The organism is Bradyrhizobium sp. Pha-3, from assembly GCF_042258615.1.
In the GTDB taxonomy this organism is placed as follows: Bacteria; Pseudomonadota; Alphaproteobacteria; order Rhizobiales; family Xanthobacteraceae; genus Bradyrhizobium.
Map to the genome: position 1 here is coordinate 795519 of NZ_CP170152.1, position 455635 is coordinate 1251153.

The window sequence follows — 455635 nt, forward strand, 5'->3', positions numbered from 1 at the left end:
GCAATGTCGCTTCGCTCGTGCCCCCCGGCAACATCGTCCGTGTGCCCGTTTCGAACAGCAACCAGGCCGGTGTGACCGCTGGTGGACTGCTCGGATACAATTATCAGATCGACAGGGTCGTCCTCGGAGTGGAAGCCGATTTCAACTACGTCGACCTGAAGTCCTCCAGAGGTGGAAGCACCACCGCCGCTTTCCCTGGTGGCGTGACGGGAAATTTCAACATTGCCAACACCAGCAAGATCGACTGGTTCGGCACCGTGCGGGGGCGCATCGGCTTCGTGCCGGCCGAACGTCTGCTGATCTACGCGACAGGTGGTCTGGCCTATGGCGAAGTGAAGACCCACATCGCCAATTCGGCGGCCTTCTCCACGGGCCTCTCGCGGCTCTGGCTTGGCGACAACTCCGACGTCCGCGTCGGTTGGACCGCCGGCGGCGGCCTCGAATATGCCTTCACCAATAACTGGACGCTGCGCGGCGAATATCTCTATGTCGATCTCGGTAGCAGCGGCGCTACGGCGACATTCCAGGGCACGGATCCGCTGCAGAGCCAGATCCGTTACAATGCCAGCCGCGAGAACAGGTTCAGCGTTGCTCGCGCCGCGTTGAGCTACAAGTTCTGACACCGGCTTGAGCAAAGCGCTGCGTTTCCTCTCCCGCACGCGGGAGAGGTGAGGCGGCTATGCGGCCCTCTCTCAGGGATCGCTCAGCCCGGCGCGCGCTCCACCGCGTGGCGCAGCCAGACCATGCCGCCTTCCAGCGTTTCGCAGTGGGTGAGCCGGAGCGACTGCCCGGCGCCGGGGCGGTCGCCAACCGGGCCGTGATAATCGACGATGCTCTGCGATCCGGCGACGCCGTCGACCGCTGGATGGATCAGTGTGCTGAACTCGTCGATCAGTCCCTGCTTGAGGAACGCGCCATTGATCCCGCCGCCGCCTTCGAGCAGCAGCGTCCTGGCGCCGAACAGCGCTGCGAGCTGCGTCATCGCGCTCGCCAGATCGTCGCCCTTGCTGCCTGCAAAAATGTAGGACGCGCCGTCCTCGCGCAGCTCGGCCAGATGGCTGTCAGAGACCTGCTCGCCGAGCACCGCCACGGCGTGATCGCCGCCGACATTGTCCTTGCCGAAATGCACGCGGCCCGACGGATCGATGCCGACAGCCAGCTTGCGGCCGTCGCGGTTGCCGAGATGCGCCTCGCGCGGCACCCTCGGTGGATTGGCGATCTGCCGCTCGGTTCCCTTGGCCATCTCGTTCATGGTGACGCGGCCGATGATCCATCCATCGGCATTGAAGCCGTCATGGATCCTCTCGTAGTGCGAGCGTAGCGCGTCGGCCGGGATGCCGGCGGCGGGCTTGGTGAAGCGGCTGGGATGAAGCCGGCCGTCGATCGACGTGCCCATATGGCAGATGATGTGGGGGCGCATAAGCGGAACTCTTCGGTGGGGATGACAGCGTCGCGGGGCCGGGTGGGGCAGGTCCTGATCTAGAGAGCGGGAGCCGGGTTCTCAACGCCGATAACGCAGCGGTGTTTCAGTTCTGCCTGCCTAACCAGCCGCGGGCCGATATCTGCCGCGTGAAGGACGACGCCGGGGCCCGCGCGTCCGGCTAATGAACCATCACCCAGCTCGGCTGCAGCCACGGATACGCGATCAGGCCGACGACCGCCGTCGCAGCGATCAAGAGCGGATTGCTCACCTTCCAGCGGAACAGGATGGCCAGCGAGACCACGCCGATCAGCGCTGTCAGCCAGTCGCCGATGGCGATCTTGCCGAGCAGGATGCAGGCGCCGAGGATGGTGCCGATCGCTGCTGCATAGGCGCCCTTCACAAAGCCCTGCACGTTGGCATTCCCGCGATGTCGTGCCAGCAGCGGGGCAACGATCAGCACCAGCAGGAACGACGGCAGGAAAATGCCGATCGTGGAGACCAGCGAGCCCCAGAATCCGGCCACGAGGTAGCCGACGAAGGTCGCGGTGATCACCACCGGCCCCGGACTGATCATGCCGATCGCGACCGCGATGAGGAATTGCCGCTCGTCGAGCCAGCCATATTGCTGCACGAGCCCCTGCTCGAGGAACGGCACGATGACGAGGCCGCTGCCGAATGTCAGCGAGCCGGCTTTGAGGAAGAACAGCAACAGTTTCGAGAGCGTGGACCCGCTTGCGACCGGCGCGATCGGACCGGCGGCCACCGGCACGATGGCAATTCCCGGCAGAATCGCAGGCGAGCGTTTGAACGGCTTGCCGTAATAGAGAATGCCCACGATGCCCGCGCCGATGAACAGCAGGGCGACCTCGGCCTGGAGGATGACCGTCACGGCGAGGCAAACCGCCGCGATCGTCCATTGCAGCCAGTCCTCCATGCCGAGCTTGGCAAGCCGGTAACAGGAGTGAAGGATGAGTGCGATCACCGCTGGACTGACGCCGTAGAAGATCGCGGTGACCGGTTGGAGATCGCCAAGGTAGACGTACAGCGCTCCGAGCGAAGCCACGATGACGAAGTTGGGAAGGATGAAGCACCATCCGCCGACCCAGGCGCCCCAGAAGCCGCCGCGAAGCCAGGACACATAGATGCCGACCTGGATCGCCAGCGGTCCCGGAAGCGATTGGCAGATGGCAATCGATTCCTTCATCTCAGCCTTGGTCAGCCATTTCTTGCCGTCGACCAGTTCCCGCTCCATCTGCCCGACAAGCGCGACCGGGCCGCCAAAGCCGAGAAAGCCGAGGCGCAGGAAATAGCGTGCCAGTTCCGCCAATTGGCTGCGCTGCGAGGGCGTTGGTGTCATTCCTGAAAGATCTCCCTGGAAAGAAATTTCCCGCGTCTCTCCTCAAGCCTCTTTCGAATATTGCTCGTACAATCTGGCCGCGTTGTCCCAGCGGATGGCTTCCATGTAGATGTCGACATAGCGGGCCGCCGCGGCCCCGAAGTCCATGTGATAGGCGTGCTCGTACATATCGAGCACTAGGACCGGACGGCCGCCGGCGAGTGTCGTCGTGTGGTCGGCAGCCCATTGGTTGACGAGCCGCTTGTCGCGGGGCGAGTAGGCGAGAATCACCCAACCCGAACCGCCGCCTTCCGCTTTGCCCATGGCCGCAAATTCGGTCCGCCAGCGCTCCATACCGCCGAAGTCGCGCGCGATTGCCTGGGCAAGCGCGCCGCCCGGTTTGCCCGCGCCGCCGAGCCCGTCGAAATAGACCTCATGCAGGATCATCGAGTTCGCTGCGATCAGCTCCTCGCGCTTCAGGCCGTTGATCACAAAGTTCGGTGCCTTGGCGAAGTCGAGTTCGGCAAGCTGCGTGCCGATGGCGTTGAGCCGCTTCACGGCGCCGACGTAGTTATTCTCGTAGTGGCTGACGAGTATCTTCTCCGAGATGCCGCTGATCGATTTTGGATCGAACGGCATCGGCTTTGCCTGATAGGACATGGCTTTGGCTCCTGTCTGCGGGGTGGCTTCGGCCGCGGCCTGGTTGACGCCAAGCACGGTTGCAGATGCTGCGGCTACGCCAGCCGCCGTGATGAAGTCCCGGCGTCCGGTGTTGATGGTCATCGGCTTCTCCCAATGTTGAACGGTGATTGCTTGCGATCGCGGCTCTATTGCTTCGTGAGCCCGACGATGGTCGGGAATCCCGAGATGGTTTGCACCGAGATTTCGACGGGATCGCCGAAGCGGACGGCATTGAAGATCAAGCCGTCCTGAACCTTGAACGGCTCCGTTCTGCCTGCGGCCAGGCGTATCAGCAGCGTGTCGTTGCGTTCATCGACACGATCGACGACACCGCGCAGGGTCCGGGCCGCCGGCGTTAGGACCGCAGCTGCATTTGCGTCGCTGCCAGCCTGAAGTTTCGCGACCAGCTCGTCATGGGTCAGGGCACGGGCGGGCACGGTGATGCTCGCGATCGTGAACGCTAGAATCAGGGAGAGAATTCGCTTCTGCATGGTTGTTCTCCTGGCCTTATTGCGCTGCCCCAGGTTTTTTCAGGTGCGCGGCTGTCGGCTCAGATCACGCCCGCTAGCCGTACGAGGACGAAGATCGCAATGTCATGGCTTCACCTTGCTGGTCGGCCAGTTGTGCGTCTCCCTGGTCGCGTCGCGGCACCAGCGATAGAAGGCGTCGTAGAGCAGCATGCCGGCGCTCAATTGTTCGAGGTCGTCGTCGAACATGCGCGACAGGCCGAGCGAAGCGGCGAGCAGGCCCGGCGCCTCCGGCGAAAGGTCGAGCCGCGCGGTATCCGCCGCCCGCACCATTGTCGCGAGCCGCTCCAGTGCGGGCGTCGACAGGCCGAACTCCCTGACCATTACGTCGAAGGTGCAGAGCTCGCCGCGATGGCTCCAGAACACATTCTCGATATCGAACGGCGTGGCGTCGAAGCGTTCGGCGACGGCCTCGACTTCCGCTGATGTGACGAACAGGAACACCGCCGCGGGATCGACAAAGCGGCGGATCAGCCACGGGCAGGCGATGCGATCGATCTTCGGCCGCGATCGCGTCACCCAGACGGTGCGACCGCGCCCGTCGCGTTTCGGAATCCTGTCGACAGGAACCGTCGGAAGCTCCGCTGCCTTCCAGGCGAGGTGGCCGCCCTCGAGGACTTCGGCAGCAATGCTGCCGCATCGAAGCCAGGCGGCGGTGCCTTCGCTGATCTTCTGTCCCTTCTGGCAGATCACGACCACGGACTGGCCGGGAAGGCGGGGAGCCCAGTCCTGGACGTCGAGATGGGAGTGTCGGATCGCCCCCGGGATCAGGCGCGGATCGGCGGCGAAATCCTCATCGAGGCGAACGTCGACGAGCGTCGGCGCTTTGGCGGTGCCGATGAGACGAGACAGTTTTTCGGATGAGATCGATGTGTATGACGACATGGTGCGTCCTTGGTGAACAGGACGCGATTCTTGGGCATGTCGCCTCGCGGGGAGATCGCACATCCCCGTGCCCTGGAATTAAGACCTTGTGTTGATCGATGTCAACCGGCGTGCGCCGCGGTCACAAGCGAAACGTCCTGGTCACTGTCACAAACAGTTCAGCCGCGCGGCTTGGAACAATGTCTCGACCTCAGCGCAAGACATCACGCGAGACACACACTCGTCAGGATCGCTGCGATCTAGAAGCCGCAATCCGTGAATTGTTTTCCGCCGACGTGAAATCGCGAGCCTTGCTCGACGAAGTCGACGTCCAGGCACTGGTTGCCCCGACGGAATGCGCCGATGCCGTTGCAGCGGAGATATTCGAGGTTTATCCGCCAGCGCTTCTCACGTGGCGAATAGGTCGCGAAGTCGTGTTGGGCGCTGGCGGGTCCTCTGCAAATCCCTGCGATGTATTGCCGGACTTCGGACGGCAAATTGTCGATGTGATCGGAATTCCAGGGGCCATCATTGTGCCCGATGCTGCTCTTGGACATGGCCGGCAGCACGCTCGAAAGCAGGAACGGGAGAGCCAACATCAGGATGTGGACTTTCACGCGGCGCCTCCTTGCTTGTCCCGTTAGCCTTGTTGTTGGTTTGATCTGATTCAATGCCGTTCGCGCCGCAATGTAAAGCGCGGGCAACGCCACCAGCGTGGGTGCGGCCACGCCCGCGCCTCTCCAGCCGGGCCTCAAGCCGGTTGACTAATATAGGGTACCCCCCTATGTTATAAACATGTCGCACACGATCAAGCACAAGTCCAAGCTCGTCGGCCGGGTTCGCCGCATCAAGGGTCAGCTGGAGGCGGTCGAGCGGGCACTGGAGTCCGAGCTCGGCTGTGCCGACGTGTTGATGCTGGTGGCCTCGGTTCGCGGCGCCATCAATGGGCTCACTGCGGAACTGCTCGAGGATCACATCCGCCATCACGTGGTGGACCCTGCCCGGGAAAAGGATCCCGAGAGAGCGCAGGGCGCCGCCGACCTGATCGACGTCGTTCGTACCTATTTGAAGTGAAGCACATGACCGACCTGTCCCAGCTGCTCCAGCAGAGCAGCGCGCACGCATGGCTGTTCATCCCCAGTGCGATCCTGCTCGGCGCGCTGCATGGTCTCGAGCCCGGCCACTCCAAGACGATGATGGCGGCCTTCATCGTCGCGATCCGCGGCACGGTGCTGCAGGCGGTGCTGCTCGGCCTGTCGGCGACGATCTCGCACACGGCCATCGTCTGGATCATCGCGCTGGCAGGGCTGCATTTCGGCCAGCAATGGTCCGGCGAACGCAGCGAAGCCTGGCTGCAACTGGCCTCGGCGGCGATCATCATTTCGATCGCGGCCTGGATGGCCTGGCGCACCTGGCGCGAGCAGAATTCCGATCACGATCACGATCATGACCACCATCATCACGACGAAACTCGGCAATTGACCCTGGCCGGGCTTTCGCTGTCGCTCGAAGTCTTCGAGGACGGCGTGCCGCCGCGCTGGCGGTTGCGCAGTGAGGCCGGGGCGCTTCCGGCGGCCGGCGAAGTCGATGTCGTGACGATCCGCCCCGACGGCACCGAGCAGCAGTTCCGCTTCACCGCGCGGGACGGCTATCTGGAAAGCATCGATGAAATTCCGGAGCCGCATGCCTTCAAGGCGCGCGTGGTGGTGCGCGCGGACGTTGCGGAAGTCCTGTTCGAGGAGCATGACCACGCGCATATGGACCTCGGCAACGCCGACGATGCGCATGCGCGTGCGCATGCCGCCGACATCCGCAAGCGCTTTGCCGGGCGGACCGTCACGACGTGGCAGATCATTCTGTTCGGCCTGACCGGCGGGCTCATTCCGTGTCCGGCGGCGATCACCGTGCTGCTGCTCTGCCTTCAGCTCAAGCAGTTCAGCCTCGGCTTCGTGCTGGTGCTCTGCTTCGGCATCGGGCTTGCGATCACCATGGTCTCGGTCGGTGTCGCGGCGGCGCTCAGTCTGCGTCATGTCGAGCGCCATTGGGGTGGCTTCAGCCGCTTCGCCCAACGCGCGCCCTACGTGTCGGCCGCACTGATCGTGCTCGTCGGCCTCTACACGGGCTGGCTGGGGTTGCACGGGATCACGGCGTGATCCCGGATCATGATATGATCCTGCGTCCATCTTGAAACCTGCGCGAAGTCGTCTAGACTTGTCCCTACGGGGGCAAGGCAGACTCCCCGTGAGACTTCGGTCCAAGCTCTGCGCGACACTCACGTCGTGGAGCTTGTTATGGACACCGATCAGCACACTCTTCCTCGTTCCGAAGCCGCTCGTCGTTCCAAAATCGCCATCCTGTGGCGTGGCGATGCCGCGTCGCGCCGGGAGGCGACGCCGCAGAACAGCCGTTTCGTTCGCGTCTTCGAAGCGCTTGCCGCTTCCGGCATCGACGCTTTTCCTGTCGTCTATGACGAGACCTTCGCCGACATCGTCCGCGACCAATTGCTGACCATGGACGGCGTTCTCGTCTGGGTCGATCCGATCCATCAGGGCAGGACACGCGTGGCGCTCGATCCGCTGCTGTGCGAGGTCGCGACGATGCGCCGGTGGGTCAGCGCACATCCGGAAATCATCCTCAAGATGGGCGTCAAGGAGGTGCTTTATCGCACGCGTCATCTGGGCTGGGGCGCCGACACGCATCGATACGCCACCGCGGACGCCTTCCGCGCCGAATTCCCGTCGCGCCTTCGCGCGGCCGGGCCGCGCGTGCTCAAGCAGAACCGTGGCAATGGCGGGCAGGGCGTCTGGAAGGTGGACGCCTTGCCGAATCCGGACGCGACCGTCCGCGTGCTTCACGCACTGCGCGGCAGCCGGCCCGAGGAGCTGCCGCTGGACGCTTTCATGGCGCGCTGCGAGCCGTATTTCGGTTGGGGCGGCTGCGTCATCGATCAGGCATTCCAGCCGCGGCTGCCCGAGGGCATGATCCGTTGCTATGTCAGCGGATCGAAGGTCGCGGGTTTCGGACACCAGCTGATCAAGGCCTTGATCCCGCCGCCGGCGGAAGGGCCGGATTCACCGCAAGCTCAGCCCGGACCGCGCATCATGCACGGTCCTGACGCCGCACAATTCCAGAGGCTGCGGCGGCTGATGGAGGACGAATGGATTCCAGGGTTGATGGCGACGCTGACGATCGATGAAGCGTCGTTGCCGGTGATCTGGGATGCGGACTTCCTCTACGGTCCGCGCGATGCTGATGGCGCCGATACCTATGTGCTCTGCGAGATCAACGCGAGCTCGTGCTTTGCGATTCCCGACGAAGCGCCGGCGGAGATCGCGCGGACGGTCAGCGATCGCATTCGTCGGAACATGGAGAGCGATGCTGGACGATAGCGCAGATATCGCGCAACTCCATCCATCGTCATTGCGGGGCGAAGCCTGGAGGGCGCAGTGGCATCGCGACTCAAGCACCGGCACCTCTGGAATGCTGGATCACCCGCGTGCGCGTGATGACACCGCGTGGTGTGGCAACTTGAATCGCGATCCATCCTCATCGTCGTCCTGGCGAAAGCCAGGACCCATTACCCCAAATGGAAATTGCTGTGCGACGCTGGGGTCACGATCTCGTTCACAATCAAATTCGGTGGCTTTGGTCCTGGCTTTCGCCAGGACGAGGATACGGAGATTCCTTACGTTGCCTTCGCCCGCATCCCCTCCGGCGTATCCGGCTGCGCGGAGGGATGCGCCTTGGCGAACGCCGGCAGCGCCATCGCGGTGTCGTGGATGCGCTTCACGGTCGGCCAGGGCGACAGGCTGATCTGCTGGTTGAGCGCCGCGGTGACATGGCCGACCAGGCAGATATCGGCGAGGGAGGGCGCATCGCCGTGACAGAACTGGCCGGTGGCCTTGTGGCCGGCGAGGTGGCCCTCGAGCGCCGCCAGCGTCTCGATCGTCCAGTGCCGCCGCCAGGCGTTCTGCTGGCTGTCGCGCAGGTCAAGCTCGCGGTCGAGATAGCGGCGCACCCGCGGCGTCAGCAACGGATGGCCCTCGCAGGCGACGATCAGCGCAAGCCCGCGCACCCGGGCGCGGCCGAGCGCATCCGGTGGCAGCAGCGGCGGGCTCGGGTAGGTCTCGTCGAGATAGTCGATGATCGCGAGCGACTGGAACAGCACCGTGCCGTCGTCGGTCACCAGCGCCGGCAGCGCCATCTGCGGATTGATCTTGCGGTAGGCATCGGCGCGATGCGCGTCCGCATCGATGTCGACGAATACGACCTCCGCCGGAACGCCCTTCAGATTGAGCGCAATCCGTACCCGAAAGCTCGCCAGCGATCGCCAGAAGGAGAAGAATTGCATGGGGAAATTCTCACTGCGCCAGACGATTGCGGCCGTAGCCCGGATCAAGCGCAAGCGAAGTCCGGGACCGATCGTTCCGTCGCAGTCTATCCCGGATTGCGCTTCGCTGCATCCGGGCTACGGGCGCTTCACCCTCCCCTGCCCTCCAGGGGAGGGTGAAAGAGCTACCCCGCACCCACCTTCTTCTTCCGCCAGGCGAGGTGCACCGCGCAGGTGCAGCCCTGCGGATGCGAGGCCAGTTCCTCGTCATTGGCGGGTGTCGCGGCCGGCGCGATCGCCGATCCCTTGGCGCCGTCCTGCGAGGGGATGTAGTTCAACACCGGCGCGAGCCAGCGCTCGACCTCGGCGACCGTCATGGCCTTGCGCGCGGCATAGTCCTCGACCTGGTCGCGCTCGATCTTGCCGACGCCGAAATAGAAGCTTTCGGGATGCGAGAAATAAAGGCCCGAGACCGAGGAGCCCGGCCACATCGCGTAGCTCTCGGTCAGCTTCACGCCGGACGTGTTCTCGGCATCGAGCAGCGCGAACAGCGTCCGCTTCTCGGTGTGATCCGGCTGCGCCGGATAGCCGGGCGCGGGGCGGATGCCGTCGTATTTCTCCAGGATCAATTCGTCCGCCACGAACGTCTCGTCGGGCGCATAGGCCCAGAACTCCTTGCGCACGCGCTGGTGCATGCGCTCGGCAAAGGCCTCAGCCAGACGATCGGCCAGCGCCTTGCAGAGGATCGAGGAGTAGTCGTCATTGGCATTCTTGAAGCGGTCGGCGACCGCATCCTCGCCGATCCCCGCCGTGACCACGAAGCCGCCGATATAGTCGGGCACGCCGGTTGCGACAGGCGCGACGAAGTCGGACAGCGCGGCGTTGAAGCGGCCCTCGCGCTTCTCAAGCTGCTGGCGCAGCGTGTGGAAGGTCGCGATCTTCTGCTTCCGCGTCTCGTCGGCATAGACCTCGATGTCGTCACCGACCGCGTTCGCCGGCCAGAAGCCGATGGTGGCCCGTGCAGTGAACCACCTCTCCTGGATGATCGTGTCGAGCATCTTGCGCGCGTCGGCATAGAGCGAGCGGGCGACTTCTCCGACCTTGGGATCGTCGAGGATCGCCGGGAAGCGGCCGGTCAGCTCCCAGGTCTGGAAGAACGGTGTCCAGTCGATGTAATCCGCGAGCTCGGCGAGGTCGTAGGCGTCGAAGCTCTTCAGCCCGAAGAAGGCCGGCTTCTTCGGTGGCACTGCCGCAAAGTCGATCGCGACCTTGTTGGCGCGGGCGTCGTTCAGCTTCAGCCGCTTCTTGTCGGCCTGGGCGCGGAAATGCGCCGTCGAGATTTTTGCGTATTCGGCGCGCACCTCGGCGGCATAGGCCTGCTTCTTCTCGGCCGACAGCAGCGAGGAGGCGACGCCGACGGCGCGGCTCGCGTCGTTGACATGCACGACCGGGCCGCCCGGATAGTTCGGGTCGATCTTGACGGCGGTATGCACCCGGCTCGTGGTCGCGCCGCCGATCAAAAGCGGCACGTTCATGCCCTGCCGTTCCAGCTCGCCGGCGAGGAAGCTCATCTCGTCGAGCGAGGGCGTGATCAGGCCGGACAGGCCGATGATGTCGGCGCCCTCGGCCTTCGCGGTCTCGATGATCTTGTTGGCAGGCACCATGACACCGAGGTCGATGACCTCGAAATTGTTGCACTGGAGCACGATGCCGACGATGTTCTTGCCGATGTCGTGGACGTCGCCCTTCACCGTCGCGAGCACGATCTTGCCCGCGGCGTTGCGGCCGCCGGTGATGCCGTTGGCGAGGTTGCGCGCCTTCTCCTCCTCCATGAACGGCATCAGATAGGCGACCGCCTGCTTCATCACGCGGGCCGACTTCACGACCTGCGGCAGGAACATCTTGCCGTCGCCGAACAGATCGCCGACCACGTTCATGCCGGCCATCAGCGGCCCCTCGATGACGTCGAGCGGACGGGTGGCGTTCTGGCGCGCGGCCTCGGTGTCGGCCTCGATGAACTCGGTGATGCCGTGCACCAGGGCGTGCGACAGCCGCTTCTCGACCGGCCATTCGCGCCAGGCGAGATCCTGCTCCTTGGTCTGCTTCTCCTTGCCGCGGAATTTCTCGGCAAGCGCCAGCAGCCGCTCGGACGCGCCCGGATCGCGGTTGAGGATCACGTCCTCGCAGGTCTGGCGCAGCTCGGGGTCGATGTCGTCATAGACGATCATCTGCCCGGCATTGACGATGCCCATGTCCATGCCGGCATGGATGGCGTGATACAGGAACACCGAGTGCATCGCCTCGCGCACCGGCTCGTTGCCGCGGAACGAGAACGAGAGGTTGGAGACGCCGCCGGAGATATGGGCGCCGGGCAGGTTCTGGCGGATCCAGCGTGTCGCCTCGATGAAGTCGACGCCGTAATTGTTGTGCTCCTCGAGGCCGGTCGCGATCGCGAAGATGTTCGGATCGAAGATGATGTCCTCGGGCGGAAAGTCGAGCCGGTTGACCAGCAAGTCGTAGGCGCGCTTGCAGATCTCGGTCTTGCGCGCGAACGTATCGGCCTGGCCGGTCTCGTCGAACGCCATCACCACCACGGCGGCGCCGTGGCGCTTGGCGACCGTCGCCTCGTGCAGGAACTTGTCCTCGCCTTCCTTCATCGAGATCGAGTTCACGATCGGCTTGCCCTGGATGCATTTCAGGCCGGCCTCGATGACGTGGAATTTCGAGGAGTCGACCATCACGGGCACCCGCGCGATGTCGGGCTCGGCGGCGACGAGGTTGAGGAACGTCACCATCGCCGCTTCGGAGTCGAGCAGGCCCTCGTCCATGTTGACGTCGATGACCTGGGCGCCGTTCTCGACCTGGTCGCGTGCGACCTGAAGTGCTGCGGTGTAGTCGCCCGCGGTGATCAGCTTGCGGAAGCGCGCCGAACCCGTGACGTTGGTGCGTTCGCCGACGTTCACGAAGGGAATGGCGTCGGTCAGCGTGAAAGGCTCGAGGCCGGAGAGCTTGAGCCGCGGTTCGATCTCGGGCACCACGCGCGGCTTGTGCGGGGCGACGGCCCTGGCGATCGCGGCGATATGGTCGGGCGTGGTGCCGCAGCAGCCGCCGACGATGTTGACGAGGCCGGCGGCTGCGAACTCGCCGATCAGCCGCGCCATGTAGTCCGGCGTCTCGTCATACTGGCCGAACTCGTTGGGCAGGCCGGCATTCGGATAGGCGCAGACCAGCGTGTCGGCAACGCGGCCGATATCGGCGATGTGCGCGCGCAGATCCTCGGCGCCCAGTGCGCAATTGAAGCCGATCGTGATCGGCCTGGCGTGCCGCACCGAATGCCAGAACGCCTCCGGCAACTGCCCGGAGAGCAGGCGGCCGGACTTGTCGGTGATGGTGCCGGAAATCATCACGGGCACGTCGATGCCGCGCTCCTCGATGATCTCGGCGATCGCATACAGCGCCGCTTTGGCGTTCAGCGTGTCGAAGATGGTCTCGACCAGCAGCAGGTCGGCGCCGCCGTCGAGCAGGCCCTTGGCCTGTTCGCCGTAGGCCTTGCGCAGGTCGTCGAAGGTCACCGCGCGATAGCCGGGATTGGAGACGTCGGGCGAGATCGATGCGGTGCGGTTGGTCGGGCCGAGCGCGCCGGCGACGAAGCGCGGCTTGCCGTCCTCTGCGCTCACCCGCTCGGCGGCGGCGCGGGCGAGCCGGGCGCCTTGCAGGTTCATCTCATAGGCGAGGTCCGACATGTCGTAGTCGGCCTGCGCGATCGAGGTCGAGGAGAAGGTGTTGGTCGCGACGATGTCGGCACCGGCACGCAGGTAGGCGGCGTGGATGTCGGTGATCGCCTCGGGCTGGGTCAGGATCAGGAGATCGTTGTTGCCCTTGATGTCGCGGTGGAAGTCCGCAAAGCGCGCGCCACGGAAGGCGGCTTCGTCGAACTGCAGGCCCTGGATCATCGTGCCCATGGCGCCGTCGAGCACCAGGATGCGCTCGCGGGCAGCCGCGAGCAAAGCGTTACGCTTGGGGGAAACCGGTACGGACATGATTCAGGCAGCTTTCTGGGCGCCGGTCGGCCTGATGCCGAGCAGATGGCTGATCGCGAACACCAGGTCCGCGCGGTTCATGGTGTAGAAGTGGAAGGTGTCGACGCCGTGCTTGAACAGCTTCTGCACCTGGCCGGCGGCGACGGTCGCCGCCACCAGCTTGCGGGTCTCGGCATCGTTGTCGAGGCCCTCGAATTTCTCGGCGAGCCAGTCCGGCACGCTGGTGCCGGCGCGGGTGACGAAATTGCGGGCCTGTTTGAAATTGTGCATCGGCATGATGCCCGGCACGATCGGAATCTCGATGCCGCGCGCGCGCACCCTGTCGACGTAGCGATGATAGAGGTCGTTGTCGAAGAACACCTGGGTGATCGCGCGCGTCGCGCCGGCGTCCACCTTGGCCTTCAGCGTGTCGATGTCGGTGCCGAAATCCTTGGCTTCAGGATGCTTCTCGGGATAGGCGGACACCGAGATCTCGATGTCGGCGTGGCGCCTCTTGATCCCAGCGACGAGCTCGGCCGAGCTTTGGTAGCCGTCGGGATGGGTGAAGTAGGGCGTGCCGATGCCGCCGGGCGGATCGCCGCGCAGCGCCACGATGTGGCGGACGCCGACCTCATGATAGCGGTCAACGATCTCGTCGATCTCGCCGCGCGAGGCGCTGACGCAGGTCAGATGCGCCGCCGGCAGCAGATCGGTCTCGCGAAGGATGCGAGTGATGGTGGAATGGGTGCGCTCGCGGGTCGAGCCGCCTGCGCCGTAGGTGACCGAGACGAAATTCGGCGTCAGCGGCGCCAGGCGATTGATAGTCTCCCAGAGATTGCGCTCCATCTCCTCGGTCTTCGGCGGGAAGAACTCGAAGGAGATTTTCGGCGCTTTCGGCGCACGCTGCCCGTTCGGCAGGGAGGAAATGGTCTCGGTCATGATACGCAAGGGCTCCGCAACTGGAGGGCAGACGTCCGGCCTGGATAGGGAGGCCCCAAGATAGGCGAAATCGGTGGGCCGAAACAGCCCATCGTATATGGGAAATTGCCCATTGACGATGAGGATGTGGTCAAAATCAGCAATCTGGAACGGGCAGTGGGCCACACTCCCGATCGGCTAATAATGGGATTATTCGGTTGAATTATAATGATAAAAATAGAAATCCGCAACGGAATGGATGTTCGGATCGTTCGTGGGCAGGTCGGCATGTCAACGAATCTTCGTATTTCGTCCCAAGCGCCGCGATGACCAGCGCCGACTTTCCGGCGCGGGACTGGTCTGCGCGGTCGGCGTCTTTGTCGCCTCGTGGCGCCACATTAGGTTGTCGGCCATGATCCCGCTTTCAGTCCTCGACCTGTCCGTCGTCACCACAGGCACTAGGCCCGCCGCTGCGCTCCGCAACAGCATCGACCTGGCGCGCCATGTCGATGGTCTCGGCTATGTCAGGTACTGGCTCGCCGAGCACCACAACCTCGCCTCGGTCGCGAGCCCGGCGCCCGATCTGATGATCGGGCAGATCGCGGCGGTGACGCAGCATATCCGTGTCGGCTCCGGCGGCGTGATGCTGCCCAACCATGCGCCGCTCGTGGTTGCCGAGCGCTTCAAGATGCTGGAGGCGCTGTTTCCCGGCCGCATCGATCTTGGCCTCGGCCGTGCGCCCGGCACCGACGGCGCCACCGCCTACGCGCTGCGCAGCCGGCTCGATCGCCGCGAGGGCGACGACTTCCTCGAGCGGCTGCATGAGTTGACGCTTTGGGAGACGCGCGATTTCCCGGCCGGCCATCCCTACAACAATGTGGTGGCGATGCCGGACGATTCGCCGCTGCCGCCGATCTGGCTGCTCGGCTCGAGCGATTATTCCGCCGAGCTCGCCGCGCAGGTCGGGATGGGCTTTGCGTTCGCGCATCATTTTGCCACTCACGACGCGATCGCGGCGATGACGAATTATCGTGCGCATTTCAAGCCGTCGGGCTGGCGTGCGGCGCCGCAGTCGATCCTGGCGGTCGCCGTCGTCACGGCCGAGACCGATGCGGAAGCCGAGCAGCTTGCGATGTCGATGGACCTCAACCGGCTGCGCCGCGATCGCGGTCAGTATCTGCCGCTGCCGAGCGTCGAGGAGGCCGAGGCCTATCCCTACACCGATGCCGAGCGCGCCTCGATCACGCGCAACCGCGCCCGCTTCTTTGTCGGCAGCCTCGCAACCGTGATGACGAAGCTGGAGCCGCTGATCGCGGCGAGCCAGGCGGACGAACTGATGGTGATCACCGCGGTCTACGATCACGCGGCGCGGAAGAAGTCGTACAGCCTGCTTGCCGAGGCGTTCGGGCTCGGCAAGAGGACGGCGGCATAATGATAGTCGTCCCGGCGAAGGCCGGGACCCATACGCCGCGGCCCCAGTTGTTGGGCAAACTGGTTGTCGCCTTGCTACCTACGAACGCCGGTGGTTGGGTCCCGGCCTTCGCCGGGACGACGCGTGGAGAGGCTGGGTTCGCTCCGCCTAATCCTGCGTTTCGCTGAAGGTCGCGCGGAACGGGTGGCCGGGATAGACGCCGACGATGCGGAACTCGCGCGAGAAGAATTTCAATTCCTCCAGCGCGAAGGCGAGTCCGCGGTCATCAGGATGGCCGTCGACATCGGCATAGAATTGCGTGGCGAAGAAATTGCCGTCGACCATGTAGCTTTCGAGCTTGGTCATATTGACGCCGTTGGTCGCAAAGCCGCCCATCGCCTTGTAAAGCGCGGCGGGCAAATTGCGCACCCGGAAAACAAAACTGGTGACCAGCGGCCCCGAGCCCTGCGCGGCCCATTTGGCCTCGCGGGCCAGCACCACGAAGCGGGTGGTGTTGTGGGCCTCGTCCTCGATGTCCTCGGTCAGAATGTCGAGGCCGTAGATATCGGCGGCGAGGCGCGAGGCGATCGCCGCCACGCTCTTGTCGCCGCGCTCGGAGATGTCGCGGGCGCTGCCGGCGGTGTCGCCGGCGACGATCGGCCGGATGCCGAGCTTGCGGATGATGCGCCGGCACTGGCCGAGCGCATGAACGTGGCTCTCCACGCTCCTGATGTCGGCGAGCTTGGTGCCCTTGATCGCCATCAGCTGGTGGCGGATCGGCAGGAACCATTCGCCGACGATGAACAGGCCCGAAGCGGGCAAGAGATGATGGATGTCGGCGACGCGGCCGGCGACCGAGTTCTCGATCGGGATCATGCCGAGATCGGCCTCGCCCGAGGAAATCGCGGCCAGCGCGTCCTCGAAGGTCGGGCAGGGCATCGGCTCGGCGTCGGGATAGGCCTCGACGATCGCGATATGGGAATTGGCGCCAGGCTCGCCCTGGAACGCGATTTTCAGCTTCTTGGTCATGGCGGGCCTTTTAGCACCCGGTCAGGCTTTGGAAAGTATTCTGCGGGCGGTTTCGAGGTCGGCCGGGGTGTCGACGCCGCGGGGGACGGTGTCGACGATGGTGATGTCGATCCGCATCCCCGCCTCCAGCGCGCGCAGCTGCTCGAGCTTCTCCTGCCGCTCCAGCGGCGAGGGCGGCAACCGGACGAACCGCTCCAGCGCGGCACGGCGGTAGGCATAGAGGCCGATATGGTGGTAGCGCGGTCCGTCGCCATAGGGCGCCGTGGCGCGGGTGAAATAGAGCGCGCGCAAACGATTTGCCGCGATCGGGGAGCCGACCGCCTTGACGACGCTGGGAGCCTGATCCTCCTCCGCGCTATGGATGCGCGAGGCCAGGGTCGAAATGTCGACCGCGGGATCGTCGAGCGCCGGCATCACGCTCTGGATGGTCTCGGGCGTGATGGTCGGGAAATCGCCCTGCAGATTGACCACGATCTCGGCGTCACCGTCCGGGTCGAGGGTTGTCATCGCTTCATAAATCCGGTCCGAGCCGGAGGGATGGTCGGGGCGGGTCATCACGACCTCGCCGCCGGCAGCCTGCACTGCGGCTGCGATCTCGGCCGTGTCGGTCGCGACCGCGACCCGGCCGATCCCGGCCGCCTCGGCCCGCCGCAGCACATGGACGATCATCGGCGCGCCCGCGATATCGAGCAGCGGTTTACCAGGGAGGCGCGTGGCGGCCATGCGGGCCGGAATCAGCACCAAGGTACGGGGTTGGGTCATTCGTGTCGGGGCCCGTCCGGCCTGCGGAAATTGGCGGGGAGGAGGTTGAATTCGGCGCGTTTATACGGGTTGCCAGAGCGCGGGCAAACCGATATCTCAACCCTGCTTGGGGCGGTGCGATAAGGCCGATTCCCAGGTCTTTCCCCGCGGCCGTATTCCCGGCCTGAAGTCGACATTCAAGGCCCGGAGCCTGACCGAAATGGACTCCTTCGAACTCAACAAAATCCTCGGTGCGGTTCTCGGCACCTGCATCGTCGTCCTGGTGATGAGCTTTGCCGCCGGATCGGTGTTCTCCGCGAAGCTGCCGGAGAAGCCGGGTTTTGAGATCGCGGTGAAGGAAGAGTCCCATGGCGGTGGCGGCGAGGCCGCTGCGGCCGCCTCCGAGCCGATCGAGAAGCTGCTGCAGACCGCCTCCGCCGAGAAGGGCGCTGCCGCCGCCAAGAAGTGCCAGGCCTGCCATACCTTCGAGAAGGGCGGCCCCAACCGCGTCGGTCCGAACCTGTTCGGTATCGTCGGCGAGAAGAAGGGCGAGGGCCGCGGCTTCAATTTCTCGGCCGCGATGAAGGGCAAGGGCGGCGACTGGTCCTTCGATGACCTGAACAAGTTCCTGACCAACCCGAAGGCCTTCGTCCCGGGCACCGCGATGGGCTTCGCTGGCGTGCCGAAGGACAGCGAGCGCGCCGACATCATCGCCTATCTGAATTCGAACTCGGAGCATCCGGCTCCGCTCCCGACCGCTTCGAAGTAACGAATTGCTTCGCGCAAGCATGCGGATGAAACGGCCAGGCAATGCCTGGCCGTTTTCGCATGGGGAATCCGTTGTCGCGGGGTTGTTATCGGGACGTTTCGCCGCACCGGTATTGTTCCCGGGCCAATATCATGAGGAAAAAGCAACGTAATTTGTCGAACCGTTGCCTTATATTGGGTCCCATGTAACCGGGGCCGCAAGCAGGAAGAGCGAATTTGGCGATCACCCGACGACACCTCCTTCAAGGCAGCGCACTGGCGGCACTCGCTCCGGCGCTCGGACTGAACTCCGGCCTGTCGGCGATCACGCCGGCGCTCGCCGACGACGCCCCGAACGGGCTGAAATGGCGGCACGCCCTGTCGCTTTTCGGCAATGTCAAATACCCGGCCGACTTCAAGCGGTTCGACTATGTCAATCCGGATGCGCCCAAGGGCGGTGCCGTTCGCCAGATTGCGATCGGCACTTTTGATAATTTCAACGTGGTGGTTTCAGGCGTGAAGGGCGCGATCGCGGGTGCGGTCGCGCTGGTCTACGAACCCCTGATGATGCCGTCGCTCGACGAAGTTTCAACCCAGTACGGGGCGCTCGCGGAGTCTGCAACTTATCCCGACGATTTCTCGTACGTCATCTACCGTCTTCGCCCACAAGCCAAATGGCATGACGGCGCACCCGTCACCGCGGATGACGTGATCTTCTCGCTCGATGCGTTCAAGAAGCATCATCCGATGTATTCAGCCTACTACAGCCATGTGGTGCGGGCCGAGAAGATCGGTGATCGTGACGTGAAGTTCGTGTTCGACATGCCGGGCAACCGAGAGCTGCCGCAGATCGTGGGCGAATTGACGGTGCTGCCCAAGCACTGGTGGGAAGGCACCGACAGCGAGGGGCGCAAGCGCGATGTTTCCGCGACGACGCTGGAGAAGCCGCTCGGGTCGGGAGCCTATCGCATCAAGGAGTTCGTCGCAGGGCGGACTGTCATTCTGGAGCGCGTCAAGGATCATTGGGCGCTCGATCTCCCGATCAACGTGGGGCGCAACAACTTCGACGAACTTCGCTACGAGTACTTCAGGGATCCGACGGTTGCGATCGAGGCATTCAAGGGCGATCAGATCGATTGGCGTTTGGAGAACAGTGCGAAGGCATGGGCGACCGCCTATAATTTTCCGGCGGTCACCGACAAGCGTGTGGTGTTGGAAGAGTTTCCGAACCGCAGTTCGGGCATCATGCAGGCCTTTGTTCCGAATCAGCGTCGTGCCAAATTCAGCGATCCGCGCGTTCGCCGCGCTCTGAATTTCGCGTTCGACTTTGAGGAGGTCAACAAGCTGCTGTTCTTCGGCCAATACAAGCGAATCATCAGCTACTTTGATGGCGCCGAGGAATTGATGGCGACCGGGCTACCGCAGGGCAAGGAACTTGCCATCCTCGAATCCATGCGTGATCAGGTGCCGGCCGAAGTCTTCACAACGGTCTATACGAATCCGGTCGGCGGCAATCCCGAGGCCGTACGCGAAAACCTCCGCGAAGCAGCGCGTCTGCTCAAGGAGGCCGGCTACGAAGTGCGGGAGCGGAAGCTCGTGGATTCCAAGAGCGGAGAGCCGTTCTCGATCGAATTGCTGAGTGAGGATCCGAATTTCGAGAGGATCATGCTGGCTTACAAGCCGCCGCTCGAGCGGCTTGGATTTTCGATCTCCGTGCGCACGATCGATCCGATCCAATACGAGAATCGACTTCGCAATTGGGATTTCGACATCGTCGTCGGGTCCTGGGGGGAATCCCTGTCGCCCGGCAACGAGCAGCGTGAATACTGGGGATCGAAAGCTGCGGATACTGCCGGATCGCGCAATCTCGCCGGCATCAAGAGCCCGGCGATCGATAAATTGATCGAACGAGTGATTTTTGCGACGGATCGTGAAGATCTCGTCGCGGCAACAAAGGCGCTCGACCGCGTGTTATTGTGGAACCATTACGTCGTTCCGCAGTGGAATTATCCGAAGCTGCGTACAGCGCGTTGGGATCGCTTCGGCCGTCCGGCAGAGTTGCCCAAATACGGTCTCTCGGGATTCCCGGCGATCTGGTGGTACGACGCCGACAAGGCAGCCAAGCTCAAGCGTTCATAAGCTCAAGGATCCGCGCATGGCGCTATTCTCCCGTCGGCACGCACTCGGCCTCGGCATCGGTGCGTTGAGTGCTGCAGGCTTGCGGACTGCACCGGCAGTGGCCGACAACGGAGCCGAAATGCACGGCATGTCGGTGTTCGGCGACCTGAAGTATCCGGCGGATTTCCAGCAGTTCGACTATGTCAATGTGAAGGCGCCGAAGGGCGGCGTGTTCTCGACGATCCCCTCTACCCGTGCTTACAACCAATCCTTCTACACATTCAGTTCGTTCAACGCGTTCATTCTCAAGGGTGAGGGCGCGAAGGGCATGGAGCTGACCTTTGATTCGTTGATGGCGCGCGCGGCCGACGAGCCTGATGCGATGTACGGCCTGGCCGCAAGATCGGTCTCGATTTCTCCCGACAAGCTCACCTACCGCTTCACGATGCGGCCCGAGGCCCGCTTTCATGACGGCTCGAAGCTGACTGCGCAGGATGTCGCCTTCTCGCTCAACACGCTGAAGGAGAAGGGGCATCCGTTGATCGTGGTGCAACTGCGCGATTTCGTGAAGGCCGAGGCGCCGGACGATGGCACCGTGATCGTGACCTTCGCACCGAACCGCGCGCGCGATGTGCCGCTTTATGTTGCGGGCCTGCCGATCTTCTCGAAGGCCTACTATGCGAATAGGCAGTTCGAGGAGTCCACGCTCGACGTGCCGCTCGGCTCCGGGCCGTACAAGGTCGGCAAGTTCGAGGTCAATCGTTACGTCGAGTTTAACCGCATCAAGGATTGGTGGGCGGCCGACTTGCCGGTCAATCGCGGCAGCTACAATTTCGATACCGTGCGCTACGAATTCTATCGTGACCGCGACGTGGCGTTCGAAGGCTTCACCGGCAAGAACTATCTGTTTCGGGAGGAATTCACCGCCCGGGTCTGGGCGACGCGGTATGATTTCCCGGCACTCAAGGACGGACGGGTCAAGCGCGAGACATTGCCGGACGAGACACCGTCCGGTGGGCAGGGCTGGTTCATCAACACCCGTCTCGACAAGTTCAAGGACCCGCGTGTCCGCGAAGCGTTGATCTATGCCTTCGATTTCGAGTGGACCAACAAGACTATTATGTACGATGCGTATGTGCGCACCGTCTCGCCGTTCCAGAATTCGGACATGGTGGCGAGTGGGCGACCTTCGCCCGAGGAACTGAAGCTGCTCGAACCATTCCGCGGCCAAGTGCCGGATGAGGTATTCGGCGAGCCGTTCGTGCCTCCGGTGTCGGATGGATCAGGACAGGACCGAGCGCTGCTGCGAAAGGCGACGCAACTGCTCAACGAGGCGGGATGCGTCGTCAAGGATGGCAAGCGGCGATTGCCCAATGGCGAGCAGCTTACAATCGAATTTCTGCTCGATGAGCCGACGTTCCAGCCGCATCACGCCAGCTTCATCAAGAATCTCAAGCCGCTTGGCATCGATGCCAGCATCCGGCAGATCGACGCCGTGCAGTATCGCGCGCGCGTCGAGGCTTTCGATTTCGAGGTGACGACCGAGCGTATGTCCATGTCAGCAACGCCGGGTGACAGCCTGCGGCCTTACTTCTCGTCCCAGGCTGCGGCCACCAAAGGCTCCTACAATCTGGCGGGCGTTGCCAACCCGGCAATCGACGCATTGACCGAAAAGGCCATCGCTGCCGAGACGCGGGCGGACTTGATCTTTGCTTGCCGCGCCCTCGATCGCGTCTTTCGCGCCGGTCGCTACTGGGTGCCGCAATGGTACCGCAACACGCATCCGATCGCCTATTGGGATCAATTCGGACACACCGACAAGCTGGCAAAATATACCCAGGGCGTCGGCGCGCCGGAGAATTGGTGGTACGATGCCGCCAAGGCCGCGCAGCTCGAGCAGGCGAAGTAGCCGATGAGCGCCTATATCGCCCGACGTATCTTCCTGATGCTGCCGACGCTGCTCGGCATCCTGTTCGTCTCCTTCGTGGTCGTGCAGTTTGCCCCGGGCGGTCCGGTCGAGCGCGTCATCGCGCAGATCAACGGCGCCGACACCGGCGGCACCTCGCGCGTCTCGGGTGGTGGTGGCGATTTCGGCGCGCAGCGCGGCCAGGGCGCGGGGGCGGCCGGCGCCGTCAACTCGAAATATCGCGGCGCGCAGGGGCTCGATCCTGATTTCATCAAGAAGCTCGAGGTGCAGTTCGGCTTCGACAAGCCGGCGCCGGAGCGGTTCGCGCTGATGGTCTGGAATTTCGCGCGGTTCGACTTCGGCAACAGCTATTTCCGCAGCGTCAGCGTGATCCAGCTGATCAAGGAGAAGCTGCCGGTCTCGATGTCGCTCGGTATCTGGATGACGCTGCTGACCTATCTGATCTCGATCCCGCTCGGTATCCGCAAGGCAGTGAAGGACGGCTCGCGGTTCGACACCTGGACCTCGGCCGTGATCATCGTCGGCTTTGCGATCCCGGGCTTCCTGTTCGCGATCCTCCTGATCGTGCTGTTTGCCGGCGGCTCGTTCCTCAATATCTTCCCGTTGCGCGGCCTCACCTCGGACGGCTGGTCGCAATTCCCCTGGTACTGGAAGATCATCGACTATTTCTGGCACCTGACGCTGCCGCTGGTGTCGATGGCGCTCGGCGCCTTCGCGACGATGACCTTGCTCACCAAGAACTCGTTCCTCGACGAGATCCGCAAGCAATATGTGATGACCGCGCGCGCCAAGGGCTGCAGCGAGCGCCAGGTGCTGTACGGCCACATCTTCCGCAACGCCATGTTGATCGTGATCGCGGGCTTCCCGGGCGCGTTCATCCACGCCTTCTTCTCGGGCTCGCTGCTGATCGAGACCATCTTCTCGCTCGACGGGCTCGGCCTGCTCGGCTTCGAGAGCGTGTTGAACCGCGATTATCCGGTGGTGTTCGGAACGCTGTTCATCTTCTCGCTGGTCGGACTGGTGGTCAATCTGATCTCCGATCTCGCCTATATGTGGATCGATCCGCGGATCGACTTCGAGGCGCGGGAGGTCTGATGACGATGCTCGCGCCCCAGCCGGTCGAGACCACGACGCAATCGCCGATGGGCGAGGCGGTCCCCGCCACCCGCCACGCCTTCGCGCCGTCGCCGCTCAATCAGCGGCGCTGGCAGAACTTCAAGGCGAACCGCCGCGGCTACTGGTCGTTCTGGATATTCCTCGTGCTGTTCGTGCTGTCGCTGTTCGCCAATTTCATTGCCAACGACAAGCCGCTGGTCGTCAAATATGACGGCCGCCTCTACTGGCCGGTGGTGTTCACCTATGCCGAGACCACCTTCGGCGGTGACTTCGAGACCGCGGCCGACTATCGCGACCCCTATCTGCAGAAGCAGATCGCCGCCAAGGGCGGCAGCATGATCTGGCCGCCGATCCGCTATTCCTACGACAGCCGCAACCTCGACCCACCGACCGCGGTGCCGTCGAAGCCGACCTGGCTCCTGACCGAAAAACAGTGCGCCGACGTGGTGAAGCGGAAGGGGCTGACCGGCTGCCGCGACCTCGAATACAACTGGCTCGGCACCGACGATCAGGGCCGCGATGTCGTGGCGCGGCTGATCTACGGCTTCCGCATTTCGGTGCTGTTCGGCCTGACGCTGACCATCCTGTCCTCGATCATCGGCATCGCCGCCGGCGGCGTGCAGGGCTATTTCGGCGGCTGGATCGATCTCGGCTTCCAGCGCTTCATCGAGATCTGGACTGCGATCCCCTCGCTCTATCTGCTGCTGATCATCTCGGCGGTGCTGCCGCCGGGCTTCTTCATCCTGCTCGGCATCTTGCTGTTGTTCTCTTGGGTCTCGCTGGTCGGCCTGGTCCGGGCCGAGTTCCTGCGCGGCCGCAACTTCGAATACATCCAGGCGGCGCGCGCGCTCGGCGTCTCCAACCGCGTGATCATGTTCCGCCATTTGCTGCCAAACGCGATGGTCGCGACCATGACGTTCCTGCCCTTCATCGTCTCGTCCTCGGTGATGACGCTGACGGCGCTGGATTTCCTCGGCTTCGGGCTGCCGCCCGGCTCGCCCTCGCTCGGTGAATTGCTGTCGCAGGGCAAGGCCAATGTGCAGGCGCCGTGGCTTGGCCTCACCGGGTTCTTCTCGGTCGCGATCATGCTGTCGCTCCTGATCTTCATCGGCGAAGCCGCGCGCGACGCCTTCGATCCGCGCAAGACGTTCTCGAAGGGCTGACGCATGGACGCGACCAACCAGCCTCTGCTCGACGTCAGCGACCTCTCCGTCGCCTTCGGCCGCTCGCTTGCGGTCGATCGCGTTTCTTTCTCGATCAAGCGCGGCGAATGCACGGCGCTGGTCGGCGAGTCCGGCTCGGGAAAATCGGTCAGCGCGCTGTCGGTATTGAGGCTGCTGCCCTATCCGGCGGCGTCGCATCCCTCCGGGGCGATCCGTTTCAAGGGCCGCGATCTCTTGGGATCGTCGGAACGCGAGATGCGCGGGATTCGGGGCAACGACATCTCGATCATCTTCCAGGAGCCGATGACCTCGCTCAATCCGCTCCACACCATCGAATCCCAGATCGGCGAGATCCTGTCGCTGCACAGCGGCATCAGCGGTGCGGCCGCGCGGGCGCGGACGCTGGAGTTGCTGGGCCAGGTCGGCATCCCCGAGCCGGAGACACGGCTCAAGAGCTATCCGCATCAATTGTCCGGCGGCCAGCGCCAGCGCGTGATGATCGCGATGGCGCTCGCCAACGAGCCCGATCTGTTGATCGCGGACGAACCGACCACCGCGCTCGACGTCACCGTCCAGGCGCAGATTCTCGCCTTGCTGGCCGAGATCCGCGCCCGGCTCGGCATGAGCCTGTTGTTCATCACCCACGACCTCGGCATCGTCCGCCGCATCGCCGACACCGTCTGCGTCATGAACAACGGCAAGATCGTCGAACAGGGCCCGGTCGAGCAGGTCTTCACCGCGCCGAAGCACGCCTATACGAAGGCGCTGCTGGCGGCCGAGCCGAAGCCCGATCCGGCCCCGCCGCAGCCGGGCGCGCCGGTCGTGATGTCGACGGACAATCTCAAGGTCTGGTTTCCGATCAAGCGCGGGCTGATGCGCTCGACCGTCGGCCACATCAAGGCGGTCGATGGCGTCAGCCTCGCGGTGCGCAAGGGCGAGACGCTCGGCGTCGTCGGTGAATCCGGCTCCGGCAAGACCACGCTCGGGCTCGCGCTGCTCCGGCTGATTTCGTCCGATGGCCCGATCGTGTTCCTCGGCAAGGACATCCAGGGCCTGCGCTTTAAGCAGATGCTGCCGTTCCGCCGCGACATGCAGATCGTGTTCCAGGACCCGTTCGGCTCGCTCAGCCCGCGCATGTCGGTCGCAGACATCATCGCCGAGGGGCTCGAGGTGCACCAGAAGCAGCTGTCGCGCGAGGAGCGCGAGGCGCGGGTGATCAAGGCGCTGAAGGATGTCGGCCTCGATCCCGACTGGCGGTTCCGCTATCCGCACGAATTCTCCGGCGGCCAGCGCCAGCGCATCTCGATCGCGCGCGCGGTCGTGCTGGAGCCGAACTTCGTCGTGCTGGACGAGCCGACCAGTGCGCTCGACATGCTGCTCCAGGCCCAGATGGTCGATCTGTTGCGCGACCTGCAGCGCAAGCGCGACCTGACCTACATGTTCATCTCGCACGATCTGCGCGTCGTGGCCTCGCTCGCGAGCCACCTGATCGTGATGAAATCCGGCAAGGTCGAGGAGGAAGGGCCGGCCTCCGAGCTGTTCAAGAACCCGAAGAGCGACTACACCCGCGCGCTGTTCGCCGCCGCATTCCGCATCGAAGCGGCCGGCGACGGAACGGTGGCGACGTAACCCACTCATGTCGTCCCACGTCATCCCCGCGCAAAGGCTTCGCCTTTGTCGCTGGAGGTGCGAGCGGAGCGAGCCTCGAAGGGTGGCGTGGCCCGAGTAGGGCCGTTCATCCTTCGAGACGCGCTTCGCGCTCCTCAGGATGACGGGGAGGATTTGCTAAAGCCGCTTGATCGCCAACACATCGCTGCCGCTGGCCTTGATCCGCGCGATGGCGGCGTGCATGCTCTCCACCACCGTTGCCATATGATGCGCGTTGGCGTGCACGATCGTCGTCGCATCGCGCACGATGGCGACATGGCCCTTCCAGAAGATCAGGTCGCCGCGCTGCAGATGTCTCGATTCCGCTGTCGTCAATTCGCGGCCGAGCCCGTCCTGCTGCATGTCGCTGTCGCGCGGGCAGCCGGTGCCGGCGGCGGTCAGCGCGATCTGCACCAGGCCGGAGCAATCGATGCCGAGGCTCGACTTGCCGCCCCAGAGATAGGGCGTGCCGACGAACTGCTCGGCGATTGTGACGAAATCCTGCGCCATCGTGTCGAGAGCGGCGAGATGCTGGCGCGGCAGATGCCAGCCCTCGCGGGTCACCGCGAAGGGGCCGTCCTCGCGGGCGATTGCGAACTTGGTCCCCATCGCCAGCGCCTCGACCGGCGGCAGCTTGATCGATGGTCCCGGAAACGCCAGCGTGCGCAGCGCCGTCACCTTGTGCGTCGGCGCCGCGCTGGGCGCCGTCAGCGCCGCCTCCGCAATCCAGCCGACATAGCCGTCATCGGCGAGCTGGCCCCAGGCCCAGCCTTCGCCGTTGCGGTCGTACACCGTGACGCGTTCGCCCCTGAGTGCCTGCGTCATCTGTTCGGCATCGGCCTTCGGTGCCTTGCGCAGCGGCGCGATGGCGTCGCCGACTTCGAGAGTCTCGCCTTCGACGAAGCGCGCAGCCTTCACCTTGCCCTCGAGATACTTCGCGGCAAGGTCGGGGCGGGCCGGCGTCAGTCTGACATCATGCATAGCGCTGGCTCAGCAGTTTGTAGACCGCGCGCGCGGCCTGGCACTCGCCGCCTTCGGGGCGGCCGGGCTTTGCCGACGGCGTCCAGCCATAGATGTCGACATGCAGCCAGCTCCTGGCGTGCTCGACGAAGCGCTGCAGGAACAGCGCGCAGGTGATCGAGCCGGCGAAACCGCCCGACGGCGCGTTGGTGATATCGGCGGTCTTGGAGTCGAGCCAGGCATCGTAGGCCGGCCACAGCGGCATCCGCCACAACGGGTCGTTCTCGCTCCTCGCGTGAGCTGCAACGTCGCCGGCGAGCGCCTCGTCATCGGTGTAGAACGGCGGTAGATCCGGGCCCAGCGCCACGCGTGCCGCGCCGGTCAGCGTGCCGAGATCGACAAGCAGATCCGGCGTCTCCTCGTCGGCCAGCGCCAGCGCGTCGGCGAGCACCAGCCGCCCCTCGGCGTCGGTGTTGCCGATCTCGACGGTGATGCCCTTGCGCGACTTGAAGATGTCGAGCGGGCGGAACGCATTGCCGGCAACCGCGTTCTCGACCGCCGGGATCAGCACGCGCAGCCGCACTTTCAGCTTCGCGTCCATCACCATCTGCGCCAACGCCAGCACGTTGGCAGCGCCGCCCATGTCCTTCTTCATGATCAGCATGCCGCTCGACGGCTTGAGGTCGAGCCCGCCGGTGTCGAAGCAGACGCCTTTGCCGACCAGCGTCACCTTCGGATGGGCCGGATCGCCCCAGCTCAGATCGATCAGCCGCGGTGCGCGCGTCGATGCCATGCCGACGGCGTGGATCAGCGGGAAGTTTTGCGCGAGCTCGTCGCCATCGATGCAATTGAAGGCGGCGCCGAACCGTGTTGCGAGGTCGCGCGCCGCCTCGGCGAGTTCGGCCGGGCCCATGTCGTTGGACGGCGTGTTGATGAGGTCGCGGGCCAGCGCCGCGGCATCCGCCATCCGCGCGATCTCGGCCGTGTCGACGCCATCGGGCGGCACCAGGCGGACTTCGGGGGGCTCGTTCTTGCGATAGCGGCCGAAGCGGTAGCAGCCGAGCGCGAAGGCGAGCGTGGCAAGCCGCGTGTCATGCGGCGCATTGGCAAAGCGGTAGACGCCCGGCGGCAGCAGGCCGGGCAGGGCGCCGGCACGGAACGGATCGCGCGCCTTGTGGTCTGCATCCTCGAGGCCGAACAGCACCTGCGCGATGCCGCCATCGGCGGCCGGCAGGGCGAGCGCCTTGCCGGGCTTGGCCGCAAAGTCGTTGGCTTCCGCGAACTGGCGCGCCGGCGCCGGCAACTCGCTGCGGATCGCATCCCATGTCGCCTTGCTGACGAAGGTGATCGGCGTGACAGCGGTCGTGGGTGCGGTCTCGAACACGGATGGCATGCGGCTCTCGGCTGTTCTGGCGTCGTTGCAGGTGACTAACACGCCTTTCGCAGTGGATGGTAGCGCGCCCGCGGCTGACGCGACCTGCCGCGATTGGAACCGGTGCGCCGGTCGCCAATACCGCAGTTAACCAGACGTTAGGGTTAACAGTCTATTGCTGGCACGCTCGGCTCGATCCATTTGCCCGATTTCGTGAGTCACAGTGCTATGTGTCGACAGTCCATTTTGACCCGGCATCTCGCTTCCGCTGCCCTCGTGGCGGTCCTCGCCGCCGGACTTGGCGGTTGCAAGACCATGTCCGACGTCACCGGATCGATCGCGTCCCGGTCCGATCCGGCGCCGGACGATCCGCGCCGCAATCTCGAGGTTTATGGCGAGCGCTATCGCAAGAATCCCAAGGATGCCGACGCCGCCATCGCTTACGGCCAGGCGTTGCGCATGAGCGGACAGCGTTCGCAGGCCTGCGCCGTGCTGGAGCAGGCTACACTTGCCAGCCCCGGCAACAAGCCGCTGCTCGCCGCCTATGGCCGTGCACTCGCCGACAACGGCAATTCGCAGGCCGCATTCGACGTGCTGAGCCGCGCGCACAGCCCGGACAATCCGGACTGGCGAATCCTGTCGGTGCAGGGCACTACGCTCGACAAGCTGAACCGACACGAGGAAGCGCGGCGTTATTATGCGAGTGCGCTGCGCCTGGCCCCGGACGAACCGTCGGTGCTGTCCAATCTCGGCCTGTCCTACATGCTGACCAAGGACTTGCCGAAGGCGGAAGAGACGCTACGCAAGGCCTATGCCAGTGCCCGCGCCGACGCCCGCATCCGGCAGAACCTTGCGCTCGTCGTCGGCCTGCAGGGCCGCTTCGCGGAGGCCGAGACCATCGTCAAGGCCGACCTGCCGGCGGACGAGGCGGCGGCCAACGTCGCCTATCTGCGCGACATGCTGAACCGCAAGGACGGTCCGCGGATTTCCTCGCGCGCCGCGCCTGTTGTCGCCAAGGACGATTAACGCTCCTTTATGGCGTCTGACAGCGAGGCTCTCGGCTTCGCAATCCATATCTGCCTCAACGTGCACAAAAGAAACGCCCGGCGTTTGCCGGGCGTCTTTATAATGCGCTGCGGCGCGGCTCAATGCATCGTGGCGATCTTGATGTAGGACGGCCCGAGGATCACGATAAACAGGCAGGGCAGGAAGAACAGGATCATCGGCACGGTCAGCTTGGGCGGCAGCGCCGCCGCCTTCTTCTCGGCCTCGTTCATGCGCATGTCACGGTTTTCCTGCGCCATCACGCGCAGGCTCTGGCCGAGCGGCGTGCCGTAGCGTTCGGATTGCTGCAAGGCCATGCACACCGATTTCACGCCATCGAGCCCGGTGCGGCGCGCCAGGTTCTCGTAGGCGGACTTGCGGTCCTGCAAATAGGACAGTTCGGCTGTCGTCAGCGCGAACTCCTCCGACAGCGCGATCGACTGTCCGGCGATCTCGTTGGCCACCTTGCGGAACGCGACCTCGACCGACATGCCCGACTCGATGCAGATCAGCAGCAGGTCGAGCGAATCAGGGAAGGCGCGCTTGATCTGGAGCTGGCGCTTGGAGATGGCGTTCTTCAGGAACAGCATCGGCGCCTGGAGGCCGGCATAGGCTGCACCGACGCAAATGCCGATCTTGAGCGTGAGCGACCAGTTCGCGCCGGCGATGAAGAACGTATAGACGATGGCGCCGAGCAGCAACACGATCGGCGTCACCGCGCGGGCGAACAGGAAGGTGACGTAGGGGGCGTGGCCGCGATAGCCCGCCATCACGAGCTTATCGAGCGCCGCTTCCTGAGCGAGCCATTTCGTGAGGTTGAGATCGTCCACCACCCGGGAGACCACCTGCTTCGGGGTCTGCCGCAGCGCGACCTTCTCCGTCTTGGCGAGACGGTCGCGCTCACGCTGCCGGAGACGCTCGCGCTCGCTGGCGACGGCCTTCATGCGCTTGTTGAGATCGCCGCCGGCGAGCAGTGGCAACACCAGCGTGTAGACCGTGGCGCTTGTCGCGATGAAGGCAAGCAGCATGGTCATGAACCTGACGTCGTGGAGCTTGGCGACCAGAATATCAATCATGCTGCACCGTCAGAAATCGAAGTTGATCATCTTCTTCATCACCAGCACGCCCATCGACATCCAGACGACGCAGGCAACCAGCATGAGCTGGCCCATCGAGTTCGTCCACAGCAGGGCGATGTAGTCCGGCGTCGTGAGGAACACGAGGATCATCACGATCGGCGGCAGCGAGCCGATGATGGCGGCGGAAGCTTTCGCTTCCATCGACATGGCCTGGATCTTCTCGGCCATCTTCTTGCGGTCGCGCAGCACCCGCGACAGGTTGCCGAGCGCTTCCGACAGATTGCCGCCGGACTTCTGCTGGATCGCGATGACGATGCCGAAGAAGTTCGCTTCCGGCAGCGGCATACGTTCGTATAGCCGGGCGCAGGCCTCGCCGAGCGGCATGCCGATTGCCTGGGTCTCGATGATCGCAAGGAACTCGCTGCGCAGCGGCTCAGACGCGTCGTTGACGACGGCCTTGAGCGATTCGAACAGCGGCAGGCCGGCCTTGATGCCGCGCACGATGACGTCGACGGCGTCGGGCAGCGCCTTCAGAAAGGCCTTCTCCCGCCGCTTCTTCAGGAAGCCGAGCAGCCAGCGCGGCAGGCCGAGACCCATGGCAAAGCCGATGCCGGCCGCGCCGAGCAGGCCGCCGCCGACCATGAATGCCGCGCCGAACCCGAATAGGCCGAGGGCGCCGGAGATCATCCAGAATTTCTGCTCGGACCACTCCAGTCCGGCCTGCGAGATGCGCACGCCGAGCGGGACTTTCTTGTCCTTCTGGCGACGCGCCTCGAGCTCCTTGAGCGATCCTTCGACCTGCTCGCGGCGGGAGCGCTGCGTGCGGTCGGTATTTCGCGTCGTCGACGGTTCGCTGCGCGCCACCGATGCGCGGCGCGACTCGGCCTTCTTTTCCCCCGAGAGGTAGGGATACAGGAAGACCCAGGCGATGCCGCCCACGGTGGTGGCGGCGAGGAAGGCCAGGGCAAGGGTTTGCGTCTGCATCCTGCGTTCCCCTAGACCGGCGCCGGCGAGTCGGAGGCATCCAGCGCCGCCGCAAGCCGCTTCTCTTCATTGTAGTAGCGCGCACGCTCCCAGAAGCGCGGCCGGCCGATGCCGGTCGAGCGGTGCTTGCCGATGATCTTGCCGTTGGCATCTTCCCCGACCACGTCGTAGAGGAAGATATCCTGCGTGATGATGGTGTCGCCTTCCATGCCCATCACCTCGGTGATGTGGGTGATCCGGCGCGAACCGTCGCGCAGGCGCGCGGCCTGCACGATGATGTCGACCGAGGCGCAGATCATCTCGCGAATGGTGCGCGATGGCAGCGAGAAGCCGCCCATGGTGATCATCGATTCGCAGCGCGACAGCGCTTCGCGCGGATTGTTGGCGTGCAGCGTGCCCATCGAGCCGTCGTGGCCGGTGTTCATCGCCTGCAACAGGTCGAACGCCTCGGGTCCGCGGACTTCGCCGACGATGATGCGCTCGGGGCGCATACGCAGGCAGTTGCGGACCAGTTCGCGCATCGTGACCTGGCCCTCGCCCTCGATGTTCGGCGGCCGGGTTTCCAGTCGCACCACATGCGGCTGCTGTAGCTGAAGTTCGGCGGCGTCTTCGCAGGTGATGATGCGCTCGTCGTGCTCGATATAGTTGGTCAGGCAGTTCAGCAGCGTGGTCTTGCCCGAACCGGTACCGCCCGAGATGATCACGTTGCAGCGGACACGGCCGATGATCTGCAGGATGGTCGCCCCGTCCGGCGTGATCGCGCCGAACTTGACGAGCTGCTCCAGCGTCAGCTTGTCCTTCTTGAATTTACGAATGGTGAGCGCGGGCCCGTCGATTGCCAGCGGCGGTACGATGGCGTTGACGCGCGAGCCGTCGGCGAGGCGGGCGTCGCAGATCGGCGAGGATTCGTCGACGCGCCGGCCGACCTGGCTGACGATGCGCTGGCAGATGTTGAGCAGCTGCTGGTTGTCGCGAAAGCGGATGCCGGTGCGCTGGATCTTGCCGGCGACTTCGATGAACACGGTGCCCGCGCCGTTGACCATGATGTCGGCGATGTCGTCGCGCGACAATAGCGGCTCCAGCGGCCCGTAACCGAGCACGTCGTTGCAGATGTCGTCGAGCAGCTCTTCCTGCTCGGCGATCGACATCACGATGTTCTTGATCGCGATGATCTCGTTGACGATGTCGCGGATTTCCTCGCGCGCCGACTCGCTGTCCAGCTTGGCGAGCTGGGCAAGGTCGATCGCCTCGATCAGGGCGCCGAAGATCGTCGCCTTGACCTGGTAGTAGTTGTCCGAGCGGCGGGCTTCGACGGCGGGAGCAGGCGGTGGCTTGGCCGGGGCCAGCGGTGGCGACGATATCGTCGGGGCGGCGGACTCGCGCGCCATCGGCGACGAGCCGGCAGGCTCCGGCGTCTGAAAGGCGGGCTTGGGTGCCCGGATATCCCCATCGTTTCCGCTACGCTTACCAAACACGACGTCTTGACTCCACGCGGACCACTATTTGGTCCGCAGCTTTTCGAGCAGGGGCGACAGGAAGGACCCCCTCGGCTTCTTGGTCTCGCCGCGGCCTGTCAGCCGCTGCGCCATCTGTAGAAACATCTCGACTGCGCGGTGATTGGCGGAAATTTCCGCGATCATCTGGCCGTTGTTGGCGGCAGAACCGAAGATCTGCGGATCGAACGGGATGGCGGCGATCGGCTGGCTTTCGATCGCCTTGGCGAATTCTCCCGCCGCGATCTCCGGACGCTTCGGCACGCCGACCTGGTTCAGGCAGTACAACGGCGCGCGGTCGTTGGGCCGCGATGCCTTCAGCAGGTCGAACATGTTCTTGGCGTTGCGCAGATTGGCGAGGTCGGGCGCCGCCACGATCAGGATGTCGTCGGCCGCGATCAGCGCGCGCTTGGTCCAGCCGGACCATTGGTGCGGCACGTCGAGCACGATGCAGGGCATCGTGGTGCGCAGCGTGTCGAAGATCGCATCGAACGCTTCGGCGCCGAAATCGTAGACCTTGTCGAGCGTGGCCGGCGCCGCCAGCAGGCTCAGATGGTCGGTGCATTTCGACAGCAGGCGGTCGACGAAGGCGGTATCGACGCGGTCCGGCGAGAACACGGCATCCGCGATGCCTTGCGCCGGATCCTGGTTGTAGTTGAGGCCGGCGGTGCCGAATGCAAGGTCGAGATCGGCGACCACGGAATCAAGCGCCAGGTCGCGGGCGATCGCCCAGGCGACATTGTGGGCGATCGTCGAGGCGCCGACGCCGCCCTTCGCGCCGACGACGGCGACGACGCGACCGACCGCCTTGGCTTCCGGCGCCGAGAACAGGTTGCAGACCGCGCGCACGACATCGATCGCATGGGCCGGCGCAATCACGTAGTCGCTGACGCCGCGGCGCACCAGCTCGCGATACAGCGTGACGTCGTTGACCCGGCCGATCACGACCACGCGGGTGCCGGCGTCGCACACCGTGGCGAGCTGGTCGAGCCCGGCCAGAATGTCGCTGCGACCCTCGGTCTCGAGGATGATGACATTGGGCGTCGGCGCCGAGCGATAGGCCTCGATGGCAGCCGCCATGCCGCCCATCTGGATCTTGAGGTGGGCCTTGGCCAACCGGCGATCCTCGCCCGCCGACTGTACGGCGGCAGCGGTCTCGACCGTCTCGCAGAACGCCTGGACCGAGACCCGTGGCGCCGGAGCAATATGGTCGTCCACGGCCTGCGGCGGCGCGTCCGTCTGCTCTTCGGAGTTTTGCTGCGCGTAGGTGATCATTTTCCTGTGTCGCTTAGCTTGGCCCTGTCGGACTCGGGATACGCCGTGGCGGTGGTGGTGCCCTTGCGATACTTGTCGAAAGCGATATTGCGGCGCGACGTGTACGCAGGGGTCTCCGCGCGCGGCTGCACGAGATCAGTCGGGTCTTCGACCATGGCTGCGAGGTTGCGCTGATTGGCGCAGCCGAAATTGTAGTATTGCTTGTTCTGGATGTAGGATCCGTTGTGCATCGACGGGCCGAGATCTTCCGGCCACAGGCCGCACGGCCCGGCCTCCGCCTTCATCTTCGGATAGTTCACGCGGATCGCAGCCATCAGGCGCGGATTCTCGGGATGGTATTTGCGCACGAGGATCCCGCGCGGCGGCACGCCGGCCGCGGCGAAGGTCGCCTGGATCTCGCGCAACGATTCCTGCGCGGGCCGGGCGTTCGGCGTGTCGGCGGGAACGTCGATGGTGACGGCGCCGGTGCCCTCGCGCATCCAGTCCTGCGCCATTCCCATCACCTCGGCGCGCTGCACGGCGGTCAGCCCGCCGCGGCTGCGGCCGACGAAGACCACGATCGTGCGATCCGCCTCGGTCACCGCGATCGGGTGACGCTGGCGATAGTCGGCCGGCGAGTCCACCATCGCGAAAGTGTTGTCGGCGGCGTGCTGGCAGGCGCCGAGCGTCATGGCAAGGCCGACGAGCGCTCCGGCGAGACCGCCGGTGCGCTTGTAATCGGCGGATGTTCTGGGTGTGGTCTGTGTCATCGTCCGCCTCAGTCGGTAATAAAGCCGTAGGTGCCGCGGTAATTCCGCGCCGGCTCGGTGCGGCCAGGCACGCCGTAGACGCGATTGATGCTGCCGAGCAGGTCGGCCTGCGGATCGGACGCGTTGGCGAAGCCGTCATCCGGACGCGACAGGTCCTTCTGCGCCACGGCGCGAACGACATAGGGCGTCACCAGGACCATCAGTTCGGTCTGGTTGTTGACGAAGTCGCGGCTGCGGAACAGCGTGCCGAGCACGGGCAGCGACGCCAGCCCGGGAAGGCCGTTGATCGCCTGCTTGGTCTGGTCCTGGATCAGGCCGGCCATTGCCATCGAGCCGCCCGAGGGAATTTCCAGCGTGGTCTCGGCGCGGCGGGTCTTGATCGAAGGGATCGTCGTTCCACCCGCGCCGCCGGTCAGCGCGTTCTCGGTGGAGACTTCCGACACTTCCGTCATCACGCGCAGACTGATGCGTCCTTCGGTCAGCACCACCGGCGTGAAGTTGAGCGAAATGCCGAATTTCTTGAAGCTGACGGTCTGGACGCAATTCCCGATCGTGCCCGTCGACGAGGTCTGACAGGTCACGCCGGTCGGAATTGGAAACTCGCCGCCCGAGATGAAGGTCGCCGATTCGCCTGAGATCGCGGTCAGGTTCGGTTCGGCGAGCGTCCGCACGACACCGGCGCTTTCCATGGCGCGGATCGTGGCCGACACCGACGATCCGAACGATGTGGTGAGATTGTTGCCGGCCACGAGCGGTGAGCTGTTCGCGGTGAACGGGTTGCTGTTGTTGAATTTCACCACGGTCGTGCCGTAGTTGAGGTTCGCGGTGAGGTCGATGCCGAGCTGCTTGATCAGGCTGCGCGAGACCTCGGCAACGGTGACCTTCAGCATCACCTGGTCGCGGCCGCGAACCGTGATCGAGTTCACGACCTTGTCGGGGCCGCCGACCAGCCGCGTGGCGATCTCGCCGGCCTGCTGTGCGTCGATCGGACTCGCGGCGCTCCCGCTCAGCATCACGCCGTCGCCGACGCCCTCGATCTGGATATCGGAATTCGGCAATGCCGCGCGCAGCGCAGCGCGCACGCCGTTGAGATCGCGCTTGACGGCGATGTCATAGGCCGCGATCTGCTGGCCGGCGGCGTCGAAGAACACGATGTTGGTCTGTCCGACCGTCGCGCCGATGATGTAGGCGCGTTGCGCCGAGCGGACCACGGCGTTGGCGATCTTGGGATCGGCGACCAGCACGTCCTTGATGTCCCTGGGCAGGTCGATCACGATCGATTTGCCGACGCCGAGCGAGAGGAAGCGGGCATTCATCTGGCCGCCGTCGGCCGATGCGGCAGGGGCCGGCGCGGCGCGGTAATCACTCGCCACCACCGGTGTCAGCGCCGGATTGAGCGTGAGCGCCGCGACGGCCGAGAACGACAATGCGCGGACCATGAAGGCCCGCATCGTCCGTTGAGTTGCCCCGCCCTTCATCACGTGTGTCCTCATGGTCACTTCTGCATCGTCGCCTGGTTGGCAACGCCAAAGCGGATGACGTTGATCGTGTCACCGCGCCTCTGCCGGTTGTCGTCGATCTTGGTTTCGGGCGCGTTGTTGTCGGCGATGCTGCGCAGCGCCAGCGACAGGACGCCGCTCTGGCGCGCGCGCGCCAGCGTCTCGGTCTGTTCGGGCTTCAGCTCCAGCGTCACCGTCTTGCCGATCAGTGCGTTGGTGCCGTCCTTTTCCTTCGGTGCCTGGTCGATCGCAAGCACGCGGACGTTGGTCAGGATCACCTCTGAGTTGACGATATCGGCGCCGTTGCGGTCCGGATTCTTGTCGCGCTTCGACAGCAGGACGTCGACCCGGTCATTCGGCAGGATGAAGCCGCCGGCGCCGGTCTCGGGTGAGATTTCGGTCGATACCGCCCGCATGCCGGTCGGCAGGATCGCGGCCATGAAGCCGCTGCCGTCCGCCTTGACGAGCTTCTGCTCGCGAATCGGTTCGCCCTGGATGAACGGGGCGCGCGCGATCGAGCCGGTCACGTCCTTGATCGCCTCGGCGTTGCTGTCCCTGCGCATGAAGCTGGCGCTCGCGGTTGCCGCCGGCCAGGTCTGCCATTGCAAATCTTCGGGCTTCACGGCCTGGCCGAGGCCGATGTCGGTTTTCGCGACCAGGATGTCGACGGTGGGCAGCTGCGCGACCGGTGGAGGCGGCGCCGGCTTGTCGTCGCTTCCGCTCGCCAAATAGAGCGCGGCAAGGCCGGCGCAGCCTGCGATTGCCAGGACCAGAATGCGGGCCTTATCCATTACGCTTCACTTTCCACATGACGCCGCGACGCTGCTGCCGCCGTGATGGGAGTTGACCAGCTATTCGTCAAAGCATGGTTAATGAGGCGTATCTAAATCGCCTTAACGGGCGGTTACCGCTGCTTTCTCAGCGCATCGCGAAGTGCGCGAGATCGATCGTCTTGATCCAGTCCGTCTCGGGATAGATCAGCAGGGCGCCGAGGGCGAGTGCGATGCCGTAGGGAATTCCGGTCTGCTTGTCGTGCAGGCGGCTGAGCCAGGCCTGGTTCGCGAGCGGATAGGGCAGCGGCCATTGCCGGAGCTGCAGCAGCAGCACCGTCAGCGCGCCGCCGAACAGCGACGCGAAGACCAGATAGGGGAGCAGATGCTCGAACCCGAACCACAGGCCGGCCGCGGCGGCGACCTTGGCGTCTCCGCCGCCGACCCAGCCCATCGCAAACATGCCGAATGCCACCACCAGAACCAGCGCGCCCGCGCCGGCATGGTTGAGGATCTCGTGCACGCCCATCCCGGTCAGCGGCGCCAGGACGAAGAAGCCGGCCGCCAGCGCCAGCGAGATCCGGTTCGGGATCGTCATGGTCAAGAGATCGCTCGCCGCCGCAAAGGCCATCAGGGCCGGAAACAGCAACAAGCGTGCGATGTCGAGGATCATGGATTCATGCCGTCAAGCTGGAGCTGCGGTCGAGACCCGACGCTAGCGGCCAATGGTGAACAATCGGGAAAGGCCGCCGTGGCCGCCATCAAGGGGCGGACGGCCGGTCCGCCAAAAAGCAAAGGCCCCGGGGCTGCCGGGACCTTTGATGCGAGTTCCTGGGAACCGACTTACTTCAGCGAGCTGGCGACCGTGTTGAAGGTGCCCGAGAGCTTGGTGCCGACGCCGTTGACCGCAGCGATGATCGCGATGGCGATACCGGTGGCGATCAGGCCGTATTCGATGGCGGTCGCGCCCGACTCATCCTTCACGAAGCGCGAGACGAGGTTCTTCATAAGTAGCTCCTGTGTACACGTGGCTGGTCAAACTAGGTTTGGTCTCGCCGGCGTTCTCAGCACCGTGACCATTGCGGCACCCTACGGTTCGACAATTTCGGCGCAGTTAATTTGATCGTATAAACACAGCGGGAACCCGCAGTTGTTGCGCACAGTAAATTTGGAATTAAGCGGCCTGCTAAGATTGCAGATTGTTGCCGGCGCCCGCTATCGGCACCTGTTCACGGCTCCTTAAGCGCACATCTATACCGATGGGGCTTCCGTCAAATGAGGCCGTCATGCCCAGCCTTCCCTTTGAAGTCATCGAGATGATCGGCCAGACGATGATGAAGGTGGTGCCGGTCACGATCGCGCTGGCGCTGTTCTTCACGGTGCTCACTCATTTCTGGGCCTGCAATCCCGGCAAGCCGTGGTGGCAGAAGCGTGAGCTGGTCACAGACATCTGCTACTGGTTCTTCGTGCCGGTGTTCGCCCGCGTGCTGCGGATCGGGCTCCTGGTGGTGGGCGCAGCCGTGGTGTTCAACGTTCACGACGCCGACGATCTGATCGCGTTCTACGAGAACGGACATGGCCCTCTGGCGCAGCTTCCGCTCTGGCTGCAGTCCATCATCTTCCTCGTCGCCTCCGATTTCATGCTGTACTGGCTGCACCGGATGTTCCATGGCGGCGGCTTCTGGAAGTACCACGCCATTCATCACTCCTCCGAGGATCTTGAATGGATCTCGGCGGCACGCTTCCATCCGGTCAATCTTCTGATCGGCACGATCACTGTCGATGTGATCCTGCTGATGGCGGGAATCTCGCCGAACATCATGCTGTGGGTTGGGCCGTTCACCACATTCCATTCGGCGTTCGTGCACGCCAACCTGAACTGGACGCTCGGCCCGTTCAAATACGTGATCGCGACGCCGGTGTTTCACCGCTGGCATCACACCGGGCTCGAGGACGGCGGTGACACCAATTTCGCGGGCACGTTTCCGCTCTGGGATATTCTGTTCGGAACGTTCCGGATGCCCGAAGGCAAGCTTCCGGAAGATTACGGGGTCGATGCCGAGCAGGGCGTGCCGTCCGAGATCGGCGGACAGTTGGCCTATCCGTTCCGGCAATGACGCCGCCAGCCGGCCGGTGCGATCATGAGCACTGAGACCGCGACCTTCCCGCGCGCGCGAGCCTCCGCGTTCTTTGAGCTCCCGGCCTGGTTCTGGATGGCGTGCGGCGTCTATGCGCTGCTGCTGTTCGTCGGCGACAGGCTGCTCGCCGATTCCGACACCTACTGGCAGATTGCCGTCGGCCGCTGGATCCTCGACCATCGCACGCTGCCGACTGTCGACATCTACTCGTTCACCAAGGCCGGTGAGCCGTGGGTGTCGTCGTCCTGGCTGGCGCAGGTTCTGTTCGCGAAGGCCTATGACCTCGCCGGCTGGACCGGTCCGGTGGCGCTGGCCGCCGCCTGCGCCGCTGCCAGCTTCGCGCTGCTCACCGCCATCCTCAGCCGCGCGGTGCCGACGATCTACGCGAGCCTGATCGCGCTAGCGGCGCTGGTTCTGACCTGCGGGCACCTGCTGGCCCGTCCGCACGTGCTGGTGATGCCCATCATGATCGTCTGGGCGAACGGCCTGATGACCGCCAGCGAACGCCGCAAGGCGCCCTCGTTCTGGCTGCTGCCGCTGATCGCGCTGTGGGCCAATCTGCACGGCGGCTTTCTATTTGGTTTGGTCCTGGCCGGCGCATTTGCGCTCGATGCGATGTGGAATGCCCTGCCGGCCCAGAGGTTGGCGCTGGCGCTGCGCTGGGGGGCGTTCGGCGTCGGCGCGCTGGCTGCGTGCTGCGTGACCCCCTGTGGCTGGGGCTCGATCCTCGCCTCGCTCAGGATTCTCGGCCTCGGTGAACTGCTGCATCTCATCACGGAGTGGAAGCCGGCGACGTTCGGCGAGATCGACCCGTTCGGACTATCGATCCTCGGCCTGCTCGGCGCTGCGCTCTATTACGGGGCGAGGTTGCCGCTGCCGCGAATCATCCTGGCGCTGGGCTTGCTGCACATGGCGCTGTCCCATGTCAGAAATCTCGAGCTGTTCGCCCTGCTGCTGCCGCTGGCCGTGCTGACGCCGGTCGCCACCCAGTTCGGGCTGCGTGCCGCCAGCGCCGTCCGCCCAAGAGTTGCTCCGGCCGCAATCCTTATCGTCGGGCTTTGCGCGTGGACCTCAGTCGTTGCCGCGCGCCAGGTCATATCGCCACCGCCGATCTATTCGCCGGCTGCCGCCGTTGACGCAATGAAGGGGCACAACGTCAAGCGCGTGCTCAACGATCTGCAGTTCGGCGGCTACCTGATCTGGCGTCAGATGCCCGTGTTCATCGACGGGCGCGCTGAACTCTACGGCGAGGCTTTCGGCATCAGCTTGGTCCGCGCGCTTCAGCTCAAGGACGTCAACGGTTTCCTCAATCTGCTCAAGACCCATGACATCGATGCGGTGATGCTCGATCCGACCACGCCGGCTTCCAAATTGCTGGACCACATCGGAGGATGGCAGCGCCTCTACGCCGATGAGCGCGTGGTCGTTCACGTCCGCGCCGCCAGTTGAAGCCGCCCGCCCAATGGCAGGACGACTGGATCGGCGACCGAACATTCCTGCGCGAGGGACCGGACGGTTAGCCGATCCGCTCGGGAAGTCGTGACATCCGCGCAATTCGGCGGTCGATCTTTGCTCTTCCTAAATGAATTGCCGTCAGATTTGCCAGGGTCGGGCGCCGGTCCGCAGCGTATCGCCTTTGCCGGCCTGTTAACGTCCCGGGGTAGAGTATGTCGTTTCAGTCCCAGCGTATTCGCGCCGTCACGCGCATTGGTTTCATCTCGATGGCCGCAGCCTTGCTGCTGGGGCCCGCACTCGCAACGGCAGCGCCGGATCCCGACCGGATCGCGGTCAATGTCGATCAGGCCAAGCTCGTCAAGCTGCCCGGCGGCATCGCCACGATCGTGGTCGGCAATCCCCTGATCGCCGACGTCACCTTGCAGAATGGCGGGGTTGTCGTGGTGACCGGCAAGGGTTATGGCGCGACCAATTTCATCGCACTCGACCGCTCCGGCCAGGTGCTGGTGGATCGCCAGATCCAGGTCGAAGGTCCGACCGATCAGCTCGTCACCGTCTATCGGGGCATCGATCGCGAGACCTATAGCTGCATGCCGGTTTGCCAGCGTCGCATCACCCTCGGCGACGGCGACGCCTATTTCAAGACGACCATGGAACAGGCCGGTACGCTCAACAATCAGGCCAGCGGCTCGGGCGGCGGCGCGAAGCCGCAGAACTGACGCGCGTCCGCTCGGGCGCTTCACACGCCGGGGCCTTGGCCGATCGCAGGCCGTTCGCCCGACATACCTAATAAAGGCCTAACGGATCGGGTCGCTCTGTCTCGATCCGGCGAAATACTTCGACAATGACTCTTGGGTAGTTGTTGCCACCATGTTGATCCGGGGTCGTTGATGCCGTTGCCCGCCAATTCTTTTGCGCGCCTCCTCCGTCGCTTTCGCCGTAACCGCAGTGGTGTGACCGCGGTCGAATTTGCGTTGGTCGCGCCGCTGTTTTTCGGGCTGCTCTTTGCGATCATCGAAGTGGCAATGATCTTCTTTGCCAGCCAGGTGCTCGAGACGGCGACGCAGGATTCGTCTCGCTTCATCATGACCGGCCAGGCCCAGGGCGCGAGCTATACCCAGGCGCAGTTCAAGGCCTACGTCTGTGGCCGCGTCACCAATGCGCTGTTCGACTGCAACAACGGCATCTATGTCGACGTCCGCAGCTATCCGTCTGCGACAGGCTTCAGCAGCGTCAACATCACGCCGATCTCCGATCCCACGCAGGTGAAATGGTGTCCCGGCAAGGACGGCGACGTCGTGGTGGTCCGGCTGTTCTATCAATGGCAGCTGTTTGTCACCCAGCTCGGCTTCAACGCCTCGAATCTCCCCGGTGGCAAACGGCTCCTGATCGCGACCGCGACATTCAAGAACGAGCCATCCGGAACCGCAGGGACCACATGCTCATGAGCAAGGTCGTGAAAACCCTGTCTGCCGCCTTGCTGCGCTCGGTTGCTGCTCTCGCGCGCGACCGCCGGGGCCTCGCCGCCGTCGAGTTTGCCTTCATCATGCCGCTGATGCTGGTGATGTTCTTCGGCACCGTCGAATTTTCATCCGGTGTCGCGGTCGACCGCAAGGTAACGCTGATGGCGCGGGCCGCGTCGGATCTCACCTCGCAGGCGACGCAGGTGGTGGATACCGACCTGCAAAACTTCTTCAGCGCCAGCGTTGGCATCATGACGCCCTACGATCCGTCACCGACCAAGGTCACGTTGTCGGAGATCTACGTCGATAACTCCAACATCGCGCACATACAGTGGAGCAAGGCCGGGACGATCGCCTCAGGGGCCACGCAGGCCACCCTGACGGCCTCAAGCCGCAGTCAGGGTGACATTGTAACAAGCATCGTTCCGCCGGCGTTGCTGGTTGCTGGCACCTATCTGATCTTCAGCGAAGTGAACTACAAATACGTCCCGGCCGTCGGCTATGTGATGGCCAAGGCCGGCATCAATTTCGGCGACGTCGCCTATACGCGGCCGCGGCAGTCGCGTTGCGTGTTCTATGCCCCGACCTCCGCCACCATGCCGACGACCTGCTCGACCTACTAGAGCGCTTTCGAGCGAAGTGGGCACCGGTGCGCGCGAAGTAATGCTCTAGGCTGCGCTGGCAGAGACGCGATCCAGACAAAAAGGGCCGCACCCGAAGGTGCGGCCCTTGATGCTTTGACGACAATTTCCTGGAGCTTCGCGCTCCCGGGAAATCGGCTTATCCAGCGGCGCGCAGGTTGTCGGCCGAGGATTTGCCGGAACGGCGGTCAGCAACGATCTCGTAGGAGATCTTCTGGCCTTCACGCAGAGTGCCAAGGCCGGCGCGCTCGACTGCACTGATGTGCACGAACACGTCGTTCCCGCCTTCATCCGGCTGGATGAAGCCGTAGCCCTTGGTCGCGTTAAACCACTTCACGGTTCCCATGCTCACGTGGGTAGTCCCTTCTCAGATATACAAGTTCAAGACCCGCTGATCGGCGGGGTGGTGAGATCGAATTTTTGGAAGGGTCGTCAGCGTCTGAACCGGCTGTACCGGTATTGGCTAATGTCGTCCGGCCGAAAATCGATGGGTAGGATATTATTCGATAGAAGGGCTCAAAACAATCCTGACGTGCGCGATTTTTTGGCCGGCGCAGCCGCCGGCCAATTGTTGCGCAGGACATCAGGACGCCCTGCGCGCAACAGTTGCAATGTCGAGCCTATCGGCGGCGGAACTGGCCGCCGCGCTGTGCGCCGCCCCGCGGCGGACCGCCGGGTGCGCCACTCGGACGTTCGTCCTTGTGCCGGAAAATCAGGCGGCCCTTTTCGAGATCGTAGGGCGACATTTCGATCGTGACACGGTCGCCGGCCAGCGTCTTGATGCGGTTTTTCTTCATCTTGCCGGCGGTGTAGGCGACGATCTCGTGTCCGGCATCGAGTTGCACCCGGTAACGAGCGTCGGGGAGGATTTCGGTCACCAGTCCTTCGAACTGGATCAGCTCTTCCTTAGCCATATGTTTCTCCAGATCGAGCGACGGCTAGTGCTTCGGTCGGTTGTTGCGGTTGGGTTGCGGATTCGGCCGGCTCTCGCGATGCAAGAAGGCGACGCCCTGGATGCCTTCGCTGCTGCCGGCCTGCGACGGACGCGGCGACTCGCCCCGGCTCGTCTGCGGCGCGCCATTATTACCACCCCGACGGCGGCGGCGGCGAGGGCCTTTTGCACCTGGAGCGGCCTCATTCCCACGGACATTATGCGCGCGCGGCGCAGAGCGGCCGCCCCGATGCGGCTGGGGGGCCTGCGCCGACGCGGCGGCCTCGCGGCTGCCCTGTGTGCGGCGGTCTTCCCGCGGCACGGTAATCCGGATCAGCCGCTCGATATCGCGCAGATAGCCCATCTCCTCGGCACCGGCGATCAGCGAGATCGCGACCCCGTCGGCGCCGGCACGCGCAGTGCGGCCGATGCGGTGGACGTAGGTTTCCGGGATGTTGGGCAGGTCGAAGTTCACGACGTGGCTGACGCCGTCGACGTCGATGCCGCGGGCGGCGATATCGGTCGCCACCAGCGTGCGGATCTCGCCGGAACGGAACGCCGCCAGCGTGCGCTCGCGGTGGTTCTGCGACTTGTTGCCATGGATCGCATTGGCCTCGATGCCGGCCTTGGCAAGGCTCTTCACCACCTTGTCGGCGCCGTGCTTGGTGCGGGTAAACACCAGGGCACGATTGACCGGCTCCTGCTTCAGAAGCTGGGCGAGAACCGTCGGCTTGGCCGCGAAATCGACCTGGATCGCGCGCTGGGCGATGCGATCGACCGTCGAGGCCACCGGCGTCACCGCCACGCGGGCCGGGTCGCGCAGCATCGCCTCGGCGAGCTCGGCGATGTCCTTGGGCATGGTGGCCGAGAAGAACAGCGTCTGCCGCCGGATCGGCAGCTTGGCGACGATTTTGCGGATGTCGTTGATGAAGCCCATGTCGAGCATGCGGTCGGCTTCATCGAGCACCAGGAACTCGACCTGGTTGAGCTTCAGCCCGTTGCTCTGCACGAGATCGAGCAGGCGGCCGGGGGTGGCGACCAGCACCTCGACGCCCTGCATCAGGGAGCGGACCTGGCGGCCCATCGGCACGCCGCCGATGGCGAGCGTCGAGGACAGCCGGATGTGGCGGCCATAGGTGTTGAAGCTGTCGAGGATCTGCCCGGACAGTTCGCGGGTCGGTGAGAGAACCAGCACACGGCAGCTCTTGGGCTGCGGACGGATGCGGCTCTCGAGCAGCCGGTGCAGGATCGGCAGCGCGAAGGACGCGGTCTTGCCGGTTCCGGTCTGGGCGATGCCGACGACGTCGCGGCCGGCAAGTGCGATCGGGATGGTCTGGGCCTGGATGGGGGTCGGCGTGAGATAATTTTCTTCTCGAAGCGCGCGGGCGATGGGATCGGCGAGGCCGAAATCCTGAAAGGAGGTCAAAAGGTGGTTCTTTCCATAAAAGCCGTCGTCGTCCCGGCCAGTATCGGCCGGAATCGCATGAAGGCATTCGGGGACACCCGCGTGTCTGGGGCGTCAAGCTTGGTTAGCTGAAAGGCGAGCCAGAAGCCGCTTGGGGCAGCTTGAACACGCAGCTCGCGAAGGCACCGCGATGTCGCGGGCATGGCGAGGATATGGACCAGGAACGGGGCGGTTTCAAGATGATATCGCCGGGATTGGTGCGCCGAATGCGCCGAACCATCGCGCAAACTGTCACAAATCGGTGCCGGAAATTTAGCCAAGAAGGCAATTTTGCCTACAAAATAATCTGTTTGCTCTTTCGGCAGCCAAGTTAACGGCTCAATGATTGGGCAATCGGTTTCCGTATTTGCCCGGAACTCATGAAATTATCCAGTTGGTTCATCGGCTTACGGTGCCCACGCACCGTGGCACAGTTCTTGCGATTCCCTTAACCGCAGGCGGCCAAGCGGTCGTTCGCAAGCGTTCCACGCTGCGTCAGGGAGACGACATTTCATGCTTACTCAGCTTACTCACAAAATAACGACGATGACCCGCCGCCGCGCGCTCGCGGCGACGGCCGGCCTGGTTTTGGGTCTGGCTGCGTCCTCGCCGTTCGCGCCCGCCCAAGCGGCCGACGACACCATCAAGATTGGCATCCTTCACTCGCTGTCTGGCACCATGGCCATCAGCGAAACCACGCTGAAGGACACGATCCTTTTCCTGATCGACGAGCAGAACAAGAAGGGCGGCGTACTCGGCAAGAAGCTCGAGGCCGTCGTGGTCGACCCCGCATCGAACTGGCCGCTGTTCGCCGAGAAGGCCCGCGAGCTGATCACCAAGGACAAGGTCGCGGTCGTGTTCGGCTGCTGGACCTCGGTGTCGCGCAAGTCCGTGCTGCCGGTGTTCAAGGAGCTGAACAACATCCTGTTCTATCCGGTGCAGTATGAAGGCGAGGAGTCCGAGCGCAACGTGTTCTACACGGGTGCGGCGCCGAACCAGCAGGCGATCCCCGCCGTCGACTATCTGATGAAGGAAGAAAAGGTGAAGCGCTGGGTGCTGGCCGGCACCGACTACGTCTATCCGCGCACCACCAACAAGATCCTGGAAGCCTATCTGAAGTCGAAGGGCGTCGCCCAGGACGACATCATGATCAACTACACGCCCTTCGGTCACTCCGACTGGCAGACGATCGTGGCCGACATCAAGAAGTTCGGCTCGGCCGGCAAGAAGACCGCCGTGGTCTCCACCATCAACGGCGACGCCAACGTTCCGTTCTACAAGGAGCTCGGCAACCAGGGCATCAAGGCGACCGACATTCCGGTAGTCGCGTTCTCGGTCGGCGAAGAAGAACTCGCCGGCATCGACACCAAGCCGCTGCTCGGCCATCTCGCCGCCTGGAACTACTTCGAGTCGATCAAGACCCCGGCGAACGAGAAGTTCATCAAGGAGTGGCAGGCCTACACCAAGAATCCGAAGCGCGTGACCAACGACCCGATGGAAGCACACTACATCGGCTTCAACATGTGGGTGAAGGCGGTCGAGAAGGTGAAGTCGACCGATCCGGACAAGGTGATCGACGCACTCCCCGGTACCGAGGCGCCGAACCTGACCGGCGGCGTGTCCAAGATGCTGCCGAACCACCACATCACCAAGCCGGTGTTCATCGGCGAGATCAAGGGCAACGGCCAGTTCGACGTGGTCTGGAAGACCCCGGGCCTGGTGGCCGGCGACGCCTGGTCGAAGGAGCTCGAGGGCTCCAAGGACCTGATCGGCGATTGGGTCGGCAAGAAGTGCGGCAACTACAACACCAAGACCAACAAGTGCGGCGGCCAGGGCTCCTGATACTGAGCTTGATCCGGAAAAGTGCGAAGCGGTTTTCCCTCGCGACAAACGCGGAACGCGTTTGCGCGGAGATCACGCTCAAACAGGACACCTGACCTCAACAACGACACAACACAACCTTCCAACACCGGAGAAGGCGGCACCGCTCGCCGCCTTCTCCTCCACTCCTGCCGGGGTACTGACGTGCTTGCTATTTGTATTGATCGCTTTCGTGCGCTTTGTCTCTCGATCCTGCTGCTGAGCTGCCTTGCCGTGCCGGCGCTGGCCGGCCCGTTCGAGGATTCGGTCGCCAAATTCGCCAATGACGAGTTCTCCGATACGGAGGCTGCGATCGGCGAGGTTGCCGCGTCGGGCAATGCGCTCGCCTCGCCCATCATCAGCGCGCTGCAGGACGGCCGGCTGTCGGCCGATCCCGACAGCAAGAAGGTCTTCATCACGCAGCCCGACGGCAAGATCGTCGATGCCGCGACCGGCGCTGCCGTCGACAAGCTGCCCGACAACGCCGCCGCGGTTCGGCTCAACAACCGCCTGCGCCGCACCGTGGAGGCCGCGCTCGGCGGCCTGACGCTGCTGTCGCCGGATCCGGCCAAGCGGCTCGCGGCTGCACAATCGGTGTTCAAGAGCCACGAGGAGAACCTGCTGCCGACGGTGGAGGGTGCGCTCGCCAAGGAGAGCGTCAAATCGATCAAGCAGGCCTTCGCCGAGGCGCGAGCCGCCATCATCCTGTTCAAGCCGGATGCATCCGACAGCGACAAGCTCGACGCCGTCGCCGTGGTCAAGGCCCGCGGCGATCAGGAGGCGCTGGCGCTGCTCACCGGGCTTGGCGACCAGCCGCCGCTGGTCGCCAAGGCGGCGGCAACCGCGGTCACCTCGATCCAGAGCAATCTCGCGATGTGGTCGATGGTGCAGAATGCCTGGTACGGCCTGTCGCTCGGCTCGGTGCTGCTGCTCGCCGCGATCGGGCTTGCCATCACCTTCGGCGTGATGGGCGTCATCAACATGGCGCATGGCGAGATGGTGATGCTGGGCGCCTACACCACCTTCGTGGTGCAGGAGGTGATCCGCACCCGCTATCCCGCACTGTTCGACTATTCGCTGCTGATCGCGGTGCCGCTCGCCTTCCTGGTCGCTGGCCTCATCGGCGTCGTGATCGAGCGCACCATCATCCGCTTCCTCTACGGCCGTCCGCTGGAGACGCTGCTCGCGACCTGGGGCCTGTCGCTGGTGCTGCAGCAGGCGGTGCGCACCGCGTTCGGCCCGACCAACCGCGAGGTCGGCAACCCGTCCTGGATGAGCGGCGCTTTCGAGCTCGGCCAGATCACCATCACCTATAACCGGCTCTGGATCCTCTGCTTCACGCTCGCCGTGTTTGCCATCCTGCTCGCGATGCTGCGCTACACCGCGCTCGGCCTCGAGATGCGTGCCGTGACGCAGAACCGCCGCATGGCGGCCTCGATGGGGATCGCCACCTCGCGCGTCGACGCGCTGACCTTCGGCCTGGGCTCGGGGATCGCCGGCATCGCCGGCGTGGCCTTGTCGCAGATCGACAATGTCAGCCCGAATCTCGGCCAGAGCTACATCATCGACAGCTTCATGGTCGTGGTGTTCGGCGGCGTCGGCAATCTCTGGGGCACGCTGGTCGGCGCCTTCACGCTCGGCATCGCCAACAAGTTCCTGGAGCCGGTGGCGGGTGCGGTGCTCGGCAAGATCGCGATCCTGGTGCTGATCATCCTGTTCATCCAGAAGCGGCCGCGCGGCCTGTTCGCGCTCAAGGGCCGGGCGGTGGAAGCATGACGCCGCATATCCTTACCCGTTCGCTCGACCGCGCCGCGACCGCGTTCGTCCTGCTCGTCGCCGCGGTCGGCGTGCTGATCCCGCTGTCGAACCTGCTGCTGCCGCAGGGCTCGATGTTCCAGGTGCCCACCTATCTGGTGGCGCTGTGGGGCAAATATGTCTGCTACGCCATCCTCGCGCTCTCGATCGATCTGATCTGGGGCTATTGCGGCATCCTCTCGCTCGGGCACGGCGCGTTCTTCGCGCTCGGCGGCTACGCGATGGGCATGTATTTGATGCGGCAGATCGGCAGCCGCGGCGTCTACGGCAATCCGATCCTGCCCGACTTCATGGTGTTCCTGAACTGGGACAAGCTGCCCTGGTACTGGTACGGCTTCGACAAGTTCTGGGTCGCCGCGTTGATGGTGCTGCTGGTGCCGGGCCTGCTCGCCTTCTGCTTCGGCTGGCTCGCGTTCCGCTCGCGCGTCACCGGCGTGTATCTGTCGATCATCACGCAGGCGATGACCTACGCGCTGCTGCTGGCGTTCTTCCGCAACGATTTCGGCTTCGGCGGCAACAACGGCCTGACCGACTTCAAGGACATCCTCGGCTTCAACGTGCAGGCCGAAGGCACCCGTGCCGCGCTGTTCCTGCTGAGCTGCCTGGCGCTGATCATCGCCTTCCTGATCTGCCGCGCGATCGTGACCTCGAAGCTCGGCAAGGTCCTGATCGCGGTGCGCGATGCCGAAAGCCGCACCCGCTTCCTTGGTTATCGCGTCGAGTCCTACAAGCTGTTCGTGTTTACGCTGTCGGCCTGCATGGCCGGCGTCGCCGGCGCGCTTTACGTGCCGCAGGTCGGCATCATCAATCCGAGCGAGTTCGCACCCGGCAATTCGATCGAGGCGGTGATCTGGGTCGCGGTCGGCGGCCGCGGCACGCTGATCGGCGCCGCGCTCGGCGCCGTCGTCGTCAACTACGCCAAGACGTTCTTCACCTCGGGACCGCTGGCGCCGTACTGGCTGTTCATGCTGGGCGCACTGTTCATCCTGGTCACGCTGCTGTTGCCCAAGGGCATCGTCGGCACCTTCAACAGCTGGTGGGAGCCGATCAGGGCAAGGCGCAACTCTCCCGACGCGGAGAGTGCCGCGCGCGAAGACGGCGTCGGCGCACCGAACCTGGCGGAGTAGGCAGATGAACGTCATGGATACCCGCGCCACTTCGGCCATGCTCTATCTCGACGGCGTGCACGTCTCGTTCGACGGTTTCCACGCCATCAACAATCTGTCGCTGACGCTCGCGCCCGGCGAGATGCGCGCCATCATCGGCCCGAACGGCGCCGGCAAGACCACGATGATGGACATCATCACCGGCAAGACCAAGCCGGACCAGGGCACCGTGCTGTTCGACGGCACTGTTGACCTGACCCGGCTCGACGAGACCCGCATCGCCGAGCTCGGCATCGGCCGCAAATTCCAGAAGCCGACGGTGTTCGAGAGTCAGACCGTGCAGGACAATTTGCTGCTCGCGCTCAATGTCGATCATTCCGTGCGTGGCACGCTGTTCTGGCGCGGCAGCAACGCGGAGTCCGAGCGCATCGACAAGGTGCTCGAGACCATCCGCCTGACCGATGCGCGCAACCGCCTCGCCGGTAGCCTGTCGCATGGCCAGAAGCAGTGGCTCGAGATCGGCATGCTGCTGGCGCAAGATCCGAAGGTGCTGCTGGTCGACGAGCCGGTCGCCGGCATGACCGATGTCGAGACCCATCTGACCGCGGAGCTGTTGAAGCAGATCAACAAGAATCACACCATCATGGTGGTCGAGCATGACATGACCTTCGTGCGCGAGCTCGGCGTCAAGGTCACCTGCCTGCACGAAGGCACGGTGCTCGCCGAAGGTTCGATCGACCAGGTGTCGTCGAACGAGCGGGTGGTCGAAGTGTATCTGGGGCGCTAGGCGATGCTGAAGATCGACAACATCAATCTCTACTACGGCGCTGCGCAGGCGCTACGCGGGGTTTCGCTGACCGCGGAGCCGGGCAAGGTCACCTGTGTGCTCGGCCGCAACGGCGTCGGCAAGACCTCGCTGCTGCGCGCCATGGTCGGCCAGTATCCGATCGCGTCCGGCGCGATCAATTTCGACGGCAAGGACATCACCGCGCTCAAGCCCTATGAGCGGGCGCGGCGCGGCATCGGCTTCGTGCCGCAGGGCCGCGAGATCTTCCCGCTGCTCACGGTCGAGGAAAACCTCAAGACCGGCTTCGGGCCGCTGAAGCGCGAGGACCGCAACATCCCCGATGACGTGTTCTCGCTGTTCCCGGTGCTGCAGACCATGCTGGGCCGCCGCGGCGGCGACCTCTCCGGCGGACAGCAGCAGCAGCTTGCGATCGGCCGCGCGCTGGTGATGCGGCCAAAGCTCCTGCTGCTCGACGAGCCGACCGAGGGCATCCAGCCCTCGATCATCAAGGACATCGGCCGCGCCATCTCCTATCTGCGCAACCTCGGCAACATCGCGATCGTGCTGGTCGAACAATATCTCGACTTTGCCTGCGAACTCGGCGACAGTTTTGCCGTGATGGACCGGGGTGCGGTGAAATATGCCTGCGATCGCGCAAGCCTCGACCCCGCCGAGATCAGCCGCCAGATGGCGCTGTGAAGATGATGTGACGTCGCCTCGTGCGGCGCGCGCAAGGGAGCATCGGGGGAATGCGGACCGGGATCGCAGGCGCGGCAGCGGCGACGTTTGCGGCAAACCGCGCGCAAGGTGCGGTCAGGTTCGGCGTGCATCGCAAGGATGGCGCCACCCGCCGCGGTGATCTCCATGAATCGGGCTCGCTGCGCGTCCGGTTTCCGTCGCCGGAGGACGACGGCTTGTCGGCGATGTTCGTCAATACGGCCGGCGGCATTGCCGGCGGCGACCGGTTCGAGATTGCGATCGCAGCCGGCGAGGGCACGCGCCTGACCCTGACCACGGCGGCCGCCGAAAAGGTCTATCGTGCGCCGGCAGCGGCGGCGCGGCTCGACATCGCGCTGAAGGTTGCTGACGGTGCGCATCTGTCCTGGCTGCCGCAGGAGACCATCCTGTTCGACCGCGCCCGCATTCATCGCCGCTTCGACATCGACCTGGCCGAGGGCGCTTCGCTTTTGCTGTGCGAGATCGTGGTGTTCGGCCGCGCCGCGATGGGTGAGACCATGCGCCACGGCGAGTTCGTCGACCGCTGGCGGATGCGGCGCGGCGGCCGGCTGGTGTTTGCCGAGACCATCCGCCTTGACGGCGAGATCGGTGACAAGCTGGCACGGCCCGCGATCGCGGGGGGCGGCTGCGCGATCGGCACCGCGCTGATCGTGCCGGGCGACGAGGCGCTGATCGCGCGCATCCGCGCGGCGACGGACAGCTTCGGCGGCGAGGTCGGCATCTCGGCCTGGAATGGCTTTGCAATGGCGCGCTTCTGTGCCCAAGATGCGGCCCGGCTGCGCGCCGACATGATGGCGGTGCTCGGCCGCGCCTCCTTGGTGCCGCTGCCGCGGCTGTGGCTCAACTAGACCTTTCAAGAACGATCAGAGTGCTCGCATGAATTTGTCTCCCCGCGAAAAGGACAAGCTGCTGGTTTCGATGGCGGCCATGGTGGCGCGCCGCCGGCTCGAGCGTGGCGTCAAGCTGAACCATCCCGAAGCGGTGGCGCTGATCACCGATTATATCGTCGAGGGCGCACGCGACGGCCGCACCGTCGCCGAACTGATGCAGGCCGGCGCCAAGGTCCTGACCCGCGCGCAGGTGATGGATGGCATCCCGGAAATGATCCACGACATCCAGGTCGAGGCGACATTCCCCGACGGCACCAAGCTCGTCACCGTGCACGAACCGATCCGATAGGAGCGCGACATGATCCCCGGCGAACTCTTCATCAAGGACGGCGAGATCGAGCTCAATGCCGGCCGCAAGACCGCAACGTTGTCGGTCGCCAACACCGGCGACCGTCCGATCCAGGTCGGCTCGCACTACCATTTCTTCGAGACCAACCCGGCGCTGAAATTCGACCGCAAGAAGGCCCGCGGCATGCGCCTCGACATCGCCGCCGGCACCGCCGTCCGCTTCGAACCCGGCCAGACCCGCGACGTCCAGCTCGTCGCGCTGGCCGGCAAACGCGTGATCTACGGCTTCCGCGCCGAGGTGAAGGGGAAGCTGTGAGCCGACGTGAGGTGAGCACGCGGGTCGGGCTCCCTCCCCCCTTGCGGGGGAGGGTTGGGGAGAGGGGTAGGCCCCGCGCTCCGGTGTTGGAGATTGTGCTGAGGGTGGGGAGAGGGGTATGCCGCACGCTCAAGTGAGCGACATCCAGCGCGATCGCGCCAAGCAGCTCCGCCGTGCGATGACGCGCGCGGAGACGTTGTTATGGCGGCACCTGAAAGCCGATCGTCTCGCCGGCCTGAATTTTCGTCGACAGGTGCCGATCGGCAATTACATTGCCGATTTCGTCGCGCATGCCTGCAAGCTCGTCGTTGAGGTCGACGGCGAGAGCCACGATTTCGAGGAGCGCGTCCGTCACGACGAACGGCGGGACGCGTGGCTTAAGTCGCGCGGTTACCGCGTCCTTCGTTTCACCAACGACGACGTGTTGAAGAATCTGGAGGGCGTGGTGCTGAGCATCGCGGAAGCAGCGGAGCAAGCGGCACCCCTCTCCCTAACCCTCCCCCGCAAGGGGGGAGGGAACCCTTTCGCCGGTGACTCCCTTACACCTGACAGCAATGGCGAGGAGAAGCCGTGAAGCAAGATGGAGGAGTTGCGACGCGACGTGAGGTGAGCACACTCGTCAGGCTCCCTCCCCCCTTGCGGGGGAGGGTTGGGGAGAGGGGTGAGCCCCGGGCGCTGACGGACGAGGTCTGGCGATCCGGTGTAACATGCGTCTGCCACGCACGCTTCCGCAGAGGAGCGCTGTAACCGCATGCTCTCTCCGCTCCGCATGGTCTCCGAAGCTGCCGAGCTTGCTGCGCGCCGCCATAACGGGATGGCGCGCAAGGGGCGGGGGAGTGAGCCGTACATCAACCATCTCGCCGAGGTCGCGAACCTGCTGGCGCAGGTGACCGATGGCGCCGATGCCGAGTTGGTGGCAGCCGGCTGGCTGCACGATACCATCGAGGATACAGAGACTACGCGTGATGAACTCGCGCAGAAGTTCAGCGTGCGCGTTGCGAATCTCGTCGTCGAATGTACCGACGACATGAGTCTGCCAAAGGCTCTCCGCCGGCAAAAGCAGATCGAGGACGCTCCGCACAAGTCGCCCGGCGCAAAGCTGATCAAGGCCGCCGACAAGGTCAGCAATATCGGCGCGCGGATCGTGCCGCATCCGAGCAAGGACGAGCGCGACGATCTCGCCGATTATGCGGCCTGGGCCGACAAGGTCGTTGCCGGTTGCCGGGGGATCAATCCGCGGCTCGACCGCATTTTCGATGACACCATTGCGCGCGCCAAGGCCGCGCTGGCTGAAACTGGGGGCTGACATGTCCGTGAAGATCAAGCGTTCCGTCTACGCCGACATGTTCGGGCCGACCACCGGCGACAAGGTGCGGCTGGCCGACACCGATCTGATCATCGAGGTCGAGAAGGATCTCACCACCTATGGTGAGGAGGTGAAGTTCGGCGGCGGCAAGGTGATCCGCGACGGCATGGGGCAATCGCAGGTGACCAACGCGCAAGGCGCGGCCGATACCGTCATCACCAACGCGCTGATCGTCGATCACTGGGGCATCGTGAAGGCCGACGTCTCGATCAAGGAGGGCATGATCGCCGCGATCGGCAAGGCCGGCAATCCAGACATCCAGCCCAACGTCACCATCATCATCGGGCCCGGCACCGACGTGATCGCGGGCGAGGGCAAGATCCTCACCGCGGGCGGATTCGACAGCCACATCCATTTCATCTGCCCGCAGCAGATCGAGCACGCCCTGATGTCTGGCGTCACCTCGATGTTAGGGGGCGGCACCGGCCCGTCGCACGGCACCTTCGCCACCACCTGCACACCCGGCCCGTGGCACATGGGGCGGATGATCCAGTCGTTCGACGCCTTCCCGGTCAATCTCGGTATTTCGGGTAAGGGCAATGCCTCGCGTCCGGCGGCGCTGGTCGAGATGATCAAGGGTGGCGCCTGCGCGCTGAAGCTGCACGAGGACTGGGGCACTACGCCGTCGGCGATCGATACCTGTCTGTCCGTGGCCGACGATTACGACGTCCAGGTGATGCTGCATTCGGATACGCTGAACGAATCCGGCTTCGTCGAGGACACGGTCAAGGCGTTCAAGGGCCGCACCATCCACGCCTTTCACACCGAAGGCGCCGGCGGCGGCCACGCGCCGGATATCATAAAAATTGCCGGCCTGAAGAACGTGCTGCCGTCCTCGACCAATCCGACCCGGCCGTTCACGCGCAACACCATCGACGAGCATTTGGACATGCTGATGGTGTGCCATCACCTCGATCCGTCGATCGCCGAGGATCTCGCCTTCGCCGAAAGCCGGATCCGCAAGGAGACCATCGCCGCCGAGGACATCCTGCACGATCTCGGCGCGCTCTCGATGATGTCGTCGGACTCCCAGGCGATGGGACGGCTTGGCGAGGTCATCATCCGCACCTGGCAGACCGCGGACAAGATGAAGAAGCAGCGCGGAGCCTTGCCGCAGGACAAGGGCAACGACAACGACAATTTCCGCGTCAAGCGCTACATCGCAAAGTACACCATCAACCCCGCGATCGCGCACGGCGTGTCGAAGCTGATCGGTTCGGTGGAGAAGGGCAAGCTCGCCGACCTCGTGCTGTGGTCGCCGGCGTTCTTCGGCGTCAAGCCGGACTGCATCATCAAGGGCGGCTCGATCGTCGCGGCGCCGATGGGCGATCCAAACGCCTCGATCCCGACGCCGCAGCCGGTGCACTACCGACCGATGTTCGCCGCCTTCGGCAAGGCGCTGACCGCCTCATCGGTGGTGTTCACCTCGAAGGCTGCGGTCACCGGCGGCCTTGCCCGCAAGCTCGGCATCTCGAAGAAGCTCTATGCGGTGCAGAACACCCGCGGGAAAATCTCCAAAAAGAGCATGATCCACAATGATGCGACGCCCGAGATCGAGGTCGACCCCGAGACCTATGAGGTACGCGCAGACGGCGAGCTCCTGACCTGCGCGCCGGCCGAGGTGCTGCCCATGGCACAGCGCTATTTTATGTTCTAAAACCGCTCCCGGTATCCAAAGCCAAAACAGAAAACCGGGAGGAATTTCCGTGATTTACGTCGTTGCTACGCTGACCATCAAGCCCGAGACCCGCGCCGAATTCATCGCTGCGGCGACGGCCTGCATCAAGGAAACCCGCAAGGAGCCCGGCAACATCGCCTACGACTTGCACGAGAGCGTCACCGACCACAGCAAGATGGTGTTCGTCGAGCAGTGGGAAAACGCCGAGGCGCTGGTGCCGCATCGCACCGCCGAGCACATGAAGACGTTCGGCCGCGTCGCGGTGAAGTGCATGGCCGCGCCGCCGAAGATCGAGGTGATCACGCCCGAGAAGGTCGACGTTCGCTAACAAGAACAAGAACGGGAGAAACACATGATCTATGTCATCGCCACCACGCCGATGAAGCCGGAAAACAAGGACGACTTCATCAAGGGGCACAAGGCGTGCATCGCCGAGACCCACAAGGAGAAGGGCTGCCTCTCCTACGAGGGTCATGTCAGCGTCAACGATCCCAATCTGTATGTGGTGGTCGAGCGCTGGGAAACCCGCGACGACCTGACCGCGCACAGCAAGGCCCCGCACATGAAGGTGTGGCGCGAATATTCCGCCGAAATGAAGACGGGCCCGACGGTGATCGAGATCATCAGCGACGCCAAGGTTCAGAAGCTCTGAGGCAATCGATGATCCGCGCAACCAAAGTCCTGGGCCAGCATCGCTGGAAGGAAGCGGCAGCCGACACCGTCGTGCTCGATTTCGACGACCGGCACCGGCGGCGGATGGCGATGACCGGGACGCGCGGGCTCGAATTCCTGCTCGACCTTGAAAACGCCGTCGCGCTGCGCGGCGGCGATGCACTGGTGCTGGAGGACGGCCGCCTCGTCGAGGTGGTCGCAGCTCCCGAGCCGCTCGCGGAAATCCGCGGCAGCGATCCGCATCATCTGATCCGGGTTGCCTGGCATCTCGGCAATCGCCATCTGCCGACGCAGATCATGCCGAAAGGCCTGCGCATCCGGCGCGATCACGTGATCGAGGCGATGGTGAAGGGGTTAGGGGCCCGTGTCATCGAGATCGAGGCGCCGTTCGATCCCGAGGGCGGCGCCTATGCCGAACACGCGCATGCCGACGAGCACGCGCATGGTCACACCGGGCACGATCATGCCCATGGCGACGCGCACGATCATGGTCACCACCACGGTGATGGACGTCACCATGCCCATGGGCATGACCACGATCACCACCATCATCATGATGAGCATTGCGACCATGCCCATCATCACCACGACCACTCCCATGCTCATGACCACAAATGAGCCGGATCCCGCTGCGGTGCGCGGCGGGATGGCGGAGGACGAGGCGGCTGCGCTGTATCGGCTGATGACGTGGCTGTCGCCGTCGTTCCCGGTCGGGGCATTCGCCTATTCCAGCGGTATCGAATGGGCGGTCGAGGCCGGTGACATCACGGATGCCGCGTCGCTGCGCGGCTGGCTCGCGGCGATGCTCACCGACGGCAGCGGATTTTGCGATGCCGTGCTTCTCGCGCAGAGCCATCGCGCGGCGTCGGAACCCGGCCACGCCGGACTGACGGAGATCGCCGAGCTTGCGGCTGCCTTCGTGCCGTCGCGCGAGCGGCAGCTCGAGACCACGACGCAGGGACGCGCGTTCGTCGAGATTGCCCGCGCGGCCTGGAGTGCGTCCGGCCTCGATGCGATGATTGCGGCTTGCGACGGGCCGATCGTCTACCCGGTCGCGGTCGGCCTCGTCAGCGCTGCGCATGGCATCCGGCTGGCGCCGTCGTTGCATGCCTTCCTGCATGCCGTGCTCTCGAACTGGATTTCAGCGGGCAGCCGGCTGATCCCGCTCGGGCAGACCGATAGCCAGCGCGTATTGGCCGATCTCGAGCCGGTCGTTGCCGCAACCGCCGCGCGGGCCAACGCAGCCTCGCTCGACGATCTCGGCAGCGCGACCTTCCGGGCCGACCTCGCAAGCCTGCGTCATGAGGCGCAGTATACGAGGCTGTTCCGGTCATGATGGGCCACACCATCCACGTGTCGTCCCCGCGAAAGCGGGGACCCATAACCACCGGCTTTGGTGGTTGCGCGAGGCTGGGGCCCCAGACGGTTGCAGCAACTGAATTCGGTGGTTATGGGTCCCTGCTTGCGCAGGGACGACGATAGCGGAGGCACTGTTCTCATGCCCACTTCTCATGGCCCGTTGCGCGTCGGCGTCGGCGGTCCGGTCGGCTCCGGCAAGACCGCGCTGATGGACCTGCTCTGCAAGTCGATGCGTGAGCGCTACGACATCGCCGCGATCACCAACGACATCTACACCAAATGGGATGCCGAGTTTCTGGTGCGCTCCGGCTCGCTGACGCCGGACCGCATCGCCGGCGTCGAGACCGGCGGCTGCCCGCACACCGCGATCCGCGAGGACGCCTCGATGAACCTTGCCGCGGTCGCCGACATGCGGGCGAAATTCCCCGACCTCGACCTGGTCCTGATCGAGTCCGGCGGCGACAATCTGGCGGCGACCTTCTCGCCGGAATTGGCCGATCTCACGATCTACGTCATCGACGTCGCGGCCGGCGACAAGATTCCCTCCAAGGGAGGCCCCGGCATCACGCGATCCGACCTTCTGGTGATCAACAAGATCGACCTCGCGCCCCATGTCGGTGCGTCGCTTGAGAAGATGGACACCGACGCCAGGCGGATGCGCGGCGAGCGGCCCTTCGTGATGACCAACCTGAAGAAGAGCGAGGGCCTCGACCGCATCATCAGCTTCATCGAGACCAAGGGCGGCCTTCGGCCGCAGGGTACAGGCAAGGCGGCCAAGACGGGTACGAAGGCGGGCTGACGTTAATCATTGTGGCAGATAGCCGGTGTGCCTCACCGTCACCCTGAGGAGCGCGTAGCGCGTCTCGAAGGGGCGACGGCCCCCCTGCCGGCCCGTGCATCCTTCGAGACGCCGCTTCGCGGCTCCTCAGGATAACGGTGAAGGAGAATGGCCGCCGCAAAAAAGCTGCGCAATCGCCGGAACAATTTCCAACTTTGACGATTAGCAACCCTTAGCGCCGCCAAAGACCGCCGGGTGGCGTCGTCGTTAATGTTGCCGACCGGCTCCTGTTGCGTACCGATGATCGCTATTCCATATTCCTTTGCGGCCGGCGTTCATCGCACCCTGATTTGTCGTCGCCCCCGCAGAAGCCAGATGCCTACCGTCCCCTTTCGCCACCCCCTGATTGCCGAGTAAGCGTGTGGTTCGACTGGGCTTCATCGTTGCATTGATTGCGCTGATCGGAGTTCTGCTCTCCGGTCTTGCCGCCTATCGGGTGCACGATCAGGAGCTCGCAATCGACGGTATCGCGCTGGCGCGGGCCATCGACGTCCATGCCAGCCTGGTGCAGGACCGCCTGACCGAGCGCGAGCTGCTGGCGCGGGTGGCCTCGGGCCTGTTCCGGACGCCGTCGATGGTGAAGGCCAACATGCTGCAGCCGCTGCGCTCGGCGATCTACGCCTTCAAGACCGACTTCGTCGTCGCCGCGTGGATCGCGCGCCTCAAGCCGAACGAGCTGACCGCGGCCGAGGCGGAGCTGAAGGCCGCCGGCTTCACCAATCCCTCGATCCGCGATTTCGACGACCAGGCGCTGGACCTCAAGGCGCTCGACAAGCCGATCAACGTGCTGATGGACGTCGAGCCGCGCAATCCGGAGACCCTGAGTATCCCGGGCCGCGCCTTCGACCGTCACTCGGTGGTCGGTCCGATGCTGGCGCAGGCGATGGCGAACGCCAAGCCGGTGGCCTCGGATCCGGTGCCGCTGCTGCGGCAGAACGGCCCGGTCGGGGTCGTGCTCGCCGCGCCGGTGTTCCAGGAGGGTGGGTCCGAGCCGGCCGGCTTCATCACCTTTTCCTACGAGCTGTCGTCGCTGATGCTGACCAATGACGATTCCTCGCTGTTCGCGGTGGCGTTGAAGGACCCGCGTGATTCCAACGACGAGTTCACCGCCAACGAACAGGGCATCGTCACCTCGCGCGCGGTGCGCCAGGACGGCCCGCTGCCGTCGATGGTCCGCACGGTGACGTTCGGCGGCCGGGACTGGTCGCTCGATTATTACGCAAAGAGCAACGCCACGGTGCGTGCGCAGCAGACCGCGACCATCGTCGCGGCGATCGGCCTCGCCCTGACCGGCATCGTCTGCGGCCTGTTCGGCTATGTCGCCTACAACAATTTGCGCCTCAGCCGCGAGATCGAGGTCCGGATCGGCTTCGAGCGCCGGCTGACTGCGGTCATCGACGAGCTCAACCATCGGGTCAAGAACATCCTCGCGGTGATCCAGTCGATCGTGACCCGCACGCTGCGGCACGGCGCCGACATCGACGTCGCGCGCGAACTGTTGATCGGGCGTATCCACGCGATGTCGAATGTCGTCACGCTGCTCAGCGAGAGCCAGTGGCAGGGCGTCAAGCTGAAGGGCCTGTTCGAATCGCGCGCGATTCCACATGCCGACCGGATTGCGGTGAACGGTCCCGATATCACCGTCAGCGCCCGCGCCGCGCAATCGCTGTCGCTGCTGTTTTTCGAGCTTGCCTCGCACTCCGACGAAGGGCTGTCGCTGGTCGGCAAGCATCCGCACATCGTCGCGAACTGGGAGGTCGCCGGCGAGGATGCGGACGCGGTCTTCAATTTCCGCTGGGAGGAGTTCAATACCAGCCAGGCGACGCGGCGGGCCGACAGTGATTTCGGCCTGATCCTGCTCGACCGTGTCGCGCCCGAGGCGCTCGGCGGCACCGCGAAGCGCTACTTCACCGACGTCTCCTATGTCTACGAGCTGACCGCGCCGATGGACACCGTGGTCGACATGACCGAACGCGATCGCACCGAGCAGCTCTCCGCGCCGGTCCGTCCGGCGAAGAAGTAGGGCGGCTTGGCCACCTCACGTTGTGTTTCTCTGTTGCCGCCCGGATTGATCGAAATCGGGCGCGCCAGACGGCGCCAACGTCATCTGTGTCGGAATCCGGCATCCGTAATAGGCCGCAACGGAGCGTTAAAACTTCGTTGAACATGCTTGGGCATATAGCGAGCAGGATACCGTCTGAGGACCCCGATGAGGCTTTGGGTCAGCCTGACCTTGCTCGCGGCAGTTTTGCCGGTAGGGCTGTCGCTTGCCTTGACCCCGGCGACGGCGCCCCGCGACGCTGCGACAATCCGTGCCAGCTATCGCCGGCCCGACGTCGTTCCCTTCCCGAGCAGCAATCCCTATTCGGAGGCGAAATCCGCGCTCGGGCGGATGCTGTTCTTCGATCCGCTGCTGTCGCGGTCCAAGACGCATTCCTGCGCGAGCTGCCACAAGCCGAGCCTGTCATGGGCCGACGGCCTTCCGCGTGCCATCGGCGAGGATCCGAAAGGCTTGCCGATCCGTTCGCCGACGCTGATCGACGTGGCGTTCTTCGAGCCGCTGGGATGGGACGGCAAGTTTAAGGATCTCGAATCCGTTGCGTTCGGGCCGATCCTGAGCCCGATGAACCTGAACATGACCGAGCCGGAATTGATCGCGCGTCTCGCGGCGATCCCCGGCTATGTCGATGCATTCACCCTTGCGTTCGGAGACGGTGCGATCACACGGCCGAGGATCGAGCAGTCGCTGGCGACCTTCGAGCGCTCCATCGTTGCGGGCGAGGCCCCGTTCGACCGCTGGATCAAGGGCGACGAGAGCGCTATCAGCGCAACGGCCCAGCGCGGCTTTGAGCTTTTCAACGGCAAGGGACGCTGTTCGTCCTGCCACAGCGGCCCATCCTTCTCCGACGGGTCCTTCCAGGATATCGGCACCGCCAGGGGCCACGACATCGGGCGCGGACGTTACTTTCCGACCTCGGCGAAGCTGAAATATGCGTTCAAGACCCCGACATTGCGCGACGTCGCGCGCCGTGCGCCCTACATGCACGACGGATCGGTCGCAACGCTGGAAGATGTCATCGAGCTCTACAACAAGGGCGGGATCGAGCGGCCGAGCCGGTCGCCCGACATCAAGCCGTTATCTCTGACGGCAGGTGAGAAGAAGGACCTCATCGCCTTCCTGCAAACCCTGACCGCCACGGCCCCGCCGGTGGCGGGGATCCCCAAATTGCCGCGCTGAGCGCAGCAGGGGGTCTGGAACGGGGCTCGTCAGGCGAGGTGCGGCAGTGCGGCCCCAAGCAGGCCGAGCCCGACGACCAGGAACGCGCCCGCGCAGGTCTCGAGGGCCGCCGTGCGCGACGGGGACGATTTTGTCACATAGGCGAGGGCTGACCCCACCCCGATACTCACGACACTCAACACTCCGAACATTTAACCGGCCTCCCATCCGATCTGTCCGGGTTTCACTACGACAGTTGAATTGAGCCCCCGTGCCGGAATTAGCTAAAATTCGATGGAACCGGCCGGAAAAGGTGCGCTGAAGGATGGGTTGGGGCCCGCCTGCCGCAATTAACCACAATGCAACCGACGGATGTCAGTGGCAGGCACAATGCGTAAAATTTGATATAAGTTAAACAAGTCCTTAAGCGTTTTTGTGTGTGTGTGGGCGGTTGGTTCAATGTTTAGTGGGCGGGAGCGAGATGCCGCGTCGGCTGTGCGCTCCTTTTTCGCCACGTGCCTTGCAGCGGTTTTGTTTTGCGTCGTAGCCGCGCGCAGTGCCGAGGCACATGTCAAATGGTTTTGCGCTTACGATGTCGCCGGTCAGCCCCGCGGACTCGAGAATGTCCTTTGCCTTGATTTTGAACTGCTGCTCGGCGTCGCCGTCTTCTGGCTGTTTGCGGGCTGCCTGATCGAGCCGACGTCGCTCGGCGATGCGACCATTCGCGCGCTGGACCGCATCACCGAGGGACTGCGGTCGCACACCGAGCTGATGATGCGCGCCGTCTGCGCGTTCTTCTTCATCTCGATCTGGGCCGTGGGCGGGATCCTGCTGACGCCGGAGTTGAAGACGTCGTCACCGCTGGTGGGCGCGCTGCAACTCGCCATCGCTGCCGGCATGCTGTCGCGGCGCACGCTGCCGCTGTCGGCCGTGGGGATGGCGGTCCTGTTCGGCATCGGCGTTCGCAACTACGGCGTCTTCCATCTTGCCGACTACCCGATTTTTCTCGGCGTTGCCGCCTATTTTGCGCTGATCGGGCTGAATAAGGACCTGTTCGGAATCCGCCCGATCGACGTCATGCGGTACGCCGCGGCGGTGACGCTGATGTGGGCCTCGATCGAAAAATGGGCCTATCCGGAATGGAGCTTTCCGCTCCTGATCGAGCATGCCGGGATGACCCTCGGCTTCGACAACGAGTTCTACATGCGCGCCGCGGGCATGGTGGAATTCACGCTCGCCTTTGCCCTGATCTGGACGCCGCTGATCCGGCGCTGCGCCGGCGCCGTGCTGGTGGGGATGTTCATCAGCGCGTGCTTCGAATTCGGCAGGATCGACACCATCGGACATTCGGCGATCATCGCCGTGCTGTTTGCGATTCTCGCCGACAACAAGGTGTTGCCGCGCGATCGTCGCGCGCCATGGCTTGCCCCGGTCGCTCTCTGTGCCGCGCTGTCACTGACGCTGTTCGTCTACTATTTCGGCCACGCCGCGATCTTCAAGACCTCGGTCCTGTAGATCGTCATTTGCCGGGACTATTTGGCGACGTGGACCGCGAGCTTCATCTTCGGATGAATGCCGCACAGCACGGTGTAGTCGCCGGGCACGGAAAAGGTGACGTCGAACTTGCTGCCCGGCTGCTGGTCGCCCGAGTCGAAACTGAACGTATCGGAGCTCAAATAAGCGTGATGAAGCAGTTCGCCGTCATCGTTAATGAACCGTAAAGCCTCGCCGCGCTTGATCGAGATCTCTGCGGGCTTGAATTCGCGATCCTTCTGCGAAATGACGTAAGGCGCCGCACCCATGGCTGCGCCGGCTAGCGCTCCCGTAACAATCGCGGCCACTAAAGGCACGCGGCCGGACCGGCCGAGGCGCAGGATGCGCAACAAGCCTGAATTCATGAGACCCCCGCTTGGAATTCCAACACCGGCTACTTGAGCGTGCAAATGATGCGTCCAGGATTACCTGTAAGGGTGATTATCGCCAGCTGATCTTAACGATTTCAGCATGAGTTGCAGTCACTACTAAAGCAATTTTGAGCAGACAGTCATTTTTCCGCAAGCGCTGCGCGTTTCTGCGTAGCTTGAACATCGAGCACTACGGCGAAACGCGGGTATGGATAGCCTATTAGGCAACCTCAAGGTAAAGGGCGGTGCAGCCTTCCGGCTCGCAACCGGCGGCCTGCCGCATCTTGCCCTGACCACGGGTTCGATTCGCACCCAGATTCTGATTTTTTGCCTCGCGATGAGCGCCGTTGCCGTCGCGCTCGGCGGATACTCCATCCTTGGTATCCGCCATGCCGGCGATCTGGTGGCCAAGACGTTCGACGAATCCCTGATGTCGATCAATTACGCCCGCGCGGCCGGTGCGGACTTCGCCACAATGCGGGTCGCGTCGTCGCAGCGTCTGCTGACCGCGGATCCGGAAATTCGTGCCAGCCTCGACAGCCAGATCGAAAAGCTCGCCAAGACGCTCTCGGAAGACCTGACGATCGCTGCCGACCGCTCGCAGTCCTCGCGGGCTGCGCAAGCCGCGGCAAAGGTTCAGGAGGCCGCCGACGCCTGGATGGCGCTGCATCGCCGTGCGATCGGATCGTCGCTCGAGGGAAATTCGGCGGCTGATCCGCGTGCATCGGGGACGACGGTCGGCGATGTCGATCGCTACTCCAAGATCGTCAGCCAGCAGGTCGAGCTGCTGGTCAACTATACGGCCGGCGACGGCTTTCTGTTCCGGCAAAAGGCGCTCTCGACGATCAAGCGGGATCTGCAGCTCAACGTCGCCGGGCTGACCGTCGCGCTGTTCCTGTCGGCGCTGTTCTCGTGGTTGTTGGCGCGCCGGATCATCGGGCCTGTCGCCATTGCATCGCGGGCCGCGCGGAGCATCGCCGGCGGCGACCTCGACGCGACCGTCCCCAAGGGCGGCACCGACGAGCTCGGCACGCTGCTGACCGCCATGGAAACCATGCGCGACAACATCAGGCGGATGGTCGATCAGGAAGTGTCGCAACGCCGCTCCGCGCAGGCGCGGCTCTCCGATGCGCTTGAAACGTCGCGCGAAGGCGTCGTGCTGCTCGACGCGGATGGCCAGATCGCGCTGGCCAACTCGCGCGCCAGCGAATTCATTCTTCTTTCGCCGCAGCTTCTACAGTCGGATCGGCTCGATGCCCCCAGCCTGGCGCCGGCCGACGGTGACATCGATGGCTTCGCGAGCGAGGCGCAGCTTTCCGACGGGCGCTGGCTGCGTGTCAGCCGCAGCGAGACGCAGGAGGGTGGCGTCGTTCTCGTCTACAGCGACATCTCCGCGTTGAAGCAGCAGAAGGCCGAGCTGCACGAAACCAATCTGCGGCTCGACGCGGCGCTCACGCACATGTCGCAAGGGCTGTGCCTGTACAACAGCGAGGCGCGGCTGCAGGTCGCCAACCGCAGGTTCTGCGAGATATTCGATATTTCGCCGGAGCTCATCGTTCCCGGAATGACCATGGAGGACGTGCTCGGCCTCAGCGTCGCCGCCGGCAATCACGGTGAGCGGACCGTCGCCGACCTGCTGGCGGAACGCGAGCGATCGATGACCCAGCACGAGGGCAACTATCGGCAGCATCTCAGCGATGGACGGATCATTGCCATCGCGCAGCGGCCGACATCCGATGGCGGCTGGCTCGTCACCTGCGAGGATGTCACCGAACAGCAGCGCGCCGAGTCGCAGATCGCGTTCATGGCCCGGCACGATGCCCTGACCAGGCTGCCGAACCGGACGTTGCTGGCGGAACGGATCGAGCTGGCGGTCGCTCAGGTCGGCCGCGGATCCGGCTTCGCGGTGTTCTGCCTCGATCTCGATAATTTCAAGCAGGTCAACGATACGCTCGGACATCCGGTCGGCGACGAACTGCTGTGTGCGGTCGCCGACCGCCTCAACGCCTGCGTCCGCGAGGTCGACACCGTTGCGCGTTTGGGCGGCGACGAGTTCGCGGTCATCCAGTGTGGCGTCCAGGGCGGAGAGGAGGCCGAGCGCCTCGCCCGCCGCATCGTGGAATGCGTCGGCGCTCCTTACGAGCTGAACGGGCATCGCGTCGTGGTCGGGTGCAGCGTCGGCATCTCGATGTCGCCGGTCGACGGCACCACCGGAGAGAAGCTGCTGAAGAACGCCGACGTCGCTCTGTACCGCGCCAAGATGGAAGGCCGGGGTACCTGGCGCTTCTTCGAGCCGGCGATGGACGCCAGCCTGCAGCGGCGTCGGGCGATCGAGCTCGATCTCCGCGAGGCGATGGCCAAGGACGAGTTCTCGTTGTACTACCAGCCGCTTTACGATCTCCATCTCGACCGCATCTGCGGCTTCGAGGCGCTGCTGCGCTGGCATCACCCGAAGCGCGGATTGGTGGCGCCGGACCAGTTCATCCCGATCGCCGAAGAGATCGGCCTGATCGGCCCGTTGGGAGAATGGGTGCTCAATCGCGCCTGCGAGCAAGCCGTCAGCTGGCCCAGCGAGATGAAGCTCGCGGTCAACGTCTCCGCGGTCCAGTTTCGCGATCCCGACTTCATCGACGTTGCCGTCAACGCGCTTGCGGCGTCGAAATTGTCGCCGCGCCGGCTGGAGCTCGAAATCACCGAATCCGTCTTCCTGGCGAACAGCAGCGAGACGCTTGCAACGCTGCACAAGCTGAAGGCGCTGGGACTGCGCATCGCGCTGGACGATTTCGGCACCGGTTATTCCTCGCTGAGCTATCTGCGCAGTTTTCCGTTCGACAAGCTCAAGATCGACAAGTCTTTCGTGCGCGACGCGACCGCGACGCATGGGTCGAAGTCGATCGTCCGCGCCGTCATCAGCCTGGGCAGAAGCCTTGGCATGACCACCATCGCCGAGGGCATCGAGACCGTCGAGCAGCTGGACCACATGCGGGCCGAGGGCTGCAACGAGGCCCAGGGCTTCCTGCTCAGTCATCCGGTCCCGGTGACCGAGATCGCGGGCAAGATTCTCGAATTGAGAAACGGCTTCAAGCCGGCTGCCGTCAAGCAGGCGATGGCGGGCTGATAGCGCGACCTGTCGCGCAACGCGGCGGAGATCGCGCAGCAGCTGGCGCATCGCGTCTGCTGTCGTCGCGCACGGCCCGGACGACGCGGCGTGCGCCGCGGACAACGCTCTAGGCTCACGATGGTCGATCGAGAGGGCGACGGTCTGCTCGATCCGGCGTCTTCCGGATCATGCTGCGCGATACCGTGATCGACCATCGCCGAATGAAAAAAGGCGGCCCAGCGGGCCGCCCTTCCATTCCAGCATCGCGCCTTGGCTACCCGCCATTGCCGCCAATGACGGCGCGCACGGTGTTGTCGGGACCGAAATCCTCGGCGCTGTCGACATAGAGCAGCGCGGAGAGCTTCGATCGCGCGCGGTTGACGCGGCTCTTGATGGTGCCGACCGCGCAGCCGCAGATCGCCGCGGCATCCTCGTAGGAGAAGCCGGAGGCACCAACCAGGATCAACGCTTCGCGCTGGTCCTGCGGCAGCTTTTCGAGCGCCGCGCGGAATTCCTCGAACTCCAGATGCGCTGCCTGCGACGGCTGGCTCTTCAGGGTCTTGGCATAATTGCCCTCGGCGTCCTCCACCTCGCGCCGCCGCTTCCGGTAGTCGGAGCGAAACAGGTTGCGCAGGATGGTGAACAACCACGCGGGCAGGTTCGAGCCGGGCTGGAACGAGTCGATATTGGCGATCGCGCGCAGCAGGGTCTCCTGCACCAGATCGTCGGCACGGTCACCATTACCGGACAGCGAGATCGCGAACGCGCGCAGGCTCGGGACCGACGCCAGGATGTCGTCGCGAAGTTCATTCGTGAGAGGCATCACTCCCCTCCATTGTTCTTGTCAGTATCGCCCCCGGCCACGGCTGCCGCGGCAGCCTCGGGTCCGTCGAGTTTGCGGATCAGCTCCGCAAAGCGGTCGGGCACCCCCTGCCGCACCACGTCGTCGTACATGGCACGAAGCTGGTGGCCGATTCTCGATTGAATCTCGGCGTTGAGACCGCCCTGCTTCTTTACTTCCTTCATGATCTGATCCACGCTTCCCCGGGAGTTAAGTCTCTGATTTTCAAGATATTCCTCGAAAAAAGAGGCTGGCCGCGTTGCCTCGTCGGTCAGGAGCTAATGCAAAGTTGCGCAGAAAGTTCCGGAACGCTGGAACTATTTCGTGGAACTTTTTCGGCGCTCGCGCGTAATCGGGCATGCAGGGGAACCGGGGTGGCACCAAAATGGTACGCCGCCCCAGAATACGGGTTTCAGGCCGGTTGGCCTCACGAACAAGGATGGAGTGGGAATGTCCCGATCGCAGATCGTTGCCGAACATCTTCCGCTGTTGCGCCGTTATGCGCGCGCGCTGACCGGAAACCAGGCGTCCGGGGACGCCTATGTCGGGGCCATGCTCGAGGCCCTGTTGCAGGACGGATCATTGCTGGACCAGACGCACGGCCCGCGCGCCGGCCTGTTTCGGCTGTTCACCCAGATCTGGAATTCGGTGTCGGTGAACAACAACGACAATGCCGACGTGGCGACGCTCTCGCTGCCGCCGGAGCGCCGGCTCTCCAACATCACGCCGCTGCCTCGGCAGGCCTTCCTGCTGCTGTCGCTGGAAGGCTTCTCGGAGGAGGAGGTCGGCTACATTCTCGGCACCGACATCGCCGAGACCCGCAAGCTGACCGATGCCGCCGGCCGCGAGATGGCCGCCGAGATCGCCACCGACGTCCTGATCATCGAGGACGAGACTTTCATCGCCATGGACCTCGAGAGCCTGGTGAAGAATCTCGGCCACAATGTCATCGGCGTTGCGCGCACGCATTCCGATGCGGTGGCGCTCGCCAAGAACAAGAAGCCCGGCCTGATCCTCGCCGACATTCAGCTCGCCGACGGCTCGTCCGGTCTCGATGCGGTCAACGAGTTGCTGCGCACCTTCGAGGTGCCGGTGGTGTTCATCACGGCCTATCCCGAGCGCTTCCTGACCGGCGAACGGCCGGAGCCGGCGTTCCTGATCTCGAAGCCGTTCCAGCCGGCGATGGTGTCGGCGGTGGCGAGCCAGGCGCTGTTCTTCCAGCGCAACTCGCGCAACCGCACGCCGCGCGCGGCGTCGGCATGAGCTGAGTTTACGCAAAAGGGCAAAATGCAAGCCGGCGTACCGAGAGGTACGCCGGTTTTTTGTGAGCAAGGCTCCCGAGCGTGGCGCGCGAAGCTAAGCGAGGGCTGGCCGCGGATATCGATCGGCAGCTTTGCCTGACGGAATGGCATCCGAAGGTACACGCTGATGCGGCATGCGCGCGGCGATGTGGAATCGCCTGCCTCCGCCTGCTAAGCGCGGCCGATGGATACGACGCAACGCGACCGAACGATCGGCTTTCTCTGCCTGCTGGTGACGGCCTTCGGCTGGGCCCTGAACTGGCCGCTGATGAAGCTGTTGCTGCAGCAATGGCCGCCGCTGTTTGCCCGTGGGCTGGCCGGGACCTGTGCGGCGGTGATCCTGGGTACGCTGGCGCTGGCCCGCGGCCAGTCGCTCGCGGTGCCGCGCGAGGCGGTCCCGCGGCTGTTATTTGCCTCCTTCACCAATGTCTTCGCCTGGATGGGCTTTGGCACCATCGCGATGAAATTCGTCACGGTCAGCGAGGGGGCGCTCCTTGCCTACACCATGCCGATCTGGGCGATGCTGTTCGCCTGGCCGGTGCTGCACAGCCGCCCGACGCTGCGGGATCTGGCGGCGTTGCTGCTCGGCGTCGCCGGTGTCGCGCTCCTGCTCGGCGGCAACGGCTTTGCATTCAGCGCCGACAAGCTCACCGGCATTGCGCTCGCGCTCGCCTGCGCCATCCTGTTCGCGCTCGGCAACGTGCTGAACCGCAAGCCGCTGCCGATGCCGCCGCTCGCGGTGGTCGCCTGGCAGGTCGGCATCGGCTGCCTCGTGATGCTGCTGCTCGGCATTCTGTTCGAGCACCCGAACTATGCCGCGATCACGCCGCTCGGCTTCGGCTGCTTTGCCTATATGACGCTGATGCCGATGGGCATCTGCTATCTCACCTGGTTCGAGACGCTGCGTCGCCTGCCGCCGACATCGGCGTCGACCGGCATGCTGCTGGTGCCGGTCATCGGCGTGATTTCAGCCGCGATCATCCTCGGCGAGCCGCTGGGGCTTCGCGAGATCGGCGCGATGGCATTGACGCTTGGCGGCGTGACGCTGGCGCTGCAGCGGGCATGAGTTGCCGGTCGAGGGAACCGGCGTTCACGAGACGCGTTCTCCTGAAAAGGGAGCTTGGCCATGCGCAAGGCGATCGCGCGGCTTGATGCGGAGCAGAAGGCGCAGCTGCTTTATCTCGCAGATCTCGGTACGGCGATGTTCACCTCGGCGCTCGTGGTCTGCACGCTGAAAGCGGTCGTGGACCTCTTCATCGGCGGCTGAACCGCAGCATCAGCGCCAACGCGCCGTCACTCCTCCTGCGGCGCGTCCCCTTGGGTGTGCCCATCCGGCCCCCGGTTAAACACCCCATACTCGCTCGACTTCACCCCGGCGCCTCCATCGACGCCGTTGCTGGCCAGACCGAGCTTGAGCAGCTCGCGGACCGCCGCGGCACGCGTAGGCATGCGGTGCTTGAAGCGGAAATCGTCGAGAGCCGATAATTCTTCGGGGGAAAGCATGACTTGAAGACGTTCAGCGCGAAGCTCATTCATCGCAAATCGCCCAGAATTAGATAGTTGAGTAATTTGCTAAACGAGCCAAGTCGCGGCGGGTTCCACAGACTGAGACAAAAACGTCGATTGAGTAAGTTTATCAAATAAAATCAATGACTTACTAGGAAAATTTGGGAACGATCTGGCGTCCGTCCCGTTGTCTGGCGGGAGTGACGCCATGACCAACCACGTCAAGCTGCCCCGGAAGTTGTCCGAGGAGCCGGAAGCCCCGGAACCGCGACGTCCGAGCCACGCACAAGTCATCGATCAACTGGACCGCTGGGCCAATAGTCCCGGTCTGCAACCGCCAAGGGTGAGTGATGCAGAAGACGATTCAGAAACGGAAGCGATCTGAGCCCCACACGTTCGAGCAGCGCCTCGACGAACACCGGGTGCGGCTCGAGAGCCAGCTCGCGGAATTGCCGCGCGGCGCCAAGCGAGAACAGATCGCCGCGCGCATCGAGCAGCTGCGGACCGCCGTCGAGCTGAACGCGATGCTGTCGATGAGTGAATGAGCAAGTCACACCGGACAGAGCCGCTCAGCAACCGCGGCAGACTGAATTCAGCTTCGCCTTGAGGCCGGGGTCGTCCCACGGCGGGGCAGCCGAAAAATGGAATGGGACGGTTAGGACGGCCGAATCGTCCGGCACCTCCGCAGGCAGCGCGGCATAGGGCTGGGCGCGTTCAACGATAGCCAATGCCTCTGCATCGATGGCCGGGATACCGCTGGCCTCGATGAGCCAGCTCGCCATGAGGTGACCTGCGCGATCGATCCTGAAGGCAACTTTGGCGGTGCCCTCCTGGCCGGGCGTCAATGCTGCCGGGTAGCGCCGAGCCTGGGTAAGACGAACACTGACGTCCCGCTTCCATGCCTCGACCGAACCGAGGAGCCGCGTCTCAGCACCGTATTCCTCTGCGATTGTGGGAAGTGTGGCAATGACGAGCAAGGCAATGCAAACAGCGACGCGTCGTAACATCCAGATGCTGATCCAACTTCACAATCTACCAAGGCACTCTATTCGCGCTTCGGTTGATTGCAAGGCGCGTAGCTCGCTATGCGGTGGAGATCCGTCAATGTCTGCCTGCGAAATCGGCTTGCCCGTATTCGCCACGCACCGTAGCATCCCTCTCGTTGATGGGGATGGAGTCCCCCGATAACCGCCGCAAGGCTGATGACTCCTACCGGGCGCGACAGCGTCGGTAGGAGCATGCGCCACCGCCGACCCGCTGCGCGCCCCGCGAACGAGAAGGGGCAGAGCATGATGGGTCTTCCTGGTTCACTCTCAATCGCATTGTCGCTGGTCGGGTCGATCTGGCTCGTCGGTGTCGTCGCCCTGTTGGTCGGCGCCCCGGGCGAGCTGGTCGCCGCGACCTTCGTTGTTGGGTTGCTGGCGGGTTTTGCCGAGTGGCGAGCCGGAAAGGTGGAACATTGAACGTTCAATTGTTGGCGGCGGTCGCGATCGGCGGTTCGCTGGGATCGGTCGCGCGCTACCTGGTGGCGATCGGCGCGGGGCGCCTGGTCGGCACCGAATTTCCCTGGAGCACGCTGGTGATCAATATTGTGGGCTCGTTCCTGATCGGCGTCTTCGCGGAGTCCTTCGCGCTGAGCTGGAATGTCAGCCAGGCGGTCCGGGTCTTTCTCACCGTCGGCATCTGCGGCGGCTTCACCACCTTCTCGACCTTTTCGCTCGATGCGATCGTGCTGATGCAGCGGGGCGAGGTCTGGCCTGCCGCTGCCTACATCGCGGCCTCCGTCGCGCTCTCGATTCTCGCGCTGTTCGGCGGCCTGCTGCTGGTGCGGGCGCTCGCGAGTTAATTGTCAGCTACGCGCCCACCCTTCCCGTCATCCTGAGGAGCGCGGAACGCGCGTCTCGAAGGATGCACGGCCCGGCTGGTGGCCGTCGACCCTTCGAGACGCCGCTGCGCGGCTCCTCAGGATGACGGGTCGAATAGACGGACGGGTATGCTAGTCGCGCCAAGCACTGATCAGTGGGATGGCGACCGGTGCGTGCCGGTTCGTCGTCTGGTCCGCGCGGGCGCCGTTCCAAAAAAGTGAAGGGCTGGAGGTATCGCCTGCCGCCGGAATCCTTGGCGCGCCCGGGACCAGCCGGTAGGATGGAACCCGGATCGAGGTCAGGGACCAAGGGAGAGACTGGGGGATGAAGCACGTCGACGTCGCGGTGATTGCTGCCACGCTGTGGCTGCTGGCGTCGATGGTGCTGGACATCCTTACGCCGAAGTCGATCACCGCGCTGATGATCGCCGCCGCACTCGCCCCGCCGTTCCTGATCGGGATCGGCATCCATTTCGCACGCGAATATTTCAAGGCGAAGCGGCGCAGCTACCCGCCACCGCGGTTGGACGAACACTTCGAGAACTAAGCGCAACAGGTCTGCAAGACGGGTTGCACTTGCTGCATTGAACTGCGTCGATGGCTTGTTAAGCTCGTGCCATGACCGAGCACCTCCCCGATACGATCAGCCGCCTCTACACCGACCCCGGCGAATACGTCGACAGCGACCATCCCGCCGTCGATGCGTTCGCCCGCGCCGCCGTCCCAGCCGACGCCAGCGCGCGCGACAAAGCGAGCCGGCTCTATACCGCGGTGCGCGACGGCATCCGCTACAACCCCTATGTCAGCATGCGCTCGCCCGAGAGCTACCGGGCCTCGAGCGTGCTCGCCGCCGGCAATGGCTACTGCGTCGGCAAGGCGGCGCTCTATGCCGCGGCCTGCCGGGTCCACGGCATCCCGGCCCGGGTCGGCTTTGCCGACGTCCGCAACCATCTCACCACCGAGAAGCTGCGCCAGAGCATGGGCTCGGACCTGTTCACCTGGCACGGCTTCACCGAAGTGTTCGTCGACGGCGCCTGGCGCAAGGCGACCCCGACCTTCAACGATACACTGTGCGCCAAGCTCGGCGTCAAGCCGCTCGATTTCGACGGCCACTCGGATGCGCTGCTGCATCCGTTCGACGGCGCGGGGCGCGCCTACATGCAATACGTCAACGACCACGGCGTCTATCACGACGTCCCCGCCAAATTCCTGATGCGCGAGATGGCGCGCGAATACGCCAACATGCAGGGCGAGGACATGACCGGCCGCGACATGGAGCGCGAGGCGGCGGAGCAATAGCGGGCGGCGTGCTGCGGCAAGCGGCGCGCTGACGGAAGCCGTTTCGGGTGAGCGTGCGCCGGCTGAGGGGGCGCTGTCATGGATGCGGAGCTGCCGAAAGGTCAGGTCGGCCGCCCGGCCACGGGCTGGGAGGACGCGGTCGCGCTGACCGGCTTTATCCTGGTCGCGGTCGGGCAGGCCTCCAACCAGGTGCTGGCGCGCGGCCTTGCCGGCTCGGTGCCGCCGTTCTCGCTGGCCTTCTTCCGCTGGAGCATCATCGCCATTGGGCTTGCGCCGTTCGCGATCGCGGCGATCAGGGACGGCAAGATCCCGCTGGCGCAGAATTTCTGGCCGATCCTCGCGGCGGGCTTCCTCGGCATGTTCCTGTGCGGCGGGCCGGTCTACATCGCGGGCATCACGACTACCGCGATCCATATCGCGCTGATCTTCGCGCTATCGCCGATCATGGTGCTCTTGATCTCGGCCGCGCTCGGCATCGAGCATATCGGTCCGCTGCAATGGCTGGGCACGGCGCTGGCGCTCGCCGGTGCGCTGTTGATCGTCTCGGGCGGCCATCTGGAAAACCTGACGCAATCGAGCGCGGCATGGGGCGATCTCTTGGTGGTGTGCGCGATGCTCGGTTGGTCCGGCTACACGCTGGTGCAATCGCGCGTCGCACCGCGCGCCTCGCTGCTGGCGCGGGTCAGCCTGTTCTCGGCTGCCGGCGCGTTGTGCTCGCTGCCGCCGGCGCTCCAGGAGATGTGGGCGACGCCGGCTGCGGTCTTCAACGCCCGGGCGTTCGAAGCCTATGTCTTCGCCGGCCTCGTCCCGGGCCTGATCGCCTATGCCGGCTTCGCCTGGCTCGGCGCAAGGTTCGGATCGGTGCGGACCTCGCTCGTGCTCTACGTCGCGCCGATTGCGAGCGCGCTGCTGTCCTGGGTCATCCTTGGCGAGCCGCCGAAGCTGATCCACCTGATGGGCGGCTTGCTGATCCTCGGCGGCGTCTGGGCGAGCCTCCGCAAATAGATCCAGCTCCTTCCGGAGTGGAACCTTTTCTGGTCTCGTGCGTTGAATCCAGCGTTGATTCAAGAACTTAGTTGGAGGTCGTATGAATCTTACTCCCCAGCAGCGCAAGGTTCGTAATGAGCAGCGCCAGCAAGACGCGTCGCAGGCGATGAAGGAGCACCTCGCCCACGAGAAGGCGTTCTACGACAACTTCCACCGCCTCAAGGCCGAGCGGCAGGCGCGTGAAGCCGCGCAGTCGCGGAAGCAATCCGCTGCAAAATAAGCGCCGGGAGCCACACCCACCGACCGGATTGTCCGGATCTGACAGACCGAGAAGGAACGAGAGCGAGGGGGCCAGCACGGCACAAGCGAACTCGCACCAATGACGCGATGAAATCTCCAGGCTTATGGAGGACGTCCGATGTATTTTTCCGATCAGAAAACGGTCACTTGCAAATGCGGCGAGCCCTTGAGCGAATTGATGCTCGTCGACGATCAGACGACCGGAATCAAGTTTCATGTCGGTCGTTGCGCGTCATGCCGTGAAGTGACGGTCGTTCGATCCCAGGACATGCCATCAAGCGACAATGCCTGAAGCATATGATCCTCTCGCGCGCGAGAGGATCATTCCTTTGTGCGTGACTTCCAACGCGAGAGGTGAGTGACAGGCTGGCTGACGCATCGTTCGCGGCACGGCCAAAAAAAGAGCAGGGCGCGACCGGCATCACCACGGTCGCGCCCTACGTCGCCGGTCAATGGGGCAGGGGGAATAACCGGCTCTTCCAATGACTCGCAGACCCCCGGACTCGTTCCGCGCGAATCAAAATTTTTTCGTACACGGTTAAGTGATGGCCGGACGCGAGAACCCCACAGGTTTCGCTCGCGTTGTGTCCGTGATCGCCAACGGGAATTTCCATGGGGCGAGGGACATCACCATGTCAAAGATTCAAAAGGGAATTTTCGCTGCGTTGGCGGCTGGACTGACGCTTGGCGCGGTCCAGCTCGCATCCGGTCACGATCTCATTGGCGGACAGCAGGTCACCACCGCCCTGGCGCCGGAGAGCGCGGTCAATCGCGCCGCCAAGACCGACCGTGCCGCGGTTCCGATCACCGGCCTGCCGAGCCGCACGGTTGCGCTGAAGGTCGATCGGCTTCCCGATACGTCGGTCCTGGTCCGTGTTCCCGCGGCGCGGGAAGAGGCCCGCAATCACCCCGCAGCGCCGGCGCGTGCGCGGCCCGGCGACACCCGCAAGGTGGCTTGCGAGCCCGTGGTCAGCGTCCTGACCGAAGTGGCCAAGCTGCTGCAGCCCGGCCGCTGCGTGACCTGAGCACCCCTTGAACGGTGTCATCGCCCGGCTTGACCGGGCGATCCAGTATTCCAGAGACAGTCATTGTTGAGCCGATGAGCCTCGGCGTACTGGATCGCCCGGTCAAGCCGGGCGATGACAGTAGTGCTTGTTGGTGGCTATTCCGCTTCGTCCGGCTCGCTGCTGCTGCCGGCGGCGCTGCGGCTTGCCATCAGGCCGAGCGCGAGGCCGCCGACCGCCAGGATCGGGATCAGCCGCTTCACGCCGATGGCGCGGACGATCTGCAGGCCGGTGGCGATCAATGCGGGGTCGGCCAACATTGTTGCCGCGGCAGATTTCGCGGCCTTTGCCGCCTTCTCGGCGCGCCTCTGCATCTCGCGCTTGCGTGCCATGTAGACGCCGACGGCGATCAGCGTGACGACGAGGAACACCGCAGCGCCGGACAGGCATGCCTCCACCGGACCATAGTGCTGCAGCACGTAGACGAAGGCGGCCGCGCACAGGAAGGCGATGGTGATGAACAGCGCCACCGCGGCGGCGGCCGCGAGCGATGTCAGCCGCAGCGCGCTGCCGGTGGATTGCTTGACGTCATCGATCAGCCGCTGAAACATTGACCAGCCTTGTCCTGAAAAGCCTTGCCCTGGATCTTGCCTTGAATAGCGCATCGACGAACGCGGTGGCGGCGCGCCAGCGCTGCCATCGCGTCCAGAACGGTGGTTTGCGCATGACCTACCGCCGCCAGGTGACGCCGATCAAGAAGCCGAGGCCGAGCGCAAGGCCGACGGTCGCCAGCGGCCGCTGCGTGATCACCTCTTCCAGCGATTCCTCGATCGAGGATGCCGCATCCTGCGCTGCGCCCATCATCGCGCTGCCGCGCTCCGACATGTCGTCGAGCGTCGATTCGGCGTTGGCGCGCGCATCCTTGTAGCGGCGGCGGGCCTGCTTGCCTGCGTTGTTGGCAAACGAGTTGAGCGCGTCGGTGATCTGTTCGGTGAGGGCTGCGATATCGTTCTTCACGGCGGTGACATCCTTTTCGAGGCGTTCGTAGGTCGCGTTATCCGTCATGTTCCTGATCCCAAATGCGCTGTCCGTGCTCGACACCGAAAGCTCCCGGAGCACGTGCGTGTCCGGAGAAAAACGCTTCGCACCATGCAAAGGTTCCAGATGCGAAACCGAGGTTAGTCCTCAGGCAGCTGCGGCGAATTGACCGGCATCAAGTGCTCTTTCACGATCAACGCCACGATCAGCAGCGGTGACGACAGGAAGGCGCCCATCGGGCCCCACAGCCAGGTCCAGAATGCGAGCGCGAGAAAGACCGCGAGCGCATTCAGCGACAGCCTGCGGCCGACGATCGTCGGCGTCACGAAATGTCCTTCCATGAAGGTCACGACGGCAAAGCATGCCGGCGCGATCAGCCCCGCGCCGATGGTCGGCGAGGAGACGATGCCGACCGCGACCAGCACCACGAACATCGCGACCGGGCCGATGATCGGAATGAAGTTCAGTGTCGCGGCGAGCGCGCCGAGCCCGGCCGCGTTGGGCGTGCCCGTCGCCGCGCAGATCGCACCGGTGACGATGCCGACGCCAGCATTGATCATGGTGACGGTCAGCAGATAATTGCCGAGATGGGCCTCGAGCTCGTTGAGGATGCGCAGCGTGCGCAGCCGCGCCGCGCGGTCGCTGAAGGTCATCACCAAGGCGCGGCGCAGATCCTTCCAGCTCGCGATGAACAGGATCAGGGTCGCGATGAACAGCAGGAATTCGGCGAAGGTCGGTGACACGAATTCCAGCGTCGGCTGCACCCATTCGAATTTCGGGAGCTGGAGGTTGGCGAGCGTATCGGGGGCGCCGACCATGCTCTGCAATTCCTGCCACAGCGCGAGCGGCCGGTCGAACACATGCAGCTTCTCCTTCAGGATCGCGCCGAGCTCGGGCAGCCGCGAGCTCCATTCCATGACCGGCGAGGCGATCAGTCCGACCATGAAGCTGACCGCGGCGCCGACCGCGATCACGATCAGCACCGCGCCGAGCGCGCGCGGGATCCGGTAGCGCTCGAGCAGGCTCGCCGCGGGCGACAGCATGGTGCCGACGATGAAGGCCATGGTGATCGGAAGGAAGACGGCGCGCGCCAGATAGAGCACCGCCGCCACGACGATCACCAGCAGCGCGACCAGCGCGAAGGCGACGACCTCGGCGCGGCTGATCACCGGCGGCGTTTCGGCTTTGCTGTCGGGGAGGGGCGTGCCTTCGGGCGCGTTGCCAAGCATACGTTCACCCGGAAAGGCGCGCACCAGACTCCTCCCGAATGGGGACAAATGAATTTCGCGTCAAATTGCGCGTGACAACGGCGTTGCCCTGGCAAAGGTTCCATCGCGCGCTCGTGAGGCGCGGCGGGTTGACAATCGCGACTTCGCGACGATTCGCAGCGGAACTCTTCGGCGATCACGCGCGTTGGTTGGGCATCGCATCACCATGATGCGCATCCCGTCCAGGGGCAGCACATGACACAGCAGTCTCTCTCCAGCCGCCGGCTTGCGTCGCGCGCCGCGCGCACCCTTGCCCGCAATCTTGCCTTCGCCACCGTCCTGCTCGCGACGCCATTCATTGTCGCCAATTCGGCCAGCGCCCAAGTCAGCGCTCAAGTCCGCTCGTCTGCGCTCGGCTATGCGTCGACCCATCCGGGCGGATTCCCCTCCGACGAGGTGATGAACGATCCTTCGGCCGGGGCCACCGGGGACGGCGCGCTGCCGGAGCGGCTGCGCCGCACCACCGTCGCGCTCAACACGTCAGAGGCGCCCGGCACCGTCATCATCGATACCGGCAACACCGCGCTCTATTACGTGCTCGGCGGCGGCCGGGCGATCCGCTACGGCGTCGGCGTCGGCCGCGAAGGGTTCACCTGGGCGGGTACCCAGACCATCAGCCGCAAGGCCGAGTGGCCGGACTGGCATCCGCCGGCCGAGATGATCAAGCGCCAGCCTTATCTGCCGCGCTTCATGGCCGGCGGCCCGGGCAATCCGCTCGGCGCCCGCGCGATGTATCTCGGCTCCAGCGAGTACCGCATCCACGGCACCAACGATCCCTCGACGATCGGCAAGTTCGTGTCGTCGGGCTGCATCCGCCTCACCAACGAGGACGTCTCCGACCTGTTCAGCCGGGTCGATGTCGGCACCAAGGTGGTGGTGCTGCCGAAGAACGCACCGCATCTCGCCGCGCGCGAGCTCGGCCCGCCCACGACGCAGATCTCGGTCCGGCCGGTGCCGGTGCAGCCGCGTCCTGCCGTGATGACGCTGCCTTCCGGCCGTCAGGCGATGAACATCCCGGCGGCTTCCCCGTTGTACTGAAGATTTGCATCATACTGAGGTCGGTGATGGCGAAGCGGCACGTTAGGCGGTGGGCGTTCGGGACGGCGGCATTGCTCGGCCTGTCCCTTGCGCCCGCTGCGCAAGCCCAGGATTTCTTCTCGCAGCTGTTCGGCGGCTTCATGCAGGGCCGCCCGCCGGTGATCCGGATGCCGTTCGATGACGGGCCGGCGCCTGTGCCGCGGGCCGAGCGTCGCGCGCGCTATGATGTCGGCCAGGCCTATTGCGTGCGCACCTGCGACGGCCGCTATTTCCCGCTGGCTGCGACCGGCAACCAGAGCAAGGCGGAAAGCTGCAACAGCTTCTGCCCGGCGAGCGCGACCGAAGTGGTCTATGGCGGCAATATCGACAACGCTGCAACGGACGACGGCAAGCCGTATTCCGAGCTGCCGAACGCATTCCGCTATCGCGACGAGATCGTTTCGGGGTGCACCTGCAACGGCAAGGACCCTGTCGGGCTCGCCGCGGTGAAGATCGAGGACGATCCGACCCTGCGCAAGGGCGACATCGTCGCCGGCAAGGACGGCTTGATGTCGGTCGGCCGCCCGGACCGGCGCGGGGCATCTCTCAACTTCACGCCGGCGCCGGATCGCATCCGCGCCAAGTATCAGCGTGCGCCGGTGCTGGCGCGCGAATAGCGCGGCTCATCAGATAATGCCGACATCGGTTCCCGGTCGGAACCGACCTTCCTGTCGCACGTTAGCCCAGCGCGAACACCACATTCACCGATGCCATCAGGGGGCCCCGCATGATCGTCGGCGTACTCGTCACTTTCCTTGTCATTATTCTCGTTCTTTATCTCATCAACATGCTGCCGCTCGACGGCCGCGCCAAGCAGATCGCGCGCGTCGTCGTCATCATCATCGGCATCGTCTCGCTGCTGAAGTATTTGGCGGTGTTCTAGAACGCGATAGCCAGTACGCGCGGCTCCTCGATTCAAGCACTGCGCTCTCTGGAATACTGGATCACCCGCCTGCGCGGGTGATGACACCGAACTTGCTCGGAATCGCGCCACGGCGTCGTCCCTGCGAAAGCAGGGACCCATAACCACCGATGGCCATTGTTGGGCGAGTGCTGGAACGACGAGTCTCATTCACGACACCCGCCGCGGAGTATGGGTCCCTGCTTTCGCAGGGACGACGATGAGGGTGGGTCGCGTTCAAGTTGTCAAACAGCTTCCCGGTGCCATCATCCACGCATGCATGCGCGGTGATGACCCTGCGAGGGGCGCATGCGTGATTTCGGAATAATAGAAGACTGCCGCTGAGTTGCCCGACGAGTCAAGTTGCCGTATCCGCCGGCCGGCTACTGTGCATGGGGTTGTTTTCGATATTTTGGCAGTGCGCCCCTGTGACGGCGGGCTCACGTGCCCGCAAAAAAGCCCCGGCTCATCGCCGGGGCTTTTGCTTGTCGTTGCGATTGCTCGCGGATCAGCCTGCGGCCTTGGCCTCGCGGCGGCGCGCGGTGAGGATGTATTCGGTGTAGCCGTTCGGCTGCGTACGTCCTTCGAACACGAGGTCGCAGGCCGCCTTGAAGGCGACGCCGTCGAACGCCGGCGCCATCGGCTTGTAGAGGGCATCGCCGGCGTTCTGCTTGTCGACGACGACGGCCATGCGCTTCAGCGATTCCATCACCTGATCCCTGGTGATGACGCCCTGATGCAGCCAGTTCGCCAGATGCTGGCTCGAGATGCGCAGCGTGGCGCGGTCTTCCATCAGACCGACGTCGTGGATGTCGGGCACCTTGGAGCAGCCGACGCCCTGGTCGATCCAGCGCACGACGTAACCCAGGATGCCCTGGCAGTTGTTGTCGATCTCCTGCTTCACGTCGTCCGGCGCCCAGTTCGACTGCGACACCGGAATGGTGAGGATGTCGGAGAGTTTTGCGCGCGGCCCGCCCTTGGTCAGCTCCTGCTGGCGGGCGATCACGTTGACCTGGTGATAGTGCAGCGCATGCAGCGTCGCCGCGGTCGGCGACGGCACCCAGGCGGTGGTGGCGCCGGCCTGCGGGTGGCCGATCTTCTGCGCCAGCATGTCGGCCATCTTGTCGGGCGCCGCCCACATGCCCTTGCCGATCTGGGCGTGGCCGGGCAGGCCGTCGATCAGGCCGTTGTCGACGTTCCAGTCCTCATAGGCCTTGATCCACGGCTGCGCCTTCATGTCGTTCTTGCGGATCATTGGACCTGCTTCCATCGAGGTGTGGATCTCGTCGCCGGTGCGGTCGAGGAAGCCGGTGTTGATGAACATGATGCGCTTGGAGGCGCGCTGAATGCAGGCCTTGAGGTTGACCGTGGTGCGGCGCTCCTCGTCCATGATGCCGACCTTCAGCGTGTTCTCCGGCAGGCCGAGCATCTTCTCGACCTCGGCGAACAGGTCGCAGGTCAGCGTCACCTCGTCGGGGCCGTGCATCTTCGGCTTCACGATATAGGCCGAGCCGGTGCGGCTGTTCTTGACCTTTGAATTGCCCTTGAGGTCGTGGATTGCGAGCAGGCCGGCCACCGCGGCGTCAAGCAGGCCTTCGGGGATTTCCTCGCCCTTGGCGTCAAGCACCGCGTCGGTGAACATGTGGTGGCCGACATTGCGCATCAAGAGCAGGCTGCGGCCGTGCAGCTTCAGCTCGCTGCCGTCGGGCTTCTTGTAGACGCGGTCGGCATTGAGCGAGCGCGTCAGCGTCTTGCCGCCCTTGTCGAAATCGGCCGACAGCGTGCCGTTCATCAGGCCGAGCGTGTTGCGATAGACCAGCACCTTGTCCTCGGCGTCGACGGCGGCGACCGAATCTTCCATGTCGAGAATGGTCGAGACCGCCGACTCCAGGATCATGTCGGCGACGCCGGCCGGATCGTCCTTGCCGATGACGTTGCTGCGGTCGATCTTGACCTCGACATGCATGCCGTTGTTGACGAGCAGGATCGCGGTGGGCTGGGCGGCGTCGCCCAGATAGCCGGCGAACTGGGCGCCGTTCTTCAGCGCCGTCGAATTGCCGCTCTTCAGCTTGACCGAGAGCTGGCCCGCGATCACGCCGTAAGACGTCACGTCGGTGTGGCTTCCGGTCGCGAGCGGCACGGCGGCGTCGAGGAACGCCTTCGCCTTCGCGATCACCTTGTCGCCGCGGGCCTTGTTGTAACCCTTGCCACTCTCGCTCGGATCATGCGGGATCGCGTCGGTGCCGTAGAAGGCGTCGTACAGCGAACCCCAGCGCGCGTTGGCGGCGTTCAGCGCGTAGCGGGCGTTGGTCAGGGGCACCACGAGCTGCGGGCCGCAGATATTGCCGATTTCCTCGTCGACATTCGATGTCTCGACCTTGTGGGTCGCGGGCTCGGGCAGCAGGTAGCCGATGTCCTTCAGGAACGCGGTGTAGGCGTTGAGGTCGAACGCCTTGCCCTTGTTGGCGCGATGCCAGTCGTCGATCTTGGCCTGCAGCGCGTCGCGGACCGCGAGCAGTTCGCGGTTCTTCGGGCCGAGCTTCTGGATGATGGCGGCGAGTCCTGCCCAGAACGCGTCAGGCGCGATCCCAGTTTTCGGCGTCGCCTCGTTGGCGATGAAATCGAACAGGACAGGGGCGATCTTCAATCCATGGGCATCGACACGAGTCATGATGGGCTTTCTCAAAGAAATGGGGCGTTTAGGGGCTGTTTTCGAAAGAAATCAGCAAAAAACGCGCCAAAGGGCGGCGTTCACGGCTCTTTTAGCCCTAAAGCCACGGCTCTGAGAAGGCCCCCTTTCCCCCAGTGCCGCACCGGCAGCGAGCGCGGTCACTGCGCCCTGGTCCGGACCTTGGTGGCGATCAGCAATGCGGCGAGCAATAAGGGAATTGCGCCTGCCACGAACACGGCCGCCGCGCCCATCAAATCGAGCACAAGCCCGCCGCCGGCCGCGCCCATGGTGATGCCGAGGAAGATCGAGGCCACCGTCAGGCCAGGTGAGACCGGACCCGCGCTGTCTCCCACCGCCGTCATGCCCCGCCTTGAGCGGGGCATCCAGTACGCCGCGGCCTCTCGGCTCAAGCGTTGACGTCTCTGGAATACTGGATCGCCCGGTCGAGCCGGGCGATGACACCGAGTGCAGGCTAGATATTCGCCGCGAGGTCGGTCAGTTCGTCGAACAGGATGCCGGTGGTGGCCAGCATCCGCTCGATCTCGTCGGTGGCATCGCTGACCGAGCGGTTCGAAGTGTCGATGGTCAGTTCGTTGCCGGTCGGCGGCTGATAATCGTTGCCGATGCCGGTGAAGCCCTGCAGCGCGCCGGAGCGCGCCTTGGCGTAGTGCCCCTTGGGGTCGCGGGTCTCGCAGACCTCGGCAGGCGTGGCGACATAGATTTCGCGGAACGCGCTGTCGGCGATGCGGCGAGCCGCCGCGCGGTCGGCGGTCGACGGCGACACCGCCGCGACGATGGCGATATGGCCGTTGCGCGCCAGATGGGTCGCGACCTCGGCGAGGCGGCGGATGTTTTCAGCGCGATCCTGCGGCGAGAAGCCGAGGTCGCTGTTCAGCCCGGCGCGGAAGGTGTCGCCATCGAGCAGGATCGGCGAGCCGCCATTGCCGAACAGGCGCCGTTCCAGCGCCCGCGCCAGCGTCGACTTGCCCGAGCCGGGCAGGCCGGTCAGCCAGATCACCGCGCCATTGTGATTGTAGCGCGCCGAGCGCTCGTCCGGCCGCAGCGCGGATTCCACCGGCACGATGTCGATCGGCACCGCAGGCCGGCCGGCATCGACCGACAGCACGAGGCCGCCGCCGGCGATTCGCCCGTTGACCTCGATCACGAGGCGGCCGGTACGCGGATTGTCGGTGTAGGGATCGGTCGCAACCGGCTGCGCCAGCGAGATGTCGATCTCGCCGACATGGTTGCGCGCGATCGCGGTATTCTCTTCGTTGGACAGCGCGCCGGGATCGATCGCCTTTTCGATCGCGACCACGGTGGCGCGGCTCTCCTTGGTGCCGAGCCGGATCAGGATCTGCTCGCCCTTGGTCAGCGGCTTGTCGTGCAGCCAGAAGATCCGCGCGCGGATGCGGCGGGTGTCGCGCGGGCTCTGCCCGCTATGTCCGATGATGTCGCCGCGCTCGAGGAACAGCTCGCGGTCGAGTGTGATGCCGACCGAGCGCCCGGCGCCCTGCGGGCCGTTGACCGACGTCACCGGCCAGCTTTCGACCGTCTTGATCTTGGCGATCTTGCCCGTGGGCATGATGACGATCTCGTCGCCGGCCTTCAGGCTGCCGGATTCGATGCGGCCCGCAACGATGCGGCGATCGTCGAACTTGTAGATCGCCTGCACCGGCAGCCGCAGCGGCAGTTTCGCCAGCGGCGGTGCCGGCTCGAGCGCATCGAGCGCCTCGACCACGGTCGGTCCCTTGTACCATCCGATCCGCGGCGTGTGTTCGGCAACGCCGTCGCCGTCGCGCGCGGAGATCGGGACCACAGCGGTCGGCGTCACGCCGAGACCGATCAGATGCGCGGAAATCTCGTCGCTGATCTCCTTGAAGCGATCGGCACTGAAGTCGACCCGGTCCATCTTGTTGACGACGACCGCGACCTGCTTCACGCCGAGCAGATGCAGGAGATAGCCGTGCCGCCGCGTCTGCGAGCGGACGCCTTCCAGCGCGTCGATGATCAACACCGCGCCGTCGGCCTGCGAGGCGCCGGTGATCATGTTGCGGAGAAATTCGGCGTGGCCGGGCGCGTCGATCAGCACGACGTCGCGCGAGCGGGTGCGGAAGCGGATCTGGGTGGTGTCGATGGTGATGCCCTGGTCGCGCTCGGTCTGCAGCGCGTCGAGCAGGAATGACCATTCGAACGGCATGCCGCGCCGCGCGCTGACCGCCTTCAGCATCTCCAGCTTGCCGTCCGGCAGGCTGCCGGTTTCATGCAGCAGGCGGCCCACCAAAGTGGACTTGCCGTGGTCGACATGGCCGACGATGACGATGCGCACCTGGGGACGGGTGGTGCCGTTGGGGGTCGCCGAGATCGAGGCGGTGGGAAGGATCATGTTCATCAGAGCACTCGCGCCAAACTGGGATCAGAGATAGCCGGCGACGCGCAGTCGCTCGAACGCATCCTCGGTTTCGTGATCGAGTGCGCGGCCGGCGCGCTCCGGGATCTTGGTGTTCTCGAGCTCATCCAGGATTTCATCGATGCTGGATGCGGTCGAAGCCACCGGGTTGGTGATGTCCTGATCCCCCAGCGAGCGATAGCGCCTGCCGTCCTTGGCGAGATAGAGCGGGATGATCGGAATGCCTTCGCGCTTGGTGTAGGCCCAGATGTCGGCTTCGGTCCAATGCAGGATCGGATGGATGCGCAGATGCGCGCCTTGCGGCGGCGAGGCGTTGAAGTGATCCCAGAATTCCGGCGGCTGGTCGCGCACGTCCCATTCGCCTTCGAGGCCGCGCGGCGAGAACACGCGCTCCTTGGCGCGCGTTGCCTCTTCGTCGCGGCGGATGCCGGCGATCAAGCCGTCAAAGCCGAATTTATTGAGCGCGAGCTTCAGGCCCTCGGTCTTGCGCGCGGCGGAGCGCGCGGCCGGCGGCAGGGTCGGGTCGACGCTGTCGATCGGCGGGCAGGGCTCGACGCGCAGGTCGAGGTCCCATTCCTTGCCGAAGCGATCGCGGAACGCGTACATCTCCGGAAACTTCTTGCCGGTGTCGACATGCAGCGCCGGGAACGGGACGCGGCCGAAGAACGCCTTGCGCGCCAGCCAGATCATCACATTGGAGTCTTTGCCGAGCGACCACAGCAGCGCGAGTTTCTTCAGCCGGGCGAACGCCTCGCGCAGAATGTAGATGCTCTGCGCCTCCAGCTCATCGAGATGATCCATGGTCGGGGGGGCCTGATGGGCCAAAATTCCCGGCACGGAAGATGCTTTACCAAGGACTGCGGAACGCGTTTCGGCAGCGGCGGATTCGTTGTCGAGAAGATGCATCTCTTGGCCTTGGCCTGTGGAGTTGAAAATTCTAAAGTTGCGCTGCAATAGAGAAGAAATAATTTTCTCTTTGCTGGGCTTGATCGAGAGATAAATAGAAAATAATTTCAGTCAACCCCCAAATTGGGGAAGCGAGTGTCTGATGCGATATCTGCCGGTGTTTCTGGATCTGCAAAGCGGCAAGGTGCTGCTCGTTGGAGCGGGCGAGCTCGTTCGCGCCAAGTTGCGGCTGCTCGCAGCCGCCGGCGCCGCGGTTCGCTGGTACGCGACCGACGGTGATTATGATTTCGCGGGTATCGCGGCGGAGGATGTCGCGCGCATCGAGCGCGCCGAAGGCGATCCGCTGGCGGCCGATCTTTCCGATGTCATCGCCGTGCTTTGCGCCGGCGCAGGTGACATTGGTGTTGCGTTGTCGGTGCGCGCCAAGGCGATTGGCCTGCCGGTCAACGTGATGGACGACCTCGTGCACTCCACCTTCATCATGCCAGCGATCGTCGATCGCGGCGATGTCGTGGTCGCGGTCGGAACCGGCGGCACGTCGCCGGTCGTGGCGCGGCGCATCCGCGAGAAGATCGAAGCCGTGCTGCCGGCGCGGATCGGCGATCTCGCCGGCTTCATCGGCCGCTTCCGCAAACCGATGCATGCGCGGATTGAAGAGTTTCCGCTGCGCCGCCGCTTCTGGGAGCGCATCGTCGACGGCCCGATCGGCGCGCTGGTGTTGGCGGGCCGTCAGGACGAAGCCGAGCGGGCGCTGAATGCGATCGGCGATCCTGCCGCATTCGCCGGCGCTGATAATGAAGGCAAGGCTGTCGGTCATGTGACGCTGGTCGGCGCTGGTCCCGGCGATCCCGATCTGCTGACCGTGAAGGCGCTGCGCGCGCTGCAGGACGCCGACGTCGTGTTCTATGACGAATTGGTGTCACCGGAAATTCTCGACCGCATCCGGCGCGATGCTGCGCGGATCCCGGTTGGCCGTCGCGTCGGCAAGCCCGGCATCGGCCAGGACGCCATCAACCGGCTCATGATCGAGGCGGCGCAGGCGGGCCAGCGCGCGGTGCGGCTGAAGGGCGGCGACCCCTTCATCTTCGGCCGCGGCGGCGAGGAGATCGAGGCGCTGCGCGATGCCGGCGTTGCTTACTCCATTATTCCCGGTGTCTCCGCCGGCCTCGGCGCGGCCGCGCAATTCGAGGTGCCGCTGACCTTCCGGCATGAGGCGCTGCGCATCACCTTCCTCACGGCGCACAAGGCGCGCGATGCCGAGGTCGTCGACTGGTCGGTGCTGACGGACAAGAAGATGACCGTCGTCGTCTACATGGGCATGACCGCCGCGCCCGCGATTCGCGAAGGCATGCTCGCCGCGGGCCGCTCGCCGGAGACGCCGGTCGGCGTGTTCGCGCGCGTCACGCGGCCCGACGCCAAGGCCGCGGTCGGCACGCTGTCGCGGCTGCCGGAGCTGGTCAAGCAAGTCGATGGCGGTCCCGCCGTCCTCATCATCGGCGACGTGGTCGCGCATTCCGCGCCCTGGAGCCGATCCAACGTCACCCAACTGTTCTCCAACCAGATCTTCTCCGAACTGCTGAAAGCTGCCGAATGACCTCTCCGCTCGAACAGAAGAAAATCAGGATCACCGGCCCCTCGGTGGTGACCGCCAACCGCACCTGGGATGGCGCCGTCGTGTACCGAACCGCCAAGCAAGGCTGGTCCACCGAACTCGCCGATTCCGCCGTCGTCAGCACCTCTGACGACGCCCGCGCGCTGCTGGCCGAGGCCACCGCCGACGACGTCGGCGCGGTCGGTCCCTATATCGCGCCGGTCGAGCTCAAGGATGGCGGCAAGGTCAGGCCGGGCAATCTCCGCGAACATATCCGCGCCAAGGGCGTCACCATCGATCTCCAGGTCCCCGCGTAAGGCGCCCCGGCGTAAGGCTCATCGAACATGTATGCTTATGACGAACTCGACCGCACGCTGATCAACGAGCGTGTTTCGGAATTCCGCGACCAGGTGAAGCGCCGCCTTTCCGGCGAACTCACCGAGGACGAATTCAAGATCCTGCGCCTGCAGAACGGCGTGTACCTGCAGCTGCACGCCTACATGTTCCGCGTCGCCATCCCCTACGGCACGCTGTCGTCGAAGCAGTTGCGCCGGCTCGCCCATGTCGCGCGCCGCTACGACCGCGGCTATGGCCACTTCACCACACGGCAGAACATCCAGTTCAACTGGATCAAGCTCGCCGAGCTGCCCGATGCGCTCGCCGATCTCGCCGAAGTCGGCATCCATGCGATGCAGACCTCCGGCAACAACATGCGCAACGTCACCTCGGACCAGTGGGCCGGCGTCGCGCCGGGCGAGATCGAGGATCCGCGCATCTGGTCGGAGCTGATCCGACAGCACACCACGCTGCATCCGGAATTCTCGTTCCTGCCGCGCAAGTTCAAGATCGCGATCACCGCCGCCGAACACGACCGCGCGGCGATCAAGATCCACGACATCGGGCTGCGCCTGCACAAGAACGCCGACGGCGAGACCGGCTTCGAGGTGCTGGTTGGCGGCGGCCTCGGCCGCACCCCGTTCATCGCCAAGACCATCAAGCCTTTCGTCCCCGGCCGCGATATCCTCAGCTACATCGAGGCGATCCTGCGGGTCTACAACCAGTACGGCCGCCGCGACAACATCTACAAGGCGCGCATCAAGATCCTGGTGCACGAGCTCGGCATCGAGAAGTTCGCCAAGGAAGTCGAGGAGGAGTGTAAGGCGATGGGCGATGTCGGGCTGACGCTCGATCACACCGCCATCGAGGAGGTCCGCTCGCGCTTCTCCTACCCGGCCTACGAAAAGCTGCCGCACATGCCGGACGAGCTGAAGCAGGCCGCGCATGACAAGCTGTTCGAGCGCTGGCGCAAGAACTCGGTCGCGCCGCACAAGGTGCAGGGCTATTCGATCGTGACGCTGTCGCTGAAGCCGGTCGGCGGCCCGCCCGGTGACGCCACCGCCGAGCAGATGGACGCGGTCGCCGACCTCGCCGACAAATATTCGTTCGGCGAGATCCGCGTCGGCCACGAGCAGAACCTGGCGCTGCCGCACGTCGCCAAGCGCGACCTGCCGGTGCTGTTCAAGGCGCTCGACCGCCTCGGCCTCGCGACGCCGAACGTCAATTTGGTGACCGACATCATCGCCTGCCCGGGGCTGGATTATTGCTCGCTGGCCAATGCGCGCTCGATCCCGATCGCGCAGGAGCTGACGCGGCGCTTCGCCAACCACGACACCGCCGACCTGATCGGCCGGCTGCACATCAACATCTCCGGCTGCATCAATGCCTGCGGCCATCACCATGTCGGCCACATCGGCATTCTCGGCGTCGAGAAGAACGGTGAAGAGTTCTACCAGATCACGATCGGCGGCCGCGCCGACGAGAACGCGCAGTTGGGTACTCTGATCGGCCCGGCCGTTCCCTATGCGGAAGTCGCCGACGTGATCGAAGACATTGTCGAAGCCTATCTCGCGCTGCGCGACCGTCCCGAGGAATTGTTCGTCGATACGGTGAAGCGTCTGGGCGTCGAGCCTATCAGGGAGCGCGTCTATGCCACTCGTTAAGCAGGGAAGACTGACCACCGATCTGTTCGTGCATGTCGCCGACGGCGCCGAGCTGCCGGGCGACGGCGCGGTGCTGGTGAGCGCCGAGCGCTTTCTCGCCGATCCGGAAGCGCTGCTGCGCCGCCCCGGCAAGCTGGGGGTGATCTGGCCGAACAACCGCAACCTCGACGAACTGGTGTCGCATCTCGATCGGCTGGCCTCGGTCGCGCTGGTGTTTCCGACCTTCCGCGACGGCCGCGCCTACAGCCAGGCGCGCCTGCTGCGCGAGCGCTACGGCTATGACGGCGAGCTGCGCGCCACCGGCCAGATCCTGCGCGACCAGTTCGTTTTCATGACGCGCGCCGGCTTCGACGCTTTCGAGGTGAAGAAGGATGCCGACGCCGACGCGTTCGCGCAGACCATGAAGCGCTATTCGGTGTTCTACCAGCCGACCGGCGACGGCCGCGTCACCGCACTCAACCGCCGCATGCAGCTGCGTCACTCGGAGAGCGCCGGCCAGTGAGCATGCTTGCACCAGAGTTGGCAGTGGGATCAGCCGCGTTGCCTCCGGCGGATGCGCTCGATCGCGCGCTGCGCAAAGCATCCCCCGCCGAGGTGATCGCTGCCGCATTGGAGACGGTCGGCCGCGAGAAGCTGGCGCTGGTGTCGTCGTTCGGCACCGAGTCCGCCGCGCTGCTCAAGGTGATGGCGGACGTCGATCCGGCGATCCCGGTGGTCTTCCTCGACACCGGCTGGCTGTTCGAGGAGACGCTGGCTTATCGTGATACGCTGATCAAGACGCTCGGCCTCACCGATGTGCGGTCGATCAAGCCCGATGAGCAGGCGCTGTCGCGCCAGGACCCGGACCGCGAATTATGGTTCAGCGATCCCGACGCCTGCTGCCGCATCCGCAAGGTGGAGCCTTTGGCGCGCGCGTTGAAGCCGTTCGCCGGCTGGATCAACGGCCGCAAGCGTTTCCAGGGCGGTGCCCGCGCCGATATCCCCGTCGTCGAGGACGACGGCGTCAGGCTGAAATTCAATCCGTTCGCCAATGTCTCGCGCGAGGAGATCGAGGCGATCTACACGCTCGGCAAGCTGCCGCCGCATCCACTTGTCGCATCGGGATATCAGTCGGTCGGGTGTATGCCTTGCTCGAGCCGGGCCGCAGCCGGCGAGGATGCCCGCGACGGCCGCTGGCGTGGCCGGGCGAAGACGGAATGCGGCATCCATACGACGGAGATGTCGTAGGGCGCCGGGGCTCGATCACGATGACGCTTCAATCGCGATCGGGCGACGCGACAAAGCCTTCGCAGCGCGGCGGCTTCGTAGCACAAGCGCGCTGCGCCGCTGAAAACAAAGAAAACCGGTTTCGTTGACTTAAGGCCACTTCACCGTGAGTTATGTCCTGCGTGTTCCCTGACATTCTCAGGTTGAATGGAGACAGAAATGATCCGTCGCATGCTGCCGCTGGTCGCGGGATTGTTGTGGGCGAGCTCGGCCTTCGCGGCCGACTATTCGCTGCTCAACGTGTCCTACGATCCGACGCGCGAGCTCTATGTCGATTTCAACAAGGCGTTCGCTGCGGCCTATCAGAAGGAAACCGGCAAGAGCGTCGAGATCAAGCAGTCGCATGGTGGCTCGGGCTCGCAGGCGCGCTCGGTGATCGACGGATTGCAGGCCGATATCGTCACGCTGGCGCTGGCCTATGACATCGATGCGATCGCGGGCAAGGGCCTCATTGCCACCGACTGGCAGAAGCGGCTGCCGCTCAACGCCTCGCCCTATACCTCGACCATCGTGTTCCTGGTCCGCAAGGGCAATCCCAAGGGCATCAAGGATTGGGACGATTTGATCAAGCCCGGCGTTGCCGTGATCACGCCGAACCCGAAGACCTCGGGCGGTGCGCGCTGGAACTATCTCGCCGCCTGGGGCTACGCGCAGAAGAAGTTCGGCTCGGCCGACAAGGCGAAGAAGTTCGTCGCCGATCTCTATCAGAACGTTCCGGTGCTCGACACCGGCGCGCGCGGTTCGACCGTGACCTTCGTCGAGCGCGGTGTCGGCGACGTGCTGCTCGCGTGGGAGAACGAAGCTTTCCTCGCGCTGCGCGAATTCGGGCCGGACAAGTTCGAGATCGTGGCCCCGGCGCAGTCGATCCTGGCCGAGCCGCCGGTCACCGTCGTTGATACGGTTGCTGACAAGAAGGGCACCCGGGCCGTCGCCGAAGCCTATCTGAAGTACTGGTACACCAAGGAAGGCCAGGAGATCGCCGCGCGCAACTCCTACCGGCCGCGCGATCCCGAGATTGCCAAGGAGTACGAAAAATCCTTCGCCAAGGTTGAACTTTTCACCATCGACGACGTTTTCGGTGGTTGGACCAAGGCGCAGAAGGAGCACTTCGCCGAGGGCGGCATCTTCGATCAGATCTACAAGAACTGATCGAGATATCAGGGGGATATGTGAGCACAGCGGTTGCAAGGCGCAGTACCCTGCCGGGGTTCGGTCTCACCATGGGACTGACCCTGACATGGCTCTCCGTTATCATCCTGATTCCGCTGGCTGCGCTGTTCCTCAAGACGTTCGAGCTCAGCCTCGATCAGTTCTGGGGCATCGTCAGCAGCCGCCGCACCCTGAATGCGCTGAAGATTTCGTTCGGGCTTTCGTTTGCGGCCGCGTGCGTCAATCTGGTGATGGGCACCATCATCGTCTGGGCGCTGGTGCGCTACCGCTTTCCGGGCCGGCGGCTGTTCGACGCCATCGTCGATATTCCGTTTGCCTTGCCAACGGCGGTCGCGGGCGTCGCGCTGACGCAGCTGTTCGCGCAGAAAGGCTGGCTCGGCGCGCCGCTCGCCGAACTCGGCATCAAGGTCGCGTTCACGCCGATCGGCATCTTCATCGCGATGATCTTCATCGGGATTCCGTTCGTGGTGCGCACGGTGCAGCCGGTGCTGATCGATCTCGATCCCGAGATCGAGGAGGCGGCGGCGAGCCTAGGGGCCAATCGCTGGCACACCGTGTTTCGCGTCATCCTGCCGAGTTTGATTCCGGCGCTGCTTACCGGCTTTGCGCTCGCCTTCGCCCGCGCCATCGGTGAATACGGCTCGGTGATCTTCATCGCCGGCAACCTGCCCAATGTCTCCGAGATCGCGCCGCTTCTGATCGTGATCCGGCTGTCCGAATTTCGCTACGCCGACGCCACCGCGATCGCGGTCGTGATGCTGGTGGCCTCGTTCCTGATCATCTTCCTGATCAACCGGCTGCAGCGCTGGGCGCAAGCCCGCATTCCCGTGCATTGAGGTTCGAGATGTCGATGCAGACGGGATTGGCGACCTCGACCACGCAACTGCGGACCTACGCGCCCGCGACCGATGTCAGCGTTGCGGCTCCCGCGCCGCGGCTCGAGATCGCGCGCGCGGAGCCGGTCGCGGCGCGGCGCAACCCGCGCACCGAGCCGGGCCCGGTCCGCCTCATCATCATTGCGCTCGCGATCGCCTTCCTCAGCATCTTCGTCGTGCTGCCGCTGGTCGTCGTGTTCGCCTCGGCGTTCTCGAAAGGCATCGTCGCCTATTTCACGGCGCTGGCCGAGCCCGAGGCGCTCGCTGCGATCAAGCTGACGCTGCTGATCGCGGCGGTCTCGGTCACGCTCAACCTCGTGTTCGGCGTGGTCGCGGCCTGGGCGATCTCGAAGTTCGAATTCACCGGCAAGACCTTCCTGATCACGCTGATCGACCTGCCGTTCTCGGTCTCGCCCGTGATCTCGGGCCTGGTCTTCGTGCTGCTGTTCGGCGCGCAGGGCTACTTCGGAACATGGCTGCAGGCGCACAACGTCCATATCCTGTTCGCGGTACCCGGCATCGCGCTAGCGACGATCTTCGTCACCTTCCCGTTCGTGGCGCGCGCACTGATCCCGCTGATGCAGGAGCAGGGCACCCAGGAAGAGGAGGCGGCGATCTCGCTCGGCGCCTCCGGCCTGCAGACCTTCTTCCGCGTCACGCTGCCCAACATCAAATGGGGACTGCTCTACGGCGTCCTGCTCTGCAACGCGCGCGCGATGGGCGAGTTCGGTGCGGTGTCCGTCGTCTCCGGCCACATCCGCGGCGAGACCAACACGATGCCGCTCCTGGTCGAGATTCTCTACAACGAATATCAGTTCGTCGCCTCGTTCGCGATCGCGTCGCTGCTGGCGATGCTGGCGCTGATCACGCTGGTGGCGAAAACCGTTCTCGAGCGGCGGCTCGACGAGGCAGAGGTGCCCGATGGCGATTGAAGTCAAGAATATCGTAAAGACGTTCGGCAGCTTTGCTGCGCTCGACAATGTCGATCTCAAGGTCGCCGACGGCGAGCTGCTGGCGCTGCTTGGCCCGTCCGGTTCCGGCAAGACGACGCTGCTGCGGATCATCGCGGGGCTGGACTGGCCCGACTCGGGTGAGGTCGCGATCGACGGCGAGAATGCGCTCTCGCGCGGCGCCAGCGAGCGTCAGGTCGGCTTCGTGTTCCAGCACTATGCGCTGTTCCGCCATATGACGGTGTTCGAGAACGTCGCCTTCGGCCTGCGCGTGCAGCCGCGCGCGATCCGCAAGGACGAGGCGACGATCCGCGCCCGCGTCAAGAACCTGCTCGATCTGGTTCAGCTCGATTGGCTCGCCAACCGTTATCCGAGCCAATTGTCCGGCGGCCAGCGGCAGCGCATCGCGCTGGCGCGTGCGCTTGCGATCGAGCCGCGGATCCTGCTGCTCGACGAGCCGTTCGGCGCGCTCGATGCCAAGGTGCGCAAGGAGCTTCGGCAGTGGCTGCGCTCGCTGCACAACGAGATCCACGTCACCTCGATCTTCGTCACCCACGACCAGGAGGAGGCGCTTGAAGTCGCCAACCGCGTTGTGGTCATGGACAAGGGCAGGATCGAGCAGATCGGCTCGCCCGGCGAGGTCTATGACAACCCGGCGACCGCCTTCGTGCACGGCTTCATCGGCGAATCCATCGTGCTGCCGGTCGATGTGGCCGGCGACGCGGTGCGGCTCGACGGCCGTCCCCTGAACATTCCGGCGCTGGGCGCCGCGTCCGGCGCGGCCAAGCTGTTCATCCGCCGCCACGACATGGCGGTCGGCCCGGCGGGAACCGGGGCGCTGGAAGGCGCCATCCGGCATGTCCGCTCGTTCGGTCCGATCCAGCGCGCCGAGGTGGCCTTGTCGGGGAGCGAGGGCAAGACCGTGATCGAGATCGACGCCCCCCGCGACCGCGAGCTGCAGGCCGGCGAAATCGTCTCGCTGCAGCCCCGGCGCTACCGGATATTTGCCGCCCAAGAGTAGGGCTCCAACCGACCGCTGAAAACCTCCCTTGAAAAGTCTCGTAGCCCGGATGGAGCGCAGCGAAATCCGGGACCTTGCTCCGCGGTCAGGCTGTCCCGGATTGCGCTTCGCTCCATCCGGGCTACGGCCCCCGGAGATCGGTGGCTATTGATGGCCAAAAGTTAGCCCCTGTTCACCATTCAGCCACGGTTGGTATGCAACAACGGCGGGCCAACCTTGGGGGTTTTCACCTGTGAAACGGACGACGGTCGCCCTGTTCGGGCTTCTGGTGCTTGCCGGCTGCGGCACAGACACCAAAATCCCGGAAGAACCGGCCATGTATCTCAACATGGCGCAGCCCGGTGCCGTGCTGGACAGCCAGGCCGCCGCGATCATGTTTTCGCAGTACCGCCAGAACAATGGTCTCGGCACCGTCGTGGTCGACCCGGACCTTACGAGGCTCGCCGAGCAGCAGTCGCAGGCGATGGCCGCCCGCAACAAGATGGACCATGACGTGAAGGCCCCGCTCGGCAAGCGGCTCGAGGCCGGCGGCTATCCGGCGACCGTCGCGGTCGAAAACATCTCGGCCGGCTATCACACGCTCGCGGAGGCGTTTTCGGGCTGGCGCGATTCACCGCCGCACAAGGCCAACATGCTCAAAAGCGGCGTCACAAAAATGGGCATCGCGGCCGTCTATGCTCCGAATACCAAATACAAGGTGTTCTGGACGCTCATTTTGGCGGCAACCTGATCTCGATAAATTCCGCGTGAACTCCCCTCCGTATCTCACTGATTGACGCCGCGGCGAACAGCCGCCACGGTGCGCTCTCAAGTCATTTCGAACCGAACGGTTACGAATGGATACTTCGGATTCCGCGCCCGGCTCGACGCCGGCGCAAGGGCAGCGTGTGCTGGTTCTTCAGGGCGGCGGTGCGCTCGGCTCCTATCAGGCCGGCGCCTTTCAGGCGCTCTGTCATGCAGGCTTCGAGCCGGAATGGATCGCCGGCATCTCGATCGGCGCCATCAATGCCGCGATCATCGCCGGCAACGAGCCGGACAAGCGGGTGCCGCGGCTGAAGGAATTCTGGGAGATGGTGTCGGCGCCGGTGCCCTGGAATCCGGTCTCCAAGCATGAGCGCGCCCGCTCGCTGTTCAACGAGACCAGCGCCGCCATCATCGCGACCTTCGGCGTGCCCGGCTTCTTCACGCCGCGGATTCCGCCGGCGCCGTTGTGGCCGCCCGGCAGTTCGCAATCGCTGAGCTATTACGACACGGCGCCGCTGAAGAAGACGCTGGAGCGGCTGGTCGACTTCGATCGCATCAACGATCTGAAGACGCGGCTGTCGGTCGGCGCGGTCGGCGTCACCTCGGGTAACTTCCGCTATTTCGACAATTACGAGTTCAAGAAGCTCGGCAAGAAGATCGGCCCCGAGCACATCATGGCCTCGGGCGCGCTGCCGCCGGGCTTTCCCGCCGTCGTGATCGAGGGCGAGCATTACTGGGACGGCGGCATCGCCTCCAACACGCCGCTCGACTTCGTGCTCGATGAGGAGACCAGCCGCGATCTCCTGATCTTCCAGGTCGACCTGTTCAGCGCGCGCGGGCCGTTGCCCGAGACGCTGCTGGAGGCCGCCGAGCGTGAGAAGGACATTCGCTATTCCAGCCGGACGCGGATGAACACCGACAAGAACAGGCAGATCCACAACGCCCGCATGGCGGTGCGCGACCTGATCGGCAAGCTGCCCGATTACCTGAAGAACGATCCGTCGGTCGAACTGTTGCGCAAGGCGTCGAAGGAGAACACCGTCACGGTGGTTCACCTGATCTACAAGAGCAAAAATTACGAGAGCTCGTCGAAGGACTACGACTTCTCCCATTTTGCGATGGTCGAGCACTGGGGCGCAGGCGTGCGCGACGTGCATTTGTCGATGCGTCACAAAGAATGGCTAGAACGGCCGCAGTCCGGGGAGACCATGGTGACTTACGACCTCACGGGGGACGAACCCGAGACCCCTGAAACGAAGCCCTCTGCAAGCAAATAGGAGCGAAGAACAATGGGTACGTTGACAGGCAAGACCGCCGTTGTGACCGGCTCGACCAGCGGCATCGGATTGGCTTATGCGCGCGCCTTCGCCGGCGCCGGCGCCAATATCGTGCTCAACGGCATGGGTGTGCCTGCCGACATCGAGAAGGAGCGTTCCGGCATCGAGACCGACTTCAAGGTCAAGGCGGCCTATTCGCCGGCCGACATGACCAAGCCCGCCGAGATCGCCGACATGATCGCGCTCGGCGAAAAGACCTTCGGCTCGGTCGACATCCTCGTCAACAATGCCGGCATCCAGTTCGTGTCGCCAATCGAGGAATTCCCGCCGGAGAAGTGGGAAGCGATCATCGCGATCAATCTGTCGTCCGCGTTCTACGGCATCCGTGCCGCGGTGCCCGGCATGAAGAAGCGCGGCTGGGGCCGCATCATCAATACCGCCTCGGCGCACTCGCTGGTCGCCTCGCCGTTCAAGTCGGCCTACGTCTCGGCCAAGCACGGCATCGCCGGCCTCACCAAGACCGCGGCGCTCGAGCTCGCGCAGTTCAAGATCACCTGCAACTGCATCAGCCCGGGCTATGTCTGGACGCCGCTGGTCGAACACCAGATTCCGGAGACCATGAAGGCGCGCAACATGACCAAGGAGCAGGTCATCAAGGACGTGCTGCTCGCCGCCCAGCCGACCAAGGAATTCGTCACCTCCGAGCAGGTCGCAGCACTCGCGCTGTTCCTGTGCGGCGACGATGCTGCGCAGATCACCGGCGCCAATCTCTCGATCGACGGCGGCTGGACCGCGGAGTAGTCTTCCAGCGGGATTTGGCGCTGGATTTGTCAACTAGAGCAAAGCCGGCCCTGATTGGATCAGGGCCGGCGTTTGCTTTCGATCTGATGATCGCCGCCGGCGGTGACGCAACCGGCTCGCCTCAATGCTACGGCGCCGACCGTCGCTTCCCGAACGCCAGCACGTGCAGCCCGAGCCGCGAGCGCACCACGACGAACAGCAGGATCGTCTCGAAGGTCAGCGACAGCGAGGTCGAGGCGGCGGCGCCCATGCCGCCGTAGCGCGGCACCAGCGCGATGCAGAGCCCGACATTCATGAAGAACGACACCGCATAGGCGGTGGCGCAGATGCTCTGGTGTCCCAGCATGTTCAACAGCCGCTCCACCGGCCCGATCGCCGAGCGCACCACGAGGCCGATCGCAGCGACGAACATGATGCTGTAGCCGTCGACGAATTTCGGGCCGAACAGCCATAGCAGCGGCTTGCCGAAGGCGAGCAGCGCGATGGTCGCGAGCAGCGAGGGCCAGAACGTCCAGCTGATGGCGTGTGCGACATAGGCCGACAGCCGCTCCTTGTCGCCGAGCGCGTTGTACTCCGCGAAGCGATGCGCCGTCGTCGCCGACATCGCGTAATGCACGAACGACACCAACGCCAGCGTCTTCACCACGGCGAAATAGATGCCGACTTCCTCGGACGAGCGGAATTGCTGCAGCATCAGCACGTCGGTGTAACCGAGCAGCAGATAGAAGCTCTCGACCAGCATGATCGGCAGCGAGATCGCGAACCAGCCTCTGACGTCGTAGGTCTTCTCGCCCGGCCCGACATGGGCTTTGAGGCGGCGGTTCAGCACGATCATCTGGCCGATCGCCGCGATGTACACGGCTGCGGCGCTCGCGATCATCGCGGCCGTCGCGCCGAGATTGAGGCCGAGCGCCAGCGCGCCGGCGGTGAGCGCGATGATCAGTCCCTGGCGCACGATGAACTGCGGCATCAGGCCGAGCTGCATCCAGTCATGCGCGCGCGAGATGCCGTCCTGGGTGTTGGCGACCACGAAGGGCGGCAATGTCAGGCAGCCGATATAGAGCGGCACCACCGCATTCGGATCGATCCAGGGCGAGGCGAGGTGGATCACGCCGGCGAGCAGCAGCGCCACCGTGCTCGACGCGGCAAGCACAACCCAACGGCCGCCGGAAAGGAAGCCGCGCAGCGCCGCGAGATCGCCGCGCGCGCGATATTCCGGGATGATCTTCTGCGAGGACGGCGCGATGCCGAAATCCATGGTGCTGCCGAGCAGCAGCACCCAGGTCCAGACATAGACATAGATGCCGTAGTCCGATCCGCTCATCCAGCGCGCCAGCAGGATCTGCGCGAGATAGGCGATGGCGGCGCTGATGACGCGGATGATGAAGATGGTGCCGGCGAGGCGCTTGGTGACCGACGCCTCCTTGGTGCCGCCGAGCAGGCGCGCAGCGAGGCCGCGCAGGCGCGCAGCCGGGCCCGATGGCGCAGTGGTCGCGGATTGTGTCTCCATCACAGCCAAGGCGGAAAATTCCTAAAGCGCCGCAAGGCGGCAATGGCCCCCGATCTATCAACGAAACGTTAAGATTGGGTTGGGTGACGGATGTTCCCATCTTGCGTCATCCCGGCCTGGTGCGCGATTGCGCACGGGAGCCGGGATCCATAACCACAGGGAACAGTTAGTGCACACAGCTTGAACCCCTGCGCGCTTCACACTGCAGCCGCGGAGTATAGGTCCCGGCTTCCGTGCGCAATTGCGCACCAGGCCGGAACGACCTCTGGCGTCAGTTCAAATTGATATTGAATTCGTAGCTTTTGTCGCCGCCGACCAAGGTCAGCTTCAGCGCGGCGCCGTCCGCCTTGGCACCCGGCGGCAATCCGTCGAGCTCGAAAGAGAAGCGCTTCACGCCCGGCGGCGCGTGCTCGACGAGTTTGGGCACGGGCAGCGCCCAGTCGGGCGTCGGCCCCTCGACGAACAGGCTGAGGTCGCGGCTTTCGGGCGCGGTGACATCGACCAGCACGTTGTTGCCGTCGCGCTTGACGTCGCGGATCGTGAACGGGGCGGGATCACCGATATTGGCAGGCTTCGGCACCGCGTTGAGCGCTTCCGACAGCGCGGCATCCTCGGTCGAGGCGACACTCGCGAAGGCGAGCTCGGCCTTCGCCTCCACCGGTACGCACAGCTTCTCGCACACCGCGTAGTTGATGTCGGCGCGCAGCACCAGCGGCTTGTCGGGATTCTTCGCGACGATGCGCAGCGGCAGCACCACCTGGTGCTTGTAGCCGAGCGAGGTACCTCCGGCGCCGTCGTCGAACTGCCGCGGCGCCGGCCACATCACCGTGACCGCGTCGACATTGTCCGATTTGGAGAAATCGAATCGCGGCGGCACGCCGGAATCGCCCGGCGTGCGCCAGTAGGTTTTCCAGCCGTCCTGCAACTGGAAGGCGATGCCGCCGAGCAGCACCGCGCCGCTGCGCGATCCCGCCAGCAGCCTGACCGCCGAATGCGTGTCCTGCTGCCACGGCGAGGCGTCGTCGGCGCGGACCTCCGTTGCCACGGATGCGACGGAAAATATGGCGGCAACGGCAAATGCGGCACGCATGGGAACTGTGACGGTCATGAGACGTCTTTACCTGCAACTTTCGTTGCAAACCATTGAATTGCTTGTGATGCATCGCCGCACTGCGGCCGAAGGTTGATTGACAGAACCGCGACCCAATATCAGGATGCCAAATCAGCAGGAAAGGCCTTTGTGGATGCGCCCTGAAGGCAAAACAGGCAAGACTCGCAAGACCGCCGCCGGCAGAAGCCCGGCCGTCGGTCCCCATGCCACCGAAGATGGCTATCTCGATGGCCAGATGCTGATCGCGATGCCTGTCATGAACGACCCGCGCTTCGAACGCTCCGTGATCTACATGTGCGCGCATTCCTCCGAGGGAGCGATGGGCATCATCGTCAACCGCCCGGCCGGCAGCATCGATTTCCCCGGCCTGCTGGTGCAGCTCGACATCATCGAGAAGTCGGACCAGATCTCGCTGCCCGAGAATGCCGAGATGATGAAAGTGATGAAGGGCGGCCCGGTCGACACCGGCCGCGGCTTCGTGCTGCACTCCAGCGACTTCTACATTGAGGATGCGACACTGAACATCGACGACGGCATCTCGCTCACCGCGACCGTCGACATCCTCAAGGCGATCGCCAAGGGCTCAGGCCCCAAGCACGCGATCCTTGCGCTGGGTTATGCCGGCTGGGCGCCAGGCCAGCTCGAGAACGAGATCCAGCACAATGGCTGGCTGCATTGCGCCGCCGATCCGGAGCTGATCTTCGGCACCGATGTCGACGAGAAATACGCGCGCGCCCTGCGCAAGATCGGCATCGAGGCCGGCATGCTGTCGAACGACGCCGGCCACGCGTAGCGCGCCACACTCACCGTGTCGTCCCTGCGAAAGCAGGGACCCATAGCCACAGGGCGTTGTGGCGACGCCGCGCTGGGGCCGCAGCTTCGCGCAATCTCGAACAGTGGTGGTTATGGGTTCCGGGTCGCGCTTCGCTTGCCCGGGACGACGGCTGTGGGGTTGGCTACGACAGCTGTGGGTGTGGCTACGCCAGCGGCGGGTTTGGCTACGCCGGCGGTGGCGGCGCCCCGCTACTCCGCCGCCTCCTGCGCCACCGTCGGCTGGGTGCCGGCCACCGTGGCGCGGCGCATGTCGCGGGGCTGCGACTGGTCGTAGCGGCGCACGCGGTGCACGGTCTGGCGGTTGTCCCACATCACGAGGTCATGCACCGCCCATTTGTGCACATAGACGAATTCCGGCTGCGTGGCGTGCTCGGTGAGATCGCGCAGCAGCAGCCGGGCCTCCGGCATGCTCATGCCCCTGATGGCGCCGGCATGCGAGGACAGGTACAGCGACTTGCGGCCGTGCACCGGATGGGTGCGCACCAGGCGCTGCAGCACCGGCTTGAACATCTCCTTCTCCTCGTCGGTGTAGTCGAGGAAGCCGAGCGAGCCGCGCGAATACATCAGCGAGTGCTCGCAGATCATGTCGTCGATCTCGGCCTTGGTCTCGTCGTCGAGCGCGTCATAGGCGGCGCGCATGTCGGCGAATTCGGTGTTGCCGCCCTTCGGGTTGACCACGCGCGCCGACAGCAGCGAGAATTTCGCCGGGATCGGCCGGAACGAGCTGTCGGAGTGCCACAGGCAGTTACCGAGATTGAACAGGTGGGTGCGGTGATCCTTCGGCAGCGGCTTGCCGTCCTTGCCGAGATTGGAGACATCGTTGAGCCCGGAGGAGAGGCGGTAGTCTTCCTTCTTGGTCACCGTGCCGCCGCGCGCATTCTCGCGCTCGCCGAAGTTCAGCGCGAACGCCATCTGCTGCTCGTCTGATATGTCCTGGCCGTGGAAGACGAGCACGGCGTATTTGTCCATGCCGGCCTCGATGTCGATGGCTTCCTGCTTCGTCAGCGGTTTGCGTAGATCGACGCCGGAGACCTCGCCGACGAAATGCTTGTGAAGCTGCCGGATCAGCACCGTCATTGGCGTATCTCTCCCCGTATCTCGCGGGCGGTTGTCCCGCTTCGTTCGACGAGAAGGCTACTCCCGGCGCCCGCGCTGTCAACGCTTCGCGACCAGACGCGGGTCAGGCATTCCGCGCCATCAACCCGCCATCGACGGGAATCACCGCGCCGGTCAGGAAGGATGCGGCGGGCAGGCACAGGCTCAGCGTCATGTGCGCGACCTCTTCCGGATCGCCGTAACGCGCGAGCGCGGTGCGGCGCTTGGCGTAGATCGTCTTGTGCTCCTCGGAGATGCGGTCGGTGATGGCGGTCCGGATCGGGCCGGGGCAGATGCAGTTCACCGTAATGCCTTCGCGCCCCAGCTCGACCGCGAGCGAGCGGGTCAGGCTGGTGACGCCACCCTTGGCCGCGGAGTAGGGGCTGTGCAGGCCTGTTGCACCCAGCGCCTCGGTCGAGGCGATGTTGACGATGCGCGGCGATCGCGACTTGCGCAGGTATGGCAGTGCGGCGCGGATGATGCGCGGATGTGCCGTCAGCATCACCGCGATGCCTTTGGCCCAGGCGTCCTCATACCCGGGATCGTCGATCGCCACGCGCACCGAGATGCCGGCATTGTTGACAATGATGTCGAGCCCGCCGAAATGCGCGGCGACATCGTTGACGACCCTGGTGATGGCGTCGCGATCGCTGACGTCGAGCGTCCAGGCCTTTGCCGAGCCGCCGCTTGCTGCGATTTCCTTCGCGACGGTATGCGTGCCCTCTTCGGTGAGATCGGTGACCGCGACATTGGCGCCTTCATCGGCGAACACGCGCGCGGTGGCACGGCCCATGCCGCTGGCGGCGCCGGTCACGAGAACGGTGAGGCCCTTCACCGAGCGGCTGAGCTGCTTGAATTCGGACACGACGGACCTCCCTTGATTTTTTTGGTGTGAGACCGGCAACGCTGGCACCGATCCGCAAAGACGTCAAACCGGCGATCCGCCATCGGCACGCGCGCAGCGCGTTAACGCAAGTTCTGCGTTGGCTTTTGCGTTGGCTTTTCGAAGGGATCATGCTCAATCAAGAAAACAACACGGGAGAGGAATGCGATGAACGAGCTCGATTTCGGCGGCAAGCAGGTACTGGTGGTCGGCGGCTCCAGCGGCATCGGCAACGGCATCGCGCAGGCGTTCCGTGCCAAGGGCGCGCGCGTCAGTGTGTACGGTACCCGCGCGCAGGCGAGCGACTATTCCGCAGAGGAAGGCTCGCATCTCGAGGGTCTCGCTTATGCGCAGCTCGATGTCAGCAATCCGCAGGCGATTGAAAACCTCACGCCGTCGTTCGATCGGCTCGACGTGCTGGTGCTGGCACAGGGCGCGGTGATTTACCGCCGCGGGGAATTCCAGATGGAAGGTTTCCGCAAGGTGATGGAAGTCAACCTGATGAGCCTGATGGCCTGCGCCACGAAATTCCACGCGATGCTGAGCGCGGCCAAGGGATCGCTGATCATCGTGAGCTCGACCGCGGCCTACCATTCCACCATGGGCAATCCGGCCTACAACGCCTCGAAGACCGGCGCGGTCGGTCTGACGCGCACGCTCGGCGAGGCCTGGGCAGAGAACGGCATCCGCGTCAACGGCATCGCGCCCGGCCTCGTCGACACCAAGATGACCAAGGCGACGACCGCAAATCCAAAGCGGCTCGAAGGCGCGCTCGAGCGCATTCCGCTGAAGCGTCTCGGCACGCCGGCCGACATGGCCGGCGCCGCGCTGTTCCTGGCCTCGCCGCTCGCCTCCTACGTCGTCGGCCAGACCATCATTGTCGATGGCGGGCTCATTCTTTAGCTCCAGGAACTTGTGCAAGGTTCCGCGGTTGGCCTCCTGACAGTTTCAGGGAGCAATCATGATGGACAAGGATCGGATTTTCGGAACGGCGAAGGAATTCGCGGGCAAGGCCGAAGGCGCCGTCGGCGATGCGACCGGCGATGCACAGACCCAGGCCTCGGGCCGCGCGCGCGAAGCCGCAGGCGCGGTGCAGGATCTCTACGGCCAGGCCAAGGATGCCGCGCGCGACGCCGCCGACACAGCGGTCAACTACGCCAAGGATACGTTCAAGGATGCTTATGAGAATCGCGGCGAGACGATCCGCGACGGGCAGAAGGCGATGGCCAGATCAGTGCAGGACAATCCGCTCGGCGCGCTTCTGATCGCCGGCGGCATCGGCTTTGCGCTAGCGCTCCTCATGACGCGCCGTCCGCCGCCGTCACGCTGGCGCTATTACGGCTGAGCTGCACGACAAAATCGCAGGGCGGGTTAGCGTTAGCGTAACCCGCCATTCTCTCCGCACACACGACTCATCGCGCACGCGACGTCGGCGGGTTACGGCTTCGCCTAACCCGCCCTACGATTTTGCCATGATCTGAACGCGGGCGCGTCGCGCGCCGCCTACTGCCAGGGATTCCCCGGTACCGCGGCACGCTGTCCGACATTGCGCGGCGGCCGCGGCGGTGCCACCAGCGGGCGCTGCTGTTGCGGCGCGCCGAAGCCGAAGAAGTCACGCAGCCAGGGCTGCGTCTGCGGTTGCTGCTGCGGTTGGGCCTGGGCCGGACGGAACACGCGCCGTTGCGGCTTCGGCGCGGTGATGATCGAGCCGTCGGGCGCGATCGCCGTGGTCGAGGGCGGCGGATTGGCAGGGCCACCCGCCGGGGCGGCCGGCGTGGTCGCGGCAACCGGCACGTCGCCCTTGGCCTGCTCGCGCCCCATTTCGCGGCGCGGCCAGGCGAAATCATCGGCACGGCCGGCCGGCGGCGCCAAGGCCTCGCCCTTCACCAGCGTGCGCGCAGCGAGCGCGTCGACCGCGGCGGGCCGCGAGCCGGGGCCGCCGAGCAACTGATCGGTGCCGACCGTGGAGGCGACCAGCGGCAGCACGGGTCCTGCCAGCGGCCGCGGCGGGGGCTTGCCGGGCTCGGTGCTGGTCTCGGGCGTTGCCGGTTCGCTCGGCAGCGCGATCGGGCCGGTGCGCACCGCGAGCAGGCGGGTCACCTCGCGCTCGACATAGTGCGCGAGCTTGCGCGCGCCGGCCTTGGTGAAGAACACGCCGTCATCGGAGCGCAGCTTGCGCGGTTGGCCTTCGAAGTCCGGGCCCTTCTGCATGAAGCGACCGGCCTCGTCGACAAAGCCGTCCCAGACGTCGACATAGGTGATGCCGGCCTTGCCGGCGCCGTCGCGATAGAGCGCGTCGAGGAACAGCATGTCCGACGTGCCCTTCTGGCCGCGGATCGCGGGCAGGCCGACCCACAGCACCGGCACGCCCTTGCTCTTCAGCACGTTGATCAGCTCCTCGATCTTCTTGCCGTAGAGCTCGACCCAGCGGTCGTCGCGGAAATCATAGAGGCCGTTGGGCGAGCGCGCGGTCTTTTCCGGCGCCGCCTGCGAGTCGGTGTCGGCGTCGTCGGCCGGCAGCTCGGCATCGGCCGGCTTGCCGTCGGTCTTGCCGTCAGTCTTGGCGGTGGCATCGGGCTTGTCGCCGGGCTTTGCGTCCGGCTTGCCGCGCGCGTCCTTTTTGTCGTCCTTCTTGTCGGCCTTCTTCTCCACGACCGGTTCGCGGATCGAGGTGCGATCATTGAGGCCGAGCATCACGACGATGGCGTCGGGGTTCTCGGTGGCGAGAATGCCCTTGGCGGCCGCAGCCCAGTCCGCCGGGTCGCCCTTGGGCTGATAGCGGATCAGGCCGGAGACCGTCTTGTGCTTGCGGATCACGCCCATGTCGGGCTGGTCGGAATAGGCATCTTCCAGGCCATAGGCGAGCCAGTCGGCCATGGCATCGCCGATCACGAGCACGTTGCGCTCGGCCGCTGCCTCGCGCTTGGCCGGCGGCGGGGCGCGCGAGAAATCCTCGCGTGGCCGCTGCTGCGGCTGGGCCTGCGGGTGCTGCTGCTGGAACGGCGCGAAGAAATCGCCTCCGAACCAGCCGCCGCCGCCACCACCGCTGCTACGCGGCGGCCCGCGGCGCTGGGGGGCGTCACCGAAGCCGGGGAAACCGAAGAACTGCGCCGAGGCGGGCTGCACAATGCCGATCAACAGCGCGAGCGCCACCGCCAGCGCGACCAGCGGACCGGCTTCGGTGAATACGCGCAGGAAGGATTTCGGCTCTCGCATCGAGTTCAGTCGCAATGATCAGGAAGCAGGGGAGCATATTAGCGGAATCGGGCCGCAAGCGGGCAGCTTTTCCACCATAAATCGGGTGCCTCCAGCCGCCGTCAAGGCAGGCGGCAAATATCGGATTTCACGGTTAGTTTCGGGGAGCAGGGGCCCGGATGCCGCGGCGACGGAACCGCGCTCCCTCCTCCGCAAGCGGCGAGGTGGAGTGAGAGCCGTAGCCCGGATGGAGCGTAGCGTAATCCGGGACAGACGAACCGCACGGTGAGAACCCCGCATTACGCTGCGCTTCATCCGGGCTACGGGGCAGCCCTACCGCCCGCGCAGCCGCTCCAGCACCTCGGCGGTGGCGAAACCGTCGGCCGGCGCCCCGATCGAGACCTGGAAGCCGCGCAGCGCCTCGCGGGTCTGGCCGCCGAACTGGCCGTCGGGCGTACCCTTGTAGAAGCCGCGCTGGGCGAGCAGCTGCTGCAATTCCAGCCGCTCGGCGCGGGACAGCACCCGCTCCTGGCGCGGCCAGGGCTGCACGAAGGGCTGGCCGCCGCGCAGGCGGTCGGCGAAATGGCCGATCGCGAGCGCATAGGCCTCGGCCGGGTTGTACTTCATGATCACCCGGAAATTCTGCAGCATCAGGAAGCCCGGACCTTCGGCACCCGCCGGCGCCAGCAGATAGGCCTTGTCGGACGGCCGCGGGAACGCCTGGCCGTTGGGCCGCTTGACGCCGAGTTGCTCCCATTGCGACAGTGGCATCGCTTTGGCCCGGTCGGCCAGCATGTAGTTCAGGCCCTGCGGCAGCACCACCTCGTAGCCCCAGCTCGCGCCGGTCTGCCAACCGTCCTTCTTCAGATTGTTGGCGGTCGAGGCGATCAGGTCGCTCGGATCGTCGACGACGTCGCGGCGGCCGTCGCCATCGCCGTCGACCGCGTAGCGCTTGAACGCGGTCGGCATGAACTGGGTCGGGCCGAAGGCGCCGGCCCAGGAGCCGCGCATCTGTTCGGGCCTGAGATCGCCGCGGTTGAGAATCTCCAGCGCCGACAGGAATTCGTCCTTGAAATAGGCCTGGCGGCGGCCGATGCAGGCGAGCGTCGCGGTCGACTGCAACACGCTGCGATCGCCCATCTGGGTCGAGTAGTTCGACTCGATGCCCCAGATCGCCGCGATGATGTAGCGATCGACGCCATAGGCCTTCTCGGTCGCGTCGAACTGCGGCTTGTATTTGGCGAGGATCTCGCGGCCCTTCGCGAGCCTGGTGTCGCTGACGAGGATGTCGAGATAGTCCCAGATCGCCTTGGTGAATTCCGGCTGCGAATCCAGCAGATCCATGATGCGCAGGTCAGGCTGCAGGCCCGCGGTGAAGCGCTCGAAATTCTGCTGGGTGATGTTGCGCCGCGCGGCATCCGGCCACATCGCCGCGACGCAGCTCGGGAAGTCGGACGCGGCCTGGCGGATCGCGGCTGCCGTCATCAAGGGATGGCCGGAGGCGCCGTCTTCGCCGCTCCAGGGCGGCGCTGCGCCGTCCTGGCCGGTCGCGGCCTGCGGCGGCGTTGCGGCGTTCGGGGAGAAGATGCTGTCGATCAGGTTGGTCAGGCCGTTGCCGGCCGATTGGGCTTGCGTCGCGCCCGGCAGCAGCAGGGCCAGCGCGATCAGGCTCGCGCTGCAAAGTCTGGTCCTTGGTGTTCCGGTCGCGCGCATATGTCGTGTGCCTGTCAAAATCGTGCCGCCTCAGAAGGCCCCGTCACGGTTTCCAATAGCTTAACAAAGCGCAGCATTTGGGGCGTGGCGAAATCGCGCGCGATGGTTTGACCGGGACAAATTGTCCGGCGTCGTCAATCCGGCTTCGACTGTTCCCTGAGGCCGGCCAAGACGGCTTCGGCGTTCTCAAAGCAGTCGCCGCCCGGCGGCGTGGCCTCGATCCGGGCGATCACGGCTTCGAGCCCGGCCTGGGTTTCGGACAACCGGCGCTGCAAGGCTGCGACCTCGACCACCTTGGTCTTGAGCGCGGCCACCAGTCTGTCGCGGCTCCAGTCTCCCTTGCCGTGTGGGGGAAGCAGGTTCCGGATCTCGTCGAGCGAAAACCCGGCCTGCTGGGCCATCACGATAATCTCGAGAACCTGTCTGGTTTCGCGCGAATACTGCCGATAGCCATTCAAGCCGCGATCGATCGACCCGATCAGCCCCTCGCGCTCATAGAAGCGGATGCGCGATGGCGCGAGGCCAGACTCCCGAGCCAGTTCCCCGATCTTCACTGCGGCGCTCCTTCGGCTGCTTGACCTTAAAGTTAACTTTAAGGTTAGGGTGCCTGCGGATCAACAAGGAACTCGATAAGGAAACCTGGCTCATGTCGCCGTTCGAATCCCTCACTTTGCCCAACGGGACCAGCGTTCCGAACCGCATCGCCAAGGCGGCGATGGAGGAGAACATGGCTGACGCCGGGCACCTCCCGTCGGCCGAACTGCTGCGCCTTTATCAGGCCTGGGCGGACGGCGGCGCCGGCCTCATCATCACCGGCAATGTCATGATCGATCGCCGCGCCATGACCGGACCGGGTGGCGTCGTGCTGGAGGACGGCACGCCGCTCGAGGCGTTCCGAAACTGGGCCCGGATCGGCCGGGCGAGGGGCGCGCAAATCTGGCTGCAGCTCAGTCATCCGGGGCGGCAGATGATGAAAAACATGGGCCAGCCAACCCTGGCGCCATCGGCGGTGGCGCTTGATCTCGGCAAGCATTCGAATCTGTTTGCGATGCCGAGGGCGATGACCGAGCACGACATCGACGAGGTGATCGCGCGCTTCGTCACGGCCGCGACACTCGCAGAGCAGGCCGGCTTCTCGGGCGTGCAGATCCATGCCGCGCACGGCTACCTAATCAGCCAGTTCCTGTCGCCCTTGAGCAACCGGCGCACCGACCGCTGGGGCGGCTCGCTGCAAAACAGGGCGCGTCTGTTGATCGAAACCGTCAAAGCCGTCCGCGCCGCGGTGTCGCCGGGCTTCTCGATCGCAGTCAAACTGAACTCGGCTGATTTCCAGCGCGGCGGCTTCGATGCAGCCGACGCGAAAACGGTCGTCGAGATGCTCAATGAATTGCCGGTGGATCTGGTGGAACTGTCGGGCGGCAGTTACGAGGCGCCGGCGATGCAGGGCGATGCGCGCGACGGTCGCACGCTGGCGCGCGAGGCCTATTTCCTCGACTTCGCGCGCGAGATCGCAGGGGTCGCCAGGATGCCGGTCATGGTCACCGGCGGCATTCGCCGCATCGGCATCGTGCAACAGGTGCTCGACAGCGGCGTTGCCATCGCGGGTATCGCCACCGCACTTGCAATCAGGCCGGATTTGCCGAATGCGTGGCGCGCCGGCGAGGATCTGCGGCCAGAAGTCGCGCCCATCAGCTGGAAGAGCAAGCCGCTGGCCTCGCTTGCTGCCATGGCGGTCGTGAAATTCCAGCTGCGGCGGTTGAGCCGGGGCCGCATGGCTAATCCGAACGTTTCGCCGCTGAAGGCGTTGGTTCTCGCCCAGCTGCGCACGGCCTCGCTCACCCGCAAATATCGCCGCTGGATCGCGTCATCTGCCAACGCGACGGCTGCGTCTCTCGGCGCGTCAGCGCCGTCACGCGCCAACGTGCGGGCCGTGGAGATGCCTCGGTAGGCGGCCATTCAGTTCGGAAATACTTGGGTGGACAAGGCGGATTGGTGCGCATCACACATCCGCCTTTGTTGTCGGCTGCAAAACGGGTACCAAGGAGCGATTAGATTCCGCGCCGCCGTCCCACCCGATTTCAAGGCCTCCGATAATCCCATGAAGATCCGCAAAGCCGTATTTCCCGTCGCCGGTCTCGGCACCCGCGTGCTGCCCGCCACCAAGGCGATGCCGAAGGAGATGCTGACCATCGTCGACAAGCCGTTGATCCAGTACGTGGTCGACGAAGCGCGAGAAGCGGGCATCGAGCACTTCGTGTTCGTCACCGGCCGCAACAAGGGTGTCATCGAGGATCACTTCGACCGCATGTTCGAGCTCGACACCACGCTCGCGCAACGCGGCAAGAAGACCGAGCAGGACATCCTGGCGCAGAACCAGCCCGAAGCCGGCGCGATGAGCTTCACCCGGCAGCAGTCGCCGCTCGGGCTCGGCCATGCGGTGTGGTGCGCGCGCGACATCGTCGGCAACGAGCCGTTCGCGGTGGTGTTGCCGGACGAGCTGGTGCTGAACACGCCGGGCTGCCTGAAGCAGATGATCGATGCCGCCAACAAGCTCGGCGAGAAGTCGAACGTGATCGCGGTCGAGGCCGTGCCCGACGAGCTCACCCATCAATACGGCATCTGCGGCGTGGGAACACGCACTGGCAACATCTTCGAGGTCGACGGCATGGTCGAGAAGCCGCCGAAGGGCACCGCACCGTCCAACCTGTCGATCACCGGCCGCTACATCCTGCAGCCGGAAATCTTCAACATCCTGGCCACGCAGGAGCGCGGCGCCGGCGGCGAGATCCAGCTCACCGACGCGATGATCGGGCTTGCCAAGACGCAGAAGTTCTACGGCGTCGAGTTCGAGGGCGAGCGCCACGATTGCGGCTCCAAGCCCGGCTTCCTCCGCGCCAACATCGCCTTCGGCCTCAAGCGCCCCGAACTGCGCGACGGCCTGATCGCCGAGATGAAGAAGTATCTGGGGCAGTAGGGGCGCGGCTCGTCGGTGCCAGTCGCGCAGAGCGCTATAGTCGGAACGCGGTGAGGTGAGCGCGTCTCTCTGGCTCCCTCTCCCACAAGAGGAGAGGGAACCCGTCCACCGTGCTTTCCTCACATGCGTCAATCACTGAGTTGCCCGCGAGAATGCGAAGCTGCATCCCCACTCACACTGTCATCGCCCGGCTCGACCGAGCGATCTAGTACGCCGCGGCCTCTCGGCTCAAGCTCACCCGCCTCTGGAATACTGGATCACCCGCATGCGCGGGTGATGACACCGCGTTGTTTGACATTTTGAATCGAGAACCATCCTCATCGTCGTCCTGGCGAAAGCCAGGACCCCCAAATGTCAGTTGTCGTGCGGCACCGGGGCCGCGTTCCCGTTCACAAGCAAATTTCGGAGGTTATGGATCCTGGCTTTCGCCAGGACGACAGCGGTGGGTGGTGCGACATGTGTGTCAAACGGGCCGCGTGAGCCGTCACGCCACCTTGCGCCGCCCCGCACGCTTCATGTCCTTCACCCCATCCTGCTTCGGCGCACGCAACTCCCGGGCAGCGAGGCTGACCACTTCGGCGATCTGCTGCAGCTGCGCGGCGAGCGGGCTGGTCTTGCGCCAGACCATGCCGATGGTGCGCGAGGGTTGCGGGTTCTTGAAGCGCGAGACGGTGACCGGGGCGGAGCGCGTCTCCACCGTCACCGCCATCTCGGGGATCAGGGTGACGCCGATGCCGGCGCCGACCATCTGCACCAATGTCGACAGCGAGCTCGCATCCAGCACCTCGCGCGGCGGCGACGACGATTGCATATTGCAGAACGACAGCGCCTGGTCGCGGAAGCAATGGCCTTCCTCGAGCAGCAACAGCCGCATCTCGCGCAGCATCTCGGCGCTCGGCACCGGCGTCTTGGCATCTTCGCCCGGCCGCACCAGCAGGAAATTTTCCGAGAACAGCGCGACCTCGGTCAGCGACGGTTCATGCACCGGCAGTGCCACGATCGCGGTGTCGAGCCGGCCCTCGGCGACTGCCTTGATCAGCTTCGGCGTCAGCGTCTCGCGGACATGGATGTCGAGTTCGGGATGCAGCCGCGCCAGGGTCTCGATCACCCGCGGCAGCAGATATGGCGCAATCGTCGGGATCATGCCGACGCGCAGGCGGCCGGCGAGCTTGTCGCGCGAGGCGCGCGCGAAGTCGCCGAGTTCGTCGACCGAGCGCAGGATGTCGCGCACGCGATGCAGCAGGTCCTCGCCGAAGGTCGTCAGGGTGACCTGCCGGGCATTGCGTTCGATCAGCACGCCGCCGACCGCCCGTTCCAACTCGCGGATCTGCATCGACAGCGCCGGCTGCGACACCGCGCAGGCATCCGCGGCGCGTCCGAAATGCCCGTGCTGGGCCAGCGCATCGAAATACCTCAGTTGCCGGAGTGTGACATTTATCATCAGATTATCTTATCGGCGCGATCACTAAAGTCAATTTCACCTGATGGATTGAGGCGCGTAGAATCGTTCTTGGAAGAGCTCCAGCAGATTCCAGAATCCACCACCTCGGAGAAGAAACATGGACGCAAAAACCGACGAAGGCGCGGGCAAATGCCCATTCACGGGCGGGCCCCGCGGGCACTCTAATCGTGACTGGTGGCCGGAGACGCTCGACGTTCAGGTGCTGCATCACAATTCCAGCCTGTCCGATCCGATGGGCAAGGGCTTCGACTACGCCAAGGAATTCAAGAGCCTCGATCTCAACGCCGTGATCAAGGACCTCACGGCCCTGATGACGACGTCGCAGGAATGGTGGCCGGCCGACTTCGGCCATTACGGCGGCCTGATGATCCGCATGGCCTGGCACTCGGCGGGCACCTATCGCATCACCGACGGCCGCGGCGGCGCCGGTGCCGGACAGCAGCGTTTCGCCCCGCTCAACAGCTGGCCTGACAACGCCAACCTCGACAAGGCGCGGCGGCTGCTGTGGCCGATCAAGCAGAAATACGGCCGCAAGATCTCGTGGGCCGACCTGATGGTCCTCGCCGGCAACGTCGCGCTGGAATCGATGGGCTTCAAGACGTTCGGTTTTGCGGGTGGCCGCGCCGACGTGTGGGAGCCGGAAGAACTGTACTGGGGTCCGGAAGGCACCTGGCTCGGCGACGAGCGCTACAGCGGCGAGCGCCAGCTCTCCGAACCGCTCGGCGCGGTGCAGATGGGCCTGATCTACGTCAACCCGGAAGGCCCGAACGGCAATCCGGACCCGGTTGCCGCCGCGAAGGACATCCGCGAGACGTTCTTCCGCATGGCGATGAACGACGAGGAGACCGTTGCGCTGATCGCCGGCGGCCATACCTTCGGCAAGACCCACGGTGCGGGCGATCCGTCGCTGATCGGGCCGGAGCCGGAAGGCAGCGCGATCGAGCAACAGGGCTTGGGGTGGAAGAGCAAGTTCGGCACCGGCGTCGGCGCTGACGCGATCACCGGCGGTCCCGAGGTCACCTGGACCCAGACCCCGACCAAGTGGAGCAACCACTTCTTCGAGAACCTGTTCAAGTACGAATGGGAGCTGACGAAGAGCCCGGCGGGTGCGAAGCAGTGGAAGGCGAAGGGCGCGGCGGCAGATATTCCGGACGCGTTCGATCCGTCGAAGAAGCATGTCCCGACCATGCTGACCACCGACCTGTCGCTGCGCTTCGATCCGGCATATGAGAAGATCTCGCGCCGGTTCTACGAGCATCCGGATCAGTTCGCGGACGCCTTCGCCCGCGCCTGGTTCAAGCTCACGCACCGCGACATGGGTCCGATCGCGCGCTACCTTGGCCCGCTGGTGCCGAAGGAGACGCTGATCTGGCAGGACCCGGTGCCGGCGCTCGATCATGCCGTGATCGACGACAAGGATATCGAGGCGCTCAAGGCGAAGATAACAGCCTCGGGTCTTTCGGTGTCCGAACTGGTGTCGACCGCCTGGGCCTCGGCCTCCACGTTCCGCGGCTCCGACAAGCGCGGCGGCGCCAACGGCGCGCGCATCCGCCTTGCTCCGCAGAAGGACTGGGATGTCAACGAGCCGGCCCAGCTCAAGGGTGTGCTGGCCAAGCTCGAAGCCATCCAGAAGGAGTTCGGCAAGAAGGTCTCGCTGGCCGACCTGATCGTGCTCGGCGGCGTGGCGGCGATCGAGAAGGCGGCGAAGGACGGCGGCACCAATGTGAAGGTCCCGTTCACGCCGGGCCGCACCGATGCGACGCAGGACCAGACCGACGTCGAATCGTTCGCTCCGCTCGAGCCGCGGGCTGACGGCTTCCGCAACTATATCGGCGGCAAGCATCAGTTCCTGCAGCCCGAGGAGGCGTTGGTCGACCGTGCGCAGCTGTTGCGGCTGACCGGACCGGAATTGACGGTCCTCGTCGGCGGCCTGCGCGTGCTCGGTGCCAATGCCAAGAAGTCGAAGCATGGCGTCTTCACCGGCAAGCCGGGGACGCTGACCAACGACTTCTTCCTCAACCTGCTCGACATGGGCACGGTGTGGAGCGATGCCGGCCAGGGCGTCTATGAAGGCCGCGACCGCAAGACCAAGGCGGTGAAGTGGACCGGCACCCGCGTCGACCTGATCTTCGGCTCGCACTCGCAGCTGCGTGCGTTCGCCGAGGTCTACGGCTCGTCCGATGCCAAGGAGCAGTTCGTGAACGACTTCGTCGCGGCCTGGGCCAAGGTGATGAACGCCGATCGCTTCGATCTCGCGAAGTAAGCGGCCGGTACGTCACGGCAATCAGGGCAGGGCGGCGCTTCGGCGCCGCCCTGTTTCATTTCGGGGATGCAATTGAAAGAGATAAGGCTTTCCGCAGCTTTGCTCAGTCGTGCAGCTTCATGTCCCGGATCATCTCCTCGAACTCCGCCTGCGTCGGAATCGCCGGTCGCGATTGCGGCGCGCTGCTCGTCACGATGGGAGCATCGCACTGCGAGGCCCCGCGCGAAGGCTCGAAGATTGCAGTCAGGCTCGCCCAGCACACCAGGAGAGCCACGATCCAGTCCAGTACATTGGATGCCGTCATTGCAGCACCAGCATCAGCATTTCCATACGCTGATGGTGCAGCCTGTGTGGCGCATGCGCAATTCGGAAGCTACGAAACGTGACTTCGGCGTAGCCGAGGGGAATGCCGAAGGCTGGACGCTATCCGGTCCTCGCCCGGCGCCCCTCGATCGGATAGGCGGGATCGTTGAAGCCCGGCGTCGAGGGATGGCCGGCGACGACGAGGCGGTCGATCAGGGCTTCGTCCTCGGCGGTGAAGCGGTAATCGAGCGCGCGGATGTAATCGTCCCATTGCGCTTCGGTGCGCGGGCCTGCAATGACGGCGCTGACGAACGACGAGTTCAGCACCCACGACACCGCGAACTGCCCGGCGGTGATGCCGCGGCTCTCGGCGTGGCGCTTGATTTGCTGCGCGAGCTGCAGCGATTCCGGCCGCCACTCGGTCTGCATCATGCGCTTGTCGTTGCGGCCGGCGCGGGTATCGGCGGGCGGCGCCGCATCGGGTGCGTATTTGCCGGTCAGCACGCCGCGCGCCAGCGGGCTATACGGCACGATGCCGAGGCCGTAATAGGTGCAGGCCGGGAAATGCTCGACCTCCGGCATCCGGTTCATCGCATTGTAATAGGGCTGGCTCGCGACGGGACGATCGATGCCGAGCCGGTCGCAGATGTTGCAGATCTCGGCGACCCGCCAGGCGCGATAGTTGGAGACGCCGAAGTAGCGCACCTTGCCGGCGCGGATCAGGTCGCCCATCGCGCGCACCGTCTCGTCGAGCGGCGTCGTGTGGTCTTCCTTGTGCAGATAGTAGACGTCGATGTAGTCGGTGCCGAGCCGCTTCAGGCTTTCGTCGGCGGCCTGGAACACCCAGCGCCGCGACAGCCCGCCATGGTTCGGATCGTCGCCGATCGGATTGGCGAGCTTGGTCGCGAGCACCCAGTTCGACCTGTTGTTCGAGATCGCGCGTCCCACCACCTCCTCGGACTTGCCGCCATTATAGGCGTCGGCGCTGTCGATGAAGTTGATGCCGGCCTCGCGCGCCTTGGCCACGATCCGCGACGAGGTCGCCTCGTCGGTCGGCCCGCCGAACATCATGGTGCCGAGGCAGATCGGCGAGACTTTCAGGCCGCTGCGGCCGAGCTGGCGATATTGCATCGGGCACTCCCTCCGGTGTCATTCCGGGATGGTCCGAAGGACCAGACCCGGAATCTCGAGGTTCCACAATACGCAATTGCGTATTGGGGTTCGATGCTACGCATCGCCCCGGAACGACGATGGTCAACTCTCGTTCTTCAAGATCTTGAACACGCCGTTGGCCATCGCGACACAGCGCTTGTCGACGGTCACCTCGGCCGTGATGAAGATCAGGCTGCGGGTCGAGCGCACCACGCGCGGCCGCGTGGTCAGGATCTCGCCGATCTTGCCGGCCTCGACGAAATGGGTGTCGAGCTGCACCGTCGCAAGCGTCGGCCTGCCCGAGACGAAGCGCGCGGCCATGCCGCAGGCGCGGTCGGCGAAGGTCATGATCACGCCGCCCTGCACGAGGCCGCGGCGATTGTGGTGCTTGTCCTCGGTGATCAGCGCGAGCTCGAGCGCGCCGTCCTTCAGCCGCTCCCACAACGGGCCGATCAGCGTCAGGAAACCCGTGGTGTCGGCGATCTTCCAGCCGTCGGATTTGAGTTTGTCCGCGGCCCTGGCCGTCATGAGGAGGGATTCCTTGCTTGCAAATGATTGATCGCAGGAGGCATGTCGTTCCGCTCATTTCATCAATCGCTGTTGTGTTGTAGTCAAGCTCCATGGCCCGCACATTTGACGATGCCACCCGGCGGAATATCGCAGAGCTCTGCGCGGCGTTCGCGCGCCTCGCGCCGGCGGACGCGGCGCCGACGCTGAAGCGCGCGGCGGTCGCGATCACACTGACCGAGGGCGCCGACGGCAACGGCACGGCCTTCCTGCTGACCCGCCGCAGCGCGCGGTTGCGTGCGCACAGCGCGCAATGGGCGCTGCCGGGCGGGCGCTGCGATGCCGGCGAGACGCAGCCCCAGGCCGCGCTGCGCGAACTGCACGAGGAGCTTGGGCTGGCGCTGTCCGAGCGCGATGTGCTCGGCATGCTCGACGACTATCCGACGCGGTCGGGTTATCTGATCACGCCGGTCGTGGTCTGGGCCGGCGCGCGGGCGGCGATTACGCCGAACCCGGACGAGGTCGCGTCCGTCCACCGCATCGGTCTCGATGCGGTGGAGCTCGACGATGCATTCACCTTCGTCACGATTCCCGAGAGCGCGCGGCGCGTGATCCGCTTCCGGCTCGGCGGCCAGCAGATTCATGCGCCGACCGCTGCGCTGATCTATCAGTTCCGTGAGCTGCTCGCCGGCCGCAACACCCGCGTCGCCGATCTCGAGCAGCCGGTGTTCGCATGGAAGTAAGCCGCAATGATGCGGCTATTTGTGACAGTTGCGGGCGTTCATCTTCATTGCCTTGCCTTGCGCAACAGGCGGACGCGCGGCGGTCTCGGGTTCCGGCGGCGCCCGCGACACGTTCTCGTAACAGGAGAACCGTGAACGTGTATCCGGAAATGATCCGCAATCCGGACGCTCGGCGCGCGCAGGTCCGGCGAGCGTCAACGCGCCAGCGGCGGCGAGCCAGAGTGCCATTTTCATCGCGATCTCCACGGCCGTCCTCGGAGAACACCGCATTGTGGCGAAAATTCTGGACCTGATCGCGGCATCCGGCCGCTTGCGCTCCGGACATTTCCAGGCTGACTTCGCGGCGGCGCTTGCTACAACGAGGTCATGCGCCCGCAATTGATTCGCCTCTTTCCTGGATTTGTCGCGCTCACGCTCGTCGCCAGCACGCCGTCCGTGTCGGCCGGCGAGGCGGATGCGTTGCCGCCGTCCGTTTCCAATGCGATGGCGCAGGCCTCGCCGCAGGCGATCATGGAGTATCGCCGCAAGCTGCAGGAATATCAGGCAGCGCGCGACGCCTTCGAGCAGGACGCCAGCGCCTATTGGAGCGCGATCGCCGACAAACGGCGCGGCCGCAACGCCAAGCGCCGCGACCGCGTGCAGATTTCGCTGGACGATTACGTGCTGCAGCAGCCGCCGGTCTATGAGGGGCCGAAGCGGCCGGTCAATCCGGCGCCGGAAGAAGAGGGCGGCAAGCCGCCGCGTCCGCCCAAAACCATTCCGGTGGTCTCGGATCTGGTCAGGGCGGCGGCCGAACAGTTCCAGTTCACGCCGCAGCGCCCGACGAGCGAGGTGGAGTTCAAGCGCGCCTATGCCCGCTACGCGCGCGCCGCGGGGCTGACGCCGGAGCAGGCGGTGCGGGTCTATTCGTTCGAGACCGGGGGCACCGGCAATTACGACGTGCAGGCCGGCATCGAGCATGGCGGCAAGCGCGCGATCTCCACCGCGATGGGCTACAACCAGCTGCTCACCACCAACACCGTCGAGCTGTTGGCCGAGCAGGGCCATGAATTCGTGCGGGATCTCACCGCGCGGGTGGCGGCGACGCAGGGGCCGGCGCGCAAGGCCATGGAGCACAAGCTCGCGGTGCTGAAGAAGATGGTCGCGTTCACGTTGACCGTGCCCGACGACTGGTCGGCGCATCAGCGCCTGGCCGACACGCCGCAGGGCTGGGCCTGTCACGCCATGGTGCTCGACATCGATATCGGCCCGATGCTGCAGACCCACAAGCTGCTGACCTCGGTGATCTTCGCCCGCAACAAGGGCTACACGAGACCGCTGACCGCGGCCGAGCTCGAGATGATGAACCTGACCGGCGACGGCACCGGGCTCGACATGGTGACCATGCCGCAGGCGATGCGCGAGCAGGTGCCGACCTCGAACTTCTTCCAGCGCTCGGGCTACGAGCGCAATCCGGTCGCGATCCGTCACAACACCGTGGCCAAGCTGCTCGCCGTCACCAACGAGCGGATGGATTTCAACAGCAACAAGCCCGGCGCGCGGGAATTGGCCGCGGCGTTCTGAGGTCTGCCGAAGACGATAAAGCATTGTCGGTTCTGATTGAATCAGAACCGAAGCTCTAGACCCTTCTCATGACGCGGTTTCTTCACGCGAACCGGCGTCCACGTCGCTCGAAAACGCTCCAGTGTCCCGAATCCGAAGTTCGTATCATTCGCCGCACCTTCGGAGCGAACTTCGGATTCGATAAGGACACTAGCAAACTTATGATTCTAGTGTGCTTTATGAATCCGAAGTTCGTGAAAGCGGCTGCCGCGAAATCGCACGAACTTCGCATTCAGCACACTAGTTCGAGCCGAACATGAACTTGCCGTCGCCCTCGAGATAGGGCCCGGAGCGCATGTAGAGCTGGCCGTTATGGCCGATGAAGAACAGCGTCCCCTTCGGCACCTTCTTGGCGCCCTTCAGCAGCGTGTTGGCATTGTTGGTCCCCATCTTGTAGGTCCAGGTCTTGCCGTCCTTGTCATAGGCGTAGCCCATGTCGGTCTTCAGCTCCCAGGGCGCAGCCTCCTGCGCGAATGCGCATGTCGTCAGCGCGGCAAACGCCGCAGTCGCAATAAAGGTCTTGGTCAAAAAATGCGTCATGATCCACCTCCGGCCGAGAAAAACGGCGTCGTCCCCACGTTCTTGAACAAATCACGAACGGCATTCGCGCGTCAATACGACAATCGGCGCGACCGCTGTCGTCGATCCGCGACTTTGTGATTTCCCGCGTCAAGCTTGGCGACTATCTTCGCGTTACCATTTACAAACGCTTCGATTGCCGGAAACACTACCTGGGGATGATCGGGATGAACCACGTCATGAAGATCGGTATCGGTGTCGCTCTGTCGTTCATGGCGCTGGCGTCAGTCGCGCAGGCCGACGAGTTCAAGCTCTCCAACAACCAGCGGATCTCCTGCAGCCGCGGCCTGTCGGCCGGCAAGCTCAACACCGCGACCTGCAAGTCCTACGCCTACCTGTTCAACGCCAAGACCTCCGAATATTTCCGCTGCCAGGTCTCGCTGGCGCTGACGCGAGACAACAAGGAGGTCATCAACGTGCAGGCCGACGGCGGCTGCACCAAGAAGCCGCGCATCTTCGAGACCGACGGCAATTATACGTTCGACGCCACCGAGACCGAGCCGCCGAACACCAATTCGTTCTTTGGAACGGGTGGCTATGCAATCTGGGCCAGCGATACTAACACCCAGAAGATCCGCGGCTGCATCACCATCTCGTCCGGCCTCGGCTCCGACATCTCGAAATGCCTCGACATGACGTTTCAGTGACGGCGGCACTGGCGGCGTGATGCGCAAACTGCGCCCGGCCCCGCTGTGCCGCTCCTGGCTGTTTCTCGAAGGCGCCAACGAGGCGGTCCTGCAACGCGCCGCCGCCAGCGGCGCCGACGTGCTGATCCACGAGCTCGAGGACTTCACCCCGCCACCGCTGCGCCCGAAGGCGCGGGCGCTGGCGGCCGAGCTCTACGCGGCCTGGCGCGACCAGGGCGCGGTGGTCGCGGTCCGCGTCAATCCGCTGGATCAGGACGGCATGGATGATCTTGCCGCCGTGATGCGCGGCCATCCCGATATCGTCGCGCTGCCGAAGGTCGCCGAGCCGCATCATGTCGCGAGACTCGACGAGGTGGTGACGCGGTTCGAGCGCGACTATGGCATCGCCGAAGGATCGACGTCGCTGTTGCCGAACATCGAGTTCGCGCGGCCTGGTACAGACCGGCGCGATCGCTGTGGCGAGCCGGCGCACCATCGGTTGCCTGATGGCCTCCGAAGACCTCGCCGCCGATCTTGGCGCCGAACGGGGAAGCGATGGCCTGGAGCTCGCTTACGCGCGGCAGCGCTTCATCGTCGAATGTCGCGCCGCCAATGTCGTCGCGGTCGACTGCCCCTACACCTGGAGCGACGCTTTGGGCGTCGAACGCGACACGATCTGGGCGCGACGGCTGGGTTACACCGCAAAGAGCCTGGTCGATCCCGCGCATGCCGCCATCGTCAACGGCGTGCTCACGCCGAGCGAGGATGAGTTGCACCAGGCGGGCAGGATCGTCGCTGCCTTCGAAGCGGCGCGGGCACAGGGCCTTGGGCGCGTCGAACTTGACGGCTCGCTGCTGGAAGTCCCGACCTATTCCAACGCAAAGCGCCTGATCGCGCGCGGCGAAGCGCTGCGCGCGATCGATCAGAACGCTCAAGCCTGACCAGAGGCCGTGCCTCAGGACGCCGGCTGTTTCTCAGAGAAGTGCATGCGCGAGCGGGCGAACTTCTTGACGCCCATCGGCTTGCCGAACAGGTAGCCCTGGACCTGATCGAAATCCATCTCGTGCGCGGCTAGAAAGTCCGCGCGCGTCTCGACCCCCTGCGCAATAACCTGCGCGCCGGCGTCGTGTGCGAGCTCGACGATACGCCGGCACACCGTCTGCTTCAGGCGCTGATCCGCGGAACCGGTGACGTATTGATGGTCGACCTTCAGCTGGACGAACGGAAAGTTCGGCAATCCCAGCAGGGATGGCCAGTTCGCGCCGACATTGTCGATCGAGATGCCGATATTGTGCAGGCGAACGCGCCGGGCGACATCGATCGCCAGATCGAGATTGTCGACCACCTCGGCGCTGTCGATCTCGATCAGCAGGCCGGCGAAGGCGGCATGATCCGGAATCCGGTAACAAAGCTCGCGCACTGCGTGATCGTCGGCGAGAAACGAGATCGGCAGGTTGATCGAGAGATCGACCGGTCCGATCTGTTCGAGGAGATAGCGCCAGTCTTCGATCGCGCGCGCGATCACGAACTCGGACAGCGCATGAAAATGCGGATCGCCTTCGTCGGGGATGAAGTAGGCAGGCGGCACGACACCCCATGCGGGATGGCGCATCCGGATCAGCGCCTCGGCGCCGCTCGGAACCAAGGTCCGGAGGTGAATTTTCTGCTGATACCACAGCTCGAGCCAACCGGCCTTCAGCGCTTCGGGCACATCCACCGCCGGGCTCGGTGCGGGCTCGAGCGGCATCAATGACGCAAGACTGTCACGAAGGGTTCCGGCGCTGAACGGGGTGGAGAGGGCCGGCAGCATGGCGATACCGTACTCATCGCCGATCTGCCGAACCGCTTTGACGATGATGGAGTCCGGCTGACCGATGACGAGGACCTTGCCGCCGTAGTCCTTTCTCACCAAAGTCTCGAGAATTTTACTGACTTCGATGCCGTCCACGGACACGCCGAGCACCAGAAGATCGGGCCGTTCCGCGTCCAGGACAGTGTCGAGCTCCAGAGCCTGGCCGCATTCGCTGGTGATGAAGCCGAGGTCTTCCAGCGCCTCTGCAAGAAAGGTCCGAAGGTGCTTTTTGCCGTCCGCAATGCATGCGCGCGGGGTCAGCTTGCGATGTCCGAACCAGCCGGCTCGTGTGCGTTCGATGTGACTGATGTGGTTCATGCCCCGCCTTATCCGTAATTACCCCGGCCTGACTCGTACATCCAAGAGCGGCGGCAATCATGGAAATTTCTGGTTCATACATTGATTGGCTCGCTAACCTTAAAGGATTCAATTCGACTCAAATGGTTCTGGAATCGCTACGTGTCGCCGCTGTTACACGCGCAACAAATGCGTCATCTGATGTTCATGAGAGCAATCGTGTCCGACTTTGCACGGCACCGGAAACGTTGCGCGCGTGTGTCATCGCGAGACGACGTTAATGACTGTGGTGTCGGGTCGATGCAGAAGCGGAACTGCACCATTGTCGGACACCGGATCGAGTTGCCGCCGAGCACCAACGGCGAATCAGATCATCCGTTCTGCGGCGCAATGCGGTTCGTGTGTGCTGTCGTCGTTGCCGTTCGCAACGTCTCCGGCATCAACGCGCAGTAGCCGATCAGCCCGGCACAAGCGACGGCTGCGAGGAACAGGAATGCGGCACTGTAGCCGGCGTGGACGATGATGAATCCGGCGACCGCCGTGCTCAGCGCGCCGCCGAGGCCGGTTGCCGTGGCGATCGCGCCCTGGCTGATGTTGAAATGCCCGGTACCATGCGTGAGATCGGCGACGACGAGCGGGAACAGCGCGCCGAAGATCCCGGCGCCGATGCCGTCGAGCAATTGCACCGACACCAGCCAGTACGGATTGTCCGACAACGGATAGAGCGCGCCGCGAATAGCCAGCACCGCGAGCGCCACCGCAAAGATCGGCTTGCGGCCCCAGACATCGGCCTTGCGTCCGACCAGCATCGCGACCGGCACCATCACCAGCTGCGCGGCGATGATGCAGATCGACATCAGCGATGTCCCGAGGTTGCGATTGACCAGTGCGAGCTTCTGTCCGACCAGCGGCAGCATCGCTGCATTGGCAAAATGAAAGGTCACGGTCGCGGCCGCGAAGATCAGCAGCGGCTTGCAGGTCAGCAGCACGCGAAAGCCGGATGGCCGCTCATGCAGCGTGCCGTTCTCCTCCGCGATATCATCGAGCCCGCGCGCGACCTGGTGATCGATGGCGGCGGGTGGGATCGAGAGCGTCGCGGCGATGCTGGCGAGCGCCATTGCCGCGAGCAGCCAGAACACGACGACGGGACCGAACCAGTAGGCGGTGCCGCCGGCGATCGCCGCGGCCACCGCGTTGCCGGCATGATTGAAGGCCTCGTTGCGGCCGGTCCGCGCCGCGAACGCCTTGGGTCCGACAATGCCGAGCGTCACCGCGGCGATCGCCGGCGCGAACACCGAGCCCGAGGCGGCGGCGAGCGCCTGGGTCGCGGCGACCAGCGCGTACCGGTCGAGCAGCGGCAGCAGCAGGCAGGCGGCGGTCACGGCGGCCGCGGCTGCGATCATCAACGCGCGCTTGGCGCGGCTGCGGTCGATCAGGGCACCGGCCGGTGTCTGGGCGACGATCCCGGCGATCGCCGCGATCGACATCACCGACCCGATCGAGGCCTCGTCCCACCTCCGTTCGGTCAGGAGGTAGATCGCCAGATAAGGGCCGAGCCCGTCCCGCACGTCGGCGAGGAAGAAGTTCAACGCATCAAGCGCGCGCTCAACGGGCGTCCCGGACGGCTGCAAGTCATACCTCGCGGCGAGATTGCGCACCTCAACCCGCTCGCAGGCACAGGGTTCCCGCGCAGGTAAATTGGTGCTGCCATCAGGGATTTTCGGCCCTGCATGCGTCATTTGGATGGGTTGACCCGGCGGGGGCGTGCGGCCAATTTCCGGCCCGGCTTAGGGGAGAATAATACTCATGAATTCAAGGTTGATGGCTGCCGCGATCGTGGCAGCCAGTGTTTTGTCCGCGCCTGTCGCGCAGGCCCAGCAGTTCATTAACGTGCTCACCGGCGGCACCTCGGGCGTCTACTATCCGCTCGGCGTCGCGATCGGGAAGATCTACGGCGACAAGATCCCCGAAGTGAAGACCCAGGTGCAGGCGACCAAGGCTTCGGTGGAGAACCTGGTGCTGCTGCAGCAGGGCCGCGGCGAGATCGCCTTCACGCTCGGCGATTCGCTGAAGGCCGCCTGGGAAGGCGATGCCGAGGCCGGCTTCAAGACCAAGCTCGACAAGCTGCGCACCATCGGCGCGATCTATCCGAACTACATCCAGATCGTCGCGACCGCCGAAAGGGGCATCAAGACGCTCGCCGATCTCAAGGGCAAGAGCCTGTCGGTCGGCGCGCCGAAGTCCGGTACCGAGCTCAACTCGCGCGCGATCCTCGCGGCCGCCGGCATGAGCTACAAGGATCTCGGCAAGGTCGAGTATCTGCCGTTTGCCGAATCGGTCGACCTGATGAAGAACCGCCAGCTCGCCGCCACGCTGCAGTCCGCCGGCCTCGGCGTCGCCTCGCTCAAGGACCTCTCGACCTCGAGCGAGATCACCGTGGTCGCCGTGCCGAAGGAGACCGTCGACAAGATCGGTCCGCCCTTCGTCTCCGTGATCATCCCGGCCAACACCTACACCGGCCAGGACAAGGATGTGCCGACCGCGGCAGTCGTGAATTATCTCGTCACCTCGAGCGCGGTGTCGGACGATCTCGCCTATCAGATGACCAAGCTGGTCTACGAATCGCTGCCGGAACTCGCCAATGCCCACGCCGCGGGCAAGGAGATCAAGCTTGCGACCGCCGCGACCGGCAGCCCGGTGCCGCTGCATCCCGGCGCGATCCGCTATTACCAGGAAAAGGGCCTCATCAAGTAGGGCCAGCTACTTCGAGGGCGTCATGGCCGGGAGCCCGTCCCCGACTCGATCGGGGATGACCCGGCCATTCATCTTTCCAACGACGTTGATTTTTCGATGGATGCGCGGGTCAAGCCCGCGCATGACGTGCGGCGGGGCGCTACAAGCGTCGCGGGCACGGCGGGGGACTAATCATATGCAGCAGCAGGTTGCGGGCGAGCAGCCCATCAAGGTTGAATTCGACAATTTCGAGCATGGTTTTCCGGAAGGTTTTGGCCCGGGCGCCTGGGGGCATCTGGCCTATGCCATCGGTCTCGCCTTCGCGGTGTTCCAGCTCTATGTCGCGGCTTTCAATTACCTGCCGAGCCAGGTGGTGCGCGGCGTCCATGTCGGTTTCCTGATCCTGCTGACCTTCGGCCTGATCGGCAACTTCACCGCCAAGACCGATTTCGGCCGCGCGGTGAGCTGGATCGTCGGCGCTGCCGGTTTCCTCTGCGGGCTCTATCAGTGGATCTTCTATGCCGACCTGATCGCCCGCGACGGCGATCCGACCAACATGGACCTTGCAGTCGGCACGCTGCTCGCGATCCTGATCTTCGAGGGCACGCGGCGGCTGATGGGAGCGGCGCTGCCGCTGATGTGCGGCGCCTGTCTGCTCTACTGGTTCTTCGGACAATATCTGCCGTCGCCGTTCAATCATCGCGGCTATGACTTCGACCAGATCGTCACCCATCTCTCGTTCGGCACCGAAGGCTTCTACGGTGTGCCGATCTATGTTTCGGCGACCTACATCTTCCTGTTCATCCTGTTCGGCTCGTTCCTGGAGCGCGCGGGGATGATCCAGCTGTTCACCGACGTCTCGCTCGGCCTGTTCGGCCGCACCCGCGGCGGGCCGGCCAAGGTCGCGGTGTTCGCCTCGGGCATGATGGGCACAATCTCCGGCTCCGGCGTCGCCAATGTCGTCACCGTCGGCCAGTTCACGATTCCGCTCATGATCAGGTTCGGCTATCGCCGCGCGTTCGCCGCCGGTGTCGAGGCCACCGCCTCGATGGGCGGCCAGATCATGCCGCCGGTGATGGGCGCGGTCGCCTTCATCATGGCCGAGACGCTCGGCGTCCCCTATTCGGAGATCGTCAAGGCGGCCGTGATTCCGGCCATCCTGTATTTCGCCTCGGCGTTCTGGATGGTGCATCTGGAGGCCGGCAAGCATGGACTCGTCGGCATGAAGCGCGCCGAGATCCCGAGCGCCTGGAAGGCGCTGGTGGCGCGCTGGTACCTGGTGTTGCCGCTCGCAGCATTGGTCTACATGCTGTTCGAAGGCTTTACGCCGCTCTATGCCGGCAGCATGGGGCTCGCGCTGACGGTCGCGCTGATCCTCGGCGCCAGCATCACGCTCGGCTTCTCCAGCACCGTCGTGCGCTACATCTTCTGGATCGGCCTCGCGCTGGTGGTTGCCGCGGTCTCGCGCCATGGGCTCGAGATCGTTCCGGTGGCCAGTGTCGTCGCAGGATTGATCGTGATCGCTGCGATCACACGCGGTGGCCGCGCCACGCTCAGGGCCTGCCGTGACTCGCTCGCCGACAGCGCCAAGTCGGCGCTGACCGTCGGCATGGCCTGCGCCATCGTCGGCACCATCATCGGCATGATGACGCAGACCGGCGTCGGCACCATCTTCGGCAGCTGGATCATCGGGCTCGGCGCCAAGAGCCTGTTCCTGGCGCTGATCATGACCATGCTGCTGTCGATCCTGCTCGGCACCGGCATTCCGACGATCCCGACCTACATCATCACCGCGGCGCTCGCCGCACCTGCGCTGGCCAAGCTCGGCGTGCCGCTGATCGCAAGCCATATGTTTGCGTTCTACTATGGCATCATGGCCGACCTCTCGCCGCCGGTCGCGCTCGCGGCATTGGCGGCGGCGCCGATCGCCAAGGAGAATCCGGATAAGATCGGCTGGGAAGCGATGCGGATCGCGCTTGCCGGCTACGTCATTCCCTTCATCTTCGTCTACTCGCCGGCACTGATGCTGCAAGGCAATGATCCGATGGCCGCCCAGCTCGGGTTCTACGGCGCGGTCGCACTCGCGACCTTCAAGGCGCTGGTGGCGATCGCCCTGTTCGGCATCGTCGCGATCGGCTTCCTGTTCACGCGGCTGACCCTGATCGAGATCGTGGTCGCCTTCGGGGCCGCGCTCTGCCTGCTCGGCGATTTTCAGTTCTCGGATACGGCGGGCTTCACGCTCGCCGCCGCGGTCGTGCTGTGGCAGTGGCGGCAGCGTCCGCGCAACGCGGTGGCAGCGGCTTGAGCCTCTGCCTCGCATCCGCCGGTGTCGTGAAGACGCTGTCGATCGCGGCCTTCACGCTGGCCTGGACGCATTCGATCGAGAAGACCGCCTGGCAGGAAGACTGGCAGGTCACGCCGGCCGGGCTGACGCTGCTGCAGGCACGCATCAAGGGCACCGGCGCCGGCATGGAGCCGCCGCCGGAGGCCCGCCTCACTGGCGGATGGTTTCAATGGTCGCCGGAGCCGATGCCAAGGCCCGAGGTCGCGCTCGGCAATTCCGGCGCGGCGGGCGAATGGCACCTGTGCCACGCGGGACGCTGCCAGACGCTATCGGAGATTTTCGGACATCCGATCGGTGCTAATGTCACGACGATGAGTGTGTGTCGCGATCCGTAGCCCGGATGGAGCGAAGCGTAATCCGGGGCCAGTATTCCCGGATTTCGCTTCGCTCCATCCGGGCTACAATGACAACAACAAACGGGAGAACAGGTGATGGATCGGCTCAAGGGCAAGGTTGCGATGGTGGTCGGTGCGGGCTCGATCGGGCCCGGCTGGGGCAATGGCAAGGCGACCGCCGTGACCTTCGCGCGCGAGGGCGCCAGCGTGTTCTGCGTCGATCGCAACGGCGCCGCGGCCGAGGAGACGGTCAAGATCATCACCGGCGAGGGCGGCAAGGCGGCCGCATTCACCGCCGATGTCTCGCGCGCCGGCGAGGTCGAGGCGATGGTCGCGGCCTGCCTGAAGACCTATGGCCGCATCGACGTGCTCGACAACAATGTCGGCATTGCCGAGGTCGGCAGCGTCGTCGAGGTCGCGGAAGCCGAGTGGGACCGCGTCTTCGCGGTCAACCTCAAGAGCGCCTATTTCTCGATGAAGCACGTCATTCCCGTCATGATCAAGCAGGGCGGCGGCTCGATCATCAACATCTCCTCGATCGCCTCGATCCGCCATGTCGGCATTTCCTATGTCAGCTACAATGCGAGCAAGGCGGCGATGAACCAGATGACGCGCTCGACCGCGGTCGAGTTCGCCTCGAAGCATGTGCGCGTCAACGCGATCCTGCCCGGATTGATGAAGACGCCGATGGTCGAACATTCCGCGGGGCTGGCGCAGAGCTACGCCAAGGGCGATGTCGAGGCGATGTGGCGCGCCCGCGACGCGCAGGTGCCGATGGGGCACATGGGCGACGCCTGGGACGTCGCCAATGCCGCGCTGTTCCTGGCGTCGGACGAATCGAAATATGTCACCGGCATCGAGCTCGTGGTCGACGGCGGCATCACCTCCAAGTCGGGCGCCTGAGGAGCTAGTGTCCCGAATCCGAAGTTCGTATCATTCGCCGCACCTTCGGAGCGAACTTCGGATTCGATAAGGACACTAGCAAACTTATGATTCTAGTGTGCTTTATGAGTGCGAAGTTCGTGAAAGCGGCTGCCGCGAAATCGCACGAACTTCGCATTCAGCACACTAGGGGTATCACGCCTCGACGCTGAGCTCGGCGCGGTCGAGCTCCGCCTCGACCAGATGAAATGCGTCGTCGCCGATGGTTTCGGTGCGTCGCAGATTGAGCAGCGCCTGACGCGCGGCCGCGATGGCGCGGCGGCGTATCGGATCCGACGGCAGTTCGCGCGAGGTCAGGCCGCCGTCGGGGTCATTCTCGGCGCGCAGCAGCACGGCGCGGTATTCGAGCCGGAGGATTTCGGCTTCTTCCGACGGGTCGGCGTCGATCTCCTCGAGCGCTGCGCGAAAGACCACGCCGCGGGCATGGGCCGCCTCGCGCCCGACCGGATCGTCGTCGTCGAAATTCAACGCCAGGATCAGCGGCCGCAAGGTCAGTCCCTGGATCACGAGCGAGCCCAGCACGACGGCAAACGCCGTCAGCAGGATCAGATCGCGATATGGAAAATACTCGGGCAGCGCAAATGCGGCCGCCAGCGTAACGATGCCGCGCATCCCGCACCACGACACGATGAAGCCACGCTTCAAGGTCGGCACGGCCTCCACAACATGGGCGGGCAGCCAATTGCGCGCCTTCAGCGTGCGCAGCAGGGCCCCGTAGGGCATTACCCAAAGGATGCGGGCGAGGATCACGACGGCGAGGATCGCGGCCGCGAAGCTGCAATATTTCCACCGCACCTCGTCGTCGAGCTCGGACCAGATCGGGCGCAATTGCAGGCCGATCAGCATGAAGGCGAGCACGTTGAGCACGAACAGGACGGTCTCCCACACCGCATAGGACGACACGCGCAGCCGTGCCGAGGTGCGGGCCGGCGCGGTGCGGGCGATGGTGATCGCATAGGCGATGATGGTGAGGATGCCGGACAGGCCGAGATGCTCGGCGACGATCCACACCATGAAGGTTCCGCCGAACTGCGTGATGATCGCGCTCGGCGCCTCGGTGATGCGGCGCGTGATCATCATCCAGACCTGCGCGAACAAGTAGCCGGCGGCAAGGCTGCCGATCAGCGCGACCGCGATCGACGGCACGAACTCGCGGATCTTCATGTGCTCGGCGGCGACCAGGCCGACCGCGACGCGATAGATCAACAGCGAAGTGGCATCGTTGAGCAGGCTTTCGCCTTCGAGGATTTTCTGGATCCGGTAGGGCAGGTTGACCTGACGCAGGATCGCGGTGGCTGCGGCCGCGTCCGGTGGGGCCACGATGGCGCCGAGCGCGATCGCAACCGGCCAGGGCATGTCGGGCCGCAGCCAATGCGCGACCACGGCGACCGCCGCCGTGGTGACGCCGACCGCGACCACCACCAGCGTCGAGACCGGCAGCCAGTTGTTGCGGAGATCGCGCAGCGAGGTGTCGTAGGCGGCATCGAGCAGCACTGGTGCTACGAACAGCGCCAGCGCCAGTTTCGGTTCCAGTGCCCAGGTCGGGGCCCACGGCAGCAAGGTCAGCAGCACGCCGCCGAGCGCAAGAAAGGTCGGGTAGGGCACCTTGATCCGCCGCGCCAGCGCCGAGAGCGCTACCGCTGCAAGCAGCAGGCCGATGATCCATTCGAATGTCAGCACGCGAACCCCCAGGTACGGCTCCAAGTACGGTCCCAAGTGCAGCCGATCGTCGCAATTGACGTATAATCCAGCGTGTGGTTTTGCGGCAAATGGCGCGCTGCCGGATATCAGGGGTTGGTGGTTCGGGCGCGGGAGAGGGATGTCTTGTCGGCAATCGGGATGCGACGCAACTCTGCAAATCGGGCCCTGAATCTGGCCCTGACGCTGCTGTGCGTTTGCCTGGCGGGCGCGCTGACATCAGGCGTTGCGCGCGCGGCCAGCAGCGAGCCCGGCAAGGATGTGCAGGCCGATGCCGGACCCTGCATCGCCGCCGCCGCTGCGGCGGATGACGACAAGACCATCGAGGTCTGCGGCGCGCTGATCGACAATGAGAAGGCGGCCAAGCCGGATCGCGTCAAGGCGCTTGTGGCGCGCGCGAGCGCCTATGACCGCAAGCAGATGATCGACCGCGCGATCACAGATTACGACACCGTGCTCCGGCTCGATCCGTCGCTTGCCGACGCCCACAATGCGCGCGGCGAGCTGTGGCGCCGCAAGGGGGACCGGCCGAAGGCGATCATGGATTTCGGCGCCGCCGTCAAGCTCAATCCCGATCACGCCGCCGCCAAGGCCAACTACAAATCGCTCTCGCTGGAGCTGGAGCGGATCGGTGCCCTGATGGCGGTCGCCGGCAAGCCGAGCTTCGACTGCCGCGAGGCGCGCCGGCCGGTGGAGAAGGCGATCTGTGCCAATCCCGAGCTCGCCGATCTCGATCGCGAGATCGGCGCATCGACCTTTCGCGCCGTGCGCGAGGCAAAGGATCCGGGCCAAGCGCGCGAGCTGCAGCGCGAGCAGGACCAGTTCATCGCCCGCCGCAATGCCGAATTCAGCAAGCCTGGCTATGACCTGCAAAAGGCAATGCGCGAGCGGTTGCGGCAGATAAATGGGGTCGACGGGTACTAGAGCCCGGTCTCGAGAACGTTCTCGTTTTACCCGGCCGAAGGTCGCGGTCATTTCGGCTTGAAACGGCGCCGCTTCCCGTGACAATGGTCGGCAAATGACGCGCGACGGCGCGAGGGAGAAACGCGATGAACATCCAGCAGAGCCGGTATCATGAGGTGTATGCCCGCTCGCTTCGAGACCCCGAGGGTTTTTGGGCGGAAGCGGCGCGCGAGATCGACTGGATCGAGCCGGCCAAAAAGATCTACGATCCTTCCGTGGGCGCCTATGGACGCTGGTTCGCCGGCGCCGTGGTCAACACCTGCTACAACGCGCTGGATCGCCATGTCGCCGGCGGCCGCGCCGGCCAGGTCGCGCTGATCCACGATTCCCCGCTCACCAACACGATCACCAAATTCACCTATTCCGAGCTGCTGGCGGAGGTGCAGACGCTCGCCGCGATCATGCAGGATTTCGGCGTGGCCAAGGGCGATCGCGTCATCCTCTATATGCCGATGGTGCCGGAGGCCGTCGTCGCGATGCTCGCCTGCGCACGGATCGGCGCGGTGCACAGCGTGGTGTTCGGCGGCTTCGCGGCCAAGGAGCTCGCGACCCGCATCGACGACGCCAAGCCGAAGCTGATTTTCTCGGCGAGCTGCGGCATCGAGCCCGGGCGCATCGTGCAGTACAAGCCGCTGCTCGACGAAGCGATCCGCCTCGCCGGCGCCAAGCCGGACACCTGCATCATCCTGCAACGGCCGCAGCAGGTGTGCGAACTCACGGCGGGCCGCGACCATGACTGGGCGACGCTGCGCCGCGCCGCGTTCGACGCCGGCAAGGCCGCGCCCTGCGCGCCGGTCGCCGCGACCGATCCGCTCTACATCCTCTACACCTCGGGCACGACCGGAATTCCGAAGGGCGTGGTGCGTGACAATGGCGGCCATCTCGTCGCGCTGAAATGGTCGATGCACAATCTCTACGGCGTGAAGCCGGGCGAGATCTGGTGGTGTGGCTCCGACATTGGCTGGGTGGTCGGCCACTCCTACATCGTCTATGGCCCGCTGATCCACGGCGCGACCACCATCATGTATGAGGGCAAGCCGGTCGGCACGCCGGATGCCGGCGCGTTCTGGCGCGTGATCTCAGAGCACAAGGCGGTCGCGTTCTTCACCGCGCCGACCGCGTTCCGTGCGATCAAGAAGGAAGATCCCGAGGGCAAGCTGCTGAGGAGCTATGACCTGTCGCGCTTCCGCACCCTGTTCCTCGCCGGCGAGCGCGCCGATCCGCCGACGGTGGAGTGGGCGGAGCAGCAGCTGAAAGTGCCGGTCATCGATCACTGGTGGCAGACCGAGACCGGCTGGTGCATCGCCGGCAATCCGGTTGGGCTCGGCATGTTGCCGGTCAAGCATGGTTCGCCGACCGTGCCGATGCCGGGCTATCAGGTCGACATCGTCGACGAGGCGGCGAAGCCGGTCCCTGCGGGCACCATGGGCTCGATCGTGATCAAGCTGCCGATGCCGCCGGCCTGCCTGCCGACGCTGTGGCAGCAGGACGATCGCTTCAGGGACGCCTATCTCTCGGAATTCCCCGGCTACTACAAGACCTCGGACGCCGGCTACAAGGATGAGGACGGCTATGTCTGGGTGATGGGCCGCACCGACGACATCATCAATGTCGCCGGCCATCGGCTCTCCACCGGCGGCATGGAAGAGATCCTCGCCTCGCATCCCGATGTTGCCGAATGCGCTGTGCTCGGCATCAAGGATGCGATCAAGGGCGAGGTGCCCTGCGGCTTCCTGGTGCTGAAGGCCGGCGTCACCAAGGCGCCGGATCAGGTCGAGAAGGAAGTGGTGGCGCTGGTGCGCGATAAGCTCGGCCCCGTCGCCGCGTTCAAGCTCGCGATCACGGTGGCGCGGTTGCCGAAGACCCGCTCCGGCAAGATCCTGCGCGGCACCATCAAGAAGATCGCCGACGGCGAACCCTGGACCATGCCGGCGACGATCGAGGACCCCAAGGTGCTCGACGAAATCGGCGGGGCGCTAAAGGGGAAGGCGTAGTTTGCCGGTTGCGCTGTCGGCGCGCTGCCGAGAGAGCGCGTTGCTCGGCACCCCTCTCCCCACCCTCTCCCACAAGGGGAGAGGGAGCCTTACCAGCGTGCTCACCTGACGTGAGGTTGTCACCGGCAGAAGGGTTCCCTCTCCCCTTGTGGGAGAGGGGTAGCCGCGGGCGGGATGATCGATGCGTGCACCATAGCTCAATCCCACCACGCACCCCGAAACCCATCGGAAGCAAAATGGCCTTGATTTTGATGGATTGCCGGGTCATCCCGGCCTTCCCTGTCATATGCCACGAGATACGGACCACCGGATGCGATCCATTTCCGCACGCGCGCCTCTTGCTTTGCTGCTCGCACTGCCGCTGCTGGCAGGCTGCCTCGAGCGCGGTCGATCGCCGATCGCGGAGAGCATGGGCGACGACGATCAGTATTGCCAGGGCAACGGCAAGGTGGCGGTCGGATCGCCCGAATATGTCGCCTGCCGCAAGGATCGCGACGTGCAGCGCCAGAACGCCGAAGCTCGCACCGATCGGCGGCAGCGCGATCTCGGCGAATACATGATGAACAATCCGGACCGCCACTAGGCGCGCTGGCTACTGCCCGGCCGGTCGGGTATGCGTGGACGGCCGCCGGGCCGAATTCCGGCAAGGTGCCGCATGCAATCATGAGCGGCTGTTTTGGGTGAGACCAGGTCCTGTGCTTGTGGAAGGCGAGCTCGCGTTGCAACGTGACAGGATCGGAGAGCTCGACGGGCTGCGCGCGATCGCGCTGCTGACCGTGGTCATCTGGCACTATTTCGGCGCGCCGGACGGTCCGCAGGGCTCGCCGTGGAAATTGCTGCATGTCGGCCGCTTCGGCGTCGACCTGTTCTTCATTCTGTCCGGCTATCTCATCACGGATATTCGGCTGCGTCACCGCGCGGCCGAACGATACTATTCGGCCTTCTACGGCAGGCGTGCGTTTCGCATCTGGCCGCTCTACTACCTGATGTGCGCTTGCGCGGCGATCGGCTGGTATTTTTCGTTAAGCCCTGATCTGTTCGACACCAGGGGTGTGCCCGGCTGGCTGTATTTGTTCGGCTTGCAAAATTTCGGCATGGCCAAGGCGCAGACCGATGGCGCTTACTTTCTGGCCGTGACCTGGTCGCTCGCGATCGAAGAGCAGTTTTATCTGCTGTTTCCGTTGCTGGTCCGGAACATCCCGACCGAGCGGCTGTTCGCAATCCTGCTCGTGCCGATCCTGATCTGCCCGATCGGGCGCCTGATCGATAGCGCGCTGCCGGACGCCTACGGCTGGTACGTGCTGCCGCAATTCAGGATCGATTCGCTGGCGATCGGCGCGCTGATCGCCTGGTGGCGCCTCTATCGCAAGCCGGACGCCGAGGTCTCCAGATGCGTCGCCGCCATCCTCAAATGGTCGAGCATGTCGCTCCCCCTGCTGTGGCTGTTCGGATGGAAGCGCTGGTCGGTGGCGTTCTCGCACACGCAGGTCGAGATCTTCTTCGGTTCTCTGCTGTTCGTCGTCCTCGAAAATCGCGGTTCGCCAAAACTCGCACTGCTGCGCAGTTCGGTCGCGAACTTCTTCGCCAGGACGTCCTACGCGGCGTATCTCACCCACCACGTCATTGTGTACCTGCTGTTCGCCGTGCTGCATCAACCGAGGACAGTCGGGAGCCTTGCCGGCATCTCGCTGACCTTCGGCGCGCTCGCGCTGACGTTCGGGCTGTGCGCGCTGAGTTATCGATATTTCGAACGTCCGCTGCTCAACTTCGCCCACCGGCGCTTCACGTTCGGGTAAGCGAAGGCGGGCCACCGGCGCGCCGCTCGCGGGATCAAGCTCCGCGTGCCCCAAACAAAAAACGCGGCGGGTTGCCCTGCCGCGTTTCGTATTCCGGTCTTCGCGAAAACTAGCCGACGCTTTATTCTTCGTCGTCGGCCTTCTTGCCGCCGATCGTCTTCAGCTTGGCGAACACGGCATCGACATTGAGATCGTCGTGCCGCTCGATCGGCTGATCGTCGAGTTCATCCTTGCGCGTGGTCTCGGAAGCCGGCAGCAGCGTGGCGCCGCCGTACACGGTCGTGGTCGGCTTCTCCTTGGCGGCGCGCTGCACCTCGAAATCGAGCTCGATCTGCGAGCACAGGCCGAGCGTCACCGGGTCCATCGGGGTCAGGGTCGAGGCATTCCAGTGGGTGCGGTCGCGCACGCTGGCGATCGTGGTCTTGGTGGTGCCGACCAGACGCATGATCTGGGCGTCCTTTAGCTCCGGGTGGTTGCGCACCAGCCATAGGATCGCGCTCGGCCGCTCGTGGCGGCGCGACACCGGGGTATAGCGCGGGCCCTTCTTCTTGGCGGCGGTCGGCAGCACCACCTTGCTCTCCTGGAGCCTGAGGCGGTAGTTCTGGTCCCGCTCGCCGCGCTCGATCTCCTCGCGGGTCAGCTGGCCGTTGGAAATCGGGTCCATGCCCTTGATGCCCTGGGCGGCGTCGCCGTCGGCGATGGCGCGCACCTCCAGGGGGTGCATTTTGGTGAAATCGGCCACCTGATCGAACGTCAGGGCGGTATTATCGACCAACCACACGGCAGTCGCCTTCGGCATCAGCGGTGCGTTGCTCATGGCAAATCTCCTTTGTGCTTCGCCCACCTCTGTCGAGGCGAAGCTGGTAGTCATCGGCGATGACGGGAATTATAGGGCCTATATAAGCCCTCCGGGGGGAATGGCGCAATGGGCCAGCAAAATCGCCTTGACAGCGCCCGAAAGCAGTCCCAAGTCCTTATCGTAACTGGCCGTTCCCCGCCCGCCGGCGAGGGGTGATTCGGTCCCGAGATTGCCCCGAGACAGCCTGATGTCAGCGAAAAAACCCGATCTTAGAATCGTGCTTTGTTCCCCCCGCGGCTTTTGCGCCGGGGTGGTCCGCGCCATCGATACGGTCGAACGCGCGCTCACCATTTATGGTGCCCCGGTCTATGTCCGGCACGAAATCGTCCATAACAAGTATGTGGTCGACAGCCTGAAGACCAAAGGCGCCATTTTCGTCGAGGAATTGGCCGAAATCCCCGACGATACGAACGCGCCGGTGGTGTTTTCGGCCCACGGTGTTCCCAAGTCGGTTCCGGCCGAGGCCAAATCCCGCAATTTCTTCTCGCTGGACGCGACCTGCCCGCTGGTGACCAAGGTCCACCGCGAGGCGGCGATCCATTTCAAGCGCGGCCGCGAGATCCTGCTGATCGGGCATTCCCATCACCCCGAGGTGGTCGGCACCCTGGGCCAGCTCCCGGTCGGCGCCGTGACCCTGATCGAGACCGCCGAGGATGCAAAGACCTTCGTCCCGAAGGACCCCGACAATCTCGCCTTCGTGACCCAGACCACGCTGTCGATCGACGACACCGCCGAGATCGTGGCGCTGCTCAAGCAGCGCTTCCCGAACGTCAACGGTCCGCACAAGGAAGACATCTGCTACGCCACCACCAACCGCCAGCTCGCGGTGAAGAAGGTGGCGCCGGTGGTCGATGCCCTGATCGTGGTCGGCGCGCCGAACTCGTCGAACTCGCAGCGCCTGCGCGAGGTCGCCGAGCGTGAGGGCTGCCCCATTGCCGTGCTGGCCCAGCGCGCCAGCGACATCGACTGGAGCAGGTTCGAAGGCATCACGAGCCTCGGCATCACCGCGGGCGCCTCGGCACCGGAAGTGATCGTCGAGGAGATCATGGGCGCCTTCGCCGAGCGCTTCGAGCTTCACGTGGAGACGGTCTCGGCTGCGGAAGAGAACGAGTTCTTCCCGCTGCCGCGTTCGCTGCGGCCCGACGCTGCCGCCGCGGAATAGACCATATGGCGGTTTACACCGACGTTGCCGCCGAAGACCTCGCGGAATTCCTCAAGAGCTACGACATCGGCGAATTGCTCTCCTACAAGGGCATCGCCGAGGGCGTCGAGAATTCGAACTTCCTGCTCCATACCAGCCAGGGCGCCTACATCCTCACGCTCTATGAGAAGCGCGTGGCCGAGGACGACCTGCCGTACTTTCTGTCGCTGATGGCACATCTCGCCGAGCGCGGGGTGTCGTGCCCGCAGCCGGCGCGCAACCGCAAGGGCGAGGTCTATAGCCGGCTTGCCGGCCGGCCCGCGGCGATCATCAATTTCCTCGAAGGCATGTGGCCGCGGCGGCCGAACGTGACGCATTGTTCCGGCGTCGGCGAAGCGCTGGCCAAGATGCATCTGGCCGGCCGCGACTTTCCGCTGGTCCGCAACAATCCGCTGTCGGTCTCCGGCTGGCGGCCGCTGTTCGATCTCGCCGCGGCGCGGGCCGACAGCGTGCAGCCGGGCCTGCACGACTTCATCGCGCGCGAGCTAGATCATCTCGAAGCCGCGTGGCCGGCGGACCTGCCGGTCGGCGTGATCCATGCCGACCTGTTTCCCGACAACGTCTTCTTCCTTAGCGACAAGGTCTCGGGTCTGATCGACTTTCCGTTCGCCTGCAATGACGTCCTGGCCTACGACGTCGCGATCTGCGTCAACGCCTGGTGCTTCGAGCCGGATCATTCCTTCAACGTCACCAAGGCGCGCGCGCTGCTCAATGCCTATAACCGCGAGCGGCAATTGTCGGCGGCTGAAGAGGCCGCGCTGCCGCTGCTCGCGCGCGGCGCCGCGCTCCGTTTCCTGCTGACGCGCCTAGTCGATTTCCTCAACGTGCCCGAGGGTGCGCTGGTGCAGCCGAAGGACCCGCTGGAATACGTCCGCAAGCTGCGCTTCCACCAGAACGTCGCGAGCCTGAACGACTACGGCATTACGCCGGCAGGATGCGCGGCGTGAGCGACAAGCCGCATGTGATTGTCTTCACCGATGGTGCCTGCTCCGGAAACCCCGGTCCGGGCGGCTGGGGCGCGATCCTCAGATTCGGCGACGTCGAGAAGGAATTGAAGGGCGGCGAGGCGCACACCACCAACAACCGCATGGAGCTGATGGCGGCGATCTCGGCGCTGGAAGCCCTGAAGAAGCCCTGCGTGGTCGACCTCACCACCGACAGCCAATACGTCCGCCAGGGCATCACCGGTTGGATCCATGGCTGGAAGCGCAATGGCTGGCGCACCGCCGACAAGAAGCCGGTGAAGAATGTCGAGCTATGGCAGCGCCTCGACGCCGCGCTGAAGCCGCACGAGGTGCGCTGGCACTGGATCAAGGGCCATGCCGGCCACGCCGAGAACGAACGCGCCGACCAGCTGGCGCGCGAAGGCGTGGCAATGGCGAGGTTGAAGGGGTAAGGCGCGGAGCGCCGCCTGTTACCACTTCCTAAAACTGTCATCGCCCGCGAAGGCGGGCGATCCAGTATTCCAGAGGCGGCGATGATTGAAACGTGAGGCCGCGGCCTACTGGGTTGCCCGGTCAAGCCGGGCAACGACAGTGTGCGTGGGCCGTCAGCTCAGAGCTGCCCGAGCAGCGTGTCGCCGCCGGAGACCTCGACCTTGCCCGGAGCCGGCTCCTTGTTGAGCTTCTTCACCACGCCGTCCTCGACCAGCATCGAGTAGCGGTGGGAGCGGATGCCGAGGCCGTTGCCGGAGGCGTCGAGCTCCATGCCGATCGCCTTGGCGAAATCGGCATTGCCGTCGGCCAGGAAGACGGCTTCGTCGCGCTGGTCGGTGTCGCGCTTCCAGGCGTTCATCACGAAGGCATCGTTGACCGAGACGATCGCGATGGTGTCGACGCCCTTGTTCTTCATGGCATAGGCATTGAGGAAGATGCTCGGCAGATGCATCTTGTGGCAGGTGCCGGTGTAGGCGCCGGGCACCGCGAACAGGGCGACCTTCTTGCCCTTGAAAATGTCGTCGGTGGTTTTGACCTGCGGACCCTCGGCGGTCATCACGCGAAACTTGGTTTCCGGCAGCTTGTCGCCAACATTGATCGTCATCGTTGTTCTCCCTCGGTGAAGCGGAATTGTCTTAAACCCGGCGCTTGGACCGCACAATACGACCTGCTGCAGGAACGGAAAAGGCTCCAGTCACCGTTCCGTCATCAGCCGGAAAACCCGCCGGCGTCGAGAAAGGCCTGCTCGTCCGCGGTCGTCTCCCGGCCCAGCACCCGGTTACGGTGCGGGAAACGGCCGAACCGCCGGATGATGTCGGCGTGATCCTCGGCGTATTTCAGGTTGTCGGGATGGCAGTCATATTGCCGGAACAGCGTCACGCAGCGCTGCTGGTCGCCGAGATCCTCCGAATGCTCGAAAGGCAGATAGAGGAATTCGCGCAGCACCGGGTCGGTCCGCGCATCGACGCCGCGGTCGATGGCGCGCCTTGCCACGTAACGCGCCTGCGCATCGCTTGAAAAGGTCCTGGCGTCGCCTCGAAACAGGTTTCGCGGAAACTGGTCGAGCACGATGGTCAGCGCCAGCGCGCCCTCGTCGCTCGCCTCCCATGACGATAACTCGCCGGCAGCCGCCTTTTGCCAGGTGGCAAGGAAGCGGCTGCGGATTTCGGCATCGAAGGCGTCGTCGTGCTTGTACCAGCGGTCGCGGCCGGCTTCTCGCCAGAATGCGATGACATCGGCAGGCGTTGCGAGGCGTACGTCAATCGTATCCAACGTCAGCCTCTCTCACGCTCTAGGCCGCGGCCTTCTTCTCGTCACGCAGCTCGCGGCGCAGGATCTTGCCGACATTGGTCTTCGGCAGGTCGGCCCTGAACTCGATCTGCTTCGGCACCTTGTAGGCGGTGAGCTGGGTGGCGCTGAACTTGATGATGTCCTCGGCGGTGATGTTCGGGTCCTTCTTGACCACGAAGGCCTTCACCGCCTCGCCGGACTTCGCGTCGGGCACGCCGATCACGGCGCATTCGAGCACGCCCGGATGGCTCGCGATCACTTCCTCGATCTCGTTCGGATAGACGTTGAAGCCCGAGACCAGGATCATGTCCTTCTTGCGGTCGACGATCTTGGTATAGCCCTTCTCGTCCATCACGCCGATGTCGCCGGTGCGGAAATAGCCGTCCGCCGTCATCACCTTGGCGGTCTCGTCAGGCCTGTTCCAGTACCCCGACATCACCTGCGGGCCCTTGGCGCAGATTTCGCCGGCTTCGCCGAGCGGCAGTTCATTGCCGTCGTCGTCACGGATCGAGAGCCAGGTCGAGGGGACCGGAAGGCCGATCGTCCCGGAGAACTCCGTAATCGTCGCGGGATTGCACGTCAGGGTCGGCGAGGTCTCCGACAGACCATAGCCTTCCGACAACGAGATTCCCGTGACTTTCAACCATTTTTCAGCGACCGGCTTCTGCGTCGCCATGCCGCCGCCATTGGCGATCTTCAGTTTGGAGAAGTCGAGCTTGTCGAAGCCGGGCGTGTTCAACAGGCCATTGTAGAGGGTGTTGACCGCCGGGAAGAAGCTGACCTGGTACTTCGACAGTTCCTTGACGAAGCCTGCCATATCGCGCGGATTCGGAATCAGCAGATTGGTGCCGCCGGCCCGCATGCCCAGCAGGTAGCACGCAGTCAGCGCAAAGACGTGATAGAGCGGCAGCGCACAAACAATGACCATCTGCTCGACGATCGGCGGTTTCGCCAGCGCCGGCTGCAGCCAGGCGTCGTTCTGCAGCACGTTGGCCAGGATGTTGCGATGGAGCAGGGTCGCGCCCTTGGAGACGCCGGTGGTGCCGCCGGTATATTGCAGGAAGGCGACGTCATCGAGCGTCAGCGCGGGCTTGTTCATCTTCATGCCGCGGCCGGCCGACAGCGCCTCGTTGAACGAGACCGCGCCGGGGATCGACCAGGCCGGCACCATCTTCTTCACCCGGCGCACCACCAGGTTGACGATCACGCCCTTGAAGCCGAGCAGGTCGCCCATGCTGCCGACGATCACCTGCTTCACCGCGGTGTTCGCCAGCACCTTCTGCACGGTGGTGGCGAAGTTCTCCAGCACGATGATCGCTTCGGCGCCGGAATCCTTGAGCTGATGCTCGAGCTCGCGCGGGGTATAGAGCGGATTGACGTTGACCACGGCATAGCCGGCGCGCAGCACGGCGGCGGTCGCGACCGGATATTGCAGCACGTTCGGCATCATCAGCGCGACCCGCGCGCCCTTCTGCAGGCCCTTGCTCTGCAAGTAGGCGCCGAGCGCGGTCGACATCTCGTCGAGCTCGCGATAGGTGATCGCCTTGTCCATGCAGATGAACGCCTTGCGATCGGCGAATTTCTTGAAACTCTCTTCCAGCAATTCGACCAGCGACGAATATTGCGTGACGTCGATATCGGCGGGCACGCCGGCCGGATAATGCTTGAGCCAGATGCGCTCCATAATGGCTATTCCCTCTCATATTAATTTTGCTGATGTCCCGGATTGCTTCCGGGTTTTCCGACCCTTGACCGCGACTTGGCCGCTTTATTTCAGGCAGTATTGAGCGATGCCGCGGCCAATGGCAAGCCGCTGCGCGCTATCGACGCATCGGGAGATCGGAAGGGTGACGCTCTGCTAGCCTGCCGGCTTGGCGTCGGCCTTCGGCTTCTCAGCCTTGGGCTTCTCGGCCTTGGGCTTCGCAGCAGGCTTTGCTGCCGCCGCCGGTTTGCCGGCAGGCTTTGCGGCGGCCGGCTTGTCCGCGGCGGGCTTCGCAGCTGCGGCATCCGGCTTGGCGTTGGCGTGACGCACCGGCTTGGCCGCCGGCTTGTTGTCCGACTTGGAGCTATCCGACTTGGAGGCGTTCTTGGCGTCACCCTTGGCGTCGTCAGCCGCATCGGACTTCTTGCCGGCGACACGGGTGTGCTTGCCCTTGGCGCGCTTGGCCGGCTGCAGCTTCTCGGTGTCGGCCTCGACCGCGGCGATCAACGCAGCGCCGGTCTTGGTCGGTCCCGTATAAACCACGACCGGTTCGGACGCCGCCGCCGGCTGCGCCAGCAGGTCGGCCGGCTTTGTCGGCATCGCGGCCTGCAGGCCCGAGGCGAAGAAGCTCACGCCGCTGTCGCCGTTGGTGCTCGCGCCGGCGCTGGCAACGGTGTCTTCTCCGTCCTCGTCGCTGGCGGGCCGCTTGTGCTTGGCGCCGCACATCTCCTCGCGCAGGTTCGGCGGGGTGGTATCGATCGGCACCAGATTGTTGACGGTGCCGAGCGAGGGCCGCAGCCACGCCAGCCCGTTGTTGGCAAAGCCGCGATCCAGGAGCTGCGCGGCGCGGATCGCGCGCATGCGGCCCGAGGAGGCGCCGAGCACCACGGCGATCAGCCGCCTGCCGTCGCGCGTCGCCGACGCCACGAGATTGTAGCCGGAGGCGCAGATGAAGCCGGTCTTGAAGCCGTCGGCGCCGGGATAGCGGCCGATCAGCTTGTTGAAGTTCTGGGTGACGCGGCGGCCGAAGCGGATCGACGGGATGTGGACGAAATACTCGTATTCCGGCAGATCGCGGATGATGGCGCGGGCGAGGATCGCCATGTCGCGCGCCGAGGTGATCTGGCCGTCGGCGGGCAGGCCGTTTGGGTTGACGTAGCTCGTTTGCGTCATGCCGAGCTTCTGCGCGGTCTGGTTCATTTCGCCGGCAAAGCCGTCGATCGAGCCGCCGATGCCCTCGGCCAGCACCACGGCCATGTCGTTGGCCGACTTCACCAGCATCATCTTGAGCGCGTTGTCGACGGTGACCTGGGTGCCGGGCCGAAGACCCATCTTCGAGGGCGACTGCGATGACGCAGTCGGCGACACCGTGAGCAGCGTGTCGAGCGACACCCGGCCATCCTTGACCGCCTTCAGCGTCACATAGGCGGTCATCAGCTTGCTGAGCGAGGCCGGATACCACGGCATCGTGGCGTTGTCGGCCTGCAGCACCTTTCCTGAATCGGCCTCGACGACCAGCAGCGCCTCGGCCTGCGCGATCTGCGGCGTTGCGATGGCGAGCATCGCGACGGCTAGAATCCATTTCAACGACGGGCGCAGCGGGCGAGGAAAATACACGATGGTTCCGGTCCTTTGAGACCCGCCTTCGAGAAGGAGGTCTTGCGATGTGACGTACGGGTTTCAAGCGTGTCCGGCGCCGCACTGCGGCGATGCAAACCTATACCGGCTTGCCAGCTGAGAACAGAGGCCGGCCAATTATATCGTGGACGAAATCGGCTGAATTTCGGCAGCCACCTCAATTGGAAAGGGGAGAATTATGGTGCCTCGATGCCGGCGCGCGCCTGGTCCTGGACCATGAACTGGGCCCGTGCGAGTTCGGCAAAACGCCCGCCTTTCGCCACCAGTTCATCGAAAGTTCCGCTTTCGATCACCCGTCCCTGGTCGAACAACAGGATGCGGGTGGCGTGGCGGATGGTCGAGAGACGGTGTGCGATCACGAAGGTGGTGCGGCCCTTCATCACTTCGTCGAGAGCAGCATTGACCTTGGCCTCGGTGACGGCGTCGAGCGCGCTGGTCGCCTCGTCGAGGATCAGGATCGGCGGATCCTTGAGCAGCGCACGCGCAATTGATAATCGCTGACGTTCGCCGCCGGACAGCATGCGGCCGCGCTCGCCGGCATGGGTGTCGAATTTCTTTTCGCTGCGCTCGATGAAATCCAGCGCCTGCGCGCGTGCCGCGGCGGTACGCAGCTCCTCGTCGGTCGCATCCGGCTTGCCGACGCGCAGGTTGTCGGCGAGCGAGCGGTTGAACAGCAGCGCCTCCTGGAACACCACGCCGATGTTCCGCCGCAGCGCCGTCAACTTCAGCGCACGTATGTCCATACCGTCGATCTTGATGATGCCGGATTGCGGATCGAACGCGCGATGCAGCAGCGCGATTGCAGTGGATTTGCCGGCGCCGGTCGAGCCGACCAGCGCGATGGTCTGGCCGGGCAATGCGGTGAAGCTGAGGTCCTCGATCGCCGGCCGCTTGCCGTCATAGGAGAACGAGACGTCGTTGAATTCGACCAGCCCCGACAGCCGGCCGGGATCGACCGCGCCCGGTCGGTCGCGCACCGCCGGCACCGCATCGAGCACGTCGAAGAATTCCTGCAGGCGCGGCGCTTCCATGAACACATTGTTGATGAAGCTCACCACCTGCTCGAGCTTCTGGATAAGCATGGTGGCGAACGAGACGAACATCACGATCTCGCCGACCGTGGTGAGGCCCTCATTGTGGAGCGCGATGCCGACGGTGAAGATCGCGAGCACCGTGATGGTGGTCGAGGCGCGCGTGATCACGGTGACCAGCGCCCACCATGACAGCACCGGCATCTGCACCGCGAGCAGCTTGTCGGCGACGTAGCGCAGGCCCTGCACCTCGGAATCGATCCGCACGAAGCTCTGCACCAGCGCGACATTGCCGAGCGCGTCGGAGGCGCGCGCCGAGAGATCGCTGTAATAGGCCTCGACCTCGCTCTGCATGCCGTAGGTCTTGCGCACCACCAGAGTGGTCAGCACGGTGAACACGACACAAAGCGCGAACAGCAGGATCGCCAGCCGCCAGTTGATGTAGAGCGCGAGCGGCAGCAGCACGATCAACGACATGATCGCGGCGAAATGCTCGCGGAAGAAGCCGAGCCAGAGCCGCCACAGCGCATCGGTGCCGTTCAGCATCACCTTCATCAGCCGCCCGGAATGGGTGCCGGAGTGGAAGGTCAGCGGCAGCTGCAGGATGTGCTCGAAATAATCGGTCAGCACCGCCTGGCGCTGGCGGTGCGCGAGCCGGTCGGCCTGCAATGCGACGATTGCGCTGCAGCCGATCGTGAACAGGCCGAACGCCGCCCAGGCCGCGAGCAGCGGCCATGCCGAGGAGGTCGCGAGCAGCCCGGTAACCGGTCGGCCCGACAGCACGTCGACGATCTTGCCGAACAGCACCGGCTCGGCGAATTGGGCGCCGGCGAGCAGCATGTTGGCGGCGGCGAGGATCCAGCCGAGCCGCGCCTCCTTGCCGAGCAGTTCGAGGACGCGGATGTAAAGGCGGAGCATGGACATGCCGGCGGGACTCGTCAGCGGTGGGCGCCCGGTCAGGCGGGATGCAATCTAATCAGGGTTCGACAGCGAGGGCCAGCGGTGACAGCGCGTCATGCTCAGGGTGACGATAATTGCGGCGAGCGGCTCCCCACGCCGTCGTCCTGGCTTTCGCCAGGACGACGTTGAACATTTGGTGCAGCTCGTCACCTATGCATTCGCATGCGGTCAATTCACCAGCCGACTGTCGATCGGCGGCAGGAATTGGTCGTCGAAGATGTCGGCGGCGTGCGGCCGCTTCTGGAATTTGAAGTCCTCCGCGAGCTGGTCGACCGCGCGCTCGAAGCGCTCCGGCTCGATGCCGCCGAGGCCGTTGCGCTTCACCTCGCCGGTCAGGATGTTGTCGCGGATGATGGCGCCCAGCCGCTCGAGCTCCAGATCACGCGAACCGCCGTCCATCCGGCTCACCACCTCGCTCGCGGCGCGAGCCGGGTCCTTGACCGCGAGGTTGGTGCCGCCGATCACCGCGCGCACGAAGCCTTTCACCGAGTCCGGCTTCGCCGCGGTAAGGCGCGGGCTGACGATGACGGCAAAGCCATAGGCTTCGCAGCCATAGTCGGCGAAGCGCAGCACCGCGAGATCGTCGGCAGGCACGCCGCGATCCCGCAGATTGATCGCCGAGAGATAGGAGAAGCCGGTGACGGCATCGACCTGGCCTGCGGAAAGCATCGGCTCGCGCACCGCGGCGCTGATCGTGTTCTGCTTCACGCTCGCAAGCTTGATACCGTTCTGCTTGGCGATCGCGGGCCACAGCCGGATCGAAAGGTCGCCCTCGGCCACGCCGAGGTTCTTGCCCTGGATGTCGGTCAGCGCCTTGATGCCACGGCTCTTGCGGGCAATGATCGCATAAGGTGCCTGGTTGAACAGCACGAACACCGCCTTGACGGGGGCAGCACCAGGCTTGTCGCGAAAGCGGATCAGCGAGTTGATGTCGACGAGGGCAAAGTCGCTCAAGCCGTCGGCGACACGCGCGATCGCATCCGCCGAGCTGGTCGCGACGTTGGTGCCGACCGCAAGGCCCTCGGCGCTGAACAGGCTGCCGGCCGATGCCATCACGAATGGGGCCGCGGCAGCATCAAGCGGACGGTCGAGCGTGAACTGGATGGTGAGTGGCTGCGGCGCATCGCCGGCGCGCAGCGGTGTCACGGCCGGCCACACGCCGCCCGAAAGGCTGATTATGCCAGCCAGTATCCAGCGGAGAACGGTGGTCCGACTTACCTGCATCATGACATCCGGGAGGCGAGACAAAGTGCCGCGCCGGCTGCACCTGCTTCATGACATCGAATGCGCCAGGCCAGGGTGCAATTCAAGCATCAATTTCAAGCGCTATTTGACGGCATTCTGCCCCAGGCAAGGTGAACAGCCGATGACTGCCTCGATTTCACCTCAGGTTGTTCAGCTTGCATTCGGGTTGGGGAACCTAATCTAGAGGCAGTGGTTAGCTCACCGAGGCCCGTCGGGCCGGCTTCCACAAAGGATGACTGCAATGTTTGCGCGAAAAGGTGTTTTTTCGTCCATTGGCCGCGCAGCCACATTGGCAACGGTTGCCGCGGTGGCGTTGACGGCCGTTGAGCCGACGATGGCGTTCGCAGGCTCTGCTCCGGCGGGCAAGACGGCCGCTGTGACCACATCGCACGGCACGAGCGGCGCGACCGACATCAGCGCGCGCCGTCGCTACTATCGTGGCGGAGGCGGTGGTGCGGCCGCTGCGGCTGCGTTCGCCGGGATCGTCGGCACGGGTCTGGCGATCGCCGCAGCCCAGAACCGTCGCGACTATTACGACTCCTATGGCTACGACGGCGGCCCGGGCTATTACGGCGGTCCCGCCTATTATGGTGGTGGCCCGGCCTATTACGGCGGCGGACCGTATTATGGTTATCACGGCTATTACGGGCGCCGCTCGGCACTGCCCTATACGCCGTACTGACACCGCTGGCGGTTCTCAGAACTGTCACAAAAGATCGAATCCACCGGCTGCGAGGCCGGTGGATTTTTCGTTGTCGGCTCGCTCGTTAACACGCTGGCGACGCGTTTCGATTAGGCTCGTAGGATGAGTGATTCGATCGAGCGGCTTTACCAGGCGGTGATCGCGGCCAAGGATCTTGATCCGGCAATTTCGCGCACGGCACGGCTGTTCCAGCGCGGGCCGGCCAAGATGGCCAAGAAGCTCGCCGAGGAAGCGGTCGAGGTCGTGATCGATGCCGTCAGCGGCAAGCCGGACGCCGTCGTCCGCGAGAGCGCGGACCTGCTCTACAATCTCACTGTTCTCTGGGCATCGGCCGGCGTGAAGCCGGGGGATGTGTGGCGCGAGATGGAGCGGCGCGAGCGGCTGCTCGGGATCGCCGAGAAGCTGCCGAAGTCGCCCGTTAAGCTCCCCAAGACCGCGCCCGTTCCGGTGGTTCGGCGTCGAATTGTCGCGCTGGAGAACCGGCTGCGCAAACGGCAGCCGTAAATCAACCAAATTCGATCCATTCCCGGCATGGACAAATCCGCTCCATGATGGTTCATCGCGCCCATGTTGAAACGGATTTACGACTGGTGCGTCGCGGCGGCCGACAAGCCCTACGCACTCTGGATTCTCGCCGCCGTCGCCTTCGCCGAGAGCTCCTTCTTCCCGATCCCTCCTGACATCATGTTGTTGCCGATGTCGTTGGCGCGGCCGAAGCGGGCCTGGTGGTTCGCGGCCGTCTGCACCGTCGCGTCCGTCGCCGGCGGCGTGCTCGGCTACGCGATCGGCGCGCTGCTCTACGATTCGCTCGGGCAGTGGCTGATCCATCTCTACGGCCTCTCCGACAAGGTCGACGCGTTCCGCGCCTCCTATGCCGAGTGGGGTGCCGTGATCATCCTCGTGAAGGGGCTGACGCCGATCCCCTACAAGCTCGTGACGATCACGTCGGGCTTTGCCGGTTACAACATCTGGCTGTTCATCCTGTGCTCGATCGTCGCACGCGGCGGCCGCTTCTTCTTCGTCGCGGTCTTGCTCAATCGCTACGGCGATGTCATCCGCGCCGAGCTCGAGAAGCGGCTCGGCATGTGGGTCGCGATCGGCGCGATCGTGCTAGTGCTGGGCTTTGTTGTCGCATTCAAGCTGATCTAACCAAAGTTCTAGCTGTTCGCGTCTTTGCTCGCGGACGGCTTCGGACTACGGTCGCTGCATTGGCTGATGGAATCGACGACCGGTGAATCTCGCGAGACTCAATCCCGCCAAGGTGTACGTTGCGATGGCGGGCCTTGCGCTATCGATGGCGCTGCCTGCGACCGACGGCGGATGGGCGCAGACTGCGCCGCCCGCGCTCGGCGTGCAGTCGCCGGCGCAGCAGCCTGCTGAGTCTCCGCAGCAACAACAGATCGAGCTGCCGCCCGCGCCCGTCGAGCGCGAGAATCCGGGACTGATCAACGAAATCGGAAAGCTGTTCGAGAAGTCGAAGTCGGCGCTGCCACAGCTGAAGAGCCCCAGCGAGACCATCAACGACCTGTCGAACATCGCACGCCCCTCGACGATGGTGAGCGGGCGCGCAGCCTGCGTGGTGGCCTCGAACGGTGCGCCGGACTGCAAGATCGGCGCCGACCGGCTGTGCCAGAGCAAAGGGTTCAAGGAAGGCAAGAGCATCGATACCGACGCCTCCGAGAAATGCTCGCCGCTGGTCTATTTGCCGGGCCACAAGCGCGGGCCGAACGACTGCAAGACGGAAAATTTCGTGACACGGGCGGTCTGCCAATAGAGGTGGCCGAAACCGCGTCTGGGATGCCAGATGCGCCCGAAAACACGGCATCTGGATGAAGTTTTGTCATCCTTTTTGCAGCGCCATAACGCAATACTTGACACTGGAAAGATTGCCTTGTTGGTATGACGGTCAGCATCGAGACCAACCAACTTGAGGATCCGCCGCCAATGTCCATGCCTGCTCTGTTCAAGGGCCGCCTGTCTCTTCCCGTGATCGGGGCACCGCTGTTCATCATTTCGGTGCCTGACCTCGTCATCGCCCAGTGCAAGGCCGGCGTGGTCGGCTCGTTTCCGTCGCTGAACGCGCGGCCGCCGGAACTGCTCGACGAATGGCTGTACCGGATCAAGGAAGAGCTTGCCGCCTACGACAAGGCGCATCCGGAGCGGCCGTCGGCGCCGTTCGCGGTGAACCAGATCGTGCACAAGTCGAACAACCGGCTCGATCACGACATGGCACTTTGCGAGAAGCACAAGGTGCCGATGATCATCTCCTCGCTCGGCGCGCGCGAAGAGCTCAACCAGGCCGTCCACGGCTGGGGCGGCATCGTGTTCCACGACGTGATCAACCAGAAGTTCGCGCGCAAGGCGATCGAGAAGGGCGCCGACGGCCTGATCCTGGTCGCGGCCGGTGCCGGCGGTCATGCCGGCACGCTGTCGCCGTTCCCGTTCGTGTCGGAGACGCGGCAGTGGTTCGACGGGCCGATCGCGCTGTCGGGCACCATCGCCAACGGCCGCGCCATTCGCGCCGCGCGCATCATCGGTGCCGACTTCGCCTATATCGGCTCCGCCTTCATCGCGACCCAAGAGGCAAACGCGGTCGAGGGCTACAAGAGCATGATCACCAATTCGTCCGCCGAGGACATCGTCTACTCCAATCTGTTCACCGGCGTGCACGGCAACTATTTGAAGCCGTCGATCGTCGCGGCCGGCATGGATCCGGAAAACCTGCCGACCTCGGATCCCTCGAAGATGAGCTTCGGCACCGATGCGTCCGGCGAGCGCGCCAAACCGAAGGCCTGGAAGGAGATCTGGGGCTCCGGCCAGGGCGTCGGCAGCATCTCCAAGGTGGTGCCCGCGGCCGAGCTGATTGGTCGGTTCAAGAAAGAGTATGACGAGGCGGTCGATCCGGCGCTTGGTTGATGGAGCCGATCTTTCGCGTTGACGGCGACCGCGTCGTCACCAGTCCCGATGCTGCGGGTCCATGGGACCCGCGGATGCAGCACGGTTCCGCGCCGGCCGCGCTGGTGGTGTGGGCCGCAGAAGCCATCCCCACGCCGGTGCCGATGCGGATCGCGCGGGTCACGATCGACCTGATGCGTCCGGTGCCGGTGGCCCCGCTGACGGTCTCGAGCGAGATCCTGCGCGACGGCCGCAAGATCCAGCTCTGCGGCGTCAGGCTGCTCGCCGACGGCGTTCTCGTCGTCTCGGCGACCGTGCTGAAGATCAAGCAACAGGCGGCCGAGCTGCCGCAGGATGTCGCAGCCGTTCCGGTCGATCTGCCGGGCCCCGACGACAGTATCGTCGAGCCGGGTAACCTCGCGAACAGTCCGTTCGTGAAGAACATCTCGATGCGGGCCGCGCGCGGCCGCTTCGGCGTGCTCGGCCCGGGCGCGATCTGGTTCCGCGTCAACCAGCCGCTGATCGCAGGCGTCGCCGTCTCGCAGGCGATGCGTGCGGTGGTCGCCTCGGATTTCTCCAACGGCGTTTCGCCGGCGCTCGATTTCAGCCGGTGGACCTTCATCAACGCCGATCTCACTGTGAGCCTGGCACGCGAGCCGGTCGGCGACTGGGTCCTGCTCGACAGCGAGTCCTGGATCGGGCCTGACGGTGCAGGGCTTGCGATGTCGCGGCTCGCCGACCAGCGCGGCTATTTCGGCCGTACCGTCCAGAGCCTCGTGATCGAGCGGCGCTAGCGCCGGGCCGGTTTCAGCCGCCACATTGAGAGAAGGGCAGCCCGAAGCGGCCGCTCGTGAGCAAAAATACCCCTGCGCGTCCGGAACGGTTGGCGGCACCAACGAGTTTTGGTCTCGTTAGGGGGTGTCATGACGCGCATCGATTTCGCCGCCGGTTTCCTGGCCAAGACCGTCCGGCGGCCGTGTGCGTTGCGGGCGGGCGGTATCGGCGCTGCGCGGCGGCTCGGAGCCTCGCGGTGAAGCCCGGCCCGTCGTCGGAACGCGCGGTCATCCTCGCCGCGAGCGAACGGGACGCCGTCAAGACTGCCCACCTGATCAAGGAAGCCGGCTACTACGCCAATATCTGCGGCGACCTCGCCGAGTTCGAGCATCAGGTCGCAAGCGGGGCGGGCCTTGCCATCATTGCCGATGAGGCGATCAGGACCGCCGACCTTGCCGGCCTGACGCGCTGGCTGAACGAGCAGCCGTCATGGTCGGATTTTCCCATCGTGCTGATGAGCGAGAAGGGCGGGCCAGGGCGCAATCCCGAAGCGGCACGGCTCGGCCGCGCGCTCGGCAATGTCACCTTTATCGAGCGGCCGTTCCATCCGACCACGCTGGTGAGCCTGGTCGCCGCGGCGGTGCGCGGCCGCCGCCGCCAGTACCAGACCCGCCAGATACTGGAAGACCTGACCGAGAGCGAAGACCTGTTGCAGACCGCGCTCGATGCCGGTCATCTCGGCGCGCTCGAACTTCATCTGCCGGATTTCGAGCTCGAGGCGTCGCCGACTTGTAAGACATTCTTCGGGCGCAAGCCTCGCGGTCCCTTCACCTATCAGGATCTGCTCGAAGCGGTGCATCCCGATGACCGCGCCCGCCGCAGCGAAACCGTCGAGCAAACGCTGCGCACCGGCGCGGACTACCGGATCGAGTATCGCAACATCTGGCCCGACGGCACCCAGCACTGGCTCGATGTCCGCGCCCGCGCGGTGCGCCGGCCCGACGGCAGCATCCGGTCGCTGGTCGGGGTTTGCTCCGACATCACCGCGCGCAAGACCGCGGAGATCGAGCGCGAGGCGCTGCTGGCGCAGCTCGCCGCGGAGCGCACCGCGCTTGCCGAGCTCACCGCGACGCTGGAGCAGCGGGTCGAGCAGCGCACCGCCGACCTGATGAAGGAGGTCGCCGCGCGCGAGCGGGCGCAGGAACAGCTCCGCCATGCGCAGAAGATGGAGGCGATCGGCCAGCTCACCGGCGGCGTCGCGCACGACTTCAACAATCTGCTGATGGCCGTGATGGGCAATCTCGACCTGCTGCGCAAGCGGATGCCGGAGGACCCGCGCCTGCGCCGGCTGGTCGACGGCGCGTTGCAGGGCGCCGAGCGCGGTGCCTCCCTGACGCAGCGGCTATTGGCCTTCGCGCGGCAGCAGGATCTGCGCGCGGTGCCGGTCGATCTCGGCGCGCTGGTGCGCGACATGAGCGAATTGCTCGAGCGCTCGCTCGGGCCGCGCATCACGCTGCGGCTCGACATCCCGGACGGACTGCCGGCGGCCTGCGTCGATGCCAATCAGCTCGAGCTTGCGGTGCTCAACCTTGCGATCAACGCGCGCGATGCGATGCCGGATGGCGGCGTGATCGAAATCCGCCTCGCGGCCTGGCAGGCCAAAAACGATCAGGCCAAGAACGATCAGACCAGGAGCGATCAGGTCAAGGGCGATCCCGCGCTGCAGCCGGGCAATTACCTGAAACTGTCGGTGGTCGACAGCGGCGGCGGCATGTCGCCGGACGTGCTGAAGCGGGCGATCGAGCCGTTCTTCTCGTCAAAGCCGGTGGGCAAGGGGACCGGGCTCGGCCTGTCGATGGTGCATGGCCTCGCGGTGCAACTCGGCGGCGCGCTGCAGCTGTCGAGCGCGGTCGGCAAGGGTACCACGGCCGTGCTGGTGCTGCCGGTCGCGACAACAGCGCCGGCGGTCGAGAGTCCGGCGCCGGCGGCGCAGAAAATCAAACGCTCGGCGGTGATCCTGCTGGTCGACGACGATCCACTGATCGCGATGTCGACCATGGAGATGCTGGAGGATCTCGGCCATCGCGTGATCGGCGCCAGTTCCGGACCGCACGCGCTCGATATCCTCAGGAGCGACCAGGAGATCGACCTGATGATGACCGATCACGTGATGCCCGGCATGACCGGCCTCGAACTCGCCGCAGCCTCGCGCGAGGTGCGCCCGCATCTCGTCGTCCTGCTCGCCACCGGCTATGCCGAACTGCCCGACGGCACTCAGGTCGACCTGCCGCGGCTGGCCAAGCCCTACCACCAGGATCAGCTGCGCGAGCGGCTCGATCAGCTGCTGGGGCAGGGGGCCGGGCAGCACACGGTCGCCGCCAGCGCCGATAGTCTCGCTGCGCCTTCCACTCTCTCACCGTCACCCTGAGGAGCCGCGAAGCGGCGTCTCGAAGGGCGACGGCCCAGCTCTTGCCGCGAGGACAGGTTGCTTGCCGCACACGGCGGCATCGAGGCCGTGCATCCTTCGAGACGCGCGCAAGAGCGCGCTCCTCAGGATGACAGTTGGGAACTTGCGCAGCTACCCCACCATGCGGTCGCGGCCGGACCAGAAGCGCGCCTTCAGCACCTTCTTGTCGACCTTGCCGACTCCGGTCATCGGCAGCTCCTTGACGAACTGGATCTGCTTCGGTGCGTGCGCCGAGCCCTTCTTTGCCTTCACGAGGCTAATCAACTCGTCGGCGTCGGGCACAGCGCCCTCGCGTGCCACCACGACGGCGGTGACGGCCTCGCCCCATTTGTCGTCGGGCACGCCGACCACGGCGACCATCGCGACGTCGGCGTGCTGCGACAGCACATCCTCGACTTCGCGTGGAAAGATGTTGAAGCCGCCGGAGACGATCATGTCCTTCTTGCGGTCGAGGATGAACATGTAGCCGCGCTCGTCCTTGCGGGCGATGTCGCCGGTGTGCAGCCAGCCGCTCTTCAGCGTCTCCGCCGTGATATCGGGACGCTTCCAGTATTCGGCCATCACATGGGTGGCGCGCACGCAGATCTCGCCGGCCTCGCCGGTCGCGACCTCCTGGTCGTCCTGATCGAGGATCTTCACCTGGCAGGCGGTGATCGGGAAGCCGCAGGACAGGAACAGCTCCGGCGTCTTCGGATCATGGTCCGCCTTGCGCAGCACCGAGACCGGATAGCATTCGGTCTGGCCATAGAGCTGCGAGAATACCGGGCCGATGCGCTCGATGCCTTCGACCAGCCGGCTCGGCGACATCGCGGAGGCGCCGTAGAGCAACAGCTCGAGCGAGGAGAGGTCGGTCTTGGGCAGGGCCGGATGATCCAGCATCACATAGATCATGGTCGGCACGAACAGCGTGAAGTTGATCTTCTCGCGCGCGATGGTCTTGAACACGGCTTCCGGATCGAACCCTTTCAGCATGTGCACGGTGCCGCCGCGCATCAGCGTCGGCAGCACCTTGGTGCCGGCGACATGGCTGATCGGCGCCACCGTCAGGTAACGCGGCGTCTCCGGAATCTCGAAGTCGGCGAGGATGGCGGCGGCGAAGCCGCCATATTCGCGGTGATAACGCAGCGCGCCCTTGGATTTGCCGGTCGTGCCGCCGGTATAGTTCAGGGTCGAGATGTCGTCCTCGCGGGCGAAGTTCTTCGCGGTCGCGCTGCCGGCATCCTCGACCACCTGCAACAGGTCGGCGCCGTAATCCGCCGGGCCGAGCGTGAACACGGTCTTCAGGCCGGCGGCCTTGGCGGCGAGCTCGCCGCCACGATCGCGAAACGTGATGCCGTCGACGATCAGCATCTCGGCCTCGGAGTCCTCGATCTGGAACAGCTGGTCGTCGAGCGAGCCGAGCGGGTGCAGCCAGGTGATCGCGAGCCGCGACAATTGCGCGGCGACGCCGGCGCACCAGCTGTCGGCGCGGTTGGCGGTGAGCAGCGCGACGCGGGTGCCCGGCGCGAAGCCGAGCCGCATGAACACGCTCTGCATCCGTCCAATCAGGTCGGTCGCGCCCTGATAGCTGAGCGAGCCGCCCGGCCACGCGAAGGCCGTGCGCGACGGATAGCGCGCCAGCGCCCGCAAGGTCTGCTCGCACACCGCCGGAAATGCATAGAGCGGATTGCTCATGTCGTTGTCCCTCCCGCCTTTGTCTTTGGCTTCTCTCGTGCCAATGTTGGCGATAACGCTAACACAATGATGCAGGGAAGAAACAACTTGTCCGCTGATCCTCTTGCGCGTTTTCGCGATCGCCTCCGGTTGCCGCTGATTGCAGCGCCGATGTTTCTGGTGTCGGGCGTCGAGCTGGTGGTAGCGGCCTGCCGCAACGGCGTGATCGGTTCGTTTCCGACGGTGAATTGCCGTGAGACGGAACAGCTCGATGCCTGGCTCGGCGACATCGCGCGCCGCCTGCAAGTGCATGCCGACGCGAGCGGTGCGGCGGCGGCGCCGATCTGTCCGAACCTGATCGTGCACCGCTCCAACGCGCGGCTGGCGCAGGATCTCGCCGTGCTGTTGCGGCACAGGCCCGAGCTTGTGATCACCTCGGTCGGCTCGCCGGCGCCGGTGCTCGCCCCCTTGCACGATGCCGGCGCGCTGGTGTTCGCCGACGTCGCCTCGATTCGTCATGCCGAGCGCGCGGTCGCGGCCGGCGCCGACGGGCTCGTGCTGCTTACCGCGGGCGCCGGCGGGCAGACCGGCTGGCTCAATCCGTTCGTGTTCGTCCGCGCGGTGCGCGCATTCTTCGACGGCCCGATCGTGCTGGCCGGTGGCATCAGCGACGGCCACGCGCTACGCGCCGCAGAGGCGCTCGGCTGCGATCTCGCCTACATGGGCACCAAGTTCATCGCGACGCGCGAGAGCATGGCGGACGCGAGGTACAAGCAGATGCTGGTCGACTCTAGCGCCGACGACATCTTGCTCACGACGGCCTTCACGGGCCTGCAGACCAATATGCTGCGGCCCTCGATCGAGGCCGCCGGTCTCGATCCCGACGACCTGCCGGCGCGCGGCGCGATCGACATCGGCAAGGACATCGACATCGGCGCCCGCGAAAGCCGGCCGCAGCGCTGGCGCGACATCTGGAGCGGCGGTCATTCCACCTCGGGGGTGACCGGGGTGCTTGGCGTCGACGAGCTCGTTGCACTGACGGCGACGGAGTACGAGGCGGCGAGCGCGCGGGTGCGGCTCGCCTGACCGTTCAAGTCCCGGCTGTCCGCTTAACGCGGCATTAACCATGCCAGTCCCAACTATGCGCCATGGGATGGTCCGCCGCCGCGGCTGGCCGCCCGCCAGTTGTGGGAATACGACATGGCTTTTGAGGCGCACTTCGCCAAGGATCCGGCCAAGACCCCGGCATCGCTCGACGATCTCTGGACCCGCGTATTCTACGCCCTGCAGCGCCACCCGCTGTGCCGTCAGGTCGAATTCGACATCGTCAGCACGCCGCGCACCCGCCGTACCAACTGGACGGTCAGCCTGCACTCGGTCCAGCCCGGTGCCCTCTGGACGGCGCATGAGATCGTGGCCGACATCCAGGAAGCCTATGAGCTTGACGCCGCGGCCTGATTTTCGGGCCGTTTCGGGACGATTTCACCTATTTGGCGCTGTCACGGCACGGTAACGCCGCATTTCTCGCGCAGTTTGCGGCAACACCGGCCGGGAATGGAGTAGTTTTTGACCAGAGCCATCACCCTCGCCGCGCTGACCTGCTTCCTCCTCGCCGGCGCCGCGATAACAGCCATTTTGGGCCGCGACAGCCTGCCCGCGGCGCAGGCCGACATTGGTCCGGTCGCCAATCGCGCCAGCAAGCAGGACAAGCTCGCGGTTACGACGCTCGCGACGGCCGCCTTCGAGGCGCCACGGCCGACCGAGCCTCCCGCCAGTCCATCGCCGCTCCTGCTGCGGGCGCAAGCCGCGATCCCGGGCGCGACCGATACGGTGCGTCAGGCCTATGCCTCCGCCGAGCCTGCCGATATCGGCCTGCCGAAGATCAATGACCCCGTCGATGCGGCCCAGCCGCGGATCGCCGAGCCCGCCGCGCCGGCCGCCCCCGCCGCGCCGCCGAAGCCCAAGGCAGCCGCCAGGCCCGCGCCGCAGAAGACCTATGCCCTGCTCAGCGACGCGCAGATCGCCGGCATCAAGGACCGGCTCAAGCTGTCGTCATCGCAGGAGTATTACTGGCCGGCGGTCGAGACGGCACTGCGCGCCGTCGCGCGCAAGATCCACGCCAAGCGCCAGGGCGATCCCGCATCGGGAGCGATGCCGATCGATCCGGATTCCGAGGAAGTCCAGCAGCTGAAGTCGGCGGCGATGCCGCTGCTGTTCCAGCTCCGCGAGGATCAGAAGAACGAGGTCCGCTCGCTGGCGCGCCTGATCGGCCTCGAACGCGTCGCCTCGATGATCTGAGCGCGGGCGTCGGTCGAACCGAACCTGCGGCCAGCGAATTCTAGTGGGCTTCCAGCGGACGCAGCTTGTCCACCTTGCCCTGGGTTTCGACGAGCAGTTGCTTCATGAAGTCCTTGTTGCGCTTGAGCCATGGCTCCAGCGTCTGCCGTACATCGCCCGGCGACTTCTTCTCGATGGCCTGCGCAAGCCGGGTCTGAAACGTCCCCCAATCCCTGAACATCTCCTTCAAGAGTGCATCGTCGGAGATGTTGATCGTCGACTTGATGTCGCCGACGGTCTCGAGCTCGCGCATGTTGCCCTGTCGCAGGATCGAATCGAGGTTTTCCAGGCATTCGTGGTAGCGCTGCAGCAGATCGTCCCATCGCTTGGCGCTGAAGTCATCGTCCAGGTTCTCGACCGCGTTGTACAGCGGCTCGAGAAACGACCATCGGAAGCGCCGCGCGAGGCGCAGCAGGATTGAGAGGAAGACGATGTCCTTCGGCATGTTCTGCGCGACCATCAGTCTTGGATCCTCGCTGAATGGCGGCATCGGCACGAAGATGATGACGACCGAGAAAGGCGTGTTGTCGAGATATTCGAGCCGGGCGATGACCGGTTGATACAGTTTCAAATCGCGGAAGATCGGACTGAGGACCTGCTCGCGGCTTCGTCGGTTGGCAATGTCCACGTCGGAAAACGAGTTCGCGACGTAGCTCGTCAACTCGTCGAGCCAGGCGCCGCTGTCATAACGATTCTGTGCGCTGAGCAGGTCCTCCCAGTCGAAATCAGCCGTATCAGGACCGGACAGCAGCGTGGTGGTGGCGGGATCCGCCTCCAGTTTGGCATCCGTCAGAAATCCCCGCGCACGGTCTGACGGCGGCAATGCCTTCAGCGCATCGGCCTTCTGCCGGAACGACAGCTCGTCGCTGAACACGATGCGAAGCCGCAGACGAAACAGCTCTTCCGGGCGGGTGATCTGCATGAACTGCGCGTGCAGGTCCTTCACCGCCTCGTTGAAGTCGCGGGCGTGGTTGGCGTTGAGTTTCGGCCGCAGCGGCACGGCACCGAAGGTCGGCCGCACGAACAGATCTTCGAGAAACCGCCGGACCTCGTCCTCGCCGATCCCGTAAAACTCGTTCTCCGCCAGCATCGGAAACGAGGGTGAACTGTCGACCGAGAACCACAGCACCTTTGACATGAGCTTCAGCGCGCGCTTGTAGCCGTCGAACTGGGAAATCTCCGACGCGCACCACGTCCAATTGTGTTCGGCATTGGTGTGGATGAAGATCAGGCAGTCGGCCTTCGCCGTGTTGTCGATCATCCATTGCCGCCATTCCGCGCCGCCGGGAATTTCCTCGCAGACAAAGCATTCCACCGAACGTTGGCCGTCCAGGCTGCTGAGATATTCGAGCCGCGCTTTCAACAGGCGCGCGAGAAATCTGTCTTCGGCGCGATGGCTGATAAAGACCGAGAAATCATTTTGCATGGCAAAATCCGATCTGCATGAATTTTATGCGACGGCTGGCCGCATCTCGTCGGCCGAATGCCGCGGCTGGACGTCCTGCCGCGGACAGAATGATAGCCCGTCTCTGAAATTTGCGATCGCCGGGCGGAAAAAAGAAAAACCGCCTGCCAGTGATTTATCTCACTATACCTTAGGGTGTGCCATGTGCAAGATACTCAGGGAACCGGCGCGCGATCGTTGTCGTGCACCGGGGCGGACTGGCTAAAATTTTTCGAAACTCTGCCGATGTGTCGATTTGAACGCATCGCTTCATTTCATGACCTGGCGCCGTTCGCGCCTGGACGCACGACCAATTGAGCCTTCGGCCGTGATCGGTCGGCCGTATCGAGTTCAGCAAAGTCATGGTCGGGAGGGGCAATCATGCCGAAGACCAAGCAGCAGCATCTTGATCGTGAAGCAGGACCGAAGCGGATATTGGCGCTCGACGGTGGCGGCATTCGCGGCATTCTGACGCTCGAATATCTGGCCGCGATCGAGACGCAGTTGCGCGAGCGGTACAAGAACAAGGACCTGTTGCTGTGCGATTACTTCGACCTGATCGGCGGCAACTCGACCGGATCGATCATCGCGGCCGGGCTCGCCTGCGGCATGACTGTCGACGCCCTGAAGAAGCTCTACCGCTCGATCGGCACGGACATCTTTCAGGAATCGTTCTGGCGGCGGGGGCTGCTGGCGCCGAAATTCAATTCCGACGCCTTGCAGCGCGCGCTCGATGAGCAGCTCGGCGCCGATACGGTGCTCGGCAGCGACCACATCCGCACCGGCTTGATGATCATGACCAAACGCCTTGATACCGGCAGTCCCTGGCCGCTGCATAACAATCCGGACGCGGTCTTTGCCAAGCAGGACTGCGCGCTGCGGCTGACCGAGGTGGTGCGCGCCAGCACCGCAGCGCCAACCTATTTCAAACCCCAGGAGATCACGATCTCGGGGCGCAACGGCAACACGGTCAACGGCGCCTTCGTCGACGGCGGCGTCAGCCCGTTCAACGATCCGGCCCTGCAACTCCTGATGCTCGCGGCCCTCCATGGCCACGGCTTTCGCTGGCATAGCGGCAAGGACAAGCTGCTGCTGATCTCGGCGGGCACCGGCGTATTCAGGGCAACGTATTCGACCGACCAGATCGTCCGCATGCCGGCGGCGGAGCAGGGTGTGCGCTCGCTGCAATCGCTCATGGACGATTGCAGCCGGCACAATCACGGCATGCTGCAATGGCTGACCAATTGCCTGACGCCGTGGCCGATCGATCGCGCGGTGGCGGATATGATCGCGGACAGCCAGAACGGGCCGCAACTCGCGACTTATGCGCGTTACAACGTGCTGCTGGAAACGGCTTGGCTGAAGGAGAAGCTCCGCATCGATCGAACGCCGGACGCGCTTGCGAAGGTCGCAGCGATGGACGACCCGAAGAACATGGACGAACTCGCCGGTATCGGACAGCTTGCCGCGCAGGAGCAGGTCAGGCCGGAACATTTCCCGCCGGCCTTCGATATCACGTGACGGCGCGCAGCGCGGCGTCACAACACGCGGATCCCGGCTTCGACAAGGAATTTGCCTTCAGTTAAGTTCGTCACCTGGACACAATGATCCAATCATGAGTCGAGGTGTCGCGATGGCCACGGAACCAGACGCCAAACCACCGAATACGGTGGTTCTCTTCAGCGGTCACATGATCGATGCGCCAGAGCGAAAAACGCCACGCTTTCCCCCGGACAAGGAGCCCGCTGCGGCCGCTGCGATTGCCGCAGCGCTTGCGCGGATCGGGGTCCGCGAAGGCGATCTTGCAATCTGCGGCGGGGCTTGCGGCGGCGATCTCCTGTTTGCGGAAGCCGCTCTCGCGCAGGGCATGCGGCTTGAAATCTATATCCCGTTCGATGAGCCGACCTTCCTTGCCGGCTCGGTGGATTTCGCCGGCGGCAGTTGGCGCGCGCGCTATTTCGCCGCGAAATCGAAAGCGACGCTCCACGTCATGCCCGACGAACTGGGGCCGCTGCCGGCCGGCGAAAACGCCTACGAGCGCGACAATCAATGGATGCTGGAGCGCGCCGCCCGGTTCGGTGACGAGAAGATCGCCTTCATCTGCCTGTGGAACGGCGAGGGCGGCGATGGCCCTGGCGGCGCGAAGCACCTGATGGAGGAGGCGGGGCGCAAGACGACTCGGATCTACTGGTTGGATACAAGAAAATTATGGGACTGAAGGAATTGCAAGATGCCATCGTGTTTCATGATCATGCCTTACGGTCGCAAGCCGACCCAGGCCGACCCCAAGTTTGGTCCGGCAGAGATCGATTTTAACGCGCTCTGGGATCGGGCTTACGTTCCGGCTATCAAGGCACTGGGCTATCAGCCGGTGCGCGCCGATCAGGACACCAGCGCGTTGATCGTCAGCGAAATGCTGGAGCGGATCTACTTCGCCGATCTCGTGCTGGCCGACATGACCATTCCCAACGGCAACGTCTATTACGAGGTTGGCATTCGCCACGCATCGCAGAAGACCGGATGCGTCCTGCTTGCGGCCGACTGGTCCAAGCAATTGTTCGACGTCGTCCAGATGCGGACTGTCCGCTACCCGCTACCCGAGGGCGAGATCACCGAGGCGACCGCGGCCGCGATGCATGCCGCGATCAAGGAGCCGATCAAGGCGCTTGCTGCGGGCATTTCGCCGATGAATCAGTCGATCCCGGGCTATCCCGACAAGGTCGATCCACGCAAGGCGACCGTGATGCGAGGCCAGCTCGCCGAGCAAGCCGCATTCCAGACCAAGATACGTGCGGTGCGCGCGGCGGCCCCGGATCAGCGCATGGCGCGGGCCCAAGCGCTGATCGCGACCGAGGGGAGTCCGCCCGCCACTTATGCAAAGGCGCTCGCTTTGTTGCTGATGCTGCGCGACTGCGTCGATGGTGCCGCCGACTGGAACATCGTGCTGGATTTCATTAGCAAGCTTCCCGACCGCTTCGCCAACGAGCCTGAAGTGCAGGAAAATCGTGCGTTTGCCGCGGCCCAGGCCGGCGACGACATCCAAGCCATTGCCGAGATCCAGACATTGATTGATTTCGCGGGCCCGACGCCGGAACGGCTCGGCTTGATGGGTGGCCGCCACAAACGTCTCGCCAGAGCCGCGCCAACCGGCTCTCCTCGCCGCAAGGAGGAACTCGAGAAGGCGATCGACTGTTATCAGCAGGGAATGGAGCTCGATCTCAACGCCTATTATTGCTCCAGCAACTTGCCTCGTCTCTATCGCGCTCGGGGGAACCCGGGCGACGAGGATCTTGCGCAGGCCACCGTGCGGGTCGCGATTGCCGCCTGCGAGCGGGCCAGACGATTGCAGCTTGCCGACGAATGGCTGCGCCCGACGCAGCTTGCCGCGGCCTTTGACCTCGGCGATCCCGACAAGGCTGAGGAGCTGGCAATGCAGGTGGTTGCCGAGGGGCAAGCGAAATGGAAAGTGAGCAGTGTCCTTCGCGACCTCGAAGCCGGTCTCCAATACGTCACCGACGCGGTGAAGCGCGCGCGGCTGTCCGCCGTCATCGACAAGATCAAGACGGCCTGATCGCGTGCTTCGCCAGCATCGACCTCAGCCAGCGTTTCACCACGGCACGGGTGGCCGAGAGGGCGGGCGTCAGCGTCGGCTCGCTGTACCAGTATTTTCCGAACAAGGCCTCGATCCTGTTCCGGCTGCAGAGCGACGAGTGGCGGGCGAACTCCAGCCTGCTGCGCAACATTCTCGGAAAGCGCTGAACCGGGATGTTCAAAAGTAACGCTTGGCAGCCAGCAGGAATCCGAGAATGCCGCCGGTCACAGCGAATACCGTCACGGCATTGCAGATGCTGACGTAAGCGGCCGACCAAAAGGAAACGGCCGTCGAAGCAGCGGCGACTTTCTTCGGTTTCTGAGGCAAACCAGTGCATTCCTGAAAAAGGCGCCGCCACCAGGTCAACGCAGGTGACGGCGCCCGTCTGAGGGCTTCAGGGCGAAACCCCGCTTGAACGTAAGCCGCGATGATGAACGGTTCGTATACCGCTGAACGTCGCCGGCTTGCATGTTAGCAGAGGCGTTCGAGAGTTCCCTTAGAACGAAGCGTAAGCGTTTCGGAACGCGATCGCGCCGGCCAGTGAGCGCGGCCGCGTGCGCACGGCATGTCCATCGTTGCCGCTCTGGACGATCCACTGGCCGTTCTCGTGGCCCACGATCTTGCCGACGTGGTGACGCCAGACGACGATCGCGCCGACCGAAGGGCCGCCCGCATTGCTGCCGTATCGCGCCCAGGAGCGCGCCAGGTTGTATTGCGGGCCCGGATCGCTGCCGACCTGGGTGCGCATGAACCACCCGCACCACGCAGCGGGGCGACCGGAATGGGCATAGTGTCGATGATGGTGATGACGGCCGCGAGCTTCAGCAGCAGATGAAGCGAAGGCCAAAAGCACGGCGACAGCCGCGAGAGTTTTACGCATTACAAAGTCCTCTTGTTGTTGTCAGACCATCCTGGATGTGGGAGGGGCGCAGCGATGATCTGCGATTGGTTGCGAAGCGACCGCACCGGCCAGGCGACGCAAAACAGAGGCGGGACATGGCCCGCTCGGGCCTTTAAGAAACGGGCTATGGCCAAAATATGACGGCTATTTCCCGTCTGGCGGCAGAGACATGGCCGGACATGCTCTGCGCATATCTGACAAGCCGAGCGCAGCGCTGACGCCGGCAGAATTGCTCCGAGAGCATGTTCTTGGGTACCGCTTCACGTAGAACCGGGCTAACAGAAGCGCCCGGCAGAAGACGGAGCTTCGCTTGGCTCAGAAGCCGACGCGATCCGACAGGAGGCCAGTTCGCTGGCAAGCAATCGTGAATCTCGAGCAGCGGCTGAACGAACTCAACATCGAGCTGCCGATGTCGGCGGCGGCCGGCGGCGCCTACGCACCGGTCGTGGTCCATGGCGACACGATCTATGTCAGCGGTCAGCTTCCGCGCGACGGCGACAAGGTGCATGTCGTCGGCCAGGTTGGTCGTGATGTCACACTGGAAGAGGCCAAGCGGGGCGCGCGCCTGGCGCTGGTCCGCGGATTGGCTGCGATCAAGGCGCATCTCGGGGCGCTCGACCATGTCACGCAGATCCTGAAGCTCACCGTGTTCGTGCACAGCGCCACGGATTTCAGCGGTCAGACGGCGGTCGCCGACGGCGCATCGGAGCTGATCATGGAGCTGTTCGGTCCGGAACGGGGACTGCACACCAGAACCAGCGTTGGCGTCGCGCAGCTTCCGCGCAACGCATCAATCGAAGTCGAGTCGATCGCAGCGCTGTCGCGCTAGGCCGAAGCGCATCTTCCTCTTCCCATGCCAATTTCGCGGAGCCCATGCGTGGCGGCGCCACGCGAAGCAATGCACACTTCTCGATCGGCCTCCGCGACTGGCCGTGTTCGATTGCGTTCGCCTTGCTTCGAAGAGGTGATGCGAAACGGGCACGGGCGTTGGCCATCGCTCGTTTCAGATGGTGTCCGGCGATGCGGGCACGGCGCTCGTCGTTGCGCTGAACGTTCAGTAAAATAATCCACTAAACATCAAGCTGAGCCCAGCGCTGGGTGTTTTTCGCTATCGACGTTGGTGCACTGCAGCGATTCTCCCTCGTACGATAGCGACGTCCGGTCTTCCTCGAAGCTCGCAAGAAATCGGCTTGACGGGTTCCTGAATTTAGTAATACGTTTAGTATTACAAAAACGATAAACATCGTGCATCGAGCTGATGTGTGGGAGGAGCCTCGCCATCCGGACCCCAATGTCCGGAAGCGTTCAGTCTCGCTCTCCATCATCGCTCATCAACTCGGTTTCGAAAGTCTCGGCGTCGATCCGGCACGGATACGCCGGGCGAGTTAGGTGCTTCAACGATAGGGAGGAAATGGATATGCGAAGATTGGGATGGTTACGCAGTACGGTGGCGTCCGCGGTCGTTGCGGCCGCTGCGCTCGGGGGTCTCGGCGGCGGGCAAGCCGCAGCGCAAGGCAAGCAGCTCACGCTGTGCTGGGCGGCATGGGATCCGGCCAACGCGCTGGTCGAGCTGGGCAAGGACTTCACCAAGCAATCCGGCATCGAGATGAAATACGAGTTCGTCCCCTGGACGAGCTACGCCGATCGCTTCCTCAACGAGCTCAACTCGCACGGCAAGCTCTGCGACCTGATCATCGGCGACAGCCAATGGATCGGCGGCGCCGCCGAGAACAAGTGGTACGTCAAGCTCAACGACTTCTTCGACAAGGAGAAGATCTCGATGGACGATTTCGTCCCGGCGACGGTCGTCGGCTACTCGCAGTGGCCGAAGAACACGCCGAACTACTGGGCGCTGCCGGCCATGGCCGATGCGGTGGGTTGGACCTACCGCAAGGATTGGTTCTCGCGGCCCGAGATTCAATCCGCGTTCAAGGCCAAGTACGGCCGCGATCTGGCGCCGCCGAAGACCTATGACGAGCTGAAGCAGATCGCCGAGTTCTTCCAGGGCCGCGACATCGACGGCAAGAAGGTCTATGGCGCCTACATCTTCACCGAGCGCGGCTCGGAAGGCATCACGATGGGCGTGACCAACGTGCTCTACAATTACGGCTTCGCCTACGACAATCCGAAGAAGCCGTACCAGATGCAGGGCATCGTCAATTCCGCCGACGCGGCCAAGGGGCTCGAGTTCTACAAGGAGCTCTACAAGTGCTGCACGGCGCCGGGCATGACCAACGCCTACATGCAGGAAGGACTTGATGCCTTCAAGTCCGGCCAGGTCGCGATGCAGATGAACTGGTTCGCCTTCTTCCCCGGCCTCTACAAGGACCCGAATGTCGGCGGCGACAAGATCGGCTTCTTCGTCAACCCGGCAGGTCCCAAGGGGCATTTCACGCAGCTCGGCGGACAGGGCATCTCGGTGGTGGCAACCTCCGACCACAAGGACGACGCGCTCGCCTACATCAAATGGTTCGCGCAGCCTGCCGTGCAGCAGAAATGGTGGCAGATCGGCGGCTACTCGGCGCTCAAGGCGGTGGTCGACGCCCCCGACTTCCCGAAGAGCGCGGCGTTCGCGCCGCAATTCCTGGAGTCGATGGGCATCGTCAAGGACTTCTGGGCCGAGCCGTCCTACGCGCAGCTGCTGCTCGACATGCAGAAGCGGGTGCATGACTACGTCGTCGCCGACAAGGGCACGTCACAGCAGGCGCTCGATCTCCTGGTCAAGGACTGGACCAAGGTGTTCAAGGAGCAGGGCAAGGAAGTCGCCTCGCAATAGCGCCACCATACTTCACCTGAACTGGATTCCCCGAGGGCTGCCTCGGGGAATCCGAACCAGCCCAGCCTCGCTGATGGACACGATGACGACGATCCTCCAACCCGATCATGCTACGATCCCAGGCGTGAGCAAGCCTGTAAAATCCCGCGCCGGGCGGCGCGTCCACGGCCTGTCGGACCGGGCCATCGCCTGGCTGTTCGTCGCGCCGACGATCGCGCTGCTGCTGGCGATCAACATCTTTCCGCTGATCTGGATGATCCGGCTGTCCTTCACCAATCTCAACCTCAGCATGTCCTATCTGCCGCTGCGGTTCGTTGGCCTCGACAATTTCAGGGACATCCTCACCGACGAGGACGTCTGGTTCCGGCTGCAGACCACGGCGCAGTTCGTGATCTCGTCGGTGGCGTTGCAGGTGGTGGTCGGCTTCGGCCTGGCGCTCCTGATCAACCGTCAGTTTCGCGGCCACAGCTTCTGGACCACGATCATCCTGCTGCCGATGATGCTGTCGCCGGCGGTGGTCGGCAATTTCTGGACGCTGCTGCTGCAGCCGCAGATCGGGCCGTTCAACTATCTGATCAGCCTGTTCACCGGCGTGCCGCCGAGCTCGTTCAGCATGACCGGGCAGGTGTCGCTCGCGCCGTGGACCATCGTGCTGGTCGATACCTGGATGTGGGCGCCCTACGTGATGCTGATCTGCCTCGCCGGGCTGCGCTCGATCCCCGATTACATCTATGAGGCCGCGGAAGTTGATCGCGCTTCGGCATGGCGGCAGTTCTGGTCGATCACGCTGCCGATGACGGTGCCGTTCCTGATGCTCGCGGTGCTGTTCCGCGCGATCGAGAACTTCAAGATGTTCGACATGGTCAATCTGCTGACCTCGGGCGGGCCGGGCTCGACCACGGAGCTGGTGTCGATCTCGCTGAAGCGCGCGGCGTTCGAGAAGTGGCGCACCGGCTATTCCTCGGCGCTTGCCATCATCCTGTTCGTGACCGTGTTCGGCGCCGCCAACATCTACGTCAAGACGCTCAACAAGGTGAAGCAACGATGACCGCTGCCGCCACCAAATCCACAGCGCATTCCATAGTCGAGGCCTCGCCGCGCACCAAGGCGTTCGCCAGCGGCCTCGTCATCCTGTATGCCGTGATCACGATCCTGCCGCTGCTGTGGATCGTCGCCACCGCGTTCAAGTCGCAGAGCGATGCCATCGCCTATCCGCCCAAGGTGATCTTCGAACCGACCCTCGAAGGCTATGTGAACCTGTTCACGGTGCGGACGCGGCAGACGCCGGACTTCATCGCCAAGCTGCCGCCGCCGGAGACCTGGTACGACAAGCTGGTGCGCAAGCGGGACATGGTGATCGCCGGGCCGTCCAAGGTCGTGCCGCGCTTCGTCAACTCGCTGATCATCGGCTTCGGCTCGACCTTCCTCGCGGTCTTCCTCGGCACGCTCGCGGCCTACGCGTTCTCGCGCTTCCGCATTCCGCTGGCCGACGATCTGCTGTTCTTCATCCTCTCGACGCGCATGATGCCGCCGGTCGCGGTGGCGATCCCGATCTATCTGATGTACCGGCAGCTCAACCTGACCGACACGCGGCTCGGCATGATCCTGCTCTACACCGCCGTGAACGTCTCGCTCGCGGTCTGGCTGCTCAAGGGCTTCATCGACGAGATCCCGCGGGAGTATGAGGAGGCGGCGCTGGTCGACGGCTATACGCGGCTCCAGGCGCTGCGCAAGGTGGTGCTGCCGCAGGCCGTCACCGGCATCGCGGCGACCGCGATCTTCTGCCTGATATTTTCCTGGAACGAGTACGCCTTCGCGGTGCTGCTGACCAGCGGCGAGGCCCAAACCATGCCGCCCTTCATTCCCTTCATCATCGGCGAGGGCGGGCAGGATTGGCCGGCGGTTGCCGCGGCGACCACGCTGTTCGTCGTCCCGATCGTCATGTTCACCGTGCTGTTGCGCAAGCATCTGCTGCGCGGCATCACCTTCGGAGCGGTGCGCAAATGAGCGGGTCTGTGGTTGCCAAGAATGGCGCAACTCGGGGTGGCGTAGCGCGCTGGTTTCGTCGCGGGCCGTGGGAGGCCGTCGCGATGACCCTGATCGGAGGCGGCATCATCATGCTGGTGCAGCCCTGGTCGATCGATCTCTACAGCTACTCCTTCGTGACGATCCTTGCCGGCACGGTCGGCTTCGTCATCGTCAGCCATTTTCCGGAATAGCGCCATGGCACAGATCCGCATCGAAAACCTGCGCAAGTCCTTCGATCAGTTCACCGCGGTGGAAGGCTCGACCTTCACGATCGACGACGGGACGTTTTTCGCGATGCTCGGACCCTCCGGCTGCGGCAAGACCACCACCTTGCGCATGATCGCCGGCCTCGAGCTGCCGACCGAAGGCAAGATCCTGCTTGATGGCGAGGACGTCACGTTCCACCGTGCTGCCGCGCGCGATATCGCCTTCGTGTTCCAGCTGTTCGCGCTCTATCCGCACATGAATGTCGGGGAGAACATCGGCTTCCCCCTGAAGTGCCAGGGCATGGCGAGGCGCGAGATTCGTGAGCGGGTGCAGGAGACCGCGCGGATGCTGCGGATCGAGCATCTGCTGTCGAGCAAGACTTCGAAACTCTCCGGCGGCGACCGGCAGCGGGTCGCGCTCGGGCGCGCGATGGTGCGGCGGCCAAAGGCGTTCCTGATGGACGAGCCGCTGGGCGCGCTCGACGCCGAGTTTCGCCATCTGATGTGCGGCGAGCTGCGCGACCTGCACGATCGCATCAAGGCAACCACGGTCTATGTCACGCACGACCAGCTGGAGGCGATGTCGATGGCCGACCAGATCGCCGTCATGAACAAGGGGCGTGTCGAGCAGATCGGCACGCCGCAGGAGGTCTATGACCGGCCCGCGAGCATGTTCGTGGCCGACTTCATCGGCTCGCCGCCGATGAACTTCCTGCGTTTCGAGGGCGGCCTACGATCCGGCGATCGCGCGGTCAGCTTCCACGACACCAGGCTTGCGGTGCCGGAGATCCGCGAGGACCGTGCCAACGCGCCGCTGGCGCTCGGCGTCCGTCCGGAGCATATCCGCTTCGCCGACGCAGGCGCCGTTCGCGGCGAGGTGTTCGGCGCGGAGTATCTCGGCACCACGCAGATCGTCACCGTCGACACGGCCTATGGACGGGTCGCGGCGCGGCTGCCCTCCAGCGCGTCGGTGCAGATCGGAGAGACCATCGGTCTCGAATTCAATGCCGAGCGCCTGGCGCTGTTCGACATCGGCAGCGGCCTTGCGATCCGGACCGCCAGTGAGGAGGGCGTGCGCCATGGCTGACGTCACCCTGCGCAATGTCAACAAGCGCTTCGGCGCGATCGAAGCCGTCCGCGACTTGTCGCTGACGGTGAACGACGGCGAGTTCCTGGTCCTGCTCGGGCCGAGCGGCGCCGGCAAGACCACGACGCTGCGGCTGATCACCGGACTGGAGAGCCCCGATACGGGCTCCGTGATGATCGACGGGCGCGACGTGACGCACGATCCGCCCGGCTCGCGGGATATCGCATTCGTGTTCCAGCAATATTCGCTGTATCCGCATCTGACGGTCTACGACAATCTGGCGTTTCCGCTGCGCTCTCCCGCGCGGCGGGTGGCGGAGCCGATCATCCGCAAGCGCGTCGAACAGACCGCGGAGCTGTTGCATATCGCAAGCAAGCTGAACAACCGCGCCACCCGCCTCTCCGGCGGCGAGATGCAACGCGTGGCGATCGGCCGGGCTTTGGTCCGTGATCCCTCGATCTATCTGATGGACGAGCCGCTGTCCTCGCTGGACGCAAAACTCCGCGCCGAGCTGCGGCTCGAACTCAAGCGGATCCAGATCGAGCTCGGCGCGACCATCCTCTATGTCACCCACGATCAGGTCGAGGCGATGACGATGGCCTCGCGTATAGGCGTGATCAGGGACGGCCAGTTGCTTCAGCTCGGCACGCCCCGGGAGATCTACGAAAGCCCGTCCAGCAGCTACGTCGCCTCGCGGCTCGGCACGCCACAGATCAACTTCCTGCCGGCTCGCCTGCTCTCCGATGTCGCGATACCTGCCGGAACCGAGACGGTCGGCATTCGCACCGAGCACCTTCAGCTCGCCGCGCGCAACGGCGGGCAGATGGTCGGCCGTGTGCATCGGGTCGAGCACCTCGGCGAGCAGAATCATATTCATCTGGACTATAAGGGCGAGACGCTGGTGACGCTGGCGGATCCGCATCAGCCGCTGCAGGCCGGCCAGGAGGTCGACTTGCATCTGGTGCGTCCGTTGTGTTTCGACCGCGCGGGGCAACGCATTGCCGCGGCGGTTCATTAGAGGGGCGAGAGGATCGAGGAGATGTCGTTGCCATCAGAGACATTGAAGTCGTTGGTCAAGGCGGCCGCAGAGCAGGTCATCGCCAGCGCGCCGGAGCTGACCAGCCTGGATCAGGCGATCGGCGATGGCGACCACGGGACCAACATGAAGCGCGGTTGCGAAGCCGTGCTCGGCAAGCTCGATGCGATCTCGGCGCAGCCGCTCGACGAAGCGCTGAAGATGATTGGCAAGACCCTGGTGATGACGGTCGGCGGCGCCTCCGGGCCGCTCTATGGCAGCTTCTTCCTTGCCGCGGGCGAGGCGCTCTCGCATGACAAGCAGCTGCCCGACGATCTCGCCGACGTGTTCGGCAGCGCCGTGAATGCGGTGAGCGCGCGCGGCCGCTCGAAAGCCGGCGAGAAGACGATGCTGGACGTGCTGGTTCCCGTACTGGAGACGTTGAAGGCGGCGGCCGGCCAGCCGGATCTGATCGCGCGGGTGCGCACCACCGCGAGCGAGGCGGTCGAACGGACGGCGCCGATGCAGGCCACCAAGGGGCGCGCGTCGTTCCTTGGCGCGCGCAGCGTCGGGCACGTCGATCCCGGCGCGCGGTCGAGCTGCGTGCTGGTGCAGGCGGTGTGCGCCGGCCTGGAGGCACGGGCATGACCGACACTGTGGGAATCGTGATCGTCTCGCACTCCAGCGACATCGCCAAGGGAACCGCCGACATGGTGCGGCAGATGGTCGGCAGCGAGGTCAAGGTGGCGTTCTGCGGCGGCAATCCCGACGGCGGATTGGGCACCAGCGTGCCGCTGATCATCGACGCCATCAATGACGCCTGGTCTCCGAAGGGCGTCGCGGTGCTGGTCGATCTCGGCGGCGCCGAAACCAACAGCGAAATGGCGGTGGAGATGCTGGAGCCCGCGCGGCGCGATCTCGTTGTGGTCTGCAACGCGCCGATCGTCGAAGGCGCCGTGATGGCAGCGACCGAGGCGGCAGGCGGCAGCTCGCTGGCCCAGGTCAAGGCCGTGGCCGAGGAACTCTCTGCCGACTGAGAAGGCGGCGATACGATGATGGATGATGAGTATGCTTGATAAAGCGGACGGACAGATCTTCACCGGCAATGTGCGGCTGGTGCATGCGGTGGGCATGCACGCGCGCCCGGCGGTCAAGCTGACCAAGCTCGCCAAGAAGTTCCAGGCGCAGATCTCGGTGCGGGTCGCGGGCGCGCCCGAGTGGATCAACGCCAAGAGCGTGGCCAAGATCATGGCGATGCGCGCCGCGCACGGCAGCACGATCGAGATCAAGGCCTCCGGCAGCGACGCCGAGGCCGCCGTCGCGGCCCTGGTCGATCTGGTTGCGAGCGATTTTCCGGATGGAGCAGGCTAGCATGCAGGGCGGCGCTGCAGGATCGGCCTACCGCGGCAGGACCGCCTCGATCGGCTTTGCCCATGGTCCGCTGGTCCGCGTCGATGCGGGCGCCGGCGGCGAGCGGGTCGCCGGCACGCTGGTCGAGGAGGCGCTCGCCTTGCGCAAGGCGATCGACCTCGCGAGCGGGCAGATCGCCGATCTTGCCGCCAGCGCCGGCGGCGAAGCCGCGCAGATCCTCGAATTCCAGGTCGCATTGCTGGAGGATGAGGATCTGATCGAAGCGATCTTCGCGTCGATCGGCGAGGGGCGTCCGGCCGACGTCGCATGGCGCACGACGCTCGACGAGCAGATCGCGGAGTACAATTCGGCGGCGGATGAGTATCTGCAGGCCCGCTCGTCGGACCTTGCGGACCTGCGCGACCGCGTGATCCACATCCTGCGCGGCGACGAGGGCGAGCCGCTGAAGATCCCGAGCGGAGGCGTCGTCTGTGCCGACGACCTGCCGCCCTCGCGCTTCCTGGAGATCGACTGGTCCGGCGGCGGCGGCCTGGCGCTGCTGCATGGCAGTCCGACCAGCCACGTCGCGATGCTGGCGCGTGCCCGCGGCATCCCGATGGTCGTGCAGCTCGGCGCCATCCCGAATGCCGGCGTCACGGCACTGCTCGACGGCGAAGGCGCGACGCTGGAGCTTGATCCCAGCGCCGAGCAGGTGCGGATCTTCGAGAAGCGGCGCGAGAGCCATCGCAAGAGCAGGGCATCCGCGCGCGCGATCCTGCGGCGGCCGACGGCCTCGTGGCGCGGCGAACATATCAAGCTCCTGATCAATATCCAGCGCGTCGACGACCTCGATGATGCGGATGCGCAATATGCCGACGGCATCGGCCTGATGCGGACGGAATTCCTGCTCGCCGGGCGGAGCGACCTGCCGGATGAGGAGACCCAGTTCCAGGCTTATGACGCGGTGTTGCGCTGGGCCGGAGCGCGGCCGGTTACGATCCGCACGTTCGATGCCGGCGGTGACAAGCCGGTGCCCGGCTTTACATTCGATGGCGAGGCCAATCCGTTCCTCGGCGTGCGCGGCTTGCGGCTTTGCCTCGCCCGGCCCGAGATTTTTGCCGTCCAGCTCCGCGCGCTGGCCCGCGCCGCGGTGCGCGGAAATCTCAAGGTCATGTTCCCGATGGTGACGTCGGCCGACGAGCTCGAGGCAGGACGGAAGCTGTTCGCCGACATCGTGCAGCGCTTGCAGGCGGACGGCATTGCCGCGATGCTCCCGGAGCTTGGAATCATGGTCGAGGTTCCGGCGGCGGCCCTGGCGGTCTCGAGCTTCAAGGCGTCGTTCTTCTCGATCGGCTCGAACGATCTCGCGCAATATGTGCTGGCCTGCGATCGTTCCAACGGAGCTCTCGCCCCCCTGATGGACCCCCTGCATCCCGCAGTGCTCGAACTGATCGCGCGGACCGCGGAGCACGGCCGCCGCGCCGGCGTCAGTGTCAGCCTGTGCGGCGACATGGCGGGTGATCCGCGCTGTGTTCCCGCACTTCTGAACTGCGGCCTGCGCGAATTGTCCGTGAACGCATCGGCGCTGGCGCAGATCAAGCAGACCATCGACCGGCTGAGCAGCGGAGGCAGCGTTGGCTGACACGGCGGCCGATGAAGCGCCCGAAGCCGGCGCGGTTGCGGCCTACAAGCGCATCTTCAAGGAAGTGCTGGAGAGCCGCCCGTCGGGCATGCGGCTGCGCCTCGCCCATGCCATGGGCAAGAACCGCAGCTTCGTCAGCCAGATCAGCAATCCGGCCTACCCGGTGCCGATCCCGGTGCAGCATCTCAACACGATCTTCGATGTCTGCCACTTCCCGCCGCAGGCGAAGACCGCCTTCCTGCGCGCCTATGCGCGCGCGCACCCGCGCCGCGTCGGCCGGCTGAGCGAAGGATCGCACGAGCGGACGCTGACATTGCATCTGCCGGATCTCGGCAGCGCCAAGCGCAATGCCGAGCTCGACGCGCTGCTGCAGGAATTCACGCGGCGCCTGATCGGCATCATGCGGGAAAAATAGGCGAGAACGCCGAACGAAGCGGGGAGGACACCATGAAGAAGTTCATCAATGCGGTCGACAATTTGCTCGGCGAGAGCCTCGACGGCTTCGCCGCTGCGCATGCCGATCTGGTCGTGCTCGGCGCCGAGCGCAAATTCGTTCGCCGCCGCGAGCTGAACGGCAAGAAGGTCGCGCTGGTCTCGGGCGGCGGCAGCGGGCATGAGCCGCTGCATGCCGGCTTCGTCGGCTACGGCATGCTGGATGCGGCCTGTCCCGGACAGGTGTTCACCTCGCCGACGCCCGACCAGATCGTCGAGGCCGCGCAGGCGGTCGCGGGCGATGCCGGCGTGCTGTTCATCGTCAAGAACTATGCAGGCGACCGCATGAATTTCGAGATGGCGGCCGAGATCGCCGAGGGCCGCACCGCGACCATCGTGACCGATGACGACGTCGCGGTCGAGAAATCGACCTACAGCATCGGGCGGCGGGGCGTCGCCGGCACCTTGATCGTCGAGAAGATCGTCGGTGCGGCCGCCGAGAAGGGCGCCGATCTCAAAACCTGCGTGGCGCTCGGCGAGCGCGTCAACGCGCGGACGCGTTCGATGGGCGTGGCGCTGACCAGCTGCACGGTCCCGGCCGCGGGCACGCCGACCTTCGCGCTCGGCGCGGACGAGATGGAGATGGGCGTCGGCATCCATGGCGAGCCGGGCCGCCGCCGCGTCAAGCTCGCAGAGGCCGACGCGATCGCATCGGAAATGACGACGGCCATTGCGGAGGATCTCGCCGTTCCCGCAGGCTCCGAGGCGCTGCTGCTGGTCAACGGCTTCGGCGGCACGCCGACGATCGAGCTCTATCTGATGTACAACGCGGCGCGCCGCATGCTCGAGCAGCGCGGCCTGCGCATCGCGCGCTCGCTGGTGGGCAGCTACGTCACCTCGCTGGATATGGCCGGCTGCTCGCTCACCGTGAGCCTGCTCGATGCCGAGACGTCCGCGCTGTGGGACGCCCCGGTGCGCACGGCCGCATTGAAATGGTGATCGCCGCCGCTGCTATCGGCATGGGGCCTCGTTGAGGCAGTCCGCCTTCGCCGCGCAACCGTAGCTTCGGCAGGCAAGACGCGCCGGATTCGACCGGCGCGTCGCATTCGTAAAGGTCACTTGGGCTTGACCTCTGTTGCCAAGCCTGAATCGCCTTATTTCTTGAGAAGCGCGCACTTCGACTCGCTGACGGGCCGGTAGGCGTTCTCGCCTTTGACCGTTTTCACGATCTCCAGGTAGTCCCATGGCTCCTTCGACTCGGACGGTTTCTTGACGCGGGCGAGGTACATGTCGCGAATGACACGGCCGTCTTCGCGCAGCTTGCCGCCGTGCACAAAGGCGTCCTCGATCGGCAATTCACGCATCTTGGCCATCACTGCGGCCGGATCGTCGGTACCGGCCGCCCGGATCGCCTTGAGATAGTGCAGCACGGAGCCGTAGACGCCGGTGTGGATCATGGTCGGCATCACCTTGGTCCTGGCGAAAAACCTCTTCGACCAGGCGCGGGTCGCTTCATCCATGTTCCAGTAGGAAGCCGTGGTCATGTAGGTGCCTTGCGCAGCCTGAAGGCCAACGGCGTGCACGTCGGTGTCAAACATCAGGAGGCCGACCAGCTTCTGTCCAGCCTGGACCAGCCCGAATTCGCCGGATTGCTTGATGGCGTTGTCGGTGTCCTGGCCGGCGTTCGCGAATGCCACCACATCGGCCTTCGAGTTCTGCGCCTGCAGGACGAAGGAGGAAAAATCCGCCGTGTTGGTCGGATGCCGCACGCTGCCGAGAACCTTGCCGTCCAGCTCCTTGATGAAACGTGTGGCGTCCTTCTCCAGTTGTTGGCCGAACGCATAGTCCGCGGTGACAAAGAACCAGGACTTTCCGCCCTCGTTGAGGACCGCCGAGGCCGTCACCTTGGAAAGTGCATAGGTGTCGTAGGCGAAGTGCACCGTGTTAGGGCTGCACAGCTCGTCGGTCAGGGAGCTGGCGCCGGGCCCGGAGAGCAGGGCGATCTTGTTGCGTTCCCTGACCATGTTGTGAACGGCGATCGCAATTCCCGAATTCGGGATGTCGGCAACGGCGTCGACCTTGCCGTTGTCGAACCAGTCCCGCACGATCTGCAGGCCGACATCGGTTTTCATCTGGTGATCGGCGCTGACGATCTCGATCGGCTTGCCCAGAACCGTCGGGCCGAATTCCTCGACCGCCATCTTCGCCGCCTCGACCGAGCCGGGACCGCTGTTGTCGCGACCCCAGCTGGAAAGATCGGTCAGGACGCCGATGCGGACGACGTCATTCGATATCTGCGCGGTCGCCGTCGATGTCGCCGCCGCAAGCATGGCCAGAGCCAGGAAATGCTTCTTCACGTAGTCTCCCTCTTTTCTTATGGTGGGTGGTTGGTTCAGGTCAGCTAGCTGTCGCCGAATCGGGGCTTGCGCTTTTCGCGAAAGGCGCCGATGCCTTCGCGTGCGTCGGCATGCGTCAACAGGAACGGAAAGCCGTCGATCGCGTGGCGCATCTCGTCGCCACCGAGCCCGCGGTTGTAGAACGATTTCGCCATCTGCACGGCAAGGCGGGGCTGTGCGGCAATGCGCTCCGCGAACGCCAGCGCCTCGGGAAGAAGGCTGTCGTCGGGGACGGCGCGAGATACGATGCCGAGGCGACATGCCTCGTCAGCACTGACGGGCTCGCCGAGGATGCTCATCTCTTTGGCTTTCGCGCGGCCGACGATGTCGGCCAGACGCACGATGGCGAAGCCGGGCAATAGCCCGAGCTTGATCTCCGGCACGGCGAAACGGGCGCTTTCCGCGGCGATGATGAAGTCGCAGGCAATCGCAAGCTCGAAGCCGCCGCCATAGGCGATGCCGTTGACCGCGGCTATGACCGGCTTGAGCGCCCGTTCCGGCGCAGTGAGAACATGCATGGCGTCGATGAAGAACGCGCGCGCCTTCTCCGGGTCGAAATCGAAGTTGCCGATATCGGCGCCGGCACAGAATGCCTTGCCGCCCGCGCCCGTCATGACGGTTGCGCGGACCTGGTCGTCCTGATCGGCGCGCTTCAAGCCTTCTCGAATGCCTTCGCGAATGCCGGTGGTCAGGGCGTTCAGCTTGTTCGGCTCGTCGAGCGTCAAGACCGCGATCTTGCCCCGGACCTCGTAGTTCACGCTTCCCAATCGCAACATGTTCATCCCCAATTGTCATGACTGTTCCGAAGGCCGCGCTATTGCGCGGCCTGATCCGGCTCGACTACGGCAACGACCGCATTTCGCTCGACGGTTTCGCCTGGCTTGATGTGAACCGCGGTGACGACGCCGTCCACCTCACTGGCAATACGCAGCTCCATCTTCATGGACTCCATGACGACGGCCGTGTCTCCGGCTTTCACGCGTGCGCCGACTGCGACATTGACCTTCAACACCGCGCCCGTCATCGGGGCGCGCAGTTCGCCGCTGATCTCGGAACTCGTGCTGATGTACCTGAGATAGGGGATGGCGATCATCGTGTGCGCGCGACACGGATCGTGCACGAAGATGGAGTTGTCCTTCTGGCGGATACGTACCGTCTCGCGCCGTGAGTTCACCACGGCGACAAATTCGTCATTGCCGATCGGTGAAAGCTTCACCGCAATCCGGTCGTCGTCTACGCCGATCAGCATCGAACCGTCGGGCTGCAGCGGAGCGAAGCGGATTTCCGCGCTGGTGCCCGCGCTCTCAAGGTGCAGCAGGGGGATCGGAGACATCCCGTCGCCTCCCGTCCCCATGTGCCAACCGGTCAATCCGCTGGAGCGCCACGGGCCGTCGGACGCGGACTGGCGCTGGCGCATCATCCAGAAACAGGCTCCCAGCGCGAGCGCGCCTGCGTCGATGGCATCAGCCCGGTCCACGAGCGCGGCGATCTCTTCGTCGATCAGGCGTGTATGGAACGTTGCGCTTCGGGTCGCGGGCAGGGCGATCAGGCGCCCGAGAAACTCCCGATTGGTCGTTACCCCGAAGATTGAGGTTTCATCGAGCGCGCGGCTAAGGCTGTCGAGTGCCTGATCGCGGGTTGCGGCGTGCGCGATGAGCTTGGCAAGCATCGAATCGTAGTAGGGCGTAACGCTCGACCCACTCTCCACGCCGGTCTCGATGCGGATGTCGCCGCTCGGAAAGCGAACGTAGGCAATATCGCCGGTGGAAGGCATGAAACCGTCGTTCGGATCTTCGGCGCAGATGCGGGCTTCGACGGCGTGACCACGGCAGATGACGTCGTCCTGTGTCATCGGCAGGCCTTCGCCGGCTGCGACGCGGAGCATGGTCTCGACGATATCAATACCCGTCACCATTTCCGTCACGGGATGCTCGACCTGGAGCCGGGGATTGACCTCCAGGAAGTAGTAGTCGGTGCCGCTGACGATGAACTCGACCGTGCCGACACCGCGATATTTGAGACGGCGGCCAAGCCGGACGGCATCGCCAAGGATGCGCTCGCGGAGCCTGGGCGGCAAGTTGGCGGCGGGCGCTTCCTCGATCAGCTTCTGGTGACGGCGCTGGAGTGAGCATTCGCGCTCGAACAGATGAACGACGTTGCCGTTGCCATCTCCGGCGATTTGCACTTCGAGGTGCCGGCCGCGCTGGATCAGCTTTTCCACAATGAGACCGGCATCGCCAAAGGCATTTCTGGCCTCGCGCATTGCGGACTCGATCTCGTCGGGCAGCCCGTCGAGCGACGAGATGGCCCGCATGCCTTTGCCTCCGCCGCCAGCGGCAGCCTTCAGCATGACGGGCAACTCGAGCTGGCGAATCGCACGTTCGATTTCAACCGGGTCTTGGCTCGGAACCTTGCTGCCGGGCACGGTCGGAACGTCCGCGGCGACGGCCTCACGTTTCGCGGATGCCTTGTCGCCGAGCCGCTCGATGGTCTCCGGCGTCGGTCCGATGAAGACCAGGGCGGCCGCCTCGACCGCGCGAGCGAAGGCGGCGTTCTCGGCCAGGAAGCCGAATCCCGGATGAATCGCTTCGGCGCCGGTAGCCTTTGCGGCGGCGATCACGGCGTCGATCCGCAGGTAACTCTCCGAGGCTGGCGCGCCACCGATCTCGATGGATTCGCCGATGGCCTTGACGTGCAAGGCGTCGGCATCCGCGGTGGAATGAACGCCGGCCACCGCAACGCCGAGACGTCGGCAGGTGCGAGCGATCCGGCAAGCGATTTCGCCTCGGTTGGCGATCAGGATCTTCTTGAACACGGCTGGTCTCCTTCGTTTACATCCGGAACACGCCGAAATCGGTGTGCTGATGCGGAATCCTGCCGGCGAGGTCGAGCAGCAGCGCCATCACGCTGCGGGTTTCGAGCGGATCGATCACCATGTCGCACCAGGTGTTGCGGGCGAAGTTGTAGGCATTGGCGAAGGCTTCGAAAGTCTGCCGGGTCGGCGCCATGTAGGCCTCGCGCTCGGCGTCGGTCCACGTCGTACCCTCGCGCTTGTGCACTTCGTCGCGGACCATCGCGAGCGTCGTGGCGGCCTGGTCGGGACCCATGATCGCGGAACGGGCGTTGGGCCACATCATCATTGCGTTCGGCCGGAACGCGCGGCCGCACATCGCGAGGTATCCCGCACCGTAGGCGTTGCCGATGATCAGTGTATATTTCGGCACATTGGCGCTCGCCATCGCCGTGACCATCTTCGCCCCGTTCTTGGTGATGCCGCCTTCCTCGGCATCGCGGCCGACCATGAAGCCGGTGACGTCGGCCATGAACAGCAGCGGAATGTCACGCTTGCAGCACAGCTCGATGAAATGCGTCGCCTTCAGCGCGCTCTCGGAGAACAGCACACCGTTGTTGCAGAGGATGCCGATCTCGAAGCCCATGATCCGTGCGAAACCGGTAATGAGGGTGTCGCCGTAGAGCGGCTTGAATTCATGGAATTCGCTGCCGTCTACGAGACGGGCAAGGATGTCGCGATTGTTGGTGGGAACGCGGGGATCCGAGCTGATCAGACCATAGATTTCCGCCGGATCGAGCAAGGGATCGCGTACCGGGCCGATCGTCCAGCCCTGCTTTGGGATTTCGCCGAGATTGGCCACGATCTCGCGCGTGATGGCAATCGCATGTGCGTCGTTCTCGGCGAGATGATCGGTTACTCCGCTGACACGGCTGTGCATCTCGCCGCCGCCCAGCGCCTCGATGCCGACTTCCTCGCGCGTGGCGGCATAGACGAGCTGCGGGCCGCCGAGAAACATCGCGCCCTGATTTCTGATGATGACGGTCTCATCGCAAAGGGCGGGGATGTAGGCGCCGCCCGCCGTCGACGGACCGTGCACGATCGCGATCTGCGGGATGCCCTCGGCGGACATCCGGACCTGGTTGTAGAAGATCGAGCCGAACTGGCCGTCGTCGGGGAAGATGTTGGGCTGGTCGGGCAGATTGGCGCCACCTGACTGGACCATGGTCACGCACGGAAGCCGGTGCTGCCAGGCGAAGCGCTGGGCGCGGACGTGCTTCTTGCAGGTGATGCCGTAGTATGTCCCACCCTTCACGGTGGGCTCGTTGACGATGATCATGCAAGGGCGGCCGGATATCATTCCGACGCCGGTGATGATGCTGCCGCCCGGCGGCACGCCGTCGTAAAGCCCTTCGCCCGCAAGCTGACAGAATTCGAGGAATGGCGATCCGGGATCGATCAGCGCCGCGATCCGCTCGCGCGGCAGGAGCTGGTCACGCTCCTTGTGCAGCTTGCTTGCCCGCTCGGGCCCGCCGACTATAGCCGCGGCCCGGCGACGTCGAAGATCAGCGACACGCGCGGAGTAAGCGTCGCGGTTGCGTAGATATTCCTCACTCGAGGTGATGACGTCCGATTTCATGATCGCCATTGCGCGCGCCCCTGGTTGCTAGGCTCGCCCATCGATGGCTTGCCGATGTTGTCGTGGATTGCTCTGCAGGTCAGCGCGCATTTCGGTGTCCGAATGCGAGTCTGTCCGTGGGTAAGGTTGAAATTCATCTGGTCGATCATCTGGAAAACCTAACAATTGTTAGAATTGGCCGCGCGCCGATGCAAAGAGAACTCATGCAAGCCTCTAGGCTTTACGGAATCGCGGCAGCGTGATGTCGTCGGAGGCGCGTTCGAAGGTCAGCTCGACATCCATGTCGAAGGTGACGTCCGCCGGGCTGCTTCCCGTCAAGGTGCTGATCATGCGCGGCCCTTCCGCGAGCTCGACCAGCAGCACCGCGTAGGGAACGTCGGCCTTGAAGGCCGGGCCCGGCGCGCGATGCACCACGCTGAAGGAGTGGACCTTGCCTCGGCCCCGTGCCGGCCTGTGCTCGAGCTCCTCGCCGCCGCACTGACGGCACGTCGCTTGCTGATAATATTGCACATGCCGGCACCGGCTGCAGTGCTGCAGCAGCAGCTTTCCCTCCTGCAAGCCGCGCCAGAACGCGGCCGTGTCGGCGTCCGGGGCGGGGAGGGGCTTTCGGGCAGCGTCTTCAATCGACATCACAGGGCCTCCCGCGTGCCGAGAACGGTGCTGGCGTTGGTCGCAAATCCTGCTCCAAGGCTGTGTACCAGCCCAAGCTGCGCGCGCTCGACTTGCCGATCGCCGCACTGGCCGCGCAGTTGCGCGATCACCTCGTGGAAGTGAAACAAGGAGCCAGGCATTCCCGAATGGGCGAACGACAAGAGGCCACCATGGGTGTTGGACGGAATTTGTCCGCCATATGTCATCTGCCCGTCGGCGACGAACGGTCCGCCTTCTCCTTTGCGACAGAAGCCGAGATCCTCGAGCATCATGATCACGGTTCCGGTGAAGCAATCGTAGATGCCGGCAACATCCATGTCGACCGGCCCGTAACCGGCCATGGCATAGGCTAGCCGGCCAGACTCGACTGCCCCCGTCGATGTGAGGGAAGGCATCAGGAAGATGTGCTCGTGGGTGTAGCACTCGCCGCAACCAAGGATGTAGACCGGCTTTTCGATGCCGAGCGCCTCGGCATGTTCGGCGGAAGCGAGGACGAACGCCGCTCCACCGTCGGATATCAATGAACAGTCAAGCTTGTGATAGGGCGTGGTGACCATCGGCGAGGCGAGCACGTCCTTGGCCGTGATTGGCGTTGTCTGCTGCGCGCCCGGGGTCCGCGCCGCGTGGCGCCTGTGCACCACCGCGACCTCGGCAAGTTGCTCGGCCGTGGTGCCGTATTCCTTCATGTGCCGGTGCGCGGTCATGGCGAAGGTGTTGGCAACGGGAATTCCGAAAGGCATTTCGTATTGCTGATCCCGGCTTTCGGTGAGCGAACGCAGCGCGAGATCCGGCGTCAGTCCCGTTAAGAGGCTGTCGGCCGCCACAACCAGCACGACCTTGGCAAGGCCGCCGTGGATGGCGGCCGCGCCTATGCTGAACTTCGTCGCCGCCGTGGCGCCGGAGACTTGCAGCGTGTTGGAGAACGTGGGGCGAATCCCGAAATATTCGCTGAATGCGACGCTGAAGCGATGGAAAGGAGACGCGAAGGCATGGCTCGAGAGGACGCTGTCCACTTCGCTCCTTGATATCCCGGCATCGGCCAGCGCGTTCCTGGCGGCCTCGGCAGCAAGCGAGAGCGGGCTGCGGCCCGGCACCTTGCCGACCGCCGACATTCCGATGCCGATGACGGCGACCTTTCCTCGAAGACTGGTGTCGCTCATGTGGAGGCTTTCAACAGGCGTTCGAGTTCGTGGCGCTGGACCTTGCCGCTCGTGGAGCGCGGAAATTCGTCAAAGGCGATGAAGCGGAATTCACGCGGCCGCTTGTAGCCGGCCAGTTCGCGGCGGCACAAATCGACGAGCTCGGCCTCCGTCGGCTGGGCATCGTTACGGCATGCAACAAAAGCGACGGGAGCCTCTCCCCACCGGGCGTCGGCGGCGCGCACGACCGTGACCTCCGTGATCCGCTCGTCGCTCAGCAGCACACGCTCGATCTCGGCAGGATAGATGTTCTCGCCGCCCGACTTGATGAGGTATTTGGCGCGGTCGACGAAATCGAGCGATCCGTCGTGGTTGCGCCTGAATACGTCGCCCATGTGAAACCAGCCGCCGCGGAAGTCGCGCGCGTTGGTCTCGTCCGCCTGCCAATAGCCCGAGAACAGCGTGGGGCTTCGGATCACCAATTCGCCGGGCTCGCCGGGTGCAACCTCGTTGTCGGATGAATCGACGAGTTTGATCTCGCAGAATGCGTTCTGACGCTTGGACAGGCTCGCCGGCACCTGACCCGGAGCGATCAACGCCCTTGTCGCAGGCGGCAGGCCGGTTTCGGTCGAGCCGAAACTGTTGAGATAGGGGGCGTCGAGAAGCTCGGTCACCGCGGCGATGGCGTGCGGGGGCACGAGGTCCGCCATGGCCCCGCAAACCTGCACACCCTTGACGTTCGCCCGTTGCGCCTTCAGGCCTTCGACGAAGGCCTCCACCATGCCGGGGATCAATACCAGCCAGCCGATGTCGTGCTGGGATACCGCCGTCAACAGCGGTTCGAGTTGGAATCCATCCACCACAATGACCGTTCCGCCGCGCAACAGCGTGGCGAGCGCGTGGTCGGTCGATGCCATGTGGAACAGGGGTGTCCACGCGACGAAGGTCGCATGCGGCGCTATGCCGAGCTCTGACGAGAAGACCAGCGCGCGCATCACCATCGCGCGGTGGGAAATGACGGCGCCCTTCGGCAGGCCGGTCGTTCCGCTCGTGTAGAGAATGACGAGTCCGTCTTCGGGCTGCGCCACGGGCGGGGGGACGCGCCCATCCTGCCGCGCGAGCTCGCTTTCATATTGTGGTCCGATCTCCAGGATCGGGTGGATCCTGGCCGCGGGCGGAAGGTTTGCAGCGAGATCGGCCTCGACGACCAGCAGATTGGGCGACACCAGCTCGATGCAATAGGCGAGCTCGCGTTCCGACAATCGCCAGTTCAAGCATGCCGTGATGATCCCCAGGTTGGCGGCTGCCAGCTCGATCTCGAGATATTCCGGGCGATTTCGCGACAAGAGGCCAAGGCGGTCACCCCGCCGCAATCCCCGCGCGGCGAGGGCCGCGGTCAGACGACGCACCCGGTCGCGTAATTCCCCATAGGTCATACGCCTCTCGCGGTGTTCGATTGCGACCCTTCCGGCATGGAGTTCGGCGCAGACGTCAAATAGCGCTCCGACGGTTCCAACACCGGATACGGCGCCAATCTGGGGACTGAACTCGGTTACCATGCACGTTTCCTCGAGCGCTGCCTTTCGACAATCTTCCAAACCGGTGCTTGCGCCGGCGGATTACAAAATCTAACATCTGTTAGAAATAATTGGTAGCGCTTCTTAAGCGCCAACAATGGGAAGATCAATATGTCCGATCGATACGCCGCCTACACCAAACTGAAGCTCGACTATCCGGCCGAACGGATATTGAGGATCACCTTCGATCGTCCCGAGACCTACAATTCCGTCGACGCCGAGACCCATACGCAGCTCACCCATATCTGGCGCGACATCGACAACGATCCCGATATCAATGCCGTGATCGTCACGGGGGCAGGGAAGGCGTTTTCGGCGGGCGGCGATTTCGAGCTGATCAAGTCGCTGCTCGACAATCCGGCGGCGCGGATGGCCACCTGGAAGGAGGCGAAGGACCTCGTCTACAACGTCATCAACTGCAACAAGCCGATCATCTCGGCCATCAATGGCGTTGCGGTGGGAGCAGGGCTGGTCGTCGGAATCCTCGCCGACGTGTCGATTTGCGGCAAATCAGCGCGGATCGTCGATGGGCACACGCGGCTCGGCGTCGCGGCAGGCGACGTCGCCTGCATCATCTGGCCGCTGCTCTGCGGACTGGCCAAGGCGAAATACTATCTGCTCACGTGCAAGCCGTTGTCGGGTGAGGAGGCCGAGCGGATCGGGCTGGTTTCGCTGTGTGTGGAAGATGCGGAGCTCCAGAAGATCGCGCTGGAGACGGCGCAGGATCTCGCAACCGGCGCCCAGAGCGCGATCCGCTGGACCAAATACGCGTTGAACAACTGGCTGCGCGTCAACGGACCGCTGTTCGATACCTCGACTGCGCTGGAAATCCTCGGCTTCGCCGGCAACGAGGCGCGCGAGGGATTGGCTTCTCACCTGGAAAAGCGCAAGCCCTCATTCCCGACGGATTGCCCGATCTAGTGTGCTGAATGCGAAGTTCGTGCGATTTCGCGGCAGCCGCTTTCACGAACTTCGCATTCATAAAGCACACTAGAATCATAAGTTTGCTAGTGTCCTTATCGAATCCGAAGTTCGCTCCGAAGGTGCGGCGAATGATACGAACTTCGGATTCGGGACACTAGTCCCGATCGGTACGCGTCGCGGCAACTGGCCTGGCTGGTTGCCTCGACGTCTGCCTTGGCCGCTACGTCTTGAGTCTGAGCCGGATATGCGCGATGGCCTCCGGGTTGGCGAGGGCCGACAGGTCGCCGGGGTCTTTGTCCTCGAACACCGCACGCAGTACGCGACGCATGATCTTCATGTTCCGTGTTCTTGGTAGATCGTCGACCATCAGAACTCGTTCCGGGCGGTAGGAGGCACCCATGCCATGCACCAGTGCCTGGGACAGTTCCTCGGGCAAGGTAGACGACTCCTGCAGTCCTGTGATCGGCACGCAGGCGCACACGATCGCAGAGCCCTTCACGGGATGAGGGACGCTGAAGACCGCAGCTTCCGCGACCTTGCCGGTCGCGGTCAAGACGCCTTCCAGTTCTGCCGGACCGACTCGCTTTCCCGAGATCTTGATGGTGTCGTCCGAGCGGCCGAGAATGTAGTAGAGGCCGTCCCTTCCGCGCACGGCGAAGTCGCCGTGTACCCAGATCCCGGGGATCGTATTCCAGTAGCTCTCGAGATAGCGCTGGTCAGCCTTCCAAAGGCTCTTGGTGAGCCCGATCGATGCGTGACGCAGGACGAGCTCGCCGACCTCGCCATCGGGAACGCGGTGGCCCGCCATGTCGACAATATCTGCGCCGACCCCGAGAGCTGGTCGCGAAAACGAGCATGGGTTCATCGGATGATTCGGCGTGCCCGTGAAGATGCAGCCGCCGACTTCCGTGCCGCCGGAGATGTTGATGATCGGAATCTTCGACTTGCAAACGTGCTCGAAGAACCATCTCCACGGCGTCTCGGTCCAGGCTTCGCCGCCTGAAGCAGTGATCCGCAGGCTCGAGAGGTCGTATTTCTCGACCTCCTCGCCATATCGCATCATCCCTCGCACGATGGTCGGCGATACGCCGAGATAGGTGACCTTGTGTTCCTCGATGAGGCGCCAGAAGCGGCCCGTATCGGGATAATCCGGCGTTCCCTCCGCGACCAGCAGCCTGCCGCCGGCGAAGCTTGGGATGCAGGCGCACATCGCGCCCACCATCCATCCCATGTCGCTGAAGAAGAAGAACAGGTCGGTCGGCTTGAAGTCGCCGCAGATGATCATGTCCCGCGTGACCATGGAGCCGATGAAGCTGATATGCGTCCACACGCAACCCTTCGGCTCGCCGGTCGTGCCCGAGGTGTAGAGCAGGATGGCGGGATCCTCCGCGTCCATCTCTGCGGTCGGCAGGTCCGCGCCCTCTCGGGCGATTTCATCCCACCAATGGTCTCGCCCTGCGCGCATAGGTGTGTCGATGCCGAGTCCGCCGCGGTCGGCCACGACGACGTGCTGGACGCTCGGCGCAGCTTCGAGTGCCTCGTCGAGGACCGATTTCAGCGGCGCCGGAACGCCGCGGCGCCGGGTGCCGTTCGCCGTGATGACCGCCTTCGCTTCGCCGTGGTTGAGCCGAGCGCGGATCGGGTCGGGGCCAAAGCCTGAGAATAGCGGCATCACGATCGCGCCGATCTTCAAGATCGCAAAGAAGGCCACGAATGTTTCCGGCAGGTTCGGCATGTAGATGGCGACGACGTCGCCCTTGCCGATGCCGAGCTTGCGCAGGCCGGAGGCCAGCCGTCCGACGGCGGCGGCGAACTCGCCGTAGCTCAATCGACGCTGTTCGTGCTTGTCCTCGCCTTCCCAGATCAAAAAGGGCTTGTCCCAGACTGCCGTGCCGCGGTGCCTGTCGATGCAGTTGAGGACGATGTTCGTGGTCCCGCCGACGCACCAGCGCGCCCACGGCTCGCCTCGCGCACGATCCAGAACCCTGTCGAAAGCGCGATAGAAGCGGACGTCGCAGAACTTGAACACTTCCTCCACGAGCCACGCCGGATCGGCATCCGCCCTCGCGGCCAGTGCGTCGTAGTCGGGCTGCCCCGTAGCGCGGAGAAACGCACTCAGGTTGCTCCTCTCCACGAGTTCCGCGGGCGGCGTCCAGAGATGCGCCATCTTGTTTCCTCCTTCGAGCCCTTCGCCATTCTGTTGCATTCGGCGTGCGGCGATGTATTCTAACAAATGTTAGAATTCAAGGAAGAAGATATTGTGACCGACAAAGAACAGGTCCGCTATGCGGTCGAGGGCGGCATTGCGACTGTGACGATCGACCGTCCTGAGCGAAAGAACGCGCTGTCAGCCGAGGCGATGAATGGTCTGACGGATGCCTGGAGCAGGGTGGAAGCCGATCCGTCGGTGCGCGTCGTCATTCTGACCTCGGCGGACTGCGGCGTATTCTGTGCAGGACTCGATCTGAAACAGGCCGCAGAAATCCGGTCGCGGGATGGAGTGGATATCCTGACGCTGATGCGCGATCCGATGCAGAATGCGATGCGGAAGGTCTCCAAGCCGATCATCGCCGCCATGACCGGTTCCTTGATGGCCGGCGGGATGATGCTGGCGCTGAAGTGCGACCTGAGGGTCGCGTTGCGCGGCACGCGCGCCGGTATCACCGAAGTGAAGATGGGGCGCGGGACGCCCTGGGCAGTGCCGTTGCTATGGATGCTGCCGCAGCCAATGCTGATGGAAATGGTTCTCACCGGAGAGACGATGCCGATCGAGCGGCTGGCCGAGCATGGGTTCGTCAATTCTCTCGAAGAAACGCCGCAAGCGGTCCGGGAGCGCGCGCAGGAATTGGCCCGCAAGGTCGTGGAAGGCGCGCCGCTGTCGGTCAAGGCGGCCAAGGCCAGCGTGCTTGCCGCGATGGATCTCGGCTACGCGCAGGGACTCGTCGAAGCCGAGCGGCTCCATGTCGAGACCTATGCAAGTCTCGATGCCATCGAGGGGCCGAAAGCCTTTGCGGAGAGGCGCAAGCCGGTGTGGCGGGGCAGGTAACGTGCCTCAGGAGGTGCGAACGCCCTCGAAGATCAGCAGCTCCGTGCGGTGCGCCAGTTCAAGCACCGCATCGCGGGTTTCCAGCCTGAACCATTCGATCGTCCAGTTGAGGGAGCCGATCACGAACATCCGCAGCGGCACCACCTCCATGTCCGCCCGGATCTCGCCGGCGCGCCGCGCCTCGATGAAGAGCTTGTCCCAATATTCGGCGTAGGCGCGCCGCAACGGCCGATGCGGCTTCTTCAAATGCTCCGGCAATTGACCGTAGATGCGGATGTTGGCTGACGTGAAGTCGCTGGTCTCGAGCAGCGCGACAAGATGGGCCTCGATCGCGAGGCCGATCCTGCGCCGGTGCGATACCTTGCCTGCCCGCTCGACCGCATTCCTTACGGTTTCGAAGACGTGACGGAGGCCGCGGTCCAGGACCTCGCCAAGGATCTCTTCCTTGGAATCAAAATGGTAGTAGATGCTGCCGGCCTTTATTTTTGCCCTCGCGGCAATCTGGCGCAATGTCGTGGCCGAAAATCCCTGGCGCCGGAACAGTTGTGCTGCGGACTGCAAGATCAGGTCTCGCGAGCGCTCGGATTTTGTCGCGGCTGCCGTGGGATTCTTGTCGCGGGCGGTCTTGCGCCCAGTGCCCGCGGGCGATCTCCTTGGTCGGCGCGCCTCCGCCTGCCGACGAGATCGGTCGCCGGAACGCACGGATGACGGCATGCCTGATCAAGCTCCCTGTCAAAATACTGGCCGGCTGGTTCGAGCAGCCGACGATCGCTGTCGAAGCAGATTCCGGTGAGAATGGCAATATCCGCCCAGAGGGGCACGGCGATACCTGCGATGACAACGTCTGGGGCGCGCTCCAGGTCGCCACCGGCGAATGCCGGCATTGATGGCTCGGCGTCCCCGAACTCAAACCCGTGCTTGGCGGCGATAGATCGCGCGAGCAGGCTGATTGCCGCAGCGCGACAGCCGATGCCGGATCATGGCGCAGTGAGCGATTCGGCGTGAGCGTGCATCGCGTCGGCGATGGTCCGGGAATGGCCGCGGAATTCCGCCACGATCTTCCCGTTCGCCGCATTGGTGAGGCTGCAATCATAGATCGCGGTGCGGCTCGTGCGGCAGCGCTCCCGGACGTGCGCAATCAGGCGATCGCCGAGGCGCGCAGGGCGAACGAACGTGATGCTGCATTGCTGCGCAACGGCCGGCCGGCCGTGGCTGTTGCAGGCGATCGAGAATGCCGTATCGGCCAGGGTGAACAGGACGCCGCCATGACATGTTCCGAACGCGTTCAGGCCGGCTTGAGAGATCGTCATCTCAAGCTCGGCCTCGCCGGCGCCGGCCCGGCGAAGCGTGAAGCCGAACGCCTTGGCCGCTGCGTCGCCAGAGAGCATGAAGGCGGCGCAATGCTCTGCCAGTTGCTTTGGGTCGTCAGGTAACGGGTTCATCGCGTCTGCTGCGGCTCGTGTGCGAGTTAGAGACGCGGTCATGTGCCTCGTGGTGATAGCCCAGCGCCGCGCGCGTCGCAGTGTCGATCGAAACTTCGCCGGCCTCGACCTGCCGCAGCATGTTCAGGAATGGTTCGTCAGTCCGTTCCAGGATGGAGCGTCGGATCTCGGCCGCGGCGGTCTCGGCGAGGAGACGATGGATACGCGCGCGACGGCGCGCCTGACGCTCGGCGGACGTTCGCGGCGCGACATTGAAGACAGCTTCAACCAATTCGACGACGCCCTGGCCGGAGCTTGCCACCGTTTCGATGACCGGCACATTCCTGTCGGTCTCGCGGCGCAGGCTCAACATGCTGCGGAGCTGCCGGACAGTGCGCGCGGCCAAGGGCAGATCGGCTTTGTTGACGACGAGGACATTGGCGATCTCCAGTATCCCGGCCTTGATCGCCTGGATGTCATCGCCGAGGCCCGGAGCATTCACGACGACCCGGACATCGGCAACTTCGACGATCTCGACCTCGGACTGCCCAGCTCCAACGGTTTCGATCACGATCACGTCACGGCCTGCGAAATCGAGGATGTCGACGATCGGCTGAATGCTGTCGGTCAACCCGCCGAGATGGCCGCGCGAGGCAATCGAGCGGATGAATACGCCGGCGTCTTCGGTATGCCGCCCCATCCGCACCCTGTCGCCGAGTACCGCGCCCCCTGAGAGCGGGCTCGACGGATCGACCGCCGCAACGGCCACCGTCTGTCCGCTCCTGCGCAACTCGGCCACGAACGTGTCGATCAGTGTCGACTTTCCGGCACCGGGCGGCCCGGTGAAGCCGACTGTGAGCGCGCTCCCTGTCTGCGGCAGCACCGCGCGATGCAGGCTGGCGGCGGCGCCGCCACCTGCTTCGGCGATCGTGATGGCGCGTGCGATGGCTCTGGCATCGCCGGCCCGCAGCCGTACCAGGAGTGACGTTGCGATGGAATCCGAGGTCATCGCTCAGGCAACGATCAATGGATGTCCGAAGCCGAGCTCGCGACGCAGGCAGCTCACCACCTCGCCGTGCGTGACGCCCACTCCGGTCGCTTCCACCACTTTTTCAAATACGTTCTCGTCCGTGCTATTGGCGGCGCGCGCCAGTGCGTCGAGCGCGCTGGCGACCTCACGCTGGCTGCGTTCCTGCTTGAATGCCTTGAAGCGTTCGACATGCCGGAGCATCGCGTCGGGGTCCGGCCGCTCGGCCGGAGGGACCGTGGGATCCTCATCGATCTGGTAGCAATTGACACCGACGATCCTGCGGGTGCCGGCGTCGACCTGTTCCTGGAACGCAAGAGCCGATTCGCCGATCATGGTCTGAACCAGGCCCGCCTCTGCGGCCTTGTACATACCGCCGGCTGCGTCGATCTTTGCAATCACGCCTTCGATCTCCGCCTCCATCTGGTCGGTCAGGCGCTCGACGTAATACGAGCCGCCCAAGGGATCGATGACGTCGCAGAGTCTGGCTTCGTCGCGCAGGATGTTCTGCGTGGCCACCGCAACGCGCGCGGTTTCCTCGCTTGGGCAGGCGATCGCCTCGTCATAGGCGTCCGTATGCAGCGATTGCAGCCCGCTCAGAATCCCGGCGACCGCCTGGATCGAGACCCGCGCGATGTTGTTGAGCGGCTGCTGTTGGGTCAGGTCGACGCCGGAGGTCTGGCCGTGGAATTTGAACCGCCAGCACGCAGGATCCCTTGCTCCCAGCCTGTCCCGCGCGATCCTGGCCCAGATGCGCCGGCCGGCGCGGAATTTCGCGACCTCCTCGAACAGCGAGATCGAGATGTCGAAGAAGAAGGTGAAGCGCCGCAGCACGTCGTCGATGTCCATGCCGCGCGCCTTGCAATCGTCGGCATACTGGATTGCGGTGGAGAGCGTGAAGCCCATGGTCTCGGCAGGCGTCGCGCCGGCCTGCTGCATATGCTGGCCGACGACCGAAACCGGATTCCAGTTCGGAACGTGACGCCGGCAGAATTCGATGTGATCCAGCAGCACCCGCCGCGATCCCGGGAGCGACAGGCGGTAGAACTGGTGATTGGCGATGAAGTGCGAAATGTAGTCACTCTGGTTGGACGTTCCCGTCACCGAGCGCCAGTCGATGCCACGCCGCCGCGCCACGCCGAGCGTAAAGGCAAGCAGCGTAAAGGGCGACGGGTCGTTCATCGCCGTCGAGATTTCTCCGATCGAAACGCCATCCAGCGCGTTGTCCATATGGTCGGTGGTGTTGATCACGGTGCCGCAGGTGCCGAGCAGTACCGGCTCGACCTCGTCGCAATCGACGCCACGAAATCCCGAACAACACGGCAACAGGCTGATTGCGGTGGCGCCGGCACCGATGATGCGTCGTACCCGCTTGTTGTAGTCCTCCGGTGTGCCGAGGCCGATCAGTTGACGCTGCGTCCAGGTGCGGCCCCGATGCATCGTCGGATAGATGCCGCGCGTGAACGGAAACTGGCCCGGAAAGCCGACGTCCTCAAGATACCGCTCGCCGGTCCAGTCGCGTGGCGAATACAGCGGCTGAATATCGATTCCCGAGCGGTTGCGGATCGCTTTCTCGTCACCAATCTGGCGGGAATATTGCGCCTGCCACTCGCCTTGTGCCTGTTCGAAGCCAGGTAACGGGAGCTGGATCGCCGTCCTGGTCATAGGGTCGCCTCCGAGAACTCGTCATTACGCGCGGTGCGCGATTGACCGCCGAGTGCGGTGACGCAATCAACGATCTCTTCGCGCCCCGAGCCGGGCCCGAAAATCCGGCTGACGCCGGCGCCGAGCAGCACAGCTTTCTCCTCGTCAGGCACGATGCCACCAATGATGACGCTGACATGGCCGAGCCCCGCCGCCCGCAGCGCATCCATCATCTTCGGCACGATCAGATGATCGGTCGCCAGCGAGCTGATGCCGATGACGTCGACATCCTCTTCGGTCGCGAGTTTCACCACACCCGAAATGCTCTGCCACGGCGGGGTGTAGATCACTTCCATGCCGGCGTCGCGAAGATAGGCGGCGACGATGCGGCTACCGCGGTCATGGCCGTCGAGGCCGATCTTTGTCACGAGAACACGAAGCGGCAATGCGTCGACTTTCATCATCATTTTGGCCTGCGTCGGGGTTTGGTCTCGGTACCGGACGGAGCGATGCCGAACACAGCGACGAATTCGTCGACGATGGCGTCCAGGCTTCCGCTCGGTCGCCGGTACCAGATCGGCGTCGCGTTGAGGGCGCCCAGCAGCAGCATCCTTAGCAAAGTCGGCGAGCGGCGGCTGGGCAGGCCGAGCGCGGCGATCAGCGAGCGGAAGCGCGTCTCGTAGCGGTCGCGCTGGGCGCGCAGCTCGGCCGCGGCTTCCGCGACATCGTCCGGTAGGACCCGGACGATGACGCGAGCGAACGCGCTGGCATCGAGGATAGATTCGAGATGCGCCTCGATCGCGCGCCGGAAGCGCAGCGCCGGCTCGGTTTCCTGGTCGACCAGGGCGTCGACGTGACGGACGATGCGGTCGACGCCTTCGGTGTAGACCGCGACCAGCAGCGCCTGCTTGGTCGGGACATGGAAATAAAGCGCGCCTGGCGTCACGCCGGCCGCCTCGGCAACGTCGCGGATGGTCGTTGCGTGATAGCCGCGCTCGGCGAAAAGCGTCGCGGCTGCTTCCAGCAGCGCCGGCCAGCGGTTCGCCTGTTGCTTTGCAAGGGTGGCGGCCAAAATTTCTCTCCATTTAACTAAACGATCGTTTAGCACGAAGCGCCACCGCCCACAATATGCAAGTGTCAATATTCGATAACTGGCAATTTTACCGTCAAATATGGATCGTTTCGGTGATGTCTTGACGCTGGATTTGAATATAGCTAAACAATCGTTTAGTTAATAAAAATCGGGGAGGGTGACGCATGACAGAGCAGCGAGCCTTTTGGAGTGCCGACAAGGAGACCCGTCCGCGTGAGGTGCGCGAGGCGGAGGTTCTCGGCTTGATGCAGCAGCAATTGCGCTATGCCTACGAGCATCTGCCGTTCTACCGCCGACACTACGATGAGGCCGGCTTTCACCCCGATCAGGTCAACTCGGTCGCCGCCTTCACGCAGCGCGTGCCCATCATCACCAAGCAGATGCTTCGCGACGACCAGGCCGAGCATCCGCCATTCGGCAGTTATCTCGGCGCCGGCCCCGTCGACGTCTGCCGCGTGCATGGGTCTTCAGGAACCAGTGGAAAGCCGACCCTTTACGCGATCTCGCGCAGCGACTGGGACTACATCTCCGATGTGATGGCGCAGGCGTTCTTCACCTGCGGTGTGCGCCCGGGTGACGTGGTGCAACTCGCGACGGTGTTCAGCCTGTTCATGGGAGGCTGGGGCTCGCTGCTCGGCATCGAGCGGCTCGGGGCAACGGCCTTCCCGATCGGCGCGGGAGAAACCGAGCGGCAGATCGAGCTGATGTGGCGGGTCAAGTCGACCGTGCTCATCACGACGCCGAGCTACGCGTTGCACATGCTGGAGGTGGCGAGGTCGATGGGGCTCGATCCCGCAACCTCGCCGTTGCGTCTCGGAATCTTCATCGGTGAGCCGGGCTCATCGATTCCCGGTACGCGCCAGGCTCTCGAGAGCGGATGGGGCATCGTCGTGCGCGACATGGCAACGACGTCGGAAATGACGCCGTGGGGTACCAACGCGGAATGCGAGATGGGTCAGGGCGTGCATGTGATGCAGGATGAGGTCTGGACCGAGATCGTCGCGAAGGACAATCCTAACCGCGCGCTTCCAGACGGGGAGAGCGGGGCGGTCGTCTACACGCATCTGCGGCGGCAGTCGCAGCCGATGATCCGCTTCTATTCTGGCGATGAGTCGCACATGACGCACGCGCCGTGCGGCTGCGGCCGCACTTATCCGCGCCTCCCGATGGGTGTGTATGGTCGCCTGGACGACATGCTCCTGATCCGCGGTGCCAATGTCTATCCGAGTCAGGTTCAGCGCTCCCTGCTGTCGGTACCGGGCACGGGGATCGAGTTCAAGATTCTACTCGAACGCAACGGCGCGCTGGACACGGCGACCGTGCGGGTCGAACGCGATCCGGCGGCCAAGACCGGCGATATGGCGGAATTCGACATCGAGCTGGCCAAGCAGGTCAAGCGCCGGCTGAAGAACGATACCAACATCAATTTCGAGGTCGAGGTGCTGCCGCCGAATTCGCTGGAGCGCGCGATTTCGAAAGCCAGCAGGGTTGATGATCGGCGCCCGCGGCTTCGTCCTTGATACCCTGAAGCAGAGAATTGTGCGTCAATTCCTGCCTCGGGTAGGACGGTGGGCGAACTTCGTGCCGTGACGAAACTGCGCCGGCGCCTTCAGGCGGAGTTGGGCCGCCGGCGCTGCGCGGACGGTCGCGGACGCTTGAGAACGGGCTTGAACAGCCTGGTTGGTGCCCCTGGCCGGGGCTAGCAAATCTATAAATATTAAAGACTTAGTTGGCTCATTGTCCCGCAGTGCCGCCATTGAGGTGCCTAGGGAATTTTTGGCGCCTGTCCCGGCGATTGAGCCCCTTGAGCATTCCGTTTATCTCGGGCGTCAGCGGCTGGGCCGGTACGAGCGCGTCTCGGCAAAGCGGTACGCGGCCTACGATGCACTGGATCGTCCACTGGGGCGCTTTGGCAGGCGCCGCGACGCTTGGTCGGCCATCAGCCGAGCGGCCGCTAGGGCCGCACAATGACCGTCCTCTCGACTGCTGCGGCGGCACTCTACGAGACCGTCAATTCCGCAACCTCGTCCGAGGAGCTGAGCACGCTTTTGGATGCCATCTGGCGCCGCCACTGGCCGGCTGGGGCAATCAACGACGATGAAGCTCAGTTTCTCGCTGAAGCCATCCAGAAGCGGAAACCGCAGCGCGGGCTCGCTACCCAATCGCCGATTGGCAAGCTTCATGCGCGAGTGTCGTCACGCTTTAGGACGCGGCAACGGCCTCGCTCACCAAATCGTCAGGCTTCGCGGGATCGGCGTCGCACGCTGGGCAGCTCGTCATCCATGCCACCCGCGATGAGGGCGATGTTCACTGAAGGGCAACGCGCTGTGCTCGCCATCGTTGCCGGTGAGATAAAACATCACGGCATCTGTGACTTGCCTTACGACAAGATCGCGGCCGTCGCGGGCGTGTGTCGCACGACTGTGCAAACGGCCATGCATGAAGCCCGGCGGCTAGGTTTCATTCACATCACCGAGCGGCCACGACAAGGACGGAAGAACCTAACGAACCTGATCCGCATCACGTCCATTAAATGGGTGACGTGGATCAAGTGCGGGCCTGCTGCTCACCGGCCGACCGCCTACGATTTTCCCGTAGCTGGCCGGATAGGGTCCAAAGCGGTGAAAATGGCGAGCCCCACGAAGATCACAGATTATAGAAAAGGAAGAAGCTTTCCGGGAAAGTTGCTGGAGGAGCCTGCCTAAGAAGGTCTGCCCCCAACTTCTCGGAGAGGCGGATGCATTCTGACCCGTGTTACAAGGCCCAGCATTGGCGAAAGCTAAGGTTGCGTCGACTCGCTATCGACGACGATCGATAGATGGAGCCTTACGGCCAGGTTGCCATTCCGGTCGATCGCATCCGTGCGGAGGCGCGATAGTAGTGACGACACGACCGCATATTCGGCGACAGTCGGAGGTATCTTCAAGCGTCAAAGCCTCAGGGCAGGCACGCTGCCCACTTCCTTTGTCGCACGATTCTTGGATAGTTCTTTTTGGATCGTGGCTTCGCTTGATGGGAGATAGCTGTCGCCGATGCGCGGTCAGGGGGGGTGATCAAAAGTCTGCGCTTAACTGTCGCCGACCGGTCTTGCTGGTTCACACGCAAAAAGTTCGGAAATAAAAACAAAAAGCCCACTTAGGCCAAAAGCGTGGTCGGCATCGATTTCTGCTCAGGTGAAGAGGAAGTCGATCGAAACGCGGGTGGGGTATCGCCACCCTCAGACCTCATCGCGCGGTCCGCGGATGTCTGCTCACTGGGGCCTAACGGACCGCAACAGCAATACGCCAACCTTCGAGTGTGACCCAACAGAGGCATCGACCGAGGTCGCCAGACCTACTATGATCGCATATCGTCAAAGGGCCCCTCAAGTTGGGAAAAGCAGGTGAGCGGCAGTCGGGTCGAGCGACGACTGGTAGCTGTGCTGGCGGCGGACGTGGCCGGCTACAGCCGACTTATGGGGTTGGACGAGGTCGGCACTCTTGAAGCCCTGAAGTCCCACCGGCGCGATATCGTTGATCCCGCGATCAAAGCGCACTATGGGCGCATCGTCAAAACCACGGGCGACGGCATGCTGGTTGAGTTCGCCAGTGCCGTTGACGCTGTCACATGTGCGGTCTCGGTCCAGGAAAGGATGGCAGAGCGAAACGCCGCAAGTTCGGGTCCCCATATTGCTTTCCGTATCGGCATCAATATTGGTGACATCATCATCGAGGGTGACGACATATTTGGCGATGGCGTCAACATCGCTGCGCGCATTGAAGGCGAATGCAAACCTGGCGGCGTCAGCCTTTCGGCAAGTGCCTTCGAGCAGGTAAGGGGCAAGACAGGGTTTTCTTTTGAAGACCTCGGAGAGAAATCACTTAAGAACATCGACCGACCGGTTCGCATCTACGCTACGCATTCGCTCAAAGCGCCGGCGAGCGGACTTGCCGCAAGTCAGATTGCCCAACCTAAGGCGGCTCCCCCCATTCCCGAGAGGCCTTCGATCGCGGTCCTGCCATTTCAGAACATGTCTGGTGATCCCGACCAGGAGTATTTCGCGGATGGGATAGTTGAAGATATCATTACGGGTCTTTCTCACTTCAAATCGCTGTTCGTCATCGCCCGGAATTCTTCATTCACCTATAAGGGAAAGGCAGTCGACATAAAGCAAGTAGGTCGCGAGCTTGGTGTTCGATACGTTCTAGAGGGCAGTGTCAGAAAGGGAAGCGGAAGAGTCCGCATCACGGGGCAGCTGATCGATGCCACCAACGGCGCTCACCTTTGGGCTGACAAGTTTGATGGCGCGATGGCAGATGTGTTCGAGTTGCAGGATGAAATCACCGAGAAGGTCGTTTCGTCGATTGCCCCCGCACTTGAACTCGCCGAAATCGAGCGGGCCGGCCACCAGCCAGCGGCGCTTCATAGCTATGACCTATTTTTGAAAGGTATGGCGTTCTACTATCGAAGGACGGGTCCGGATTTTACGCAGGCCTACGCGATCTTTAAACAAGCGTTGGAGATCGATCCAAGCTATGCTGCCGCGCATGCGATGTTGGCCTTCAGTGGCTTAGCCTTTCAGGCGTTCACCGGGGTAAAACTGTCCGTTGACCGATTACAGGAAGCCCTCGAAAGTGCGGAGGCGGCAAGAAAGTTGGACGAAGCTGATGCATTCGTTCAAGCCGCCGCAGGGCATGTTCTCGTGTATCTTGGGCAAAAATACGATCTCGGTCTTTCACTGGTCGACCGCGCGGTAAAGCTCAACCCGAACCTCGCTCCGGCATGGTACAGTCGGGGGGCAGTAACGCTGATGTGCGATCAGCCGGAGGAAGCAATCAAGAGCTTCAATCATGTGATGCGGCTGAGCCCTCGCGATCCCTTGTTGGTTCGAGTCTGGTACATGACAAGCTGGGCATATTTTTCGCAGAATGACTATGCGAATGGACTTCGTGTTGCCGATCAGGCGCTACAGAGGGCACCTGATGTTCATTCGCTGGCAGCGTTCACCGCAAACGCAATTCGAGATGAGAAGCCGCTTGAAGCGAGGCAGGCAGCTCAGCGTCTGCTCGAATTTCAACCGGATTTTCGAGCTTCCCACGCACACTATCTGTTTCCGATTAGATCACTCCTTGTCCGGGAAGGCATCCAGGGTGCGCTACGGGACGCAGGCATCCCCGACTAATTGGTGGCCTATGACAGGCCCGCTATTGGCCCGTCTGAGACGTGCCGACCGGCTCTGATGATGTCTATTGTCAGAGTTAGACCGGAAGTGGTTAACGGCGCAGATCTGTGCCGCTCACTCGGAGTATTAATACGATGCCGGGTAGGGGGGTGGGCAATTCCTCAGGCGCCCTCAGCTCGCGGACCGGCCCCACTCTCACTCAGGGATTTTTTTTCGATTCGATGGGATTTTGCGCCCCGCTCTCAACGGGGCAGCAGCTGTTCCTTCGAAAACGATTGATATCTGAATCGCTTACGAAGGGCCCGGGGCTGATGAACCGAGCGTCGCTGGCAAGAAGCGGTGTTTATTTTCAGATGACGAGACATAGAAATTTGCAAAGACGAATCACGTCAATTCGCCGCTGCAGCCGGTCAGCAACCAATGGCCATTTAGCCCCAGCAGGCCTCTAGACCCACTGTGCAACCTATTGTCAGCGCCGACCTATGCAGAGGCGATGCATGGGAGGACCAGGCAACTGGCCCTATCCATCATCTACACCGTCGGCAGCGCCGAGCCGCAGCCGAAACGGAACGACTTACTTTGTTGGCTCGGTGGTCGTGGTGCCGTGGCGCGCGTTCCGTCGCTCCTCGCGTCCTGTGCGCCGCTCCTGACGCCGCTCTGCGCGTCCCGTGCGGCGTTCCTGCGTCCGCTTCGCCGTTCCTGTCGTCGCTCGGCGCCAGACTTCGCCGTGTACCCGGTGAGAGGGCTTTTTGGTCGGGCGCGGACAGGCGAGGCGACGGCATCATGGCATGAACCACACTTGGTAGGTCACTTTTGAGGTTTCGCAGATGGCACGCTGCTAAAACGGCGACATCCTAACCAAGACGTTTCTCAGCGGCTGAAGCCCAAGCCGCCACTCCTCCCGCCACCCCGCGACGCCGCCCACGGGATTGCCAACGGCGTTATGCCGAACCGCCGCGCGCGCCACCGGACGAGGCCGTAGCACGACACGGCTGGGCGGGTGACCTGACGGTAGGTCAGCTCATTGAGAAAGAGCGGACGTCGGTCGGCTTGACCGCCATGGGCGGCTTTTGACCCGAAGCGAAATACGCTGTGCTGCATCAAGCTTTATTCCGTCAGCGCTGCCTGAGTTTGCGACCGCCGCAAACCGAACGTGCAACGTCGCTGATCGCACTTTTGCGACTTGCCGATGAACCTTCCGGACGTCTTTCGTCGGAAACAGACCAGAAGTGTTTGGCGCGATCAGGACTGCACTTTTTACCGGTACATCAGCACTGCAACCCGCTAACGAGAAGGTGGCTGCGTAGCCGGCTTCCAGTCGCGCGCGAGCCGCTGCGCTTCGGCAATCTGAGCTGGGGTCATCCTCCGTTCGGCCATTCCTAGAGCCTCGACCGCTTTTTGTTCACCCTGTGCCGCCGATAGACTGAACCACATGTGAGCACGAACATAATCCTGCGGCACACCCCGGCCTTCCGCGTACATGACCCCGAGAAAGAGTTTAGCTTTGGAATGGCCTTGCTCCGCAGCCTTCTGATACCAGATCATTGCCTCACTAGAGTCTTGCTGTACGCCTTTTCCGAATGCGTATTGGTTCCCAAGCAAAAACTCGGCGATTGCGTCACCTTGTTCTGCAGCCTTCCGAAACCACATTACTGCCTCGGTCTCGTCCTGCGCCATGCCTCGGCCATCGCGACATAGGACTCCAAGATTGGTTTGGGCGAGGACGAAGCCTTGCTCCGCAGATTTCCGAAACCATTGCGCTGCCGCGGCATCGTCCTGTTGCACGCCCAGACCAGACACATACATTAGCCCGAGATTGTACTGCGCTGTAGCGTCGCCGTCATTGGCCAGTGGACGAATAAGACGCAGGGCCTTTGCGTAGTCGCCTCGGGCATGCGCCTCAACTGCATTCTCGAACGTGCCAGCGGCCACAGGCGCGGCAAAGGCAGACACTAGAACGATGGCGGCGAAAGAGCGCTTGAGTTTCATGGTCTGGCGACCTTGCTCATGGCTGGGCTCGATCAACATAAGCCGTCGTGAAATGATAGCTCGATGAGACGCAAAGCTTATCCGAAGGCGGATACACTGTCTCGTAAGCGAAAGCACGAGATGGACTTCCCTATTGGCTCGTTCCACTACCAAACGCCGGGTGGGCGACGCGGTGGGTTCGGAAGGCGTCGGCGAAATCGAAAACGTCCGGCAGTTATTGTCGGATCAGATAGACTTGCGGCAGAGAAACAGAGCCGTTGGCACAAACTGCATACTTCTTGCGGATAAAATACCTGTCATTTCCAAGCATCCCCCTCTGCAGCGCCTGTGGCTGACGGGCCGCAGTCTCCAACTCTTTTTTGGCAAACCTGTCCTCCCTGAATTTACGTGGTGAGCCCCACTTGTTCCAGGATTACAGTGTCATCCGAGTTGTAATCGGAGGCGACACACCTTACGGGGAGCGATATGACAGCGAGAATTGCACTGGCAGCGGCGAAAAGCGGGCGGCCAATCTCGGCACATCGACGAAGACTTGGCGTTGCCGCAGTCGTCTTGGCGCCCGCGATCACGTTTTTTTCCCAGTGTGCGTTGGCCGATGAAAGCGGCATTAGCTTCTGGATTCCTGGCCTCTTTGGAAGCCTCGCGGCCACACCGCAACAGCCGGGCTGGTCATGGGCGAATATCTACTACCACACCTCCGTATCCGCCGGCGCCGACGTCGCGCGTGCGCGTGAATTCACGCTCGGTAGGGTTCCGGCCAACGTTACCGTCAACGCAAATCTGAATTTGAGTGTCAACGCCACCGGCGATCTTGGCTTTGTGCTCCCGAGCTATGTATTTGCAACGCCAGTGCTCGGCGGCCAGGCGTCAGTGTCCCTCCTGGCAGCCTATGGCGTCGTCGGCACCAGCCTGGCGGGGACCTTGTCCGGCGTGGCCACAGGCCCGTTCGGCAACACCGTTCCTTTCGCGCGGTCCGACACCATCAGCGACGCGACATGGGGCTTCGGGGATCTGGCGCCGATGTTCCAGTTGAAATGGAACGCCGGCGTCCACAACTACATGACCTACATCACGGGCGATATCCCGGTGGGCGCTTACCAATCCGATCGCCTGTCGAACCTCGGTATCGGACACGGCGCGATCGACGCCGGCGGCGGCTACACCTATTTCAATCCGCAGACTGGCCACGAACTCTCCGGCGTGCTCGGCTTCACCTACAATACAAAGAATACGGCGACGCAATATCAAAGCGGCGTCGATCTGCACTTCGATTGGGGGGCGTCGCAGTTCCTGTCGAAGGAGGTCATGGTTGGCCTCGTAGGCTATGTCTACAAGGAGCTTGGCTGCGACAGCGGTTCAGGCGACCGTGTCGGTTGCTTCCAGTCTCAGGTGGTTGGTATCGGTCCCCAGATCGGGTTTCTTTTTCCGGTCGGCGACATGCAGGGCTATCTAAATTTTAAGGCTTACGGAGAGTTCGCTGCGGAAAACCGGCCATCAGGCTGGAATACCTGGGTGACCTTCTCAATCTCGCCGCCCACGCCCGGAGCGCCTCCGACGACAAAGCCGATCGTCAGAAAATATTAGGATCAACCAACCCGCCGGTCCACCGAACCGCCAAACTTGCTCAGCCGCGCCTACGAGGCGATCGAACGACGTCGCCGATTGCTGCGATGCTTTGCAACAAGCACTCGAAGCCAGCCCCTATCAATGCACTCAGTTGACCTGATACGATGGCCCGCTCGAGGGCGATATGCAATGGCGGGTATTTCTTGGCGTCGTTGATGGTGCGGTGGTCGGGGGGCCGCACGCCATGCACGCACAGGAGGGCCTATAATGAAGACATTTGCTGCTTTTGTCGCGGTCGCAACGATTGCCGGTTCGTTCGCCGCGACGCCCGCAAGCGCACAGCGTGGCGTCGCCACTCCGGGCCGCTATTATGAGCCCGTCCCTTAAGTCGGCTTTTGAGACCCTAAGCGGCCATACAGGCAGTGATTTGATCCTGCCGAATCTGCATAGCGTGTCACGCCGGTGGCGTTATGACTCTTTATCCGAAACCTTTTGACGACGGAGGTTGGGAATGAGCAGACACCTAGCCGTTAGCTTGCTGGCAGTTTTGGCTTTGACGGAAACTGCTTCGACGGCCGCACAACAACCCGAAAAGCCAAACGTCGTTTTCATTCTCGCCGACAATGTCGGGTACGGCGATCTTGGTCCTTACGGCGGAGGCGAGCTGCGCGGCGCACCGACACCAAGGATTGACCAATTAGCCCGCGAAGGCCTGCGGCTTACCCAGTTCTTGGTCGAACCGGCTTGCACGCCGTCGCGGGCGGCCTTGATGACCGGACGTTATTCGATCCGCGAGGGGCTATCGCTCATCATCCTTCCGGGAGGGCCGAATACGCTCTCAGCGCAATCGGTCACGATGGGACAGCTGTTCAAGGAGCAGGGCTACGCCACGGCCATCTTCGGCAAGTGGCATCTGGGCAGCGAACCGCAAAGTCTTCCAACTGCGCATGGGTTCGACGAGTTCTACGGTATTCCGCCCGACATGACGTGGGACTCGGCAACGTATGTCGAAAAGATCGAAATCACACATTCATTCGCTGCGCCGCCCGCCGTGTTGCTGGCCCGGGGGCCACAAATCGTGGAGGCGACGGCTGGCGGCGAGTTACACAACGTCAAGCCCTTCACGTCGGAAGTACGAGCTGAAATCGATAACGAGCTTGTGGCCAAGTCGATCGAGTTCATGAAGAGGCAGACGGCGGCGCGGAAGCCGTTCTTCCTTTACCTGCCGTTCTCAATGGGTCACATACCCAACCTGCCTTCCAGCCAATTCAAGGGTAAGTCTCGCATCGGCAACTACGGCGACAAGCTTATGGAGGGCGACTATCACGTTGGCCAGATCCTAGACGCGCTAAAGCAACTCGGTGTGGATGACAATACGCTTCTCGTGTTCGCATCCGACAACGGCCCGTCGGGAGAAGCGTTTCGTGAATATGGCAATTTAGGAACGCCAGACATGGGCAGCCCGGGCCCGTTCCGTGGTGAGCTTGGTGAAGTGACGGAGGGCTCGATCCGGACCTTTTGCTTCATCCGCTGGCCGGGCCACGTCAAGCCGAACACCAACTCCTACGCGATGTTATCTATCATGGACTTCTTCCCGACGTTCGCCAGCATCATCGGGGCCAAGGCGCCCACCGACCGTCCTATTGACGGCGTTGATCAGAGCGACGTGCTACTCGGGAAGAGCGAGACGGGGAAGCGTGACACTCTGTTGAGCTTTATCGGCGGCGAGTTGGTGGCCTCGCGGTGGAAGCAATGGCGTGTGTACTTTACCGACGTACACCCGACAGGCATCGGCCCCCAACGTCAACCCGGGCCCGGATCAGCCAGTGCTCCCATGGCAGGCTATCCGAAGGTCTTCAACATCGAGATGGACCAACACGAAGATCTGAACGTATTTGGGTTGTTTCCTATCGTCGCTGAACCCGCACTTAAAGCAGTTGAGGAATACTTGGCATCGGTCAAGAAATATCCAAATCCACCGGCCCCGAACGTCACGCAGTTTCGTAGTGGCGGTGGCGGCTGGGACTAGACATCTTGCGTCCGGTTCTGGCCGATTTCGTTGAAAAAGGCGGCGGCAATCCGATGTTTGGCGCAAGCTCCGAAGCGGCCTAGCGCTTGGTCCATCGCTATGCGGGCCTGGGGATTTGCATCGGGATCAGCTTGGCCATCTTACGAAGGTTCTGAGCGGTGGCTGCGAGGGTGAACTCGTCACGCGCGCCGTTCGGGCCCCTCAGTCGCAGGCGATCGAGCTTAAGAATGCGCTTGAGGTGCGCGAACAGCATCTCGATCTTCTTGCGGAGCCGACGCGAAGTGCGGCCCTCCAATGATCTTGCGATCTGGCGCGCCATGTCGCGAGCGCCCTCGTAGATCGAGCGCGGCACCCTCCGTGGAGGCTGCTTAGGGCAACACCGGGACTTCAATGCGCAGCGATCACAATCATGCTTGCTGGCGAGATAAAGCATGGTGGCGCCATCATTCACCAGCGTTCCGGTCGTGGTAAGAACTTTGCCGCTGGGGCAACGGTAGAGGTCCCCGGCATGGTCATAGGTGAAGTCATCGCGCGAGAAGATCCCGTCTGTGCGGGCGGACTTGTCGAAGACTGTGACGTGCGGCTCGATGCCGTGCTCATAGACCAGCCAGGCCAGATCTCGGCCGAGCCGTAGCCGCTGTCACCGAGGAGCCGGTTCGGATAGAGATCGAACCGTTCGAGCGAACGCTCAATCATGCGCTTGGCGGCCAACACCTCCGCCTGCCGGATTGCCGTGGTCGCCTCGACATCGACGATGATCGCGTTCTCGATGTCGACCAGGTAGTTCGTCGAGTAGGCGAAGAACGCTTGGCCGCCGTGCGCCCCGTCCAGCGCGCCGCTGGATCGGAGGGTGACACGAACTTCGGCGTGACCTCGGTCGCTGCTCCGAAAGCGGCATCATCGAGGACAGCCAGATACTCATCGATCGCTCGGCCGGCAGCCTCCGGCGGAAGCCCCTTGTCGCCTTCGATCCCCTTCTGCCGATTGGCGTCGGCCTTGATCAGGCTCGCGTCAACGGCAAATCCTTCGCCGCCGACCAGTCGCTCCTCGATGCAGCGGTCCAACACGCTCTCGAACACGCGACGGAAGAGGTCGCTCTGCCGGAAACGGCCATGCCTGTTCTTGGAGAATGTCGAGTGATCCGGCACCGCCCCATCCAGACCGAGCCGGCAGAACCACCGATAGGCCAAATTGAGGTGAACCTCATCGCACAGGCGCCGCTCCGATCGAATGCCGAAGCAGTAACCGATCAGTAGCATCCGGATAATCAGCTCGGGATCAATCGAAGGTCGACCGATGCTGCTGTAGAAGGGTGCCAGGTCTTGCCTGACCTGTTCAAGGTCGACAAATCTATCGATCGACCGAAGCAAGTGGTCGGCGGGAATATGCCGTTCGAGCGAGAACTCATAGAACAACGCAGCCTGCTCGACTTGCCGAGCCCCATCATGATCTTCAGTCCTGCCAATTAGACAGACTGAATCACTGATCCCTCTGCGTCGCAACATGCGCCTTTTTCAACACAATCGGCCCCTTTCGGAAGTGCTGCGCTGGCAAATGAAAGTCCGGTGTCGGGGGTGAAGCGGACGCCACGATCGCGCGTTCTGACTTTCGAGTTTGGACCCGTAGCAGACATGAATAACTCTCACTCAGGGATTTATTCTAGCCGATGGCGATCTTGTTCCCCGCTCTCAACGACGCAGCAGCTGTTCCTTCGAGAACCATTGATACCTGAATCGCTTACGAAGGGGCCGGGAGCCGATGAATCGGGTGTCGCTGGTGCGAAGCGGTATTTATTTTCAGAGGACGAGACATAGTAATTGCAAGGACGAACGCGCAATTCGCCGCTGCAGCCAATCAGCAACCAATGGCCGTTTAGTCATGGTAGACTTCTAGACCCACTGTGCAAACTCTTCAGCGCCGACCCATGCAGAGGCGAGCATGGGAGGACCACGCAGCTGTCGGCAGTCGCTATGCGCGTCCTTGCGGCGTCCTGCGTACGCTTCGCCGTTCCTGTCGCCGCTCCGTGCAAGACTTCGCCGTCCGTGGGCGGCGTCGCTATGATGGCGGGAGTAAAGGTGGTTTGGGCTTTAGCCGGTGAGATCGTCAGAACCGCAGCAGGAGCGACAAGTCCAAATGCAGGCGCGTCTCGAAGGAAAGCGAGCGCGCTGCGACGACAGACCCCTTTCGGCTCCGCACCCAGCGGTTGGGTGCCGGTCTAGCCACGCTTGGTGCAAGTAGACGGAATGGGCGAGTGGCAGCAGGAAGCCTCATGACCATATAGGATCAACGTGTCACGCTGTCACAGTTGCATAACGGCCAAAGGCGGTCCGGTTTGCGGCTGGTCTGGTCGTCTTGCGCTCAGACGGCGTAAACGTTTCACGATGACAAACGGCCAATCAGCTCGCAGTCGAGGGTCACCATGGAAAGCTTGGCGCATTATCCTTTTCTTGTGTTTGTCCTTACTTTCGTTTTCCTGTCGATTGCCACGATAGCGGGTGCCTCCTTGCACAAGCGATACCCAACTGTCACGGCAGATCATAAAGACGATTTGGGCATCATTCTTGCGGCTACATTGACACTCTTGGCGCTGATCATAGGCTTTAGCTTCGCCATGGCCACGAACCGCTACGATGAGCGCAAGAGGCTTGAAGAAGCGGAGGCCAGCGCGACCCGTACTGAAATAGCGCGAGCCGAATTGTTGCAGCCAGTAGAGGCCGAGAAAGTACGCAAGCTGCTGAGAGAATATCTTGATCAGCGCATATTGTTTTATGACATCAGGGACATTTCGCGACGGGCGCAGATAGCTCAGCGCACCAGCCAACTGGAGGGCGATCTCTGGGTACCCATCCGCGAAGCTGCGGCGGCGCAGCCAACGCCTGTGGTCGCCCTCATAGTCGCCGGCATGAATGATGTGTTGAAAGCTCAGGGCGACGCTCAGGCAGCAGAGTGGAACCGAATTCCTATCGCTGCATGGCTCTTAATGGCAGCAATCGCTTTGTGCAGCACAGTGTTGTTGGGCTATCGCGCGCGGACTTCTATGCCACTGGCTCTCGTCCTTCCCCTCGTCGTCGCAAGCTCCTTCTTTTTGATCGCCGATATCGACGCCCCACGTCACGGTCTCATTCATGTCGGTCCGGAAAACCTAAAAAGTGTGGCCCTCGGTCATACGCAGTAGACGATGGTCCGCGCGGTATTGCATCCCATCGGTTTCGGGATCTTTCTGAGGCGCAGCAACGTGCGGGGAGCGCGCGACGAAACCTGCGCGTATTTGTAAAAGAAGAATCGCACCGAAATTTCATGAAGATCGAAAGGATGCGGGCTGGCCAAATGGCCGGCCAATAAACACAGATCGGCTGGAACTTATCAGTTTGTGGTGCTTGCTCGATCGGACTTCCATACGGCGGTCGATCATTCGCAGGCGCAGCCGGCCATGAGCGGTCTTTATTTTCAATGGGAGCTCCAGCCTCTCGTTTCTCACCGGCTAGCGCTCCGTCCTGACATCGGTCCCGACATTGCAAAAACATCTGCACCGAACCATGCGCCGGTGCTGTAAAGCGCCTACACGTTGATCTCGCCCGCGGCGCGCACGATCGCTGAGATGGCTGCTTTAGCTGCCGGCGACGAGGTTCTTCCTCGCAAACGCACAATGCCCGTGGTCGACGTCGGCGATTGCCAGCCGTGCACGATAAGTCGGACGAGCCTCCCGGATTCCAGCTCCTCCCCCACCGCCGCGGTCGTCGCACCCAGAACGGTATCCGTGGTGAGCGCGACCGTCTTGAGCATGCCATAGTTGTCGCACTCGAGCGCAATGGTGGCCTCCTGGCCCTCAGGCAGGCCCAGCAGGGCGGCTAGTTCCACCTTTGAGGGGCTCAGTAGCTTAGGCACCGCGAGACCGTACGCCCAGATTTCCTGCAGCGTGTGCTCGCGGCCGGCTAGCGGATGGCCTGCTCGCACGTAGAGGTGAGCCGGTTGCCCTCCGATCAGCTGGATATCCAGCGCAGCATCCCTAGGCATGTCGCGCACATCGGCGGCGAAGAACTCAATGTTCTCGGAACGCAGGCTCTCCAGCAACTGCAACCAGTTGCCGACCTCCATGCGCAGCGCCACCTGCGGATACTCGCGGCGCAGCGCTACAAGCGCGCGTGGCATTAGGGTGATCGTCAGCAGTGGTCCGACACCGAAGGGCGTGTCGCCGAGCTGGCCGTCGCGGTAAAGATCTATGTCGCGCTGCAGGCAACGTGCTTCGAACAGGAGCTTGCGCGCTCGCTCGATGACGAATTTGCCGGCCGGGGTCGGACGCACGTCCCCAACTTCGCGGTCGAACAGGCGAATACCCAGGTCGCTCTCAATGGCTTGAATGCTGCGGCTGAAGGCCGGCTGGCTGAGGTGGGCTGCTTCGGCGGCGCGGGCGAAGTGCAAAGTGTCCGCAAGGGCAACGACGTGGCTGAGGCGGCGCAGGTCCATGGCATTGCTCTCTATGCATCAAAACAATGCGAATTATGCATTGGACGCATTACGACGCCAACTACTAAGATTATTCTCACAATCCAGAACATGAGAGCGGAGACGCCCCACATGAGCTCGCAACTGCAATACCTCCTGATCGGCGCCTGCATCCTAGGCTTTGCGGCCATGGAGTTCATTACCCGGCGCTACCAGGCCGCCGTGCGCGGTACCGCGACAGCCAACGACGCGTGGCTCGAGGTGCTGATGTTCGTCAGTCTGTTAGCCATCACCCAGCCGATCGCACTGCTGGGTAGCAACGCCTTGTGCAACTGGCTCATGCCCGCGCAACACAACGCCTGGTCCAACCTACCGTGGTGGGCCATGACCGGCTTGCTGCTGATCGGCGATGACCTCACGCAGTACCTCTGGCACCGCGCCTCGCACACGCCGCTGCTGTGGCCGCTGCACCGCGCGCACCACAGCGCGGCCTACATGAGCGTGCGCATTACCTACCGCAACAACTTCTTCTATTACCTAATGATGCCGGGCCTGTGGATCGGCGGCGTGGCGGTATACCTTGGTTTCGGCCCGGTCTACGCGGCGTACTTGGTGATCAAGCTGGCGGTCATCCTGGGTGCGCACTGCGCCTGGGCGTGGGACGCGCCGCTGTACCGCATACGCGCCCTGCATCCGCTGATGTGGGTGCTGGAGCGCACCATCTCCACACCGGCCACGCACTGGGCGCACCACGCTCTTACCAACGAAGATGGCATCGGCCACTACAAGGGCAACTTCGGCAACCTGCTGTTCTTCTGGGATGTGCTGTTCGGCACGGCGCATATCACGCGCAAATATCCGGCCAAGATCGGCCTGCAGGACGACATTCTTTTTGGCCCGGAGCGCTGGACGACGCAGATGTTCTACCCACTAATCCACTCCAAGCGCGAGCATTCGGCGCTGCGCCCCGGCGGCTATGGCTTCACCGAAGCCGACCTACAGACCGAAGTTAAAGAGAAGGCTGCTTGAGCGACCGCGCCAGACTGCTGGTTTGCTCCCGCCCGTGTGGGTCGCGCAATCGAGGGGCAACAGCAGACGTTCGCGATGCCTCGGAAGGAACTGAAATGCGTAAGCGTATAGTTCGCGAGCGGCCTATTTGCCACGCAGAGATGACCGGAATGGAAACCATCGTGCTCGCGGCTAGGCGGAGCACGGCGGTTGTGCCGGCTTTCAACCGTATCGTACAGGTCTCCATCAGAGGCAAGAGAGTCTTTCGAGCGTTAGCGCCCGCGTTGCCAGGATGGCCCCCCTGCCGAAGCCGCGACCGCGTCACTGGGCGAATTGCCTGCTGATTCCGTGCCAGGCTTGATCTTTGAGGGCGATCACGGTTGGAGGCGGCAATTCAGTTGGTGGTTGGGTTCTCCTGGCACCGTTCGCGACCAGGCGGGCGACGTCGATTTCTCCATCTGTGTAATAGGCGTCGCCTTCTCCATTTCGACCGAAGAGGGTCGGTCCTATTCCGGAAATCTGGAAAAACGCCTCGACCATGCCAGCCACCTTCAGATCATGCATCAGCAGGTCACGTTCAGCATCAATATCCGGTCCGATATGATGGGTGACTTGGCCCGTGTCGTGGCTTAGTCCGACACCACGATCGAAGGTGATCGACCCCAGCCAAACTGGGCGACCATCTGTACCTTTTTCAAGAACCTGCCACAGCCGGACATGGTGCCGCCGATCGGCGCTCCTACCGTCTGGCTTCTCGAAAGCAAGCTGTTCCTCTTTCCCTTGATAGTAGAGCGGACTAACGGGCGCGTCCCGGTATGGGCGGTCAAGCATGACGCTGCCGATGATTTCGATGCTCGTTCTCAACGTGATCGGATCAGCGGGAAACCATTCAGCGGCATTCATGGCGCGAATGATGTCTTCCTTGCCGCCGACAAGCCCGACGTTTAGAGCATCGCCCGGAATGCCGGCAGAGGTGCGCGTCACCATGGGCAGATCCGTCAAATCTGGCTCATGCTCATGGTGGCTCCACATCGCAGGCAACACGAGGTAAGCCGATATGAAATAGACGACTGGCACGGCCCCGAGAATGATCAGCCAACGACGGCGTTTTTTGGATCGTTTCATTTGAAGCCATCCCCGCTATTGCTAACAAAGGCGCCTTGGCGCGACCCAAGTCAGGGACTTAGGTGAACGTTGCCTCCCAGTGCGGATGGCGCGCTACCGATCGTATGAGGCATTTTCAATCAATCGAATATGCAGAAGCGGCCGGATTGCAGAAGATTCCGGGATGGCACCCCGCTCTTTCGGACGCTTGATGTCAATTTCATCGCCGACAAATCAGCCTGGCCCGCCGAGATCGAGAATTCCATCCGCCGCCCTATTCGGTCGCCCCGCATGCAACTCCGTTGGCGATCTGTTGGAATAGAGACGTCTCGACGCCGTTGTGGACACGGCCACCGTAGGGTGGACCTGGTCAAAGTGAGAAGGATTAGAAGGCGATCTTGCCGGCCGTCAGTTTCTTGATTGTGAGAGGAAGGCGCAATGCGATGAAAATCGTCAGTACCCAAGAGCCCGGTCGCCGTCTCTTTTGCTTTGCACACGCATAGGTTTTGTGGCAGGTTCCCGACCTATTAGGAAACTGTTTGTCCCTGAGTGAAGACGCCACTATCTATTGCAGTCCAGGCCATGACGGGATCAGGCCTCTCGTCCCCGGAGTGAAACGCCAACGACCTCTTATAGAATTTGGACGCCGCTCTCGCGCGGCAAGCAATTTTCCAGTTCGGCAAGGAGTGTGGGATGCCCTTCACCAACTCTTTCGTCTTTTCCGATCCATTACCGTATCAGGCAGCTCTGCGCATCTTCGATTTGGAAGTCATTCCCACGTGCACGGGTAAGTTTCGGGCAGAGTTAACGCAAATCGACTTGGAAAAGCTGCGGATGGAGCGCGGCCATGAAAATCTGCCGCACGTCGTCGCTGGGTCCGCCAAGCCCGGTCGGAAAACGATTACGTTCCTCACCGGGGAGCAGGTGATGGTATACTGCGGTCATGAAGTCTTGCTCGGTGATATTATCATCCTGAGGGCAGGTTCCCAACATCAACGAAACAGGGCGAACCACCACTGGGGATCGATGTCTCTGACGCACGACGACTTCGCGGCGGCCTACGCGGCTATAACCGGTCGCGAAAACTCGGAATCAACGCTCAAGCTTGTTGTGCGACCGAATTCTGACCTCATGTCGCGACTGTTGATGGCGCATGAGATGGTTGGACAAATGGCGGAGATGACCCCCGATGTGCTTGCGATACCTGAGGTGTCGCGTGCTCTCGAACAACAACTGATCCAATTGATGATGAGATGCCTGGACGAAAGCGAGTCGTCAGAAGTGACGACCGGTAGTCACCGCCATGATCTGATCGTCGCGCGACTCGAGGACTTCCTGCAAGAGAATCCCAAACGGCCGCTGTATTTGATGGAGATTTGCGCCGCGATCGGTGTCGCAGAGCGAACACTCCGGGCCGCCTGCCAAGAGCATTTGGGAATGGGCCCGATCCGCTATCTTTATTTGCGAAGAATGCACCTGGTGCGCCGTGCGCTCTTGGGCGCGGATCCCTCGACCGTTAGCGTCACGCGGATTGCGACCGACCACGGCTTCTGGGAGCTTGGCCGATTCTCAGTTTCTTATCGCAACGTGTTTGGCGAGTGTCCCTCGGAAACGTTGCGCCGGGGTGCGAAAGACAGGCCCGGAGTGTTGAAGCGGCGTTCGCAGCTGGATGCGCGTCAACTACCGCTAGGCCCTTCGAGGGCGGCTTTATCTGCCCCGAGCCGCGATTTTCGCACAATCGAAATCGCTCGGCCCAGCTCAACTCATGCGCAGACTAATCATAAAGAGTCGGCTTAACGGACAAAGTGAGCTGGGCGAATGGACCAGGCCAATTTGATCGGTAGCTGTTCGGGGTTTAAGCGATCAACTGAGCGTTGTCTTACAACAACTTAGTCGTTTGTGGCGTTGCGCGGCACATTGGTGTTGCCTGCATTGTGAGGGGTCGCATCCCTGGTGGGAGCTTTGCCGAAATATAATCGTCAGGAGCACCGTGTTAAAATGCAGAGCATCGCGAGCATGCGTATCGTGGTCGTCGGAGAAGCGAAACCACATCTATCAACGTATGCGTTGCACCAAGCATCAGGCGAAGCGGACGAGACTCGGAGGGAATGAAAATGCCTTCGAGCCAGATTTTCGCGTTTAGAGATCCGTTTCCCTATCAGGCGGCTATTCGAGCTGCGGATTGGGAGATATTTCCGACGACCAAAGGAGAATTTCGCGCGGAGCTGACGCAGATCAATTTGAACAAACTCTGGATGCAGCGTCTCCACGAAACACTACCGCAAGTCCAGGTCGGCACCCTCAGACCGGGACGCAAAGTAATTGGCTTCCTCACCGACGTACATCAGCGAGATATTCAACATCGCGGCGCGAACATTTCGCCCTGTGAGATAGTTACTAACTCCGATGTGATGCATATAAGAAGCGCAGGCAACAGCCGCTGTGGCGGAATGTCTCTGACTGATGATGATTTTGATGCAGCGTGCCAAGCGCTCATGGGCGGCAAGTATGAACCGTCTCCGTACAAGCACGTCGTTCGGCCCAGCCCTTACTTGATGACGCGATTGCGGACGTTGCATGAGATCATCGGGCAAATGGCCAAGGCGACACCCGACATTCTAGAGCTGACCGAAGTGGCTCGTTCCCTGGAGCAGCAGCTAATCCACTTGATGGTCAGGTGCCTAACGGAGGGCGAGCAGCCTGAGATAAGCGGCGGCGGTCGTCGTCACAATATAATTGTTTTGCGGTTAGAAGAGCTTTTGGAAGCAAATCACGACCGGCCGCTGTACCTCACAGAAATCTGCGCGGCTCTTAATACAGCGGAGCGGACGCTCCGTGTCGCCTGCGTGGAGCATCTGGGAATGGGGCCGATCCGTTATCTCTCCCTGCGACGAATGCATCTGGTACGCCGCGCACTATTGCGCGCAGATCCCGTGATGACGACCGTCACGCGGGTCGCTACCGATCACGGCTTCTGGGAGCTGGGCCGGTTCTCAGTTTCTTATCGAAACTTGTTTGGGGAGTCTCCTTCGGAAACCTTGCGCAGGCCGGTGCAAGACAAGCCCGAACGGCTCAGGCGCCCATCGTCGCTCGCTGGCGTTACCTACCAGTAGACGCTTGATGGCAGCGCCGCGATGGATTGAGCTGCGGTTTTCGCATAGTCGATATTGCTAGGTCCGGCTTGCATGGCGCTGCACAGCACGGGCTGTTGGCTGACGAATAGGAAGAGACAGTGACATTAACGGCAATCCACGCACGGAGGAGCCGACCAAATACTGCTTGTAAACGGACGCGCGGCTCCAGATCGACTACTTCGTGACGCGGTGCCGGGTCGGCGTCGCACCCGTCGGTGAGATCGCGAATGTTAGCCAGGTATTCCAGCCAGACGGCCGATTACAGCATCGAATTCCCCGTAGGCCTTGAAGTTTAGATATCCCCGCACGCACCAGTATGGCAGCTTCCGCTGCGGTCGCCGCGGCGAGAGAGCTCCAGATCGGCAGATTTCGCCGACTGTCAATGTCAGCTCAATGCCAGTTTGAACGCGCAAGCGGATCTCGTGCTGCTTAAGCCGACCTATACTTTCGTTACCCCGGTTCTCGGCGGCCAACTTGCGGTCGGATACTGTCTCGCAGAGACTACCCCAAGTTTTGGGAGAGGCTGTGCAAAAAAGGCAAAAACCGTGACTGGTCCGCTTGCCGACCAGATCACCCCTTAAAAGGGCGCCCAGGGCGGAAACAGAAGGCCGTCCCGGAAAGCGCCCTCAGTTTCCGAAGTTGCATAGCCGGATCACCTCTGATCTTCCATCCTGCACATTCGGCCATTGCGGTTCGCGATGACGGCACGCATCGAATGAGACGGCCTGGATGGCGGAGCACGGCACAGCCACGTTTGCCAGTCCCGAAGACTACAGCGCCGCAATTGGAGCTGCGAGGCTCAACCTCTTCGTCACCGCCGGGGGAGACTTCAACGGGCGACTGACGTGGTTGAATGTGGGCGGCCTGCACGTGGTTCGCGGGCGGGAGAATATCCCGCGCATCGGCTTTCTTGTGCTGCCGCCGGCCCAGGCCATCATCTCGTTCCCCGCGAGCGGAGAATCGTCCTTTGCGTATTGCGGGGTTGGCTTGGATTTCGGCGATTTCGTATTCCATGGCCTCGGCGAGCGCGCCCATCAGCGGACCGATGCGGGAGTCGTGTGGGGGCTTATATCGCTTCCACCAGAGCAGCTCGCGGCTTGCAGCAGGGCCCTGACCGGGCAGAGCATCAGGCCGCCATCACAAGGCCACGTCACGCGGCCCGCGCGCGATGCCGCAAAAGGCTTGCTAGGGCTATTTTCAAAGGTGTGTCGGCTCGCTGAAAACAAACGTGCGATAATCGCCAATCCGGAGGTTGCGCGAGCCCTCGAGCAAGAGTTGCTTCACGCGCTTGTCAATTGCCTGACAACCGGCGCTGTCGCCGAAAGCCCAAGTCGGAGACGACGTCACACCGATGTCATGATCCGGTTCGAGGAAGCCTTGGCCGCTCAAAGCGAGCCGCATTTGAATGTCTCGCAGCTCTGCAAGGCAATCGGCGTGCCGGAACGCACCCTGCGACAATACTGCGCCGAGTTTCTGGGCATGAGCCCGACCCGATACTACTTGTTGCGCCGCCTGAACATGGCGCGCGCGGCATTGCGTCGCGCCGATCCGAAGACGGCAAGTGTGGCGGCGATCGCGCGCGACCATCAGTTCGTGGAGCTCGGGCGCTTCGCCATGGCTTACCGCGCCGTGTTCGGCGAAATGCCATCGTCAACGCTGCGCCGCGCTCGATCCAAAACGGAATGATCTAAAGGGTTCTGCCGAAGTCGCATAGCGCACCCTCCGCGTACCTAGGAAGATCGATATCGACAGGCAGCGGACGGCCACGGCGAAAGCCGTCGGCAAAAATGACTGTTGCCTGCAACCACGCGCCGAAATCCGAAGGATCTTTCCTAACACGCATCGCGATTCGCAATCGGAGGAGCTGGAGTCATGAACATCAGTAAAAGCTTAAGAAGCAAGCTGGTTTCAAGTGTTGCCTTGGCGGCAATAAGCCTGCCCGCAATGAACCTGACGGCATCCGCCCAGGCGCCGGCCGGCAAGCCGAACATTCTCTTCATCATGGGCGACGACATCGGCATCATGCAGCCGAGCATCTATCACCGAGGGCTGATGGTTGGCGAGACGCCAAACATCGACCGCATCGGAAACGACGGCGCGCTCTTCATGACATATTATGCCGAGCAGAGCTGCACCGCTGGGCGCAATGCCTTCTTCACCGGAATGCATCCGCTTCGCACGGGCATGATTCCCCCGCAACTGCCCGGCAGCCCGTCCTGGCTGCGGCCTGGCACCCCCGCCGTCGCCAAGTTCTTGCTCGACCTCGGTTACAACACCGGTGAGTTCGGCAAGAATCACCTTGGCGACAACCCTGAGGCGCTACCAACTGCGCATGGTTTCCAGGAGTTCTGGGGCTATCTGTACCACCTCGACGCGATGCAGGGCGTGAGCTTCCCCGACATCAACAAGAGCCCGACCGTGCAAGGGATCGCGCCGCCGTGCAAAGCAACGCCGGTCCCGGGTCTGGCCGATGTGCCCGGCGCTGTCGACCCGCGGACAACGACCTGCCTGACGCCGCCGCGGCCGGTGCTTGCCTGCAAATCATCGGACGGCTCGCAAGCGAACCAGACCTGCAAGGACGAAGGTCCCTTGACGCTCGACCGATCACGAACTGTGGACGAAGAAATCTCGGCGAAAGTCATCGACTATCTTGATCGCAACGATCCCAAGAAGACCAACAAGCCGTTCTTCGTTTGGTATAACCCTGCCCGCATGCACATTACGACCGTGTTGCCCCCCAAGTACGAGGCGATGATCGGCGAGCCCGGCGGCAAGGACTGGGGCCTCAACGAGGCCGGCATGAAGCAGATGGACGACAATATCGGCTACGTCCTCAAGAAGCTCGAGGATATGGGCCAGCTCGACAACACCATCGTCGTCTTCACGACAGATAACGGCGCCGAGAACATCACCTTTCCCGATGGTGGCACTACGCCCTTCAAGGGGGGCAAGCTGACCACCTGGGAAGGTGGCATGCGCGCTCCGCTGGTCGTTCGCTGGCCGGGTCACATCAAGCCGGGCACGATCAAGAACGAGATGATGTCAGCGCTCGACTGGCTGCCGACGCTGGTCGACATCGCCGGCGGGCCGAAGGGCGACGCTTTGAAGAAGCAGATCGAGGCCGGAAGCTATCCCGGCATCGTCAAGACTACGCTCGACGGCGTCGATCAGCGCGCCTATCTCGAAGGCACGGACAAGTCGGCGCGCGAAGTCTTCTTCTACTACACCGGCGCGCAGCCATCGGCGGTACGCTACAAGAACTGGAAGATGTACTACACGATGGTGCCGGACACCGGCACCGGCGGTTTGTTCGGAGCGCAGAGTTTCCATTGGACGCAGGTCGCCAACATCAAGCGTGACCCATTCGAGCAGACAGTTGGCTCCGATGCCAAATCGCTGCTGGGCTATGCCGGTTCCATCGGCTCGCCGAGCACAGCCTATCTCTACGACTGGAATATCCTGCCCCTCGGCCAACTGCTCTGGGAAAAGGAGCTCTTCTCGTACAAGGACTTCCCTCCGATGCAGGCGCCGGAGACCTATAACCTCGACGGCATCCTCGCGGAAATGAAGAAGGCCGGCCACCAGAGCGAATGACTTCGACGTCCGAACAAGGTGGTCGGCTCCAACGAGCCGGCCGCTTCACTGCCAGACACAGCGGTTAACCTCTCTCGTCACGGGCTTTCCGCGGACAAATTAAGCCGAAGGCTTTCCGCAAAGGCCAGGCTCGTCCTCGGTCGAGCAAGCCCCGGAGAAGCTGAGGCTGCCCGCGTCAAGCAACTAAGCGGTATGTGCCGGAGCAAATGGAGACGATCATGAAGCCAGTCACGAGATCTCCTCACTTTAATCGCCGCGTGCTTCTCTCTTCGCTGGCGGTGCTTCCGCTACTTTCAGCCTCACTTCACTCCAGCGCGGCGATGGCACGAGCGCAGCGCGATGCGCTGCCTTCCTGGAATGACGGCATCGCTAAGGCGTCTATCCTCGACTTCGTCGAGCGCGTCACGGAGCACGGCGGACCGTATTTCGTACCACCCGATAAGCGTATAGCAGTCTTCGACAATGACGGCACGCTTTGGGTCGAGCAACCAATGTATGTGCAGCTCGCCTTTGTGCTCGACCGAGTGAAAGTCATGGCTCCGATGCATCCGGAATGGAAAGCCAAGCTGCCCTTCGCTGCGGTGCTGGATGGCGACCTGAAGGCGGTGGCGGCTTCCGGCGAAAAGGGCCTGGCCGAACTGGTCGCGGTCACGCACGCCGGCATGACAACGGTGGAGTTTGAGACGATCGTCACTGACTGGCTCGCGAACGCGCGCGATCGCCGCTTCAGACGACCTTACACCGAGTTGGTGTACCATCCGATGCTGGAGTTGCTTGCCTACCTGCGGGCGAACGGCTTCAAGACCTTCATCGTGTCAGGCGGCGGCATCGAGTTCATGCGACCATGGACGGATTCTGTCTACGGCGTCCTTCCGGAGCAGGTTGTCGGATCGTCGATCAAGACCCGATATGAAATGCGTGACGGTACCCCGACTCTATTCCGTCTTCCTGAAGTCAACTTCGTCAACGACAAGGCAGACAAGCCGATCGGAATCAACGAGCATATAGGCCTCCGACCGATAGCAGCCTTTGGTAACTCTGACGGCGATCTCGAAATGCTGCAATGGACGACGCTCACCGACGGCGCTCGGTTTGGCCTAATCGTCCACCATACCGACGCCGAACGCGAATATGCCTATGACCGTCAATCAGATTTTGGGAAACTGGACGTGGCGCTGGACGCCGCGGCAGTTAACCGGTGGACGGTGGCCGACATGAAGAGGGACTGGAAGCGGATCTTCGCCTTTGAGTAAGGACGGAAACCGCCAAGCCCGGTGACAGCGCCAATGCAGTATGGAGCGTATTTCGATCGCTCAACGCGACGCATGGTGAAACTTTGTTGCCGCAGCCGGCGGGCCCCTTGCAGGATGATAGTTTTGCCGAAACTGCATAGTGCGAGAGGCCGCGATTCGGCAATCTGACGGTCGCTGTGGTCGGGGTTTGTGATGAGTTTCACCAGTACGAAACATGCCCGAGGGCAAGCGGTCGAGCGCCCCGCAGACGAGGGAATGGTTTATATTCCGGGCGGGACTTTTCGCATGGGATCGGATGGACACTATCCGGAGGAGGCGCCGGCGCACCAGGTTGTCGTGGACGGGTTCTGGATAGACCGAACGACCGTCACCAATCATGAATTCCGGGAGTTCATCAACGCCACGGGCTACGTGACCTTCGCCGAGTTGACACCCGATGCAAAGGACTATCCAAACGCATTACCACACATGCTGAAGGCCGGCTCCCTCGTCTTCACGCCGCCCAAGCAGGCTGTCGACCTGCGCTATTGGGGCGAATGGTGGACCTTTAAATTTGGAGCCAGTTGGCGTCGTCCCTATGGACCGCACAGTAACCTCCGCGGACTCGACGATCATCCGGTCGTACATGTCGCTTACCGTGACGTCGAAGCCTATGCAAAGTGGGCCGGCAAGGAATTGCCGACCGAGGCCGAATGGGAATTCGCCGCACGCGGGGGCTTGGATGGCGCCGAGTTTGCCTGGGGCGACGAACTGATGCCCGGCGGCAAGCATATGGCGAACACCTGGCAGGGCAACTTCCCCCACGAGAATCTGGCGACCGACGGGTTCGAACGGACCTCGCCGGTCACAGCGTTCCCGGCCAATGGTTACGGTGTGCACGATATGATCGGCAACGTTTGGGAGTGGACCGCGGATTGGTACTCGCCAAAGCACGAGGCCGATGCGCCGAAGGCGTGCTGCATTCCGGAAAACCCGCGCGGTGGTCCCGAGGCAGCAAGCTACGACCCACGGGATCCGAAGATCAGGATTCCGCGCAAGGTGCTCAAGGGCGGCTCACATCTTTGCGCTCCCAACTATTGCCGCCGCTATCGTCCGGCCGCACGCCATGCCGAGCCGATCGATACGTCAGCCAGCCACGTCGGTTTCCGTTGCATCGTCAGGAAGAGGAGTACGTCATGAGCAGCGACAAGATTCCGGAAAATTCCGAGACGAGCGCCACGCCATCCAGCACAGGTTTGAAGCGCCGCGATCTGTTGCTCAGCGGTAGCTCTCTCGTCGCAGCTTCGGCGTTTTCGGCTGCCGGACTGACAAGTCCCGCAGAAGCGCAACAACCGACCGCGGCGCCTGCGTCGACCGGCCAGCGGCCCAACATCGTTGTCATCATGGGTGACGACATCGGCATGTGGAATATCGGCGCCTATCACCGGGGTCTGATGGCCGGCCGGACCCCGAACCTCGATAAGCTCGCCGCTGAAGGCATGATGTTCACCGACTACTACGCCGAGGCGAGTTGTACGGCGGGGCGCGCCAACTTCATCACCGGCGAGTTGCCGATTCGAACCGGCATGACCACGGTCGGTCAGGCCGGCGCATCCACAGGCATACCGGCACAGGCAGCAACGATTGCTACCGCACTCAAAGGTATGGGCTACGCTACCGGCCAGTTCGGAAAGAACCACCTTGGTGACAAGAACGAATTTTTACCGACGGTGCACGGCTTCGACGAATTCTTCGGCTATCTCTATCACCTCGACGCGATGGAGGATCCAGCACATCCCGGCTATCCGCAGGAGCTGCTGAACACCGTCGGTCCGCGCAACATGCTCCATTGTTATGCGACCAATGTCGACGATCCCACCGTGGATCCGCGCTGGGGCAAGGTTGGCAAGCAGAGGATCGAGGACGCCGGCACGCTCTATCCCAAGCGGATGGAAACCGTCGACGAAGAAATCCGTGACCTCGCCCTGAAGTTCATCGACAAGGCCAAGGCCGACAACAAGCCGTTCTTCCTGTGGCTCAATCCGACCCGCATGCACATCGTCACCCATCTGTCGCCAAAATACGAGGCGCTGCGCAATTCCAAGAACGGCTGGACGATCCATGAAGCCGGCATGGCGCAGCTCGATGACGACGTCGGCATCGTGATGCAGAAACTCAAGGACATGGGCGTCGATGACAATACCATTGTAGTTTTCACGACCGATAATGGCACCGAGGTCTTCACCTGGCCGGACGGTGGACAGACGCCGTTCGCGCAGAGCAAGGGCACAGTCCTGGAAGGTGGGTTCCGTGTACCCTGCATGATCCGCTGGCCGGGCAAGGTGCCGGCCGGCAAGGTTGAGAACGGTATCATCTCCGGGCTGGACTGGTTTCCGACCTTTCTCGCCGCAGCCGGTAACCCGAACATCGCCGAAGAGCTGAAGAAGGGCAAACAGATTGGTGACACCACCTATAAGTGTCACCTGGACGGCTATAACCAGATGGACATGATCACCGGAAAGGGCCCGTCGAACCGGCACGAAATCTTTTACTTCGGCGAAAGCGAGCTCGGTGCCGTGCGCATCGACGACTTCAAGTATCGTTTCATCGACCAGCCCGGAGGCTGGCTTGGTGAAAAAACCAAGCCTGACGTGCCCTATCTAATCAACCTTCGCCTCGATCCCTTCGAGCGCACCGGCTGGCCAAATAGCGGGACCAAGGAGGGTGCCCAGCAATACTTCGACTGGTTCAAATACGAGTTCTGGCGCTTCGTGTTTGTCCAGCAGCAGGTGGAAAAACTGGCCATGACGGCGATCGAGTTTCCGCCGATGCAAAGGGGCGCGAGCTTCAATCTCGATGCCGTGAAAGCGAAAATCGCAGCAGCCCAGGCAGCCATCGCCAAGTAGGTACGCTGAAGTTCATGACGGGTACCCAAGCCGGGCGTCCGTCATGACGAGCGTCTCGTGGCCCCAACATGCTTGCAGGCTGCAAACGAGACCAATGCCGCTGCCGAAAGAACTCCGCGTGGCGGGCGAGGCAAACGAGCTAAGTAATCAACGAAGCAACAATCGCAAGCCGCCTGATTGATGCGCGACGAGCCATATGCCGGTGAGACGCCATCACTGAACCGATGACCATTCAGGTGCATTGTGCAGGGAGGAAAAGTTATGAGATCGAACAACGCCGTTTGCGCTCTCTGCGCAGTGCTTCTGTCATTGCTTTCGCCGGTCGCTAGTATGGGAACACTTGATGCACGCGACACCGATTTCGCCTCACGCTTGTTCGCGGCGGCTCAGACCGACAAGCGGCAATGCGCAAACACCTGTCGTGCACGATATCGCGATTGCGTGGCCAAGAAACAAATACCAACCAACGAATGTCGGGGCGTTTACCAGGATTGCACGCGTTTCACTTGTAACGCTGTCCAGGGATAACCGACCTGCGGTTCAAGCGACGGGATGAGCCGCTGATAGCCGATCACGGCCAGGCCCAACGGTACTGACGCGCGATCGCAAGCCGTTTCTGCTTGTCCAAAAGACCCAAACTCGAGATGATCTGATCCGCGTGGGGCTGCATTCGCAATTCAATACCGTCGACGGCTCTAAACTGTTACAGTTCAAGGATTGCGCAAGGCATGTCCTCAGTGGGGTCCGATGCGACAGCGCGAGTTCATCAAACGCTTGGGCGGAGCAGGGGCAGCGTGGCTGCTCGCCGCGCTTGCGCAGCAGCCGACCATGTTGAGACAGCTAGCATTAGCCGTTTGCCTGATGCTGCTCGCATCGCATCCTGCCGTTGCGCTCGATCCAGTGTCCTTGCAACTTAAATGGAAACACCAGTTCCAGTTTGCCGGCTACTACGCCGCACTGGAGCAGGGTTTTTACCGCGACATTGGTCTCGATGTAACGATCCGCGAGGGCGGTCCCGATATCGACGCCGCCGAAGCGGTTGCCGGCGGCCAAGCGGATTTCGGCGTCTGCACCTCCAGCGTCCTGCGCGGATGGGTGATGGGCCGCCACCTGGTCGTGCTGGCCGTCATCTTCCAGCAGTCCCCAGCGATCATTCTGGTGCCGCGCCGGGCCGACATCAGAAGCGTCTCGGACTTACGGGGCCGCACGCTGATGGACACGCCGGGTAGCGATGAAATCGCTGCCATGTTGAAGCACGAAGGTGTGGATTATGCGGCGATGCCGCGCATTGACCACCGGGGCGATCCACGCGATCTCCTCGCCGGCAAGGCCGACGCGATGGTCGCCTACAACACCAACGAGCCATTCGTCCTTGAACAGCTCGGCGCCGCGTATCGCACCTTCTCGCCCGCGGCATACGGGGTCGATTTCTACGGCGACAATCTGTGCACCTCCGAAGCCGAGGTGAAGGCCCACCCAGAACGTGTGGCGGCATTCAGGACTGCGAGTCTGAAAGGCTGGGCCTATGCGCTGGCGCACAAGGAGGCGACGGTCGATCTCATCCTTAGGACCTATTCGGCAAAGAAGAGCCGCGAGGCCCTGCTGTTCGAAGCTGCCCGCATGGATACCCTGGTCAGACCAGGCCCCGGCCGGATCGGTGAGCAAGATGCTGCCCATTGGCGACTGATCGCCACGACCTATCACAAGCTCGGGCTGCTGGCTGACGATACGCTGCCCGCGGGACTGATGTGGACTGGCGAAGACGACATGGAAGGGCACTGGCTGATCGCAGTTTTGTTTGTGGTTGCCGGATTGGCGATTATGGCGCTGGCTTTGTACCGAAGCCGCTCCCTGCGTAGGGCATTAGCCCGGTTCGGAGCATTTCCGCCGGTCGCCACGATAGGGCGGCCGAGGCTGAGTCTTGTCATGTCGTTGCTGTTCATCTGCCTCAGCATTCCCATTCTCATCTTCATCCTGATCTACAATTACAACAAGAATTCCGCCGGCATGGTATCGATCCTGAACGACGCGGTCGCGCAGACCAGCCGCTCCGGCGTCGAGCGCGCCGAGAACTTGATCGACAGCACCGAAACCCCGTTGCGCTTTCTGGCCGACGTGGCCGCCGCTGATCCCGGCTATTTCCGCATCGAGCAAAGCAATGATCTGTTGTACCGCGCGCTGACCTCGGCAGCGCATATCGACGCCGTCTATGTCAGTTTCGAGGATGGTTATCATAGGGTCGTCACCCGCATGGACGACGATCGCAGACGTAACGACCCCCGTATTCCGGCGGCTGCGAATTGGCACGCCAGCTATATCGATGCGATCACCTTTGCGCTCTCGCGGGTTCGGCATCGCAAATTTTTTGACGTCTGGCCGCATTTAATCGGCGGGTACGATGTTGCAACCGACTTGGACATCAGGACCTTACCCGGCTATCAGACGGCCAAGACGACACGGACCCTTGCGGTGACCGAGCCCGCAATCAATCCCGACACCGGATTCCCTATTCTCTACTTGCGTGTTCCAATCTTCCGCGGCGTCAATTTTCTCGGCTGCGCAACGGCCAATATCACCATGGACGTGTTGTCGCGGTTTCTCGACAAGCACCGCGCCAGCGCGCACAGCGTCACCCTGATCGCCGACCGCAATAGCGGCGAGATCATCGCCTTCCCGTATATGCAGAAGAGCGTGCGCGTCGAGAACGGCAAACTCAAGATCGCGACCCTGACCGATATCGACGATCCGGATGTCCGTGAGGCTTCTCGCCGACACGCCGGTGCCGATACCGACAGTTTCGTTTTTCGGTCCCCTGCAAACGGACAGGATCTGATTGCGGCTTTCGCCAATTTCCCGGATGGCTTTGGCCAGCCCTGGCAGGTGATCACCTTGACGCCAATCGACGATTTCGTGGGGACGTTGAAGGCGACCAATCGGTTGATCATGGTGGTCATCATCATCCTCACCACGATCGAGCTTTTCTTCATCTATATCGCGGCCAGCCGGCTGTCTCGGCCAGTAGAAAACGTATCGCAGCAATTGCAAGCCATCGAAAGTCTGCAATTCGACGAGCCGGCATCGCGGCCATCCAACATCAGGGAAATCGCAAGGCTTGAATCGGCAGCTGCGCTACTTCGCAACTCGCTGAAATCGTTTTCCTCCTTCGTTCCGCTCGATGTGGTCCGCCAGCTCATCAAGTCGGGCATTCCGCTGACCCTGGGCGTCGAGCCGCGGTTCCTCACCGTGTTCTTTTCCGACCTGGAGAATTTCTCCACACACTCGGAAACCCTGGCGCCGGAAGACTTGCTGGTGCAGATCTCGACCTATCTCGAGCAGGTTTCGGGCGCGATCTTGGTAGAAGGCGGGACCGTCGACAAATTCATTGGCGATGGTGTCATGGCGTTCTGGAATGCTCCGATTCAGCGCCCCGACCATGTTCTGCGCGCCTGCGCGGGCGCGTTGCGAGCGGCACGGCGCATGGAGCGGGTGAACGATAGCTGGGAAGCGGAAGGACGGCCGCGAATCCGCATCCGGATCGGGCTCAATTGTGCCAACGTATTGGTCGGCAATGTCGGCTCCTCGGCCCGGCTGAGCTACACCGCTTTAGGGGATGGCGTAAATGTCGCGGCGCGACTTGAAGGCATTAACAAGCAGTTTGGCACGACCATCTGCATCAGCGACAGCGTCTATGACCAGGTAGGGGCCGAGATATTGGCGCGCCCGTTGAAGCGGGTTCAGGTCAAGGGCCGCAAGACCGAGTTCATGATCTTTGAATTGCTTGCCTTGCGCGCCAGCTCTGACGCGGAGCTGAGGGCTCGCGACCGGGACGAGCAGCTCTGTGCGATGACGTGGCTAGCCTCGCGCTGCTTCGAGGCTGGTGATGTTGCGGCAGCCCAGCAGGCCTATCACTCTGTCCTCATGGCCTTTCCCGGCGATCCCGTGGCCAAATTCATGCTGACGGAATGCGAAGAGTGCCGTGCTGGTCGATACCCCGGAAGCGGTCGTCTTTAATTGAGCAATGTCAATATGTTACGGCTCGGCAGAGCCTGACGGCTCTAAGTAAGTTTCGTCCTAGCTTCCCTCCCTCCGCCATCGCGCGCCGCCATTTCGTACCTCGAAACGGAGACAGGCCCGAAAACTCGGCCGTTTTCGTGCGTTTTCTCGCGCTGGAGAGTGCCGGCCGTACTAAAAATAAGCCGTGGATGGTCCTGGAGAACGCATTTTTCTCCGAATCCTAGAACGCCGGAAATTGGCACGGTACAGCATTTCGCGGAAAACAAAGCCCTCATAAGGGGCCGGTTTTGAATCTCTCTCGCTCAACCGAGAAGGAGGCGCGGCAGCTTCGGCGGCTGACGAACGCCATTCCGCTAGCCCGAATTCAAGCCGGTCAAAATTTGCTCCGGTCGGGTTCGGACTTCCCGTCGCAGCCAATGCAGCTCGACGTTCGTGATTTGACTGTCACACCAAACCCACTGCATCGGTCGGCTCGACCACGCGGCGCGCCTTGAGACAATAGAACTATGGACTTTGCGCCCTCGGAGGTTGTAAGAGTGCCTGCTCTTTGAGCAAATTATCAGTGGGGGGTTAAATGGCTGAGAAGTCAAAATTTGTACTTTCGCTAGGTGCTGCGCTCGCATCACTCACCGGAATGTCGGTTCCAGACGCCGAGGCCAAGGTAGTAATTTCCGACAGTGCCACCGCGATAGCGACCGAGAGCACCGTCAACAACCTACAGCCGAATGCCCATTATCAGGTGGGTGAAGACCTTCTTGGGTTCGTCATGACGAAGCAGTCCGATGGCACCGTCGTCGCTCAGCACGCCTCCCACGCCTCGCACGCGTCTCATGCGTCCCATGCCTCCAGCCGCTAAGCTTCCTGCGGCGTCTTCGGTCGAGGTAGTTGTCGATTTCGATTCAAGCATCCAAAGCCTCAGTGCTTTGGATGCGGCGGCGTATCGTCTGATCGGAACGGCGACCTGTCAGGTTGACCGGGCGGGCGACCGCTACGTTTGCCGCCTGGTTCCTTCCAAACCGCAAAAGGCAGCCGTACTCAGTTCGGACGAACTGAAGGAGCGGTTTCTGAATCTAGTTGCCGACGAAAACTTGCGGGCTCGTGTTGCCGAGAAAACTGACGGTATTCGGAACGTGATCCTTGCACTTGCCTTCGGGGCCCTGGCCGCTAACCAAAATGATGCCGGATAAAGTCCTGCTGGAGGACCATGGCGCGGTTTTTACCTCCTGAGAGCTTCAGCCCGACGAGCGAAGATCTTTCGCTGTTGCCGTTCAATTTTGAGCGCGCCGGAGCAAATCAGTATCTCGTAGCCAATATGGTTGGCGATTTTATCCGACTCTCTGAGGATGAATTGAATAGGCTCGTCGATCTTCAGGTTCGGGCCGGCGACGGCCTTTACGAAAAGGCTTATGCCGCCCATTTGGTCACTGGAACCAACCAGAAGGCGCAAAGACAGCTTTTGGCGGCTCGGCTGAGAAGCCGCATGTCGTTCCTGCAGCAGACGACCCCGCTTCATATTTTCGTCGTGACGCTGCGGTGTGAACACGCTTGCCCTTATTGTCAGGTCTCGCGTCAAAGTACGGACCGCTCACGCTTCGACATGAGCGAACAAACCGCGATGCTTGCACTCGACATAGCGTTCGCTAGCTCAACGACACGGATCAAGATTGAGTTTCAGGGTGGGGAGCCGCTTCTCAATTTTCCGTTGATCAAGAAGATTGTTGCCGCTGCGAAGCAACGGTCCGGCAAAAAGCTCGACTTCGTCATCGCCTCAAACTTGGCCTTGTTGGACGACACCGTTCTCGAATTTTGCAAAGAGAACAACGTCCTGCTCTCGACTTCCCTCGACGGTCCGGCCGATCTACACAACAAGAACCGTCCTCGGCCTGGTGCCAACAGTCATGAACTAGCTGTTGCTGGAATCCGGCGAGCCAGGGAGATTCTAGGTCCCGACCGGGTCGGGGCTTTGATGACTACTACGGAGGCGAGCCTCGACCGCGTCGATGAGATCATCGACGAATATCTCCAATTGGGGCTGGATGGCATCTTCCTGCGCCCGCTTTCTCCGTTCGGATTTGCAATCAAAACGAAGCAGTTCGCCAAGTACGATGCGCAAAAGTGGCTTGCGTTCTATGAGCGCGGATTGCGCCGGATTTTAGAAATCAACCGACAGGGTACCCCGTTCCGGGAGTTCTACGCGGCCCTGCTTCTCACACGGATGCTCTCGGACCGACCCATCGGCTACGTTGATTTGCGCAGCCCCGCCGGTGCCGGTCTTGGCGCGCTGGTCTACAACTATGACGGCAGCGTTTTCGCGTCGGATGAAGGCAGGATGCTGGCCGAGACCGGTGACGACGCGTTTCGGCTCGGTCACGTCGAACACGACAGCTACAATTCGCTCATCCTGTCAGATAAGTTGATCGGCGCGATTTCGTCGTCACTGACGCAGTGCGCGCCCGAATGCTCGACCTGTGTGTATGAGAGCCACTGCGGGGCGGACCCCGTCTATCATCACGCGACACAGGGTGACGTCCTCGGAATCAAGCCTCTGTCCGCGTTTTGTGCCCGGCAGAAGGGCATCATGGGCTTGCTGCTGGATATTCTCGATAACTCGCCGGAAGATGCCGCCATCCTGCGACGGTGGGCCGCCGCATGACCCTTCCTCTCTATGGCACGGCTTCGCAGAGCTCTGGACTTTCCTCGGACAAAGTCCGATCAGTCCTCCGGCTCCGGTCGGTCGACTATGACGGCGAACGTCACGAGCCGGATTTCGCGCTCGCCAAAACGCCAGATGACGTCCGGCGTGCGCGCGTAGCTGGCTGGCAGTCGATCTTCGTCGTCTCCGAGGGTGTAATCGATTTACCCGACGCGTTCAACGGACAGCTGATCACGGTGCCCCCGAAATACGACTATCTCGCGGACAGCGACGTCATCGGCTTTGATCATGCTTCGCGGAAATTCCGTACGCTGTATCGCCGCAATTCGGCGCACAACTCATTTCTGGTCACGGAACGGTGCAACAATTATTGCCTGATGTGCTCGCAGCCACCGAAAGATGTCGATGACCGGTGGCTCCTCGGCGAAATCAAAGAAAGCCTGCGTCTCATCGATCCGGCAACTCGCGCGCTGACGTTCACCGGCGGCGAGACCCTGTCTGATTGGGAAGACTTCATCGACGTGCTGAAGGAGTGCCGCGATCGGCTGCCGACGACCGCCATCCAGGTGCTGACCAACGGCCGAGCCTTCGCCGACTCGCGCATCGTCGACGCCTGGAAAGGGATTGACCACCCAAATCTGATGGCGGCCATTCCGGTCTATGCCTCGGTCGATCATGTCCATGATCACGTGGTGCAGGCCAAGGGCGCGTTCGATGAGACAATCCTGGGCATCTTAAAGCTCAAGGACCGGGGACAACGCGTGGAAATCCGTGTCGTGCTGCATGCGTTGACGGCGCCGATCATTGAGGAGACGGGCCGGTGGCTTGCCCGCAATCTGCCGTTCGTTGATCACGTCGCGTTGATGGGCCTCGAAAACACGGGCTTTGCCATTGCAAACGATGCCGTGCTCTGGATGGATCCTGTCGATTATAGCGACGGGCTCGCCCGGGCCGTCGACCGCTTGAGTGCCGCTGGAGTAAACGTGTCGGTCTACAACCTTCCGAAATGTGTTCTTCCAAAATCCGTGTGGCCAAATGCGCTCCAGTCGATCTCGGACTGGAAAAACGGCTTCGTGGAGGAATGTGATAGGTGTGATTCAAAGAACACCTGCAGCGGCTTTTTCACGACCGGTCGTCCGCGGTTCAGTCGCGGTGTGAGCGCGATCACGTCCGAACGAAAAGAATTGAGCCGCTTCGCGAATTAGCAGGCCACGGAATCAGGAGAACGAATATGAAGGTTGAGAATGGTCTCCTTTTCGTTGCTGCGGTTGTATGCAGCATCTCGGCAGCTCCAGCCTTCGCAAAGACAGCGAAGGAATGCACGGCGGAGTGGCGAGCCGACAAGGTCGGTATGCAAGTTCGAGGCGTAACCGAGAAAGCATACGTTGAACAGTGCAGGGGAGGGGCGGAGCCATCCGCTGCCGCGCCGGCGCCGAAACCGGCCGAGACGGCTCAACCTCCGGCACCTAGGTCAGCGACAGCAACCGGATCGAAAACGGCAAAAGAGTGCACCGCTGAATGGCGCGCGGACAAGGCCGGCATGCAAGCCCGGGGCGTAACCGAAAAAGCGTACGTTGAACAATGCAGGGTAGGAGCGGCGGCACCGGCTTCCGCCCCTTCGCCGGGGCCGAGCGCCGCAACGCCTCCGCGCGCCGCGGCTCCGTCGACGAGTACCTCGTCTTCCCAGAAGACCGCTAAGGAGTGCATCGCCGAATGGCGAGCTGACAAGGCGGGCATGCAAGCCCGTGGCGTCACCGAAAAGGCCTATGTCGAGCAGTGCAGGGCCGGCGGCACTATGCCGAGCGCGACCGCTCCCGAACCCAAGGCAGCCCCTGCTGCACTCCCGCCGCGTCAGTCCGCACCAACCGCGACGCAGGCTGTGCCAACCCCCGCGCCACAAAAGCCGGCCCCCACGACGACTGCGGCACCTGTGCCAGCGCCGGTGCAGCCGCCTCCCGGCCGCAGCGATAGCCCAACGCTTGAGGCGGGGCAGTTTGCTGACGAAGCTTCCGCAAAAGCGCGATGCCCGTCCGACACGGTCGTTTGGGTGAACCTCCCGTCTAAGGTCTATCACTTCGCGGGAACGAGGAGCTACGGCGCCACGAAGCGCGGTGCGTACATGTGCGAGAAGGAAGCAATCGCTGCTGAAGATCGTGCCTCAAAAACCGAGAAACATCCCTGAGATCAAATTGAAGGACCTGGCGGATCGACATTCTGTATGGTGCGGTGCGCGGCAGTCGATTTCGCGCACTGATAGGACTTCCAACGCATGCGCGCGAACCTTTCAAATCCCCCGTTAAATTAGACCAAAATCCCTTCTGTCGGCGAAAGCGCGGCCGTCTAAATGCGCACTACGACGGCAGCCTTCAGTTTTGCGCGGCCATCGGGCTCGACTGAAATCCCTAACAGTCACGAACTGGATAGTCTTTCTGGCAGAATCTGATCAAAATCAGCACCGTTAGTCACCTAGAGCATTTCGGGCGCCCGGCAGCGGCTCGAACCTGAAATACGCGATATACAGAGGAGCGTTGTGATCCGTGCCGCGTCTTGCACCGGCTTCAAAAAACCAAACGTCGGGAGCTCAATCCTTTCACCGGCACGCGTATTCACGATGGGTTAGATCGTCATTCGCCAAGACCATATCATCCGTTCTGTGTGGAGCGAAATGCAAGAGAGCAGTATGAGCTCCGTCTGTTCGGGCAAGTGCCCTACGGCAACTTCAGCCAAATTGCGAAAGCAGAGGCAACGTCCGTACTCCCGCAGTACGTGACGGTAAGATGCAAGAAAACGGTGCTCGAAAACGTAATCGTCGTTTGAGGAAAGCGCAACATGGGGAGAGAGGCTGACGACTTTGAGTTCGTCCAACTTGAGCGGACATTCCATGAGCTATCAAGGCAGGAGCGCGACAGCGACGAGCATGGTATCGCGGAAACGTTTCACGTGCGAGGTAATCTGACTTGGAGCGACATCCTCAAGGACTATCGAACGGTCATCCTGTCAGAAGCGGGCTCTGGCAAAACCGAGGAAATTCGTCAGGCCGCAAAGCGGTTGCGCGCAGAAGGCAAGGCTGCGTTCTTTCTTCGTCTGGAACACGTAGCAAGTAACTTTGACGACGCTTTCGAGGCGGGCTCGATTGAAGAGTTCGAGACTTGGCTGAAGTCGGGAGACGAGGGCTGGCTGTTCCTAGATTCAATTGACGAGGCACGACTCAAATCACCCCTGGATTTCGCTTCGGCTGTTCGCAAGCTTGGTACGCGGGTGAAAGTTGCGGTCCAGAGAGCCCACGTTATTATTACCGGTCGCACGCACGCCTGGAGAGCCAAGAGCGACGCGCAGCTCTGTGAAAGCCAATTTCCGTTCAGGGCGTCCACGCAAACTATTTCTAAAATAGTGGATGAGGATCCTGCCGAAGATTCGGTCGATGCAGAACAGAAACTCTCAGCCACTCGAACCGAACGGCCCGTCGAGCCAATATTTAAGATTGTTGCTCTCGACGATTTAGACAGAGATCAAATTAAAAGATTCGCTTGGAGGAGCCGTCGGCAGGTCTCGACGTATACCCGCGGCGCCAATCAGAAACGGCTTGCACACGAGGCAGGCACTCGCATCGCCGCGGCACTAAAGATGAACGGAATTGTCCCGCTATCCGGGACGGTTGAGTCCCAGCGGGACAAAACAGCGTAAAAAGGTAGGGAGATCAAAGCATGAAAAGGAAGCTGGTGCCCCTGGCCGACAGTTGCCTAGTACTCTAACCAATTGAATTCAAAGAACACTTTTTCCTCTGTTGCTGCAGATACCAGCAGAAATACCAGCAAGCTGACGCACGCCACGACCTGGCAAAAAATAAACTAGCAGCTCCCTAGCATCAGGCTCGCTCTATGCCACTCCGGGCCCTGACCGGAATCGAACCCGGCACCACTCGGAATCTCGGCGGGGTCGACCTAGCATAATACCGCGAGGTCAAGGGAGACTTGTAATACGTGCTCCCATCCATCGTTCCCCACGGTGCCGAGAGAGACACTTACCTCGTGCGTGCGGGACGACTTCGCGGGCGACTCGATTTGCGCTTGGCGCGAGAGACCGATGCCGAAAAAGCTGATCGCGCGCCGCCGACTTTCGCATATCGGTCAGCCGTCACCGTCCGGAGGTGGTCTCTAAGTAATTCTGAGCGCTTTGCGTGACGGTGCAAAGCCAAGGCAATCTTCAACGTCCCGTAGCCGGCGCTCTCGTCAGTGCTGTATGTTTCGTACCGAGCAAGAAGAAGTTCGGGGAAGCCATGAACGAAAGATTGGGGAAATGGAAAAGAAGGCGTCTCGCCGCCAAGGGTCTGCTTCCTCGCAAGAGACCACAACGCTACTTCCATGGCGGAGACTTCGGCCTACAAATAGGCGAGTATATTTTGCCGCCGTCGGTCACCTGCGTACCGCAAAATGGCAATGTTTCGCCAGATATTCGTCGGGACGATCGCATCTACATGGTAAAGCTATTCGACCAAGCGGCAATTTGGGCAGCTCACCACGAATATCCGCGAATTTATGAAGTCGAAGTTGAGGGCGTGGTCGAAGATGATCCTGATGCGCCAGGGACCGCTTTCCAGTGTGAGAAAGCACGCATCGTCAACGTCCACAAGATTCCGCCAGAAATGCTCTTGGCCGCAAGAAAAAAGCTACTTCTGTGATCGGGCAGCTTGCAGCGATCGTCGCGAGAGAACCGCGACGGCTGTTACCGGAACTGACCTGGAATTGTCGGTAACGGTGCGGCCTGTTCGGACGAACGCGTGCCTTAATGCAGCATCGGTCTGACCGCCTCGACAGCCTAAGCGATGGCGCGTCCGCCGCTTCACTCTGCAAACCGGCGGCCTAGCTTGCTCTCGTTTCGACCCTCGGCAGCGAAGCGTGATATTCATCCACGCTGTCGAGGTCGATCATGGTCTTGCCCCCCATCTTGTAGGCTCGGATCCTCTCGTCGGCGATCAGCTCATAAGCCTTAGTCTTTCCGAATTTGCCATAGCGGCAACCGTCCTTGAACTCGACGAGCCGGCGCCGCTTGTTGTTGCCATTATCAACCATGGTTCCTGCATGTGCTTCGATGAACTCCGCCACAATCGGATCAAGCCTCCCTGAGGGAGATGGCATTTCCACGGAGCGACCTTGGTGGCGATGCGGGCTACCGGGAAGGCGCTGCTTTCGTGGCAGCCGACGAAGTTCCTGCTGCCGTGTTTCGACGCCATCTGCGCAAAGCCCAATCGCCCGAGATGCGTTGATCCATATCGCCCGTGGTGCCAAACAAAACGCTTTCTGTTGTCGCCGCTAACTCCTGGGTGCCGTGGCGTACAAATCGGACAAACCGCCGGCTGACGTCGTGCCCACGAGTTCGAGAAGATTTCTGACTTCGAGAACGAAAGTGTCGGCGCGGGACGATTATTTGTGGCCGCGTTCTATCGGCATTCTGCTCAAGTTTGCGCGTGCGCAGGTCGATTTCCCTAAATTCCGCCTCGATGCGGACGATAAGGCTCTCGGCGTCGTCGTAGAACGCGTCGTTATGTTCAACATGCCGGAACTCCTGGCGGGAAACCTGCCGGTAAGGGCCTTCTCAATCGCAAGGCCAGCATCGAAACAGGCGCCGAGTAAATCCGTAAGCTCCGCCCAGTCAGCGGCCATGATTCCGGGGTGCTCACCTTCGGCATCGTATAGTTGGCCTCGAAGGCGCTCCTCCGCAGTCGATTTGATTGCGAGTAGTGCTTGTAGCTTGAACTGCGCAATGTGTTGTTTGGCGGATTCGGAGAGTTCGGCCAGGCTCGATAGCGAAAGGTTGGAGTGCTGGCAGGCGGCGATAGCTCCAGCCTGGAATCCACTCTCCGAAAGTAGAAACGCACGGTCGGCGCCGACGTCCGGAGATTATCGGAATAGGTAATCAGGAGATAATCCCAAGCTTTGCCAAGGTGTCGTTGAGCGTGGAGCGGCCGGAGTGGTCTGAGTGCGACACCGTCGCCCGCGGCTACTTGGGAGTGACATCGATCATCTTGATGGGCTCGATCGGCTCAGTGATATCGATCGGCTTAGCGACAGAAAGCGCCAGATCCGACAGTCTCCCGTCGTATACTGAGGAAAAGGGTATGGTCCGCGCGGCTCCGCCTTCAAGGCAGACAAAGCCGCCTTCGGGATCGAAATCCGGTAACAATGCGCAAAATGGGACGCTCTGATTACGGAGCGTGCCCCACGTCGATGGAGATCTCTCGTCCAATTGTTCGGGCAGCATGATAAAGATGCAGTGGTTTGCCATACCGGACCTATCTATCTCGGACGCCTCCCAAAGCATGCTCTCGGTGTCGTCGGGGACGTAGACGACAAACTGAACCTCCTTCAAGAACTGACTGACGTGATCACGCCAGTCGGTCTGTCGCCCGCTACGAGACGATACGTTCCCAAATTGCATCCTGCCCATTCCCATGGCTTCATGAGGACCGGCAATGCCAAAAACGGTGACGGCGACCGCGAAACTCCGATGGAGGGTGGCCTCAAGAGTTAGAGTTTCGGGTTCGTGGGGATAGGGTATGATCCTCAAGCCGTCGGGCACAAAATGATTCGGAATGCGTTGGCGGCGGGTTTGTCGAAATGACCTGAGATACAATCCGTAGGACTTCCGTGCAGTACGCCGTTCTGGAGTCGAGAGTAATTCGAAGCCCAGAATATTGCGTTGCGCCAAATCGGATGCGCGGTCCACATGGCCCATTAGCCATATGAGAGGTGCGCCGTTCTCAGGAAATAGCCGGTGTTTGCCCACATCCGGCCCCGAGGGAATTTCCGACGGCAGCTGAGTCGTACTAAATGGCAGTTCTTCTCCGCCTCGGTTCACAAGTTCGGAGGTATCCTTTGGAAGTGGATCCATGGTGTCGAACAAGTATGATACCAGATCGACCCTGTTCAACATCTCGAGGCCGTAGGTTGCGTTATTGACGCTGTCCGAAGGTGGCTTGTTGATCAGACGCATTCCGATGCGCGAGACCATCGCGGGATGTTTTTGAAGGCGCTCGATGAGCCACTGGGCCGATTCGATGACGTCGTCACGACCGCGGAGCGCGGCGCTCCTAGCTAGCCCGAGAATATGCGAAAGGGCAGCCTGCTCAAAGAAGAGGTCTCCGCTTTTTTCGCACGCGTATTTGGAAAGCCGAACGCCCCGGTCGATCTGCTCCAATCGGTTAAGACGATCATCGACGAGGAACCGCGCCAGCGGACCAATGGAGAGTTCGAACAATGGATGCTGCTGAGCGCGCATTCCCAACAAGCTCGCATGCTCTGCTGCGCGCACAAGTTCCTCTTGCACGTCGGCCGCTGGAGCTGCGGTCACCGCTGCGCGTTCCGTCATTATCCAAAGGACAGGGATGATGCTCCCGCACATCTGCAAGGCGTCGGCGGACCTTCGAGCCGCTCTAAGACTGTTGCGAAGCATCTCGGCCGTCCCGGCGGTCGCCGGCTCCGCCCAGGTCGTGAGCCGAGGAAATAGCGCCTGATCTACAGGTGTGCTCCTCTTTGGAGGAGCCGGAAACGGCTTGGTCGCAAGGGCGTCGGCCAGGGACTTCAACAGCTCCTTCCATCGCCGTCTCTCATGCTGGTCCAATTGACCAACGTGTTCGAACGTCGCCGCGACGCGACGAGATCCGGCAATGCCCATATAGCACACGATATCGAGGTCGCCGTGCAGTGCGTCGCCGCGAATGGTGGCTTCTTGGCGGATCAAGTTTGTCCCGACTGCCTTGATGGATTGATTGAAAGTTCCGTCCAGCATCGTTGCAGCCCACATCGAGCCTTGGCCTTCCGCGATCGTTTCCAGCGCCTGTGGCTGGGTATTCCGAACAGAAGAGATGGTCAGCATGTCGGTCGGCCGGAGCGCAGGTTCGACTTCCGGCACCAGTTCGATCACGGAGCCGATCGGCGAGGAATCGCTCGATAGACTCATCCACCGCCTGCCGTCGAGAGATCCGAGTTCCATTTGAGACTCCTAATCGAAAGGCACCTGGCCGATCCAGCGTCACGGCGCTGGTTTTGGATACCCGCAATGAATGCGTTCAGAGCCTAAGTGATCATATCCTTCCATTGGATACGAGACGTCGATAGTGCTCGCCGAGAGCTGTCAGTCGAACGGTCTTGCTCTCCATGGCGGCGTGCCACATGTGCTTTGCGTCCGGTACAAGCATGCCGACACGATTGTACTTTTGAAGGATCGCGAAGATCTTGTTCTTCTCCAGATCGGGAGGAGGAAGTGCAGGATCGTCACCCGTCGTTGGCTTCTGTCGCTCCGGCTCGAAGGAAGGATCGAGTTGAAACTTTTTGCCGGGACTCGGAAAGAAGTCGATAATGCGTCTGAGCTCAGTTAGTTCGAGCGAGGGCTGCACTCTACGGAGAGAGACAAACCGATTCACGTTGGTTTTGAAAACCGGCCTTTGCTTGGTCCACGACCCCAAGGACTGGTCGACATGTGCGTATACCGCACCGGGCGTTATCTCGCCCACCAGGTTCGCGGCTTCGCCCCCGAGGGCATCGACCAAAAGGCTGGTGAACAGGCCCGCCCCGTTCTTCTCGCTGGCGTACTGCTCCGCGGTCGATGCGGTCAGGATCGTTACACCCTCGGTGATCTCGGCCATAGCCGGGAGCGCCGGATGGCTGCCGGCGATTCCGCTATGACAGCTGTCGAGCATGATGATCTTATTTTGGGCCTTGGAAAGGTTGGCCATGGTCATGATTTCGGCCAGGGGAACGCCGTCATGTCCGGTTTTGCAATCGCTTGCACATAGATAACCGCCAGTCGCCTCAAGATGTCCGTGACCGGCGAAGTAGAGCAACGCAACCTCAATCCCTTGGTTGCCGGCGAAGAGTTGTTCGATCAGGTCTCGTAGCTCCTGTCGCTCTATGGCATTGGCCGGACTGGTACCGGTTTTCAGGCAAACTTCGAAATTTTGCGACTCGTCCGCATTTTTCGCGAGCTTTTCCTTGACGGAATAGGCGTCATTCACAGCCCCCGTTAGGGGCGTAATGAACGTGTAGTGGTCGATCCCAACGACGAGCGCCTTACGAATGGTCATCCGCGCCTCACAGCGAGCTAGAAACGCCGTCGTTTACCACGATCAAGCTGACGCGGTCGCCCTGCTAGCGCGCCGACGGGACTGCAGGATATCAACTTTGCCGATATTCGTACCGAGGGTTTGCCCTAGGTCACCAAGACCGCGGCCGGAAATGGGGAGGTTCGTTTTGAGGGGTAAGCGCAGGGAGCATCGAAGTGGACTGCGGAACCGCCCCGAACCGTCGTGCTACCTCGCGCCCGTCGCGCTGAGCCACGGTGCGGACCGGGGCGCCGGGTTGGCCGTCAGTCGCCGGAGCGCGGGTTCGAACTCCCAGGCTACGCTGCGCGCCTCGCGTTCGATCATATTGCGGATGCAGGTCGCAATCAGCCTATTAGGTCGGGTGAGGATGGCCCGGTGAATTTTCTCTTCCAGAGGCTCCGCGAGTTGACAGCTCGCGTTGGCCGGAAGGCGAGTTCAGCATGTCTGCAACTCCTTACTCGGTCACTGCGCAAAAGCCGTCGCGGCAACGCCCCCATCGATCAGCCACTGCTTCACCTGCGGCACGGTCAGCTTCGCATAGATGCCGCCCTTGCCGCATGCTCCGCTCGGATCGACCGAGCGCGAAGTAACGGCGGCCAGATAGAGGTTGATGTCCTGGCCGAGGATGTAGACGGGTCCGCCGCTGTCGCCGCTGCAGGTGTCACGATTCAGTCCTGCGGCGATCATTTCGGTATCGGGCGTACAACCGTACTTTCCCGCGCCACTCACCGCGGCACCTCTGCAGTCGTAGGAACCGATCACGATATCGACGACGAACTTGGTTCCGGCGGAATCACCCTCGGTCTTGCCGAAGCCGACGGCCCTCACCGAAGCTGCGGCCCGCACTACGGGTTCGGTGGCGATCCGTCTCACCGCAACGCTCTGAAGCGGCGTCTTCAGGGTAAGGAGCGCAATGTCACCCTGGCCTACGTTCTGCGCGACGTTGTCTGGTTTCATCTTGTCGCAATCGATGTGGCTTCTGGACTTGTCAGGATCGACGTCAGACCGGGCCGTGACGTCCAATAGGCTGGTACCCACGGCAACTTCACGGCTGACTCCTTCGCAGAAACAATGTGCCGCGGTGACTACATGCTGGGTGTCGATGAGAGTTCCGGTGCAGATGCCCTCGTTACCGGAAATGAGCACGACGTCGGGATAGACGTCGGGCTTGACAACCTTCTGTCCTCTCCAGATCCGCAGGAAGCCTGGTTCTCCCGACTGCTTTTCTACGAGAGAGGCGACGTTCTTCTGGAATTCGGTGGAAGCTTCGATCGTCGGGGTGGTCCCGAACAGTTCCGTTTGGACATCGGTGCTGATCGTATTCAGGTCGATGCCAAGCGCATTGTTCAGCGAGGTCTTGAAGCCGGTCTTCGAAGACGATGTCACGAGATCGCGCAGCACCTTCGCAACCGGTTGGTCCTTGGCTTCGGCAATCTTCTTCGAGACATTGACCTCGGGCAGGACCTTTTCCACGTCAAGCCGCTTTACAATTCCCGCCGGTCCTATGCGGTCGATGATGATGTTCGATTTTTCTAGTTCGACCGGATTCAGAGTCTTGATCGATTTGAAGTCGAAGGATTGCGCGTGCGTCGGGGATGCGACGAACGCAGACAGAACCAGCGTGATCGCCGTGAAGTAGATGCGCCGGACAAGTCTGGGATTCGTCATGGGGCGCTCTTTGCTTTCGTGAACGACCACACGAAATCCATAGGAAGGAACTGGTAGGTGGGGCGCGGGGCCTTGAAATCGACGGGAGGCCGCACGTTGAAGAAGGTACTCGCTTCAGGAAAGCCGATGGGTCCGCTGCCGTCGGAGTTGAATCCACCCGAGAACTTCGCCTTGACCGTACCGTTCAAAGCCGAACGGGAGTGGCAAGACATGCAGGAAGAGGTGTCGACGAAGCCCGATTCGATCGCCGAGTTGCCCAATCTCGTTCCCCACGCGCTCTGGTCAGCGAAGTCTACCTGCGATCCCTTGAGGCAATAGAAGCCCCAGAAGCCTTCGTTCAGGCCCGCATCAGCGAACAACTTGTCGAGCGCCGCCGTATGCTTGCACTCGGGATATCCCTTGTTCGGCTGATCGTTCGATTTGGTATCGGCCGCGGCCCCAAAGGCGTCGTGACAGCCGATAATGTCGCAGCGGCCGGGATTGTCGGTTTGCTCGAACGTCGCCCAGGTCCAGTTGGGAAGGGCCTTCGTCATGATATGGAGTCCGACGAGCCCGAATTCCCGGCCATCCGCCGTCTTATTGACGTAGTAGCGGGCCTTTTGCGATGCCGGTGCGCCGTCAAGAGGTTTCCAGACCGCCTTGAGTTCGATCGCCTCGGGAGGGAAGGAAAGCTGCTTTTGAGCCTTCACCGCATCGGTGATGCCTTCGCGATAGTAGAGATTGCTATTTACGATGAAGTCGAACGATGTCTGGTTGCGCCGCACTTCCTCTGACCCGTCCCGCGAAATCCTCAAACGGTTCCGACCCAAGATTGCAGCACGAAGCGCCTGCTGATTCACGACCTCAAGCGTCCGTGGCGGCGCCTGAACGGGAAACTTCGGTTTGATGGCCCGGGAGGGTTGGCTAGGGAATGTCGTGGGATTGTCAGCCCACGTCTCCCAAACGCGATTCTTCCCGTCAGCGGCCGCTGCGTTGACTTTGACGAATACAGACCAGTTGAACCGATCCGGCGAATTCATCGCCATCTCAGCGTCGTCCGCCCGAGCGAGCGACGGCGACGCGATGATCACGAATGCCGCCAACCTAAGCATCTTCGATGTCGAGAACATACTCAGCCTCCCCACTTCCCGCTTCTAGTCAAACGCGTCTTTTGGGCGGACGAAACTGGGATATTCCCTAGCGAGCCGGGACGACGTGCCATAACCTTAGATGCCTCAACTCGGTGAAGTTGAGCCCCAGATGCGAGTCATCGCTGCGGTCGCAGATTCAGCGGAGGCGTCAAGGGAACGGCGACTCCCGGACCCGCCTTCTGCGACCGCAAGAAGCTGCTCGCATTGGCCGGCTCCTTTGCGAAACACCAGCCCACAAGATTGATTGTCGGCGTGCGTATGATCGAATTGGCTACCGATTGGGCCGCCGCGGCGCAGGCTTCGCACGTCTCGAAATCCATCGTCGTCGTGGATTGCAAAACCCAATCGGGACTTGGGATGCGCGGAGGCGCGTTGAGGAACATCAGGAACATGACGTGAGAGCCGGTCGCACCCGAGCATATTTCCGCGGCCTTCGCGGGCGCCGAAGGCGTTGCGGGCGTTGCCGGCCCGCACGCGCCGATCCAGATCAGCGCCGTCGTTGCTGCCAGCAACTCCAGGGCATAACGATAATTAGTGCTCGACCACCGCATCTCGTCACTGTCCCTGTATACGGAGGTTGCGCAGGATCTCATCCTGCTGGATCCGATCGAGCCGTAACTGAGCTCCGGGCGATACCTTCGACGGTTCGGGCTGCACTTTTGGTTTGACGATCGGAGCTCCCGTCGGCAGCGTGTTTACGTGAATCTTCTTCGGGTCGGGCGTGAATGCGATCGACAGGGTCTCGTCGCGAATTCGGGACCCGAAGAACGTAGCACTCACCGTCGTGCCGTTCGGAATGAACCAAGTCGGCCCCCCGTAGCCTCCGTCGTACTTGATGATGATTTGCGAGTTGAAAACCGGCTTGTCGGGGTTCGTCAGGAGATCCAGGCCGGTCCCTTGCTGGGGTATCAACCTCTCAAGCCACCGCTGCACGCCGAGAAATTGTCGGGACTCGAAGGCATCGGGACCCGGGCGATCGCAATTTGGGAGATTGAAGCCGTTACGAAACAGCAATTGGGACGAATGCAGCGAAAAGGATGCCGATCCGTCTCTGTGGCCCTTAACGTCGTATTCAAGGCCTGGCGACGTCCCAAGAGTCCACGTCACATACCTGAGAATCTTGGGATCAGTCGTACTCTTTCCCGTCAACCCAAGGCGCGCGGAAAGTTCGACATCAACCTTCGGCGACAACGATATCGCGGCCGCCCATTGATCCGCTTTGAAATTCGGGAATCGGTTTGGATCGGAAAGGTCCTCGAAAGCCCAATGCAATTCGCACACGGCGTTGTGCAGGATACCTTGCACGGGCATTTCGAACTCGTCCGGCAGATCTGGTATGACCGAACAGGCGCCCAAACTCGCAGCTATCGCCGCGATCATCGCATAGAAGCGCGGCAGCACGGCTGCATGGCAACGAACACCGGTCTTTCTTGCAACCCCGCTGGAACTATCCAAAACGTTCGACACCGAAGGCCCGTTCCATTTCTAACGCGCTGCGCAAACCCGCCATCTGCGACCGCTGCCGGCACATATCTGTTGCGTCGGAATCGATACCGCCGACGGTAGTACGACTGGAAAGCGCAAAGTGACGGCATTGCGCGAGGAGTCGACCGCACAGAAGGAGTCCGCCGGAAACGAAATGGAGTGTGAAGGGTAGCTGCAAGCGCGGTAACTAGGAAAAGTCCTAGGTACCTCCGCGAAGCGGCCTGTTTGAGCCCGCGTGGTTAGCTTTCGATATTAGCTCTGTCGCGTGATTCAAAATGTCACCTCGGCGCCTTCGAGGAGGAGTCGTGGAAATGCGCGTCGCGCGCTATGGCGAAACCGCACCAATATCCCTTTGAAAAGTTCGATATCCGAAAGGTCGAACGGAGCGCCGCCGATCCCGCTACCCGGGATGCTGCATCTCTGTCAAGCAGGCGACGAACAGTACCGATTACGGGATTCTGGCCGCGGCGGGCGTAATCGTTCTGGGAGGCGTCCTAACGCTTGTTATACCAAGCAAACTGGTCGATGATCTCAGCGTCAATTCGAAGCATTCATAGCGGTCGCCTGCCTACAGCGTTCTAGACGTCACGGCGTCTGAGCAACGCGGCAGCATATCCGCCGATACATTCGATCAGGCGATCGTCGGAGAGCGAACGGACGTCGTCGCTCGACGCGCAACCGGCCTCCGCCAGCGCGAGATACTGACCTCTCGCTAGTGGCACCCGAAGATCGATCAAACTAAGCGCGTTTGCCGGCAGACCGAATTCCAGGCGGCGGAGCACTTCGTCGAGGCCGGCTAGAAAGTCGGGCTGATTGGGAAACAGGGCCGATACGATCTGATGGGCCGATCTCAGGTGGAACCGCGTGCTGTCGGCGATCCGGGCGACGTCGCCATAGCCGACGGCGCCAGCGATGAATGTGGTCGAGTACCGCTTCTCGATGATATCGACGGACTCGCCGTCAATCCAATCGTGGAGGATGGCGGCGCGTTTGCACCGGCGCCAGAACTCGATTTCGTCGCCGCAATATCGCTGCAGTACGTGCGCGATTTCATTTCCGTACCGCTGCGCTGCCTGTGATATTCGTACGCTTTCTGTCCGGCCCTTCCGCATGACGGGCGTATAGACCGCATCCATCTCGGCAAGTACCTGGACGATTGCGAGCATCCGCACCGGTTCGGTTGCGGCTGTATCGATCGACTTCATCATTTCGATCAGTCTCAATCCGGACTCGAAGGACAGCGACGACGCGCCGCAGGCACGGCCGAGGAGGGTGAGGCGTACGAGCTCCCCGTCCTGCTCAGCGAGTCCGGCGGCGAGAAGTCTCTCGAGCAGGCTCGCGATCTCGACCTCCACCCTATTTATCCAGCCCGGATCCGCCCGCGATGCGGAATACCCGCCGAAAGTGTTCACCAGGAGGGTGGGTACGTCGGCCGCCGGTACGCCGCGCACCTGGCTGAGAAGCCGCAGCGTCCAGGTGGGAAGCTCTTCCTGCTTGAACGATGAGGTCACATCCTCCGGCGTCCCCAGCACGTACTTTTGGAATAGATTGGCTCTTTCGTATGCTGTATCGGCGAGGATGATGGCCTTGCCGGTTTCGTTGAAGCCGAGGCGGCCCGCCCGGCCGGCCATGTTCTTGTATTCCGCGACGGTGAAGGGCCTTCCGTCCTCGCCAACGAACTCGTTCTCGGCGAGGATTACGGTCGATGCGGGAGTATTTATGCCCGCGGCCAGCGTCGTAGTTGCCGCCAGGACCTTGATGCTCCCCTGAGGATCACGATAGGCCCTTTCGACCGCCTCGCGCTCGCCGCGCAATAGATTGGTATTATGAAAAGCGGTGCCGCCGAGCAGGCAATCCCGTAGGTCCCGGGAGGCGGCGGTAAGATCCTGAGTTGGTAACGCTTCGATCACGTCGGTGGCGGGCCCAAACCCGAGCTCTTTCGAGAGATATCTCGCGCAACCCTGGGCGGGACCTCTCACGTTGCGGAATATGATGAGCTTCTCGCACTGAGCCACGAGCTTGCGCGCCAAAGGCACGATGACGTCCTGTGAGCTCGGCTCTTTCCGGCGTTGAACAATTTCATGCGCCGGCAACATGGCTTCGGTCCTTGTGGCACCGCTCACATCGACAAACTGGAATGTTCCATTCCGGTCCAGGACCCCTTCGGTCAGCGGCACGGGACGCTCGCGCGACGTCAATACAGGCAGGTCGAGCCAGGCGTCGAATCCATTCAGCTTTCCGATCACGGCGGACAGGATGATGAGCTGCGGTTCGATGCCGCGTCGTCGTGCTCTGAGCAGGAGTGCAAGGATCAGTTCGACCGTGATGCCGCGGTTGGGATCGGTAATGAACTGCCCCTCGTCCAGAACGACGAGACCGAGTTGTTGAAGCAGGCGAGGCGACCCGAGGGCCATATTGAGGAAGGTCTCGTAGGTGAAGAAGGCGAGGTCGTATCGTCCCGCAAGCGTAGGAGCGATGCCGTCGGAGGCATCGCCGCTGCACCGGACGACGCGAAGCCCCGTGGGTGCGTACCGCCCGCTGAACTCCTCGAACTTCTCGTTGACCAGCGCACGGTACGGCAGGAGAAAGACCGCCTTCTTGCCCGCGGTAACGGCTTGGATGGCGGCCACCTCGCCGATCATCGTCTTGCCGGAGCTGGTCGGTGCGACCACCAACAGCGACTTTCCGGCCAGAACGCCGTTTTCGTTGATCGCTTTCTTCTGGAGCGCGTTCAGGCCCCCTGGGAATTGGGCCGTCCACCGTTCGATCACGTCGTCCGGGAAGCCGCTCGCCGCCAAATCCGCGAACGACGATACGGTCCGTACGGGTGCGGATGGAAAGGCGGCGTCGAAGTTCTCTCCGCGTCGGAGTGGGGGAAATGTCAGTCCGCCTTCGACGGAGCCGAGAAAGACCGGTGTCTGCGTAACCCCGATCCTGTCCCCTTCGACGCGCGCCAGCCTTATGATTTCGCCCGCGACCTCGGGGAAGCTCACCTGGCCATCGGATGCCTGGCTCATGGCTTGGATCACGGCGTAGGTGAGCAGGCCATGGCCGCTTCCCGGTTGCTCCCATGCCGCCTCGTGAGTCGCGCAGGCGGCGAGCAGTATCCGGCCCTCGCCGGAGATATCCGTGTACGGAACGGTGCTGCGGGACAGGGCGGCTGTCTCCAGGACGCGCGCCGGCGCCTGTCCGCTGAAGCAGCAATCCAGAATCAGCAGCACGATGCGGGCCTTCGTGTATCTGAAGGCCTCGGCGAGCACGGTCATGGAAAGGGCGGTGCCCGGAAGATCCGCGGAGTTCGTGTCGAAGAAGGCCAGTCTTCCATCCGGCGTTCCGTGGCCGGCGAAGCTGATGAGGACCACATCGTCCTCCGCGGCCGCTGCGAGCGTCCCCAGTATCGCAGCGGATGTCGCCTCATGCGTCGCACGGTCGTCCAGCAGACGATGCGCCGACAGGCCGTCGATCGTGTCGGAGAAAAGAGCCCATAGCGCGGTCGCGTCTCTCCTTGCCCCGACCAACTCCGAGAACGCCGGGTCGACGTGCTTGTTTATGCCGATGAAGACTGCCTTGAATGCCATAGATGTCCTCGATTGCGCGCCGTTCGTCATGGGGAGAGACCGGCGGCGCCTGGTCGGCTTATCGCTGACCCAGTTGTGCCTTCAGGGTAGTATAGAATTCGCGAAACGCTGTTCTCTGAGCAACGGAGGCCGTCGATTTTCGCAGCGTATTCTCCTGAAGAAGGCGCGTGCTTTTTGAGACCATGGCATACCGGTCAACGTCCTGCTGGCTCTGCAGATAGGGCCATTTACGCAGGAACTCCGGTATCGCCGCCGGCGGGTTTATGAACGAGGCCAGCGGTCGTTCCTTTTCCGTCGCGACGCCGATTTCCCAAGGAACCCATTGGGACTCGCGCGTCTTGGCCGAAATCACCGCCAGCAACTGCGTGCATTTCTCCATCTCGCCGCGAATGTAGTCGGCAAGGTCGGGGCCGGTCTTGTCCAGGTTCCGATCGATGACGTCCAGGTAGACGGGGATTTGATGGTGCTGCTGCAGCCGGAAGGCGATGGCGCCGGCGACTTCCGAGTCTTCATTCTTGTGCGACAGGAATATCTTGATTCCGTTCATGGCGGGCTGCTTCTCCTGTTTGGTCGATATTCATGGTCGACGGTGCCATCGCTGGCTGGGCCTTCGAGTCTCAAATCCGCTTCAAAATCGCGAGCTTGCGATAATGCGCTCCGAGCGCGGTAAGCCGGCACGCCTTCGAGTTAATGGCGGCGTAATACATGTGATCGGCGTCGACAGGAGCAACGAGACCCTGCCGGTTGCACATCTGCAGCTCCCTGAAGATGGCTTCGTGTTTGGCGTTCGACGGCGCGTCGCGGAGGTGTTCCGGGACGTTTTCCCGGTCCGGTTCGTAGGATGGGTCGAGCGGAAAGATGTAGTTCGCGGCCGGAAAATACTGGGGCAAGCGCCGCAAGACATCGGGCGGAATCTTCGCCGGCACCTGACGCAGCGTGACGAAGGTCTGCACGTTGGCCTTGTAGATTGGCCGCTGTTCCCACTCGCCCAGCGTCTGATCGATCAACGAATAGAGCGCGGCTGGCGTCACATAGCCGCGGATGTCCGCGGCGCTGCCGGTCAGACCTTCGAGCAGAAGGCCGGTGAAAAGTCCGTGCTGGCCGTCTTCGTCCGCCTCGCCCTCGCGGTGGCATGCCGTCAGGATCGTGACGCCCGTACCGATCACGGAAATCTGGCCCTGCGATCCCAACTGAGGGACTTCGCCGGCGAAGCCGGAATGGCAGCTATCGAGGATGATCACGGTCGACTTCACGTGGGGGTAGGCTTTATTGGCCAAATTGAGGATGTCGCCGAGCGCCATGCCCCATGCACCCTTTGCCGCGTTCTGGCTGACAAGGAAGCCGGCGTTCGTATCCTCGTTGATGAGGCCGTGCCCGGCGAAGTACAGCACGACCGTGTCGGCGTCACCCCTGAAGAGCTGGGTGACTGCCTCGTACATGCGCTCGGTGGAAACGACCTCGCTGTCGCTGGTAAGGGTCACCACGGCGAAGTTAGGATCCCCGTTGGCATGCGTTTCGAGCAGCCGCCCGACCGCCAGCGCGTCGTTTACGCAGCCGGTCAATGGCGACCGCGCATAGTGGTCGATGCCTATGACCAGCGCGCGGCCGGCCGTCTTCATCGGCCGCCCCCGATCAGCGCCTTGAGGTTCTTCCAGGTCCACTCGTACATCTTGTCGCCGGCTTTTGCCGCCGTCGGCTTCTTGCAGCCGCCGTCCTTGTAGCCCTGCAGCAGGAAGTAGGGGACCTTTTCCTCCTGGGCGATCTTGACTTCGGCCGACACGCCGGTGGCCTTGTCGGTGTGCTTGCCGCAGATCACGGCGACGGTATCCACTCCCTTGATCCGGGTGCGAGCCTTCTTCTTCCAGTCCTCGCTGATCGCCTCCTTGATCGACCAGTCGGCAAGCTCGAAGGGGCTGTCCTCGAGCTTGGCCTGGCCGACCAGGAAATCCTTGAGGGTCTCGTCGTGGTCGTAGTCGAAACTGATGAAAACCTTCGTTTTGGCCATTTTGGCTCCCTATGCGCCCCGAAACGCGGGATTCGCGGTATCTGTTGCTGGTGTTAGGGGCACCTAGGGATGTTCCGAGTAGCGCAATTGGATCGCCGGCGTTCATCTGCCGGCGTTCCAAGGCGGCCCGGCCGCAGCCTACGGATGCGGACCTTGGGTGGACCTTCAAAGGAATAAGCTCACGACCGTCGCCTCGTCGGACCGGACGATAGATTTTTTTCCGACTGCGCCGGTTGAGTGAGCTAACATAAGTGCATGGAGATTGCGGGTGGAGCGTTTAGGGGCGCAGGCGGCCAGGGCAGATGCATTGCGAGCCCTGACCGACGATCACCGGAAGGTGCTGGTAGCCGACGCCCGGCTCCGCGCGAGAGGTACATCGTACGAATTCGAGGATTTGCTCCATGGTGCCTACGAGCGATGGATGGCGTCCGACAAGGCCGTCGCCGGACCGGCGGAGACGTGTTCGTTCCTCCGCGGCGCTATTCGGAGCATCGCCTCGAACGAGCGTCGGCATACCGACATGGTCCGCCGCGTGGAAGGCGATCGGGCAGTCGCCGTGGAGGGAGTGCCGGATCCGATCGAGGCTGCCCCGGATCGGTCCTCATCCCCGGAGGACGCAATCTTGCTGGCGCAACTGTACCAGTTGTGCGGGCACGACCCCGACGTTCAGACGTTGTTGATGTTTCAGGAGGATGGCGCGGAGCGCGCCGATATTCTGCGTGAACTGGGCTGGGACGTGACCAAGTACGAGACCGTACAGAAGCGGAAGAGAAAGATGGTGGCTCGCCTGTTCAACGAGGGAAAGATATGATGAGCATCGATCGAGGTTCGCTCCGCATGCAGCTCCTGAACGAAATTTCAGATGAGATGAGCGGCCTGGAAGGCGGTGCCCTCGATGAATATCTTTCGCAAATGGGTTTCAAACCTAAAGAGCTGCTCGTCGATTTCGAAGCTTCGCTGAGGGTTTTGGACGCGACGAAGGGCCGCAGAAGATTCGATATGGCGAGGGCCGTCCTCTCGTCGAACTCTCCAAGCAGTAATGTTTTGAATCTGGAGGCTTCGCGGAAGCAGAGCGTATTCACCGCGGTAAAGGAAAGGATGGCGGCGACGGGCGAAATGACCGTTGCGGCCCGGAATCAGAGAATTGCCTCGGAAGAAGACTTGGACAGCTTTCTCGCGGCCTGCCTTAGACTTGGCGTCATCGACGAAAACGGCGACCTGAAGGATTGATCCGTTGCGTCCCGCGGAAGAATTGCTGGTCGAGCTGGGTGTCAGCGATCCTCGGGACATCGACCTTCCGGCTATAGCTCTTTGCGTCGGAGCGGAGGTGCAGTACCGGCGCCTCATCGGCTGCGAGGCGCAGATCATCGGGTTTCGCGACCGCGCGATCATCTATGTCGACGAACGCGTGAAGAATCCCCGGCGGAAGTTCAGCACAGGTCACGAGCTAGGACATTGGCACCACCACCGCGGTCAATCCTTCGTCTGCAGGTCGGACGATATCGGCAAGCCGACCGACCCGAACTCGAAAAACGCGGAACGCCAGGCGGATGCCTACTCCGGCGACCTGATCCTGCCGCCCTTCATGATTGAACCGAGACTCGGTCCGTTGGGTGACATCTCTCTGGAGGGGATCCTCACGCTGTCCCAGCAGTTCTCGGCGAGCCTCACCGCGACGGCCATCCGGATCATGCGCATGACGCGGCAGCCCTTGATTCTGATTTCGCAGGACCTCGCAGGGAAACGCTGGCAGTGGCCAAGCATCGGCGTGGGCACACTGAAGGTTCGCGCCGACATCGATCTCCGCTCGAGCGCTACGGTGTCTCTCGCAGGATCCAACAAGATAGGTCTCTCAAGGAAGGAATCCGCGAGCTACTGACCGCCGGCACATCGAACAATTTGACGTTCGGGTGCAGAGCATACGGACTTCCGAAGGCGAGGCCCTCACTTTGCTGAGAGTTCTCGATCCCAGGATGATCGATACCTACGGCTAGACACGCGGGTCCGCAAGTAGCGTCCCCGTGGGAGACGGCTTCATCCTTTGCCGAGCGGTGTGTCCGCGGTGATTTCCAACGCTTCGAGTATCATGGGCAAGTAGCGACGAACCTGTTCGCGATCGCTCTCCTTTTCGGCTTCGCTCAGCGCCGAATACGGGGTCTCGATCTGTCGCTGCCAACGTTCCGCCAGGTCCGCCGGGATGCTAAGTGATCCATCGGGTTTGCGTTCGCATTTACCGTGCATGTAGAGTTGCCAATGCGACCAGCGCTGATGTTCGACATCAGCGAGCGCTTCAATCAGGCTGTCGATAGTGTTCTGTTGAATGCGGTGTGGCATGTCGCGAGATTATCGCTTCCATGGCGAAAAGCTACGATGGTATTCGGGGGCATTGCAAATCGAACCCGCTTTTTGCGTTGCGAGCGGAGGACTACTTCAATCGTCGTCGGGGCTTGATTGCCAGAGCGGGATCGGTGCAGATACGGTCGAACCGTCCGGCGCTCAGCCAATCTTTTCCGTCGCGTTTTACCGCACAGCCTGCGGGTTTCCAGGCGCGTGGCGAGTTCGTTCCTGTCGCCGGCGCTCCCCCTGAAGCGAAGAATGTGACGTCCCGCGACGTCGCTGAAAGGGCGTACTTCGGAGGAACTGCACCAGAATCGTGTTCTTAGGTATTTTTCCGAAGGCCATCCCGGCCTCGAACAGGACATTGGGGCGGGCCTGGGCCGTCAGTGTCCGTTCATGCTCTGGGTCCCCGTCCGTCAGGTACTTTCTGGATCAAGCGCCTCGGCGGAGCGCATGAGTGGGATCGTCGGGCTCATCGAGGGCATAACGGGACAGATCAACCTACTTGCGCTCAACGCGACGATCGAGGCGGCGCGAGCTGGTGAGGCCGGCAAGGGATTTGCCGTAGTCGCAACCGAGGTCAAAGGTCTCGCCAGCCAAGCAAAGCAGGCGACCGACAAGATCGTGACCGAGATCGAAGCTCTCAACGTGATACCTTCAGACGTAATCGCGGCACTCAGTTCGATTGACCTCGCCATTCGACAGGTAAACGAGTTCGTCGGCAGCACGGCGGCGGCGGTCGAGGAACAGAGTGCCGTGACGAGCGAGATAGCTTCGAACATGCAGAAGGCGACCTCGGCGTTGGGTTGAGGTGCGATCGTGATCCGGCCTGCTCGAGTTGGAGCGCGGCGCAGCTAATTCGCGCGGGTCGAGCGCATGCGTGGTATTTGGAGATCGCTCCGTGACCCTCAAGACCCCGAAACCCGGGCACCACGCTTTCCCGCGCGTATCCAGGGGCTAGAGGCCTTATCTTCGCTCGCGACGGACCTGACGATCGCCGCCAATTTGTCTAATGTCGCGACGAATAGTGGCATTTCGATATTGAGTGGAGGCATGATCTTCAGGACTTCGTCCCGTGGTCCGCAGCACTCTATGATGATGCCGGCCGCGGCCGCACGATCCGCGGCGATGGAGGCCTGCGAAGGTCTCGAGAATTCCAGCCCCTGCATCAAACCGGTCCCCTTTCGGAACGCGAGGTCCGCAAGTTCGGACTCGCGGTCAGCGCACCAGCGACGGAGCGTCTCCGATCTTTCCTGGATGCCTTCCGAAAATGCATCGTCCCAAAGACCGATCGCGGCGCATGCCGTAACGAAGGCGAGTGAATTCCCGCGAAAGGTTCCGTTGTGCTCCCCGGGCAACCAGACGTCTCGCTCCGGAGCGATGAGGAGCAACGACATCGGCAGACCGTAGCCGCCGATCGACTTCGCCAGGCAAACGAGGTCCGGAACGATGCCGCTCCGTTCGAAGCTGAAGAACGTTCCTGTCCGTCCGCAACCCGCCTGGATGTCGTCGACGATCAGGAGGGCTCCCAGACGACGTGTCATGCCGGCGACCGCCTGCAGCCATCCGTCCGACGCGACGTTCAACCCGCCTTCACCCTGGACGCATTCAACGATGACGGCCGCCACGGGGTCGATTCCGCCGGACGGATCGGCGGCCATGGCCTCGAACCGCGCGATGTCGCTGGCGTTGGATCCGAGGTAACCGTCGTAGGGAATTCGCGTCACATGACCCAGGGTTCCTTGCGCGGATTTTCGTGCGGTGGCCGAACCTGTAACTGCGAGTGCGCCGGTCGAAACGCCGTGGAACGCGTTGGTGAACGCCACCACATTGGAACGGCCGGTCGCCTTGCGGGCGAGCTTCAGGGCGGCCTCGACGCAACTGGCGCCGGTCGGGCCGGGAAACTGCATGCGATAGCGCAGCCCGCGCGGCGAGAGAATCCGGTTCTCGAAGGCTTCGATGAAGGCAAGTTTGGCTTCCGTATGAAAATCGAGGCCGGCGGCGATACCGTCCTCGAGCAGGTAGTCGATCGCGGCTTGTTTGAGAACCGGATGGTTGTGTCCGTAGTTCAGCGAACCGCACGCTGAGAGGAAATCGACGAACGTGGCACCTTCACTGTCCGTGATTACGGAGCCTCGCGCTGAGCTCAGAAGGCGCGGCAGCCTCCTGCAGTAATAACGGACTTCCGATTCGTGCTGAGCGAAAAGCGTCTCGTGCCGCCTGCGTGCGTCCGGCGCCAAGGTCGGCCCTGTGTCGAAAGCTAAGTTCAAGCGTTCATCCTCCCGTTGCGGGCTCCTCTCCGCGTCATCGCAATCTTCTGAAGCTTGTCGCGCACGGCTCTGAGATCTCGCGAGATCGCTTCGAAGCCGGCATCGGCGGTGACCCGGCTGAGATACTCCGCCGCGTCCGCCATGTTGGCCACGGTCGTGGCGTCGGTCGAATTCCCCTTCTCGTCGCTCATGCGGCGCGCCTTCCTTCGGAAGGTTCCGGCGAGGCGATGAGTACGCGACGGCCGATCTCCAGCTTGGCGCAATGATAGACGGGCCGCACGAAGTCCGTGGGTACAAAGAAGGCTCGTTCGATCTCGCTCTCGATTTCCTGCGGCGGGCCGAGCCAGTGAATTCCCGTCCGGATGAAATGAGAAAGGAGATGCTCGCGCGTCACGCCGATCATTCCGGTCGCGTCGTGATCGACCAGGAATTCCTGGATCGCGCACAGCAGTTCGGGGAAGATCCTTTGACGCGACAGCGGAGGCACCGACTTGTCGACGCAGACCCTGGTCACTTCGAAGATTCGTGCCGAACGGGGGAGGGAATGTCCGTCGACCAGATGCGGCCAGTATGATGCCAGCATGTACGGAAAGGTCGTCCTCAACAGACGTGCGACGCCCCGCACGACCTTCTCGTCGTCCCGCCACACCAGGTAGGTCGCCGCCGGCGTGTCGAACTCGTCAAATTCCAAGCCGTCGTAGGAGCTGTGCTCCAGTCCGCGCCTCAGGACGAAGCAGCGGTATCGTAACCTCGCCTGAGAAGCGAGCGCATCCTGGAAGTGGTGCGCGTCAGCGATGGAGAACGCCTCGATCATGGACCGCCCCGAAAACTGTTCTCCTCATCGGAGCAGAGCGCGGGGCATTCGGGTACTCGGGGAAACCCCGGGGCGGACGCCATACTTCGGTAAAAATGTCGCGAGCCAATTCGCGCCGTGCGCGTGCGAATTTCCGGGGCACGTCGGTGGCTCGGCGATCGCCGGGATCACAGTGGGATCAGGCCCTGCTTGATCCCCATGATGACCGCCGTGATCCTGTTGTTTGCGCCGAGCTTGCGCATCGCGTTCGCGAGATGAAATTCTACGGTCTTCTCTGAAATCGAAAGGATCTCACCGATCTCCCAATTCGTCTTGCCTTCCTTGCACCATCGCAGGCATTCCAGCTCCTGGCAGGTCAACGGCAACGATCGGAGCTCCCTCCCGTCCGCCAGTTCGCAGTATTTCAGCCAGTATTGGACCGCCAGCATGTAGACGTGGGTCATCCTTTGCGTCGGAGACGGGCATTTTTCCCGCAGGCTGAGGCTGATGAGGTCGACCTCGCTACCGATTCCGTGAATCGGAATCGTGATGCCGGAATGGACCCCGAGCTCCCGGCACTGCTCGAAGAACGTTCTCTGCTGTCGCGAAAATCCCGCTTCGCCGCCAGCATCCGACCAGGCGAAAGGCCTGCGTGCCGACTGGATTCGCTGGACCACGGGATCGATCTTGTCCCATTCGCCGGCCTGGTAGGCATCGAGGTAGCCAGCCGGGAACTCGCTCCAGGGTATCGAGCTCAGCCGTCGGTTTCTCACTCTGGCAAAGACGGCGTTTTCATAGCCTTCGTCTTCGACCGCGGTCAGAAAGAGCCGTTTGAGCTTCGCGGCCGACGTGACGTCCTGTGTGCTGTCAATGAATTCCTCGACCATCGCGACCATGGTGCCCCCACCTGCAGCGGTCCGCTGCGCTTGCATGCTTCAGAAATTTCATCATCAAGGAATTGAAGGCCGACGGAACCTCCCAATGAGCGGCGTGACCGGCATCGATAAAAATTGGTGCTCCGGTCCATATGTTCGCGAAGCGCAGCCGCCTCAGGTAGTCGGGCCGGATGAACGGGTCGGAGGACCCCTGTATGACGGCTATGGGCCTGCCGATCTCGGAGACCGCCGCGGCCTCGTCCACGCCGCGACCGGCCAGACCGTTCTTCACCATCCAGAGTCGGGCGTTGCCGTCGGTGCGCGCGGCCATGCGCGACAGGTGATGATGGAGCGGGAGCGGTCTCCCCATCATCGCGGAGACATACCGCCGAGTCTCTTCGCTGCCGAAACGCTTGCGCCCGGCCAGAGCGGTCGTCGACGTCCAATTGAAGCCTTCGCCGACGCCTTCGGCGTCGAGCCGTATCGGCGGCGTACCGCAAACGATCAGCGATCTCACCGCCGGATACCGGGCCCACATCTCGATTCCGATGTGTCCGCCAAGGGACCACCCGACGATGTGGAACGAGCGGTAGCCGAGAGTGTTCATCAGCGTCCGCAGCGAGTCCGCATAGCCGGGAAAACTGTAGGTGGTCCACGGTGAAAGCGAATCGTCGGAGCCGCCATGTCCCGGCAGATCGGGAATGACGACGCTCAGACCGGAACTAGCCAGCGCCTTGGCTTGTGCCGAGAACACCTCCTTGCACGAAGAATTTCCGTGGATCAGAAGGACGCCGACAGGGCCCGCCCTTCTCTCGTAAACGCGGAGCCGGAGGCCTCGAATATAGCAGGTACGCAACATCCCCTTGTCCTGCCCGCATTAAAATGACAGCCGGTTTTAAATAGGCGCTTCCCAATATTCACCGATGCGCCGAAACGCACCGAGCTTCAAGTTTTTGAAATTTGTCTTCTGCAACAACTGCAGATTGATTTTACCGGATCGTACATATCCGCGCGGCCCGGTCAAGCGCAACCGGACGCCTTCTCGCGTCCGTCGGCCGTCCTCGGCGTCCTTCGCTTTTCGGCGGCCGCGCGATGCGACAGCCGATGCCTAACTACCGGCCAGCCAAGGCCGGCTTCGCGGCTGCGATACGTCCGTAGCTCGCCGGCCGGATCGCAGTCCGGTCGCCGGCGACCATCGGTTAGCCGGCCGTCGGCGCCCCGCGGGCTCTCGCTCGTGGACGCCGAAAGGTCAGAGGAACGATGGCAGGAGGTCGCTCTCCTTCCGGATCAGGACCGCCGTTTTCGCTTCGCCGACCACGGGCTGGTTCTTGCTTTCGATGGTGTCGGCGTCGCGTATGGCGTTGCCGAAATCCAGCCCCGTACGCCGTTCGATTTCCGGAATGGCCACGCGCCACTGCGAGACGCTCACGAAAGCCGGCCCCGCCGGCGGCTTGATGCCGTGTTCGCGCTGTTCCGAGAGAAGCTGTAGCTGATCGACGACCAGGCCGACCGACTTCACGCCGGTCTTTCCCTTCCATGCGATGATCTTGAAGAAGGATGAGGGGATCTGAACGTCGTCGGACCAGAGATCGATCTTGTCGTCGAATATCGGTCCCTGAAAGACGCAGATCCGGTTGAGCGTATCTTCCGCGATCGCTCCGTTTTCAAGCACGTACTGCTCTGCGCCCTGCCAGAACTTGGTGCTCTCGTTGAAGCGGAAGTGCTGCGGGGAGCAGTTGGTGAAATGGTACGTGTCGGCATTGGCACGTTCCGCCTGCTCCTTCGTGCCCCAGTCGGGATCCGTGCGACGGGTGAGATGGCCGCGGTCGAAGAGGTTCGACCATGCCGAGTAGAAGGTCTGGTCCAGGAAGAAGCTCGCACTAACCCGCGGGTCCTTGTACCAGGTCTCGCCTTCCGCTCCGTCCTTGACCTCTCCGGTCGTTCTGTCGATGTCGAGGAATCGCTTGCCGTCGATATTCGTCGCCGTGAAGATCGCGATCCTCTTGGACTTGTTCATCTTGATGCTGAAATGTTCGTACTTCAGTTCGCCCTGTTCGGCGTTCGCCTCGCCGGCCCTGAGCGGCGCGACCTGGCGCGCAAGCTTCGCCGACGGCTCGGGCAGCGGGAAGCTGACTCCGTGCACGAAGTTGGGGTCGTAACCGTCGCGGTTCGAATAGTCCTGGTCTACCGCGATCTTCTCCGCCCCGCGAGTCAGCGCCTTTGGCGAAGGGGCGGGCGCCCGAACCGGCGTGCCGCCGTTCGGGGCGCCGATGCGGACGGTGATCTCGAGAGGCAAGATCAACTTCACCTCGGTGCTACCGGTATCGTCGGTCATGGTCGGTCCGTCCTGTCCCAGAGTGAGGCTTTCCTGAGCGTCGTGCGAGGGCCTGGGCGGCGAGAGCCGTTTTCCGCCCGTGCCGATGGAAATGCTTTTCGAAAGGTCGAGCGCCTTCTGCAGCAGCGTCCGCTGGGAATCCGGCAGCGACGGCAAGCGAGCGGAAAGGTCTTGGTAGATCGCGCTGATGCGCACGCCTTCGTTGACGTTGGTCGGAATGGGGCGTTTCTGTTCGTCCTCGCGTTCGAGAAACGGCTCTCCGAAATGGTGCAGAGCGACCAGTTCCCAGGAGTCGTTGAAGACGGGAGATCCGGAGGATCCATGATCCGTGTCCGTCTCGTACAGCAGCGTGCGATCGGTGCGATATTGCAGAACGTTGTCGCGGACCGCGATCATCTTGGGCAGCCCGTTGGGATGCTGAATGATGTTTACGTTCATGCCGATGACATGTCTGTCGGGGCGGTCGGACATGACGCAACAGCCGAGCTCGGTCGGACCGGCGGCTCCGGAGGTCCTCGCGCCCAGCGCGATCAACGCGTAGTCGAATTCCTCCTGTTTGGAGAAGATGGCGAAGCGAGCCGGGTCGAGCCTGTAGGTCGTCACTGGGCGCAGACTTCCGTCCTCGCCCATCTCGCGGTCGAACGTAACCTGCGCGGCAACGGCAACGGTTTCGTCGCCGATGACGTGCTGGTTCGTGAGAAATAGGTCCTCGCTGACCAAAAATCCGCTGCCGGCCGTCCAGCTTCCGGCATTCGTGGTCTCCACGAATCCGACGGCCCGGCGTGCGGTCGCGCCGGCGGGTAGGAACCACGATGCCTGAAGGTCGTCCGACCCGATGATCGCTTCTGCCCCGGTCGGCAGCCTCTGACGTGCGGCGCGCGCCATGTAGACGGCCATTCGGGCTCGATCCGGCTCTGCCTCGCGCCATCGCTTGTCGTTGACGAGGGCTCTGACCTTATCCCGGTCATCCTTCGATTTTTCAACGATGTCCTGGAAACGCGACCTATCCACTTCCATGCGCTGAACTCCGTCGCAGCCGTGAAGGATATCGACCGCCGATGTTCCGATACTGCGAAGACACTGATACGACAGACAAGCTGGGAGATTCCCGGGGCGTCGGACCGTACGGATTTCGCTGGGGCGGAACGTCCGTGGACCCAGGGGCTAGGGTAATGCCGAGGGTGCGCATGGCGCGCTATTCTGGCTCAATGGCCAGGGTGGCCGAGCGCTTGCGGCCGCGCGGCGAAATGACACGGAGACCCTATGGCGACGCAACCGACCGATCATCCGGGCATCGATGAGCCCGTCGTGGTGACCTTCGAGCAGGTCGCAAAGGCGCTCGGGACCACCGAGGCCTTGGGAAACCTCAACGAAGCGGCCGGACGCGACGATCGTACGCCGCCCGTCGAGAAGGCTGCGATCATGGCCGGCATCGGAAACGTGCTGGAGCAGATCCGAAAGGCGGAAGCGAGCGTGGGAGCGAAGGTTCTCACCACTCCGCACGACGCGCGAGCTGCGCGCCTACAGAGCCTGATAGCCTCCGGAGAGGCCGCCAACCTCAAGTTCGGCCCCCTGCCAAGCGGAGGCAGGGAAGCGATGTTCGACACCGACGATTGGTTCGGGTGGGCCTCCGTCGCCTGGGAGAAGCTCAAGCATCTCAAGCCGCACACGATGATCCGGCCGCAGTCGCGCAAGGCCGTCCCGTTGGCCGACGTGGCGCGCATCGCCGTGCTGGGCGATTGGGGCACCGGCCTGTACGGAGCGCCGAAAATCGCCGATTCCGTCAGGACGGATCCCGATCCGTTCGCCATGATCCTCCACCTCGGCGACGTCTACTATTCCGGCACCGAAAGGGAGGTGAACGAGCGTTTCCTGCGGGTATGGCCGGGCAGGAAGGAGGCGGTAAGCCGCGCGCTCAATTCGAATCACGAAATGTATTCGGGGGGCGACGCGTACTTCGGAAGCACGTTGCCGGCCTTCGGTCAGGACGGCAGCTACTTCGCCTACCAGAATGCGAACTGGACGTTGGTGGGGCTCGACGTCGCCTACATCGATCACGCCATCGACGACGCGCAGGTCGATTGGCTCCAGGGCATTCTACATGATGCCGGAGACAGAAAGGTCGTCCTGTTTTCGCACCACCAGCTCTATTCGAGCATCGAGTCCGAGCAGGGCGCCAAGTTGTGGTCGCATCCGGGATTCGGAGCCATCCTGCGCAGCAAGCGCATATTCGCCTGGTATTGGGGACATGAGCACCGCTGCACGGTCTACGCCGGAAAGGATTCCAATTTTGGAATTATGGGGCGCTGCATCGGAAACAGCGGCATGCCGCAGGGACGGGCCGCTACGATCGGCCTGCCGCGCTCGGCGGATCCCGCCTTTCAGGAGGCGGATTGGCGGCAATGTCCCGCAGTGACCGTCGAAGGCAATCCGCTTCCGCCGGCCATGGTGCTGGAGGGGCGGAACGAGTTCATCAAGGGCGAAGAGGAAAAATTCTCCCCTCACGGATATGCGGTTCTGACGCTGGACGGCCCGCACCTCAAGGAACAAGTGAAGTCGGCAACCGGCAAGGTCATCTACGAAAAAGTACTGTAGGGAGGCGCTTATGGCTCTCGACCAACGACACGCCTTTCTCCTCGACCGTGCTAGGCGCGCGCTCGGGCACAACACGCCGATGGACGCGGTCGACAAGGTAAGGTCGATCATCGGCGCGAAGGACATTCCGAACAGCGAAGCGGAAGCCCAAATGGCGATGGACACGCTCCTTGCAGGAGACATCCCGACGCCGGCCCAGCTTGCGGCCCTCGAAATCGTCGTGCGTTTGATGCGTCCCGTCGTGTTCACCGAGGACGGCATACTGGGCGATCTGCCGGAGACGAAGAACCGCGACCTGCGTCCCGAGGATCTGACGAAAGCCTGGAGCGCATTTCAGACGATGGTTCGTCCTCACATCGGATCCATCGGGCGTATCGAGGATTCCAAGGGAAGACACGTGGGCACCGGGTTCGTCGCCGGAGACGATCTGATCGCCACCAATCGACACGTCCTGTCGGTTCTCACGACCGGGGCGGAGGCGCTGCGGCCCGACACCTGTCACATTGTGTTCAAGTATGAATACAACCGGGCGAATTCCGGATCCGACAAGGTTCCGATCGACACCGTAAAGGCGATCCACCCGACGCTCGACGTCGTCCTGCTACGCGCCCCCGTGGCCGGGCGCGCAGCATTGCCGTTCAGCCGGACGCAGCCCTCGGCGGGAGATCGCGTCGTCACCATCGGATATCCCGGAAGGGACGAAGACAATAATCCGCTCTTCATGGGGCAGGTGTTCGACGGAAAGTTCGGGGTCAGGCGAGCCGCGCTCGGCGAGGTCCTGGATGGATCGGCGACACCGAATCTGTTCCACGACTGCTCCACCACACAGGGAAATTCGGGTTCGCCGGTCTTTCTGATCGGCGACGCCACCGTCGCTGCGATCCACCGTTCGGGATACTTCATGTACAGGAACGAGGCCGTCGCCACCGACGAACTCGCAAGACTGCTCAACTGAACCGGAATACTAATGCCCTATCGCGCATTGATCATAGGAATCGAGAACTACGCGGCGGTCGACGACGGAAGTCTGGCAAAGTCACTGCCAGGAACGGTCAAATCTGCCGGTGACTTCAAGGACTGGCTGTCGGCGAAATGGAAGGCCGAGGCGGTGGCGGACGCGGATACCCAGATGCTCGTCTGTAGCGAGCCGGCTTTGCCGGGAGGCAGACCGGCAACCACGAAGAGCATCCTGAACGCCATTCTGGAATTAAAGCGCGATGGGCAGGGTGCAACGGACGAATTTTATTTCTTTTTCAGCGGACACGGCTTTTCTTTCGTCGACAACGGCATCCGTGCTGACATGCTCGTCGCATCCGACTTCGAATCCATGGTGTTGTCCGGAAGCTCCTGCCTGAATCTAAATAGGTCGATCTATTGGCTGCGGCAGCACCTTGGACCCGGACGTCATTACTACTTCGTTGATGCATGCCGCAATGTGTTGAGCGAAAAGGACATCATGCCGACCGGCATGCTGTTGCCCAACGATCCTCAGACGACCAGCGAAGCGTCTTCTTTCGTCCTGCAGTCCGTGAATGCGGGAGCCGTTGCTCCTGTCGATAAGGTGTTTCCGGACGCTTTGATTGCCGGCCTCAAGGGGGCCGGCGACGCGAAGACATGGGACGAGCGCTTCGACGACGCGATGGTCGTGCGGTTCGACACGCTGTGGAAGCACCTCGAGGAGAAGTTGCGGCCTCGGGAGGTCTACGGGACATTTGCCGGAACACAGCGTCCGGAAAAGACGCTCTTCTCGATCCTTCGCCCGGTTCCGACCTCCGTGTGTACGGTCGATATTCGGGGCACGACACCACGAGAGGCGACTATCGTATGCGCGGGCAGCCGCGGCGATCCGTCCGTCAGCGTGAAGGCTGCGGGTATGTCGACAGCGATCCATCTGTCTCCGGACCGATATCGCATTTCCTTGTTCGACGATTTGAGCGGGAGAATAATTGCAGGTCCGGAGAGTCAGACGGTTTACGATGACGTCAAGGTCACGCTTCTACCGCACATTGCATCGCAGCCAGGCGCGCGGGGCGGCGCTTTTGATGGTCCGCTCTCAAACATAGTCGTGCCCACCGACGGATCAATCGAACTCCACGATGCTGCCGGCTTGACGAACGAATTCCGTAAAGCGACGCACGTGCGTATTCCGAGGGGCCGATATGCGGCGATCCTGCGCGACGGCGATTCTCGGATCGTCAATCGGTTTGATGTCGAAATCGGCAATGCCGGAAAGATGATCGGCGGAGTGGCAGATTGGGCTGGCAGCCTTCCTCTCGACTCGATCGCAAAGCGGTTTCCGACAACTGATCACGGAGTCTGGTTTTCTGAGTCGTTGGGAGGGCCGATAGTCGACCCTGACCTGGACCTTTGGCTTGCGATCATCGGCGCAGGCAAGATCTTAGGCTCGGCGTCGAACATCGACTACTCCAAGCTGAAGGAGCTCCCTCTCAAGGAATTTACGGGCCGCAAGGTCGGTTCGACGGCGGTGTACGTCCTAGGCGGATTCGACGACATAGGCGCGCGTCTGGACGTTGGCCTATCCGGGCGCGCCGACGATGTCGCCTGGTCGATGGCCGCGGAGCCCCCCGGGATGGTGGGTGTCCGGGAATGTCTCATCGAAGCCGAGCCAGGGGAATTGTTGCTGTCGTTTCGCGTCGACGGTAATGCTGCCTACTCGGTTGCATCCTTTACTGCGGAAAACAGGGTGACCTTCGTGACCCTGTCCCGAGAAACTGATGGTAACCCGCGCATCTCCCAATATCTGCTTCCCGTCGGCGCGCTCCAGGACCACCTTGACCCCAAGATCGGCGCACTTCTCCGCGGCCGCAACCAACTTCACGACGTCAAGCGGGTCGCCTTGGCGGAGCGTGCGTTCCGGAAACGCCAGGAGTTGTCGAGCGCCCTAACGGATTCCGACGTCGAGCATCTGCGATCGGGAGCGTGGCCCGACCCGATTGTTTCAGCGTTGGCGGCATACGAATGCATTCGTCGTGGCCGGCTAGGCGATGCGCGAGGCATCATCGAAGCCGCAGCGCACAATGGCGTTCTCCTCCCGGACTTCGATGCTCTTCGAATCCTGACGGGCGAAGCGGAAGCCAAGATAGCGGGGGTGCCAGTCTTCCTCGACGGATTGAGAGCCTACGGCGATAAGGTGGCGAACTTGCCATTGCCGGAAGCCAACCTCGACTACGGCAGTGCATGGACGGCTTGGCTTTCCGCGGTCAGGTGAAGCGGGCGCACCGGGCTCCCGAGAGGCCGGGCCGAATTCACTCGTTGCATCATTATCATTTTCCTTCATGGCGCCCAGGTTGGGGTGCCGAGCGTTCCTGTCGAAAAGGTGGGTAGGCAATCTATGCGCTATCGGTCTGGCGAAAGAACGAATTGCGTTCTGACGACTTGCCGCGGATCGCTTGATCGCGAACCTGCAGCGAAAGGTGGTCTAACCAGCATCGCCGTGATCGAGATCTGTGGAACAGGAGGTCGGTGGTTCGAGCCCACCCAACTGTACCAACGAAATCAATGGCTTATTTCATCGCGCCACGATCTCTACGATTGTTAGCTACCGAGCAGCAACCACTGCGACTAGTCACGCTTAAGTGCGCGAAACGTAGGATCGACTCTGCTTGTTTCCAATGAGGTGCCACCGGTGATGGACGATCAAACTGTCCGCCTGTGGCTCGTCCATACGCGATCGATTGCGTGTTCTGGATGATGTTGAGGTCACGAACTATCCGACGGCCGGATGCCACTCGAAGGCTGGTATCGACGTGACGCAATCCGAAAGCCGAAGAAGAATGCTTCGCAGCCTAAGCGTGCGAAAATCTGCGCTGGCCCACGGTGAACCAGGTTGGCGGCGGCCCACGCCACCTATTCAGCTCAAATGAAGCTTCTGAACGCGGGGGCGCGGTTGAAATTGCCTGGTGTTACGGCCGTCCTGGGCATGCGCAGCTAGCGATCGATGTTCTTGTTAGTATGAAGGACGGGACGCTCGAGGTTTGGCAAAGCAAGCGCCGTATGGACAGGAATGACCGACCAAGGATATCGCCATCCGTCGCAAGGAGGAGCGCTGCACTGAAGGCCGTGACAGCGGTCAGCTTTGATCTAACTTGATCATTCGACCGCGCTGGCGCTCCGCCTCCGCAAGAATTGTTGGATAATTGTTGTGGAGCACCGAGGGAGCAGGAAATGTCTCACAACGAAGGCTGCCGACCTCTCCGGGCCTACTATACCCCAATACGATAACCTGTATTTCTGGGGCGTCGACGGTAAGGCATCCCACTTGCGCTTGATACTGCACCTCTTGCGCGCTCGGCATTGCGTTCGCGCGGCAGAGCCAAATTTGTAGAGGCGGATTCTCGCCTATTTGAAATCGGCGTCGCGGGTGCTCGGCCAGGGTGGGTATTAGTTGATCGAGATATCGGGCAATGTTCTCAGGCCCGTCGTGTCCGAAGCTGCGAAGTATGCTATCCAGCCGCAACCAGTTGGTGGGTCTGAGCCTGTCCAACGCTTCGAGCATGCCAACGAGCGCTGCTGGACGCGGCTGTGATTGCGGAGGTGTTGTTCGCCACGCCTCCCCTTCAAAGTGATGGTCCACCTTGTCGCTGAAGCCGTCCCAAGTGACCTGATCGGCCTGCTTTAGCTGCTCGCTGATGTCCATATCGAAGCGGTTTTTGGCGATGTACGCTCCCAGGTGATCGGTCTCATCGAAAAGCAACGCGCCTTTGAGACCGGCGACCCGCTGCCGCACTTCGAGATAGTGAAGCAACTCCCCTGTCGTCGGCAAAAAACGTCGAAGCACGAAGAGGTCGTCGACGGACATCGAGATAAACGGGTATTTGCCGAGGATAGGCTCCACGCCCGGCAGTTCTTTTGCCATGGCCGAGAAAGGCGTGAAGGCTTCCACGGTAAGGCCAATCGGCAGGATCAACCGGAACTGGTTTTTCGAAAGCCGGGAAGCCTCGACATAATCTCCGTCGATGAGTTTGTACAACGGGACCGTGGGTGCGCTCGCAAGATAGTCCAAGAATCGCTTGCACTGCTGATAGGCCTTGACGATCAATTCTTGAACGACACGCTCGTGGCTCGCAAAGTTCGTCGCTGGAGATTGCATCGGCATGACACCTGCCTTTGCTTCAATCACGAACAGCACATCCGCCAATACGATCAGAAGGTCGGTCTCTACCCAACGACCGGTCTGTACGTCCTTATAGAAGACACTCTCAACCGTCTGAGCACCCCTCAACTGATCTGACAAGATGAGGGGATACGCTTGCTCGATAGCGCGCCCCTGACGCTTCAGCCATTCATCGCGATAGGGCAGCCGCCTCCAGAGGCCCCATTGAATCGCTCGATATGCTGAATCACGAACAAACTGGCCGTCTGTTGCGTAGAAGTCAGTCCCAAGCTTGATCCCAGGCTTGATCCGTGCCGGTAGCGTCCGCATCGGAGTGCCGGAAAACGGGCCATTTGCAAAAAAGTCGCTGTTCTGGCCGGGCTTGTAAGAGAGATCTTCGAGCAATGGCAGCGGCAGGTTGGAATGGCGGCTGAGGTTGCAGACTCCGCCAAAGAACAGGTCGCGAAATAGTCCGGACATCTCAGATCCGAACGAGCTGTCATCCGCCCTCCGCCGTTCCAATACCGCCCCAAGGCTTTCTCCAGAGGCCTCTACTTCTCGATAGGTGTCGTCCATCCGCTCCTTGATCGCGCCCGCTGCTTGGCTGAAGCCGGTTCTGAAAGTGTCGGAAATGCTTTGAATTCCCTTTGCGACGTCGACGAAGCCTATTCCATAGGCCTCTCGCAAAGCAGCATCGTGTGGTTCGAGCACGAATCGAAAGAATTCCTCTTCCAATACTTGGTAGCGATGACCTCTGATCATCGCCCACGTCGACTTTGCGTGGAATTCGGTTTGGGTTTTCGAGCTGGCCATGCAGTACCACATGGTCTTGTCCTGAAGCTGGCCGAGCGCATTCATGAATTCACCAGCCGTATTCTCGTCGAACGGAGTTTGTTCCGTCGGCAGCGGGCTGTGGCTGCTCCAAACGGCGTGCACATACTCCAGAGCAAATTGGAAGGTCGTTATGGCATCCTTGTTCGGGCGAGGCTCGTCCTCCGAACCCGCGGGGGTCAGCATTATGACCATGTGAAACTGAGCGAGCAGATAGCCAAGGAGTTGAATGGGCGGTTGACGCAGCACGAGATCGCAGACTGTCGCGGCAAGGACCTCCATCTCTTCGCGAGTGCTTTCAGCTACCTCAGCCCGATCGAGGATTCGCCACTCATCACTTGGCGCCGTGGTATCGCCTCCCTCCTTGCTTTGTCCCAAGATGTCACCCTCTATGGTCAAAATGATCGCCTGCGCCCGGCTACGAAATGCTGAGGTTGACGATCCCGATCCCTTTTCATCCGACCAGGCGTCAGTTCTACTCAGCTACGGGCAAGTGGTCCGTTACCGGATGTTCTAAGAGCACGCCGTTGCTGTCGAAATACGTGTTCGGCAATTTGAAACGTGCGCTGGCTTCGACAAGGGCCTGTGTCGCTATGTCGAGATATTCACGATAAGAATTAGCAGTAACTTTGGCGATTGCGCGCGGGTCGCCCCTTGGGTCGTTGAATGTCGCAGGAAAAGGCTGCTTGTGAACGAAGTAGTTTGAATACCCACCATCGAGGCCGAAGAAAATTGAGTACTTATTAAACGGGTCTACCCCTTCAAGGTCTTTTTTGTCGATTAGGTCCGTTCCATATTTTGGGTATCCAGCTGCACCACGGGAAATGGGTAGGAGGTGGTCGCGCATCCTTGCAAGTATCATGAATACGCCACTCCTCCATTCCTCGAAAAATGTCGTCTGAAAACCTGAGAAATCCATTAGATGAACGTTTGTCGCCAAACGGGAAACTTCGGCCCCTCGTTGGAATCCCTTTCTGGAAATGATCAAGCCAAAGTGCGCCCCGGAATCCGCGCAGACCGACCGAAATGAATGAACGACATTTTGGGGCACAGGCTTGTCCCAGTGTTTGCACTCGCACAACACAATAGTTGGGATAGGCGTCGAGCGTTTCACGGCATAGACATCGATTTCAACGGTCCCACGAACCGTTTCGAGCTTGTGCGCCCGCTTGCTCACATAGCCCATTTCGGAGAATGCCAGCTCGATCATAGTTTCGAGTTCTTGCCAGTTCGCGGGATTCCGATCGAAGAAATGTGTCGCCATTTGATCCTTCCGAACTGCGTGCTGACCGACACAGCATTGAGGAAGCCCTCAGCGTTCAAGCAGATTTCGCTTTCCCGATTTTGGCGCATCCGGCGATGCTGCCATCGAACACGCGGTACAAGGCTCGCCCTTGGTTGACCGCGGGCGTATTGAACCCGAGACCCTCCCAATCCTGGGCGTCCGTCGTGGGTCGAATCTCCAAAATTCCCCATAACGAAGAAGTGCGAACATAGCATGAACATACTACAAGGCAAGACGTGCGCTCCGATACACTCGTAGGAGCAGCTCTGCTGATCGAGACAAGGCGCAATCTTGGTTGCGCATTGTGGAATAGCGGAGCGCTTGTCGGCGCGGATCTTTGGTAAAGCAAGCCTACTGATGGCGGATAATGGCCTGTCAGTTAGCGGTCACACGACGAGAACGGACAGATGCTCGAACTTCCAAGAATTCGGCCCTTGTCCGAGGATCGAGATATTGATTTCGTCATTGCTCAGGCCGGCGGCCGACGAGCACACGAAGACTCGGATCGGAAGGACACAAGAAACTCCGACTACGTTCTTGGGCAATCAGTGATCGAGCTCAAGCTGTTGGATGACGAACGGCTCGAAAAGCCTGAGGCCCAGGCGAAGATCGGTTCGCTGTTCGGAGCGCTCCAGCCAGATCGCCCGGTGGTGGTGATCGATCCGACCGTAATCGAGCAGAATGATCGATATGCTTACGCGACGATCATGCAGGGACCGATCAGGGGCGTCGTGCGGTCAGCGCGAGCACAACTGAAGCAGAGCCGAAGAGAGATTGGCGACGACGCCATCACGGTCCTTTTCGTTGTCAACAACGGCTTCACGGCGCTCACTCACGAGGAGCTTCTGGATTATGTTGTGATCCGGGCGCGGAACGACACCGACGAGATCGACGCGGTTGTGGTCGCCGGTTGCTATCTTCATGGAGACGGATTCGACAGCTATGCATTGTGGCCGATCGACTACGTGTCGATCCACGAGGAACGCCCATTTACAGAATTCGAAGCCCTGAAATCCGCTTGGAACGAGCTTGCCAACCGACATATGACTGAGTTCATAATGGGCGAGCACGGCCTAACGGCGGCCAAAGAAGCTCAGACCGACATCGTGTTTGAGTGGGAAGGACGTGTCTTCGTAAAGCCGGCAACGCCTATCGGTTCCGAGAGCAAGTTTTTTCGAGCCGGGCGGCCGAGACTCAACCACGTTCCCTTCGAACGTGTGAGGCATGTCGCGTTTACCGTTCCGCGGCTTTCGCAAGTCGAATACCGCCGGGTGAGGGCCGCGCTGAAAGACGAACCACTGTTGGAAAGTTTGGACACCTGGAACGATCATGTCGAGGAGGCGCTGTCACACGGCACGCCCATGAGACCAGTGGTTGCGATCGATGTTTCACGGGGCACTTGGGAGGCATGGAAGCGTCGCAATCCAGGCAGCTCAGGACTGGATTCTCTGCGAGCCGCCGCAAATGTCCGCTACGGCGTCGAGGCCAGCAAGTTGGTGCATGCAGCGAAGGAGCTTCATCCGGGGATCGTCGTTCCTCGAAGGTATATCGCCGTGGTCATCGAACTGATCGGACAGGACGAAAACAATGACGTGTCGCGCATCGGCGTTTGCACGAGCGGAGATGTCGAGTGGATCGTCTTGAACGCAAGATTGTCGCACTTCGGAGCGTTGGCTTTGGCGGCCGCTCATGCAATCCACCTTGGCGTAGCCAATATTCTCTGGGCACACGATCTAAGGTATGCATGGGTATAGGTTGCGGGCGATCACCTCAGTCTCAAGCAAGGCTTCAACTTCCGCGGTTACGGTTACCTCAAAAGAGATAAAATGGACCCCCTCAACGAGTTTCCGAAGCGGGATAAAAATCACACGATAGAAACCAGGGCAGAGACCGCGTTTCGGGGTCTTCTCGCTCGCTCGAGCGATTTCTTCCTCCAAGTTTCGGACCATAGAGACTACGGAACGGACTGCCAGATCGAAGTTGTAGATCATGGCCAGGCTACGAACGTCAGGCTACACGTCCAATTAAAGGGAACCGAAAGAGCCCTGAACTCCGATGGTTCGATCAGCGTGGAGATATACCGTTCCAACCTGAACTATTTGCTGATGCATCGGTATTCCTTTTACGTCTGTTACCATCTTCCGACTGATAGCCTGCGGATCTGCACAGCGGATAGCGTTCTAAGACAGTACGAGCACGACAAAAGAAACTGGTCCGAGCAGGCAACACTCACCGTACGGTTTGTGGAGCCGCTGACTGACGGGCGCCTGAAAGCACTGGCGGCTCTTGCAAAGTCGGACGCAATTTCCTCACGAGACAAACGAGTCAGTCAATTGACCGCACGGGCAGAAGATGTTTCGAGCATAGTAAGAAGCGCTCTGCCGGACCTGCACGTTCCGGAGGACGATAAGCTCGCGTTGGACTTGCTTGCAAAGCTGTATGACCGCGGTGCGGATGAAGTCGTTAGCGCCGCATTCGAAAAATTCGCTTCCGTGCTCGGGCCCACCCATCCCGCTATGGGGTTGTGCTATATGGCCGAGATCAATCTCGGGATGGCAGGGAAGTGTCGCTTCATCGATCGGATCGAGGACGGGATAGCGCACCTTACATCCGAGCTCGGAATGGACCGCTGTCAGATCGGTAGCCTCCATTATTCAATCGGGAACGGCTTCGCGGCGCTCGGCAAGGAAGCGGAAGCCATACGTGCGTACCAAGACGCACTGCGGCATCTTTCCCCAGCGGACGATGCTGAATTATTGGCTCAATGCTTTAAAAATATAGGTTCAAGTTTCCAAAGGCTCGGGGAGGAGGAAAAGGCGGCTAGGTATTATCGCGACGCGCTTCGGCTTAGCCCTCATCTCGGCGAAGCACACTACGCATTGGGCAGTTACTTTCATCGAGCCGGCCAATACGAGGAAGCACTCGTCCACCTCGACAAGGTCGTCTTCCCTAGTGACACACTCGGCAAAATATCGTCCGTCGTCCGCCTCAGAATAAATGTTCTCTTCAATTTGGGAGACGGTAAACAGGCGTTTCGTGAGATAAATGGACTCTTGGGCGATGCTGGCAACGAAGGCTGGATATGGCCTTGGTGCGCCGGGCAAGTCGCAAGTTTCGGGCGCACCTCAGTGGCGAACGCCGGGCTCGCCACGGCGTTTTGGGAAAGATATCTGAAGACGCATCCTGATAGCTCGGATGGCAAGCGTGAATTGCTGCTGTCGAAGCTGTATCGACGTGCAAGAGGCCAGGACATCGGGAAGTCATACGCTCAGTTCGAAAAGGAATTCGAAGCTACCATCGAGCAGGTAGACGCCGACGTTGTCGCGTTCCTGTGGGATCGTCTAGGCCACTGGGCGCAGGACGAAGACAACTGGGCGGCCGCGGAGCGCTGTTTTCGAAAAGCATACGAGCTCGAAGGCGGGCACTACGGCTACTGTCTAGGCACAGCACTGAACTTTCTTGATCGATATGAGGAGAGTCTACCAATCCTCATTTCTCAGGCCGAAGAGATTCAGCCTGACGATATGAGTTGGTTTCAGGTCGCGAGGGCATATGAAAACCTGGACCGAATACCGGAGTGCGTCGACGCGTACCGAAAGGCCATATCGCTGAATCCAAACTATGATCTAGCGTGGTTCAATCTTGGCGGCGTGCATTGGAATAGCGGAGACCGAGAAGAAGCTAGCCGCGTCTGGAAATCAGCAGTGGAGCGGTTTCCAGACCACGAGCTGACTTCTAAGCTCCGCAGCGATCTACCCTTCGCCCTTTTATAGGTAATTTCTTGTACATCTCGCTGGCGCCTATCGTCGCGTCAACGATTTTACGGGACACGCCTCAGGTTCGGCAGCGGAAGGCGTCGATTGCAAAGAGGTTGTGCGTATTATACTGCACATTGATCCGGGGCAGCGGTCGGATCGAGCTCGCCGACCGTGGGAAACCCACCTTGCGCGAGTCCGTTGGATGACCGGGCACTGCAGCCGCGATCTCCTGCCCGGCGAAGCTCCGCACTAATGCCCGCAAGAACCTTGTGAGCGCAAACACCAGCCTGCTAGCGGTGACTGCCTTTCTTCCTTCGCGGGTCCACCGCGGCAATAGCAGCTCAGGGGCGCAGCGTAGAATACGCGAAATCGAGCGTCTGGAGCTGTCTAGCACTAGCTCAATTAGTACGTGCGTCATCGAAGGAAGTCGCGTAGTTTGGCCCAATTGGATCGCTGGTTTTTGACTTTTGCGTTGACCGAAGCGCCCCCGTTTCAGTGAAGGCATGCGCGCTCGTTTAACGCACCTAAAAGCATCCCGCCCGTAAGGTTCACATGGATCATCTCTTACTACCAAACGGATTGAAGAGACTTATCCGCGATCGATATCTCGCGGGCGTTTCAGATGCTCAGATGAAGTACCCGCTTAGCGCCGGCGACGAGGACACTCTCACGGGAGCGCTTGGAAGTAACATTTCTATGCCGAGCCAAATGATTTTCAGCGAGGGCCAGCGACGATTTGCTTACCAGATTTCCTATCACAAGATCCGCGGACGAGGGCCGGGAGCACCTGAGAAGCGTTTGGGGGCGGATGGAATTTTTCAGATCGAAGTCAACGACGAGCGCGGGCGACGACGAAAGGGACTTCCGTTTCAAGCTAAGAAAGGATGGCGCAATTTAGATCACTCCCTTTTTGAACAAGCTAACCTGATGATCGAAACTGCGGGCGATGGGATCGTCATCGATTATCGAAAAGATCGATATAGTGCATGCCGAGCCGAGGACGTACTTCACAGTCAGGCCGATAGAAGGGTGGCTGACCGTGCTGGAAATGTACACCCTCTAGGGCAGATGCTCGCCAATGACTTTCTCGATTGTACGATCGGAAAACCTGGACTGTTTTTTGATCCAGAGACGGAGAAGTGGCAGACAGATGTCATTCACCCCCCTGCCGTTAAACATGTCATAACGACACGCGTGTCCGAAATTAGGTAGCGTAAGTCGAACAGCAAAAGCCGCCCGACGATCTGCGCCTGTCCTCTGGGGACAACATCAGGTGGATTGCTGGGATCTTCAATTAATGGTGCCTCTGCTCACCATCACGCGTCGAGTGTAGCCGAGGCTGACCGGACCGGAAAAGCTGCCTGGTCGGCGTGGTCCTCGGTGGTGGCCTGCGGCTTAGGTGCTGGGGTCGGCAGCTCTTTGCGTTTTTCTTGCTTTTCTCTGTCTCTTCTCGAATTCGGCGCTCCAGATCGCTTGCCAAAGAGGCATGCCGAGATGGATTGCTTGCGTAGCGTTGCATACCACAAGAAGCGTGTGTGCCTGCTTGGTCCAATCCGGGGCTGAAAGCTCTTTCCAGCAAGAGGGGGCGCCGAGCGTGCTAAACAGCTCGTGCCCCGTCAACACGAGCACGGGGTTGATGGGCCACTCGGTCTTCCACGGCTTCATGCCCGCCTTCGCAATTTTCGTTATCTCCCTAATCTCGCGAGGCGTAAGCTGCTTTCTCAGCGTGCAGAAGGCGAGGATCGCTCCGGGGAATTGCTTTGCCAGCTCGTTCATTCGCTGGAAATCTTTCTGCTGAAACTCGTTATAACTTTTGCATTCGGCGAACAAAACCCCGTCTTGGCTCTCTCCAAATGCCACGTCCTGCCACAAGAGCCCGAGGTCCGCTTCCAGCACCGCACCCGTAGTTGCGTGCTTGGCCGTGAAGCTCAACGCTGGGGTCGTCTGAAGAGAACGGTCGTGCTGAAGAAAATTCAGGGCGAGCAACACTGAGTAACTTCCGTCGCCGAATTTTTCGACGCTGAATGGTCCCGCGGTCTTGAGATGCCATTCGCCCTTGTTGGCTTTGTCCACCGCCGAAATCGCGTCGAGCTTCTTAAAGCAGAGAGGGCAAGTAAGTTCGGCCGCGAGATCATTCACGCTAAACCACGATGTTCGCCCGCAGTGAGAACACTGCGTTTTGTATCCGAGCTGAAAAACATTGCGCTCGACCAGCGACTCGTACAGGCGGTTGTTCCACCGACCTATGCTCTTGATCCGACTTTTTACCTCGCCTAAAGGCGCGCCCTTTCCGTTCTCGCCGCCTTTGGTCATCGTGTCGAACAGTGACAGGAGCGGCTCGTTTGTGAGGACGCTCGTCCATCCGCGAAGCTGCGAGTGCATCTGCTTCGCCAGCCGGCCGCATGTCGATAGTTCGGCGTTAAAGCCCTTGTCCTTCAACCACGCAAAGAAGATATCTTCAGCAGGGGGAATTTTCCAACGTGTATTGCGCTTCCAATCGACTAGATGAACAGCTCCGGTACGACCGATCCGAAACTCATCGCGCGAGGAGTGGAATATCCCACCGGCTGCACGCAGGACTTCCTCGCCGTGATCGTACGGCAATACGTCTGCGAGCAAGCCATCGCCTTCCCCATAAAATCTTGGGTAGATCTCATTCGCATATCGGGGGGTGCCGTTCGATACGTCCGTGATGAACTTCGGCATAACCAGATCAAAGCTGGCAGTGTCGTTCACCTCGGGAAAGGAATATTCGGTTGTCGATGAAACGACGTTTTGCGGCGTCGCATTATCCCTCCCCATTGCCCACTCGTCCCAGATCCGGGGATACCAGTGCTGCAGGGCGAGCGCCCAGGCTTTAGGATTGTCCGGAATGATTGTCTCCGGCTGCAAGAGCGCCGCCAGTGCCTCTAACTCCGGCATGGTCGAGGAATAGCTGCGGATGATATTTGTGCCGTACGTGATCGATGGATTGAATCGGTTAACGCCGAAACGATCTCGAACAAAATTTCTGATGTAGGAAATATACTCAGGGACTTCGGCAAATTGCTTCGGCACAGGAATGATCGGGCGGCCCAGCGCCCGCAAATTCCAGAAGTCGACTATGTCGGTGAATTTCGTTGCGTCCATATAGAATGCATATGAACGATCCAACCCGCGCCCCTCTGTTTCCAATTGGAACCGCGTGATGTTTCGCGGGAAGAAGACACGTGACTGCATAAGTGTTTCGTAATTGTCAGGCCCGATCGCGGGCTTCTCGATATCAATCGCCTGGGCGAACTGGCTCTCGACGATCTGCTGGATTGGTTCGGGAAGTTCACCGACGGTTGCAGCCCAGAACAACGCATGTTGGGCTGGAAAGACTGGGAAGGCGACCTTCGACGCAAACCGCCGAACAACCTCAAAGTATTCTTTGTATATTCCGTGCATCAGCTCGAAAACGCCGACCCCATATTTCGGAGCCCGGTCCTGCTGACCGGAATGGAAATTTGACCAGATGTCATCGATCGATATAGTGGATCGGCCTAAGTCGGTGACATAGGCCGGCGGTGTGCCGCCCGTGCAATCGACAAGAATGTCTGGATCGAATGCGCGAATGTAGCCGGCAACGCGATCCTTCATCGCAATTCGTTGACCTGGATACAGTCTCCAAGCCTTCAGCGGCTGAGCATAGAGCGGAATGATGGGGTTATACGTGCCGCCCCACAGCGTCGAATTGATCTGGATCGCGACACGCAATGCGGCTTTGTCTGGCGGAATGAGAAACGCCAATCGCAAAGGTCTGCATTTGAGTTTGATGTTTCCGAACATTGCAGGTCAGTATTGGCGCAGGCTAGCGGCCTGCAATGATGATGGGACGTCTGTCTCGCTCTCAGTTGCAATCAGCGGCCAAGCCCGGCGATCTTCACTGCTTGCGCGTATTCGTTCTCGTTAACGTGCGATGCGGCCTCGCCGAGCATGGTCTCAAGCCCCTGCCAGTTTTCGATAGGGCGTCCAGAGCACGAGCCAATATCAGTTCTTGGAATTGTCATTTACATAACAACCTAGAACGAGTGAAGGAACTTTGAATATCTTCCTTGACGCCGCGAGCGACGATCTGGAGCGCTCCGTCTGAAAGCGGTTGCTGAAGTTTGAGGGCTTCGTCCGGAGCGGCCGTCATCCAGGTCTCGACTTCGTCTGGCGTTGTCAGGATTACCGGCATCGCCTTCGGGTGGATGGCACCGACCTCGGCGTTCGGCTCGGTCGTCAGGAAAGCGTAGAGGTCGTTAGTCGTCTCACCTTCCTTGACCTTCCGCACCGACGTCCAGTTGGTCCAGATGCCAGCGAAGCAAGCGAGGGGGCGGCTCTCGTCGAGCGCAAACCAGATGTCGCCGCCCTCGGCCTTGTTGAACTCGCTGAAGGAGTTGAACGGCACGACACAGCGGTTTTCGGCTCCCAGCCATCTCGTCCAGTGCTTGCTCTTCATGTTGCGGATGTTTGTCGTGCCGCCGTCCGGCTCCATCCGTAGCAGCTCCTTGAAATCGACGGTCTTGCCCTTGGCCTGCAGCTTCTCGGCTCGTTTCTTGGTGGCGTCCATCAGCGCTTTTGACGACGACGGCATTCCCCAGCGTGCCGTGGCGAGTTCGCGGCCCTCGGCCCCGTTGCGCACAATCGGTGCTTTGTAATCGGGAAAAACCCCGGGCATCGGCGCCAGATTGCCGACGTATCGGTTCACGACGCGGAACAACGCGCTGATTGCGGCTTGGTTGGTCGTGATCGAGTAGAGATTGCACATCGGTCAGGATTCGGTCAGAGGGTGGCGCGGCTGCCAAGCCAGTTGTAGCAGAGTCGCGGAAGGACGCCGGCCCGCCTTGGCGCATTTGCGGCAGCGCAGCCGGCTGGCGAGATCGTGCACGAAGGTGGTCGGCGGATGCTTCATCGCCGCGAGGTCAACGTCGCTCGGCGTCTTGCAGCGCGCGCACTGGATCTCCAGCCAAGGGAAGCCGCCATTCAGCGCTTGATCGATCGTCGGGGATGGATCAATCGGTTCTCCGTCTGACCACATGCGTTCGTTCCAACTCTCGCATAGCAGCTTGTCGGCTCGCTGGATGAGCGCTTCCCCCTTCGCCCGCGTCTCCGCCGATTGGGTAGCCAGGATGTTGGCCATTGCCCGCGCCTTGCCAAGCTCCTTCGCCAGAGCCTTGCGGTCGCCGCCCGACAGCGGCGTAGGGTGATACTTCGGGGCCATCCGGACATCCAGGCGCTAAAAGATCGGATTGGCGATCCGGAGCGGGCTACGACGTCTCGAACGCCGGCCAGCACCCGTCTTCCTCATGCCTGCCGGTGCGCTGCTGGCAGGTGTTGTCGAGCAGCCGCTGCGCCACGTCCTTCCAGACGGCGTTGCCGCCATACAATCGGACTGCATCGGCGGTCTGAATCTCCACGGTCCGCTCACAGCGGCGGCAGGAGACGCGCAGCACGTGGCGCTGAACCTCCGACAGACGCCGCTGCCGCAACTGCACCCCGGTCGCATCAGCGCGAGGGTCTTTGAGTACCGATTCCCAGTATTCGGCCGGGAGGGGCGCATCCGGAGCCGCAGCGGAAGGGCCCGGCCGGCGGGCGGCTTCAGCGGCCAGTTTTTCCATCTGCTTTGGGGTCGGCATGCGCCAGCTCGCGGGTCGATCGGTCATTCCGAATTAGAACATAAAGTGAACAAAAGTCGAGTCCGGTTGCGGTGGTCGCTGAGAAAAAATCATCCCGATGGGATGGCCCCGGTGTCGGAACCAAGCCGGGCGGATCGTCTTGAATCCGGCATCAGTATTGGAGTTCCCCGCCATGGCCCCCCGCGCTAACTGGAAAGGCTTCCTGCGTCTTTCCCTCGTCACCTGTCCGGTCGCGCTCTATCCGGCCACGTCGGATTCCGAAAAGGTCTCCTTCAACCAGCTCAACCGGAAGACCGGCCACCGGATCAAGTACGCCAAAGTGGACGCCGACACCGGCGAGGAGGTCGCCAACGAGGACATCGTCAAGGGCTACAAGGTCGACACCGACACCTTCATCGAGGTGACGAAGGAGGAGCTGGAAAATGTCGCTCTGGAATCGACGCGAACCATCGAGATCGACGAGTTCGTGGACCGCAGCGAGATCGACCCGAGGTATCTGATCCGTCCCTACTACCTGGTGCCGGACGGGAAGGTCGGTCACGACGCCTTCGCCGTCGTCCGTGAAACGATCCGTGAGATGAACAAGGTCGCGATCGGACGGGTGGTGCTGACCAACCGTGAGCACATCATCGCCCTCGAACCCATGGACAAGGGCCTGATGGGAACGCTGCTGCGCTATCCTTATGAGGTGCGTTCTGCAGACGAGTATTTCGACGATATTCAGGACGTCAAAGTCACCAAGGACATGCTTGATCTCGCCAAGCACATCGTCAATCAGAAAGCGGGCCACTTCGAGCCGGACAAGTTCGAAGACCAGTACGAAACCGCCCTCATCGATCTCATCAACCAAAAGCGCGCCGGCAAACCCATCACCGCGAAAGAGCGACCGCGTGGCGAGAACGTCGTTGATTTGATGGACGCGCTGCGCAAGAGCATTGGCGGCGAAAAGGCGGCAGCGACAGAGGCGCCGAAGAAGCCAGCCAAGAAGGCGCGCAAGGCGACGGCCGGGCAGAAGGAAATGCTGATGCCGATTGCCGGCAAGAAACCGGCCAAGGAGGCCGTGGCAAGGAAGCCGGCGGCCAAACCGCAGCGGAAGTCGGCTTAAGGTATCCTTGCGGTGGGTTCACGGTAAGCTCGCTCCGACATGCCGGATGCGTCGAGATATTTCCCGGGCCGGCCGCTCTGTTCGCCCGCCTTGGACGTTCTCTGCTCCCGAGCTAGACAGCACGGCTGATCGAATGGCAGCGTCAGGAGGTCGGTGCGGGGAAGCGTCTCATGGCGAGAAAACTGAAGACCTACCAGACCTCGCTCGGCTTCTTCGATCTGGCGATTGCCGCTCCCTCCATGAAAGCGGCTCTGGAAGCGTGGGGCGCAGACAGCAATCTCTTCCACCAGGGCGCGGCGAAGGAGAGCCACGACCCGGACGTCATCGCCGCGACCATGGCAAAGCCCGGCGTCGTTCTCAGGCGGCCGGTTGGAACCGACCGACCTTTCAGCGAACATGCCGAGCTGCCCACCGATCTTGGCGGCGGTGGGCCGACGAAAGCCGCCCGCAAATCGAAAGGCCCAAAGGCGAAGCAACCTTCCTCTCGCCCCGTCGACAAGGCTGCGGAACGAAAGGCCGCTCTCGCCTTCGAAAAGGAGCAGAAGCGGCGCCAGCTTGAACATGCGAAGCAAGAGACTGCCAGGCAGAAGGACCGTGAACGCCGGCAGCAGGCCATCGACAAGGCGCAAGCTGCGCTGGACAAGGCCGCGCAGGAGCACGCGAAGCGGGCCGCCGTCATCGAGGCCGAGGTCGAGGCTCTCGAGAAGAGATCGCAAGCCGAAAAAGCCCGCTGGGATAAGGAGAAGGAACGATTGGAAGCGACGCTGCGGCGCGCGCGGGGTTAGTTTCCGTTATGCTCGGCGCCGGTTCTCCTAATCAGGAGGGCATTCTGGGCAGGTATCACCGATCGAGTTCAGCACGTCGCGAACCTCGGCCGCCGCACCATCAGGGGAGACGCCTGCGGGCGGGTCTGCGCGGGCGATATCGAGGGCCCGCTCCCTTGCATGCGGATCGGCGCGGTCCTGCATCCAACCGTGCTGCTCGCACTCGCGGATCGCGCCAGCTTCCTGGAGCACGTCGATCGCCCATCCGCGCAACGTCCGTATCGCCGGCCTTCGTTCATTCGTCATCAGCATAGGAATGGCTCCTGACAGAACGAATCGTTGCGTCCGCCATTCGTTCCCCTCCTATCACCAGGCTGGGCTTTGTCGAGAAACACTAGCGAAAGGTAGCGGGTGGGCGTGTCCGATGACGCCACTCTCGGCTGTCGCTTCTGAGCGATTGGATGTGCAGGCTCAAAAAGGGGGTGGCGATTTGATAGTTGCGTATTCCGCCACTGCCATGTTGACGGGCGGCGCCGCATATTTCCGGCCATGACGCAGCCATGGGAATCGGGAGAGGACTACGCGTGTCCGCACTGCGGCGCGATATACGCGGTGATGCTCGCCCAATCGCTTTCAACCGACGATGACGGCAAGCCTTGCATGGCATGCGGGGACGCGTTGGCATGGTGGCGCAGCATGACGGTGCCGCACTTCAAGCAAAAGGTGCGTAAGAATGGGGATCCGGCATGATCCCGAAGCACCATCACAACAAGCCAAATGCTGAACTGTGGTCCTCAGCTCGAGCAAAGACGCAAGGACTAGTTGGGCGCGTGCGGCAATGGCCGCACCGGGCTCTTGTGTTGGGGTGGACGGCCCCCTTCCGCCGGTGTGCGTGGCAGGATGGGGTCGTCGATGACCTCAAACGAAGGAGCCGTCCGTGGCAATTGTTCGAATCGGTTTGGACACGTCAAAAAGCGTATTTCAGCTACACGGCGTTGACGGGATGGAGCAACCAGTCTTGCGGCGCAAGTTGAGGCGCGGCCAGGTTCTGGAGTTCTTCCGTCGTTTGCCGCCAGCGTTTGTCGCAATGGAAGCTTGCGGCGCGTCGCATTATTGGGCGCGGGAGCTGCGATCGCTCGGACATGAGGTGGCGATGATCCCGCCACAATATGTCAAGCCGTATGTGCAGCGAGGGAAATCCGACGCTGCGGACGCCGAGGCGATTTGCGAGGCGGCAAGCCGGCCAAAACTGCGCAAGAACTTCGTGCCGGTCAAAAGTCCCGAGCAGCAGGGCGCGCAGATGCTGACGCGCGTGCGGGCTCAGTTCATCAGTAGGCGCACCCAGCTCGCCAATTCGATCCGCGGCTACGCCGCTGAGTTCGGCTTTACCGCGCCCAAGGGGCTTTCACGGCTTCCGCAATTGCTGATCGATATCAAGGCTGATGCGACAGTCCCGGACCTGGCGATAGAGTTGATAGAGGCGTTGGCTGCAGAACTGGCGCGCGTCGATGATCAGGTCGTTACGCTCGATAAGAAGCTCACGCAAATCCATCGGAGCAACGAGATGAGCCGAAGACTGGCAACCATTCCAGGAATTGGGCCAATCGGTGCGACGCTGCTGTCAATCAAGGTCGTGGATGCCCGCGGGTTCAAATCGGCAAGAAACTTTGCCGCTTGGCTTGGCCTGACGCCAAAAAATCACTCCACGGCCGGCAAGAATCGACTCGGTGTCATCACGCGCGCCGGTGACGGCATGTTGCGAACCGTCTTGGTAGCTGGCGCGACAGCCGTGATCGCGGATGTGCGACGACGCGGGAGCCGCTCTTGGCCCTGGCTGACAGACATCATCACGCGCAAGCCGCCGAAGCTGGTGGCGATAGCGTTAGCAAACAAGCTGGCGCGGATAGCTTGGAAACTGATGGTTACCGGCGAACGGTACCGGGCTGCGAGCGCGGTGCCGATCCCATCGCCGACATAGACTTTGAAAGACAAGCAGAGCTTTGCGTCAGACGGCTAGATCTGACGCTGAGGCCGGAACTTGCAGGAAAGGAAGAGGTGGTACGTTCGGCGCGAGCCGGTCATGTGAGACACTCCGCTCGGTTTACCGGCAGCAAATGCCGCTCTCGTGTTTGGAACTCACTGTCCGCGAAGCCCATCTTGGCCAAGGGTCGTAAGATCCGAAAATAGGCCGGACATATGAGCGCAAGCGATCCGAACATGCTGACCGATCCAATCCTTGCAAGTCGGGGGCCGTCCACATATGAACCGAGCCGCGTGGCGTCTCGCCGTGCGGCTTCGATCCCTCGCGCGAATATATAATGTGTCGCTCGCCGGAGGCACTCGCTCGCGGACCCCGCCGGCATTGCATGCCGGCGTCGCTATCACTGTCCCGCGTTCGGGTGCCTTCTCAAACCGGTCTCGCGACTGCACTCGGTCCCGGGTCCCGCCGCTATGCGTCGGCGCTATGCTGACCCTCCTGCGGGTGCCTCATTTGATTTTCTCACTCTTGCCTCTTGTTTTCACCTCTGCCGGGGCTGCCCAGCATTCTCACGGTCGAGATCTAAGTCCGTATGTCCTTTAGCGCCAGCATAGCGGCGCCACCGGTCTCCGTCACAGTCGAGCCGCCGCCGCGTATGAAGGCGCGGCGGCTCGACATCGGAGAATGCAGATGCAGAAGGTTCTTTTCGTGGGGCTCGACGTTCACAAGGTCAGCATTTCGGTAACGGTGGCGGAAGACGGGCGCGAAGGAGCGATCAGCTTCATCGGAGCGGTGCCAAACACGCCGGCGGCGTTGTCTAAGCTGAGCAAGCGGTTGGCCAAGGACGGCCATCGACTGGACTTCTGTTACGAAGCCGGTTTCTCCGGCTACGGCATCTACCGGCAGCTGACCAGTCTGGGGCATGGCTGCACTGTTGCTGCGACGTCCTTGATTCCGCGCAAGCCGGGGGAGCGGATCAAGACAGATCGCCGTGACTCCCAGAAGCTGGCAATTTTGCATCGTTCCGGCAATCTCACGCGGGTATGGGTCCCAGACGAGGGACATGAGGCAATGCGTGATCTCACCCGGGCTCGGATGGACGCGTCCATGCACCTCATGCGGGCGCGACAGCAATTGCTGGCATTTCTGCTGCGCCACGGTCGCTCCTACGATACCGGCAAACATTGGACACAACGGCATCGCTCGTGGCTTGCAGGCCAGACGTTCGATCAGCCGGCGCACCAGATTGTCTTCCAGGACTATTTAGAAGCAGTTTGGACGACCCAGGAACGGCGTGATCAGCTTGTTGGCCGCATCAGCACCATGGCTGCCGATTGGACGATGGGACCCCTCGTGGAAGCGCTGCGCGGATTAAGAGGGCTTGATCTCATTTCAGCCGCAACATTTGTCGCTGCGATCGGCGATCTGGCTCGCTTCGAGAGTGCTCGCCATTTGATGGCGTATCTCGGCCTGGTGCCTTCGGAACAGTCGAGTGGTGAGCGGATCCGGCGTGGTGGCATTACCAAAACCGGCAACAGCGAAGCTCGGCGCATGCTCATCGAGGCCGCCTGGAGCTATCGCTATCCACCTCGTGTCGCAAAGGAGAAGGCTGAAGTGATCGTCCGTCTTCCAAAGGCAGTCCGGGATATTGCCTGGAAGGCACAGCTGCGGCTCTGCAAACGATATCGGACGCTGAGTGCCGCTGGAAAGAAGCCAACCATCGTTGTAGCCGCAATCGCGCGAGAACTCTGCGGCTTTGTATGGGCGATCGGCCGGGAGGTGAAGCCGGTGACAACGTAGTCAGCTCGCGCCGGCCTGTTTGGCCGGGAGCAGGACACCGGTCAAGGCAACCCTCGAGAGCCCCATCGGGCCGGCATTCAACCCGACGCCCGCACTAAGTCCGAGGTAGGCCTGCGACGAAAAACGCTCATGCGGTCTCGACCCGCGAATGGAAGATTGATCGACCGTCGCCATCGTCGTTCTGCTCCCGACCTGACAGCATCACCTTGCGATCGTGCTCAACGCCGCACCTCCGGTGCGGTGACGGGCGCTTCGCGTCTTTTCCCTTGCAAAAGGACATGGAAGGGGCGCCGCCCCTCGCGCGCACCAGGGTAAAGCGCCGGCTGGTGCCGGCGCCGATCCGAGCGGTCTCCCCGGTCTTCCGCGCTTTCTCAGATTCTCAACACTGGAAATCCTGGCACGCGCTTGTGCAGACCCGCTCTTTGAGCGGCCCTTTTCGGGCGGGCGATCCCCCTCCGCTCGGCTCGCCCTGGCACTTGCTACCCCTGGTCTCGCCGACGGGCAGGGGCGCAGGCGCGGAGTGCGCCCTGCACCCATGCAAGCAAAAGGAGATCGATCATGTCGGTCAAGCACATTGAACAACTCCCCGAGAACGGAACGCAAGTTCTCATTCCGCTCAACAAGCTCAAGAAGTCCCCGAAGAATGCGCGCAAGACGCCGCACAGCGATGCGGCGATCGAGGCCTATGCGGCAAGCATCGCCGCCAAGGGCATTCTGCAAAATCTGGTCGTCGAGCCAGAGGTCGATGGTGAGAACGCGGCTACCGGGTTCTATTTCGTGACCATCGGCGAAGGCAGGCGGCTTGCCCAGCTTCTGCGGGTGAAGCGCAAGGAGATCAAGAAGACCGAGCCGATCCGGTGCATCGTGGACACCGCGAACGATCCGCACGAAATCAGCTTGGACGAGAATGTCACCCGGGAAAACATGCATCCCGCCGATCAGTTCGAGGCGTTCAAGAAGCTGGCGGAAGAGCGCGGCTTCGGTGCCGAGGAAATCGCCGCCCGCTTCGGCGTGACGCCGCATGTGGTGCGGCAGCGCCTGCGGTTGGGCGCAGTCTCTCCGAAGCTCATGCAGGTCTATCGCGACGGCGAGCTGGCTCTTGAGCAGTTGATGGCCTTTGCCATCACCGATGATCACGCTCGGCAGGAAAGCGTTTATGAGCGGCTGTCCTATAACCGGGATGCCAGCACCATCCGTCGCATGCTCACCGAAACCCATGTGGCCGCAACCGACCGCCGCGCGCGCTTTGTCGGTATCGAAGCGTACACCGAGGCAGGCGGCTCGATCCTTCGGGACCTCTTCACCGAGGATCGCGGCGGCTATCTGGAAGACGTGGCGCTGCTTGATTTGCTGGTCATGGCAAAACTTGGTCGCGAAGCAGATGCGGTTCGGGCGGCCGAGGGATGGAAATGGACGGAAGCCCATCTCGATTTCCCGCATGCCCACGGCATGCGCCGGACCTACCCGCATCCTGTCGAGCTTTCGGCGGAAGATCAGGCCGCTCTTACAGCGGCTCAGACGGAATTCGACCGCCTCACCGAAAAGCACCAGACGGCGGATGAACTTCCTGAAGATGTGGATGCCCGGTTCGGCGAGCTTGAGGCCGAGATCGAGCGGCTGGAAGCGAAGCGGCAGGCGTACGACTGCGACGACGTCAAGCGGGGCGGCGCGTTCGTGATCCTCAATCACGACGGTGCCGTCCGGATCGAACGCGGGTTCATCCGGCCCGCGGACGAAAAGCCTCAACCCGAAGCGGAGCAAACTGCGGAAGCCTCAGTGGCAGGTGATCCGGAGGGATCAGATGATCAGGCAATGCAAGATGAGTGCGGGGAAGGTGCAACTGCCGACGACGAGGAAGAGGACGACCGCCCGTTGTCCGACGTCCTCGTTCGTGACCTCACCGCGCATCGCACCTTGGGCCTACGGCTCAACCTGAGCGAACAGCCGGAAGTCGCCATTGTTGCGGTCACCCATGCTCTGGCCGCGCAAATCTTCTATCTCGGCGCGGACGCCCATGTTGTCGGTATCCAGCCGGTCAAAACGGATTTGGCGGGACATGCGGACGGGATCGAGGATGCGCCCGCAGGCAAGGCATGGGCGGACCGCCACGCCAATTGGGCAAGGCAGATACCGTGCGATGTCACGAGCCTCTGGGCTTTCGTAGCCGAGCTTGATCACGACAGCCGCATGGCCTTGTTCGCTCATTGTGTCGCGCTGACCGTCAACGCGGTCAAGCTGCCGTGGGAGCGGAGGCCCCGCGCTTTGACAACAGCGGACCAGCTTGCGGAAGCCGTTTCGCTCGACATGACCGGCTACTGGCGACCGACCGTGCGCAGCTATCTCGGTCGCGTCACCAAGGCCCGCATTCTGGAGGCCGTCTGCGACGGTGTGAGCGGCGAGGCTGCCGAGCGAATGTCAGATATGAAGAAGCTCGATATGGCGGAAGCGGCCGAGCAGTTGCTCGCTGCGACCGACTGGCTGCCCGCCGTGCTGAGGACGGCCAAGCCGCAAGAGCAATCCGTTACGCCCACTGCTGGGCAAGGCGATGATGCCTATTCGGAGGCTGCCGAGTGAGTTCTCAGCCGGGGCCGCGCATGCGGCCCCGGCCAACCACCCAAAATTTCGGCCGCGCGCCCTCGGCGCGCGGCCAATTCAATTGATGCAAGGGTAGCGACTACAGACGCAAGCCCACACCTGGACGACGGATACGGGTCCTTCCGATCAGTGCGATCGTAGCGAACCGCGAACACAGGTTCGTTGTCTAGCCCCGTCCATCAGCGTCGATGTGCCCTTCGCCGGGTCCTTGATCCGATGAATGCCTGCTATCGTTCGGATCGTCCTTCGGCAGGGCTCCTCCCGGCTGCGTTGCGATGCGCCACGACAGAATGCGAAATTGGTCGCTCATCGTTCTCTCTTGCGCGTCTTGATCGCCGTTGATGCGCTGATGTCAGCGTGTGTTCGGCCGATCAAGCCGGGTCCTTGTGCTGCTCGAATGCCGGCAGCCATGGTGGTCTCCGTCAGTTCTTTCATGGGCGGCGTCCAACGCAACCTCGAATGGGCTGATCAGGCCCGAGGGACGGCAAGAGCCTCGATCGCCTTCCCTCAACGGCTCCGCCAGCTTTTTTCCCCTGCCGCAAAGGGGCGGCATTCCTCGCGGAAAACAAAAAAGCAGGCTTACCGCCGTCCTCCGCTGCGCTGCGGGCCTGAAGGCTGCGGGCCGATCGCTCCCCGGGCCAAGGATCGCCATCGAGGCCGCGATGGGCGTGGCCCGAGCAACAAACGGAGACCACCATGGCTACCATCGGCACCTTCACTGCTTCGGACAACGGCTACGTCGGCTCGATCAAGACGCTGACACTCAACATCAAGGCAAGGTTCGCCCCGTCCGAGAAGGACAACGACAAGGCTCCCGACTTCCGCATCTTCGCCGGCACCACCGAATTCGGCGCCGCCTGGAAGAAGACCGCCCGCGAGACCGATCGCGCATACCTCTCGGTCAAGCTCGACGATCCGAGCTTCCCGGCGCCGATCTACGCCTCGCTGGTGAAAGTCGAGGGCGACGAGGGCTTCACCCTGATCTGGTCCCGCCGCAACGGCGACTGATCCATCCGGATCATCCGCCCCGCCTCTCCGGAGGCGGGGCTTTTGCGCTTCTGCTGCCGCCTTGCAGGGAAGCAGGAAGAGCATTGTTCTTTCGAAGTGAATCGCTAAGGGCTCCGCCCTCGCGCGGGCAAGGGTGAAGCACCTGACGGTGCCGGCCGGACCGGTATCCCCGGTCTTCCGCGCCAAGGATCTTCATGACGACCAAAGTCGTCAGGGCGCGTGCAGACGCGCGCTCATCGAGCGCGCCCTTGTCAGGCGGGTGATCCCCCTCCGCTCCGGCCGCCCTTGCCCTTGCTACCCCAGGTCTCGCCGACGGGCAGGGTTGCAGCGCAGCGCTGCGCTTCAACCTCAGCCCATAGGAGAAACGACCATGAACATGATGACTTTATCGCAAGGCCAACAGTCCGCTTCCAGCGGCTTTCGTGTGGATGTATCGCGTGGCCAACGAATTGGCCGTGTGTCGTCGGAATGGTTCTCGCGACCCGATGACGAGCGTTATTTGAACCTGCCTGACCTCTATGACGCCGTGCGCGGCCGCGCCGAGCGCGCGCAGGCGCGGACGGTGGAAAGCCGGGCCATCCGGGTGGAGGCCAATGGCAACAATCCCGAGCGACTGGCCTTGACGGTACCGGGACGTGACGAGCCCGTGGCGCCGACCCATTGGAGCTTTGGCCAGTTGTGCACGCTGGTCGGGGCGCCGACCTCCTATCTGCGGCAACTTCCTGCGGCTCTGTCAGGCATCAACCTGCAACATGGCTTGCTCTCGCACCGCGCCGAGCTCGTGAAAACCCTCGAAGCCGATAACGGGCGGGTCGAGCTTCGCGCCGTAACCGGACCGGACTATGGTCGCATCTGGGACCATGAACTGGTCGCCGCCGTGATGAAGATCGCTGGCAACGGCATCGGCGACACGCGGTGGAAGGTGCCGGGCGTGTTGGATTGGTCGACCATGACCCACAATCCCCTTGTGGACGTGACCAAGGACACCACGACGCTCTACGCCAGCGACCGCGATGTGTTCCTGTTCTTGGTCGATGACACCAACCCGATCGAGGCGGGCCGGTTGCCGGATGGATCGCCGGATTTGTATTTCCGGGGATTCTACTGCTGGAACAGCGAAGTCGGCAGCAAGACGCTGGGCATTGCGAGTTTCTACCTTCGCGCCGTCTGCATGAACCGGAATCTGTGGGGCGTGGAGAACTTCGAGCAAATCACGATCCGGCATTCTAAATTCGCAGCGCAACGTTTCGCTCATGAGGCTGCGCCAGCGCTGACAAGCTTTGCCAATTCCTCGCCTGCCCCATTCGTGGCCGGTATCAAGGCCGCGCGGGAGCGGATCGTTGCTCGTACGGATGAGGACCGGGAAAGCTTTCTCCGCAAGGGCGGGTTTTCCAAGTCGGAGACGACGAAGGTCATCGAGACCGTTCTAGGCGAGGAAAACCGCCAGCCGGAAAGCATCTTTGATTTCGTGCAAGGGATCACTGCGCTGGCCCGGACCAAGTCGCATCAGGATGCGAGGCTTGAACTGGAAGGAAAGGCAAAGCGCTTGATGGAGCGCGCGATCTAAGGGGGACGGGCCGCGCAATCGGGATCGGTTGCGCGGCTACCCCTATGGTGCCCTGCGCATCGCCGCCGGTCCGGCAAGCCGGACCGGCGGCGATGACGCGTGTCCGCGTCCGGCGCTCGCCGGGCCTTCGGCCCGGCTCGCGGTAGGATCAGGATCGAATCTTAGAAACTTTCTCATCAAGCAGGTCGACCGGCCGCACCTCTAAAGCTTGGGCCGTCTCCCAGATTGTGAGCAAGGTCGCGTTCTGCAGTCCTCTTTCCATGCTGCTTATGAAGGCCCTGTCGACGCCCATGCGTTCCGCAACCGCCTCTTGGCTCAAGCCAAGAGCTAGCCGGAATCGGCGCGCGTTTCCTCCAAAGACCTTGCGAATGTCCATCCGCAGGATAGGAAGCAATCGCGTATTTTGGCGCTACGTGTTATAATACGCGGAGCTTGGATGCTGAAGGTCACGGACGGAGTTTCGATTGCCTGAAATGTGGGGAACGCGGCTTCTTGAACGCTCGCTCGGGCAGGTGGCATGCCATATGCTACGACGGGGAACTGTTCGAGCCGAGAAGGCTCACGCCTGGCGATATGATTTTCGATCCCGCGAATATTGTAGTCACTGATGTCGAAGCCACCGCTTGATCCTGACGTCGCTGATGTCGCGCCGAACGAGCCGGCGCTGACGGCCTATGACGAACAGCATGTCGTCACGTACATTCGCCTTCTGCAGGCGGAGGGTCAGGGGGCGGACTGGCGGGAGGTCGCTCGAATCGTCTTACACGTCGATCCGGAGCGAGAGCCGGAACGTGCGCGGACGGCATATGAGAGTCATCTTGCACGCGCCAAATGGGTGACCGAGCAGGGGCGTCTTTTACGCGGCGCTGGCTCAAAATAGAAGAAAATCGCCGACCAAGGACTTGCAGCCAAAACTATTTTCTCCCGCCAACCGGTGGTCATTCTCATGCACCACGTGGTGCCAAACTAGGGGCTTCCTACAGCCGCCTCGTTCATAGTTATTGCGCCGCAATCCTTGTTAGCTGCGTGCAATGGGGCGGAAGCAATGCCTGAATTTGACTGGCGATCGCCGGATTCGTTTAAGAGCCTTGAGAACGCTGAGATCACTCACATCGCCTGGGAAGGCCTTCGTATGAACGTCGACTACCAACGGGATTACGAAACGATGATTGCGAACAGCCCCGATGGCGAAGTGACCGAGGAATTCAGGAGGAGGTGGGGCATCTGCTTTCGCCCATGACCCGCAAAGGTCCTCCAAAGAACAGGCGATCTTTTGGACACCTGAGGTTCTAGCGTCTGTTGTCCCGCTGACCACCGCCCCGGCTGTTGCTCACAAGTCAACGTCTCAGCCACTGCTCGACTTTACTGTCGGGCAGGTGTGCCGCGCCGCCGACGGTTGGCACGCGGTGCTGCACATCGGCTCGGTGGAGCATCGCATCTGGTCGAAACAGCCGTTGACCGCAGGCGCTCACTATGCAGCCGAGTTGCCGCTTGACCGCGATTTCGAGGCACGCGCGCACGCTGCCACGCGGCTGTGGCGCGCGATGAATGGACGCGCTGCAGGACCTGCCTTTCATCGCTTGTCTAAACAGCGGCGCGAACGATTATGCGCGGCCCTTCGCGCGGTCGCCGCGTATTTCGCCGGCGCCACCTATCGCAGCATCGCAGAGGCCCTGTTCGGGAAAAAGCGCATACCGGATCGCGTCTGGAAAACGCACGATCTGCGCAGCCGAACCATCCGTCTCGTGCAAAGCGGTCTCGCGTTCGTGCGCGGCGGCTATCGCAAACTTCTGCGGCTTGAGCGCAGGGACGAGTAGCGCCGTCCTCTAGGGGTGCCGAAAATCGGCCCCCCAATATTCGGCATCCCCCTCCGACATCACGCTTCTCCATGATGACCGCACACACGCCGACGCCGCCATCCGCGGTGCGCTGTCATCCTGGAGTCCTCAAATGCCCGATCCGATGGCCGGTCTACCCCCGCGATTCCTGCGTACACCGGAGGCCGCGCGGTATCTTGGCCTGTCCGGTCGCACGCTCGAGAAGCACCGCACGTACGGCACCGGGCCGACGTATCGGAAGATTGGCGGACGTGTCGTCTACGCCGTAGATGATCTGAAAGCATGGGCCGACCTCGGCGCCAAGACGTCGACATCCGACCCCGGGAAGGGGACCGTGCTGCCCGCCAAGAAGCACCCGGTGCTGCGCCCATATGCGGGCCAGGAACGTCGCTGACTCCGCGTGAGGGCAGTGAACATGCGGCGCAAACACCATTCCGAGCGCGACCAGCTTGAGCTCTTTCGGGCGCTGCCCGGCGATCTTGCGCCCCGTGACGCGCAGGATCTGATGGCTTATCCGTTCTTCTCGCTCGCAAAAACAAAGCGCATCGTACCAATCGATTTCCGTGCGGGTACGATCGCAATTCGCGTTGAAGCCGTGCCGGAACACGGCATGGCGACCATCTGGGATGCGGACGTTCTGATCTGGGCGGCGTCCCAGATCGTCGAAGCGCGTGACGCGGGGTTGAAGACGTCGCGCCTGATGGCTGCAACGCCTTACGAGATTTTGACGTTTGTCGGCCGCGGGACTGGCGCACGAGACTATGACCGGCTGAAGGCTGGTCTCGACAGACTTCAGTCAACGACTGTGATGACGTCGATCCGCCAGCCGACAGAACGGCGGCGACATCGCTTCTCCTGGATCAACGAGTGGAAGGAGACGGCCGATGCAAATGGCCGTCCATTTGGGCTCGAGCTGATTCTGCCTGATTGGTTCTATGCCGGCGTAATCGACGACGCGCTCGTGCTCACGATCGACCGCGCCTATTTCGATCTGACGGGCGGACTTGAGCGCTGGCTCTACCGGCTCGTGCGCAAGCACGGCGGCAGGCAGGACGGTGGCTGGAGTTTTGATCTTGTGCACCTGCATGCCAAGTCCGGCATCCTCTCGCCGCTCAAGCACTTTGCTTACGACGTACGTCAGATCGTCCAGCGTCAGACATTGCCGGGCTATCAGCTCGTGCTCACGCGTGATCCGAACGGCACCGAGCGACTGAACTTCGCGCCTACGCCTGTCGATCCCCTAACGGCTCGCCTGCGCCGGCGCGGTCTCGTTCCAAATTCGGAGGACAACCTGTGAATCAGCTCGTGCTATCGGGGACGGCAACCCTCGTGCTATCGGGGACCCAATCCTCGTGCTATCGGGGACCGAAATCGAGCTTAAGAGCTTGTTTTTCTGCGCTTTCCGGCCCCTCTAACTTTACTAACCAGAAATCCTTCGGATTTCTTCTAACGGACCACACCACAAGCCGCATTGGGGGCGAGTGGCAACGGCGGGCCGTCAGTTCTGCTTGCGTTCAGACGCCGCATACGCACTTCATCGACTGCAAAGCTCACGGCTCCCGGTCCCAGCTTCAGGGAGCGGCAGCATGAGCGACCTCACCGAAGTGGAAGTGTTGTGGCTCGAGAAGCGAATTGAAAACCGAATTCGGTTCGGGCGTATCGCTGAGGAGAAGAAGATCGATCGTCACCGGCGCGTCTTGTCATTTGCGCCCGGCAGCATCTTTGCCTTCGTCCGTTGGACCTCCAATGATTTCGGTACGATCATCTCGCGGATTGACGTCTTGCGCGCGGTCGCGCCGGGACAGCGCTGCTCGACCGTGCCGTATGTGAAGCCCGGCGGAGAGATTTTGCTGCGGCTCTCCGGTTGGCCGAAGGTCGAACGGGTGCTGCAGATGGTCGACGCCATCGAAGCGCTCGGCATCGATCCCGCCGACGTCGCTCCTGATCATTGGCATCACATCCATAATCGTCTGTCCGTCAACGAAAACCCGCGCCCCTACACGAGAGCCCGCCACCAGGCATGGCTCCACCGGCAGAGGGTCATGCGATGACACTGCGGCTGAAGACGTTGAGCACGATGTTCGGCGGTGCCGCCGCTCTTATCGCGCCAACCGTTCTGGAGATCACACCGGCCTACATCTGGAATGCATCCGAGAGCGTACCGATCGGGCTCTACCGTGTGCAGCCGGCGGACAAACTATTCGTTACGGAACTCCTCGCCGTACAGCCACCGGAGCCGCTCGCGACCTTCCTCGACCTGAACGGCTATCTGCCAGCCGGGTTGCCGATGCTCAAACGCGTGCTGGCGCTCCCGGGGCAAACTGTCTGCAGAAGCGGACTCACAGTTTCCGTCGACTCGATCGAAATGGGCGAGGCCCGAGATCGCGACAACCGCGGCCGACCACTCCCGAAATGGCAGGGCTGCCGCGTCGTCGGCGAGGGCGAGCTCTTCGTCATGAACTGGCAGTCCACCAACTCGCTGGATGGCCGCTATTTCGGATTTTTGCCGACATCGACCGTTCTTGGGCGTGCGCTCCCGGTGTGGACTTGGGAGGATTGATCGTGCGCCTATTGGGTTTCCGACCAACTATTCCTCTGTTCGGCCGAGTGCTGCACCATTCCTCCGTCCCGACCAACAATTGCGAAGCCGTCGCGCGTAGCGACGGTCCAGGGCGGCCGAACGGCCGGCGCGAAGCGGCTTTACCCTGGACGGGTGCAAGCACGGCGGCACGCTTGCATTTGTTCGAGACGAGCCTGCGCGCTGTCGTACCGTTATTCGTTGCGCTGACCGTGAGTATCGCGACCGCCGTCGCTGAGACGAGACCCGCTGAGCCTACCGCGAGTTATCGAACTAGCGATCCATTTGCGGATTTCGTCGAGCAGGCATCGCGCCGCTTCGGCGTGCCGGTGCGCTGGATACGCGAAGTCATAGACGTCGAAAGCGCCGGAGACGCGCGTGCCAGATCACCGAAAGGCGCCATGGGGCTGATGCAGATCATGCCAGAGACCTGGGCAGAGTTGCGTCTGCGGTACGATCTCGGCAACGATCCCGACAATCCCCGCGACAACATTCTTGCAGGTACTGCGTACCTTCGCGAACTGCACGACCGGTACGGTTCACCGGACTTCCTTGCGGCCTACAACGCAGGACCTGCTCGCTACGAAGAGCATCTCGCCGGCCGTCCATTGCCAGCTGAGACCCGGGCCTATCTGCAGAAATTTGTGCCGTTCATCGGCAGCGACATAGCAGCTTCCAGCGCAGTCGCGAGTCTGCGGTCATCGGCGGGAGCGCTCTTCGTTGTGCGGTCTGAGAATTCGAAGACCGTTGCCCGGCTGCAGCCCGGGCGCACGCCGAACCGGGCGAGGACGGCGGCCTCCGTTCACGACATCTCGGCGATTGTGCCACGAGCAACAGGGTTGTTCGTCGCGAGATCAGATGCGGGAGGGCCGCGATGAGCGAATGCGCACGCTGGCACGCATTGGCGTGCCGTGGAGAAGAATGGGCGGAAAGGCGAGGGCAGTGGGAAGACACGACGGCAGGACGGCGAGATAAAAGGCCGCGAGGTGCGGGCTCTGGCGGTCGTGTTGTTTCAAGGGGTTATGATCTCTTTTCGCGAAGTGTCGGCCTTTCTCGCACCTCGCGTATCCTCGGATTTCGCATCGTTCTCTGCGACTTGTCGCGATGTGCGGGCGCGCGACCATGAGCGGCGAGGACAAATTCCGCATCCGGCCAGGCCGAATCCGCTCCTCCCGGGCACAGCGCGCCAGGCCATTCGTTGCGCAGGCGCTCGCTGCCGCCGAGAGGGCCGGTGCGCGGGTCTCACGTGCTGGCCGGATCACGCCCGGCAATCGCTCGGCGTTCGGACGTGGGCGAACGGCAAGCGTGCGCGCCAACCGGCTTCTGACCGGCCGCTCACGGATCGTCGTCATCAAAACCCGGGTGGTGCGTCATCGCGCGCGCGCTGCGCCACTCGCCGCTCACCTCGGCTATCTGCGCCGCGAGGGCGTCACCCGCGATGGTGAGAAAGTCCGGCTGTTCGGTCCGGAGGCCGATGAGGTCGACAGCCGCACCTTTGCTGCACGTACCGAGGACGATCGCCACCATTTCCGCTTCATTGTCTCGCCGGAAGACGCTGGGGAGCTCGCGGACCTCAAGTCCTTTGCCCGAAACCTCATGGACCAGATGGAAAAGGACCTCGGCACAAAGCTCGATTGGGCAGGTGTCGATCACTGGAACACGGACAACCCGCATGTCCATATCATCCTGCGCGGTCGTGCAGACGACGGCCAGGATCTCGTGATCGCGCGCGATTACATCAAGGTAGGCATGCGCGCTCGCGCAGCCGATCTCGTCACCCAGGAACTGGGGCCGCGAACCGAGCTCGACATCCGTCGCAATCTCGAGCGCGAGGTCGAAGCGGAGCGTTGGACCCAGCTCGATCGCCAGCTTGTTCGCGACGCGCGCGCTACCGGTGTCATCGACCTAGCGCCCGATCCAAGGAACCAGCCAGATGAGTATCACACGCTAAAGATCGGCCGGCTGCGCAAACTGGAAACCCTCGGGCTCGCCGAGCAACTCGGTCCAGGTCAATGGGCGATCGACGACGGAGCCGAGGCGACGCTGCGCGAACTTAGTGAACGTGGCGATATCATCAAGCGGATGCACCGCGCGCTAACCCGGCGCGGTATCGAGCGGGGATCTGCCAGCTATGTGCCGGCCGCCGAAAGTCTGGACACGCCGATCGTCGGACGATTGGTCGACCGCGGTCTCGACGATGAATTGAGGGGCACGGCCTACGCTGTGGTCGACGGTGTTGACGGGCGCACCCATCACATCAAGCTGCCCGATCTAGAAGCCGCAGGCGACGGTGCTTCCGGCTCCATCGTCGAACTCCGCAAGTTCGACGACGCGCGGGGGCAGCGCCGGATCGCGCTCGCCGTCCGCTCTGATCTCGACATCGAGCGGCAGATCAAGGCGCGAGGGGCTACCTGGCTCGACCGGCAGAATATCGCGCGCCAGCCGGCCGCGCTCTCCGATGGCGGCTTCGGCGCCGAGGTGCGGCAGGCAATGGATGCCCGCGCCGAGCACCTCGTCGAACAGGGGCTTGCTGAGCGACAAGGACGGCGCGTCACTTTTGCCCGCAGTCTGATCGACACGTTGCGCCGCCGGGAACTTGATGCGATCGGCGAGAAGCTTGCGGCCGACACCGGGCAACCGTTCAACCGGGCCGCAAGTGGCGAATACGTTGCCGGCACCTATCGCCAGCGTCTGGCTCTCGCGTCCGGACGCTTCGCCATGCTCGACGAGGGCCTCGGATTCCAGCTCGTGCCCTGGACTCCAGTCCTCGAACAGCATCTCGGCCGGCAGATCTCCGGGGTCGCCCGTGATGATGGCGGCATCGACTGGAGTTTTGGGCGCAAGCGGGGGCTTGGTCTCTAGGCTCGAACAGAAAGGAGTTTGGTTATGCCCGCTACCAAAATTCTTTGGGGTCAGATCATTGTCGTCTTCGCCATTGTCCTGGTCACCATCTGGGGAGCGACGGAATGGGTAGCCTGGCGCCTTGCGTTCCAGCCTGAATTGGGTGCGGCCTGGTTCTACCTCTTCGGCTTTCCGTTTTACCTCCCGCCGTCATTCTTCTGGTGGTGGTACGGCTTTGATGCCTATGCACCGTCGATCTTCGTCGAGGGCGCCTATATCGCGGCATCGGGCGGCTTTATCTCGGTCGGCGTTGCCATCGGCATGTCGGTATGGCGGGCGCGCGAGGCATCGAGGATCGAGACCTACGGTTCCGCCCGTTGGGCCGAGGCGGAGGAGGTGAGGACGGTTGGCCTTCTCGGCTCGGATGGAGTGGTGCTTGGCCGATATGATGACGTTTATCTGCGTCATGACGGGCCAGAGCATGTGCTGTGCTTCGCGCCGACCCGCTCAGGCAAGGGCGTCGGCCTGGTCGTGCCGTCGCTGCTGACCTGGCCGGGATCGGCGATCGTCCACGATATCAAGGGTGAGAATTGGCAGCTCACCGCCGGCTTCCGCGCCCGGCATGGCCGCGTGTTGCTGTTCGATCCGACCAATCCGAAGTCATCGGCCTACAATCCGCTGCTCGAGGTCCGCCGCGGCGATTGGGAGGTGCGTGACGTCCAGAACATCGCCGACATCCTGGTCGATCCCGAGGGCTCGCTCGAGCGGCGGAACCATTGGGAGAAGACCAGTCACGCGCTGCTGGTCGGTGTGATCCTTCACGTGCTCTATGCCGAGGAGGACAAGACGCTCGCTGGCGTTGCCGCATTCCTCTCCGACCCCAAGCGAACGATCGAATCCACACTCGCGGCGATGATGAAGACGGCGCATCTGGGACCCAGTGGCCCGCACCCGGTCATCGCCAGTGCCGCGCGCGAGCTCCTGAACAAATCAGATAATGAGCGCTCCGGCGTCCTTTCCACCGCCATGTCGTTCCTCGGCCTATACCGGGATCCCGTTGTTGCCGAGGTAACCCGGCGCTGCGACTGGCGGATCATGGACATCACCGGCAGCAAGCATCCAACGACGCTCTACCTTGTGGTACCTCCCTCCGATATCAACCGGACCAAGCCGCTGATCCGTCTAATCCTCAACCAGGTTGGCCGCCGCCTGACCGAGGACCTGCGGGCAAAGGCCGGGCGTCACCGGGTGCTCCTCATGCTGGACGAATTTCCAGCGCTCGGGCGCCTCGACTTCTTCGAGTCGGCGCTGGCCTTCATGGCAGGCTACGGGCTCAAAAGCTTCCTGATCGCCCAGTCGCTCAATCAGATCGAAAAGGCGTATGGCGCGAACAACGCCATCCTCGACAACTGTCATGTGCGGGTGAGTTTCGCGACCAACGACGAACGCACCGCCAAGCGGGTGTCGGACGCACTTGGCACCGCAACCGAGATGCGAGCCATGAAGAACTATGCCGGTCATCGGCTGAACCCTTGGCTGGGCCATCTGATGGTCTCGCGACAGGAGACGGCGCGGCCGCTCCTGACGCCCGGCGAGGTAATGCAGCTTCCGCCGACTGATGAAATCGTCATGATCGCCGGTACGCCACCGATCCGCGCGAAGAAGGTCCGCTACTACGACGATGCCCGCCTCAACGACCGTGTCCTGCCCCCGCCTAAACTTACCGCACCGAAAGAGGAGACGAGCTGCGACTGGACCAGTTTGCCTTTGCCGCCGCGGCCGCAGATCGGTGAGGGGCCGCCTGCGTCCCGTGTCACGGGCGATGACCCGACCGAATCCGAACCCCGCCAGCAGCCTGAACTCAACCGCATCCGAGTGGTCGAGATGAAGACGCCGATCGAGAACGAGTTCGAGATCGATCCGGCTGACGACGCTGACGATGACGTCGCGCGGAACAGTCATCTGAATCGCGTCATGCAAGGAGTGGCGCGACAGGTCTCGCTCGACCCCGGCGATGGTATGGATCTGTGAGACTATGGCAAAGCCAACCCGGAAACAGCGACTCTCGGTCTACCTCGATCCGAAGGTTATGGGGCAGTTGGCCGAACATGCGGCACGGCGCGATCACTCCCGCTCATTGGTCGCGGAAGCGGCCATTGAATCGTTCCTTTCGCCGGATGCGACCGAACGGCAGGAGGCGGCGATCGCACGACGCCTCGACCAGTTCGATCGTCGCATGATCCGCCTTGAGCGCGATGTCGGTATTGCAGTTGAGACGCTCGCCCTGTTCATCCGCTTCTGGCTGACGACGACACCGGCATTGCCCGAACCTGCCGCACAAGCAGCGCGCGCCAAGGCAGGCGAGCGCTACGATGCGTTCGTTACGGCACTTGGCCGTCGATTGGCCAAGGGACCGAAGCTTCGGCAGGAAATCTCGGAGGACATCCCGGCCGACGAGGCGCCATGAACATTTGCTCGCCACGCTCGGGTGACGCCGAACTTGCCTGTTGCCTGAGCTTTCTACCTGGTCGCCGACGGACCCGTCTTCCTTGATCTTTCTCTTTGTACGCTACGCTACGATCAGTGACGGCGCCTTGTTGCGCGAAGGGACTTGGTGGTTTTTCTAATCATCCCTATCCGAGGGCGGTAGTTGGTCGCTCTCGATCGGTGGGGTCGGGCAGTGGCAATCCATTCCTTTCAGTCGGAAGCAGTCTCGCGTGGTGCGCGAATGCTCCGCAGTGCGCTTGGGGCCGCGATTGCGCGCTATCTGGAGGACGAAGCGGTCGTCGAAGTCATGCTCAACCCGGATGGTCGGTTATGGATCGACCGGTTGTCCGGCGGTCTGAGCGATACCGGTGAGCGCCTCTCTGCTGCTGATGGCGAGCGCATTATTCGCGTGGTCGCACATCATGTCGGAGCCGAGGTGCACGCCGGTGCACCTCGGATTTCGGCCGAGCTTCCAGAAACCGGAGAGCGCTTCGAAGGTCTGTTGCCTCCCGTGGTCGCAGCGCCTGCGTTCGCCATCCGCAAGCCCGCCGTCGCCGTTTTCACGCTCGATGATTATGCGGCTTCTGGCATCATGACGTCGGATCAGGCCGCCACGTTGCAGCAAGCCGTGGCCGCGCGAATGAACATCCTCGTTGCCGGCGGCACCTCGACGGGCAAAACCACGCTGACGAATGCGCTGCTTGCAGAAGTGGCAAAGACGAGCGACCGCGTGGTGCTGATTGAAGACACCCGCGAACTGCAATGCAAAGCGCCGAACCTGGTTGCGCTGCGGACCAAGGATGGGGTCGTCTCGCTCTCGGATCTTGTGCGCTCCTCGCTTCGCTTGCGGCCGGACCGCATCCCGATCGGCGAGGTCCGCGGCGCCGAAGCGTTCGATCTCCTTAAAGCCTGGGGCACCGGTCACCCCGGCGGTATCGGCACGATCCATGCGGGCACCGCGCTTGGTGCGTTACGCCGGCTGGAACAACTCATCCAGGAAGCGGTCATCACGGTCCCGCGCGCCCTGATTGCCGAGACCATCAACGTTATTGCCGTCCTGACCGGCCGCGGCGCCGATCGGCGTCTGGCCGAGCTCGCTCGTGTAACCGGGCTTGGTACGACGGGTGACTACAGCCTCTCACCAGCAGGAGACCTGACATGAGCTTTCGATCTGCGTTTTTCGGGCGGGCGGCCTTCGTTGCCGCGTCCGGCATGGTCCTGATCGCCTCCCCGCCAGCCTGGGCCGCCGGCTCCAATATGCCCTGGGAACAGCCGCTCAATCAGATCCTGCAATCGGTCGAAGGGCCGGTCGCGAAGATCATGGCCGTCATCATCATCATTGTCACCGGGCTGACGCTGGCCTTTGGCGATACGTCGGGCGGCTTTCGCAGGCTGATCCAGATTGTGTTCGGGCTGTCGATCGCCTTTGCGGCATCGAGCTTCTTCCTTTCGTTCTTCTCGTTCGGTGGCGGCGTGGTGGTCTGATGGATGAACCGGTCTCAGGCTTTGTCGTGCCCGTACATCGCGCGCTTACCGAAACGATCTTGCTAGGCGGTGCGCCGCGGTCGATCGCGATCGTGAACGGAACAGTCGCCGCAGCGCTGGGCCTTGGTCTGCGTCTCTGGCTAGCGGGTCTTCTCGTCTGGTTCTTAGGTCACATGGCTGCGGTGTGGGCTGCCAAGCGCGACCCGGCGTTCGTCGAGGTTGTGCGGCGTCACTTGCGTATCCCCGGACATCTCAGCGTCTGAGTTCACCCCATGATCAATCTCTCAGAATACCGTCGGTCCAGCATCCGTCTTGCCGATTTCCTGCCCTGGGCGGCGCTGGTCGGCGAGGGCGTCATCCTGAACAAGGATGGCTCATTCCAACGGACTGCCAAGTTCCGGGGGCCGGATCTCGACAGCGCTGTGCCAGCCGAGCTCGTTGGCGTAGCCGGGCGTCTCAACAATGCCCTGCGTCGTCTTGGCTCCGGCTGGGCGGTGTTCGTCGAGGCGCAACGGCATTCAGCGGGCACCTACCCCGTGAGCACGTTTCCGGACGTGGCCTCCGCATTGGTCGATGCCGAGCGGCAGGCCCAGTTCGAGGAAGAGGGTGCCCACTACGAATCCAGCTACTTCCTGACTCTCCTATATCTGCCGCCGCCGGAGGATGCATCGCGGGCCGAGCAATTGCTGTACGAGGGCCGAGATCGCACGGAGCAAGCCGATGCACGCGAGATTCTGCACACCTTTGTCGACCGCACGGACCGGGTCCTGCAGCTCGTCGAAGGCTTTATGCCGGAATGCGTCTGGCTCGATGATGCCGCGACACTCACCTACCTCCATTCAGCGGTCTCGACCAACCGGCACCGGGTTCGTGTTCCCGAAGTCCCGATGTATCTCGACGCGCTGCTCGCCGACCAGCCCCTGACCGGTGGTCTCGAGCCGATGCTGGGCGCCGTGCACCTGCGCGTTCTAACCGTGGTGGGTTTCCCGACTGCGACCACGCCCGGGATTCTGGATGACCTCAACCGCCTGGCGTTTCCGTATCGGTGGTCGACCCGGGCCATCATGCTCGACAAGCTCGAGGCCACAAGACTACTGACAAAAATCCGGCGCCAGTGGTTTGCCAAGCGCAAGTCGATCGCCGCGATCCTCAAGGAGGTGATGACCAACGAAGCGTCGTCGCTTCTGGATACCGATGCCCACAACAAGGCGATGGATGCCGACGCGGCGCTTCAGGAGCTCGGGTCCGACCAAATCGGCCAGGCTTTTGTCACCGCGACGGTCACGGTCTGGGACGTCGATCCCCGCGCGGCCGACGAAAAGCTCCGTCTCGTCGAAAAGGTCATTCAGGGCCGCGACTTCACCTGCATGGTCGAGACGGTCAATGCCGTCGAGGCCTGGCTCGGCAGCCTGCCCGGGCATGTCTATGCCAATGTGCGGCAGCCGCCGGTCTCGACGCTCAACCTCGCGCATCTGATTCCGCTGTCGGCGGTGTGGGCTGGAGAGCCACGGGATCGGCACTTCAACGCGCCGCCCCTTCTCTATGGCAAGACGGAAGGAGCGACCCCGTTCCGTTTCTCGCTGCATGTCGGGGACGTCGGTCATACCCTAGTGGTTGGGCCGACCGGCGCCGGCAAGTCGGTTTTGCTTGCATTGATGGCGCTGCAGTTCCGCCGCTACCCCAACTCCCAGGTGTTCGCGTTTGATTTCGGGGGCTCGATCCGGGCGGCGTCGATCGCAATGGGCGGAGATTGGCACGACCTTGGCGGTGCGCTGTCCGAGAGCGCGCCCGAGCCAGTCGCGTTGCAGCCCTTGGCCTGGATCGACGATCCCAATGAGCGGGGCTGGGCCACCGAATGGATTGCCTCCATCCTCACCCGGGAAAAGGTCGAGATCACGCCGGATGCGAAAGACCATTTGTGGTCTGCCCTGACGTCACTCGCGTCGGCGCCTATGCAGGAGCGGACGTTGACGGGGCTTTCGGTTCTGCTCCAGTCAGCGGCTCTGAAGCGCGCCTTGCAACCCTATTGCCTCGGCGGACCCTACGGACGGTTGCTGGATGCGGAATTCGAGCGCTTGGGCGAGGCTTCCGTGCAGGCCTTTGAGACCGAGGGATTGATCGGAACCGGCGCCGCGGCTGCCGTGCTTGCGTATCTCTTCCACCGGATTGGCGATCGGCTTGATGGCCGGCCGACGCTGATCATTGTCGATGAGGGCTGGCTGGCGCTGGACGATGCTGATTTCGCCGGTCAGCTCCGCGAATGGTTGAAGACGTTGCGGAAAAAGAATGCATCCGTCGTGTTCGCCACCCAGTCGCTGTCAGATATCGACGGGTCGAAGATCGCGCCTGCCATCATCGAGAGCTGCCCGACACGGCTGCTGCTGCCAAACGAGCGAGCAATCGAGCCGCAGATCACGGCGATCTATCAACGCTTCGGCCTCAACGATCGGCAGATCGAGCTCTTGAGCCGGGCGACCCCGAAACGGGACTACTACTGCCAGTCCCGTCGCGGCAACCGGATGTTAGAGCTTGGCCTTGGCGAGGTCGCACTCGCCTTTACCGCGGCCTCGTCCAAGTCCGACCAGATCGTGATCGACCAATTGCTCGCGGAACACGGCCGCGACGGTTTTGTCACCTCCTGGCTTCGCCACCGCGGCGTGGGGTGGGCCACGGACTTCATCACCAATCTCAGCAATCTAAGGAAGGTCCAATGAACCGTCGTCGTTTGGTTACGGCACTCAGCGTCCTTGCGTTGTCCCTGGTCAACGCGAACACGGCTCGTGCGCTGATCGTCTTTGACCCCGAAAACTACGTCCAGAATGCCATGACCGCAGCGCGAGAGCTGCAACAGATCAACAACCAGATCACCTCGTTGCAAAACCAGGCGCAGATGTTGATCAATCAAGCGAAGAACCTGGCGAACCTGCCGTATTCCTCGCTCCAGCAGCTCCAGTCGTCGATCCAGCGCACCCAGCAGCTTTTGTCGGAAGCCCAGCGCATCGGCTATAACGTGCAGCAGATCGATCGCGCTTTTGCCACGAGCTACGGGCCGGCGACAAGCGTTCAATCCAACGCCGCGCTGATCACTGGTGCCCAGACGCGTTGGCAGAACTTGATCGGCGCGCTTCAGGACGCCCTGCGCGTACAGGCGGGCGTGGTTGGAAATCTCGACACCAACCGGATTCAGAGTGCAGCGCTGCTGGGTTCAAGCCAAACCGCGAGCGGAGCGCTGCAAGCAACGCAAGCCGGCAACCAGATCCTTGCGCTTCAGGCCCAGCAACTCGCTGATCTCACCGCAACGCTAGCATCGCAAGGCCGAGCCCAGGCGCTGGAAGCCGCACAACGTGCAGCGGCGCAAGACCAGGGGCGCGAGCAGCTTCGACGGTTCCTCGCGTCTCGCCAAGGCTACCGGTCCTCGAACGTTCAGATGTTTCACTGATGGATATCCCTGTCCTCTTCAGGCGGCTTTCGTCCGTCGTGGCCGTCGGCATAACGCTTGTCGCGGTGGCTGCCTGCGCGATCCAGTTACGCGATCCCGGCAATGATGCTGCTGCAACGCAGTCGAGCGTGCGGAAGACCGGAACGCTCGAACCTGACTTGGCGCGTTGCCGCGCCCTGACTTCAGAACAAGGGCCGGCCTTTGAACAGTGCCGAATGATCTGGGCTGGAAACCGGCGGCGGTTCTTCGGTCATAGGACTGGCTCCGCGGATGGATCGGGCGATGATCCGAGTAGTTCACGGCCGGCATCGGCCCCGAAAGACCAAAGCCGGATACCGCAAAGCTATCCCACCGTAGCAACGCCGAGTGAGGGCGATCAATGACGGGCACAGGGGTTATCGATCAGTTCCTCGAAACGTTCACGCGCTACATCGATAGCGGATTTGGGCTTCTCGGCAGCGAGGTCGGATATCTCGCGACCACCTTGGCGGTAATCGACATTACGCTCGCTGCGTTGTTTTGGGCTTGGGGCGGCGACAATGACGTCGTTGCGCGGCTTGTCAAGAAGACGCTGTTCGTTGGCGTCTTCGCCTACCTGATCGGCAACTGGAACAACCTCGCCCGTATCGTCTTCGAAAGCTTTGTCGGCCTCGGATTGAAGGCTTCCGGAACAAGCCTATCGGCCAGCGATTTTGTGCGTCCGGGGAAGATCGCACAGGTTGGTCTCGATGCCGGTCGGCCGATCCTAGATTCGATCTCGAATCTGATGGGCTACATCAGCTTTTTCGAGAACTTCATCCAGATTGTCGTTCTTCTGTTTGCCTGGGTGATCGTGCTGTTGGCCTTCTTCATTCTGGCGATCCAGCTGTTTGTTACCCTGATCGAGTTCAAGCTGACAACCTTGGCCGGCTTCGTGCTCATTCCATTCGGTCTGTTTGGCAAGACAGCCTTCGCGGCCGAGCGGGTTCTTGGCAACGTCGTCTCGTCGGGAATCAAGGTCCTGGTGCTGGCTGTCATCGTCGGTATCGGCTCCACGCTATTTTCGCAGTTCACATCCGGATTCAGCGGCGGACAGCCGACGATCGAAGATGCCATGACGCTGGTTCTGGCTGCGCTTTCGCTCCTTGGGCTCGGCATCTTCGGACCCGGCATTGCCAGCGGGCTTGTCTCGGGCGGACCGCAACTTGGAGCCGGTGCAGCTGTTGGGACTGGGCTTGCTGCCGGCGGCGTCATTGCCGCTGGCGCCGGCCTGGCTGCTGGCGCTGCCGGCTTGGCCGGAGGCGCGGCTGCAGGCGTCGCGCGCGGTAGTGCTGCGGTCGCCCGGGGAACCGCAACCGCCTACCGCAGTGGCGGCATGACTGGTGTTGCCGAGGCCGGTCTTTCAGCTGCCGCGAGTCCTCTACGTCGCACGGCCGCCGCCTTTGGCAGCGGCAATCAGTTGGCTTCAGCCGGGGCGCAGAGCTCCGCCGAAGGTCCACCGGCATGGGCACAGCGCATGAAGCGCGCTCAGACGGTCAGCCACGGCGTGTCCACAGCGAGCCATGCTGTTCGATCCGGCGACCATGGTGGAGGCGGCAGCTCCGTCAAGGTTTCGGAAGAAGAGCGCTGAGTGACGCCGACTGTCCATTTTTCGGTCAAGCAATCCAAACTCTGTGTCTTGGGGGAATGATGTTCAAAAGATCTTCAGTTCATTACGGGCGCGCACCTGAGCCGGTGACGCCGTATCAGAAGGCAGCACAGGTCTGGGACGAGCGCATTGGATCGGCCCGTGTCCAGGCCAAGAATTGGAGGCTGATGGCCTTCGGCTGCCTCGCCCTGTCGTGCGGCCTTGCTGGCGGTCTGGTTTGGCAATCGGCCCAAGGCACAATCACGCCCTGGATTGTTGAGGTCGATCAGCTCGGCCAGGCACAGAGAGTGGCGCCCGCGAATTCGGAGTACGAGCCGAGCGATCCGCAGATTGCCTTTCACCTGGCTCGCTTCATCGAAGACGTTCGCGGTCTGCCATCCGATGCGATCGTCCTGCGCCAGGGCTGGCTTCGAGCTTATGACTTCACCACCGATCGGGGTGCGATCGCTCTCAACGAATATGCGCGGGCCAGTGATCCGTTTGCGAAGCTCGGCAAGGTGCAGATCTCGGTCGAAGTCTCGAGCGTCATTCGGGCATCCCCGGATAGCTTCCGCGTGGCATGGGTTCAGCGTGCCTACGATAACGGAGCTCTGTCTTCGACCGAGCGTTGGACTGCAATTCTGTCGGTTGTCGTCAGGACTCCGCACGATGCCGACCGGCTGCGCAAGAACCCGCTCGGAATCTACGTCAATTCCATCAATTGGTCGAAGGAGCTGGGACAATGAGACCACCTATCTGCAAGGAACGAGCAGTCACCCACGCGCGCAAAGGACGTTGGCTTGTGCCGTCCGGAAAGGCGTTCGCTTCGATCGCGATGACGTGCAGCTGTCTGCTCGGCGGCTGCTCGACATTCATTCCGCCTGAAATCGCCTATGACACGGATGTGCCGGCACTGCCACAGCCTCCGGCACCAGCGGATGATCGGGCTCGGCCGGTCCACATTCCTCCTTCCTGGAAGCCTGCTCTCGGTGGCAAATCCGGGACCAAGGAAGGTTCCGAGCCGGTCAGCCGTGTAGAGATAGCCAATAGCGCTGCCCGGGTTGAACCTCGCAAAAAGGGATACTTCAACGCGGCGCAGATCTACAGCTTTAGCCCAGGTGCGCTCTATCAGGTTTATGCAGCCCCGGGACAGATCACCGACATTGCGCTGGAGGAAGGTGAGCAACTAACGGGAAGCGGGCCGATCGCCGCGGGTGATACGGTGCGCTGGGTAGTTGGCGACACGGAAAGTGGCAGCGGCGAAACACGCCGTGTCCATGTTCTGGTCAAGCCGACCCGGGCAGCGATCGAGACGAACCTCGTCGTCAATACTGACCGCCGCACCTATTTGATCGAGCTTCGCGCCCGCGAAAAGCCCTATATGCCCTCGGTTGCCTGGTATTATCCGGAAGCAGCGCAGGGGAAGGGGCGGTCGGCGCCATTGCTCCCCGCTCTGCCGGAAGCATCGCAGCGCCGCTTCCGCTACGCAATCGAGGGCGACAGTCCGCCCTGGCGTCCGACTGCGGCCTATGACGATGGCCGAAAAGTCTATGTCGAGTTTCCGCAGGGCATTGTTCAGGGCGAAATGCCGCCTCTGTTTGTTCTTGGTTCCGACGGCAAGAGCGAAATCGTCAACTACCGCGCCTACGGCAATTTACTGATTGTCGATCGATTGTTCGCAGCTGCCGAGTTGCGGTTGGGCGGAGAACATCAGCAGAAGGTTAGAATTGTCCGGACTGACGGGAGGCCCTCGTCATGAGCACCGAGGATCGCCAGGAAGATGGTCAATCAGCCGGAGCACAAGCGTCCGAGGAATTGGCGAAAGGTTTTCGGCTCCGACCCGAATACCCCCGAGTGACGCGCCTGTCGCGAAGGGTCTTGGCCGCCGGGACCGCGCTTGGGCTGGTCGTAATAGGTGTGGCCGTCGTGTGGGCGCTGCAAAGGAACAGAACGGCTAGTCCGACCTCTGGAGAGCTTTATGGCACCGACCACCACAATATTGCGGATGGTATTAGCGCGTTGCCCCGCGACTATTCGGCTGTTCAACGCCAGGCGCCGCAGCTCGGCCCACCGCTTCCCGGTGATCTTGGCAGGCCCATTCTGGCGGCCCAGGGGCAGTTGCCAGCAACAGCAGCGGCGATGCCCGATCCGGAGCAGCAGCGTCGCGATCAGGAGACGGAAGCGGCGCGCATCAGCCGGGTGTTCGTGTCGACGAATATCCGAGACCGTTCGCCAACTTCCACTCAACTGCAAGCGAGCGATCGCAGTATGGCGGTGCCGACGGCGCCGGGAGGCGAGGACGGATTTCCTCAGAACGGACAGGACCGGAAGCTTGCCTTCGTCAGTGCCTCCGTCGACCGTCGCACAACAAGCCCGGATCGGATCACGAAAGCGGCCTCACCCTACATCGTGCAGGCCGGATCGGTTATTCCCGGAGCGCTCATCACCGGGATCCGGTCGGATCTGCCTGGACAAGTCACCGCGCAAGTGACGGAAAGCATTTACGATACGCCGACCGGGCGCTTTCTTCTCGTCCCACAGGGGGCACGGTTGATTGGCATCTACGACAGCCAGGTCGCTTTTGGACAATCCCGGGTGCTGCTCGTCTGGACGCGTCTGATTATGCCGAACGGTCGTTCGATCGTGCTGGAGCGCCAGCAAGGTGCGGACCCGGCGGGATATTCCGGTCTGCAAGATGAAGTCGACAATCATTGGGGGGAGCTGTTCAAGGCGGCTGCTCTCTCTACGTTGCTCGCTGTCGGCACCGAGCTCGGATCAGGCTCCGATACAAACAGTAACGACAGCGCGATTATTCAAGCTTTGCGGCACGGAGCAGCGGACTCGCTGAATCAAACTGGCCAGCAAGTTGTCCGGCGCAGCCTCAACGTTCAGCCGACACTGACAGTTCGTCCGGGATTTCCGGTCCGCATTATCGTCAATCGCGATCTCGTTCTCGAATCATACAGAGGGTGAAACCCATGTCCAAGCTCAAGATTGGAACCCTGCCCGACGACAAGCCCGTCAAGGTCAGTCTTGAACTGCCGGCGTCGGTGCATCGAGATCTCGTCTCGTACGCAGAGGTCTTAGCGCGGGAAACCGGACAGCGCACTGATCCCACGAAGTTGATCGCGCCCATGCTGGCGCGATTTATGGCGACAGATCGCGGATTTGCAAAGCTACGGCGCAGCAGTCATTCGTCGGTAGACGGGGAAGTGTAGCGCTCGGCAAGAAGCTGGAGAAAGCGCTTCAGGGCTGGATTATCGTTACCATCGAGCCAATGGGCATGAAATCCGATGTGATAAGGACCCGTACCGTCCTGTATTTCACGGTAAATCAATCCTGCGAAGCTCGCGCCGACGTCCGACTCTGTTACGAGACCAATTCCGAACCCCATACCTATGAGGTCTTTCAGTATACCGTGGCTAACATCGTGCCGTTCAATTTTGACCTGCTTCGTTCCAGTCATTAGCTTGGAAATAAGCAAATCTTCCTCGTCCGTTTCTGGATCACACGTACCTAAGAGCACGGTCTCATCGTCGATGTCTGCCCAGCGAATGACATCGTACGTGGCTAGCCGATGGCCTTTGGGAACCAAGATCAGCACGCGCTCGATCCAGATCGGCAGACATTTGCTATCTGGTTGTAGGTTTTTGCCTGGCACGATTGCTATGTCGATCGTGCCATTGCGAAGGGAGTTCATAAGCCGGGTACGCGATCGTTCGACGGTAGCCAACTCGACTCGCGGTGCACGATGTTTGAATTCAACCAGGCTGGCTCTCAACCTGCCTGCGGAAATAGATGTGCAAAAACCGATCGAGAGACGCCCAGCCTCGCCGCGTCCGTTAGACCATCCCATTGCGACGAGCATGTCGACTTGCTCGAGAACCATCCGTGATACTCGAAGAATGCTGTGGCCGGCGGCGGTAGGCACAACTCCTCCGCTTGAGCGATGAAACAACGATACTCCTACCAAGTACTCTAGCTGACCAATAGAGCGACTCAGCGAAGAGTGACGAATGCCGAGCTGCTCTGCCGCCTGCCGAAAACTTCCACAATCTGCAGCGGCGATTGCTGAACGCAAGTGGTGCAGGCCAACATTGGTCGATCGAGCAACCAAATCCATAGGCCTCGCTTATTCAGTAGGACGTTGTGCTCGATTCTCTCGACACGGAGCCTGCGACCACGTTCAGAAGATCTTGGTCAGGCCGACGCCGGCGATGCGGCCTTGACCGACATTCACAGTCGAAACGCCAAGGAGCGTCGCGCCGAATGCTTCGTAGCGCTGGTCAAGAAGATTGCGACCGAAAACGTAAGCTTCGAAATCCCCGCCATCGTTCTTCCAGCCGATACGCGCGTTCAGGATATGATATGGTTTCAGGTCGAATGAATCTTCGGCATCCGCTGCGCGGCGTCCCGTGTATTGATACTGGACGTTGAACGAGAATGCTCCCGGCAAGTGAAGCATGGCTCCCGGAGCATCGTATTGAAGCGCGGTCGTGAACGCCCAGTCGGGTGTGTTCGGAGCCCGGTTGCCTTTCACCGTAGCATAGTGTGCGCCGTTCGCACCGAGCGAGCCGTGTGTGTAGCCGACTCCACCGATGAAGCTCAGACTATCCGTTATTCTGGCGCGGGCCTGAAGCTCGAAGCCGCTCGTTTCATAATCTTGGTAGGTTTGCTTGAAGGCAAGCGCTTGCGGATCGAGGTAAGCGAGGAGACCATTCTTGATGTCGTTATGGTAGAGGCTGGTCTCGATCTCGAGACGGCGATCGAGCAGACTGGCTTTCACGCCGGCTTCGTATGTCCAGCCGGTCGCGGCCGGGAACGGATCGGGAAGGACGCCATTCACCACCTGCGGCAGGAGCGAATATATTCGGCTTGAATGTCCGCGCGCGACAGAGACATAGGTGCGGATATCATCTGTCCATTTGTAAGCGAGCGCGAGGCGTCCCGTCGGATATTCTTGATGCGTGTTGTTATAGCCCGTCAGGCCGGGCACGTTCAGCGAGTTTGAAAACTTGTCTTCGATATCATCATAGCTGATGCGCCCGCCCGCCGAAACTTCCCAGCGATCGGCAAATGGGATCGTGACGTCGCCGAACAGTCCGAGATTCGTGCTGTTGATAGCGTTTTTCGTTATGATAGGTGGCATTGCACACTGCAATGCGTCGCAGGTGCGACTTCCCTCGGTCCGCACTGCGCTGGCGCCGATAACCCAACGGATTGGGTCGCCTTCGAGAGAACTCAGGCGAAACTCCTGGCTCAACATATTCTCCTGATCTGTCGTGCGGCCGATCGAGGGAAAGGAGGGTAAGCCGATCTGATCGTAGACGAGCTTATCGGTCGGGTCATTGCGGATGCGCAACTCGTTGCGCTGGTATGCGCTGATCGACGTGAGCGTGAACGCGTCGAAATCATGTACGATCTTCAGCGTCGTACCTGCCTGCGTTCTTTTAGAGGAGGGTTCAGACAGCACGCCACTGATGGGAAAGCCGGGCGCGTCGCGCAGGAGGTACCACGGCGCGTTCCCCCTGTCGTTCAGATAGGTTCCGGTCAGCGTGATTGTCGTGTTGTCGAGGCCGGTGAAGCGCAGTCCGCCACGAAAGGCTGCGACATCATCCTTGGCCAGATCGTTGGTGAACAGGCTGTTGATGTCGCCACCTCGGTGGCCAAAGCGAACGGCCATGCGGCCGTCCAGCGTGCCAGGAACGATGTTTCCGCCGATGATGGCCTCGCCCATGCCATAGTTGTTGGACCCGGCCTCACTTGTGAAGCGGACATCGCGAGTGCCGTCTGGCTGATTGGTGACAACGTTGATCGCGCCGCCAAGCGCATTGGTGCCCCAAAGAGTCCCTTGTGGGCCTCGTATGACCTCGACCCGATTGACGTCAAGGAGAACATTCGACGCACTCATCATGCTGTTGGGAACACCATCGATGTTGAACCCGACCGTGCCGTCGGAAAAGCTTTGCGGAGACCCGAGCGTGCTTACGCCGCGAATCGAAAAGAACCGTGTGGCCGGGCTCGTATTCACCCACTGCACGTTAGGTGAGTTACCCGCGATCACCGCGCCCGGCTCGAAGGGATTGGTGCTCAGGTGCTCTGGGGAGACGACAGTGATGCTTTCGGGTACATCTTGAAGCCGCTCGTTGGTCTTACGCGCTGTGACAAAGAGCGGATCGAGAGCCGTGATGTTGCGGTTCGCTTCACCGATACTGCGCTCGGCGTGATTGCTGACCCTTGTATGGGTCGGTTTCGTTTTCCTGGCACCCCCCGATCTCTTTGCGCTCCTCACCGTGACTTGAGGGAGAATCGCAGGATTGGCGTTCGACGCCCCATCTGAGCTTTTTGAACGCGGGTTCGGCGTCTGCGCGAAAGCGCATGCTAGATCTCCAAGTATCGCCAAAGCCAATGTTATGACCGAGACTCTACTCAGTGCGAAACCTCTACAATCAAAAGACGACATCCCAATCCCCGACGACAACAGGCCGCCTCTTTGCGTGAGGCGCGCACAGTCGACGTTCTTAAAGATGAGACGCGAAATCGCCTTTCGGGATCGCGCCAATCGAATTTGAGATCCGGCCAAACGCGCCCTAATAGGTTAGAAGCACTCAAGAAGGCCGCGCGTGGCGGCTTTAGCTGTCATTCAAGCCACGACGTTCGGCCAGATAGCGGCCCGGTGGCTTACCGATTGTCTTCTTAAACATGGTAATGAAGCTGCTGGCCGTCTCGTAACCGAGGTCCATCGCTACCTCCTGAACGCTGTCCCCGCCCGCCATACGCTGGAGCGCCAGCGTGACATGGAGCTGGTGACGCCAGCGCCAGAGGCTCATGCCGGTCTCTTGGCGGATCTTCCGGCTCAGTGTCCTCTCGCTCAGCGCACAGCGTGCTGCCCACTGTGACACCGATGCCTTGTCCTCAGGAGCGGACATCATCATATTGAGTAGACGCCGCAGGTTGGGATCGGATGGTAGTGGGAGTCGATGATCTTCAGTCCGAGCGGCACGCAATTCATCGAGAATGACAGGCAGCAACCGGACTTCCGGCCCGTCCAGCGGATACAGTGCGGGAAACTGCGCGGCACGAATGAGAGCCTCACGGAACAGGGCTGAGACGGCCATAGTGCAGCAGGTCCGCGGAAGCTGCGGACTGACGCGTGGGTCGATGAAGAGGGCATAGTATTCGGTCTTGCCGAATGCCTGGCACATATGCGGCGTGCCGGAAGGAATCCACACGGCGCATTGCGGAAAGACCGTCCACAGGCTGCCGTCGATCTTGCAGGTGAGGACGCCTTTGACCGCATAGATCAGCTCGCATTTTCGGTGCCGATGCTCTGGAAGCTCCAGACGGCTCGTCACTTGGTTGGGGCCTGCGGTGACGAAAGGCCGGGGAATATCGTCGATGTCCGAGTTGCCCCATTGGACGTATTGCAGCGCGGTTGGGGGATTGCCCATGACAGCCGCTACCTAACATCGACCGGCGGGCGCGGTGCGACCGGAAGCATACCGACAAGTGAGCCAGATGATCATGGTGCCAATCAGCATGGGGACGACGTCGTCGTCGTACATCTGCACTCTCGCGAGCATAGCGCTCTGGTCCTGGACTACTGCATCCAGCACGAAGGTCTGCTGCGCCTTGGGCCGTGAGCCGAGGTTCTGAACGCCATCGGCCAAGCAGATCGCCATCGCGGGCGATGCTGAAGCAGCGAATCTTAGGTGTCTTCCACTATGCCGAATGCCCGCGCCGAGGCCCGGGCCAATCCTGCCAAAATGTGTCGCGGACCCGCCAATGATGACTGGAAGGTTCAGGGATGGTCGGGACTCAGTTCGTCTAAGCGTCCGTTAGCCTCCAACACAGCGCGATGGCTTTGGCAGATTCGCGGTATTTAATGGCCGCCCCACGGGAGCGAAGGTGGGCGGCCGTGTGACATATATGAGCACGTCAGCTATCGGCCGCCCTTCAGGCCTTCTAATCGAAGAAATGGGGCGCCTTGTTGTAAGCGGCGTGAGCTGCTTTTCGCCATTCAAGGCAAGGTGCTTACATGCTTGTGGACGATTCGCGCTTTCCTCTCGTCTTCCTGCGTAGTCACGCGGAATCAAGCGCTACCATCAATCAGCAGTTCGAGGACTTACTCGAGAAGAGGCAACTGTTCGTTCTCATTACAGACCATGCTGACGATGATCATGAGGACGAGACGAAGGAGGAGCGGAAGGAGAAGGCGCTCTTCTTCAAACAAATCAAGGATCGGATGCGCAGCTTTTGCCGCGGCATGATCGTGATCGAGGGGAGGATGCCGCTCAACGCCGCGATGCGGGTAACCGCCGCAGCCGCTAGCAAGGCTTTAGGGTTCTCTGTTCTGTTCGCACTCGATGAAGATGAAGCCGCGGCGAAGGGAATGCTCTTGCTTGAGAAGGATGCTGCGTAAGTTGATTCAGGTTACGTGAAGCACCATCTCATGAAGTGGCCCAAGATCGCTTACCGAGGACCTGTACCTGACTTGGAGGCCGAGCACTAATCGTTGAGATGGTGAAATGGACGTTCCTGCTCTACCCGGGGTCGATAGGATCGACGACATCCCCCAAGCGGTCTTCAGTTTGATCACCGAGACGACGTTCGTGGGTGAAACAGCGCCGCACCATCACGCCAAGGCGCAGTTGATGTACGTTATCGGCGGGGTGCTGACCGTCGAAGCGGAGGGAGGGATCTGGACTGTTCCGCCGCATTGCGCTTTGTGGATTCCGAGCGGAATTTCTCACGCCGGGCGCATGGCCGGCCATATCAAGATCGGAAGTCTCTATATCGATCCGAATCTGACCGAGAAGTTGGACCCTCGCTGTGGGATCCTCTTCGTCCAGCCGTTCCTTCATGAGCTCATTCGACGTTTTGACACCGAATCTCCGCTTATGAACGTGGATCGGGATCGGCGAGCACGGCTCATAGCTGTGCTGCTGGACGAGTTGATCGCAGCTCCCCTGCAGCCGATCTACCTTCCGATGCCGACGGACAGGCGGCTTCGGCGGCTTACCGAGTCCATGATCGAGAACCCGGCGCAGCGGTTCACCATCGATGAATGGGGGACGCGCGTAGGGGCAAGCAACCGAACGCTCAGTCGTCTCTTCCAGCGCGAAACGGGCCTGTCATTCCTCCGATGGCGGCAACAGCTGCATGTCGGACTAGCCTTACAACGCCTGGCTCAGGGCCACCTGGTAACCACCATCGCTGGTGATCTGGGATATGAGAGCGTCAGTGCTTTCATCGCGATGTTCAGACGGATGCTCGGGACGACGCCTGCGCGCTACCTTGACGAAGCAGTGCTAGGCGCATCAGAGCGAGGTCCTCGCAACATGCGCGCGCGCGACGAATGCGAGGATCGTGAATCGATGTCGATCGGCCAAGAGTTGGCAACGGTCATCCCGCTTCGGAGACCCTAGAGGCTCCCGCAGGAATCCCGAAACGGCTCCGCATGGATCTCGGCCGCCATCCGTTCATGGTATCCGCCTAGTTGACGCGGCTCGAGTAAACCTCGGCGCCGCCCTTTGTTTCGGTTGGACCAGACTAGTGCGGGTATCGGACCGCACATGATCGGCCATCGGTCGGGCGCCGTGCTTATCGATCGGCCGGATCATCTCCACGATCTCTTCGGCCTCGATGTCCCAGGCGAGGCGGCCCGTGCGTGGCCCCTGGCAGGCATTGGGCGAAAGCGGCCGACTTGGCGACCAATGCAAATTTTTCGGGCAATGCGTCTCGCTCGATACTAAGAAGGCGGTCGTCCCAATGCTGCTTTTCGGTGCCGAGCCGCATTGGACGCTGGAAGACCGGATTGGATTGAGACAGGCCCTCTTGTTGGATGGGCTACCCGAGCACTCCCGGCTGGAACGGCGATGTGCGCAATACCCGATTGGCATGGAACGAATGAGAAATCGGCCTTTGCTTAGGGACCCCGGCCACTACCATAGTTTCCGCTTGGACAGGAGCGCGCCGGCCGGGACGGTTGAGGGGGGCAGAATGACGACGATCCAAGACACGCAAGTTCAGTCTGAGAACGCGGTGATTCCCATCGACGGACTGATCCTCCAGGATCAGGCGGCGGCTGGCACTGGGGCAATTTACACACTCGTTGCGCTTGTCGTCGCGGTAACGCTGGCATTCTTGGATCGCCAAGTCCTTAATTTGGTGGTCGACGCGATCCGATCAGATGTCGAGATCACCGATACGCAATTCAGTCTGCTTCAGGGAGCGGCGTTTTCCCTCGTTTACACGGTCGCCATGCTGCCCCTCGCGTGGGCAACCGATCGATTCAATCGGAAGTACATCATTATCGGGAGCGTGATCGCGTGGAGTGCAATGACCGTCGCGTTTGGCCTTGCGGAGGGGTTTGTAGCTCTGCTGATTGCACGAGCTGGTCTTGCCCTGGGAGAAGCGGGAATTTCGCCGGCAACGACGTCGTTTGTGCGAGATGCTTATCCAAGGCATCGTCAAGCGACCGCGATCTCGATTATGACGCTTGGCGTTTATTTCGGCGGTGCGATTTCCCTCGCCGGCGGCGGCCCAGCGTTGGCTTGGCTGCAGGGACTGCAAACGGAACAGGGGCTGCCCCTTGGGTTGTCGCCTTGGCGAATGCTATTCGTCGGAGCAGGTGCGCTCGGCATTGTTTCGGTGGCGTTGCTTGTCTTCGTACGCGAACCCGCGCGCATGCAACGACCGGGAGAGCCGATTTCCTGGCGTGACTATCTTCGTCTGCTAACAGCCGTGCGATCCCAGGTCCTGGCTTATCTGTGTGCCTTTATCGGCATTTTCCTCCTACTCAGCTCGGTTGCGTCGTGGCTGCCGGCTCTCTTCATGCGCACGCATGGATGGTCGCCGCAGATGGTGGGCCTCTCATTCGGAATCGTCCAGCTGGCTTCCGGTGCCGTCGGTGCCCTCAATGCAGGTTGGATCGTGGACCGACTTTCTGCTCAAGGTGACACGAAGGCGCAAATTCGCGTCGTGCGGTTCGGTGTGCTGGCCGCCGCTATCGGAAGTATTCTGGCTGCGGTTCTGCCCAACGCTGTGCTGGCCTTGTTCGCGAGCGGCCTCACTTTCCTTGGCGCAGGGATTTGCCTTGGGTTGGGTGCTATGGGCTTTCAGGCCATGTTTCCAGCTCGCTTCAGCGGAAGGGGCGTGGCCACCTATCTGCTTGTGACGGGCGTGCTCGGGGCATCAGTGGGGCCGACTGTGGTTCCGATGCTGGCTGGCCTTTTGGGAGATGGAACAAACGTAGGCCCCGCACTCGGGATCTGCTCCGCCCTCGCTGGCGTCTGGAGCCTGGCATGGCTGACCTGGTCTTTCCACCGCCTGCCGCCGATCAGTGGATATTCTGAGCACGAATGATCGCCTGATAACTTCAGGATTTTATAGAGGGTAAGGGCTCACTTGCGCGTAGGCCCTACGAATGAAAGGGAGCTGACTGATATGACGTCCGATGATGTCCCAATCACGATCGTTGGGGGCGGTCCCGTTGGTCTTGCGCTGGCGCTGGTTCTCTCACGCCAAGGTATCGCCTCGCGGGTGCTGGAGATGAATCGGACGACCACCGATCATCCGAAGGCACGTGGCGTATGGACTCGAGCGATGGAGATATTCCGACAGTGGGGTGTTTATGAAGCAATTCGCGCGAGAGGCCTGCCGGACGAATCTGACAGCATCGTATTCCTGGATGGTTTGGATTGTGAGATCGATCGATCAACGCCCGAGCCGTTCAATGACGAAAGCCCCGCTCGGAAGAGCATAGTCGCGCAAGATGCCGTTGAGGAAGCTTTGGCCGCAGCCCTCGTCGATCATCCGGATGCAGATGTTCGATGGGAAACCGAGTTTGTTGGCATGGAAGAGTTGCCTGATGGTGTCCGCGTAACGGCAAGAGATTTGAAGACCGGCAAGCAATTCATTTGGACAAGTCAATACCTGGTCGGCGCAGACGGCGGCAGGGGCAGCGTATCCAGGATGGCGAGGATCGAACATGAGGGGCCCCCGGTCATGGCCCTCATGCTCAATACCTATTTTCGGGCCGACCTCAGCCGTTACAAAAGCGCGAAGAATGCTGCCGGCCTGCAGCTCCGGTCGAGGGGGCCGGACGGACAGCCCGTCCACCTGCTCAATACCAACGGGGCTGACCGCTGGCTCTGGCTGACGCGCATTGGCGGAGACCACGACGAGCGCCCGCGGCCCCTTACAGAAAGTGAGACCGTCGATAAAATTCGACGGGCACTCGACGATTCCGAGATCAAGGTCGAACTCATCAACGAGTCGGTCTGGCGTATGACCAGACGCATTGCCAAGACGTTTCGCAAGGGGCGGGTGTTTCTCGTCGGTGATGCCGCACATCGGTTCCCCCCGTTTGGTGGTTTCGGCATGAACTCGGGCATTCAGGACGTCCACAACCTAGCCTGGAAATTTGCGTTTGTTCTCCGCGGCCAGGCGAGCGATCGGTTGCTGGATAGCTACGATCTCGAGCGACGGCCCATTGCGCATGCCAATGCAGATCTGTCGCTGGTGAATGCTGCGCGCTTCCCGCACATAGTGGACGCGCTGCAGAGCGGGAACCGCGATCGGGTGCGCTTTTGGCTCCGGGATGCGGAAAACCACATCCACAGCATTGGCCATACCTTGGGGTTTTCGTACGAGCAGGGCGCGCTCGTTCCGGATGGAACGACGCCGCCGGATCGAACGCCTCGCTATTATCGGCCGACTGATCGTCCCGGCAGCCGGTTTCCTCATATCTGGCTCGACGAAGCCAACACAAGATCAACGCTTGATCTCTTCGATCGCGACTTTGTGCTCGTCATTGGTCCAGACGCCGACGCCTGGGAGGTGGCCGCGGAAGATGTTTCGCGGAGCCTGTCGCTTCCGATCATTGTCCACCGGCTGGTGAAGGCAGATCCTCACCTTGGCTTTGAAATGGGCCCGAGGGGGGCAGCTCTCGTGCGCCCTGATGGAGTCACGGCTTGGCGCATCGGTTGGGTCAGTGAGCAACCGAAGGAGGATCTCAGCGGCGCGCTGACGAATATTCTGGGATGACCTTGATGAAGATCGACCGCCATCGCATTGGCCCCTTTGAGATCGCCTTCAGAATCACCGGCGCAGGCTTTCCGCTGCTCATGTTTCACGGCGCGGAAGGCGACCATCAGATTTACGACAAACTTCAGGATGCTCTCGGTTCGTCTGTGACGGCAATCTCCTTTGATCAACGAGATTGTGGGCTCTCGGAATACCCGAGCGCCGAACCGTACACTCTCAAAGATGTCGCACACGATGCCGTACGCCTGATCGACACCTTCGGACACGAAAGTGTTGATGTCCTTGGAAATTCCATCGGAGGTATACTGGCCCAGCTTATGGCCTACTACTGGCCGGAGCGTGTTCGTCGCTTGGTGCTTGGTCTCACGTGGCCCGCGGACGAGCGGCTGACCGACCTCAACCCCGAAGGTATCGCAAGGCGCATCCAATACTCGCAAATGGGAGAGGCCGGCCAGCTCCTGATAGCAGAGCTGATGTCCAGTCCAGATTATGTCGCTGCGCATCCCGAAATCCTAACGGACCTGAGAAGCTTGAAAACCGAACCGAAGCCGGACGCTTACCAGCGTCGCCGGGCGGCTTTTGCCGTGCCGATCGACATCGATCCCGGCCGCATCCACCACGAGACGCTCATTATCGCGGGAGAGGTCGATCAGATGGTTCCTGCGGCAGTCACTCAAAGACTTGTCACACGACTTCCCAACACGAAGTTCGAACTTCTTCCGAACGCTGGTCACCTCGCCGCGCGACAGTTTCCGAACGAGCTTGCGTCTTTGATCCGGAGCTTCCTATGTCGTCCATGTTCGTGATTGAAGCCGAAATAGGGTTCATCGCAACTCAATGGTGCGGCGGCCACTTTCTTGAAAAGGTAGTATGACGTCGATACAGCGATGCGCTTCAGGAGAGCCCACCTCCGTGCTTTAGTCGGGCATAACCGCTACGCATTCGATTTCTACCTTTGCTCCAAGCGCCAGCGACGAGCTTTCGAAAGCGCTTCGGGCAGGCAGCGGCAGTCCATCGAAAAACTTCAGATATACCGTGTTGAAACGATGCCATTCAGCCATGTCGTGCAACATGATTGTGCATTTGACGATGTCGGCGCGGGTTAAATCCAAGCGGTCGAGCGTCCGCTGGATATTGTCCAGGGTGGCTTGAGCCTGAGCCTCGATCGCTTGATCGAGCGCCCCGGATTTGTCCATTCCAATCTCTCCTGACAGGAAAACCAGGCGGTCGACGCTGACTGCGGACGAGAAAGGAAGCTTGTCGTTCAAGTTTGCTAAGTGTCGCACTGCGGGTGACATCGTCATCGCGTCCATTACAAGGCCGGTTTGATAGGAGAGGTCACCCCGGAGAGAATTTGGGAGAGAATCGGTTCGTCGATATTGCCGCCCGAAATGATGGCTGCGACCTTCCGGCCCAAGAATCTCGTCGACGACATGGCTGCGCACACCGGCACGGCGCCTGCGCCTTCGACCACGAGATGATTTGCTCGATGGAGAGCAGCGATGGTTTCGGCCACCTGTGCCTCTGACACGACCTCCGTCCCCGCGACAGCGGATTGCAGGAGGGGCCAAAGAGTCGGGAGAACCATGGATCCTCCGATCCCGTCGATGAACCCGGTTCGGTCGCAAGCCACCTCTACCGGTACTCCTGCTTGCAGTGCTGTGGACAGCGGCGTCGATGTCGCTGCCTCGCAGGCGATAACGTCGACTTCAGGCCTTGTTAGACGCACCGCGGTCGCAACGCCCAGCGTGAGACCGCCTCCACCGAAGGGAACCAAGATGGCTTCGACATCCGGCGCGTCCTCCAGGATCTCGACGGCAAGGGTTGCGTTTCCGATGACGACCTCCCGTCCGGCACATGGATGAACAAAGTGACGACTTTCCCGCGCTGGACGTTCTCCACCGAGAATCGACCACCATTGCGGGAAGCTGATTTCGATGACTTCGGCACCAAGGGCTCGCATTGCCGCAATTTTTGTTCGCGCCGCGCTGTCCGGGGCGTAAACACGCACGTGTACTCCCAGCGCTTTGGCTGCCGCTGCGACGCCCTGTCCGAAATTTCCGGCACTCGCCGTGAATATTCCCTTGCCCCGCTGCTCGTCGGTCAAACTCAAGGCGGCATAACTGGCGCACCGGATTTTGTATGATCCGTACGTCTGCAGGCATTCCGGCTTCAGCCAAATTGTCCGATCCGAGGCGGCATGCGCGAACGGCAATAACGGCGTTCGTATCACGAGATCACGCAGAATATCTCTGGCGTACGCGATGTCCGCGATGGTGATCGAAGCAAGGTTGTCTGCGAGTCGCACTTGGATCCTCGTATGGTGGCTGGAGCGCTTCGATCGTTCAGATCAGCGTCGATATCTGCCGCAACTGGAAGCTACCGAGCGATAGCATAGCCCTGCATCCCGCGTGGATTTGCGCCCGCCTTCAAGATAGCTCCATCTGACGTCGACTCGAATGAGCAGGCCGAAAGCCGTCCCTCCGACCATCCATCCCCGACCGTCACGATGTGACCGCGGCGTTGGAGTTCCTGAATGGTCGTCTTGGGAAATCGATCCTCCAACGTGAGCGTTCCCGGCGCCAATTCACGGGGCCAGAAGCTCGAGATCAGATGATCGGTGTGAAAGGCGGCCGTCTCGATCGCGCTCTGCAGTGGCCGTCCATGAATTGCGTGGACGAGCCACAGTAGTAGCGACCATTGCTCCTGCTGATCCCCGCCGGGAGTTCCGAAGGCCAGATATGGTTTGCCGTCCTTGAATGCCATTGATGGTGTGAGTGTCGTCCGCGGCCGCTTGCGTGGCTTCAGTGAATTGGGAAGACCAGGTTGAAGCCAGAACATCTGCATGCGGGTGCCGAGCGCAAAGCCAAGTTCCGGTACAACTGGATTGGATTGCAGCCAGCCTCCCGACGGTGTTGCGGACACCATGTTACCCCAACGATCGACCACATCGACGTGACAGGTATCGCCGGCCTGAAGGGAAATTGTGGAAGAGCTTAACGCCGGCGTCTGGCGTGCCATCGTTGGCTCACCACCGCCGGCGATCCGAGCCTGCGGTTTGGCCCCGTCTTCCATCCATGCCTCGGGAAAGCTGGCGGTGCGGCCGTCAACGGTACCGGGCCGGAGTTCGTGGCTCGCCCCGTCGCTGATCAGGCTGCGACGCTGCTCGGCATAGTCCGCGCTCAATAGGCGGGTTATCGGCACATCGGGATCGTCGCCATACCAGCCGTCCCGATCGGCCATGACGAGCTTGATCGTCTCGGCGACCAAATGAACGAACTCCGGCGATTCCGGTGCGTGTGCCGAGAGATCGAATCCCTTCAGAATCTGCAGGGCCTGGAGCAGGGCGGGGCCTTGGCTCCAGGCGCCGCATTTGAAAACCATGAAGCCCTGATGTTCGACACTGAGGGGGCGTTCGAGAGCGGGCCGCCAACCCGCCAGATCGTCGGCCGTCAGAAGGCCTCGATGGCGGCGGCCGCTGACATCCAGGGCTTCCGTATTGCGACAGAATCGTTCAATGGCCTCAGCAACGGCTCCCTCATACCAGTAAGCAAGCGCGGCCTCGATCTGTGTTTCGCGTCTGCTGCTTGCAGCCTCTGCATGTTGAAGCAGGCGCTCGTAAAGACTGGCGAGTACCGGGTTTCTGAAGATGCTTCCCGCTATGGGCGCCGCTCCATTGCGGAGAAAAATCTCGGCAGAGGTCTGCCACTCTTCCGTGAAGAGTGCGCGTACTGAGTCAATCGTCTCGACTGCGCGCCCGAGGATGGGGTGTCCGGACCTGGCGTAGAATATCGCGGGTTCCAGGATCTGCCGCAATGACGCTGTGCCGTAATGTTGTAGCATTGTGAGCCAGGCTCCGAACGCACCGGGCACGCACGGTGCAAGAAGGCCAGTCCCCGGAATCAGGCGGAGGCCAAGAGACTGAAAATGCTCGATCGTAGCGGCGGCTGGGGAAGGACCCTGTCCGCAAATGACGGTAGGTTCCGTATCGCCAGCGCGAGCCAGTAGGATTGGTGCATCTCCGCCTGGTCCGTTCAGGTGTGGTTCGACAATCTGCAGCGTAAAACCAACGCTGGCTGCCGCATCGATGGCATTTCCACCTGCTTCCAGCATCCGCATCCCGACGGCACTCGCAATCCAGTGGGTCGAGGCGACGGCACCAAATGTGCCGATAAGCTCGGGGCGCGCGGTGAACTCTTTCATGTGTTTTATTCCAAGCGAGCCATAAGACTGGTCACGTATCGCGGAATGTGGGATCGCAACAAAGACCGTCTAGTCATTCGTCCTATTCAGAAATGCGATGTCTGCGCTCGTCTGAATCAGGCAGGTCAAGAAATGATTTCCGTACCCTGATGAACAATGTTGCGCCATCCGGCGATGCGGCGGACGTACACTCGAACGTGTCTGCCGGACTTCGAGATGATCGTCCCGTTGGTCTGGACCTGTTCGTTGTAGAAGCGACCTGTCACGATGGCCACGTCTCCTTCGAGAACGATGGTGTTATCGGTGACCCGATACAGTGTGTAGCGAGCCTCCCCATCAGACAAGCTATCGAGAAACGCTTCTTTGCCCCTGAGTTGACCGCAGGCGTCGATGTGCTGGTACGCGTTGCTAGTTATCTGATGTAGGGCGACAACGTCACCTTGTACGATCGCCTCAGCTCGCCGCGCTTCGAGTTCGTGTATCTGGTCCCATGGGGAGGTCATGGAAGCTCCTGTTAGATTGACTGCAGAGACGACGCGCCCGGGTGATGGCTGTATTGCCTCAGCGAAAGGGGCGATCGGTGGCGGGCCCAGTTTGCGCTCCGCCGCGCTCCAGACGCCAACACCGAACATTGATGCGGCCCATTCCTGTTCGGCATGTCTTGTCCCTCTGGGAGCCAGACTTGGGGCGTTGCAGGCGAGGTTTGTGCTCAGGCGTTGGTTGATTGTGAAAGGCGGCGAGAGCTAGTATGCCGAAATGGCATCGCTGTCTTCGGGGGAGAAGCGGTTTGGAGCTTCGTCAGCTACGGTATTTCAAGGTTGTCGCCGATGCTCGCAGCTTCGCGCGCGGTTCTCAGGATCTGCGGGTCGCCCAGCCGGCATTGAGCCGTTCAGTTGCGAAGCTTGAGGAGGAGATCGGGCACAGCCTGTTCATCCGACACAGCGCCGGCGTGTCGCTGACTGACGCGGGTGTTCGTCTGTACGAATATGCCGCCCAAGTGCTCGGGAGCGTCCGACAACTGATCGAGGGGATGGCGGCCGAGGACGGCACGCCGCAGGGCATTGTGAGGCTCGGCGCACCTCAGTCTATCCAGTCCAAGCTCGTCCTTCCCGCAGCAGCCGAGTTCCTTTCGAAGTTCGCCTCGTGCAGGTTGGATCTTATTCAGAATACTGGCGCCCGCTTACGGGACCGCGTTGCAGAGGGATCGCTTGACCTCGCGATCATCCCCAACACCGTTGAAGGCGGCATGTACCTGACTCCACTTGTGCGCGAAAGCATATGCCTGATTTGCCGTCAGGAAGATCGGGCTTCCTTTGCCGATACGGTCGATCTCGGCGACCTGCTGCAGCTACCGGTGATCATTACCGGTCACCCCGATAGTCTGCGGCTCTATATCGATCGCAAGTTTCCGCACCAGGGCTACGCCCTGAATGTGCGCAGCGAGGTCAACAGCTCGTCGATGCTTGTCGAGCTCGTGACCCAATCAGTCGGGTTCGGCATCGCTCCCTGCGGTGTCGTTGCGCAAAAGCCAGAACTTGCCTTCGTCCCGATCCGGGATCTTGATGTTTTATGGTCAATCGCCGTCAACTGGCAGCGGCGCGGTCTGCGAGCAGTGGAAGAGCTCGAGACATTGATCATACGCCATGTCCGCGAGCATGTCGCAGCGGGAGATTGGCCGACTGCCACGATCGAGGTGGCTTAATATTGTGTGGCAGCTATTGCCAGAGTCCGCGAGCGCGCCAATCTGCATGCCGCTGCATTTGCCACGGCTCCGGGACCGGTATGGGGCGATCCGAGAGAATTAACTCGCCGCGAGCCTCAGTCCCCCGGCTGTGCAGACAATCAGGTGGTCGCCGAATTTGCCGGCTCGAGGCCAGGTCGTGGATCTGATGCCCGGTCCACGGGGCGACTCTTCGCAAGCAATGCCGAGCAGCAATAGCGATCATGATTTTGTTCTAAGTGACGAGCCGCGTTGCTTGTGAAACTGTCACAGAATGACCAGGACACAAGTTTTCCATCTCAGGATAGGTACGGCCGAGGAAGCCAGGGCTTGTCGGTCAAAGACAGGGTATGCGGCCGACGTAAGCCCACGTGACCCTTTTACACGCAAGTGTCTGGTTGCGCCGATCGTCGCGATTGATCGAGAAAATGAAGGACAGCGCGCCAATCGCAAGCTTGGGGCGGGACCAAGATAAGCCCGACATTCGTATTCGAGAGAGACCCGTCGTATCTTGCACGGAACCAAATACATGGCAGTTGTCGATCACCCACGAACGCTTGCAAGTCCTTCGTTTGACGCAGCTCGTCTCGACGCGCTGATGGAGCGGCAGGGCTTCGACGTTATTGTCGCTACCTCGCGACACAATGTGCAATACCTGCTTGGAGGCTATCGCTTCTTCTGCTTCGAGAGTACCGAAGCGATGGGAGTTAACTGCTTTCTGCCTATTGTCATTTACTGGAAAGGCCGCTCAGAGAGATCCGCTTATGTCGGAAGTGGCATGGAAAAGCTGGAATGCGACAGAGGGACGTTTCACGATCTGGGATGTTTCGTTGAAGCCGGGGATTCGAAACAGGCAATAGAACGAGCGATTGATCTCTTGCGTCAAAGCGGTCTACCGGCTCGCCGTATCGGGATCGAAGCGAGCTTTATTCCTTCAGAGGCGAAGGATGCGTTGGTTGAGGCATTCCCGCAGGGCGAGATCCTGAATGCGCATCGAACGCTCGAACTCTTGAGAGCAGTCAAGACATCCGCTGAAATTGATCTCCTCCGCCGGGCATCGGACGGAGTTGTGGAGAGCATCCTTGCTGTCTTCTCGGAGGCGCGGGAAGGGATGACCAAACATCAATTGATCGAGCTCGCGCGGCGCGAGCAGTTTTCACGCGGCGTGGATTTCAAGTTCTGCCAGGCCAGTATGGGCGCCAGTCTCGACCGTACACCAACCGATCAGATTCTGTCAGCCGGCGACGTCGTATCCCTCGATTGCGTCGGCCAGGTTGCGGGCTATATCGGTGATATTTGCCGCATGGGCCTGGCTGGAGAACCCGACGCTGAACTCCAGGACATTCTCGGATTTGTCGATCAGGTTCAAAAGGTCGTCCGCGGTAAAGTCTGTGCCGGAGTTATCGGGGGTGATCTGATAACGGCAGGCGATGTCGTGGTGAGATCGTCGCCCTACGCAAGGACGACGGATTTTACCGTGCACGGCCTCGGACTGGTCAGCCACGAATCTCCGAGACTCGCACACGGCCGGCCTCTGCCTTATCCTCCAAGCGATGCGGAGTTGCCTATAGAGGCCGGCATGGTGTTGTCGATCGAGACAGCCGTGAAGCATCCTGCGCGCGGGTTCATCAAGCTAGAAGACACCGTTGTTGCCACGGAACTTGGAAACGTCGCCCTCGGCGATATCGGTCGCGGCTGGAATCGCATTCACGATTGGTGACAAGGCAAACTTGGCCAATCCGTAGTTCAAAAGAAGATTCTTACACGGGTCCGGGATGCGCAATTCCGGCAATGGGAACGCTTGCGATGGAGAACCTTGAGAAGGACATCGGTCCTCGCGCGTGAAAGGAATGGGGTGGGACATATTGGTCCGATTTCGACGACGACAGTCAGAAATCTCGCAAGAGCTCCTGGCTTGGCTCAGGACGGAGCGGGCCCTGGATTACTGATCGATAACGATGTTGGCGACGGGGCTCGTCTTCGTGGTTGCCCCCAGTTGCGCCGCGTCAAAGGCACGGATGGTCAAACGAGGAGCCATCCGCGGTCGAGATTTACGACCGAAGATAATTCTTCGTCTTTAAGAACGATAGGGGGCTACGTTGAGTTCATTGAGAGGCGTCAAGATAGGGTTGGCCACGAGCACATCGCTCTACAGTGCTCATGCTGCGGATCTTCCATTCAAAAGAAAAATCGTCGAGTATGTGAAGGCTAGATGCACTATTTCACGGTGCCTCACTCTCGCTATCATCAGCACTCTAAATCTAGCTTCGGCTTCGATCTCTCAAGCAGCGGATCCAAACGGGCTAAGCGGATCATCCAAAAGCCCTGAAAAGTCGGTCAATGACAGGCTGGTGGAGCTAAACGCTGCGCTTGGATACCGTGGCTGGAACGTGCCGTTCCCGGCATTCAACGACACCCTTACTCAAGACGTGGGAGGAATTAGATCGGCGCTGGCCGAGTATGGGATCGGCTTCATTGGGTACGGCAGCCCGCGGTTTTTTGCTAACTTGCTCGACACTCCTACACACGTACCAAACACCTTCCCCAAATGCCCATCAGATGCCAGCGTCTCGGGTGCATTGTGTGCAGGGAATCGCGCATATTTCGGCCAGAGTCCCGATGCGGTTTATGGGATTTCTGTGGTCCTGACTTACGATTTGCGGCGGTTAGGTATTCCCGATGGCCTTCTGGCAGTCGGAGGTTCTTTCTCCGGGGGGGACTACCAGGCCTACTCGCCCAATATCGACCGTCTGAATTTGCTCTCGTGGTACCAGACTGCTTTCGATAGGCGGATGGAAATCGAGTTTGGCTACCTGCAAGGACTACAGCAGTTTGTTGGTCAAACCGTTGGCGGAAATTTCGCAAATCCGTTCGGTCCGAGTGGTTCGATTCCAGCTCTCCTTGGTTTGTCCGCAGGTACCGCGGCAACTCCCATGTTCCGATCGACGTTTCACATGACCGGCGATTTGAAGAACGGCTTCTATAATGAATTCGCCGTATCGCGAAGCGTGCCGGTTCGCGGACCTTACGGGGTGTACCAGAATGAGGTGGTGCTCAATCCCACCGGCTTGGACTTCTTTTCCTCCCAACCCGGCACGGGCGCGCTCTTTACTGACGAGCTTGGGTATCGTCAACAGAGTAAGCTTGGACAACTTGGAGAATGGTTCCGGGTGGGCACGAGTACAATACCTCCACGTTCAGAGACTTGAGCCGCGCTAGTGTGGATCCTAACGCCTCGATCGATGGAAGTGGGGGAAGTTTTTACGTCCTGGGCGATCAGCAGATCTATCAGCCAGATTCGACAAGACCGGGCCGAGGCGTCTATATCGGCGGGACATTTATGTATGCATCGCCCAATGTCGCTTCAATAACTCAGTATGATGAAGCTCGTGCCTATTGGGTGGGACCATTTGACTCGCGACCTAGCGATATGATTTCTCTCGTTTGGGCTCATAACGATATCAGCAAGTATGTTGCGGCGACGCCGTTTAACCCGTTGACTGGAGTTGGGGTAGCGCCGTTCACCAACACCTATACGGCGAGCTATGCAGCGAGGCTGGCGGCGGGCACCTATTTGACGGTCGGCCTTAGTTATTCCGATCATCCAAGTGTTCGCTACTTTCAAGGGGAAGGAAGCGCGCTGAACTTTGTAAGCAGCCTCACCCTGGTTTTCTAGAGTCGTCTCACAATCACCCGGGCGCCGTCCGCGGGACTACATCTGGTTGGATGTGACCTTCAACGGACTTATCTTCGACAGTTCGTTGACCCAGGTGATCCGAACACAACGAACTCGTACAACGGCAACGATTTTGTAATCGTGCGGGTGTCAATCTGTGTTGATATCCGCACGATTTCGGTTCGGGCTTACGTATCCCGCTGCAAGATTGAGTGAAACTGGCGCACCCGGCACGATTCGAACGCGTTTTCTTTCCAACCCGCGCCGCGAACAAACCGTCGCCCACTTCACGCGCGGCCGTCATCAACAGACGGAAGTGTTCGCGGAGTGGCACCGGCATGTCGGGTGTTGCTCATCAGCCAGTTCCGGCGTTCACGAAAGCTGCTATCGCCGCTCACAACAATTCACTCACACTAACAACGCATAGCACGCAGTTTCCAAAATTTCTGCGTAGATCTATTCAGGCAACCAAGCCGCCCGTCTTGCAAACGCGAAAGAGGGATCAAAATGCTCCTTCTCGGACGAATGGGGATGATTGTCCATGATGCGACTGATCGTGAAGACGCGATAGAGCGAAAGCAGAGCGATCCGCGCACTGTCATTATATGAGAACCGTGTTCATCGATTGGAGAAAAGCCGATGCGCTTTGTTTTGAATTTGGGACTGCTGATCGTCGCAAGTGCGTCCGCTAATGCGGCGACAGTGCATTCCCGCACACACCACTATGTTATTCCTGCCCGTGTCGCTTCTAGCTTCGCCGCCGTCCCGGTTCGAGCCTATGCTCTGCCTCGGGCGCCGGTTCGCTACGATGATGTCCCCAGCTACAACGATCCGTCCAGGTTTGGCGGCCAGCCGCTGGGGGCCGATCAGTAGGTGCTCGTTCGATCTGTGGTGCTGCGCGGACGATCGTAGAGGTCCACCAGGCCGCCCTTCTAATTTTCACACCGGGCTCAAAGCGCATGCCCCCGGAAGTTCACTTTTCGGGGGCACCGCCGTGCATTGCAAATTGCCTTGCCCGCAATCGCTAACGGGTTCTAACAACAAAAAACGTGCGATCTTCAGACTTCCACGTCAGTGTCAAGTCTCTTAGGCAGAACGCAAGTTCTGCCTCGGCGGGCTTCATTCGTCGCCCTTCTGCGCGCTGTAAAATTTAACGCTGCGCTTTCCCAGAGGAAGAATAGCCATGCTGAGAGAAACAAAAGTGGCGGTATCATCCATCCTGGTTGCCTTTTCGCTCATGATGAAAGGCACAGATGCTAACGCGGCTTCCAAGCTACCAGATGCCGCCAGGGCAGGCGTCGCGGAAAGACTTTTTCGGCTGGACTGTGGCCGCTCCGTTGCGAACGACGAGTCGGTGTGGACGCCGGGCGAAAACGTAGGACGCCGTATCGAATTCTCGTCTACTTGCTGGCTTATAAAGCACGGAAGTGAATGGCTGCTTTGGGATACGGGCGTTCCTGAGCTTGCGCATAACGACCCCCGAGGCTGGTCCACGATACCCACATTAATCGTTTATCACCTCGACAAGACGCTGACAGACCAACTTTCTGCAATTGGCCTAAAGCCAACCGACATTTCTCGCGTTGCAGTATCTCACACCCATGGAGACCACATCGGGAATATGGGCTTGTTTTCCGACGCCACCGTTTTGATACAGCAAGCCGAGTATGGTTGGATAAATGCGGGCAAGGGGCAAAGCGACGACGTAAATCAATTGATTTCGCTGGCGCGCAAGCTCTTGGGCACCCCGAAAAACCTGGAGCTCATCGACGGCGATAGTGATGTATTTGGCGACGGGAGCGTCACTTTGATCTCCACGCCAGGACACACTCCAGGCAGCCAGTCGCTGCTCGTTCATCTCAGGAATTCCGGCTTCATCATCCTGTCCGGCGATGTCGCTCATACGGAAGAGAATTTCGAAAAGGACACGGTTCCGTCGCTCAACACCAACAAGGAACAATCAATCGCGTCGATGGAACGAATCAAACAATTGATCGAAACGTACAAAGCGAAGTTCTTCATCAATCATGACAAAGCTCAAACTGACCAGCTTAAGTTGCTTCCCGCGTTCTACGACTGAGGTATTGCCGATCGGGAGATGATCGAGCTACCTTGCCTGCACCTATCGAATCCATACTTCGGCAGTTGGAAGACTACTGCTTTACGTCTGACCAGACTACGGGCTGTTCCACGATCGCAGACTCGGAGAACAGTAAGAGCATCTGGTGATGCATCTTCTAACGGAGATAGACGTGCCCTTGCTCGCAGGGTCGTGCTGCCGCCGTTTTAACGTTCGAGTGGATCGCCGTCTCGGCCCGCCATGTTTGTCAGGCAGTGGCCGGGGGCGAAATCAAATGGCTGCGTCATGCCGATGACTTGCTTGATATTTGACCCGTCGCTTATTGCGACCAAGAGGCAGGTATCCTTACAATGATGAAGCCGACTATCAGTCATGGGACTTCCTGCACGGCTGTCGGTAGGTTATCCACTTTGTGCACCATTGAGGGAAATCTGCAAATGCAAGGGCCGGTGCGGCCGGTGCTTCGAAGCAGCGCGCGCTTTGTTGAGCTGCCTAGGGGCGTTTCGGTCCTACGTCGGAGGAGGGAAATGTTTAGGGCTCAGATTGTGTTGGCCGAAGGCGAAGCACCTGCATTCAGGACAGGTGATCAAGTCAGCGTTGCGGCCCGATCTCCAATTGGGCACTACCGTGTGCCGAACTACGTTCGCGGGAAGCGAGGTACTGTTGTCGCGGTCATACGACCGCCGGCTGTCAATAATGAAGAGGAGGGATTTGGTCGCAACAACGGTTCGAAGCGACATTACTATCGGGTAGCGCTGCCGATGACGGAGCTTTGGTCGTTCTATCCGAAGTCCTCGAATGACAGCCTGTTCATTGAGATCTTTGAGACCTGGCTCGAAAGGATTCAACAATGACGAAGCATCGCCACAATGATGACGAGGAACATCACCACGAGTTGGCTGCCGCGGGCACAGGGGCAGGTGATTACGTGCCTGGATACTTCGAGATGCTCGAAATGACTATCGGCGAGTTACTTGTTGAGAAAGGGTTGATCGCAGCAGGAGAGATTCGACGGCAGATCGAGGTGCTCGATTCACGCACGCCGGCGCTTGGCGCAAAAGTTGTCGCGCGCGCTTGGACTGATCCCGCGTTCAAGGCGCGGCTGCTGGTCGACGGACGCGCAGCCTGTGAGGAACTGGGTATCAGCTTCTATGACGACACCGCCTTGATCGTTCTTGAGAACACTGACACGGTTCATAATCTGATCGTCTGCACACTCTGCTCTTGCTATCCAAGACCGGTTCTTGGCTTGCCGCCCGATTGGTACAAGTTGAAGCCCTATCGTGCCAGAGCGGTTTATGAACCACGAACTGTGCTCGCGGAGTTTGGCACGATCATTCCGGACGACGTTGAGGTACGTGTCAGCGATTCAACAGCGCAAGTCCGATTTCTTGTATTGCCGAAGCGGCCGAAAGGTTCCGAGAACTTCAACGAGGAGGAGCTTGCCGCAGTCGTGACACGCGACGCGATGATCGGGGTCGTGCCGGTGGAAATCAGGTAGGCTCAGTGGAGGCAAGCATGACAGACAAGCATGAACTTCTAACGCGACTACCGACTGAACTTGGCGGGCTTCAGGCAGGACCCATCGAGCGCGTTGAACACGAGCTTGAGCCTTGGGAAAAGCGGTGTCACGCTCTCGCGGACGTTCTTGACTTTCATAAGATCATCAACACAGAAGAAAAACGTCGCGGCGTTGAGGGTCTCGGCGCCGAATTGGTCGGAAAGCTTAGCTATTATGAACGCTGGATCGTCGCTTTTGCCAACATACTGTTGCAAAAGGGTCTTCTCACGCCCGACGATGTCGCCCGAAAAATGGAGGAGGTCGCCATTCGGTTTGACATAAGCTTGAGCGCTTGTATGCATTCAGGCTGAGATCGTTTTGTTGAACACTTAGGAATTGACATGAGCGGCAGTAAACTGATTCGCCGCATCGTCGTCGGTACGGTGTCATCGAGGCGAGCTGGACCTTGCTGTTCCTCGCCACGGAGCTCCAATGGTCGCAATTGACGTCGCGCCGAACGCAGCGACGGCGAGACAACGGCGGGTGGCGGCAAATCCGCGCTCGCTTTTGAGGAGCACATCCTATGAAAATAAGACCGCCGGCGAACCATCAACTTTACGTCGAAACAGTATTGGTGCTTGGATTGTGCTCACGGTGTTGTCGTTGCTCCTGGTCGCGACTGGCGTCGTAGCCTATCTCGGTTGGTCCATCGGAGATGCCAACGTGCCAACGTCCGGCTATATAGCGATGGGATTCGGGGTCATGTTCTCCTTACTTGTCGGCATCGGATTGATGACCCTTCTCTTTTACAGCAGTCGCAAAGGATATGACGAACCAGCAGTCTTGATTGAAGAGTCTCGCGTCGATCATGATGATCGATTGGACGTTGGCCAGCAACGCGAGTACGTAACGCGACTAGGGGATACCGTGCCTGATCTCCGCTCATGCCCACCACGATCCTCCGGCTAAGAGATTGGGCAACCATGAGTGGGGTAGCCTGCCGCTCGCGCTGCTCTGTGCATTGTCATGCCAGCGTCTCTGCTCGCCCCCCGACGAGCCGACCGAATAGACGCATGTCAACGTCTGGCTCGGCGTCCTTCGCTGCGGCTCTGCACAGAAATGACCGTTGTCGGAGGGAAGCGGATATGGTCGAAAATTGTGAACAGGCAAGACATCGCACATGGTTGATCGCGGCCACGCGTGACGGGATGGACGGGTAAACTGTGCCTTCTAAGCGTGTCGTGGGAACGGATTATCCGCGGTCAGTTTTCTGCTAGTGCCCGAACAGTTCATGCTGTCCTGCTTATTTGGGCGGATAGACGAGGCGCCCGTCGGCCTGCGGTCGCGCCGCCGCGGTCATCTTAGCCTGCTCTATCCGGTCAGGTCCGAGAATGTGAAACACGCTCTCGCCGGCTGCGAGGAGGTAGTCGGTAATGAGACGTCGGTGACAACGCCACCACAGGAGTTCCGCGCACATGATTACACAGCGGCGTGCGTGCCCCAGCTGGCGTAGCCGCGAAAGGCCATCGCGGAATTGGTTGCTCAATGCGTAATCGGCATAGTTGTGAAAGCTGGCATTGTTCCAGAATGCGTTCAAATCGAGCGGAATCTCGCGCAGGCGGCCGCGCAATCCTCCGAGCGGTGCGATGTGTTCATATCCAATTCCGAACGGTTTGAGTGATTGGGGCAGTGTGTCGTAATTATATTGCGGATTCGTGCGCGAACGCGGCATGATGCGGACGTCGACGACGAGCGTTATCGCGGCGCCCCGTAGAATTTCAACGAAGTCACGAAGTGGCCGCGTTCCGTGACCGACCGTATAAAACGGAGTGCTCATCTCACCCTCGTTAGCGCCGGCCGAGCCTTGATCCGGCAGTTCGTGAACGCTCAGCGCGACAGACGCCGCAACGTCCTTCCTTTGTGCAGCGCGATGTGCTCCGTTTTGTCACTCTTGATCTCATATTGAGGATCTTCGCTACTCGCATGATGCACGAAGCCTTTATAGTTGATGTCTTCGGTGTGCACGCGAACGATCCGACCATGAACCCGGCCGGCTTCCGAGTTCCAGCTCACATGATCCCCAATCATGAATATTCGACCCATAGCGCGTATCCAGAGCTGTTGCTTTGTCATCTAGTGCACGGCTACCGCAAGCCCTTGAGGCGTGCGCAAGTCCGGGAGGATTACCTGGTTAGGTCATGTGCGATCATGAAGCTCGACTTCGACGCTGCCATAGTTTGTAGATTACGCCGCAATGGAGATACTTAGAGCCACCTTGAGCCTACAGGTCCGCCTCGAGCTCAGGCCAGCCTCCCATGAGGCTGTTGGAAATCCGACAGAAAAGCCTATCGGCGTCCGCCATCGACGAGTTCCTTGGGGAGGTCTGCCGCTCGTTACATTAAGGCTCGTTGAATTCGATTGCCTCACTCGCCAAATCGTATGTCAACCCGAAATTGTCTATACGCCAAGAGAGAAGGAGGAGTCTGTTAGACGGTGCTTGCGACCGTTATAACTTGCGAGCTGCTCAGTGTCCGCGAGATGAAGATTGCAAGTGCAAGAGACACGCGGAGGTTGGCTCAGGAGGCCAAACGTTGCAAGCCGCTTGGGTGCAGGCGTCGTTGACCACTCCAAGAGATGTCTCGCTTTAGACGGGCCGATAACCGAAGAAGTCATCGGGCGTCCTCTTGCGAGGCGCGTCACTGCCGGGGTCTTCATCATAGCGTTTCGATACATCGTTTGACCAATGGGAAACGATTGTGCCACCGGCGCTGGCGCCTACCAGAGCTGTTCGCCCTCACGTGAGGAACAGGCTCGCGAGAGTAACGTGCAACACTCAACGGCGCCTAACAGAACCGAGCGAGAAAGCATCGTGCTACAGCGCCAAGCAGGTGGAATACCGATGCTCGCAAAAGCTAACAGCTCCTCACAACACATAACAAGCAATTGTCCAGCATCCAAGCGATCATGTCAGTCAGTTGGACTGAAATTCGCAATAGCCAGCGAATACAGTGAAACGCAAGAACGGTGACTGTTATCGAATAAGTTGGATGCCCGCACAAGCGATCACGCCGCGCCTGCTCACCAATCCACAATCTCGGTGAGAAAGCCTAAATCAGAATCGGTGCTCTATGCTAACGTTGACGATTAATGGCGAACAGAAGTCATTTGAAGCGTCGGCGGACATGCCGCTGCTCTGGGCTCTTCGCGACATTCTCGGCATGACCGGCACGAAGTTTGGCTGCGGCATTGCCCAATGTGGCGCCTGTACAGTGCACATTGACGGCAAGCCGGTGCGTTCCTGCATGCTGGCTGTGGGCGCTCTTCGCGATCGTTCCGTTACGACGATTGAGGGCATCGGTGCCACGCCGGTCGGTGCAAGGGTTCAGAAGGCTTGGCTCGATCTGGAAGTTGTCCAGTGCGGCTATTGCCAATCGGGCCAGATAATGTCTGCCACGGCGCTGCTCACAACTGTGCCCAATCCAGACGATTCTGATATCGATGCGGCGATGGCGGGAAATATCTGCCGTTGCGGCACCTATGTGCGAATTCGCGCGGCGATCAAGCAAGCCGCCTCCGGCCGGTAGTCGTAGGAGGACACCATGACCGGGCAAGCTGTCCTAAGTGATATATCGCGACGCGGCCTACTTACTGGCGGGTTGGCAAGCGGATTTCTTTTTGCCTTTCGTATTCCAGTGCGCGCGTTCAATGAACCCGAGCAGCCGCCGAACGATACGGACGGAAAATTTGCGCCGAACGCCTTCATCCGCATCGATCGTTTGGGAAAGACGACGCTGGTCATGCCCCAGGTCGAGATGGGGCAGGGCACTTACACGTCAATATCGATGATCCTAGCTGAAGAGCTCGATGCCGATTTTGCGCAAGTGGCAGTGGAACATGCGCCGCCAAATGACAAGCTTTACGGCAATCCAGTGTTCGGCATCCAAGTCACCGGCAATTCTAATTCTGTAAGAGCCTTCTGGAAGCCATTGCGCAGCGCGGGGGCGAGCGCGCGCGCCGCGCTAGTGCAAGCCGCGGCACAGAAATGGCAAGTCGATCCCGCGAGTTGCACAACGTCGAGAGGAGAGGTGCTTCATGCTGCCAGCGGACGCACGCTGTCCTATGGTGAACTTGTCGATGCCGCAAACGCACAGACGCCGCCAAAAGACGCCACTCTCAAGGACCCGAAGGATTTTGTCTTGATCGGCAAACCGCTAAAGCGGATCGACACGCCTGACAAGGTCAACGGCAAGGTGGTCTATGGCATCGACGTAATGCTTCCTGGCATGAAGTTCGCGACGCTGAAAGCGTGCCCAATTTTAGGTGGCAAGGTTGTCAAGGTGGACGACAGTGCAGCGAGGAAAGTGCCGGGCGTGCAGAAGGTCGTCGTATTGGACGATCTAGTTGCCGTGGTCGGTGACCACATGTGGGCAGCAAAGAGAGGGCTCGAAGCGCTGACAATCGATTGGGACGGAGGCGCGAACGCGCAGCTCAGCTCAAAGGACATCTGGGAGGATCTACGCGCCGCCAGCGAGAAGGACGGGGTGGTTGCAAGATCCGATGGTGACATCGCCAGTGGCCTAGCAACCGGCGAGAGGTTCGATGCGTCCTACGAACTGCCATTTCTGGCGCACGCGACGATGGAGCCGGTTAACGCCACGGTTCATCTCAGGCCCGACTCCTGCGAGGTCTGGACGGGCACACAGGTTCTCGCGCGCGTGCAATCAGAGGCGGCCAGAGCGGCCGGGCTTCCTGTCGAGAAAGTTATCGCAAACAATCATCTTCTCGGTGGCGGTTTTGGCCGCAAGCTTGAACCTGACATGGTGGTCAAGGCTGTCCGAATTGCCAAACATGTCGATGGCCCGGTGAAGGTGGTGTGGACGCGCGAAGAAGATATCCAGCAAGACATTTACCGACCAGTTTATCACGACAAGATCGCTGCGACCTTGTCTGATGGCAAGATCGTCGCTTGGAAATACCGGATCAGCGGCTCGTCCGTTATTGCGCGATGGTTGCCGCCGGCCTTTCAGAAAGGCATCGATATCGACGCCGTCGATAGTGCTGTCGATATCCCCTACGAGATACCGAACGTCCACGTTGAATATGTCCGTGCGGAACCGCCGGCGGTGCCTACGGGGTTCTGGCGCGGCGTTGGACCAAACAACAACGTGTTTGCAGTCGAGTGCTTTATGGATGAACTGGCCGTGAAGGTCGGTAGGGATCCGATCGAATTCCGCCGCTCGATGCTCGGCAAGCATCCGCGCTTTCTGGCGGCACTCGATTTGGCGGCCGCGAAATCCGGTTGGGGTCAGCCGTTGCCCTCGCGAGTCGGGCGCGGTGTTTGCCTGCAGCCGTCGTTTGCCAGCTTCATCGTAACGGTCGTGGAAGCTGAAGTCGACGAGCTTGGCGAAGTCAATCTACGTCGGATAATCTCGGCGGTTGACGCCGGAATTGCTGTCAATCCGGATATCATCGTAGCGCAACTCGAGGGTGGGCTGATTTTCGGCTTGACGGCGGCGCTCTACGGCAACATCACCATCGACAAGGGACGCATCCAACAGTCAAATTTTAACGACTACCGCATCCTGCGTATCGACCAGACTCCGAAGATAGAGATTCATCTCATAAGGAATGGAGAGGCGCCAGGCGGCATCGGCGAGACCGGCGCGACGGCAGGACCGCCTGCACTCCGCAACGCCATCTATGCTGCGACTGGCGTTGCCTTGCGGCGGCTTCCGATCGAGCGCACGCTGATAGCCGGGGGAAAATCATGATGCTTGCGACACGCCGGATTCTCTTGGGCGCTGCTGCAGGCACCCTGATGGTAGCAGCGGTTGGAGTCTGGATCGTCCGCGGCCCGGGGCCAATGGCGTTTGCAAAAGGGTCAAAAGGCGGTCTTGCGGAAGCGACGACCGGAGCGTTCACCGGAGTTCCTGCTGCGCTCGCCAAAGCGAGCTTGGTGGAGCAGGGTGAATATCTCGCGAAGGCGGCGGATTGCATGGTCTGTCACACCGCCGCGGGCGGCAAGCAATACGCCGGTGGTCTCGGATTCAAACTTCCGTTCGGCACGCTCTATTCGACCAACATTACGCCGGACAAGGACACTGGTATCGGCAATTACAGTGATGAGGAATTCCTGAACGTGCTGCATCGCGGCGTCCGGCGCGACGGCGCGAGGCTCTATCCCGCGATGCCATACACTTCTTACACTTACATCACCGACTCGGACGCGTTGGCGATCAAAGCATATCTGTTCAGCCTTCAGCCTGTGCGCGCGCTGGCTCTCGCCAACACGCTGGCGTTTCCCTTCAACCAGCGCTGGGGCATGATGTTCTGGTCAGCACTGTTCAATCCAAACACGCGGTTCGAAGCCGACACGTCGAAGAGCCCGGAATGGAACAAGGGCGCGTATCTTGCAGAAGCGCTGGCGCATTGCGGTGATTGCCACACGCCGCGCAATCTGGCGTTCGCGCTTGACAACCGCAGGAAATTTGGCGGCGCACTCACGGCGGGATGGCGCGCATTCAACATTAGTTCTGACAACGTCACTGGCATCGGCGCCTGGCGTGACGAAGATCTAATTTCTTATCTGTCGATCGGACACGCGTCCGGTCATGGCACTGCGTCGGGACCGATGGGCGAAGCGGTTGATCGGAGCTTCAGCCAGTTGGTGCCTGAAGATATCCGCGCCTTGGTAACTTATCTCCGCAGCGTACCTGCAAGGGCCTCGCCCGATCTGCCGGCGACTCTGGCACCGCCTGCGTCGGCTTCGCACCGCGATGGCAGCGCGTCGGACCTACGTGGCAAGGTTGTGTTTGAGGGCGCCTGCGTCAGTTGCCATGGCTGGACCGGGGAGAGCTCGATTTCACCTCTTGCGACGCTCGCCGGTGCCTGGGCGGTGAACGATCCAAGCGCGACAAATGTCGTTCAGATCGTGATTTTCGGGACCGTCCGGCATACGCCCGAGGATGCGATCTCGATGCCTGCCTTTGGAAACGCCTATTCCGACGAGGAAATCGCGGCTGTGGCCAACTACGTCACTGCGCGATTTGGAAGCAAGGGATCACAAATTACAGCAAGCGATGTCGCGGCACTGAGAAAGCAGGCGTCGAACTAGATATATCTACGAAACTGCCTCGCCTGCCGTTTCTTTCAGCCACCGAGAGGCCCCGATGAATGCTCCATCGAAGTGTGGGAACCAGCACCTCGGTGTCCCCGTCCGATTTAGCCCGGCTGTGGAACGGCCGGATGTCGACGAGGCCGCAACCACACGGGGTCTGATCGCGGCGATGCGATACATTGGCGAAAAAACATTCGCTGACGGTGGCCGTGCGATCCGTCCTGTTCATGCTAAAGCTCACGGATTTCTCGAGGGATATCTTGAAGTCGAGGCTGGCCTTCCAAGTGAGCTCGCTCAGGGATTGTTTGCGAAGCCAAGGCGCTACCCGCTGGTGATGCGGTTCTCCACGATTCCCGGTGACATCCTCGACGACAGCGTCACCACGCCGCGCGGACTGGCGATAAAAGTGATTGGTGTAGAGGGCGAACGGCTCGGGGGGTCCGAAGGGAACGTTACGCAAAATTTCGTCCTGATCAATAGTCCAGCCTTCGGAGCACCCAATCCGAAGAAATTTCTTTCGATCGTAAGGCTGCTAGCAAAAACCACCGACAGGGTTGAATGGCTTAAGAAAGCTCTGTCCGTCGTGATGCGCCAGGTGCAGCGTGTCATGGTGGCAATTACCGGCCGGCCAAGCGCAACCGTAGGCACCCTCGGTGGACACCCGGCAACTCACATCTTGGGCGAGACTTTCTACAGCCAGGCCGCGCTGCGGTTTGGCGATTTCGTTGCGAAGATAGCGGTGGCGCCCGCTTCCGCAGAACTGGTAGCCCTCACGCAAGCGCCTTTGAACGTAAGCGGTGTCCCAAACGGACTCCGCGAGGCGGTCGTTTCGTTTTTCAGGACCAATGGCGGCATTTGGGAAGTTCGAGCGCAGTTGTGCACTGACCTCGCGCTGATGCCGGTTGAGAACGCTACGATTGCGTGGCCAGAGGAGATGAGCCCTTATCGGAGGGTCGCCCGTATCACGGTCAAGCCGCAATCGACGTGGAGTGACGCGCGGTCGTCGGCTGTTGATGACGGCATGTCATTCTCGCCCTGGCACGGATTGGCAGCGCATCGCCCACTCGGTGGAATAATGCGGGTTCGAAGGCAAGTTTATGAGATGGCTAAATCGTTTCGAGCCGACAAGAACAACCGGATCATCGAAGAACCACGCGAAATGTTGACGTTCGAGGATTGAAGACCCTCTCGAACTTAACCCAGCGTTGCGGAACCAGTATATGACCTATGATCGGTTCTTTTCGGCCGCACTTGCCCTTCTGCACGAGGAACGGCGCTACCGTGTGTTTGCCGATCTTGAGCGGACTGCCGGGCGCTTCCCACACGCTACGTGGCATTCCCCAGACGGGCCGCGTTCAGTTGTGCTCTGGTGCTCGAACGACTACCTCGGAATGGGCCAGCATCCAAAGGTGATAAAGGCCATGGTCGACACCGCTGTTCGCGTCGGCGCCGGTGCCGGCGGCACCCGCAACATCGCCGGCACCAATCATCCGCTGACGCAGCTTGAGGCGGAACTCGCCGATCTGCACGGCAAGGAGGCCGCGCTTCTGTTTACCTCGGGCTACGTCTCAAACCAGACCAGCATTGCAACCATCGCCAAGTTGATCCCGAACTGCTTGATTCTGTCGGATGCGCTGAACCACAATTCGATGATCGAAGGCGTGCGCCGGGCGGGCGGCGAGCGGAAAATCTTCCGCCATAACGACATGGCGCATCTTGAAGAGTTGCTGATTGCGGCCGGCGAACGGCCCAAGCTAATCGCGTGCGAGAGCCTCTATTCAATGGATGGTGACGTCGCGCCGCTCGCGAAGATCTGCGACCTTGCCGACAAGTACGGCGCTATGACCTATGTCGATGAAGTCCACGCGGTGGGCATGTACGGTCCGCGCGGCGGCGGCATTGCCGAACGTGACGGCGTCATGCACCGGATCGACGTGCTCGAGGGCACCCTGGCGAAGGCGTTCGGCTGCCTCGGCGGCTACATCGCGGCGAGCGCCGCTGTCGTCGACGCAGTGCGATCCTACGCGCCGGGATTCATCTTCACCACAGCGCTTCCGCCGGCAGTTTGCGCCTCCGCGTCTGCGGCGATCCGGCACCTCAAGTCGTCGCATTGGGAGCGAGACCACCATCAGAATCGCGCTGCACGTGTGAAGGCCGTGCTCAATACCGCCGGCGTGCCGGTGATACCTAACGATACGCACATTGTGCCGGTGATGGTGGGGAGTCCGGAGAAATGCAAGGAGGCGAGCGATCTTCTGCTCGTCGAGCACGGCATCTACATTCAGCCGATCAACTATCCGACCGTCCCTCGTGGCACCGAGCGGCTGCGCATTACGCCGACGCCTTGTCACAGTGACGCGCTGGTCGACGCGCTTGCTGAAGCGCTGGTCGACGTGTGGAGGCAGCTCGGATTGCCGCTACGATACCGGACGCTCGCGGCAGGGTAGGTGGAGAGCCTCATTCTCGTCAAGAAACCGCACTGCGAAGGCGTCGACGGTGACGGAGTCTGGCAGGCCAATGGTCTCAAGCGAAACATCTCACGTACCAGAGCTCCCTGGATTGCTCGGAAGCACAAGCCGCGATCGCGATAGTGCAAAGGCCATAAGATCCGCTTTCAGACGCTCTCCGCTTCTGGCGAGTTCGATGCGACCTCTCTTGTCCACCCGTTGTCGTCGCGAATTTGGGCGACGCTTCGTACAATCGTACAATCTCTACGAGAACAAGCCTGGTGCTGCAGCGGTTGCCGTCCAAAGTCGGCTATCAGCCCTCGGGCTTGCCCGGGTTGGTCATCTCCACGATGTTCCAAGAACCGCCGGGGGGCCAAATTGCGCCAACACGAGAAGAACGATTGCAATGAAGACGGCGAGAGCGAGCATCTTGCGCATGAGTATATCCGGTTTTGGACGAGAGCTTGCAGACTACAATCGGCCATTCGCTGGCCTGGCGAGACCAGATCATGCGCTACCAATGACGTCGACGATCGCGCTCCCTGGGGCAGATTGTGGTCGGTTCGCCTCTGGCGGCTGGCCTGTGCGCCGTGAGCAATGGAATTCGATCGTGCCGATAATGACAAAGTGAAAATCTCATAGCTGTCCACCGTGCTACTCCCGCGCAAGTCGTTCAGAGCTCGCTTGCTGCAATACTCTGGCTCGAGCCCGAGCTGTTGGCACGTTAGGCGTTGGTAGAACTAGCGAGCGAGGAATGAGGCGAAGTTGGCCCCGTTGAGAGCCGTGCGGCGCTTATCAATGTTGCGCGTGTTCTCCGAGCTTCGCGAACGCTTCACCAAGCATTTCTTGCAGGAGCTTGACACGGGAGGTCTCGGTGTTTCGTGAGGACTAAGATAGGTGGTTGTCTGCTGGACGCCTCAGCGCGAACTTCCACGACGTATTCGTCGCGCGCGAAGTTCTTGCGCTTGCAACACCTAACGATCTCTAACAACGCATAACGAGCAAGATCCTGGCTATCCCACCAATATTGAGCGCACGATGGTCTCGCAAGTTTTGACTTTGTTCGCGCGATACAACCGGTCCAGGGGACAGAGGTGATGACGAAAGTTAAAGAGAGAACGGGGACAATCCCAATCGAGACGAGGGCGTCGCCGGTGATCGACATGAAGCTTGAGGTCGTCGTCATTCCTGTATCAGACGTCGATCGCGCAAAAGCGTTCTACACTGGCCTTGGATGGAGGTTGGACGCTGACTTCGCGTCCGGCGACAACTGGCGCGTTGTCCAATTTACCCCGCCGGGGTCGCCGTCGTCGGTGATCTTCGGAAAGAACATCACGGCGGCGGAACCCGGTTCGGTTCAGGGATTGTACCTGATCGTGTCCGACATCGAGGCCGCGCGCAAGGACCTGCTCAGCCGCGGCGTTAACGTGAGCGAGGTGTTCCACCCGTCCGCCGATGCTCACACTGGCGCCGACGAACCCTATTTATCCGGGCGGCTCAGACTGCAGGGCCTGGATCCTGGGCGGAACAGCTACCGCTCATATGCGTCGTACCGTGATCTCGACGGCAATGGGTGGCTTCTGCAAGAGGTCAAGAAGCGATTACCCGGACGCGTCAGCACCGCCGGCGCCACCTTCATGTCATCTTCCGAGTTCGCAGCCGCGCTTCGGCGGGCGGCGGATGCGCATGGTGAGTACGAGAAGAGAACCGGTGGTCAGCACGATGCAAACTGGCCGAACTGGTACGCCGAGTATCTGGTCCGCGAGCAGGCTGGGAAGCCGCTTCCTTTGTGAGTAGCGGCGTTCGGCCAGGTCAGGACCGTTCTGTGAAGCTCCGCGATGAGTCCGATATACACAGAGCTCTGTTGGAGACGTCGCGCGAGCGCGTTGATAGTGGCGGTGATTACACGGGGCATTTCGGGTAGAACGTGGCGTGCGCTCAGCAGGTATTAATCTAGTGACTAAGCTGCAGCGGCACTATTTCAATGTCGATGCACGCGGAGAACGAAGGCGGTCATGGCTATACAATCGGATCATGGCGCGGAACCCAGGTTCGTAGTGACGAACACCCTCATCGTTCGAGATGTAAAGCGCTCAGTCTCGTTCTACCATGACGTCCTCGGCGCTGTCGTGCTGAGCGAAGGCGAGCCAACGTTACTGAGGCTGGGCAATATTTGGCTTACAATCAACGTTGGCGGCGGTCCGACCGACGACAAGCCCAAGATCGTCGCTACGCCACCGCATGATCAAAACGTGCTAGGTTTGTTTCTGAATCTTCGCGTGATCGACATTAAGCGCTGCTATGAACTTTGGACTTCGCGAGGCGCGAAATTCCTCACCGAGCCCAAAGTCCATGTCACGGAACTGCGGTGCTACATGCATGACCCGGATGGATATCTGATTGAAGTCGGCCAAACGACCGTCACGGCGAACCCATTGGATTTATACACGTAGCGCGCTTCATCAAGTCTAGAGGCTGCAATAGGCGCTTGGTTCAAAAAGTGATGAGAGGATGACCATCGATTATTTTGCGGGCATGGACCTGTCTTAGGAACTATCGTGCGCGTGCACGGTGGATGCACAAGGGAAGTAAAGCGGGTCGGATGGGAGGCAGGACCGTCGTCGCAATGACAGCGTGCGAGGTCGAAGAAAGAGGGTTCGAAGCGATTCTACTGCTAGCGCGGAACGTGAAGGCAGCACCATCCGCGACAACGGTGAAGACGGATCGTAAGGCGATCGCGATATCGCGGACAACCACGTGTTGGCCGCGACTCGCAACAGCTAACGGGTCCTAACAACCCATAACGAGCAATCTGCTTGCGACCGCGCAATACTTCTATGCGTCAACGCGTTGGTCGACGAATTGCTCCGACGACAATGGGCGCACTCAGCCGATCAGACAAGTAACTAGCAGGAGATATCATATGCCACTGCTTCGCTTTGATGTCGTCGAAGGCCGAAGTACCGATCAGATCAAGGCGCTGCTGAACGCAGCTCATAGTGCGCTGGTAGCTGCGTTCCAGATTCCTGAGCGTGATCGATACCAGATTATCCACGAGCATCCGTCGTCTCATCTTCTCGTCGAAGACACCGGGTTAGGGATCGAGCGCACGCGGAATCGCGTCGTCCTGCAAGTTACTACTCGCCCGCGTGCGAGAAGGTCCAAGGAGGCGTTCTACGTCCTGCTTTGCGAGAGCTTGAAGAAGGAGTGCGGCATCGAGCCGTCGGACATCGTTGTGTCGATGGTGACCAATTCCGACGAAGATTGGTCGTTCGGCAACGGCCGCGCCCAGTTTCTGACGGATGAGCTCGAGGCGACGTCGTCCGATGGCTTCAAGGAGCGGTTGGTTCCGATCACCGGATAGGCGTGCACCTATGCTCAAACTCTGGGCGAGCAGGATTAATTAGCACCCACAAACGGAGGCAGGATATGATCCGCAAGGCAAAAGCAGTGTGGCAGGGCACCGGCCGCGCCGGCAGCGGTCGTCTTTCGACCGATTCCGGTGTGCTCGCGGAAACGTCGTACTCGTTTCGAACTCGTTTCGAAAACGAGAGGGGAACCAACCCCGAAGAACTGATTGCAGCAGCGCATGCTGGCTGCTTCACGATGGCGTTGGCTTTCCAGCTCCAGGCCGCTGGGCTTACGCCAACAGAACTTGTCACCGAGGCCGCGGTCACGCTCGAACAGGAGGGGCAAGGATTTCGGATCACCCGCTCGGCGCTCACCTTGCGCGCGAGGGTGTCGAACGTGGAGGAAGCAACTTTTGTACGGTTGGCTGGCGAGGCAGAGAAGAATTGCCCGGTCTCAAGGGCTCTCAAAGCTGAAATCACCTTGGACGCCAAGCTGATCTGAGCCCGCATGGGAAGCAGCGTTCCGGTCGCAACGATCTCTCGTCAAAGTGTGACGCCGATCGCTGATTTATCCCCTCATGGGGCGCTCAACGCATGTGTCAACCTCTTCCAGGAGTACAATGACGCTAGGTTAGGGAACCATACCATGAATCGCTCTGAAACAACGCATACGGGGAAGATCCGGCTCGAGCGTCGCTTAGCTTCGTATTGGCGTGTGACGTTCGATGTCCCTCCGCTGAACATCTTCGGACCGAAGCAGATCCCGCAGCTTGACGAAATCATCACCGCAATCGAGTCGGATCAGCATGTGAGGGTCGTCGTCTTTGACAGTGCGGTCGACGGCTTCTTTCTCACACATTACGACTTCCTCTCTCCGCTCGACGAGTCTACGCGCATCCCGCCTGGAAAGACCGGTCTACAGGCGTTGCCGGACATGCTGGCGCGTCTTAGCCGCGCTCCTGTCGTCTCGATCGCGTCCATCCGAGGCCGGGCGACGGGGGTTGGAAGCGAGTTGGCGCTCGCGAGCGACATGCGATTTGCGAGCCGCGAGAAGGCAATCCTATCACAATGGGAGGTCGGCGCGGGACTGGTGCCGGGCGGCGGTCCAATGGCACGACTGCCGCGTCTGATCGGACGCGGCAGAGCACTGGAAGTCCTACTGTCCGCAGACGACATCAATGGCAAACTTGCTGAACTATACGGCTACGTGAATCGCGCCCTTCCCGACGACGAGCTCGACGGTTTCGTGGATGCGCTGGCGATGCGGATCGGCTCCTTTGATAAGCAAGCCATTGCCGAAACCAAGCGCCTGGTCGACGTCGCGAGTCTGCCATCTGATGCAGACATCCGGCCCGAATGGGAGGCATTCCTTGCGGCGTTGGACCGACCAGCCAGTCAGAAGCGAATCAAGTCTCTAATGGACCGCGGGTTTCATCGGCCCGGCGACGTCGAGAACCGTCTCGGCTTTTATGTTGGCCAGATCGGCGATTGAAAAGAAGGCGAGTGCGCGCGAGAGGCATCAGCGATGAGGGTTGTTACAGTAGTTGTTTACTCGACAGCGCTCGCGGCGATGGTCAGCATTTTCGCAAACGGACCGGTTCGCTCGATCGCCGCCCTTAGCGAATTGAGGGGCGATGCCCTTGCCGACACGAACGGGAACCTACGCGTGCCGAACGATTATCGAACCGCATACGAGTTTTTCGGAACCTGGGCGGCGGCCGCCGACCAGGGCCAAGGCTCGCAAGAACTGCACTTCGTCTACGCTTCCCCCGGAGCCACCGCCCGCTACCGCAAAGATGGGCATTTTCCTGACGGCACGGTCCTCGTCAAAGAGGTGTACCGGGCGGTCACCGAGCCTATGACCACCGGCACAATCAGTCACGCCGATGGCTTGAGAGGCTGGTTCGTGATGATGAAAGACAGTGCTGGTCGCTACTCCGCCAATACGCCGATCTGGGGCGACGGTTGGGGGTGGTCGTGGTTCGACGCCGGCAATCCGTCAACCCCCTCGCTGAACCTCCCTTTGCCGGGAGGAGGCGTCGCGGCCACAAACGACTACAGGGAGAACTGCAAATCTTGTCATCAGCCCGCGCAAGCGACTGACTGGATCTATGTTGATGGGTACCCGGCGCTAAAGCGCTAGCGATTTGGCGCGGCAAAGCGCCCGGGGACGATGTACGGTGAGGACCGTCGAGTCGCCAATAGGGTCGTCCCCCTTAGCGACTATTTCACACCGTGCCCCGACAAGCCGTCTGCGGGATTCGAAACCACAGATCTAAAGCTGGCGCGCGCACTCGTTGAGGATTTGTGATAGCTATTTTAGCCGTTCGTCCTTGTGGCCGATCAAAACCCGGTGTTAGGACGGTCGAACCTTAAAAAGCGCCACGCCGCACTGCCTAGTCTAGTCGCTGTTAGAAGAGATGTCTCAAATCGCGGACTCAAAGCGGCGGGACTTCGAGGGCTCGGAGCAGCTCGCGAGCGGCACGAAGATCGGTTGCAGCGAAGCCCTCGACGAAACGGCCATACACCGGAGCCAAAATTTGTCGAGCATCCTCGGGCCGATGTTGGCGCACTCGGAGGCGGGCGAGACTCAGGGCAGCCCTCAATTCGAGGAGCAACGCTCCCTGTTGCCGGGCGGCATCCATGGCGGCGTGGAAGCAGTCGTCGATCGCGCTGCCGCGGTTTCCGTCCGACTCCGCAAGGAGGAATTCTCCCTTGAGGCGGAGTAGCTCGGCGAGGTAGTAGCGTTCACCGCCTCGATCGGCTTTATCGAGCGCTCGATCGATAGTGGCGATGGCTTCTGGAAACTGTCGGAGGCCAGCCAAACCCTCCGCGAGAACGCCCAGGAACTCCGGGTACCAATTCGTCCATCCGGACTTCTCGCAAGCGTCGAGTTCAGATCGCAGAATGGCTGATCCGGCGGCGAAATCGCCTCGCGCGATCAGCAGCTTGCCTTCGAGGCACCGCGCCGCGCTGTTCCAAAACGGTGCGTTGAAATTGTTCGCGATATTGACCAGCCTAACGAGGCTTTGTTCGGCCGCAGCGAGATCGCCGGTCATAAGTGCAACTGGGCAGACTGCAATCCGAAAGGCCTGACAGATGGCGAGTTCGTACTCGGTGGCGATCGCCTCTTCGAGGCTTTTCTGGGCTTGCTTTGCCGCCTGATCCAAAAATCCTTGCAGCAGAAGCGAACGTGACAGCATGGCGAGAGCGAATACGAGTTGATCCATTTGGGTATAGAAGCTGTTTCGCCGCGCTGCCGGCACGACACATCGTTCGATGACCCGTTCGAAGTAGTACTGGGCTCTGCGCTGGTCACCTTCGTGATGCAACGTGTTGCCGATGATCCGATCGGCGATGGCAAGTGCGAACGGTTCTCCGATGGATGAGGCGATACCTGGCAGGCGTTCAGCAAAGGGGAACGCCGCACGAATGTCGCCCGTGTAGAAATTCAGCATCCAAAGGCTCCAGTTTGCCCAGAGCCGGGCGTCCATGTCATTCAGATTTTCGGCAATGTCGAGCGCTGCCAGAAGCGCTGTCCGCGTATTGTCGACCGGCCGCACCGTAAAGACAGCCGCGCTTCCAAACCCCATGTACAACAGCAGTCGGAGCTGCTCGCTCAGCCCCAAATCGGGATCGAGGCTATCCAGCGCGCGCTCGATGCGCTCGCGAGACTCGACGAGCATTGCGGAATGGATCCATGCCGGGACGTAAGCGGCGGTGAGAGCAATGCCAGTCGCCGTGTCGCCAGAGCGGGAAAACGACCAGTCGAGTGCAGCGCGAACATTGTCGATCTCGCGAAGGCAAAGGGTCAAGCCCTTCGACGAGGGATCGGAGCGGGAGGCCGGAGCCGTCGCGACGACGAGGTCGCGAAAGAACTCCGCATGGGCACGAGCCGCGCGCGCAGCCTCGTCGCCGGTGCCAAGCTTCTCCAACGCATAGGCTCGAATCGTTTCCAGCAAACGCCAGCGACCGGAAGGTGCCGAACTGTCCAGCGTCACCAGGGACTTCTCGACGAGATTCGCGATTCCCTCCATCGCAGCCGGTGCGGAGTTCTCATCATCGTTCATGACCGCTGTCGCCGCATCCAGTGTGAAGCCGGCGGGGAAAATCGCCACTCGTCGCAATAAGCGTCGCTCCGTCTCAGTCAGCAGTTCATAACTCCAATCCAAGGTCGCGCGCAGCGTCTGATGACGCGGCAGAGCTGTGCGCCGGCCACCTGTGAGTAGCGCGAAGCGATCGTCGAGACGTCCCGCGACCTCCTGAACGCCAAGCGTCGCGGCTCGCGCGGCAGCAAATTCGATAGCAAGTGGAATACCGTCTAGTCGCCGAACGACTGCTGCGATCGTCGGAAGGTCCTCGCCGTGCGCCAGGAAGTCAGCCCGTAGCGACCCTGTCCTTGCAATGAATAGTTGCACGGCGCTGCGCTCGAGCAGATCGCTCGATGATTCTTGGTGGTGCGATGGCACTTCCAGCGGGGCTACCTGGTAAATGAACTCACCCTCTATCCGAAGCACCTCTCGGCTGGTCGCGAGCACTGTCGTGTGAGGACATAAGCGCAGAAGAGTTTCAGCTAAACCGGCCGCGGCCCCGATGACGTGTTCGCAATTGTCCAGAACTAGCAGCATCTTCCTGCTGCCGATGGCCCGAGCGACGGAAGTGGGTGAGATCTCGTCGCCACCTAATCGCAGGCCGAGTACGCTGGCGACCGTGGATGGCACCAGTTGCGGATCCGACAACGGAACCAGCTCGACGAAGAAGACGTCGCTTTCGATTGTCGGAAAGAGCCTTCGAGCTACCTCAGATGCCAACACAGTCTTTCCGATCCCGCCGGGGCCGACAAGTGTTACCGCTCGGTAAGCAGATACGAGGTCTTGCAAGCGCTGCACCGCGGTCTCTCGGCCGAGGAGTGCGCTTGCTGCCACCGGAACATTCGTCAAAAATGAATCCGGCGCTGCCATGGCGCGCTGAGATGGCTCAATCTGCGCCGGCGTGCGATTCTGCCGAATGGTCCAGTTGCCGACAAGGCGATAGCCACGACCGGGAACAGTTTGCAGCATCCTCCGGTCTGCCCCCAATGCCTTGCGGATGGCCGAGATATGGACACGAATTGTGGCGTCTTCGACGATGCTGGCGCCCGGCCACGCGCACTTCATGAGGTCGTTCTTGGTCACGATTTCGCCATCCGATCTCACCAGCGTCTCGATGATCTCAAAGGCGCGGCTGCCGATCGGGATGGCTACGCCATCGGCACGCAACTCACGCGTTGCGAGATCAACCGCCCATTCGCAGGACTCAACGACGTTCCGTTCGCACTGGCCCACGTGAGCGTCCCGTCTCCAAAGCCTCTTCAATTTTGGCAGGCAAAACCGCGAATATCAACGAAAGCTACGCCAGGAAGTTTGGCGAAGCCAGTTCCTCTCACCCTTCGTGGTCCCGGCGGGGAAGTGAGAGTTAATGGGGGTCAGTCATTCGGCGTGAAATTCTCATAATGAATTGATACTACTTGAAAATATCGCGTTTGCTTTGAAGACGATCGTTCCCCGAATGCGGGCGGGCATTAAATGAACCGGACCCGGGGCGTGCATCAAACATGGGCAGTGGCGAGCCTCTTGATGCACCGATCGCTCCGGTCACTTGCCCGGGACGGAAAGCGCAGAACCTTGCGCGCTCGCCTAGGCTGCTGCTTTGCTCAAACGGCTACGCGGTACGACGTACCTTGGCCACGAAGCAGTACCCTCGTCCGGGGATGTTCACGACGTAGCGCTCACCTCCTTGACCGTCGCCCAAAGCACGCCTTAGCATGGTCATGTGGAAGCGTAGGCTGCTTTCCTCGACCTTTACGTTGGGCCACGCCTTCGCAATGAGATCGCATTTGCTGACGACCTCACCGGGGCGGCTGATCAAGAGGCAGAGCAGGTCAAATGCACGACTGCCAATCGGGACGGGCGACTCGTCACGTTCCAAGAGGCGGGCACTCGGGAAGATGCGGAATGGTCCAAAGCAAAAGGCGTTCAAGACGGACCTGTCTCGATCTTGTCTGTTTCGGTCTTGTCCAAACATGTTACCGTAACCGCCAAACCTCTCCGTCGATAGTTCTTGTTGGCTCCGACCGTTCATAGCGATCCTCCAATATCTGTGCTTTTCGAAGAACCTCGGCACGTAACCAGTTACTGGCACGTCAAATCCGCCGAGATCACTACCAGCCCGGATTCGGCGTCAGATTTCAAACACTTCAATCGATAGATTTCGCCACAAGTGCTTAGGGTGTAACCGCAACTATTCTCTGGATATCGAGGTCGCGGTGACAACGAGCACCGAACTTCCTTTGCTTATTGTCGAATATGAACGGCGTTCTGCCTTGTGCCAATCTGGCATGGGTCTTTCTGTCACATACTTTGGTGTGGCACCGTACCATCGCCGGAAATACCTTCGTTTAGTAACCATGCAGGCTCCGCCGTGCTAGAATTTTAAGTCTGCTGATGGGTGAACTAGTATGCCCCAAGCACCCGAAGATACCGCTGTCGTACACGTCATCGATGATGATGATTCCGTGCGCCTGATGCTCGATAGCTTGCTTCGTTCAGTCAGGCTCAATGTTCGAGCTTACAGCTCAACACAAGAGTTTCTTAAGGCAAGCAATTTGGACGCACCCGGGTGCATTGTGCTCGACATTCGCCTTCCGGGGATCAATGGACTGGACTTTCAAGGGCAACTCCTCGGACTCGGAATAAGTCTACCCGTGGTGCTCATGACGGGACACGGAGACATTCCAATGTCAGTGCGGGGCATGAAAGCTGGCGCGGTCGACTTTCTGCCCAAGCCGTTTCGAGATCAGGACATGATCGACGCGGTCACGACGGCAATCGATCGAGATAGAACACGTCGCTCAAACGAGGACTGGGTCAAAACGGTAACCAATCGTTACGCCATGCTCTCTTCACGTGAGCGCGAAGTGATGATGTTGGTAACGTCAGGCAAGTTGAACAAACAGGTCGCGGGAGAGCTCGGGCTGAGTGAGATAACGGTCAAGATGCACCGCGGTGCCGTAATGCGAAAGATGGAAGCTAATTCTCTCGCGGATCTAGTCCGCATGGCAGACTCTCTGAAGAGCAGAGCACTCGGCAAATGCAGTTCTTGAGCTCTTCGAAAGTTGGCGCGGATAACTCATCGATCCAAGATAGAATCAAAGATGGGCGGTCGCTTACATGATTTCGATTGTTGACGACGACGCCGCAATACGGGATATGCTGGTGTCCTTGGTTCGATCTCTTGGTTATGATGCCCGTAGTTTCGCATCCGCCGAAGAGTTTCTTGCGTCAGACGACCTTGAAAAGTTCGCGTGCATGATTGCCGACATTCACATGCCTGGAATGAGCGGCTTCGAGCTAAAGGAACTTCTTGTTGAGCGCAACGATCCGCTGCCGGTTATTATGATCACGGCACGCACCGAACCCGATCTACAGGAAAAGGCGATTTCGAGAGGAGCGATAGGCTTCCTCCGCAAGCCTTTTGAAGTCGACACGCTAGTCGGCTTCATTGAGAAAGCTCTGGGAAGCAAAGCTCAAATCCAAGGCTCTTGAAGCAATAGTGAGACCGCCATAGCGCGCGCCTCTCTTATGCACCATTTTCGGCAGCAAGTTTTCCAAACTACACGTTGTGTCTTCTCTCGCGTGTCCTTCTTGATCGATTTTCAAGATTGCGTTGCGTAAATTCTGCTGGTGTACGCCGGGGGGATGGTGAAATGAAAAGCAGCGCCTCGGGGAGCGTTTGCTGTCGCCCATATTCGTCCGCCGTGGCCTTCTATGATCGAGCGGCAGATTGACAGTCCCATTCCCATCCCACTCGTCTTGGTTGTATAAAATGGATCGAAAAGGCGCCCCACGCTTTCCGCATTTACGCCTGGCCCCGAATCTCGGACAGAAACAGAGACTTCTTGTGACTCATTCATCGAAGTGCTGATTAGCAATTCGCGCGAATGTTGATCACTCTCACTCAGGGCATGAACTCCGTTGATGATCAAATTGAGTATGACTTGTTGCAACTGAGTCCGATCAGCTTCAACGAGAGGCAGGTCGTCCGCAAGTGTCGTCCGCACCGAGATGTTGTTCTTCATTGCTTCACCACGCGTGATCTCAATCACGTCACCGATCGCCTGATTGATTTCTAGGAATTCCATTCGTGGCGGAGCTTTTCTCGTGAGATCACGTATTCGGCTGACAATATCACTCGCCCGATGGCCATCCTTGCCGATCCTGGCGAGCAGTAGGCGGGACTCTTCCAAATTCGGTGGCCGATGCCCTAACCATCGTAATGTCGCTTCCGCGTTGCCGATCATCGCAGTAATCGGCTGATTGACCTCATGGGCGATCGACGCCGTTAGCTGTCCCATGGTCGAAACGCGATTTGCATGAGTCAGTTCCAGTTGAATCTCGCGATATCGCTGTTCGCTTTCACGTGCTTCGGCTTCAGCACGTTTGCGGTCGGTTAAATCGAGGACGAAAGCGGCGCCTTCCTTTCCCGTCTCCTCGAAACTCGCCGCGCCTATTAGTATTGGCACGCGGCTACCGTCCTTGCGAAAAAACTCCTTCTCATATGGCAGCGCGGTGCCGGTCAGTTGTACTTCCTCTTTCGCCCGCATGTCGCGTTCGCGCCATTCAGGAGGCGTCAGGTCTGTCCAACGCATACGATCGGTGATGAGATCTTCACGGTCGTATCCTACCATGCGAAGAAACGCATCATTTGCATCAGATATCCGACCTTCGAGATCATAGATAAGGATGCCGACAATGTTGGCGTCAACCAAACGACGGATCTTCGCTTCACGTTCCTGAAGATCGCCGTAAAGGCGCGAAATCTCCAAGGCGATGGCTGCCTGTGACGAAACCAACTTCAGCACGGCGACCTGGGGTGGGGCGAACACGCCAGGGGCAAGGCGATTCTCGAGAAAGAGCACACCGATTAGCTTTGCCTGGTTGAGCAGCGGCAGGCATAGAATCGATCGCGCTTGATGCTGGCGGATATAGGGGTCTGCGGCAAAAATTGTCTGGGTGGCAGCATCATCAATAATGACGCTTTGATGAGTGCGTAGGACGTATTGAAGCACCGAACCGGGCAGCATTCCTTCGACGATGGCATGATCGTGCAGACATACGGCTATCGTATCGTCGCTGATCGTGGCTTCTGCCGCGATCCGGGGTTCTGCACCGCGCGGAATAATTAGGAGACCCCGCTCGGCACCAGCCTGTTCGAGGGCCGTGCGCATTAGCGTATCGATTAGCTTTTCAAGTACGATTTCGCTCGAAACTGCTTGCGATACGTTGAGTACGGTCGCGAGGTCGAGCTGCTCCAATGGGGCCACGGTCGTTGCAGCCGCAGCGGGTGACGAGCCGGCGTCGCGAAGATGGGGATGCAGCCGTTCGAGCTGTTTCACCTTTCCTTCGGCTCCCCAGCGAATATAGGAAGATCGGGCCTCGCGCAGATAGGCGTGCGCGATCGTCTCGAATCCGCGGGCCGCGTGGAAGCGCGCCGCAAGCTCGTTGGCCAGGCCTTCGTTATTGACGAACTCGTTCCTCCGTGCCGACTTGATCGCCGCTTCGTAAAGCCGCTCGGCATCGAGTTCCCGCCCCTCAATGCGGGCGATCTCCGCGCCGACCAAGAGCTTTCGATTTTCGAAATTCGCGGGACAATTATCTGCCCATTCCACAAGTTGTTTGTGATGGGCAATCAAAGAGTCGAAGTGATGCTGGTATTGGGTGGGTAGCGCGGCATCGCAAGATGCCGCGTGGCTGAGTGCACCATAGAAGTGAGCTTCGGCTGACAGCAGGAAGGACGGTGCTGTCCAGAGCAATTGTTGCGCATTCGATGATGCTACAACGGCTTCTGCAAACTCCCCGGCGAAGAAGCGTGCTTGCAGCTTTCGTGTCCAGTAGCTGCACGCGGCGAATGCAAAACGAGGCTCGCTCGAAAGTCGACGCTCGAGGCTAAGTTCGTCAAAATCATCACTGCTGAAGCAACCGAAGGTGGTAGTCAAACCGCGAAGGGTACGGATCAGGGCAAGCTGCGTCGTGATAATGTCGTTCTGGGGACCGAATCGAGATCGAACGAACGTCAAGCAGTTCTCGGCTTCACACTGTACCTCGGGGAGCGGTTCACCGGACGCGAGAAGGTTGGGTATCAGATGCTGGCACGAGAATGCCGCATATGTGAGATCTCCCACGGAGTTCGCAACGTCAAACCCTTTTCGGATTAAGCCACGAGCCACTCGCCAATGTTTGGTCCAAGACAAGATCGAAACAGCGTAGCTGAGATATGTACGGGCTTGGAATCGTTTTAGCCCTCGACGTTCGACCAGGTCATAGCCGAGCCGGCCAAATCGAAAGCCGAGCTTGTAGTTGCCAAAGCGCGAACAGATGATCCGCCCGGCTTGGACATAGGCCGGACAGGATGCATCAGTATTACCATGTTCGATGCTGAGACTAACCATTCGCCAGAGGAGCAGATGAAACAAATTTGGATCGGTGAATGATGCTGGAACGAGGGCTTTAATAAGAACGTCCAGGATGGCCACGGAGTGGGGGTCGCTCATCAAGGGTAAATCGACGAGTGCCTCAATCTCACGCTGTCCAAGCAGCGACAACACCTGCTCGTACTCGCGCCGTGCTTCCTCTTCTGTCGGGTGAGGCGACCAGTCAATGCCCAGACGGCGGAGGTAGTCGAGACATATGTCGACCGCGCGGTCAAGGTTCTGCGCCGTGTAGAGATCAATTCGCAAGCATGCAACTGTCGCTAGATCAACAGGATTGGCTGCGCGCGACGAAAGCATCGTCAAACGCGCCTCCGCTGTTGCTGTTGCGCCCGTCAGGAATTCGCATTCGGCTCGATGGAGCTCTAGCGCAAACATGAGAGCCGGCCGCTGCTCCCAACTGTCGTCCGACAACAGCGACGTCGCGGTGACTAGATAGTTCAGTGCTGATGCGTGGGCCATAGACGCCTTGGCGCGCTTGCCCGCAAACAGGTTGAGCTCCGCCAATTGCGCTTTTTCGGGCTGGGACGAAATCAGGGCAGCGCCGCGGTTAAGCTGATTGACGATCTCGAAAATCGCTTCTTCCAGTCTTTCGGACGGGGTGCGCGCAGCCAGCAGTCTTCCGATTCGGAGATGGATGTTGGCGCGCCGGGCTTCCGGGATTCGGGAGTACGCAGCCTCTCGTACGCGGTCGTGAACGAACTCGTAAGATGTCTCCGAACGTACAACCAGCTCTGCTCGACGGGCGTCCCACAGGTTTGCGTGGACTTCCTCCTCTTGGAGTCCGCAAACTACTGAAAGCATCGCGAATCCAGCGTTGTTACCTATGCAGGAGAGTTGCTGCAACGCTTCTTGGGTTTTGATCGGCAGGCGGCTTAATTTGGCAACCATCAGGTCCACGACGTTGTCAGTAAATGCCGTGGCTTGAATGCGGCTCAGTTCCCAACGCCATCGAGCGTTGGGATGATCGAAGCTAAGCAACCCGTCATCGACCAGTGCGGAAATGAACTGAATAATAAAAAATGGAGCCCCGGCGGTCTTGTCGTAGATTAGGTCCGTTAGCGGCGCTGCTCGCTCCTGCTCGCAACGCAGCGTATCCAATACGAGAGACATTAGATCGTCCCGAGCAAGCGGCGCAAGGTTGACGTGCAGCGTCCTTGCTTGCCCCTGACTTATCACTTCGAGCTTGCGGATCAGTGGATGTGTGGAAGTCACTTCATTGTCGCGATAAGCGCCAATCAGTAACAAGTGATGAACGTCCGTCTGAGTCAAAAGCGTCTCGATCAAATCGAGACTGTCGCCGTCGAGCCACTGCAAATCATCGAGGAACAGCGCTAACGGGTGTTCTTGACAAGCAAATACGCCGAGGAAGCGCTGAAATGTCAGCTGGAAGCGAGCTTTCGCTTCTAGCGGCGGAAGTTGGGAAATGGCCGGCTGCTCTCCTATGATAAGTTTCAGTTCCGGTACGAGCTCGACGATCAGAAGACCGTTCGAGCCGAGGGCGGCAGCAATGCTATCGCGCCACTTGACGAGGTCGGCCTCGGTTTGGCTGAGAAGTTGACGGATGAGGCTCTGCAACGCTTGCGCCAGCGTCGCGTAGGGCATGTCGCGCCTGTATTGGTCGAACTTACCTGACGCAAAAAGACCATGCCGCAAAATGAGAACTTTGTGCAGCTCATTAACGACGGCGGACTTGCCGATGCCGGAATATCCGGAGACGAGTACGAGCTCGGGCGTCCCGCTGCTGGCGACTCGATCAAAAGAAGAGAGCAATGTCTCAATTTCGCGCTCTCTGCCGTAGAGCTTTTCCGGGATTAGCAGCCGATCGGGCGTGTCCTGTTCGCCAAGTGGAAAAATATCAATGAACTGACTGGCTTCCCAGCCAACCAAGCAACGCCGTAAGTCGTACTCTAAGCCGGCTGCGGTTTGGTAGCGATCTTCAGCTATCTTGGCGAGCAGCTTCATGACGATGGCCGAGACGACGGTTGGTATATCCGTCGACCGCTCGGTCGGTGCCAAAGGCAGCCTCGCGATATGGCAGTGCACCCATTCCACCGGATCGCGGGCAGCAAATGGTAGTGTCGCGGTTAGCATCTGGTAAAGTGTGACGCCGAGCGCGTAGAGATCGCTACGGGAGTCGATCGACCGGTTCATTCGTCCAGTTTGTTCGGGCGCCATATAGGCAAGCGTGCCTGCGATGATCTCGGGCGGTTGAGGCGATTGTCGCTCTCGCGGAAGACGCGAGGTGAGGCCGAACCCTGTGAGTTTGACTTCTGCGGCAACGCGATTCACGAGGATGTTGACGGGCTTGATATCTCTGTGGATCAGACCGCGAAGGTGAAGCTTGCCGAGCGAGACAGCAATGCTGGTCGCGAGGCGTAAGAAAAGTCCAATTTCCATAGGCTCGCCTAGCAGCTGCTCGAGTGGCTCGCCGCCGTGATCCTCGATCACCAGGATCGTCCGACCAGCTTCGCGGATAAGCTCGATCGGTCGTGCCGCCCATGCGCTGTCAAGTTCGTTCTTCAGTTTATATTCGTGAGAGAGGCGGTCCAGAATAGCAGGTGTCGGATGTTCCGCGGCAGGAAATACGGCCAGTACGGAGTAATCACGATTGAGGTGCTCGGCCCCTCTGCAGAACACACGTTCGCCGTCCTCCCACAATATCTGGAAGTGGCCATTTGCACCTGCACTGTAGAGCGAGTGATCCAAGTGCTGCAACCTACTTGAAGCGGGAGGCCATTCCCGGTCGAAAAACGGGTTCGAATTATCGCATACAGCGATCAAGGGCGAAAGTTTCCAGTTTCGGTCTGGAAGCCAAGCTGAACGTTCCATCAAGGCAACGTGGCGTACCTCAAGCCGCCCGATTGGGAGGCCGAAGCCAGTTTCTGCCGGCGGAGAGGACGGAGTAGGTCCTGGCGCGTTATCGTAACGATGCGGCTCGCTCGATTATGCCATGCGATCCACGCTGGCTACGAAACAGTAACCCCGCCCGGGTACATTAACGACGTAGCGCGCGCCCCCCTGACCGTCGCGTAAGACGCGGCGCAACATGGTCATGTGGAAGCGTAGGCTGCTTTCTTCGACCTTTACGTCAGGCCAGGCTCTGGCCATAAGCTCGGACTTGCTAACGACTTCGCCAGGACGGCTAATCAAAAGGCACAGAAGGTCGAATGCGCGACTGCCAATCGGTGTTGGTAAGCCCTTACATTCCAAGAGGCGAGCGTGAGGAAGAATGCGGAATGGCCCAAACGAAAACGTTTCCAGGACAGCTTCGGCCAGACCGTCCCAGTCGCGGCTTTGCTCAAGCATGTTGCCGTTGCCGCCATTCCGTTCCGTCGAGGGTTGCTGCTGGTTTCGACCGTTCATTGCGATCCTCCAGTATCCGCGTTCCCTATCAGAAATCTTCGCTAGAGGGGGCGGACTCGGTAGTCGATTCCGTTGAAGTTTAGTAATCGCACCGGGACGCCAATCCTCATAGCTACAAGGGAAGGGCGACTTATCTCCAACTTGAAAAAAGACCGTAGTTTCTTGCGGTTAAGATGATTCTGGACTCCTTACTTGCATTTCTCATTAGGCATCTATGATCCGCTCAAACAGCTTTGCATGGGGCTTCCTCAAACGCCCGTAAAGTTTTGTAAAATATTGCGCCCGCATCCAATCGGGAAAGCTAGGCGCTGTCGCCCAAGGGGCTCCCTGAGTCAATCGGACGATACGGTCCCGGATGTCGCTGAGCAATAAGGGAGGATCGTCGCCCGATCGCTTGCTGGGTTTGTCCGACTTTGTTAGATGAGCCAAGGCGCTGACCAAGGTCACGTCAGAGCTGCCAGCTGCGCGACCGCAGCTCACGCACGACATTGTAGCTGCACAATGCATTCCATTCGTCGGTCGGACCGGTCTACGGCCACTTCGATTGCGGCGTCGGGCGACAGATCTGCCCTCGGTGAGAGCGCTCTGAACGGCGCAGCCTGAGCACGCATACTGAGCTGCACGGAACATCTTATACGATTTTCCAGGGCCGGTAACGAGGATTTCTATGCACCGGGTATCGCAACAAACTGGGCCGATTCCACCAGCGAGCCTCGATCATGCTTTCAATACACGCGCTCTTTCGGCGGGATTGTCGCCACGTCGTTGGTGAGTGGCTGCAGGTGCACTGGCCGGTAGTCGAGCCGCACGCAACCATCCTCGTCAAGCCAGGAAAGCGTATGTTTGAGCCAGCTCGCGTCGTCCCGCTTGGGAAAATCCTCGCGCGCATGTGCGCCGCGGCTTTCGGTGCGACCGATCGCAGACCGCAGACTGACGTCGGCTTGCGCGAGCATGTTATCGAGCTCGAGCGCCTCCGCGAGATCGGTATTGAACATCATGGAGCGGTCGGCGACGACAAGGTCGTCCCGCATCATCGCCATTACGTAAACGAGCTTGCTTGCTCCCTCGTCGAGCAACGAACCGGTGCGGAACACTGCGCAGTGGCGCTGCATCGTCCGCTGCATCGCAAGGCGAATGTCGCCAGCGCCCGTCTTGCCATTTGACCAGCGGATCCGGTCAAGCCGCTCGATCGCTCGCTCGGTCGCGACTTGCGGCGCCACAGGATGGCTCTCGCCCGGGCGCAACATCTCGATCGCCCGGTGCGCCGCGGCGCGCCCGAACACGACTATGTCGAGTAGTGAGTTGGAACCAAGCCGGTTGGCGCCATGCACAGAGACGCACGCGGCTTCTCCGATCGCCATCAATCCTGGCACCGTCGTTTCGGGATTTCCACCATGCTTGGTTACGACCTCGCCATGCAGGTTGGTCGGCACACCGCCCATGTTGTAGTGCACCGTCGGCAAGACCGGGATCGGTTGGCGCGTCACGTCAACACCGGCAAAAATCCTTGCCGTCTCGCTGATGCCGGGTAGGCGTTCATGCAGGATGTGCGCCCCGAGATGCTCCAAATGCAGTTCGATGTAGTCCTTGAGTGGGCCGCAGCCGCGACCCTCATTGATCTCGATCGTCATGGCTCGGCAAACCACGTCGCGCCCAGCCAAATCCTTGGCGCTCGGCGCATAGCGTTCCATGAAACGCTCGCCTTCCGAGTTGGTGAAATAGCCGCCTTCGCCGCGCGCGCCTTCGGTGATCAGGCAGCCAGATCCGTAGATCCCGCTCGGGTGAAACTGGGTGAACTCCATGTCCTCGAGCGGTAGGCCAGCGCGCAGAACCATGGCGTTGCCGTCGCCGGTGCAGGTGTGCGCGGCAGTGCAGGAGAAGTAGACGCGGCCGTAACCGCCGGTCGCGAGCACGGTGCGATGTGCGCGAAAACGATGCAGTGTTCCGCCCTCCAGGTTCCAAGCGAGCAATCCGCGGCAGGCGCCGCTATCGTCCATCAGGAGGTCGAGCGCGAAATATTCGACGAAGAACTCAGTGTTGTGCTTCAGGCATTGCTGATACAGCGTGTGTAGAATGGCGTGTCCGGTGCGGTCCGCCGCAGCACAAGTGCGCTGGGCCATCTGCTTTCCGAATCCAATCGTCTGGCCACCAAACGGACGTTGATAGATCCTGCCGTCCGATGTCCGCGAGAAGGGAACGCCGTAGTGCTCGAGCTCCAGCACGGCGGGCACGGCTTCGCGGCACATGTATTCAATGGCATCCTGATCCCCGAGCCAATCGGAGCCCTTCACCGTGTCGTACATGTGAAAGCGCCAATCGTCCCCGTCACCCATATTGCCGAGCGCCGCGGCCATGCCGCCTTGCGCCGCGACCGTGTGGCTGCGGGTCGGAAACACTTTGGTGATGCAGGCGGTCCGCAGGCCGGATGCGGCCATTCCAAGCGCGGCGCGCATACCGGCGCCGCCGGCGCCGACAATCACGACGTCATAAGCATGATCGACAATTTCGTAGCTTTCTGTCATCCCTATTTCCAGCGGAAAGTCTCGATGACGTCGGGATCAGGGTCAATGCCAAGGCCCGGCCCCTGCGGCACGGAAATGCGGCCGGCTTTCGGGTTGAGCGCGTCGCCGTAGATAGCTCCCTCAAGATCGAACCAACGCCACTCGATCATAGAATCGGCCGTCCCCAGCGCCGCCGTTGCTTGGATAGCTGCCAACAATCCTGGACCGTCGTAGAAGGAATGGGGCATCACCGGAGTGTTGTGCACGGCAGCGAGCGGAAAGATCTTGCGCATTTCGCTGATGCCTCCCATTTTGGCGGGGCTCGGTTGGACGAAGTCTACTGCGTCTATTTCCAGAAGGCGTTCAAAATCCATCGCTGTGTAAACATTTTCGCCGGCGGCGATGGGGATCCCGCTCAACCGTCTGAGCCGAGCCAGACCATCAAAATTCTCCGGCGGCCATAGAGGTTCTTCCAACCATTTTAGATTGATCGGTTTGAGGTCGTCCGCAATGGCCCGCGCCTCGGTCAACGTCCACGGGCAATTGACATCCAACATCAGCGCGGCATTGGGGCCGGCTTCCTCGCGGGCCGCGTGGATCGCTGGAAGCTCGATCTCGTGAAGCTTGAGCGTGTTGAAGCCGGCGTCGAGCGCGCGCCTCACGGCAGCACGAACCAGCTTGGGTTCGGTATAGCGCACAAGGCTTGCATAGCAGTCCAATTCGGCTGCACTGCTGCCCAGGAGCCGGCACAGCGGCAGGTTTGCAGCCTTGCCTGCGATATCCCAAAGCGCAATGTCTACTGCCGAGATGCCGAAAGCCAGTGCTCCGGCTCGTGCGAACACGTGCAACTTCTTCTGAACGCCCTCCATCAGAGCGCCGATCCTACCTGCATCCTGGCCGATGCAGAGTGGGGCGATCAGCTCGTCGACCGCGACCTTCGCCGAAGCAACCGCGCGAAAACCGAAAGCCTCACCCCAGCCGACCAGTCCGTCATCGGTCGTCACTTTGACGAGAAGCGAGTCTGCCGCCGGTAGGTTACTGTCACCCCACGCGGAAGCATCGGATCTGGTTCCGGTCCTGAACGGAATTCGTAGCGGAAAAGTCTCTACCGCAGTGATGATCATCCTCGGATCTCCGATGCGCCAGGTCCGACTAGGGGCGTGTGTTCGGATTGGCAGATTGGGCAGAACCGAATGCGACCGCTTGTTGCATTCGCGGATCGTTATGCAGATCGTGATATTCGAGACCCAGCGGACCGATCGCCGACACCTGGGTCACGTACTCTCCGGATTTTGCCCAGTGGAAATGCCAGGTCTCGCCCGGCAGAACGATGGCACTGCCTGGCGGATAGGCGTTCACCTTGTCGCCATCGAACGTCTCTCCGAGCCCAATGTAGAAAACACCCGACATTACCGTATAGATGCGATCTTCAGGGTGCTTATGCGGCATCAGCTTCGCGTCGAGCGGCACCTTGACGCGGACCAAGTACGACCAGGCTCGCTCGGATGTCCGACCAGAACGGCCAAGCGACAGCCTGGCGGAAACGCCGCAAACGGCTTCCAGTCGATGTCCAGCGGAAGACGCCTTCATCAGGCTGATGCGTTCGTGACATTTCCGCTGCTCCTCCGCGATATCAGCCAACGGCCTGCCGAGTGCCCGCAGTCTGCGAGTCCGCGACGTTCGCATCGCGAAGCCGCTCTATCAGGATCTTCGCGGCGGGGCCGGAGGAGGCCGGATTTTGACCGGTCGTCAAGAGGCCATCACTGACGACGTGGACCGCCCAGTCGGTCCTCTTCGAGAAAGTTGCGCCCAATTTCAGCATCTCGTCTTCGACGAGAAAGGGTACAACCTTTGTGAGGCCAACGGCCTCTTCCTCGCCGTCGGTGAAGCCGGTCACTTCCTTGCCCTGAACGAGAGGCCGGCCGTCTGACGTCTTGACATGACGCAGCGCTCCGGGCGCATGACACACTAGAGCTATCGGCTTGCCGGCAGCAAGGAACGACTCGATCAGTTTGATGGAGTTCTTGTCCTCGGCGAGATCCCACATCGGGCCGTGGCCGCCCGGATAGAAAACAGTGTCGAAATCCTCCTGCTTGACGCCATCGAGACGAAGCGTCTTGTCAAGCTGCGCTTCCGCTGCGGCGTCTTTCTCGAACCGCCGCGTAAGGTCAGTGCGGAATTCGGGGTCGTTGCTTTTGGGATCCAGCGGTGGACGGCCGCCCTTCGGAGACGCGAGCGTGATCTCGGCCCCAGAGTCCTTGAACACATAGTAGGGAGCAGCGAGCTCCTCGAGCCAAAAGCCGGTCTTTCGCCCCGTATTTCCGAGTTGGTCGTGCGACGTGATTACCATCAGTACTTTCATAGTGTGCTCCTGTTGCAAGGCGGACGTCTTCCATGGGCGAATTGCATCGCCGAGCTCGATCGACCGATATGATGCGCTCGACCATGGCGGATGAATCGGAGAGTTGCGCGTTATTTGTTGTTAGGTGCCGTTATCTGCTGCGAGTGCAATAACTCACGGCGGAGTGCGCGCGACTTCAGCACACCAAGCCGACAAAAAATGACGGTCGCTCGCCTTGCAACATCTAACGGCGGCTATCAGCGTTTAACGAGCTTTCCGCTCTCGCATCGCCTACAAGTATCGCATCCAAGCTGCGACGCGCTTCGTGACCTGATAACGTTAGGACCTTCAGCTGAGCGCCTTTGACGGAGATGATAGATGCAGATCGCAAGCGCGGCCGGTCTTGAGGAAGCCTGCGACCACGGTCCGACCCGCAAGTCAGGCGCAGAGCCGCTGGCGGAGTCGCTCTTGCTGAGGGAGATGTCGCATCGGATCAAGAATGAGCTGATGTCGACGATCGGATATGTCTCCACTCTTGCGGCCCGCTCGACCAACTGTGGTGCAAAGCTCGCTCTCGTCGAAGTCATAGAGCACCTTTACAGTCACGCAAGAGTCTACGAAGCACTGCAGATGCCCACGGAGAGCCGCCTGATCAATGCGACGGCCTACCTGCGGACACTGTGTCGGACGATCAGCCGTGCAAAGCTCGAGAATAATCAGATAGAACTTGTTCTCATCGAACATCCGCTCCAGCTATCTTCGCTGCAGTGCTGGAGGCTTGGGATGATTGTGTCCGAGTTGATCACGAACTCCTACCGGCACGCGTTCGGCGATGAGGGTGGCACCATTCGCGTCGAACTGAAGAGGTGCGGACATCTTGCGGAGTGTCGCGTGACTGATGACGGTTCGAGCTCCGATATCGTTCGGTCGGGGCACGGCCTCAACATCGTTCGGCAACTGGCGCGCACGCTTGACGGGGAAATAGACCTCCGGTTTGGCTACGACGGAGCGGTCGCCTTGGTGACGTTCCCGTTGCCGACGCAACGTTAGGATGGGTTGGCAGTCTGGTGCAGTTCATAACCAAATTCCCGAAGTAAAGGACGCCGAGGCCACAAGGCGGCAAGGGTACTTGATCAGGACCTTAGAGACGTGCCGATTGTGCGGAACTGAATGGGAGAAGAAATGACCAATCGCCTGATTGTCACCAACGAACATGACACAAGGTCGTCGGTTGAGATAGACGAGCAGATTCGTCCAAACCCATTCGCGTCGGTGCCGGGATTTGATCATGCGCTTCTCTGGGGTACGCCGGCTGCACCCTCGGTCCCGTGGAATGGACGTAATGTGGCTACCGAGAGCAAAAGCATTTTGCCGGCGCCTGGAGAATCACGACTGATGCTTGTCACGTATCCTCCCGATTCAGTGACGGAGGGTCCAGGTTTCGATTCGGTCGCTGCCACCGCAGAGTATTTGGCGCGCATGCCAGGACTTGCGGAGAGGTTTGAGCCCGATAACCCTGGAATGCACCTGACCGACTCCGTTGATTACGTGATCGTGCTGGATGGGGAGGTCTGGCTCGAACTCGACGAGCGAGCAATAGGACCTATTCAGCGCGGTGACATCGTCGTGCAAAACGGCACTCGACATGCTTGGCGCAACCGGAGCGACAAGCCCGCTACACTGGTCTTCGTATTTGTCGGCGCAAAGCGCGCCTACGCGTAGGTGCGAAATTGGCTCGGAGGACTGTTATGCCGACACCACAAGCGCCCACGGTTCCGGGTTCGGATCTGCTTCGACTGCCGCCGAAGTGATCAAGAGGATTGACTTGACCGGTAAGACGGTTGTTGTTAGCGGCGGCTACTCCGGTATTGGCATTGAGACCGTCCGTGCTTTGCGGCCGGTTGGTACGAAGGTCATCTTAACGTCGCGGGATATGGCAAAGGCGAAAGCCGCTCTGGACGATATACCGGAAGGGTTATGTACGCGAAGGGCGCTCTACTGCAAGATCGCGAGAAGGCGTTCTGCAGCCCTGAGATCCGGCGTATCCAGGCCCTCGCCGAACCGTGCGTAGACGGGTTGGAGAAGCGACCTCGCGTCGGATCGTCCTTTCTTGGCCAACAACCTCGCTAGGTCGACTGACGTACGCAATTCCCAAGCCAGTGCGCCCTGGTTGCGGCTCCATTCCAGAGACCGGAGAAGATTGAGTTCGGCTTCATCGTATTTCGGTTGCGACATCGAGAGCAAGACATTCGCCTTGGTTCGAAGCAACTCGGGCATGTATGAAACGTCTCCATTTTCTTCGACCAATGCGATCGCGTCTTCGATGACTGTGAGGCTTTCTGCGTGATGGTCGATTGCTGAAAGTCCCTGTGCGAGCGAAACGCTAAACATGGTTGTTAGCAATTCGTAACGGGCAGAGTGGAGTTCCGTCAACGCGCCCCGTAGGCTTTTGACTCCATCCTTTGCCGCGCCCTTACGAACGGCGAGTAGACCTCTGTAGCCGCGTCCAACGGCTAGGTAGGGCCCTAGAGAGTGGGCTTCAGCGCGGGCGATAAACCACGCTAGGAGCTCTTCGCCAGTCTCATGATCGTCCATCATCCACAGAAACATTGAAATCGCCCAGATCAGGGCGATCGAAAGCGTTACCGGGTGATCTGTGGCCGCCGCATCCTTGATGGTCTGGCGCGCACAAGCCCGGGCCTGATCTGGAAAACCTTGCTGCCACAGCGTTCTTGCCAGGAAGACCCCCGCCAAATCGTGACCATCGAATCCAAGATAAATGGCGTTGGTCCTATGCAAGGTCGGCGCTCGCTCGTGCGCCGCCTCGAGCTTGAGGCGGGCACCCGCGAGATTGCCGGTGTGGGTCAGCGAAATACCCGAGATCGAATGGGCAAGCACCACCGCAGCCGGATCGGCGACGGCAGTGGAAAGGGCGGAGGCCCGCTCGCCGAGGGCTATGGCGGTTTTGAAATCTCCGATCCGTAAATGATACATGGTGAGCGGTGCCAATAGCTGCAATTGGTTGAGCGGCTCGCCGCGTTCTTCGGCTATTGTCAGGCTTCTGTTTAGCGCCACGCGTGCTGCTTCCGTGCTGCCGCGCGTAAACATCAACGACAAGCCCAAAGTAGCTTGAAGATGCATTTCCTCGAAGCCGATGTGCGTGGTACGATCGAGAGCGGCGATTGCGGTCTCCGCCCAACGATGACACTCGGTGAGCAAGGACATTGCTAGAAAGATCGGCGCGGCGGCGGCGGCTAGCGCAACACCCGTGTCGATATCTCCGTCAGCGCCAAAACACCATTCCAAGGCGGCACGAACGTCGCCAAGTCCGTCAAGATAGGGGGCGCGCTCCACTGCGTTCGATAAGGTAGGCCACGTCGAACCGGCCAGCTCCAGCCATCGTTTGCAGTAAACCGCGTGCCGCTTGGCCAACTCTATGAGTTCAGCGTCGCTCGCTTCCCGCCCGAGAATGTAAGAACGCGTGGTGGCGAGAAGCCGATAACGCATTGTTCCGCGAATGGGACGGGCCACAACCATTGATTTGGAAACTAGGTTTTCGATGGCATCGAACACGAGAGCTGGCTCGACAGCCGCGTCCGCTGCGATGGCCTGCGCCGCTTCCATCGTGAAATCTCCGACGAATATGGCAAGACGGCGGAGTACCATGCGCTCTAGCTTGGACAGGAGACCATAGCTCCAATCCAGTGTGGCTTGCAGGGTTTTTTGGCGTGCCGGCGCAGTTCGCCGTCCCTGCCACAATAGTGTCAGGCGCTGATCGAGGAGCGCAGCAGTTTGCTGCAAGCCCAAGGCCGCAACGCGTCCGGCGGCGAGCTCAATCGCAAGAGCCACACCGTCGAGCTTGCGGCAAATCCCCGTGACCACGGCTGCATCCGCATCACTGAGATTTAGCCGAGCCCCGCAAGCGACGGCCCGCTCGACAAACAACTTGGGTGCTGAGAATGCCAACACAGCAGAAGCTGTAGGCGGAGAATCATCGGGCGGCACGTCGAGAGGTTCCAGCGGATAGACGTATTCGCCTTCCGCTCGAAGGGCCTCGCGGCTTGTCGCGAGAAGATGGACCTGCGAGGCAGCACGAAAAAGGCGAGCCGAGACAGCGGCTACGGCGTCGACCACATGCTCACAATTATCGAAGACGAGCAGAACTCGCTTTTCCCGGAGGTGTGCCATCACGCTGGGCGTGGGATCGTCCGATCGGACCGATATTCCCAGCATCGATGCCAGGGTGGCAGCGACCATGCGGGGATCGCTTACCATCGTAAGGTCGACGAACAGAGCGGACCCTAAGAATGATTCCAAGAGATCATGTGCCACCGCGACCGCAAGTGTTGTCTTACCAACTCCCCCAGGGCCCACAATGGTGATAAAGCGCGAAGCGGAAAGTTGAGTGGAGAGTGCGGAAATGGTGTCGGTCCGTCCGACTATCCGCGTCAAGCGTGCTGGCAAGAGGTGAGAGCCGCCAGAAGCATTTGTGCCCGTCTCCGTGACAGAGATCGTTTCATCTGTCGATGATGTTGGAGCGACAAAGCAGTAGCCGCGCCCGGGAACGGTTGCGATGTACCTTGCGCAGTCCAGGCCGTCGCCCAACGCCTTGCGCAAGCCAGCGATATGAACGCGCAGGCTGGCCTCATCCACGACTACGCCAGACCAGACCTGCGTCATCAGCTCCTTTTTGCTGAGAACTTCGCTCGCGCGCGATACCAAGGCGATCAGAATGTCGAGAGCTCGAGCCCCTAGCTCGACAGGCGTTCCTTCCTTGGTCAGAAGCCGTTCGCTCACAACAAGTTTGAACGGACCAAAGAAAACTTTGTCTCTGCTTCTTGCAGCAGTCAGTGCAATCATTTTTGGCCCCCGCACGACGGTGTGCATCCTTCAAGGGCAGTAGCGGGGTATCAAATCACGTCTGTCAGATTTGAGTAAATGGCGGTCGCTGACAGTTTAGAATCGATCTAACTGCATCTGCACTTTGCGGATTGACCAGAACTTACGGTCCTATTCCATGATACCTGGGCATCGAATTCATTCTCCGTCACCGCACAAGTGCCTGATGGGTTTCAGGGTCTTGGCTTCAACGGATATACAAGTGCACGCACGTTTGGCGAGTTTGCGTCAAGGCCTTCTATTAATACGCGACGCGCCGCTTGCCGACTGCAGTCTCGCCGTTTACTCAATAAGCCGCTGATTGATCATCTTCACCGGAGTGTGAAGGCCTCGTCCGCTGTCTCGGGCTCTGGCTGATGCGCGGAAATGGCATGGCCTACGACTGCAAATCCAACGTCCTCTCAATCTGGAGTTGGTTCATAGCTAAGCGAACGAGAAGCGACAAAGCCGCAACCACCGGCGGCAACGCGAAACACAGCGTACCAAAGCGCACAAACGCCAACGCCGCGGCACCGCAGCCAATGGCAAACACAATGACACTTGCAGACATCGTTGTGAGCCGAGCCGCGGGCTGCCGCTCTTGCCCTTTCCGCTTGTAGATACTATCGGCGAGGTCGAGCATGATCTGCGTCGTCGTGCCGGTCATCAATGTCGAAGGCGGCGCGCTGCCGAGATGCACGCGATGGATTGCATTCTGGATAGCCATCGCGGCGACCAGGACCATTCCGGTCAATATAGCTTGCCAGCTGTCGCCATCACGAAATGGGCCGAACCGTATCGCGAGATAAGCGCTGGCAATCAGGAGCAGGATCTTAATGCCGACGAATATTTCAAAGACCGGCGCCAAGCGGTTTGCCAGCAATGTACCAAGTAGTCGCGACATGACGACGACGGCACAGAAGACCGGAAGCGCGAGCAGCTTCGCGAGCGCGCCGGACGAGCCAAACGCAAGCGCCGCGCCAAGGGTTACGAAATTGCCAGTCACATGCGCAGTGAACAAGCCCTCGAGCGCCAAAAAGCCAGCCGTATCGACATAGCCGGCGTTAAAGCTCAGGAGAAGGGGTAAGGCAATCCTGGAAGCGGCGGCCATCATTTTTTGCTGACACTGAGTATCGCTACCATCCTCGCTTGACCTCGACGCCAACGTAATTGGAATTGCGAGCTCCTGCCTGACGGAGCGCATTTCCGATTTCAAAATGCACCGCTTCGACGGCAAAAGAGGTCTGACGGTCGATCGTCCAGTCCAGCCGCACCTGGCCGTAGCTTCCAGTGTAGGCGCCGGGCCGTCCCGCAGTGTTGGCGATGGGTATATCGGGCTGAGCGTAGACGGCGTCGGCCGTGTTCTGGCGCCATTGCGCCCCCGCGGCCAACAAGATCTTCAGCGACGACGTCGGATGCAGCGTCAAATTTGGCTTGATGTGAATGAAGTTGACGTAGCCCGAATATCCCGCGAGCGTAAGATAGTAGCCATTGGGAAACAGTGGGTTGAACGTTCCAAAACTATGTCCCGGCAAGTGGCTGTCGCCAGAAGCCGCATCGACCTGAATCCCTACTCGAGGGCTCGAGTAGGCGTTGGCAAATGTATAACCGGCGAGCGAGCCGAAGGCCCACGCTTCAACTGTCTGTGTTCCGATGCTCCCAGTCTGGTTCATCGCCTCCAGATCCCAATCGAAATGATCGGTATTGCCCGTCAAGCGGACATCAAGAATCTGTCTCACCTCGTTGCCGGCGGCATTCGGAAAGCGAACATCAGCCTGCGTGAAGTTCGCATAATAAGCATTCACGGTCATCGACTCGAGGAACTTGTTCTCCACGCGCGCGCCTCCAAAGGTCTGCTTGGGGCTGCTGTAGTCATCGAATATCGCGTTGTCCCGAACCTGGACGGGATGACTGTAGAACGTGATGAACCGCCACGGGCCGTTCTCGTAGTCTGCCCAGGCTGCGTCATAGGATTGCCGGACGTTTGGGCCGTCACGAACGGAGACGAAGCGCTGAAGATCGAAGGCATATTGCTGACGGCCGACCCTGAGCTTCAGCGTCCCATCTGCCAGAGGCTCGGTCAATGCAATGAAGGCGAGCTCCAAGTCGAGTCGATCACGGTCGACCGGCGTGATCATGGTCTTCCAAGGTGCGAAGTCGCTCTGAAACTGAACGAAAGCTTGTATCTCGTTGGCAATGCGAAGGTCGGCGTGGAATTCGTTTCGCGAGATGACGTAGTCTTGGTTGCGGTTAGAACCGGTGCCGAACCCGACCGCGTTGTTGGCCTCGAAGCGCTCTCGCGTATCGGCGCCGAACGAAAGGTAGGTATGCGGATCGGTCGCTGACAGCGGAATGTATTTGAACTCGTCAAATGACTGCCGTGGGACGCGCGGGTCCGCAAGCACCGACCAATCTTCCTGCCACCGGTTAAAAAGAATCGTGGGCCGCTCCGGTACGGGGGTCTGATCGTCGGCGCAGACGCCCTGCACGGTCGCCAAGAACCAAAATGCAACCGCAACATGCGTTCGCCGTCCCAGCAAAACGCCTCGTGGCAAGTCGACCCTCATCCCGACACCTATTTCGGTGCGACTGTATGAATTTCTGCGATATAACCACCCGGGAACTGTACCATTGCCGCCGATCTTCCATCGGAAGTGTACGGCTCTACGAGAATAATTGCGCCTGAAGTCTTCGCCTTCGTCAAGGTCTCCTGTAGATCGTTGACCTCGTAGCCAGTCAGTTCGCGTCCATAAGGGTAGGGAAGGTGTCCATTCGTGACCAACACGGTTACCTTGCCGAAGATCGATTCGATACGGATGCGGCGGTAGGTGTCCTCGGGCCGGCCGATCTCGACTCCTGGGGCCTTGGAATCGTCCGAAACGACCTTCCCATGCGAAAAGTGCAGGAAGCTGTGTGCAAAGACATCGGCACGCTCGGGCGAGATGTAGACCCGGTTCTCCGGGATTGTCTCGAAGGCTGCGTATGCTGGCTTTGTCGTGTGCCAATAGAGCTGCATGTTGACGCCGCCGGGCCATTGAACCACCACATCTCGGCCGATCGGGTCGGGAAAGGTTGCGACAAGAACGTCAGCGCCGTCGGCTTTGGCAATCTTGATCGCTTCGTCGATGTCGGTGACCAGATAGCCCGTTCGTTCCGCGCCGAACGGGTAGGGGATTGGTGTCTTGAACCCGAACAGGGAGACGGTGCCGACCGGCGTCTGTAGGAGTTGGGACGTCGTGCTGCTTCGAGTGGGGGTCACCGTGGCGACCACTTGCTTGGTGCTCTGACCGCCGAAGGTGGCGAGGAAGCTTGAAGCGAATTTGTCGACGTCGTCAGGTGCCACATAGACATGGGTGGTGTCATATTGTGCGCCGACGCCGACCTGCGGAGCGGCACGCAGTGCCGCGTCCCGCGCCGTGGCCGGTGGCGCGAGCGCCAAGAGTGACAAAACCAGCAGGATGCTAGGGAGACGGTTGCAGGTCATGGAATGCCTCGTGCGATTTTTCGCTCTGCGGACGTATGGACAGGACCGAAACGAGCACCAAGCCGGCTATTAGGCCCAAATGCTCAAAGAATGCGTTCAGGGCCATGAAGCGATCATGTCCCTCCATGCTCCAAAAGCTGTTTGCGGTGAACATCGCGACCGCGGTCAGGACGCCGAGGCCGCCCGCGCCAAGCCAGACGAAGCGCCCCCAAATCACGAGCACGGAGCCACTGAGCTCGACGATGATTGCGGCGATGGCCCAGAGCCACGCCGGTTCGAGCCCGAAATGCGCCTGTTCCGCGACCGCTCCATTGAAGTCCGACAGCTTCTGGATCCCCCCGATTAGGAAGGCCGAGACCAGCGCGATCCTCGAGATCGGCAAGAGCGCTGGCCACGAGAGAATGGCGGCAATCCAGCTTGGTATGTCCGCTTTTGTCAGCATCTCACACCGCCCAGCAGGCGCACCCAAGCGCGCCCCAGAAGCCCTTGAGGTCGGATACCGGCAGCCTGCTGGACCAGGCGCGAGCATGGTCATGGCCGTGCATGCCGCAGGTATTGCTGCAACCGCACATTTGCATGGCGTTCGTCCTCACCGCCTTCGCCTTCCCGTCAGCGTCAAGCCAGTCGCCGTAGCCACCGAAGCTGCGCACCGGCGACCAGTCCGGCATCGCCGGCGGCGGCGCCATGGTGTCGAGCGCCTTGAAGTCGCCGGCGCCGTAGACGATGCGCCCACCGACCACCGTGAGATCGCTTGTCGTGTCGGCGATCTCAGCCTCGCTGCACGAGAAGTAGTCGCGATCCGGGACGATCAAGTCGGCGAGCTGCCCGACCTGGATGCGCCCTTTCTTGCCCTCTTCGTTGGAGAACCAGGTGACGTTTTCGGTCCACATCCGCAGCGCGGTCTCGCGGTCGAGGCAGTTGCGCGCCGGATAGAGACGCAAGCCGCCGACGGTCATGCCCGTCACCAGCCAGGCGAGCGAAACCCAGGGGTTGTAGGAGGCGACCCGGGTCGCATCGGTGCCCGCGGACACTTTGACGCCCTTGTCGATGATCTTCTTCACCGGTGGCGTCGCTTCTGCGGCGCCGTAACCATAGCGCTCGACAAAATATTCGCCTTGATAGGCCATGCGGTGCTGCACGGCGATGCCGCCGCCGAGCGCGGCGATGCGGTCGATCGACTGGTCGGAGATCGTCTCGGCATGGTCGAAGAACCAGTGCAGGCCTTCGAGTGGCGTGTCCTGGTTAACCTTCTCGAACACGTCGAGCGCGCGCGAGATCGTCTCGTCATAGGTCGCGTGCAACCGCCACGGCCATTTGTTCTGAACCAGGACGCGGACGACCTCTTCCAGCTCGCCCTCCATCTCGGGCGGCATGTCCGGTCGTGCGACGCGAAAGTCCTCGAAATCGGCGGCCGAGAACACCAACATCTCGCCTGCGCCATTGTGGCGGAAATAGTCGGTGCCCTGTTTGTACCTGGACGTCCGGGTCCAGTTGAGGAAGTCGTCCTTCTCACCCATCGGCTTCTGCGTGAACAGGTTGTAGGCGAGCCGGATCGTGAGCTGCCCCTCATCGGAGAGCTTCTGAATCACCGCGTAGTCTTCGGGATAGTTCTGGAAGCCGCCGCCGGCGTCGATCGCGCCGGTAATACCGAGCCGGTTCAGCTCGCGCATGAAGTGCCGGGTCGAATTGATCTGGTAGTTGAATGGCAGCTTCGGACCCTTCGCGAGTGTCGCATAAAGGATATTGGCGTTCGGCTTTGCGAGCAGCAAGCCGGTCGGATTACCCCTCGCGTCGCGCACGATCTCGCCCGCCGGCGGCTCTGGTGTATCCTTGGTGTAGCCGACGGCGCGCAGCGCCGCAGCGTTGAGAATGGCGCGGTCGTAGAGATGCAGGATGAAGACTGGCGTGTCCGGAGCTACCGCATTGAGCTCGTCGATGGTTGGCAGCCGCTTCTCGGCGAACTGATGCTCGGTGAAGCCGCCGACGACCCGCACCCATTGCGGCGGCGGCGTGATCGCGACCTGCTTCTTCAGCATGCCCATCGCGTCGGCAAGCGACCACACGCCGTCCCAGCGCAGCTCCATGTTGAAATTGAGCCCGCCGCGGATGATGTGGAGATGATTGTCGATCAAGCCGGGAAGGACGCGCCGACCCTTCAGGTCGATAATCTTGGTCGAAGATCCGGCAAGCTTCATCACGTCGCTATCGTGCCCTACCGCCGTGAAAACGCCATCCTTGATGGCGACAGCGCTTGCTGTCGGGTTCGTCTGATCAAGCGTGGCAAACAGCCCACGATAGAGAACGATATCGGCTGCGTTCATGTTGTCTCCTCCATTGCTTTCACGGTTGCCGAAGCACTGGCTTGCCGCCCCGGGAGCATTCCAAACATATGAGGTGTACATCTCGCCTGTCGCCAGGCGGCAGACAGACTGTACCCAGACATCACTTGCTTGGTGATGGGGATCACCTGCTCACCTATGAGAATGCCGAGCAGACCTACCAACGCGACAAGAGGCGGTGCCGGCGAACGCACGTTGAGAAGACTGTAGATCGCGCCGACGAGAACGCCGGCGCCGAGAGACAAAACATAGGCCTTCATAGATGTCTCCTCATCTGCTGCCAACGACGCTATTGGGGCCGGGCGTCACGTCTCACGGCAGCGGCCAAAATCAACGGTCGCCACCCGCTATTCGACGTTAAATCCACAGAAAGATAGCGGGCGGCGCAACGTGCTATCACCTCACCGGTTCTTCTCTGTCGATCCGACGCGCTTTGCGTTTTGATAGCTTTCCATAACGGACCGATATTCCGGCGTGGCGACGGTGTAGATTTCCGCGATTTCGGTTGCCTCAGGGCGCCTCCAGGTGCGATGAAGCTCGCAGATGATGGCGTTAGTGGACGTGGGCACGATCCCGGACTGAACAAAGCGCGCGATTGTTGTCTCGGACACCATCTTTGTGGGATCGCCGGATGCATCGGTTACGGCGTAGACGTTGAAGCCGGCAGCCTTCGCGTCGAGCGCGGGAAACATCACACAAACACTGGTCCAGACACCAGCCATGATCAGCGTTTTCTTTCCTGTTTCCCGGACGGTCTTCACGAATTGATCGTTGTCCCACGCATTGACCTCGCCTTGGCGTGGCACATAGACGGCATGCGGTGCCAACTCGGCGATTTCGGGCATGACCGGCCCGTTGGGTCCGTCCGGAACCGAGGCGGTTGTGATGATGGGCAGCTTCAGCAGGGTAGCAATCCGGGCGAGCGCGCAAACATTAGCGCGCAACTCGGTTACGCTGATGTCCTTGACGGCCTGAAACAGGCCCGATTGATGGTCGAGTAAGAGCAGGGCCGTATCGTCCACGTTCATCAATGCTTTGCCGCCGCCGCTGGGGAGGATGTGTGCCATTTGGAGCTCCTTGTCCTTGAAACGATCTCTGGTTTCACCGATTTGCATGGACCGGTCGGTCCCGTTGGTGCGCCACAACAGTCGCCCAGAAACCCAGAGATTACTCGTTATGTGATGTTAGCTGCCGTTAGGCGTTGCTGAGGGTATTACCCGGAGGGAGCCACGCGGAAGCTGCTCACGTAACTGGATCCGCCTTCCGACGCATGCTTGCGAACGGTCGCTTTCGATATCCGGATTTGGATGCGGCGGGCGAATGTGCGCGTGGGACGTCCAGCTTGACTCTAGGCGTTTTCAGGCACGCTCAATCTCGCTTGCGATCAAAGCATCTTGTTCGATCTTCGCATCGATGAGTCAAGGTGTCTCACGAATACCGGAAGCCCATGCTACAGACACCTCAAGACGGAGTTGCGAACGCGCGCGAGACAGGTGAACTCTTCCGCACGCTAGCTCAGCGATGACCGGATTCGTTGAAGGCGGTATTGAGAACCTCACCAATCGACAACCAGGTGCGACCGTCAAACTCCACTAATTGCGTTTGCTTGATAGGGCGGGCATCTGTTGAACTGGTGTTGATCGAGATTCCCGGAAGCATCACTGAGCTGCGGAAATCCCGGAGTGACGTTGCCTGCCGCATGACGTTCTCCCGGGAGAGGTCGTCACCGCATTGCTTCAATACCTGCGTCAACGTCGCAGCTGCTGCGTATCCGAAAACCGCGTTTTTGTCGTCTTTCTCGCCGTCCGGATAAAACCGCGTCATGAAGGACAACCACTCTTTCATGCCGGGATCATCCTGCCATTTCGGGTCGCCCGCATCCTTGAGAAAGGCGGTCGAGACCACGCCTATTGCATTTTGGAGCCCTGCTGGCCGTAGCGCGCTGGCAATGGAAGTGGGCGCATTATCGAGCAGAATGGTCGGCGCCCATCCGACATCGGCGGCCTTGCGGATAGCGAAGGCCGCTGTTGCCGGCGCCCCCTCGATGACCAAAACGGTCGCGCCCGATGCCCGCAGAACGTGGATTTGACTGTCAAGCGTTTCGTCCGAAGCATCGAAGGTTGTCTCCGAAATGATCATCTGAGCGTTCTCGCTGAGGCTTTCTACTAAACCTGCATAGAGGTCTCGCCCGAATTGTGCGTTCTCCCAGAGCACTGCGATCTTCCGTCCCGGAAAATAGGCCTCGATATAGTTTGCGAAGAGGCGCCCCTCCGCGCGCGACGATGGCTGCCAACCCATGGTCCAAGGAAAGGTATCTGGCCTACTGAACTCCTGATCGCCGGATGCGACGAATAGTTGTGGAATCCTGAGTGCGTTAAGATACGACCGCACGGCGAGATTGGCCGGTGTTCCAAATGACCCGAACATCAGAAGGACCTGATCCTCTTCCACCAACCGTCGTGTCCTGTCGAGCGCGGTCCCGCGGTCCGAGGTGTCATCGTAGGAAATGAAACGGACCTTGCGGCCGTTGATTCCACCGTGTTCGTTGACCATGGTAAAGTAGGCCGCCTCTGCTCTGCCGATTGAGCTGAAAGCCGCCAATGAACCCGTGTAGGGCATGACGTTTCCAATCCGGATTTCGGTCGGATCGGGCTCCGGGTCTAGCCGGGGGCTAGCCAGTGCGTTGCCTAGGACAAAGGCTAAAGCAACGAGAGCAGTCAGGATACTCCTTGCTTTCATCTGCATCTCCTTGGTGAAGCCTTGCTGATTGCGTCGAGGCGATCGATGGATAATGCTGATCACGACAACCTTCGCGCAAAGCCGAGATCCGCGCCCGTTATGCTTTGTTAGACCTCGTTAACTGTTGCGAGCCAACTCGACTTGCTCACCGCGCATTCGCTCGGCCAAGCACCTCTTAACGGCACCTCACACCACCTAACGCGACATCCTGCGTCGGTCGACTTAGCTTGTTTGCACGAAAACGAGACGTAGATGAGGTCGTCGATGATTCGCAGTTACAGCGATCATTCTGCAAACGAACGGACGTTCCTAGCGTGGGTGCGCACCGGACTGTCCGTCATTGCTTTCGGTGTTGTCGTCAAGAAGGGGTCTGTTCTCGCCACGGTGACGGCCGGCGCCTCTGTTGCACTCTCGACTTCGGTGCAGGATCATCTCAGCAACTACGGAGGGCCGGCACTCATGCTCACAGGTCTTGCGGCTATCGCTGGAGCGGTGGCTCGTTTCGTTTACACAGCGCTTCGCATTGACGATCAGGATGTGCACTCCGCCGGAATTGTTCGCCTTGCGTCACCGGTGTTGCGTCGTCAGCGAGAGGCTCTCGTTACGGTTGGACGCACTTCAAGGAATGCCGGAAGGCCGACCCGCGAGCGCAGCTGGTTGTCGCGTAAGGTTGGCCTAAAGCTTATCGGAGGCACCGGCGTTCACTAGTCCTAAGTTGCCTGACGAGGAGGAGGGACCGTGCAGTTTATCATAGTCAATGACCGGACGCCTCTCGGACCGTCCACCTGCGCGTACTGCCACCGACAGCTAAGCTTTGGCTATTTGCGTACGCCGGGTCTATTGCGACTAGAGCTGCCTTGATTGGGGCCGCGAGACCACCGCGCGTGACGAGGATGTCTCGGCATTCGACCCTTTGTCGACGGCAATGCCAACAGACCTCAGCCGGCTTTACCTGGAAGGCGGCGAGGCCGAGTGGGTCGAATCTTGTGACCGCGACCCGGCCAGATCTGGTCGTAGAAGCCAGGCCCTTATGCCAACGCGAACCACAAGCGGAGAGGAAGCATAATCATGAAAGATATCGACATGCTACTGGAGCCTGAGGATTGCGCACTGGTCCTCCTCGACCAGCAAGCCGGCCTTGCCTTTGGTATCGGTTCGATCGACAGACAGGCGTTATTGAATAACGTCGTCGCACTCGCACGCACGGCCAAGGTCTTCGGCCTGCCCGTCATTGCGTCAACTTCGGCGACGAAAGTGTATAGCGGGCCGCTCATGCCGGCCGTACACGCGGCTATCCCTGACGTCGTCGCTCTCGAACGCCGCAATATGAATGCATGGGAGGACGACGCTGCGCGGCTCGCCATCGAGGCAACCACGCGTCGTCGATTGATTGTCTCGGGGTTGCTGACCGAAGCCTGTGTAACATTTCCCGTCCTGTCGGCGCTGTCCGCCGGATATGAAGTATACGTGGTGGGAGACGCCTGCGGCGGCATTACGCCCGCCAGTCATGAACTCGCTCTTCGCCGTATGGAAGCGGCCGGTGCCAAGATGACGTCCTGGATACAGATCCTTCTGGAGCTTCAGCGGGACTGGACGCGACACGCGACCTATGACGGGGCACGCGCCATCGTCGAGGCGCACGGTGGCGGCTACGGAATCGGGCTCTCTTATGCTCGGGACATGATTCACCCCGTGTGACAACGGTGCTCGTGAGTGACTTTAAAGCGACAGCGGTTGCATCGTGCGGTGACGGTGAACAATCCAACAACCACCTTCGCTTGACGACACCAGCTGCGATGTCGCGCAGCTGGTTAGCTGGGCAGGTCGTGCTGGAGCTTACGTATCTGCGGTCATTTGATCGAGAGGCGACCCGGGATCTCGCTTCCACCAACAACGCCTAACCGAGTCTAACAACAGATAACGAGCAATCTCGAGAATGCGGTGCGAACATCGTTGCGCATCAAGTCAACTGATCGAGCCTGACGACGGGAGTTCGGACATGTCGAGCCAATCTGTGTTTGATCGTCGCCAATTCATGTACGCGGCTGCGGCGAGTGGCGCAGCGGCTCTGATCTCTGCCGACGCGAGCGCGGAGGCAGGTCGAGCCAAATCGGCGAGCATCATCAAGGCCGGCACAAACACGTCGTTCGCAGCTTTGAAGCAGGTCGACGCGGGCGCCCTCGATGTGGGTTACGCTGAAGCGGGTCCGCAGGACGGGCCTGTCGTCATATTGCTGCACGGCTGGCCCTATGACATCTACAGCTATGTCGACGTAGCACCGGCGCTGGCGTCGAGCGGTTATCGCGTCATCGTGCCCTATTTGCGCGGATACGGCACAACTCGCTTTCTTTCGAACGACGTGCTCCGTAACGGTCAGCCGTCCGCCGTCGCAGTCGACATTATCGCTCTGATGGATACTCTCAAGATTGAGAGAGCGACCCTCGCTGGATTCGATTGGGGGGCTCGAACAGCTAATGTAATTGCGGCGCTCTGGCCGGAGCGATGCAAGGCGATGGTTTCGGTCAGCGGTTATCTCATCGGCAGCCAGGCGTCCGGTAAGCTGCCGCTGCCGCCGAAAGCCGAGCTCGAATGGTGGTACCAGTTCTATTTTGCCACCGAGCGCGGACGGGAGGGGTACGAAAAATATCGACGCGACTTTGCGAGGCTCATTTGGCAACTGGCGTCACCGAAGTGGGAGTTCAGCGACGCCACCTTTGAGCGGAGTGCAAAGTCGTTCGAGAATCCCGACCACGTTGCGATTGTCGTTCATAACTATCGATGGCGCATGGGCCTCGCAAACGGTGAAGCGAAATATGACGACCTCGAGAATAGGCTCGCAGAAGCTCCCGTAATTACGGTCCCCACCATTACGATGGAAGGCGACGCCAACGGTGCGCCACATCCGGAGCCCAGCGCGTATGCAAAGAAGTTCTCAGGAAGATACGAGCATCGGCTGATCAAGGGCGGCATTGGGCACAATCTGCCTCAGGAAGTTCCGCAGGCCTTTGTCGAAGCTGTGATCGACGTCGCTGAGAGTTGATCGACGACGGGGAACTCGCGGATCGGCTCGGGCGGTCCGCGAGTGCGCCCAATATGGCGCCCAAGCACAGACCTATCGATCCGCCTATCGCCGGCAATGCAACCAAGCCAAGGAAAGAAACAGATGACCGACTTCAGGAAAGAGACCGACAGTCTCGGCGTTGTGGAAGTAGCCGCTGACAAGCTGTGGGGTGCGCAAACGCAGCGTTCCCTTCAACATTTCAGCATAGGCCAAGACCTGATCCCTCGCGAAATGATCACGGGGTACGCGATCCTCAAGAAGGCCGCCGCGACCGCCAATCATGCAAGCGGTCGTTTGGACGACACGAGACATAAGCTCATTGTCCAGACCTGTGACGAAATCTTGGCTGGCAAGCACCACGACATGTTTCCGTTGCATGTCTGGATGACCGGAAGCGGCACGCAGTTCAACATGAACGTCAATGAGGTGATCGCTAATCGCTGCAGTCAGCTTGCCGGTACCGCGCTCGGTAGCCATACGCCGGTGCATCCCAACGATCACGTCAATATGGCGCAGTCGTCGAACGACTCGTTCCCCTCCACGATGAACATTGCAGCTGCAGTGAACGTCAAGCAGCGACTCGTTCCGGCAGTGACGGCGCTGCGCGACGCCATCGCCGCCAAGTCAAAGGAATGGGACAATATCGTCAAGATCGGCCGCACACATATGCAGGACGCGACCCCGCTGACGCTGGGGCAGGAATGGTCGGGCTACGCCGGAATGCTGTCAGATGACCTCGAGCGGATCGAAGCGGCGCTACCGGGCGTCTACCGACTTGCGCTGGGCGGTACCGCGGTCGGCACCGGCATTAACTCGGCGCCCGGCTTTGCCGAGGCCGCTGCGGCCGAAATCGCCAAGCTCACCGGGCTCCCTTTCGCGACCGCGCCGAACAAATTCACGGTGCAGGGCGCCCATGACGCCCTGGTGCAACTATCCGGCACGCTGCGTACGCTCGCCGTGTCGCTTTACAAGATCGCCAACGACATTCGCTTGATGTCGTGCGGGCCGCGCGCGGGGTTTGCAGAATTGCTGATACCGGAGAACGAGCCGGGGTCATCGATCATGCCAGGCAAGGTAAATCCCACCCAGTGCGAGGCGCTCACCATGATTGCGGTGCAGGTGATGGCGAACGACGTCGCTGTGGGCTTTGGCGGTGCTGGTGGCTATCTCGAGATGAACGTGTACAAGCCGCTGATGGTCTTCAACATCACACACTCGATCACGATCATGACTGACGGCTGCACGAACTTCCGAAAGTTCCTCGTGGAGGGGACAAAGCCTAATCTGAAGAAGATCAACGAATATGTCGAACGTTCACTGATGCTGGTGACCGCGCTCGCGCCGGTGATTGGCTATGACAAGGCCTCAAAGATCGCGCACTACGCCATGGACAACGATCTCACGCTGAAGGCCGCTGCGCTCAAATTGGGCTTCGTAAGTGAAGCTGAGTTTGATCGCGTCGTCGATCCCACCAAGATGGTGAAGCCTTACGTCGCTTCCGCCGGGAAGACAATGGCCGCCGGCTGAAACGCGTCGTCGATAGGCGAAGATCCGTCCGGGCTAGGCAACAGGCTTGTTGTAGCGCTCTGCGCTTGCCCGCCGGTCCGAGCGAGCAGTGTTCGTCCGAGACCGTTTGCAACGTCCCGCAGCAGAAGAGGAACAGGTCGATGTGGTCCAAGCGTCTCACTGCGGTGCAGATCGGCGGGGCGCTGATTCTGCAAGTTGGTTGGGTTCTTGCGGATCCCTCAATCGAAGCGGGACGAACCATCTTTGGCAACGCGCCGATCGGTCATCTGCAGCCGCGCTCACCTCGATTCTCGCCCGGCTCCTCGCCGGACCGGGCCGTACAGCGGCGCGAGTCGGAGTTTGACGCCAGGCAGGAAGAACTAAACAGGGAGCTCGATAGGAAGCTCAACATCTGCAGATGTTGATGCGTCCAGCCAGAGTTTGGGAGCGCAAGTTGAGAATGGAGGAACGCAGGTGATGATCCGATGCGTCGAGCTGTGGACCGGAACGGACCGAAAATCGCACTTCCGGGAAGGCTTCATCGACCTTGAGGTGGGGCTCCGGGGAGATGCCGTCAGCTCGAAGCTGATGATCAACGAGGCCGTGTTCCATCAGACGGACACCGACCCGAAACTAGGGTGGCATCCGGATCCTGCTCGTCAGTTGGTCATTACGCTAAGCGGCATGCTGGAATTCGAAACTGCCGATGGGCGATTCACACTTCAACAGGGCGACGTGCTCTTTACGGAAGACACGAGCGGAGCCGGTCACAACTGGACGCTGATCGGCGACCAGCCGTGGCGTCGGCTCTACACAGTTCTCGAACCGGACACTGTCGTCCCATTTCGATCCGCGACCTCGATTAGCGCGGATCTGAAAACGGCGGCAGGAGTCAAAGGAGCTAACCCATGATTCGATGTGTTCGTCTATGGACCGGCGACGACAATAACTCGCATTTCGAGGAAGGCTTCATTGAACTTGAGCCAGGTCAGCGAGGGGACTGGCTGAGCAGCAAGGTGGATGTGGCCTCGATTTCCTTTCAGGAGACTGGGTCAGGCGGACGCTTCGATTGGCACACGGCGCCGATCCGGCAGCTAGTCATAACGTTGAGGGGGACGCTCGATTTTGAGACGCGCGATGGCAAGCACTTTCTAATTCATCCCGGCAACATCCTGCTGGCCGAGGACACCGCCGGGAGCGGGCATAGCTGGACACTCACCGACGATTCCTCCTGGTGCCGTGCCTATGTAGTTCTCAAGCCAGGTGCCACCGTGCCGTTCCGCGCGCGAAAGCTGCATTCCGCCGCCGCCTAAGCAATCCATAACTACCGATATCCAACGAGTTTTGGAGAGGAAGATGCGATTCACAGATCAACCAGACGTAGTTCTCATTGGCGCTGGCATCATGAGCGCGACAACAGGTGTGTTTCTGAAGGAGCTCGAGCCGTCCCTCTCGATTACGATGTTCGAGACGCTGGAGGATTGCGGTCTTGAAAGCTCGGACGCCTGGAACAACGCGGGGACCGGTCATGCTGCAAACTGCGAGATGAACTATACTCCGCAGCGTGCGGACGGGAGCATCGATATCTCGAAGGCTCTCGAAGTCAATGTTGAGTTCGACTTATCGCGGCAATTCTGGGCCTATATGGTCAGAAAGGGCGGGATCGCAGATCCTCGTTCATTCATTCATCCTGTGCCGCACATGAGCTTCGTGCACGGCGCCGACAACGTCGCGTTTCTCAGGAAGAGGTTCAAGGCGATGGCGGCTCATCCCTGCTACGAAGGGATGGAGTATAGCGATGATCCGCAAAAGATCGCTGATTGGGTGCCGCTGGTGATGGAGGGGCGGGCTGGTGATGATCCCGTCGCCGCGACGAGGATCATCACTGGAACGGATGTTGACTATGGTGCGCTCACCCATCATCTCGTTCATCATCTTGCGGACCAGCCCAACTGCTTCGTTCACTACAAGACCCGCGTCACCAATCTGATTCGGGAAGAGGACGGACGTTGGCGGATCGAAGTGCGTGACACCGACAGCGGTGAGGAGCGTTCGGTCAGGGCAAAGTTCGTGTTTATCGGCGCGGGGGGCGGGGCGTTGCCGCTGCTGCAAAAATCCGGCATTCCGGAGGCGCGCGGCTACGCCGGCTTTCCGGTCAGCGGCATCTGGCTGCGGTGCGACGATCCCGAAATCAATAAGCGCCACCATGCGAAGGTGTACGGCAAGGCGGCGGTTGGCTCCCCGCCGATGTCAGTACCGCATCTCGACACCCGCGTCATCGGCGGCCAGCATTCGCTTCTGTTCGGCCCGTATGCCGGCTTCTCGAGCAAGTTTCTCAAATTCGGCTCGGTTCTCGATCTTTTTGAGTCGATCCGGCCGGCTAATGTTGAGCCGCTGCTTGCGGTTGCGCGCGACAACTTCGATCTTACGGAATATCTCATCGCGCAGGTCTTGCAGTCCGAGAGTCACCGCTTGGCGGCACTGGACGAATACTTTCCAAAGGCCGATCGCAAGGACTGGAGACTGCAGGTGGCCGGTCAGCGCGTTCAGATCATCAAGCCGGACGTCAACCGCGGCGGCTTGCTTGAATTTGGAACCGAACTCGTCGGGGCAGACGATCGATCCCTTGTCGCGCTTCTGGGAGCTTCGCCTGGTGCTTCCACCGCTGCCTACATCGCTATCAGTGTGTTGGAGAAATGCTTTTCGAAAGAGCTCACGGCAAGCGCTTGGTTGCCAAAGCTGAAGGAAATCATCCCATCTTATGGCATCTCGCTCATCGACGATGCGGATTTCACTCGAAACATCCGCGTCGCGACAGCTGAGGTCCTCAAGCTCGACAATATCTCGTCTGCTTCGCGGCACACCACGCCGACGGCTGAGCCGGCTTGAAGGGAGGATCCCGATGGACGCCACAGCCCTTCTTCTGTCGCGGGTGCAATTCGCCTTTACAATTTCCTTTCACATAATCTTCCCGGCGTTCAGCATTGGCCTCGCGGCTTGGCTCACTGTGCTCGATGCAATGTACTTGTGGACCGGCGAAGCCGTCTACCGAACTCTGTTCCAGTTCTGGCTCAAGATATTCGGCGTCGCCTTTGGTCTGGGGGTGGTGTCGGGCGTCGTTATGGCCTTTCAGTTCGGCACGAACTGGAGCGTGCTGTCGAACATGTCGGGCCCGATCCAGGGACCGCTGCTGTCGTATGAGACCTTCACAGCCTTTGCGCTGGAAGCGGGCTTCTTCGGCGTCCTCGTCTTCGGGCGCACGCGCGTGACGCCATGGTTCTATCTGTTTTCGATTGCCATGGTGGCTTTTGGAACGACGCTTTCGGCATTCTGGATCATGGTGAACAACAGCTGGATGCAGGTGCCGGTAGGTTACGTCTTGCAGAAAGGCCAGTTTGTTCCGGATGATTGGACGAAGATCATCTTTAACTCGGTTGTGTGGTCCCGATTTCCGCACATGTTGCTGGCATCCTATCTCACTGGGGCGTTCTGCGTTGCGGCGAGCGGTGCATGGTATTTGTTGCGTGACAAATGCCACGCTGAGGCCATGGTAATGCTCAGGATGGGGTTGTTCCTTGCGGCGTTGCTTGTCCCGATCCAGATCGCGTTCGGTCACTTGGTCGGCGACTATGTGCACGAGTTTCAACCCGCTAAGTTCGCGGCGATCGAGGGGCGCTGGCACGATGAACAACCGGCGAGCGAGGTGTTGTTTGCTCTTCCGGATCCAGCCACGGAAAGTAACAGATACGAAGTCAAGGTGCCTGTGCTTGGCAGCATCGTCGGCAGCTTGAGCCTGACGGCCAAGGAAGTTGGACTGACCGATTTCCCGCCACAGGATCGTCCGTCGGTGCTAATTCCATTTTTCTCGTTTCGTATCATGGTCGGCTGTGGGCTCGTGATGCTCGCATTAGCCTGGCTCGGATCCTATCTGAGCTTGAACGGCCGCCTCGTGCACAGCCGATTTTTGCTTTGGTCCATCTTCCTCAGCTTTCCTTTGCCGTTCATCGCGATTCTTACTGGCTGGTACACTGCAGAAGTCGGCCGCCAACCATGGGTGGTTTACGGGGTGTTGCGAACGGCTCAGGCGATGACTCCTTTCTTGACGGCTTACGCGGCATTGGGCTCGCTCCTCCTGTTTGGTGCAATCTACCTGTTCATCTTTTCATTCGGCACTTTCTACCTCTATTGGCTTCTGCGCGCTGGCCCCTCGCGACACGAGCCGGAGTTTCGGCATGACACCTCGCCCAACCGACCCATGTCGTTGGCAAGCGGGGACGGGATCACAAGTCGAACCGTTCTGACCGCAGGAGAATAGAAGATGGTCATGTTCTGGGTTGCGGTTCTCGCCATCAGCATGTTCCTTTATCTTTTGCTCGACGGGTTCGACCTCGGCGTAGGCATACTGTTCGGTCTGACAAGGAGCGAGAACGGCCGAAGCACGATGCTGCGCGCGGTGGCACCATTTTGGGACGGCAACGAGACCTGGCTCGTTGTATCCGGGGTGGTCTTATGGAGCGCGTTCCCAGTTGTCTACGCGACGGTGCTATCGGCACTTTACATCCCGGTCATCGTCATGTTGGCTGGCCTTATCCTGCGCGGAGTATCATTCGAGTATCGCAACAAGACTGAGCGTCTGCGCTGGATCTGGGATATTTGTTTCGCCGGCGGCTCGCTTGCGGCGAGCTTCATGCAAGGCGTAATGGTCGGTGCGCTGGTCGAGGGGCTGCAGTTCACCAACGGCGAATATTCCGGCGGCGCCCTAGGCTGGATGACTAGCTTTGCCATGTTGTGTGGCCTTGCACTCTGCTTTGGATACGCACTTCTCGGCGCTTGCTGGTTGGTCAGCAAAGCGGAGGGCCAAGTAAGGGACGAAGCGCGTCGCCAAATTCCCTTTCTTGCGACCTGCGTGTTGGCGTTCCTGATCGTCGTCTTCTGCCACGCGCTGCTCGCACACCTTCCGATCATGCACCGATGGATTGATCGGCCATATCTCCTCGTTTTTCCGGCGATCGGCGCGGTTGCGGCGTGGCTTCTTGCGCGTAGCATTCTGCAGCACAATGACCGTTGGCCGTTCTACATGGTCATCCTGATCTTCAGTTCAGCATTCGGTACGCTCGCGGTTTCGTTCTGGCCATACATGGTTCCGTTCGTCATCACGATCGAATCCGCAGCGGCGCCGCATTCGAGTCTTGCATTCATGTTTTGGGGCGAAGGGCTCTTCGTTTTTCCGCTTATGTTGATCTACGCCGTCGTCGGTTATCGCGTCTTTCGCGGCAAAGTGCCGCCGGCGTCCGGTAGCCAACAAGACTCCGGCAATGCTCGCTTCGCGGCGAGTGGTTCACCCCATCCAGCGGAGTAGGCGGACCGCTTTCACAGAGGCAATTGGAGGTCGGATCTATGTCGAACGTGGAAAAAGTGACGAATATCTCCCCCGTGGACTTTGTCTACGCGTTGGAGATGGCAATTGCCGCTCTCCTTTCATACTGGGCGATGACGGTCGGCCTCACGCGACTTGTCGACACGCCCACTGATCTGCTGGGCGGCATGTGGGCAGCTGTTTCAGCGATTTTTGTATTCAGGGAAAAGGAGCTCGATAGCCTTTCGGCAGGAATTGCGCGGCTGGTCGCGACATGTGTCAGTTTCGCGCTGTGCTTGCCGTATCTTTGGCTCTTCCCGGCTTCGCCTGTCGGCATAGCAGCGCTGCTGGCGATCGGCACCATTGTCATGATCTTGCTCCAGCGCCGTGGTGACATCATCACGACGGGGATCACGACTGTTGTCGTCATGGTCGTTGCCGCCATAGATCCTCACGATGCATGGCGGCAGCCACTGCTTCGGCTTGCCGATACTGTGGTCGGCATCGGGATAGGCGTCGTATGTCAATGGGTCGGCTTTCATCTACTGCGGAGAATCATGAGCACACAGCAGGCTTCGTGACCGAGCTCGGCGTCGCGCTCTGCGAGCCGACGGGACGGGAAGGGTGCAATAATGGAGTCGATTCCGCTTCCAGCACAGGTAATCGGATTAATACGGCAAGCATCGCTCGGGCTTCGCCAGTGGCTGCCGTCTTCGCTGCCACCTGTTCTGTTCGCGCTGCGTCTTTGGACCGCCGCATACGTTGCCCTTTACGTTGCGTTTTGGCTGCAGCTCGATAACGCGTATTGGGCGGCGACGAGCGCCGTGATCGTCTCGCAGCCAACCCTTGGCGCGTCGCTCCGCAAGGCGTGGTTCCGTATGGTCGGTACGATGCTCGGCGCCGTCGCGATCGTGATCCTCACCGCCTGGTTCCCGCAAAATCGCCTTGGTTTCCTGCTCGGCCTTGCTCTTTGGGGAGCTAGTTGCAGTTTCGTGGCAACGATTCTGCGAAATTTCGTCGCATACGGTGTCGCGCTCGCCGGCGTCACGGCAGCGATCATTGCGAGCGACGAGCTCGGCGCGACGGGTGGAGCAAGCGGGCACGTCTTTCTGTTGGCGCTGACGCGGGTCAGTGAGATCTGGATCGGGATCGTCAGCGCGTCCGTTGTCATGGCCGGCACTGATCTTGGCCGGGCACGGCGGCGCCTGACTAAGTTGTTAGCATCTCTCTCTGCCGCAGTTGCAGCAGGACTAGTTCGCTCGCTCGCTGGAGCGTCTGGCGATGTTATGCGTGTGAGCCGCCGCGACCTCATCCAACGAACGATCGCGTTGGACCCGGTGATCGACGAGGTGATGGGAGAGGCGCCAGATTTGCGTGTTGGCCCGCAAGGCTTGCGCGCGGCCGTGGAGGGGCTGTTCGTCGCGCTCTCGAATTGGCGGCTGGTTGCCAATCATTTGGATCTGCTTCCAGACAAGCAGCGACGCAGTGAAGCCGATGCCATTTTGCGAGAGCTTCCGGCGGTGGTGCGCTCGTTGACGCTCGAATGGAATCTAGCAAGATGGACAGATGACGCCGCTAGCTTGCGACGCGTCTGCGCTGGCGCCGTGAGGACGATGGTGGCGCTTCCGGCCCAAACGTCATCACTGCGGATGATGGCCGATGGTGTCGCGCAAGCGCTGATCGGCATTGCGCGGTCACTTGATGGCATGATGCTGCTGGCCGATCACGATCAAAGTGCACGGACAATTCGTGCGGCGCAGTTCCCGATCGCCGACTGCCTCCCTGCGGTGATCAACGCAGTACGCACATTTCTGATGATCTGTGCTGTCGCGGCGTTTTGGATCGTGACGGCGTGGCCAGGCGGAGTCTTGGCAATCGTCTGGTCGACGATTTTCGTCATTGCCAACTCGTTGCCGGGTGCGGATGAACCCTATGCCGACGCCAAAAGTCGGCTGCTCGGCATTATTGCGGCCGCGGTTTGTGCCGCGATCATCAAATTCGCAGTGTTGCCTGGTAGCGAGACGTTCATCTATCTGGCGTTGGCGATCGGAGTGGTTATTATTCCAGCGGCAGCTCTTTCCACGCAGCCCTGGCAGCCGGCGATGTTCGGATTCCTTGCCCTGGGGTTTATCCCGTTCCTGAAGCCCGAGAACCCGATAAGTTACGACTCGGGACAGTACTACAATGATGCTCTGGCAATCATTGCAGGGGCCGGAGCCTCGACACTTGCTTTCCGCCTGATCCCACCGCCTTCGCCGGCGTTCCGTGTTGCCCGCTTGTTGCGTCTTACGCTTCGTGACCTGCGTCGTCTGGTCACGAGGAAGACGACACAAACGAGAATTGCATGGGAGAACCTCGTCTACGCTCGGCTCGCGAGTTTTCCCTCGCAGTCCCAGCCTCTGCAGCGTGCCAGGCTGCTTGCTGCCCTTTCAATCGGCTCTGAAGTTATCAAGGTGCGGCGCCGTGGCCGCCGACTCGGTTGCACAATGCGTATTGAAGCCGCCCTTGAGCCCCTTGGCTGGGGCGACAGCGTGATTGCGAGCAAAAGGCTTGAGGAACTGGGTAACACGCTGTCGGCGGTCCCGGATACGAGAACACGCGCGGTGCAGCGCGTGCAAGGCAGCATCCGTGCCATCTCAGAGGGGCTCCGTCAACACGCTGCTTATTTCGGCTCGAGGACCGTCGATGAGCTTCGTTGAAGTCGATCTGTTCGGCGTCTGCGTTGCGCCGATATCGATTATGATGGTGGCGGCCTGGCTAATCCTGGTGCCGGTGCGCTGGGTTGCAAGCCGAAGCCGCGTATTGCGGCGCGCCTGGCACCCGGCTCTCGTGGAATTGTCCACCTACGTTATCATCCTTTCAGCCTTGGTTCTCTTGACCGCAGATTGGATGCGCTATGTCGGACGTTGACCTGAAGCTGAAGGCCGCCCCGACGGTGCCTGCCGCTCACGCCCGGTTCTTTGGGAAAGCCCGCCGTCTACTGCGGCCGCGCCACGTGACGGCAGCGTTGGTGACGCTCCTCGCAGTGGGGCTCGCAGCCGTGAGCGGTTCGGCGGCATGGAACGCGTACATGGAGGGACCTTGGACACGCGATGCCACCGTGCGCGCCTATGTTGTGACCATGGCGCCTCAGGTGTCGGGACTGATTACCGAGCTTCCGGTTTCCGACAATCAGTTTATACACAAGGGCGATCCGTTGATGGTAATTGATCCGACAGACTACAGGATCGGTGTGAGCCTAGCGGAAGCAGCCCTCGAACAGGCACGGGCGACCGCACAGAACGCGGAAACGGAGTCTCGCCGTCGGCAAGCGTTGGACGATCTCGCGGCAACGACTGAGGAAAAAGAGGTCTACGCTACGAACGCTCTTGCAGCGCAAGCGGCATATCGACATGCCTCCGCAAATCTCGATCAGGCCAACGTTAATCTTGGACGTACGCGCATTCTCTCGCCCGTCAACGGATACGTGACCAATCTGCAGGTGCAACGCGGCGACTACGTCAATATCGGGCAGAAGAGCATCTCAGTCGTCAACGTCGACACTTTTTGGATCGACTGCTATTTCGAGGAGACTAGCCTTTCGAAAATCCATGAGAGGGATGCGGCGGCAATCAAGTTGCTGGGTTACCGCCAGGTGCTCAAAGGTCACGTCGAAAGCATAGCGCGAGGCATCAATGTTCCGAATGCGCAAGCCGATGCCGCAGGTCTCGCGACCGTAAATCCTGTCTTTACCTGGGTTCGTCTCGCGCAGCGCGTACCGATTCGGATTCGTATCGACGAAGTGCCCGCAGATTTGCGGCTCGTCATTGGCATGACGGCGACGGTGGAGATCAATTCTCATGTCCAGAGGGCACCATGAAGCACGATGTAGCGGGTTCTGACCTTGTGCGCACCCAGTTCCAACGTCCGGGGTCGGAACACGTCATGACCGACGAAGCATGTTCCAGGCTGGGTTTGGCGATCGCGAGAGTCCTCTATGTCAACGGCCAGGCAACCGACCAGGTCATCGCTGCGATACAGCGGCTCTGCGGCACGCTCGGCGCAAGGGCGGAGCTATTGCCACGCTGGGGCGAGCTAAAGTTGCGCGTGGACAAGGGGGAAGCTACGCGAACGTCGTATGTTGCGGTGGATCCAGCCGGCGTTGACATGGACCGGGTTGCTTCTGCGATGCAGGTGGTCACGGACATCGAGGTTGGTAGTCTTTCACCAGTCGAGGCGCGTGGTCTAATCGACGTCGTCGCACAGGAGCCGCCGGCACCGACTTGGCTGTTCGGGCTTGCCGCGGCAACCGGTGCGGTTGCGTTAGCAATTATTTTCGGCATTCAACACCTGCCAGCCGTAATGGTGATCTTCGTCAGCGCAGGCGTAGGCGGTTTGCTTCGCCGCTTTATTGCGAGGGTGAACACGAACATCTTCGTCCAGCCGTTTTGCGCGGCGCTGCTAGCAGGCCTAGTCGGTGGATTGGCAGTGTACTACCAGTTGAGTACGGCGCTCCGGCTCGTTGTGGTTTGCCCCTGTATGGTGTTGGTGCCGGGACCGCACATCCTCAACGGCGCGATGGACCTGATCGGCGGGCGCATTCACCTCGGCGCCGCGCGGCTGATCTATGCCGCCCTGGTCATTGGCTCGATCTCAATTGGGCTGCTGCTCGGGCTCCTGCCGTTCCACGTGTCGTTGCCGATTGATCCATCTGGCCAGACAGTGCCGTTGTGGCTTGATGTAACCGCGGCCGGTGTCGCGGTAGCGTGCTATAGTGTATTCTTCTCGAGCCCGCTGAAGATGCTGCCATGGCCAATCGCCGTCGGCATGCTCGCCCATGCCTTGCGTTGGATTGCGATCGTCGAATTCGGCTTCGGCGTGACAGCGGGCGCGTTCGTGGCCTGCCTCGTTGTCGGCTTGCTACTCACACCGGTTTCACGTCGCTGCAACCTACCGTTCGCGGCTATCGGCTTTGCGTCCGTCGTGTCGATGATCCCGGGGGTCTACGTCTTCAGAATGATGAGTGGGCTGACGCAGATTGCTGCGACGGCAGAGGCCACGTCGGAGCTTGTCGGCCGCACGATTGCGGACGGCGTCATTGCCGTCGCCGTCATACTGGCCATGAGTTTCGGCTTGATCATACCGAAGATGGCCATCGATAACTTTTGTGACTGGCGCCGCAAATCCCGGGACGATTGAACAAGCCCAAGTGAAGGAGAACTGCGATGATGCTTGACTGGAACACGTATCGACAGCAATTGAAGGTAGGCGTCGGCGAACTTGGAAAGATAAATCCAAACGTCGTCGGGGGCTATGTCCAGATGAGCGGGGCAGGAAGCAAGTCGAATCTCCTTAGTCCGAAAGTGCGAGAGCTCATCGCCCTGGCCGTCGCCGTGACCGCCCGCTGCGACGGCTGCATCACAATTCATGTCGACGCTGCGATAAGAAATGGCGCGACCCTAGATGAGATTGCCGAAGCTCTTGGCGTCGCCATTTCCGTGAATGCGGGGGCCGCCATGGTCTATACGACGCGGGTCATGGACGCATTTCACCAGCACCCGAACCGCGTCGGGCAAGTGTCCGGTTCGGCGGATCGCTAGCCGATGGAATGAGGCTTATTCGGATAGAACCGCGTGTGCCGGACGCGGTGCTCCAGAGCGCTTAACTGTCGTGAGTCGCAGGTGGATGCCCCTTTCACCGATCTCTTCTTCACTGGATAGTCCTTCAAAGCTCGTGGAAGACGGTGCGCGGTATTCGCCGAGCCGCACCGCAATTCTGGTCGCACTTGGAGTCGTTTACGGCGACCTGGGGACCAGTCCACTCTACACGCTTCAGACGATCGAACACCTGATGGGGCACGATTTCACGCCCGAAGCAGCGCTCGGCTCGGTGTCCCTGATCTTTTGGTCATTGATCATTACGATTTCTGTCAAGTATGGCGTATTCGTCATGCGGGCCGACAATCATGGCGAAGGCGGGATACTCGCGTTGATGGCAATGACAGGCGCGCAGTGGTCGGGGCGAGCGCGGTGGCCGGTGATCTTCGGATTGTTCGGGGCGGCTTTGATTTATGGCGACGGCATCATTACGCCCTCCATCTCCGTACTAAGCGCCGTGGAAGGCCTGAATGCCGCAACCCCGATTTTTGAGCCCTACACATTGCCGATCGCGGCCCTTATCCTGGTCGCGCTTTTCTCAGTCCAGAACAGAGGAACGGCGAGGGTCGGCAAAGTGTTCGGCCCAGTCATGCTGGTCTGGTTCGGGACGTTGGCCATGCTCGGCGTCGGGGGGATCATGCGCAATCCACAGGTACTTGGCGCGGTCAATCCGATTCATGGACTTCGCCTGCTGGGATCACACGGAACGCTGGGCTTTTCGGTTCTCAGCGGAGTCTTTTTGGCGCTCACGGGAGGTGAGGCGCTGTATGCAGACATGGGCAATGTGGGGCGGCGTGCGATCCGCATTGCTTGGTATTCGGTCGTGTTGCCGGCGCTTGTGCTCAACTATGCTGGACAGGTGGCAAATTTTATCGACGCTCCTGAATTGGGGCCAAACCCATTCTTTAAACTCGCTCCGGGCTGGGCGGTCTGCCCGCTGGTTGGGCTGGCGACAATTGCAACCGTTATCGCGAGTCAAGCCATTATCACGGGATCCTTTTCGATGACCAGGCGAGCCATGCAGTTAGGTTGGCTGCCTGGGCTTCGGATCGACCAGACGTCTGCAGAGGAGTATGGCCAAATCTACATACCATTCGTCAATAGGAGCATGATGCTATTCACGGTCGCCTTGGCCATGAGCTTCGGTGATTCGGCCCGTCTCGCAGGCGCGTATGGTATGGCAGTCTCGACGACGATGGTCTTGACGACGGTTCTCCTTTACGAGGCTATGCGACGCCGCTGGGGTTGGACGCGTGATCTGGCGCTCGTCGTCGCAGGGCCGCTGCTTGCGATCGATCTCGCGTTCTTTTCAGCAAATCTGTCCAAGATCTCGAGCGGCGGTTGGATTCCACTAACCCTTGGCATGTTTGTGTTCGCAATAATGACCACATGGCGTTACGGTGTAGCGGCGGTAAACCGGTGCAATGTCAGAAGTTCGCTGCGGCCAGCCGAATTTTTTGCTCGGCTGCGAGACAAGAAAATCGTGCGCGTACAGGGCACAGGCCTATTCCTGACGCGGCTTCGTCACAGCGTGCCGCCCCTTATCGTCAACCACGTTGAGCGGGAGCGATCGCTTCACGAGACGGTCGTTGCATTATCCGTCAGTTTCGAAAGTATACCCAGAGTGCCGGTGCCTGATCGGATGCGTTGCCAATATCGTGGCCAAGGGCTCTGGCACGTCACCATTCGTTTTGGCTTCGTCGAGAGTCCCGACCTGCCTTCGATAGTGTCTCAAGCGAGAAGGGTGGGAATACCTATGCGAGACGAACTGACCTACTATGTTGAGCGTCACGATCCCATAAGCCGGCAGGACCGCCCCGCTGTTTCGCGCTGGCGTGTTGCGTTGTTCGCATTTATGTCCCGGAACTCTGCTCATGCGGTCGATCGCTTCAAAATACCTCCGAATGCGCTCGTTGAGGTCGGGCGAAGGGTCGAACTCTAGCCAGCCCGTGTAGATCAAGAAAGACAGTGTAGTACTGCGTTTACGCTCCGATCAGCCGAGTGGAGAGCATGAATATGCCTGACGCCAATGCCGATTCATCTCCGGCCGTGCAGGTCTCCCCCTGGATCGCGTTTCGCCATGAGACGTTCACGGTGGTTTGGCTCGCAACTGTCGTCGCGAATGTTGGCACCTGGATGTACAATGCAGCGTCCGGATGGCTGATGACAAGCCTTGATGCCGATCCGCTCACGGTTTCTCTGGTTCAGGTCGCAAGCAACTTGCCGATGTTTCTTTTTGCGCTGCCTGCTGGCGCATTGGCGGACATCATCGACAAGCGCCGTTTCCTGATCGCCGCAGAGATAATCCTCACGGTCGTAGCGGCAGGAAGCGCAGTGCTGGTCGCGCTAAATCTCGTTACTCCATCGATTCTGCTCTTGTTTACCTTTTTGCTCGGTGCGGGCGCTGCGTTCACCGCGCCAGCATGGCAGTCGGTTGTGCCCGAACTGGTTCCGAAGCAAGATCTCGCCGCAGCGGTGGCCAGCAACGGCGTCGGCGTCAACATCAGCAGAGCAATTGGTCCAGCGCTAGGCGGCGTGATCATCGGTGGATTGGGCATCGCGGCACCGTTCTGGATCAACGCGATAAGCAACTTCGCGGTCATCGGAGCGCTGCTTTGGTGGCATACGCCGTCCTCGAAGGGAAGCGGGCTTCCGCCGGAACGTCTCATCAGTGCCCTTGTAATCGGCTTCCGGCACGCGCGGTACAATCAAGGTCTTCGCGCAACGCTCATTCGAGCGGTCGCATTCTTCTTCTTCGCGAGCGCGTATTGGGCGTTGCTTCCGCTCGTCGCGCGCAACCAGATTACGGGCGGTCCCACCCTCTACGGCCTGCTGCTCGGCGCGATCGGTCTTGGCGCTGTCGTCGGCGCTTTCGGGCTACCGGTGCTGAGAAAGGCCTTAGGACCTGACCGACTCGTCGCGGTCGGCACGCTCGGTACGGCGCTATGTCTGATCCTGCTCGGCGCTGCACGCTATCCGGCGCTTGGCCTTGGGGCTTGCCTGCTCGCGGGAGTTTCATGGATCGCCGCCATCGCAACTCTCAACGTCTCGGTTCAGGTCTCGCTGCCGGATTGGGTACGCGGCCGTGGCCTGGCAATGTTTGTCACTGTCTTTTTCGGTGCGATGACCGCCGGAAGCGCACTTTGGGGACAATTGGCCTCGGGACTCGGGTTGCCGATGGCGCACTTCATCGCCGCTGCAGGCGCTATCGCGGGTGCGGTGCTGACCTGGCGCTGGAAACTGCAGCCCGGCGCTGGCGGGGATCTCGCGCCTTCCATGCATTGGCCAGCGCCGATCCTAGCCATCGATGCCGACGCGGATCGCGGTCCGGTGCTGGTTACAATCGAGTACCTTATCGCCGCGGAAAAGCGTGAAGCTTTTATCGCAACCGTCAGGGAGTTGGGGCAGCAGCGGCAGCGAGATGGCGCCTATGCCTGGGACCTCTTCGAGGATGCTGGCGAGAGTGGGCGCTTCCTCGAAACCTTCATGGTGGTATCCTGGATCGAGCATCTCCGGCAGCACGAGCGCGTCACGAACGCGGACAGGATCATTCAGGATTGCATTCGCGAATTTGGTGCGACGGCCGAGCCGAAAGTTACACATTTTGTGGCAGCTAAGCTGAGGTCCAACTGAGCCGTCCACTCGAAGCGGCGAGTTCGTTGCGGGAGGGACGCGTTGCTATTTGCAGCAAGGGCGCGGCGAGTGGTCTTGATGCTGACGTCAGAAAGGCGGCAAAGCCTGGGAGCGCGATCGTCTCCGTGGGATATCTAGCGCCCTTCTTGACCGAAACGATCGTTGAGGTCGCACTAGCGTCGGCAGGTGACGAGCGCGGGCGGCGCGAGCGCGAGGACAATTGTTTGTCAAAAAGTGAGCTCGTCCGTTTTGCGGACGAGCTAAGTTGGGGAGGACGTCGTGGAACAGCGTCTCGACGTTGCATCATGCAACTTAGGGAACGCCTCAAAAGGCTGCGGCCTCGTCCCATACTTCGTCGGGAACACCATTTTTCTGTCGCTCAGGTTCAGCGAAAGCGGCGGCGCGAGGTAATGCTTTGGGCGCGTCAACATCTAAGACTTTCTCAGCTCGCCGCTCGTAGTCGTCGGCAAGGGCTTTGAGCTGATCCGCAATCGCGCGATCGGTCATGGTTCGAGCGACCCGGAGCAAAGTCCGCGCTGTTTCCATGTATGATTTGCCTCGTCGCGATACCGGGTGTGTCATAGCGCCCTCGCACTGTTCCCGAACAGCTGTCTGAAGTCAGTATTGAGCAGAGACAACCAACTTCGATCGCTCTGCCGACGAGCTTTGAATCGATCGACACACCTCCTTGAGCAAAGGGGGGTTCGCCACGAGTAGTGTCGAACAAGACCAAACCTGCCATCACAGACCGCGCATCGCTTGGCGCTGCCATGTGTTGGACTCTCAGAGCTCTGGTGCATTGTTGTCTCCTCTTGGCTTTAACGTAATTGTTCGTCGGTCATTGCGTTTCCTTGTGTACTCCCGGTGGTCCGCCGGCTGTTGCGCGATCAGTTTCATCTGCGGCAATGCTACGGTTACTGCAAGATAGGTCGTTCGTGAGAAGCTGTCTCGTTAGGCGTCGTAAGGGGAGGTTAAAAGGTGTTTGGAAGTGAAAGTCAGCGCCTTCAGAACTGCCGTCTGAAACCGGAGCAATCCATGGCGAGAGGAGCGGGCGCGCAGATGTCGAGTTCGCCGTTAGTTCGCATCGGAGCCTCGCATCTGAGATCCTCTGAAAATTCGCGGCTTACAACGGCTAACGACCTCTAACTAGACATAACGAGCAATTGCCGTGCTTCCGTGCAATGGTCAGAAACGCCGGTCGCAATGACGTCCATCGATCAAAGTAGGTGACAACGGAATGCTTGCGTCCGGCCTTGTCACGGCGTTTCGATGCCCTTGTCGTGGCGTCGGCTAGTGGTTCTCGAATGTACGCGGGATGGTCTTTCAATGATGGGCTCATCACCGGTTCAGATTTTGGAGCGAGTATGGGTGAGGTTGTTCGACTTGTCCGAGCATCGGAGCGTGAGCAGGCACGTCTGATACGTGAAGCCCGCGCGATATACGAGAGTATCTTCCCATCAGCTGGGCCGATCCGGGAGTCGTGTAAGGACGGTCCGGTTGGTGGCTCCGGTCGCAGCTTAAGCCCTCTTCCCGGCGACGGGGATCTCTCGTGATCTGGATCGTCGCAGTGCTTTGCAGTTTGTCGTCTCCGACCAGCTGCCACGAGCAGGTTGTTACCACCTCAAGCTTCGCCGACGTGTCGATGCAGTCGTGCCTGATCGGTGCTCCGCAACTTGCTGAATGGATGACGCAGCATCCCGCCGAGCGTCTAGCCGCATGGCGGTGTGTTATCGGTAAGCGCGATGGCAGAGGCGCATGAGCGGAGCGACGCATCTTGAGCCCGTGTGATTGCTGCATCCGCCGCATTCTCTCCGGTGCTTACCGCCGGTCCGAAGGTGTCATGAGGATCCCTCAAACCAGCACAGCAAGCAGGAGCTACCACCATGTCATTTGTTACGACCAAAGACGGGGTCGAGATCTTCTTCAAGGATTGGGGGCCGAAGAGCGCTCAGCCAATCGTCTTCCATCACGGTTGGCCGCTGAGCTCGGATGACTGGGATGCGCAGATGCTCTTCTTCCTTTGTCAAGGGTTCCGCGTCGTCGCGCATGACCGTCGCGGGCACGGCCGTTCCACTCAAGTTGGTGACGGTCACGACATGGACCATTATGCTGCCGATGCCTCGGCCGTGACCGCGCATCTCAACCTGAAGAATGCTATCCATATCGGTCATTCGACCGGCGGCGGCGAAGTTGCTCGCTATGTCGCGCGATATGGTCAGCCGCAGGGCCGCGTCGCGAAGGCTGTTCTGGTCAGTGCCGTTCCGCCGCTGATGCTCAAGACCGAGAAGAAAACTGACGGCACGCCGATAGAGGTGTTCGACGGCCTCCGCAAGGCGCTGGCCGCCAACCGGGCTCAGTTCTTCCTTGATGTGGCATCGGGTCCGTTCTACGGGTTCAATCGTCCGGGCGCGAAGGTCTCTCAGGGGGTCATCGACAATTGGTGGCGCCAAGGCATGATGGGTGGCGCTGACGCGCATTATGAGGGCATCAAGGCCTTCTCAGAGACCGACCAGACGGACGACCTGAAAGCGATCTCGGTACCGACGCTCGTCATCCAAGGCGACGACGATCAGGTCGTGCCCTACAGGGACGCGGCGGCGCTTCAGGTCAAACTGATCAAGAACAGCAAACTCAAGATCTACCCCGGCTATCCCCATGGGATGCTCACGACGCACGCGGACGTGATCAACCCGGATATTCTGGCCTTCATCAAGAGCTAGGCGATTGTACCGTGGGAGCGCCGAGTCTGAGTTGCCGCGTAGCAGGTCAGGCTCGGCGCGATCCATGAGGATCCAGCAAGCCTCGTACGCTCACAGACCCCTGCACGGCTAGATGTTCGACAATATCCGGTGGCACGTCCCTAGGAAATCGGCGTTCAAGCCCCTGTGTGACTAACTCAGCCACCCCCTTGGCTTTTCGCGCGGTGTAAGGGTCTTTTGAGAAGAATGCGGGGTTAGACTCTGCGAAGACGAGCGATGTCCAGTAGTCGGACCTGTGGCTCCGGCTGCGACAATCATGGCGATCTCACGCGTCACGTGTCGCTCAATATCTGTCACTTACGGTAAATCAAAGATAGTTTGTATTCCTTGTCTGCTCCGAGAGGCAGGAGCGGCTCACCAAGCCAATCGGGCGAAACGGGTTCCGCTTCACCTGGTCTTAAGCGGCTAGATAAAGCTATTTCAGGTATGCCGTTCCGATCGATAAGGCGGTTCGTTTGTAGTTTGCCGCGCTCGTCGACCATGGGACTCTGCGCGTCATCGAAATGCCCAAGGATACAAACGGCGTGCACACCGGGGAGAAGGCCGCCGCCGGGCACCAAAAGCAACGTCTGACGTCGATTGATCCGGAGATCATTCGGACGATCGAGGCGCCGGACCCTACGGGGCAAGACGACTACGCTGGGGTTGGAAGAGACCGCCAAGGACTGGCCGAGTGACCCCGGGACGGAAAATGGAGGACAAAAGCCAAGTTTGGTGTGCTCGGATTGCTCCGCCTCACTGGCACGGCAGTGCTAAAAAACGAAGGTGAGGCCTTTCGCCTTTTCACGCAGCCGAGCAAGGCAATCCAAGAGCGCAGGCCGTGGTCGGCCTGATGTATGAAAAAGGGCAAGGTGTCCAAAAGAACGCTGCTACGGCGGTTTCTTGGTATAGGCGGAGTGCGTAGTTGCCCAGGTCTTGAATTACAGCACGTTTGGAAAGGATGAGGGAGGAAGTGAGCTTGCCGGCTTGTCGAAGCTGGTCGGCAGGGATGCTCCGGAGGCGAGCTTCTAGTATCAATCCGGAGGCCGATGCAAATATAGATTGCATGTCGGAGCGAGCATCGACGGGGCTATGACCGGCAACAAGCAGGTCGACTTGGATGAGTTCGATCCAAAGAACATCACGTTCTCGTACGATTACACGAAGGCGCTATGGGGGAGTGATGGGGTCGGAACGATTACTAGTCATCTCGGCGAGCCCATAGCCATAGCACAGCTGGATCTAGCTCGACTGCAGCGGGGTTGGACCCTTGTGTACACTCGATACTGTAAGGGCAGGCAGAGAGCATTCTGATTGTACGCATCCGGCGAAGGCCCCACGCAAACCGTTTTTTGGCGGAGGGCTGATCGCGCCTAAGCGGCTTGAGTGATGCTTTTCGGGGCTTTGGCCCTTCTCGTGCTCATCGCGGTTTACCACTTCGGTTAGGAATGAACGGACCCGTCTCCCGGATCTGGCGAGCTACGCGCTCCAACAGATCCGGGAGCGCAAGCGTCGTATCCATGTCGGCCTGACACGAGAAACCGTTGCCGTGCTCGCCGCCCATCACGATCAGCAGCACGCCGCCGCTTTGCGGGATCTGTCCACCACCGAGGCCGACCTTCTCGCGGATCTCGCGGCATAGCTCGTCATATTTTCCCTTTCCCAATGCCATCGCTCGTCCTTTCGTCGCTCGCGGTTGGGAGTGTACATCGCGGGCTGTCCAAGCCAGTCCGTAGGAGGCCGTATCGCAGTCTCGACAGTATCGCCCTTAAGCGGCGTGAGCAACGCTTTGAGGCTGCCACTTCCAAGGCAGCAGTTCGTCAATGCGCTTGGCAGGGTGATCCGGTAGGCGCGCCAGCAGGTCGGCAAGCCAAGCCTGCGGGTCGATGTCATTGAGCTTGGGGGTGGCGACGAGGGTGTAGATCGCAGCCGCACGCCGGCCGCCCTCATCGGACCCGGCGAAGGTCCAAATTTTGCGCCCCACTGCGACCGCCCGTAGCTCACGCTCAGCAGCATTGTTCGACATGCAAAGCCGTCCGTCATCAAGGAAGTGACTAAATGCATCCCAGCGGCTGAGGCATTAATTGATCGCTTTGGTCGTGTCGTTGCCTCGGCCGCGATCGGCGCCTTGGTGAGCTGTACCAGATCAAAGAACTTGCGTCTGCCGTGCGCCCAGCACGCGGCCTCGATGATCGGGCCGCCCTTGTGATCGGCCTCGTAGAGCCTGCCAAAACCGGCGTAGGCGTCGGCCTGCATCAGTCCGGCATAGCCGGCCAGATGCTGCTCCGGATGCGCACCGCCACGATCAGGCGAGTAGAACCGCCGGATCGTACAGAGCCAACTTTTGGCACTGCAGTCGATGATGGGCCATTGGACGGGACAAGCTTTTGTCGAAGGCACAATTTCATTTTCCGGCCGTAGCTCAAACGGTTGGTTTTGATCCAGGAAAGTCGAAAATGCTTTGTCTTTCAATGGGGATTGACTGACACTCTCTCCGCCGCACTCCTTGAAGCTCAGGCCTGCGTGCTACCGCGCTTGATCGACATCACCTTCTTGGGATCGAGCCAGTGGTCGATCCGATCAGCCCAGTGCTGCATCAGCTTTGTGCGCGAGCCGATTAATGCGAGCGGTCCGTGCTTCTTGTAGAGCCCTTCCACAGTCGAATTGTCGAGATGCGCTAGCTGCAGCTCGACGACATCGCCATCCCACGCCTTGGCGTCCTTGATCTCTTCGTGGTGAGACAGCGTCGAGAAGGTGGTCCGAAATCCGTGGGCACAATGATCAGTCTTCGTGTCAATGCCAAGCAGCCGCAAGCGCTTGTTGAGCGTATTGTTGGATAGCGGCGAGTCCTTCGAGCAGGAAAAAGCGTATCGGCGATGGCCGGTAAGCTTCTGAACGCTGCGTAGGATTGCGAGTGCCTGTCGTGACAAAGGCACGACATGGTCCCAGCCGGTCTTCATTTTGGCGGCTGGAATAGTCCAGCGTTCGACATCCCAATCGACCTCGCTCCACTCCATTTCATTGACCATGCCGGGGCGGGGAATGGTCAGCGCATCGAAGCGCAAGGCAAGGCCAACAACGTCACTAAACCTCGCTCGCGTCCAGGGTATGCTGATGAGCTTGAAGACGCGCGTCACGTCGCGTGGTTCGGTAACGCCGGGACGCGGCGTCGAAATGTTGGCAATCATCTGTCCATTCAGGTTGCGGAATGGATTGTAGCCGTCGCCTTCGACATCGGCATAGTTGCAGATTTGCTCACCGATGCTGCGTACGCGGTCGCGGGTTTCCAGCTTTCCTTCGGCTTCGTATGAACGCATGAAGGCGAGCACGTCCGGACGCTTGATGTCCTGCCTGCACATCTTGCCGAAGCGTTTCTTGACGTAGCCGACGCGCAGCTCGATCACCTCGATGGTCTTGGGGTCGCGCACAGCGACGATCCTGCCGCGTTTGACCTTCTCCACCTTCTTCTTCGCGAGCCACTCGTCGGCCCATTGCCCGAAAGGCCGAGCGGCCGCCTGCCTGTGCTTGTCGAGTTGCTTCTCGGTGCTCGGGTCTTTGCCTTCCTTGAGCAGGTCCTTGGCCTTGTCGCGCTCACGCCGGGCGTCGGCCAGGGTGAATGTGCCATCCTTGCCGTTGCCGTAAGGGCCGATGGAGTAGAGTTTCTGGCGGCCATGGAAACGATAGCTCATTCGCCAGAGCTTGGAGGCGGCGTTGCCCGGCATGCTCTTGTCTGGCGTGACGAAGAGATAGAGACCGCCGCCGGTCGTGTCGGAAATCTTGGCGGGGCTCCACGCGTCCTTGTCCAACTTCGGTAGTGCGGCGCGGCAGTCGACGTCGGTCCTGATCTGCTTGGGGCTGGCGCACGCGCCACCGTTCTTGCGGGCCATCTGCTCAATTCCTTCGTCCGGAAAGGCGAAAGTCACCGTGAACGTTTGTTCTCCCGATACCAACACGATACCAACAAAAATACCAACAAATCGCGCGGCTGGGACCGGAGGAGAACAAACGGTGACGAACACCGATGTACGCGGAAATGCCTATTTTTCAATGGTTTCCGAGCACGGCGCGAACGGTTGCGGACGCTTTGGAACGGGCTCGAACAGCCTGGTTGGTGCCCCTGGCCGGAATCGAACCAGCACTCCTTGCGGAACTCGATTTTGAGTCGAGCGCGTCTACCAGTTCCGCCACAGGGGCATTCGCGGTGATCCAGGCCGAGACGGGCCGGGGTCGCGAAGCGCGGCGGACTATAGCGGGCGGCCCGTCACGGTCAACCCGCGCGGATGTGATTGTCTCGCGGCTCGACAGCGGTATTTTCACGCGATACGACCCGGATTGAGCATGGAGCAGGGGCCATGACCCCGCCGGACGGTGCTCGCAGGAGGACTGCCGTGACGCTCGCCACCGCCCATCCGTCGGATGCTTCCGCCACCGGCAATCCGGCGCTGACTTCGGCCCTGGCGATTGCCGCGATCGCGGCCGCGACGCTCGCCGGCGCCTGGTTCTTCCAGCTCGTGCTGGAGATCATGCCCTGTCCGCTGTGCCTCGAGCAGCGCTATGCCTATTACCTCGCGGTCCCGCTCGGCGCCGTGGTGGCGCTCGCGGCCGCCCGTGGCGCGGCGCGCCCGGTGCTGCTCGCGGGCCTTGCGATCCTCGGCCTCGCCGCGCTCGCCAATGCCGGGCTCGGCGCCTATCACGCCGGGGTCGAATGGGGATTTTGGCAGGGGCCGACCGACTGCACCGGCCCGATGGTGGATTTCGGCAAGGCCGGCTCGCTGCTGGATCAGCTCGACAAGGTCAAGGTGGTCCGCTGCGACGAGGTGCAGTGGCGCTTCCTCGGCATCTCGCTCGCCGGCTACAACGTGCTGATCTCGCTCCTGATGGCCGCGATCGCCGGCTGGGGCGTGGCGAAGGCTGCCAAGGTTTGAGTTGGAGGGCCTGATTTGCAGGCCCTGACTCAATCGACCTATTTCTTCTTCCCCGGCGTGAAGCTCGGCTGCCCGCCCTTCAGGCTGGGAGCCGCGGCGATCACCTTGATCTTCTCCTTCTTGGGCTTCTTGACCTCGCGATTGCCGTGTCGTTCGCCTTTGGACATATCGGTCTCCCTCTGTTTATCGAGATCATCAACTCGGTCAGAACCTGCCTGCAGAGCAGTCCAGAACGTCGACGTGGATTTGCTGTGCCTGAAGTGACGGTGATCGACCGTAGGCCGATCGTACCCGAATAGCGAGCGCCAAAGCGGTCTGCGGCGCGCTGCGGCAACAACGCGCAGGACGCTATGAGGAGCGAGCTTCGCCCCTCGTTCGGCGAGAAAGCCAGGAACACCAGGTAAACCAACAAGAAAGCATTGGCTATTGCTGCCGAAGCGGCGCATGCTCGCCGTGGGGCCGCACCGGCGCAAGGCGTTTCGCAAAAGGCTGGCCCATGACCATGCGCTCCCGACGTGAAGTCGTCACCTTCCAGCATCCATTCTGGATCAGAGGCATCGATCGTGAATTGCCCGCAGGCGCCTATGAAGTCATTACCGACGAGGAGGCGATCGAAGGACTCTCATTCGCGGTGTTCCGCCGTGTCGCCACGATGATCATCGTCCCGGCACAAGGCTCGCGCGGATTGACGACGGAGATGCTGTCGATCGGCTCGGTCGATCTGGCGGACGCCCAGCGTATCGACGCGAGCGCATCCCATGACTGACGAACCGCTCGACCTCGATCGCCACCGCGGTATGGCCGCGCAGAAAGCCACCGATATTCGCCGTGCGCTGGCGGAGATCGAGACCCATGCGAGGGATCTGCGCGAACGGCAGGTCACGCTCGAGACCGGACTGCTGGCGGTACCTGCGACGTCGTGGCCGGAGGTGGCTGCCAAGGCGCGCTACGTTTTGAATCTGTATGCAGCGAGCCTGCCGCCGGAGGATACAAGGCATCGCGATCTGGTCACGGCAATTCTCGAGGATTTTGTCCGGCTCACCGAGCCGCGATGAACCAGAACCACTTCGCGGCTTTGAAGGAGCTGATCACATGACGCTTACCCAGGGTCGCTTCATCAGCTACGAATACGACCGGATGGTCGTGCTGTTTTCGATGCATGACGACGAGAAGGAGATCCATTGCGCGATCTCGACCTCCGCCATGGATGAACTGGAGGGTGGGGCGCTCGGGCGCGCGGGCCACCGCGAGACTCAGTTCATGCGGCTGCGCGAGCGCATCGAGGCCTGCGCCGATGGCAAGTACCAGGCGAAGGAGTTCGAGGGGGCGCCGCCCCGGATCGTCCTGCGCAGCATCGATTTCCGGAAGCAAAGATAGCGGCTGTCCTGTGCGAAGGCCCTGACGCGCGTGTCAGGTGTTTCAAGGTGGAGGCTATCCCGCCGTCACCTCCGATCATGCGCGACAGACGAGCCCATGCTGATCATCGTGCACCGCGTCCCCGTCGAGTTGTTGCTGTTGGCAAATGAGACATTGTTGCGCCTCAAGAGCCGACGCAATCTCGTCGCCACGCTGATGAGCGAGCAGCGCCCGAGATACACCATCTCCGAGATACATGGTGCGAGCCGCCGGCTGACCGCGTTGTGGCGCGCAGTCGCCAGCGAGCGGCTCGAGGAATGGAACGAAGCACAGCCCGATTCGGTCTATGTCCGGATCACCGGGCCGTTGTGGCACGCCGCAGCCGTCGCGAAACTGCAAATCGACCGGGACGAGGAGCTGTGGTTCGATCCCGGCGAACTGACAGCGTTGGCGCGATCGTTCCGCGATCAGCCGGACCAGTCGACGGCCGAGGCAGGGTAGGTAGAGCCAACGGGTCCGCGCAAAGCGCGGCCCGATGACAGGCACCGCGAAACCCACCACGCTTCCACGGTTAAAGCCCGTCCGCCTCTCAATCCGTCATGCTGAGGAGGCCGCACTTGCGGCCGTCTCGAAGCATGCACGGCCACCAGCCGGGCCGTTCATCCTTCGAGGCTCGCTCCGCTCGCACCTCCAGCGACAAAGGCGAAGCCTTTGCGCGGGGATGACGGAATTAACAGGTGAGCCTTGGCCTAATCGTCGACGTCGTCCTGCGGCCGTCCGAACAGATGGATGATGCCCGGCGTCGAAATGGTGACGAACAGGAAGCGCGACAGATGATGTGCACCGACGAAGATCGGGTCGATGTGCAGCGTCAGCGCCAGCGCCAGCATCGCGTCCATCGCGCCGGGTGCGAAGGCGACCACGACGTCGGCGAGCCGCACATGGGTGGTGAAGGCGATCACCGCGACGAACACGGCGGAGATTGCGATCGCGATCGCGAACGAGCCGAGCCCGGCATTGACGTGGCTAAGCAGGGTCGAGGTCTTCATCCGCGCAAACCGGGTGCCGATCAGCGCGCCGATGCCGACCAGGGCGATGTTGCGGAGCCAGGGCGGCAGGCCGCCATCGACCAGGCCCGAGCCATGCAGCAGGCTGGAGGCGAGCATCGCGCCGAACATCCAGCTGGCGGGGAATTTGATCCAGCGCAGCAGCAGCGAGACGCCGATCGACCCGGCGACCAGGGCGAGGAGTCCGAACGGCGAGGCGACCGTCGTCGGCAGTGGCGGCGGCGCCGCGTGCGTCACCCCGGTCAGCGCCAGCACCAGCGGCAGGGCCGCGGTCAGGATGATGACGCGCATGGTCTGCACCACGGCGATCGCCGCGACGTCGGCGCCCTTCTCCGCGGCGAGGATCGTAATCTGCGAGAGCGCGCCGGGGCTGCCGGCGAGGAAGGCCGAGGTCTGGTCCCAGCCATGCATGCGCTGCAGATAGACGCTCGAGCCGAAGGTCGAGCAGAACGTCGCCAGCGCCAGCAGGGCGATGGTGAGCGGGTAAGAGCTCATGTGCTGCAGCAATTGCTGCGACATCAGCGAGCCCAGCGAGATGCCGAGCAGCAGCAGCACCGATTGCGTCAGCACCGGCGGCACCGCGAGCGGCCGTCCGGCCAATGCTGCGATCCCGACCGCGCACATCGCACCCGAGATCAGCCCGCCCGGCAATCCCGCCCATAAAAACAGCAAGCCGCCGGCGGCGCCGATGACGAGTGTCTCGAGCCCATTCAGAACTTTGCTGCGGTCGGGAATGGCGGTCGCCATCGAAGCGCGGATCAGGGTCACGCCGCCTTATGGCAAATTCGCAACCACGGGACAATTGCATCTCGCGATTGCAGCATTGCGCCGCGGCTTGCCCGGCGCACAGATTTTCACCCTCCCCGGCGGGGAGGGTGAAGGACGTCAAAATACGTCTACGCGTTACTTCGCGGCCGGCGCTGCGGCAGCGCCGCCCGCCTTCTTGCACTCGGAGCGGAATTTCTTGCGCTCCTTGCCGTGCAGGCCCTTGGCGTCGGCCTGCTTCGAGCATTCCAGCGACTCGGCGGTGCGCGGCTTGGCTTCCTTGGCCATCTTGCTGTCGGCCTTCGGAGCGGCGTCCTTGGCGGCGGGCGCGGCGGTTTGCGCGAAAGCTCCGCCCACCAGCAGCAGGGAGGCAAGGGCGGTTGCGGTCGCGAGCTTGGAAATCGTCATCATGGGGCACCTCGTGAGGGAAGGAGCCGAAACGTTGCGCGGCCATGATGAACCGTGGATGAATATGCGGTCGTCCAGCCGCCACAATATTTTAACGGGCAAGGGCGTCCGCACGTTGTCGCAAGTCGGGGTTGCGCTAGGATAATGGTCTTACGCCAATGCCCCCCACGGGAAACCCCAAGGGAGACCCCCAAGGGAAACCAGGGATGACGGGAGACCAGGGATGACCATTCAGACGAGATTGTTGTGTGTGATTGCAGTGTCGGGCTTTGCAGCCTTTGCGGCGAGTGCGCCGGCGCACGCCCTGACCGCGCAGGAATGCAGCGCCAAGTACCAGGCGGCCAAGACGGCCGGCACCCTCAACGGCCAGAAGTGGAATGATTTCCGCAAGGCCCAGTGTGGCGCCGACGCGACCCCGGCTGCGGCGCCCGCCGCTCCGCCGCCCGCTGCCGCCGCGCCTGCTCCGGCGGCGCCGAAGGAAGCCAAGCGGGAAGCTGCTCCCGCCGCAGCACCCGCCGCACCGGCAGGACCCGCCGTGTTTCCGAAAGCGGTCGATCCCAAATACGCCAAGGAGACCGAAGGCAAACAGCGCATGCACAGCTGCCTCGACCAATACAATGCCAACAAGACCACTGGCGGCAATGGCGGCCTGAAGTGGATCCAGAAGGGCGGCGGCTATTACAGCGAATGCAACAAGCGCCTGAAGGGCGCCTGAGCCAGCTGAATCGAGTTTGACGGGCGGCCGGCGCAAGCCGGCCGCTTTTCTTTGCCGCGAGCGCTATTGGCCTTCCGTAAGCAGCTTGTCCGCCGAATGCGCCAGCAGTTGCGCGCGCTTGCGTGGGCCGCGTTCGAGAAACAAGAGGCTCTGGCCGAAGATGAAGCAATAGAACAGGAAGGCCTGCGCATCGGCCTCCTCGGCTGAGAGCCCGGTGGCGCGATAGAGCTGGCCGACATTCTTCAGCCGCGCGGCATCGACGCTCGCGGCGGCGGTGGCCGCGGCCTCGTCGGTGCGCGCCCATTGCCGGATCGCGAGCTCCACCGCCATCGCCTCGGTGTTCATGCGCTCCGAATAAAGCGTGATGATCGCCTTCAGCCGCTCGCGCGCGCTGGCGCCGTCGAGCGCGGTCTGCTTCTCGATCGCGGCGATGCGGCCGTCGCGCCAGCGCGTCAGCATGGCCTCGAGCAGCGCGGCGCGATCCCTGAAGCGGCGGTAGAACCCGCCCTTGGTGACGCCGAGATTCTTCGCCAGCACCTCGACCCGAACGCCGTCGACGCCGCTATGCGCGAGTTCGGCAAAGCCGGCCGCGACCCAGACATCGCCCTTGCTTTCAGTCATGTAATCTCCGCGGATCTTAGTGCGCGATCAGAGTCATCGCGCACTAATCTCTTGTTTGAGCGTGATCTCCGCGCAAACGCTTCGCGTTTGTCGCGAGGGAAAACCGCTTCGCACTTTTCCGGATCATGCTTTGATACGGTACCGTATTGCTAGCCTGCTTGGTCCTTGATACGCTACCGTATCAAAAAACGGAGGAGCGGGACGATGGAGGGCGAGGCGACCTATCGCGGCACGGTCTATCCCTGGCATTGCGACCACATCGGCCACATGAACGTCATGTGGTACGTCGGCAAGTTCGACGAGGCGAGCTGGAACATGTTCGCGCGGCTCGGGCTGACGCCGAGCTATCTGCGCGAGTCCGGCCGCGGCATGGCCGCCGTGCAGCAGAACATCTCCTACCAGCGCGAACTGCTCGCCGGCGACCTCGTCGAGGTCAAGAGCCGGCTGGTCGAGTTCGGCGACAGGTCGGTCCGTATCCTGCATGAGATGCGTAACGCGGAGACCGGCGACATCGCCGCGACCTGCGAGATCGCGGCCGTGCACATCGACCGCGCCGCGCGCAAATCGGCGCCGTTCGCGCCGGCGATCCGCTACGCCGCGATGCCGCACCTCGTGCCGTCAGAACCGGTGACTGCCTGACCGCCATGCCCCGTTTCGAACCGAAGAATCCCGACTTCCGCGCGGTTGCCACCGCCACATTCGCGCGCCAGCGCGCAATGCAGACGCTTGGTATCTCGATCGCGCGCATGGAGCCGGGCGAGGTCGATCTTGCGATGCCCTATGCGCCGGAGTTCTGCCAGCAGAACGGATTCGTGCATGCCGGAATCATCACCGCGGGGCTCGACAATGCCTGCGGGATCGCCGCCTTCACGCTGATGCCCGAAGGCTCCGACATCCTCACGGTGGAGTTCAAGACCAATCTGCTGGCGCCGGCCCGCGGCGAGGGGTTCGTGTTCCGCGGCGTCGTGGTCAAGCCAGGCCGGACGCTGACGGTCTGCGACGGCCGCGCTTACGCCGTGCAGGACGGCATCGAGACGCTGGTCGCGACCATGAGCGGGACGCTGATGGCGCTGCAGCGGCGGGAAGGGTAACCGCGCTAAACTATCCCCGTCATGCTGAGGAGCCGCGCAGCGGCGTCTCGAAGCATGCACGGCCCGGCCGGTGGCCGTCGATCCTTCGAGACGCGCTTCGCGCTCCTCAGGATGACGGGACTGAGAGTTGCGACGGGCCTGTGAAGTCGGCGTGCCCAGCATTTGCGCACGCGCTTGAGTCCGGGGTAACCGAGCTAAACTATCCCCGTCATGCTGAGGAGCCGCGCAGCGGCGTCTCGAAGCATGCACGGCCCGGCTGGTGGCCGTCGATCCTTCGAGACGCGCTTCGCGCTCCTCAGGATGACGGGACTGAGAGTTGCGACGGGCCTGTGAAGTCGGCGTGCCCAGCATTTGCGCACACGCTTGAGTCCGGGGTAACCGCGCTAAACTATCCCCGTCATGCTGAGGAGCCGCGCAGCGGCGTCTCGAAGCATGCACGGCCCGGCTGGTGGCCGTCGATCCTTCGAGACGCGCTTCGCGCTCCTCAGGATGACGGGACTCAGAGACCGGGCTGCTTGGGAACGGCGTGCCCAGCATTTGCGCACACGCTTGAGTCCCGCGCATTGACAAGCCTCTGTTGCACCGACCTGATACGCGGATGCTTCGCGTGAGCGCCTTGTCATGATCGCCAGCCTCAGTCTGATCCTGCTCTGCCAGCTGGTCGGCGAGGTTGCCGTGCGGGCGCTGGCCGTGCCGGTGCCGGGGCCGGTGGTTGGACTGGTGCTGCTGCTGTTGCTGCTATTGGCGCGCGACCGGTTTCCGGTGCTCGCGCGCGGGCCGCTCGGCGATGACGGCGTCGAGAGCGCAAGCCGCGGCATGCTCGCCAATCTCTCGCTGCTGTTCATTCCGGCCGGGGTCGGCGTGGTGCAGAAGCTCGATCTGCTCGCCGAGCATGGCGTCGCGATCCTGGTGATCCTCGCGGTTTCGGTCATCGTCACGCTGCTGGCGACGGTCGCGACCTTCGTCGCGGCGAGCAGTTTCCTGTCGCGCGAGGAGGATAACCCGTGAGCGACAATCCGTTCTCGCTCTGGGTCTATCTCTCGCAGTCGCCGCTGCTCTGGCTGACGGTGACGCTATTGACCTATGCCGCGACCGATGCGGTGTCGCTGAAGACAAGGCGCCACCCGCTCGCCAATCCCGTGCTGCATTCGCTGTGGATCATCGGTGCGTTCCTGCTGCTGACCGGGACCTCCTACACCACCTATTTTGCCGGCGCGCAGTTCGTGCACTTCCTGCTTGGGCCGGCGACGGTGGCACTCGCGGTGCCGCTCTACGAGAACCGCAAGCGGGTTGCGGCCGCGGTCCTGCCGATGCTGGTTGCGCTCGCGGTCGGCTCGCTCACCGCGATCGTCTCTGTGGTGCTGCTGGCGCGGGCCTTCGGCCTGCCGCGCGACATCATCCTGTCGCTGGCGCCGAAATCGGTGACGGCCGGCGTTGCCATGGGCATCAGCGAATCCCTGCATGCCGATCCCTCGCTGACGGCGGTCTCCGTGATCCTTACCGGCATCATGGGGGCGATCATCGTCACGCCCTTGATGAACTTCACCGGCATCACCGACTTTCGTGGCCGCGGCTTTGCCGCCGGCATCGCCGCCCATGGCATCGGCACCGCGCGCGCCTTCCAGGTCGACGAGGTTGCCGGGGTCTTTGCCGGGATCGCGATGAGCCTGAACGCGCTGGTCACCTCGCTGCTGGTGCCGCTGGCCGTGACATATCTGCTGCGCTGACCCCGGTTGCAGGGCAGTTTTGTGCTATTGGTATGGCGTTAGGCAGCAAATCCTTCTAGGGTTGCAGTCGTAAACGCGAGTCTGTTCCCCTTGGTCTTCTCCGCAACTCAGAGCGTGCTTGGGCTGGCATCGGGCATGCTGGTCGGCTTTTCGCTGGGCCTGGTCGGCGGCGGCGGGTCGATCCTTGCCGTGCCGCTGATGGTCTATGTGGTCGGGGTGGCCCAGCCGCATGTCGCGATCGGCACCTCGGCGATCGCGGTTGCCGCCAACGCCGCGATCAATCTCTCCAACCACGCCCGCGGCGGCACCGTGATCTGGTCCTGCGCGCTGCTGTTCGCATTGTCAGGCATGTTCGGCGCTTTCGGCGGCTCGATCCTCGGCAAGATGCTGGACGGGCAGAAGCTGCTGGCCCTGTTCTCGATCGTGATGCTTGTCATCGCGGGGTTGATGCTGAAGACCCGCGCGCGGGTCGGGCTGACCGACGTCAAGATATCGATGTCCAACACGCCGGCGATCATAGGTCTCGGGCTTGTGACGGGAACCATGTCCGGCTTCTTCGGCATCGGCGGCGGCTTCCTGATCGTGCCGGCCCTGATGCTGGCGACCGGGATGCCGATCATGAACGCGGTCAGCTCGTCGCTGGTGGCCGTCACCGCCTTCGGCATGACCACGGCCTTGAGCTATGCGTGGTCCGGGCTGGTGTCGTGGGGCCTGGCGGGGCTATTCGTCGCCGGCGGCATCGTCGGCGGCCTGCTGGGCACACGGAGCGCCCGGCACCTGTCGGAACGCCGCGGCGCGCTCAATATCGTGTTTGCGACTGTGATTATCGCGGTGGCGATCTATATGCTGCTGCGTAACATCAATGTGTCCTGAACGTAGAAGGGCCAGGAGCCCTTCCGGAAGCGAGCTATGAACCATCTGACGAAATCACCCCTCGACAACGCCGGCGCCACCCGCCGCGGCGCACTCGGCCTCATCGGTGCCGGCATTGCGCTCCTTGCCGCCGGAGGTACGCGCGCCGAGGACGACAATGTCCTGACCGAGGGACAGGTGCTGCGCGACCCGGATATTCCGGTGATCGGCAACCCCAAGGGCGATATCACGATCGTCGAATGGTTCGACTACAACTGTCCGTATTGCCGCAAGCTCGCGCCGGAACTCCGCCAGGTGGTGCAGGACGACGGCAAGGTTCGTCTGATCCTGAAGGATTGGCCGATCCTCGGGCCGGTGTCGAAGGTCGCGGCGCGGATGGCGCTGGCGGCGAAGTACCAGGACAAGTTCGAAGCCGCGCATGAGGCGATGATCTCGGTCAATTCGCGCATCACCGAGCCGCGGATTGCCGAACTGCTCTCGGGCGCCGGCCTCGACATGGATCGCCTGAAGAAGGATCTCGACGCCAACGCCAAGGCGATCGACGCGGTTTTGGCGCGCAACAACGAACAGGCGCAGGCATTCGGCTTCAACGGCACGCCGTCATTCATCGTCGGCAAGTATCGCGTGCCGGGCGTGCTCAGCATCGATCAGTTCGAGCAGGTCATCGCCGACGCGCGCAAGGCCAACATGGGCCGCAAGACCGAGCAGAATTAGCTCGCGACGTGCTTGCCTCGCGATGAACGCGGTCGCATCTACGTAGAGCCTTTCCGCTTTGCATAGGCGCGCCGCGCGCGCTCGCGATTGCCGCACACTTCGCTCGAGCACCATCTGCGGGTCCGGTTCGGGCTCTCGTCGACGAAGAACCAGCCGCAGCCGTCAGCCTCGCAGCATCCGATGCGGCTCGCGTCATCGGACGCCAGCAGGGCCGTCAGCGACCACAGCACGGGCCACAATGGCTCCGTCACGTCGATCCCCGCCAGCGCATGGCGATAGCCGCGATCCTGCCGCACGAGGTCGGGTTGCCGCGGAGCCGCCGATAGCATCTGATTGACGAGACGGAGGTCCACGCTGCGGCCACCGCGCAGCGCGTCGGAAATCGTCCAGATCTCGCGACGCAAAGCATGCGCCTTCTGCATCGCGGCCACGGCAAGACTGCTCGCCGAATGCGCTTTCAGCTTCCTGATCGCGGCGAGCGGCAACGTCCCGCGGCGTTCGCTCCAGGACAATAGTGCAGCGTAATCCGGGATCAGCTCCTGCGGATCGTTCGAGGTCCGCCAGTCGAGCGTGTTGGCGAAGTCGAGGCAGACCCGTCCACCGAAGAACTGTGTCGCTGCCCGCGCGGGATCCCTTGACATCACGGCCTCTCACCAAGTTTAATCTAACGGTCATGACCATTACAAGTGCTCAGCCGTCTCGACGCCTCCCAACGATGACGGCCGCCGGATTCCGGCGGGGCCTGGTCGCGGCCTTGCCGTTCCTGATCAGCAATGGCGCCGCTGGCCTCGTGATGGGACTGACCTACAAGGGGCTTGGGCTGGGGGCGCCGCAAGCAATTTTGTTCAGCCTGCTCGTCTATTCCGCCACGGCCCAGGCGATCACGCTGAGCATGTGGGCGAGCCCGTTGCCGGTTGCCGCCATGGTCGTTGCCTGCATCGCCACCAATTCGCGATACTTACTGATGGGCGCCCATCTGCGCCAGCTGTTTGGCGGACTAGCCCCCCGGAAGATCCTGCTCAGCCTGTTTCTGCTCGCGGATGCGTCGTGGCTGATGACGAGTTCGGATGCCGACCGTAACGGACCCGACGCCGGCTATCTGCTCGGATCGAGCATCCCCATGGCGATCGGCTGGGTCGGCGGCACCGCGCTTGCCTATGCCGCCCCGCTCGCAACCAACGGACCGCTGAAGCTCGCCGCCGCGCTGCTGCCGACGATGTTCATTGCGACCTTGCTTCCCAGCCAGTGGAAGAACGCGACATCTCCGTGGCCGTGGCTGATCTCGGCGATCGTCGCACTCCTCGTCAGCCGCTTCGTGGATCCCAGCTGGTCCATGCTGATCGGGGGCGGATGCGGCACGCTCGTCAGCATGATGGAGCGGACCGATGCGTGACTTGATGCAGGGATCGATGAAAGACTTGATGAAGGACTTGGACGTTCTCGGCGTGATCTTCATCCTCGGGCTGACATGCTATGCCATGCGCGCCGGTGGATACGTCCTCGCCGCGTCGATGCGCGAGGACGGCATCGCCGCCCGGTTTCTCCGGCTCGCGCCCGGCAATCTGTTCATCGCATTCATTGTCGGCGGTTGCCTGTCCGGCGGGCCGGCAGGTCTCGTCGGGACGATGGTCGCGCTCGTGACAATGGCCGTCACGGCCAGGGAGTGGGCCGCGCTGAGCGCGGGGTTCGGTGCGGCGATCGCGACATCCGCGATCGCGCCGTGACGCGGGCAGTTACTTCGCGGCGACCCTGGTCCATTCCTCGTGGACACGCGTCTTCAGCACGTTCCAGTCATGGGCTGCGACATCCCAATTCACGATCGTGCGCGTATCCTGCGCCACCTCGCCATTGGCGACGCTGGACGTCCGCATCGAATCATAGACATAGACGCCGCAAACCAGCAGCAGCGCGCCTAAAATCATGCCGAAAAACGTCCGCATCGCTCAATCCCCTCCGGTGTCGGCGGGATAACGTCGCAGGGTTCGCTGTGGTTCCGGATGCCGACGCGGCGGATCATCAACCTCCACGAAGGGCCGTTCTGCGTGGAAAACGCCGCTTGAATCAGCTATGATGGGCCATGACGGCAACAGGCTTACCGAGCGATCTGTTGGAGCAATTTCGCCGCAAATATTTGTGGTGGGGTCCGGTGGATGGACAGCCGTTTTCCGAGGAGCGTGTCATCGCCCAAACGATGAATCTCGGAACGTATGACGACATTCTTTTGCTCGAGGATGCAGTCGGCCAAGCCTGTCTGGTCGAGATCATGCGCAGCGCCGAGCCGGGCTGGATCAATGATCGTTCGTGGGAATTCTGGCGGGGGCGGCTGACATTTGCCACGGGCTTGGCAGTTCCGGACAGCGCCCCCCGCAGGGGATTCCATGCCGCAGTTTGAGCCGCGACTTGATATCCTTCCGGCGGCGCAACGCGAGATGTGGCCGAGCCTTATTTCAGCGCAACGAATGAAGTTCGTTCTGTACGGGGGAACGGCCGTCGCGCTCCAGCTTGGTCATCGTGAATCGCTCGATTTCGACTTCTTCTGTTCCGAGCACCTGGACAAGGGGCGACTTCGCGCCGAATTCGCGTTCGTTGCCGGCGCTGCGATCCTGCAAGACGCACCGGACACGTTGGTCGTGCTGGCCGAGATGCCATCGGGCCCGGTCAAGGTTTCGTTCTTTGGTGGCCTCAAGCTCGGCCGTATCAACGACCCGCTTCAGACCTCCGATGGCGTGCTGCTCGTCGCGTCGCTCAACGATCTGATGGCGACCAAGCTCAAGGCGACGCTCGACCGCGCCGAGGCCAAGGATTATCGGGATATTGCTGCAATGTTGTCCGCGGGCGCTTCGTTGCCGACAGCCTTGAGCGCTTTCAAGACGATGTTTCACGGCGAGCCCGCGCAGGTGTTGCGGGCAATCGGATTCTTTGGCGACGGAGATCTGAACTCAGTGACTGCGGCTGACCGGACTATCCTGTCGAACGCGCGAGATCGCGTGGGCGAGTTGCCTGAGCTCCGTCTGAAGGACGGGCTTTGCTGACCGGCATCCGGCGATCGATCAACTGCGCGCGAACACCCGCATCACATAATCGATGAACACGCGCACCCGCGGCGAAAGCTGTCGGTTGCGCGGATAGAGCAGCGAAACCGGCACCGATGGCGGCGGGCACTGCTGCAACACCGGGATCAGCGTGCCATTGGCGAGATCGGCTTCGGCATGGAAGCGCGGCACCTGCACGAGGCCGAGGCCGAGCCTCGCGCTCGCGAGATAGCTCTCGGGACCGGTCACCGACATCGGCGCTGGCAGCGGAAACTGCTTGAGCACGCCGTCGATCACGAATTCCATCGGGCGCAAGCGCCCCGTCGTCAGCGAGCGGATGCCGATCATGCGATGACCGTCGAGCGCGAAAGGATCGGTAGGCATGCCGAAGCGCGCAAAATAATCCGGCGTGGCGCAGGTCAGTCGCTCCAGCATCGTGACCTGCCGTGCGATCATGTCGCCGTCGGGCAATAGGCCGAAGCGCAGCACGCAGTCGACGCCTTCGCGGATCAGGTCGACCCAGCGATCGCTCTCGCTCACGTTGATCTCGATATCAGGGTATTGAGCGAGGAAGCCCGGCAGGTTCGGCAGCAGGAAGTGCCGCGCCAAGGTGCCCTGCACCTCGAGCCGCAGCAGGCCTTTCGGCCGCGCGCCGCCGAACGCGCCTTCGGCGTCTTCGAGGTCTGCGATCAGCGACAGGCAGCGGCGGTAGTGCGCCTCGCCGTCGAGCGTCGGGCGAACCGTGCGCGTGGTGCGTTCGAGCAGCCGCACGCCGAGCCGCGCCTCCAGCCCCTTTACCGCGTCCGTCACCGTCGAGCGCGGCAAGCCGAGATCGTCGGCGGCCAGCGAAAAGCTGCGCCGCTCCACCACCCGGGTGAACACGCGCATCGCATCGAAGCGGTCCATTTATTATCCGGAAAATGCGAATAGTGATGCCAGAAAATGCCTGATTATCCGGTTGATGCCAAGGCCTAGTGTCCTCCCATCGAACGCGGCCTTGGCCGCCAACCTGATGGGAGACTCAAAATGACCAACCAAACCAACAAGGTAGCACTGGTGACCGGTGCCTCGCGCGGGATCGGCGCGGCGGTTGCCGAACGCCTCGCCAAGGATGGCTTCACCGTCGTCATCAACTACTCCGGCGACGCCAAGCCGGCCCAGGCGGTGGCCGACCGGATCGAAGCCGCCGGCGGCGGGGCCCTGACGGCGAAGGCCGATGTCAGCGACGCCAATGCGGTGCGCGGCCTGTTCGACGCGGCGGAAGCGGCGTTCGGCGGCGTCGACGTGCTGGTCAACAATGCCGGCATCATGAAGCTCGGCAGGATTGCCGACAGCGACGATGCGGCCTTCGAACAGCAGGTCGCGGTCAACCTGAAGGGCAGCTTCAACACCATGCGCGAGGCGGCACGCCGGCTGCGCAACGGCGGACGCATCGTCAACTTCTCGACCAGCGTCGTCGGCACGAAGCTCGAGACCTACGGCATCTATGTCGCGACCAAGGCCGCGATCGAGTCGTTGACCGCGATCCTGTCGAAGGAATTGCGCGGCCGCGGCATCACCGTGAATGCGGTCGCGCCCGGCCCGACCGCGACCGATCTGTTCCTCAACGGCAAGTCGGACGAGCTGATCGATCGCTTCGCCAAGATGGTCCCGCTGGAGCGGCTCGGCACGCCCGACGACATCGCGAACGCCGTATCGTTCCTTGTCGGTCCCGACGGCTCCTGGATCAACGGCCAGACCCTGCGTGCCAATGGCGGCCTGGTCTGACGCCCCCACACTTCAACCCAACTCTCGTTCAACCCGCCATCACAAGGATACGTGTCATGAAACAGGTCATCGTCATCACCGGCGCCTCCAGCGGCTTCGGCCGCCTCACCGCCAACGCGCTCGCCAGGGCCGGCCACACCGTCTACGCCTCGATGCGCCACACCACCGGCCGCAACGCCGCCGCGGTCGCCGATATCGAGGAGTTCGCCCGCGACAACAAGGTCGATCTGCGCTCGCTCGAACTCGACGTCGGCTCGCAGGCGTCGGTCGATAAGGCCATTGCACAGATCGTTGCCGAAGAAGGCCGCCTCGACGTCGTCATCCACAATGCCGGCCACATGGTGTTCGGCCCGGCGGAGGCGTTCACGCCCGAGCAGCTCGCCGAGCTCTACGACGTCAACGTGCTCTCGACCCAGCGCGTCAATCGCGCCGCGCTGCCGCAGCTGCGCAAGCAGGGCAGGGGGCTTGTGGCGTGGGTGTCGAGCAGCAGCTCGGCCGGCGGCACGCCGCCCTATCTCGCGCCGTACTTCGCGTCAAAGGCCGGCATGGATGCGATGGCCGTGATCTACGCCCGGGAGCTGTCGCGCTGGGGCATCGAGACCTCGATCATCGTGCCCGGCGCCTTCACCGGCGGCACCAACCACTTCGCGCATTCCGGCCGTCCCGCCGACCAGGCGCGCGCCGCCGAGTATGAAGCCGGTCCCTATGCCGGTTTCGGCGACGAGATCATGAAGGCATTTTCGGCGATCGTGCCCGAGGATGCCGACGCGTCGTCGGTTGCCAATGCAATCGTTGAGGTCGTCGACATGCCGTTCGGCAAGCGGCCGTTCCGCGTTCACATCGATCCGACCCAGGACGGTGCCGAGGTCGCCTTTGGCGTGATCGACCGCGTCCGCAACGAGATGCTGCACCGGGTCGGGTTCTCCGATCTGCTCAAGCCGCGAGACAACCGGTAACGTTGTCCGCGCTGAATCCAGGATAGCGCCCGCCATCACCGTCATCCTGAGGAGCGCGAAGCGCGTCTCGAAGGATGCATGGCCCCGATGCAGTCGCGTGGCCTCAGCCGGGCCGTCGACCCTTCGAGACGCGCTTCGCGCTCCTCAGGGTGACGGGAACGGAGCTACGCAACGTAGCTACAAGCCGGCGGCGCATCACGCGCCGTCGGCTCGCTCATCATTCAGCCACTGCATGATCTCCGCATTGATCTCGCGCGGATAGGTGTGGCTGAGGTCGTCGATCTCGCGATAGACCACCTTCGCCCCCGCGGCTGACAGCAAGCCTTGCGTCTGCCGCGCGGTCTGCACCGGGAACATCCAGTCGAGCCGGCCATGGGTGATGAAGATGGGCAAGCCGCGCAGCCGCTCGGCATCGGCCATCTCGGCCATCAGCGGATGGAAGGTGGCCGCGACCGGCGCAAGATGCGTGAAGCGCGAGGTGCCGTCGAGCCCGGTCACATAGCTGAACGTGCCGCCGTCGCTCATCCCGGTCAGCAGCATGCGGGTTTCGTCGATGCGCCAGCGCGCGCACACCTGGTCGATGACGCGGTTGAGGTTCGGCGTGTCGGTGTCGTCGCCCAACAGCGCCCAGGTCTGGCCGGTTGCGGTCGGCGCCACCAGGATGGCGCCGCGGCTGCGCGCATCGCGCAGCCAGCTCCACAGGAAACCGCGGCCATTGCCGCTGCCGCCATGCAGCGCCATCACCAGCGGCCAGGTGCGATCGGGCGTATAATATTCCGGCACGTACATCGAGAAGCCGCCGCGGCTGCCCGGCTCGTTGCGTTCATGGAAAATGCCGGTGTCGGCGCTGGGCGTCGCCGCGAGCTTCGCCTGCAGCGCGGCGTCCTCGCGCAAGTCAGGCGCGATGAAGAAGCCGCTGACCGGCGGCAGCTCGGTCAGCGGATAGAGCGCCTCCTGTGCGCGCGGCAGATAGCGCAGCGCGCGGAACACGCTGACCAGATCGCCCTCGCCATTCTGCACCGCGCGCAGCCCCGCATAGCCGGCCAATGCCGGTTCGATCGCGGCTTCCAGCGCAGTCTTGATGTGCGCGAATTTCTCCGGCCAATCGGCAAGCCGCGGCCGCACCGCCTGCAATGCCTCCTCGGGCTCGCCCGCGATCTGCATCACGCGATCGAAGTCCGGCGGATTGAGGTTGCGCGCGACAAAGGACAGCGATTCCAGCGTCTGCAACAGCGGCGGCAGCACGGCCACGATGTCGTCAACCACGGCCTCGCTCATCGTTGCTGCCTCTTTTCTTTCTCTTAATGCAGCCGCGGCGCCTTCAGCAGCTTCATGCGGTCGATCGAGGTCAGCGTGACGTCGAAGGTGACGCCCTCATGGTAGATGGTCAGCGGTACGTCGACGCCGGCCGCGCCGAGCGACCAGAGTTTTCGGTAGAATCCGGTCTGGCTCGTCACCTTGTCGCCGTCGACCGCGAGGATCACGTCGCCGGTCTTCAGTTCGGCGCGCGCCGCGGGTCCCTTGCTGGCGACGCCGACCACCACGAGGCGGTTGTCGATCTCGGTCGTGTACATGCCGAGCCACGGCCGCGCCGGCCTGTCGACCCGGCCGAACTTGCGCAGGTCGCTCAGCACCGGCTTGAGCAGGTCGATCGGCACGATCATGTTGACATGCTCGGCGCGGCCCGAGCGGTCGCGCTCCAGCTGCAGCGAGCCGATACCGATCAGCTCGCCGGCATTGTTGATCAGTCCGGCGCCGCCCCAGTTCGGATGCGACGGATAGGTGAAGATGGCTTCGTCGAGCAGATACTCCCAATAGCCCGCGAACTCCTGCTTCGCGGCGATCTGGCTTGCGACCGAGCGCGTGCGGCCGCCGGCGCCGCCGAGCACGACACTGTCGCCGACCTGCGTCGCCGCCGAGGAGCCGATCGGCAGCGGATCGATGTCGAGCCGTCCGAGCGCCTGCACCAGGCCGAAGCCGGATTCGAAATCGAAGCCGAGCGCGTGGCCCTCGACCGCGCGGCCGTCGCCGAGATGCAGCCACACCGTGGCGGCTTCGGTGATCAGATAGCCGATCGTCAGCACCAGCCCGTTGTCGATCAAGACGCCGTTGCCGGTGCGCTCGGTGCCGAGCGTCTCGGCGCTGAAGGCGTCAGGCGGAATGATCGAATGCAGCCCGACCACGCTCATCAGTGCACGATCGAGGTCATAGCGGTAATCTTCGGAGCGCGGCTGAAAGGCCGCCGGGACTTTCCATTCGGTCGTGGAGGGCATTGAGTATCTCCTGGCGTGCAGGGCGCTGGAACCTCAAGGTAGTCCGAGGTTCTGCAGGCAGGGAAGATGGAATGATATACCCTGCGCGGCGGCCTGCACAGCTCATCTGGCGTGCAGACCTGCCCCTCGCAAGATGAAATGAACCTACTCGCTTTTTGCCGCCGCGCGCGCCGGCATGATGCGGAAGGCGCGGTTCTGCTTGATCCATGCGGCGCGCTCGTCGCGCAGCATGGTGCGGCGAACCTTTCCGGAATCATCACGCGGCGCCGTGTCGACGCGCTCGAAACTTTCCGGATGCTTGTAGCGGCTGAGCCGGTCCTTCAGGAAGTCGCCCATGCCGTCGGCGATCTTCTGCGCATCGGCGCTGTCAGCGAGCTCGAGGATCGCATGCACGCGCTGGCCGAATTCCGGATCGGGCAGACCTACCACGACGCAGGAGCGCACCTCGGGATGTTCGCTCACCGCGGCCTCGACCTCGGCCGGATAGATGTTGGCGCCGCCGCGCAGCACCATGTCGGCGAGCCGGTCGCCAAGATAGAGATAGCCTTCCTCGTCGAGCCGGCCGATATCGCCGAGCGATTCCCAACCGTCGGTGCGCCGCTTCGGCGTGGCGCCGAGATAGTGATAGGTGGAGCCGGCGCCGTCATTGGGCAGGAAGTAGATCTCGCCGGTCTCGCCGGGCGCGACGTCGTTGCCGTCCTCGCCGATGATGCGTAAGCGCGCGGTCTCGCCGATCCTGCCGACCGAGCCCTTGTGCGCCATCCATTCGACGCCAGAGATCACGCAGGCGCCCTGCCGCTCGGTGCCGCCATAGAGCTCCCAGACCCGCTCCGGCCCGAGCCATTCGATCCACTTCTCCTTCAGCCAGGGCGGCATCGGAGCGGCCATGTGAAACACGATCTGCAGGCTGGAGACGTCGTAACGGTTGCGCACCTCGTCGGGCAGCGCCCAGATCCGGTGCATCATGGTCGGCACGAAGTTGACCCATTGCACGCGCTCGCGCTCGATCAGCCGAAGCGTCTCCTCGGCGTCGAACTTCACCATGCCGGTCAGTTGTCCGCCGCCGAACAGCGCGGAGTGCGACAGGATGAACGGTGCGTTGTGGTAGAGCGGGCCCGGGTTGAGCACCGACGCCTCATGTGGCATGCCGAGCAGCAGCGGCGACGTGGTTTCGAACACGGCGGGGTTGTGATCGAGGATCACCTTCGGCCGCCCGGTCGAGCCGCCGCTCGTCATCGCCTTCCAGTAGCGTGCGACCGGTGCATCGAGCGGCTCTTCGGAAAATCCCTCCGGCACGAAATCCACCGGCAGCGAATTCGGCGCGTTCCAGTCGGCTTCGCCGCCGACCACCAGCGACGGTTTCAGGATCTCGAGCACCGCGGCGGCCTCGCCGCGCGGCAGCCGCCATGACAGCGAGGTCGGTGTCGCGCCGCATTTCCACACCGCAAAGGAGGTCTCGAAGAATGCGTTGCTGTTGGGCAGCCCGATCGCGACGAAGTCGCCGGGCTTGACGCCCTTGGCGGCAAAGGCGCGCGCCCGCGCATTGGCGCGCTGCTCGAGCTCACGCCAGGTCAGCGCATCCGCGCCGTGACTGACGGCGATCGCGTCTGCGGGCTTGCGTTCGGCATACCAGCGCGGCACGTCGGCGAGGGGGATCAGCATGGGGCGTTTCCGTCGGAAGGAGGCGGCTTGGAGCGCTCTTGTTGCAGGGATGTGGCCAGGGCCACGGCTGCCACTTCACCAACTATGCGGTCCCCGTGTCAAGCCGACGGCTGCCGAGGGGACCGGTATCCCGCTGATGGAATTGCGGAATCCTCGTTCGATAAAAGCCGGGTCAAGATTCCGGTAAAGTTCAAGCGATCGCGCTAAGCCGGACTTTACGGGCTGACGGCATTGTGGCCCGTGCGATTGTGTGCCGGGCGCGTCGATCGACCTGCGCGGCCTCCAATGTTTTTTCAAGGACCCAAGATATTCAACGGCAAATGTCTTCAAGGGTGATGACGATGGCGAGCCATGGAGCACGGATCAAGGTCAGTCGCGAGCCGCGGCGCCAGCTCAACAATCGTGCGGCGTGGATCACGGTCGACGACGGCGTGACCGAGAATGCCTGCGCCGTGGTCGACATCTCGCCCGGCGGCGCCAAGATCACCACCGAGATCGAGTTCGGTGTGAACGACCGCCTTGCGCTGACGCTGCTCGCCGATCACGCCAAGCGCTACCCTTGCGAGGTGGTCTGGCGTCGCGGCAAGACCTACGGGCTCAAATTCGTGACCGCCGACGCCGAGCCGGACGAACCGGCCGCGGAGCCGGTCCGCGCGATCTAGCGTCGCGCCTCAGCGTCCTTGCGCGTTGTTGGCATTGCCGGTCGTGCTCACCGAACCGCCGGGAGCGGCCGGCGCCGCGCTGAAATTGCCGCCGGAGGACGGAGCAAAGCGCTGGCCGCTCTGGGCCGGAAGCGCAGTGCCGCCCACGCCGTTAGCAGGCGCGGCGCGGTCGCCGGGCCTGGGTGGCGGTGAGGAGCCTCCCGTGCTTTGTGCGAGAAGCTGTGCCGGCGCAAGCGTCAGGCCGGCGGCGACGATGATGGCGAATGTGGTCTTGAGCATGTGCTGGTCCGAGGTGGCGCGGTGAGGCTGGAGCGGGACGCGTAGCCCCGGCGGAGACGAGACTTCCGCCAAGCCCGCGAGATTATATGTCCAATAACGTGAGTGGTGCCGGTCACGTTCCCAAGGTACCATCGCACAATTGTGAAGCAAATATCCGTATGCCTCGACGAAGGTGAGCCGCACCGGGATCGCCTCAAGCAAGCGGTTTCGGCATCACTGCGCGCTGCCATTCGCGATCAGCCCCGATAGCGCAGTGCGTCGACCAGCAGCGCGAAGGCCGGCGAGGATTGCCGCCGGCTCGGGTAATAGAGATGATAGCCGGGAAACGGCGCGCACCAGTCGTCGAGCACCTGGACCAGCTGGCCCTTGGCCAATTGTGCCTGCACCTGATCCTCGGCCACATAGGCAAGCCCCAGCCCGGCCAGCGCCGCCTTGATCCGCAGTGCGGTGCTGTTGAACACCAGCTGTCCGTCGACGCGGACCCTGATCGCGCGTCCGCGCTTCTCGAATTCCCAGGCATAGATGCCGCCATGGGTCGGCAGGCGGATGTTGATGCAGGCGTGCTGGGTCAGGTCCTGCGGCCGCTTCGGACGATCGCGCCGTTTGAAGTAGGACGGCGCGCCGACCACGACCATGCGGAAATCCGGTGCGATCCGCACCGCGATCATGTCTTTCGCCAGCTGCTCGCCGAGGCGAACGCCGGCGTCAAAACGTTCCGCGACGATGTCTGCGAGCCCGTTGTCGACGGTCAGCTCCACCTTGATATCGGGATAGCGCGGCAGGAACTTTTCCAGCGCCGGCCACAGGATGGTCTCGGCGGCGTGCTCGCCGGCGTTGATGCGGATGGTGCCGGCCGGTTTCTCGCGCAGTGCGTTGAGCGCTGTGAGTTCGGCCTCGATCTCCTCGAAGCGCGGCCCGATGCCCTGCAGCAGCCGCTCGCCGGCCTCGGTCGGTGCGACGCTGCGGGTGGTGCGGGTCAGGAGCCGCACGCCCAGCCGTTCCTCCAGCGCGCGCATGGTGTGGCTGAGCGCCGATTGCGACACACCGAGCCGCGCCGCCGCGCGGGTGAAGCTGCGCTCGCGCGCCACCGCGAGGAAGGCGATCAGGTCATTGACGTCATGCCGCGGCATTGATGAATCCAGCTCATAAGTCCATCCCGATTTTTACGTCTAACGGGACGCCCGTGCACGCCCTAAATCCCGCAGCGGCAGGTTCCAGTCTTCGATGCGGAGAGACATCATGCAGAAACGTAAACTCGGTAACAGCAATCTGGAGGTATCGGCGATCGGCCTGGGCTGCATGGGCCTCAGCTTCGCCTATGGTCCAGCGGTCGAGAAGGCCGCAGGGATCGCGCTGCTGCGCGGCGCCGTCGAGCGCGGCGTCACCTTCTTCGATACCGCGGAGGTCTACGGTCCCTTCGTCAACGAGGAACTGGTCGGCGAGGCGTTGGCGCCGGTCCGCAACGACGTCGTGATCGCCACCAAGTTCGGCTTCGATATCGGCACCATGGCCGAGCGGCACCGGTCGTTGAACAGCCGGCCCGAGCACATCAAGGCGGTCGCGGACGCTTCGCTGAAGCGGCTGAACATCGATGCGATCGATCTGTTCTACCAGCATCGTGTCGATCCCAACGTGCCGATCGAGGATGTCGCCGGCGCCGTGAAGGACCTGATCGCCGCCGGCAAGGTCCGGCATTTCGGCCTGTCGGAGGCCGGCGTGCAGACCATCCGCCGGGCGCACGCAGTGCAGAAGGTCACGTCATTGCAGAGCGAATATTCGCTGTGGGAACGCGGGCCGGAAGCGGAGATCCTGCCGGTGCTGCAAGAGCTCGGCATCGGCTTCGTGCCGTACAGCCCGCTCGGCCGCGGCTTTCTCACCGGCGCGATCAATGCGTCCACCACGTTCGCCAGCGACGACTTCCGCAACCTCGTGCCGCGCTTCACGCCGGAAGCCCGCCGCGCCAATCAGGCGCTGGTCGATCAGCTCGGCCGGATCGCCGCCGGCAAGGGCGCAACGCCGGCCCAGATCGCACTGGCCTGGCTGCTCGCGCAAAAGCCGTGGATCGTGCCGATCCCGGGCACCACGAAGCTCAATCGGCTCGAGGAAAACATCGGCGCCGCGCGGATCGAATTGAGCTCCGCTGATCTCGCCGACATCGGCAAGGCCGTCGCCGCCGTCGAGGTGCAGGGCGCGCGCTATCCGGAGCAATTGCTCGGGATGGTCGGCCGCTGAGGAAGTCGAGCCACAAACTCGCTGTCGTCCTGGCGAAAGCCAGGACCCATTACCCCGAATGCTCGTTGTCGCGCGACGCTGGGGCCACAGCCCTCTGCAACAACACAACCCTGTGGTTGATGGTGTGGACGGCCCCCTACGGCATCAGTGTGCCAGAATGAGGTTGTTGCAAATCTCAGACAAAGGAGCCGTCCGTGGGAGAGATTATCCGCATTGGAATGGATACGTCGAAGCATATTTTTGTGCTGCATGGGGTTGATGCGGCGGAGCAGGTGGTGCTGCGCAAGAAGCTGTCGCGCAAGCAAGTGCTGGAGTTCTTCGCCAAATTGCCGCCGACCGTGATCGGGATGGAGGCCTGCGGAGCTTCGCAGTATTGGGCGCGGGAGCTTGGCAAGCTCGGTCACGCGGTGAGGCTGATGGCCCCGCAATTGGTGAAGCCTTACGTGATGCGGAACAAGAATGACGGGCGCGATGCAGAAGGGCTGTGTGAAGCGATGGACCGGCCGAACATGCGCTTTGTGCCGGTCAAGACGGCCGAGCAACAGGCCGCGCTGATGCTGGCGGGGCTGCGCGATGGATTGATCGCCCGGCGCACCCAGCTGAGCAACGCGATCCGCGGCTATGCGGCGGAGCTCGGCCTGATCGCGCCCAAGGGGCTCGACAAGATCGAGCCGCTGCTGGCGCGGATCGCGCAGGACGAGAGCTTGCCCACCATGGCGCGCGAGGTGTTTGCGGTGCAGGGACGCCAATACGCTGCTCTGCAAGCCGAACTCAAGCAACTCGAGGTTAGGCTGATGGCCTGGCACCGCGCCGATGCGCTGAGCCGGCGTCTGGCGCAGATCCCATCCGTCGGCCCGATCACCGCAACACGGCTGGTGATGAAGACGCCCGATCCGCATGCGTTCCGCTCCGGCCGGCATTTTGCGGCCTGGCTCGGCCTCACACCGAAGGATCATTCCACCGGCGGCAAGACCAGGCTCGGCAAGATCACGCGGGCCGGTGACGAAGACCTGCGCCGCTTGTTCGTGGTTGGGGCGACGGCGGTCATCCAGCAGGTTCGGCGGGGCCGAGGCCATCCGTCGCGCTGGCTGCTGGCGCTGCTCAAGCGCAAGCCGCCGAAGCTGGCCGCCGTGGCGCTCGCCAACAAGGTTGCCCGCATCGCCTGGAAGCTGATGGCGACGGGCGAGAGTTACGATGCCGCGCGGCTCAATGCCATGGCGGCCGCCGCCTAACAGATTGGCCGGCCGGCGGGTTCGCCCACCAGCCGACCCGGAAGCTGCAAGAGCAGATGGAGCAATCGGTCGATCAACGATGCGAGACAGTCCGTGGGACCCATTGGCCGCCAACAGGTCGCGGGGTTGTTTGGAGCTCGCGTCGCGCAACCCATCTTGGCCAGCGACCTTTGCGCGTCGCATCAACAGGCCGGACATATGGATGCAGCGATCCGATCTACTCAGAAAGCTCTTGTGCCACGGGGGCCGTCCACATATGGGTCCCTGCTTTCGCAGGGACGACGATGTGGATGTAGGCCGCGCAACACACTCGCTGTCGTCGCGACGGAAGCGACGGGCGAATGCGTGTGCCACCTAGCGTTCCGTCAGCTTCAGCTCGATGCGGCGGTTGCGCTTGTAGGCGTCTTCGGTCTGCGCGGTGTCGAGCGGCTGGAATTCGGCGAAGCCGGCGGCGACCAGGCGCTGCGCCGGTACGCCGAGCGAGACCAGATACTGCACCACCGAGATCGCGCGCGCGGAGGACAATTCCCAGTTCGACTTGAACAGCGGGCTGTTGATCGGCCGCACGTCGGTATGGCCGTCGACGCGCAGCACCCAGGCGATCTCGGCCGGGATCTGCTTGTCGAGATCGATCAGCGCGCTCGCCACCGTGTCGAGCTCGGTCTTGCCTTCCGGCAGCAGCGTCGCCTGGCCGGTATCGAAGAACACTTCGGACTGGAACACGAAGCGGTCGCCGACGATGCGGATATCGGGACGGTTACCGAGGATCGCGCGCAGCCGGCCGAAGAATTCCGAGCGGTATTTCGACAATTCCTGCACCCGCTGCGCCAGCGCGACGTTGAGGCGCGAGCCGAGATCGGCGATCCGGCTCTGCGATTCCTTGTCGCGCTTCTCGGAGGCGTCGAGCGCCTCCTCGAGCGCGGCGAGCTGGCGGCGCAGCGCGCTGATCTGCTGGTTCAGCACCTCGATCTGCGCCAGCGCGCGCGACGACACGCTCTTCTCGGACTCCAGCGCCTTGTTGAGCTCGTTGGCGCGGCCCTGTGCGTCGTTGCCGGAATTGGCCAGCCCCTCATAGAGCCCCTTCATGCGGTCGCGCTCGCCTTCGGCGGAAGCGAGGCCGGCGCGAAGCTGCAACACCTGGTCGTCGAGCGTCAGCTTGGAGAGCTTCTCCAATGACAACAGGTCGTTGAGCTGGGCGATCTTGGCGTTGAGCTGCTCCAGCGCCTTGTCCTTGCCTGTGACCTCCTGCGACAGGAAGAACTGCACGACCAGGAACACCGACAGCAGGAACACGATCGACAGCACCAGCGTCGACAGCGCGTCGACAAAGCCGGGCCAGTAGTTGAAGCCGGATTCGCTGCGGCGCGAGCGGCCGAGGGCCATCAAGCATTCTCCTCAACTCTCGTGTCCCGGACGCGGTGCAGCGTGCAACGCTGCGGCGCAGAGCCGGGACCCATCAATCTCCCTGGGCCCCGGCTCTGCAGCGCATCACTTCGTGCTGCGCAGCGTCCGGGGCGCGCGTTCCTAGCTCTTCTCGGGCTGGCGCGCGAGGCGTTCGAGCAGCCGCTTGATCTCGCGGTTCTGCTCGCCCTGGCCGTCGGCCCATTCGCGGATCATCTGCTGCTCGGTGCGCATATGCGCAACCAGCCCCTGGATCGCCTCGGCAAGATTGGCCATCGCCGCCGTCGTGCTGCGGCCGCCGCCGCCGGCACCGCCTTCCTCGAAGGTGGCACGCAGCCGGTCGATCGCGCCTTGCAGATCGGCACCGCCGGCGCCGACACCGTCGCCGGAGATGCCGCGCACAGTGGTGGCGAGCCAATCCTCAAGGTCAGTGTAGAATCGGTTCTGGGCCTGGCTCGATTGCAGGTCGAGGAAGCCGAGGATCAGCGAGCCGGCGAGGCCGAACAGCGAGGACGAGAACGAAATGCCCATGCCGCCGAGCGGCGCGGCGAGGCCCTCCTTCAGCGTGTCGAACAGCGCGCCGGCATCGCCGCCGACCTTGAGCCCGTCGATCACCTTGCCGACCGAGCCGACCGTCTCGATCAGGCCCCAGAAGGTGCCGAGCAGGCCGAGGAACACCAGCAGGCCGGTCATGTAGCGCGAGATGTCGCGGGCTTCATCCAGGCGGGTTGCGATCGAATCGAGCAGATGCCGCATGGTCTGCTGCGAGATCGACATCCGCCCGGTGCGCTCGCCGCCGAGGATCGCGGCCATCGGGGCAAGCAGGGTCGGGCGGCGCTCGATCGCAAGGCCGGGATCGGCAATGCGGAAATTGTTGACCCAGGCGACCTCGGGATACAGCCGGATCACCTGGCGGAATGCCAGGATGATGCCGATCAGCAGCACGGCGCCGATCAGGGCGTTCAGCCCGGGATTGGCGAAGAAGGCGGTGACGATCTGCTTGTACAGCACGACCCCGACCAGGCCGCAGAGCACCAGGAACACCAGCATCCGCACCAGGAAGATCCTGGGCGAGGACAGCTTGCTCAGTTCGATCTCCATCTCGGAGCGGGAAGGGGGCATTGCCGGGGTCATCCGTTCGCGAAGGCCGCATCTGCCAGCAATATGGCACAGCGGCGGAGTGAGGAAAGCCGAATCCAAAGGCGGATGGCAGAACCTTGGGTTGAGAACTGGCAAAGTGTTGCCGCTTTGCGCAGCTTCGCGGCCGGTCTCCGTATCAACGTTCACGCAGGCCTCGGTCCCACGCGCAGATCGCGAGACGAGGTCGGTTTGCACCCTGCCTTGGGGGAGGCATGCGCGATGCGTCGTGATTCGGGCCGATCGCTGCATGATGGTGCGAGGTGCGGCATTCCTGCGCAGGCAAATGACCTGTTCCCGCTCACGCAGTCCTTAACGCATTCCCACAGCCTGTGATGGAACCCGCTCACAATGCAGTGACCCGACAAAACATGCCGCGAAATCAGGGTGATAGCGTTCTGTGACAATGAGCCGCCGAAAAACGCATTGCGTCGCAGCAACCAGATTCTATTTTCACCCCAGTAACGCGAGCGCTGTCGCCGTGACACCGCCGTTCGTTTGTTCAAACCTCTCAGGGGCGATCATCTCAATGTCTGGACTTCGCGCGCAATCGGCATGCATTGCTCTGATGCTGGCCGTGGCGGCGCCACTGCTTGCTGGCTGCGACGAGCCAAATTCCGCAACCGCCGCCGTACAAGCACCCGAGCCGGACGTCAGTGTCGTCACCGTGAAACAGCAGGCGCGTGCGATGGTGCGCGAGCTGCCGGGCCGCATCGCGCCGACCCGCGTCTCCGAGGTGCGCCCGCGCGTCTCGGGCATCGTCGTCAACCGCATGTTCCACCAGGGCAGCGAGGTGAAGGTCGGTGATCCCCTGTATCAGATCGATCCGCGCCCGTTCGAAGTCGAATTGCAGTCGACCGAGGCGGCGCTGGCACGCGCCAGGGCCGTACTCGAACAGACCTCGCTGCAGGCGCGCCGCATCGCCACCCTCACCAACCAGCGCGCGACCTCGGAGGCCGAGAACGAGAAGGCGATCGCCAACCTGAAGCAGGCCGAAGCCGACGTGCAGGGCCGCGAGGCCGACGTCGCGCGTGCCAAGCTCAATCTGGACTACGCCACCATTCGTGCGCCGATCGACGGCACCATTGGTGCAGCGCTGGTCAGCGAAGGCGCGCTCGTCGTGCAGAACGACGCCACGAGCCTTGCGACCATCCAGCAGCTCGATCCGATCTATGCCGACTTCCAGCAGTCGGTCACCGAGATGAACCAGCTCCGCCGCGCCTTCGAGAACGGCGATCTCGACCGCATCGAGTCCGACGCGATGAAGGTGCGTCTCGTGCTCGACGACGGCTCGATCTATCCGGTGCCGGGCAAGCTGCTGTTCTCCGACGCCAAGGTCGACGCCCATACCGGGCAGGTTACCCTGCGCGGTGAGTTCCCGAATCCGAAGCGCGTCCTGCTGCCGGGCATGTATGTCCGCGTGCAGATCGAGCAGGGCATCGACACCGATGCGATCGCGGTGCCGCAGCAGGCGATCCAGCGCAATGGCGGCGGCGGCAGCGAGGTGTTCGTCGTCAAGGACGACAATCACGTCGCGGTGCAGCCGGTGCGCACCGGCTCGCTGCAGGGCGGTTCCTGGTTCGTGACCGAAGGCCTCAAGGCCGGCGACAAGGTCGTCGTCGAGGGTTTCCAGAAATTCGCCGCCGGCGACAAGGTACGGCCGCTGGCCTGGCATGACATCGACGCTGCTGCGGCACCGGATTCGCAGCAGACCGCGCACGCGGTGAAGTGATCCGATATGCCCGCCTTCTTCATCGACAGGCCGATCTTCGCCTGGGTCGTCGCGCTGTTCATCTGTCTGGTCGGCGCGATCTCGATTCCGCTGCTCGCGGTCGCGCAGTACCCGATCATCGCGCCGCCCTCGATCTCGATTTCGACGAGCTATCCCGGCGCGTCGCCTGAAAACCTCTACAACAGCGTCACGCGGCTGATCGAGGAGGAGCTCAACGGCGCCGCCAACATCCTGAACTTCGAATCGACCTCCGACTCGCTCGGCCAGGTCGAGATCATCGCCAACTTCAAGCCGGGCACCGACACCAGCCAGGCCTCGGTCGAGGTGCAGAACCGCCTCAAGCGTGTCGAGGCGCGGTTGCCGCGCGCCGTGATCCAGCAGGGCATCCTGGTCGAGGAAGCCTCGTCCGCCGTGCTGCAAATCATCACGCTGAACTCGACCGACGGCTCGCTGGATGAAGTGGGCCTCGGCGACTTCATGATCCGCAACGTGCTGGGCGAGGTGCGCCGCATTCCCGGCGTCGGCCGCGCCACGCTGTATTCGACCGAGCGCAGCTTGCGTATCTGGATCGATCCGGCCAAGCTGGTCGGCTACGGCCTGTCCGCCGACGACGTCAACAAGGCGATCACGGCGCAGAACGCCCAGGTCGCCTCCGGCAGCATCGGCGCCGAACCGAGCACCGACACGCAGAAGATCTCCGCGCAGGTCCTGGTGAAGGGCCAGCTCTCCTCGCCCGACGAGTTCGGCGCCATCATCCTGCGCGCCAATGCCGACGGCTCGACCGTCCGCCTGCGCGACGTCGCGCGGATCGAGATCGGCGGCCTCAGCTACCAGTTCAACACCCGCCTCGACGGCAAGCCGACTGCCGGCCTCTCGGTGCTGCTGTCGCCGAAGGGCAATGCGCTGGCGACCGCGAGCGCGGTCGAAGCCAAGATGAAGGAGCTGTCGCGCTTCTTCCCGGCCAATATTTCCTACGAGATCCCCTACAACATCACGCCCGTCGTGAAGGCCTCGATCGAAAAGGTCCTGATGACGCTGGTCGAGGCCGTGGTGCTGGTGTTCATCGTGATGTTCTTATTTCTGCAGAACATCCGCTACACCATCATTCCGACCATCGTGGTTCCGGTGGCGCTGCTCGGCGCCTGCGCCACGCTGATGATCGCGGGCTTCTCGATCAACATGCTCACCATGTTCGGCATGGTGCTGGCGGTCGGCATCCTGGTCGACGACGCCATCGTCGTGGTCGAGAACGTCGAGCGCATCATGGCCGAGGAGGGCCTGCCGCCGAAGGAAGCCACCAAGAAGGCGATGTCGCAGATCACCGGCGCCATCATCGGCATCACGCTGGTGCTGATGGCGGTGTTCGTGCCGATGGCGTTCTTCCCCGGCTCGGTCGGCATCATCTACCGCCAGTTCTCGGTCACCATGGTGGCGGCGATCGCGTTCTCGGCGCTGCTCGCGCTGTCGCTGACGCCGGCGCTGTGCGCGACCTTGCTCAAGCCGGTCGAGAAGGGCCACGGCCATGCCCGCAAGGGCGTGTTCGGCGCCTTCAATCGCGTGCTCGACCGCAGCCGTGCCGGCTATGTCAGCACGGTGCAAGCCGGGCTGAAGCGCACCGGTCGCCTGATGCTGATCTATCTCGTGCTGTTCGCGGGCGTCGCCTACGGCTTCGTGCGGCTGCCCGGCGGCTTCCTGCCGGTCGACGACCAGGGCTTCATCACGACCGACGTGCAGACGCCGTCGGAGTCGTCCTATGCGCGGACCGAAGCTGCGGTCGAGCAGGTCGAGAAGTACCTGAAGAATCGCGCCGGCATCGAGAACGTCACGTTCCTCACCGGCTTCAGCTTCCTCGGCCAGGGCATGAACACCGCGCAGGCCTTCATCACGCTGAAGGACTGGTCGGAGCGCGGCGCGAAGGATTCCGCTGCCGCCATCGTCGCCGACATCAACCGCGACCTGTCGTCGACGATCCGCGATGCCAGGATCTCGGCGCTGCAGCCGCCGCCGATCGACAACCTCGGCAACTCCTCGGGCTTCTCGTTCCGCCTGCAGGACCGCGGCCAGAAGGGCTATGTGGCGCTGATCGCCGCGTCCGACCGCCTGATCGCGGAAGCCAATGCCAGTCCCGTGTTGCAGAAGGTCTATGTCGAAGGTCTGCCGCCGGCGCCGCAGGTCAATCTGATGATCGACCGCGAGAAGGCGGGCGCGTTCGGCCTCACCTTCGAGGACATCAACAATACGATCTCGACCAACCTCGGCTCGAACTACATCAACGACTTCCCGAACCGCGGGCGGATGCAGCGCGTCATCGTGCAGGCCGACAAGACCAGCCGCATGAACGCGGACGACATCCTGAATTACAATGTGAAGAACAGCCGCGGCCAGCTGGTGCCGTTCTCGGCCTTCGCCACCATCGAATGGTCGAAGGGGCCGACGCAAATCGCGGGCTTCAACTACTATCCGGCAGTGCGCATCTCCGGTGAGGCGAAGCCCGGCTTCACCTCGGGCGATGCGATCGCGGAGATGGAGCGGCTCGCCGACAAGCTGCCGCGCGGCTTCGGCTACGAGTGGACCGGCCAGTCGCTGCAGGAGAAGCTGTCGGGCTCGCAGGCGCCGTTCCTGCTCGCGCTGTCGGTGCTGGTGGTGTTCCTGCTGCTGGCCGCGCTCTATGAAAGCTGGACCATTCCGCTCGCGGTGCTGCTCACGATTCCGCTCGGCATTCTCGGCGCCGTGGTGGCGGCGACGATGCGCGGGCTCTCGAACGACGTCTATTTCACCGTCGGCCTGATCACCATCATCGGTCTTGCCGCCAAGGACGCGATCCTGATCATCGAGTTCGCCAAGGATTTGCGCGCGCAGGGCAAGCCGCTGGTCGACGCGATCATCGTGGCGTGCAGCCTCAGATTCCGCCCGATCCTGATGACCGGTCTCGCCTTCGTCTGCGGCGTGTTGCCGATGGCGATCGCGACCGGCGCCGGCGGCGCTAGCCAGCAGGCGCTCGGCACGTCGGTGATGGGCGGCATGATCGCCGTGGTGATCCTCGCGCTGCTCTTGGTGCCGGTGTTCTTCGTCAGCGTGCAGCGCGTGCTGGCGGGCGACCGCGAGAAGGTCGAGAAGCCGGAAGTCTACGGCCCGCCTGCGCCGGTAACGGGCGGCCACTGATGTCCGAGATCGGTGGCGCCTTGCTTTCGTAAGCCGACCAATCCAGATTGCATCTCTGGATTGAACGGGGAGCGTGGAGGCAACCCGGGGATTGAGGGCATGTGATGCGGCCGACCGATATTGCGATCTCGAATTATCGCTCCATTCGGCGGCTCTCCATGCCCATTCAACCGCTGTCGGTCTTCGTCGGCGAGAACGGCGTCGGCAAATCCAATCTCTACAAGTCCCTGTCGCTGCTGCGCGACGCGGCGACCGGCCGGATCACGCGCACGATCGCCGATGAAGGTGGATTGAATTCGGTCTGCTGGTCCGGGCTTCGCAGGCGGGACGAGGATGCACGGCTGCGGTTGGAGGTCAAATCCGATCACGTCAAATACGCGATCGAGCTCGGACATCCGGGCCCGCTCGAGGCGGCATTTCCCGGCGAGCCGATGATCAAGTCCGAACGCATCGAGGCGATCCACGGCAAGCGAAAAGTTCTGATGATGGAGCGGACCAATTCACATGTCAGCGTCCGCGGCGAGAGCGGCGCCTGGAGTGAGCACAAGGATGCGGTGCTGCCGTCGGAAACCGCGCTCGCGGATTTCCTCGACGGCAGAGCGTGCCCCGAGATCGACCTGATCCGAAACGCGCTGCAGAGCTGGCGCTTCTATCACGATTTTCGCACCGATCCGGCGTCGCCGATCCGCAAGCCTTGTCTGGCGATCACGACGCCCTCGCTGAGCGCCGATGGCAGCGATCTGGCTGCCGCTTTGGCAACGCTCAGCGCGATCAGGCAGGATGCGGTCGACCTGCAGGATGCGATCGAGGATGCGTTCCCGGGCGCCGAGCTCCGGGCATGGGCGGAAAACGGGCGGTGCGAATTCGAGCTGCAGCAGGCGGACGTACCGCGTCCGTTCAAGGCGCACGAACTATCCGACGGCACGCTGAAATATATCTGCCTGCTCGCCGTGTTCATGGGCTACCGGCTGCCGCCGTTCATCGCGCTGAACGAACCCGAGACCAGCCTGCATCCGTCGCTGCTGGCGCCATTGGCGAGGCTGATCGCCAGGGCGTCGCGTCGCGCCGACATCTGGATCGTCACCCATTCGGAACATCTGATGGAGGCGCTGCGCAGCGAGAGCTCGGTCCCGCTGCGCCGGGTGATCAAGGCGAAGGGCGCCACCACCATCGAGGGCCTGACGCTCGGCGGTGAATTTCGTGACGGCGAAGACGACGAGGATGACGACGACGATTAGATCGCGCCGTCGCGTTACTGCCCGAGCGGCTTCAGGATCTTGATCAGCTCGCCGTGCACGAACTCGTTGCCGCAGACGACGTGGCCGGTCTGCAGCGGGTCGTCACTGCCCTGGATGCCGGAGACGGTGCCGCCGGCTTCGCGGACCATCAAGAGGCCGGCCGCGACGTCCCAGGACTGCAGATTGCGCTCCCAATAGCCGTCGAGCCGGCCGGCGGCGACGAAGGCGAGGTCGAGCGAGGCGGCGCCGAAGCGGCGGAAGCCCGCGACCTTGCTCTGCAGCGCGGCCATCTCCTGCAGCGCCAGCTGGTGGCTGCCGCGGCCGATATGCGGCAGGCCGCAGGCGACCACGCATTCGTTGAGCTGGCGGCGGCCGGCGACGCGTAGCCGCTGGTCGTTGAGGAACGCGCCCTTGCCGCGCTCGGCGATGTAGAGCTCGTCATTGGCGGGATTGTAGATCACGCCCGCGATGATCGTGTCTTCGCGCTGAAGCCCGATCGAGATCGCGAATTGCGGGATGCCGTGCAGGAAATTGGTGGTGCCGTCCAGGGGATCGACGATCCAGGTGTGGCTCTTGTCCGAGCCTTCGCGCTTGCCGCCTTCCTCGCCGAGGAAGCCGTAGCCGGGCCGGGCCTTTTCGAGGTCGGTGTAGAGCATCTCCTCGGCGCGCTTGTCGGCGAGCGAGACGAAGTTCGCCGGCCCCTTCAGCGACACCTGGAGATGTTCGATCTCGCCGAGGTCGCGCTTGAGGCTGCGGCCGGCGCGGCGCGCGGCCTTGACCATGACATTGATGAGAGCGGAGTAGAGCATGATGAACGTTTTCTTTGCGATTGTGCTGGAGGGCCGGCCAAGCGTCGTCCCGTCATCCTGAGGAGCGCGGAACGCGCGTCTCGAAGGATGAACGGCCACCAGCCGGGCCGTGCATCCTTCGAGGCTCGCTTTGCTCGCACCTCAGGATGACGGGGTGAGAGGGAACTGCCTTTGGATTGCCGGACTGGGTGCCCTCTGGAAGTGGCGCCGTCAAGGCGTCATTTGACGTTGTTTCCGATCCATTTCCGCGCGGCTGCCTCGCCCTTGGCGCGGTCTTCCGGGCTCATATCGGCGAGGATGTCGTCGAGATCGGGGTCGCCCTTGCCGGCGGTCTTGGCGACCGTGTGCCATTTCAGCGCCTCCACCTTGTCGACCGGGGCACCGGCGCCGGTCGCCAGCACATGGGCGAGGCGGTTTTGCGCGATCGCGCTGTTCTGCCGGGCCGCCTTGCGCAGCAGCGCCACGGCCGCCGGCACGTTCCGCGGCGTGCCGGCGCCGTTGTAGAGCGCGATGGCATACTCGACCTCGGCATCGACATTGTCCGCCAGCGAGGCGGCCTGCAGCAGCCGGGCCGCCTTCTCGAGGTCCTTCGGCACGCCGGTGCCTTCCTTGTAGAAGGTCGCGAGCGCGTATTGCGCCTCGGGACTGCCGGCGTCCGCGGCCATCCGCAACAGCTCGGCGGAGCGCTTGAGGTCCTGCGGCAGGGTCTGGCCGTCGAGATAGAGCAGCGCGAGGTTATAGGCCGCCTTCGGTTCGCCGAGCTTGGCCGACGAGGCCAGCAGCTTGACCGCGGAATCCTTGTCCACCGCGCCGCCACGGCCCGCGATCCGCATCATCGCGAGCGCGAACATCGCCTCGCGGTCGCCGGCATCGGATGCACGCTTGTACCAGTCGTCCGCCTTGACGTAGTCGCGCTTGACGCCGAGCCCGTTGGCATAGAGCTCGCCCAGCATCGTCATGGCCTTGGCATCGTTGTTGTTCTGGGCGCGCACCATCGCCAGGTCGAACGCGGTCTTGTACATGCCGCGCTGATAGGCGCCGTAGACGAGGTCGACATTGGGATCGTCCGGCGTCGGGGTCGGGGAGGGCGTCGGGGTGGCCGTTGGCGTGGCGGCAGGCTTCGGCGCGGGCTTCTTCGCGGCGGGCGCATGCACCTTCGGCTTCTCTTTCGGTGCCTCCTTCTTCGCGGGGGGCGGCGTCTGTGCCGGCGGCGTGATCGAGAGCTGCGCCATCGCGCCGCTCGCCAGCATCGTGCAGCCGAGCGCAACACCTATCGGACGCAGACGGTTCATTCCGGCGTCATCCCTCGGCCTTGGTGCCGAATGTGCCGGCATGCGCCTCTGCAATCGCTGCGCCGATCTCGGCGAGTGCGGCCTTGGCGCCGCGCGGATCGGACCAGATGAAGTCGCCCACCAGCACGAAATCGGCACCGGCCGCGGCGAACGCCTCGGCTTCCTCGCGCGAGGTCGCAAAGCCGACGCAGGGCGGCTCGAACAATTCGTCCCACCATTCCAGCCGCTCGGCGATCGCCTCAAGCGAGGGCCGCTGTCCGTTGGCGTCGGGCTCGCCGAACAGCACATAATCGGCACCGGCTTCGCCCGCGGCCATGGAATCATGGCGCGTCGCGAGCCCGCCGACGCCTGCGATGCGGTCGGGCTTCAGCGAGGGCATCGCCTCTTCCATCGCGGCGAGGCCGGTCAGGTGCGCGCCGTCGGCGCCGGCGCGGGCCACGATGTCGGGATGGCCGTCGATCAGCAGGGCCGCGCCCGCGTTCTGGATCGCAGGCGCCAGCGCCTTGATGGTGGAGATCATGCTGCGCGGATCGGTCTCGCGCAGCCGCACCAGAACCGCCGCGACGTCGGCCGCGGCAAGCAGGTCGGCAAGCTCGGCCGCAAGCTGCGACGGCTCGTCGACCCGCGGGGTTGCCAGATAAAGGCGCGGCGCCGGCCGCGGCGGAACGGGCTTGGTGGCCAACTATGCCGCCTGTTTCTCGAGGCCGGCTTCCCAATTTCCGGTGCTCGCGAGCCCGTTCATCTGGGCGCGATGCGAGAAGGCGCGCTGGCCCGCCGGGACGTTGTCGGGTTTACCGGACCACGCCTTCTGCGGCGCGGCCTGCAGCGCACGGCCATAGGAGAAGGTCAGCCGCCAGGGCAAATGGCCGATCTTGTTCATGGCGTCGAGATGCGCGGTCGCTTCCTCGTCGCTCTGTCCGCCGGAGAGGAAGGCGATGCCCGGCACCGCGGCGGGCACGCAGCTCTTGAGCAGGCGGATGGTCTTCTCGGCGACTTCCTGCACCGACGCCTGCTTCGGGCACTTCTTGCCCGAGATCGCCATGTTGGGCTTCAGGATCATGCCTTCCAGCGCGACCCGCTGCACCCGCAATTCCTGGAAGGTGCGGTTCAGCACGCGCTGCGTCACCTCATAGCAGCGGTCGATGTCGTGATCGCCGTCCATCAGCACCTCGGGCTCGACGATCGGGACGATCTGCGCGGCCTGGCACAGCGCGGCATAGCGCGCCAGCGCGTGGGCGTTGACGCGGACCGCGGTCTGGGTCGGGATTCGCGGCCCGATATCGATCACGGCGCGCCATTTCGCAAAGCGCGCGCCGCGCTCGTAATATTTCTTCAGGCGCTCGGCGAGCTTGTCGAGGCCGACGGTGACCAGTTCGCCCGGGCAGTTCGGCAGCGCCTGGGTGCCTTCGTCGACCTTGATGCCGGGAATGCTGCCGGCCTGCTCGATCAGCTTGACCAGCGGCGTGCCGTCCTTGGCATTCTGCCAGATCGTCTCGTCGTAGAGGATGACGCCGGAGATGTACTTGCTCATCGCCTCCTGCGAGCGGAACAGCATCTCGCGATAGTCGCGGCGACTGTCTTCGGTCGAATCGACCTTGATGGCGTCGAAGCGCTTCTTGATGGTGCCGGAGGATTCGTCGGCGGCGAGGATGCCCTTGCCCGGGGTGACCATGGCGAGTGCAATTTTGTTGAGGTCAGCGAGGTTCATCGGGGGCGTCCTCCGGAGCCATTGCCTTTGCAAACCAAAATAGGCGGTTCTCGGGCAAATGCCTAGAAAACGTTGGTCGCGGCCGATGTTTGTCGCAGCCGGCGATCAAGCCCCGGGACACCGTTTCCGACTGCGTCGGAGCCGGTGTCCCGCCTTAATGATTCAGGCGAGAAGTTGTCAGGCGACCTTGGGGTCGAGCGCGCCCGCGGCGTAGCGCTTGGCCATTTCCGCCGTCGTCAGCACCTTCTTGATCTTGCTGGCCTGCCCTGCGGTGTTGAATTCCTGCAGGCGCTGCTTGCACAGCTTGGTCATCGCCTCCATCGCGGGTTTCAGGTATTTGCGCGGATCGAACTCTTCCGGATTGTCCTTCAGCACCTTGCGGATCTGGCCGGTCATCGCCATCCGATTGTCGGTGTCGATGTTGATCTTGCGCACGCCGTTCTTGATGCCGCGCTGGATCTCGGCGACCGGCACGCCCCAGGTCGGCTTCATCTTGCCGCCATTGGCGTTGATGATCTCCTGCAGCTCCTGCGGCACCGACGAGGAGCCGTGCATCACGAGATGCGTGTTCGGCAGCTTGCGATGAATCTCCTCGATCACGTTCATGGCGAGGATGTCGCCGTCGGGCTTGCGGGTGAACTTGTAGGCGCCGTGCGAGGTGCCCATCGCGATCGCCAGCGCGTCGACCTTGGTCTCCTTGACGAACTTCACGGCCTCGTCCGGATTGGTCAGCAGCTGGTCATGCGACAGCTTGCCCTCGGCGCCGTGGCCGTCTTCCTTGTCGCCCATGCCGGTCTCGAGCGAGCCGAGCACGCCGAGCTCGCCCTCCACCGAGATGCCGCCGAGATGGGCCATGCCGGTCACGGTCCGGGTGACGCCGACATTGTAGTCCCAGTCGCCGGGGGTCTTGCCGTCGGCCTTCAGCGAGCCGTCCATCATGACGGAGGTGAAGCCGGCCTGGATCGCGGTCATGCAGGTGGCCGGCTCGTTGCCGTGGTCGAGATGCACGCAGACCGGGATCTGCGGATAGATCTCGGTGACGGCGTCCATCATGTGCTTGAGCATGACGTCGTTGGCGTAGGACCGCGCACCGCGCGAGGCCTGGATGATGACGGGCGCGTCGACCTCGGAGGCCGCGGCCATGATCGCCAGTGCCTGCTCCATGTTGTTGATGTTGAAGGCAGGTACGCCGTAATCGTGCTCGGCCGCGTGATCGAGCAGTTGCCGCAACGTGATGCGAGCCATTCTATTTCTCCCTGTAATGCGCGTTCGCGGATGTGACCTAAATCAACCCTTCTTCAAAACTTCGACGCCCGGCAGCGGCTTGCCTTCCATCCATTCAAGAAACGCGCCGCCCGCGGTCGAGACGTAGGAAAAATCGCCGGCCACGCCCGCCTGGTTGAGCGCCGCGACGGTGTCGCCGCCGCCGGCGACCGAGATCAGCTTTTTGGCCCTGGTGCGCTCGGCGGCATGCTTGGCCGACACCACCGTACCGCGGTCGAACGGCGTCAGCTCGAAGGCGCCGAGCGGCCCGTTCCAGACCAGCGTCGCGGCATCGTCGATCGCGGCATGGATGCGCGCGATCGATTGCGGGCCGACGTCGAGGATCATGCCGTCGGCCGGGATCGCGTCGAGGCCATAGGCATGCGACGGCGCGTTGGCGGCAAACTGGTTGGCGACGACCGCGTCAACCGGCAGGATGATCGCGCAATTGGCCGCATTGGCCTTCTCCATGATCCGCAGCGCGGTCGGGGCGAGGTCCTTTTCGGCGAGCGACTTGCCGACGGCGACGCCCTGCGCGTGCAGGAAGGTGTTGGCCATGCCGCCGCCGATCACCAGCGCGTCGACCTTGTTCACGAGGTTTTCCAGGAGGTCGATCTTGGTCGAGACCTTGGCGCCGCCGATGATCGCGATCACAGGCTTGGTCGGGGCTTCCAGTGCCTTGCCGAGCGCGTCGAGCTCGGCCTGCATGGTGCGGCCGGCATAGGCCGGCAGCTTGTGGCCGAGGCCTTCGGTCGAGGCGTGGGCGCGATGCGCGGCGGAGAAGGCGTCGTTGACCCAGATGTCGCCGAGCTTGGCGAGCTCCGCGACGAAGCCGGCGTCGTTCTTTTCCTCTTCCTTGTGGAAGCGGGTGTTCTCGAGACAGAGGATGTCGCCGTCCTTGAGGGCCGCAACCGCGTTGGCGGCAGGCTCGCCGATGCAATCCTCGGCGAAGGCGACCGGGCGCTTGATCACCTTGGACAATGCTTCGGCGACCGGCTTCAGCGACTCCTTGGGATCGCGTCCCTTGGGCCGGCCGAAATGGGCGAGCAGGATCACCTTGCCGCCCTTGTCGGAGATTTCGGTGATGGTAGGAGCAACGCGCTCGAGCCGTGTGGCGTCGGTGACGCGGCCGCCTTCCATGGGGACGTTGAGGTCGACGCGCAGCAGCACGCGCTTGCCCGTCACGTTGACGTCGTCGAGGGTGCGGAACGATTTGGTCATGGGCGTTTCCTGTGCGGCGTTTCCTGTGCGACCTGACACAGCCGTCCGGCGGACGGCGTCGCTTTCGCTTGCCGATGTCGCGGCCGTCAAGGTCGCGAATGCGGGGGCAAACACGCAGATGCCCGGCGCTGGGCCGGGCATCACGGTGGTCTATTTTCAGATCAGCTTGCCGATCGCAACGGCAGTGTCGGCCATGCGGTTCGAGAAGCCCCACTCATTGTCGTACCAGGCCATCACACGCACCAGCGTGCCGTTCTGCACCTTGGTCTGGTCCATGTGGAAGGTGGCCGAGTGCGGATCGTGGTTGAAGTCGATCGACACGTTCGGCGCGGTGGTAAAGCCCAGAATGCCCTTGAGCTGCTGCTCGGAGGCGCGCTTCATCGCCTCGTTGATTTCCTTGGCGTCGGTGGCGCGCTTGGCGACGATCTTCAGATCGATCACCGAGACGTTCGGGGTCGGCACGCGGATCGAGACGCCGTCGAGCTTGCCCTTCAGTTCCGGCAGCACCAGGCCGATGGCTTTCGCCGCACCGGTCGAGGTCGGGATCATCGACATCGCCGCGGCGCGGCCGCGATAGAGATCCTTGTGCAGGGTGTCGAGCGTCGGCTGGTCGCCGGTATAGGCGTGGATCGTGGTCATGAAGCCGGTCTCGATGCCGACGGTCTCGTTCAACACCTTGGCAACCGGCGCGAGGCAGTTGGTGGTGCAGGAGCCGTTGGAGACGACGAGCTGATCCTTGTTCAGCGTGTCATGGTTGACGCCGTAGACGATGGTGGCGTCCGCGCCATCGGCCGGGGCCGAGACCAGCACGCGCTTGGCGCCGGCGGTGAGGTGCGCGGAGGCCTTGTCCTTGGCGGTGAAGATGCCGGTGCATTCCAGCGCGATGTCGACGCCGAGGGCCTTCCACGGCAGCTTGGAGGGATCGCGCTCGGCCGAGACCTTGATCTTGTTGTCGCCGACGCTGATCGAGTCGCCGTCGACGGTCACGGTGCCGGGAAAGCGGCCGTGCACGGAATCGAAGCGCAGCAGGTGCGCGTTGGTCTCGACCGGGCCGAGGTCGTTGATGCCGACCACCTCGATGTCCTTGCGGCCGGACTCGGCGATGGCGCGCAACACATTGCGGCCGATACGCCCAAACCCGTTGATCGCGACGCGGATTGCCATGCTGTGTCTCCTCTAAAAGCTGCTGCCGGCCCCGCGGGAGGTGTCCCACGTGGGTTTTACGGCGGAACGCCCGGTTCAGCCGGACGCGAGCGGAAAAGATGGAGCTTTGGTAATCCTTTTTCGCGGCAAGCTCAACCTTCGACCGGCGCTGTCAGGCCAGCGTCAGACGCGCTTCAGGGCAGCGTTAACGACGGCCTCCGCAGTAATGCCGAAATGCGGGAAAAGGTCCTTCGCCGGGGCGCTGGCGCCAAAACCGTGCATGCCGACGAATTCGCCATCATGGCCGATCACGGCATCCCAGCCCCAGCGCACCGCGGCCTCGATCGCGATCTTGACCGGGGCGTTGCCGATAACGGCATTTTGCCGCTCGGCGGGCTGCGCCAGCAGCAATTCCAGCGACGGGACCGAGACGACCCGCGTCGCGATGCCGCGCCCGGCGAGCTGCTTCTGCGCCTCGACCGCGATCTGGACCTCGGAACCGGAGGCGAACAATGACACTTTTGCGTCACCCTGCGCCGCGACCAGCTCGTAGGCGCCGTGGCTGCACGGGTTGTCGTTCGGCGCCGTGTTGCGGAGCTGCGGCAGGTTCTGGCGGGTCAGCGCCAGCACGGTCGGCCCGTCGATCCGGTTAAGCGCGAGTTCCCAGCACTCGGCGGTCTCGACCGCGTCGCAGGGACGGAACACGCGCATGTTCGGCATCGCGCGCAGCGCGGAGAGATGCTCGACCGGCTGGTGCGTCGGGCCGTCTTCGCCGAGGCCGATCGAATCATGGGTCATCACATAGACCACGCCGGTGCCCATCAGCGCGGACAGCCGCATCGCACCGCGCGCATAGTCGGTGAACACCAGGAAGGTGGCGCCGTTCGGCGCGAAGCCGCCATGCAGGAAGATGCCGTTGAGGCAGGCTGCCATGCCGTGCTCGCGGATGCCGTAATGGATGAAGCGGCCCTTCGGCGTCTTGGCGGCAAACGCGGTCGCCGACTTCGCCTTGTTGTTGTTGGAGCCGGTGAGGTCTGCGGAGCCGGCCACGAATTCCATCGGCATTGCGGCAGCGATCACCTCGATCGCGGCTTCCGACGATTTGCGGGTCGCGACGTTGAGCGGATTTTCCAACAGGCCCTTCTTGAAGGCGCGCAGCCCCTTGGCGAGCGATTGCGGCCGTTCGTGACGCAGGCGGCGCTCGAACTCGGCGCGCTTGCGGTTGCCGAGCTGCGCGAACTGCTCGTCCCAGGCCTTGTGCTCGGCGGCGCCGCGGGCACCCGCCTCGCGCCAGGCCTTCAGCACGTCGTCGGGCACCGAGAACGGCTCGAGCGAGATGCCGAGGTTCTCCTTGGCACCCTTGAGCTCGGCGGCGCCGAGCGCCTCGCCATGGGCTTTCGCGGTGCCGGCCCTGGTCGGCGCGCCGAAGCCGATCGTGGTCTTGCAGGCGATCATCGAAGGCTTGCTGGATTTCTGCGCACGGGTGATCGCAGCGGCAATCGCCTGCGGATCATGGCCGTCGATCAATTCGGCTGCCCAGCCGGCGGACTTGAAGCGCTTCACCTGGTCGACCGAATCGGAGATCGAGGTCGGGCCGTCGATCGAGATTCCGTTGTCGTCGTACAGCACGATCATCTTGTTGAGCCGCCAGTGGCCGGCCAGCGCGATCGCTTCCTGCGAGATGCCTTCCATCAGGTCGCCGTCGGAGGCGAGCACATAGGTGTGGTGGTTGACGATCTTCTTGCCGAATTCAGCGGCGAGCATCTTCTCGGCGAGCGCCATGCCGACCGCGGTCGCAATGCCCTGGCCGAGCGGGCCGGTGGTGGTCTCGATGCCCTTGGTGTGGAAATTCTCCGGGTGTCCCGGCGTCAGCGATCCGAGCTGGCGGAAACGCTTGATCTGGTCGAGCGTCATGTCCTTGTTGCCGGTGAGGTACAGCAACGCATAGAGCAGCATCGAGCCGTGGCCGGCCGACAGCACGAAGCGGTCACGATCTGGCCATGCCGTGTCGGCGGCATCGAATTTCAGAAACTTTGTGAACAGGACGGTCGCGATGTCGGCGGCGCCCATCGGCAGGCCGGGATGGCCGGAATTGGCCTTCTCGACGGCGTCCATGGCAAGGCCACGGATCGCATTGGCCATACGGGTGTGATCGACCTGCGTCATGATGAAAAGTCCGCTGAAATGAGGAGCTGATTGCTGGACGCATCGGGGCGGGCAGCCGCGATACGCGCGTGGATGGCCTTACGGGTTGGTGGGTGGATTAGCACCTCAATTCCGCAAGTCCAAGGCGATGAAACGCCCCAAAACGGGGAAAAGTTGCTCAAAACGGCCCAATTTCATTGAACGGTGCATAGTTTGGCGCCGCCGTTGCGCTCGGCTCGCTTGCCACGTAAATTTCGTCCGCTAACCGCTTGCCGAACCGCCAGTTTTGCCGTGCGGCAGGCTTGTTTCCACCAGGCTACCCCAGCTGACCGATTTGAAGGGTCCACACCGCGTGTCATGAGTGATCGTCTCGCCAACGGGTCTGGCAATACCGAGGCACCGCTTGCCGATATCGATGCTGCGACAAGGCGGCTGATGGCAGCGCTCGACGCGCTGGAGAGCTCCGTGGAACGACGTCGCGAGGCCGACCGCGACGAAAACGAATTGGCGAGCCGGATCCAGGCGCTGGGCGCCGATCGCTCCAGACTTGCCGACGAACTCGACGGATCGCTGGTGAAGACGCGCAAGCTCGAGCGCGTCAATCGCGACATCGCGGAAAAGCTCGACGCGGCGATCGGCACCATTCGCGCCGTGCTCGAGGGCGGAGAAGGCAAATGAGCCACATCAACGTCACCATCAATGGCCGGCAATACCGGATGGCCTGCGAGGAAGGCCAGGAGGTGCGGCTCCTGAAGCTCGCGGAAAACCTCCAGCAGCGCGTCGAATCCTTGCGCGGCAAGTTCGGCGAGATCGGCGATGCGCGGCTCACCGTGATGGCGGCGCTCACCGCCTGCGACGAGCTGGTCGATGCGGGCGCGCGCATCCGCAGCCTCGAGGAAGAGGTCGAGCAGCTGCGCAATGCCCGCGTCGCCGCCACCGACCGCGCCCGCGCGACCCAGACCGCGGTCTCCAATGCGCTCAACGCCGCCGCCGAGCGGATCGAGCGCACCACGCAGGTGCTCAACCGCACCATCGGCGGCGGCATCGCGATCGGCTGATCCATATTTCCGGCATCGGGTGATCTTATCCTCCCCTGGAGGGGGAGGATCGACGCTCATGAAATGAGCGGCGAGGTGGGGTGAAGGTCTTTCCACACGTGCAGTGCCCGTGTTGAGAGATCACCCCACCCCGATTCGCATTCGCTTCGCTCATCGCGAAGCGACCCTCCCCCTTTTCATCCTCCCCTGGAGGGCGAGGATCGACGCTCATGAATGAGCGGCGAGGTGGGGTGAAGATCCCTCCACACGTGCAGTGCCCGCGTTGAGAGATCACCCCACCCCGTCTCGCATTCGCTTCGCTCATCGCGAACCGACCCTCCCCCTTTTCATCCTCCCCTGGAGGGGGAGGATCGACGCTCATGAAATGAGCGGCGAGGTGGGGTGACAGGCTCTCCACGCGTGCAGTGCCCGTGTTGAGGGATCACCCCACCCCGGTTCGCATTCCGCTGCGCTCCAAGCGCACCGACCCCAGAGCGAGCTTTGCTCGTCTCGACCCCTCCAGGGGAGGGTAAGAAGATCACGCGAGCTTGGACTGCGTCTGCCTTACCGCTGGCGGATTGCGGCAACGATAGCTAGATTAGCCCCGCGAAGCTGCGTCGTGCGTCAGGAGCCATATATCCCCGGGGCCTTATCGATCCTTTAGGGAACTGTCCCTGGCCGGGTCCGTGGACCCGGACATATGGTGCCCACCTACTTTCGTAGGGAACTCCGGGATCGAGCGCTCTAACGGCCTCTGCGGCTTCGCACTGATTTTTTGCTGTTGCCTTGTCGTCGCGCTGCGGCGGTTTGATTTGCAGTTTCCCCGCAACGGGTCTCGTCATCGGCTCGCCCGCTGGCAGGCTCCTCGCGGGGTGTCCAGTGCGCCGCGGCCTGGTCAAACGAATGCTAGCGTCTCTGGAGTGCCGGCTCGTTCGCGTTTTGCGGACGATGACAGCGGAAGATGGATCATGCACGCAGCTCCATCGAAGGCCGAGCTTCGGGCGCTTGCTCTCGCCAAGCGCGACGCGCTGAGCGATGAGCAGCGTGCGGCTGCCGCCGAAGCGCTCGCCAAGCGCGGCGCGCCGTTCGAGATCACGCAAGGCATGATCATCTCGGGCTATGCGCCGATCCGCAGCGAGATCGATCCGACGCCGTTGTTGAAGAAGCTGGCGGACAAGGGGGCGCGGCTTGCGCTGCCCTGCATCAATGCGCGCGGCCAGTCGCTGACCTTCCGCAGCTGGTCGCCGCAGGACCGGCTGATGCTCGGGCCGCTCGGCATTCCCGAGCCGTCGCCGGCCGCCGCCGAGGTGCATCCCGACGTGATGCTGGTGCCGCTCGCGGCATTCGATAAGCTCGGCCACCGCATCGGCTATGGTGCCGGCTATTACGACTATACCTTTGCGCATCTGCGCAAGGCCAAGCATGTGATCGGGGTGGGGGTTGCCTTTGCTGCACAGGAAACCAAGGCCATTCCGGCGCTGTCGCACGACGTCCCGCTCGATTATGTGCTAACGGAGCGCAAGACGTTCGATTTCCGGAGTAGCTAGCCTTGCGTATTCTGTTCGTTGGTGACGTCGTCGGCAGGACCGGCCGCACCGCCATATCAGACCATCTTCCCGGCATGATCAGAGACTGGTCGCTCGATCTCGTCGTCGTCAATGGCGAGAACGCCGCCGGCGGCTTCGGCATCACCGAGGCGATCTACCACGAGCTGCTCGATGCCGGCGCCGATGCGATCACGCTCGGCAATCACGCCTGGAATCAGAAGGAGGCGCTGGTGTTCATCGAGCGCGCGCCGCGCCTGATCCGGCCGCTGAATTTCCCGCGCCATTCGCCGGGCCGCGGCGCCACGCTGGTCGACACCAAGAGCGGCAAGCGTGCGCTGATCATCAACGCGATCGGCCGCGTCTTCATGGAGCCGTCCTCGAACGATCCGTTCAGCGCGATCGAGCGCGAGCTCGAAGCTTGCCCGTTGCGCGAGGGCTGTGACGCCATCGTGCTCGATTTCCATGCCGAGGCCACCTCCGAGAAGCAGGGCGTCGGCTTCTTCTGCGATGGCCGCGTCAGCCTCGTGGTCGGGACTCACACGCATGTGCCGACCGCCGATCACCAGGTGCTGCCCGGCGGCACCGCCTATATGAGCGATGCCGGCATGACCGGCGACTATGATTCGGTGATCGGCATGCAGAAGGAGGAGCCGCTGCAGCGCTTCCTCACCGGCATTCCCTCCGGACGTTTCGAGCCGGCCGGAGGCGTTGCGACGCTGAGCGGTGTCGCGGTCGAGACCGACGATGCGACCGGGCTTGCGGTGAAGGTCGCGCCGGTGCGCGCCGGCGGACGGCTCGAGCCAACGGTGCCGCCGTTCTGGACGTAGCACCTGTAGCCCGGATGGAGCCAACGGGTCGCGCGAACGCGCGCCCGATGACAGGCTCCGCGAAATCCGGGGTCCCTCGCAAGTTGAGAGGCGGTACCCGGATTGCGCTTCGCTCCATCCGGGCTACGGGACTATTTCGGAATAATGGAAAAATACTTCTGAGTTGCCCGACGTGTCAAGTGCAGTGCCGGGCGCTGTGCAGTGCCGGGCGCCGGCAGCGGCCGGCTACTTTGCATGGGGTTGTTTTCAATGTTTTGGCAGTACACCCCGCCGTCCCGGCGAGGGCTGGCCTAGCCCTGCCGAAAACCCATCCGGAATGCGCCCCAGTGGCGGCCGTTGACGACGATCGGCGACGAGACGTCCTTCATCAGCACGAAATTGCCGCCGCCCATGTCGCGGCGATAGGTCTGCAGCAGGAACGGCTTGGTGTTGGCCGCGACCTTGCTCACCGCGCGGTCGTTGAACAGCCGTCGGTTGCGGCAATTGGCGTTATTCCACACCGGGTCCGGTCCCTGCGGCAGCCGGTAGTTCGGATTGTGGGTCGGCAGATAGCCGCTGCGCGCCCAGGCGACGCAGAACACGATGCGCGGATCGGTCTGCTGGATCGGATCCTGGATCGCCGGCAGCACGCGGTCGGTGAAGCTGACATAGTCGGTCAGGTATTGCTTCGGATTGGTGCCCGCGATCTCGCGGTAATTCTCGTCCATCAATTGCGCGAGCGTGATCTCGCCGCTTGCGATGGCCTTCTCGAACAGCTCCGAGATCTGCTTCGCGGTGTCGATCACGACGCGGATCAGCGGCGCATCGCTGGTCTCCACGCCGCTGTCGGCGATGGTCACGATCAGGCTCTCGGACAGCTCGAGCAGCTTCGCGACGCGGCCGTCGGCGTGCTTGAGGTCGCGCGAGGAGAGATCGACGCCCTTGGCGAGCTCGTTGAGCTCCGCGATCACGGTGTCGCAATGACCGAGATTGGAGGTCGCGGCGCGCGCCACGTTGCCGATCTCGGCGCCGACCGATGAAAAGCCCTCCTGCACGCGCATGATGATGCCCGAGATCTGCCGGGCGCCTTCGCCGGCGCTCTTGGCGCGCAATGAGGCGTCGCTGCTCTCGCCGATCAGGCTGCCGATCTGGCCGTCGAGATCGCGCACGGTGTCGGAAATCTGATGGGTCGCCTGGCGGGTCGCCTCGGCAAGGTTCTTCACCTCGCTTGCGACCACGGCAAAGCCGCGGCCGGCGTTGCCGGCGCGCGCGGCCTCGATCGTGGCGTTGAGGGCGAGCAGGTTGGTCTGCTTGGCGATCGCCTCGATCGAACCGGAGACCTTGGCGACCTGGCTCAGTGCGGAGCCGACCGCGGCGAGCCGCGCCTCGATCCGACCGACCGCTGCGACGAGCTCCGCGATATGGCTGACCGCCGTCTCGACCGCGTTGCGCGATTCAGCAATCTGGCCGACCGCGGCGGATGCGGTCGTTTGCACCGCCTGCGAAGCGTTGGCGATGTCGTGATTGGCCGAGACCATGATCTCGGCGGTCTCCTGCAAATGATGGAACCGCTCCGACTGGCTGGTGACGCGGCTCGCGACCTCCTGGACGTTGCCGGCGATGTCGGCAAGCTCGACCCCGAGGCCGCCGATGCGGTCGGCTAGCTGGTCGACCAGCCGCTCGGCCAGCGTCCGGTTCGATGACGTATCCAGCACTGCAAGCTGCGCCGCCGACATGTCGCGTTTCCTCCGTTACAGCAGCCCGTCGCGCCGCTGCAGCATTCCTCATTCCGATCTAAAGCGTGATTCGCACGGCCGGTCTTGCCTGAGCGTGCACTGCATCCGGGCTACGAAGCCATCAAAGCTTGTACGCGGTGCGGAAGGCGCCCCAGTGCCGGCCGCGCACACGGATCGGCACGTCGATCTCGCGCATCATCACGGTGGTGCCGTTGCCCATGTCGCGCGCATAGCTTTGAACCAGATAGGCGCGCTCATTGCGCGCGGCGGCGAGGCCCGCGGGATCGTTGAAGATGCGGCGGTTGCGGCAATTGGCGGTGTTGTAGGCGACATCGCCCGGCCGCTGCGGCTGCGAGTAGATCTTGTTGTGGACCGGCAGATAGCCGTTCCGGTCGACCGTCGCGCAGAATGCCAGGCGCTTGTCCTTGGCGAGGAACGCCTCGAGCAATGCAGGCAGCGAGCGATCCGCCCAGTCCAGCATTTTGGTGCGATACTGCACCGGGTTGGTGCCCGATATCTCGACATAGTCGGTGTCGAACATGTCAGCGATCGTGATCGCGCCGCTTGCCAGTCCGTTCTCGAAGAGCCTGGTCAGCGTGCCGCCTGCTTCCATCGCGCGGGTGACGAGTTCGGCGTTCTCCTCGTGGATCGCCCACATCCGGTCTTCGATCTTCTCGCGCAACGCAGCAGTCGCCGCCTCGAAGCGTGCCTGGCTGCCTGCCTTGGAGCGGTCGCCGATCCTGATCCGGCAGGCGCCGACATCCTGCACGGTCGCACTCAGGGTCTCATGGGCCGGCAGCCTCTCGGCATCGGGCCCGCCGATCAGGATGCCGTCCATCGCGATCTCATAGACCGGCGCGGTGACGATGCCACGCGCGGTCGTGATCTCGACCGTGAGGCTGCAGGGCAGGCGCTCGTTCTTGCGCGGATCGCCGCGCTCGTCCTGGCGCAGCAGCACCGCGCAGCGCGCCTTCAGCTTCTGAGCGAAGGCGGTCACCGCCTTGCCGGCCTTGGCGACATTGTCGCCGTGCGCGGCGGCTTCCCGGGTCGCTGAATCGATCTCGCCGGCGCTGGTGCCGACCGAGACGATGAAATGTGAGGCGGAGGCCGCGTTCTGGCCCATCTCGCCGGTGATCTCGTTCTGTTCGGCGACCGCGCCGTTGACGTTCTCGAACACCGGACGGATCTTTTCGATCGCCTGCGAGATGCGGTGAACGGCGTCCGCCGATCCGGTGGCGTCCCTCTGCAACGCCTCGATCTTCCGGGTGATCTCTTCGGTAGCGCTCTGGGTCTGGACTGCGAGCGCCTTGACCTCGGTGGCGACCACCGCAAAGCCCTTGCCGGCGGCGCCGGCGCGCGCCGCCTCGATGGTCGAGTTGAGCGCGAGCAGCGTGGTCTGCCGCGCGATCTGCGCGATCAGATTGACGACGTTGCCGATCGCGGCCGAGGATTCGCGCAGGCGATCGACATTGGCGGTGGCCTCGCGCGCCGCCGCCGCGGCGTCGTCGGCGAGCTGGCTGGCGCTGCGCACCTGCGCGCCGATGCCTTCGGCGGAATGGGTGAATCTGTCGGCGGCTTCGGAGAATGTCGTCGCGGTGCTCTCCGCATCGCTGCTGCGGCCGGTCAGCGCGTCGGTGCGGGCGCGGATGGTCGCGAGCTTGGCTGCCGTCGCCTCGGCGCCGTCGGCCACTGAGCCTGCGGCGCGCTCGAGCTGGCGGATCATCGCGCCGAGCTCGAGTTCCAGTAATTCCAGGATCTCCCGGGACGAATCCTTTGACGAATCCTTGGCCGAATCAGTCTCGGTCGAGACCTCAGCCGCGGTTGGAACCTGCGCGGCGGCCGACGCAGCCGGCTCCGGCTCTTGCTTTCGAAACAAACCGAACGCCATGGGGGGCTCTTGGAAAGTTGCGGCGGGACGGGGCGATCCTCGCATCCGGGCATGAAGTCATGGTTAACAAGTGCCTCATATTCCGGCTTGCGGTAGTATTCCCCGGCCGGACGACCCCTGCCGACCTTTGATTTTGACCGCCAGGGGCCTATAAGGCCGCGTTTTCCACCCCTGTTCAGACCCTACGCTCGAAGAGACGTCGCATGGCCGGCCATTCCCAATTCAAGAACATCATGCACCGCAAGGGCCGGCAGGATGCCCAGAAGTCGAAGCTTTTCGGCAAGCTGGCCCGCGAAATCACCGTGGCGGCCAAGCTCGGCACCCCGGACCCGGCGATGAACCCGCGGCTGCGCGCCGCCGTGGTCGCCGCGCGGGCCGAGAACATGCCCAAGGACAATATCGATCGCGCCATCAAGAAGGCCCTGGGCAGTGAGGGCGAGCACTATGACGAGATCCGCTACGAGGGTTATGGCCCCGGCGGCGTCGCCGTGATCGTCGAGGCGCTGACCGACAATCGCAACCGCGCCGCCTCCGACATCCGCTCCTTCTTCACCAAGTCGGGCGGCAATCTCGGCGAAACCGGCTCGGTCGCCTTCATGTTCGATCGCACCGGCATCATCGAGTACGACGCCAAGGTCGCCTCCGACGATGCGATGCTGGACGCCGCGATCGAGGCCGGCGCCGACGACGTGGTCTCCAGCGAGGCCGGCCACGAGGTCTATGCCTCGCAGGAGACCTTCCGCGAAGTCGCAAAGGCGCTGGAAACGAAGTTCGGCGAGCCGCGCAAGGCGGCGCTGACCTGGAAGCCGCAGAACACCGTCGCGGTCGACGACGAGACCGGCGAAAAGCTGTTGAAGCTGATGGACCTGCTCAACGAGCACGACGACGTGCAGAACGTGTACGCCAATTTCGAGGTGTCCGACGCGCTGCTCGCGAAGATGGGCGGGTAAGAGCCTCGTTCATGGTCTCAAACTCCGCTGTCATCGCCCGACTCGATCGGGCGATCCAGTATTCCAGAGACCGTCATTTGATCCGAGAGGCCGCGGCGTACTGGATCCCCCGCTTTCGCGGGGGATGACGAGCAAGGGCGGGATGACGAGCGGGGCCGACGGCGACCACAGCAGGGGACGAGCGTCCGTTTGTGTTTCGTTCTCCCGGCACAGGCGGTATCACTACCCCATGACATCGCAGCCGATTCGCTCTCCCGTCCGCATCATCGGTATCGATCCGGGTCTCCGTCGCACCGGCTGGGGCGTGATTGAGACCGAGGGCAACCGTCTGGTCTATATCGGCTGCGGTTCGGTCGAACCGCCGGACGACCTGCCGCTGGCAAGCCGGCTGCTTGCGATCCATGAGGGGCTTGCCGCCGTGCTCGGCGACTACAGGCCGGCGGAGGCGGCGGTCGAGCAGACCTTCGTCAACAAGGACGGCGTTGCCACGCTGAAGCTCGGCCAGGCCCGCGGCGTCGCCATGCTGGCGCCCGCAATGTTCGGTATCTCGGTCGCCGAATACGCGCCGAACCAGGTCAAGAAGACCGTGGTCGGCGCCGGTCATGCCGAGAAGAACCAGATCCAGGTGATGCTGAAGATCCTGCTGCCGAAAGCCGAGCCGCCGTCCGCCGACGCCGCCGATGCGCTCGCGGTCGCGATCACGCATGCGCATCACCGCCAGAGCGCCGCGCTTCGGCTCAGGGTGACGAACCTATGATCGGCAAGCTCAAGGGCCTGATCGATTCCTATGGCGAGGATTACGTGATCCTCGACGTCGGCGGCGTCGGCTATCAGGTGCATTGCGCGAGCCGCACCTTGCAGGCGTTGCCGTCGCCGGGTGGCGCGGCCGTGCTCTCGATCGAGACCTATGTCCGCGAGGACCAGATCAAGCTGTTCGGCTTCCGCTCGGATCTCGAGCGCGAATGGTTTCGCCTGCTGCAGACCGTGCAGGGCGTCGGCGCCAAGGTCGCGCTCGCGGTGCTCGGCACGCTGCCGCCGACCGATCTCGCCAATGCCATCGCGCTGCGCGACAAGGCGGCGGTGGCGCGGACGCCGGGGGTCGGACCGAAGGTCGCCGAGCGCATCGTCAGCGAATTGAAGGACAAGGCGCCGGGCTTTGCCGATGTCGATCCGGCGGTGGTGCAGCTGTCAGGCGCGATCGACAACAACCGCGCGCCGCGCCCGGTCACCGATGCGATCTCGGCGCTGGTCAATCTCGGCTACGGCCAGCCGCAGGCCGCCGCCGCCATCGCCGCCGCCTCGCGCAGCGCCGGTGAGAAGGCCGAGACTGCGCAGCTGATCCGGCTGGGCCTGAAGGAATTGTCGAAGTGAACACGCCCTCGCGCATCGTCACGCCCGAACGCCGCTCCGACGATGTCGGCGACACCGCGCTGCGTCCGCAGTCGCTGACGGAGTTCGTCGGCCAGGCGCAGGCGCGCAAGAATCTCTCGATCTTCATCGAGGCGGCGAAGAAGCGCGGTGAGGCGCTCGATCATGTGCTGTTCGTCGGTCCCCCGGGCCTCGGCAAGACCACGCTGGCGCAGATCGTCGCGCGCGAGCTCGGTGTCGGCTTCCGTGCCACCTCCGGCCCGGTCATCGCCAAGGCCGGCGACCTTGCGGCGTTGCTCACCAATCTGGAAGAGCGCGACGTGCTGTTCATCGACGAGATCCATCGTCTGAGCCCGGCGGTCGAGGAAGTGCTCTATCCTGCGATGGAGGATTTTCAACTCGATCTGATCATCGGCGAAGGCCCCGCGGCGCGCTCGGTGAAGATCGAGCTGTCGAAATTCACTCTCGTCGGCGCGACGACGCGCGCGGGCCTGCTCACCAATCCGTTGCGCGACCGCTTCGGCATTCCGATCCGGCTCAATTTCTACACCGTGGAAGAGCTGGAGAAGATCGTCACCCGCGGCGCCCGCGTGCTGAACATCGGCATGAGCCCCGACGGCGCCAACGAGATCGCGCGCCGCGCCCGCGGCACGCCGCGCATCGCCGGCCGCCTGCTGCGCCGCGTGCGCGACTTTGCCTCCGCGGCGGATGCCGACGCCATCGATCGCGGCATCGCCGACCGTGCGCTGAGCGCGCTCGAGGTCGACAGCGCCGGGTTAGACGCGATGGACCGGCGCTATCTCACCACCATCGCCTTGAACTATGGCGGCGGTCCGGTCGGCGTCGAGACCATGGCGGCGGCGCTGTCCGAGCCGCGCGATGCGATCGAGGACATCATCGAGCCCTATCTGATCCAGTGCGGCTATCTGCAGCGCACCCCGCGCGGCCGGCTCCTGACCTCGCATGCCTTCCGCCATCTCGGCCTCGCCGAGCCGAACCGCGATCCCTCGCAATTCGGCCTGTTCGGCGGCAATGGCGACGATGACTGAAGCAAAAGTGCGAAGCGGTTTTCCCTCGCGACAACGAAAAGCGTTTGCGCGGAGATCATGCGCAACCAAAAAGCCTCGCTCGCGAAGACGTGAAAAGACGTGTTGATGCGGCGCGTCACGCCTGACGGTAACCTTGCCCGCTAACCATTGCGAAGCCTCTGCAGGCCGTCTGCACAAGCGCGGCCCAATTTCGCTTCAATCAAAGGGCCTATGATCGTCTGGAGCGTCTTCAGAAAGCGCCAGGCATCACCGATCACAGGCCCATGATTTCACGTCGTCACTTTCTTCGCGGGTTTGGCGGAATGACCGCCGCCACCGCCTCGACCGGAGCCTACGGCCTGAGCGAGCCGGTCGTCCGGCTCATGCTGACGCGCTACGATCTGTCGCCGCGGCAATGGCCTGCGGATTTTCCGCTCAAGATCGCCGCGATTGCCGACATTCACGCCTGCGATCCCTGGATGTCGCTCGATCGCATCGCTGAGATCGTCGAGCGCACCAACGCGCTGAACCCGGACATCATCGTGCTGCTCGGCGACTATGTCGCAGGGCTGCGCCACGTCACCCGTTTCATTCCGGCCTCGGAATGGGCTGCGGTGCTGAAGGACCTGAAGGCGCCGCTCGGCGTGCATGCCGTGCTCGGCAATCACGACTATTGGGATGACAAGATGGTGCAGCGGCAAGGGCAGGGCACACCCGTCGCGCGCCGTGCGCTGGAGCGCGTCGGCATCCCGGTCTACGAGAACGATGCGGTGCGGCTCACCAAGGACGGCCGTCCGTTCTGGCTCGCTGGTCTCGGCGACCAGCTCGCCTATTTGCCGGCGCGGCGCAATCGCGAGGTCCGGCGTATCGGCGTCGACGATCTCAACGCGACGCTCGCAAAGGTCACCGACGACGCACCGGTGATCCTGCTCGCGCATGAGCCCGACGTTGGGCTCCGCGTGCCCTCGCGCGTTGCGCTACAGCTGTCCGGCCACACCCATGGCGGCCAGATCCGGCTGCTCGGATGGTCGCCCGCGGTGCCGGTGAAGCACGGCATGCGGCTCGCCTATGGCCATATCAAGCTGAAATGCGACGTCGTCGTCTCCGGCGGCCTCGGCTGCAGCATCATGCCGTTCCGCCTCGGCGTGCCGCCCGAGATCGTGCAGGTCACGCTCGGCGCAAAGGGGCCGGTGGTGTCCTGACCGTCCAGGCCGTGTACTCATAAAGGCGCGGACGTTGGCGTTTGGGGATCAGGCTGCATAGGGAATTCCTTGAAACGCGGCATCCTTTTGCGGGGTAGGCACGTTCGTCACCCAAACGGGTGTCGTTCACCCATGCCGACCTCGGCGCGTGACAACAGCCGCCCGCTCCTGTAAAAACATTAAGCCCCGATGCCGCGGGAAGGAGGTGCCCTGTGAAACGCAGGATGACAGCCGTCCTGCTGGCGGATGTCGTTGGCTACAGTCGGCTCATGTCGACCGACGAGGACGCCACCCACGTGATGCTGTCCGAATGTTTCGGCGGCGTGATCGAACCCAAAGTTTCCGAGCATGGTGGTCGCCTGATCCGATCCAGCGGCGATGGATTGCTTGTCGAATTCGGCAGCGCTCTGGATGCCGTACGTTGCGGTATCGAAATTCAGCAGGAATTGAACCAGCGCAATGCCGGTGCCGCCCCCGAGCGCCGCTTCCAAATGCGCATCGGCGTAAATGCCGGTGACGTCATTTTCGACGAGCGCGATATCTACGGAAACAGCGTCAATATTGCAGCTCGGCTGGAGACTCTCGCCGAGCCAGGCGAGCTATTTGTTACCAATACTGTTCGCGATCAGCTCCTGGGTCATCCGGAACTCGCATTCGAGGACAGGGGCCGTCATCGGCTCAAGAACATCGACCCTCCGATTCAGGTCTATCGGGTCACGCGGGCCGAGGAGCAAAACAAATCCCTCCTGGGGCGAATGCGCCTTGCCGCGCGCCGAGCTATCGCGCTTCCTCCGATGCGTCGTTCGGTGGCCGCAGCATTTGCAGTCCTATTAGCCATCGCAATGTTTGTAGGCACAGTGCCGTTTTGGCATGGCCAAAAAGCGCAGTCTGCTCAAGCTTCCATCATGGTCATGCCGTTTCGCAGCATGAGCAATGATCCGCAGGAGGGCTATTTCGCCGACGCGGTCACCGATGATCTAACCACGGACCTTTCCCGCTTGACAGATACTGTGGTGATTGCGCGCGCGACGGCTTTCACTTACAAAGGGAAAGATATCGACCCTCGACAGATCGGACTGGACTGCGACGTTCGATATCTCTTGGAAGGCAGCATCCGGAAAATCGGTACCAAGGTGCAAGCTAATGCGCATCTGGTAGATGCGCGCTCCGCCAGAGCTATTTGGGCGGATCAATTTGATACTGATGTTACAGACCTTTTCGAATTGCAAGAAGTTGTAACGGGCCGAATCGCCTCGTCGCTCGGACTTCAACTGGTCAAGGCCGAGAGTCGTCGACGTGATCGGTCGGGAGATTCCAATGCGATTGATATGAGGTTACGTGCCATGGCCATTCTCATTGACTCGGTTACTCCACAGCACAATCTTATCGCACGCAAGTATCTTCAAGATTCTCTGCAGCTCAGCCCGCAATCGGCCATCGCCTGGAGCCAACTGGCAGATGTCTTGATGCGTGACTATTTGAATCGCTGGAACGAAGCTGCTGGAACAGATTCCAACGCACGCATTGAGCTGCTGAACCAGGCCGAGCATGCGTTGCAACAGGCATTTAGTCTCGACCCGACCATTGCTCTGAGCCATATGGATGATGGCTTTATTCGCCGCGCGAAGGGGGATCATCAAGGAGCCCTGGACGCTTTCGAACGGGCGCTTGCTCTCGATCCCA

The 455635-nt window shown here is 62.2% G+C and carries 420 protein-coding genes, 1 tRNA gene, 1 other RNA gene, 5 pseudogenes and 1 riboswitch (2 of these 428 only partly in view); of the genes and pseudogenes, 259 read left to right on the plus strand and 168 right to left on the minus strand.

Going from position 1 to position 455635, the window contains the following annotated elements; genetic code table 11:
• Positions 1–620, plus strand: the 3' portion of a protein-coding gene (locus ACE10Z_RS03710; RefSeq protein WP_375786729.1) for an outer membrane protein. It extends 313 nt beyond the left edge of the window; 620 of the gene's 933 nt are visible here — the last part of the coding sequence; its start codon lies off the left edge, out of view; its stop codon occupies positions 618–620.
• A gap of 83 nt (positions 621–703) precedes the next feature.
• On the opposite strand, the gene ACE10Z_RS03715 is transcribed toward ACE10Z_RS03710, so the two are convergent.
• The 6 genes from ACE10Z_RS03715 to ACE10Z_RS03740 all read right to left on the minus strand — a co-directional run bounded on the left by ACE10Z_RS03715 (position 704) and on the right by ACE10Z_RS03740 (position 5559).
• Entirely contained in the window at positions 704–1420 is a 717-nt protein-coding gene (locus ACE10Z_RS03715; RefSeq protein ID WP_375786730.1) for a dihydrofolate reductase family protein, read from the minus strand.
• Between the two features lie 181 nt (positions 1421–1601).
• On the minus strand, positions 1602–2780 hold the full coding sequence (gene chrA / locus ACE10Z_RS03720) for a chromate efflux transporter (protein ID WP_375786731.1): 1179 nt from the start codon (positions 2778–2780) through the stop codon (positions 1602–1604).
• Positions 2781–2822: 42 nt separating this feature from the next.
• Complete coding sequence (locus ACE10Z_RS03725; RefSeq protein WP_375790095.1) at positions 2823–3419, minus strand: superoxide dismutase; 597 nt, start codon at positions 3417–3419, stop codon at positions 2823–2825.
• Between the two features lie 167 nt (positions 3420–3586).
• Positions 3587–3931: a hypothetical protein gene (locus ACE10Z_RS03730; protein WP_375786732.1), complete on the minus strand. Its 345-nt coding sequence runs from the start codon at positions 3929–3931 to the stop codon at positions 3587–3589.
• Positions 3932–4033: 102 nt separating this feature from the next.
• Entirely contained in the window at positions 4034–4852 is an 819-nt protein-coding gene (locus ACE10Z_RS03735) for a chromate resistance protein ChrB domain-containing protein (RefSeq protein WP_375786733.1), read from the minus strand.
• A 239-nt stretch (positions 4853–5091) separates the two neighbouring features.
• Positions 5092–5559, minus strand: coding sequence for a hypothetical protein (locus tag ACE10Z_RS03740; RefSeq protein ID WP_375786734.1), 468 nt, complete (start codon positions 5557–5559; stop codon positions 5092–5094).
• A 67-nt stretch (positions 5560–5626) separates the two neighbouring features.
• Here ACE10Z_RS03740 and ACE10Z_RS03745 point away from each other — a divergent pair, with 67 nt between their 5' ends.
• The 3 genes from ACE10Z_RS03745 to ACE10Z_RS03755 all read left to right on the plus strand — a co-directional run bounded on the left by ACE10Z_RS03745 (position 5627) and on the right by ACE10Z_RS03755 (position 8220).
• Complete coding sequence (locus ACE10Z_RS03745) at positions 5627–5905, plus strand: metal/formaldehyde-sensitive transcriptional repressor (protein ID WP_050406339.1); 279 nt, start codon at positions 5627–5629, stop codon at positions 5903–5905.
• A gap of 5 nt (positions 5906–5910) precedes the next feature.
• Positions 5911–6984 (plus strand): nickel/cobalt efflux transporter, encoded by a 1074-nt coding sequence (locus ACE10Z_RS03750; protein WP_375786735.1) that lies wholly within the window; start codon positions 5911–5913, stop codon positions 6982–6984.
• 138 nt (positions 6985–7122) lie between these two features.
• On the plus strand, positions 7123–8220 hold the full coding sequence (locus tag ACE10Z_RS03755) for a Cj0069 family protein (RefSeq protein ID WP_375786736.1): 1098 nt from the start codon (positions 7123–7125) through the stop codon (positions 8218–8220).
• Positions 8221–8516: 296 nt separating this feature from the next.
• Here ACE10Z_RS03755 and maiA read toward each other — a convergent pair whose 3' ends face one another.
• From maiA to metF, 3 genes are all read right to left on the minus strand, one after another.
• The gene (maiA, locus tag ACE10Z_RS03760) at positions 8517–9182 is read right to left on the minus strand and encodes a maleylacetoacetate isomerase (RefSeq protein ID WP_375786737.1); all 666 of its coding nucleotides are present in this window, start codon (positions 9180–9182) and stop codon (positions 8517–8519) included.
• A gap of 164 nt (positions 9183–9346) precedes the next feature.
• Positions 9347–13201 carry a methionine synthase gene (gene metH, locus ACE10Z_RS03765; RefSeq protein WP_375786738.1) on the minus strand — a complete coding sequence of 1285 codons (3855 nt, stop codon included), beginning with the start codon at positions 13199–13201 and terminating at the stop codon, positions 9347–9349.
• Between the two features lie 3 nt (positions 13202–13204).
• A complete protein-coding gene (gene metF / locus ACE10Z_RS03770; protein ID WP_375786739.1) occupies positions 13205–14119 on the minus strand; it encodes a methylenetetrahydrofolate reductase [NAD(P)H] in 915 nt (304 codons plus the stop codon).
• Positions 14120–14510: 391 nt separating this feature from the next.
• Here metF and ACE10Z_RS03775 point away from each other — a divergent pair, with 391 nt between their 5' ends.
• Positions 14511–15530 (plus strand): LLM class flavin-dependent oxidoreductase, encoded by a 1020-nt coding sequence (locus ACE10Z_RS03775; RefSeq protein ID WP_375786740.1) that lies wholly within the window; start codon positions 14511–14513, stop codon positions 15528–15530.
• Between the two features lie 147 nt (positions 15531–15677).
• Here ACE10Z_RS03775 and ACE10Z_RS03780 read toward each other — a convergent pair whose 3' ends face one another.
• Positions 15678–16538: a prephenate dehydratase gene (locus ACE10Z_RS03780; protein WP_375786741.1), complete on the minus strand. Its 861-nt coding sequence runs from the start codon at positions 16536–16538 to the stop codon at positions 15678–15680.
• A 21-nt stretch (positions 16539–16559) separates the two neighbouring features.
• Positions 16560–17300, minus strand: coding sequence for a 3-deoxy-manno-octulosonate cytidylyltransferase (locus ACE10Z_RS03785; RefSeq protein WP_375786742.1), 741 nt, complete (start codon positions 17298–17300; stop codon positions 16560–16562).
• Between the two features lie 199 nt (positions 17301–17499).
• On the opposite strand from ACE10Z_RS03785, the gene ACE10Z_RS03790 reads away from it, so the two are divergent.
• The 6 genes from ACE10Z_RS03790 (at position 17500) to ACE10Z_RS03815 (ending at position 25979) form a co-directional block, all read left to right on the plus strand.
• Positions 17500–18048, plus strand: coding sequence for a c-type cytochrome (locus ACE10Z_RS03790; RefSeq protein ID WP_375786743.1), 549 nt, complete (start codon positions 17500–17502; stop codon positions 18046–18048).
• A gap of 215 nt (positions 18049–18263) precedes the next feature.
• Positions 18264–20165 (plus strand): extracellular solute-binding protein, encoded by a 1902-nt coding sequence (locus ACE10Z_RS03795; protein ID WP_375786744.1) that lies wholly within the window; start codon positions 18264–18266, stop codon positions 20163–20165.
• A gap of 16 nt (positions 20166–20181) precedes the next feature.
• Complete coding sequence (locus tag ACE10Z_RS03800) at positions 20182–22053, plus strand: extracellular solute-binding protein (RefSeq protein ID WP_375786745.1); 1872 nt, start codon at positions 20182–20184, stop codon at positions 22051–22053.
• 3 nt (positions 22054–22056) lie between these two features.
• Positions 22057–23166, plus strand: coding sequence for a microcin C ABC transporter permease YejB (locus ACE10Z_RS03805; RefSeq protein WP_375786746.1), 1110 nt, complete (start codon positions 22057–22059; stop codon positions 23164–23166).
• Positions 23166–24350 carry an ABC transporter permease gene (locus ACE10Z_RS03810; RefSeq protein WP_375786747.1) on the plus strand — a complete coding sequence of 395 codons (1185 nt, stop codon included), beginning with the start codon at positions 23166–23168 and terminating at the stop codon, positions 24348–24350. The genes ACE10Z_RS03805 and ACE10Z_RS03810 overlap by 1 nt, the downstream gene beginning before the upstream one ends.
• Positions 24351–24353: 3 nt before the next feature.
• Positions 24354–25979 (plus strand): ABC transporter ATP-binding protein, encoded by a 1626-nt coding sequence (locus ACE10Z_RS03815; RefSeq protein ID WP_375786748.1) that lies wholly within the window; start codon positions 24354–24356, stop codon positions 25977–25979.
• 156 nt (positions 25980–26135) lie between these two features.
• Here ACE10Z_RS03815 and ACE10Z_RS03820 read toward each other — a convergent pair whose 3' ends face one another.
• Both ACE10Z_RS03820 and ACE10Z_RS03825 read right to left on the minus strand, forming a co-directional pair.
• Positions 26136–26978: a C40 family peptidase gene (locus tag ACE10Z_RS03820; RefSeq protein ID WP_375786749.1), complete on the minus strand. Its 843-nt coding sequence runs from the start codon at positions 26976–26978 to the stop codon at positions 26136–26138.
• Positions 26971–28350: a M17 family metallopeptidase gene (locus ACE10Z_RS03825; RefSeq protein ID WP_375786750.1), complete on the minus strand. Its 1380-nt coding sequence runs from the start codon at positions 28348–28350 to the stop codon at positions 26971–26973. Before ACE10Z_RS03825 ends, ACE10Z_RS03820 begins: the two co-directional genes overlap by 8 nt.
• A 207-nt stretch (positions 28351–28557) precedes the next feature.
• On the opposite strand from ACE10Z_RS03825, the gene ACE10Z_RS03830 reads away from it, so the two are divergent.
• The gene (locus ACE10Z_RS03830) at positions 28558–29355 is read left to right on the plus strand and encodes a tetratricopeptide repeat protein (RefSeq protein ID WP_375786751.1); all 798 of its coding nucleotides are present in this window, start codon (positions 28558–28560) and stop codon (positions 29353–29355) included.
• A 119-nt stretch (positions 29356–29474) separates the two neighbouring features.
• Here the strand turns inward: ACE10Z_RS03830 and ACE10Z_RS03835 are convergent, their stop codons facing one another.
• From ACE10Z_RS03835 to ACE10Z_RS03875, 9 genes are all read right to left on the minus strand, one after another.
• Positions 29475–30449, minus strand: coding sequence for a type II secretion system F family protein (locus ACE10Z_RS03835; protein WP_375786752.1), 975 nt, complete (start codon positions 30447–30449; stop codon positions 29475–29477).
• A 9-nt stretch (positions 30450–30458) separates the two neighbouring features.
• Positions 30459–31436 carry a type II secretion system F family protein gene (locus ACE10Z_RS03840; protein ID WP_212314255.1) on the minus strand — a complete coding sequence of 326 codons (978 nt, stop codon included), beginning with the start codon at positions 31434–31436 and terminating at the stop codon, positions 30459–30461.
• An 11-nt stretch (positions 31437–31447) separates the two neighbouring features.
• A complete protein-coding gene (locus ACE10Z_RS03845; protein ID WP_375786753.1) occupies positions 31448–32911 on the minus strand; it encodes a CpaF family protein in 1464 nt (487 codons plus the stop codon).
• Between the two features lie 24 nt (positions 32912–32935).
• Positions 32936–34204, minus strand: a complete 1269-nt coding sequence (locus tag ACE10Z_RS03850) for a CpaE family protein (protein ID WP_375786754.1) — start codon at positions 34202–34204, stop codon at positions 32936–32938.
• Positions 34201–34953 carry a CpaD family pilus assembly protein gene (locus tag ACE10Z_RS03855; protein ID WP_375786755.1) on the minus strand — a complete coding sequence of 251 codons (753 nt, stop codon included), beginning with the start codon at positions 34951–34953 and terminating at the stop codon, positions 34201–34203. The genes ACE10Z_RS03850 and ACE10Z_RS03855 overlap by 4 nt, the downstream gene beginning before the upstream one ends.
• A gap of 8 nt (positions 34954–34961) precedes the next feature.
• The gene (locus tag ACE10Z_RS03860) at positions 34962–36446 is read right to left on the minus strand and encodes a type II and III secretion system protein family protein (protein WP_375786756.1); all 1485 of its coding nucleotides are present in this window, start codon (positions 36444–36446) and stop codon (positions 34962–34964) included.
• Between the two features lie 2 nt (positions 36447–36448).
• Positions 36449–37243, minus strand: a complete 795-nt coding sequence (gene cpaB / locus ACE10Z_RS03865; RefSeq protein ID WP_375786757.1) for a Flp pilus assembly protein CpaB — start codon at positions 37241–37243, stop codon at positions 36449–36451.
• Between the two features lie 127 nt (positions 37244–37370).
• A complete protein-coding gene (locus ACE10Z_RS03870; RefSeq protein WP_375786758.1) occupies positions 37371–37895 on the minus strand; it encodes a prepilin peptidase in 525 nt (174 codons plus the stop codon).
• Positions 37896–38065: 170 nt separating this feature from the next.
• The gene (locus tag ACE10Z_RS03875) at positions 38066–38230 is read right to left on the minus strand and encodes a Flp family type IVb pilin (RefSeq protein ID WP_173643703.1); all 165 of its coding nucleotides are present in this window, start codon (positions 38228–38230) and stop codon (positions 38066–38068) included.
• A gap of 278 nt (positions 38231–38508) precedes the next feature.
• Between ACE10Z_RS03875 and ACE10Z_RS03880 the strand changes: the two genes are divergently transcribed.
• From ACE10Z_RS03880 to ACE10Z_RS03900, 5 genes are all read left to right on the plus strand, one after another.
• Entirely contained in the window at positions 38509–39339 is an 831-nt protein-coding gene (locus ACE10Z_RS03880) for a sterol desaturase family protein (RefSeq protein WP_375786759.1), read from the plus strand.
• A gap of 24 nt (positions 39340–39363) precedes the next feature.
• Entirely contained in the window at positions 39364–40809 is a 1446-nt protein-coding gene (locus tag ACE10Z_RS03885) for a hypothetical protein (protein WP_375786760.1), read from the plus strand.
• Positions 40810–41027: 218 nt separating this feature from the next.
• Entirely contained in the window at positions 41028–41534 is a 507-nt protein-coding gene (locus ACE10Z_RS03890; RefSeq protein WP_375786761.1) for a pilus assembly protein N-terminal domain-containing protein, read from the plus strand.
• 171 nt (positions 41535–41705) lie between these two features.
• Positions 41706–42263: a TadE/TadG family type IV pilus assembly protein gene (locus ACE10Z_RS03895; protein WP_375786762.1), complete on the plus strand. Its 558-nt coding sequence runs from the start codon at positions 41706–41708 to the stop codon at positions 42261–42263.
• Positions 42254–42901, plus strand: coding sequence for a TadE/TadG family type IV pilus assembly protein (locus ACE10Z_RS03900; RefSeq protein ID WP_375786763.1), 648 nt, complete (start codon positions 42254–42256; stop codon positions 42899–42901). Before ACE10Z_RS03895 ends, ACE10Z_RS03900 begins: the two co-directional genes overlap by 10 nt.
• A 157-nt stretch (positions 42902–43058) precedes the next feature.
• Here ACE10Z_RS03900 and ACE10Z_RS03905 read toward each other — a convergent pair whose 3' ends face one another.
• From ACE10Z_RS03905 to ACE10Z_RS03915, 3 genes are all read right to left on the minus strand, one after another.
• Complete coding sequence (locus ACE10Z_RS03905) at positions 43059–43271, minus strand: cold-shock protein (RefSeq protein ID WP_016842648.1); 213 nt, start codon at positions 43269–43271, stop codon at positions 43059–43061.
• A gap of 268 nt (positions 43272–43539) precedes the next feature.
• Complete coding sequence (infA, locus tag ACE10Z_RS03910; RefSeq protein ID WP_016842649.1) at positions 43540–43833, minus strand: translation initiation factor IF-1; 294 nt, start codon at positions 43831–43833, stop codon at positions 43540–43542.
• Between the two features lie 24 nt (positions 43834–43857).
• Entirely contained in the window at positions 43858–45276 is a 1419-nt protein-coding gene (locus tag ACE10Z_RS03915; RefSeq protein WP_375786764.1) for a DEAD/DEAH box helicase, read from the minus strand.
• 531 nt (positions 45277–45807) lie between these two features.
• Between ACE10Z_RS03915 and urtA the strand changes: the two genes are divergently transcribed.
• The 18 genes from urtA (at position 45808) to ACE10Z_RS04005 (ending at position 62245) form a co-directional block, all read left to right on the plus strand.
• A complete protein-coding gene (gene urtA / locus ACE10Z_RS03920) occupies positions 45808–47136 on the plus strand; it encodes an urea ABC transporter substrate-binding protein (RefSeq protein ID WP_097673797.1) in 1329 nt (442 codons plus the stop codon).
• Positions 47137–47334: 198 nt separating this feature from the next.
• The gene (gene urtB, locus ACE10Z_RS03925) at positions 47335–48930 is read left to right on the plus strand and encodes an urea ABC transporter permease subunit UrtB (protein ID WP_375790096.1); all 1596 of its coding nucleotides are present in this window, start codon (positions 47335–47337) and stop codon (positions 48928–48930) included.
• A complete protein-coding gene (urtC, locus tag ACE10Z_RS03930; protein ID WP_375786765.1) occupies positions 48927–50096 on the plus strand; it encodes an urea ABC transporter permease subunit UrtC in 1170 nt (389 codons plus the stop codon). The genes urtB and urtC overlap by 4 nt, the downstream gene beginning before the upstream one ends.
• 4 nt (positions 50097–50100) lie before the next feature.
• Positions 50101–50862 carry an urea ABC transporter ATP-binding protein UrtD gene (gene urtD / locus ACE10Z_RS03935; RefSeq protein ID WP_375786766.1) on the plus strand — a complete coding sequence of 254 codons (762 nt, stop codon included), beginning with the start codon at positions 50101–50103 and terminating at the stop codon, positions 50860–50862.
• Between the two features lie 3 nt (positions 50863–50865).
• Complete coding sequence (urtE, locus tag ACE10Z_RS03940) at positions 50866–51561, plus strand: urea ABC transporter ATP-binding subunit UrtE (RefSeq protein ID WP_092119000.1); 696 nt, start codon at positions 50866–50868, stop codon at positions 51559–51561.
• Between the two features lie 50 nt (positions 51562–51611).
• On the plus strand, positions 51612–52448 hold the full coding sequence (locus ACE10Z_RS03945; protein WP_375786767.1) for an urease accessory protein UreD: 837 nt from the start codon (positions 51612–51614) through the stop codon (positions 52446–52448).
• Between the two features lie 28 nt (positions 52449–52476).
• Positions 52477–52779, plus strand: a complete 303-nt coding sequence (locus ACE10Z_RS03950; RefSeq protein WP_063695274.1) for an urease subunit gamma — start codon at positions 52477–52479, stop codon at positions 52777–52779.
• A 9-nt stretch (positions 52780–52788) separates the two neighbouring features.
• Positions 52789–53094 carry an urease subunit beta gene (locus tag ACE10Z_RS03955; protein ID WP_375786768.1) on the plus strand — a complete coding sequence of 102 codons (306 nt, stop codon included), beginning with the start codon at positions 52789–52791 and terminating at the stop codon, positions 53092–53094.
• 118 nt (positions 53095–53212) lie between these two features.
• Complete coding sequence (locus ACE10Z_RS03960; protein WP_375786769.1) at positions 53213–53668, plus strand: endonuclease domain-containing protein; 456 nt, start codon at positions 53213–53215, stop codon at positions 53666–53668.
• A gap of 177 nt (positions 53669–53845) precedes the next feature.
• Positions 53846–54400: an HD domain-containing protein gene (locus ACE10Z_RS03965; RefSeq protein WP_375786770.1), complete on the plus strand. Its 555-nt coding sequence runs from the start codon at positions 53846–53848 to the stop codon at positions 54398–54400.
• A gap of 1 nt (position 54401) precedes the next feature.
• Positions 54402–56117, plus strand: coding sequence for an urease subunit alpha (ureC, locus tag ACE10Z_RS03970; protein ID WP_375786771.1), 1716 nt, complete (start codon positions 54402–54404; stop codon positions 56115–56117).
• Between the two features lie 49 nt (positions 56118–56166).
• Complete coding sequence (locus ACE10Z_RS03975) at positions 56167–56466, plus strand: putative quinol monooxygenase (RefSeq protein ID WP_024581875.1); 300 nt, start codon at positions 56167–56169, stop codon at positions 56464–56466.
• A 24-nt stretch (positions 56467–56490) separates the two neighbouring features.
• Positions 56491–56790, plus strand: coding sequence for a putative quinol monooxygenase (locus ACE10Z_RS03980; protein WP_375786772.1), 300 nt, complete (start codon positions 56491–56493; stop codon positions 56788–56790).
• A gap of 8 nt (positions 56791–56798) precedes the next feature.
• The gene (locus tag ACE10Z_RS03985) at positions 56799–57428 is read left to right on the plus strand and encodes an urease accessory protein UreE (protein WP_375786773.1); all 630 of its coding nucleotides are present in this window, start codon (positions 56799–56801) and stop codon (positions 57426–57428) included.
• Positions 57409–58146, plus strand: coding sequence for an urease accessory protein UreF (locus ACE10Z_RS03990; RefSeq protein WP_375790097.1), 738 nt, complete (start codon positions 57409–57411; stop codon positions 58144–58146). The genes ACE10Z_RS03985 and ACE10Z_RS03990 overlap by 20 nt, the downstream gene beginning before the upstream one ends.
• A 162-nt stretch (positions 58147–58308) precedes the next feature.
• On the plus strand, positions 58309–58968 hold the full coding sequence (gene ureG / locus ACE10Z_RS03995; protein ID WP_375786774.1) for an urease accessory protein UreG: 660 nt from the start codon (positions 58309–58311) through the stop codon (positions 58966–58968).
• A 400-nt stretch (positions 58969–59368) separates the two neighbouring features.
• Positions 59369–61030 (plus strand): HWE histidine kinase domain-containing protein, encoded by a 1662-nt coding sequence (locus tag ACE10Z_RS04000; protein ID WP_375786775.1) that lies wholly within the window; start codon positions 59369–59371, stop codon positions 61028–61030.
• 186 nt (positions 61031–61216) lie between these two features.
• Positions 61217–62245 carry a cytochrome-c peroxidase gene (locus ACE10Z_RS04005; RefSeq protein ID WP_375786776.1) on the plus strand — a complete coding sequence of 343 codons (1029 nt, stop codon included), beginning with the start codon at positions 61217–61219 and terminating at the stop codon, positions 62243–62245.
• A 29-nt stretch (positions 62246–62274) separates the two neighbouring features.
• On the opposite strand, the gene ACE10Z_RS04010 is transcribed toward ACE10Z_RS04005, so the two are convergent.
• The gene (locus ACE10Z_RS04010; RefSeq protein ID WP_375786777.1) at positions 62275–62415 is read right to left on the minus strand and encodes a hypothetical protein; all 141 of its coding nucleotides are present in this window, start codon (positions 62413–62415) and stop codon (positions 62275–62277) included.
• A 340-nt stretch (positions 62416–62755) separates the two neighbouring features.
• Here ACE10Z_RS04010 and ACE10Z_RS04015 point away from each other — a divergent pair, with 340 nt between their 5' ends.
• Entirely contained in the window at positions 62756–63739 is a 984-nt protein-coding gene (locus tag ACE10Z_RS04015) for a hypothetical protein (protein WP_375786778.1), read from the plus strand.
• Positions 63740–63756: 17 nt separating this feature from the next.
• Here the strand turns inward: ACE10Z_RS04015 and ACE10Z_RS04020 are convergent, their stop codons facing one another.
• Complete coding sequence (locus tag ACE10Z_RS04020; RefSeq protein WP_375786779.1) at positions 63757–64122, minus strand: methylamine utilization protein; 366 nt, start codon at positions 64120–64122, stop codon at positions 63757–63759.
• 214 nt (positions 64123–64336) lie between these two features.
• Between ACE10Z_RS04020 and ACE10Z_RS04025 the strand changes: the two genes are divergently transcribed.
• Positions 64337–67246 carry an EAL domain-containing protein gene (locus ACE10Z_RS04025; RefSeq protein ID WP_375786780.1) on the plus strand — a complete coding sequence of 970 codons (2910 nt, stop codon included), beginning with the start codon at positions 64337–64339 and terminating at the stop codon, positions 67244–67246.
• Positions 67247–67502: 256 nt separating this feature from the next.
• Here ACE10Z_RS04025 and ACE10Z_RS04030 read toward each other — a convergent pair whose 3' ends face one another.
• On the minus strand, positions 67503–68051 hold the full coding sequence (locus tag ACE10Z_RS04030; RefSeq protein WP_016847265.1) for a sigma-70 family RNA polymerase sigma factor: 549 nt from the start codon (positions 68049–68051) through the stop codon (positions 67503–67505).
• A complete protein-coding gene (locus ACE10Z_RS04035; RefSeq protein WP_173643727.1) occupies positions 68051–68254 on the minus strand; it encodes a NepR family anti-sigma factor in 204 nt (67 codons plus the stop codon). Before ACE10Z_RS04035 ends, ACE10Z_RS04030 begins: the two co-directional genes overlap by 1 nt.
• 265 nt (positions 68255–68519) lie before the next feature.
• On the opposite strand from ACE10Z_RS04035, the gene ACE10Z_RS04040 reads away from it, so the two are divergent.
• The 3 genes from ACE10Z_RS04040 (at position 68520) to ACE10Z_RS04050 (ending at position 70637) form a co-directional block, all read left to right on the plus strand.
• On the plus strand, positions 68520–69332 hold the full coding sequence (locus tag ACE10Z_RS04040) for a response regulator (RefSeq protein ID WP_016847263.1): 813 nt from the start codon (positions 68520–68522) through the stop codon (positions 69330–69332).
• A gap of 222 nt (positions 69333–69554) precedes the next feature.
• Entirely contained in the window at positions 69555–70436 is an 882-nt protein-coding gene (locus tag ACE10Z_RS04045; RefSeq protein WP_375786781.1) for a DMT family transporter, read from the plus strand.
• A 60-nt stretch (positions 70437–70496) separates the two neighbouring features.
• Positions 70497–70637, plus strand: coding sequence for a hypothetical protein (locus tag ACE10Z_RS04050; RefSeq protein WP_375786782.1), 141 nt, complete (start codon positions 70497–70499; stop codon positions 70635–70637).
• A 26-nt stretch (positions 70638–70663) separates the two neighbouring features.
• Here ACE10Z_RS04050 and ACE10Z_RS04055 read toward each other — a convergent pair whose 3' ends face one another.
• Complete coding sequence (locus ACE10Z_RS04055) at positions 70664–70906, minus strand: hypothetical protein (RefSeq protein ID WP_375786783.1); 243 nt, start codon at positions 70904–70906, stop codon at positions 70664–70666.
• A gap of 320 nt (positions 70907–71226) precedes the next feature.
• Between ACE10Z_RS04055 and ACE10Z_RS04060 the strand changes: the two genes are divergently transcribed.
• Complete coding sequence (locus ACE10Z_RS04060) at positions 71227–71421, plus strand: hypothetical protein (RefSeq protein WP_375790098.1); 195 nt, start codon at positions 71227–71229, stop codon at positions 71419–71421.
• Positions 71422–71445: 24 nt separating this feature from the next.
• Here the strand turns inward: ACE10Z_RS04060 and ACE10Z_RS04065 are convergent, their stop codons facing one another.
• Positions 71446–71883, minus strand: a complete 438-nt coding sequence (locus ACE10Z_RS04065) for an energy transducer TonB (RefSeq protein ID WP_375786784.1) — start codon at positions 71881–71883, stop codon at positions 71446–71448.
• Between the two features lie 151 nt (positions 71884–72034).
• Positions 72035–72095, plus strand: a riboswitch (Fluoride riboswitch).
• A 70-nt stretch (positions 72096–72165) separates the two neighbouring features.
• On the opposite strand from ACE10Z_RS04065, the gene ACE10Z_RS04070 reads away from it, so the two are divergent.
• The 5 genes from ACE10Z_RS04070 to ACE10Z_RS04090 all read left to right on the plus strand — a co-directional run bounded on the left by ACE10Z_RS04070 (position 72166) and on the right by ACE10Z_RS04090 (position 75044).
• On the plus strand, positions 72166–72339 hold the full coding sequence (locus ACE10Z_RS04070) for a hypothetical protein (RefSeq protein WP_375786785.1): 174 nt from the start codon (positions 72166–72168) through the stop codon (positions 72337–72339).
• 11 nt (positions 72340–72350) lie between these two features.
• On the plus strand, positions 72351–72722 hold the full coding sequence (crcB, locus tag ACE10Z_RS04075) for a fluoride efflux transporter CrcB (RefSeq protein WP_375786786.1): 372 nt from the start codon (positions 72351–72353) through the stop codon (positions 72720–72722).
• A gap of 343 nt (positions 72723–73065) precedes the next feature.
• Positions 73066–73287, plus strand: coding sequence for a hypothetical protein (locus ACE10Z_RS04080; protein ID WP_097673775.1), 222 nt, complete (start codon positions 73066–73068; stop codon positions 73285–73287).
• A 71-nt stretch (positions 73288–73358) separates the two neighbouring features.
• Positions 73359–74039 (plus strand): transglutaminase family protein, encoded by a 681-nt coding sequence (locus ACE10Z_RS04085; protein ID WP_375786787.1) that lies wholly within the window; start codon positions 73359–73361, stop codon positions 74037–74039.
• 78 nt (positions 74040–74117) lie between these two features.
• On the plus strand, positions 74118–75044 hold the full coding sequence (locus ACE10Z_RS04090; RefSeq protein WP_375786788.1) for a DMT family transporter: 927 nt from the start codon (positions 74118–74120) through the stop codon (positions 75042–75044).
• 67 nt (positions 75045–75111) lie between these two features.
• On the opposite strand, the gene ACE10Z_RS04095 is transcribed toward ACE10Z_RS04090, so the two are convergent.
• Entirely contained in the window at positions 75112–75543 is a 432-nt protein-coding gene (locus ACE10Z_RS04095) for a hypothetical protein (protein WP_375786789.1), read from the minus strand.
• A 415-nt stretch (positions 75544–75958) separates the two neighbouring features.
• Between ACE10Z_RS04095 and ACE10Z_RS04100 the strand changes: the two genes are divergently transcribed.
• Positions 75959–76351, plus strand: a complete 393-nt coding sequence (locus ACE10Z_RS04100; protein ID WP_375786790.1) for a hypothetical protein — start codon at positions 75959–75961, stop codon at positions 76349–76351.
• A 137-nt stretch (positions 76352–76488) separates the two neighbouring features.
• Here the strand turns inward: ACE10Z_RS04100 and ACE10Z_RS04105 are convergent, their stop codons facing one another.
• From ACE10Z_RS04105 to ACE10Z_RS04115, 3 genes are all read right to left on the minus strand, one after another.
• Positions 76489–76941 (minus strand): hypothetical protein, encoded by a 453-nt coding sequence (locus tag ACE10Z_RS04105; RefSeq protein ID WP_375786791.1) that lies wholly within the window; start codon positions 76939–76941, stop codon positions 76489–76491.
• Between the two features lie 118 nt (positions 76942–77059).
• Complete coding sequence (locus tag ACE10Z_RS04110) at positions 77060–77395, minus strand: YqjD family protein (RefSeq protein ID WP_375786792.1); 336 nt, start codon at positions 77393–77395, stop codon at positions 77060–77062.
• 113 nt (positions 77396–77508) lie between these two features.
• Entirely contained in the window at positions 77509–78621 is a 1113-nt protein-coding gene (locus ACE10Z_RS04115; RefSeq protein WP_375786793.1) for an AI-2E family transporter, read from the minus strand.
• A gap of 210 nt (positions 78622–78831) precedes the next feature.
• Here ACE10Z_RS04115 and ACE10Z_RS04120 point away from each other — a divergent pair, with 210 nt between their 5' ends.
• The 3 genes from ACE10Z_RS04120 (at position 78832) to ACE10Z_RS04130 (ending at position 80596) form a co-directional block, all read left to right on the plus strand.
• Complete coding sequence (locus ACE10Z_RS04120; RefSeq protein WP_375786794.1) at positions 78832–79674, plus strand: L,D-transpeptidase; 843 nt, start codon at positions 78832–78834, stop codon at positions 79672–79674.
• 26 nt (positions 79675–79700) lie between these two features.
• On the plus strand, positions 79701–80330 hold the full coding sequence (locus tag ACE10Z_RS04125; protein ID WP_375786795.1) for a DUF2865 domain-containing protein: 630 nt from the start codon (positions 79701–79703) through the stop codon (positions 80328–80330).
• A 110-nt stretch (positions 80331–80440) separates the two neighbouring features.
• Positions 80441–80596 carry a Thivi_2564 family membrane protein gene (locus ACE10Z_RS04130; protein ID WP_375786796.1) on the plus strand — a complete coding sequence of 52 codons (156 nt, stop codon included), beginning with the start codon at positions 80441–80443 and terminating at the stop codon, positions 80594–80596.
• A gap of 526 nt (positions 80597–81122) precedes the next feature.
• On the opposite strand, the gene ACE10Z_RS04135 is transcribed toward ACE10Z_RS04130, so the two are convergent.
• From ACE10Z_RS04135 to cysD, 4 genes are all read right to left on the minus strand, one after another.
• Positions 81123–83285: a malate synthase G gene (locus ACE10Z_RS04135; RefSeq protein ID WP_375786797.1), complete on the minus strand. Its 2163-nt coding sequence runs from the start codon at positions 83283–83285 to the stop codon at positions 81123–81125.
• Positions 83286–83443: 158 nt separating this feature from the next.
• Positions 83444–83647, minus strand: coding sequence for a hypothetical protein (locus ACE10Z_RS04140; RefSeq protein ID WP_375786798.1), 204 nt, complete (start codon positions 83645–83647; stop codon positions 83444–83446).
• 110 nt (positions 83648–83757) lie between these two features.
• Positions 83758–85677 carry an adenylyl-sulfate kinase gene (cysC, locus tag ACE10Z_RS04145; RefSeq protein WP_375786799.1) on the minus strand — a complete coding sequence of 640 codons (1920 nt, stop codon included), beginning with the start codon at positions 85675–85677 and terminating at the stop codon, positions 83758–83760.
• Positions 85678–85701: 24 nt separating this feature from the next.
• Positions 85702–86496, minus strand: a complete 795-nt coding sequence (cysD, locus tag ACE10Z_RS04150) for a sulfate adenylyltransferase subunit CysD (protein ID WP_375786800.1) — start codon at positions 86494–86496, stop codon at positions 85702–85704.
• A gap of 247 nt (positions 86497–86743) precedes the next feature.
• Between cysD and cysG the strand changes: the two genes are divergently transcribed.
• The 12 genes from cysG (at position 86744) to ACE10Z_RS04210 (ending at position 98296) form a co-directional block, all read left to right on the plus strand.
• Entirely contained in the window at positions 86744–88195 is a 1452-nt protein-coding gene (gene cysG / locus ACE10Z_RS04155; RefSeq protein ID WP_375786801.1) for a siroheme synthase CysG, read from the plus strand.
• Positions 88192–88509 carry a DUF2849 domain-containing protein gene (locus ACE10Z_RS04160; RefSeq protein ID WP_375786802.1) on the plus strand — a complete coding sequence of 106 codons (318 nt, stop codon included), beginning with the start codon at positions 88192–88194 and terminating at the stop codon, positions 88507–88509. The genes cysG and ACE10Z_RS04160 overlap by 4 nt, the downstream gene beginning before the upstream one ends.
• Before the next feature lie 27 nt (positions 88510–88536).
• A complete protein-coding gene (locus ACE10Z_RS04165; protein ID WP_375786803.1) occupies positions 88537–90192 on the plus strand; it encodes a nitrite/sulfite reductase in 1656 nt (551 codons plus the stop codon).
• Positions 90179–90694, plus strand: coding sequence for a DUF934 domain-containing protein (locus tag ACE10Z_RS04170; RefSeq protein WP_375786804.1), 516 nt, complete (start codon positions 90179–90181; stop codon positions 90692–90694). The genes ACE10Z_RS04165 and ACE10Z_RS04170 overlap by 14 nt, the downstream gene beginning before the upstream one ends.
• 2 nt (positions 90695–90696) lie before the next feature.
• Positions 90697–91419, plus strand: coding sequence for a phosphoadenylyl-sulfate reductase (locus ACE10Z_RS04175; RefSeq protein WP_375790099.1), 723 nt, complete (start codon positions 90697–90699; stop codon positions 91417–91419).
• Positions 91420–91617: 198 nt separating this feature from the next.
• Positions 91618–92607 carry a sulfate ABC transporter substrate-binding protein gene (locus tag ACE10Z_RS04180; protein ID WP_375786805.1) on the plus strand — a complete coding sequence of 330 codons (990 nt, stop codon included), beginning with the start codon at positions 91618–91620 and terminating at the stop codon, positions 92605–92607.
• A 71-nt stretch (positions 92608–92678) separates the two neighbouring features.
• The gene (gene cysT / locus ACE10Z_RS04185; RefSeq protein ID WP_375790100.1) at positions 92679–93464 is read left to right on the plus strand and encodes a sulfate ABC transporter permease subunit CysT; all 786 of its coding nucleotides are present in this window, start codon (positions 92679–92681) and stop codon (positions 93462–93464) included.
• Positions 93465–93472: 8 nt separating this feature from the next.
• Positions 93473–94435 (plus strand): sulfate ABC transporter permease subunit CysW, encoded by a 963-nt coding sequence (cysW, locus tag ACE10Z_RS04190; protein WP_375786806.1) that lies wholly within the window; start codon positions 93473–93475, stop codon positions 94433–94435.
• The gene (locus tag ACE10Z_RS04195; protein ID WP_375786807.1) at positions 94425–95474 is read left to right on the plus strand and encodes a sulfate/molybdate ABC transporter ATP-binding protein; all 1050 of its coding nucleotides are present in this window, start codon (positions 94425–94427) and stop codon (positions 95472–95474) included. The genes cysW and ACE10Z_RS04195 overlap by 11 nt, the downstream gene beginning before the upstream one ends.
• A 232-nt stretch (positions 95475–95706) precedes the next feature.
• Positions 95707–96204 carry a CAP domain-containing protein gene (locus ACE10Z_RS04200; protein WP_076860877.1) on the plus strand — a complete coding sequence of 166 codons (498 nt, stop codon included), beginning with the start codon at positions 95707–95709 and terminating at the stop codon, positions 96202–96204.
• Between the two features lie 106 nt (positions 96205–96310).
• Entirely contained in the window at positions 96311–97495 is a 1185-nt protein-coding gene (locus ACE10Z_RS04205; RefSeq protein WP_375786808.1) for a DUF3734 domain-containing protein, read from the plus strand.
• A gap of 12 nt (positions 97496–97507) precedes the next feature.
• Positions 97508–98296 carry a 3-hydroxybutyrate dehydrogenase gene (locus ACE10Z_RS04210; RefSeq protein WP_092118875.1) on the plus strand — a complete coding sequence of 263 codons (789 nt, stop codon included), beginning with the start codon at positions 97508–97510 and terminating at the stop codon, positions 98294–98296.
• Positions 98297–98423: 127 nt separating this feature from the next.
• On the opposite strand, the gene ACE10Z_RS04215 is transcribed toward ACE10Z_RS04210, so the two are convergent.
• Positions 98424–99806 carry a lipopolysaccharide biosynthesis protein gene (locus ACE10Z_RS04215; RefSeq protein ID WP_375790101.1) on the minus strand — a complete coding sequence of 461 codons (1383 nt, stop codon included), beginning with the start codon at positions 99804–99806 and terminating at the stop codon, positions 98424–98426.
• Positions 99807–100077: 271 nt separating this feature from the next.
• Positions 100078–100914, minus strand: coding sequence for a protein-disulfide reductase DsbD domain-containing protein (locus tag ACE10Z_RS04220; RefSeq protein ID WP_375786809.1), 837 nt, complete (start codon positions 100912–100914; stop codon positions 100078–100080).
• Between the two features lie 136 nt (positions 100915–101050).
• Here ACE10Z_RS04220 and ACE10Z_RS04225 point away from each other — a divergent pair, with 136 nt between their 5' ends.
• On the plus strand, positions 101051–101710 hold the full coding sequence (locus ACE10Z_RS04225) for a YqgE/AlgH family protein (RefSeq protein WP_375786810.1): 660 nt from the start codon (positions 101051–101053) through the stop codon (positions 101708–101710).
• 230 nt (positions 101711–101940) lie between these two features.
• Here ACE10Z_RS04225 and ACE10Z_RS04230 read toward each other — a convergent pair whose 3' ends face one another.
• The gene (locus tag ACE10Z_RS04230; protein WP_375786811.1) at positions 101941–102828 is read right to left on the minus strand and encodes a TauD/TfdA dioxygenase family protein; all 888 of its coding nucleotides are present in this window, start codon (positions 102826–102828) and stop codon (positions 101941–101943) included.
• Between the two features lie 103 nt (positions 102829–102931).
• The gene (locus tag ACE10Z_RS04235; RefSeq protein ID WP_375786812.1) at positions 102932–103711 is read right to left on the minus strand and encodes an SDR family NAD(P)-dependent oxidoreductase; all 780 of its coding nucleotides are present in this window, start codon (positions 103709–103711) and stop codon (positions 102932–102934) included.
• A 186-nt stretch (positions 103712–103897) separates the two neighbouring features.
• On the opposite strand from ACE10Z_RS04235, the gene ACE10Z_RS04240 reads away from it, so the two are divergent.
• A complete protein-coding gene (locus tag ACE10Z_RS04240; protein ID WP_375786813.1) occupies positions 103898–104632 on the plus strand; it encodes an SDR family NAD(P)-dependent oxidoreductase in 735 nt (244 codons plus the stop codon).
• A gap of 61 nt (positions 104633–104693) precedes the next feature.
• Positions 104694–105074 carry a CsbD family protein gene (locus ACE10Z_RS04245; protein ID WP_375790102.1) on the plus strand — a complete coding sequence of 127 codons (381 nt, stop codon included), beginning with the start codon at positions 104694–104696 and terminating at the stop codon, positions 105072–105074.
• A gap of 158 nt (positions 105075–105232) precedes the next feature.
• Here the strand turns inward: ACE10Z_RS04245 and ACE10Z_RS04250 are convergent, their stop codons facing one another.
• From ACE10Z_RS04250 to ACE10Z_RS04260, 3 genes are all read right to left on the minus strand, one after another.
• Entirely contained in the window at positions 105233–106945 is a 1713-nt protein-coding gene (locus ACE10Z_RS04250; protein WP_375786814.1) for an SGNH family hydrolase, read from the minus strand.
• Positions 106946–107257: 312 nt separating this feature from the next.
• Entirely contained in the window at positions 107258–108637 is a 1380-nt protein-coding gene (locus tag ACE10Z_RS04255) for a lytic murein transglycosylase (protein WP_375786815.1), read from the minus strand.
• Between the two features lie 134 nt (positions 108638–108771).
• Positions 108772–109191 carry a MerR family transcriptional regulator gene (locus tag ACE10Z_RS04260; RefSeq protein ID WP_375786816.1) on the minus strand — a complete coding sequence of 140 codons (420 nt, stop codon included), beginning with the start codon at positions 109189–109191 and terminating at the stop codon, positions 108772–108774.
• 92 nt (positions 109192–109283) lie between these two features.
• On the opposite strand from ACE10Z_RS04260, the gene ACE10Z_RS04265 reads away from it, so the two are divergent.
• Entirely contained in the window at positions 109284–110585 is a 1302-nt protein-coding gene (locus tag ACE10Z_RS04265; RefSeq protein ID WP_375786817.1) for an NADH:flavin oxidoreductase/NADH oxidase family protein, read from the plus strand.
• 150 nt (positions 110586–110735) lie between these two features.
• A complete protein-coding gene (gene galU, locus ACE10Z_RS04270) occupies positions 110736–111611 on the plus strand; it encodes a UTP--glucose-1-phosphate uridylyltransferase GalU (RefSeq protein WP_375786818.1) in 876 nt (291 codons plus the stop codon).
• 484 nt (positions 111612–112095) lie between these two features.
• On the opposite strand, the gene ACE10Z_RS04275 is transcribed toward galU, so the two are convergent.
• Complete coding sequence (locus tag ACE10Z_RS04275; RefSeq protein ID WP_375786819.1) at positions 112096–113052, minus strand: LysR substrate-binding domain-containing protein; 957 nt, start codon at positions 113050–113052, stop codon at positions 112096–112098.
• A gap of 118 nt (positions 113053–113170) precedes the next feature.
• On the opposite strand from ACE10Z_RS04275, the gene katG reads away from it, so the two are divergent.
• Positions 113171–115336 carry a catalase/peroxidase HPI gene (gene katG, locus ACE10Z_RS04280; protein ID WP_375786820.1) on the plus strand — a complete coding sequence of 722 codons (2166 nt, stop codon included), beginning with the start codon at positions 113171–113173 and terminating at the stop codon, positions 115334–115336.
• Between the two features lie 103 nt (positions 115337–115439).
• On the opposite strand, the gene ACE10Z_RS04285 is transcribed toward katG, so the two are convergent.
• From ACE10Z_RS04285 to ACE10Z_RS04295, 3 genes are all read right to left on the minus strand, one after another.
• Positions 115440–115640, minus strand: a complete 201-nt coding sequence (locus tag ACE10Z_RS04285) for a hypothetical protein (RefSeq protein WP_375786821.1) — start codon at positions 115638–115640, stop codon at positions 115440–115442.
• Between the two features lie 119 nt (positions 115641–115759).
• A complete protein-coding gene (locus ACE10Z_RS04290) occupies positions 115760–116770 on the minus strand; it encodes an aldo/keto reductase (RefSeq protein WP_375786822.1) in 1011 nt (336 codons plus the stop codon).
• A gap of 123 nt (positions 116771–116893) precedes the next feature.
• Positions 116894–117319, minus strand: coding sequence for a PaaI family thioesterase (locus ACE10Z_RS04295; RefSeq protein WP_375786823.1), 426 nt, complete (start codon positions 117317–117319; stop codon positions 116894–116896).
• A 92-nt stretch (positions 117320–117411) separates the two neighbouring features.
• On the opposite strand from ACE10Z_RS04295, the gene ACE10Z_RS04300 reads away from it, so the two are divergent.
• Positions 117412–118041, plus strand: coding sequence for an NUDIX hydrolase (locus ACE10Z_RS04300; protein WP_375786824.1), 630 nt, complete (start codon positions 117412–117414; stop codon positions 118039–118041).
• 15 nt (positions 118042–118056) lie between these two features.
• Here ACE10Z_RS04300 and ACE10Z_RS04305 read toward each other — a convergent pair whose 3' ends face one another.
• Positions 118057–118287 carry a hypothetical protein gene (locus ACE10Z_RS04305; RefSeq protein ID WP_375786825.1) on the minus strand — a complete coding sequence of 77 codons (231 nt, stop codon included), beginning with the start codon at positions 118285–118287 and terminating at the stop codon, positions 118057–118059.
• Positions 118288–118407: 120 nt separating this feature from the next.
• Between ACE10Z_RS04305 and ACE10Z_RS04310 the strand changes: the two genes are divergently transcribed.
• The gene (locus tag ACE10Z_RS04310) at positions 118408–119604 is read left to right on the plus strand and encodes a hypothetical protein (protein WP_375786826.1); all 1197 of its coding nucleotides are present in this window, start codon (positions 118408–118410) and stop codon (positions 119602–119604) included.
• 279 nt (positions 119605–119883) lie between these two features.
• On the opposite strand, the gene ACE10Z_RS04315 is transcribed toward ACE10Z_RS04310, so the two are convergent.
• Positions 119884–120183 carry a hypothetical protein gene (locus tag ACE10Z_RS04315; protein WP_375786827.1) on the minus strand — a complete coding sequence of 100 codons (300 nt, stop codon included), beginning with the start codon at positions 120181–120183 and terminating at the stop codon, positions 119884–119886.
• Between the two features lie 206 nt (positions 120184–120389).
• Between ACE10Z_RS04315 and ACE10Z_RS04320 the strand changes: the two genes are divergently transcribed.
• The gene (locus tag ACE10Z_RS04320; RefSeq protein WP_375786828.1) at positions 120390–120869 is read left to right on the plus strand and encodes a hypothetical protein; all 480 of its coding nucleotides are present in this window, start codon (positions 120390–120392) and stop codon (positions 120867–120869) included.
• Positions 120870–120888: 19 nt separating this feature from the next.
• Positions 120889–121789 (plus strand): annotated as a pseudogene (locus tag ACE10Z_RS04325) (HpcH/HpaI aldolase/citrate lyase family protein).
• Between the two features lie 14 nt (positions 121790–121803).
• Here ACE10Z_RS04325 and ACE10Z_RS04330 read toward each other — a convergent pair.
• Positions 121804–123018 (minus strand): EAL domain-containing protein, encoded by a 1215-nt coding sequence (locus ACE10Z_RS04330; protein WP_375786829.1) that lies wholly within the window; start codon positions 123016–123018, stop codon positions 121804–121806.
• A 350-nt stretch (positions 123019–123368) separates the two neighbouring features.
• Entirely contained in the window at positions 123369–124655 is a 1287-nt protein-coding gene (locus ACE10Z_RS04335; RefSeq protein ID WP_375786830.1) for an MFS transporter, read from the minus strand.
• 148 nt (positions 124656–124803) lie between these two features.
• On the opposite strand from ACE10Z_RS04335, the gene ACE10Z_RS04340 reads away from it, so the two are divergent.
• The 4 genes from ACE10Z_RS04340 to ACE10Z_RS04355 all read left to right on the plus strand — a co-directional run bounded on the left by ACE10Z_RS04340 (position 124804) and on the right by ACE10Z_RS04355 (position 129312).
• Positions 124804–125751 (plus strand): TAXI family TRAP transporter solute-binding subunit, encoded by a 948-nt coding sequence (locus ACE10Z_RS04340; protein WP_375786831.1) that lies wholly within the window; start codon positions 124804–124806, stop codon positions 125749–125751.
• Between the two features lie 175 nt (positions 125752–125926).
• Positions 125927–128035 carry a TRAP transporter permease gene (locus tag ACE10Z_RS04345; protein WP_375786832.1) on the plus strand — a complete coding sequence of 703 codons (2109 nt, stop codon included), beginning with the start codon at positions 125927–125929 and terminating at the stop codon, positions 128033–128035.
• Positions 128032–128409 (plus strand): DUF1850 domain-containing protein, encoded by a 378-nt coding sequence (locus tag ACE10Z_RS04350; RefSeq protein ID WP_375786833.1) that lies wholly within the window; start codon positions 128032–128034, stop codon positions 128407–128409. Before ACE10Z_RS04345 ends, ACE10Z_RS04350 begins: the two co-directional genes overlap by 4 nt.
• Positions 128410–128505: 96 nt before the next feature.
• Positions 128506–129312, plus strand: a complete 807-nt coding sequence (locus ACE10Z_RS04355; RefSeq protein ID WP_375786834.1) for an SDR family NAD(P)-dependent oxidoreductase — start codon at positions 128506–128508, stop codon at positions 129310–129312.
• Between the two features lie 174 nt (positions 129313–129486).
• On the opposite strand, the gene ACE10Z_RS04360 is transcribed toward ACE10Z_RS04355, so the two are convergent.
• Positions 129487–131031 carry a cation:proton antiporter gene (locus tag ACE10Z_RS04360; protein WP_375786835.1) on the minus strand — a complete coding sequence of 515 codons (1545 nt, stop codon included), beginning with the start codon at positions 131029–131031 and terminating at the stop codon, positions 129487–129489.
• A 159-nt stretch (positions 131032–131190) separates the two neighbouring features.
• Here ACE10Z_RS04360 and ACE10Z_RS04365 point away from each other — a divergent pair, with 159 nt between their 5' ends.
• The 4 genes from ACE10Z_RS04365 to ACE10Z_RS04380 all read left to right on the plus strand — a co-directional run bounded on the left by ACE10Z_RS04365 (position 131191) and on the right by ACE10Z_RS04380 (position 135802).
• Positions 131191–131973 (plus strand): hypothetical protein, encoded by a 783-nt coding sequence (locus ACE10Z_RS04365; protein ID WP_375786836.1) that lies wholly within the window; start codon positions 131191–131193, stop codon positions 131971–131973.
• A 125-nt stretch (positions 131974–132098) separates the two neighbouring features.
• On the plus strand, positions 132099–134006 hold the full coding sequence (locus tag ACE10Z_RS04370) for a propionyl-CoA synthetase (protein ID WP_375786837.1): 1908 nt from the start codon (positions 132099–132101) through the stop codon (positions 134004–134006).
• 310 nt (positions 134007–134316) lie between these two features.
• Complete coding sequence (locus tag ACE10Z_RS04375; RefSeq protein WP_229168563.1) at positions 134317–134589, plus strand: hypothetical protein; 273 nt, start codon at positions 134317–134319, stop codon at positions 134587–134589.
• 136 nt (positions 134590–134725) lie between these two features.
• On the plus strand, positions 134726–135802 hold the full coding sequence (locus ACE10Z_RS04380) for an acyltransferase family protein (RefSeq protein ID WP_375786838.1): 1077 nt from the start codon (positions 134726–134728) through the stop codon (positions 135800–135802).
• A 121-nt stretch (positions 135803–135923) separates the two neighbouring features.
• On the opposite strand, the gene ACE10Z_RS04385 is transcribed toward ACE10Z_RS04380, so the two are convergent.
• Positions 135924–136619 carry a DUF1013 domain-containing protein gene (locus ACE10Z_RS04385; RefSeq protein WP_050405544.1) on the minus strand — a complete coding sequence of 232 codons (696 nt, stop codon included), beginning with the start codon at positions 136617–136619 and terminating at the stop codon, positions 135924–135926.
• A 229-nt stretch (positions 136620–136848) separates the two neighbouring features.
• Here ACE10Z_RS04385 and ispH point away from each other — a divergent pair, with 229 nt between their 5' ends.
• From ispH to rnhA, 3 genes are read left to right on the plus strand one after another with little or no spacing between them, the layout of a single operon-like run.
• Positions 136849–137823: a 4-hydroxy-3-methylbut-2-enyl diphosphate reductase gene (ispH, locus tag ACE10Z_RS04390; protein WP_375786839.1), complete on the plus strand. Its 975-nt coding sequence runs from the start codon at positions 136849–136851 to the stop codon at positions 137821–137823.
• A gap of 5 nt (positions 137824–137828) precedes the next feature.
• Positions 137829–138809 carry a homoserine kinase gene (locus ACE10Z_RS04395; RefSeq protein WP_375786840.1) on the plus strand — a complete coding sequence of 327 codons (981 nt, stop codon included), beginning with the start codon at positions 137829–137831 and terminating at the stop codon, positions 138807–138809.
• Entirely contained in the window at positions 138797–139258 is a 462-nt protein-coding gene (gene rnhA, locus ACE10Z_RS04400) for a ribonuclease HI (RefSeq protein WP_375786841.1), read from the plus strand. Before ACE10Z_RS04395 ends, rnhA begins: the two co-directional genes overlap by 13 nt.
• Positions 139259–139416: 158 nt before the next feature.
• Here rnhA and ACE10Z_RS04405 read toward each other — a convergent pair whose 3' ends face one another.
• The 6 genes from ACE10Z_RS04405 to ACE10Z_RS04430 form a co-directional block, all read right to left on the minus strand.
• Entirely contained in the window at positions 139417–139902 is a 486-nt protein-coding gene (locus ACE10Z_RS04405; protein ID WP_024579081.1) for a peroxiredoxin, read from the minus strand.
• Between the two features lie 104 nt (positions 139903–140006).
• A complete protein-coding gene (locus tag ACE10Z_RS04410) occupies positions 140007–140570 on the minus strand; it encodes a DUF924 family protein (RefSeq protein WP_375786842.1) in 564 nt (187 codons plus the stop codon).
• Positions 140571–140589: 19 nt separating this feature from the next.
• Positions 140590–142272, minus strand: a complete 1683-nt coding sequence (locus ACE10Z_RS04415) for a long-chain fatty acid--CoA ligase (RefSeq protein ID WP_375786843.1) — start codon at positions 142270–142272, stop codon at positions 140590–140592.
• A gap of 174 nt (positions 142273–142446) precedes the next feature.
• On the minus strand, positions 142447–143853 hold the full coding sequence (locus tag ACE10Z_RS04420) for a D-alanyl-D-alanine carboxypeptidase family protein (protein WP_375790103.1): 1407 nt from the start codon (positions 143851–143853) through the stop codon (positions 142447–142449).
• A gap of 251 nt (positions 143854–144104) precedes the next feature.
• On the minus strand, positions 144105–145883 hold the full coding sequence (locus tag ACE10Z_RS04425) for a glucan ABC transporter ATP-binding protein/ permease (protein ID WP_375786844.1): 1779 nt from the start codon (positions 145881–145883) through the stop codon (positions 144105–144107).
• A gap of 204 nt (positions 145884–146087) precedes the next feature.
• A complete protein-coding gene (locus ACE10Z_RS04430; protein WP_375786845.1) occupies positions 146088–147143 on the minus strand; it encodes an ABC transporter substrate-binding protein in 1056 nt (351 codons plus the stop codon).
• 262 nt (positions 147144–147405) lie between these two features.
• On the opposite strand from ACE10Z_RS04430, the gene ACE10Z_RS04435 reads away from it, so the two are divergent.
• The 7 genes from ACE10Z_RS04435 (at position 147406) to ACE10Z_RS04465 (ending at position 153964) form a co-directional block, all read left to right on the plus strand.
• Positions 147406–147846, plus strand: coding sequence for a hypothetical protein (locus ACE10Z_RS04435; RefSeq protein WP_375786846.1), 441 nt, complete (start codon positions 147406–147408; stop codon positions 147844–147846).
• A gap of 123 nt (positions 147847–147969) precedes the next feature.
• A complete protein-coding gene (hisE, locus tag ACE10Z_RS04440) occupies positions 147970–148371 on the plus strand; it encodes a phosphoribosyl-ATP diphosphatase (RefSeq protein WP_375786847.1) in 402 nt (133 codons plus the stop codon).
• A 63-nt stretch (positions 148372–148434) separates the two neighbouring features.
• Positions 148435–149016 carry a YqaA family protein gene (locus ACE10Z_RS04445; RefSeq protein WP_375786848.1) on the plus strand — a complete coding sequence of 194 codons (582 nt, stop codon included), beginning with the start codon at positions 148435–148437 and terminating at the stop codon, positions 149014–149016.
• Positions 149017–149140: 124 nt separating this feature from the next.
• Entirely contained in the window at positions 149141–149641 is a 501-nt protein-coding gene (locus ACE10Z_RS04450; protein WP_375790104.1) for a hypothetical protein, read from the plus strand.
• Between the two features lie 170 nt (positions 149642–149811).
• On the plus strand, positions 149812–150783 hold the full coding sequence (locus ACE10Z_RS04455; protein WP_375786849.1) for an NAD(P)H-dependent flavin oxidoreductase: 972 nt from the start codon (positions 149812–149814) through the stop codon (positions 150781–150783).
• Complete coding sequence (locus tag ACE10Z_RS04460; protein ID WP_375786850.1) at positions 150783–151556, plus strand: thioesterase family protein; 774 nt, start codon at positions 150783–150785, stop codon at positions 151554–151556. Before ACE10Z_RS04455 ends, ACE10Z_RS04460 begins: the two co-directional genes overlap by 1 nt.
• 236 nt (positions 151557–151792) lie before the next feature.
• Positions 151793–153964: an ATP-binding protein gene (locus ACE10Z_RS04465; RefSeq protein ID WP_375786851.1), complete on the plus strand. Its 2172-nt coding sequence runs from the start codon at positions 151793–151795 to the stop codon at positions 153962–153964.
• A gap of 150 nt (positions 153965–154114) precedes the next feature.
• Here the strand turns inward: ACE10Z_RS04465 and ACE10Z_RS04470 are convergent, their stop codons facing one another.
• Positions 154115–155677, minus strand: a complete 1563-nt coding sequence (locus ACE10Z_RS04470; RefSeq protein ID WP_375786852.1) for an AMP-binding protein — start codon at positions 155675–155677, stop codon at positions 154115–154117.
• A 66-nt stretch (positions 155678–155743) separates the two neighbouring features.
• Between ACE10Z_RS04470 and ACE10Z_RS04475 the strand changes: the two genes are divergently transcribed.
• The 3 genes from ACE10Z_RS04475 to ACE10Z_RS04485 all read left to right on the plus strand — a co-directional run bounded on the left by ACE10Z_RS04475 (position 155744) and on the right by ACE10Z_RS04485 (position 157954).
• Positions 155744–156742, plus strand: coding sequence for an NAD(P)H-dependent flavin oxidoreductase (locus ACE10Z_RS04475; RefSeq protein WP_375786853.1), 999 nt, complete (start codon positions 155744–155746; stop codon positions 156740–156742).
• 114 nt (positions 156743–156856) lie between these two features.
• On the plus strand, positions 156857–157114 hold the full coding sequence (locus ACE10Z_RS04480) for a hypothetical protein (RefSeq protein ID WP_375786854.1): 258 nt from the start codon (positions 156857–156859) through the stop codon (positions 157112–157114).
• Between the two features lie 108 nt (positions 157115–157222).
• Entirely contained in the window at positions 157223–157954 is a 732-nt protein-coding gene (locus ACE10Z_RS04485) for a hypothetical protein (protein ID WP_375786855.1), read from the plus strand.
• Between the two features lie 40 nt (positions 157955–157994).
• Here ACE10Z_RS04485 and ACE10Z_RS04490 read toward each other — a convergent pair whose 3' ends face one another.
• Positions 157995–159419, minus strand: coding sequence for a toll/interleukin-1 receptor domain-containing protein (locus ACE10Z_RS04490; protein ID WP_375786856.1), 1425 nt, complete (start codon positions 159417–159419; stop codon positions 157995–157997).
• Between the two features lie 399 nt (positions 159420–159818).
• Here ACE10Z_RS04490 and ACE10Z_RS04495 point away from each other — a divergent pair, with 399 nt between their 5' ends.
• The 4 genes and pseudogenes from ACE10Z_RS04495 to ACE10Z_RS04510 form a co-directional block, all read left to right on the plus strand.
• Entirely contained in the window at positions 159819–160958 is a 1140-nt protein-coding gene (locus ACE10Z_RS04495) for a patatin-like phospholipase family protein (protein ID WP_375786857.1), read from the plus strand.
• A 346-nt stretch (positions 160959–161304) separates the two neighbouring features.
• On the plus strand, positions 161305–161655 hold the full coding sequence (locus ACE10Z_RS04500; RefSeq protein ID WP_375786858.1) for a hypothetical protein: 351 nt from the start codon (positions 161305–161307) through the stop codon (positions 161653–161655).
• Positions 161656–161667: 12 nt separating this feature from the next.
• Complete coding sequence (locus tag ACE10Z_RS04505; protein ID WP_375786859.1) at positions 161668–163008, plus strand: TRAFs-binding domain-containing protein; 1341 nt, start codon at positions 161668–161670, stop codon at positions 163006–163008.
• Positions 163005–163193: pseudogene (locus ACE10Z_RS04510) on the plus strand (helix-turn-helix domain-containing protein); the annotation flags it as partial. The gene ACE10Z_RS04505 and the pseudogene ACE10Z_RS04510, both read left to right, overlap by 4 nt.
• A gap of 13 nt (positions 163194–163206) precedes the next feature.
• On the opposite strand, the gene ACE10Z_RS04515 reads toward ACE10Z_RS04510, so the two are convergent.
• Together ACE10Z_RS04515 and ACE10Z_RS04520 are read right to left on the minus strand one after the other, a co-directional pair.
• The gene (locus ACE10Z_RS04515; protein WP_375786860.1) at positions 163207–163356 is read right to left on the minus strand and encodes a hypothetical protein; all 150 of its coding nucleotides are present in this window, start codon (positions 163354–163356) and stop codon (positions 163207–163209) included.
• A gap of 169 nt (positions 163357–163525) precedes the next feature.
• Entirely contained in the window at positions 163526–163777 is a 252-nt protein-coding gene (locus ACE10Z_RS04520; RefSeq protein ID WP_097673702.1) for a hypothetical protein, read from the minus strand.
• A 517-nt stretch (positions 163778–164294) separates the two neighbouring features.
• Between ACE10Z_RS04520 and ACE10Z_RS04525 the strand changes: the two genes are divergently transcribed.
• From ACE10Z_RS04525 to dhaK, 13 genes are all read left to right on the plus strand, one after another.
• A complete protein-coding gene (locus ACE10Z_RS04525; RefSeq protein WP_375786861.1) occupies positions 164295–164759 on the plus strand; it encodes a RidA family protein in 465 nt (154 codons plus the stop codon).
• Between the two features lie 588 nt (positions 164760–165347).
• The gene (locus ACE10Z_RS04530; RefSeq protein WP_375786862.1) at positions 165348–166706 is read left to right on the plus strand and encodes an ABC transporter substrate-binding protein; all 1359 of its coding nucleotides are present in this window, start codon (positions 165348–165350) and stop codon (positions 166704–166706) included.
• A 73-nt stretch (positions 166707–166779) separates the two neighbouring features.
• Positions 166780–167754, plus strand: coding sequence for a carbohydrate ABC transporter permease (locus tag ACE10Z_RS04535; protein ID WP_375786863.1), 975 nt, complete (start codon positions 166780–166782; stop codon positions 167752–167754).
• Entirely contained in the window at positions 167751–168713 is a 963-nt protein-coding gene (locus ACE10Z_RS04540) for a carbohydrate ABC transporter permease (protein WP_375786864.1), read from the plus strand. Before ACE10Z_RS04535 ends, ACE10Z_RS04540 begins: the two co-directional genes overlap by 4 nt.
• A gap of 83 nt (positions 168714–168796) precedes the next feature.
• Positions 168797–168925 (plus strand): hypothetical protein, encoded by a 129-nt coding sequence (locus ACE10Z_RS04545; RefSeq protein WP_371817950.1) that lies wholly within the window; start codon positions 168797–168799, stop codon positions 168923–168925.
• 4 nt (positions 168926–168929) lie between these two features.
• A complete protein-coding gene (locus ACE10Z_RS04550; protein ID WP_375786865.1) occupies positions 168930–170027 on the plus strand; it encodes an ABC transporter ATP-binding protein in 1098 nt (365 codons plus the stop codon).
• Complete coding sequence (locus ACE10Z_RS04555) at positions 170020–171045, plus strand: ABC transporter ATP-binding protein (protein ID WP_375786866.1); 1026 nt, start codon at positions 170020–170022, stop codon at positions 171043–171045. Before ACE10Z_RS04550 ends, ACE10Z_RS04555 begins: the two co-directional genes overlap by 8 nt.
• Before the next feature lie 21 nt (positions 171046–171066).
• Complete coding sequence (dhaL, locus tag ACE10Z_RS04560) at positions 171067–171690, plus strand: dihydroxyacetone kinase subunit DhaL (RefSeq protein ID WP_375786867.1); 624 nt, start codon at positions 171067–171069, stop codon at positions 171688–171690.
• A complete protein-coding gene (gene dhaM / locus ACE10Z_RS04565) occupies positions 171687–172079 on the plus strand; it encodes a dihydroxyacetone kinase phosphoryl donor subunit DhaM (protein WP_092118687.1) in 393 nt (130 codons plus the stop codon). Before dhaL ends, dhaM begins: the two co-directional genes overlap by 4 nt.
• 31 nt (positions 172080–172110) lie before the next feature.
• Entirely contained in the window at positions 172111–172413 is a 303-nt protein-coding gene (locus ACE10Z_RS04570) for an HPr family phosphocarrier protein (protein ID WP_371821719.1), read from the plus strand.
• A 1-nt stretch (position 172414) separates the two neighbouring features.
• Positions 172415–174034, plus strand: coding sequence for a phosphoenolpyruvate--protein phosphotransferase (gene ptsP, locus ACE10Z_RS04575; protein WP_375786868.1), 1620 nt, complete (start codon positions 172415–172417; stop codon positions 174032–174034).
• Positions 174027–174449 (plus strand): hypothetical protein, encoded by a 423-nt coding sequence (locus ACE10Z_RS04580; RefSeq protein WP_050405512.1) that lies wholly within the window; start codon positions 174027–174029, stop codon positions 174447–174449. The genes ptsP and ACE10Z_RS04580 overlap by 8 nt, the downstream gene beginning before the upstream one ends.
• A 32-nt stretch (positions 174450–174481) precedes the next feature.
• On the plus strand, positions 174482–175465 hold the full coding sequence (dhaK, locus tag ACE10Z_RS04585) for a dihydroxyacetone kinase subunit DhaK (RefSeq protein WP_375786869.1): 984 nt from the start codon (positions 174482–174484) through the stop codon (positions 175463–175465).
• 155 nt (positions 175466–175620) lie between these two features.
• On the opposite strand, the gene ACE10Z_RS04590 is transcribed toward dhaK, so the two are convergent.
• The 7 genes from ACE10Z_RS04590 to ACE10Z_RS04620 all read right to left on the minus strand — a co-directional run bounded on the left by ACE10Z_RS04590 (position 175621) and on the right by ACE10Z_RS04620 (position 184641).
• The gene (locus tag ACE10Z_RS04590; RefSeq protein ID WP_375790105.1) at positions 175621–176796 is read right to left on the minus strand and encodes an ABC transporter substrate-binding protein; all 1176 of its coding nucleotides are present in this window, start codon (positions 176794–176796) and stop codon (positions 175621–175623) included.
• A gap of 71 nt (positions 176797–176867) precedes the next feature.
• On the minus strand, positions 176868–177638 hold the full coding sequence (locus tag ACE10Z_RS04595) for an enoyl-CoA hydratase/isomerase family protein (RefSeq protein WP_375786870.1): 771 nt from the start codon (positions 177636–177638) through the stop codon (positions 176868–176870).
• Between the two features lie 38 nt (positions 177639–177676).
• Positions 177677–179677, minus strand: a complete 2001-nt coding sequence (locus ACE10Z_RS04600) for a biotin carboxylase N-terminal domain-containing protein (RefSeq protein WP_375786871.1) — start codon at positions 179675–179677, stop codon at positions 177677–177679.
• 16 nt (positions 179678–179693) lie between these two features.
• Entirely contained in the window at positions 179694–181301 is a 1608-nt protein-coding gene (locus tag ACE10Z_RS04605) for a carboxyl transferase domain-containing protein (protein WP_375786872.1), read from the minus strand.
• Positions 181302–181505: 204 nt separating this feature from the next.
• The gene (locus ACE10Z_RS04610) at positions 181506–181922 is read right to left on the minus strand and encodes a Zn-ribbon domain-containing OB-fold protein (RefSeq protein WP_375786873.1); all 417 of its coding nucleotides are present in this window, start codon (positions 181920–181922) and stop codon (positions 181506–181508) included.
• Positions 181922–183103, minus strand: a complete 1182-nt coding sequence (locus ACE10Z_RS04615; protein WP_375786874.1) for a thiolase — start codon at positions 183101–183103, stop codon at positions 181922–181924. Before ACE10Z_RS04615 ends, ACE10Z_RS04610 begins: the two co-directional genes overlap by 1 nt.
• Positions 183100–184641, minus strand: a complete 1542-nt coding sequence (locus tag ACE10Z_RS04620) for a class I adenylate-forming enzyme family protein (protein WP_375786875.1) — start codon at positions 184639–184641, stop codon at positions 183100–183102. Before ACE10Z_RS04620 ends, ACE10Z_RS04615 begins: the two co-directional genes overlap by 4 nt.
• 129 nt (positions 184642–184770) lie before the next feature.
• On the opposite strand from ACE10Z_RS04620, the gene ACE10Z_RS04625 reads away from it, so the two are divergent.
• A complete protein-coding gene (locus ACE10Z_RS04625) occupies positions 184771–185580 on the plus strand; it encodes an enoyl-CoA hydratase/isomerase family protein (protein WP_375786876.1) in 810 nt (269 codons plus the stop codon).
• A gap of 223 nt (positions 185581–185803) precedes the next feature.
• On the opposite strand, the gene ACE10Z_RS04630 is transcribed toward ACE10Z_RS04625, so the two are convergent.
• A complete protein-coding gene (locus ACE10Z_RS04630; protein WP_375786877.1) occupies positions 185804–187750 on the minus strand; it encodes an AMP-binding protein in 1947 nt (648 codons plus the stop codon).
• Between the two features lie 144 nt (positions 187751–187894).
• On the opposite strand from ACE10Z_RS04630, the gene ACE10Z_RS04635 reads away from it, so the two are divergent.
• Positions 187895–188629, plus strand: a complete 735-nt coding sequence (locus ACE10Z_RS04635; RefSeq protein ID WP_375786878.1) for an enoyl-CoA hydratase/isomerase family protein — start codon at positions 187895–187897, stop codon at positions 188627–188629.
• A 6-nt stretch (positions 188630–188635) separates the two neighbouring features.
• Here ACE10Z_RS04635 and ACE10Z_RS04640 read toward each other — a convergent pair whose 3' ends face one another.
• Positions 188636–189190 carry a TetR/AcrR family transcriptional regulator gene (locus tag ACE10Z_RS04640; protein WP_212316022.1) on the minus strand — a complete coding sequence of 185 codons (555 nt, stop codon included), beginning with the start codon at positions 189188–189190 and terminating at the stop codon, positions 188636–188638.
• 143 nt (positions 189191–189333) lie between these two features.
• Here ACE10Z_RS04640 and ACE10Z_RS04645 point away from each other — a divergent pair, with 143 nt between their 5' ends.
• Positions 189334–189516, plus strand: a complete 183-nt coding sequence (locus ACE10Z_RS04645) for a hypothetical protein (protein ID WP_375786879.1) — start codon at positions 189334–189336, stop codon at positions 189514–189516.
• Between the two features lie 90 nt (positions 189517–189606).
• Here the strand turns inward: ACE10Z_RS04645 and paaI are convergent, their stop codons facing one another.
• The 5 genes from paaI to ACE10Z_RS04670 are packed head-to-tail and all read right to left on the minus strand — an operon-like array spanning position 189607 to position 193793.
• A complete protein-coding gene (paaI, locus tag ACE10Z_RS04650; protein ID WP_375786880.1) occupies positions 189607–190071 on the minus strand; it encodes a hydroxyphenylacetyl-CoA thioesterase PaaI in 465 nt (154 codons plus the stop codon).
• Positions 190055–191059 (minus strand): methylmalonyl Co-A mutase-associated GTPase MeaB, encoded by a 1005-nt coding sequence (gene meaB, locus ACE10Z_RS04655; RefSeq protein WP_375786881.1) that lies wholly within the window; start codon positions 191057–191059, stop codon positions 190055–190057. The genes paaI and meaB overlap by 17 nt, the downstream gene beginning before the upstream one ends.
• A gap of 3 nt (positions 191060–191062) precedes the next feature.
• The gene (locus tag ACE10Z_RS04660) at positions 191063–192742 is read right to left on the minus strand and encodes a methylmalonyl-CoA mutase (protein WP_375786882.1); all 1680 of its coding nucleotides are present in this window, start codon (positions 192740–192742) and stop codon (positions 191063–191065) included.
• The gene (locus ACE10Z_RS04665; RefSeq protein ID WP_375786883.1) at positions 192739–193188 is read right to left on the minus strand and encodes a cobalamin B12-binding domain-containing protein; all 450 of its coding nucleotides are present in this window, start codon (positions 193186–193188) and stop codon (positions 192739–192741) included. The genes ACE10Z_RS04660 and ACE10Z_RS04665 overlap by 4 nt, the downstream gene beginning before the upstream one ends.
• A complete protein-coding gene (locus ACE10Z_RS04670) occupies positions 193185–193793 on the minus strand; it encodes a TetR/AcrR family transcriptional regulator (RefSeq protein WP_375786884.1) in 609 nt (202 codons plus the stop codon). Before ACE10Z_RS04670 ends, ACE10Z_RS04665 begins: the two co-directional genes overlap by 4 nt.
• A 185-nt stretch (positions 193794–193978) precedes the next feature.
• Between ACE10Z_RS04670 and ACE10Z_RS04675 the strand changes: the two genes are divergently transcribed.
• From ACE10Z_RS04675 to ACE10Z_RS04685, 3 genes are all read left to right on the plus strand, one after another.
• Entirely contained in the window at positions 193979–195334 is a 1356-nt protein-coding gene (locus tag ACE10Z_RS04675) for a phenylacetate--CoA ligase family protein (RefSeq protein ID WP_375786885.1), read from the plus strand.
• Positions 195335–195781: 447 nt separating this feature from the next.
• Complete coding sequence (locus ACE10Z_RS04680; RefSeq protein ID WP_375786886.1) at positions 195782–196519, plus strand: hypothetical protein; 738 nt, start codon at positions 195782–195784, stop codon at positions 196517–196519.
• Positions 196520–197196: 677 nt separating this feature from the next.
• Positions 197197–198975: an adenylate/guanylate cyclase domain-containing protein gene (locus tag ACE10Z_RS04685; protein ID WP_375786887.1), complete on the plus strand. Its 1779-nt coding sequence runs from the start codon at positions 197197–197199 to the stop codon at positions 198973–198975.
• A gap of 1284 nt (positions 198976–200259) precedes the next feature.
• Here ACE10Z_RS04685 and ACE10Z_RS04690 read toward each other — a convergent pair.
• A complete protein-coding gene (locus ACE10Z_RS04690) occupies positions 200260–201003 on the minus strand; it encodes a tetratricopeptide repeat protein (protein WP_375786888.1) in 744 nt (247 codons plus the stop codon).
• Between the two features lie 426 nt (positions 201004–201429).
• On the opposite strand from ACE10Z_RS04690, the gene ACE10Z_RS04695 reads away from it, so the two are divergent.
• Both ACE10Z_RS04695 and ACE10Z_RS04700 read left to right on the plus strand, forming a co-directional pair.
• Positions 201430–202548, plus strand: a complete 1119-nt coding sequence (locus tag ACE10Z_RS04695) for a transporter (protein WP_375786889.1) — start codon at positions 201430–201432, stop codon at positions 202546–202548.
• Between the two features lie 493 nt (positions 202549–203041).
• Positions 203042–204559: an arylsulfatase gene (locus tag ACE10Z_RS04700; RefSeq protein WP_375786890.1), complete on the plus strand. Its 1518-nt coding sequence runs from the start codon at positions 203042–203044 to the stop codon at positions 204557–204559.
• Between the two features lie 97 nt (positions 204560–204656).
• On the opposite strand, the pseudogene ACE10Z_RS04705 reads toward ACE10Z_RS04700, so the two are convergent.
• Positions 204657–206064: pseudogene (locus ACE10Z_RS04705) on the minus strand (transposase).
• Positions 206065–206978: 914 nt separating this feature from the next.
• Here ACE10Z_RS04705 and ACE10Z_RS04710 point away from each other — a divergent pair.
• Positions 206979–207734, plus strand: coding sequence for a hypothetical protein (locus tag ACE10Z_RS04710; protein ID WP_375786891.1), 756 nt, complete (start codon positions 206979–206981; stop codon positions 207732–207734).
• 383 nt (positions 207735–208117) lie between these two features.
• Here ACE10Z_RS04710 and ACE10Z_RS04715 read toward each other — a convergent pair whose 3' ends face one another.
• Entirely contained in the window at positions 208118–209023 is a 906-nt protein-coding gene (locus ACE10Z_RS04715) for a LysR family transcriptional regulator (protein WP_375786892.1), read from the minus strand.
• Positions 209024–209134: 111 nt separating this feature from the next.
• Between ACE10Z_RS04715 and ACE10Z_RS04720 the strand changes: the two genes are divergently transcribed.
• Positions 209135–210031 (plus strand): sterol desaturase family protein, encoded by an 897-nt coding sequence (locus ACE10Z_RS04720; protein WP_375786893.1) that lies wholly within the window; start codon positions 209135–209137, stop codon positions 210029–210031.
• Between the two features lie 300 nt (positions 210032–210331).
• Here ACE10Z_RS04720 and ACE10Z_RS04725 read toward each other — a convergent pair whose 3' ends face one another.
• Complete coding sequence (locus ACE10Z_RS04725) at positions 210332–211135, minus strand: LssY C-terminal domain-containing protein (RefSeq protein WP_375786894.1); 804 nt, start codon at positions 211133–211135, stop codon at positions 210332–210334.
• A gap of 672 nt (positions 211136–211807) precedes the next feature.
• On the opposite strand from ACE10Z_RS04725, the gene ACE10Z_RS04730 reads away from it, so the two are divergent.
• The 14 genes from ACE10Z_RS04730 (at position 211808) to ACE10Z_RS04795 (ending at position 233325) form a co-directional block, all read left to right on the plus strand.
• Positions 211808–212911 carry a helix-turn-helix domain-containing protein gene (locus tag ACE10Z_RS04730; protein WP_375786895.1) on the plus strand — a complete coding sequence of 368 codons (1104 nt, stop codon included), beginning with the start codon at positions 211808–211810 and terminating at the stop codon, positions 212909–212911.
• 311 nt (positions 212912–213222) lie between these two features.
• Complete coding sequence (locus tag ACE10Z_RS04735) at positions 213223–214227, plus strand: helix-turn-helix domain-containing protein (protein ID WP_375786896.1); 1005 nt, start codon at positions 213223–213225, stop codon at positions 214225–214227.
• Positions 214228–214977: 750 nt separating this feature from the next.
• Entirely contained in the window at positions 214978–215934 is a 957-nt protein-coding gene (locus ACE10Z_RS04740) for a helix-turn-helix domain-containing protein (protein WP_375786897.1), read from the plus strand.
• Positions 215935–216192: 258 nt separating this feature from the next.
• Positions 216193–217842 (plus strand): arylsulfatase, encoded by a 1650-nt coding sequence (locus ACE10Z_RS04745; RefSeq protein WP_375790106.1) that lies wholly within the window; start codon positions 216193–216195, stop codon positions 217840–217842.
• Between the two features lie 218 nt (positions 217843–218060).
• Positions 218061–219095 (plus strand): HAD family hydrolase, encoded by a 1035-nt coding sequence (locus tag ACE10Z_RS04750; RefSeq protein WP_375786898.1) that lies wholly within the window; start codon positions 218061–218063, stop codon positions 219093–219095.
• Positions 219096–219287: 192 nt separating this feature from the next.
• Positions 219288–220274: a formylglycine-generating enzyme family protein gene (locus ACE10Z_RS04755; RefSeq protein ID WP_375786899.1), complete on the plus strand. Its 987-nt coding sequence runs from the start codon at positions 219288–219290 to the stop codon at positions 220272–220274.
• Entirely contained in the window at positions 220271–221980 is a 1710-nt protein-coding gene (locus ACE10Z_RS04760) for an arylsulfatase (RefSeq protein WP_375786900.1), read from the plus strand. The genes ACE10Z_RS04755 and ACE10Z_RS04760 overlap by 4 nt, the downstream gene beginning before the upstream one ends.
• A gap of 747 nt (positions 221981–222727) precedes the next feature.
• Positions 222728–225991: an ABC transporter substrate-binding protein gene (locus ACE10Z_RS04765; protein ID WP_375786901.1), complete on the plus strand. Its 3264-nt coding sequence runs from the start codon at positions 222728–222730 to the stop codon at positions 225989–225991.
• Positions 225992–226568: 577 nt separating this feature from the next.
• Positions 226569–226850 (plus strand): His-Xaa-Ser repeat protein HxsA2, encoded by a 282-nt coding sequence (gene hxsA2 / locus ACE10Z_RS04770; protein ID WP_375786902.1) that lies wholly within the window; start codon positions 226569–226571, stop codon positions 226848–226850.
• The gene (locus ACE10Z_RS04775) at positions 226834–227181 is read left to right on the plus strand and encodes a hypothetical protein (protein WP_375786903.1); all 348 of its coding nucleotides are present in this window, start codon (positions 226834–226836) and stop codon (positions 227179–227181) included. The genes hxsA2 and ACE10Z_RS04775 overlap by 17 nt, the downstream gene beginning before the upstream one ends.
• 17 nt (positions 227182–227198) lie before the next feature.
• Positions 227199–228647, plus strand: a complete 1449-nt coding sequence (hxsB, locus tag ACE10Z_RS04780; RefSeq protein WP_375786904.1) for a His-Xaa-Ser system radical SAM maturase HxsB — start codon at positions 227199–227201, stop codon at positions 228645–228647.
• Positions 228644–229852: a His-Xaa-Ser system radical SAM maturase HxsC gene (gene hxsC, locus ACE10Z_RS04785; RefSeq protein ID WP_375786905.1), complete on the plus strand. Its 1209-nt coding sequence runs from the start codon at positions 228644–228646 to the stop codon at positions 229850–229852. The genes hxsB and hxsC overlap by 4 nt, the downstream gene beginning before the upstream one ends.
• Positions 229853–231476: 1624 nt before the next feature.
• A complete protein-coding gene (locus ACE10Z_RS04790) occupies positions 231477–232331 on the plus strand; it encodes a hypothetical protein (protein ID WP_375786906.1) in 855 nt (284 codons plus the stop codon).
• A gap of 493 nt (positions 232332–232824) precedes the next feature.
• Positions 232825–233325, plus strand: a complete 501-nt coding sequence (locus ACE10Z_RS04795) for an NAD(+)--rifampin ADP-ribosyltransferase (protein ID WP_375786907.1) — start codon at positions 232825–232827, stop codon at positions 233323–233325.
• A 181-nt stretch (positions 233326–233506) separates the two neighbouring features.
• Here the strand turns inward: ACE10Z_RS04795 and ACE10Z_RS04800 are convergent, their stop codons facing one another.
• From ACE10Z_RS04800 to ACE10Z_RS04850, 11 genes are all read right to left on the minus strand, one after another.
• Positions 233507–233749: a hypothetical protein gene (locus ACE10Z_RS04800; RefSeq protein WP_375786908.1), complete on the minus strand. Its 243-nt coding sequence runs from the start codon at positions 233747–233749 to the stop codon at positions 233507–233509.
• Positions 233750–234644: 895 nt separating this feature from the next.
• A complete protein-coding gene (locus ACE10Z_RS04805) occupies positions 234645–236636 on the minus strand; it encodes a hypothetical protein (protein ID WP_375790124.1) in 1992 nt (663 codons plus the stop codon).
• A 91-nt stretch (positions 236637–236727) separates the two neighbouring features.
• Positions 236728–237720, minus strand: coding sequence for a caspase domain-containing protein (locus ACE10Z_RS04810; protein WP_375790107.1), 993 nt, complete (start codon positions 237718–237720; stop codon positions 236728–236730).
• Positions 237721–238206: 486 nt separating this feature from the next.
• On the minus strand, positions 238207–239412 hold the full coding sequence (locus ACE10Z_RS04815; protein ID WP_375786909.1) for a trypsin-like serine protease: 1206 nt from the start codon (positions 239410–239412) through the stop codon (positions 238207–238209).
• A complete protein-coding gene (locus ACE10Z_RS04820) occupies positions 239409–240521 on the minus strand; it encodes a hypothetical protein (protein WP_375786910.1) in 1113 nt (370 codons plus the stop codon). The genes ACE10Z_RS04815 and ACE10Z_RS04820 overlap by 4 nt, the downstream gene beginning before the upstream one ends.
• 137 nt (positions 240522–240658) lie before the next feature.
• Positions 240659–241093: a hypothetical protein gene (locus tag ACE10Z_RS04825; protein ID WP_375786911.1), complete on the minus strand. Its 435-nt coding sequence runs from the start codon at positions 241091–241093 to the stop codon at positions 240659–240661.
• A 4-nt stretch (positions 241094–241097) separates the two neighbouring features.
• The gene (locus ACE10Z_RS04830) at positions 241098–242009 is read right to left on the minus strand and encodes a hypothetical protein (RefSeq protein WP_375786912.1); all 912 of its coding nucleotides are present in this window, start codon (positions 242007–242009) and stop codon (positions 241098–241100) included.
• A gap of 596 nt (positions 242010–242605) precedes the next feature.
• Positions 242606–245605: a DEAD/DEAH box helicase gene (locus tag ACE10Z_RS04835; RefSeq protein WP_375786913.1), complete on the minus strand. Its 3000-nt coding sequence runs from the start codon at positions 245603–245605 to the stop codon at positions 242606–242608.
• Between the two features lie 58 nt (positions 245606–245663).
• The gene (locus ACE10Z_RS04840) at positions 245664–246152 is read right to left on the minus strand and encodes a toll/interleukin-1 receptor domain-containing protein (RefSeq protein WP_375786914.1); all 489 of its coding nucleotides are present in this window, start codon (positions 246150–246152) and stop codon (positions 245664–245666) included.
• A 70-nt stretch (positions 246153–246222) separates the two neighbouring features.
• On the minus strand, positions 246223–247224 hold the full coding sequence (locus ACE10Z_RS04845) for a caspase domain-containing protein (protein WP_375786915.1): 1002 nt from the start codon (positions 247222–247224) through the stop codon (positions 246223–246225).
• The gene (locus ACE10Z_RS04850; RefSeq protein WP_315755845.1) at positions 247221–247610 is read right to left on the minus strand and encodes a TIR domain-containing protein; all 390 of its coding nucleotides are present in this window, start codon (positions 247608–247610) and stop codon (positions 247221–247223) included. The genes ACE10Z_RS04845 and ACE10Z_RS04850 overlap by 4 nt, the downstream gene beginning before the upstream one ends.
• A 421-nt stretch (positions 247611–248031) precedes the next feature.
• Here ACE10Z_RS04850 and ACE10Z_RS04855 point away from each other — a divergent pair, with 421 nt between their 5' ends.
• Genes ACE10Z_RS04855 through ACE10Z_RS04865 form a run of 3 tightly spaced genes read left to right on the plus strand, consistent with a single transcriptional unit; the run spans position 248032 to position 249489 of the window.
• Positions 248032–248421: a hypothetical protein gene (locus tag ACE10Z_RS04855; protein ID WP_375786916.1), complete on the plus strand. Its 390-nt coding sequence runs from the start codon at positions 248032–248034 to the stop codon at positions 248419–248421.
• The gene (locus ACE10Z_RS04860; RefSeq protein ID WP_375786917.1) at positions 248421–248840 is read left to right on the plus strand and encodes a hypothetical protein; all 420 of its coding nucleotides are present in this window, start codon (positions 248421–248423) and stop codon (positions 248838–248840) included. The genes ACE10Z_RS04855 and ACE10Z_RS04860 overlap by 1 nt, the downstream gene beginning before the upstream one ends.
• A gap of 4 nt (positions 248841–248844) precedes the next feature.
• A complete protein-coding gene (locus ACE10Z_RS04865) occupies positions 248845–249489 on the plus strand; it encodes an ImmA/IrrE family metallo-endopeptidase (protein WP_375786918.1) in 645 nt (214 codons plus the stop codon).
• Between the two features lie 155 nt (positions 249490–249644).
• Here the strand turns inward: ACE10Z_RS04865 and ACE10Z_RS04870 are convergent, their stop codons facing one another.
• Together ACE10Z_RS04870 and ACE10Z_RS04875 are read right to left on the minus strand one after the other, a co-directional pair.
• Complete coding sequence (locus ACE10Z_RS04870) at positions 249645–249944, minus strand: hypothetical protein (RefSeq protein WP_375786919.1); 300 nt, start codon at positions 249942–249944, stop codon at positions 249645–249647.
• A 186-nt stretch (positions 249945–250130) separates the two neighbouring features.
• Positions 250131–250367: a TIR domain-containing protein gene (locus tag ACE10Z_RS04875; RefSeq protein ID WP_375790108.1), complete on the minus strand. Its 237-nt coding sequence runs from the start codon at positions 250365–250367 to the stop codon at positions 250131–250133.
• A gap of 15 nt (positions 250368–250382) precedes the next feature.
• On the opposite strand from ACE10Z_RS04875, the pseudogene ACE10Z_RS04880 reads away from it, so the two are divergent.
• Positions 250383–250757 (plus strand): annotated as a pseudogene (locus ACE10Z_RS04880) (methyl-accepting chemotaxis protein); the annotation flags it as partial.
• A 98-nt stretch (positions 250758–250855) separates the two neighbouring features.
• On the opposite strand, the gene ACE10Z_RS04885 reads toward ACE10Z_RS04880, so the two are convergent.
• From ACE10Z_RS04885 to ACE10Z_RS04910, 6 genes are all read right to left on the minus strand, one after another.
• Positions 250856–252217 carry a diaminobutyrate--2-oxoglutarate transaminase gene (locus ACE10Z_RS04885; RefSeq protein ID WP_375786920.1) on the minus strand — a complete coding sequence of 454 codons (1362 nt, stop codon included), beginning with the start codon at positions 252215–252217 and terminating at the stop codon, positions 250856–250858.
• Positions 252214–252408 carry a hypothetical protein gene (locus ACE10Z_RS04890; RefSeq protein WP_315755851.1) on the minus strand — a complete coding sequence of 65 codons (195 nt, stop codon included), beginning with the start codon at positions 252406–252408 and terminating at the stop codon, positions 252214–252216. Before ACE10Z_RS04890 ends, ACE10Z_RS04885 begins: the two co-directional genes overlap by 4 nt.
• Positions 252405–253031 carry an acyl-homoserine-lactone synthase gene (locus ACE10Z_RS04895; RefSeq protein ID WP_375786921.1) on the minus strand — a complete coding sequence of 209 codons (627 nt, stop codon included), beginning with the start codon at positions 253029–253031 and terminating at the stop codon, positions 252405–252407. Before ACE10Z_RS04895 ends, ACE10Z_RS04890 begins: the two co-directional genes overlap by 4 nt.
• Before the next feature lie 167 nt (positions 253032–253198).
• On the minus strand, positions 253199–253906 hold the full coding sequence (locus ACE10Z_RS04900) for a LuxR C-terminal-related transcriptional regulator (RefSeq protein WP_375786922.1): 708 nt from the start codon (positions 253904–253906) through the stop codon (positions 253199–253201).
• On the minus strand, positions 253878–254639 hold the full coding sequence (locus ACE10Z_RS04905) for an alpha/beta fold hydrolase (protein ID WP_375786923.1): 762 nt from the start codon (positions 254637–254639) through the stop codon (positions 253878–253880). The genes ACE10Z_RS04900 and ACE10Z_RS04905 overlap by 29 nt, the downstream gene beginning before the upstream one ends.
• A 495-nt stretch (positions 254640–255134) precedes the next feature.
• Positions 255135–257237 carry a DNA/RNA non-specific endonuclease gene (locus ACE10Z_RS04910; RefSeq protein ID WP_375786924.1) on the minus strand — a complete coding sequence of 701 codons (2103 nt, stop codon included), beginning with the start codon at positions 257235–257237 and terminating at the stop codon, positions 255135–255137.
• A 246-nt stretch (positions 257238–257483) separates the two neighbouring features.
• Here ACE10Z_RS04910 and ACE10Z_RS04915 point away from each other — a divergent pair, with 246 nt between their 5' ends.
• From ACE10Z_RS04915 to ACE10Z_RS04925, 3 genes are read left to right on the plus strand one after another with little or no spacing between them, the layout of a single operon-like run.
• Positions 257484–258815: a metallophosphoesterase family protein gene (locus tag ACE10Z_RS04915; protein ID WP_375786925.1), complete on the plus strand. Its 1332-nt coding sequence runs from the start codon at positions 257484–257486 to the stop codon at positions 258813–258815.
• A 10-nt stretch (positions 258816–258825) separates the two neighbouring features.
• Positions 258826–259770 carry a trypsin-like serine peptidase gene (locus ACE10Z_RS04920; RefSeq protein ID WP_375786926.1) on the plus strand — a complete coding sequence of 315 codons (945 nt, stop codon included), beginning with the start codon at positions 258826–258828 and terminating at the stop codon, positions 259768–259770.
• 12 nt (positions 259771–259782) lie between these two features.
• Entirely contained in the window at positions 259783–262044 is a 2262-nt protein-coding gene (locus ACE10Z_RS04925) for a caspase family protein (RefSeq protein ID WP_375786927.1), read from the plus strand.
• Between the two features lie 861 nt (positions 262045–262905).
• Here the strand turns inward: ACE10Z_RS04925 and ACE10Z_RS04930 are convergent.
• Together ACE10Z_RS04930 and ACE10Z_RS04935 are read right to left on the minus strand one after the other, a co-directional pair.
• Positions 262906–265137 carry a hypothetical protein gene (locus ACE10Z_RS04930; RefSeq protein WP_375786928.1) on the minus strand — a complete coding sequence of 744 codons (2232 nt, stop codon included), beginning with the start codon at positions 265135–265137 and terminating at the stop codon, positions 262906–262908.
• A gap of 97 nt (positions 265138–265234) precedes the next feature.
• Positions 265235–266023 carry a restriction endonuclease gene (locus ACE10Z_RS04935; RefSeq protein ID WP_375786929.1) on the minus strand — a complete coding sequence of 263 codons (789 nt, stop codon included), beginning with the start codon at positions 266021–266023 and terminating at the stop codon, positions 265235–265237.
• 428 nt (positions 266024–266451) lie between these two features.
• Between ACE10Z_RS04935 and ACE10Z_RS04940 the strand changes: the two genes are divergently transcribed.
• From ACE10Z_RS04940 to ACE10Z_RS04950, 3 genes are all read left to right on the plus strand, one after another.
• Complete coding sequence (locus ACE10Z_RS04940) at positions 266452–267798, plus strand: hypothetical protein (protein WP_375786930.1); 1347 nt, start codon at positions 266452–266454, stop codon at positions 267796–267798.
• A gap of 72 nt (positions 267799–267870) precedes the next feature.
• Positions 267871–269817 (plus strand): tetratricopeptide repeat protein, encoded by a 1947-nt coding sequence (locus tag ACE10Z_RS04945; RefSeq protein WP_375786931.1) that lies wholly within the window; start codon positions 267871–267873, stop codon positions 269815–269817.
• 537 nt (positions 269818–270354) lie between these two features.
• Positions 270355–271014 carry a hypothetical protein gene (locus ACE10Z_RS04950; protein WP_375786932.1) on the plus strand — a complete coding sequence of 220 codons (660 nt, stop codon included), beginning with the start codon at positions 270355–270357 and terminating at the stop codon, positions 271012–271014.
• Between the two features lie 183 nt (positions 271015–271197).
• Here the strand turns inward: ACE10Z_RS04950 and ACE10Z_RS04955 are convergent, their stop codons facing one another.
• The 4 genes from ACE10Z_RS04955 to ACE10Z_RS04970 all read right to left on the minus strand — a co-directional run bounded on the left by ACE10Z_RS04955 (position 271198) and on the right by ACE10Z_RS04970 (position 275471).
• Positions 271198–273573 (minus strand): hypothetical protein, encoded by a 2376-nt coding sequence (locus tag ACE10Z_RS04955; RefSeq protein WP_375786933.1) that lies wholly within the window; start codon positions 273571–273573, stop codon positions 271198–271200.
• 256 nt (positions 273574–273829) lie between these two features.
• A complete protein-coding gene (locus ACE10Z_RS04960) occupies positions 273830–274576 on the minus strand; it encodes an SOS response-associated peptidase (RefSeq protein WP_375786934.1) in 747 nt (248 codons plus the stop codon).
• A 3-nt stretch (positions 274577–274579) separates the two neighbouring features.
• Complete coding sequence (locus ACE10Z_RS04965) at positions 274580–275029, minus strand: hypothetical protein (RefSeq protein WP_375786935.1); 450 nt, start codon at positions 275027–275029, stop codon at positions 274580–274582.
• 46 nt (positions 275030–275075) lie between these two features.
• Complete coding sequence (locus tag ACE10Z_RS04970; RefSeq protein ID WP_375786936.1) at positions 275076–275471, minus strand: hypothetical protein; 396 nt, start codon at positions 275469–275471, stop codon at positions 275076–275078.
• A gap of 145 nt (positions 275472–275616) precedes the next feature.
• Here ACE10Z_RS04970 and ACE10Z_RS04975 point away from each other — a divergent pair, with 145 nt between their 5' ends.
• On the plus strand, positions 275617–276549 hold the full coding sequence (locus ACE10Z_RS04975) for a Ku protein (RefSeq protein WP_375790109.1): 933 nt from the start codon (positions 275617–275619) through the stop codon (positions 276547–276549).
• 170 nt (positions 276550–276719) lie between these two features.
• Positions 276720–277334 carry a cell envelope biogenesis protein TolA gene (locus ACE10Z_RS04980; RefSeq protein WP_375786937.1) on the plus strand — a complete coding sequence of 205 codons (615 nt, stop codon included), beginning with the start codon at positions 276720–276722 and terminating at the stop codon, positions 277332–277334.
• Positions 277335–277361: 27 nt separating this feature from the next.
• Here ACE10Z_RS04980 and ACE10Z_RS04985 read toward each other — a convergent pair whose 3' ends face one another.
• Positions 277362–277625: a hypothetical protein gene (locus ACE10Z_RS04985; protein WP_375786938.1), complete on the minus strand. Its 264-nt coding sequence runs from the start codon at positions 277623–277625 to the stop codon at positions 277362–277364.
• Positions 277626–278250: 625 nt separating this feature from the next.
• Here ACE10Z_RS04985 and ACE10Z_RS04990 point away from each other — a divergent pair.
• The 3 genes from ACE10Z_RS04990 to ACE10Z_RS05000 all read left to right on the plus strand — a co-directional run bounded on the left by ACE10Z_RS04990 (position 278251) and on the right by ACE10Z_RS05000 (position 283665).
• Positions 278251–279291: an IS110 family transposase gene (locus ACE10Z_RS04990; protein ID WP_375786939.1), complete on the plus strand. Its 1041-nt coding sequence runs from the start codon at positions 278251–278253 to the stop codon at positions 279289–279291.
• A gap of 684 nt (positions 279292–279975) precedes the next feature.
• Complete coding sequence (locus ACE10Z_RS04995) at positions 279976–281091, plus strand: IS110 family transposase (protein WP_375786940.1); 1116 nt, start codon at positions 279976–279978, stop codon at positions 281089–281091.
• 558 nt (positions 281092–281649) lie between these two features.
• Positions 281650–283665, plus strand: a complete 2016-nt coding sequence (locus ACE10Z_RS05000; RefSeq protein ID WP_375786941.1) for a ParB/RepB/Spo0J family partition protein — start codon at positions 281650–281652, stop codon at positions 283663–283665.
• 327 nt (positions 283666–283992) lie between these two features.
• Here ACE10Z_RS05000 and ACE10Z_RS05005 read toward each other — a convergent pair whose 3' ends face one another.
• Positions 283993–284121 (minus strand): hypothetical protein, encoded by a 129-nt coding sequence (locus ACE10Z_RS05005; RefSeq protein ID WP_375786942.1) that lies wholly within the window; start codon positions 284119–284121, stop codon positions 283993–283995.
• Positions 284122–284382: 261 nt separating this feature from the next.
• On the opposite strand from ACE10Z_RS05005, the gene ACE10Z_RS05010 reads away from it, so the two are divergent.
• Together ACE10Z_RS05010 and ACE10Z_RS05015 are read left to right on the plus strand one after the other, a co-directional pair.
• Positions 284383–284694 (plus strand): DUF736 domain-containing protein, encoded by a 312-nt coding sequence (locus ACE10Z_RS05010; protein ID WP_375786943.1) that lies wholly within the window; start codon positions 284383–284385, stop codon positions 284692–284694.
• A gap of 376 nt (positions 284695–285070) precedes the next feature.
• Positions 285071–286261: a DUF932 domain-containing protein gene (locus ACE10Z_RS05015; protein ID WP_375790110.1), complete on the plus strand. Its 1191-nt coding sequence runs from the start codon at positions 285071–285073 to the stop codon at positions 286259–286261.
• A gap of 148 nt (positions 286262–286409) precedes the next feature.
• Here the strand turns inward: ACE10Z_RS05015 and ACE10Z_RS05020 are convergent, their stop codons facing one another.
• Positions 286410–286637, minus strand: a complete 228-nt coding sequence (locus ACE10Z_RS05020; protein ID WP_375786944.1) for a helix-turn-helix domain-containing protein — start codon at positions 286635–286637, stop codon at positions 286410–286412.
• Between the two features lie 231 nt (positions 286638–286868).
• Between ACE10Z_RS05020 and ACE10Z_RS05025 the strand changes: the two genes are divergently transcribed.
• The 22 genes from ACE10Z_RS05025 (at position 286869) to ACE10Z_RS05130 (ending at position 305753) form a co-directional block, all read left to right on the plus strand.
• Positions 286869–287141, plus strand: coding sequence for a DUF2285 domain-containing protein (locus ACE10Z_RS05025; protein ID WP_375786945.1), 273 nt, complete (start codon positions 286869–286871; stop codon positions 287139–287141).
• A 165-nt stretch (positions 287142–287306) separates the two neighbouring features.
• Complete coding sequence (locus ACE10Z_RS05030) at positions 287307–287501, plus strand: transcriptional regulator domain-containing protein (protein ID WP_091890073.1); 195 nt, start codon at positions 287307–287309, stop codon at positions 287499–287501.
• A 166-nt stretch (positions 287502–287667) separates the two neighbouring features.
• Entirely contained in the window at positions 287668–288078 is a 411-nt protein-coding gene (locus ACE10Z_RS05035; RefSeq protein WP_375786946.1) for a DUF2285 domain-containing protein, read from the plus strand.
• 133 nt (positions 288079–288211) lie between these two features.
• Positions 288212–288493 (plus strand): AlpA family transcriptional regulator, encoded by a 282-nt coding sequence (locus ACE10Z_RS05040; RefSeq protein ID WP_007594540.1) that lies wholly within the window; start codon positions 288212–288214, stop codon positions 288491–288493.
• Between the two features lie 21 nt (positions 288494–288514).
• On the plus strand, positions 288515–289396 hold the full coding sequence (locus ACE10Z_RS05045) for a replication initiator protein A (RefSeq protein WP_375786947.1): 882 nt from the start codon (positions 288515–288517) through the stop codon (positions 289394–289396).
• 289 nt (positions 289397–289685) lie between these two features.
• Positions 289686–290150 carry a DUF2840 domain-containing protein gene (locus ACE10Z_RS05050; protein WP_375786948.1) on the plus strand — a complete coding sequence of 155 codons (465 nt, stop codon included), beginning with the start codon at positions 289686–289688 and terminating at the stop codon, positions 290148–290150.
• A complete protein-coding gene (locus ACE10Z_RS05055) occupies positions 290147–290659 on the plus strand; it encodes a S26 family signal peptidase (protein WP_375786949.1) in 513 nt (170 codons plus the stop codon). The genes ACE10Z_RS05050 and ACE10Z_RS05055 overlap by 4 nt, the downstream gene beginning before the upstream one ends.
• 173 nt (positions 290660–290832) lie before the next feature.
• Entirely contained in the window at positions 290833–291555 is a 723-nt protein-coding gene (locus ACE10Z_RS05060; protein WP_375786950.1) for a lytic transglycosylase domain-containing protein, read from the plus strand.
• Positions 291556–291799: 244 nt separating this feature from the next.
• Entirely contained in the window at positions 291800–293539 is a 1740-nt protein-coding gene (locus ACE10Z_RS05065; RefSeq protein WP_375786951.1) for a relaxase/mobilization nuclease domain-containing protein, read from the plus strand.
• A gap of 24 nt (positions 293540–293563) precedes the next feature.
• A complete protein-coding gene (locus tag ACE10Z_RS05070; RefSeq protein WP_375786952.1) occupies positions 293564–295549 on the plus strand; it encodes a conjugal transfer protein TraG in 1986 nt (661 codons plus the stop codon).
• Between the two features lie 4 nt (positions 295550–295553).
• Complete coding sequence (locus ACE10Z_RS05075) at positions 295554–295985, plus strand: ribbon-helix-helix protein, CopG family (RefSeq protein WP_375786953.1); 432 nt, start codon at positions 295554–295556, stop codon at positions 295983–295985.
• Between the two features lie 261 nt (positions 295986–296246).
• Positions 296247–297167 carry a P-type conjugative transfer ATPase TrbB gene (gene trbB / locus ACE10Z_RS05080; RefSeq protein ID WP_375786954.1) on the plus strand — a complete coding sequence of 307 codons (921 nt, stop codon included), beginning with the start codon at positions 296247–296249 and terminating at the stop codon, positions 297165–297167.
• Positions 297168–297217: 50 nt separating this feature from the next.
• Positions 297218–297490, plus strand: coding sequence for a TrbC/VirB2 family protein (locus ACE10Z_RS05085; protein ID WP_375790111.1), 273 nt, complete (start codon positions 297218–297220; stop codon positions 297488–297490).
• Entirely contained in the window at positions 297490–297753 is a 264-nt protein-coding gene (locus ACE10Z_RS05090) for a VirB3 family type IV secretion system protein (protein WP_375786955.1), read from the plus strand. Before ACE10Z_RS05085 ends, ACE10Z_RS05090 begins: the two co-directional genes overlap by 1 nt.
• A 9-nt stretch (positions 297754–297762) precedes the next feature.
• Entirely contained in the window at positions 297763–300204 is a 2442-nt protein-coding gene (gene trbE, locus ACE10Z_RS05095) for a conjugal transfer protein TrbE (RefSeq protein ID WP_375786956.1), read from the plus strand.
• Complete coding sequence (trbJ, locus tag ACE10Z_RS05100) at positions 300201–300929, plus strand: P-type conjugative transfer protein TrbJ (RefSeq protein WP_375786957.1); 729 nt, start codon at positions 300201–300203, stop codon at positions 300927–300929. Before trbE ends, trbJ begins: the two co-directional genes overlap by 4 nt.
• Positions 300929–301312 (plus strand): putative entry exclusion protein TrbK-alt, encoded by a 384-nt coding sequence (trbK-alt, locus tag ACE10Z_RS05105; RefSeq protein ID WP_375786958.1) that lies wholly within the window; start codon positions 300929–300931, stop codon positions 301310–301312. Before trbJ ends, trbK-alt begins: the two co-directional genes overlap by 1 nt.
• The gene (trbL, locus tag ACE10Z_RS05110) at positions 301309–302538 is read left to right on the plus strand and encodes a P-type conjugative transfer protein TrbL (protein ID WP_375786959.1); all 1230 of its coding nucleotides are present in this window, start codon (positions 301309–301311) and stop codon (positions 302536–302538) included. The genes trbK-alt and trbL overlap by 4 nt, the downstream gene beginning before the upstream one ends.
• A gap of 59 nt (positions 302539–302597) precedes the next feature.
• Positions 302598–303281 carry a conjugal transfer protein TrbF gene (gene trbF / locus ACE10Z_RS05115; RefSeq protein ID WP_375786960.1) on the plus strand — a complete coding sequence of 228 codons (684 nt, stop codon included), beginning with the start codon at positions 302598–302600 and terminating at the stop codon, positions 303279–303281.
• A gap of 89 nt (positions 303282–303370) precedes the next feature.
• On the plus strand, positions 303371–304294 hold the full coding sequence (gene trbG, locus ACE10Z_RS05120) for a P-type conjugative transfer protein TrbG (protein ID WP_375790112.1): 924 nt from the start codon (positions 303371–303373) through the stop codon (positions 304292–304294).
• A complete protein-coding gene (locus tag ACE10Z_RS05125) occupies positions 304291–305508 on the plus strand; it encodes a TrbI/VirB10 family protein (RefSeq protein WP_375786961.1) in 1218 nt (405 codons plus the stop codon). Before trbG ends, ACE10Z_RS05125 begins: the two co-directional genes overlap by 4 nt.
• Before the next feature lie 5 nt (positions 305509–305513).
• Entirely contained in the window at positions 305514–305753 is a 240-nt protein-coding gene (locus ACE10Z_RS05130) for a DUF2274 domain-containing protein (protein ID WP_375786962.1), read from the plus strand.
• On the opposite strand, the gene ACE10Z_RS05135 is transcribed toward ACE10Z_RS05130, so the two are convergent.
• From ACE10Z_RS05135 to ACE10Z_RS05145, 3 genes are all read right to left on the minus strand, one after another.
• Positions 305726–306658, minus strand: a complete 933-nt coding sequence (locus tag ACE10Z_RS05135; RefSeq protein WP_375786963.1) for a LysR family transcriptional regulator — start codon at positions 306656–306658, stop codon at positions 305726–305728. The two genes, ACE10Z_RS05130 and ACE10Z_RS05135, sit on opposite strands and share 28 nt — an antisense overlap.
• 63 nt (positions 306659–306721) lie before the next feature.
• Positions 306722–308827 (minus strand): TonB-dependent receptor, encoded by a 2106-nt coding sequence (locus ACE10Z_RS05140; RefSeq protein ID WP_375786964.1) that lies wholly within the window; start codon positions 308825–308827, stop codon positions 306722–306724.
• Positions 308828–309167: 340 nt separating this feature from the next.
• Positions 309168–309986, minus strand: a complete 819-nt coding sequence (locus ACE10Z_RS05145) for a helix-turn-helix domain-containing protein (RefSeq protein ID WP_375786965.1) — start codon at positions 309984–309986, stop codon at positions 309168–309170.
• Between the two features lie 587 nt (positions 309987–310573).
• On the opposite strand from ACE10Z_RS05145, the gene ACE10Z_RS05150 reads away from it, so the two are divergent.
• The 5 genes from ACE10Z_RS05150 to ACE10Z_RS05170 all read left to right on the plus strand — a co-directional run bounded on the left by ACE10Z_RS05150 (position 310574) and on the right by ACE10Z_RS05170 (position 316391).
• Positions 310574–310957: a hypothetical protein gene (locus tag ACE10Z_RS05150; protein ID WP_375786966.1), complete on the plus strand. Its 384-nt coding sequence runs from the start codon at positions 310574–310576 to the stop codon at positions 310955–310957.
• Between the two features lie 106 nt (positions 310958–311063).
• Positions 311064–311963 carry a helix-turn-helix transcriptional regulator gene (locus tag ACE10Z_RS05155; protein ID WP_375786967.1) on the plus strand — a complete coding sequence of 300 codons (900 nt, stop codon included), beginning with the start codon at positions 311064–311066 and terminating at the stop codon, positions 311961–311963.
• Positions 311964–312537: 574 nt separating this feature from the next.
• Positions 312538–313902, plus strand: a complete 1365-nt coding sequence (locus ACE10Z_RS05160; RefSeq protein ID WP_375786968.1) for an MFS transporter — start codon at positions 312538–312540, stop codon at positions 313900–313902.
• A gap of 81 nt (positions 313903–313983) precedes the next feature.
• Positions 313984–315585, plus strand: coding sequence for an FAD-dependent monooxygenase (locus ACE10Z_RS05165; protein ID WP_375786969.1), 1602 nt, complete (start codon positions 313984–313986; stop codon positions 315583–315585).
• Between the two features lie 5 nt (positions 315586–315590).
• Positions 315591–316391, plus strand: coding sequence for an alpha/beta fold hydrolase (locus tag ACE10Z_RS05170; RefSeq protein WP_375786970.1), 801 nt, complete (start codon positions 315591–315593; stop codon positions 316389–316391).
• A 111-nt stretch (positions 316392–316502) separates the two neighbouring features.
• On the opposite strand, the gene ACE10Z_RS05175 is transcribed toward ACE10Z_RS05170, so the two are convergent.
• The 4 genes from ACE10Z_RS05175 to ACE10Z_RS05190 all read right to left on the minus strand — a co-directional run bounded on the left by ACE10Z_RS05175 (position 316503) and on the right by ACE10Z_RS05190 (position 320291).
• Positions 316503–316853, minus strand: a complete 351-nt coding sequence (locus tag ACE10Z_RS05175; protein WP_375786971.1) for a RidA family protein — start codon at positions 316851–316853, stop codon at positions 316503–316505.
• 44 nt (positions 316854–316897) lie between these two features.
• Entirely contained in the window at positions 316898–317893 is a 996-nt protein-coding gene (locus ACE10Z_RS05180; protein WP_375786972.1) for a threonine/serine dehydratase, read from the minus strand.
• Between the two features lie 71 nt (positions 317894–317964).
• Positions 317965–319788, minus strand: coding sequence for a gamma-glutamyltransferase family protein (locus ACE10Z_RS05185; protein WP_375786973.1), 1824 nt, complete (start codon positions 319786–319788; stop codon positions 317965–317967).
• A 125-nt stretch (positions 319789–319913) separates the two neighbouring features.
• Positions 319914–320291 (minus strand): nuclear transport factor 2 family protein, encoded by a 378-nt coding sequence (locus tag ACE10Z_RS05190; protein ID WP_375786974.1) that lies wholly within the window; start codon positions 320289–320291, stop codon positions 319914–319916.
• A gap of 284 nt (positions 320292–320575) precedes the next feature.
• Here ACE10Z_RS05190 and ACE10Z_RS05195 point away from each other — a divergent pair, with 284 nt between their 5' ends.
• The 9 genes from ACE10Z_RS05195 (at position 320576) to ACE10Z_RS05235 (ending at position 329734) form a co-directional block, all read left to right on the plus strand.
• Entirely contained in the window at positions 320576–321490 is a 915-nt protein-coding gene (locus ACE10Z_RS05195) for a LysR family transcriptional regulator (protein WP_375786975.1), read from the plus strand.
• Between the two features lie 547 nt (positions 321491–322037).
• Positions 322038–323228, plus strand: a complete 1191-nt coding sequence (locus ACE10Z_RS05200; protein WP_375786976.1) for a M24 family metallopeptidase — start codon at positions 322038–322040, stop codon at positions 323226–323228.
• Positions 323229–323637: 409 nt separating this feature from the next.
• Entirely contained in the window at positions 323638–324717 is a 1080-nt protein-coding gene (locus ACE10Z_RS05205; protein ID WP_375786977.1) for a hypothetical protein, read from the plus strand.
• 11 nt (positions 324718–324728) lie between these two features.
• The gene (locus tag ACE10Z_RS05210) at positions 324729–325184 is read left to right on the plus strand and encodes a carbohydrate porin (RefSeq protein ID WP_375786978.1); all 456 of its coding nucleotides are present in this window, start codon (positions 324729–324731) and stop codon (positions 325182–325184) included.
• A gap of 1183 nt (positions 325185–326367) precedes the next feature.
• A complete protein-coding gene (locus ACE10Z_RS05215) occupies positions 326368–327264 on the plus strand; it encodes an N-acyl homoserine lactonase family protein (RefSeq protein WP_375786979.1) in 897 nt (298 codons plus the stop codon).
• Positions 327265–327791: 527 nt separating this feature from the next.
• A complete protein-coding gene (locus ACE10Z_RS05220; protein ID WP_375786980.1) occupies positions 327792–328118 on the plus strand; it encodes an SH3-like domain-containing protein in 327 nt (108 codons plus the stop codon).
• Positions 328115–328765 carry a nitrile hydratase subunit alpha gene (gene nthA / locus ACE10Z_RS05225; protein ID WP_375786981.1) on the plus strand — a complete coding sequence of 217 codons (651 nt, stop codon included), beginning with the start codon at positions 328115–328117 and terminating at the stop codon, positions 328763–328765. The genes ACE10Z_RS05220 and nthA overlap by 4 nt, the downstream gene beginning before the upstream one ends.
• 17 nt (positions 328766–328782) lie before the next feature.
• Entirely contained in the window at positions 328783–329136 is a 354-nt protein-coding gene (locus ACE10Z_RS05230; RefSeq protein WP_375786982.1) for a nitrile hydratase, read from the plus strand.
• Positions 329137–329257: 121 nt separating this feature from the next.
• Positions 329258–329734, plus strand: a complete 477-nt coding sequence (locus ACE10Z_RS05235; protein WP_375786983.1) for a hypothetical protein — start codon at positions 329258–329260, stop codon at positions 329732–329734.
• A 334-nt stretch (positions 329735–330068) separates the two neighbouring features.
• Here ACE10Z_RS05235 and ACE10Z_RS05240 read toward each other — a convergent pair whose 3' ends face one another.
• Both ACE10Z_RS05240 and ACE10Z_RS05245 read right to left on the minus strand, forming a co-directional pair.
• Positions 330069–330602: a DUF488 family protein gene (locus tag ACE10Z_RS05240; RefSeq protein WP_375786984.1), complete on the minus strand. Its 534-nt coding sequence runs from the start codon at positions 330600–330602 to the stop codon at positions 330069–330071.
• Positions 330603–330652: 50 nt separating this feature from the next.
• The gene (locus ACE10Z_RS05245; protein WP_375790113.1) at positions 330653–330868 is read right to left on the minus strand and encodes a DUF2945 domain-containing protein; all 216 of its coding nucleotides are present in this window, start codon (positions 330866–330868) and stop codon (positions 330653–330655) included.
• Between the two features lie 1025 nt (positions 330869–331893).
• Here ACE10Z_RS05245 and ACE10Z_RS05250 point away from each other — a divergent pair.
• The 11 genes from ACE10Z_RS05250 (at position 331894) to ACE10Z_RS05300 (ending at position 343822) form a co-directional block, all read left to right on the plus strand.
• Positions 331894–332349, plus strand: coding sequence for a (2Fe-2S)-binding protein (locus tag ACE10Z_RS05250; RefSeq protein WP_375786985.1), 456 nt, complete (start codon positions 331894–331896; stop codon positions 332347–332349).
• Positions 332350–332364: 15 nt separating this feature from the next.
• On the plus strand, positions 332365–334536 hold the full coding sequence (locus ACE10Z_RS05255) for a molybdopterin cofactor-binding domain-containing protein (protein ID WP_375786986.1): 2172 nt from the start codon (positions 332365–332367) through the stop codon (positions 334534–334536).
• Positions 334536–335879 carry a c-type cytochrome gene (locus tag ACE10Z_RS05260; RefSeq protein ID WP_375790114.1) on the plus strand — a complete coding sequence of 448 codons (1344 nt, stop codon included), beginning with the start codon at positions 334536–334538 and terminating at the stop codon, positions 335877–335879. Before ACE10Z_RS05255 ends, ACE10Z_RS05260 begins: the two co-directional genes overlap by 1 nt.
• 55 nt (positions 335880–335934) lie before the next feature.
• Entirely contained in the window at positions 335935–337062 is a 1128-nt protein-coding gene (locus ACE10Z_RS05265; protein ID WP_375786987.1) for a catalase family protein, read from the plus strand.
• Positions 337063–337102: 40 nt separating this feature from the next.
• A complete protein-coding gene (hemA, locus tag ACE10Z_RS05270) occupies positions 337103–338329 on the plus strand; it encodes a 5-aminolevulinate synthase (protein WP_375786988.1) in 1227 nt (408 codons plus the stop codon).
• Positions 338330–339426: 1097 nt separating this feature from the next.
• Positions 339427–340122, plus strand: coding sequence for a VOC family protein (locus ACE10Z_RS05275; protein WP_375786989.1), 696 nt, complete (start codon positions 339427–339429; stop codon positions 340120–340122).
• A 264-nt stretch (positions 340123–340386) separates the two neighbouring features.
• Entirely contained in the window at positions 340387–340782 is a 396-nt protein-coding gene (locus tag ACE10Z_RS05280) for a VOC family protein (protein WP_375786990.1), read from the plus strand.
• 470 nt (positions 340783–341252) lie between these two features.
• Positions 341253–341693, plus strand: a complete 441-nt coding sequence (locus ACE10Z_RS05285; RefSeq protein WP_375786991.1) for a tautomerase family protein — start codon at positions 341253–341255, stop codon at positions 341691–341693.
• A 65-nt stretch (positions 341694–341758) separates the two neighbouring features.
• On the plus strand, positions 341759–342181 hold the full coding sequence (locus ACE10Z_RS05290) for an OsmC family protein (protein ID WP_375786992.1): 423 nt from the start codon (positions 341759–341761) through the stop codon (positions 342179–342181).
• A 144-nt stretch (positions 342182–342325) separates the two neighbouring features.
• Complete coding sequence (locus tag ACE10Z_RS05295; RefSeq protein WP_375786993.1) at positions 342326–343171, plus strand: enoyl-CoA hydratase/isomerase family protein; 846 nt, start codon at positions 342326–342328, stop codon at positions 343169–343171.
• 33 nt (positions 343172–343204) lie between these two features.
• Positions 343205–343822, plus strand: a complete 618-nt coding sequence (locus ACE10Z_RS05300) for a cytochrome P460 family protein (RefSeq protein WP_375786994.1) — start codon at positions 343205–343207, stop codon at positions 343820–343822.
• A 295-nt stretch (positions 343823–344117) separates the two neighbouring features.
• On the opposite strand, the gene ACE10Z_RS05305 is transcribed toward ACE10Z_RS05300, so the two are convergent.
• Positions 344118–347003, minus strand: a complete 2886-nt coding sequence (locus tag ACE10Z_RS05305; RefSeq protein WP_375786995.1) for a winged helix-turn-helix domain-containing protein — start codon at positions 347001–347003, stop codon at positions 344118–344120.
• Between the two features lie 376 nt (positions 347004–347379).
• Entirely contained in the window at positions 347380–347799 is a 420-nt protein-coding gene (locus ACE10Z_RS05310) for a transcriptional regulator (RefSeq protein WP_375786996.1), read from the minus strand.
• Positions 347800–348175: 376 nt separating this feature from the next.
• Between ACE10Z_RS05310 and ACE10Z_RS05315 the strand changes: the two genes are divergently transcribed.
• Together ACE10Z_RS05315 and ACE10Z_RS05320 are read left to right on the plus strand one after the other, a co-directional pair.
• Positions 348176–348820 carry a response regulator transcription factor gene (locus ACE10Z_RS05315; protein ID WP_375786997.1) on the plus strand — a complete coding sequence of 215 codons (645 nt, stop codon included), beginning with the start codon at positions 348176–348178 and terminating at the stop codon, positions 348818–348820.
• Between the two features lie 67 nt (positions 348821–348887).
• The gene (locus ACE10Z_RS05320; RefSeq protein ID WP_375786998.1) at positions 348888–349262 is read left to right on the plus strand and encodes a response regulator transcription factor; all 375 of its coding nucleotides are present in this window, start codon (positions 348888–348890) and stop codon (positions 349260–349262) included.
• 110 nt (positions 349263–349372) lie between these two features.
• On the opposite strand, the gene ACE10Z_RS05325 is transcribed toward ACE10Z_RS05320, so the two are convergent.
• The 6 genes from ACE10Z_RS05325 to ACE10Z_RS05350 form a co-directional block, all read right to left on the minus strand.
• Complete coding sequence (locus tag ACE10Z_RS05325; RefSeq protein ID WP_375786999.1) at positions 349373–354913, minus strand: AAA family ATPase; 5541 nt, start codon at positions 354911–354913, stop codon at positions 349373–349375.
• A gap of 237 nt (positions 354914–355150) precedes the next feature.
• Complete coding sequence (locus ACE10Z_RS05330) at positions 355151–355570, minus strand: transcriptional regulator (protein ID WP_375787000.1); 420 nt, start codon at positions 355568–355570, stop codon at positions 355151–355153.
• A gap of 725 nt (positions 355571–356295) precedes the next feature.
• On the minus strand, positions 356296–358092 hold the full coding sequence (gene sdhA, locus ACE10Z_RS05335) for a succinate dehydrogenase flavoprotein subunit (RefSeq protein WP_375787001.1): 1797 nt from the start codon (positions 358090–358092) through the stop codon (positions 356296–356298).
• A 2-nt stretch (positions 358093–358094) separates the two neighbouring features.
• Complete coding sequence (locus ACE10Z_RS05340; protein WP_375787002.1) at positions 358095–359195, minus strand: mandelate racemase/muconate lactonizing enzyme family protein; 1101 nt, start codon at positions 359193–359195, stop codon at positions 358095–358097.
• 28 nt (positions 359196–359223) lie between these two features.
• Complete coding sequence (locus ACE10Z_RS05345; RefSeq protein WP_375787003.1) at positions 359224–359712, minus strand: cupin domain-containing protein; 489 nt, start codon at positions 359710–359712, stop codon at positions 359224–359226.
• Positions 359705–360433: a type 1 glutamine amidotransferase domain-containing protein gene (locus ACE10Z_RS05350; protein WP_375787004.1), complete on the minus strand. Its 729-nt coding sequence runs from the start codon at positions 360431–360433 to the stop codon at positions 359705–359707. Before ACE10Z_RS05350 ends, ACE10Z_RS05345 begins: the two co-directional genes overlap by 8 nt.
• Positions 360434–360790: 357 nt before the next feature.
• Here ACE10Z_RS05350 and ACE10Z_RS05355 point away from each other — a divergent pair, with 357 nt between their 5' ends.
• The gene (locus ACE10Z_RS05355) at positions 360791–361462 is read left to right on the plus strand and encodes a sensor histidine kinase (RefSeq protein WP_375787005.1); all 672 of its coding nucleotides are present in this window, start codon (positions 360791–360793) and stop codon (positions 361460–361462) included.
• A 132-nt stretch (positions 361463–361594) separates the two neighbouring features.
• Positions 361595–362134 (plus strand): cupin domain-containing protein, encoded by a 540-nt coding sequence (locus tag ACE10Z_RS05360; protein ID WP_375787006.1) that lies wholly within the window; start codon positions 361595–361597, stop codon positions 362132–362134.
• Between the two features lie 273 nt (positions 362135–362407).
• On the opposite strand, the gene ACE10Z_RS05365 is transcribed toward ACE10Z_RS05360, so the two are convergent.
• From ACE10Z_RS05365 to ACE10Z_RS05405, 9 genes are all read right to left on the minus strand, one after another.
• A complete protein-coding gene (locus tag ACE10Z_RS05365; protein WP_375787007.1) occupies positions 362408–365272 on the minus strand; it encodes a winged helix-turn-helix domain-containing protein in 2865 nt (954 codons plus the stop codon).
• Positions 365273–365687: 415 nt separating this feature from the next.
• Positions 365688–366401: a YoaK family protein gene (locus ACE10Z_RS05370; RefSeq protein ID WP_375787008.1), complete on the minus strand. Its 714-nt coding sequence runs from the start codon at positions 366399–366401 to the stop codon at positions 365688–365690.
• 25 nt (positions 366402–366426) lie between these two features.
• Positions 366427–367779 (minus strand): alginate export family protein, encoded by a 1353-nt coding sequence (locus ACE10Z_RS05375; RefSeq protein WP_375790115.1) that lies wholly within the window; start codon positions 367777–367779, stop codon positions 366427–366429.
• 86 nt (positions 367780–367865) lie between these two features.
• On the minus strand, positions 367866–368774 hold the full coding sequence (locus ACE10Z_RS05380) for a glyoxalase (RefSeq protein WP_375787009.1): 909 nt from the start codon (positions 368772–368774) through the stop codon (positions 367866–367868).
• The gene (locus ACE10Z_RS05385; RefSeq protein ID WP_375787010.1) at positions 368752–369216 is read right to left on the minus strand and encodes a DoxX family protein; all 465 of its coding nucleotides are present in this window, start codon (positions 369214–369216) and stop codon (positions 368752–368754) included. Before ACE10Z_RS05385 ends, ACE10Z_RS05380 begins: the two co-directional genes overlap by 23 nt.
• 1 nt (position 369217) lies before the next feature.
• Positions 369218–371095 (minus strand): amidohydrolase, encoded by a 1878-nt coding sequence (locus ACE10Z_RS05390; RefSeq protein ID WP_375787011.1) that lies wholly within the window; start codon positions 371093–371095, stop codon positions 369218–369220.
• On the minus strand, positions 371092–371373 hold the full coding sequence (locus ACE10Z_RS05395; RefSeq protein WP_375787012.1) for a XapX domain-containing protein: 282 nt from the start codon (positions 371371–371373) through the stop codon (positions 371092–371094). The genes ACE10Z_RS05390 and ACE10Z_RS05395 overlap by 4 nt, the downstream gene beginning before the upstream one ends.
• Before the next feature lie 141 nt (positions 371374–371514).
• Positions 371515–372180, minus strand: a complete 666-nt coding sequence (locus ACE10Z_RS05400; RefSeq protein WP_375787013.1) for an isochorismatase family protein — start codon at positions 372178–372180, stop codon at positions 371515–371517.
• Between the two features lie 448 nt (positions 372181–372628).
• Positions 372629–373915 (minus strand): ABC transporter substrate-binding protein, encoded by a 1287-nt coding sequence (locus ACE10Z_RS05405; protein WP_375787014.1) that lies wholly within the window; start codon positions 373913–373915, stop codon positions 372629–372631.
• Between the two features lie 201 nt (positions 373916–374116).
• On the opposite strand from ACE10Z_RS05405, the gene ACE10Z_RS05410 reads away from it, so the two are divergent.
• The 18 genes from ACE10Z_RS05410 (at position 374117) to ACE10Z_RS05495 (ending at position 393044) form a co-directional block, all read left to right on the plus strand.
• The gene (locus tag ACE10Z_RS05410; protein WP_375787015.1) at positions 374117–374560 is read left to right on the plus strand and encodes a YidH family protein; all 444 of its coding nucleotides are present in this window, start codon (positions 374117–374119) and stop codon (positions 374558–374560) included.
• A 360-nt stretch (positions 374561–374920) separates the two neighbouring features.
• The gene (locus tag ACE10Z_RS05415) at positions 374921–375550 is read left to right on the plus strand and encodes a hydrolase (RefSeq protein ID WP_375787016.1); all 630 of its coding nucleotides are present in this window, start codon (positions 374921–374923) and stop codon (positions 375548–375550) included.
• A 301-nt stretch (positions 375551–375851) separates the two neighbouring features.
• Positions 375852–376892, plus strand: a complete 1041-nt coding sequence (locus tag ACE10Z_RS05420; protein ID WP_375787017.1) for an alpha/beta fold hydrolase — start codon at positions 375852–375854, stop codon at positions 376890–376892.
• Between the two features lie 123 nt (positions 376893–377015).
• Positions 377016–378440: a class II fumarate hydratase gene (gene fumC / locus ACE10Z_RS05425; protein WP_375787018.1), complete on the plus strand. Its 1425-nt coding sequence runs from the start codon at positions 377016–377018 to the stop codon at positions 378438–378440.
• Positions 378441–378580: 140 nt separating this feature from the next.
• Positions 378581–378844: a hypothetical protein gene (locus ACE10Z_RS05430; RefSeq protein WP_375787019.1), complete on the plus strand. Its 264-nt coding sequence runs from the start codon at positions 378581–378583 to the stop codon at positions 378842–378844.
• A 52-nt stretch (positions 378845–378896) separates the two neighbouring features.
• Positions 378897–379331: a hypothetical protein gene (locus ACE10Z_RS05435; protein WP_375787020.1), complete on the plus strand. Its 435-nt coding sequence runs from the start codon at positions 378897–378899 to the stop codon at positions 379329–379331.
• Positions 379328–379732, plus strand: a complete 405-nt coding sequence (locus ACE10Z_RS05440; protein ID WP_375787021.1) for a hypothetical protein — start codon at positions 379328–379330, stop codon at positions 379730–379732. Before ACE10Z_RS05435 ends, ACE10Z_RS05440 begins: the two co-directional genes overlap by 4 nt.
• 43 nt (positions 379733–379775) lie before the next feature.
• Complete coding sequence (gene mqo / locus ACE10Z_RS05445) at positions 379776–381308, plus strand: malate dehydrogenase (quinone) (protein WP_375787022.1); 1533 nt, start codon at positions 379776–379778, stop codon at positions 381306–381308.
• Between the two features lie 13 nt (positions 381309–381321).
• Complete coding sequence (locus tag ACE10Z_RS05450; RefSeq protein WP_375787023.1) at positions 381322–382734, plus strand: cytochrome ubiquinol oxidase subunit I; 1413 nt, start codon at positions 381322–381324, stop codon at positions 382732–382734.
• Positions 382735–382737: 3 nt separating this feature from the next.
• Complete coding sequence (cydB, locus tag ACE10Z_RS05455) at positions 382738–383778, plus strand: cytochrome d ubiquinol oxidase subunit II (RefSeq protein WP_375787024.1); 1041 nt, start codon at positions 382738–382740, stop codon at positions 383776–383778.
• A 38-nt stretch (positions 383779–383816) separates the two neighbouring features.
• Positions 383817–384356 carry an FUSC family protein gene (locus ACE10Z_RS05460; protein ID WP_375787025.1) on the plus strand — a complete coding sequence of 180 codons (540 nt, stop codon included), beginning with the start codon at positions 383817–383819 and terminating at the stop codon, positions 384354–384356.
• A gap of 51 nt (positions 384357–384407) precedes the next feature.
• Entirely contained in the window at positions 384408–386474 is a 2067-nt protein-coding gene (locus ACE10Z_RS05465) for an FUSC family protein (protein ID WP_375787026.1), read from the plus strand.
• Positions 386461–386685, plus strand: a complete 225-nt coding sequence (locus tag ACE10Z_RS05470; protein WP_375787027.1) for a DUF1656 domain-containing protein — start codon at positions 386461–386463, stop codon at positions 386683–386685. Before ACE10Z_RS05465 ends, ACE10Z_RS05470 begins: the two co-directional genes overlap by 14 nt.
• A complete protein-coding gene (locus tag ACE10Z_RS05475) occupies positions 386672–387634 on the plus strand; it encodes an efflux RND transporter periplasmic adaptor subunit (protein ID WP_375787028.1) in 963 nt (320 codons plus the stop codon). The genes ACE10Z_RS05470 and ACE10Z_RS05475 overlap by 14 nt, the downstream gene beginning before the upstream one ends.
• A 65-nt stretch (positions 387635–387699) precedes the next feature.
• Positions 387700–388953, plus strand: coding sequence for a threonine/serine exporter ThrE family protein (locus tag ACE10Z_RS05480; RefSeq protein ID WP_375787029.1), 1254 nt, complete (start codon positions 387700–387702; stop codon positions 388951–388953).
• 26 nt (positions 388954–388979) lie between these two features.
• Positions 388980–389354, plus strand: coding sequence for a carboxymuconolactone decarboxylase family protein (locus tag ACE10Z_RS05485; RefSeq protein ID WP_375787030.1), 375 nt, complete (start codon positions 388980–388982; stop codon positions 389352–389354).
• Between the two features lie 85 nt (positions 389355–389439).
• The gene (locus ACE10Z_RS05490) at positions 389440–391353 is read left to right on the plus strand and encodes a potassium transporter Kup (protein ID WP_375787031.1); all 1914 of its coding nucleotides are present in this window, start codon (positions 389440–389442) and stop codon (positions 391351–391353) included.
• 74 nt (positions 391354–391427) lie between these two features.
• Entirely contained in the window at positions 391428–393044 is a 1617-nt protein-coding gene (locus ACE10Z_RS05495) for an MFS transporter (protein ID WP_375787032.1), read from the plus strand.
• A gap of 324 nt (positions 393045–393368) precedes the next feature.
• On the opposite strand, the gene ACE10Z_RS05500 is transcribed toward ACE10Z_RS05495, so the two are convergent.
• Positions 393369–393551, minus strand: coding sequence for a hypothetical protein (locus ACE10Z_RS05500; protein WP_375787033.1), 183 nt, complete (start codon positions 393549–393551; stop codon positions 393369–393371).
• 857 nt (positions 393552–394408) lie between these two features.
• On the opposite strand from ACE10Z_RS05500, the gene ACE10Z_RS05505 reads away from it, so the two are divergent.
• The 3 genes from ACE10Z_RS05505 to ACE10Z_RS05515 all read left to right on the plus strand — a co-directional run bounded on the left by ACE10Z_RS05505 (position 394409) and on the right by ACE10Z_RS05515 (position 395764).
• A complete protein-coding gene (locus ACE10Z_RS05505) occupies positions 394409–394597 on the plus strand; it encodes a hypothetical protein (protein WP_375787034.1) in 189 nt (62 codons plus the stop codon).
• Positions 394594–394803: a hypothetical protein gene (locus ACE10Z_RS05510; RefSeq protein WP_375787035.1), complete on the plus strand. Its 210-nt coding sequence runs from the start codon at positions 394594–394596 to the stop codon at positions 394801–394803. The genes ACE10Z_RS05505 and ACE10Z_RS05510 overlap by 4 nt, the downstream gene beginning before the upstream one ends.
• 124 nt (positions 394804–394927) lie before the next feature.
• A complete protein-coding gene (locus ACE10Z_RS05515) occupies positions 394928–395764 on the plus strand; it encodes an alpha/beta fold hydrolase (protein ID WP_375787036.1) in 837 nt (278 codons plus the stop codon).
• Positions 395765–396096: 332 nt separating this feature from the next.
• Here the strand turns inward: ACE10Z_RS05515 and ACE10Z_RS05520 are convergent, their stop codons facing one another.
• Entirely contained in the window at positions 396097–396285 is a 189-nt protein-coding gene (locus ACE10Z_RS05520; RefSeq protein WP_375787037.1) for a hypothetical protein, read from the minus strand.
• A gap of 350 nt (positions 396286–396635) precedes the next feature.
• On the opposite strand from ACE10Z_RS05520, the gene ACE10Z_RS05525 reads away from it, so the two are divergent.
• Positions 396636–396707, plus strand: coding sequence for an SEL1-like repeat protein (locus ACE10Z_RS05525; RefSeq protein ID WP_375790116.1), 72 nt, complete (start codon positions 396636–396638; stop codon positions 396705–396707).
• A 495-nt stretch (positions 396708–397202) separates the two neighbouring features.
• Here ACE10Z_RS05525 and ACE10Z_RS05530 read toward each other — a convergent pair whose 3' ends face one another.
• From ACE10Z_RS05530 to ACE10Z_RS05545, 4 genes and pseudogenes are all read right to left on the minus strand, one after another.
• Entirely contained in the window at positions 397203–397454 is a 252-nt protein-coding gene (locus tag ACE10Z_RS05530) for a hypothetical protein (protein ID WP_375787038.1), read from the minus strand.
• Positions 397455–397550: 96 nt separating this feature from the next.
• Positions 397551–398101, minus strand: a pseudogene (locus ACE10Z_RS05535) (transposase); the annotation flags it as partial.
• Positions 398102–398295: 194 nt separating this feature from the next.
• Positions 398296–399801 (minus strand): tyrosine-type recombinase/integrase, encoded by a 1506-nt coding sequence (locus tag ACE10Z_RS05540; RefSeq protein ID WP_375787039.1) that lies wholly within the window; start codon positions 399799–399801, stop codon positions 398296–398298.
• Between the two features lie 90 nt (positions 399802–399891).
• Positions 399892–399976 (minus strand) — tRNA-Leu (locus ACE10Z_RS05545).
• Positions 399977–400134: 158 nt separating this feature from the next.
• On the opposite strand from ACE10Z_RS05545, the gene ACE10Z_RS05550 reads away from it, so the two are divergent.
• Positions 400135–400707 (plus strand): disulfide bond formation protein B, encoded by a 573-nt coding sequence (locus ACE10Z_RS05550; protein ID WP_375787040.1) that lies wholly within the window; start codon positions 400135–400137, stop codon positions 400705–400707.
• Positions 400708–400745: 38 nt separating this feature from the next.
• On the opposite strand, the gene ACE10Z_RS05555 is transcribed toward ACE10Z_RS05550, so the two are convergent.
• Positions 400746–400874, minus strand: coding sequence for a hypothetical protein (locus tag ACE10Z_RS05555; protein WP_275948968.1), 129 nt, complete (start codon positions 400872–400874; stop codon positions 400746–400748).
• A gap of 329 nt (positions 400875–401203) precedes the next feature.
• Here ACE10Z_RS05555 and ACE10Z_RS05560 point away from each other — a divergent pair, with 329 nt between their 5' ends.
• From ACE10Z_RS05560 to ACE10Z_RS05575, 4 genes are all read left to right on the plus strand, one after another.
• Positions 401204–401473, plus strand: coding sequence for a hypothetical protein (locus tag ACE10Z_RS05560; RefSeq protein ID WP_375787041.1), 270 nt, complete (start codon positions 401204–401206; stop codon positions 401471–401473).
• Positions 401466–401762 carry a hypothetical protein gene (locus ACE10Z_RS05565; protein ID WP_223966731.1) on the plus strand — a complete coding sequence of 99 codons (297 nt, stop codon included), beginning with the start codon at positions 401466–401468 and terminating at the stop codon, positions 401760–401762. The genes ACE10Z_RS05560 and ACE10Z_RS05565 overlap by 8 nt, the downstream gene beginning before the upstream one ends.
• A gap of 37 nt (positions 401763–401799) precedes the next feature.
• Positions 401800–402084, plus strand: a complete 285-nt coding sequence (locus ACE10Z_RS05570) for a DUF1488 family protein (protein WP_375787042.1) — start codon at positions 401800–401802, stop codon at positions 402082–402084.
• Between the two features lie 96 nt (positions 402085–402180).
• Entirely contained in the window at positions 402181–402564 is a 384-nt protein-coding gene (locus ACE10Z_RS05575; RefSeq protein ID WP_375787043.1) for a hypothetical protein, read from the plus strand.
• Between the two features lie 248 nt (positions 402565–402812).
• On the opposite strand, the gene ACE10Z_RS05580 is transcribed toward ACE10Z_RS05575, so the two are convergent.
• Positions 402813–403898, minus strand: a complete 1086-nt coding sequence (locus ACE10Z_RS05580; protein WP_375787044.1) for an AbrB family transcriptional regulator — start codon at positions 403896–403898, stop codon at positions 402813–402815.
• A 135-nt stretch (positions 403899–404033) separates the two neighbouring features.
• The gene (locus tag ACE10Z_RS05585) at positions 404034–404306 is read right to left on the minus strand and encodes a PsiF family protein (protein WP_375787045.1); all 273 of its coding nucleotides are present in this window, start codon (positions 404304–404306) and stop codon (positions 404034–404036) included.
• A gap of 220 nt (positions 404307–404526) precedes the next feature.
• Between ACE10Z_RS05585 and ACE10Z_RS05590 the strand changes: the two genes are divergently transcribed.
• Positions 404527–405018 carry a hypothetical protein gene (locus ACE10Z_RS05590; protein ID WP_375787046.1) on the plus strand — a complete coding sequence of 164 codons (492 nt, stop codon included), beginning with the start codon at positions 404527–404529 and terminating at the stop codon, positions 405016–405018.
• Between the two features lie 63 nt (positions 405019–405081).
• Here ACE10Z_RS05590 and ACE10Z_RS05595 read toward each other — a convergent pair whose 3' ends face one another.
• Positions 405082–405639, minus strand: a complete 558-nt coding sequence (locus tag ACE10Z_RS05595) for a TetR/AcrR family transcriptional regulator (protein ID WP_375787047.1) — start codon at positions 405637–405639, stop codon at positions 405082–405084.
• 204 nt (positions 405640–405843) lie between these two features.
• Here ACE10Z_RS05595 and ACE10Z_RS05600 point away from each other — a divergent pair, with 204 nt between their 5' ends.
• The 6 genes from ACE10Z_RS05600 (at position 405844) to ACE10Z_RS05625 (ending at position 410044) form a co-directional block, all read left to right on the plus strand.
• Entirely contained in the window at positions 405844–406278 is a 435-nt protein-coding gene (locus tag ACE10Z_RS05600) for an acyl-CoA thioesterase (protein ID WP_375787048.1), read from the plus strand.
• A 5-nt stretch (positions 406279–406283) separates the two neighbouring features.
• Positions 406284–406730 (plus strand): PaaI family thioesterase, encoded by a 447-nt coding sequence (locus tag ACE10Z_RS05605; protein WP_375787049.1) that lies wholly within the window; start codon positions 406284–406286, stop codon positions 406728–406730.
• Between the two features lie 621 nt (positions 406731–407351).
• Complete coding sequence (locus ACE10Z_RS05610; protein WP_375787050.1) at positions 407352–407738, plus strand: CidA/LrgA family protein; 387 nt, start codon at positions 407352–407354, stop codon at positions 407736–407738.
• On the plus strand, positions 407735–408457 hold the full coding sequence (locus ACE10Z_RS05615) for an LrgB family protein (protein ID WP_375787051.1): 723 nt from the start codon (positions 407735–407737) through the stop codon (positions 408455–408457). The genes ACE10Z_RS05610 and ACE10Z_RS05615 overlap by 4 nt, the downstream gene beginning before the upstream one ends.
• Before the next feature lie 135 nt (positions 408458–408592).
• Entirely contained in the window at positions 408593–409330 is a 738-nt protein-coding gene (locus ACE10Z_RS05620; protein ID WP_375790117.1) for a sulfite exporter TauE/SafE family protein, read from the plus strand.
• Positions 409331–409366: 36 nt separating this feature from the next.
• Positions 409367–410044 carry a DsbA family protein gene (locus ACE10Z_RS05625; RefSeq protein ID WP_375787052.1) on the plus strand — a complete coding sequence of 226 codons (678 nt, stop codon included), beginning with the start codon at positions 409367–409369 and terminating at the stop codon, positions 410042–410044.
• Positions 410045–410082: 38 nt separating this feature from the next.
• Here ACE10Z_RS05625 and ACE10Z_RS05630 read toward each other — a convergent pair whose 3' ends face one another.
• On the minus strand, positions 410083–410685 hold the full coding sequence (locus tag ACE10Z_RS05630; protein WP_375787053.1) for a CGNR zinc finger domain-containing protein: 603 nt from the start codon (positions 410683–410685) through the stop codon (positions 410083–410085).
• A 74-nt stretch (positions 410686–410759) separates the two neighbouring features.
• Between ACE10Z_RS05630 and ACE10Z_RS05635 the strand changes: the two genes are divergently transcribed.
• Both ACE10Z_RS05635 and ACE10Z_RS05640 read left to right on the plus strand, forming a co-directional pair.
• Complete coding sequence (locus ACE10Z_RS05635; protein ID WP_375787054.1) at positions 410760–411437, plus strand: AzlC family ABC transporter permease; 678 nt, start codon at positions 410760–410762, stop codon at positions 411435–411437.
• A 28-nt stretch (positions 411438–411465) separates the two neighbouring features.
• Positions 411466–411768, plus strand: coding sequence for an AzlD domain-containing protein (locus tag ACE10Z_RS05640; RefSeq protein WP_375787055.1), 303 nt, complete (start codon positions 411466–411468; stop codon positions 411766–411768).
• A gap of 9 nt (positions 411769–411777) precedes the next feature.
• On the opposite strand, the gene ACE10Z_RS05645 is transcribed toward ACE10Z_RS05640, so the two are convergent.
• The gene (locus ACE10Z_RS05645) at positions 411778–411984 is read right to left on the minus strand and encodes a hypothetical protein (RefSeq protein ID WP_298366562.1); all 207 of its coding nucleotides are present in this window, start codon (positions 411982–411984) and stop codon (positions 411778–411780) included.
• A 137-nt stretch (positions 411985–412121) separates the two neighbouring features.
• On the opposite strand from ACE10Z_RS05645, the gene ACE10Z_RS05650 reads away from it, so the two are divergent.
• Positions 412122–412436, plus strand: coding sequence for a hypothetical protein (locus ACE10Z_RS05650; RefSeq protein ID WP_375787056.1), 315 nt, complete (start codon positions 412122–412124; stop codon positions 412434–412436).
• Positions 412423–413076 carry a nucleotidyl transferase AbiEii/AbiGii toxin family protein gene (locus ACE10Z_RS05655; RefSeq protein ID WP_375787057.1) on the plus strand — a complete coding sequence of 218 codons (654 nt, stop codon included), beginning with the start codon at positions 412423–412425 and terminating at the stop codon, positions 413074–413076. Before ACE10Z_RS05650 ends, ACE10Z_RS05655 begins: the two co-directional genes overlap by 14 nt.
• Positions 413077–413094: 18 nt before the next feature.
• On the opposite strand, the gene ACE10Z_RS05660 is transcribed toward ACE10Z_RS05655, so the two are convergent.
• Positions 413095–413982: a LysR family transcriptional regulator gene (locus tag ACE10Z_RS05660; RefSeq protein WP_375787058.1), complete on the minus strand. Its 888-nt coding sequence runs from the start codon at positions 413980–413982 to the stop codon at positions 413095–413097.
• A 120-nt stretch (positions 413983–414102) separates the two neighbouring features.
• Here ACE10Z_RS05660 and ACE10Z_RS05665 point away from each other — a divergent pair, with 120 nt between their 5' ends.
• Positions 414103–414843, plus strand: coding sequence for an SDR family oxidoreductase (locus ACE10Z_RS05665; RefSeq protein ID WP_375787059.1), 741 nt, complete (start codon positions 414103–414105; stop codon positions 414841–414843).
• A 56-nt stretch (positions 414844–414899) separates the two neighbouring features.
• Positions 414900–415799 (plus strand): SDR family oxidoreductase, encoded by a 900-nt coding sequence (locus ACE10Z_RS05670; protein WP_375787060.1) that lies wholly within the window; start codon positions 414900–414902, stop codon positions 415797–415799.
• Between the two features lie 195 nt (positions 415800–415994).
• Here ACE10Z_RS05670 and ACE10Z_RS05675 read toward each other — a convergent pair whose 3' ends face one another.
• From ACE10Z_RS05675 to ACE10Z_RS05685, 3 genes are all read right to left on the minus strand, one after another.
• A complete protein-coding gene (locus ACE10Z_RS05675; protein WP_375787061.1) occupies positions 415995–417077 on the minus strand; it encodes a phospholipase in 1083 nt (360 codons plus the stop codon).
• A gap of 23 nt (positions 417078–417100) precedes the next feature.
• Positions 417101–418072 (minus strand): S1C family serine protease, encoded by a 972-nt coding sequence (locus ACE10Z_RS05680; RefSeq protein WP_375787062.1) that lies wholly within the window; start codon positions 418070–418072, stop codon positions 417101–417103.
• 144 nt (positions 418073–418216) lie between these two features.
• Positions 418217–419734, minus strand: a complete 1518-nt coding sequence (locus ACE10Z_RS05685) for an AMP-binding protein (RefSeq protein WP_375787063.1) — start codon at positions 419732–419734, stop codon at positions 418217–418219.
• 341 nt (positions 419735–420075) lie between these two features.
• Between ACE10Z_RS05685 and ACE10Z_RS05690 the strand changes: the two genes are divergently transcribed.
• Positions 420076–420396, plus strand: a complete 321-nt coding sequence (locus tag ACE10Z_RS05690) for a PilZ domain-containing protein (protein WP_375787064.1) — start codon at positions 420076–420078, stop codon at positions 420394–420396.
• Positions 420397–420405: 9 nt separating this feature from the next.
• Here the strand turns inward: ACE10Z_RS05690 and ACE10Z_RS05695 are convergent, their stop codons facing one another.
• Positions 420406–420675: a hypothetical protein gene (locus tag ACE10Z_RS05695; protein ID WP_375787065.1), complete on the minus strand. Its 270-nt coding sequence runs from the start codon at positions 420673–420675 to the stop codon at positions 420406–420408.
• Positions 420676–420911: 236 nt separating this feature from the next.
• Entirely contained in the window at positions 420912–421805 is an 894-nt protein-coding gene (locus ACE10Z_RS05700; RefSeq protein WP_375787066.1) for a LysR family transcriptional regulator, read from the minus strand.
• A 109-nt stretch (positions 421806–421914) separates the two neighbouring features.
• Between ACE10Z_RS05700 and ACE10Z_RS05705 the strand changes: the two genes are divergently transcribed.
• Together ACE10Z_RS05705 and ACE10Z_RS05710 are read left to right on the plus strand one after the other, a co-directional pair.
• Positions 421915–422907 (plus strand): aldo/keto reductase, encoded by a 993-nt coding sequence (locus ACE10Z_RS05705; protein WP_375787067.1) that lies wholly within the window; start codon positions 421915–421917, stop codon positions 422905–422907.
• A 194-nt stretch (positions 422908–423101) separates the two neighbouring features.
• Positions 423102–424139 (plus strand): IS110 family transposase, encoded by a 1038-nt coding sequence (locus ACE10Z_RS05710; RefSeq protein WP_375787068.1) that lies wholly within the window; start codon positions 423102–423104, stop codon positions 424137–424139.
• A 354-nt stretch (positions 424140–424493) separates the two neighbouring features.
• Here the strand turns inward: ACE10Z_RS05710 and ACE10Z_RS05715 are convergent, their stop codons facing one another.
• On the minus strand, positions 424494–425522 hold the full coding sequence (locus ACE10Z_RS05715; RefSeq protein WP_375787069.1) for a peptidoglycan -binding protein: 1029 nt from the start codon (positions 425520–425522) through the stop codon (positions 424494–424496).
• A 141-nt stretch (positions 425523–425663) separates the two neighbouring features.
• The gene (locus ACE10Z_RS05720; RefSeq protein WP_342724577.1) at positions 425664–426662 is read right to left on the minus strand and encodes a flagellar motor protein MotA; all 999 of its coding nucleotides are present in this window, start codon (positions 426660–426662) and stop codon (positions 425664–425666) included.
• 544 nt (positions 426663–427206) lie between these two features.
• On the opposite strand from ACE10Z_RS05720, the gene ACE10Z_RS05725 reads away from it, so the two are divergent.
• From ACE10Z_RS05725 to ACE10Z_RS05735, 3 genes are all read left to right on the plus strand, one after another.
• Positions 427207–428409: an efflux RND transporter periplasmic adaptor subunit gene (locus tag ACE10Z_RS05725; RefSeq protein WP_375787070.1), complete on the plus strand. Its 1203-nt coding sequence runs from the start codon at positions 427207–427209 to the stop codon at positions 428407–428409.
• Between the two features lie 6 nt (positions 428410–428415).
• Complete coding sequence (locus ACE10Z_RS05730) at positions 428416–431571, plus strand: multidrug efflux RND transporter permease subunit (protein WP_375787071.1); 3156 nt, start codon at positions 428416–428418, stop codon at positions 431569–431571.
• A 104-nt stretch (positions 431572–431675) separates the two neighbouring features.
• A complete protein-coding gene (locus ACE10Z_RS05735) occupies positions 431676–432809 on the plus strand; it encodes an AAA family ATPase (RefSeq protein WP_375787072.1) in 1134 nt (377 codons plus the stop codon).
• Between the two features lie 14 nt (positions 432810–432823).
• On the opposite strand, the gene ACE10Z_RS05740 is transcribed toward ACE10Z_RS05735, so the two are convergent.
• From ACE10Z_RS05740 to tkt, 8 genes are all read right to left on the minus strand, one after another.
• On the minus strand, positions 432824–433618 hold the full coding sequence (locus ACE10Z_RS05740; protein ID WP_375787073.1) for an inositol monophosphatase family protein: 795 nt from the start codon (positions 433616–433618) through the stop codon (positions 432824–432826).
• A 218-nt stretch (positions 433619–433836) separates the two neighbouring features.
• Positions 433837–434910 carry a tetratricopeptide repeat protein gene (locus tag ACE10Z_RS05745; protein ID WP_375787074.1) on the minus strand — a complete coding sequence of 358 codons (1074 nt, stop codon included), beginning with the start codon at positions 434908–434910 and terminating at the stop codon, positions 433837–433839.
• 7 nt (positions 434911–434917) lie between these two features.
• Complete coding sequence (locus tag ACE10Z_RS05750) at positions 434918–435592, minus strand: thiamine phosphate synthase (RefSeq protein ID WP_375787075.1); 675 nt, start codon at positions 435590–435592, stop codon at positions 434918–434920.
• Positions 435593–436618: a class I fructose-bisphosphate aldolase gene (locus ACE10Z_RS05755; RefSeq protein WP_375787076.1), complete on the minus strand. Its 1026-nt coding sequence runs from the start codon at positions 436616–436618 to the stop codon at positions 435593–435595.
• A 177-nt stretch (positions 436619–436795) separates the two neighbouring features.
• Positions 436796–437863: a class II fructose-bisphosphate aldolase gene (gene fba, locus ACE10Z_RS05760; protein ID WP_097673655.1), complete on the minus strand. Its 1068-nt coding sequence runs from the start codon at positions 437861–437863 to the stop codon at positions 436796–436798.
• A 42-nt stretch (positions 437864–437905) separates the two neighbouring features.
• Positions 437906–439102: a phosphoglycerate kinase gene (locus tag ACE10Z_RS05765; protein WP_375787077.1), complete on the minus strand. Its 1197-nt coding sequence runs from the start codon at positions 439100–439102 to the stop codon at positions 437906–437908.
• A 156-nt stretch (positions 439103–439258) separates the two neighbouring features.
• Positions 439259–440266 (minus strand): type I glyceraldehyde-3-phosphate dehydrogenase, encoded by a 1008-nt coding sequence (gap, locus tag ACE10Z_RS05770; RefSeq protein ID WP_173638784.1) that lies wholly within the window; start codon positions 440264–440266, stop codon positions 439259–439261.
• 162 nt (positions 440267–440428) lie between these two features.
• On the minus strand, positions 440429–442411 hold the full coding sequence (gene tkt / locus ACE10Z_RS05775) for a transketolase (protein WP_375787078.1): 1983 nt from the start codon (positions 442409–442411) through the stop codon (positions 440429–440431).
• Positions 442412–442747: 336 nt separating this feature from the next.
• Between tkt and ACE10Z_RS05780 the strand changes: the two genes are divergently transcribed.
• The 5 genes from ACE10Z_RS05780 (at position 442748) to ACE10Z_RS05800 (ending at position 445801) form a co-directional block, all read left to right on the plus strand.
• A complete protein-coding gene (locus tag ACE10Z_RS05780; RefSeq protein WP_375787079.1) occupies positions 442748–443068 on the plus strand; it encodes a DUF4164 domain-containing protein in 321 nt (106 codons plus the stop codon).
• A complete protein-coding gene (locus tag ACE10Z_RS05785) occupies positions 443065–443448 on the plus strand; it encodes a cell division protein ZapA (RefSeq protein ID WP_342724566.1) in 384 nt (127 codons plus the stop codon). The genes ACE10Z_RS05780 and ACE10Z_RS05785 overlap by 4 nt, the downstream gene beginning before the upstream one ends.
• Positions 443449–444033: 585 nt before the next feature.
• A non-coding RNA gene (ssrS, locus tag ACE10Z_RS05790) (6S RNA) lies at positions 444034–444194 on the plus strand.
• Between the two features lie 201 nt (positions 444195–444395).
• Positions 444396–444974, plus strand: coding sequence for a 5-formyltetrahydrofolate cyclo-ligase (locus tag ACE10Z_RS05795; RefSeq protein ID WP_375787080.1), 579 nt, complete (start codon positions 444396–444398; stop codon positions 444972–444974).
• Between the two features lie 2 nt (positions 444975–444976).
• Complete coding sequence (locus ACE10Z_RS05800; protein WP_375787081.1) at positions 444977–445801, plus strand: TIGR00282 family metallophosphoesterase; 825 nt, start codon at positions 444977–444979, stop codon at positions 445799–445801.
• Positions 445802–446091: 290 nt separating this feature from the next.
• On the opposite strand, the gene ACE10Z_RS05805 is transcribed toward ACE10Z_RS05800, so the two are convergent.
• Both ACE10Z_RS05805 and ACE10Z_RS05810 read right to left on the minus strand, forming a co-directional pair.
• Positions 446092–447516 (minus strand): methyl-accepting chemotaxis protein, encoded by a 1425-nt coding sequence (locus ACE10Z_RS05805; RefSeq protein ID WP_375787082.1) that lies wholly within the window; start codon positions 447514–447516, stop codon positions 446092–446094.
• Between the two features lie 121 nt (positions 447517–447637).
• Positions 447638–449404, minus strand: a complete 1767-nt coding sequence (locus ACE10Z_RS05810) for a methyl-accepting chemotaxis protein (RefSeq protein WP_375787083.1) — start codon at positions 449402–449404, stop codon at positions 447638–447640.
• A gap of 203 nt (positions 449405–449607) precedes the next feature.
• Here ACE10Z_RS05810 and ACE10Z_RS05815 point away from each other — a divergent pair, with 203 nt between their 5' ends.
• From ACE10Z_RS05815 to ACE10Z_RS05840, 6 genes are all read left to right on the plus strand, one after another.
• Positions 449608–450354: a YebC/PmpR family DNA-binding transcriptional regulator gene (locus ACE10Z_RS05815; RefSeq protein ID WP_375787084.1), complete on the plus strand. Its 747-nt coding sequence runs from the start codon at positions 449608–449610 to the stop codon at positions 450352–450354.
• A 229-nt stretch (positions 450355–450583) separates the two neighbouring features.
• A complete protein-coding gene (gene ruvC / locus ACE10Z_RS05820) occupies positions 450584–451111 on the plus strand; it encodes a crossover junction endodeoxyribonuclease RuvC (protein WP_375787085.1) in 528 nt (175 codons plus the stop codon).
• Positions 451108–451725, plus strand: a complete 618-nt coding sequence (gene ruvA, locus ACE10Z_RS05825) for a Holliday junction branch migration protein RuvA (RefSeq protein ID WP_375787086.1) — start codon at positions 451108–451110, stop codon at positions 451723–451725. Before ruvC ends, ruvA begins: the two co-directional genes overlap by 4 nt.
• Entirely contained in the window at positions 451722–452771 is a 1050-nt protein-coding gene (ruvB, locus tag ACE10Z_RS05830) for a Holliday junction branch migration DNA helicase RuvB (RefSeq protein ID WP_375787087.1), read from the plus strand. Before ruvA ends, ruvB begins: the two co-directional genes overlap by 4 nt.
• A gap of 263 nt (positions 452772–453034) precedes the next feature.
• Positions 453035–453952, plus strand: coding sequence for a metallophosphoesterase (locus ACE10Z_RS05835; protein WP_375787088.1), 918 nt, complete (start codon positions 453035–453037; stop codon positions 453950–453952).
• Positions 453953–454176: 224 nt separating this feature from the next.
• On the plus strand, positions 454177–455635 hold the 5' portion of the coding sequence (locus tag ACE10Z_RS05840) for an adenylate/guanylate cyclase domain-containing protein (RefSeq protein WP_375787089.1). The gene runs 434 nt beyond the window's last position; 1459 of the gene's 1893 nt are visible here — the first part of the coding sequence; the start codon lies at positions 454177–454179; its stop codon lies beyond the right edge, outside the window.

Bases quoted from the DNA above. Each gene is read 5' to 3' on its own strand.
- ACE10Z_RS04140 (WP_375786798.1), bottom strand. From the start codon at position 83,647: ATGACGGCGGTGGGAGACAGCGCGGGTCCGGTCTCACCTGGCCTGACG.
- ACE10Z_RS05470 (WP_375787027.1), top strand. From the start codon at position 386,461: ATGAGCTTCGTTGAAGTCGATCTGTTCGGCGTCTGCGTTGCGCCGATA.
- ACE10Z_RS05340 (WP_375787002.1), bottom strand. From the start codon at position 359,195: ATGATCATCACTGCGGTAGAGACTTTTCCGCTACGAATTCCGTTCAGG.
- ACE10Z_RS04765 (WP_375786901.1), top strand. From the start codon at position 222,728: ATGCGACAGCGCGAGTTCATCAAACGCTTGGGCGGAGCAGGGGCAGCG.
- ACE10Z_RS04735 (WP_375786896.1), top strand. From the start codon at position 213,223: ATGAAAATGCCTTCGAGCCAGATTTTCGCGTTTAGAGATCCGTTTCCC.
- trbE (WP_375786956.1), top strand. From the start codon at position 297,763: ATGATCAATCTCTCAGAATACCGTCGGTCCAGCATCCGTCTTGCCGAT.
- ACE10Z_RS05500 (WP_375787033.1), bottom strand. From the start codon at position 393,551: ATGACCGATCGCGCGATTGCGGATCAGCTCAAAGCCCTTGCCGACGAC.
- ACE10Z_RS04855 (WP_375786916.1), top strand. From the start codon at position 248,032: ATGGCGTCCGACAAGGCCGTCGCCGGACCGGCGGAGACGTGTTCGTTC.
- ACE10Z_RS03965 (WP_375786770.1), top strand. From the start codon at position 53,846: ATGCTCTCTCCGCTCCGCATGGTCTCCGAAGCTGCCGAGCTTGCTGCG.
- ACE10Z_RS05440 (WP_375787021.1), top strand. From the start codon at position 379,328: ATGATTCGATGTGTTCGTCTATGGACCGGCGACGACAATAACTCGCAT.
- ACE10Z_RS04020 (WP_375786779.1), bottom strand. From the start codon at position 64,122: ATGAATTCAGGCTTGTTGCGCATCCTGCGCCTCGGCCGGTCCGGCCGC.
- ptsP (WP_375786868.1), top strand. From the start codon at position 172,415: ATGCAGGGCGGCGCTGCAGGATCGGCCTACCGCGGCAGGACCGCCTCG.
- ACE10Z_RS05745 (WP_375787074.1), bottom strand. From the start codon at position 434,910: ATGAACCGTCTGCGTCCGATAGGTGTTGCGCTCGGCTGCACGATGCTG.
- fumC (WP_375787018.1), top strand. From the start codon at position 377,016: ATGACCGACTTCAGGAAAGAGACCGACAGTCTCGGCGTTGTGGAAGTA.
- tkt (WP_375787078.1), bottom strand. From the start codon at position 442,411: ATGACGCAGGTCGATCACACCCGTATGGCCAATGCGATCCGTGGCCTT.
- ACE10Z_RS05520 (WP_375787037.1), bottom strand. From the start codon at position 396,285: ATGGTCGACGAGCGCGGCAAACTACAAACGAACCGCCTTATCGATCGG.
- ACE10Z_RS05490 (WP_375787031.1), top strand. From the start codon at position 389,440: ATGCCCCTTTCACCGATCTCTTCTTCACTGGATAGTCCTTCAAAGCTC.
- ACE10Z_RS05070 (WP_375786952.1), top strand. From the start codon at position 293,564: ATGCCCGCTACCAAAATTCTTTGGGGTCAGATCATTGTCGTCTTCGCC.
- ACE10Z_RS05380 (WP_375787009.1), bottom strand. From the start codon at position 368,774: ATGACCTGCAACCGTCTCCCTAGCATCCTGCTGGTTTTGTCACTCTTG.
- ACE10Z_RS04420 (WP_375790103.1), bottom strand. From the start codon at position 143,853: ATGCTCGCCATCGCAACGCCGCAGATCGCGCAGGCCGAGGCGCTGCTG.
- ACE10Z_RS05390 (WP_375787011.1), bottom strand. From the start codon at position 371,095: ATGAACGCAGCCGATATCGTTCTCTATCGTGGGCTGTTTGCCACGCTT.
- metF (WP_375786739.1), bottom strand. From the start codon at position 14,119: ATGACCGAGACCATTTCCTCCCTGCCGAACGGGCAGCGTGCGCCGAAA.
- ACE10Z_RS05300 (WP_375786994.1), top strand. From the start codon at position 343,205: ATGAGGGTTGTTACAGTAGTTGTTTACTCGACAGCGCTCGCGGCGATG.
- ACE10Z_RS05020 (WP_375786944.1), bottom strand. From the start codon at position 286,637: ATGGACATTCGCAAGGTCTTTGGAGGAAACGCGCGCCGATTCCGGCTA.
- ACE10Z_RS04125 (WP_375786795.1), top strand. From the start codon at position 79,701: ATGGCGAAGCGGCACGTTAGGCGGTGGGCGTTCGGGACGGCGGCATTG.
- ACE10Z_RS04460 (WP_375786850.1), top strand. From the start codon at position 150,783: ATGGAGCCGATCTTTCGCGTTGACGGCGACCGCGTCGTCACCAGTCCC.
- ACE10Z_RS04165 (WP_375786803.1), top strand. From the start codon at position 88,537: ATGTATGCTTATGACGAACTCGACCGCACGCTGATCAACGAGCGTGTT.
- ACE10Z_RS04285 (WP_375786821.1), bottom strand. From the start codon at position 115,640: ATGACGGCATCCAATGTACTGGACTGGATCGTGGCTCTCCTGGTGTGC.
- ACE10Z_RS04630 (WP_375786877.1), bottom strand. From the start codon at position 187,750: ATGGCGCATCTCTGGACGCCGCCCGCGGAACTCGTGGAGAGGAGCAAC.
- ACE10Z_RS04605 (WP_375786872.1), bottom strand. From the start codon at position 181,301: ATGGCGATCATGAAATCGGACGTCATCACCTCGAGTGAGGAATATCTA.
- ACE10Z_RS04045 (WP_375786781.1), top strand. From the start codon at position 69,555: ATGGATACGACGCAACGCGACCGAACGATCGGCTTTCTCTGCCTGCTG.
- ACE10Z_RS05350 (WP_375787004.1), bottom strand. From the start codon at position 360,433: ATGAAAGTACTGATGGTAATCACGTCGCACGACCAACTCGGAAATACG.
- ureC (WP_375786771.1), top strand. From the start codon at position 54,402: ATGTCCGTGAAGATCAAGCGTTCCGTCTACGCCGACATGTTCGGGCCG.
- ACE10Z_RS05605 (WP_375787049.1), top strand. From the start codon at position 406,284: ATGCCCCGTTTCGAACCGAAGAATCCCGACTTCCGCGCGGTTGCCACC.
- ACE10Z_RS04240 (WP_375786813.1), top strand. From the start codon at position 103,898: ATGAACGAGCTCGATTTCGGCGGCAAGCAGGTACTGGTGGTCGGCGGC.
- ACE10Z_RS04965 (WP_375786935.1), bottom strand. From the start codon at position 275,029: ATGGCCCCGAAGTATCACCCTACGCCGCTGTCGGGCGGCGACCGCAAG.
- urtA (WP_097673797.1), top strand. From the start codon at position 45,808: ATGCTTACTCAGCTTACTCACAAAATAACGACGATGACCCGCCGCCGC.
- ACE10Z_RS03735 (WP_375786733.1), bottom strand. From the start codon at position 4,852: ATGTCGTCATACACATCGATCTCATCCGAAAAACTGTCTCGTCTCATC.
- ACE10Z_RS04005 (WP_375786776.1), top strand. From the start codon at position 61,217: ATGAGGCTTTGGGTCAGCCTGACCTTGCTCGCGGCAGTTTTGCCGGTA.
- ACE10Z_RS04265 (WP_375786817.1), top strand. From the start codon at position 109,284: ATGTCGCCGTTCGAATCCCTCACTTTGCCCAACGGGACCAGCGTTCCG.
- ACE10Z_RS05715 (WP_375787069.1), bottom strand. From the start codon at position 425,522: ATGGCCCTCGGCCGCTCGCGCCGCAGCGAATCCGGCTTCAACTACTGG.
- cysG (WP_375786801.1), top strand. From the start codon at position 86,744: ATGCGATATCTGCCGGTGTTTCTGGATCTGCAAAGCGGCAAGGTGCTG.
- ACE10Z_RS04715 (WP_375786892.1), bottom strand. From the start codon at position 209,023: ATGGACCTGCGCCGCCTCAGCCACGTCGTTGCCCTTGCGGACACTTTG.
- ACE10Z_RS05360 (WP_375787006.1), top strand. From the start codon at position 361,595: ATGACCAATCGCCTGATTGTCACCAACGAACATGACACAAGGTCGTCG.
- ruvA (WP_375787086.1), top strand. From the start codon at position 451,108: ATGATCGGCAAGCTCAAGGGCCTGATCGATTCCTATGGCGAGGATTAC.
- ACE10Z_RS04120 (WP_375786794.1), top strand. From the start codon at position 78,832: ATGACACAGCAGTCTCTCTCCAGCCGCCGGCTTGCGTCGCGCGCCGCG.
- ACE10Z_RS05355 (WP_375787005.1), top strand. From the start codon at position 360,791: ATGCAGATCGCAAGCGCGGCCGGTCTTGAGGAAGCCTGCGACCACGGT.
- ACE10Z_RS03860 (WP_375786756.1), bottom strand. From the start codon at position 36,446: ATGAGGACACACGTGATGAAGGGCGGGGCAACTCAACGGACGATGCGG.
- ACE10Z_RS05780 (WP_375787079.1), top strand. From the start codon at position 442,748: ATGAGTGATCGTCTCGCCAACGGGTCTGGCAATACCGAGGCACCGCTT.
- ACE10Z_RS04470 (WP_375786852.1), bottom strand. From the start codon at position 155,677: ATGAGCAATCCGCTCTATGCATTTCCGGCGGTGTGCGAGCAGACCTTG.
- ACE10Z_RS04620 (WP_375786875.1), bottom strand. From the start codon at position 184,641: ATGGTAACCGAGTTCAGTCCCCAGATTGGCGCCGTATCCGGTGTTGGA.
- paaI (WP_375786880.1), bottom strand. From the start codon at position 190,071: ATGAACCCGTTACCTGACGACCCAAAGCAACTGGCAGAGCATTGCGCC.
- ACE10Z_RS05365 (WP_375787007.1), bottom strand. From the start codon at position 365,272: ATGATTGCACTGACTGCTGCAAGAAGCAGAGACAAAGTTTTCTTTGGT.
- ACE10Z_RS04740 (WP_375786897.1), top strand. From the start codon at position 214,978: ATGGCGGAGCACGGCACAGCCACGTTTGCCAGTCCCGAAGACTACAGC.
- cysD (WP_375786800.1), bottom strand. From the start codon at position 86,496: ATGGATCATCTCGATGAGCTGGAGGCGCAGAGCATCTACATTCTGCGC.
- ACE10Z_RS04940 (WP_375786930.1), top strand. From the start codon at position 266,452: ATGCTCGAACTTCCAAGAATTCGGCCCTTGTCCGAGGATCGAGATATT.
- ACE10Z_RS05295 (WP_375786993.1), top strand. From the start codon at position 342,326: ATGAATCGCTCTGAAACAACGCATACGGGGAAGATCCGGCTCGAGCGT.
- ACE10Z_RS05015 (WP_375790110.1), top strand. From the start codon at position 285,071: ATGATGACTTTATCGCAAGGCCAACAGTCCGCTTCCAGCGGCTTTCGT.
- ispH (WP_375786839.1), top strand. From the start codon at position 136,849: ATGTCAGCGAAAAAACCCGATCTTAGAATCGTGCTTTGTTCCCCCCGC.
- ACE10Z_RS04700 (WP_375786890.1), top strand. From the start codon at position 203,042: ATGAGCAGACACCTAGCCGTTAGCTTGCTGGCAGTTTTGGCTTTGACG.
- ACE10Z_RS05680 (WP_375787062.1), bottom strand. From the start codon at position 418,072: ATGCCCTCCACGACCGAATGGAAAGTCCCGGCGGCCTTTCAGCCGCGC.
- mqo (WP_375787022.1), top strand. From the start codon at position 379,776: ATGCGATTCACAGATCAACCAGACGTAGTTCTCATTGGCGCTGGCATC.
- ACE10Z_RS04435 (WP_375786846.1), top strand. From the start codon at position 147,406: ATGTTTGCGCGAAAAGGTGTTTTTTCGTCCATTGGCCGCGCAGCCACA.
- hemA (WP_375786988.1), top strand. From the start codon at position 337,103: ATGACCTATGATCGGTTCTTTTCGGCCGCACTTGCCCTTCTGCACGAG.
- ACE10Z_RS03755 (WP_375786736.1), top strand. From the start codon at position 7,123: ATGGACACCGATCAGCACACTCTTCCTCGTTCCGAAGCCGCTCGTCGT.
- ACE10Z_RS04660 (WP_375786882.1), bottom strand. From the start codon at position 192,742: ATGACCAGGACGGCGATCCAGCTCCCGTTACCTGGCTTCGAACAGGCA.
- ACE10Z_RS04225 (WP_375786810.1), top strand. From the start codon at position 101,051: ATGCGCCCTGAAGGCAAAACAGGCAAGACTCGCAAGACCGCCGCCGGC.
- ACE10Z_RS05595 (WP_375787047.1), bottom strand. From the start codon at position 405,639: ATGACTGAAAGCAAGGGCGATGTCTGGGTCGCGGCCGGCTTTGCCGAA.
- ACE10Z_RS04995 (WP_375786940.1), top strand. From the start codon at position 279,976: ATGCAGATGCAGAAGGTTCTTTTCGTGGGGCTCGACGTTCACAAGGTC.
- ACE10Z_RS05740 (WP_375787073.1), bottom strand. From the start codon at position 433,618: ATGCTCTACTCCGCTCTCATCAATGTCATGGTCAAGGCCGCGCGCCGC.
- ACE10Z_RS05075 (WP_375786953.1), top strand. From the start codon at position 295,554: ATGGCAAAGCCAACCCGGAAACAGCGACTCTCGGTCTACCTCGATCCG.
- ACE10Z_RS05575 (WP_375787043.1), top strand. From the start codon at position 402,181: ATGCTGATCATCGTGCACCGCGTCCCCGTCGAGTTGTTGCTGTTGGCA.
- trbL (WP_375786959.1), top strand. From the start codon at position 301,309: ATGACGGGCACAGGGGTTATCGATCAGTTCCTCGAAACGTTCACGCGC.
- ACE10Z_RS05635 (WP_375787054.1), top strand. From the start codon at position 410,760: ATGACGGCCGCCGGATTCCGGCGGGGCCTGGTCGCGGCCTTGCCGTTC.
- ACE10Z_RS04680 (WP_375786886.1), top strand. From the start codon at position 195,782: ATGACCGTCCTCTCGACTGCTGCGGCGGCACTCTACGAGACCGTCAAT.
- ACE10Z_RS05725 (WP_375787070.1), top strand. From the start codon at position 427,207: ATGTCTGGACTTCGCGCGCAATCGGCATGCATTGCTCTGATGCTGGCC.
- ACE10Z_RS04960 (WP_375786934.1), bottom strand. From the start codon at position 274,576: ATGTGCAATCTCTACTCGATCACGACCAACCAAGCCGCAATCAGCGCG.
- ACE10Z_RS04750 (WP_375786898.1), top strand. From the start codon at position 218,061: ATGAAGCCAGTCACGAGATCTCCTCACTTTAATCGCCGCGTGCTTCTC.
- trbB (WP_375786954.1), top strand. From the start codon at position 296,247: ATGCTCCGCAGTGCGCTTGGGGCCGCGATTGCGCGCTATCTGGAGGAC.
- ACE10Z_RS05450 (WP_375787023.1), top strand. From the start codon at position 381,322: ATGGACGCCACAGCCCTTCTTCTGTCGCGGGTGCAATTCGCCTTTACA.
- ACE10Z_RS04245 (WP_375790102.1), top strand. From the start codon at position 104,694: ATGGACAAGGATCGGATTTTCGGAACGGCGAAGGAATTCGCGGGCAAG.
- ACE10Z_RS03895 (WP_375786762.1), top strand. From the start codon at position 41,706: ATGCCGTTGCCCGCCAATTCTTTTGCGCGCCTCCTCCGTCGCTTTCGC.
- ACE10Z_RS05240 (WP_375786984.1), bottom strand. From the start codon at position 330,602: ATGAGCACTCCGTTTTATACGGTCGGTCACGGAACGCGGCCACTTCGT.
- metH (WP_375786738.1), bottom strand. From the start codon at position 13,201: ATGTCCGTACCGGTTTCCCCCAAGCGTAACGCTTTGCTCGCGGCTGCC.
- ACE10Z_RS05185 (WP_375786973.1), bottom strand. From the start codon at position 319,788: ATGAAAGAGTTCACCGCGCGCCCCGAGCTTATCGGCACATTTGGTGCC.
- ACE10Z_RS05315 (WP_375786997.1), top strand. From the start codon at position 348,176: ATGCCCCAAGCACCCGAAGATACCGCTGTCGTACACGTCATCGATGAT.
- ACE10Z_RS04505 (WP_375786859.1), top strand. From the start codon at position 161,668: ATGCCATCGTGTTTCATGATCATGCCTTACGGTCGCAAGCCGACCCAG.
- ACE10Z_RS03750 (WP_375786735.1), top strand. From the start codon at position 5,911: ATGACCGACCTGTCCCAGCTGCTCCAGCAGAGCAGCGCGCACGCATGG.
- ACE10Z_RS03775 (WP_375786740.1), top strand. From the start codon at position 14,511: ATGATCCCGCTTTCAGTCCTCGACCTGTCCGTCGTCACCACAGGCACT.
- ACE10Z_RS05685 (WP_375787063.1), bottom strand. From the start codon at position 419,734: ATGCTGATCCCCCTCGCCGACGTGCCGCGCTGGTATGCCGAACGCAAG.
- ACE10Z_RS04950 (WP_375786932.1), top strand. From the start codon at position 270,355: ATGGATCATCTCTTACTACCAAACGGATTGAAGAGACTTATCCGCGAT.
- ACE10Z_RS04845 (WP_375786915.1), bottom strand. From the start codon at position 247,224: ATGAAGACGGCCGGCCGCGCGCTGGTCATAGGCATCGACCACTATGCG.
- ACE10Z_RS04215 (WP_375790101.1), bottom strand. From the start codon at position 99,806: ATGGAGACACAATCCGCGACCACTGCGCCATCGGGCCCGGCTGCGCGC.
- ACE10Z_RS03900 (WP_375786763.1), top strand. From the start codon at position 42,254: ATGCTCATGAGCAAGGTCGTGAAAACCCTGTCTGCCGCCTTGCTGCGC.
- ACE10Z_RS04545 (WP_371817950.1), top strand. From the start codon at position 168,797: ATGACCCTGATCGGAGGCGGCATCATCATGCTGGTGCAGCCCTGGTCG.
- hxsC (WP_375786905.1), top strand. From the start codon at position 228,644: ATGACCCTTCCTCTCTATGGCACGGCTTCGCAGAGCTCTGGACTTTCC.
- ACE10Z_RS04550 (WP_375786865.1), top strand. From the start codon at position 168,930: ATGGCACAGATCCGCATCGAAAACCTGCGCAAGTCCTTCGATCAGTTC.
- galU (WP_375786818.1), top strand. From the start codon at position 110,736: ATGAAGATCCGCAAAGCCGTATTTCCCGTCGCCGGTCTCGGCACCCGC.
- ACE10Z_RS04100 (WP_375786790.1), top strand. From the start codon at position 75,959: ATGTCAAAGATTCAAAAGGGAATTTTCGCTGCGTTGGCGGCTGGACTG.
- ACE10Z_RS05660 (WP_375787058.1), bottom strand. From the start codon at position 413,982: ATGGACCGCTTCGATGCGATGCGCGTGTTCACCCGGGTGGTGGAGCGG.
- ACE10Z_RS04395 (WP_375786840.1), top strand. From the start codon at position 137,829: ATGGCGGTTTACACCGACGTTGCCGCCGAAGACCTCGCGGAATTCCTC.
- ACE10Z_RS05570 (WP_375787042.1), top strand. From the start codon at position 401,800: ATGACGCTTACCCAGGGTCGCTTCATCAGCTACGAATACGACCGGATG.
- ACE10Z_RS05055 (WP_375786949.1), top strand. From the start codon at position 290,147: ATGACACTGCGGCTGAAGACGTTGAGCACGATGTTCGGCGGTGCCGCC.
- ACE10Z_RS05000 (WP_375786941.1), top strand. From the start codon at position 281,650: ATGTCGGTCAAGCACATTGAACAACTCCCCGAGAACGGAACGCAAGTT.
- meaB (WP_375786881.1), bottom strand. From the start codon at position 191,059: ATGACCTCGGATTCCATCGCAACGTCACTCCTGGTACGGCTGCGGGCC.
- ACE10Z_RS04920 (WP_375786926.1), top strand. From the start codon at position 258,826: ATGGCTCTCGACCAACGACACGCCTTTCTCCTCGACCGTGCTAGGCGC.
- ACE10Z_RS05310 (WP_375786996.1), bottom strand. From the start codon at position 347,799: ATGAACGGTCGGAGCCAACAAGAACTATCGACGGAGAGGTTTGGCGGT.
- ACE10Z_RS05505 (WP_375787034.1), top strand. From the start codon at position 394,409: ATGGGTGAGGTTGTTCGACTTGTCCGAGCATCGGAGCGTGAGCAGGCA.
- ACE10Z_RS05515 (WP_375787036.1), top strand. From the start codon at position 394,928: ATGTCATTTGTTACGACCAAAGACGGGGTCGAGATCTTCTTCAAGGAT.
- ACE10Z_RS04720 (WP_375786893.1), top strand. From the start codon at position 209,135: ATGAGCTCGCAACTGCAATACCTCCTGATCGGCGCCTGCATCCTAGGC.
- ACE10Z_RS04840 (WP_375786914.1), bottom strand. From the start codon at position 246,152: ATGAACGGAATCAAGATATTCCTGTCGCACAAGAATGAAGACTCGGAA.
- cysT (WP_375790100.1), top strand. From the start codon at position 92,679: ATGGGACTGACCCTGACATGGCTCTCCGTTATCATCCTGATTCCGCTG.
- ACE10Z_RS04665 (WP_375786883.1), bottom strand. From the start codon at position 193,188: ATGATGATGAAAGTCGACGCATTGCCGCTTCGTGTTCTCGTGACAAAG.
- ACE10Z_RS04850 (WP_315755845.1), bottom strand. From the start codon at position 247,610: ATGGCCAAAACGAAGGTTTTCATCAGTTTCGACTACGACCACGACGAG.
- ACE10Z_RS04300 (WP_375786824.1), top strand. From the start codon at position 117,412: ATGGCCCGCACATTTGACGATGCCACCCGGCGGAATATCGCAGAGCTC.
- ACE10Z_RS05285 (WP_375786991.1), top strand. From the start codon at position 341,253: ATGCCACTGCTTCGCTTTGATGTCGTCGAAGGCCGAAGTACCGATCAG.
- cydB (WP_375787024.1), top strand. From the start codon at position 382,738: ATGGTCATGTTCTGGGTTGCGGTTCTCGCCATCAGCATGTTCCTTTAT.
- ACE10Z_RS05170 (WP_375786970.1), top strand. From the start codon at position 315,591: ATGAAGATCGACCGCCATCGCATTGGCCCCTTTGAGATCGCCTTCAGA.
- ACE10Z_RS04970 (WP_375786936.1), bottom strand. From the start codon at position 275,471: ATGACCGATCGACCCGCGAGCTGGCGCATGCCGACCCCAAAGCAGATG.
- ACE10Z_RS05645 (WP_298366562.1), bottom strand. From the start codon at position 411,984: ATGCGGACGTTTTTCGGCATGATTTTAGGCGCGCTGCTGCTGGTTTGC.
- trbJ (WP_375786957.1), top strand. From the start codon at position 300,201: ATGAACCGTCGTCGTTTGGTTACGGCACTCAGCGTCCTTGCGTTGTCC.
- ACE10Z_RS04255 (WP_375786815.1), bottom strand. From the start codon at position 108,637: ATGCGCGCGACCGGAACACCAAGGACCAGACTTTGCAGCGCGAGCCTG.
- ACE10Z_RS04430 (WP_375786845.1), bottom strand. From the start codon at position 147,143: ATGCAGGTAAGTCGGACCACCGTTCTCCGCTGGATACTGGCTGGCATA.
- ACE10Z_RS05165 (WP_375786969.1), top strand. From the start codon at position 313,984: ATGACGTCCGATGATGTCCCAATCACGATCGTTGGGGGCGGTCCCGTT.
- ACE10Z_RS04080 (WP_097673775.1), top strand. From the start codon at position 73,066: ATGAAGCACGTCGACGTCGCGGTGATTGCTGCCACGCTGTGGCTGCTG.
- ACE10Z_RS04535 (WP_375786863.1), top strand. From the start codon at position 166,780: ATGGACACGATGACGACGATCCTCCAACCCGATCATGCTACGATCCCA.
- ACE10Z_RS05330 (WP_375787000.1), bottom strand. From the start codon at position 355,570: ATGAACGGTCGAAACCAGCAGCAACCCTCGACGGAACGGAATGGCGGC.
- ACE10Z_RS03835 (WP_375786752.1), bottom strand. From the start codon at position 30,449: ATGATTGATATTCTGGTCGCCAAGCTCCACGACGTCAGGTTCATGACC.
- ACE10Z_RS03780 (WP_375786741.1), bottom strand. From the start codon at position 16,538: ATGACCAAGAAGCTGAAAATCGCGTTCCAGGGCGAGCCTGGCGCCAAT.
- ACE10Z_RS04345 (WP_375786832.1), top strand. From the start codon at position 125,927: ATGCAGCAGCAGGTTGCGGGCGAGCAGCCCATCAAGGTTGAATTCGAC.
- ACE10Z_RS05420 (WP_375787017.1), top strand. From the start codon at position 375,852: ATGTCGAGCCAATCTGTGTTTGATCGTCGCCAATTCATGTACGCGGCT.
- ACE10Z_RS05275 (WP_375786989.1), top strand. From the start codon at position 339,427: ATGACGAAAGTTAAAGAGAGAACGGGGACAATCCCAATCGAGACGAGG.
- ACE10Z_RS04040 (WP_016847263.1), top strand. From the start codon at position 68,520: ATGTCCCGATCGCAGATCGTTGCCGAACATCTTCCGCTGTTGCGCCGT.
- ACE10Z_RS04055 (WP_375786783.1), bottom strand. From the start codon at position 70,906: ATGAATGAGCTTCGCGCTGAACGTCTTCAAGTCATGCTTTCCCCCGAA.
- ACE10Z_RS05765 (WP_375787077.1), bottom strand. From the start codon at position 439,102: ATGACCAAATCGTTCCGCACCCTCGACGACGTCAACGTGACGGGCAAG.
- ACE10Z_RS05755 (WP_375787076.1), bottom strand. From the start codon at position 436,618: ATGAACCTCGCTGACCTCAACAAAATTGCACTCGCCATGGTCACCCCG.
- ACE10Z_RS05190 (WP_375786974.1), bottom strand. From the start codon at position 320,291: ATGACCTCCCCATGGGACCAGATACACGAACTCGAAGCGCGGCGAGCT.
- dhaL (WP_375786867.1), top strand. From the start codon at position 171,067: ATGTCGTTGCCATCAGAGACATTGAAGTCGTTGGTCAAGGCGGCCGCA.
- ACE10Z_RS04070 (WP_375786785.1), top strand. From the start codon at position 72,166: ATGATGGGTCTTCCTGGTTCACTCTCAATCGCATTGTCGCTGGTCGGG.
- ACE10Z_RS04295 (WP_375786823.1), bottom strand. From the start codon at position 117,319: ATGACGGCCAGGGCCGCGGACAAACTCAAATCCGACGGCTGGAAGATC.
- ACE10Z_RS05690 (WP_375787064.1), top strand. From the start codon at position 420,076: ATGGCGAGCCATGGAGCACGGATCAAGGTCAGTCGCGAGCCGCGGCGC.
- ACE10Z_RS04910 (WP_375786924.1), bottom strand. From the start codon at position 257,237: ATGGAAGTGGATAGGTCGCGTTTCCAGGACATCGTTGAAAAATCGAAG.
- ACE10Z_RS05555 (WP_275948968.1), bottom strand. From the start codon at position 400,874: ATGTCCAAAGGCGAACGACACGGCAATCGCGAGGTCAAGAAGCCCAAG.
- cysW (WP_375786806.1), top strand. From the start codon at position 93,473: ATGTCGATGCAGACGGGATTGGCGACCTCGACCACGCAACTGCGGACC.
- ACE10Z_RS05835 (WP_375787088.1), top strand. From the start codon at position 453,035: ATGATTTCACGTCGTCACTTTCTTCGCGGGTTTGGCGGAATGACCGCC.
- ACE10Z_RS04730 (WP_375786895.1), top strand. From the start codon at position 211,808: ATGCCCTTCACCAACTCTTTCGTCTTTTCCGATCCATTACCGTATCAG.
- ACE10Z_RS05125 (WP_375786961.1), top strand. From the start codon at position 304,291: ATGAGCACCGAGGATCGCCAGGAAGATGGTCAATCAGCCGGAGCACAA.
- ACE10Z_RS03890 (WP_375786761.1), top strand. From the start codon at position 41,028: ATGTCGTTTCAGTCCCAGCGTATTCGCGCCGTCACGCGCATTGGTTTC.
- ACE10Z_RS03790 (WP_375786743.1), top strand. From the start codon at position 17,500: ATGGACTCCTTCGAACTCAACAAAATCCTCGGTGCGGTTCTCGGCACC.
- ACE10Z_RS03715 (WP_375786730.1), bottom strand. From the start codon at position 1,420: ATGCGCCCCCACATCATCTGCCATATGGGCACGTCGATCGACGGCCGG.
- ACE10Z_RS04195 (WP_375786807.1), top strand. From the start codon at position 94,425: ATGGCGATTGAAGTCAAGAATATCGTAAAGACGTTCGGCAGCTTTGCT.
- ACE10Z_RS05700 (WP_375787066.1), bottom strand. From the start codon at position 421,805: ATGCCGCGGCATGACGTCAATGACCTGATCGCCTTCCTCGCGGTGGCG.
- ACE10Z_RS05030 (WP_091890073.1), top strand. From the start codon at position 287,307: ATGCCTGAATTTGACTGGCGATCGCCGGATTCGTTTAAGAGCCTTGAG.
- ACE10Z_RS04275 (WP_375786819.1), bottom strand. From the start codon at position 113,052: ATGATAAATGTCACACTCCGGCAACTGAGGTATTTCGATGCGCTGGCC.
- ACE10Z_RS04330 (WP_375786829.1), bottom strand. From the start codon at position 123,018: ATGAACCACATCAGTCACATCGAACGCACACGAGCCGGCTGGTTCGGA.
- ACE10Z_RS04135 (WP_375786797.1), bottom strand. From the start codon at position 83,285: ATGACTCGTGTCGATGCCCATGGATTGAAGATCGCCCCTGTCCTGTTC.
- ACE10Z_RS04095 (WP_375786789.1), bottom strand. From the start codon at position 75,543: ATGAAACTTGATTCCGGTCGTCTGATCGTCGACGAGCATCAATTCGCT.
- ACE10Z_RS03850 (WP_375786754.1), bottom strand. From the start codon at position 34,204: ATGATCACCTACGCGCAGCAAAACTCCGAAGAGCAGACGGACGCGCCG.
- ACE10Z_RS04365 (WP_375786836.1), top strand. From the start codon at position 131,191: ATGCGACGCAACTCTGCAAATCGGGCCCTGAATCTGGCCCTGACGCTG.
- ACE10Z_RS04530 (WP_375786862.1), top strand. From the start codon at position 165,348: ATGCGAAGATTGGGATGGTTACGCAGTACGGTGGCGTCCGCGGTCGTT.
- ACE10Z_RS04475 (WP_375786853.1), top strand. From the start codon at position 155,744: ATGATGCAGGGAAGAAACAACTTGTCCGCTGATCCTCTTGCGCGTTTT.
- ACE10Z_RS05810 (WP_375787083.1), bottom strand. From the start codon at position 449,404: ATGGCGTTCGGTTTGTTTCGAAAGCAAGAGCCGGAGCCGGCTGCGTCG.
- ACE10Z_RS05485 (WP_375787030.1), top strand. From the start codon at position 388,980: ATGATGCTTGACTGGAACACGTATCGACAGCAATTGAAGGTAGGCGTC.
- ACE10Z_RS03730 (WP_375786732.1), bottom strand. From the start codon at position 3,931: ATGCAGAAGCGAATTCTCTCCCTGATTCTAGCGTTCACGATCGCGAGC.
- ACE10Z_RS04915 (WP_375786925.1), top strand. From the start codon at position 257,484: ATGGCGACGCAACCGACCGATCATCCGGGCATCGATGAGCCCGTCGTG.
- cysC (WP_375786799.1), bottom strand. From the start codon at position 85,677: ATGAACATGATCCTTCCCACCGCCTCGATCTCGGCGACCCCCAACGGC.
- ACE10Z_RS04805 (WP_375790124.1), bottom strand. From the start codon at position 236,636: ATGGAACTCGGATCTCTCGACGGCAGGCGGTGGATGAGTCTATCGAGC.
- ACE10Z_RS05005 (WP_375786942.1), bottom strand. From the start codon at position 284,121: ATGAAAGAACTGACGGAGACCACCATGGCTGCCGGCATTCGAGCAGCA.
- ACE10Z_RS05600 (WP_375787048.1), top strand. From the start codon at position 405,844: ATGGAGGGCGAGGCGACCTATCGCGGCACGGTCTATCCCTGGCATTGC.
- ACE10Z_RS05730 (WP_375787071.1), top strand. From the start codon at position 428,416: ATGCCCGCCTTCTTCATCGACAGGCCGATCTTCGCCTGGGTCGTCGCG.
- ACE10Z_RS04220 (WP_375786809.1), bottom strand. From the start codon at position 100,914: ATGACCGTCACAGTTCCCATGCGTGCCGCATTTGCCGTTGCCGCCATA.
- ureG (WP_375786774.1), top strand. From the start codon at position 58,309: ATGCCCACTTCTCATGGCCCGTTGCGCGTCGGCGTCGGCGGTCCGGTC.
- ACE10Z_RS03785 (WP_375786742.1), bottom strand. From the start codon at position 17,300: ATGACCCAACCCCGTACCTTGGTGCTGATTCCGGCCCGCATGGCCGCC.
- ACE10Z_RS04945 (WP_375786931.1), top strand. From the start codon at position 267,871: ATGGACCCCCTCAACGAGTTTCCGAAGCGGGATAAAAATCACACGATA.
- ACE10Z_RS05795 (WP_375787080.1), top strand. From the start codon at position 444,396: ATGCACGCAGCTCCATCGAAGGCCGAGCTTCGGGCGCTTGCTCTCGCC.
- ACE10Z_RS03950 (WP_063695274.1), top strand. From the start codon at position 52,477: ATGAATTTGTCTCCCCGCGAAAAGGACAAGCTGCTGGTTTCGATGGCG.
- ACE10Z_RS05265 (WP_375786987.1), top strand. From the start codon at position 335,935: ATGAATGCTCCATCGAAGTGTGGGAACCAGCACCTCGGTGTCCCCGTC.
- ACE10Z_RS04370 (WP_375786837.1), top strand. From the start codon at position 132,099: ATGAACATCCAGCAGAGCCGGTATCATGAGGTGTATGCCCGCTCGCTT.
- ACE10Z_RS05235 (WP_375786983.1), top strand. From the start codon at position 329,258: ATGGTCGCAATTGACGTCGCGCCGAACGCAGCGACGGCGAGACAACGG.
- hisE (WP_375786847.1), top strand. From the start codon at position 147,970: ATGAGTGATTCGATCGAGCGGCTTTACCAGGCGGTGATCGCGGCCAAG.
- ACE10Z_RS04230 (WP_375786811.1), bottom strand. From the start codon at position 102,828: ATGACGGTGCTGATCCGGCAGCTTCACAAGCATTTCGTCGGCGAGGTC.
- ACE10Z_RS04450 (WP_375790104.1), top strand. From the start codon at position 149,141: ATGGCGGGCCTTGCGCTATCGATGGCGCTGCCTGCGACCGACGGCGGA.
- ACE10Z_RS04180 (WP_375786805.1), top strand. From the start codon at position 91,618: ATGATCCGTCGCATGCTGCCGCTGGTCGCGGGATTGTTGTGGGCGAGC.
- ACE10Z_RS04315 (WP_375786827.1), bottom strand. From the start codon at position 120,183: ATGACGCATTTTTTGACCAAGACCTTTATTGCGACTGCGGCGTTTGCC.
- ACE10Z_RS03960 (WP_375786769.1), top strand. From the start codon at position 53,213: ATGCCGCACGCTCAAGTGAGCGACATCCAGCGCGATCGCGCCAAGCAG.
- ACE10Z_RS05670 (WP_375787060.1), top strand. From the start codon at position 414,900: ATGAAACAGGTCATCGTCATCACCGGCGCCTCCAGCGGCTTCGGCCGC.
- ACE10Z_RS05220 (WP_375786980.1), top strand. From the start codon at position 327,792: ATGTTTAGGGCTCAGATTGTGTTGGCCGAAGGCGAAGCACCTGCATTC.
- ACE10Z_RS04290 (WP_375786822.1), bottom strand. From the start codon at position 116,770: ATGCAATATCGCCAGCTCGGCCGCAGCGGCCTGAAAGTCTCGCCGATC.
- ACE10Z_RS03830 (WP_375786751.1), top strand. From the start codon at position 28,558: ATGTGTCGACAGTCCATTTTGACCCGGCATCTCGCTTCCGCTGCCCTC.
- ACE10Z_RS03855 (WP_375786755.1), bottom strand. From the start codon at position 34,953: ATGACACAGACCACACCCAGAACATCCGCCGATTACAAGCGCACCGGC.
- ACE10Z_RS05650 (WP_375787056.1), top strand. From the start codon at position 412,122: ATGACGGCAACAGGCTTACCGAGCGATCTGTTGGAGCAATTTCGCCGC.
- ACE10Z_RS04645 (WP_375786879.1), top strand. From the start codon at position 189,334: ATGACGGCATGCCTGATCAAGCTCCCTGTCAAAATACTGGCCGGCTGG.
- ACE10Z_RS05675 (WP_375787061.1), bottom strand. From the start codon at position 417,077: ATGAGCGAGGCCGTGGTTGACGACATCGTGGCCGTGCTGCCGCCGCTG.
- ACE10Z_RS04820 (WP_375786910.1), bottom strand. From the start codon at position 240,521: ATGTTCTCGACATCGAAGATGCTTAGGTTGGCGGCATTCGTGATCATC.
- ACE10Z_RS03875 (WP_173643703.1), bottom strand. From the start codon at position 38,230: ATGAAGAACCTCGTCTCGCGCTTCGTGAAGGATGAGTCGGGCGCGACC.
- ACE10Z_RS05400 (WP_375787013.1), bottom strand. From the start codon at position 372,180: ATGGCACACATCCTCCCCAGCGGCGGCGGCAAAGCATTGATGAACGTG.
- ACE10Z_RS03800 (WP_375786745.1), top strand. From the start codon at position 20,182: ATGGCGCTATTCTCCCGTCGGCACGCACTCGGCCTCGGCATCGGTGCG.
- ACE10Z_RS04210 (WP_092118875.1), top strand. From the start codon at position 97,508: ATGGGTACGTTGACAGGCAAGACCGCCGTTGTGACCGGCTCGACCAGC.
- ACE10Z_RS03810 (WP_375786747.1), top strand. From the start codon at position 23,166: ATGACGATGCTCGCGCCCCAGCCGGTCGAGACCACGACGCAATCGCCG.
- ACE10Z_RS05135 (WP_375786963.1), bottom strand. From the start codon at position 306,658: ATGGATTTGGTTGCTCGATCGACCAATGTTGGCCTGCACCACTTGCGT.
- ACE10Z_RS04085 (WP_375786787.1), top strand. From the start codon at position 73,359: ATGACCGAGCACCTCCCCGATACGATCAGCCGCCTCTACACCGACCCC.
- ACE10Z_RS05705 (WP_375787067.1), top strand. From the start codon at position 421,915: ATGCAGAAACGTAAACTCGGTAACAGCAATCTGGAGGTATCGGCGATC.
- ACE10Z_RS05610 (WP_375787050.1), top strand. From the start codon at position 407,352: ATGATCGCCAGCCTCAGTCTGATCCTGCTCTGCCAGCTGGTCGGCGAG.
- ACE10Z_RS05590 (WP_375787046.1), top strand. From the start codon at position 404,527: ATGACCATTCAGACGAGATTGTTGTGTGTGATTGCAGTGTCGGGCTTT.
- ACE10Z_RS04900 (WP_375786922.1), bottom strand. From the start codon at position 253,906: ATGGTCGCGATGGTCGAGGAATTCATTGACAGCACACAGGACGTCACG.
- ACE10Z_RS05025 (WP_375786945.1), top strand. From the start codon at position 286,869: ATGTCGAAGCCACCGCTTGATCCTGACGTCGCTGATGTCGCGCCGAAC.
- ACE10Z_RS04790 (WP_375786906.1), top strand. From the start codon at position 231,477: ATGGGGAGAGAGGCTGACGACTTTGAGTTCGTCCAACTTGAGCGGACA.
- ACE10Z_RS05565 (WP_223966731.1), top strand. From the start codon at position 401,466: ATGACTGACGAACCGCTCGACCTCGATCGCCACCGCGGTATGGCCGCG.
- trbG (WP_375790112.1), top strand. From the start codon at position 303,371: ATGACGTGCAGCTGTCTGCTCGGCGGCTGCTCGACATTCATTCCGCCT.
- ACE10Z_RS04625 (WP_375786876.1), top strand. From the start codon at position 184,771: ATGTCCGATCGATACGCCGCCTACACCAAACTGAAGCTCGACTATCCG.
- ACE10Z_RS05410 (WP_375787015.1), top strand. From the start codon at position 374,117: ATGATTCGCAGTTACAGCGATCATTCTGCAAACGAACGGACGTTCCTA.
- ACE10Z_RS04675 (WP_375786885.1), top strand. From the start codon at position 193,979: ATGACAGAGCAGCGAGCCTTTTGGAGTGCCGACAAGGAGACCCGTCCG.
- ACE10Z_RS04980 (WP_375786937.1), top strand. From the start codon at position 276,720: ATGGCGAGAAAACTGAAGACCTACCAGACCTCGCTCGGCTTCTTCGAT.
- ACE10Z_RS05480 (WP_375787029.1), top strand. From the start codon at position 387,700: ATGACCGACGAAGCATGTTCCAGGCTGGGTTTGGCGATCGCGAGAGTC.
- rnhA (WP_375786841.1), top strand. From the start codon at position 138,797: ATGCGCGGCGTGAGCGACAAGCCGCATGTGATTGTCTTCACCGATGGT.
- ACE10Z_RS04520 (WP_097673702.1), bottom strand. From the start codon at position 163,777: ATGCGCACCCAGGTCGGCAGCGATCCGGGCCCGCAATACAACCTGGCG.
- ACE10Z_RS05465 (WP_375787026.1), top strand. From the start codon at position 384,408: ATGGAGTCGATTCCGCTTCCAGCACAGGTAATCGGATTAATACGGCAA.
- ACE10Z_RS05495 (WP_375787032.1), top strand. From the start codon at position 391,428: ATGCCTGACGCCAATGCCGATTCATCTCCGGCCGTGCAGGTCTCCCCC.
- ACE10Z_RS05385 (WP_375787010.1), bottom strand. From the start codon at position 369,216: ATGCTGACAAAAGCGGACATACCAAGCTGGATTGCCGCCATTCTCTCG.
- ACE10Z_RS05045 (WP_375786947.1), top strand. From the start codon at position 288,515: ATGCGGCGCAAACACCATTCCGAGCGCGACCAGCTTGAGCTCTTTCGG.
- ACE10Z_RS05010 (WP_375786943.1), top strand. From the start codon at position 284,383: ATGGCTACCATCGGCACCTTCACTGCTTCGGACAACGGCTACGTCGGC.
- ACE10Z_RS04375 (WP_229168563.1), top strand. From the start codon at position 134,317: ATGCGATCCATTTCCGCACGCGCGCCTCTTGCTTTGCTGCTCGCACTG.
- ACE10Z_RS05735 (WP_375787072.1), top strand. From the start codon at position 431,676: ATGCGGCCGACCGATATTGCGATCTCGAATTATCGCTCCATTCGGCGG.
- ACE10Z_RS04985 (WP_375786938.1), bottom strand. From the start codon at position 277,625: ATGCTGATGACGAATGAACGAAGGCCGGCGATACGGACGTTGCGCGGA.
- ACE10Z_RS05620 (WP_375790117.1), top strand. From the start codon at position 408,593: ATGCTGGTCGGCTTTTCGCTGGGCCTGGTCGGCGGCGGCGGGTCGATC.
- ACE10Z_RS03990 (WP_375790097.1), top strand. From the start codon at position 57,409: ATGCTCATGACCACAAATGAGCCGGATCCCGCTGCGGTGCGCGGCGGG.
- ACE10Z_RS04555 (WP_375786866.1), top strand. From the start codon at position 170,020: ATGGCTGACGTCACCCTGCGCAATGTCAACAAGCGCTTCGGCGCGATC.
- ACE10Z_RS05155 (WP_375786967.1), top strand. From the start codon at position 311,064: ATGGACGTTCCTGCTCTACCCGGGGTCGATAGGATCGACGACATCCCC.
- ACE10Z_RS05550 (WP_375787040.1), top strand. From the start codon at position 400,135: ATGACCCCGCCGGACGGTGCTCGCAGGAGGACTGCCGTGACGCTCGCC.
- ACE10Z_RS05150 (WP_375786966.1), top strand. From the start codon at position 310,574: ATGCTTGTGGACGATTCGCGCTTTCCTCTCGTCTTCCTGCGTAGTCAC.
- ACE10Z_RS04725 (WP_375786894.1), bottom strand. From the start codon at position 211,135: ATGAAACGATCCAAAAAACGCCGTCGTTGGCTGATCATTCTCGGGGCC.
- ACE10Z_RS04445 (WP_375786848.1), top strand. From the start codon at position 148,435: ATGTTGAAACGGATTTACGACTGGTGCGTCGCGGCGGCCGACAAGCCC.
- ACE10Z_RS04110 (WP_375786792.1), bottom strand. From the start codon at position 77,395: ATGACGGATAACGCGACCTACGAACGCCTCGAAAAGGATGTCACCGCC.
- ACE10Z_RS05320 (WP_375786998.1), top strand. From the start codon at position 348,888: ATGATTTCGATTGTTGACGACGACGCCGCAATACGGGATATGCTGGTG.
- ACE10Z_RS05530 (WP_375787038.1), bottom strand. From the start codon at position 397,454: ATGGCATTGGGAAAGGGAAAATATGACGAGCTATGCCGCGAGATCCGC.
- ACE10Z_RS05050 (WP_375786948.1), top strand. From the start codon at position 289,686: ATGAGCGACCTCACCGAAGTGGAAGTGTTGTGGCTCGAGAAGCGAATT.
- ACE10Z_RS05625 (WP_375787052.1), top strand. From the start codon at position 409,367: ATGAACCATCTGACGAAATCACCCCTCGACAACGCCGGCGCCACCCGC.
- ACE10Z_RS05290 (WP_375786992.1), top strand. From the start codon at position 341,759: ATGATCCGCAAGGCAAAAGCAGTGTGGCAGGGCACCGGCCGCGCCGGC.
- ACE10Z_RS04405 (WP_024579081.1), bottom strand. From the start codon at position 139,902: ATGACGATCAATGTTGGCGACAAGCTGCCGGAAACCAAGTTTCGCGTG.
- ACE10Z_RS04490 (WP_375786856.1), bottom strand. From the start codon at position 159,419: ATGCAAAATGATTTCTCGGTCTTTATCAGCCATCGCGCCGAAGACAGA.
- ACE10Z_RS05260 (WP_375790114.1), top strand. From the start codon at position 334,536: ATGCTTGCGACACGCCGGATTCTCTTGGGCGCTGCTGCAGGCACCCTG.
- sdhA (WP_375787001.1), bottom strand. From the start codon at position 358,092: ATGACAGAAAGCTACGAAATTGTCGATCATGCTTATGACGTCGTGATT.
- ACE10Z_RS04590 (WP_375790105.1), bottom strand. From the start codon at position 176,796: ATGCTTGCGGCGGCGACATCGACGGCGACCGCGCAGATATCGAATGAC.
- ACE10Z_RS04540 (WP_375786864.1), top strand. From the start codon at position 167,751: ATGACCGCTGCCGCCACCAAATCCACAGCGCATTCCATAGTCGAGGCC.
- ACE10Z_RS04870 (WP_375786919.1), bottom strand. From the start codon at position 249,944: ATGCCACACCGCATTCAACAGAACACTATCGACAGCCTGATTGAAGCG.
- ACE10Z_RS04895 (WP_375786921.1), bottom strand. From the start codon at position 253,031: ATGATCGAGGCGTTCTCCATCGCTGACGCGCACCACTTCCAGGATGCG.
- ACE10Z_RS03725 (WP_375790095.1), bottom strand. From the start codon at position 3,419: ATGTCCTATCAGGCAAAGCCGATGCCGTTCGATCCAAAATCGATCAGC.
- nthA (WP_375786981.1), top strand. From the start codon at position 328,115: ATGACGAAGCATCGCCACAATGATGACGAGGAACATCACCACGAGTTG.
- ACE10Z_RS05475 (WP_375787028.1), top strand. From the start codon at position 386,672: ATGTCGGACGTTGACCTGAAGCTGAAGGCCGCCCCGACGGTGCCTGCC.
- ACE10Z_RS04835 (WP_375786913.1), bottom strand. From the start codon at position 245,605: ATGGCATTCAAGGCAGTCTTCATCGGCATAAACAAGCACGTCGACCCG.
- ACE10Z_RS03880 (WP_375786759.1), top strand. From the start codon at position 38,509: ATGCCCAGCCTTCCCTTTGAAGTCATCGAGATGATCGGCCAGACGATG.
- ACE10Z_RS05245 (WP_375790113.1), bottom strand. From the start codon at position 330,868: ATGGGTCGAATATTCATGATTGGGGATCATGTGAGCTGGAACTCGGAA.
- ACE10Z_RS05695 (WP_375787065.1), bottom strand. From the start codon at position 420,675: ATGCTCAAGACCACATTCGCCATCATCGTCGCCGCCGGCCTGACGCTT.
- ACE10Z_RS05250 (WP_375786985.1), top strand. From the start codon at position 331,894: ATGCTAACGTTGACGATTAATGGCGAACAGAAGTCATTTGAAGCGTCG.
- maiA (WP_375786737.1), bottom strand. From the start codon at position 9,182: ATGCAATTCTTCTCCTTCTGGCGATCGCTGGCGAGCTTTCGGGTACGG.
- ACE10Z_RS04860 (WP_375786917.1), top strand. From the start codon at position 248,421: ATGAGCATCGATCGAGGTTCGCTCCGCATGCAGCTCCTGAACGAAATT.
- katG (WP_375786820.1), top strand. From the start codon at position 113,171: ATGGACGCAAAAACCGACGAAGGCGCGGGCAAATGCCCATTCACGGGC.
- ACE10Z_RS04050 (WP_375786782.1), top strand. From the start codon at position 70,497: ATGCGCAAGGCGATCGCGCGGCTTGATGCGGAGCAGAAGGCGCAGCTG.
- ACE10Z_RS04615 (WP_375786874.1), bottom strand. From the start codon at position 183,103: ATGAGCGACACCAGTCTTCGAGGAAAGGTCGCCGTCATCGGCATCGGA.
- ruvC (WP_375787085.1), top strand. From the start codon at position 450,584: ATGACATCGCAGCCGATTCGCTCTCCCGTCCGCATCATCGGTATCGAT.
- ACE10Z_RS03815 (WP_375786748.1), top strand. From the start codon at position 24,354: ATGGACGCGACCAACCAGCCTCTGCTCGACGTCAGCGACCTCTCCGTC.
- ACE10Z_RS05215 (WP_375786979.1), top strand. From the start codon at position 326,368: ATGCTGAGAGAAACAAAAGTGGCGGTATCATCCATCCTGGTTGCCTTT.
- ACE10Z_RS04030 (WP_016847265.1), bottom strand. From the start codon at position 68,051: ATGCCTCTCACGAATGAACTTCGCGACGACATCCTGGCGTCGGTCCCG.
- ACE10Z_RS04105 (WP_375786791.1), bottom strand. From the start codon at position 76,941: ATGTTTCAGCGGCTGATCGATGACGTCAAGCAATCCACCGGCAGCGCG.
- ACE10Z_RS03945 (WP_375786767.1), top strand. From the start codon at position 51,612: ATGCGGACCGGGATCGCAGGCGCGGCAGCGGCGACGTTTGCGGCAAAC.
- ACE10Z_RS04760 (WP_375786900.1), top strand. From the start codon at position 220,271: ATGAGCAGCGACAAGATTCCGGAAAATTCCGAGACGAGCGCCACGCCA.
- trbK-alt (WP_375786958.1), top strand. From the start codon at position 300,929: ATGGATATCCCTGTCCTCTTCAGGCGGCTTTCGTCCGTCGTGGCCGTC.
- fba (WP_097673655.1), bottom strand. From the start codon at position 437,863: ATGGCTCGCATCACGTTGCGGCAACTGCTCGATCACGCGGCCGAGCAC.
- ACE10Z_RS04595 (WP_375786870.1), bottom strand. From the start codon at position 177,638: ATGTTGCGATTGGGAAGCGTGAACTACGAGGTCCGGGGCAAGATCGCG.
- ACE10Z_RS05160 (WP_375786968.1), top strand. From the start codon at position 312,538: ATGACGACGATCCAAGACACGCAAGTTCAGTCTGAGAACGCGGTGATT.
- ACE10Z_RS05200 (WP_375786976.1), top strand. From the start codon at position 322,038: ATGGCAGTTGTCGATCACCCACGAACGCTTGCAAGTCCTTCGTTTGAC.
- ACE10Z_RS04455 (WP_375786849.1), top strand. From the start codon at position 149,812: ATGTCCATGCCTGCTCTGTTCAAGGGCCGCCTGTCTCTTCCCGTGATC.
- ACE10Z_RS05785 (WP_342724566.1), top strand. From the start codon at position 443,065: ATGAGCCACATCAACGTCACCATCAATGGCCGGCAATACCGGATGGCC.
- chrA (WP_375786731.1), bottom strand. From the start codon at position 2,780: ATGACACCAACGCCCTCGCAGCGCAGCCAATTGGCGGAACTGGCACGC.
- urtD (WP_375786766.1), top strand. From the start codon at position 50,101: ATGAACGTCATGGATACCCGCGCCACTTCGGCCATGCTCTATCTCGAC.
- ACE10Z_RS04065 (WP_375786784.1), bottom strand. From the start codon at position 71,883: ATGTTACGACGCGTCGCTGTTTGCATTGCCTTGCTCGTCATTGCCACA.
- ACE10Z_RS03805 (WP_375786746.1), top strand. From the start codon at position 22,057: ATGAGCGCCTATATCGCCCGACGTATCTTCCTGATGCTGCCGACGCTG.
- ACE10Z_RS04745 (WP_375790106.1), top strand. From the start codon at position 216,193: ATGAACCTGACGGCATCCGCCCAGGCGCCGGCCGGCAAGCCGAACATT.
- ACE10Z_RS05395 (WP_375787012.1), bottom strand. From the start codon at position 371,373: ATGAAGGCCTATGTTTTGTCTCTCGGCGCCGGCGTTCTCGTCGGCGCG.
- ACE10Z_RS04205 (WP_375786808.1), top strand. From the start codon at position 96,311: ATGGATACTTCGGATTCCGCGCCCGGCTCGACGCCGGCGCAAGGGCAG.
- ACE10Z_RS04815 (WP_375786909.1), bottom strand. From the start codon at position 239,412: ATGACGAATCCCAGACTTGTCCGGCGCATCTACTTCACGGCGATCACG.
- ACE10Z_RS03870 (WP_375786758.1), bottom strand. From the start codon at position 37,895: ATGATCCTCGACATCGCACGCTTGTTGCTGTTTCCGGCCCTGATGGCC.
- ACE10Z_RS05230 (WP_375786982.1), top strand. From the start codon at position 328,783: ATGACAGACAAGCATGAACTTCTAACGCGACTACCGACTGAACTTGGC.
- ACE10Z_RS04130 (WP_375786796.1), top strand. From the start codon at position 80,441: ATGATCGTCGGCGTACTCGTCACTTTCCTTGTCATTATTCTCGTTCTT.
- dhaM (WP_092118687.1), top strand. From the start codon at position 171,687: ATGACCGACACTGTGGGAATCGTGATCGTCTCGCACTCCAGCGACATC.
- ACE10Z_RS04775 (WP_375786903.1), top strand. From the start codon at position 226,834: ATGCCTCCAGCCGCTAAGCTTCCTGCGGCGTCTTCGGTCGAGGTAGTT.
- infA (WP_016842649.1), bottom strand. From the start codon at position 43,833: ATGGCTAAGGAAGAGCTGATCCAGTTCGAAGGACTGGTGACCGAAATC.
- ACE10Z_RS03745 (WP_050406339.1), top strand. From the start codon at position 5,627: ATGTCGCACACGATCAAGCACAAGTCCAAGCTCGTCGGCCGGGTTCGC.
- ACE10Z_RS04935 (WP_375786929.1), bottom strand. From the start codon at position 266,023: ATGGCGACACATTTCTTCGATCGGAATCCCGCGAACTGGCAAGAACTC.
- ACE10Z_RS04825 (WP_375786911.1), bottom strand. From the start codon at position 241,093: ATGCGGTGGTCGAGCACTAATTATCGTTATGCCCTGGAGTTGCTGGCA.
- ACE10Z_RS05805 (WP_375787082.1), bottom strand. From the start codon at position 447,516: ATGTCGGCGGCGCAGCTTGCAGTGCTGGATACGTCATCGAACCGGACG.
- ACE10Z_RS04480 (WP_375786854.1), top strand. From the start codon at position 156,857: ATGGCTTTTGAGGCGCACTTCGCCAAGGATCCGGCCAAGACCCCGGCA.
- dhaK (WP_375786869.1), top strand. From the start codon at position 174,482: ATGAAGAAGTTCATCAATGCGGTCGACAATTTGCTCGGCGAGAGCCTC.
- ACE10Z_RS04495 (WP_375786857.1), top strand. From the start codon at position 159,819: ATGCCGAAGACCAAGCAGCAGCATCTTGATCGTGAAGCAGGACCGAAG.
- ACE10Z_RS04690 (WP_375786888.1), bottom strand. From the start codon at position 201,003: ATGTTGATCGAGCCCAGCCATGAGCAAGGTCGCCAGACCATGAAACTC.
- ACE10Z_RS04035 (WP_173643727.1), bottom strand. From the start codon at position 68,254: ATGAAGGAAGTAAAGAAGCAGGGCGGTCTCAACGCCGAGATTCAATCG.
- ACE10Z_RS04425 (WP_375786844.1), bottom strand. From the start codon at position 145,883: ATGTCCATGCTCCGCCTTTACATCCGCGTCCTCGAACTGCTCGGCAAG.
- ACE10Z_RS05630 (WP_375787053.1), bottom strand. From the start codon at position 410,685: ATGTCAAGGGATCCCGCGCGGGCAGCGACACAGTTCTTCGGTGGACGG.
- ACE10Z_RS05130 (WP_375786962.1), top strand. From the start codon at position 305,514: ATGTCCAAGCTCAAGATTGGAACCCTGCCCGACGACAAGCCCGTCAAG.
- ACE10Z_RS03820 (WP_375786749.1), bottom strand. From the start codon at position 26,978: ATGCATGATGTCAGACTGACGCCGGCCCGCCCCGACCTTGCCGCGAAG.
- ACE10Z_RS04310 (WP_375786826.1), top strand. From the start codon at position 118,408: ATGCGCCCGCAATTGATTCGCCTCTTTCCTGGATTTGTCGCGCTCACG.
- ACE10Z_RS03955 (WP_375786768.1), top strand. From the start codon at position 52,789: ATGATCCCCGGCGAACTCTTCATCAAGGACGGCGAGATCGAGCTCAAT.
- ACE10Z_RS05720 (WP_342724577.1), bottom strand. From the start codon at position 426,662: ATGCCCCCTTCCCGCTCCGAGATGGAGATCGAACTGAGCAAGCTGTCC.
- ACE10Z_RS05665 (WP_375787059.1), top strand. From the start codon at position 414,103: ATGACCAACCAAACCAACAAGGTAGCACTGGTGACCGGTGCCTCGCGC.
- ACE10Z_RS04090 (WP_375786788.1), top strand. From the start codon at position 74,118: ATGGATGCGGAGCTGCCGAAAGGTCAGGTCGGCCGCCCGGCCACGGGC.
- ACE10Z_RS04570 (WP_371821719.1), top strand. From the start codon at position 172,111: ATGCTTGATAAAGCGGACGGACAGATCTTCACCGGCAATGTGCGGCTG.
- hxsB (WP_375786904.1), top strand. From the start codon at position 227,199: ATGGCGCGGTTTTTACCTCCTGAGAGCTTCAGCCCGACGAGCGAAGAT.
- ACE10Z_RS04695 (WP_375786889.1), top strand. From the start codon at position 201,430: ATGACAGCGAGAATTGCACTGGCAGCGGCGAAAAGCGGGCGGCCAATC.
- ACE10Z_RS04755 (WP_375786899.1), top strand. From the start codon at position 219,288: ATGAGTTTCACCAGTACGAAACATGCCCGAGGGCAAGCGGTCGAGCGC.
- ACE10Z_RS03840 (WP_212314255.1), bottom strand. From the start codon at position 31,436: ATGCAGACGCAAACCCTTGCCCTGGCCTTCCTCGCCGCCACCACCGTG.
- ACE10Z_RS05090 (WP_375786955.1), top strand. From the start codon at position 297,490: ATGGATGAACCGGTCTCAGGCTTTGTCGTGCCCGTACATCGCGCGCTT.
- ACE10Z_RS04385 (WP_050405544.1), bottom strand. From the start codon at position 136,619: ATGAGCAACGCACCGCTGATGCCGAAGGCGACTGCCGTGTGGTTGGTC.
- ACE10Z_RS04415 (WP_375786843.1), bottom strand. From the start codon at position 142,272: ATGGAGCGCATCTGGCTCAAGCATTATCCGGCCGGCGTGCCCGCCGAT.
- urtE (WP_092119000.1), top strand. From the start codon at position 50,866: ATGCTGAAGATCGACAACATCAATCTCTACTACGGCGCTGCGCAGGCG.
- ACE10Z_RS04610 (WP_375786873.1), bottom strand. From the start codon at position 181,922: ATGTCGATTGAAGACGCTGCCCGAAAGCCCCTCCCCGCCCCGGACGCC.
- ACE10Z_RS05145 (WP_375786965.1), bottom strand. From the start codon at position 309,986: ATGGGCAATCCCCCAACCGCGCTGCAATACGTCCAATGGGGCAACTCG.
- ACE10Z_RS05430 (WP_375787019.1), top strand. From the start codon at position 378,581: ATGTGGTCCAAGCGTCTCACTGCGGTGCAGATCGGCGGGGCGCTGATT.
- ACE10Z_RS04355 (WP_375786834.1), top strand. From the start codon at position 128,506: ATGGATCGGCTCAAGGGCAAGGTTGCGATGGTGGTCGGTGCGGGCTCG.
- ACE10Z_RS05415 (WP_375787016.1), top strand. From the start codon at position 374,921: ATGAAAGATATCGACATGCTACTGGAGCCTGAGGATTGCGCACTGGTC.
- ACE10Z_RS03825 (WP_375786750.1), bottom strand. From the start codon at position 28,350: ATGCCATCCGTGTTCGAGACCGCACCCACGACCGCTGTCACGCCGATC.
- gap (WP_173638784.1), bottom strand. From the start codon at position 440,266: ATGGCAATCCGCGTCGCGATCAACGGGTTTGGGCGTATCGGCCGCAAT.
- ACE10Z_RS05085 (WP_375790111.1), top strand. From the start codon at position 297,218: ATGGTCCTGATCGCCTCCCCGCCAGCCTGGGCCGCCGGCTCCAATATG.
- ACE10Z_RS05560 (WP_375787041.1), top strand. From the start codon at position 401,204: ATGACCATGCGCTCCCGACGTGAAGTCGTCACCTTCCAGCATCCATTC.
- ACE10Z_RS04500 (WP_375786858.1), top strand. From the start codon at position 161,305: ATGCGGCTTGAAATCTATATCCCGTTCGATGAGCCGACCTTCCTTGCC.
- ACE10Z_RS05655 (WP_375787057.1), top strand. From the start codon at position 412,423: ATGCCGCAGTTTGAGCCGCGACTTGATATCCTTCCGGCGGCGCAACGC.
- ACE10Z_RS05255 (WP_375786986.1), top strand. From the start codon at position 332,365: ATGACCGGGCAAGCTGTCCTAAGTGATATATCGCGACGCGGCCTACTT.
- ACE10Z_RS04710 (WP_375786891.1), top strand. From the start codon at position 206,979: ATGGAAAGCTTGGCGCATTATCCTTTTCTTGTGTTTGTCCTTACTTTC.
- ACE10Z_RS04025 (WP_375786780.1), top strand. From the start codon at position 64,337: ATGGATAGCCTATTAGGCAACCTCAAGGTAAAGGGCGGTGCAGCCTTC.
- ACE10Z_RS04890 (WP_315755851.1), bottom strand. From the start codon at position 252,408: ATGAGCGACGAGAAGGGGAATTCGACCGACGCCACGACCGTGGCCAAC.
- ACE10Z_RS05585 (WP_375787045.1), bottom strand. From the start codon at position 404,306: ATGATGACGATTTCCAAGCTCGCGACCGCAACCGCCCTTGCCTCCCTG.
- ACE10Z_RS05435 (WP_375787020.1), top strand. From the start codon at position 378,897: ATGATCCGATGCGTCGAGCTGTGGACCGGAACGGACCGAAAATCGCAC.
- hxsA2 (WP_375786902.1), top strand. From the start codon at position 226,569: ATGGCTGAGAAGTCAAAATTTGTACTTTCGCTAGGTGCTGCGCTCGCA.
- urtC (WP_375786765.1), top strand. From the start codon at position 48,927: ATGACGCCGCATATCCTTACCCGTTCGCTCGACCGCGCCGCGACCGCG.
- trbF (WP_375786960.1), top strand. From the start codon at position 302,598: ATGTTCAAAAGATCTTCAGTTCATTACGGGCGCGCACCTGAGCCGGTG.
- ACE10Z_RS03980 (WP_375786772.1), top strand. From the start codon at position 56,491: ATGATCTATGTCATCGCCACCACGCCGATGAAGCCGGAAAACAAGGAC.
- ACE10Z_RS04060 (WP_375790098.1), top strand. From the start codon at position 71,227: ATGCAGAAGACGATTCAGAAACGGAAGCGATCTGAGCCCCACACGTTC.
- ACE10Z_RS04320 (WP_375786828.1), top strand. From the start codon at position 120,390: ATGAACCACGTCATGAAGATCGGTATCGGTGTCGCTCTGTCGTTCATG.
- ACE10Z_RS04975 (WP_375790109.1), top strand. From the start codon at position 275,617: ATGGCCCCCCGCGCTAACTGGAAAGGCTTCCTGCGTCTTTCCCTCGTC.
- ACE10Z_RS03885 (WP_375786760.1), top strand. From the start codon at position 39,364: ATGAGCACTGAGACCGCGACCTTCCCGCGCGCGCGAGCCTCCGCGTTC.
- ACE10Z_RS04925 (WP_375786927.1), top strand. From the start codon at position 259,783: ATGCCCTATCGCGCATTGATCATAGGAATCGAGAACTACGCGGCGGTC.
- ACE10Z_RS04250 (WP_375786814.1), bottom strand. From the start codon at position 106,945: ATGCGAGAGCCGAAATCCTTCCTGCGCGTATTCACCGAAGCCGGTCCG.
- ACE10Z_RS05640 (WP_375787055.1), top strand. From the start codon at position 411,466: ATGAAGGACTTGGACGTTCTCGGCGTGATCTTCATCCTCGGGCTGACA.
- ACE10Z_RS05815 (WP_375787084.1), top strand. From the start codon at position 449,608: ATGGCCGGCCATTCCCAATTCAAGAACATCATGCACCGCAAGGGCCGG.
- cpaB (WP_375786757.1), bottom strand. From the start codon at position 37,243: ATGGATAAGGCCCGCATTCTGGTCCTGGCAATCGCAGGCTGCGCCGGC.
- ACE10Z_RS05370 (WP_375787008.1), bottom strand. From the start codon at position 366,401: ATGGCCGCCGCTTCCAGGATTGCCTTACCCCTTCTCCTGAGCTTTAAC.
- ACE10Z_RS05065 (WP_375786951.1), top strand. From the start codon at position 291,800: ATGAGCGGCGAGGACAAATTCCGCATCCGGCCAGGCCGAATCCGCTCC.
- ACE10Z_RS04170 (WP_375786804.1), top strand. From the start codon at position 90,179: ATGCCACTCGTTAAGCAGGGAAGACTGACCACCGATCTGTTCGTGCAT.
- ACE10Z_RS04175 (WP_375790099.1), top strand. From the start codon at position 90,697: ATGCTTGCACCAGAGTTGGCAGTGGGATCAGCCGCGTTGCCTCCGGCG.
- ACE10Z_RS05040 (WP_007594540.1), top strand. From the start codon at position 288,212: ATGCCCGATCCGATGGCCGGTCTACCCCCGCGATTCCTGCGTACACCG.
- ACE10Z_RS04160 (WP_375786802.1), top strand. From the start codon at position 88,192: ATGACCTCTCCGCTCGAACAGAAGAAAATCAGGATCACCGGCCCCTCG.
- ACE10Z_RS04340 (WP_375786831.1), top strand. From the start codon at position 124,804: ATGAATTCAAGGTTGATGGCTGCCGCGATCGTGGCAGCCAGTGTTTTG.
- ACE10Z_RS03985 (WP_375786773.1), top strand. From the start codon at position 56,799: ATGATCCGCGCAACCAAAGTCCTGGGCCAGCATCGCTGGAAGGAAGCG.
- ACE10Z_RS05460 (WP_375787025.1), top strand. From the start codon at position 383,817: ATGTCGAACGTGGAAAAAGTGACGAATATCTCCCCCGTGGACTTTGTC.